This is a genomic window from Acidimangrovimonas sediminis (assembly GCF_002871005.1).
GTDB lineage: Bacteria > Pseudomonadota > Alphaproteobacteria > Rhodobacterales > Rhodobacteraceae > Acidimangrovimonas > Acidimangrovimonas sediminis.
This window is the reverse complement of the sequence record NZ_PHSN01000004.1, coordinates 1-453704: the sequence shown is the minus strand read 5'-3', so window position 1 is coordinate 453704 and position 453704 is coordinate 1. Positions and strand designations below refer to the sequence as shown.

The 453704-nt window shown below is 67.7% G+C and carries 417 protein-coding genes, 3 tRNA genes, 1 other RNA gene and 4 pseudogenes (1 of these 425 running past the window's edge); 188 read left to right on the top strand and 237 right to left on the bottom strand.

Going from position 1 to position 453704, the window contains the following annotated elements; translation table 11 throughout:
* The 4 genes from CVV76_RS04345 to prpB all read left to right on the top strand — a co-directional run.
* Positions 1 to 458, top strand: partial view of a glycosyltransferase family 2 protein gene (locus CVV76_RS04345; protein WP_102223387.1) — the 3' portion only. The gene continues 463 nt to the left of window position 1, outside the view; 458 of the gene's 921 nt are visible here — the last part of the coding sequence; its start codon lies beyond the left edge, outside the window; it ends in the stop codon at positions 456 to 458.
* Between the two features lie 21 nt (positions 459 to 479).
* Positions 480 to 1457, top strand: a complete 978-nt coding sequence (locus CVV76_RS04340) for a glycosyltransferase family 2 protein (RefSeq protein WP_102223386.1) — start codon at positions 480 to 482, stop codon at positions 1455 to 1457.
* 1 nt (position 1458) lies between these two features.
* Entirely contained in the window at positions 1459 to 2535 is a 1077-nt protein-coding gene (locus CVV76_RS04335; RefSeq protein ID WP_102223385.1) for a glycosyltransferase family 4 protein, read from the top strand.
* 146 nt (positions 2536 to 2681) lie between these two features.
* The gene (gene prpB, locus CVV76_RS04330; RefSeq protein WP_102223384.1) at positions 2682 to 3614 is read left to right on the top strand and encodes a methylisocitrate lyase; all 933 of its coding nucleotides are present in this window, start codon (positions 2682 to 2684) and stop codon (positions 3612 to 3614) included.
* A gap of 114 nt (positions 3615 to 3728) precedes the next feature.
* Here prpB and CVV76_RS04325 read toward each other — a convergent pair whose 3' ends face one another.
* From CVV76_RS04325 to CVV76_RS04290, 8 genes are all read right to left on the bottom strand, one after another.
* Positions 3729 to 4787, bottom strand: a complete 1059-nt coding sequence (locus tag CVV76_RS04325) for a quaternary amine ABC transporter ATP-binding protein (protein ID WP_102223383.1) — start codon at positions 4785 to 4787, stop codon at positions 3729 to 3731.
* A gap of 10 nt (positions 4788 to 4797) precedes the next feature.
* On the bottom strand, positions 4798 to 5838 hold the full coding sequence (locus CVV76_RS04320) for an ABC transporter permease (RefSeq protein WP_102223382.1): 1041 nt from the start codon (positions 5836 to 5838) through the stop codon (positions 4798 to 4800).
* Between the two features lie 119 nt (positions 5839 to 5957).
* The gene (locus CVV76_RS04315; protein WP_102223381.1) at positions 5958 to 6950 is read right to left on the bottom strand and encodes an ABC transporter substrate-binding protein; all 993 of its coding nucleotides are present in this window, start codon (positions 6948 to 6950) and stop codon (positions 5958 to 5960) included.
* 476 nt (positions 6951 to 7426) lie between these two features.
* Complete coding sequence (locus CVV76_RS04310) at positions 7427 to 8395, bottom strand: ketopantoate reductase family protein (protein WP_102223380.1); 969 nt, start codon at positions 8393 to 8395, stop codon at positions 7427 to 7429.
* A 140-nt stretch (positions 8396 to 8535) separates the two neighbouring features.
* Positions 8536 to 9789: a LysM peptidoglycan-binding domain-containing M23 family metallopeptidase gene (locus CVV76_RS04305; RefSeq protein ID WP_102223379.1), complete on the bottom strand. Its 1254-nt coding sequence runs from the start codon at positions 9787 to 9789 to the stop codon at positions 8536 to 8538.
* A 119-nt stretch (positions 9790 to 9908) separates the two neighbouring features.
* Positions 9909 to 10628 carry a protein-L-isoaspartate(D-aspartate) O-methyltransferase gene (locus tag CVV76_RS04300; protein ID WP_102223378.1) on the bottom strand — a complete coding sequence of 240 codons (720 nt, stop codon included), beginning with the start codon at positions 10626 to 10628 and terminating at the stop codon, positions 9909 to 9911.
* On the bottom strand, positions 10625 to 11410 hold the full coding sequence (gene surE / locus CVV76_RS04295) for a 5'/3'-nucleotidase SurE (RefSeq protein ID WP_102223377.1): 786 nt from the start codon (positions 11408 to 11410) through the stop codon (positions 10625 to 10627). Before surE ends, CVV76_RS04300 begins: the two co-directional genes overlap by 4 nt.
* A 308-nt stretch (positions 11411 to 11718) precedes the next feature.
* A complete protein-coding gene (locus CVV76_RS04290; protein ID WP_102223376.1) occupies positions 11719 to 12474 on the bottom strand; it encodes an SDR family NAD(P)-dependent oxidoreductase in 756 nt (251 codons plus the stop codon).
* Between the two features lie 265 nt (positions 12475 to 12739).
* Between CVV76_RS04290 and CVV76_RS04285 the strand changes: the two genes are divergently transcribed.
* The gene (locus CVV76_RS04285) at positions 12740 to 13342 is read left to right on the top strand and encodes an outer membrane protein (RefSeq protein WP_158243092.1); all 603 of its coding nucleotides are present in this window, start codon (positions 12740 to 12742) and stop codon (positions 13340 to 13342) included.
* Positions 13343 to 13452: 110 nt separating this feature from the next.
* Here CVV76_RS04285 and CVV76_RS04280 read toward each other — a convergent pair whose 3' ends face one another.
* Complete coding sequence (locus CVV76_RS04280; protein WP_102223374.1) at positions 13453 to 14838, bottom strand: pyridoxal phosphate-dependent decarboxylase family protein; 1386 nt, start codon at positions 14836 to 14838, stop codon at positions 13453 to 13455.
* Between the two features lie 787 nt (positions 14839 to 15625).
* Here CVV76_RS04280 and CVV76_RS04275 point away from each other — a divergent pair.
* Positions 15626 to 16240, top strand: coding sequence for a DUF6778 family protein (locus CVV76_RS04275; protein WP_102223373.1), 615 nt, complete (start codon positions 15626 to 15628; stop codon positions 16238 to 16240).
* A 98-nt stretch (positions 16241 to 16338) separates the two neighbouring features.
* Here the strand turns inward: CVV76_RS04275 and CVV76_RS04270 are convergent, their stop codons facing one another.
* Complete coding sequence (locus CVV76_RS04270) at positions 16339 to 17181, bottom strand: GH25 family lysozyme (RefSeq protein ID WP_332888525.1); 843 nt, start codon at positions 17179 to 17181, stop codon at positions 16339 to 16341.
* A gap of 187 nt (positions 17182 to 17368) precedes the next feature.
* Positions 17369 to 18556, bottom strand: a complete 1188-nt coding sequence (locus CVV76_RS04265) for a pyridoxal phosphate-dependent aminotransferase (RefSeq protein ID WP_102223372.1) — start codon at positions 18554 to 18556, stop codon at positions 17369 to 17371.
* Positions 18557 to 18802: 246 nt separating this feature from the next.
* On the opposite strand from CVV76_RS04265, the gene CVV76_RS04260 reads away from it, so the two are divergent.
* The 5 genes from CVV76_RS04260 (at position 18803) to CVV76_RS04240 (ending at position 24375) form a co-directional block, all read left to right on the top strand.
* Entirely contained in the window at positions 18803 to 19189 is a 387-nt protein-coding gene (locus tag CVV76_RS04260; protein WP_102223371.1) for a VOC family protein, read from the top strand.
* 532 nt (positions 19190 to 19721) lie between these two features.
* Complete coding sequence (gene cysS / locus CVV76_RS04255) at positions 19722 to 21116, top strand: cysteine--tRNA ligase (RefSeq protein ID WP_102223370.1); 1395 nt, start codon at positions 19722 to 19724, stop codon at positions 21114 to 21116.
* A 117-nt stretch (positions 21117 to 21233) separates the two neighbouring features.
* Positions 21234 to 22904 (top strand): citramalate synthase, encoded by a 1671-nt coding sequence (cimA, locus tag CVV76_RS04250; protein WP_102223369.1) that lies wholly within the window; start codon positions 21234 to 21236, stop codon positions 22902 to 22904.
* Positions 22901 to 23617, top strand: a complete 717-nt coding sequence (locus CVV76_RS04245) for a class I SAM-dependent methyltransferase (RefSeq protein WP_102223368.1) — start codon at positions 22901 to 22903, stop codon at positions 23615 to 23617. The genes cimA and CVV76_RS04245 overlap by 4 nt, the downstream gene beginning before the upstream one ends.
* Positions 23614 to 24375 carry a phytoene/squalene synthase family protein gene (locus CVV76_RS04240; RefSeq protein WP_102223367.1) on the top strand — a complete coding sequence of 254 codons (762 nt, stop codon included), beginning with the start codon at positions 23614 to 23616 and terminating at the stop codon, positions 24373 to 24375. The genes CVV76_RS04245 and CVV76_RS04240 overlap by 4 nt, the downstream gene beginning before the upstream one ends.
* A gap of 144 nt (positions 24376 to 24519) precedes the next feature.
* Here the strand turns inward: CVV76_RS04240 and CVV76_RS04235 are convergent, their stop codons facing one another.
* Entirely contained in the window at positions 24520 to 25746 is a 1227-nt protein-coding gene (locus CVV76_RS04235) for an MFS transporter (protein WP_102223366.1), read from the bottom strand.
* Positions 25747 to 25918: 172 nt separating this feature from the next.
* Here CVV76_RS04235 and CVV76_RS04230 point away from each other — a divergent pair, with 172 nt between their 5' ends.
* From CVV76_RS04230 to CVV76_RS04180, 11 genes are all read left to right on the top strand, one after another.
* Positions 25919 to 26461, top strand: coding sequence for a DUF1697 domain-containing protein (locus CVV76_RS04230; protein ID WP_102223365.1), 543 nt, complete (start codon positions 25919 to 25921; stop codon positions 26459 to 26461).
* A gap of 14 nt (positions 26462 to 26475) precedes the next feature.
* Entirely contained in the window at positions 26476 to 27105 is a 630-nt protein-coding gene (locus CVV76_RS04225) for a DNA-3-methyladenine glycosylase family protein (RefSeq protein ID WP_102223364.1), read from the top strand.
* The gene (locus CVV76_RS04220; protein ID WP_102223363.1) at positions 27102 to 27830 is read left to right on the top strand and encodes an alpha/beta hydrolase; all 729 of its coding nucleotides are present in this window, start codon (positions 27102 to 27104) and stop codon (positions 27828 to 27830) included. The genes CVV76_RS04225 and CVV76_RS04220 overlap by 4 nt, the downstream gene beginning before the upstream one ends.
* Before the next feature lie 281 nt (positions 27831 to 28111).
* Positions 28112 to 28696, top strand: coding sequence for an HNH endonuclease (locus CVV76_RS04215; protein ID WP_102223362.1), 585 nt, complete (start codon positions 28112 to 28114; stop codon positions 28694 to 28696).
* A 252-nt stretch (positions 28697 to 28948) separates the two neighbouring features.
* Complete coding sequence (gene zwf, locus CVV76_RS04210) at positions 28949 to 30421, top strand: glucose-6-phosphate dehydrogenase (RefSeq protein ID WP_102223361.1); 1473 nt, start codon at positions 28949 to 28951, stop codon at positions 30419 to 30421.
* The gene (locus tag CVV76_RS04205) at positions 30418 to 31089 is read left to right on the top strand and encodes a 6-phosphogluconolactonase (RefSeq protein WP_102223360.1); all 672 of its coding nucleotides are present in this window, start codon (positions 30418 to 30420) and stop codon (positions 31087 to 31089) included. The genes zwf and CVV76_RS04205 overlap by 4 nt, the downstream gene beginning before the upstream one ends.
* A gap of 15 nt (positions 31090 to 31104) precedes the next feature.
* A complete protein-coding gene (gene pgi / locus CVV76_RS04200) occupies positions 31105 to 32703 on the top strand; it encodes a glucose-6-phosphate isomerase (protein ID WP_102223359.1) in 1599 nt (532 codons plus the stop codon).
* Between the two features lie 119 nt (positions 32704 to 32822).
* Positions 32823 to 34874 carry an ASKHA domain-containing protein gene (locus CVV76_RS04195; protein WP_102223358.1) on the top strand — a complete coding sequence of 684 codons (2052 nt, stop codon included), beginning with the start codon at positions 32823 to 32825 and terminating at the stop codon, positions 34872 to 34874.
* Positions 34874 to 36079 (top strand): anti-sigma factor domain-containing protein, encoded by a 1206-nt coding sequence (locus CVV76_RS04190; protein WP_102223357.1) that lies wholly within the window; start codon positions 34874 to 34876, stop codon positions 36077 to 36079. The genes CVV76_RS04195 and CVV76_RS04190 overlap by 1 nt, the downstream gene beginning before the upstream one ends.
* A gap of 291 nt (positions 36080 to 36370) precedes the next feature.
* Positions 36371 to 36913, top strand: coding sequence for a sigma-70 family RNA polymerase sigma factor (locus CVV76_RS04185; RefSeq protein ID WP_102223356.1), 543 nt, complete (start codon positions 36371 to 36373; stop codon positions 36911 to 36913).
* Positions 36910 to 37602 (top strand): anti-sigma factor, encoded by a 693-nt coding sequence (locus tag CVV76_RS04180; RefSeq protein WP_102223355.1) that lies wholly within the window; start codon positions 36910 to 36912, stop codon positions 37600 to 37602. Before CVV76_RS04185 ends, CVV76_RS04180 begins: the two co-directional genes overlap by 4 nt.
* Here CVV76_RS04180 and CVV76_RS04175 read toward each other — a convergent pair.
* A complete protein-coding gene (locus tag CVV76_RS04175) occupies positions 37577 to 38482 on the bottom strand; it encodes a C40 family peptidase (RefSeq protein WP_233192707.1) in 906 nt (301 codons plus the stop codon). The genes CVV76_RS04180 and CVV76_RS04175 overlap by 26 nt on opposite strands.
* 105 nt (positions 38483 to 38587) lie before the next feature.
* Here CVV76_RS04175 and CVV76_RS04170 point away from each other — a divergent pair, with 105 nt between their 5' ends.
* On the top strand, positions 38588 to 39013 hold the full coding sequence (locus tag CVV76_RS04170; protein ID WP_102223354.1) for an OsmC family peroxiredoxin: 426 nt from the start codon (positions 38588 to 38590) through the stop codon (positions 39011 to 39013).
* Positions 39014 to 39108: 95 nt separating this feature from the next.
* On the opposite strand, the gene CVV76_RS04165 is transcribed toward CVV76_RS04170, so the two are convergent.
* Complete coding sequence (locus tag CVV76_RS04165; protein ID WP_102223353.1) at positions 39109 to 40722, bottom strand: peptide chain release factor 3; 1614 nt, start codon at positions 40720 to 40722, stop codon at positions 39109 to 39111.
* Between the two features lie 115 nt (positions 40723 to 40837).
* Here CVV76_RS04165 and CVV76_RS04160 point away from each other — a divergent pair, with 115 nt between their 5' ends.
* Positions 40838 to 41098, top strand: coding sequence for a DUF7218 family protein (locus CVV76_RS04160; protein ID WP_102223352.1), 261 nt, complete (start codon positions 40838 to 40840; stop codon positions 41096 to 41098).
* Between the two features lie 205 nt (positions 41099 to 41303).
* Positions 41304 to 41924, top strand: a complete 621-nt coding sequence (locus tag CVV76_RS04155) for a thiamine phosphate synthase (RefSeq protein ID WP_102223351.1) — start codon at positions 41304 to 41306, stop codon at positions 41922 to 41924.
* Positions 41925 to 42081: 157 nt separating this feature from the next.
* Here the strand turns inward: CVV76_RS04155 and CVV76_RS04150 are convergent, their stop codons facing one another.
* From CVV76_RS04150 to CVV76_RS04140, 3 genes and pseudogenes are all read right to left on the bottom strand, one after another.
* Positions 42082 to 42906 carry a lysophospholipid acyltransferase family protein gene (locus CVV76_RS04150; RefSeq protein ID WP_102223350.1) on the bottom strand — a complete coding sequence of 275 codons (825 nt, stop codon included), beginning with the start codon at positions 42904 to 42906 and terminating at the stop codon, positions 42082 to 42084.
* A gap of 146 nt (positions 42907 to 43052) precedes the next feature.
* Positions 43053 to 43829: pseudogene (locus CVV76_RS04145) on the bottom strand (GNAT family N-acetyltransferase); the annotation flags it as partial.
* A gap of 281 nt (positions 43830 to 44110) precedes the next feature.
* Positions 44111 to 44293 carry a DUF3553 domain-containing protein gene (locus CVV76_RS04140; RefSeq protein WP_102223348.1) on the bottom strand — a complete coding sequence of 61 codons (183 nt, stop codon included), beginning with the start codon at positions 44291 to 44293 and terminating at the stop codon, positions 44111 to 44113.
* A 28-nt stretch (positions 44294 to 44321) separates the two neighbouring features.
* Here CVV76_RS04140 and CVV76_RS04135 point away from each other — a divergent pair, with 28 nt between their 5' ends.
* On the top strand, positions 44322 to 45026 hold the full coding sequence (locus tag CVV76_RS04135; RefSeq protein ID WP_102223347.1) for a histidine phosphotransferase family protein: 705 nt from the start codon (positions 44322 to 44324) through the stop codon (positions 45024 to 45026).
* 43 nt (positions 45027 to 45069) lie between these two features.
* Here the strand turns inward: CVV76_RS04135 and CVV76_RS04130 are convergent, their stop codons facing one another.
* The 9 genes from CVV76_RS04130 to CVV76_RS04090 all read right to left on the bottom strand — a co-directional run bounded on the left by CVV76_RS04130 (position 45070) and on the right by CVV76_RS04090 (position 53564).
* On the bottom strand, positions 45070 to 46335 hold the full coding sequence (locus CVV76_RS04130; protein ID WP_102223346.1) for a glutamate-5-semialdehyde dehydrogenase: 1266 nt from the start codon (positions 46333 to 46335) through the stop codon (positions 45070 to 45072).
* Between the two features lie 177 nt (positions 46336 to 46512).
* Positions 46513 to 47664 (bottom strand): glutamate 5-kinase, encoded by a 1152-nt coding sequence (gene proB, locus CVV76_RS04125; protein ID WP_102223345.1) that lies wholly within the window; start codon positions 47662 to 47664, stop codon positions 46513 to 46515.
* Positions 47652 to 48677, bottom strand: a complete 1026-nt coding sequence (obgE, locus tag CVV76_RS04120; protein WP_102223344.1) for a GTPase ObgE — start codon at positions 48675 to 48677, stop codon at positions 47652 to 47654. The genes proB and obgE overlap by 13 nt, the downstream gene beginning before the upstream one ends.
* A 197-nt stretch (positions 48678 to 48874) precedes the next feature.
* Positions 48875 to 49711 (bottom strand): ATP-binding protein, encoded by an 837-nt coding sequence (locus tag CVV76_RS04115; RefSeq protein WP_102223343.1) that lies wholly within the window; start codon positions 49709 to 49711, stop codon positions 48875 to 48877.
* Positions 49708 to 50784 carry a twin-arginine translocase subunit TatC gene (gene tatC, locus CVV76_RS04110; RefSeq protein ID WP_102223342.1) on the bottom strand — a complete coding sequence of 359 codons (1077 nt, stop codon included), beginning with the start codon at positions 50782 to 50784 and terminating at the stop codon, positions 49708 to 49710. Before tatC ends, CVV76_RS04115 begins: the two co-directional genes overlap by 4 nt.
* A complete protein-coding gene (gene tatB, locus CVV76_RS04105) occupies positions 50781 to 51620 on the bottom strand; it encodes a Sec-independent protein translocase protein TatB (protein ID WP_102223341.1) in 840 nt (279 codons plus the stop codon). The genes tatC and tatB overlap by 4 nt, the downstream gene beginning before the upstream one ends.
* A 195-nt stretch (positions 51621 to 51815) precedes the next feature.
* Complete coding sequence (gene tatA / locus CVV76_RS04100; protein ID WP_102223340.1) at positions 51816 to 52043, bottom strand: twin-arginine translocase TatA/TatE family subunit; 228 nt, start codon at positions 52041 to 52043, stop codon at positions 51816 to 51818.
* A 139-nt stretch (positions 52044 to 52182) separates the two neighbouring features.
* Positions 52183 to 52788: a histidine phosphatase family protein gene (locus CVV76_RS04095; RefSeq protein ID WP_233192706.1), complete on the bottom strand. Its 606-nt coding sequence runs from the start codon at positions 52786 to 52788 to the stop codon at positions 52183 to 52185.
* Positions 52785 to 53564, bottom strand: coding sequence for an SDR family oxidoreductase (locus CVV76_RS04090; protein WP_102223339.1), 780 nt, complete (start codon positions 53562 to 53564; stop codon positions 52785 to 52787). The genes CVV76_RS04095 and CVV76_RS04090 overlap by 4 nt, the downstream gene beginning before the upstream one ends.
* A 284-nt stretch (positions 53565 to 53848) precedes the next feature.
* Here CVV76_RS04090 and CVV76_RS04085 point away from each other — a divergent pair, with 284 nt between their 5' ends.
* Positions 53849 to 55006, top strand: a complete 1158-nt coding sequence (locus tag CVV76_RS04085) for a Hint domain-containing protein (protein ID WP_102223338.1) — start codon at positions 53849 to 53851, stop codon at positions 55004 to 55006.
* A gap of 141 nt (positions 55007 to 55147) precedes the next feature.
* Here the strand turns inward: CVV76_RS04085 and speB are convergent, their stop codons facing one another.
* A complete protein-coding gene (speB, locus tag CVV76_RS04080; RefSeq protein WP_102223337.1) occupies positions 55148 to 56116 on the bottom strand; it encodes an agmatinase in 969 nt (322 codons plus the stop codon).
* 157 nt (positions 56117 to 56273) lie between these two features.
* On the opposite strand from speB, the gene guaB reads away from it, so the two are divergent.
* From guaB to CVV76_RS04065, 3 genes are all read left to right on the top strand, one after another.
* Positions 56274 to 57722 carry an IMP dehydrogenase gene (gene guaB / locus CVV76_RS04075; RefSeq protein WP_102223336.1) on the top strand — a complete coding sequence of 483 codons (1449 nt, stop codon included), beginning with the start codon at positions 56274 to 56276 and terminating at the stop codon, positions 57720 to 57722.
* A gap of 66 nt (positions 57723 to 57788) precedes the next feature.
* Positions 57789 to 58961, top strand: a complete 1173-nt coding sequence (locus CVV76_RS04070) for an RsmB/NOP family class I SAM-dependent RNA methyltransferase (RefSeq protein ID WP_102223335.1) — start codon at positions 57789 to 57791, stop codon at positions 58959 to 58961.
* Positions 58962 to 59160: 199 nt separating this feature from the next.
* A complete protein-coding gene (locus CVV76_RS04065) occupies positions 59161 to 61380 on the top strand; it encodes a hybrid sensor histidine kinase/response regulator (RefSeq protein WP_102223434.1) in 2220 nt (739 codons plus the stop codon).
* Between the two features lie 360 nt (positions 61381 to 61740).
* Here CVV76_RS04065 and CVV76_RS04060 read toward each other — a convergent pair whose 3' ends face one another.
* Positions 61741 to 62337 carry a hypothetical protein gene (locus CVV76_RS04060; RefSeq protein WP_102223334.1) on the bottom strand — a complete coding sequence of 199 codons (597 nt, stop codon included), beginning with the start codon at positions 62335 to 62337 and terminating at the stop codon, positions 61741 to 61743.
* Between the two features lie 225 nt (positions 62338 to 62562).
* Here CVV76_RS04060 and recA point away from each other — a divergent pair, with 225 nt between their 5' ends.
* The 4 genes from recA (at position 62563) to CVV76_RS04040 (ending at position 67563) form a co-directional block, all read left to right on the top strand.
* The gene (gene recA / locus CVV76_RS04055; RefSeq protein WP_102223333.1) at positions 62563 to 63630 is read left to right on the top strand and encodes a recombinase RecA; all 1068 of its coding nucleotides are present in this window, start codon (positions 62563 to 62565) and stop codon (positions 63628 to 63630) included.
* Positions 63631 to 63696: 66 nt separating this feature from the next.
* Positions 63697 to 64542, top strand: coding sequence for a glycosyltransferase family 17 protein (locus CVV76_RS04050; protein WP_102223332.1), 846 nt, complete (start codon positions 63697 to 63699; stop codon positions 64540 to 64542).
* 78 nt (positions 64543 to 64620) lie between these two features.
* A complete protein-coding gene (gene alaS / locus CVV76_RS04045) occupies positions 64621 to 67278 on the top strand; it encodes an alanine--tRNA ligase (RefSeq protein WP_102223331.1) in 2658 nt (885 codons plus the stop codon).
* Between the two features lie 3 nt (positions 67279 to 67281).
* The gene (locus CVV76_RS04040; RefSeq protein ID WP_102223330.1) at positions 67282 to 67563 is read left to right on the top strand and encodes a DUF1330 domain-containing protein; all 282 of its coding nucleotides are present in this window, start codon (positions 67282 to 67284) and stop codon (positions 67561 to 67563) included.
* Between the two features lie 25 nt (positions 67564 to 67588).
* On the opposite strand, the gene CVV76_RS04035 is transcribed toward CVV76_RS04040, so the two are convergent.
* Positions 67589 to 68047 (bottom strand): Lrp/AsnC family transcriptional regulator, encoded by a 459-nt coding sequence (locus tag CVV76_RS04035; RefSeq protein ID WP_269844479.1) that lies wholly within the window; start codon positions 68045 to 68047, stop codon positions 67589 to 67591.
* 118 nt (positions 68048 to 68165) lie between these two features.
* Here CVV76_RS04035 and CVV76_RS04030 point away from each other — a divergent pair, with 118 nt between their 5' ends.
* Entirely contained in the window at positions 68166 to 68957 is a 792-nt protein-coding gene (locus tag CVV76_RS04030; protein ID WP_102223328.1) for a class II glutamine amidotransferase, read from the top strand.
* Between the two features lie 191 nt (positions 68958 to 69148).
* Here the strand turns inward: CVV76_RS04030 and CVV76_RS04025 are convergent, their stop codons facing one another.
* The 4 genes from CVV76_RS04025 to CVV76_RS04010 all read right to left on the bottom strand — a co-directional run bounded on the left by CVV76_RS04025 (position 69149) and on the right by CVV76_RS04010 (position 73267).
* Complete coding sequence (locus CVV76_RS04025) at positions 69149 to 70288, bottom strand: helix-turn-helix transcriptional regulator (protein WP_102223327.1); 1140 nt, start codon at positions 70286 to 70288, stop codon at positions 69149 to 69151.
* Positions 70289 to 70378: 90 nt separating this feature from the next.
* Positions 70379 to 72196, bottom strand: coding sequence for a translational GTPase TypA (typA, locus tag CVV76_RS04020; protein WP_102223326.1), 1818 nt, complete (start codon positions 72194 to 72196; stop codon positions 70379 to 70381).
* Positions 72197 to 72298: 102 nt separating this feature from the next.
* A complete protein-coding gene (locus CVV76_RS04015) occupies positions 72299 to 72631 on the bottom strand; it encodes an SMR family transporter (protein ID WP_102223325.1) in 333 nt (110 codons plus the stop codon).
* A gap of 9 nt (positions 72632 to 72640) precedes the next feature.
* The gene (locus CVV76_RS04010) at positions 72641 to 73267 is read right to left on the bottom strand and encodes a YitT family protein (RefSeq protein ID WP_102223324.1); all 627 of its coding nucleotides are present in this window, start codon (positions 73265 to 73267) and stop codon (positions 72641 to 72643) included.
* A 171-nt stretch (positions 73268 to 73438) separates the two neighbouring features.
* Here CVV76_RS04010 and pepT point away from each other — a divergent pair, with 171 nt between their 5' ends.
* The gene (pepT, locus tag CVV76_RS04005; RefSeq protein ID WP_102223323.1) at positions 73439 to 74674 is read left to right on the top strand and encodes a peptidase T; all 1236 of its coding nucleotides are present in this window, start codon (positions 73439 to 73441) and stop codon (positions 74672 to 74674) included.
* Between the two features lie 201 nt (positions 74675 to 74875).
* On the opposite strand, the gene CVV76_RS04000 is transcribed toward pepT, so the two are convergent.
* From CVV76_RS04000 to CVV76_RS03985, 4 genes are all read right to left on the bottom strand, one after another.
* Entirely contained in the window at positions 74876 to 76087 is a 1212-nt protein-coding gene (locus CVV76_RS04000) for an NADP-dependent isocitrate dehydrogenase (protein WP_102223322.1), read from the bottom strand.
* Positions 76088 to 76180: 93 nt separating this feature from the next.
* A complete protein-coding gene (locus CVV76_RS03995; protein ID WP_102223321.1) occupies positions 76181 to 76759 on the bottom strand; it encodes an HD domain-containing protein in 579 nt (192 codons plus the stop codon).
* 13 nt (positions 76760 to 76772) lie between these two features.
* Positions 76773 to 77006 (bottom strand): hypothetical protein, encoded by a 234-nt coding sequence (locus CVV76_RS03990; protein WP_102223320.1) that lies wholly within the window; start codon positions 77004 to 77006, stop codon positions 76773 to 76775.
* Between the two features lie 3 nt (positions 77007 to 77009).
* Complete coding sequence (locus CVV76_RS03985) at positions 77010 to 77669, bottom strand: alpha/beta hydrolase (RefSeq protein WP_102223319.1); 660 nt, start codon at positions 77667 to 77669, stop codon at positions 77010 to 77012.
* Positions 77670 to 77824: 155 nt separating this feature from the next.
* On the opposite strand from CVV76_RS03985, the gene iscR reads away from it, so the two are divergent.
* A complete protein-coding gene (gene iscR, locus CVV76_RS03980; protein WP_102223318.1) occupies positions 77825 to 78292 on the top strand; it encodes a Fe-S cluster assembly transcriptional regulator IscR in 468 nt (155 codons plus the stop codon).
* Between the two features lie 91 nt (positions 78293 to 78383).
* On the opposite strand, the gene CVV76_RS03975 is transcribed toward iscR, so the two are convergent.
* The 3 genes from CVV76_RS03975 to CVV76_RS03965 are packed head-to-tail and all read right to left on the bottom strand — an operon-like array spanning position 78384 to position 80550.
* Positions 78384 to 78857 (bottom strand): CinA family protein, encoded by a 474-nt coding sequence (locus CVV76_RS03975; protein WP_102223317.1) that lies wholly within the window; start codon positions 78855 to 78857, stop codon positions 78384 to 78386.
* Complete coding sequence (locus CVV76_RS03970; protein WP_102223316.1) at positions 78854 to 79369, bottom strand: phosphatidylglycerophosphatase A family protein; 516 nt, start codon at positions 79367 to 79369, stop codon at positions 78854 to 78856. The genes CVV76_RS03975 and CVV76_RS03970 overlap by 4 nt, the downstream gene beginning before the upstream one ends.
* Positions 79366 to 80550 (bottom strand): bifunctional 2-C-methyl-D-erythritol 4-phosphate cytidylyltransferase/2-C-methyl-D-erythritol 2,4-cyclodiphosphate synthase, encoded by a 1185-nt coding sequence (locus CVV76_RS03965; protein WP_102223315.1) that lies wholly within the window; start codon positions 80548 to 80550, stop codon positions 79366 to 79368. Before CVV76_RS03965 ends, CVV76_RS03970 begins: the two co-directional genes overlap by 4 nt.
* Positions 80551 to 80734: 184 nt before the next feature.
* Between CVV76_RS03965 and dusB the strand changes: the two genes are divergently transcribed.
* From dusB to hflX, 9 genes are all read left to right on the top strand, one after another.
* Complete coding sequence (dusB, locus tag CVV76_RS03960) at positions 80735 to 81718, top strand: tRNA dihydrouridine synthase DusB (protein ID WP_102223314.1); 984 nt, start codon at positions 80735 to 80737, stop codon at positions 81716 to 81718.
* On the top strand, positions 81715 to 82845 hold the full coding sequence (locus CVV76_RS03955) for a two-component system sensor histidine kinase NtrB (RefSeq protein ID WP_102223313.1): 1131 nt from the start codon (positions 81715 to 81717) through the stop codon (positions 82843 to 82845). The genes dusB and CVV76_RS03955 overlap by 4 nt, the downstream gene beginning before the upstream one ends.
* The gene (locus CVV76_RS03950; RefSeq protein WP_102223312.1) at positions 82845 to 84221 is read left to right on the top strand and encodes a response regulator; all 1377 of its coding nucleotides are present in this window, start codon (positions 82845 to 82847) and stop codon (positions 84219 to 84221) included. The genes CVV76_RS03955 and CVV76_RS03950 overlap by 1 nt, the downstream gene beginning before the upstream one ends.
* A gap of 100 nt (positions 84222 to 84321) precedes the next feature.
* Positions 84322 to 86658: a sensor histidine kinase NtrY-like gene (locus tag CVV76_RS03945; protein ID WP_102223311.1), complete on the top strand. Its 2337-nt coding sequence runs from the start codon at positions 84322 to 84324 to the stop codon at positions 86656 to 86658.
* A complete protein-coding gene (gene ntrX / locus CVV76_RS03940) occupies positions 86655 to 88067 on the top strand; it encodes a nitrogen assimilation response regulator NtrX (protein ID WP_102223310.1) in 1413 nt (470 codons plus the stop codon). Before CVV76_RS03945 ends, ntrX begins: the two co-directional genes overlap by 4 nt.
* Positions 88068 to 88313: 246 nt before the next feature.
* Complete coding sequence (trkA, locus tag CVV76_RS03935; RefSeq protein ID WP_102223309.1) at positions 88314 to 89690, top strand: Trk system potassium transporter TrkA; 1377 nt, start codon at positions 88314 to 88316, stop codon at positions 89688 to 89690.
* 2 nt (positions 89691 to 89692) lie between these two features.
* Positions 89693 to 91201: a TrkH family potassium uptake protein gene (locus CVV76_RS03930; RefSeq protein ID WP_102223308.1), complete on the top strand. Its 1509-nt coding sequence runs from the start codon at positions 89693 to 89695 to the stop codon at positions 91199 to 91201.
* Between the two features lie 178 nt (positions 91202 to 91379).
* Positions 91380 to 91613, top strand: a complete 234-nt coding sequence (gene hfq / locus CVV76_RS03925) for an RNA chaperone Hfq (protein WP_102223307.1) — start codon at positions 91380 to 91382, stop codon at positions 91611 to 91613.
* A gap of 22 nt (positions 91614 to 91635) precedes the next feature.
* Complete coding sequence (gene hflX, locus CVV76_RS03920) at positions 91636 to 92916, top strand: GTPase HflX (RefSeq protein WP_233192705.1); 1281 nt, start codon at positions 91636 to 91638, stop codon at positions 92914 to 92916.
* Positions 92917 to 93111: 195 nt separating this feature from the next.
* On the opposite strand, the gene CVV76_RS03915 is transcribed toward hflX, so the two are convergent.
* The gene (locus CVV76_RS03915) at positions 93112 to 93810 is read right to left on the bottom strand and encodes a metal-dependent hydrolase (protein ID WP_102223305.1); all 699 of its coding nucleotides are present in this window, start codon (positions 93808 to 93810) and stop codon (positions 93112 to 93114) included.
* 108 nt (positions 93811 to 93918) lie between these two features.
* Here CVV76_RS03915 and CVV76_RS03910 point away from each other — a divergent pair, with 108 nt between their 5' ends.
* From CVV76_RS03910 to CVV76_RS03870, 8 genes are all read left to right on the top strand, one after another.
* Positions 93919 to 94578, top strand: a complete 660-nt coding sequence (locus CVV76_RS03910; protein WP_102223304.1) for a ceramidase domain-containing protein — start codon at positions 93919 to 93921, stop codon at positions 94576 to 94578.
* A gap of 30 nt (positions 94579 to 94608) precedes the next feature.
* Positions 94609 to 94896 carry an Asp-tRNA(Asn)/Glu-tRNA(Gln) amidotransferase subunit GatC gene (gene gatC, locus CVV76_RS03905; RefSeq protein ID WP_102223303.1) on the top strand — a complete coding sequence of 96 codons (288 nt, stop codon included), beginning with the start codon at positions 94609 to 94611 and terminating at the stop codon, positions 94894 to 94896.
* Complete coding sequence (gene gatA, locus CVV76_RS03900) at positions 94893 to 96383, top strand: Asp-tRNA(Asn)/Glu-tRNA(Gln) amidotransferase subunit GatA (RefSeq protein WP_102223302.1); 1491 nt, start codon at positions 94893 to 94895, stop codon at positions 96381 to 96383. Before gatC ends, gatA begins: the two co-directional genes overlap by 4 nt.
* Positions 96374 to 97072 carry an N-acetylmuramoyl-L-alanine amidase gene (locus tag CVV76_RS03895; protein WP_269844478.1) on the top strand — a complete coding sequence of 233 codons (699 nt, stop codon included), beginning with the start codon at positions 96374 to 96376 and terminating at the stop codon, positions 97070 to 97072. Before gatA ends, CVV76_RS03895 begins: the two co-directional genes overlap by 10 nt.
* Positions 97073 to 97124: 52 nt before the next feature.
* Entirely contained in the window at positions 97125 to 97853 is a 729-nt protein-coding gene (locus CVV76_RS03890; RefSeq protein WP_102223301.1) for a DUF533 domain-containing protein, read from the top strand.
* A 186-nt stretch (positions 97854 to 98039) separates the two neighbouring features.
* Positions 98040 to 98440: RNase P RNA component class A (gene rnpB, locus CVV76_RS03885), an RNA gene on the top strand.
* A 243-nt stretch (positions 98441 to 98683) separates the two neighbouring features.
* Positions 98684 to 98851, top strand: a complete 168-nt coding sequence (rpmG, locus tag CVV76_RS03880; protein WP_102223300.1) for a 50S ribosomal protein L33 — start codon at positions 98684 to 98686, stop codon at positions 98849 to 98851.
* A 723-nt stretch (positions 98852 to 99574) separates the two neighbouring features.
* Positions 99575 to 100063 (top strand): GNAT family N-acetyltransferase, encoded by a 489-nt coding sequence (locus CVV76_RS03870; protein ID WP_102223432.1) that lies wholly within the window; start codon positions 99575 to 99577, stop codon positions 100061 to 100063.
* A 98-nt stretch (positions 100064 to 100161) separates the two neighbouring features.
* Here CVV76_RS03870 and CVV76_RS03865 read toward each other — a convergent pair whose 3' ends face one another.
* On the bottom strand, positions 100162 to 101034 hold the full coding sequence (locus CVV76_RS03865; protein WP_102223298.1) for an NAD(P)-dependent oxidoreductase: 873 nt from the start codon (positions 101032 to 101034) through the stop codon (positions 100162 to 100164).
* A 76-nt stretch (positions 101035 to 101110) separates the two neighbouring features.
* Between CVV76_RS03865 and CVV76_RS03860 the strand changes: the two genes are divergently transcribed.
* The gene (locus CVV76_RS03860; protein WP_102223297.1) at positions 101111 to 103579 is read left to right on the top strand and encodes a penicillin acylase family protein; all 2469 of its coding nucleotides are present in this window, start codon (positions 101111 to 101113) and stop codon (positions 103577 to 103579) included.
* A 299-nt stretch (positions 103580 to 103878) separates the two neighbouring features.
* Here CVV76_RS03860 and CVV76_RS03855 read toward each other — a convergent pair whose 3' ends face one another.
* A complete protein-coding gene (locus CVV76_RS03855; protein WP_233192704.1) occupies positions 103879 to 104433 on the bottom strand; it encodes a lipid-binding SYLF domain-containing protein in 555 nt (184 codons plus the stop codon).
* Between the two features lie 200 nt (positions 104434 to 104633).
* The gene (hemB, locus tag CVV76_RS03850) at positions 104634 to 105653 is read right to left on the bottom strand and encodes a porphobilinogen synthase (RefSeq protein WP_102223295.1); all 1020 of its coding nucleotides are present in this window, start codon (positions 105651 to 105653) and stop codon (positions 104634 to 104636) included.
* A 122-nt stretch (positions 105654 to 105775) separates the two neighbouring features.
* On the opposite strand from hemB, the gene CVV76_RS03845 reads away from it, so the two are divergent.
* Both CVV76_RS03845 and mfd read left to right on the top strand, forming a co-directional pair.
* Positions 105776 to 106303: a component of SufBCD complex gene (locus CVV76_RS03845; protein ID WP_102223294.1), complete on the top strand. Its 528-nt coding sequence runs from the start codon at positions 105776 to 105778 to the stop codon at positions 106301 to 106303.
* 191 nt (positions 106304 to 106494) lie between these two features.
* Positions 106495 to 109956, top strand: coding sequence for a transcription-repair coupling factor (gene mfd, locus CVV76_RS03840; protein WP_102223293.1), 3462 nt, complete (start codon positions 106495 to 106497; stop codon positions 109954 to 109956).
* A gap of 91 nt (positions 109957 to 110047) precedes the next feature.
* Here the strand turns inward: mfd and CVV76_RS03835 are convergent, their stop codons facing one another.
* From CVV76_RS03835 to CVV76_RS03820, 4 genes are all read right to left on the bottom strand, one after another.
* Positions 110048 to 111274 carry a multidrug effflux MFS transporter gene (locus CVV76_RS03835; RefSeq protein WP_102223292.1) on the bottom strand — a complete coding sequence of 409 codons (1227 nt, stop codon included), beginning with the start codon at positions 111272 to 111274 and terminating at the stop codon, positions 110048 to 110050.
* The gene (locus tag CVV76_RS03830) at positions 111271 to 111933 is read right to left on the bottom strand and encodes a DsbA family oxidoreductase (RefSeq protein ID WP_102223291.1); all 663 of its coding nucleotides are present in this window, start codon (positions 111931 to 111933) and stop codon (positions 111271 to 111273) included. Before CVV76_RS03830 ends, CVV76_RS03835 begins: the two co-directional genes overlap by 4 nt.
* Complete coding sequence (locus tag CVV76_RS03825; protein ID WP_102223290.1) at positions 111930 to 113477, bottom strand: class I adenylate-forming enzyme family protein; 1548 nt, start codon at positions 113475 to 113477, stop codon at positions 111930 to 111932. Before CVV76_RS03825 ends, CVV76_RS03830 begins: the two co-directional genes overlap by 4 nt.
* A 106-nt stretch (positions 113478 to 113583) precedes the next feature.
* On the bottom strand, positions 113584 to 114399 hold the full coding sequence (locus CVV76_RS03820) for a PAS domain-containing protein (protein ID WP_102223289.1): 816 nt from the start codon (positions 114397 to 114399) through the stop codon (positions 113584 to 113586).
* A gap of 200 nt (positions 114400 to 114599) precedes the next feature.
* On the opposite strand from CVV76_RS03820, the gene CVV76_RS03815 reads away from it, so the two are divergent.
* The 4 genes from CVV76_RS03815 (at position 114600) to CVV76_RS03800 (ending at position 118074) form a co-directional block, all read left to right on the top strand.
* Complete coding sequence (locus CVV76_RS03815) at positions 114600 to 115493, top strand: YicC/YloC family endoribonuclease (protein WP_102223288.1); 894 nt, start codon at positions 114600 to 114602, stop codon at positions 115491 to 115493.
* Between the two features lie 6 nt (positions 115494 to 115499).
* Positions 115500 to 116135: a guanylate kinase gene (gene gmk / locus CVV76_RS03810; RefSeq protein ID WP_199178490.1), complete on the top strand. Its 636-nt coding sequence runs from the start codon at positions 115500 to 115502 to the stop codon at positions 116133 to 116135.
* Positions 116132 to 116656 carry a gamma carbonic anhydrase family protein gene (locus CVV76_RS03805; protein ID WP_102223286.1) on the top strand — a complete coding sequence of 175 codons (525 nt, stop codon included), beginning with the start codon at positions 116132 to 116134 and terminating at the stop codon, positions 116654 to 116656. Before gmk ends, CVV76_RS03805 begins: the two co-directional genes overlap by 4 nt.
* Before the next feature lie 200 nt (positions 116657 to 116856).
* A complete protein-coding gene (locus CVV76_RS03800) occupies positions 116857 to 118074 on the top strand; it encodes a trans-sulfuration enzyme family protein (protein ID WP_102223285.1) in 1218 nt (405 codons plus the stop codon).
* A 57-nt stretch (positions 118075 to 118131) separates the two neighbouring features.
* Here the strand turns inward: CVV76_RS03800 and CVV76_RS03795 are convergent, their stop codons facing one another.
* On the bottom strand, positions 118132 to 118566 hold the full coding sequence (locus CVV76_RS03795) for a hypothetical protein (protein WP_102223284.1): 435 nt from the start codon (positions 118564 to 118566) through the stop codon (positions 118132 to 118134).
* 156 nt (positions 118567 to 118722) lie between these two features.
* Here CVV76_RS03795 and CVV76_RS03790 point away from each other — a divergent pair, with 156 nt between their 5' ends.
* The 7 genes from CVV76_RS03790 (at position 118723) to phoB (ending at position 126156) form a co-directional block, all read left to right on the top strand.
* Positions 118723 to 119760: a sensor histidine kinase gene (locus CVV76_RS03790; protein ID WP_102223283.1), complete on the top strand. Its 1038-nt coding sequence runs from the start codon at positions 118723 to 118725 to the stop codon at positions 119758 to 119760.
* A gap of 252 nt (positions 119761 to 120012) precedes the next feature.
* Positions 120013 to 121044, top strand: coding sequence for a substrate-binding domain-containing protein (locus CVV76_RS03785; RefSeq protein ID WP_102223282.1), 1032 nt, complete (start codon positions 120013 to 120015; stop codon positions 121042 to 121044).
* Between the two features lie 66 nt (positions 121045 to 121110).
* Positions 121111 to 122562, top strand: a complete 1452-nt coding sequence (pstC, locus tag CVV76_RS03780; RefSeq protein ID WP_102223281.1) for a phosphate ABC transporter permease subunit PstC — start codon at positions 121111 to 121113, stop codon at positions 122560 to 122562.
* Positions 122559 to 123899 carry a phosphate ABC transporter permease PstA gene (pstA, locus tag CVV76_RS03775; protein ID WP_102223280.1) on the top strand — a complete coding sequence of 447 codons (1341 nt, stop codon included), beginning with the start codon at positions 122559 to 122561 and terminating at the stop codon, positions 123897 to 123899. The genes pstC and pstA overlap by 4 nt, the downstream gene beginning before the upstream one ends.
* Positions 123900 to 123909: 10 nt before the next feature.
* The gene (gene pstB / locus CVV76_RS03770) at positions 123910 to 124707 is read left to right on the top strand and encodes a phosphate ABC transporter ATP-binding protein PstB (RefSeq protein ID WP_102223279.1); all 798 of its coding nucleotides are present in this window, start codon (positions 123910 to 123912) and stop codon (positions 124705 to 124707) included.
* 46 nt (positions 124708 to 124753) lie between these two features.
* Entirely contained in the window at positions 124754 to 125467 is a 714-nt protein-coding gene (gene phoU, locus CVV76_RS03765) for a phosphate signaling complex protein PhoU (protein WP_102223278.1), read from the top strand.
* Positions 125467 to 126156 carry a phosphate regulon transcriptional regulator PhoB gene (phoB, locus tag CVV76_RS03760; RefSeq protein ID WP_199178485.1) on the top strand — a complete coding sequence of 230 codons (690 nt, stop codon included), beginning with the start codon at positions 125467 to 125469 and terminating at the stop codon, positions 126154 to 126156. The genes phoU and phoB overlap by 1 nt, the downstream gene beginning before the upstream one ends.
* Positions 126157 to 126340: 184 nt before the next feature.
* On the opposite strand, the gene mnmA is transcribed toward phoB, so the two are convergent.
* Positions 126341 to 127486, bottom strand: coding sequence for a tRNA 2-thiouridine(34) synthase MnmA (gene mnmA / locus CVV76_RS03755; RefSeq protein ID WP_102223276.1), 1146 nt, complete (start codon positions 127484 to 127486; stop codon positions 126341 to 126343).
* 135 nt (positions 127487 to 127621) lie between these two features.
* Here mnmA and sciP point away from each other — a divergent pair, with 135 nt between their 5' ends.
* From sciP to CVV76_RS25575, 5 genes are all read left to right on the top strand, one after another.
* A complete protein-coding gene (gene sciP / locus CVV76_RS03750) occupies positions 127622 to 127900 on the top strand; it encodes a CtrA inhibitor SciP (RefSeq protein ID WP_102223275.1) in 279 nt (92 codons plus the stop codon).
* Positions 127901 to 127995: 95 nt separating this feature from the next.
* Positions 127996 to 128712, top strand: coding sequence for a response regulator transcription factor CtrA (ctrA, locus tag CVV76_RS03745; RefSeq protein ID WP_102223274.1), 717 nt, complete (start codon positions 127996 to 127998; stop codon positions 128710 to 128712).
* A 138-nt stretch (positions 128713 to 128850) separates the two neighbouring features.
* The gene (gene ligA / locus CVV76_RS03740; protein ID WP_102223273.1) at positions 128851 to 131130 is read left to right on the top strand and encodes an NAD-dependent DNA ligase LigA; all 2280 of its coding nucleotides are present in this window, start codon (positions 128851 to 128853) and stop codon (positions 131128 to 131130) included.
* A complete protein-coding gene (recG, locus tag CVV76_RS03735; RefSeq protein WP_102223272.1) occupies positions 131131 to 133221 on the top strand; it encodes an ATP-dependent DNA helicase RecG in 2091 nt (696 codons plus the stop codon).
* A 109-nt stretch (positions 133222 to 133330) separates the two neighbouring features.
* Entirely contained in the window at positions 133331 to 133453 is a 123-nt protein-coding gene (locus tag CVV76_RS25575) for a hypothetical protein (RefSeq protein ID WP_269844477.1), read from the top strand.
* Positions 133454 to 133648: 195 nt separating this feature from the next.
* On the opposite strand, the gene CVV76_RS03730 is transcribed toward CVV76_RS25575, so the two are convergent.
* Positions 133649 to 135097 carry a methyl-accepting chemotaxis protein gene (locus CVV76_RS03730; protein WP_102223271.1) on the bottom strand — a complete coding sequence of 483 codons (1449 nt, stop codon included), beginning with the start codon at positions 135095 to 135097 and terminating at the stop codon, positions 133649 to 133651.
* A 60-nt stretch (positions 135098 to 135157) separates the two neighbouring features.
* Positions 135158 to 135610: an iron-sulfur cluster assembly scaffold protein gene (locus CVV76_RS03725; protein WP_102223270.1), complete on the bottom strand. Its 453-nt coding sequence runs from the start codon at positions 135608 to 135610 to the stop codon at positions 135158 to 135160.
* Between the two features lie 76 nt (positions 135611 to 135686).
* On the opposite strand from CVV76_RS03725, the gene hisI reads away from it, so the two are divergent.
* The 5 genes from hisI (at position 135687) to CVV76_RS03700 (ending at position 141014) form a co-directional block, all read left to right on the top strand.
* The gene (hisI, locus tag CVV76_RS03720) at positions 135687 to 136043 is read left to right on the top strand and encodes a phosphoribosyl-AMP cyclohydrolase (RefSeq protein ID WP_102223269.1); all 357 of its coding nucleotides are present in this window, start codon (positions 135687 to 135689) and stop codon (positions 136041 to 136043) included.
* A 240-nt stretch (positions 136044 to 136283) separates the two neighbouring features.
* A complete protein-coding gene (locus tag CVV76_RS03715; protein ID WP_102223268.1) occupies positions 136284 to 137543 on the top strand; it encodes an ABC transporter substrate-binding protein in 1260 nt (419 codons plus the stop codon).
* Between the two features lie 173 nt (positions 137544 to 137716).
* Complete coding sequence (locus tag CVV76_RS03710) at positions 137717 to 138592, top strand: branched-chain amino acid ABC transporter permease (RefSeq protein WP_102223267.1); 876 nt, start codon at positions 137717 to 137719, stop codon at positions 138590 to 138592.
* Between the two features lie 11 nt (positions 138593 to 138603).
* Complete coding sequence (locus CVV76_RS03705) at positions 138604 to 139530, top strand: branched-chain amino acid ABC transporter permease (RefSeq protein ID WP_102223266.1); 927 nt, start codon at positions 138604 to 138606, stop codon at positions 139528 to 139530.
* A gap of 17 nt (positions 139531 to 139547) precedes the next feature.
* Positions 139548 to 141014, top strand: coding sequence for an ATP-binding cassette domain-containing protein (locus CVV76_RS03700; RefSeq protein ID WP_199178484.1), 1467 nt, complete (start codon positions 139548 to 139550; stop codon positions 141012 to 141014).
* Here the strand turns inward: CVV76_RS03700 and gluQRS are convergent.
* The 3 genes from gluQRS to gyrA are packed head-to-tail and all read right to left on the bottom strand — an operon-like array spanning position 141011 to position 145993.
* Complete coding sequence (gene gluQRS, locus CVV76_RS03695; protein ID WP_102223264.1) at positions 141011 to 141853, bottom strand: tRNA glutamyl-Q(34) synthetase GluQRS; 843 nt, start codon at positions 141851 to 141853, stop codon at positions 141011 to 141013. The two genes, CVV76_RS03700 and gluQRS, sit on opposite strands and share 4 nt — an antisense overlap.
* Before the next feature lies 1 nt (position 141854).
* Positions 141855 to 143195, bottom strand: coding sequence for a methylenetetrahydrofolate--tRNA-(uracil(54)-C(5))-methyltransferase (FADH(2)-oxidizing) TrmFO (gene trmFO / locus CVV76_RS03690; protein WP_102223263.1), 1341 nt, complete (start codon positions 143193 to 143195; stop codon positions 141855 to 141857).
* A 44-nt stretch (positions 143196 to 143239) separates the two neighbouring features.
* Positions 143240 to 145993 (bottom strand): DNA gyrase subunit A, encoded by a 2754-nt coding sequence (gene gyrA / locus CVV76_RS03685; protein WP_102223262.1) that lies wholly within the window; start codon positions 145991 to 145993, stop codon positions 143240 to 143242.
* A gap of 193 nt (positions 145994 to 146186) precedes the next feature.
* On the opposite strand from gyrA, the gene CVV76_RS03680 reads away from it, so the two are divergent.
* Positions 146187 to 146456, top strand: coding sequence for an usg protein (locus CVV76_RS03680; RefSeq protein WP_102223261.1), 270 nt, complete (start codon positions 146187 to 146189; stop codon positions 146454 to 146456).
* A 31-nt stretch (positions 146457 to 146487) separates the two neighbouring features.
* Here the strand turns inward: CVV76_RS03680 and rocF are convergent, their stop codons facing one another.
* From rocF to CVV76_RS03665, 3 genes are read right to left on the bottom strand one after another with little or no spacing between them, the layout of a single operon-like run.
* Positions 146488 to 147420 (bottom strand): arginase, encoded by a 933-nt coding sequence (gene rocF / locus CVV76_RS03675; RefSeq protein WP_102223260.1) that lies wholly within the window; start codon positions 147418 to 147420, stop codon positions 146488 to 146490.
* Positions 147421 to 147469: 49 nt separating this feature from the next.
* Positions 147470 to 147964 carry a disulfide bond formation protein B gene (locus tag CVV76_RS03670; RefSeq protein ID WP_102223259.1) on the bottom strand — a complete coding sequence of 165 codons (495 nt, stop codon included), beginning with the start codon at positions 147962 to 147964 and terminating at the stop codon, positions 147470 to 147472.
* Positions 147961 to 148539 carry a YqaA family protein gene (locus CVV76_RS03665; protein WP_102223258.1) on the bottom strand — a complete coding sequence of 193 codons (579 nt, stop codon included), beginning with the start codon at positions 148537 to 148539 and terminating at the stop codon, positions 147961 to 147963. The genes CVV76_RS03670 and CVV76_RS03665 overlap by 4 nt, the downstream gene beginning before the upstream one ends.
* Before the next feature lie 146 nt (positions 148540 to 148685).
* Between CVV76_RS03665 and CVV76_RS03660 the strand changes: the two genes are divergently transcribed.
* Positions 148686 to 148769: transfer RNA gene (locus CVV76_RS03660), tRNA-Leu, on the top strand.
* A 51-nt stretch (positions 148770 to 148820) separates the two neighbouring features.
* Here CVV76_RS03660 and CVV76_RS03655 read toward each other — a convergent pair.
* The 3 genes from CVV76_RS03655 to CVV76_RS03645 form a co-directional block, all read right to left on the bottom strand.
* Positions 148821 to 149348 carry a hypothetical protein gene (locus tag CVV76_RS03655; protein WP_146010241.1) on the bottom strand — a complete coding sequence of 176 codons (528 nt, stop codon included), beginning with the start codon at positions 149346 to 149348 and terminating at the stop codon, positions 148821 to 148823.
* A gap of 270 nt (positions 149349 to 149618) precedes the next feature.
* A complete protein-coding gene (locus CVV76_RS03650; RefSeq protein WP_146010240.1) occupies positions 149619 to 149981 on the bottom strand; it encodes a VanZ family protein in 363 nt (120 codons plus the stop codon).
* Between the two features lie 167 nt (positions 149982 to 150148).
* Positions 150149 to 150358, bottom strand: coding sequence for a hypothetical protein (locus tag CVV76_RS03645; protein ID WP_102223255.1), 210 nt, complete (start codon positions 150356 to 150358; stop codon positions 150149 to 150151).
* A gap of 880 nt (positions 150359 to 151238) precedes the next feature.
* On the opposite strand from CVV76_RS03645, the gene CVV76_RS03640 reads away from it, so the two are divergent.
* Positions 151239 to 152108 (top strand): Hint domain-containing protein, encoded by an 870-nt coding sequence (locus CVV76_RS03640; protein ID WP_102223254.1) that lies wholly within the window; start codon positions 151239 to 151241, stop codon positions 152106 to 152108.
* Between the two features lie 170 nt (positions 152109 to 152278).
* Here the strand turns inward: CVV76_RS03640 and CVV76_RS03635 are convergent, their stop codons facing one another.
* Together CVV76_RS03635 and CVV76_RS03630 are read right to left on the bottom strand one after the other, a co-directional pair.
* On the bottom strand, positions 152279 to 152884 hold the full coding sequence (locus CVV76_RS03635; protein ID WP_233192703.1) for a nucleotidyltransferase family protein: 606 nt from the start codon (positions 152882 to 152884) through the stop codon (positions 152279 to 152281).
* A 183-nt stretch (positions 152885 to 153067) separates the two neighbouring features.
* Positions 153068 to 155485: a GcvT family protein gene (locus CVV76_RS03630; protein WP_102223253.1), complete on the bottom strand. Its 2418-nt coding sequence runs from the start codon at positions 155483 to 155485 to the stop codon at positions 153068 to 153070.
* A gap of 214 nt (positions 155486 to 155699) precedes the next feature.
* Here CVV76_RS03630 and CVV76_RS03625 point away from each other — a divergent pair, with 214 nt between their 5' ends.
* On the top strand, positions 155700 to 156287 hold the full coding sequence (locus CVV76_RS03625; protein ID WP_102223252.1) for a hypothetical protein: 588 nt from the start codon (positions 155700 to 155702) through the stop codon (positions 156285 to 156287).
* A 183-nt stretch (positions 156288 to 156470) separates the two neighbouring features.
* Here the strand turns inward: CVV76_RS03625 and CVV76_RS03620 are convergent, their stop codons facing one another.
* The 6 genes from CVV76_RS03620 to CVV76_RS03595 form a co-directional block, all read right to left on the bottom strand.
* Positions 156471 to 157832, bottom strand: coding sequence for a branched-chain amino acid ABC transporter permease (locus CVV76_RS03620; protein WP_102223251.1), 1362 nt, complete (start codon positions 157830 to 157832; stop codon positions 156471 to 156473).
* Entirely contained in the window at positions 157829 to 158839 is a 1011-nt protein-coding gene (locus CVV76_RS03615) for a branched-chain amino acid ABC transporter permease (RefSeq protein WP_102223250.1), read from the bottom strand. The genes CVV76_RS03620 and CVV76_RS03615 overlap by 4 nt, the downstream gene beginning before the upstream one ends.
* 3 nt (positions 158840 to 158842) lie before the next feature.
* Positions 158843 to 159547, bottom strand: a complete 705-nt coding sequence (locus tag CVV76_RS03610) for an ABC transporter ATP-binding protein (protein ID WP_102223249.1) — start codon at positions 159545 to 159547, stop codon at positions 158843 to 158845.
* A gap of 60 nt (positions 159548 to 159607) precedes the next feature.
* Entirely contained in the window at positions 159608 to 160390 is a 783-nt protein-coding gene (locus CVV76_RS03605; protein ID WP_102223248.1) for an ABC transporter ATP-binding protein, read from the bottom strand.
* 154 nt (positions 160391 to 160544) lie between these two features.
* Positions 160545 to 161747 carry an ABC transporter substrate-binding protein gene (locus tag CVV76_RS03600; protein ID WP_102223247.1) on the bottom strand — a complete coding sequence of 401 codons (1203 nt, stop codon included), beginning with the start codon at positions 161745 to 161747 and terminating at the stop codon, positions 160545 to 160547.
* Between the two features lie 170 nt (positions 161748 to 161917).
* A complete protein-coding gene (locus CVV76_RS03595) occupies positions 161918 to 162931 on the bottom strand; it encodes a GlxA family transcriptional regulator (protein WP_102223246.1) in 1014 nt (337 codons plus the stop codon).
* 470 nt (positions 162932 to 163401) lie between these two features.
* Between CVV76_RS03595 and CVV76_RS03590 the strand changes: the two genes are divergently transcribed.
* Both CVV76_RS03590 and CVV76_RS03585 read left to right on the top strand, forming a co-directional pair.
* Entirely contained in the window at positions 163402 to 164772 is a 1371-nt protein-coding gene (locus tag CVV76_RS03590) for a class II 3-deoxy-7-phosphoheptulonate synthase (protein WP_102223245.1), read from the top strand.
* A 165-nt stretch (positions 164773 to 164937) separates the two neighbouring features.
* Positions 164938 to 165828 (top strand): PfkB family carbohydrate kinase, encoded by an 891-nt coding sequence (locus tag CVV76_RS03585; RefSeq protein ID WP_102223430.1) that lies wholly within the window; start codon positions 164938 to 164940, stop codon positions 165826 to 165828.
* Here CVV76_RS03585 and CVV76_RS03580 read toward each other — a convergent pair.
* Together CVV76_RS03580 and CVV76_RS03575 are read right to left on the bottom strand one after the other, a co-directional pair.
* Positions 165825 to 166256 carry a hypothetical protein gene (locus tag CVV76_RS03580; protein WP_102223244.1) on the bottom strand — a complete coding sequence of 144 codons (432 nt, stop codon included), beginning with the start codon at positions 166254 to 166256 and terminating at the stop codon, positions 165825 to 165827. The genes CVV76_RS03585 and CVV76_RS03580 overlap by 4 nt on opposite strands.
* Positions 166257 to 166276: 20 nt before the next feature.
* On the bottom strand, positions 166277 to 166615 hold the full coding sequence (locus CVV76_RS03575; RefSeq protein ID WP_102223243.1) for a DUF883 family protein: 339 nt from the start codon (positions 166613 to 166615) through the stop codon (positions 166277 to 166279).
* Positions 166616 to 166825: 210 nt separating this feature from the next.
* On the opposite strand from CVV76_RS03575, the gene CVV76_RS03570 reads away from it, so the two are divergent.
* The 3 genes from CVV76_RS03570 to CVV76_RS03560 all read left to right on the top strand — a co-directional run bounded on the left by CVV76_RS03570 (position 166826) and on the right by CVV76_RS03560 (position 169269).
* Positions 166826 to 167743 carry a pseudouridine-5'-phosphate glycosidase gene (locus CVV76_RS03570; protein WP_102223242.1) on the top strand — a complete coding sequence of 306 codons (918 nt, stop codon included), beginning with the start codon at positions 166826 to 166828 and terminating at the stop codon, positions 167741 to 167743.
* A 203-nt stretch (positions 167744 to 167946) separates the two neighbouring features.
* Entirely contained in the window at positions 167947 to 168657 is a 711-nt protein-coding gene (locus tag CVV76_RS03565; RefSeq protein ID WP_102223241.1) for a DUF502 domain-containing protein, read from the top strand.
* On the top strand, positions 168658 to 169269 hold the full coding sequence (locus tag CVV76_RS03560; protein ID WP_102223240.1) for a LysE/ArgO family amino acid transporter: 612 nt from the start codon (positions 168658 to 168660) through the stop codon (positions 169267 to 169269). It abuts the gene before it with no gap.
* A gap of 286 nt (positions 169270 to 169555) precedes the next feature.
* Here the strand turns inward: CVV76_RS03560 and CVV76_RS03555 are convergent, their stop codons facing one another.
* The gene (locus CVV76_RS03555; RefSeq protein ID WP_102223239.1) at positions 169556 to 170329 is read right to left on the bottom strand and encodes a 3-hydroxybutyrate dehydrogenase; all 774 of its coding nucleotides are present in this window, start codon (positions 170327 to 170329) and stop codon (positions 169556 to 169558) included.
* Positions 170330 to 170735: 406 nt separating this feature from the next.
* On the opposite strand from CVV76_RS03555, the gene CVV76_RS03550 reads away from it, so the two are divergent.
* Positions 170736 to 172565 carry an extracellular solute-binding protein gene (locus CVV76_RS03550; protein WP_233192702.1) on the top strand — a complete coding sequence of 610 codons (1830 nt, stop codon included), beginning with the start codon at positions 170736 to 170738 and terminating at the stop codon, positions 172563 to 172565.
* Positions 172566 to 172847: 282 nt separating this feature from the next.
* Here CVV76_RS03550 and CVV76_RS03545 read toward each other — a convergent pair whose 3' ends face one another.
* Positions 172848 to 174023, bottom strand: a complete 1176-nt coding sequence (locus tag CVV76_RS03545; RefSeq protein WP_102223428.1) for an NAD(P)/FAD-dependent oxidoreductase — start codon at positions 174021 to 174023, stop codon at positions 172848 to 172850.
* Between the two features lie 147 nt (positions 174024 to 174170).
* Between CVV76_RS03545 and CVV76_RS03540 the strand changes: the two genes are divergently transcribed.
* Positions 174171 to 174926 carry a helix-turn-helix transcriptional regulator gene (locus tag CVV76_RS03540; RefSeq protein WP_102223238.1) on the top strand — a complete coding sequence of 252 codons (756 nt, stop codon included), beginning with the start codon at positions 174171 to 174173 and terminating at the stop codon, positions 174924 to 174926.
* Between the two features lie 549 nt (positions 174927 to 175475).
* Here CVV76_RS03540 and tsf read toward each other — a convergent pair.
* The 13 genes from tsf to CVV76_RS03475 form a co-directional block, all read right to left on the bottom strand.
* On the bottom strand, positions 175476 to 176363 hold the full coding sequence (gene tsf / locus CVV76_RS03535; protein ID WP_102223237.1) for a translation elongation factor Ts: 888 nt from the start codon (positions 176361 to 176363) through the stop codon (positions 175476 to 175478).
* 107 nt (positions 176364 to 176470) lie between these two features.
* Positions 176471 to 177232 carry a 30S ribosomal protein S2 gene (gene rpsB, locus CVV76_RS03530; RefSeq protein ID WP_102223236.1) on the bottom strand — a complete coding sequence of 254 codons (762 nt, stop codon included), beginning with the start codon at positions 177230 to 177232 and terminating at the stop codon, positions 176471 to 176473.
* A 270-nt stretch (positions 177233 to 177502) separates the two neighbouring features.
* Positions 177503 to 178393 carry an MBL fold metallo-hydrolase gene (locus CVV76_RS03525; protein ID WP_102223235.1) on the bottom strand — a complete coding sequence of 297 codons (891 nt, stop codon included), beginning with the start codon at positions 178391 to 178393 and terminating at the stop codon, positions 177503 to 177505.
* A gap of 97 nt (positions 178394 to 178490) precedes the next feature.
* On the bottom strand, positions 178491 to 179165 hold the full coding sequence (gph, locus tag CVV76_RS03520) for a phosphoglycolate phosphatase (protein WP_102223234.1): 675 nt from the start codon (positions 179163 to 179165) through the stop codon (positions 178491 to 178493).
* Positions 179162 to 179716, bottom strand: coding sequence for a thioredoxin family protein (locus CVV76_RS03515; protein ID WP_102223427.1), 555 nt, complete (start codon positions 179714 to 179716; stop codon positions 179162 to 179164). Before CVV76_RS03515 ends, gph begins: the two co-directional genes overlap by 4 nt.
* Positions 179717 to 179726: 10 nt before the next feature.
* Positions 179727 to 180653, bottom strand: a complete 927-nt coding sequence (locus tag CVV76_RS03510; protein ID WP_102223233.1) for an MBL fold metallo-hydrolase — start codon at positions 180651 to 180653, stop codon at positions 179727 to 179729.
* A 68-nt stretch (positions 180654 to 180721) separates the two neighbouring features.
* The gene (gene rpe / locus CVV76_RS03505; RefSeq protein ID WP_102223232.1) at positions 180722 to 181426 is read right to left on the bottom strand and encodes a ribulose-phosphate 3-epimerase; all 705 of its coding nucleotides are present in this window, start codon (positions 181424 to 181426) and stop codon (positions 180722 to 180724) included.
* Positions 181423 to 182376, bottom strand: coding sequence for a CbbX protein (cbbX, locus tag CVV76_RS03500; protein WP_102223426.1), 954 nt, complete (start codon positions 182374 to 182376; stop codon positions 181423 to 181425). The genes rpe and cbbX overlap by 4 nt, the downstream gene beginning before the upstream one ends.
* Before the next feature lie 102 nt (positions 182377 to 182478).
* Complete coding sequence (locus CVV76_RS03495) at positions 182479 to 182868, bottom strand: ribulose bisphosphate carboxylase small subunit (RefSeq protein WP_102223231.1); 390 nt, start codon at positions 182866 to 182868, stop codon at positions 182479 to 182481.
* Positions 182869 to 182879: 11 nt separating this feature from the next.
* On the bottom strand, positions 182880 to 184382 hold the full coding sequence (locus tag CVV76_RS03490) for a form I ribulose bisphosphate carboxylase large subunit (RefSeq protein WP_233192701.1): 1503 nt from the start codon (positions 184380 to 184382) through the stop codon (positions 182880 to 182882).
* A gap of 15 nt (positions 184383 to 184397) precedes the next feature.
* Positions 184398 to 185477, bottom strand: a complete 1080-nt coding sequence (gene fba / locus CVV76_RS03485) for a class II fructose-bisphosphate aldolase (RefSeq protein ID WP_102223230.1) — start codon at positions 185475 to 185477, stop codon at positions 184398 to 184400.
* Between the two features lie 31 nt (positions 185478 to 185508).
* Positions 185509 to 186381 (bottom strand): phosphoribulokinase, encoded by an 873-nt coding sequence (locus tag CVV76_RS03480; RefSeq protein WP_102223229.1) that lies wholly within the window; start codon positions 186379 to 186381, stop codon positions 185509 to 185511.
* 7 nt (positions 186382 to 186388) lie between these two features.
* The gene (locus CVV76_RS03475; protein WP_102223228.1) at positions 186389 to 187396 is read right to left on the bottom strand and encodes a class 1 fructose-bisphosphatase; all 1008 of its coding nucleotides are present in this window, start codon (positions 187394 to 187396) and stop codon (positions 186389 to 186391) included.
* A gap of 98 nt (positions 187397 to 187494) precedes the next feature.
* Here CVV76_RS03475 and cbbR point away from each other — a divergent pair, with 98 nt between their 5' ends.
* Positions 187495 to 188430, top strand: a complete 936-nt coding sequence (gene cbbR / locus CVV76_RS03470) for a LysR family regulator CbbR (RefSeq protein WP_102223227.1) — start codon at positions 187495 to 187497, stop codon at positions 188428 to 188430.
* A gap of 270 nt (positions 188431 to 188700) precedes the next feature.
* Here cbbR and rpsI read toward each other — a convergent pair whose 3' ends face one another.
* From rpsI to CVV76_RS03450, 4 genes are all read right to left on the bottom strand, one after another.
* Positions 188701 to 189213 (bottom strand): 30S ribosomal protein S9, encoded by a 513-nt coding sequence (gene rpsI, locus CVV76_RS03465; RefSeq protein WP_102223226.1) that lies wholly within the window; start codon positions 189211 to 189213, stop codon positions 188701 to 188703.
* Positions 189214 to 189216: 3 nt separating this feature from the next.
* Positions 189217 to 189681 (bottom strand): 50S ribosomal protein L13, encoded by a 465-nt coding sequence (gene rplM / locus CVV76_RS03460; RefSeq protein WP_102223225.1) that lies wholly within the window; start codon positions 189679 to 189681, stop codon positions 189217 to 189219.
* Between the two features lie 232 nt (positions 189682 to 189913).
* Positions 189914 to 190678: an SseB family protein gene (locus CVV76_RS03455; RefSeq protein WP_408607872.1), complete on the bottom strand. Its 765-nt coding sequence runs from the start codon at positions 190676 to 190678 to the stop codon at positions 189914 to 189916.
* Between the two features lie 38 nt (positions 190679 to 190716).
* Entirely contained in the window at positions 190717 to 191358 is a 642-nt protein-coding gene (locus CVV76_RS03450; protein ID WP_102223223.1) for a uracil-DNA glycosylase family protein, read from the bottom strand.
* A 429-nt stretch (positions 191359 to 191787) separates the two neighbouring features.
* Here CVV76_RS03450 and CVV76_RS03445 point away from each other — a divergent pair, with 429 nt between their 5' ends.
* Genes CVV76_RS03445 through kdsA form a run of 3 tightly spaced genes read left to right on the top strand, consistent with a single transcriptional unit; the run spans position 191788 to position 195016 of the window.
* Positions 191788 to 192441 carry an ABC transporter ATP-binding protein gene (locus CVV76_RS03445; RefSeq protein WP_102223222.1) on the top strand — a complete coding sequence of 218 codons (654 nt, stop codon included), beginning with the start codon at positions 191788 to 191790 and terminating at the stop codon, positions 192439 to 192441.
* On the top strand, positions 192425 to 194173 hold the full coding sequence (locus tag CVV76_RS03440) for a capsule biosynthesis protein (protein WP_102223221.1): 1749 nt from the start codon (positions 192425 to 192427) through the stop codon (positions 194171 to 194173). The genes CVV76_RS03445 and CVV76_RS03440 overlap by 17 nt, the downstream gene beginning before the upstream one ends.
* Before the next feature lie 9 nt (positions 194174 to 194182).
* On the top strand, positions 194183 to 195016 hold the full coding sequence (kdsA, locus tag CVV76_RS03435) for a 3-deoxy-8-phosphooctulonate synthase (RefSeq protein WP_102223220.1): 834 nt from the start codon (positions 194183 to 194185) through the stop codon (positions 195014 to 195016).
* A gap of 338 nt (positions 195017 to 195354) precedes the next feature.
* On the opposite strand, the gene cyoD is transcribed toward kdsA, so the two are convergent.
* Genes cyoD through CVV76_RS03415 form a run of 4 tightly spaced genes read right to left on the bottom strand, consistent with a single transcriptional unit; the run spans position 195355 to position 199406 of the window.
* On the bottom strand, positions 195355 to 195705 hold the full coding sequence (gene cyoD, locus CVV76_RS03430; RefSeq protein ID WP_102223219.1) for a cytochrome o ubiquinol oxidase subunit IV: 351 nt from the start codon (positions 195703 to 195705) through the stop codon (positions 195355 to 195357).
* Positions 195705 to 196343, bottom strand: coding sequence for a cytochrome c oxidase subunit 3 (locus CVV76_RS03425; protein ID WP_102223218.1), 639 nt, complete (start codon positions 196341 to 196343; stop codon positions 195705 to 195707). The genes cyoD and CVV76_RS03425 overlap by 1 nt, the downstream gene beginning before the upstream one ends.
* Positions 196340 to 198442 (bottom strand): cbb3-type cytochrome c oxidase subunit I, encoded by a 2103-nt coding sequence (locus CVV76_RS03420; RefSeq protein ID WP_102223217.1) that lies wholly within the window; start codon positions 198440 to 198442, stop codon positions 196340 to 196342. Before CVV76_RS03420 ends, CVV76_RS03425 begins: the two co-directional genes overlap by 4 nt.
* Before the next feature lie 10 nt (positions 198443 to 198452).
* Positions 198453 to 199406: a cytochrome ubiquinol oxidase subunit II gene (locus tag CVV76_RS03415; RefSeq protein WP_102223216.1), complete on the bottom strand. Its 954-nt coding sequence runs from the start codon at positions 199404 to 199406 to the stop codon at positions 198453 to 198455.
* An 803-nt stretch (positions 199407 to 200209) separates the two neighbouring features.
* Here CVV76_RS03415 and CVV76_RS03410 point away from each other — a divergent pair.
* Positions 200210 to 201730: a bifunctional metallophosphatase/5'-nucleotidase gene (locus CVV76_RS03410; RefSeq protein ID WP_158243091.1), complete on the top strand. Its 1521-nt coding sequence runs from the start codon at positions 200210 to 200212 to the stop codon at positions 201728 to 201730.
* A gap of 104 nt (positions 201731 to 201834) precedes the next feature.
* On the opposite strand, the gene CVV76_RS03405 is transcribed toward CVV76_RS03410, so the two are convergent.
* The 3 genes from CVV76_RS03405 to CVV76_RS03395 form a co-directional block, all read right to left on the bottom strand.
* Entirely contained in the window at positions 201835 to 202230 is a 396-nt protein-coding gene (locus tag CVV76_RS03405) for a hypothetical protein (protein ID WP_102223214.1), read from the bottom strand.
* A gap of 59 nt (positions 202231 to 202289) precedes the next feature.
* Entirely contained in the window at positions 202290 to 203024 is a 735-nt protein-coding gene (locus CVV76_RS03400; protein WP_102223213.1) for a dienelactone hydrolase family protein, read from the bottom strand.
* Positions 203025 to 203114: 90 nt separating this feature from the next.
* On the bottom strand, positions 203115 to 204833 hold the full coding sequence (locus CVV76_RS03395) for a long-chain-fatty-acid--CoA ligase (protein ID WP_102223212.1): 1719 nt from the start codon (positions 204831 to 204833) through the stop codon (positions 203115 to 203117).
* A 347-nt stretch (positions 204834 to 205180) separates the two neighbouring features.
* Between CVV76_RS03395 and CVV76_RS03390 the strand changes: the two genes are divergently transcribed.
* From CVV76_RS03390 to CVV76_RS03375, 4 genes are all read left to right on the top strand, one after another.
* The gene (locus CVV76_RS03390) at positions 205181 to 206059 is read left to right on the top strand and encodes an acyl-CoA thioesterase (protein ID WP_102223424.1); all 879 of its coding nucleotides are present in this window, start codon (positions 205181 to 205183) and stop codon (positions 206057 to 206059) included.
* A 239-nt stretch (positions 206060 to 206298) separates the two neighbouring features.
* A complete protein-coding gene (locus CVV76_RS03385; protein WP_102223211.1) occupies positions 206299 to 208413 on the top strand; it encodes a 3-hydroxyacyl-CoA dehydrogenase NAD-binding domain-containing protein in 2115 nt (704 codons plus the stop codon).
* A complete protein-coding gene (locus CVV76_RS03380; RefSeq protein WP_102223210.1) occupies positions 208414 to 209601 on the top strand; it encodes an acyl-CoA dehydrogenase family protein in 1188 nt (395 codons plus the stop codon). It begins immediately after the preceding gene.
* 2 nt (positions 209602 to 209603) lie between these two features.
* A complete protein-coding gene (locus CVV76_RS03375; protein WP_102223209.1) occupies positions 209604 to 210677 on the top strand; it encodes an acyl-CoA dehydrogenase family protein in 1074 nt (357 codons plus the stop codon).
* 172 nt (positions 210678 to 210849) lie between these two features.
* Here CVV76_RS03375 and CVV76_RS03370 read toward each other — a convergent pair whose 3' ends face one another.
* The 8 genes from CVV76_RS03370 to CVV76_RS03335 form a co-directional block, all read right to left on the bottom strand.
* Positions 210850 to 211263: a PaaI family thioesterase gene (locus CVV76_RS03370; RefSeq protein ID WP_102223208.1), complete on the bottom strand. Its 414-nt coding sequence runs from the start codon at positions 211261 to 211263 to the stop codon at positions 210850 to 210852.
* A 22-nt stretch (positions 211264 to 211285) separates the two neighbouring features.
* Complete coding sequence (locus tag CVV76_RS03365; RefSeq protein WP_102223207.1) at positions 211286 to 212095, bottom strand: IclR family transcriptional regulator; 810 nt, start codon at positions 212093 to 212095, stop codon at positions 211286 to 211288.
* Positions 212092 to 212868 (bottom strand): SDR family NAD(P)-dependent oxidoreductase, encoded by a 777-nt coding sequence (locus tag CVV76_RS03360; protein WP_233192699.1) that lies wholly within the window; start codon positions 212866 to 212868, stop codon positions 212092 to 212094. Before CVV76_RS03360 ends, CVV76_RS03365 begins: the two co-directional genes overlap by 4 nt.
* Positions 212861 to 213892 carry a phosphotransferase family protein gene (locus tag CVV76_RS03355; RefSeq protein WP_102223205.1) on the bottom strand — a complete coding sequence of 344 codons (1032 nt, stop codon included), beginning with the start codon at positions 213890 to 213892 and terminating at the stop codon, positions 212861 to 212863. Before CVV76_RS03355 ends, CVV76_RS03360 begins: the two co-directional genes overlap by 8 nt.
* An 8-nt stretch (positions 213893 to 213900) precedes the next feature.
* Positions 213901 to 214575, bottom strand: coding sequence for a histidine phosphatase family protein (locus tag CVV76_RS03350; RefSeq protein WP_102223204.1), 675 nt, complete (start codon positions 214573 to 214575; stop codon positions 213901 to 213903).
* On the bottom strand, positions 214572 to 215807 hold the full coding sequence (locus CVV76_RS03345; RefSeq protein WP_102223203.1) for an acyl-CoA dehydrogenase family protein: 1236 nt from the start codon (positions 215805 to 215807) through the stop codon (positions 214572 to 214574). Before CVV76_RS03345 ends, CVV76_RS03350 begins: the two co-directional genes overlap by 4 nt.
* 30 nt (positions 215808 to 215837) lie before the next feature.
* A complete protein-coding gene (locus CVV76_RS03340; RefSeq protein WP_102223202.1) occupies positions 215838 to 216656 on the bottom strand; it encodes an SDR family oxidoreductase in 819 nt (272 codons plus the stop codon).
* 105 nt (positions 216657 to 216761) lie between these two features.
* Positions 216762 to 218393 (bottom strand): long-chain-fatty-acid--CoA ligase, encoded by a 1632-nt coding sequence (locus CVV76_RS03335; RefSeq protein WP_102223201.1) that lies wholly within the window; start codon positions 218391 to 218393, stop codon positions 216762 to 216764.
* 123 nt (positions 218394 to 218516) lie between these two features.
* Here CVV76_RS03335 and CVV76_RS03330 point away from each other — a divergent pair, with 123 nt between their 5' ends.
* A complete protein-coding gene (locus tag CVV76_RS03330) occupies positions 218517 to 219281 on the top strand; it encodes an SDR family NAD(P)-dependent oxidoreductase (protein WP_102223200.1) in 765 nt (254 codons plus the stop codon).
* Between the two features lie 24 nt (positions 219282 to 219305).
* On the opposite strand, the gene modA is transcribed toward CVV76_RS03330, so the two are convergent.
* Together modA and CVV76_RS03320 are read right to left on the bottom strand one after the other, a co-directional pair.
* Entirely contained in the window at positions 219306 to 220103 is a 798-nt protein-coding gene (gene modA / locus CVV76_RS03325; RefSeq protein ID WP_158243090.1) for a molybdate ABC transporter substrate-binding protein, read from the bottom strand.
* 173 nt (positions 220104 to 220276) lie between these two features.
* Positions 220277 to 220702 (bottom strand): SufE family protein, encoded by a 426-nt coding sequence (locus tag CVV76_RS03320; protein WP_102223198.1) that lies wholly within the window; start codon positions 220700 to 220702, stop codon positions 220277 to 220279.
* Positions 220703 to 220929: 227 nt separating this feature from the next.
* Here CVV76_RS03320 and CVV76_RS03315 point away from each other — a divergent pair, with 227 nt between their 5' ends.
* Complete coding sequence (locus CVV76_RS03315) at positions 220930 to 221406, top strand: hypothetical protein (RefSeq protein WP_102223197.1); 477 nt, start codon at positions 220930 to 220932, stop codon at positions 221404 to 221406.
* A 7-nt stretch (positions 221407 to 221413) separates the two neighbouring features.
* The gene (aroQ, locus tag CVV76_RS03310; protein ID WP_102223196.1) at positions 221414 to 221851 is read left to right on the top strand and encodes a type II 3-dehydroquinate dehydratase; all 438 of its coding nucleotides are present in this window, start codon (positions 221414 to 221416) and stop codon (positions 221849 to 221851) included.
* A 138-nt stretch (positions 221852 to 221989) separates the two neighbouring features.
* Here aroQ and CVV76_RS03305 read toward each other — a convergent pair whose 3' ends face one another.
* Complete coding sequence (locus CVV76_RS03305) at positions 221990 to 223072, bottom strand: DUF475 domain-containing protein (RefSeq protein ID WP_102223195.1); 1083 nt, start codon at positions 223070 to 223072, stop codon at positions 221990 to 221992.
* Between the two features lie 219 nt (positions 223073 to 223291).
* Here CVV76_RS03305 and CVV76_RS03300 point away from each other — a divergent pair, with 219 nt between their 5' ends.
* Complete coding sequence (locus tag CVV76_RS03300; protein WP_102223194.1) at positions 223292 to 224215, top strand: dihydrodipicolinate synthase family protein; 924 nt, start codon at positions 223292 to 223294, stop codon at positions 224213 to 224215.
* A gap of 32 nt (positions 224216 to 224247) precedes the next feature.
* Here the strand turns inward: CVV76_RS03300 and CVV76_RS03295 are convergent, their stop codons facing one another.
* On the bottom strand, positions 224248 to 224676 hold the full coding sequence (locus tag CVV76_RS03295; RefSeq protein ID WP_102223193.1) for a GFA family protein: 429 nt from the start codon (positions 224674 to 224676) through the stop codon (positions 224248 to 224250).
* Positions 224677 to 224791: 115 nt separating this feature from the next.
* Complete coding sequence (locus tag CVV76_RS03290; protein WP_102223192.1) at positions 224792 to 225745, bottom strand: 1-phosphofructokinase family hexose kinase; 954 nt, start codon at positions 225743 to 225745, stop codon at positions 224792 to 224794.
* A gap of 341 nt (positions 225746 to 226086) precedes the next feature.
* Here CVV76_RS03290 and CVV76_RS03285 point away from each other — a divergent pair, with 341 nt between their 5' ends.
* The 5 genes from CVV76_RS03285 to CVV76_RS03265 all read left to right on the top strand — a co-directional run bounded on the left by CVV76_RS03285 (position 226087) and on the right by CVV76_RS03265 (position 232616).
* Entirely contained in the window at positions 226087 to 227928 is a 1842-nt protein-coding gene (locus tag CVV76_RS03285) for a sensor histidine kinase (protein WP_233192698.1), read from the top strand.
* Positions 227925 to 229157, top strand: a complete 1233-nt coding sequence (locus tag CVV76_RS03280; protein ID WP_102223190.1) for a sigma-54-dependent transcriptional regulator — start codon at positions 227925 to 227927, stop codon at positions 229155 to 229157. Before CVV76_RS03285 ends, CVV76_RS03280 begins: the two co-directional genes overlap by 4 nt.
* A 243-nt stretch (positions 229158 to 229400) precedes the next feature.
* On the top strand, positions 229401 to 230408 hold the full coding sequence (locus CVV76_RS03275) for a TRAP transporter substrate-binding protein (RefSeq protein ID WP_102223189.1): 1008 nt from the start codon (positions 229401 to 229403) through the stop codon (positions 230406 to 230408).
* A 98-nt stretch (positions 230409 to 230506) separates the two neighbouring features.
* Positions 230507 to 231220 carry a TRAP transporter small permease gene (locus tag CVV76_RS03270; RefSeq protein WP_102223188.1) on the top strand — a complete coding sequence of 238 codons (714 nt, stop codon included), beginning with the start codon at positions 230507 to 230509 and terminating at the stop codon, positions 231218 to 231220.
* Positions 231221 to 231224: 4 nt separating this feature from the next.
* Positions 231225 to 232616, top strand: a complete 1392-nt coding sequence (locus tag CVV76_RS03265; protein ID WP_102223187.1) for a TRAP transporter large permease — start codon at positions 231225 to 231227, stop codon at positions 232614 to 232616.
* A 108-nt stretch (positions 232617 to 232724) separates the two neighbouring features.
* On the opposite strand, the gene CVV76_RS03260 is transcribed toward CVV76_RS03265, so the two are convergent.
* A complete protein-coding gene (locus tag CVV76_RS03260) occupies positions 232725 to 233858 on the bottom strand; it encodes a DUF6456 domain-containing protein (RefSeq protein ID WP_102223186.1) in 1134 nt (377 codons plus the stop codon).
* 201 nt (positions 233859 to 234059) lie between these two features.
* Here CVV76_RS03260 and CVV76_RS03255 point away from each other — a divergent pair, with 201 nt between their 5' ends.
* On the top strand, positions 234060 to 234386 hold the full coding sequence (locus CVV76_RS03255) for a DUF6477 family protein (protein ID WP_233192697.1): 327 nt from the start codon (positions 234060 to 234062) through the stop codon (positions 234384 to 234386).
* 118 nt (positions 234387 to 234504) lie between these two features.
* Here CVV76_RS03255 and CVV76_RS03250 read toward each other — a convergent pair whose 3' ends face one another.
* Positions 234505 to 236052 (bottom strand): trimethylamine methyltransferase family protein, encoded by a 1548-nt coding sequence (locus CVV76_RS03250; RefSeq protein ID WP_102223184.1) that lies wholly within the window; start codon positions 236050 to 236052, stop codon positions 234505 to 234507.
* A gap of 173 nt (positions 236053 to 236225) precedes the next feature.
* Between CVV76_RS03250 and CVV76_RS03245 the strand changes: the two genes are divergently transcribed.
* The 8 genes and pseudogenes from CVV76_RS03245 to CVV76_RS25740 all read left to right on the top strand — a co-directional run bounded on the left by CVV76_RS03245 (position 236226) and on the right by CVV76_RS25740 (position 242016).
* On the top strand, positions 236226 to 236666 hold the full coding sequence (locus CVV76_RS03245; protein ID WP_102223183.1) for a MarR family winged helix-turn-helix transcriptional regulator: 441 nt from the start codon (positions 236226 to 236228) through the stop codon (positions 236664 to 236666).
* A gap of 31 nt (positions 236667 to 236697) precedes the next feature.
* Positions 236698 to 237267, top strand: coding sequence for an isochorismatase family protein (locus CVV76_RS03240; RefSeq protein ID WP_102223182.1), 570 nt, complete (start codon positions 236698 to 236700; stop codon positions 237265 to 237267).
* The gene (locus tag CVV76_RS03235; protein ID WP_102223181.1) at positions 237264 to 237599 is read left to right on the top strand and encodes a hypothetical protein; all 336 of its coding nucleotides are present in this window, start codon (positions 237264 to 237266) and stop codon (positions 237597 to 237599) included. The genes CVV76_RS03240 and CVV76_RS03235 overlap by 4 nt, the downstream gene beginning before the upstream one ends.
* Positions 237596 to 238825 (top strand): MFS transporter, encoded by a 1230-nt coding sequence (locus CVV76_RS03230; RefSeq protein WP_102223180.1) that lies wholly within the window; start codon positions 237596 to 237598, stop codon positions 238823 to 238825. The genes CVV76_RS03235 and CVV76_RS03230 overlap by 4 nt, the downstream gene beginning before the upstream one ends.
* A 120-nt stretch (positions 238826 to 238945) precedes the next feature.
* Positions 238946 to 240511: a glutamine-hydrolyzing GMP synthase gene (guaA, locus tag CVV76_RS03225; RefSeq protein ID WP_102223179.1), complete on the top strand. Its 1566-nt coding sequence runs from the start codon at positions 238946 to 238948 to the stop codon at positions 240509 to 240511.
* A gap of 306 nt (positions 240512 to 240817) precedes the next feature.
* Positions 240818 to 241021 (top strand): annotated as a pseudogene (locus CVV76_RS25750) (Arm DNA-binding domain-containing protein); the annotation flags it as partial.
* 203 nt (positions 241022 to 241224) lie between these two features.
* Positions 241225 to 241326 (top strand): annotated as a pseudogene (locus CVV76_RS25745) (hypothetical protein); the annotation flags it as partial.
* Between the two features lie 123 nt (positions 241327 to 241449).
* Positions 241450 to 242016, top strand: a complete 567-nt coding sequence (locus CVV76_RS25740) for a tyrosine-type recombinase/integrase (RefSeq protein WP_456297912.1) — start codon at positions 241450 to 241452, stop codon at positions 242014 to 242016.
* A 149-nt stretch (positions 242017 to 242165) separates the two neighbouring features.
* Here CVV76_RS25740 and CVV76_RS03215 read toward each other — a convergent pair whose 3' ends face one another.
* Entirely contained in the window at positions 242166 to 243008 is an 843-nt protein-coding gene (locus CVV76_RS03215; protein WP_102223178.1) for a winged helix-turn-helix transcriptional regulator, read from the bottom strand.
* Between the two features lie 106 nt (positions 243009 to 243114).
* On the opposite strand from CVV76_RS03215, the gene CVV76_RS03210 reads away from it, so the two are divergent.
* Both CVV76_RS03210 and CVV76_RS03205 read left to right on the top strand, forming a co-directional pair.
* Complete coding sequence (locus tag CVV76_RS03210) at positions 243115 to 243342, top strand: helix-turn-helix transcriptional regulator (RefSeq protein ID WP_102223177.1); 228 nt, start codon at positions 243115 to 243117, stop codon at positions 243340 to 243342.
* Positions 243343 to 243379: 37 nt separating this feature from the next.
* The gene (locus CVV76_RS03205; RefSeq protein ID WP_199178483.1) at positions 243380 to 244462 is read left to right on the top strand and encodes a replication initiator protein A; all 1083 of its coding nucleotides are present in this window, start codon (positions 243380 to 243382) and stop codon (positions 244460 to 244462) included.
* Positions 244463 to 245327: 865 nt separating this feature from the next.
* Here CVV76_RS03205 and CVV76_RS25150 read toward each other — a convergent pair.
* Positions 245328 to 245714 (bottom strand): hypothetical protein, encoded by a 387-nt coding sequence (locus CVV76_RS25150; RefSeq protein WP_199178482.1) that lies wholly within the window; start codon positions 245712 to 245714, stop codon positions 245328 to 245330.
* A gap of 282 nt (positions 245715 to 245996) precedes the next feature.
* Between CVV76_RS25150 and CVV76_RS03195 the strand changes: the two genes are divergently transcribed.
* Positions 245997 to 246260: a hypothetical protein gene (locus tag CVV76_RS03195; protein WP_102223423.1), complete on the top strand. Its 264-nt coding sequence runs from the start codon at positions 245997 to 245999 to the stop codon at positions 246258 to 246260.
* A gap of 239 nt (positions 246261 to 246499) precedes the next feature.
* Here the strand turns inward: CVV76_RS03195 and CVV76_RS03190 are convergent, their stop codons facing one another.
* Both CVV76_RS03190 and CVV76_RS24590 read right to left on the bottom strand, forming a co-directional pair.
* Entirely contained in the window at positions 246500 to 247546 is a 1047-nt protein-coding gene (locus tag CVV76_RS03190; RefSeq protein ID WP_146010239.1) for a reverse transcriptase family protein, read from the bottom strand.
* A 576-nt stretch (positions 247547 to 248122) separates the two neighbouring features.
* Positions 248123 to 248977, bottom strand: a complete 855-nt coding sequence (locus CVV76_RS24590) for a phosphoribosyltransferase-like protein (RefSeq protein WP_146010238.1) — start codon at positions 248975 to 248977, stop codon at positions 248123 to 248125.
* 454 nt (positions 248978 to 249431) lie between these two features.
* Here CVV76_RS24590 and rpiB point away from each other — a divergent pair, with 454 nt between their 5' ends.
* The 7 genes from rpiB to CVV76_RS03155 all read left to right on the top strand — a co-directional run bounded on the left by rpiB (position 249432) and on the right by CVV76_RS03155 (position 255865).
* Positions 249432 to 249881 (top strand): ribose 5-phosphate isomerase B, encoded by a 450-nt coding sequence (gene rpiB, locus CVV76_RS03185; RefSeq protein WP_102223174.1) that lies wholly within the window; start codon positions 249432 to 249434, stop codon positions 249879 to 249881.
* 227 nt (positions 249882 to 250108) lie between these two features.
* Positions 250109 to 251233 (top strand): OmpP1/FadL family transporter, encoded by a 1125-nt coding sequence (locus CVV76_RS03180; protein WP_102223173.1) that lies wholly within the window; start codon positions 250109 to 250111, stop codon positions 251231 to 251233.
* Between the two features lie 187 nt (positions 251234 to 251420).
* Positions 251421 to 252281, top strand: a complete 861-nt coding sequence (locus CVV76_RS03175) for an ATPase (RefSeq protein WP_102223172.1) — start codon at positions 251421 to 251423, stop codon at positions 252279 to 252281.
* Positions 252282 to 252333: 52 nt separating this feature from the next.
* Positions 252334 to 253257, top strand: coding sequence for a homoserine O-succinyltransferase (locus CVV76_RS03170; RefSeq protein ID WP_102223171.1), 924 nt, complete (start codon positions 252334 to 252336; stop codon positions 253255 to 253257).
* Positions 253247 to 254212: an alpha/beta fold hydrolase gene (locus CVV76_RS03165; protein WP_233192696.1), complete on the top strand. Its 966-nt coding sequence runs from the start codon at positions 253247 to 253249 to the stop codon at positions 254210 to 254212. The genes CVV76_RS03170 and CVV76_RS03165 overlap by 11 nt, the downstream gene beginning before the upstream one ends.
* A 173-nt stretch (positions 254213 to 254385) precedes the next feature.
* Entirely contained in the window at positions 254386 to 255255 is an 870-nt protein-coding gene (gene ppk2 / locus CVV76_RS03160; protein ID WP_102223169.1) for a polyphosphate kinase 2, read from the top strand.
* On the top strand, positions 255248 to 255865 hold the full coding sequence (locus CVV76_RS03155; RefSeq protein ID WP_102223168.1) for a TetR/AcrR family transcriptional regulator: 618 nt from the start codon (positions 255248 to 255250) through the stop codon (positions 255863 to 255865). Before ppk2 ends, CVV76_RS03155 begins: the two co-directional genes overlap by 8 nt.
* Positions 255866 to 255955: 90 nt before the next feature.
* Here CVV76_RS03155 and lpxB read toward each other — a convergent pair whose 3' ends face one another.
* The 13 genes from lpxB to pyrH all read right to left on the bottom strand — a co-directional run bounded on the left by lpxB (position 255956) and on the right by pyrH (position 268942).
* Positions 255956 to 257107, bottom strand: a complete 1152-nt coding sequence (gene lpxB / locus CVV76_RS03150; RefSeq protein ID WP_102223167.1) for a lipid-A-disaccharide synthase — start codon at positions 257105 to 257107, stop codon at positions 255956 to 255958.
* The gene (locus tag CVV76_RS03145; RefSeq protein WP_102223166.1) at positions 257104 to 257943 is read right to left on the bottom strand and encodes an LpxI family protein; all 840 of its coding nucleotides are present in this window, start codon (positions 257941 to 257943) and stop codon (positions 257104 to 257106) included. The genes lpxB and CVV76_RS03145 overlap by 4 nt, the downstream gene beginning before the upstream one ends.
* Complete coding sequence (lpxA, locus tag CVV76_RS03140) at positions 257940 to 258737, bottom strand: acyl-ACP--UDP-N-acetylglucosamine O-acyltransferase (protein WP_102223165.1); 798 nt, start codon at positions 258735 to 258737, stop codon at positions 257940 to 257942. Before lpxA ends, CVV76_RS03145 begins: the two co-directional genes overlap by 4 nt.
* Positions 258734 to 259228: a 3-hydroxyacyl-ACP dehydratase FabZ gene (gene fabZ / locus CVV76_RS03135; protein ID WP_102223164.1), complete on the bottom strand. Its 495-nt coding sequence runs from the start codon at positions 259226 to 259228 to the stop codon at positions 258734 to 258736. Before fabZ ends, lpxA begins: the two co-directional genes overlap by 4 nt.
* A 265-nt stretch (positions 259229 to 259493) precedes the next feature.
* On the bottom strand, positions 259494 to 260336 hold the full coding sequence (locus CVV76_RS03130) for an OmpH family outer membrane protein (RefSeq protein ID WP_102223163.1): 843 nt from the start codon (positions 260334 to 260336) through the stop codon (positions 259494 to 259496).
* 13 nt (positions 260337 to 260349) lie between these two features.
* Positions 260350 to 262647, bottom strand: a complete 2298-nt coding sequence (gene bamA, locus CVV76_RS03125) for an outer membrane protein assembly factor BamA (RefSeq protein ID WP_233192695.1) — start codon at positions 262645 to 262647, stop codon at positions 260350 to 260352.
* A gap of 317 nt (positions 262648 to 262964) precedes the next feature.
* Positions 262965 to 263102, bottom strand: a complete 138-nt coding sequence (locus CVV76_RS25145; protein WP_199178481.1) for a hypothetical protein — start codon at positions 263100 to 263102, stop codon at positions 262965 to 262967.
* Positions 263103 to 263345: 243 nt separating this feature from the next.
* Positions 263346 to 264698, bottom strand: coding sequence for an RIP metalloprotease RseP (gene rseP, locus CVV76_RS03120; RefSeq protein ID WP_102223161.1), 1353 nt, complete (start codon positions 264696 to 264698; stop codon positions 263346 to 263348).
* A gap of 12 nt (positions 264699 to 264710) precedes the next feature.
* Complete coding sequence (gene dxr / locus CVV76_RS03115; RefSeq protein ID WP_102223160.1) at positions 264711 to 265877, bottom strand: 1-deoxy-D-xylulose-5-phosphate reductoisomerase; 1167 nt, start codon at positions 265875 to 265877, stop codon at positions 264711 to 264713.
* Between the two features lie 5 nt (positions 265878 to 265882).
* On the bottom strand, positions 265883 to 266677 hold the full coding sequence (locus tag CVV76_RS03110; protein WP_102223159.1) for a phosphatidate cytidylyltransferase: 795 nt from the start codon (positions 266675 to 266677) through the stop codon (positions 265883 to 265885).
* A 16-nt stretch (positions 266678 to 266693) separates the two neighbouring features.
* The gene (gene uppS, locus CVV76_RS03105) at positions 266694 to 267353 is read right to left on the bottom strand and encodes a polyprenyl diphosphate synthase (protein ID WP_102223422.1); all 660 of its coding nucleotides are present in this window, start codon (positions 267351 to 267353) and stop codon (positions 266694 to 266696) included.
* A 152-nt stretch (positions 267354 to 267505) separates the two neighbouring features.
* Positions 267506 to 268072, bottom strand: a complete 567-nt coding sequence (frr, locus tag CVV76_RS03100; RefSeq protein ID WP_102223158.1) for a ribosome recycling factor — start codon at positions 268070 to 268072, stop codon at positions 267506 to 267508.
* Positions 268073 to 268180: 108 nt separating this feature from the next.
* Positions 268181 to 268942, bottom strand: a complete 762-nt coding sequence (gene pyrH, locus CVV76_RS03095; protein ID WP_102223157.1) for a UMP kinase — start codon at positions 268940 to 268942, stop codon at positions 268181 to 268183.
* 135 nt (positions 268943 to 269077) lie between these two features.
* Here pyrH and miaA point away from each other — a divergent pair, with 135 nt between their 5' ends.
* The 6 genes from miaA (at position 269078) to CVV76_RS03065 (ending at position 277552) form a co-directional block, all read left to right on the top strand.
* Positions 269078 to 269944 (top strand): tRNA (adenosine(37)-N6)-dimethylallyltransferase MiaA, encoded by an 867-nt coding sequence (gene miaA / locus CVV76_RS03090; RefSeq protein WP_102223156.1) that lies wholly within the window; start codon positions 269078 to 269080, stop codon positions 269942 to 269944.
* A 314-nt stretch (positions 269945 to 270258) separates the two neighbouring features.
* Positions 270259 to 271020, top strand: coding sequence for an AraC family transcriptional regulator (locus CVV76_RS03085; protein WP_102223155.1), 762 nt, complete (start codon positions 270259 to 270261; stop codon positions 271018 to 271020).
* A gap of 273 nt (positions 271021 to 271293) precedes the next feature.
* Positions 271294 to 272946, top strand: coding sequence for an ABC transporter substrate-binding protein (locus CVV76_RS03080; RefSeq protein ID WP_102223154.1), 1653 nt, complete (start codon positions 271294 to 271296; stop codon positions 272944 to 272946).
* 108 nt (positions 272947 to 273054) lie between these two features.
* Positions 273055 to 274137 (top strand): ABC transporter permease, encoded by a 1083-nt coding sequence (locus tag CVV76_RS03075; protein ID WP_102223153.1) that lies wholly within the window; start codon positions 273055 to 273057, stop codon positions 274135 to 274137.
* A 10-nt stretch (positions 274138 to 274147) separates the two neighbouring features.
* On the top strand, positions 274148 to 275332 hold the full coding sequence (locus tag CVV76_RS03070) for an ABC transporter permease (RefSeq protein ID WP_102223152.1): 1185 nt from the start codon (positions 274148 to 274150) through the stop codon (positions 275330 to 275332).
* Positions 275333 to 275446: 114 nt separating this feature from the next.
* On the top strand, positions 275447 to 277552 hold the full coding sequence (locus CVV76_RS03065; RefSeq protein ID WP_102223151.1) for a dipeptide ABC transporter ATP-binding protein: 2106 nt from the start codon (positions 275447 to 275449) through the stop codon (positions 277550 to 277552).
* 16 nt (positions 277553 to 277568) lie between these two features.
* Here the strand turns inward: CVV76_RS03065 and CVV76_RS03060 are convergent, their stop codons facing one another.
* Entirely contained in the window at positions 277569 to 278330 is a 762-nt protein-coding gene (locus CVV76_RS03060; RefSeq protein ID WP_102223150.1) for a hypothetical protein, read from the bottom strand.
* Between the two features lie 130 nt (positions 278331 to 278460).
* Positions 278461 to 279081: a lytic transglycosylase domain-containing protein gene (locus CVV76_RS03055; protein WP_102223149.1), complete on the bottom strand. Its 621-nt coding sequence runs from the start codon at positions 279079 to 279081 to the stop codon at positions 278461 to 278463.
* Between the two features lie 218 nt (positions 279082 to 279299).
* On the opposite strand from CVV76_RS03055, the gene ssb reads away from it, so the two are divergent.
* A complete protein-coding gene (gene ssb / locus CVV76_RS03050; RefSeq protein WP_102223148.1) occupies positions 279300 to 279830 on the top strand; it encodes a single-stranded DNA-binding protein in 531 nt (176 codons plus the stop codon).
* Positions 279831 to 279985: 155 nt separating this feature from the next.
* On the opposite strand, the gene aroB is transcribed toward ssb, so the two are convergent.
* Together aroB and CVV76_RS03040 are read right to left on the bottom strand one after the other, a co-directional pair.
* Positions 279986 to 281101 (bottom strand): 3-dehydroquinate synthase, encoded by a 1116-nt coding sequence (gene aroB / locus CVV76_RS03045; RefSeq protein ID WP_102223147.1) that lies wholly within the window; start codon positions 281099 to 281101, stop codon positions 279986 to 279988.
* Positions 281094 to 281654, bottom strand: a pseudogene (locus CVV76_RS03040) (shikimate kinase); the annotation flags it as partial. The gene aroB and the pseudogene CVV76_RS03040, both read right to left, overlap by 8 nt.
* 147 nt (positions 281655 to 281801) lie before the next feature.
* On the opposite strand from CVV76_RS03040, the gene CVV76_RS24895 reads away from it, so the two are divergent.
* From CVV76_RS24895 to CVV76_RS03025, 4 genes are all read left to right on the top strand, one after another.
* A complete protein-coding gene (locus CVV76_RS24895; RefSeq protein ID WP_158243089.1) occupies positions 281802 to 281939 on the top strand; it encodes a hypothetical protein in 138 nt (45 codons plus the stop codon).
* Positions 281929 to 283662 carry a hypothetical protein gene (locus CVV76_RS03035; RefSeq protein WP_146010237.1) on the top strand — a complete coding sequence of 578 codons (1734 nt, stop codon included), beginning with the start codon at positions 281929 to 281931 and terminating at the stop codon, positions 283660 to 283662. Before CVV76_RS24895 ends, CVV76_RS03035 begins: the two co-directional genes overlap by 11 nt.
* 4 nt (positions 283663 to 283666) lie before the next feature.
* The gene (locus CVV76_RS03030) at positions 283667 to 284629 is read left to right on the top strand and encodes a site-specific tyrosine recombinase XerD (RefSeq protein ID WP_102223144.1); all 963 of its coding nucleotides are present in this window, start codon (positions 283667 to 283669) and stop codon (positions 284627 to 284629) included.
* Positions 284630 to 284853: 224 nt separating this feature from the next.
* On the top strand, positions 284854 to 286152 hold the full coding sequence (locus tag CVV76_RS03025; RefSeq protein WP_102223143.1) for an HlyC/CorC family transporter: 1299 nt from the start codon (positions 284854 to 284856) through the stop codon (positions 286150 to 286152).
* A 74-nt stretch (positions 286153 to 286226) separates the two neighbouring features.
* Here the strand turns inward: CVV76_RS03025 and CVV76_RS03020 are convergent, their stop codons facing one another.
* Positions 286227 to 286937: a TetR/AcrR family transcriptional regulator gene (locus CVV76_RS03020; protein WP_102223142.1), complete on the bottom strand. Its 711-nt coding sequence runs from the start codon at positions 286935 to 286937 to the stop codon at positions 286227 to 286229.
* 132 nt (positions 286938 to 287069) lie between these two features.
* Here CVV76_RS03020 and CVV76_RS03015 point away from each other — a divergent pair, with 132 nt between their 5' ends.
* Complete coding sequence (locus CVV76_RS03015) at positions 287070 to 288287, top strand: multidrug effflux MFS transporter (protein WP_102223141.1); 1218 nt, start codon at positions 287070 to 287072, stop codon at positions 288285 to 288287.
* Between the two features lie 28 nt (positions 288288 to 288315).
* Here the strand turns inward: CVV76_RS03015 and CVV76_RS03010 are convergent, their stop codons facing one another.
* Complete coding sequence (locus CVV76_RS03010) at positions 288316 to 289935, bottom strand: helicase HerA-like domain-containing protein (RefSeq protein WP_233192694.1); 1620 nt, start codon at positions 289933 to 289935, stop codon at positions 288316 to 288318.
* Between the two features lie 547 nt (positions 289936 to 290482).
* Between CVV76_RS03010 and CVV76_RS03005 the strand changes: the two genes are divergently transcribed.
* Positions 290483 to 291220 carry an invasion associated locus B family protein gene (locus CVV76_RS03005; RefSeq protein ID WP_102223140.1) on the top strand — a complete coding sequence of 246 codons (738 nt, stop codon included), beginning with the start codon at positions 290483 to 290485 and terminating at the stop codon, positions 291218 to 291220.
* A 190-nt stretch (positions 291221 to 291410) separates the two neighbouring features.
* On the opposite strand, the gene CVV76_RS03000 is transcribed toward CVV76_RS03005, so the two are convergent.
* The 4 genes from CVV76_RS03000 to CVV76_RS02985 all read right to left on the bottom strand — a co-directional run bounded on the left by CVV76_RS03000 (position 291411) and on the right by CVV76_RS02985 (position 295912).
* On the bottom strand, positions 291411 to 292619 hold the full coding sequence (locus CVV76_RS03000) for a beta-ketoacyl-[acyl-carrier-protein] synthase family protein (RefSeq protein WP_102223139.1): 1209 nt from the start codon (positions 292617 to 292619) through the stop codon (positions 291411 to 291413).
* A 2-nt stretch (positions 292620 to 292621) separates the two neighbouring features.
* Positions 292622 to 292888, bottom strand: a complete 267-nt coding sequence (locus CVV76_RS02995; protein ID WP_102223138.1) for an acyl carrier protein — start codon at positions 292886 to 292888, stop codon at positions 292622 to 292624.
* 54 nt (positions 292889 to 292942) lie between these two features.
* Complete coding sequence (locus CVV76_RS02990; RefSeq protein WP_102223137.1) at positions 292943 to 294025, bottom strand: UDP-3-O-(3-hydroxymyristoyl)glucosamine N-acyltransferase; 1083 nt, start codon at positions 294023 to 294025, stop codon at positions 292943 to 292945.
* 132 nt (positions 294026 to 294157) lie between these two features.
* The gene (locus CVV76_RS02985; RefSeq protein ID WP_102223420.1) at positions 294158 to 295912 is read right to left on the bottom strand and encodes a L,D-transpeptidase family protein; all 1755 of its coding nucleotides are present in this window, start codon (positions 295910 to 295912) and stop codon (positions 294158 to 294160) included.
* A gap of 380 nt (positions 295913 to 296292) precedes the next feature.
* Here CVV76_RS02985 and CVV76_RS02980 point away from each other — a divergent pair, with 380 nt between their 5' ends.
* Together CVV76_RS02980 and CVV76_RS02975 are read left to right on the top strand one after the other, a co-directional pair.
* A complete protein-coding gene (locus CVV76_RS02980) occupies positions 296293 to 296859 on the top strand; it encodes a YcbK family protein (protein ID WP_102223136.1) in 567 nt (188 codons plus the stop codon).
* Between the two features lie 441 nt (positions 296860 to 297300).
* Positions 297301 to 298509 (top strand): autotransporter outer membrane beta-barrel domain-containing protein, encoded by a 1209-nt coding sequence (locus tag CVV76_RS02975; RefSeq protein WP_102223135.1) that lies wholly within the window; start codon positions 297301 to 297303, stop codon positions 298507 to 298509.
* Positions 298510 to 298541: 32 nt separating this feature from the next.
* Here CVV76_RS02975 and CVV76_RS02970 read toward each other — a convergent pair whose 3' ends face one another.
* The 3 genes from CVV76_RS02970 to CVV76_RS02960 all read right to left on the bottom strand — a co-directional run bounded on the left by CVV76_RS02970 (position 298542) and on the right by CVV76_RS02960 (position 302763).
* The gene (locus tag CVV76_RS02970; protein ID WP_102223134.1) at positions 298542 to 300149 is read right to left on the bottom strand and encodes an FMN-binding glutamate synthase family protein; all 1608 of its coding nucleotides are present in this window, start codon (positions 300147 to 300149) and stop codon (positions 298542 to 298544) included.
* Positions 300150 to 300307: 158 nt separating this feature from the next.
* Positions 300308 to 301774 (bottom strand): hypothetical protein, encoded by a 1467-nt coding sequence (locus tag CVV76_RS02965; protein WP_102223133.1) that lies wholly within the window; start codon positions 301772 to 301774, stop codon positions 300308 to 300310.
* Positions 301775 to 301998: 224 nt separating this feature from the next.
* Positions 301999 to 302763, bottom strand: coding sequence for an HpcH/HpaI aldolase family protein (locus CVV76_RS02960; protein ID WP_102223132.1), 765 nt, complete (start codon positions 302761 to 302763; stop codon positions 301999 to 302001).
* A 178-nt stretch (positions 302764 to 302941) separates the two neighbouring features.
* Here CVV76_RS02960 and CVV76_RS02955 point away from each other — a divergent pair, with 178 nt between their 5' ends.
* The gene (locus CVV76_RS02955) at positions 302942 to 303787 is read left to right on the top strand and encodes a fumarylacetoacetate hydrolase family protein (RefSeq protein WP_102223131.1); all 846 of its coding nucleotides are present in this window, start codon (positions 302942 to 302944) and stop codon (positions 303785 to 303787) included.
* 89 nt (positions 303788 to 303876) lie between these two features.
* On the opposite strand, the gene CVV76_RS02950 is transcribed toward CVV76_RS02955, so the two are convergent.
* Positions 303877 to 305157 (bottom strand): acyltransferase family protein, encoded by a 1281-nt coding sequence (locus CVV76_RS02950; RefSeq protein ID WP_158243088.1) that lies wholly within the window; start codon positions 305155 to 305157, stop codon positions 303877 to 303879.
* Between the two features lie 416 nt (positions 305158 to 305573).
* Between CVV76_RS02950 and CVV76_RS02945 the strand changes: the two genes are divergently transcribed.
* A complete protein-coding gene (locus tag CVV76_RS02945) occupies positions 305574 to 307157 on the top strand; it encodes a glucan biosynthesis protein (protein ID WP_233192693.1) in 1584 nt (527 codons plus the stop codon).
* Positions 307158 to 307221: 64 nt separating this feature from the next.
* Here CVV76_RS02945 and CVV76_RS02940 read toward each other — a convergent pair whose 3' ends face one another.
* The 3 genes from CVV76_RS02940 to CVV76_RS02930 form a co-directional block, all read right to left on the bottom strand.
* Entirely contained in the window at positions 307222 to 308010 is a 789-nt protein-coding gene (locus tag CVV76_RS02940) for a hypothetical protein (protein WP_102223128.1), read from the bottom strand.
* Positions 308007 to 310424 carry a hypothetical protein gene (locus CVV76_RS02935; protein WP_102223127.1) on the bottom strand — a complete coding sequence of 806 codons (2418 nt, stop codon included), beginning with the start codon at positions 310422 to 310424 and terminating at the stop codon, positions 308007 to 308009. Before CVV76_RS02935 ends, CVV76_RS02940 begins: the two co-directional genes overlap by 4 nt.
* A gap of 602 nt (positions 310425 to 311026) precedes the next feature.
* Positions 311027 to 311103: transfer RNA gene (locus CVV76_RS02930), tRNA-Arg, on the bottom strand.
* A 112-nt stretch (positions 311104 to 311215) separates the two neighbouring features.
* Here CVV76_RS02930 and CVV76_RS02925 point away from each other — a divergent pair.
* Positions 311216 to 311959 carry a YoaK family protein gene (locus tag CVV76_RS02925; protein WP_102223126.1) on the top strand — a complete coding sequence of 248 codons (744 nt, stop codon included), beginning with the start codon at positions 311216 to 311218 and terminating at the stop codon, positions 311957 to 311959.
* Positions 311960 to 311981: 22 nt separating this feature from the next.
* Here the strand turns inward: CVV76_RS02925 and CVV76_RS02920 are convergent, their stop codons facing one another.
* The 9 genes from CVV76_RS02920 to CVV76_RS02885 all read right to left on the bottom strand — a co-directional run bounded on the left by CVV76_RS02920 (position 311982) and on the right by CVV76_RS02885 (position 319783).
* Entirely contained in the window at positions 311982 to 313202 is a 1221-nt protein-coding gene (locus CVV76_RS02920) for a cysteine desulfurase (RefSeq protein ID WP_102223125.1), read from the bottom strand.
* A gap of 21 nt (positions 313203 to 313223) precedes the next feature.
* A complete protein-coding gene (locus tag CVV76_RS02915) occupies positions 313224 to 313817 on the bottom strand; it encodes a YIP1 family protein (protein ID WP_102223124.1) in 594 nt (197 codons plus the stop codon).
* 10 nt (positions 313818 to 313827) lie between these two features.
* On the bottom strand, positions 313828 to 314328 hold the full coding sequence (locus tag CVV76_RS02910; protein WP_102223123.1) for a YIP1 family protein: 501 nt from the start codon (positions 314326 to 314328) through the stop codon (positions 313828 to 313830).
* A 1-nt stretch (position 314329) separates the two neighbouring features.
* On the bottom strand, positions 314330 to 315619 hold the full coding sequence (gene sufD / locus CVV76_RS02905) for a Fe-S cluster assembly protein SufD (protein ID WP_102223122.1): 1290 nt from the start codon (positions 315617 to 315619) through the stop codon (positions 314330 to 314332).
* Complete coding sequence (gene sufC, locus CVV76_RS02900) at positions 315619 to 316374, bottom strand: Fe-S cluster assembly ATPase SufC (protein WP_102223419.1); 756 nt, start codon at positions 316372 to 316374, stop codon at positions 315619 to 315621. Before sufC ends, sufD begins: the two co-directional genes overlap by 1 nt.
* Positions 316375 to 316446: 72 nt before the next feature.
* Positions 316447 to 316623 carry a hypothetical protein gene (locus CVV76_RS24890; protein WP_158243087.1) on the bottom strand — a complete coding sequence of 59 codons (177 nt, stop codon included), beginning with the start codon at positions 316621 to 316623 and terminating at the stop codon, positions 316447 to 316449.
* Entirely contained in the window at positions 316620 to 318146 is a 1527-nt protein-coding gene (gene sufB, locus CVV76_RS02895; RefSeq protein WP_102223121.1) for a Fe-S cluster assembly protein SufB, read from the bottom strand. The genes CVV76_RS24890 and sufB overlap by 4 nt, the downstream gene beginning before the upstream one ends.
* Before the next feature lie 41 nt (positions 318147 to 318187).
* Positions 318188 to 319249 (bottom strand): cysteine desulfurase family protein, encoded by a 1062-nt coding sequence (locus tag CVV76_RS02890; protein WP_233192692.1) that lies wholly within the window; start codon positions 319247 to 319249, stop codon positions 318188 to 318190.
* Between the two features lie 63 nt (positions 319250 to 319312).
* Complete coding sequence (locus CVV76_RS02885; protein ID WP_102223119.1) at positions 319313 to 319783, bottom strand: type II toxin-antitoxin system RatA family toxin; 471 nt, start codon at positions 319781 to 319783, stop codon at positions 319313 to 319315.
* Between the two features lie 88 nt (positions 319784 to 319871).
* Here CVV76_RS02885 and hpt point away from each other — a divergent pair, with 88 nt between their 5' ends.
* The 5 genes from hpt (at position 319872) to CVV76_RS02860 (ending at position 322668) form a co-directional block, all read left to right on the top strand.
* Positions 319872 to 320429 (top strand): hypoxanthine phosphoribosyltransferase, encoded by a 558-nt coding sequence (gene hpt / locus CVV76_RS02880; protein ID WP_102223118.1) that lies wholly within the window; start codon positions 319872 to 319874, stop codon positions 320427 to 320429.
* Positions 320426 to 320611: a hypothetical protein gene (locus CVV76_RS02875; RefSeq protein ID WP_102223117.1), complete on the top strand. Its 186-nt coding sequence runs from the start codon at positions 320426 to 320428 to the stop codon at positions 320609 to 320611. The genes hpt and CVV76_RS02875 overlap by 4 nt, the downstream gene beginning before the upstream one ends.
* Before the next feature lie 128 nt (positions 320612 to 320739).
* On the top strand, positions 320740 to 321210 hold the full coding sequence (locus CVV76_RS02870) for a c-type cytochrome (RefSeq protein ID WP_102223116.1): 471 nt from the start codon (positions 320740 to 320742) through the stop codon (positions 321208 to 321210).
* A gap of 130 nt (positions 321211 to 321340) precedes the next feature.
* A complete protein-coding gene (locus tag CVV76_RS02865; RefSeq protein ID WP_102223115.1) occupies positions 321341 to 322231 on the top strand; it encodes a c-type cytochrome in 891 nt (296 codons plus the stop codon).
* Positions 322232 to 322362: 131 nt separating this feature from the next.
* A complete protein-coding gene (locus CVV76_RS02860; RefSeq protein ID WP_146010236.1) occupies positions 322363 to 322668 on the top strand; it encodes a hypothetical protein in 306 nt (101 codons plus the stop codon).
* A gap of 9 nt (positions 322669 to 322677) precedes the next feature.
* On the opposite strand, the gene lipA is transcribed toward CVV76_RS02860, so the two are convergent.
* Positions 322678 to 323628 (bottom strand): lipoyl synthase, encoded by a 951-nt coding sequence (gene lipA, locus CVV76_RS02855; RefSeq protein ID WP_102223113.1) that lies wholly within the window; start codon positions 323626 to 323628, stop codon positions 322678 to 322680.
* 230 nt (positions 323629 to 323858) lie between these two features.
* Between lipA and hpaR the strand changes: the two genes are divergently transcribed.
* Positions 323859 to 324326 carry a homoprotocatechuate degradation operon regulator HpaR gene (gene hpaR, locus CVV76_RS02850; protein WP_102223112.1) on the top strand — a complete coding sequence of 156 codons (468 nt, stop codon included), beginning with the start codon at positions 323859 to 323861 and terminating at the stop codon, positions 324324 to 324326.
* Positions 324327 to 324437: 111 nt separating this feature from the next.
* On the top strand, positions 324438 to 325130 hold the full coding sequence (locus CVV76_RS02845; protein ID WP_102223111.1) for a M48 family metalloprotease: 693 nt from the start codon (positions 324438 to 324440) through the stop codon (positions 325128 to 325130).
* Here the strand turns inward: CVV76_RS02845 and CVV76_RS02840 are convergent.
* The 3 genes from CVV76_RS02840 to CVV76_RS24885 all read right to left on the bottom strand — a co-directional run bounded on the left by CVV76_RS02840 (position 325127) and on the right by CVV76_RS24885 (position 327282).
* Positions 325127 to 325678 (bottom strand): RSP_2648 family PIN domain-containing protein, encoded by a 552-nt coding sequence (locus CVV76_RS02840; protein WP_102223110.1) that lies wholly within the window; start codon positions 325676 to 325678, stop codon positions 325127 to 325129. The genes CVV76_RS02845 and CVV76_RS02840 overlap by 4 nt on opposite strands.
* Complete coding sequence (locus CVV76_RS02835; RefSeq protein ID WP_102223109.1) at positions 325675 to 326886, bottom strand: RSP_2647 family RNA methyltransferase; 1212 nt, start codon at positions 326884 to 326886, stop codon at positions 325675 to 325677. The genes CVV76_RS02840 and CVV76_RS02835 overlap by 4 nt, the downstream gene beginning before the upstream one ends.
* A gap of 228 nt (positions 326887 to 327114) precedes the next feature.
* A complete protein-coding gene (locus CVV76_RS24885) occupies positions 327115 to 327282 on the bottom strand; it encodes an RSP_7527 family protein (RefSeq protein ID WP_158243086.1) in 168 nt (55 codons plus the stop codon).
* Positions 327283 to 327540: 258 nt separating this feature from the next.
* Here CVV76_RS24885 and edd point away from each other — a divergent pair, with 258 nt between their 5' ends.
* Together edd and eda are read left to right on the top strand one after the other, a co-directional pair.
* Entirely contained in the window at positions 327541 to 329346 is a 1806-nt protein-coding gene (gene edd, locus CVV76_RS02830; RefSeq protein WP_102223108.1) for a phosphogluconate dehydratase, read from the top strand.
* Positions 329347 to 329536: 190 nt separating this feature from the next.
* Positions 329537 to 330178, top strand: coding sequence for a bifunctional 4-hydroxy-2-oxoglutarate aldolase/2-dehydro-3-deoxy-phosphogluconate aldolase (gene eda / locus CVV76_RS02825; protein ID WP_102223107.1), 642 nt, complete (start codon positions 329537 to 329539; stop codon positions 330176 to 330178).
* Here the strand turns inward: eda and CVV76_RS02820 are convergent.
* Entirely contained in the window at positions 330169 to 330459 is a 291-nt protein-coding gene (locus CVV76_RS02820) for a hypothetical protein (protein ID WP_233192691.1), read from the bottom strand. The two genes, eda and CVV76_RS02820, sit on opposite strands and share 10 nt — an antisense overlap.
* Before the next feature lie 7 nt (positions 330460 to 330466).
* Positions 330467 to 333271, bottom strand: a complete 2805-nt coding sequence (locus tag CVV76_RS02815) for a [protein-PII] uridylyltransferase family protein (RefSeq protein WP_102223417.1) — start codon at positions 333269 to 333271, stop codon at positions 330467 to 330469.
* Positions 333272 to 333464: 193 nt separating this feature from the next.
* Between CVV76_RS02815 and CVV76_RS02810 the strand changes: the two genes are divergently transcribed.
* The 4 genes from CVV76_RS02810 (at position 333465) to CVV76_RS02795 (ending at position 336762) form a co-directional block, all read left to right on the top strand.
* Entirely contained in the window at positions 333465 to 333935 is a 471-nt protein-coding gene (locus CVV76_RS02810; protein ID WP_102223106.1) for a YbaK/EbsC family protein, read from the top strand.
* Between the two features lie 136 nt (positions 333936 to 334071).
* Positions 334072 to 334506, top strand: a complete 435-nt coding sequence (locus CVV76_RS02805) for a DUF2852 domain-containing protein (RefSeq protein WP_102223105.1) — start codon at positions 334072 to 334074, stop codon at positions 334504 to 334506.
* A gap of 59 nt (positions 334507 to 334565) precedes the next feature.
* Complete coding sequence (locus CVV76_RS02800; RefSeq protein ID WP_102223104.1) at positions 334566 to 335039, top strand: RDD family protein; 474 nt, start codon at positions 334566 to 334568, stop codon at positions 335037 to 335039.
* Between the two features lie 229 nt (positions 335040 to 335268).
* Complete coding sequence (locus CVV76_RS02795; protein ID WP_102223103.1) at positions 335269 to 336762, top strand: DEAD/DEAH box helicase; 1494 nt, start codon at positions 335269 to 335271, stop codon at positions 336760 to 336762.
* On the opposite strand, the gene CVV76_RS02790 is transcribed toward CVV76_RS02795, so the two are convergent.
* The 31 genes from CVV76_RS02790 to CVV76_RS02640 all read right to left on the bottom strand — a co-directional run bounded on the left by CVV76_RS02790 (position 336749) and on the right by CVV76_RS02640 (position 365821).
* The gene (locus CVV76_RS02790; protein WP_102223102.1) at positions 336749 to 337582 is read right to left on the bottom strand and encodes a hypothetical protein; all 834 of its coding nucleotides are present in this window, start codon (positions 337580 to 337582) and stop codon (positions 336749 to 336751) included. The genes CVV76_RS02795 and CVV76_RS02790 overlap by 14 nt on opposite strands.
* Positions 337583 to 337586: 4 nt before the next feature.
* Positions 337587 to 339269, bottom strand: a complete 1683-nt coding sequence (locus tag CVV76_RS02785) for a ribonuclease J (protein WP_102223101.1) — start codon at positions 339267 to 339269, stop codon at positions 337587 to 337589.
* Positions 339266 to 340045, bottom strand: coding sequence for a type III pantothenate kinase (locus CVV76_RS02780; protein ID WP_102223100.1), 780 nt, complete (start codon positions 340043 to 340045; stop codon positions 339266 to 339268). Before CVV76_RS02780 ends, CVV76_RS02785 begins: the two co-directional genes overlap by 4 nt.
* A gap of 10 nt (positions 340046 to 340055) precedes the next feature.
* Entirely contained in the window at positions 340056 to 340811 is a 756-nt protein-coding gene (locus CVV76_RS02775) for a biotin--[acetyl-CoA-carboxylase] ligase (protein ID WP_233192690.1), read from the bottom strand.
* Positions 340801 to 342243, bottom strand: a complete 1443-nt coding sequence (gene nuoN, locus CVV76_RS02770; protein WP_102223099.1) for an NADH-quinone oxidoreductase subunit NuoN — start codon at positions 342241 to 342243, stop codon at positions 340801 to 340803. Before nuoN ends, CVV76_RS02775 begins: the two co-directional genes overlap by 11 nt.
* Positions 342244 to 342256: 13 nt before the next feature.
* Positions 342257 to 343822 (bottom strand): NADH-quinone oxidoreductase subunit M, encoded by a 1566-nt coding sequence (locus tag CVV76_RS02765; protein WP_102223098.1) that lies wholly within the window; start codon positions 343820 to 343822, stop codon positions 342257 to 342259.
* A gap of 1 nt (position 343823) precedes the next feature.
* The gene (gene nuoL / locus CVV76_RS02760; RefSeq protein ID WP_102223097.1) at positions 343824 to 345926 is read right to left on the bottom strand and encodes an NADH-quinone oxidoreductase subunit L; all 2103 of its coding nucleotides are present in this window, start codon (positions 345924 to 345926) and stop codon (positions 343824 to 343826) included.
* A 7-nt stretch (positions 345927 to 345933) separates the two neighbouring features.
* Positions 345934 to 346239 carry an NADH-quinone oxidoreductase subunit NuoK gene (gene nuoK, locus CVV76_RS02755; protein ID WP_102223096.1) on the bottom strand — a complete coding sequence of 102 codons (306 nt, stop codon included), beginning with the start codon at positions 346237 to 346239 and terminating at the stop codon, positions 345934 to 345936.
* Positions 346240 to 346316: 77 nt separating this feature from the next.
* Positions 346317 to 346931 carry an NADH-quinone oxidoreductase subunit J gene (locus CVV76_RS02750; RefSeq protein WP_102223095.1) on the bottom strand — a complete coding sequence of 205 codons (615 nt, stop codon included), beginning with the start codon at positions 346929 to 346931 and terminating at the stop codon, positions 346317 to 346319.
* On the bottom strand, positions 346928 to 347338 hold the full coding sequence (locus CVV76_RS02745) for a carboxymuconolactone decarboxylase family protein (protein WP_102223094.1): 411 nt from the start codon (positions 347336 to 347338) through the stop codon (positions 346928 to 346930). The genes CVV76_RS02750 and CVV76_RS02745 overlap by 4 nt, the downstream gene beginning before the upstream one ends.
* Positions 347335 to 347751, bottom strand: a complete 417-nt coding sequence (locus CVV76_RS02740; RefSeq protein WP_233192689.1) for a carboxymuconolactone decarboxylase family protein — start codon at positions 347749 to 347751, stop codon at positions 347335 to 347337. Before CVV76_RS02740 ends, CVV76_RS02745 begins: the two co-directional genes overlap by 4 nt.
* Positions 347748 to 348242 (bottom strand): NADH-quinone oxidoreductase subunit NuoI, encoded by a 495-nt coding sequence (nuoI, locus tag CVV76_RS02735; protein ID WP_102223092.1) that lies wholly within the window; start codon positions 348240 to 348242, stop codon positions 347748 to 347750. The genes CVV76_RS02740 and nuoI overlap by 4 nt, the downstream gene beginning before the upstream one ends.
* Before the next feature lie 12 nt (positions 348243 to 348254).
* The gene (locus CVV76_RS02730; RefSeq protein WP_146010235.1) at positions 348255 to 348803 is read right to left on the bottom strand and encodes a hypothetical protein; all 549 of its coding nucleotides are present in this window, start codon (positions 348801 to 348803) and stop codon (positions 348255 to 348257) included.
* Between the two features lie 2 nt (positions 348804 to 348805).
* Positions 348806 to 349843 (bottom strand): NADH-quinone oxidoreductase subunit NuoH, encoded by a 1038-nt coding sequence (gene nuoH / locus CVV76_RS02725; RefSeq protein ID WP_102223090.1) that lies wholly within the window; start codon positions 349841 to 349843, stop codon positions 348806 to 348808.
* 27 nt (positions 349844 to 349870) lie between these two features.
* On the bottom strand, positions 349871 to 350263 hold the full coding sequence (locus CVV76_RS02720) for a hypothetical protein (protein ID WP_102223415.1): 393 nt from the start codon (positions 350261 to 350263) through the stop codon (positions 349871 to 349873).
* Between the two features lie 58 nt (positions 350264 to 350321).
* Positions 350322 to 352340 (bottom strand): NADH-quinone oxidoreductase subunit NuoG, encoded by a 2019-nt coding sequence (gene nuoG / locus CVV76_RS02715; RefSeq protein ID WP_102223089.1) that lies wholly within the window; start codon positions 352338 to 352340, stop codon positions 350322 to 350324.
* A 6-nt stretch (positions 352341 to 352346) separates the two neighbouring features.
* Positions 352347 to 353642: an NADH-quinone oxidoreductase subunit NuoF gene (gene nuoF, locus CVV76_RS02710; RefSeq protein WP_102223088.1), complete on the bottom strand. Its 1296-nt coding sequence runs from the start codon at positions 353640 to 353642 to the stop codon at positions 352347 to 352349.
* A 4-nt stretch (positions 353643 to 353646) separates the two neighbouring features.
* Entirely contained in the window at positions 353647 to 353877 is a 231-nt protein-coding gene (locus CVV76_RS02705) for a DUF5337 family protein (protein ID WP_102223414.1), read from the bottom strand.
* 63 nt (positions 353878 to 353940) lie between these two features.
* On the bottom strand, positions 353941 to 354666 hold the full coding sequence (locus CVV76_RS02700; protein WP_102223087.1) for a hypothetical protein: 726 nt from the start codon (positions 354664 to 354666) through the stop codon (positions 353941 to 353943).
* 28 nt (positions 354667 to 354694) lie between these two features.
* On the bottom strand, positions 354695 to 355960 hold the full coding sequence (locus tag CVV76_RS02695) for an NADH-quinone oxidoreductase subunit E (RefSeq protein ID WP_102223086.1): 1266 nt from the start codon (positions 355958 to 355960) through the stop codon (positions 354695 to 354697).
* Positions 355960 to 356277: a hypothetical protein gene (locus CVV76_RS02690; RefSeq protein WP_102223085.1), complete on the bottom strand. Its 318-nt coding sequence runs from the start codon at positions 356275 to 356277 to the stop codon at positions 355960 to 355962. Before CVV76_RS02690 ends, CVV76_RS02695 begins: the two co-directional genes overlap by 1 nt.
* On the bottom strand, positions 356274 to 356558 hold the full coding sequence (locus CVV76_RS02685) for a hypothetical protein (RefSeq protein ID WP_102223084.1): 285 nt from the start codon (positions 356556 to 356558) through the stop codon (positions 356274 to 356276). Before CVV76_RS02685 ends, CVV76_RS02690 begins: the two co-directional genes overlap by 4 nt.
* Positions 356555 to 357790, bottom strand: a complete 1236-nt coding sequence (locus CVV76_RS02680; protein WP_102223083.1) for an NADH-quinone oxidoreductase subunit D — start codon at positions 357788 to 357790, stop codon at positions 356555 to 356557. Before CVV76_RS02680 ends, CVV76_RS02685 begins: the two co-directional genes overlap by 4 nt.
* On the bottom strand, positions 357787 to 358410 hold the full coding sequence (locus CVV76_RS02675) for an NADH-quinone oxidoreductase subunit C (protein WP_408607871.1): 624 nt from the start codon (positions 358408 to 358410) through the stop codon (positions 357787 to 357789). Before CVV76_RS02675 ends, CVV76_RS02680 begins: the two co-directional genes overlap by 4 nt.
* Before the next feature lie 9 nt (positions 358411 to 358419).
* Positions 358420 to 358944: a NuoB/complex I 20 kDa subunit family protein gene (locus CVV76_RS02670; protein WP_199178480.1), complete on the bottom strand. Its 525-nt coding sequence runs from the start codon at positions 358942 to 358944 to the stop codon at positions 358420 to 358422.
* Positions 358944 to 359309 carry an NADH-quinone oxidoreductase subunit A gene (locus CVV76_RS02665; RefSeq protein ID WP_102223081.1) on the bottom strand — a complete coding sequence of 122 codons (366 nt, stop codon included), beginning with the start codon at positions 359307 to 359309 and terminating at the stop codon, positions 358944 to 358946. The genes CVV76_RS02670 and CVV76_RS02665 overlap by 1 nt, the downstream gene beginning before the upstream one ends.
* 400 nt (positions 359310 to 359709) lie before the next feature.
* The gene (locus tag CVV76_RS02660) at positions 359710 to 360492 is read right to left on the bottom strand and encodes a crotonase/enoyl-CoA hydratase family protein (protein ID WP_102223080.1); all 783 of its coding nucleotides are present in this window, start codon (positions 360490 to 360492) and stop codon (positions 359710 to 359712) included.
* A 113-nt stretch (positions 360493 to 360605) separates the two neighbouring features.
* Positions 360606 to 361460 (bottom strand): hydroxymethylglutaryl-CoA lyase, encoded by an 855-nt coding sequence (locus CVV76_RS02655; RefSeq protein ID WP_102223412.1) that lies wholly within the window; start codon positions 361458 to 361460, stop codon positions 360606 to 360608.
* 28 nt (positions 361461 to 361488) lie between these two features.
* Positions 361489 to 362142, bottom strand: coding sequence for a glutathione S-transferase family protein (locus CVV76_RS02650; RefSeq protein WP_102223079.1), 654 nt, complete (start codon positions 362140 to 362142; stop codon positions 361489 to 361491).
* Positions 362139 to 364079, bottom strand: coding sequence for an acetyl/propionyl/methylcrotonyl-CoA carboxylase subunit alpha (locus CVV76_RS02645; RefSeq protein WP_102223078.1), 1941 nt, complete (start codon positions 364077 to 364079; stop codon positions 362139 to 362141). Before CVV76_RS02645 ends, CVV76_RS02650 begins: the two co-directional genes overlap by 4 nt.
* Positions 364080 to 364216: 137 nt before the next feature.
* Positions 364217 to 365821, bottom strand: coding sequence for a carboxyl transferase domain-containing protein (locus tag CVV76_RS02640; RefSeq protein WP_102223077.1), 1605 nt, complete (start codon positions 365819 to 365821; stop codon positions 364217 to 364219).
* A 146-nt stretch (positions 365822 to 365967) separates the two neighbouring features.
* Between CVV76_RS02640 and CVV76_RS02635 the strand changes: the two genes are divergently transcribed.
* A complete protein-coding gene (locus CVV76_RS02635; RefSeq protein WP_102223411.1) occupies positions 365968 to 366570 on the top strand; it encodes an OmpW/AlkL family protein in 603 nt (200 codons plus the stop codon).
* A gap of 173 nt (positions 366571 to 366743) precedes the next feature.
* Here CVV76_RS02635 and CVV76_RS02630 read toward each other — a convergent pair whose 3' ends face one another.
* From CVV76_RS02630 to CVV76_RS02615, 4 genes are all read right to left on the bottom strand, one after another.
* Positions 366744 to 367208, bottom strand: coding sequence for a lysozyme inhibitor LprI family protein (locus CVV76_RS02630; protein WP_102223076.1), 465 nt, complete (start codon positions 367206 to 367208; stop codon positions 366744 to 366746).
* On the bottom strand, positions 367205 to 368368 hold the full coding sequence (locus tag CVV76_RS02625; protein WP_102223075.1) for an isovaleryl-CoA dehydrogenase: 1164 nt from the start codon (positions 368366 to 368368) through the stop codon (positions 367205 to 367207). The genes CVV76_RS02630 and CVV76_RS02625 overlap by 4 nt, the downstream gene beginning before the upstream one ends.
* Before the next feature lie 193 nt (positions 368369 to 368561).
* Positions 368562 to 369761 carry a DegT/DnrJ/EryC1/StrS family aminotransferase gene (locus CVV76_RS02620; protein ID WP_102223410.1) on the bottom strand — a complete coding sequence of 400 codons (1200 nt, stop codon included), beginning with the start codon at positions 369759 to 369761 and terminating at the stop codon, positions 368562 to 368564.
* 79 nt (positions 369762 to 369840) lie between these two features.
* The gene (locus CVV76_RS02615; RefSeq protein ID WP_102223074.1) at positions 369841 to 370512 is read right to left on the bottom strand and encodes an HAD hydrolase-like protein; all 672 of its coding nucleotides are present in this window, start codon (positions 370510 to 370512) and stop codon (positions 369841 to 369843) included.
* Positions 370513 to 370612: 100 nt separating this feature from the next.
* Between CVV76_RS02615 and glmU the strand changes: the two genes are divergently transcribed.
* The 3 genes from glmU to CVV76_RS02600 are packed head-to-tail and all read left to right on the top strand — an operon-like array spanning position 370613 to position 374458.
* Positions 370613 to 371962, top strand: coding sequence for a bifunctional UDP-N-acetylglucosamine diphosphorylase/glucosamine-1-phosphate N-acetyltransferase GlmU (glmU, locus tag CVV76_RS02610; protein WP_102223073.1), 1350 nt, complete (start codon positions 370613 to 370615; stop codon positions 371960 to 371962).
* Between the two features lies 1 nt (position 371963).
* A complete protein-coding gene (gene glmS / locus CVV76_RS02605) occupies positions 371964 to 373784 on the top strand; it encodes a glutamine--fructose-6-phosphate transaminase (isomerizing) (protein WP_102223072.1) in 1821 nt (606 codons plus the stop codon).
* Positions 373781 to 374458 carry a DNA alkylation repair protein gene (locus CVV76_RS02600; RefSeq protein ID WP_102223071.1) on the top strand — a complete coding sequence of 226 codons (678 nt, stop codon included), beginning with the start codon at positions 373781 to 373783 and terminating at the stop codon, positions 374456 to 374458. Before glmS ends, CVV76_RS02600 begins: the two co-directional genes overlap by 4 nt.
* Positions 374459 to 374468: 10 nt before the next feature.
* Here the strand turns inward: CVV76_RS02600 and CVV76_RS02595 are convergent, their stop codons facing one another.
* From CVV76_RS02595 to CVV76_RS02580, 4 genes are all read right to left on the bottom strand, one after another.
* The gene (locus CVV76_RS02595) at positions 374469 to 375023 is read right to left on the bottom strand and encodes a GNAT family N-acetyltransferase (RefSeq protein WP_102223409.1); all 555 of its coding nucleotides are present in this window, start codon (positions 375021 to 375023) and stop codon (positions 374469 to 374471) included.
* Positions 375024 to 375270: 247 nt separating this feature from the next.
* Positions 375271 to 375540 carry a 50S ribosomal protein L27 gene (gene rpmA / locus CVV76_RS02590; RefSeq protein WP_102223070.1) on the bottom strand — a complete coding sequence of 90 codons (270 nt, stop codon included), beginning with the start codon at positions 375538 to 375540 and terminating at the stop codon, positions 375271 to 375273.
* Positions 375541 to 375552: 12 nt separating this feature from the next.
* The gene (locus CVV76_RS02585; protein ID WP_102223069.1) at positions 375553 to 376221 is read right to left on the bottom strand and encodes a 50S ribosomal protein L21; all 669 of its coding nucleotides are present in this window, start codon (positions 376219 to 376221) and stop codon (positions 375553 to 375555) included.
* Between the two features lie 258 nt (positions 376222 to 376479).
* Positions 376480 to 377424 (bottom strand): DUF2059 domain-containing protein, encoded by a 945-nt coding sequence (locus tag CVV76_RS02580; protein ID WP_102223068.1) that lies wholly within the window; start codon positions 377422 to 377424, stop codon positions 376480 to 376482.
* Positions 377425 to 377919: 495 nt separating this feature from the next.
* Between CVV76_RS02580 and CVV76_RS02575 the strand changes: the two genes are divergently transcribed.
* Positions 377920 to 378009, top strand: a tRNA-Ser gene (locus CVV76_RS02575).
* 474 nt (positions 378010 to 378483) lie between these two features.
* Here the strand turns inward: CVV76_RS02575 and CVV76_RS02570 are convergent.
* Positions 378484 to 378978 (bottom strand): hypothetical protein, encoded by a 495-nt coding sequence (locus CVV76_RS02570; protein WP_146010234.1) that lies wholly within the window; start codon positions 378976 to 378978, stop codon positions 378484 to 378486.
* Between the two features lie 917 nt (positions 378979 to 379895).
* Between CVV76_RS02570 and CVV76_RS02565 the strand changes: the two genes are divergently transcribed.
* Positions 379896 to 380810: a LysR family transcriptional regulator gene (locus CVV76_RS02565; RefSeq protein ID WP_102223066.1), complete on the top strand. Its 915-nt coding sequence runs from the start codon at positions 379896 to 379898 to the stop codon at positions 380808 to 380810.
* Positions 380811 to 381800: 990 nt separating this feature from the next.
* Positions 381801 to 382703, top strand: a complete 903-nt coding sequence (locus tag CVV76_RS02560; RefSeq protein ID WP_102223065.1) for a LysR family transcriptional regulator — start codon at positions 381801 to 381803, stop codon at positions 382701 to 382703.
* A 9-nt stretch (positions 382704 to 382712) separates the two neighbouring features.
* On the opposite strand, the gene CVV76_RS02555 is transcribed toward CVV76_RS02560, so the two are convergent.
* Both CVV76_RS02555 and CVV76_RS02550 read right to left on the bottom strand, forming a co-directional pair.
* The gene (locus tag CVV76_RS02555; RefSeq protein ID WP_102223064.1) at positions 382713 to 383369 is read right to left on the bottom strand and encodes an aspartate/glutamate racemase family protein; all 657 of its coding nucleotides are present in this window, start codon (positions 383367 to 383369) and stop codon (positions 382713 to 382715) included.
* A complete protein-coding gene (locus CVV76_RS02550; protein ID WP_102223408.1) occupies positions 383366 to 384334 on the bottom strand; it encodes a polysaccharide deacetylase family protein in 969 nt (322 codons plus the stop codon). Before CVV76_RS02550 ends, CVV76_RS02555 begins: the two co-directional genes overlap by 4 nt.
* Before the next feature lie 101 nt (positions 384335 to 384435).
* On the opposite strand from CVV76_RS02550, the gene CVV76_RS25570 reads away from it, so the two are divergent.
* Positions 384436 to 385488 carry an FCD domain-containing protein gene (locus CVV76_RS25570; protein ID WP_102223063.1) on the top strand — a complete coding sequence of 351 codons (1053 nt, stop codon included), beginning with the start codon at positions 384436 to 384438 and terminating at the stop codon, positions 385486 to 385488.
* Positions 385489 to 385538: 50 nt separating this feature from the next.
* Here the strand turns inward: CVV76_RS25570 and CVV76_RS02540 are convergent, their stop codons facing one another.
* On the bottom strand, positions 385539 to 386903 hold the full coding sequence (locus CVV76_RS02540; RefSeq protein ID WP_158243085.1) for an MFS transporter: 1365 nt from the start codon (positions 386901 to 386903) through the stop codon (positions 385539 to 385541).
* Between the two features lie 457 nt (positions 386904 to 387360).
* Between CVV76_RS02540 and cobA the strand changes: the two genes are divergently transcribed.
* The 10 genes from cobA to CVV76_RS02490 all read left to right on the top strand — a co-directional run bounded on the left by cobA (position 387361) and on the right by CVV76_RS02490 (position 397903).
* Positions 387361 to 388302, top strand: coding sequence for a uroporphyrinogen-III C-methyltransferase (gene cobA / locus CVV76_RS02535; RefSeq protein WP_233192687.1), 942 nt, complete (start codon positions 387361 to 387363; stop codon positions 388300 to 388302).
* 521 nt (positions 388303 to 388823) lie between these two features.
* Entirely contained in the window at positions 388824 to 391289 is a 2466-nt protein-coding gene (gene nirB, locus CVV76_RS02530) for a nitrite reductase large subunit NirB (RefSeq protein WP_269844475.1), read from the top strand.
* The gene (gene nirD, locus CVV76_RS02525) at positions 391286 to 391630 is read left to right on the top strand and encodes a nitrite reductase small subunit NirD (RefSeq protein WP_102223060.1); all 345 of its coding nucleotides are present in this window, start codon (positions 391286 to 391288) and stop codon (positions 391628 to 391630) included. The genes nirB and nirD overlap by 4 nt, the downstream gene beginning before the upstream one ends.
* 36 nt (positions 391631 to 391666) lie before the next feature.
* Entirely contained in the window at positions 391667 to 392518 is an 852-nt protein-coding gene (locus CVV76_RS02520; RefSeq protein WP_102223059.1) for a formate/nitrite transporter family protein, read from the top strand.
* A gap of 61 nt (positions 392519 to 392579) precedes the next feature.
* Entirely contained in the window at positions 392580 to 394310 is a 1731-nt protein-coding gene (locus CVV76_RS02515; RefSeq protein WP_102223058.1) for a bifunctional protein-serine/threonine kinase/phosphatase, read from the top strand.
* Positions 394311 to 394328: 18 nt separating this feature from the next.
* Complete coding sequence (gene cynS / locus CVV76_RS02510) at positions 394329 to 394796, top strand: cyanase (RefSeq protein ID WP_102223057.1); 468 nt, start codon at positions 394329 to 394331, stop codon at positions 394794 to 394796.
* 162 nt (positions 394797 to 394958) lie between these two features.
* Complete coding sequence (gene nthA, locus CVV76_RS02505) at positions 394959 to 395582, top strand: nitrile hydratase subunit alpha (RefSeq protein WP_102223056.1); 624 nt, start codon at positions 394959 to 394961, stop codon at positions 395580 to 395582.
* Complete coding sequence (gene nthB, locus CVV76_RS02500; protein ID WP_102223055.1) at positions 395579 to 396319, top strand: nitrile hydratase subunit beta; 741 nt, start codon at positions 395579 to 395581, stop codon at positions 396317 to 396319. The genes nthA and nthB overlap by 4 nt, the downstream gene beginning before the upstream one ends.
* Positions 396316 to 396660 carry a nitrile hydratase accessory protein gene (locus tag CVV76_RS02495; protein WP_102223054.1) on the top strand — a complete coding sequence of 115 codons (345 nt, stop codon included), beginning with the start codon at positions 396316 to 396318 and terminating at the stop codon, positions 396658 to 396660. The genes nthB and CVV76_RS02495 overlap by 4 nt, the downstream gene beginning before the upstream one ends.
* A 169-nt stretch (positions 396661 to 396829) precedes the next feature.
* Entirely contained in the window at positions 396830 to 397903 is a 1074-nt protein-coding gene (locus CVV76_RS02490) for a methylglyoxal synthase (RefSeq protein ID WP_102223053.1), read from the top strand.
* 7 nt (positions 397904 to 397910) lie between these two features.
* Here CVV76_RS02490 and CVV76_RS02485 read toward each other — a convergent pair whose 3' ends face one another.
* From CVV76_RS02485 to CVV76_RS02460, 6 genes are all read right to left on the bottom strand, one after another.
* On the bottom strand, positions 397911 to 398567 hold the full coding sequence (locus CVV76_RS02485) for an FAD-binding oxidoreductase (RefSeq protein WP_102223052.1): 657 nt from the start codon (positions 398565 to 398567) through the stop codon (positions 397911 to 397913).
* Positions 398568 to 398695: 128 nt separating this feature from the next.
* Positions 398696 to 399496: a 2-oxo-hept-4-ene-1,7-dioate hydratase gene (gene hpaH / locus CVV76_RS02480; RefSeq protein WP_102223051.1), complete on the bottom strand. Its 801-nt coding sequence runs from the start codon at positions 399494 to 399496 to the stop codon at positions 398696 to 398698.
* Complete coding sequence (locus CVV76_RS02475; RefSeq protein ID WP_102223050.1) at positions 399490 to 400368, bottom strand: fumarylacetoacetate hydrolase family protein; 879 nt, start codon at positions 400366 to 400368, stop codon at positions 399490 to 399492. Before CVV76_RS02475 ends, hpaH begins: the two co-directional genes overlap by 7 nt.
* A gap of 10 nt (positions 400369 to 400378) precedes the next feature.
* Complete coding sequence (gene hpaD, locus CVV76_RS02470; protein ID WP_102223049.1) at positions 400379 to 401359, bottom strand: 3,4-dihydroxyphenylacetate 2,3-dioxygenase; 981 nt, start codon at positions 401357 to 401359, stop codon at positions 400379 to 400381.
* A gap of 71 nt (positions 401360 to 401430) precedes the next feature.
* Positions 401431 to 402936, bottom strand: a complete 1506-nt coding sequence (gene hpaE / locus CVV76_RS02465) for a 5-carboxymethyl-2-hydroxymuconate semialdehyde dehydrogenase (protein WP_102223406.1) — start codon at positions 402934 to 402936, stop codon at positions 401431 to 401433.
* A 9-nt stretch (positions 402937 to 402945) separates the two neighbouring features.
* Entirely contained in the window at positions 402946 to 403371 is a 426-nt protein-coding gene (locus tag CVV76_RS02460; protein ID WP_102223048.1) for a 5-carboxymethyl-2-hydroxymuconate Delta-isomerase, read from the bottom strand.
* Positions 403372 to 403599: 228 nt separating this feature from the next.
* Between CVV76_RS02460 and ltnD the strand changes: the two genes are divergently transcribed.
* The 5 genes from ltnD (at position 403600) to CVV76_RS02435 (ending at position 408209) form a co-directional block, all read left to right on the top strand.
* Positions 403600 to 404514 carry an L-threonate dehydrogenase gene (ltnD, locus tag CVV76_RS02455; RefSeq protein WP_102223047.1) on the top strand — a complete coding sequence of 305 codons (915 nt, stop codon included), beginning with the start codon at positions 403600 to 403602 and terminating at the stop codon, positions 404512 to 404514.
* A complete protein-coding gene (gene otnK, locus CVV76_RS02450; protein ID WP_102223046.1) occupies positions 404511 to 405770 on the top strand; it encodes a 3-oxo-tetronate kinase in 1260 nt (419 codons plus the stop codon). The genes ltnD and otnK overlap by 4 nt, the downstream gene beginning before the upstream one ends.
* Positions 405767 to 406417: a 3-oxo-tetronate 4-phosphate decarboxylase gene (gene otnC / locus CVV76_RS02445; RefSeq protein WP_102223045.1), complete on the top strand. Its 651-nt coding sequence runs from the start codon at positions 405767 to 405769 to the stop codon at positions 406415 to 406417. Before otnK ends, otnC begins: the two co-directional genes overlap by 4 nt.
* Complete coding sequence (locus CVV76_RS02440) at positions 406414 to 407175, top strand: hydroxypyruvate isomerase family protein (RefSeq protein ID WP_102223044.1); 762 nt, start codon at positions 406414 to 406416, stop codon at positions 407173 to 407175. The genes otnC and CVV76_RS02440 overlap by 4 nt, the downstream gene beginning before the upstream one ends.
* Positions 407176 to 407270: 95 nt before the next feature.
* Positions 407271 to 408209 (top strand): 2-hydroxyacid dehydrogenase, encoded by a 939-nt coding sequence (locus tag CVV76_RS02435; protein ID WP_102223043.1) that lies wholly within the window; start codon positions 407271 to 407273, stop codon positions 408207 to 408209.
* A 21-nt stretch (positions 408210 to 408230) separates the two neighbouring features.
* Here the strand turns inward: CVV76_RS02435 and CVV76_RS02430 are convergent, their stop codons facing one another.
* On the bottom strand, positions 408231 to 409367 hold the full coding sequence (locus CVV76_RS02430; protein WP_102223042.1) for a fumarylacetoacetate hydrolase family protein: 1137 nt from the start codon (positions 409365 to 409367) through the stop codon (positions 408231 to 408233).
* A 10-nt stretch (positions 409368 to 409377) separates the two neighbouring features.
* Positions 409378 to 410799 carry an FAD-binding oxidoreductase gene (locus CVV76_RS02425; RefSeq protein ID WP_102223041.1) on the bottom strand — a complete coding sequence of 474 codons (1422 nt, stop codon included), beginning with the start codon at positions 410797 to 410799 and terminating at the stop codon, positions 409378 to 409380.
* A 151-nt stretch (positions 410800 to 410950) separates the two neighbouring features.
* Here CVV76_RS02425 and CVV76_RS02420 point away from each other — a divergent pair, with 151 nt between their 5' ends.
* The 6 genes from CVV76_RS02420 to denD all read left to right on the top strand — a co-directional run bounded on the left by CVV76_RS02420 (position 410951) and on the right by denD (position 417223).
* The gene (locus CVV76_RS02420; protein WP_102223040.1) at positions 410951 to 411712 is read left to right on the top strand and encodes an SDR family oxidoreductase; all 762 of its coding nucleotides are present in this window, start codon (positions 410951 to 410953) and stop codon (positions 411710 to 411712) included.
* A 95-nt stretch (positions 411713 to 411807) separates the two neighbouring features.
* Entirely contained in the window at positions 411808 to 413589 is a 1782-nt protein-coding gene (locus CVV76_RS02415) for an IlvD/Edd family dehydratase (protein ID WP_102223039.1), read from the top strand.
* Positions 413590 to 413617: 28 nt separating this feature from the next.
* Positions 413618 to 414355 (top strand): SDR family oxidoreductase, encoded by a 738-nt coding sequence (locus CVV76_RS02410; RefSeq protein ID WP_102223038.1) that lies wholly within the window; start codon positions 413618 to 413620, stop codon positions 414353 to 414355.
* A 188-nt stretch (positions 414356 to 414543) separates the two neighbouring features.
* Entirely contained in the window at positions 414544 to 415287 is a 744-nt protein-coding gene (locus CVV76_RS02405; protein ID WP_102223037.1) for a GntR family transcriptional regulator, read from the top strand.
* A 109-nt stretch (positions 415288 to 415396) separates the two neighbouring features.
* Positions 415397 to 416224: a FadR/GntR family transcriptional regulator gene (locus CVV76_RS02400; RefSeq protein ID WP_199178478.1), complete on the top strand. Its 828-nt coding sequence runs from the start codon at positions 415397 to 415399 to the stop codon at positions 416222 to 416224.
* A gap of 27 nt (positions 416225 to 416251) precedes the next feature.
* Positions 416252 to 417223 carry a D-erythronate dehydrogenase gene (denD, locus tag CVV76_RS02395; protein WP_102223036.1) on the top strand — a complete coding sequence of 324 codons (972 nt, stop codon included), beginning with the start codon at positions 416252 to 416254 and terminating at the stop codon, positions 417221 to 417223.
* A gap of 259 nt (positions 417224 to 417482) precedes the next feature.
* Here the strand turns inward: denD and CVV76_RS02390 are convergent, their stop codons facing one another.
* From CVV76_RS02390 to CVV76_RS02380, 3 genes are read right to left on the bottom strand one after another with little or no spacing between them, the layout of a single operon-like run.
* Positions 417483 to 418307, bottom strand: coding sequence for a carbohydrate ABC transporter permease (locus CVV76_RS02390; protein WP_102223035.1), 825 nt, complete (start codon positions 418305 to 418307; stop codon positions 417483 to 417485).
* Positions 418307 to 419242 carry a carbohydrate ABC transporter permease gene (locus CVV76_RS02385; protein ID WP_199178477.1) on the bottom strand — a complete coding sequence of 312 codons (936 nt, stop codon included), beginning with the start codon at positions 419240 to 419242 and terminating at the stop codon, positions 418307 to 418309. Before CVV76_RS02385 ends, CVV76_RS02390 begins: the two co-directional genes overlap by 1 nt.
* 13 nt (positions 419243 to 419255) lie before the next feature.
* The gene (locus tag CVV76_RS02380) at positions 419256 to 420566 is read right to left on the bottom strand and encodes an ABC transporter substrate-binding protein (protein ID WP_102223034.1); all 1311 of its coding nucleotides are present in this window, start codon (positions 420564 to 420566) and stop codon (positions 419256 to 419258) included.
* A gap of 250 nt (positions 420567 to 420816) precedes the next feature.
* On the opposite strand from CVV76_RS02380, the gene CVV76_RS02375 reads away from it, so the two are divergent.
* A complete protein-coding gene (locus CVV76_RS02375; RefSeq protein ID WP_102223033.1) occupies positions 420817 to 421914 on the top strand; it encodes an ABC transporter ATP-binding protein in 1098 nt (365 codons plus the stop codon).
* A 162-nt stretch (positions 421915 to 422076) separates the two neighbouring features.
* On the opposite strand, the gene CVV76_RS02370 is transcribed toward CVV76_RS02375, so the two are convergent.
* The 3 genes from CVV76_RS02370 to CVV76_RS02360 all read right to left on the bottom strand — a co-directional run bounded on the left by CVV76_RS02370 (position 422077) and on the right by CVV76_RS02360 (position 425318).
* Positions 422077 to 423576 carry a tripartite tricarboxylate transporter permease gene (locus tag CVV76_RS02370; protein ID WP_102223032.1) on the bottom strand — a complete coding sequence of 500 codons (1500 nt, stop codon included), beginning with the start codon at positions 423574 to 423576 and terminating at the stop codon, positions 422077 to 422079.
* Positions 423577 to 423628: 52 nt separating this feature from the next.
* The gene (locus CVV76_RS02365; RefSeq protein WP_102223031.1) at positions 423629 to 424099 is read right to left on the bottom strand and encodes a tripartite tricarboxylate transporter TctB family protein; all 471 of its coding nucleotides are present in this window, start codon (positions 424097 to 424099) and stop codon (positions 423629 to 423631) included.
* 238 nt (positions 424100 to 424337) lie between these two features.
* Positions 424338 to 425318, bottom strand: a complete 981-nt coding sequence (locus tag CVV76_RS02360; RefSeq protein WP_102223030.1) for a tripartite tricarboxylate transporter substrate binding protein — start codon at positions 425316 to 425318, stop codon at positions 424338 to 424340.
* A gap of 299 nt (positions 425319 to 425617) precedes the next feature.
* Between CVV76_RS02360 and CVV76_RS02355 the strand changes: the two genes are divergently transcribed.
* A complete protein-coding gene (locus tag CVV76_RS02355; protein ID WP_102223029.1) occupies positions 425618 to 426358 on the top strand; it encodes an SDR family NAD(P)-dependent oxidoreductase in 741 nt (246 codons plus the stop codon).
* Positions 426359 to 426361: 3 nt separating this feature from the next.
* Here the strand turns inward: CVV76_RS02355 and CVV76_RS02350 are convergent, their stop codons facing one another.
* The 19 genes from CVV76_RS02350 to CVV76_RS02260 form a co-directional block, all read right to left on the bottom strand.
* Positions 426362 to 427291, bottom strand: a complete 930-nt coding sequence (locus CVV76_RS02350) for a LysR family transcriptional regulator (RefSeq protein ID WP_102223028.1) — start codon at positions 427289 to 427291, stop codon at positions 426362 to 426364.
* A 151-nt stretch (positions 427292 to 427442) separates the two neighbouring features.
* Positions 427443 to 429275 carry an allophanate hydrolase gene (atzF, locus tag CVV76_RS02345; RefSeq protein ID WP_102223027.1) on the bottom strand — a complete coding sequence of 611 codons (1833 nt, stop codon included), beginning with the start codon at positions 429273 to 429275 and terminating at the stop codon, positions 427443 to 427445.
* Positions 429272 to 429640, bottom strand: coding sequence for a cupin domain-containing protein (locus CVV76_RS02340; RefSeq protein ID WP_102223026.1), 369 nt, complete (start codon positions 429638 to 429640; stop codon positions 429272 to 429274). Before CVV76_RS02340 ends, atzF begins: the two co-directional genes overlap by 4 nt.
* Positions 429633 to 430298: a cysteine hydrolase family protein gene (locus CVV76_RS02335; RefSeq protein ID WP_102223025.1), complete on the bottom strand. Its 666-nt coding sequence runs from the start codon at positions 430296 to 430298 to the stop codon at positions 429633 to 429635. Before CVV76_RS02335 ends, CVV76_RS02340 begins: the two co-directional genes overlap by 8 nt.
* On the bottom strand, positions 430298 to 431869 hold the full coding sequence (locus CVV76_RS02330) for an ABC transporter ATP-binding protein (RefSeq protein WP_102223024.1): 1572 nt from the start codon (positions 431867 to 431869) through the stop codon (positions 430298 to 430300). The genes CVV76_RS02335 and CVV76_RS02330 overlap by 1 nt, the downstream gene beginning before the upstream one ends.
* Positions 431866 to 432972 (bottom strand): cyanuric acid amidohydrolase, encoded by a 1107-nt coding sequence (atzD, locus tag CVV76_RS02325; RefSeq protein ID WP_102223023.1) that lies wholly within the window; start codon positions 432970 to 432972, stop codon positions 431866 to 431868. Before atzD ends, CVV76_RS02330 begins: the two co-directional genes overlap by 4 nt.
* Before the next feature lies 1 nt (position 432973).
* Positions 432974 to 433678 carry a biuret amidohydrolase gene (biuH, locus tag CVV76_RS02320; protein ID WP_102223022.1) on the bottom strand — a complete coding sequence of 235 codons (705 nt, stop codon included), beginning with the start codon at positions 433676 to 433678 and terminating at the stop codon, positions 432974 to 432976.
* Between the two features lie 9 nt (positions 433679 to 433687).
* A complete protein-coding gene (locus tag CVV76_RS02315) occupies positions 433688 to 434611 on the bottom strand; it encodes an ABC transporter permease (RefSeq protein ID WP_102223021.1) in 924 nt (307 codons plus the stop codon).
* The gene (locus CVV76_RS02310; protein ID WP_102223020.1) at positions 434608 to 435720 is read right to left on the bottom strand and encodes an ABC transporter permease; all 1113 of its coding nucleotides are present in this window, start codon (positions 435718 to 435720) and stop codon (positions 434608 to 434610) included. Before CVV76_RS02310 ends, CVV76_RS02315 begins: the two co-directional genes overlap by 4 nt.
* A 21-nt stretch (positions 435721 to 435741) precedes the next feature.
* Positions 435742 to 436860, bottom strand: coding sequence for a BMP family ABC transporter substrate-binding protein (locus CVV76_RS02305; RefSeq protein WP_102223019.1), 1119 nt, complete (start codon positions 436858 to 436860; stop codon positions 435742 to 435744).
* 245 nt (positions 436861 to 437105) lie between these two features.
* The gene (locus CVV76_RS02300; protein WP_102223018.1) at positions 437106 to 437576 is read right to left on the bottom strand and encodes a hypothetical protein; all 471 of its coding nucleotides are present in this window, start codon (positions 437574 to 437576) and stop codon (positions 437106 to 437108) included.
* 219 nt (positions 437577 to 437795) lie between these two features.
* Entirely contained in the window at positions 437796 to 437999 is a 204-nt protein-coding gene (locus tag CVV76_RS02295) for a hypothetical protein (RefSeq protein WP_146010233.1), read from the bottom strand.
* Positions 438000 to 438200: 201 nt separating this feature from the next.
* On the bottom strand, positions 438201 to 440879 hold the full coding sequence (locus tag CVV76_RS02290; RefSeq protein WP_102223016.1) for a serine/threonine protein kinase: 2679 nt from the start codon (positions 440877 to 440879) through the stop codon (positions 438201 to 438203).
* Positions 440880 to 440882: 3 nt separating this feature from the next.
* Positions 440883 to 441686, bottom strand: coding sequence for a PP2C family protein-serine/threonine phosphatase (locus tag CVV76_RS02285; protein WP_102223015.1), 804 nt, complete (start codon positions 441684 to 441686; stop codon positions 440883 to 440885).
* 129 nt (positions 441687 to 441815) lie between these two features.
* On the bottom strand, positions 441816 to 443069 hold the full coding sequence (tagF, locus tag CVV76_RS02280) for a type VI secretion system-associated protein TagF (protein WP_102223014.1): 1254 nt from the start codon (positions 443067 to 443069) through the stop codon (positions 441816 to 441818).
* Positions 443070 to 443079: 10 nt separating this feature from the next.
* Entirely contained in the window at positions 443080 to 446703 is a 3624-nt protein-coding gene (tssM, locus tag CVV76_RS02275) for a type VI secretion system membrane subunit TssM (RefSeq protein ID WP_102223013.1), read from the bottom strand.
* A gap of 45 nt (positions 446704 to 446748) precedes the next feature.
* Positions 446749 to 448800, bottom strand: a complete 2052-nt coding sequence (gene tssL / locus CVV76_RS02270; protein ID WP_233192686.1) for a type VI secretion system protein TssL, long form — start codon at positions 448798 to 448800, stop codon at positions 446749 to 446751.
* Positions 448797 to 450131 carry a type VI secretion system baseplate subunit TssK gene (tssK, locus tag CVV76_RS02265; RefSeq protein ID WP_102223011.1) on the bottom strand — a complete coding sequence of 445 codons (1335 nt, stop codon included), beginning with the start codon at positions 450129 to 450131 and terminating at the stop codon, positions 448797 to 448799. Before tssK ends, tssL begins: the two co-directional genes overlap by 4 nt.
* A 144-nt stretch (positions 450132 to 450275) precedes the next feature.
* Positions 450276 to 453704, bottom strand: a 3429-nt coding sequence (locus CVV76_RS02260; protein WP_199178476.1) for a beta strand repeat-containing protein, incomplete at its 5' end; no start/stop codon positions are given.

The following is a 453704-nucleotide window of genomic DNA, read 5'->3' as shown; positions in this document are numbered from 1 at the left end:
ACCTTTGCGTCCGGCGCGAGGTCTTTGCCCGGACCGGCGGCTTCGATCCGGCGATCGTGCATAACGAGGATCTCGATTGGCTGATCCGTCTGGTGGGCGCGGGGCACCGCGTCGTCGGCCTGGATACCCTCGTGGTGATGTACCGCACCAGTGTCGGCGGGCTGTCCTCCGACCTGTCCGCGATGCGCCGGGGCAGGGCGGCGGCGCTGGCCAGTGCCGCGCGCTTCGGTCACCGGCCGCTGCCGCGCGACGAGGCGATCCACCTGCGCTACCTCGCGCGGCGTGCGCTGCGCGTCGGCGCCCCCGCGCGCGAGGCGCTTTCGCTGGCGCTTGGTGGCCTGCTGACCAGCCCGCGCGGCTTCCTCTCTCCCGCACGGCGCGGGGTGCCGACCCTGGCCGCGGCGCTGTCCGCCCCGTTGATGCCCGCGCGGCTGCGCCGGCGGCTGTTCTCCTCCTGATCTTCCCGAAAGGTTTCCCCCATGCCCCAGGCTTCCATCATCGTTCCCGCCTACAACGCCGCCGGTACCATCGGCGTCACCCTGCGCAGCCTCTGTGCCCAGACCCATGCGGATTTCGAGATCGTCGTGGTCGACGACGGCGCGACCGACCGCACCGCCGCGGTCGTACGCGGCATCGGCGACCGCCGCATCCGCCTGGTCCAGCAGCCGAACCGCGGCCTTGCAGGGGCGCGCAACAGCGGCATCGCCGCCGCCCGGGGCGAGTTCATCGGCTTTTGCGACGCCGACGACCTGTGGCGCCCGGCCAAGCTTGCCCGCCATGTCGAGCACCTCACCGCGGCGCCGGAGGTCGGGCTGAGCTATTCCGGCTCGGAGTTGATCGACGAGGTGGGCCGCCCGCTGGGCCTTGCGCAGAAGCCGCGGCTGTCGGGCGTCACCGCCGCGCACCTGTTCCGGCGCAACCCGGTCGGCAACGGTTCCGCTCCGGTCATGCGGCGCGCGGCGCTGGACGCGATCGCCTGGCGGCCGGCGGGCGAGAGCCTGCGCGACTGGTGGTTCGACGAGAGCTTCCGTCAGTCCGAGGATGTCGAGTGCTGGCTGCGCCTGATGCTGACCACGGACTGGGAGGTCGCGGGGATCCCGGGCCTTCTGACGCGCTACCGCATCGCAGGCGGCGGGCTGTCGGCCGGCACCGCGCGGCAATACGAAAGCTGGGAACGGATGGTTGCCAAGCTGACCCCGGTCGCGCCCGCGTTCTTTGCCCGTAACACCCCGGCGGCCCGTGCCTACCAGCTGCGCTACCTCGCCCGTCGGGCGGTCAGCGCGGGCGACGGGCGCCGCGCGTTGGCGCTCTCGGCCCGTGCCATGGCGGCGTCGCGCCGTCCGCTGGCCGAGGAACCCGTGAAGACCCTCGCGACCCTCGCGGCCTCGGCCGTGGTCGCCGTCACCGGCGGGCTGCCCCGCTTTGCCCAAGCCACCCATCGTCCGAAAGGCGCCTGACATGACCTTCCAGATCCGCACCCCCGCCGCCCGTCTTCCCCGCATCGCCCACCTGGTCGACGACACCACGCCCGGCGGTGTCTCGCGCTACCTCGCGTTCATCGCCGCCGACACGGGCATGGCCGCGCTCGGCACGCATCGGATCGTGCCGGTGCCGCGCAGCCGCCCTGCATCGGTGAGCGTGGAGGCCGACATCATCGTGTCGCACCTGACGATCACCTGGCGCGGCCTGCCGGGGCTGATGGCGCTGCGCGCGCGGCATGCCGGCACCCCGCTCATCCATGTCGAGCACAGCTATTGCGAGGGTTTCGTCGCGGCGAACGTCCGCGCACGGCGGCGCTTTCTCACCCTCCTGCGCGCGGGCTATGCGCTCTTCGACCGGGTCGCGGCGGTGAGCGCGGAGCAGGCCGGATGGATGGACCGGCACGGGCTGGTCGCCCCGGGTGTGCTGTCGGTGGTGCCGCCGAGCGTCGATTTCGCGCCGTTCCGGGCGGTTGACGCGGCCGCGGACCCGGCGCGGACCTTCGCGCTGATCGGGCGCCTCGACCGGCAGAAGGGCTTCGACGTGGCGATTGCCGCCTTCCGCGCGGTGGAAGGGCCGGACCTGCGCCTGAAGATCTTCGGCGAGGGCCCCGAGGGCGCTGCCCTGCGGGCGCTGGCTGCCGGGGATGCGCGGATCACCTTCGAGGGCCACGCGCCTGCGCCGAACGCGGCCTATGCGGCGGCGGATGTGGTGCTGATGCCCTCGCGCTGGGAGCCCTTCGGTCTTGTCGCGCGCGAGGCGCTGGTGGCGGGCCGCAGGCTGGTGGTCTCGGCCACCGACGGGCTGCGGGGGCCGCTTGGCCCGGGCGCTACGCGGGTCGCGGGCCTTTCGGTCGGGCAATGGAGCGAGGCGATCGCCGGACTGGCGCAGAGCCACTCCGTCGCCACTTCCGACACCGACACCGACACCGGCGGGGGCGCGGGCGCGGAGCCGGAGGTTGCCACGCGCGACGGCTGGGCCGTGCTTCTGGCCGGGCTGTGGCAGTCTGCGCCGGTGCCGTCCGACATGCTTCCGGTCGATGTGCTTCCGGCCTGAACGCGCGGCACCCCCGGCGCCCGCGGCAGCGGCGGCCATGGCACACGAAAGCGCGAGGGGTGCGGTGGGCGGTCGCCGGGGCCGGACGGGGCGCTAGCTCCTGTCCCGGTTGCCGGGGCCGCCGCCCGGTCAGAGCGGAGCCTGTCATGACCTACCTCCTCGCCGATGATCTTCCCCATGAGACCGCGGGTCGACGCTTTCGCGCGCTGTTCGACCAGCCGGGGATCCTGCGGCTGCCCGGCGCTCAGAACGGCATGGCGGCGCTGCAGGCCCGGGCCGCGGGGTTCGACGCGCTCTACCTTTCGGGCGCTGCGATGACGGCCTCGATGGGGATCCCCGATCTCGGCATTCTGACGGTGGACGAAGCCTGTTTCTTCCTGCGCCAGATCGCCCGGGCCTCTGGCCTGCCGGTGCTGATCGACGGCGACACGGGCTATGGCGAGGCACTGAACGTCATGCACATGGTGCGCAGCTTCGAGGAGGCGGGGGCGGGCGCCGTGCATCTGGAAGATCAGCACCTGCCCAAGAAATGCGGCCACCTGAACGACAAGCGCCTTGTTGCGCCCGGCGAGATGGCGGCGAAGGTGGCCGCGGCACGTCGTGCGGCGCGCGACCTCGTGGTGATCGCGCGCACCGATGCGGCGGCCTCGGAGGGGATCGAGGGCGCGGTGGCGCGCGCGCGGCTTTACCTCGAGGCCGGGGCGGACGCGATCTTTCCCGAGGCGCTGACCTCCGTCGAGATGTTCCGCGAGGTGCGGGCCGCGCTTCCGGGCGTCAGGCTTCTGGCGAACATGACCGAATTCGGCCGCACCCCGGCGCTGAGCGCGGCGGCGTTCGAGGAGCTGGGCTATGACATGGTGATCTGGCCGGTCTCGTCGCTTCGGGTGGCGAACAAGGCGCAGGAGCGGCTTTATTCGGCGCTTGCGCGCGACGGAGAAGTCGGCGCGATGATCGGCGAGATGCAGACGCGGCAGGAGCTGTACGACCTGATCGGCCTCAACGAGGTCGAGGCGCTGGACGCCAGCATCGCCGCGTCGGTCGTGCCCGAGTGGACGGCCGAAGGGTCGGAGGAGGGGTAGGCGCCCGATCCCACCGCCGCGGCCGGGCCGTTCCCGCCCCTAACCCCCGGTAGACCGGGGCCGGAGGGATGGAAAAGCGCGGCCCCGGGCGAGGTGCCCGGGGCCGCGGGCATGTCAGCGCTTGGCCGTCTCGCCCGAGGATCGCGCGGGCACCAGCGCGCGCATGATAGCGGGCATGGCAAGGCTGCCGACAGGCGCCCCCTCGCGCATCACGCGGAAGTGGCGATCCAGCGCGCCCTCGGCCTTGGCGATGACGCTTTCGAGGTTGTCGTTCTCGTCCACCTCGCCCGAGATGTCGCCCTCCGGCGCGCCCTCGGTCATCACCGACCGCACCCGGAGCACCCGCGCGCGATTGATGTCGGCCACGAAGTCCTCGATGTAGGGATCGGCCGGGTTCAGCAGGATGTGCTGCGGCTCGCCCTGCTGCACGACGCGCCCGTCGTTCAGGATCACCAGGTGATCGGCCAGCTTCAGCGCCTCGTCCAGGTCGTGGGTGATGAAGATGATGGTCTTGTGCAGCTCTCCCTGCAACTCGAGCAGCAGATCCTGCATATCGGTGCGGATCAGCGGATCGAGCGCGGAGAACGCCTCGTCCATCAGCATGATGTCGGAATTCGACGTCAGCGCCCGGGCGATGCCCACCCGCTGCTGCATGCCCCCCGACAGCTGGTGCGGGTACTGCCCGCCGTAGCCGCCAAGGCCCACCCGGTCGAGCCACTTGTTCGCCTCGGTCTCGAAATCCGCCTTCGAGATGCCGCGGGTCGCAAGCGCCATGCCCGCATTCTCCAGCACGGTGCGGTGCGGCAGCAGGGCGAACTTCTGGAACACCATCGACATCTGCTCGCGGCGCAGCTTCCTCAGCCGCGTCTCGTTCCAGTCGAGGATGTTCTCGCCATCCACCAGAACCTCGCCCGCCGTGGGCTCGATCAGCCGGTTGAGGTGGCGGATCAGCGTCGACTTGCCCGAGCCGGACAGGCCCATGATCACTGTGATCTCGCCCCGCCGCATGTCGGTGTTGATGTCGTTGAGGCCCAGCACGTGCTGCCGGGTCTCAAGCAGTTCCGGCTTGCCCATGCCGGCCTTCACATCTTCCATCGCCGCTTGAGGATCGTCGCCGAAGATCTTGTAAAGATGGCGGATCGAGACCTTGATGTCTTTTTCTTGCTTGGTCATGACCATCTCCTCAGCGCCGGCTCTGGCTGTTGTCGATGCGGGCGAGCGAGGCCTTCGTCACGCGGTCCAGCAGGATCGCGAGGATCACGATGCCGAAGCCCGCGACCAGACCCACGCCCAGTTCCAGCGAGCGGATGCCGCGCAGGACGAGGACGCCGAGACCCGGAGCCGAGACCAGCGAGGCGATCACCACCATGGCGAGGCTCATCATGATCGTCTGGTTCACGCCGGCCATGATGTTGGGCAGCGCCAGCGGGATCTGCACCCCGAACAGCTTTTGCCGCGCCGTCATGCCGAAGGCGTCGGCCGCCTCGATCACGTCCTTGTCGACGAGGCGGATGCCAAGGTCGGTCAGCCGCACCACCGGCACGATGGCGTAGAGAATGATCGCGATGCCGTAGAGCTTGGGCTCCGTCACCGAGAACAGGAAGATCAGCGGGATCAGGTAGACGAAGGGCGGCAGCGTCTGCAGCATGTCGAGGATCGGGATCACGATGCGCTGCAACCGGTCGCTGCGGGACATGGCGATGCCAATCGGCACGCCGAACAGCACGCATATGAAGGCGCAGACGAAGATGATCGCCAGCGTCTCCATCGCTGCGGTGTAATGGTTGATGAAGGCGAGGATGCCGATCGAGATCAGCACGAACGCCACCAGCCGCCACGACCGCGTCACGACCCAGGTGATCAGCATCAGCACGGGGATCACGATCCACCACGGCGTCTGGGTCATCACCCAAAGCATGTCGCGCAGCATCCAGCTGAGCGGCTGTGTCAGCGGGTCGATGATCAGCCGCAGGCCGCCCCGGATCGCCAGGAACCCCTGTTCCAGCCCCTGCGTCACGTCGCGCGAGGGCGGGATCGCCGGACAGGCCTTGTTCAGCACGTCGAGCGACGGGAACGGCCAGTTCCAGGCCGAGGGGCCCGTGGCGTGGGTGCCGTCGGTCTTGGCGATGAGGTCGGCCATCGACATCATGCCGCTGCCGCTTTCGCCGGCGTGGCACCAGCCTTTCAGTCCGAGGGTTGCGAAGAGGGATTCGTAAGCTGCCATCCGCCTTGCGGGTTACCGCGGCTGCGGTCCCGTCCATGTTGTTTCAAATGAGAGAGGGACGAGGCCGGCATCCGGCCCCGTCCCGAGGGTGTGCGCCTCGTTGCGGCGCACGCGGGTCCTCACCCGTTGGAGATCTTGGCCAGCTTCTTCGCGGCCTCCGGCGACAGCCAGCTTTTCCAGGTGTCCTGGTAGCTGGTGATGAAGTGCACCGCGGTCTCCTGCGCGTTGGCCTTGTTCTTGTCCTGCCAGGCGAGAAGCTTCGACATGGTGTCGGTCTTGAAGGTCATCTTCGAGAAGAAGTCGGTGATGCCCGGGTGCGACTTGGCGAACTTGGAGGTCACCGCGGTCAGGATCGGCGCGGCCGGGAAGTCCGAGACCTTGGGATCCTTGGTGTCCTTGTTCTGCAGCTTGGCGAACTCGGCCTTGTCAAAATCGCCCAGCTTCACGCGGACCATCTTGTACTTGCCCATCACGACAGTCGGGCCCCAGTAGTAGCCGAACCACGGCTTCTTGTCGGTGTAGGCGGCGCCCAGCGACGAGGCCAGCGTCTGACCCGAGCCGTGGTTGAACACCTTGATACCCGATTTCTCGAGGTCGAGCGCCTTGATCAGGTTGTCGTTCACCACGCGGCAGCCCCAGCCGTCGGGGCAGTTGTTGAACCGCCCGCCGACCCAGTCGGGGTGCGCCATCACGCCCTTGATCGTCTTGAGTTCCGGATGCTCCTTGGCGAGGTAGGCGGGGATCCACCACCCCTCGACGCCGCCGGGTTTAAGAACTTGCGCCACGCGCTTGATCTTGCCGGATTTTTCAAGCTTCTTGTAGGCGTCGCCGGCGGAGTTCAGCCAGAGGTTCGTCACCACGTCCGGGCGGCCGTTCTCGGCCACCGAAGTGATCGCCGGGATCGTGTCGGACTTGACCAGGCTGACGTGGCAGCCATAGCCCTGTTCCAGCATGAACTTGGCGATGTTGGTGGTGACCTCGGCGGCGGCCCAGTTCATCTGGGCGATCGAGATGTCGCCGCATTCGGCAGGCTTTGCATCCTGTGCCTGGGCCGAGACGCCCGAGAACAGGGCAGCCGCGCCGGCGGCTGCGAGAAGCGTGATCTTCCGCATGTCGAATTCCTTCTTGTCGTTGCAGACGGATCGGTCGGGATCGGGCGCGTCGTCCGCACCGCACCCGCAAGGGGTAAGGCGCGCGCCGCCCGTTCTGGTGTCCGGCGCCCGAGGCGCGGACACGGTCGAGTTGATGTGATCTCTCCCGGCCATCGGGCGGGTGAGTAACAAGCTCGTGCCCCGGTCGGCAACCGTCTGCCGCTCACAATGATTTGGTCACGGGTGAGGGGAACCGGAACGCATCGTTACGCGTTCGCGCGCGAAGGGGTTTGCTGTTTCAACTGCCGCGGGGCGGGTTGCATCGCCCGGCAGCGTGGGATCGGATTTCGGAAAAAACTGGCGGTCGGGCGTTGCGGGCGCCGCGCCGGACAGTGCCCGCCAGCAGGATTCGGCCGGAACGACGAGGCGGCGGCGCACCGTTTGCACGCCAGGCGCACGACCTTCCAGCGGGGTCTGCGGCGAGGAAAGGCCGGGCGTCAGGCGCCGCGCATGGCGCTGGTGAAGGCCTCCACCGGCACCGAGCCGGGGCCCGACCCCTCGCGCACCAGCCGCGCGGCAAGCGCCGCAAGCCAGGAGTTGGCCGGGGTCGGCACGCCATGAAGACGGCCGAGCAGGGCAATCTCGCCGTTCAGGTAATCCGTCTCGATCGACCCGGCGGCACGCGCCAGGCTCTGGGCAGAGGAACTCCCGGCGCGGTCCACCCCCGCCACCTCGCCGAAGCGCAGGTGCGTCTCGCGCCGGGGGTCGTTCATCACGTCGTCCCAGCCAAAGCCCGCGGCGGTCAGAACGGCCTCGCCCTCGGCCTGGACCCGCGCCTTGATCTTCTTGGTGTCGGCCCCGTCCCCGAACGCCGCGCCGACGATATTGGCGAGGTTCACCAGAAGCTTGCCGTTCTTGGCACGCATCACGTCGTCGAGCGTCTGCGCCTCGATCCCGGTGCCGGCAAAGGCCGCGGCGACGGCGCGGTCGGTATCGTCGATACCCGAGGGAAAGCGCCCGATGTCGAGAAGGCCGACCTTGGGCGTGCCGAAGCAGGCCACCTCCCCGGGTACCAGGAACTGCGCCGGCAGCAGGACCGTGATGCCGTGCACGTCGGGAAAGATCCGTTGCGCCATCCGCTCGTTCTCGATCCCGTTCTGGGTGCAGAACACCGGCTGATCGGTCACGCCCGCGGCGCGCAGGCTTTGCAGCGCGGCCATGGTGTCCTGCGTCTTCATGCAAAGGAAGATCGCGTCGTCGGGGCGGAACGCGATCTCGTCGGGCGCCGCGACGCAGGGAAAGCGGGCGTGGCTGGTGCCGTCGGGCGTGCGCAGAGTCAGCCCGCCGCTGCGCAGGGCCTCGAGCTGGGCGCCCCGGGCGATCCCCAGAACCTCATGCCCGGCCCGGGAAAGCTCTGCCGCGATCGTGCCGCCGACCGCGCCGACACCGTGGATGATGAACCGCATGGGGAGACCTTTCTGCAAAACTGTGCCGCGGGGCCGGGGGCCCGGGGAATGGGCCGGAATGCGCCGCCGGCCGGTAGGGTGGTGGTGACCCGGTCAGCGAAGCCGGGCCGTCACCGCAAGGCGCACCGCTGGAGGGCGCGTCACTGGAGATAGGGCATCGGGTCGACGCTGTCGAAGCCCTTGCGCACCTCGAAGTGGACGAAGGAGGGGGAACCCTTGCGCACGGCGGCGATGGTCTGGCCGCGCTTGATCTTGTCGCCCTTCTTCACCTTGATGTCGGCAATGTTGGCATAGACTGTCAGCACGCCGCTGGCGTGGCGCACCACCATGACCGGAACGCGGTCGACATCCTGGGTGATCGCGGCCACGGTGCCGCTGTCCGCCGCATGCACCGCGGTGCCGGCAGGGGCGCCGATGTCGATCCCGTCGGACTTGCCCTTGTTGTAGCCGCGGATGATCTTGCCCTGCACCGGCATCGCGAATTGCGCGTTCGACGCGGCGGTCCGGTCCTTGCCCAGATCGGGCGAGGCGGGAATGTCCTTCTGCGTCGAGGCCGCGGCGGGCGGCGTCTTGGTCGGCAGCGGCTTGGAGGCCGAGGGCGGCTCGGCCACCGGGGACTGCCGGCCGGGCGGCGACACCGCGGTGGTCGAGATCGCGCCGCCCGCGCCGGCGGCGGCGGCGGCCCCGGCGCCCGAGGATTGCGGCGCGGGAGACGTGCCCGCCTTCGGCACCGGGATCAGCAGGATCTGCCCGACGCGCACGTCGAGGTTGCTGTCGAGGCCGTTCCAGTCGGCCAGCGACTTGACGGGAACGTTGTAGAGCCGCGCGATGGAATAGGCGGTCTCGCCGGGCTGGACCTTGTGGCGCAGCGGCTGTTGACCCTGCTGGATCCCTGACGGCGCGGGTCCCGAAGAGGGCGGGTTCTGCCCCTGCGAGCGGTCGATCGCCGAATTGGCGAGCGACGAGATGTCGATCTGTCCGCTGCCACCGACCTGGTTGCCCACCTGGCTGCCGCCGCCGGCATAGGCGCCAGTCGCCGCCGAGGGTTCGGCCACGCGGCCGGGCAGGGCGAGCACCTCACCCTCGCGCAGCGCCACGTTCGGGGCGACACCGTTGTAGCGGGCCAGCTCTGCCGGATTCATGCCGATGCGGGCGGCGACGGCGTTGACCGTGTCGCCCTGCCGCGCCACCGCGACCTGGTAATCGGGGTAGGAGATGATGCCGCGGCTGTCGGGCTGCGGCCGGCTCGCCATCGCGCGTTGCACCGCCGAGGTCGTGCCGAACCCCTGCTGCGGGCCGCGCAGGTCCCAGTCGTTGGTGGTCGCACATGCGGACAGGCCGGCGACGGCCAGACACAGGACCAGCGGGCGGGCCGCCCCAAAACGCTTCGTCATCAATCAGCCTCTTGCCTATCGCCCGGGTCCCTCCGGGCCGCCTCTGCCTTCGGTGCCGGGTCGTGCCCGGCGGTTCAATTGCTCTGCGGGCGAAGGGGCGTCGGGCGCCGTGGCCCGTGTCACTCCTGCCCGAGCCCCTCGACCAGCGGCACGAAGCGCACCGGGCGAAGTTCGTCGTATTCCAGCCCGGCGGGCGTCCGTACCACCCGGATCAGGCTTTGCACCGCGTCGGACTGGCCGACGGGCAGCACCATGATACCGCCCTCGCGCAACTGGGCCAAGAGGGGGCCCGGCGGGTCCTCGGCCGCGGCCGTCACGAGGATGCGATCAAACGGTGCCTGATCGGGCAGGCCGAAGCTGCCGTCCGAGGTCATCGCGGTGATGTTGGTCAGCCCCAGCCGGTCGAACACATCCTGCGCCTCGCGCACCAGCCGGCGGTGGCGGTCGACGGTATAGACGCGGCGGCACAGCTGGCTGAGGATCGCGGCCTGGTAACCCGACCCGGTGCCCACCTCGAGGACCTTGTCGCGCGGCCCGATCTGCAGCGCCTGGGTCATGAGGCCCACGACCGAGGGCTGGCTGATGGTCTGGCCGCAGGCGATCGGCAGCGGCATGTCCTCATAGGCGCGGTTCGAGAACAGCCCCTTGACGAAGGCCGCCCGGTCGATCCGTTCCATCGCCGTCAGCACCCGGGCGTCGGTGACCCCCTTGGAGCGGATCGCGTAGAGAAAGCGCATCTTGCGCTCGGCCTCGCTCTCGGAAGGCTCGGGCGCGCGGTCACCGGCTGGGCGGTCACCGGTTGGGCGGTCGCCGGGCGGAAGGTCGTCCTCGCCGCTCATCCCAGCTTCTCCCTGAGGTCGGCCACAAGGTCATGCGCGGTCAGGTCGGCGCGCATCGGCGTGACCGAGACGTAGCCCTCCAGGTTCAGCGCGGCATCGGTGCCGGGCGCGGTCGGGCGGTGCTGCGGCCCGCCCTTGATCCACAGGAACCGCCGCCCCGCGGGCGAGCGGTGCGGCTCGACCGAGAAGCGGGTGTCGTCGCGAAAGCCCTGCGTGGCGACGCGTGTCCCCTTCACCGCGGCGGCGGCACAGGGCGGGAAGTTCACGTTGAAGAAGGTCCGGTAGGGGCCGACCTGCCACCGGGCGTGCTCGATCAGCGACCGCACGACGCCCGCGCCATGCCGCGCCGCGGCCTCGAACGGGTTTTCCAGCCCCTCGGTGCCGGGCCCGAGGAATTGCGACAGCGCGATCGAGGGCACGCCCTGCAGCGCCGCCTCCATCGCCCCGCCGATGGTGCCGGAATAGAGCGTGTTCTCGGCCGAGTTGTTGCCGCGGTTGACGCCCGACAGAACGAGGTCGGGCGGCGCCTCGGCCAGCACGTCGTGCAGCCCCGCAAGCACGCAATCGGCGGGCGAGCCCTCCGCGGCGAAGCGGCGTTCTCCCAGTTCGGCGATCATCATCGGCTTGGTGTAGCTGATGCAATGCCCGACGCCCGATTGCTCGAAGGCCGGGGCGACGGTCCAGACCTCGCCTCCGGCGCCCGCGATCTCGGTCGCGATATCGTGCAGGACCGCCAACCCCGGCGCGTTGATCCCGTCGTCGTTGGTGATGAGAATGCGCATCCAGACCCCCTTGTCCTGCGCCTTGATTAGAGGAGCCGGACCCGGGCGTAAACCCGCCGCACAAAGGATTTGAGGCTGCGTCCTTCGTGCAAGACCCCCGCCCGGCGGCGGCCTCGGCCCCCCACGCCCCCGACACATGCCGCGCCGGCGCGAAAACGCCTTCCCGCTCCCACTTTCTGCTCGAAAATATCCCACGGGGGTGCGGGGGTGTGAAACCCCCGCAGATGCGGTGGGTGCGGGGGTGTGAACCCCCCGCAGATGCGGTGGGTGCGGGGGCCTGCGTGCCGGATCTATCGCCGCGGCAAGGCTCATCGCATCCTGAGCGCGCCGTCGAGACGGATCACCTCGCCGTTGAGATAGCCGCATTCGAGGATGAAGCACACCAGCGCCGCGTATTCCTCCGGCCGGCCCAGGCGCCTGGGAAAGGTCACCTCGGCGGCAAGGCCGTTCTGCACCTCTTCGCCCAGCCCTTCGAGCATCGGGGTGAGGAACACCCCCGGCGCGATGGCGCAGACCCGGATGCCCTGGCCCGCGAGGTCGCGGGCGAGCGGCAGGGTCATCCCGGCGATTCCGGCCTTCGAGGCGGCATAGGCGGCCTGGCCCTTCTGCCCGTCGAAGGCCGCGACCGAGGCGGTGTTGACGATCACGCCGCGTTCGCCCGCGTCGCCCGGTGCATTGTCCGCCATCGCGGCGGCGGCGAGGCGCAGCACGTTGAACGATCCCACCAGGTTGATGTCGATCACCTTGCGGAAGCGTCCAAGGTCGTGCGGCCCGTCGCGCCCCAAGGTCTTTTCCGCGATCGCGATTCCCGCGCAGTTGATTGCCGCGTTCAGCCCGCCCATGGCGGTACGCGCGCGCTCGACCCCCGCCGCGACCGAGCCCGCGTCGGTCACGTCGACCTCAGCGAATTGCGCGCCGGTCTCGGCGGCAAGGGCCTGGCCGCGGTCGCGGTCCAGATCGAAGATGGTCACCGCCGCCCCGGCTGCGCGCAACGCCCGCACGGTCGCCGCCCCGAGTCCCGATGCGCCGCCCGTGACGATCGCCGCGCTTTCCCCGATCCGCATTTTCCCCTCCCTGGTGACGGAACCTGCGACAGAAAGGCCATGACTGAACCGTGAAGTCCAGTTTTTTGGCGTGTTTCCGCGTAGTCCAGTGAAAAACAAGCAACTTTTCGCCGCTTTTCGTCACGGAAAACTCGCTGTCTGTCACTCAACGGTGATCCCCCCTTGGAACCGACCGCGTTCTACCCACGTTTCCGGACAACGTTGCACAACGCTGCAGCGCCCCGCGCCGTCCGGGCAGTGACGGTCGGAATTAATGGAGACGAAGATGAAGAAATTCGTGGCAATCAGCGCAACCACCATTCTCATGGGCAGCACCGCGGCCTTTGCCGGCGGCATGGCCGAGCCGGTTCAGCCGGCGGCCCCGGTCGTCGTGACCCCGCCGGCCCCGGCGATGCCCAACTGGACCGGCTTCTACGGCGGTGTGAACCTCGGCTTCGGCCACACCAAGGCCGACGGCAACGGCTCGCACGGCGGCAGCGGTTCGCTCGGCGGCGTGCAGCTCGGCTACCTGCAGGACATGGGCTCCTGGGTCTACGGCGGTCAGATCGCCTATGACCAGTCGAACATGGACCTGAGCGGCACCGCCAGCAAGGTGAAGAACTACACCACCATCGAAGGCAAGATCGGTCCGAAATACGGCCGTGGCTTCTACTACCTCGCTCTGGGTGTCGGGTCGATCAACGCCGACATCATGGGCGACAGCCACAGCGACACCGGCTACTTCGGCGGCATCGGCATGGACTACATGCTGGCCAACAACTGGTCGGTCGGCGGTCAGATCCTGACCGGCCGTTACGGCGACGTGGACCACACCGGCGTCACGCTCAAGCCGACGACCGCTCAGATCGACGTGTCGTACCACTTCTGATCCTGTTCCCCAGGACTGGAGACGGAGAAGCGGGCCCCTGTGGCCCGCTTCTTTCGTTTCCGGGGTCGGGGGGCGTTCCGCTCAGGACCCTCCGCTCGCGCCCTGCTCGCTCAGGCCAGCAGCTCGCGCACCACGGCGGCCACGGTCATCACGTCCTCGCGGGTGCAGTCGAACTGGCCCACCTGCACGCGGATCACGAAGCGTCCGTCGTGCCGCGTCTGGGTCAGGTAGACCCGGCCGTCCTCGTTGATCCGGGTCAGCAGCGCCTCGGTCGCCGCATCCCCCGCCGTAAGCGCGAAGGTGAAGAGCGACAGCGACGGCCCGGTGACGATCTCGACCCCCTCGATCCCGGCCAGGTCAGTGCACAGCGCCTCTGCCCAGGCGACGTGGTCGCGGATCCGCGCGCGCAATCCGTCAAGGCCATAGGCGCGGATCAGGAACCACAGCTTCAGGGCGCGAAAGCGCCGGCCCATGGGCACCGTCCACTCGTTGAAATTCACCACCTCCTCGTGTTCCAGCGTCTCGAGGAAGACCGGCCTGAGGCCCAGCGTTCGCACCTGCGGCGCGGGATCGGCGAGGAATTGAACCGCGCAGTCGAACTGTGCGCCCAGCCACTTGTGCGGGTTGAAGACGACCGAATCCGCCCCCTCGACCCCGTCCCAGAGCGGCCGGAACTCGGGGCAGATCATCGCAGAGCCGGCCCAGGCGGCATCGACATGGGTATACAGCCCCTCGGCCTGCGCGACCTGGAGGCAGTCGCGGATCCCGTCGAAGGCGCCGATCGAGGTGCCGCCCGCAACCAGCACGATCCCTGCGGGAAGGAACCCCGCGGCGCGGTCGGCCGCGATCGCGCCAGCCAGCGCCCCGGGCTTCATCGCGTTGTGGGCGTCGGTCGGGATGCGGACGAGGTTGGCCTGCCCGATCCCCGCCACCCGCACCGCCTTGTCGACCGAGGAATGCGCCTCGGGGCTGACGTAGATCCTGACCGGCGGCTGGCCCGACAGGCCGGTCTCGATCCCCTTCCAGTCAAGCGCGCGCTCGCGCATCGTCAGCACGGCCGAGAGGGTGGCGGTGGTGGCGCTGTCGTGGATCGTGCCGGTGAAACCGGGGCCGAGACCGAGGGCCTCGCGCAGCCAGACCATCATCACCTGTTCGATCTCGGTCAGCGCGGGCGAGGTCTGCCACAGCATTCCCTGCGCGGCGATCGTGTTGGCCAGCTGTTCTGCCAGCATCGAGGCGGGCGCCGCGTTCGCGGGGAAATAGGCGAAGAAGCGGGGGTGCTGCCAATGGGTCAGGCCCGGCGGCACGATCCGTTCGAAATCGGCGAAGATCGTCTCCATCGCCTCGGCTTGCTCGGGCGGGGCGGGGGGGAGCATCGCCGCGATCTCTCCCGGCGTCGTGGCGGCACGGACCGGGCGGTCGCGCAGCCCCGCGTGATAGGCGTGGCCCCAGTCAGCCGCCCGTTTCGACCAGTCGCGCAGCTCGTCGTGGTTCATTGCTGGCTCTCCGCTTCATGTTCATCCGCCCGCATCAAGGCACAGAGCCGGTGGCGCCACAAGCCGGGCGGGCGATCGCCGTTGCACGACATCGCAGCGGGTCGGGCGCTCTGGCACACCATCCCGTCCGGTGCCTTTCCTGTCGCCCGCCGTGCCCCTCCCGCGCTTGTCTGGTCCTGCGTTTCGAGGTTGGCGCCGTGTGCCCGGAAGCCTGACGTCGGCGCACGTCGTCCTATGCCGGCATCGCGTGGCCCGATGATCGGATTGGAGCTGTGGCGCCACAGCTTGGTCATGCCTTTCGATCACCCGCCGTCCCCTTCCCGTGCTTTGGGCCGGCGTTGCAGGAACTTGCGCCGATCCCCTGGGAGCCTGACGGGCGCGACCCATTGCCCGAAGCTGCCGTCGCGCGGCCCGGTGGCGGGGCGGGCGATTACTGACCGGGCGCCGCCGCTCAGGGCGCTCGACCGCGGCCAGGCCCGGACCGCCTCGGCTCATTGCCCATCTCCGCGCTGCGGTTTCCCGTGGGGCCCGCGACGGGCTCGACATCAGCCATGGGGCCGCAGCCGGACCGGCAGCTTCGGCGGGCAGGGGGCGGCGCCGCCCTGCCGTGGTCGAACCGGCACTGGCCGGGCGGATGCAGCGGCGGGTATCCCCCTGCGGCGCGCGCCGAAACTGCGCGTATCAGGGCACAGGCCCGGGCTCATGATGCGCGGGCGGGGCCTTGGGCGTTGCGCAGGGGCGGGGGCGGGTGGCACATCCGGGATGACCTTCCCTGACGGAGCCCGCCATGATCGCCCGCCGTACCCTTCTCGTCCTGCTCGGGGCCACCGCGCTCGGCGCCTGCGCCACGCGCTTTGCCACCAGCTATCCCAGCGCGGTGCCACCGTCCGAGTCGCGCAACTGGCACCTCGCCCGGGTCGACGTGGCCGTTCCGCCGAACCTGACCGTGTCCGACGCCAACACCCTGGTGCCGGATGCCGATATCGTCTGGCACGGTGACGGTCCGGGTGACCGGCGGGCGCAGGTGGCGGCGATCCTTCGGACCGCGGTTGCCGCCGGTGCGCGGGGTCTGCCCGGCCGGCAGCCGGTGGTGATCGAGGTGTTCCTGCAGCGCTTCCACGCCCTGACGCCCCGGGCGGAGGCGCTCTCGATGCAGAACGTGGGGGTGCTGAACGTCGATTTCACCATCGCGGTGGTGGACGCCAGGAGCGGCAAGGTTCTGGTGCCGCCGACCCCGATCCAGGCCGCGCTGCCCGGCCTGACGGGCAAGGCGGCTGAGGAGGCCAGCGCCCGCGGCCAGACCCAGAAGACCGAGATCATCGCCCATGTCCGGGCCGTGGTCGCGGGCTGGCTGGGCGTCGGTCCGGATGCGCGCAATTCCTTCACCCGCATCGGGGCCTGAGCCGGGACCGGCGGTCTGGGCGCTCCGCCGGTCGCGCTTCGCCGATCGTGCCAGTCCGATCGTGTCAATCCGAACGCTGAAGGAACGGGCCGCCCACCTCAGGGCTGGCGCCGCCTGAGCAGCCAGGTCACCCAATCCCCCGCCGACCCCGCGAAGGTGTCAAGGTCGACCACGCCGCCGACGCCGGGCACCACGCCGGTGCCGCTGTATTGCCAGAAGGTCCAGCGCTCGTCTGGATAGATCTCGGACGGATGCGCCGCGACCGAGCGCAGCCAGATATCCGCGGTGTTGAGGCTGCCGAGGTCGTTGTCGGCGTAGAAGTCGGGCGTGGTGTAGATCACCGGAGCGGTGCCGAAGTGCCGCGTGACCAGGGCCGAGAAGGTGCGGATGTCGGCTTTCACCCGTGCGGGCGAGGGCCGGCGTGGGCAGGTGCGCGATGCGTGGTTCCATTCCATGTCGAGCACCGGGGGCAGGTCGCCCGGGTGGCGCGGCGCATGCGCGATGAACCATTCGGCCTGTTCGCGCGCGGTACGGCAGAAGTAATAGAAGTGGTAGAGCCCGACTGCGACCCCCGCGGCCCGGGCCGCGCCCATGTTGGCCTCGATCCCCGGATCGACGCGGTCACCGCCCTCGGTGGCCTTGAGCCAGGCGAAGCTGACCCCCGCGGCGCGGGCGCGGGACCAGTCGATCCGGCCCTGGAAGCGCGAGGCGTCGATCCCGTGCACCGGGTAGCGGTCGGGTGCCATCGGTCCCCAGTCGATCGGGCTGGTGTCGCCGAAGCTTCCCGGAATGCCGTCGGCCCGGTAATCCGCGGCCTCGAGATCGCGCGGTGCGGCCAGCCGCCCCTTGATCGGCCCGGGGCCGCCGCAACCCGCCAACGCGGCCAGCGCCGCCATCATCAGGACCGCACCGATCCGGTTTCCTGCCAGCCATGCTCGCACGCCGCTCTTCCCCCCCTGCTCGCGCCTCCGCCGATCCGTTGCGGCGGGGCCTGTCACCTATGGCAACGGGGGCGGAGGTCGGCGGGTTCCGGCCGGATCGTCAGATCCCGGGAGACGCCTGGCGCCGAGGCCCTGCGCGCGGAGGGCGCGGGCGGCGGCAGGGAGAAGTTTGGGGAGAGGTTCGGGGTCAGGCGTCCATCTGCCGATCGGCGAAGGAGGCGAGGCGTCCGATCGCCTCTTCGAACAGGTCGTCGGCGATGGTCAGGGCCACCCGGACGTGCCCGGCCGAGGCCGCGCCAAAGCTTTCACCCGGCATCACCGCGATCTTCTCCTCGTCGAGCAACCGGTTGGCAAAGCCCGTCCCGGTCAGGCCGGTGGCCCGGATGTCGAGCATCACGTACATCGCCCCGGACGAGGGGATCACCCGTATCGCGTTGTGCCCCGTGAGCACCCGCATCGCGATCTCGCGCCGGCGGCGGAAGGGGGCGGCGATCTTTTCCTCGAACGCCGGGCCCTGGCGCAGCGCGAAGAGGGCCGCGTCCTGGATGAAGGCGGGCACGCCATAGGTAGTGTTCGTGGCCAGCGTCGCGATCGCCTCGGCCACCGGCTCGGGCGCCACCACCCAGCCGAGGCGCGACCCGGTCATCGCGTGGCTCTTCGACATCGACCCCACGGCGATGGTGCGCCCGGCCATGCCGGGAAGCGCGCGGGGGCTGAGGTGTTCGCCCTGCCAGACCTGGCTGTCGTAGACCTCGTCCGAGATCAGCCACAGGTCCGCGTCGGTCACCGCGCGGGCGATCCCCTCCAGCGTGGCGCGGGGGTAGATCACGCCGGTGGGATTGTTCGGCGTGTTGATCAGCAGGGTCTTCGCCCCGCGCGGATCGGCGGCAACCGCGTCGTGGATCGCCCGTTCCTGCGGCAGGAAATCCTCGGACGAGCGGGTCGCCACCACGGCCGCATCGGCGCCGGTCGCACGGATCGTGCCGGGGTAGGTGGCGTAATAGGGGTCGCAGTGCAGGGCCCGGTCGCCCTGATCGAGCAGGGCCATGTGGGTCGCGAAGAGGGCGGCCTGCCCGCCGGGGGTGATGACGACGTTTCGCCAAGAGGTCTCCGCACCGGTGCGCGCGGCGACGCGGGCCGCCACCTCCTCGCGCAGGTCGCGGTTGCCGGGACCGAAGGCATAGCCGGTGTTGCCCGCCATGGCGCTGTCGTGCATCGCGTTCAGGATCGACGGATCGGTGCGGATGTCGTGCTCGCCGATGGTCAGGGTCAGCACGCGCTCTCCGGCCGCGATCATCTCGCGGGTGCGGTAGTAGATCTCCCAGCCGTCGCCGGCACCCTGCGTGATATGCCCGATCCGGTTCGCGATCTTCATGCCCGTCACTCCGCTGTGTTGTGCCGAGAGGGGGACCACAGGGGCCGGGGAAAGGCAAGAGGGACGGGGGAGAAGGTGTGGCGCGTGAGGCCGGGTGCGGAAAGGCCGGGGTGGAGAGAGTTTTCGGCGAAAACTCTCCGCGCGCGGCGAGGGGTTCGCGGCAGCAGGCACATTCGCGCTGGACCTGAAGGAGACTTGAGGAATTATCAGGGAGCCATCCGAAGCGAATCGAGGGAGATCGAGAGGATGGCGAAGATCGAACATGTGAACCTGACGGTGCGCGACCCGAAGGCGACGGCGGCTCTGATGGGGCGGCTCTTCGGCTGGGAGCTGCGCTGGGAGGGCCCGGCGCTTGGCAACGGCTACACCGTGCACGTGGGCACGGGGGACCAGTACCTTGCGCTTTACACCGGGCCGGGCGGCGCCGGGGCGCAGGTGCCCGCACAGGACAATTACCGCCAGCTGGGCGGGTTGAACCACGTGGGGGTGGTGGTCGACGACCTCGACGCCACCGAGGCGCAGGTCCGGGCCGAGGGGCTGGAGCCGATGAACCACGCCGATTACGAGCCCGGACGGCGGTTCTATTTCCATGACCGAGACGGGGTGGAATACGAGGTCGTCAGCTACGGCTGAGCCTCGGGCGGCAGGCGTGGGGTCCGGCCTGAGGGGAGGCTGAGGCCACCTCGGCGCGCATGCCTGCCACCGCGTGTCCGATGCGGGCACCCTGAACGGCCGCCCTTGCCTTGGGGGCCGGTCCCAACCCCCGAACTCGGGGCACCGTTGCCACCTGCGCGGTCGCCTGAACGAGCGCCGGTCGCGTATTTGCTCGTCGCTGCGTGGCGGCGTCCTGTGCGCCCGCGCGATCGGGACATGCGGCATGCGGATTTGGTCTGTGTAAAGCACCAGCATTGAGGGGTGGGCGCGCCATCCCAAGCGCAGGCCCTCGGCCGGCGTGTAGCCGGTGCCGGGGGAACGGCGGGGCGTGCGTGGGCGCTTGTCCCTTGCCTTGGCGCGGTGTGGCGTGTTAGCGACGGTGCCATGAGAACGAACGCCGCCCTCATCATCTGCTGCATTACCCGCTGACATCCGTCGCGCGGGCCCGTTCCTCTGTTCCAAAGCCAGACCGAACCTGATACGCCCGCCGGCGCCAGCCTGCGAGGAGACCATGGTCGAGATCCGCCTGACGAACACAAAGACCCGCAAGAAGGACATCTTCCGGCCGATCCGGGAGGACGACGTGCGGATGTATGTCTGTGGGCCGACGGTCTATGACCGCGCGCACCTGGGCAACGCGCGGCCCGTGGTCGTTTTCGACACGCTCTTCCGCCTGTTGCGCCATGTCTATGGCGAGGACCACGTCACCTACGTCCGGAATTTCACCGACGTCGACGACAAGATCAACGCGCGGGCGGCGAAGATGGTGTCGGACGGCGACACCCGCCCGCTCGAGGCGATCATCCGGCACCTGACGGACGAGACGATCGGCTGGTATCACGCCGACATGGATGCGCTGGGCGCGCTGCGCCCCACGCTGGAGCCGCGCGCGACCGAATGGATCGGCGCGATGATCGGCATGATTGAGGCGCTGGTCGCCAAGGGGCATGCCTATGCCAAGGACGGCCATGTTCTGTTCCGGGTTCGTTCCTATCGCGATTACGGTGCGCTGTCGGGCCGGTCGGTCGACGACATGATCGCCGGCGCCCGGGTCGAGGTGGCGCCGTTCAAGGAAGACCCGATGGATTTCGTCCTCTGGAAGCCCTCGACCGACGACCTGCCGGGCTGGGACAGCCCCTGGGGGCGCGGGCGTCCGGGGTGGCACATCGAATGCTCGGCCATGTCCTATGAGCTGTTGGGGGAGAGCTTTGACATCCACGGCGGCGGCATCGACCTGCAGTTCCCGCATCATGAGAACGAGCTGGCGCAATCGTGCTGCGCCCATCCCGGGGCGGGGTTCGCCAATGTCTGGATGCACAACGAAATGCTTCAGGTCGAGGGCAGGAAGATGTCCAAGAGCCTGGGGAATTTCTTCACCGTGCGCGATCTTCTCGATCAGGGCGTGCCGGGCGAGGTGATACGCTTCGTCTTCATGGGCACGCATTATTCCAAGCCGATGGATTGGACGGCGGAGAAGGCCGCACAGGCGGAGGCCACGCTGCGCAAGTGGCGCGGTCTCGTCGCGGGCATCGAGCCCGCGCCGAGCCCGGCGCCCGCGGTGGTGGCGGCGCTGGCCGACGACCTGAACACGGCGGGCGCCATCGCGGAGCTCCACCGTCTTGCGGGGGCGGGGGACGCGGCGGGGCTGAAGGCGTCGGCGGCGATGCTGGGGCTTCTGGAGGACGGGATGGGCAACTGGGCCGAGGCGCCCGCGGCCGACCTGTCCGGCTGGGCGGAGACGCTGGCCGAGGCGCGGGCGGCGGCGATGGAGAGTAAGGATTTCTCCCGCGTGGATCACCTCAAGGCCGGGTTGCTGGCCGCCGGGGTCGAAGTGCGGATGTCGAAGGCGGGGGTGGAGCTGCTGCCGGGGCCTGAGTTCGACGCCGCGAAGCTGGAGGGCTTGTGATGGGGGCCGCAGTCTCTCCCGTGACGCCCGTGACGCCCACGGCGGTGCGCCCGGGGGGGGCACACCCCCGGACCTCCGTGGAGTATTTTCGCCAAGATGAAGGCAGGGAGGGTCGCCATGACTAGGGAACGCCTCTACCTCTACGACACGACATTGCGCGACGGGCAGCAGACCCAGGGCGTGCAGTTCTCGACCCCCGAAAAGGTGCAGATCGCCGAGATGCTCGACGCGCTGGGCGTGGATTACATCGAGGGCGGCTGGCCCGGGGCGAACCCCACGGACAGCGAGTTCTTCGAGGCCCGCCCCGAGACCCGCGCCACCTTCACCGCCTTCGGGATGACGAAGCGGGCGGGGCGCTCGGCCGCCAATGACGATGTGCTGGCGGCGGTGATGAACGCGCGCACGCCGGCCGTCTGCCTGGTGGGCAAAACTCATGATTTCCATGTCACCACGGCGCTGGGCATCACGCTCGACGAGAACCTCGAGAACATCGGCGCCTCGGTCGCCCACATGGTCGCCGAGGGGCGCGAGGCGCTGTTCGATGCGGAGCACTTCTTCGATGGCTGGAAGGCGAACCGCCCCTATGCACTGGCCTGTCTGAAGGCCGCGCAGGATGCCGGTGCGCGCTGGATCGTGCTGTGCGACACCAATGGGGGCACGCTGCCCGCCGAGGTGCGCCGGATCGTGGCCGAGGTCATCGCCGAGGGGATCCCCGGCGAGATCCTCGGCATCCACACCCATAACGACACCGAGATGGCGGTGGCCGCCAGCCTTGCCGCCGTCGAGGCCGGGGTGCGGCAGGTGCAGGGAACGTTGAACGGTCTGGGGGAGCGCTGCGGCAACGCCAACCTGACCGCGCTGATCCCGACGCTGATGCTCAAGGAACCCTATGCCAGCCGCTTCGAGATCGGCGTCTCGCGCGCGGCGCTGGAAGGGCTGACCCGCACCAGCCGCAAGCTGGACGACATCCTCAACCGGGTGCCGCAGCGGGGCGCGGCCTATGTCGGGTCGTCGGCCTTCGCGCACAAGGCCGGGCTGCATGCCAGCGCGATCGTCAAGGATCCGTCGACCTACGAACATATCCCGCCCGAGGCGGTGGGGAACGAGCGCGTCATCCCGATGTCGAACCAGGCCGGGCAGTCGAACCTTCGCGCGCGCCTCAAGGACGCCGGGATCGAGGTGGCCCCGGGCGACCCGGCGCTCGGCCGGATCCTCGAGACCATCAAGCAGCGCGAGGATCAGGGTTATGCCTATGACGGCGCGCAGGCCTCGTTCGAGCTGGTGGCGCGGGCCGAACTGGGCCTGATGCCCACGTTCTTCGAGGTGAAGCGCTACCGGGTCACGGTGGAGCGGCGCAAGAACAAGTACGACCGGATGGTGAGCCTCTCCGAGGCCGTCGTCGTGGTGAAGATCGGCGACGAAAAGCGCCTGTCGGTGAGCGAGAGCATGGACGAGGCCGGATCCGACCGCGGGCCCGTCAACGCGCTGTCGAAGGCGCTGGCCAAGGATCTGGGGCCGTACCAGTGCCATATCGACGATCTGCGCCTCGTCGATTTCAAGGTGCGGATCACCCAGGGCGGGACCGAGGCCGTGACCCGCGTCATCATCGACAGCGAGGACGGGCAGGGGCGGCGCTGGTCGACGGTCGGTGTCTCGCCCAACATCGTCGATGCCTCGTTCGAGGCGTTGCTCGACGCGATCAACTGGAAGCTGGTGCGCGACGGCGCGGTGCCGGAGGGGGACAGCGGGCGCGCTCCGGTCACGGGGACCGCCGGGTCCGCCGCATGAGCGCGTTCCTCACGCTTTACGGCGGTCTCGACCGCGAAGGGCCGGGGGATCGCGAAAGCCTCGACTGGGCGCTCGGTGTGGCAAAGCTCGCCCCCGACGCGCGAGTGCTGGATGCGGGATGCGGCTCCGGCGCCGATCTGGCCGGGCTTCGCGCCTGGGTGCCCGCAGGCGCGGTTCTGGGGCTCGACAAGCACGCGGCCCTGGTGGACCGGGCGGCGCGGCGCTGCCCCGGCGACCCGGGGGTCATGGTGCGGCTGGGCGACATGGCGGCGCCCGGGGGGGAATTCGGGCTGATCTGGTCGGCCGGCGCGCTCTATTTCCTCGGGGTCGAGGCGGGCTTGCGGAGGTGGCGCGACCGGCTGGCCCCCGGCGGGAAGGTGGCGTTTTCCGAACTCGCCTGGCGACATCGTGCGGTGCCTGAGACGCCCCGGACCTTCTGGGCCGAGGCCTATCCCGCGATGACCGATACCGCGGGCATCGTCGGGGCGACCGAGGCCGCGGGGTTCCGGGTCATCGCGAGCCGCTGGCTGCCCTCCGCCGCATGGTGCGCCTATTACGACCCGCTGGCCGCGCGCTGCGATGCCCTCGAACAGGGGGGCGACCCGGATCTTGCCGCGGCGATCGCGCAGGCCCGGGCCGAGATCGCGCTCTGGCGCCTGCACGGCGGCAGCTACGGCTACCTGCAGGTGGTTGCGGAAGAGGGGGCGGCATGACACTCGACGCCTGCGCGCAGCTGGTCGAACGCGGCGATCCGGACCGGTTCCTGACGGCCCGGGGGCCGGGGGCGGAGCGTCTGCTGCCGCTCTATGCATTCAACCTGGAAATCGCCCGCGCGCCCTGGGTCACGCAGGAGCCGATGATCGCCGAGATGCGGCTGACATGGTGGCACGAGGCGCTGGACGAGATCGCGTCAGGCACGCCGCCGCGGGCGCATGAGGTGGTGGCGCCCCTGGCCGATGTCCTGCGCGACACCGGGATGGATCCCGCCCCGCTGCACGCGATGATCGACGCCCGCAGGATGGACCTGGAACGCGCGCCCTTTGCGACGGCGGATGACCTCTGGGCCTATCTCGAGGCAACTTCGGGCGGGTTGATGTGGGCCGCGGCGCAGGCATTGGGGGCGCCCGGCACGGCGCGCGCGGCGGTGGTGGAATTCGGGACGGGCACAGGCCTTGCGCTCTGGTTCCGCGCGGTGCCGAAACTCGTGGCCCTGGGCCGGGCGCCGCTGCCCGAAGGGGCGGAGATCGCGGCGCTGGCGCGCGAGGGGCTGGACCGTCTGGCGCGCGCCCGTGCCCGGCGCACCACGGTGCCCCCTGCGGCCCTGCCCGCGATGCTGGCGGGGTGGGAGGCCTCGGGCCTGCTTACCCGCGCCGCGGCCGATCCCTCGCGGGTCATCGAGAACGGGTTGGAGCGGGCCGAGTTTCGCAGGCGCGCGGGCCTCGCCGCCCGGGCCGTCTCGGGACGCTGGTAAGGGCGCGCTCTCAGACTTCTTTCTTGTCCAAATACTCATGCGACGTCGCCACGCGCGGGCGGCCCGCAGAGCAGAGATCGACGACCACCCGCGCCCAAGAAAATTCGAATTTTCTTGGCAAAATCCTTTGAGAAGGATTTTGGCTCACGCCTCCTTCGGCCGCAGCGCCAGCCAGATCAGCGCGCCGCCCGCCAGCACGAGGAAGGGCGTCATGGCGATGTTCACCATTTCCCACCCGGCCTGCGGCGTGCCGCCCGAGCAGTTCATCAGCCCGCCCGAGGCGAGCGAGGCGAAGGTGACGCCGCCAAATACGATCAGGTCGTTCAGCCCCTGCATCCGGCCGCGCTCTTCCGGGGCATGGGCACCGGCGAGCATCGTTGTGGCGCCGATGAAGCCGAAGTTCCAGCCAAGCCCCAGCAGGACCAGCGCGCCGAAGAAATTCATCAGATCGACGCCCATCATCGCAACCATTCCCGCCCCGGCAAGGATGACGAGGCCGGTCGCGATGATCCGCTCCACCCCGAACCGCGCGATCAGGTGGCCGGTGAAGAAGGACGGCACGAACATCGCCAGCACATGCGCCGTGACGATGTTTGCCGCATCCGACGTGTGGTAGCCGCAGCCCACCACGGCGAGCGGCGTCGAGGTCATCACGAGGTTCATCAGCGCATAGGACACCGTCGCGCAGATCACCGCGACCGCGATCCGGGGCGTGGTGATCAGCTCGGCCCGGGTGCGGCCCCGGGGCGCGTCATGGTGCGGGGTTGGCGGCTTCGGGATGTCGAGAAAGAGAAACAGCCACATGCCGAGGAAGTTGAGCGCGATCACCGCGAGGTAGGTGCCGAGGAAGGGCACGACATAGGCACCCACGGTGAGCTTCACCAGCTGCGGCCCGATGATCGCCGAGGCCAGCCCCCCCGCCATGACATAGGAGATCGCCTTGGGCCGGAACGCATCGGAGGCAGTGTCGGCGGCGGCGAAGCGGTAGAAGCCCTGCGCCGACATGTAGATCCCGGTGAAGAGCGCGCCGATCAGGAAGATCGCGAAGGACCCGGCATAGAGTGCGTAGGACTGGATCACCGCACCCAGCATCCCCCCGGTCGATCCCATCATGAACCCGGCGCGCCGCCCGAAGCGCTGCATGAAGGCCGAGTTCGGCGTCGCGGCCAGCATGGATCCGACCACGATCATCGAGATCGGCAGCGTGGCGAGACAGGGGTTCGGTGCAAGGCTCTGACCCGCCAGCCCGCCGATGGTGAAGTTCATCGGCATCTGCGCGCCGAGGACGGCTTGCGCCATCACCAGCACGGTCACGTTGCGCTTGGCGCGGCGGTCGGCCCGGGCAGGGGGCGTGGAAGCGGTCGTGTTCATGGCGGAAGCGGTAACGGCCGCGCGCGGTGCTGTGAAGAGGGAAAAGTCGTGGCGGTGGCAAACCTTGGCGCCCGGCGGGGGACGGAGTGGAAAGGTCGGAGCCTCCGGCGGGAGTATTTCGGCAAGAAAGAGGGGATGGCGGTGCGTCAGCGCCACGCGGTAGGGTGCCGGCATGACGGAGCGGCGGACATGGGTGGCACTTCTGCGCGGCATCGGCGGGGCGACGCATGCCCGCATGTCGATGGCAGACCTGCGCCATGCAGCCACGGCGGCGGGGTTCGAAGAGGTGCGCACGGTGCTGGCGACCGGGAACCTGGTCTTCGCCTCGGCGCGTCCCGAGGCCGCGATCCGGTCCGCGCTGGAGGCGGTGGTGGCCGATCACGGGCTGACGAACGCGGTGATCCTGCGCGACGGTGCGGCGCTCGGGGCTATTGCCGGGGCGAACCCGTTCGCGGAAGCCGCCAGACTACGCCCGGCGCATGTGCTCGTGCATTTTCTGGCGGAGCTGCCCGCCGCTGGGCATGAGGCGCGGCTGGCAGGCTATGCCGGGCCCGAAGCGGTAGTGCCGTCTGGGCGCGAGGTGTTCATAGATTACGTTGAGGGGATCGGCCGGTCGAAGCTGACCGCCCCGCGGCTGGAGCGGATCTTCGGCGTGACCGGCACGGCGCGGAACTGGTCGACGCTCGGCCGGCTGATCGCGGCGGTGGAGAGCTGAGGAGGAGGGCTGACGTGGTCGGGCGGATCGTCGAGGGGGAGGCGTGCATCGCCGAGGGGCTGGACTGGCTCACTGCCCGGGTGCCGGAATTCGCGCAGGCGCGGGGCGTCGCGGGCCCGGTGCCGGTGCGACGGCGTCCTGACGGCTTCGCCGCGCTGGTCGATGCGATCGTCAGCCAGCAGGTGAGCGTTGCCTCGGCCCGGGCGATCCACGGGCGCCTGCAGGCGGCGGGGCTGGTCGAGGCCGCCGCGATCGCGGCCGCGCGCGATGAGGATCTGCGGGCTTGCGGGTTGTCGCGGCCGAAGATGCGCTACCTGCGGGGGCTGGCCGGGGCCGGGGTTCCGTTCGAGGCGTTGCGCAGCCTGCCGGACGAGGAGGTGATCGCCACCCTTGTCGCGTTGCCGGGCATCGGGCGCTGGACGGCCGAGGTCTATGCCATGCTCTCGCTCGGGCGGGCCGACGTGTTCGCGCCGGGGGATCTTGCCTTGCAGGAGGCGGCGCGGGGGATCTTCGGCCTCGAGGCGCGACCCGGCGAGAAGGCGCTGCGCGCGATGGCCGAGGCGTGGTCGCCGTGGCGGGGCGTTGCGGCGCGGCTGATGTGGGCGTATTACGCGGCGCAACGCAGACGGGAGGGCATCGCATGACGACTGGCACGACGGGGGGCGCGACGGGTGCCCAGACGGGAACCCAGACGGGGGCCCGGACGGGCGGGGCGACGCGGACCCTCGACTTCGGGCGCAAGGGGCCGGCGAAGGGCACCTCGCTGGTGGTGCTGCTGCATGGCTACGGAGCCGATGGCGCCGACCTGCTGGGGCTGGCCGACGTGATGGATACCCATCTGCCGAACACTGTCTTCATCGCCCCCGACGCGCCCGAGCCCTGCGCCGGCAATCCCTTCGGGCGCCAGTGGTTCCCGATCCCCTGGCTCGACGGTTCCAGCGAGGAGGCGGCAAAGCAGGGCATGGCGGCCGCGCAGGAGGATCTCAGGGCGTTCCTGCAGCAGCGGATGGACGAAGAGGGGGTGACCCCCGCCGAGACCGCGCTTGTGGGCTTCTCGCAGGGGACGATGATGTCGCTGCACCTTGCGCCGCGCTGGCCCGCGCCCTTTGCCGGGGTGGTGGCCTTCTCGGGGCGGCTTCTGTCGCCCGAGACCCTGGCGGCAGAGGCGGTGTCGAAGCCGCCGGTGGTGCTGATCCATGGCGACGATGATCAGGTGGTGCCCTTCGAGGACATGAACCGCGCGGGGGTGGCGCTTCAGGCGGCGGGGTTCGACGTCTACGGCCACGTCATGAAGGGTACGGGCCACGGGATCGCCCCCGACGGGCTGGGCGTGGCGCTGCAGTTCCTCAAGGAACGGCTGCCGGGCTGAGGCACGCCCGACGGCTCCTTGTTGCCCCGCGTTGTCCGCTCGTTGCCCGCGGGTAGCCCACCGCGGCCGCCCTCTCGCCGCTGACTTTTCCGGTCGGCGCGCTATCTGTCATCCTGCTGTGACGCGGGCGGTTTATCCACATGCGCGTGGCTACCGCATCTGCGGGGCTTGTCAGGCGTGAAACGCCAGATATAGTTGATCTCAGCGGGGCGGAGCGGCCCGCCCCTAAAACCCGCGACCCCGCCGCAGGCTTCGGGGCCGGACGGCGAGAGGGTGTGCCCATGGACGGCGATTTCAGGACGACATTCGTGCGCGAGCCGGCGGCTTTGAAGCATTATCCGGCGCTGGTCCTGAACGCGGATTACCGGCCGCTGTCGTATTATCCGCTGTCGCTCTGGCCCTGGCAGGAGGCGGTGAAGGCGGCCTTCCTGGACCGGGTGACGATCCTCGCGGAATACGACACGATCGTGCGAAGCCCGACGACGGAGATCCGAATACCCTCCGTCGTCGTGCTCAAGGAATTCGTCAAACCGCAGAAGCGCGTGGCCTTCACGCGCTTCAATCTTTTTCTGAGGGACGAATTCCGCTGTCAGTACTGCGGCGCCCGGGGCGATCTGACCTTCGATCACGTGGTGCCGCGGGCGCGGGGCGGGGTGACCAGCTGGGAAAACGTGGTCGCCGCCTGTTCGCCTTGCAACCTGCGCAAGGGGTCGAAAAGCCTGCGGCAGGTGGGGATGAACCTGCGCAAGCCGCCGCGCCAGCCCACGGCGGCGGACATGCTGACCATCGGGCGCCGCTTCCCGCCGGGATACCTGCACGAGAGCTGGGTGGATTTCCTTTACTGGGATGCCGAACTGGAGGCGTGACGCCGGAACGGCCGGCGCGTCGCACCTGCCGCGCGGGCGGCCGGTTTCTGTGTGCGTTGAGGCGCACCTCGAAGACCGGGCGCCAGCTGTAGGGGGCCTTTCATAGCACCGCCTGCCGCCGACCCGGCGGGACCACCCTTGCGACCCCGGCGCCGGGTGCTAGACTCCCCCCGAGAGCGGGGCTAGAACGAGGCCCGTTAGCGCTAACGAAAATCCGCGGCGAGGCACGGCGCGGCATGAAAGCGAGGGCAGATGGTATCGCGAGTCATTCCGGTCGACCCGTTCGATCTGGTCATCTTCGGGGGCACCGGCGATCTGGCGCGCCGCAAGATCCTTCCCGGTCTCTACCGGCGGTTCCTGGCCGGGCAGATGCCCGACGAGGCACGGATCATCGGCGCGGCCCGGTCCGAGATGGACGATGACGCCTATCGCAAGTTCGTCTCGGACGCGATCGAGGAGTTCATCCCGAAGTCGAAGCATGACAAGGCGCAGATCAAGGAATTCCTCGCGCGCCTTTCCTATGTCGCCACCGACGCCCAGGCCGAGGGCGGGTGGGAAACCCTCAAGGGCCTGATGCGCGACGGCGTGGTGCGGGCGTTCTACTTCTCGGTCGGGCCGTCGCTGTTTGGCGCGCTGGCCGAGAAGCTCAACGAATACGGGATCGCCGATGCCGACAGCCGGATCGTGGTGGAAAAGCCCTTCGGCCGCGACCTCGCCTCGGCGCGGGCGCTGAACAAGACCCTCGCCGAGCATTTCGACGAGACGCAGATCTACCGGATCGACCATTATCTCGGCAAGGAAACCGTCCAGAACCTGATGGCGGTGCGCTTCGCCAACTCGTTGTTCGAGCCGCTGTGGAATGCCCAGCACGTCGACCACGTGCAGATTACCGTGGCGGAAACCGTGGGCGTCGGCGGCCGCGGTGGGTACTACGACAAGTCGGGCGCCATGCGGGACATGGTGCAGAACCACATGATGCAGCTTCTGTGCCTGATCGCGATGGAGCCGCCCTACAAGTTCGAACCCGATGCCGTGCGCGACGAGAAGCTCAAGGTGATCCGCGCGCTCTCGCCCGTGCCGCACGAGGATATCGTGCGCGGCCAGTACCGCGGGCGGCCCGCGGCGCAGGGGGTGAAGGCCGAACCCTCCTACCTCGACGATGTCGAGGATCCGCACTCGCGGACCGAAAGCTACATCGCCCTGAAGGTGGGGATCGCCAACTGGCGCTGGCAGGGGGTGCCGTTCTACCTGCGCACCGGAAAGAAGCTGCGTGCCCGGACCTCCGAGATCGCGATCATCTTCAAGGAGCCGCCGCACTCGATCTTCGGCGAAGAGGACGAATGGCGCGAGAACGTCCTGGCGATCCGGTTGCAGCCCGACGAGGGGATGACCCTTTCGGTGATGATCAAGGAGCCGGGGCCGGGCGGCATGCGCCTGACCGAGGTGCCGCTTGACATGACCTTCGCCGATGCGCTGGGGGAAGACGGCACCGACATTCCCGATGCCTACGAGCGGCTGATCATGGACGTGATCCGCGGCAACCAGACGCTCTTCATGCGTGGCGACGAGGTCGAGGCGGCCTGGGCCTGGACCGACCCGATCATCGAGGGATGGGAGGAACGGGGCGACCGGCCGCGAGGCTATGATCCGGGATCCTCGGGGCCGGAGGATGCGTTGATGCTTCTGCACCGGGATGGCCGCAGATGGAGGGAGCTGCGCGGATGAAGTTCGTAGAATACCCCGACCGGGACATGATGTTCCTGTCGCTTGCCGACCGCCTGACCAGCGAGCTGGGCGACTTCCTGCGGCGCGAGCCGCGGGCCACCTTCTGCGTGCCGGGCGGCACCACGCCCGGCCCGATCTTCGACGTGCTGGGCGATATCGACCTCGACTGGGGCCGGGTCTCGATCCTGCCGTCGGATGAACGCTGGCTGCCCGAGGATGCGCCGCGCTCCAACGCGCGGTTGGTCAAGAACCGGCTTCTGCAGGACAAGGCCGCGGCGGCCCAGTTCGTGCCGCTCTACAACGGGACCGAGAACCCGGGCGACAAGATCGACGAGCTCATCGAGCAGGTGCGCGTTCACCTGCCGATTCACGTGCTGCTGTTGGGCATGGGGGGCGATCTGCACACCGCCTCGATCATCCCGGGGGCCGAAGGGGCGGAGGCCGCGCTTGCCGCCGACGCGCCGGTGCTGGTGCCGATCCAGGTGCCCGGCGCCTCCGAGGCGCGGATCACGCTTTCGGCGCCGGTGCTGCGGCAGGCGATGCGGGTGCACGTGGTGATCGTCGGGCCCGAGAAGCGCGCGGCGCTGGAACGCGCCGACAAGATGTCTCTCGCCGAGGCGCCGATCCGGGTGATACTCGACGACGCGACCGTACACTGGGCCGAATAGAAGGGATGAGCGCCTATGGGCAGCTGGGATGATCTCGCCGCGCACCACGCGGGCGTGAAGCGCCGCACTCTGGCGGAACTGTTCGAAAACCGCAGCCGGTCGGCGGAATTTTCCGCCCATGCCGACGGCTTGCTGTTCGACTACTCGAAGACCAATATCGACGCCACCGCGCGGGGCCTGCTGGTCCGGCTGGCCGAGGATGCGGGCGTCGCAGCGCGACGCGACGCGATGTTCGCCGGCGCGAAGATCAATGAGACCGAGGGGCGGGCCGTGCTGCATACGGCGCTGCGCAACCTCGAGGGCAGCGTGACCGTCGATGGCGAGGACGTGATGTCCGCGGTGCGCCGCGTCCACGACCAGATGTCCGACTTTGCCCGTGCGGTGCGCGACGGCAGCTTTGCCGGGCAGGGTGGCAAGATCACCGACGTGGTCAATATCGGCATCGGCGGGTCCGACCTTGGGCCCGCGATGGGGGCGATCGCGCTGGCGCCCTATGCCGATGGTCCGCGCACGCATTTCGTCTCGAACGTCGATCCGGCGCATGTGCATGACATCCTCGGGCCGCTCGATCCGGCGACGACACTGGTGATCGTGGCCTCGAAGACCTTCACTACGCAGGAGACGATGGCCAATGCCGATGCCGCCCGCGACTGGATGGCGGCCGGGGTCAAGGATCCCGCGGCGCAGTTCGCGGCCGTCTCGACCGCGCTCGACAAGACCTCGGCCTTCGGCATCGCCGAGGAGCGTGTCTTCGGCTTTGCCGACTGGGTGGGCGGGCGCTATTCGATGTGGGGGCCGATCGGGCTCAGCCTGATGCTGGCCGTGGGGCCGGAACATTTCGACGAGTTCCTCGCCGGCGGCCGCGCGATGGACGAGCATTTCCTGTCCACCCCCTTCGTCGACAACCTGCCGGTGCTGCTGGCGCTGGTGGGGATCTGGCACAACCAGGTCTGCGGCCATGCAACCCGCGCCGTGCTGCCCTACGATCAGCACCTGTCCCGCCTGCCTGCCTATCTTCAGCAACTGGAGATGGAATCGAACGGCAAGAGCGTGGCGATGGACGGCGAGACGCTGGCGCGCGACTCGGGGCCCGTGGTCTGGGGCGAACCCGGCACGAACGGCCAGCACGCCTTCTACCAGTTGATCCACCAGGGCACCCGCGTGATCCCCTGCGAGTTCCTGCTGGGCCGCGAAGGGCATGAGCCGGAGCTGGCGCCGATGCACCGTCTGCTGGCGGCGAATTGCCTGGCCCAATCCGAGGCGCTGATGAAGGGCCGCAGCCTGGAGACCGCGCGGAAGATGATGGAAGCCAAGGGGCTGGAGGGCGATGAGCTGGAACGTCAGGCGCGCCACCGGGTGTTCCCGGGCAACCGGCCGTCGACCACGCTGCTTTACCCCAAGCTCACGCCCTTCGTGCTGGGCCAGATCATCGCGCTCTACGAGCACCGGGTGTTCGTCGAGGGGGTGATCCTCGGCATCAACAGCTTCGATCAATGGGGGGTCGAGCTGGGCAAGGAGCTGGCGCAGACGCTGGTGCCGATGCTGGAGAACGGCGCGGATGCCAGCGCCAAGGACGGCTCTACCCGCATGCTGCTGGACTACCTGCGCGGCTGATGTTCCGGGGGTACGTGGAAACGCACCCTACGCCGCCATGCGCCGCCGCCGTGTCGCTTTCCGCCATGGCGGGGCGCCCGGTCCCGCCTAGAACGGAGGGGACAGGACAGGAGCGACCCATGGCGGACGACAGCGCGGCCCGTGACGACGCATTGGTGATCTTCACCCCCTCGGGCAAGCGTGGGCGGGTGCCGAAGGGCACGCCCGTCCTCGCCGCCGCGCGGCAGCTGGGCGTCGATCTCGACAGCGTCTGCGGGATGCGGGGGATCTGTTCCAAGTGCCAGGTCAGCCCGGGCTACGGCGCCTTCCCGAAACACGGGGTAACGGTGGCCTCTGACGCGCTGAGCCCGATCAACGCGGTCGAGGAGCGCTATGACCGGGTGCGCGGGCTGAAGCCCGGCCGCCGGCTTGGCTGTCAGGCGCGGATCGAGGGCGACGTGGTGATCGACGTGCCGCCCGAGAGTCAGGTGCACAAGCAGGTCGTCCGCAAGGCCGCCGACACGCGCGAGATCGTCATGGATCCGGCGACACGGCTTTACTACGTCGAAGTGGCCGAGCCCGACATGCATGAGCCTTCAGGAGATTTCGAGAGGCTCAAGCGCGCACTGTCAGATCAGTGGAAAATCAAGGACCTGAGCGCCTCTCTTGATCTTCTGCGTGAGCTTCAGACGGTGCTGCGCAAGGGGGAATGGAAGGTCACGGTGGCGCTGAGCCGAGGGCATCACGACGATGTTCCGCGGCTTCTTCAGATCTGGCCGGGCTTCCACGAGGGGCGGCTTTACGGTCTTGCGATCGACCTCGGCTCCACCACCATCGCGGCGCATCTGGTCGACCTGCGCAACGGGCAGGTCAGCGCCTCGGCGGGCGTCATGAACCCGCAGATCCGCTTCGGCGAGGACCTGATGAGCCGGGTGAGCTATGCCATGATGAACCCAGGCGGGGATGTCGAGATGACCGCGGCGGTGCGCGGCGCGCTGAACGACCTCGCCACCGGCTTGGCGGGCGAGGCGGGCATCGAGCCGGGGCAGATCATGGAGGCGGTCTTCGTCTGCAACCCGGTGATGCACCACCTTCTTCTGGGCATCGACCCGGTGGAGCTGGGTCAGGCGCCCTTTGCGCTGGCGGTGTCCGAGGCGCTCAACCTGACCGCGCCCGACCTTGATCTTACCGCGATCAACCCGCGGGCCGGGATCTACATCCTGCCCTGCATCGCGGGCCATGTGGGGGCCGATTGCGCGGCCGTGGCGCTGGCCGAGCAGCCGCAGAAATCCGAGGACATGGTGCTGATCGTCGATGTCGGCACCAATGCCGAGATCCTGCTGGGCAACAAGGACAAGGTGCTGGCCTGTTCCTCGCCCACCGGACCGGCCTTCGAGGGGGCGCAGATCTCCTCCGGGCAGCGCGCGGCGCCGGGTGCGATCGAGCGGCTGACGATCGACCCGGCAACGAAGGAGCCGCGCTTCAAAGTGATCGGCTGTGACCTCTGGTCCGACGAAGATGGCTTTAAAGACGCCACGCAAGATACGGGAATCACTGGAATTTGTGGATCTGGCATCATCGAGGCGGTGGCCGAGATGCGGATGGCCGGTATCGTCGATTCCAAGGGGCTGATCGGTTCTGCCGAGCAGGTCGGAACGCCGCGGATGCTGCCCGAGGGGCGAACCCATTCCTACCTGATCCACGACGGCACCGCGACGGGCGGGCCGCGGATTAGCGTGACCCAGGGCGACATCCGGGCGATCCAGCTGGCCAAGTCCGCGCTCTATGCCGGCGCCCGGCTTCTGATGGACGAATTGGGAATCGATCACGTCGATCGGGTAGTGCTTGCGGGGGCGTTTGGCGCACACATTTCGCCGAAACATGCAATGGTTATCGGCATGATTCCCGACGTTCCTCTTGAAAAAGTGATCTCGGCAGGCAATGCTGCTGGGACGGGTGCAAGAATTGCGCTTTGCAATAACGGCGCCCGTAGCGAGATCGAGGCCGTGGTGCGCGGCATACACAAGGTGGAGACGGCGATCGAACCGAGGTTTCAGGAGCATTTCGTCAACGCCAATGCGCTGCCGCACGCGACTGATCCGTTCCCCCACCTGACCGCGATAGCGCCCCTGCCTGATGTCTCGTTCAACATCGGCAGCGACCGCGAGGGAGGTCGCAGGAGGAGGCGCTGATGACTGACGAAACCGGCCCCATTGCGGGCCTGCTGACACAGGTTGCCCACCAGGATCGGGAGGCTTTCGGTGGGCTTTATCGCGCGGTATCCGCCAGGCTTTACGGGGTTGCGCTGCGCATCCTCGGGAACCGGGCCGAGGCCGAGCTGACGCTGCAGGACGTGTTCACCCGGATGTGGGTGCACCCGGCCTGGTTCGACCCCGACCACGAGCGCGGGATCGACTTCCTGATCGGGTTGACGCGGGATTGCGCCATCGACCGGCGCCGTGCGCGTCCCGACCGCGCCGGTCCCGCCGGCCCGGAAGCGAGCTTCATGAAACATGAGGAGGAGATGCGGGTCACCCCCTGCATGCAGAAGCTTGACGGAGCCTGCTCCGCGGCGCTGCGCTCGGGGTATCTGGGCGGGTTGTCCTATGCCGAACTGGCCGCCGTGACCGGCAAGCCCGAGGCCGAGATGCGAAGTTTCCTGCACGGCTGCCTGAGCTCTCTGAAGGATTGCGTCGGCGCGGCGCAGATGCACGGCGTCGTGCCGCCCGATGACGACGGGTCCGAGGATGGCCTTTTCGCGGCGGAATTCGTGCTCGGCTCGCTCGATCACGATGCCCGTCGCGAGGCGGAGCGTCGGCTGGCGAACCCGGCCGAAACCCGCTTCCGGGCCCATGTCTCCACGTGGCGGGCGCGGTTCTCGCCGCTCAATGCCTCCTATGTCGCGGTTTCGGCCCCGGATCTGACAACCCAGATCGAGGCCTGGATCTTCGGCACGCCTGCCCGGGTGCAGCAGACCAACCTCAAGCGGCTGGGCATGGCGATCGCGGGCGGCGTGGCGGCGGTGATCCTTGTGGCCGCGGTCACTGTGATCGCAGTGCGCGACATGACGCCGGCGCCGCGGATCTACGCGGCGACGCTGGACGCGGAGGGGCAGCCTCTGGTCTTTGCCGCGGCCTGGGATTCCAGCTCGCGCAAGCTCGAGGTGCTGCACACGGCAGGGGCGAAGGCGGACCCCGGCAAGGCCTACAACCTCTGGCTGCTGGGTATGGATGGCAAGGCCAGCCCGCTTCTGGTATTGCGGGAGGAAGAGACGGTCACGCTGGTGTCGCGGATCCCCGAGGGGGCGCAGCTGGGGGTGACCCAGGAAGCCACCGGCAACCAGCCGTCCGAGCCTTCGGGCCCGATGCTGGTGAAGGGCCAGGTGGTCAGGTTGTAACGGCGCGGGCGGGCGGCGGTCCCCGCGCCTCGGGCGGGTCCCCGACCGGGACCTGCCGGGAAGGACGGGTATGAGGGCCGGCCGGTCGCAGTTCGACCTCTCGTTCGCCGGATTCAGGCGTGATGACCGGTTCGCCCCGGGCGTGCCTGCGTCCGGCGTACCTGTGCCGTCCGCAGCGCGCCCCGCCGTGCGCATGTGGGTGCGCCTGGATGCAGGCGGCCGGCCACGACGCCGGGCCGGTCTGCCGGAGCGGAGCACGCGCGGAGGTCTGGCCCGAGGGGTGGAGTCCGCATGACCCCCGATCCTTTGGCCGACCTGATGGCACGGCTTGCCGTGCAGGACCGCGACGCGCTGCGCGAGCTGTACGATGCGGCGGCGGGCAAGCTTTTCGCTGTGACGATGCGGATCCTCGGCGACCGGGCCGAGGCAGAAGACGCGCTGCAGGAGGTATTCACCCGGATCTGGCTGCGCGCGAACCGCTACGATCCCACCCGGGCGCGGGCGATGACCTGGCTCATAGCGATCGCCCGCAACCACGCGATCGACCGCCTGAGGGCGCGGCCGGAACGGACCCGGGCGATCGACGAGGCCATCGCACGGGTGCCCGATCACGGCCCGGGCCCCGAGCAGCAGACCGTCGCCGCGGCCGAGATCCGGCGGATCGGCGATTGCATCGACACGCTGGAGCCCGAGCGGGCCGCCGCGATCAAGGGTGCCTATCTCGACGGGCTGAGCTATGCGCAGCTTGCCCAGCGGCACGAGATCCCGCTCAATACCGTCCGGACCTGGCTGCGGCGCAGCCTGATCAAGCTTCGTGAGTGTCTCGACCGATGACCGACTTTCCCAGACAGATCGGCCCCGGAAGCGGCGGCGAGGACGACCTGCTGGCCGCGGAATTCGTCCTCGGCACGCTGGACCGCGAGGAACGTATCGCGGTCGAGGCGCGCCTGCGTTCGGATCCGGCCTTTCGCGTGCGGGTCACGGAATGGGAGGTTCACTTTGCATCCCTCAACGTCGAATATGTGCCGCTGCCGGTGCCCGACCTGATGCCGCGGATCGAACGGCGGCTGTTCGGAACGCCGGGCCGGGTGCAGGGGCGGTATTTCATCCGCATGATGGGGATCCTGTCGTTGGGGGTGGCGGCCGCCTTTGCCTTCTTCTTCATCATCCTGGGCGAGACCGGGGGGATCCGCCCGCCGCCCGCGCATTACGCGGCCACGCTGGAGGGGCAGGGCGAGAAGCTGACCTTCTCGGCCGACTGGGATGCCGCGGACGGCGCGCTGGTGGTCTCTCGCACCTCGGGCCCGGCGCCCGCGGATGGCAAGTCCTACGAACTGTGGCTGATCCGCGACGGCGGGATCCCGATGTCGCTGGGTGTTCTGCGCGGGGCGCAGACCCGCACCGTGGTTCCGGCCTTGCTGCCGGGCTCGGTGCTGGCTGTCAGCCTTGAGCCGGCGGGCGGCTCGCGCGTGGGCAAGCCGACCGGGCCGGTGCTGGTCAAGGGGACGGTCGCGCGATTGTAGCGCCCCGCGCGTCCGGCCGGTCCGGCTCGTCCGCATCCGAGGGATTGCCACCGTCGCCCGGGCCGGGCGCGGGGGTCCAGTCCGTCCAGCGGTGCGCGCGGTAGTCGAACCCCCGGATCAGCGTCGGCTTGACCACCTCGAAATACGGCGAGAGATCGAAATCGCGCGGGGTGAAGAGCGAGTGGTGGCGGATATGCATAAGCTCGCGCCGTGCGTCCGCCTCGGCCGCGGCCCGGCTGTCCGACCGGGGATCGCCGGGGGTGGAGGCGCGGGGCGTCGGACGCTCGGGCAGGATAGGGTAGCCCACCGACTGGAACGCCTCGGCGATCAGGGTGGAACAGATCGCCCGGGTCGGATCGCCCGATCCCAGCGCCAGCATGCGCCGGCGCATCCGCGCAGGAACCGGCGGCATCGGCATGAGGTAGCGCGCAAGGTCGATCACGTTCTTCAGGTCGTAGCTGCGGCCAAGCCCTGCCTGCATGTAGCCGATCACCGCCTCGCGATCCTCGGGCGCGATCAGCCGCGGGCGGCAGATCCGGGTGTTCAGCCCGGCATAGGCCTCCAGCGCGATCCGCCGCACCCCGGCCTCGAGGTCGGCCTCGATCAGCTCGGCGCCCTCCGGTCCGCCGGTGTAGAAGGCGGCGTGCGACCAGGTCGAATGGGTCAGGTACTTGATCGCCGCCGAGATCCGCCTGTCGCCCTCGACCAGCAGCACGTCGCCGGGGCGGAGCGCATCGCGAAGCGCCTCGGGCGGGATGGCGTTGAAGGGCACATAGCGCGCCGTCGGCGCCTCGAGATAGCGCGCGATCCGCCGCCCGATGCGGCGCCCCATCCGCTGCACGATGCCGGGGCCGTCCCGGTCTTGCGGCTTGGCTGTCATGGCTCTCCTCCCCCTTTGATGGAGATGGGGCGCCGCTGGGGGATTGGAAAGGGAACCCGGGCCGCCCGGCCCCTGTTGTGATCAAGGACGCCAAAGGAGGATTCCATGATCAAGAAAACAGGTTCCGCGATCTGGGGCGGTGGTCTGAAGGACGGCCGCGGCACGATTTCGACCAAGAGCGGCGCGCTGGATGCCGTGCCCTACGGCTTCGGCGCCCGGTTCGAGGGCCAGCCCGGCACCAACCCCGAAGAGCTGATCGGCGCGGCTCATGCCGCTTGCTACGCGATGTTTCTCTCGGCGCTGATGGGCGATGCGGATATCGTGCCCGACAAGATCGAGGCCTCGTCGGTGATCTCGCTCGATCCGGAGACGGACGGATCGCCCACCGTGGTCAAGGCCGCGCTGACCGTGCGGATCGAGGCCAAGGGCGACAGCGACAAGATCCAGTCGCTGGCCGAGCAGGCCAAGGAGGGCTGCCCGATATCCAAGCTTCTCAATTGCGAGAAGACGCTCGACGTGACGGTGGGCTGAGGGGCGACCTTCGCAAGAGAAAGGCCCGGCCGCGCGGACAGCGCGGGCCGGGCCCTGGTGTCTTTCGGCGGTGCTGTTCCTGCTCTTGGCGGCGGCTAGGCCATCATTTCCTTGGTCGCGCTCAGCTTCAGTTCGGGATAGTCGCGCTCGATCCGGTCGATGTCCCATTGCAGGCGCGTCAGGTACACCGGGTCGCCATCGTGATCGGTGGCGATGTGCCCCTTGTTCACGTTGGTGAATTTCTCAAGCTCCGCCTTCGGCCCCGACACCCAGCGGGCCGAGGTGAATTGCGACGGCTCGAACCGCACGGGCAGCGAATATTCCTGCTCGATCCGGCTCGCCAGCACCTCGAACTGCAGCGCGCCCACGACGCCCACGATGAAGCCCGAGCCGATCATCGGCTTGAACACCTTCGCGGCGCCTTCCTCGGCAAACTGCATCAGCGCCTTTTCCAGATGCTTGGCCTTCATCGGGTCGGTTGCGCGGATGCCCTGCAGAAGCTCGGGCGCGAAGGACGGGATGCCGGTGAACCGCAGCGCCTCGCCCTCGGTCAGCGCATCGCCGATGCGCAGCTGCCCGTGGTTCGGAATGCCGATGATGTCACCCGCCCAGGCCTCTTCCGCCAGCTCGCGGTCGGCCGCGAGGAAGAGGACGGGGTTACTGACGGCCATCGGCTTCTTGGTCCGCACATGCGTCAACTTCATGCCCCGCTCGAAATGCCCCGAGGCAAGGCGGACAAAGGCCACCCGGTCGCGGTGCTTGGGGTCCATGTTGGCCTGCACCTTGAAGACGAAGCCGGTGACCTTGCTCTCTTCCGGCGCGATCTGGCGGCCGTCGGCGTTCTGGATCTGGGGCGGGGGGCCATAGGTCCCCATCCCGTCCATCAGCTCGCGCACACCGAAGGAGTTGATCGCCGAGCCGAACCAGATCGGCGTCAGGTGCCCCTCGAGAAAGCTTTGCGGATCGAACGGCGGCAGCAGCTCGCGCGCCATCTCGACCTCTTCGCGCAAGCGCGCCAGCAGGTCGGCGGGCACGTGCTCGGCCAGCTTGGGGTCGTCCAGCCCCTCGATCTTGATCGACTCGGCCACCTTGTTGCGGTCGGCGCGGTCCATCAGCTCCAGCCGGTTGCGCAGCATGTCGTAGCAACCCAGGAACTCGCGCCCCACGCCGATCGGCCAAGAGGCGGGCGAGACGTCGATCGCCAGGTTCTCCTGGATCTCGTCGATGATCTCGAAGGTGTCCCGGCTCTCGCGGTCCATCTTGTTGCAGAAGGTCAGGATCGGCAGGTCGCGCAGGCGGCAGACCTCGAACAGCTTCCGCGTCTGGCTTTCCACCCCCTTGGCCCCGTCGATCACCATGATCGCGGCATCGACCGCCGTCAGCGTGCGATAGGTATCCTCGGAAAAATCCGAGTGGCCGGGCGTGTCGACGAGGTTGAAGCGGTAGTCCTTGTCGCCCGAGTGGTAATCGAACGACATGGCCGAGGCCGAGACCGAGATCCCCCGGTCCTGCTCCATCTTCATGTAATCCGACCGGGTCCGCCGCGCCTCGCCCTTGGCGCGGACCTGGCCCGCCATCTGGATCGCGCCACCGTAGAGCAGGAACTTTTCGGTCAGCGTGGTCTTGCCGGCATCCGGGTGCGAGATGATCGCAAAGGTCCGGCGGCGGCCGATCTCGGGGGGCAGGGTGGGGCGGTTGGTGTCAGGCATGGGCCGCCTCATAAGGCCCGGCGTGGCCCCTGTCCATGGGGCGCGTGGGGAAACGGGGCGGAACCGCGGGGCCGGCGGGATTGTTTTTCCTTCATCCCCCGGAAGGAGAAAGACGATGGCCGACCACGGACCCGCGATCAAGGATGACGACCTTTACGAAACCCTGCGCGACAAGGGCTATTCCGAGGAAAAGGCCGCCCGGATCGCCAATGCGAAGGCAAACCCCGACATGCACCCGTCGCGGAAGGGGGGAAAGCAGCCGCCATACGAGGAGTGGACCAAAGCGGATCTCTACGCCCGCGCGCAGGAGATCGGGATCGACGGACGGTCGCGCATGACGAAGGACGCGCTGATCTCCGCGCTTCGGGATCACTAGGTCACGGGTTTAGGATTTAGAGGTTTCGGATTTAGGGGGTTCGGATTCAGGGGGTTCGGTTTTGGGACCACACCGCGTCGGGAACACGGGGCGACGGCGGCGCGCGACGATATCGGGTGCCCCGCTGGGGCCGCATCGTGCGCACCCGGTAGCCAAGCGCCGCGAAACCCGCTAATCCGGCGCAAATCCCGGCAGGAGTTTCCAGATGGCCGATACCGAGCGCCCGCAGCTTTACCTCGTCACCCCGCCCGCCTTCGAACTGGAGGTATTTCCCGACCGCCTCGCCGAAGTGCTCGACGGGACCGAGGTCGCCTGCATCCGGCTGGCACTCGCCACGTCGGACGAGGACATCCTGGGCCGCGCCGCCGATGCGCTGCGCGAAGTGGCCCATGCCCGCGACGTGGCGCTGGTGATCGACCGGCACCTGCTGCTGGCCCAACGCCACGGCCTCGACGGCGTGCACCTCACCGACGGCGCGCGCAACCTGCGAAAGGCCCGCAAGGAACTCGGCGACGACGCCATCGTCGGCGCCTTCTGCGGATCCTCGCGCCACGATGGCCTGAACGCGGGCGAGGCAGGGGCCGATTACGTGTCCTTCGGCCCTGTGGGCGAGGTGGCCCTCGGCGACGGCACGGTGGCCCCGAACGAGCTTTTCGCCTGGTGGTCCGAGGTGATCGAGGTGCCCGTCGTCGCCGAAGGCGGTCTGACCCCCGAGAAGATCGCCGAATTGGCCCCCGTGACCGACTTCTTCGCCGTGGGCGAAGAGATCTGGCGCGAGGAAGACGCACTCGCCGCCCTTGCCCAACTGATGGCGCCCCTGGGCTGACGGCGCGCCGCGGGGGTTTCACACCCCCGCACCCCCGTGGGATATTTCCACTCAGAAGAAGACGGGCCTTCTCCCACTTTCTGCTCGAAAATATCCGGGGGGTGCAGGGGGCAGCGCCCCCGCCAGCCGACGGTGCAGCCCGCGTCCGGCCGCCGTTTCAGAGCCGCGCCTCGACCGGCAGGGCCCCCCTCACGACCTGTTCGCAATGCCGGGCAAGCGCCTTGCGGCCTTCGAAGGCATCGACGGCCACCGGCGGGTGGAACACAACCTCGACCGATCCCTGCCGCGCGGACGCCAGCACCTTGAGGAGATGCGGGCCGAAATCCATGTCGCCCCACCAGCCGTAGAACCGCGGGTCCTCGCCCTCGGGGGCGCGGTAGATCACGGTGACTGGCTGAAGGTGCAGCACGTGCTCCAGCCCGTGGGTAAAGAAGGCCTCGAACAGCGTCGACTTGAACGGCAGCACGCGGCGGCTGTCGGTCGAGGTGCCTTCCGGGAAGAACAGGAGCTTGTGGCCATGGCGCAGGCGGGCCTCGAACATCTCCTTCTGCGCCTTCGCCTCGCGGCCCCGGCGGTTGATGAAGACGGTGCCGGTGGCGCGGGCGAGCCAGCCGATGCCCGGCCAGGCCGCAACCTCGGATTTCGAGACGAAGTAGATCCGTTGCGGCGCGTTCAGCGTGAAGATGTCGAGCCATGAGCCGTGGTTCGCGATCACGGCGCCCTTGAGGGCCATCGGCCTGCCGGTGACGCGCAGCCGGATGCCGAGAATGCGAAAGGCCGTGCGGCAGACGAACTGTGTGATATGCGGCGTCACCGGGCGGTCCATCCCGCAGAGCGGGCGCTCGGCCAGCCGGATCAGCAGCAGGAGCGCGAGGCAGCCGTAGGTCACCACCCCCAGTGCGAGCCCGCGCAATCCGGCGCGAAGCCAGCCCGCGGCGCCGATCCGGGCGGGGGCGGGTTCGTCCCCTTCGGTCCAGGTCACGCCTTGTCCCCGTCCAGCCGGGCGGGCGCGTAGCTGCGGCCCGTGCCCCTGTCTGTGCCGGAGTCTGCATCTGTACCCGAAGCCGCACCGTCAACCGCATGCGGGGCCGTCCGCCTGCCGGGGGCGCCTTCGGCGATCCCGCGGGCGGCGGCGAACTTGCGGGTGTAGAAGCCCTTGTGGCGCTGAGACATCTTCTCGGTGTCCATCAGCAGGCAGACATCGGTGGTGTTGAAATCGTGGTCGACGAAGGCGCCTTCGCCGACGAAGCCACCCAGCCGCAGGTAGGCTTTGATCAGCGCCGGCGTCGCAACCATCGCCGCCTTGCGGTCGATCTGCTCGGCCGTGACCAGGTCCATCCGCTGGAAGTGCGCGGGTTGGGCGCGCACGCGGATCGTCTCGGGGGCGAGGTGATGGTGGTGCAGGTAGGCCAGCGGCAGTTTCAGGGCATCGAGGTCGGTGCCGTGAAAGCTTGCCACCCCGAACATCACCTCGATCTCGTGGTCGAGGACGTAATCGGCCAGCCCGTTCCAGAGGTGGAACATCGCCGTGCCGCCGCGGTGTTCGGCGTCGACGCAGGACCGGCCCAGTTCCAGCATCCGTCGGCCGCTGGCCTTGAGCGCGGAGAGGTCGTACTCGGTTTCGGAATAGTAGCTGCCGTGACGCTCGGCCACGTCCGACCGCAACAGCCTGTAGACGCCGACGACATGGTCGAGGCTTTTGCGGTCGCGCCGCCGGTCGACGAGGATCAGGTGATCGAAGACCGGGTCGAAGGCGTCGCGCTCAAGCCGGTTGACGTGGTCCACCATCGCGCCGGACCCGCCCAGTTCCTCGACGAAGACCCGGTAGCGGAGCCGTTGCGCGGAGAGGACGTCCTCTTCGTCGCGGGCAAGGCGGAGCTCGAAATGTGGGTCATCAGAGATCATGGGGGGCAGAGCGGCGTCGGGTCGCATCGGGGCCTTTGGCCGGCATGGCCGGGCAGGGAAGGGCAGCCGCGGGGCCGGTGCCCGGCCGCGCGTGGTGTCGCCGGGTTGTAGGCGCAGAGCGGTTCCATTGCAACCAAAAGCGCGCAGGTGATGGCGGGGATGGGCCGGGTCGGCGCCCCGCCCGCTGGCCCGCCGCGTGATCGGGCGCCCAATGATCATGGGAGGCGGCGTGCGGGAGAGGAAGGGGCGCACGCCTGACGCAGGATCAACCGAAAGTTGCTTCAGGCCTCGAAATCTGGCACAAGCTGGACCTGTCGGCCATCAATCACCACCTTTCCGGCATGTTCGAAAGTCACGGTGATGCGCTCTCCAATGCGGGATTGCACCTGTCCGAGGCCCCAGTCGGGGCGATCGGGGTGACGAACCAGCATCCCCGGTTCTAGAAGATCGTTTAAACCACTCATTTACCTATTTCCTGTGAAAGTTGGCGGTATGTCAAAGTTCCGATCGACGGAGGGCCCGGCCGGCCCTCAGCCAGACGACACCGATCCCGACGCGACTGATCTCGCCGCGCCCTCTCATGGCGCGCCCGGGCCTGCATCAACCGACCTTGCGGCCCTCGTCGGCTCGCGCATCTGTCACGACCTTATCAGCCCGCTCGGCGCTGTCTGCAACGGGGTGGAGCTTCTGGCGATGGCAGGTGGGGGCGAAACCGGCCCCGAAATCGCGCTGATCGAGGAAAGCGTGGCGAATGCCACGGCGCGCGTGCGCTTCTTCCGCGTGGCCTTCGGGCACGCCTCGCCGGGGGCCAGCATGGGCCGCCCGGAGGTCGAGGAGATCCTGGCGGACCTGACACGGGGCGGGCGGATCGCGGTGGATTGGCGCGTCGCAGGCGATGTCGCGCGCGACGAGGTGAAGCTCGCCTTCCTGCTTGTCCTCTGCTTCGAAAGCGCGCTGGCCTTCGGCGGAAGGATCGAGGTCTCGCACGATGGAAGCGCCTGGCACGCTCGTGCCCGCCATGACCGACTGCGGGCCGAGCCCTCGCTCTGGGCGCTGCTTGGCGGGGCGGATGGGGCGGCGGCGGTCGGCGTGACGGCCGCGCAGGCGCAATTCCTCCTCGCTCCGGCAGAGGCCGCGCGGCAGGGACGCCAGCTGCGGGCCGTTCTGACCGATCAGGAAATCGTCGTGACCTGGTGAGGGGCGGAGGCCCGCCGCGCGGATCACGCGGCGGGAGTGCTGGTCAGTGCCGGATCGTGCCGTCACCGGTCACGATGTACTTGAAGCTGGTCAGCTGCTCGGCGCCCACCGGGCCCCGGGCGTGCATCTTGCCGGTGGCGATGCCGATCTCGGCGCCCATGCCGAATTCGCCGCCATCGGCAAACTGGGTCGAGGCGTTGCGCATCAGGATCGCCGAATCGAGCCGGGCAAAGAATCGCTCGGCCACCGCGTCATCCTCGGTCAGGATCGCGTCGGTGTGGTTCGACCCGAACGTCCGGATATGCGCGATCGCACCGTCCACGCCGTCGACCAGCTTCACCGCGATGTCCATGTCGAGGTATTCGCGGCCCCAGTCGTCTTCCGTCGCAGGCACCGTGCCGGGCAGGGCGCCCAGCTCGGCATCGGCATGAACGCGCACCCCGGCCTCGACCAGCATGGCGACGAGGTCTGCCCCTAGCCCCCCGGCCAGCGGTCGGTCGATCAGCAGGCACTCGGCTGCGCCGCAGATCCCAGTGCGCCGGGTCTTGGCGTTCAACACCACCTCGAAGGCCTTGCGCGGATCGGCGGCGGCGTCGACGTAGATGTGCACGATCCCCTCGAGATGGGCAAAGACCGGCACCCGCGCCTCGCGCTGGACGAGACCGACCAGACCCTTGCCACCCCGCGGCACGATGACATCGATGTACTCGGTCATCCGCAGCATCTCGGCCACCGCGGCCCGGTCGCGCGTGGGCACCAGCTGGATCGCGTCAGCAGGCAGGCCCGCGGCCTCCAGCCCCGCGACGAGACAGGCATGGATCGCCCGCGAGGAGTGAAAGCTCTCCGACCCGCCGCGCAGGATCGCCGCGTTGCCGGCCTTGAGGCACAGCGCGCCGGCATCGGCGGTGACGTTCGGCCGGCTCTCGAAGATGACCCCGACGACGCCCAGCGGTGTGCGCACGCGCCGGATGTGCAGGCCCGAGGGCCTGTCCCACTCCGCCATCACGGCACCCACCGGATCCTCCTGCGCGGCCACCGCGCGCAACCCGGCAGCGATCCCCGCAATCCTGGAGTCGTCCAGCATGAGCCGGTCGAGCATTGCGGTGCTCAGCCCCTTCTCGCGCCCGAAATCCATGTCCTGCGCATTGGCCGCGACGATCTCGTCCCGCCGCGCCTCGATCGCGTCGGCGGCGGCCTCCAGCGCAAGCCGCTTGGCCGGGGCTGGCGCGAAGGCGAGCTCGGCTGCCGCGGCCTTCGCCCGCGCCCCGATCCCGGCCATCAGGCCCGCCACGTCGTCCAAGTCCTTCATCTTGCGCTTCCTTCTGTTGCAGCGAAAGGGGGGCGCTGCCCCCCTTGGACCCCCCGGGATATTTCCGAGCAGAAAGGGGAGGAAAGACCCTTCTCTCTTTCTGCTTTCAAGTATCCCCGCCGGAGGCATCCCCACGTCTCCACGCGTGGTGAGGGGGATATAGCGCGGAACGCCCCGTCACACCACCATGTCGTCGCGGTGGATCAGCGCGGCGCGGCCCGGGTAGCCCAGGATCGTCTCGATCTCGTCCGAGCGGTGGCCGAGAAGCTGGCGCGCCTCGTCGGCGGTATAGCGGGTGAGGCCCTTGGCGATTGTGGTGCCGTCCGGCGCATGTACCGTGACCGGCTCGCCGCGGCCGAAGCGGCCGGAGACGGCGGTGACGCCCGCAGGGAGGAGCGACTTGCCGCGCGCCAGGGCCTGTGCGGCGCCGGCGTCGACCGTCAGGCTGCCGCGGGGTTTCATCGCGGCGATCCAGCGCTTGCGGGCGGCCTGGGGGTCGTCCTGCGCGGCAAACCAGGTGACGCGGGCCCCGTCCTCGATCGCCTTCAGGGGGCGCGGGACCTGGCCGGTGGCGATCGCCATGGCGCAGCCTCCGGCGACGGCCACCCGGGCGGCCATCAGCTTCGTCTTCATCCCGCCCTTGGAGAGGCCCGAGACCGGGTCGCCCGCCATCGCCTCGATCTCCGGCGTGATCTCGGGGACGAGGGGGAGGTGACGCGCCGTGGGGTCGGTCTGCGGGTTCGCCGTGTAGAGCCCGTCGACATCGGAGAGGAGGACGAGCTGGTCCGCCCCCACCGTCACCGCGATCTGGGCGGCGAGGCGGTCGTTGTCGCCGAAGCGGATCTCGTCGGTGGCCACCGTGTCGTTCTCGTTCACGATCGGCACCGTGCCGAGCGACAGGAGCGTCTCCAGCGTGGCGCGGGCATTGAGGTAGCGCCGCCGATCCGCCGTATCCTCGAGCGTCATCAGCACCTGCGCTGCGGTGATGCCGTGGGGGGCGAGCGCCTCCTCGTAGGCGCGGGCGAGGCGGATCTGTCCCACCGCCGCCGCCGCCTGGTTCTGTTCCAGCGGCAGGACGCCCTGCGGCAGGTGCAGAAGGCCGCGCCCCAGCGCGATCGAGCCGGAGGACACCAGGATCACCTGGGTGCCGCGTGCGGCCAGGGCCGCTACGTCCCGGGCCAGCGAGTGCAGCCATTCGGCCCGCAGCCCCCCGGCCTCGCGCGCGGCCGAAGAGCCTTCGACCAGCAGTGCCGACCCGATCTTGACGACGAGGCGGCGGGCCTCGGCAATGCGGGGGGGCTGCGCCGCGAGGGAGGTCAGGGTTGCCACGGTTCCGGCTCCTCGGGGGCTTCGCGCGCGGCCCCGATGGTCGCCTGCAGTGCACGCAGCACCTCGGTCACGCCCTTGCCGGTGACGCCCGAGATCGCGAAGACCTTTCCGCCGGCGACCTCTTCCAGCGCCGCGCGGCGCTCGGCCAGCGTCTCGTCGTCCAGCGCGTCGATCTTGTTGAGCGCGGTGATCCGCGGCTTGGCGGCAAGCTCGGGCGAATAGGCCTCCAGCTCGTGCAGGATCGTCTCGCAATCCTCGGCCACCGTCTCGGAGGTCCCGTCGACGAGGTGCAGGAGAACGGCGCACCGCTCCACATGGCCGAGGAAGAGGTCGCCCAGACCCTTGCCCTCCGAAGCACCCTCGATCAGGCCGGGGATGTCGGCGATGACGAATTCGCGCCCGTCGACGCCGACCACGCCGAGGTTCGGCACCAGAGTGGTGAAGGGGTAATCCGCGATCTTCGGCCGTGCGTTCGAGGTGGCGGCGAGGAAGGTCGACTTGCCGGCATTCGGCAGACCCAGAAGGCCCGCGTCGGCAATGAGCTTCAGCCGCAGCCAGAGCGTACGCTCAACCCCCGGCTGACCCGGGTTGGCGCGGCGCGGGGCCTGGTTGGTGGCCGATTTGAAATGCAGGTTGCCCCAGCCGCCATTGCCGCCGCGGGCAAGCAGGACACGCTCGCCCGGGGTCGTCAGATCGGCGATCAGCGTCTCCTCGTCCTCGTCGAGGATCTCGGTGCCCATGGGCACGCGAAGGACGATGTCGTCGCCGGTCTTGCCGGTGCGCTGGCTGCCCATGCCGGGCTGGCCGGACTTGGCGAAGAAATGCTGCTGGTAGCGGAAGTCGATCAGCGTGTTGAGATTGTCGACCGCCTCGGCCCAGACCGAGCCGCCATTGCCGCCGTCGCCGCCATCCGGCCCGCCGAATTCCACGAATTTCTCTCGCCGGAAAGAGACGCAGCCCGAGCCGCCCCCGCCCGAGCGGATGTAGACCTTGGCGTAATCGAGGAATTTCATGACAGACCCTTTGCGTTCAGCGCGGGGAAATAGGCGTTTTCGGCGCTGTGAGCAAGCGTTGCTTGGGCGTCGAGGCCGGGGGTTTCACACCCCCGGACCCCCGTGGGATATTTTTCCTCAGAAGAACAGAGAGGGTTGTGTTCTTCTTCTGAGCGGAAATATCCCGGGGGTGCAGGGGGCAGCGCCCCCGCCCGCCGTCAGATCGCCACGCCGCGCCGTCCGGCGAGGTCGGTAAAATATTGCCACGCGACCCGGCCGGAGCGCGCGCCGCGGGTGGCCTGCCATTCGATCGCCTCGGCGCGCAGGGTGTCCGCGTCGATTTCCACCCCGTAGCTGTCGCAATAGCCGCGGATCATGTCGAGGTATTCATCCTGACTGCAGGGGTGGAAGCCCAGCCAGAGGCCGAAGCGGTCCGACAGCGAGACCTTTTCCTCGGTCGCCTCGGAGGGAGAGATCGCGGTGGAGCGCTCGTTCTCGATCATGTCGCGGGGCATCAGGTGGCGGCGGTTCGAGGTGGCGTAGAACAGCACGTTCTCGGGCCGGCCCTCGATGCCGCCGTCGAGCACCGCCTTGAGGGACTTGTAATGCTGGTCGTCGTGGCTGAACGACAGGTCGTCGCAGAACAAGAGGAACCGCTCGGCGCTGTCGCGCAGCAGGGCGAGGAGGCGGGTGACCGAGGGCAGGTCCTCGCGCTGGATCTCGACGATCTTGAGGGGCAGCCCCTCGGAGATCACCTGGGCGTGCACGGCCTTGGTCAGGCTCGACTTGCCCATGCCGCGGGCGCCCCAGAGAAGCGCGTTGTTCGCCGCGTGGCCGCGAGCGAACTGGCGCGTGTTCTCCAGAAGGATGTCGCGGGCGCGGTTGATTCCGATCAGCAGGCCGATCTCGACCCGGCTGACCTGCGGCACCGGGACGAGGCGGTCGGGCGAGACATGCCAGACGAAGGCGTCGGCGCCCGACAGGTCCGGCGTGCCCCCCGGCGGCGGGCTGAGGCGCTCCAGCGCCTCAGCGATCCGGATCATGGGATCGGTCATTCCCAGTCGTCCGCCGGATCGCGGCCGTCGCGCCTGCGTTTCGCCGCGTCACCGTCGTCGGCCGGGTCGTCCTCGGCGGCGGGCGCTTCTTCGGACCTGGCCTCCTCGGAGGTGGCGTCATCAGAGGAGGTCTCCTCGGCGGCGGCTTCCGCCTCGTCTTCCTCGAACCACAGGCCCTGTTCCTTCAGCTCTTCCTCGCGCTTCTTCTGGACGCGGCGGACGAGCCAGATCGAGATCTCGTAGAGGCCGTAGACCACGACGAAGAGGATCCCCTGGCTGACCACGTCGGGCGGGGTCACCACTGCGGCGAGGATGAGGATCGCGACGACGGCATATTTGCGCACGCTCGCCAGCCCCTCGGCCGTGACCAGCCCGGCCTTGCCCATGAGCGTGAGCAGCACCGGCAGCTGGAAGCAGAGCCCGAAGGCCACGATGAACTTGGTCGTAAGCGCGAGGTATTCGGCGATCGACCCGTGGAAGGTGATGCCTGCGGTTTCCAGCATATGGCCCGCGCTGTTCGCGGCACCGTTGGCGGCATGGCCTGCCGCACCGGTCGCGTCGCCTGCCGCCGTCGTTGCGGCGCCGGGCGCCGTGCCGGGGTTCTCGCCGATCGGTTGGGGTTTGCCCTGCTGGAAGCTCAGGAAGAACGAGAACGCCATCGGCAGGATGACGTAATAGGCGAACGCGGCCCCGGCGAGGAACATCCCGGGCGAGGCCACGAGGAACGGCAGGAAGGCGTTGCGTTCATTCTTGTAGAGACCAGGCGCGACGAAGCGCCAGAGCTGGTAGGAGATCACCGGGAAGGCCAGCACGAAGCCGCCGAGCGCCGAGATCCGGATCGCCACGAAGAAGCCTTCCTGCAGCTTGATCATGGTGAGCGAGCAGTCCTGGCCACGGTCGGCCAGCGCCACGCAGATCGGGTGGGTCAGGAAGTTGAAGATCGGGTTGGCGATCGAATAGCAGATGACGACGCCCACGAGGAACGCCAGCACGGAATAGATCAGCCGCGTGCGCAGCTCGGCCAGGTGTTCCAGCAGCGGGGCGCTGGAATCGTCGATGTCTTCGGAGCTCATGCGTCACCCTGCTTGGGGGAGTCGGGCTTCGCGGATTTGGCGGCGCGCGTGCCGGACTTGGTCGTTGTCTTGGTCGCCGATTTGGTCGCGGTCTTGCCAGCCGGGGCCTTGGCCGCCGCGGTCTTGGCCGCCGTCTTGCCGGTTGCCGTCTTCGTGGTGGACTTGGTGGCGGTCTTCCCGGTCTTGGCCGCCGTCTTGGAAGCCGCTTTCGGCTTCGCCGCGGTCTTTGCGGCGGGCTTCGCGCCGGCCGTGTCGGGCGCGGCCTCGGGGCTGGATGCCTTCGCGGTGGACTTGCGGGCGCGTGTGGTCTTCGGGGGAGTGGCTTCTGCCGGGGCCGACGCCTCGCGAGCCTTGGCGGCGGCTTCGGCGCGCTCGGCGGCCTGCGCCTTGCGTTGCTCCGCAAGCGCCTTGGTCTCGGGCCCCGGTTCCGGGGGCGGTGTTGGGCCCGGCTCCGAGGACGGCTCGGCCGCGGGCGTGGCCGCATCGCCGGAGGCCGTTTGATCGCCGGGCAGGGGGGCATCGGGGTCGGGCTGCAGCCCGGCCGCGCCGCCGCGCTTCACCTCGTCCCAGCTTTCCAGCCTCTTGGTCGCTTCGGAAAGCGCGTTGGAGCCTATGTTGCGCATGGAATTCAGTGACTTGAGGTCGCGCGCCACATCGCCCGCGCCCGCCTCTTCCGCCGCGTTTTCCATCGCGCGCTGAAACTCCCGCGCCATCTGCCGCGCCTTCGCGGTGAACTGGCCGAGCGCGTGGAACATCTTGGGAAGATCCTTTGGACCCACCACGATCAGCGCCACGACGCCGATCACCAGAAGCTCGGAGCCGCCGATATCGAACATGCCTCTCCCGCCTGCCTAGGCCGGGCTGTCACGCCCCGGCCATTTCTGAAACCCGTCTGAAACCCTTGTCATCGCTGCATGGCCCCGTCGCCGTCGCGCCATGTCCGTCGCGGCCCTCGGGGGCCGCCGGACGGATGGCGCCGCAACACCTTGCCCGCCGGTTCGCGGGTGGCGCCGGCCGGGGCCGGTCGCAGCTCAGGCCTTGTGCTTCTCGGGCTCTTTTTCCTGCTGGGGGGTGACGTCGCGCGCCTGGGTGACCTTCTCGTTCTCGGCCTCCTTCTCGCTGTCGTTCATCCCCTTCTTGAAGGCGGTGATCCCCTTGCCGACCTCGCCCATGAGGTTCGACACCTTGCCGCGCCCGAAGAGCACGAGCACCACGACCGCGATCAGCAGCAGGCCGGGAACGCCGATGTTGTTGAGCATGTCATCTCCCTTCCGCGACCCGCCACGGGGCCGCGCAGTTGTTTGTTTCGATCCCCGGTTTATTGGGTCACGGGGGGGGAGCAAAGCCCGAATCGCTGATTCGGTGCGGATTCGGCCGTTTTGACCGAATCAGGGCGAATCACTTCGGATGCGGCATGGCGGGGGCCAGGGCCTCGAACCGCCGCCAGGGATGGACAGGCTGCAGGCTGGGCAGGGTGGTGGCCCAGACGCAGCCGCCCGTGGGCTGATCCTCGACGCGCGAGATCGGACGTCCGGCAAGGTGACACCACAGCAGCGTGCCGACACCACCATGGCCGACGATCACCAGATCCGCGGGGCAGGGCTCTTGCAGCAGGTCCTCCAGCGCGGCCACGGCCCTGGCCTGGGCCGCGCGCGCGGTTTCCCACCCCGCGGCGCTGATATCCGGATCGGCAAAAAGTGCATCCGCCAGCGCCTCGTGCCGGGCATGGGGCACGTATCCGGTCGAGGAGCGGTCGATCTCCGCCAGGTGTGGATGACCCTCCACCGGGGCACCGCGGGCGAGGATCTCCGCCGTCTCTCGCGCCTTCCGTTCTGGGCTGGAGACGATGCGCGTCATCGGCCCCGGCCAGCCGGTGGACGCCAGGGCCATGGCCCGCGCGCGGCCCTGGTCCGACAGCGGCCAGTCCGGCACCGGCACCCCGGGGTCGATCGCGACCTCGGGGTGGCTGACGCACCAGAGATGGCCGCCGGGGAAGCGCGTCACATCGTCTGGTTGTTGGCGCCGCCGTCGAGCAGGACGTTCTGCCCGATCATGTAACCGGCGTGCTGCGAACACAGGAACGCGCAGGTCGCGCCGAATTCCTCGGCCGTGCCGTAACGCCCGGCGGGGATCGTCTTTGCCCGGCGTGCGCGCGCCTCGTCAAGGCTGATCCCCTGGGCCTTGGCGGCCCCGCCGTCGAGCGAATCCGCCCGGTCGGTCGCGTGGATCCCGGGCAGGAGGTTGTTGATGACCACGCCCTTGCCCGCGACCTGCCGCGAGGTGCCCGCGACAAAGCCGGTCAGACCCGCGCGGGCCGAATTCGACAGCCCGAGCACCGCGATCGGCGCCTTGACCGATTGCGAGGTGATGTTGACGACGCGGCCCCAGCCCCTGTCCATCATGCCGGGCACACAGGCCTGCATCAGCGCGATGGGGGTGAGCATGTTGGCGTCGAGCGCGGCGATGAAGTCGTCACGGTTCCAGTCGGTCCAGGTGCCGGGCGGCGGCCCGCCGGCATTGGTGACGAGGATGTCCACCGGCCCCGCGGCGTCGAGCACCTTCTTGCGGCCCTCTTCGGTGGTGATGTCGGCGGCGACCGCGGTGACCGTCACGCCGTAGGTGTCGCGCAGCTCGGCCGCGGTCGCCTCCAGCGCCTCGGCGCCGCGCGCGTTCAGCACGAGGTCGACCCCCTCGGCCGCAAGCGCCGCCGCGCAGCCCTTGCCCAGGCCCTTGGATGAGGCGCAGACCAGCGCCTTCTTGCCGCGAATTCCCATGTCCATCGTCAGATCCTCCTGTTCGGTGAAAGACGTAGCACCCGGGGACGGGTCCGGAAAGACCCCCGCCATCGCGCCAGCGCGCGCGGCGGCCGCGACCGCGGGAGAACGCGAAGTCGCCCCGGGCCGTTTCCGCCGATGGGGGCGCGCGATCCTTCCGGCCCGGATTGTCTGTCATATCGAAACGATTTGGTAACCAAGGGGGCGCAATCTGGTCCACGCATTGACTTCTTGGTGCCCCATTCAATCCTTAGAAGGAGCAGGAAACGACAGGCTTTCAGGCACTTCTCATGAACGGACCGGGCGCTTCGACCCCAGATACCTCGACCCAAACCACTTCGGGCCCAGACACGTCAGGAAAAGATACGGCGGGAAAAGACGCGGCGGGAAAGGATACGGCAGCGGCCGGCGCTGCGGGCAACGGACGGCACAAGCCGCCGCCGCATTTCGCCTGCCACGTCTTCCGGACCGAAGACCTCTTCGTCCAGATAGGGGCAAATCTCGGCGATGCGATCGGCGATGCCGATGAGGTCTGCGAGGGCGATATCTACAATCTCGAGCCCGACGCGGTCGCCTGGCGTCTCTATCTGCTGCCCGATGCCGGCAACACCGGTCGAGGCCTGACAGTGGCCCCGGGGTCCGAAGTCGGGACACCGGGGGATCCGGTCACCCTGTCCTCGCGGCTGACGCTGATCGCGCCCGATGGCGACACGGTGGAAATGCTGATGCTGCGGCACCGCACGCAGGGGCGGACCTCGATGTCCGAAGCCTTCGCGTTGCCGCTGTCGCCGATCGCGCCGCGTACCGATTACACCCTGGTGCGCGCCAATTCGAACCCGGGCGAGGCGCGGCTGGCCGATATCGTCTGCATCTCCTTCGCCCGCGGCACGCGGATCGCGCTGGCCGACGGCCGGCAGGTCCGGATCGAACAGCTGGAGATCGGCGACCGGGTGCTGACCCGCGATCACGGCGGGCAACCCCTGCGCTGGATGGGGCAGGCCACGCTGCGCGCCGTCGGCAGTTTCGCGCCCGTGGTGATCTCTTCCGGCACGCTTGGCAACGCGGGCGACCTGATCGTCGGCCAGCACCACCGCATGTTCCTCTACCAGCGCGAGCGTGACCGCGTGACCGATACCGCCGAACTGCTGGTTCAGGCAAAGCACCTCGTCGACGGCGACCGGGTGTTCCTGCGCGAGGGCGGCTTCGTCGACTACTTCAGCCTGGTCTTCGATCGGCACGAGATCATCTATGCCGAGGGTATCCCGGCCGAAAGCCTGATGGTCAACGACGCCACACTCACCCACCTGCCGGACGACCTTGCGACCGAGGTCCGCGCGCGCTTTCCCGGCCTCGACCAGAACCAGCATTTCGGCACCGAGGCGGGCCGGCGGATGCTCGACGAGATCGGGGCGGGGCGGTTGTTCCAGAAAGGCCGGCGGCAGGGCTGAGCCCGCCGCCGCGCCGGCGGGGGCGCTGCCCCCTGCGCCCCCGGGATATTTTCGAGCAGAAAGAAGGGGGAGGCATGCCCCAGTTCTTCTTCTGAGCGAAAATATCCTCGGGGGTCCGGGGGCAGATGGCCCCCGGCCTTGTCATCCTTTCCGGGCGTCGAAGATGAAGCCGAGAAAGTTCAGCAGCAGCTGGGCGGCCAGGATCGCGGTGGATCCGGTAGCATCGTAGTCGGGGGCGACCTCGACCAGGTCGACGCCGACGATCTCATGCCCGCGTGCCACGCCTTGCAGGATCTCCAGCACTTCGTAATAGACGAATCCGCCGTGCGAGGGCGTGCCGGTGCCGGGGGCGATCGATGGGCAGAAGCCGTCGATGTCGATGGTCACGTAAAGCCGCGCGCCCTTGGGGATGCGCGCCAGGACCCCTTCCGTTCCCAGGGCGCGCACCTGTCTGACCGACAGGATGTCGGACCCCATCTCGCGGGCGGCCGCATAGCCTTCCTTCGCGGTGGAGGAGACGTTGCGGATCCCCAGTTGCGTCAGCCCGGTGACGAAGGGAAGTTCCGCCGCGCGCCGCATCGGGTTGCCGTGGCCGTTCCTGACCCCGTGGCGTTCGTCGACGAAATCGAGATGCGCGTCGATCTGTAGGATGTGGATCGGGCCGCCCGCGCCCGAGGCGCCGTCGAAGGACCGCAGGCAGGGGATGTTGATCGAGTGGTCGCCCCCGATCACCACCGGCAGCGCGCCCGCCTCGAGTATCGCGCGCACGCCTGTCTCGATGCTGGCGTGGCTCGCCTCCGTATCGGTATGGACGATATCGGCGTCGCCGATGTCGACGATCCGGATCTCGGGGCCGAGGTAGGTGCGATCGTCCTCGTGGTCGTAGGCCCCTGCGTGGCCGAAGGAAAACAGCGTCGAGGCCTCGCGGACCGCGCGCGGTCCGAAGCGGGCGCCGGGGCGGTACTGGGTGCCGAAGTCGAACGGCGCGCCAAGGATCGCCACATCCGCCTCGATCCTTTGCCAGTCGGCGACGTAGGGACGCTTGCCGAAGGTCGCGATTCCCACGAAGGGCAGGTTCAGCCGCCCGCTCTCGTATCCATGTCCCGCCATGCCGGCCCTCCTTTGGTCGGAGGCAGAGTGGCGTGTGGCGCGGCCGCGGGCAATGGACGATCCGACGCAGGCCGGCCTTCGCGGTCTTTTGCCCTTTTCATTCCGCCCGGGGCGTGAAATAGGGAACCGCCAAACGAAAACCTCCCAGGAGAGACCCATGGAGATTCGCGAGGCCCTCACCTTCGACGACGTCCTTCTGGTCCCGGCTGCCTCCTCGGTACTGCCCTCGACCGCAGACACCTCGACCTATGTCACCCGCCAGGTGCGGATGAACATTCCGCTGTTGTCCTCGGCCATGGACACGGTGACCGAGGCGCGCATGGCGATTGCCATGGCGCAGGCGGGCGGGATCGGCGTCATCCACCGCAACCTGACGGTCGAGCAGCAGGCCGACGAGGTGAGCCGGGTGAAACGCTTTGAAAGCGGGATCGTCTACAACCCGATCACCCTGCGCGCCGACCAGACCCTGGCCGATGCCAAGGAGCTGCAGGCGCGTTACAACGTCACCGGCTTTCCGGTGGTCGACGAAAGCGGCCGGGTGGTCGGCATCGTCACCAACCGCGACATGCGGTTCGCCAGCGACGACAAGACCCCGGTCCGGGTGATGATGACCTCGGACAACCTGGCGATCCTGCAGGAACCCGCCGACCGGGACGAGGCGAAGAGCCTGATGAAGGCGCGGCGGATCGAGAAGCTTCTGGTCACCGATGCCGAGGGCAAGCTCACCGGTCTGCTGACGCTCAAGGACACCGAGATGGCGGTGCTGAACCCGCAGGCCTGCAAGGACCAGCTGGGCCGCCTCCGGGTGGCGGCGGCAACCACTGTGGGCGACGCCGGGTTCGAGCGGTCGCAGGCGCTCGTGGATGCCGGCTGCGACCTGATCGTGATCGACACCGCGCATGGCCATTCCGAAGGGGTTGCCAAGGCGGTCGAGCGGGCGAAGATGCTGTCGAACGAGGTTCAGGTGGTGGCCGGTAACGTCGCCACCGCCGAGGCCACGCGTGCCCTGATCGACGCCGGTGCCGACGCGGTGAAAGTGGGGATCGGGCCGGGCTCGATCTGCACCACGCGAATGGTGGCGGGCGTGGGCGTGCCCCAGCTGACGGCGATCATGGATGCGGCGGCGGCGGCGGGCGATGTGCCGGTGATCGCCGATGGCGGCATCAAGCTCTCGGGCGATTTCGCCAAGGCGATCGCGGCGGGGGCCTCCTGCGCCATGGTCGGTTCGGCCATCGCGGGGACCGAGGAAAGCCCGGGCGAGGTCATCCTCTACCAGGGCCGCAGCTACAAGTTCTACCGTGGCATGGGCAGTCTTGGCGCCATGGCGCGCGGCTCGGCCGACCGGTATTTCCAGAAGGACGCGGCCTCGGACAAGCTGGTTCCCGAGGGGATCGAGGGCCAGGTGCCCTACAAGGGCTCGGCCGGGGCGGTGATCCACCAGCTGGTGGGCGGTCTGCGCGCGGCGATGGGCTATACCGGCAACGGCACCGTCGAGGAGATGCGCAAGAACTGCAATTTCGTCCGCATCACTGGCGCCGGGCTTAAGGAAAGCCATGTCCACGATGTCCAGATCACGCGCGAGAGCCCCAACTATCGGATCGGCTGATTTGCGTTTCATGGCAATGGGATCAGCGCCGATATTCAGGTCAATCCAGGCCGCGGGGAAGGGGGCATGACCCCCGCCGCCCGGCTGGCCGCGGCGATGGATGTGCTCGACCGGGTGCAGGCCGGGGCCAATGCTGAACAGGCGCTGACGCAATGGTCTCGGGCCAGCCGTTTCGCGGGGTCCGGCGACCGCGCGGCGGTGCGCGATCATGTCTTCACCGCGCTGCGCTGCCTGCGGTCCCATGCGGTGCTTGGCGGGGGGGGAAGCGGCCGTGCCCTGGTCCTCGGTGGCCTTCGTGCCGCCGGTCGCGACCCCGAGGCTTTGTTCACCGGAGAGGGCCACGCCCCAGCACCGCTGACCGAGGCGGAGCGCACGCATCTGGCACATTCGCCCGAGCTTCCGCCGCTGGCCGCGCTCGATTGTCCCGACTGGTTGGCGCCGGTGCTGAAGGAAAGCCTCGGCGACGATTTCGCCCCGGTGATGGAGGCGCTGCGCCACCGCGCGCCGGTCTTCCTCCGGGTCAACACGGCGCGTGCCAGTGTCGACGAGGCCGCGGCGTCGCTGGCCACCGAGGGGATCGCGACGCGCCCTGGTCCCTTGGCCAACACTGCGCTGGAAGTCACGGAAAACGAACGAAAGATCCGCAATTCTGCGGCCTTCCGCGAGGGGCTGGTCGAATTGCAGGACGCGGCGTCGCAGGCGTTGGTCGCTGCCTTGCCCGCGGCGTCGGGACAGCGCGTCTTGGATTACTGTGCGGGCGGTGGGGGCAAGTCGTTGGCGCTGGCAGCGCGCGGCGGGCTGGAGGTCTTCGCCCATGACGCCGATCCTGCGCGGATGCAGGATCTGCTCGCTCGCGCCGCTCGCGCTGGGGCGCGGATCGGCCGTCTCGACACCGCCGATGTGGCCCGCGCGGCCCCCTTTGACCTGGTGCTGCTGGACGTTCCATGTTCGGGTTCCGGCTCTTGGCGGCGCGCGCCCGAAGCGAAGTGGCGCCTGACCCGAGGACGGCTCGACGATCTATGCAGTATCCAGCGTGAAATCCTTGAAGATACAGTATATTATGTGGCAAAGTTCGGGTATCTTGCCTACGCGACCTGCTCTTTGATCGAGGCCGAGAACGGGGCGCAGATCGAGGGATTCCTTGCCGCGCATCCCGAGTGGAAGATGACGGCTGAGCACCGGTTCACGCCGCGCGACGGCGGGGACGGCTTCTACCTCGCACTCTTGACGCGAAAGTAAACCTAACCTTAAACAATTTTAGCGAGTTTCCGCGGCGCCACGGCGAGGAAATGGTTTTGATTAAGAGGCGATTAACGAATTTTGCGCCGAATGCGGGGGTAACGATTCCCTTACGGAGGACGCCTTGTCCCATCCGGCCGCGAACCCTGTAACGCGCACCGCTCTCAACCTGCAGCAGAAATCGGGTCTGCTGGTGGTGATGGCCTTCGTCCTGCTGATTGGCTCCGGCCTGCAGACGCCGGAATACATGCGGTACGGCCTGATGTTCGCGGGGATGAGCCTGATCGCCGCCGCCGCGCTGATCCGCCTGCTTGCCGCGCGCCATGCGCGGGCCGCCACGCGACTTCGCGCGCAGGTGCTTGCGCTCGTGGCTGAAGATGTCGCGCCGACCTTCGGCACGGATGCCGAGGGGCGGGTGGAATTCCAGAACCGCGCTGCCGAGACCCGATTCGGAACGCAAGGCGGGCAGACCATCGTCCGCGCGATGAAGGATCTCTTCGCCAACCCGTCGGCGGTGCTCTACCGGTTGCAGTCGCGCGCCGCGAATGCCGGCCAGGCCAGCGAAGACGTGGTGACGCGCCGCGGCCATGTCCGTCTTTCGGTGCACCGGATCGCCCAAGGCCGCTATCTCTGGCGGCTGGAGGAGGTCATCGACAAGTTGGGCGCCTCGCGCGGGGGCGAGGCGCTCAGCTTGCCGATGCTGATCGCGTCGAAATCCGGTGCGATCCTGTTCATGAACGAGGCGTTGCGGCGGATCCTCGGGGCGCGCCCGAAGTCGCTGGACCGGGTGTTCGTGCGGCTGCCGCTGCATTCGGGGGAGGAGGCGGAGCTGTCGGGCGCCGACGGCCCGCTGCGCGCCATCGTGGCCGAGGTCGAGGGGCCAGGCGAACGGCGCGAGATCTACCTTCTGCCGACCAGTGAGGAGGCCCCGCGACACGAGGCATTGGGGTTCGAGGATCTGCCGGTCGCACTCGGCCGCGTGGGCGGCGACGGGCAGTTGGCGGGCGCGAACCGCATGGCGCGGGAGCTGCTGGGCCTCGACGAGTCCGAGACCGCCGGGTTTCAGGATCTGGTAGAGGGGCTGGGCCGTCCGGTCGCCGACTGGGTCGACGACGTGCTCGCCGGGCGTGGCTCCAACCGGTCGGAGGTGTTGCGCGCGACCCGGGCCGAAGAGGACCGTTACCTTCAGATCACCCTGCGCCGCACGGTCGAGATGGGCCGTCCCGGGGTCGTCGTGGTGCTCAACGACGCGACCGAGCTGAAGACGCTGGAGGCACAGTTCGTGCAAAGCCAGAAGATGCAGGCGATCGGCCAGCTCGCCGGCGGCGTCGCGCATGACTTCAATAATCTTCTGACTGCGATTTCAGGGCATTGCGACCTGTTGTTGCTGCGTCACGAGAAGGGTGATCCGGATTACGGCGACCTCGTTCAGATCCATCAGAACGCCAACCGTGCGGCCAGCCTGGTCGGGCAGCTGCTGGCCTTTTCCCGAAAGCAGACGCTGAAGCCCGAGGTCGTCGATCTGCGCGAGGCGCTGTCGGACCTGACCCATCTGCTCAACCGCCTCGTCGGCGAGAAGGTCACCCTCAGCCTGTCGCACGATGTCGGCCTGCGCGCGGTGCGCGCCGACCGCCGGCAGCTTGAGCAGGTGCTGATGAACCTCGTGGTCAATGCGCGCGACGCGATGCCCGAGGGCGGCGCGATCTGGATCGAAACCGAGAACCGCCACCTCGACGTGGAACTCGTGCGGGACCGGGCGACGGTGCCGGTGGGCGATTACGTCGTGGTGCGGGTCCGCGACGAGGGGATCGGGATCACGCCCGAAGCTCTCGCGAAGATCTTCGAACCTTTCTACACGACCAAGCGGACGGGCGAGGGCACGGGCCTGGGTCTGTCGACCGCCTACGGCATCATCAAGCAGACCGGCGGCTTCATCTTCGCCGACTCCGTGGTCGGGGCGGGCACGACCTTCACCCTCTATTTCCCGGCGCACGACCTGGCCGCCGCCATGCCGGCGCTTGCCCCGCAGATCGAGGCCCCGGTTGCCCAGGCGCATGGCGGCGTGGTTCTTCTGGTGGAGGACGAGGCGCCAGTGCGCGCGTTCGCCTCCAGAGCGCTGAGGATGCGGGGGTATACCGTCCTCGAGGCAGAGAGTGCCGAGGAGGCGCTGGAGGTCCTGCAGGACCCGGACCTTGCCGTGGACGTCTTCGTCACCGATGTGATCATGCCGGGGATGGATGGGCCGAGCTGGGTGCGGGAGGCGCTGAAGGCGCGGCCGGACACCCGGGTCGTCTTCGTCTCCGGCTACGCGGAGGACAGCTTTGCCGACAGCCAGGCGCGGATTCCGAATTCCGTTTTCCTGCCCAAGCCGTTTTCGCTGACCGATCTGACCCGAACGGTGCAGCGACAGATCCATTGAAGCGCGGGTGCGGCGCCCGGTCCGGCGCCGACGAGCGTAGAACGCGCCGCTGCCCGGACGTCGCCCGACGTGTCGTGGGAGCCAGAGGGAAAGGACGCGAAGCAAGGATCGACCTGCCGGCGCCCGGAGCGGCAGGAAGACGGAGGCTGAGCCAGGGCGCAGGCCTCAGCAAGGGGGTGGGAACGAGCCGTGACAGCCCAGAACGCCACGTTGCCTGAGCGCCGAAGCAGTTCCGAGCGCGGGTCGGGGCGAGGGTCCCTTGGCCGCGACGATGGAGCAATGGCCGCGACGGGCATCGCGGCAGCTCGAGCCGACGGCCCCGAAAGAACATCGCCCGGCGATTCCGCCCGCGAGGATCCGTCAGCTGCGCTGAAGCGACTCGTAAAGCGTGAAATCTTCGGCGCGTTCCCGCTTTAGCCGATCGAGCAGCGGGGCGGAGAGCGGTGTCGCCCCCTCGGGCGAGACGTTGAGCCGGGGGAGGATGATCTCGCATCCCAGCCTGTCCTCGAGGAAGTCGACGAAGGTGCCGATTTCCTCATAGCGGAACACCCGGTCGACCCCGCCGGGCTTGCCCGCCCCGAGGAACCGGGCCTGGCTGCCGACATTGGCAAAGTCCGCCACCGGTTTCGACAGGTAGGCGGCGACGAAATCGTCGAAAGACATCCCCTTGGTCGAGCGTTTCGATCCCTCGATGCCGTCCCGCCCGCGGTAGCGGAACCAGCTGCCCAGCCAGCTGACGGGCTCGCGCATCAGCGCCACCACCTCGAACTCGTGCCCCGAGGATTTCTCGAGCCAGGGCCCGAGGAAGCGGCGGTAGCGCCCGACCGTGGTGTGTTTCAGCGCCGGCGGCCGCTGCACCGAGATCTCCGCCATCGATTCGAGCGCCGCCTGTATCGCGGTCGACCCCGTCTTGGGCGTGGCGAGAAACACCAGCCTCTGCTCCCAGAATACCAACATGCCTGTCTTTTTCGCCTTTCCGACGTTACGTCCCGCGACCTGCCGCCGCCTTGGCCCACACACTTCCGCCCCGGGCGCTAACCTTAGATTAACCAAAACCGGCAAAAGCTGGGCAAGGGAAAAATACCTTGAAATGTTCTCCTTTTGATCTCATAAATACAGGAACAAGGCGGGAACAAACCCAGGATTGCCGCAAGGCGCGGGCTGTGAAATAAGGAGCGGAAGATGGCGACGGCAACTCTCCTCGACTTCGAAGGAAAGCAGGGCATGGACAAGCAGAAGGCGCTCGATTCGGCGCTCGCGCAGATTGAGCGGCAATTCGGCAAGGGCTCGATCATGAAGCTCGGCGGCGACAAGCCGGTGGCCGAGATCGAGGCGACGTCGACCGGCTCGCTGGGTCTCGACATCGCGCTGGGAATCGGTGGCCTGCCGAAGGGCCGGATCATCGAGATCTATGGGCCCGAAAGCTCGGGCAAGACCACGCTGACCCTGCATTGCGTAGCCGAGGAACAGAAGAAGGGCGGCGTCTGCGCCTTCGTCGACGCCGAACACGCGCTCGATCCCATCTATGCGCGCAAGCTGGGCGTGAACCTCGACGAGCTGCTGATCTCGCAGCCCGACACGGGCGAGCAGGCGCTGGAGATCGTCGACACGCTGGTGCGTTCGGGCGCGGTCAGCATGGTTGTGGTCGACTCGGTTGCCGCGCTGACGCCCAAGGCGGAGCTTGAGGGAGACATGGGCGAACACCAGATGGGCGCCCAGGCCCGGCTGATGAGCCAGGCGATGCGCAAGCTGACGGCCTCCATCGGACGGTCGAACTGCATGGTGATCTTCATCAACCAGATCCGCATGAAGATCGGCGTGATGTTCGGCAACCCCGAAACCACGACGGGCGGCAACGCGCTGAAGTTCTACGCCAGCGTGCGCCTCGACATCCGCCGCACCGGCGCGATCAAGGATCGCGACGAGGTGATCGGCAACTCGACCCGGGTGAAGGTGGTGAAGAACAAGGTCGCCCCTCCGTTCCGCGAGGTCGAGTTCGACATCATGTACGGCGAGGGGATCTCGAAGATGGGCGAGGTTCTGGACCTCGGCGTCAAGGCCGGCGTAGTCGACAAGTCGGGGGCCTGGTACAGCTACGGCGACGAGCGGATCGGCCAGGGGCGCGAGAACGCCAAGAACTTCCTGCGCTCGAACCCGGCCATCGCCTCCGATATCGAGGACAAGATCCGCGCGGCGCACGGGCTGGAATTCCCCGGCAGCGGTGGCGAGGACAACCTCGTCGAGGAGTGATCCGCACATTGCGGCGCGTCCCCCGCGGCGGTAAGCCGGTGACGCGCGGACAGCGGGGGTGCCACTTTGCGGATCTACAATTGCTTTCCCTTCTTCAACGAGCTCGACCTGCTGGAGATGCGGCTGGTCGAGCTTGACGGGCTGGTCGATCGCTACGTCATCGTGGAGGCTGCGCGCACCTTCAGCGGGCAACCGAAGCCCCTGTTCCTGAAAGAGAACATGGACAGGTTCGCGCGGTTCGCGGACCGGATCCAGCGGGTGGAGATCGACCGCTTCCCCGAGGAGCTGACCGACTGGCAGCGCGAATATTACCAGTTCGACCAGACGCTTGCCGCGATCACCGACGCGAACCCGGACGATCTGATCCTCGCCACCGACGCAGACGAGATCCCCAGTGCCGAGGCGATGCGGGCGGTGCGCGCGGCGCCGCCGCGAGTGGGCGAGGTGGTCCAGCTGGAACTGCGTTGGTTCAACTACTACCTCAACCTCGAGCGGGACGAGACCTATCTGCGGGGCGCCCCCCGGGCGGCGCGGCGCGCCGACGTGCCCAGCATCCGTGCCCTGCGCATGGTGCGCGGCCCGGCCGACGGCTGGCTGCGCGACAAGGTGCGGCTGTGGAAGGCCGCACGCGCCATGGGCCGCCCGATCCGCCGCCGTCTGATCAGGAACGCGGGCTGGCATTTCTCGTGGCTGGCCAACGGCGACAGCCTCTCGGTCAAGAGTGAGGCGTTGCCACATCACAATTCGGGCGAGGCGGGTACCCCTGGGATCGGCTCGGCCGATGCCGAGCAGGGCGCGGTCGAGACGGCGCGCGAGGGCCGCGAAGGTTTTGCCCGGCGCGAGATCGGGCCGGATTTCCCCCGTCTGCTGCGGGAGAACCCCGAAAGGTTCGCCCATCTGCTGCTGGCCTGACCTCCGCGCAACAGCGTGATGGACAATCGGGGGCTCGGGGGGATAAACCCGTCCGAAACCGCGTTTCAAGAGATCCAGATGCCTTCGCTCAACGATATCCGCTCGACCTTCCTCGATTACTTCCGCCGCAACGGACACGAGGTGGTGGCGTCGAGCCCGCTGGTCCCGCGCAACGACCCCACGCTGATGTTCACCAACTCGGGCATGGTCCAGTTCAAGAACGTCTTCACCGGGGTCGAGCACCGCGATTATTCCCGCGCCACCACCGCGCAGAAATGCGTGCGCGCCGGCGGCAAGCACAACGACCTCGACAACGTGGGCTATACCGCGCGCCACCATACCTTCTTTGAAATGCTGGGGAATTTCTCCTTCGGCGATTACTTCAAGGAAGGCGCGATCCCCTTCGCCTGGGAACTGCTGACCAAGGATTTCGGCATTCCGAAAGACAAGCTTCTTGTCACGGTCTACCACACCGACGACGAGGCGGCGAACATCTGGAAGAAGGTCGCGGGCCTGCCGGACGAGCGGATCATCCGCATCCCGACCTCGGACAACTTCTGGCAGATGGGGCCGACCGGGCCGTGTGGTCCGTGCACCGAGATCTTCTTTGATCACGGCGAACATATCGCCGGCGGCCCGCCCGGCAGCCCGGATGAGGATGGCGATCGCTTCATCGAGATCTGGAACCTCGTCTTCATGCAGAACGAGCAGTTCGAGGACGGCTCGATGACCGACCTCAAGGCGCAGTCGATCGACACCGGCATGGGGCTGGAGCGGATCGGCGCGCTGTTGCAGGGCAAGCATGACAATTACGACACCGACCTGATGCGCAGCCTGATCGAGGCTTCGGCGCATGCGACCGATTCCGATCCGGACGGGCCGGGCAAGACCCATCACCGGGTGATCGCCGATCACCTGCGCTCCACCTCGTTCCTGATCGCCGACGGTGTGATGCCCTCGAACGACGGGCGCGGCTACGTGCTGCGGCGGATCATGCGTCGGGCCATGCGGCATGCACATCAACTGGGCGTCGATGAACCCGTGATGTACAAACTGGTGCCCGCACTGGTGCGCCAGATGGGCGAGGCCTATCCGGAGCTTGGCCAGGCGCAGCCGCTGATCGAAGAGACGCTGAAGCTGGAGGAGACCCGATTCCGCCAGACGCTGGCCCGCGGGCTGCGGCTGCTGGACGATGAGCTGGGCAAGATCGCCTCGGGCGCGCCGCTGCCGGGCGAGGCGGCGTTCAAGCTCTACGACACCTACGGTTTCCCGCTGGACCTGACGCAGGATGCGCTGCGCGAGATGGGGCGGAGTGTCGACGTGGGTGGTTTCGATGCCGCGATGGCCGAACAGAAGGCCAAGGCGCGGGCCAGCTGGGCCGGCTCGGGCGAGACCAAGGACGCGACGATCTGGTTCGACATCGCCGAGGACACCGGCGCGACCGAGTTCCTGGGCTACGACACCGAGCAGGCCGAGGGCGCCGTGCTTGCGCTGGTCGTGGACGGCGACAAGGTGGGCGAGGCGACCAAGGGCCAGTCGGTTCAGGTCGTGCTGAACCAGACGCCGTTCTACGCGGAATCGGGCGGGCAGGTTGGCGATGCCGGTGTGCTCCGGACCGACACGGGTCGGGCCGAGATCACCGACACCAAGAAGGTACAGGGCGTGTTCATCCACTTCGCCGAGGTGACCGAGGGCAAGATCACCACCGGGCAGGGCGCCGAACTGGTGGTGGATCATGCCCGCCGTGGCGCGATCCGGGCCAACCATTCCGCCACGCACCTTCTGAACGAGGCGCTGCGCCGGACGCTGGGCGATCACATTGCGCAGCGCGGGTCGCTGAACGCGCCCGATCGGCTGCGGTTCGACTTTTCGCATGGCAAGGCGCTGAGCGCGGAGGAGATTGCGCAGGTCGAGCGTGAGGTGAACGCGCTGATCCGTCAGAATGGCGCGGTGACCACCCGGATCATGGCGCCGGACGAGGCGCGGGAGTTGGGGGCGCAGGCGCTCTTTGGCGAGAAATACGGCGACGAGGTGCGCGTCGTGTCGATGGGCGCGCTGGACGGTTCCGGCAAGGGGACGGACGGCAAGACCTATTCGATCGAGCTGTGCGGTGGCACCCATGTCGGCCGGCTGGGTGAGATCGGGACTTTTGCGCTGACCTCGGAAACCGCGTCCTCGGCGGGCGTGCGCCGGATCGAGGCGCTGACGGGTGAGGCCGCGATGGCCGAGCTGCGGGGCCGCGACAGCGTGTTGAGCCGGATTGAGGGCGTGCTGAAGGCGCATGGCGCCGAGGCGGTCGACCGGGTGCAGGCGCTGCTGGACGAGCGCCGAGCGCTGTCGAACGAGGTGGCGCAGCTGCGGCGAGAGCTGGCCATGGGCGGCGGCGGGGCTGCCGGTCCGGAAGCCAAGGAAATCAACGGGGTGAAGCTCATTGCTCAGGTGCTTTCCGGGGTGTCCGGCAAGGATCTTCCGGCGCTGATCGACGAGATGAAGTCGCGCGTGGGATCCGGGGCCGTGCTGCTGATCGCCGACACCGGCGGCAAGGCGGCGGTGGCTGCGGGCGTGACTGAGGACATGACCGGCCGCGTTTCGGCGGTCGAGATGGTGCGCGCGGCGGTGCCGGTGCTGGGCGGCAAGGGCGGCGGCGGCCGCGCCGACATGGCGCAGGGCGGCGGCGCGGATGCGGGGAAGGCCGATGAGGCCATCGCCGCGGTCGAAGCGATGATCGGAGGGTAGGCCATGGCCTTGTGGATCGCGAATGTGCATGTGACCGACGAGGCGGCGTACAAGAAGTATGCCGCCATCGCGACCGAGGCGATCGCCGAACACGGTGGGGTCTTCCTCGCCCGCGGCGGGCATCACGTGCAGCTTGAGGGGCGCGATCGCGCGCGTAACGTGGTGGCGCGGTTCCCGACGGTCGAGGCGGCGGTGGCCTGCTACAACTCGCCCCGCTACCAGGAGGCGCTGAGCCACGCCAAGGGTGCGTCGGAGCGTGATCTGGTCGTGGTCGAAGAGGTCTGATCGGGACTTCCTCCGACACGGAGCCTCAGATCGGCAGTTCGGTCGTTTCCTTGATCTCTTCCATCACGAAGCTGGCCGAGACATCGGCCAGTTCGACCCGCGAGACCAGTTGCTGGTAAAGCCGGTCATAGGCCTTTACATCCGCCACCCGGGCGCGGATCAGGTAGTCGAGTTCGCCCGTCATGCGGTAGGCGCCCAGGATCTCGGGCATGTCGCGCGTCGCCTCGGCGAAACGCTCCAGCCAGTCCGGCGCATGTCGGTCGGTGCGGATCATCATGAAGACCGTCAGCCCCAGGCCCAGCTTTTCCGCATCCAGCAGCGCCACGCGGCGGCGGATCACGCCTGACGCCTCCAGCGCCTTGACCCGGCGCCAGACGGCGTTGCGCGACAGGCCCACGCGGGCGCCCAGATCCTCGAGCGCGAGGTCCGCGTTCTGTTGCAGGGCGATCAGGATCTTGCGGTCGAGGGGGTCTTTTATCTCCATATTGGTCATCATAGTGGGAAGTTCTCCCCGCTGAAAGCCTCGTGATCGCCATTTCGGGGGGATGCAAGACAGGCCGGGCTGCGCTATGGGTGGCCCAACGCAGCAAGGAGATGCCGCCATGTGTCGCTGGGCCGCCTATATCGGAGCGCCGGTCTTCCTCGAGGATGTGGTGATCCGGCCGGGCCATTCGCTGATCGCCCAGTCGCTGCATGCGACGGAATCGAAGACCGAGATCAATGCCGACGGTTTCGGCCTGGCCTGGTATGGCGAGCGGGAGGAGCCGGGGCTGTTCCGCGACATCTACCCCGCTTGGTCGGATCCGAACCTTCGCTCGCTGACCCGGCAGGTGCGTTCGGGGCTGTTCATGGGGCATGTGCGGGCCTCGACCGGGACGGCGACCAGCCGCAACAATTGCCACCCCTTCGCGGTGGGGCGCTGGTCGTTCATGCACAATGGCCAGTTCGGCGGGTACGAGCGGTTCCGCCGGGATGCCGAGATGATGATCGACGACAGGCATTACCCCCACCGCAAGGGTGCGACCGACAGCGAGGCGCTGTTCCTCGTGGCGCTTGGCGAAGGGCTGGAGGATGACCCCAGGGGCGCGCTGGAACGGGCCGTGGCGCGGCTTGAGGCGCTGTCGCGGGCGAAGGGCACGACGCCGCACTGCAGGCTTACCGCGGCCTTTTCCGACGGCCAGCGCCTTTATGCCGTGCGTTACGCATCTGACGACCAGGCGCCGACCCTCTACCACCGCTGGAGCGAGAGCCGGGGCGGTCGCGCCGTCGTCTCCGAGCCGCTGGAGGGGGGCGAATTGTGGGACATGTTGGCGCCTGGCACCTTTGCCGTGTTCGAGGGCGAGGAGGTGTGGACCGAGCCCTTCACCCCCGTCTTGCAAGCGGTCACGGCCTGAGGATCGCAGCCGCAAGAAACATGATCCAAATGGATCATGCGAAGCAGAGCCAAGTCGCGTATCGCGGTGTCGTTACCAGTGATTTGGGTAAGGGTAGGTGACGTAGCCTGTGCCCCGGCAGCGCCCCGTGTGGTGCTGTCGGGTGTATGGCTCTGGCTGCACGTCACAGGTCTCGGGGTATAATGGGCGGCTTAACGGGCCGCGAGGACCAGCCGCACCAGATCCAGCTGCCGGCTGGACCCCGTCTTCACCATGGCCTGCTTGATCTGGTTGCGCACGGTGACCAGGGCGCTGCCACGGCGCGCGGCGATCTCGGCCGGGGTGAGCCCGTCGGCAAGAAGGCCTGCCACCTCCGCCTCGGCCGGGCTGAGGCCAAGCGAGGGGCTCAGCGCCTCCCGCGTGGTAGAGGCGGGCGCAAGCGGGGTCAGAACGATCACCAGAAGCGGCGGCACGGCGAAATGCGCATTCGCCAGCAGCTTGGCAAGCATGTCCTCGGATCCGAGCGCAAGCAGGTGGCATTGCCAGTCGGTGCGCCCGCAGGTCCGCAAGGGCAGGCTGATCGGGCCAGGCAGGGTGGCGCCCGCGCTGTTGGCCATCAGCCTTTCCACCCTTGCCTGTACCGCCGGGTCGGTCACGCTGAGCTGTCCCAGCGCATCCAGGCGCAGGATCTTGCCCGTCTCGACCATCCCGGCCGCCCGCTCGTCGAGCATGACGATCCTGCGTCCCGGGCCGAGGAGCAGCACGGCCGCGCCTTCCTGCCCGACGGCCCCCGATTGCAGCCGGTGCCACAGCGCCTGATCCGCGAGCTGACGGTTGATCTGGATCGCCTGGGCGATCAGCGGTGTGACGTCGCTGAGCAGCTGGATCCAGGCCGCCTCGTGGCGCTCTGCATCGCGGGCGCGGATGTTGCCGCCGATCACCACCACGCGATGAGGGTCGCGCATCACGAGGCCGCCGCCGCCGGCGATGAGGTCTTCCTGCGGGCGGAGCCATTCGTCGTAGAATTCGGATCGGCGGAGAAGATCGGTGGGGTACATCTGCTGCGCCGTGTGCATGGCGCCCGGCGTCGACTTGCTCAGGACCGGAGTCCACGGATTGGAGGCGGCAAAGCGCGTCCGGTACAGGTCCATGTATTCGGGATCGTAGCCGTGGGAAAAGCGGCGGGCGCCTTCGCCACCGGTCGTCAGATCGAGGGAGATCAGGTGCGCGCGCACCCCATCGACCATTCGTGACATCTGGATGAGGACATCGTCCCAAGCGGCAGAATCAAGGGCTGCGGCGCTGATCCGTCCCGCAAGCGTCAGGTAGCTGTCGATGCTGGCCCGGCGCACGGCCCCTGTCCTCCACCCGTTTCGCCTTGTGGTTGATTGCTCCCAGCGTGCCATGTGGCCGTGCCGGGGGCAATCACAACATGTGCCGTGTCAGCTTGCGCGGGCCTGGCGCTTGCGCTCATGCGGGTCGAGGAAGCGCTTGCGCAGGCGGATGACCTTGGGCGTCACCTCGACCAGCTCGTCATCGTCGATATAGGCGATGGCCTCTTCCAGCGACAGGCGCACCGGCGTCGTCAGGCGCACTGCCTCGTCCGTGCCCGAGGCGCGGACGTTGGTCAGCTTCTTGCCCTTGAGCGGGTTCACCTCGAGGTCATTGTCGCGCGAGTGCTCGCCGATCACCATGCCCTCGTAGACGTCTTCCTGCGCGCCGATGAACAGCTTGCCACGCTCTTCGAGGTTCCAGAGCGCGTAGGCCACCGAGGTACCGTTCTCCATCGAGATCAGCACGCCCTGGCGACGGCCCTGGATCGGGCCCTTGTGCGGGGTCCAGCCGTGGAAGATGCGGTTGAGCACGCCCGAACCGCGCGTGTCGGTCAGGAATTCGCCGTGATAGCCGATCAGGCCGCGCGACGGGACATGGGCGACGATCCGGGTCTTGCCGGCGCCGGCGGGGCGCATGTCGACCATGTCGCCCTTGCGCGGGCCGGTCAGCTTTTCGATCACCGCGCCGGTGTATTCGTCATCGACGTCGATCGTGACCTCTTCGACCGGCTCCATCCGCTGGCCGTCTTCCTCGCGCATGATCACGCGGGGGCGGGAGATCGAAAGTTCGAACCCTTCGCGGCGCATGTTCTCGATCAGCACGCCCATCTGAAGTTCGCCACGGCCCGATACCTCGAAGGCCTCGCCGCCGGGAGTGTCGGCGATCTTGATCGCGACGTTCTGCTCGGCTTCCTTCATCAGCCGCTCGCGGATCACGCGGCTCTGCACCTTCTGGCCGTCGCGGCCGGCAAGCGGAGAATCGTTGATCCCGAAGGTCACGGTGATGGTCGGCGGGTCGATCGGCTGGGCCGGGATCGGCGTGTCGACATCGGTGGCGCACAGCGTGTCGGCCACGGTGGCCTTGGTCATGCCCGCGATGGTGACGATGTCGCCGGCCTCGGCCAGGTCGATCGGCTGCTGCGACAGGCCGCGGAACGCCAGGATCTTAGAGACGCGGAACTGTTCGATCCGATCGCCGGTCCGGCTGAGCGCCTTGATCGTGTCGCCGGCCTTGAGCGTGCCGCTTTCGACGCGGCCGGTCAGGATGCGCCCGATGAACGGGTCGGCCGACAGCGTGGTCGCCAGCATGCGGAACGGTTCATCCCGGTGGTCGAGCTGCTTCGGGGCGGGGACGTGCTTGACGATCAGGTCGAACAGCGCCGAGAGATCCTTGCGCGGACCGTCCAGATCGGCATCGGCCCAGCCGGCGCGGCCCGAGGCGTAAAGATGCGGGAAATCAAGCTGATCGTCATCGGCACCGAGGTTGGCGAAGAGGTCGAACACCTCGTCCAGCGCGCGGTCGGGTTCCGCATCCGGCTTGTCGACCTTGTTCAGCACCACGATGGGCCGCAGCCCCAGCGCCAGCGCCTTGGAGGTGACGAACTTGGTCTGCGGCATCGGCCCTTCGGCCGCGTCCACCAGAAGGACGACGCCGTCGACCATGCTCAGGATACGTTCCACCTCGCCGCCGAAATCGGCGTGGCCGGGGGTGTCGACGATGTTGATGCGATGGCCCTGCCACTCGACCGAGGTCGCCTTGGCGAGAATGGTGATCCCGCGCTCGCGTTCGATGTCGTTCGAATCCATCGCGCGTTCGGTCACCGCCTGGTTCTCGCGGTAGGTGCCCGATTGTTTCAGAAGCTCGTCCACCAGTGTCGTCTTGCCGTGGTCGACGTGCGCGATGATCGCGATGTTGCGAAGATCCATAGGTCCGTCCGTGAATGCTGCGCCGCCGCGATACAGGCAAACGGGACGTTTGGCCAGAGGTCTTGGCGGCAGGGATTGGGGTTCTTGGGGCTTTGTGGCGCTTTAATGCGTGCCGACGCCGGAGAACAGGTTGATCACCGCGATCCCGGCGACGATCAGGCCGATGCCGGCGACCGCGCCGAGGTCCAGCTTCTGGCCGAACACCAGCCAGCCCGAAACGGCGATCACCACGATCCCGATCCCGGACCACAGCGCATAGGTCACGCCCAGCGGCAGGTAGCGCAGGATATGGGTGAAGCAATAGAAAGCCGCGCCGAAGCCCAGGACCACGCCCAGCGAGGGCCAGAGCCTTGTGAACTGCTGGCTGGCCTGCAGGCAGGTGGATCCGAAGGTCTCGAACGCGACGGCCACGAGGAGGATGAGATAGGGTTTCATCGCCGGGCCTCAGGTCGCGACGTAGCGGTCACGGCGGTGGTTCACCGCGATCACCAGGTTGACGATCACCGCGCCGAGGAGCGAGATCACCACCTTCTTCGGATCTAGCAGCGCGAAGGCCACGAGAAACAGGCAGCCGTCGAAGATCAGCTGCGTCATCCCGGCGCGAAAGCCAGTGCGGTCCTGCAGGTAAAGCGCAAGGATGCCGATCCCGCCCAGCGAGGCGCCGTGACGAAAGAGCGCGAGCAGCGCCGAGCCGGTGATCGCCCCGAAGAGAAGCGCGCCCAGGATCGGGTTGAGATGGGCAAAGCCGACCCAGCCCGGCAGCACCATGGTCAGCCCGGACAGAAGCGCCACGGCCAGCAGCGTCTTCAGCGTGAAGCGCAGGCCCATGCGTCGGTAGCCCAGCCAGTAGAACGGCAGGTTCACGACGAAGAACACCGGGCCGAAATGCCAGCCCGTGGCATATGAGATCAACACGGCAAGCCCCGCCGTCTGGCCCGTGGTCAGGCCCAGATACGTCAGGATCTGCATCGCGAAGGCCGCCATCAGGCTGCCGTAGACGATGCCCTGGGCATCCTCTGCCGGGCTGTGGCGGACGGACCGCTCTGACGGGTCTGTGAGGGTATGGGTCATGGCCCGAGCTATGCCCGACGGCCGCAAAAAAGGGAAGGGCGCGCGGCGGACCCTCTTCGCCCGCCTGCGGCGCCTCATCGTCGGGGCCGGCGGCCGCCTCGCGCGCCGCGCCCGCCCTTGACATGCCCGCCGCACGGCGCCCTTCTCTGGGCCGACGAACAGGAGGCCCAGATGGCAGAGAACTTTGACGAGGAACTGGAAACCCGGCTGGTGCGCTATGCCGCCGTCGACACGCAAAGCGACGAGGACAGCCCCTCGGCCCCCTCGACCGCGATCCAGCTCGACCTCTTGCGCATGCTCGAGGCCGAGCTGAAGGAGATCGGCGCGACCGAGGTCGAGCTGACCGAATACGGCGTCGTCCTCGCCACCATTCCCGGCACGGCCGAGGGGCCGACGATCGGCCTTCTGGCCCATGTCGACACCGCACCGCAGTTCAACGCGACGGGGGTGAAGCCCCGGGTGATCCGTGGCTGGAACGGCGACGACATCACCTATCCGGATGCGCCGGACCTCGTGCTCTCGCCCTCGGATTACCCCTACCTCGCCACCAAGGCGGGCCATGACCTGATCACCGCCTCGGGCACGACCCTTCTGGGCGCCGACGACAAGGCGGGCGTCGCGATCATCATGACCGCCGCGCGCCACCTGCTGACCAACCCCGAGATCAAGCACGGCCCGATCCGCATCGCCTTCACCCCGGATGAGGAGATCGGCCGCGGTGTGGGGCCCGAGCTGTCGAAGGATCTGAAGGCCGACTTCGCCTATACTTTCGACGGCGGCGCGGTGGGCGAGATCGAATACGAGACCTTTTCGGCCGACGCCGCCGAGGTGAAGATCGAGGGAGTCTCGATCCACCCGGGCTATGCGACGGGCAGGCTGGTGAACGCGATCCACCTCGCCTCCAAGATCATGTCGGCGCTGCCGCTGGCGACGATGACGCCCGAGACGACGTCGGGCCGCGAGGGCTTCCTCCACGCGACCGAGATGATGGGCAGCGCTGCCGAGATGACGATCCGGTTGATCCTGCGTGACTTCGAGCGCGAGGGGCTGGAGGAAAAGGGCCGCATGCTGCAACAGGTCTGCGACGCGGTGGCCGCGACCGAACCGCGCGCCCGCATCACCTGCAAGATCCGCCCGCAATACCGCAACATGCGCTACTGGCTTGAAGAGGACATGACACCGGTCAACCTCGCCCTCGAGGCAGCGCGCGAGATCGGCCTCGACCCCGTCACCGACCCGATCCGCGGCGGCACCGACGGCTCGCGCCTGACCGAGTTCGGCGTGCCCTGTCCGAACCTCTTTACCGGGATGCAGAACATCCACGGACCGCTGGAATGGATCTCGGTGCAGGACATGAGCCGCGCCACGGACCTCGCGCTGAACCTGGTGCAGAAGGCCGTTAAATAAGGCCGTGCCGTGGGGGCGCTGCCCCCACACCCCCGGAGTATTTGGACAAGAAAGAAACGCAAGTTGCTTCTTTCTTGCTGAAATACTCCACGGGGGTGCGGGGGTGTGAAACCCCCGCGGATGCGACGGCGGACGCTGGGCACCACAGATGAAAAAAGGCGGGGAAATTCCCCGCCTTTTCCGTTTCTTCCGAGCGATGGTTCAGGCGAGCGCCTTGTTCAGATACTCGTCGACCTTCTCGAGGTAGCCCATCGTGGTCAGCCACTTCTGGTCCGGGCCGACGAGGAGGGCGAGGTCCTTGGTCATGAAGCCGTCCTCGACGGTCTGGACGCAGACCTTCTCGAGCGTCTGGGCGAAGTTCAGGAGCGCCGCATTGTCATCGAGCTTGGCGCGGTGCTTGAGGCCACCGGTCCAGGCGAAGATCGACGCGATCGAGTTGGTCGAGGTCTCCTTGCCGGCCTGGTGCTGGCGGTAGTGACGGGTCACCGTGCCGTGCGCTGCCTCGGCTTCGACCGTCTTCCCGTCCGGCGTCATCAGAACGCTCGTCATCAGGCCGAGCGAGCCGAAGCCCTGCGCCACGGTGTCCGACTGGACGTCGCCGTCGTAGTTCTTGCAGGCCCAGACATAGCCGCCCGACCATTTCAACGCGGAGGCAACCATGTCGTCGATCAGGCGGTGTTCGTAGGTGATGCCGGCGGCCTTGAACTTGTCGGCGAATTCAGCGTCGAAGATCTCCTGGAACAGGTCCTTGAAGCGGCCGTCATAGGCCTTGAGGATGGTGTTCTTGGTCGACAGGTAGACCGGCCAGCCCTTCATCAGGCCGTAGTTCATCGAGGCGCGGGCGAAATCGCGGATCGACTCGTCGAGGTTGTACATCGCCATGGTGACGCCGGCGCCCGGGGCCTGGAAGACCTCGTGCTCGATCGTCTCGCCGTCCTCGCCCACGAACTTGATCGTCAGCGTGCCCTTGCCGGGGAAGCGGAAGTCGGTCGCGCGGTACTGGTCGCCGAAGGCGTGGCGGCCGACGACGATCGGCTGGGTCCAGCCCGGCACCAGCCGCGGCACGTTCGAGCAGATGATCGGCTCGCGGAAGATCACGCCGCCGAGGATGTTGCGGATCGTCCCGTTGGGCGAGCGCCACATCTTCTTCAGGCCGAATTCCTCGACCCGGGCCTCGTCGGGCGTGATGGTCGCGCATTTCACGCCGACGCCGTATTGCTTGATGGCGTTGGCCGCGTCGACGGTGATCTGGTCGTCGGTCTCGTCCCGGGCTTCGATGCCGAGGTCGTAGTATTTCAGGTCGACATCGAGATAGGGCAGGATCAGCTTTTTCTTGATGAAGTCCCAGATGATCCGGGTCATCTCGTCGCCGTCGAGCTCGACGACGGGGTTTTCCACTTTGATCTTGCTCATGGGGCCCTCTCTTTTCGGGATTCGGTCGGGCGGGTGATACCGCATTCCGCAGGAGAGGGAAAGCTGTATGCGGTGGTATACCGGGCAGGCGGCCTAGGCTTCGGGGAAGAACGCCTTCAGCCGGGCGCGGAGCCATGTCCAGACGACGGGCGCGCCGCGTTCGATCTTGCTGCCCACGCGCGTCTGCAGTTGCGGCCAGGTCACCGCATACTCGTTCCAGGTTCCGCCGGAGGAGGCGAGGTTCTGCACCACCGGCTGGGTCCGGTCGAGCGACTTGGCAAACACGGCGTCGGCGCTTTCGGCGGCCTCGAACTCATCCCACAGGGCGCGAAAGTCGGCCTCCAGGTCCTTGGGAAGAAGCCCGAAAATGCGATCGGCCGCCGCCTGTTCCCGCGCCGCCTGCTCGGACGGGTCGTGGGCGCCGTGGATCGGGGTGTCGCCGGCGTCGATCTCGACGATGTCGTGCAGGATCAGCATCCGGATCACCCGGTCGATCCGCACCCCGTCGCCAGCCTGGTCGGCCAGCACCATGGCGTAGAGCGCGAGGTGCCAGGAGTGTTCGCCGGAATTCTCGCGTCGCGAGGCATCTGCCAGCGTCGTGCCGCGCAGGATCGATTTCAGGCGGTCGGCCTCGGTCAGGAAGGCGAATTGTGCGTCGAGGCGGTCGGTCATGACAGGCAGTCGGTCACGAGGCGGTCGGCGGCCGGGTCGCCTTGGCGCGTTCGCTTTCGAGGAAGCGACGCGCGCGTTGTTCGGCAAGGCGGATCCTGATCGAGGTGAGGTAGGCCTCTTCCAGCGTCGGCGAGGAGATGCCGATCACCTTGGCGACCTTCTCGTAGAAACGGTCGTCGCCATTCTCCAGCATCGCCTTCATCGTGTCGTCGGACAGCGCGTCGGCAAGCTCCTCGACCAGCGACATCGCCTAGCGCGTCCCCTCGGTCAGGCGGCGCTTCACATAGCTGCTGACCGTCTCGATCATCGGTTTCATATGCGCCTCTTCGTCCTTGAAGAAGTGGTCGGCGCCCTCGATCTGGCTGTGGGTGATCGTGATCCCCTTCTGCTCGTGCAGCTTGGAGACAAGCGCATCCGTATCCTTCGGCGGCGCCACGCGGTCGTTGGTGCCGTTGATGATCAGGCCGGAGGCCGGGCAGGGCGCGAGGAACGAGAAATCGTACATGTTCGCCGGCGGGGCGACCGAGATGAAGCCGGTGATCTCGGGGCGGCGCATCAGCAGCTGCATCCCGATCCAGGCGCCGAACGAGAATCCCGCGACCCAGCAGTGCTTGGCGTTCTGATTCATCGACTGGAGGTAGTCGAGCGCCGACGCGGCATCCGACAGCTCGCCGATCCCCTGATCGTATTCGCCCTGGCTGCGCCCGACGCCGCGGAAATTGAACCGCAGGACGGTGAAGCCCATGTTATAAAAGGCGTAGTGGAGGTTGTAGACCACCTTGTTGTTCATCGTCCCGCCGAACTGGGGGTGCGGATGCAACACGATCGCGATCGGGGAGTCTTTTTCCTTCTGAGGGTGATAGCGCCCTTCAAGCCGGCCTTCGGGACCGGGAAAAATCACTTCGGGCATAGACCAGCCTGCTTTCCTTGGCGGCCGGGCGGTGCGTCGTTGACGGGCACCCCCGGGCAATCTAGAACCGTTCCAAATTCCGGCGTGGCCGGACGGGTGCTGACCGAGTTAAGCGCGCAGCCCGTCGGCGTCAATGTCTTTGGCAGGGGAAAGCCATGAAACTCTCGACGAAGGGGCGGTACGCGATGGTCGCGCTGGCGGATCTTGCCACCGCGAAGGACGAGGACCTCGTGTCGCTCGCCGCGATCTCGAAGCGCCAGAACATCTCGTTGCCGTACCTGGAGCAACTTTTCGTCAAGCTGCGCCGTGCAGGGCTGGTGGAATCGGTCCGCGGGCCCGGGGGCGGTTACCGGCTGGCCCGGCGTCCGGCCGAGATCCGGGTGAGCGAGATCCTCGAAGCGGTGGACGAGACGGTGAGCGCGATGGAATCCGGCGCCGGGGCCTCGGGTGGGCTGTCGGGCACGCGGGCGCAGTCGATGACCAACCGCCTTTGGGAAGGGCTCTCGGCCCATGTCTACGTCTTCCTGCATTCGACCCGGCTGTCGGACGTGATCTTCAACGAGATGCGCCCGTGCCCCGCCGTGCCCGCGCTCTTCGCCGTGGTGGACGAGGAGGAGGAATAAGACGCGCCGACCACAGGGTCGGGGTGCGCGCCTTCGGGGGCATGATACGGTATGCTCCGGCGCGGAACGGCGCCGGAGGATCAGGGGAGGATCAGGCCTGGAGCGCGGCGATCAGCAGGTCCAGGGCGTGATCGACGGTCGCCGCCCGCACCTGTGACCGCCCGATCGCCCCGAACTCCACCGTTTCCGTCTGCGTCGGCAGGCCGTCCGCGGCGAGGCCGAAGCACACCCGCCCCTCGGGTTTGTGCTCGGATCCGCCCGGACCCGCGATGCCGGTGACCGCGACGGCCAGCGTCGCCCCGGACCGGGCAAGCGCGCCCTCGGCCATCTCCCGCGCGACCTCCTCCGAGACCGCGCCGTGGGCTTCCAGCGTGGCCGCCTTCACCCCCAGCATGTCGCGCTTGGCCACGTTGGAATAGGTCACGAACCCGCGGTCGAAGATGTCGGAGGATCCCGCCACCTCGGTGATCGCCCCGGCAATCAGCCCGGCGGTGCAGCTTTCCGCCGTGGCCAGCAGCGCGCCGCGCGCCCGGGCTGCGGCAAGAAGGCGGTCGGCGCGGCTCATCCGCCGAACATGTGCTGAAGGATGATCGGGCCGTGGAAGGCGATGGCGGCCAGGATCGTCGCCACCCCGGCAAAGAGCCCTGCCAGCAGGTCATCGAGCATCACCCCCGCCGGATCGCCCCGGCGGTCGGCACGACCGATGATCCAGGGTTTCCAGATGTCGAACAGGCGAAACAGCAGGAATGCGGCAACCGGGCCGGGCCAGACCATGTGCATGTCGCGCATCCAGAAGCCGAAGGCGGGGAACAGCAGGGTCAGCCATTGCGCCGCGATCTCGTCGATGACGATCTCGGAGGGGTCCTCGCCGGGGCGGTCGTTCAGCTCCGCCCAACAGGCCCAGAAGCCGGCGATGGTGGCGACGAGAGTGGCGATCACAAGTGCGGTGAAGCCCAGCCAATGCTCGATCGCCCAGCCCACAAGCATGGCGGCGAGGGAAGCCCAGGTTCCCGGCGCGGGTTTCAGCAGCCCCAGGCCGAACCCGACCGCGACGGCGCGGCTCGCGGGCCCGCTCATGCGGCCACCAGCGCGGCGGTGGCGATCGCCGCGATCCCTTCTTCGCGTCCGGTGAACCCGAGCTTCTCGGACGTCGTGGCCTTGACGCTGACCCGATCCATGTCGACCTCCATTATTCTGGCAAGTTCCATTTGCATATCAGAGGCATGCGGGCCGATCTTCGGGTGTTCGCAGACCAGCGTCACATCGCAGTTCGCCAGCCTGAAACCCTTGCGGCGCGCAAGGCCGATGGCATGGGCGAGGAAGATCTCCGATGCCGCGCCCTTCCACTGGGGATCCGAGGGCGGGAAGTGGCGGCCGATGTCGCCCTCGGCCAGCGCGCCATAGATCGCGTCGGTCAGGGCATGCATGCCCACGTCGGCATCGGAATGCCCCACAAGCCCCCGGGAATGCGGAATTTTCACGCCACAAAGCCAGACGTGGTCGCCGTCTCCGAACGCATGCACGTCGTAACCGTTGCCCAGCCGAATATCCATCGCGCGCCCCCTCAGGATCGCCTCGGCGCGGGCGAAATCCGCCGCGACCGTCAGTTTCAGATTGTCTTCGTCGCCCTCGACGATGGCGACGTCAAGGCCCGCGGCCCGGGCCACCGCGACATCGTCGGCAGCGCCGCCGGGATGGGCGCGATGCGCGGCGAGGATGGCCGCGAAGCGGAACGCCTGCGGCGTCTGCGCACGATAGAGCCCCTCGCGACCGACGACGCCGGCGACCAACCCGGCCTCGCCCCGCCAGAGCGCGTCCGTCACCGCCAGTGCGGGCGCCGCGGCGGGGGCATCGTCAAGCGCCGCGATCATCTCGGCAATCAGCCGCGGCGACACAAGCGGGCGCGCGCCGTCATGGATCAAGACGCGGGATATATCATCTTCTTCAATAGCTTCCAGGGCGTTCTTCACTGAGGCGTCGCGACTGGCGCCGCCCGTGACGAGGGTCTCTCCCGGGGTCAGCATCGCTTGGGCTCGCGGCGCGTCCTCGGGATGGATCACCAGAACGATCCGGTCGATGCCGGGGGCGTCGCGGAAGGCGTCGAGGGTATGGGCCAGGACCGGCCGCCCGGCCAGATCGCGCCACTGCTTGGGCAGTCCGCCGCCCGCGCGTATGCCGCGCCCTGCGGCGACGATGACGGCGGCAGTCAGGCCGGGGGGCGGGGGCTGGCCAGAGGCGGTGCGCGGGGCGTGGCTCATGCGGTCTCCTGTCGCCGCTTGTCTATGGGATCGTGCTGCGGGTGACAATCCGGCTCGTCCTCAGAGCCTTTTGCCCAAAAAACGTGCATTGGGCGGTTTTTGACCGAAGGCCGGGGGACACTCGATTGTAATCTGCGGGCGGAGTCGGTAGCTCGAAAGGATAGGGCGCTTAAGGATTAGGCAGGTGGCCATTCCATTGGCAGACATCACGATAGATCCGCCGGTGCTGCTTGCACCGCTGGCCGGGATCACCGACCTGCCGTTCCGGCGGCTGGTGGCCTCGTTCGGCGCGGGCCTCGTGGTCAGCGAGATGGTCGCGAGCCAGGAGGTCGTGCAGGCGAAACCCATGGCCCGCGCGCGGGCCGAGCTGGGGTTCGGCGAGCAGGCGACGGCGGTGCAGCTGGCCGGACGCGAGGCCTACTGGATGGCCGAAGCCGCGCGCTATGCCGAGGGGCAGGGCGCGCGGATCATCGACATCAACATGGGCTGTCCCGCGCGAAAGGTGACGAACGGGTATTCCGGCTCGGCGCTGATGCGCGACCTCGATCATGCGCTGACGCTGATCGAGGCGGTGGTGGGCGCGGTTTCGGTTCCGGTGACGCTGAAGACCCGGCTTGGCTGGGACGACGATCTTCTGAACGCGCCGGAGCTGGCGCGGCGGGCCGAGGGCGCGGGGGTGGCGATGGTCACGATCCACGGCCGCACGCGGTGCCAGTTCTACAAGGGCCGGGCCGATTGGGCCGCGATACGCGCGGTGAAGCAGGCGGTGCGGATTCCGGTGATCGCCAATGGCGACATCACCGATGCCGCAACCGCGGGGCGGGCGCTGACGGCATCGGGCGCCGATGGGGTGATGGTCGGGCGCGGGGCCCAGGGCCGGCCCTGGGCGCTGGCCCGGATCGCCCATGCACAGTTTGGCGCGACGGCCCCGGAGATCCCCATAGGGGATCGTCTTTATGAAATGATAGTAACGCATTACGAGTCGATGTTGAAGTTTTACGGCAGCGAACTCGGAGGGCGGATGGCGCGAAAACACCTTGGCTGGTACATGGACGATGTGACTGTCGACCCGGCGCTGCGGCGCGAGATCCTGACTGCGACCTGCACGCCCTGTGTGTTGCGCCTGCTGCGGCTCGCCTTCGGCAGCGCGGAAAGGGTCGCGGCATGAGCGAGTCGAAGCCCCCCGGCGGGGATGCCACGCCCGTCACCAAGTCGCCGATCAAGGGCGTGGTGTGGCAATCGCTGCCGCTGCCCGCCGTCCTGATCCAGCCCGACGGGCGGATGGAGGATATCAATCCGGCGGCCGAGTCGTTCCTCAACACCTCGGCCAAGTCGATGCGTGGCCAGCTCGCCTTCGAGAAGCTGGCGATCGACGCACCGCTCGAGGAAGCCTTCGAGCGGGTCAAGAAGAACCAGGCCGCGCTGTTCATCCACGATGTCGACGTCGGCACCGGGGACCGGCCGCCGGTGCAGTGCAACATCCAGATCGCACCGCTGTCGGACGAGAGCGACGTGATGCTCCTCCTGATCTCGCCGCGCGATATTGCCGACCGCCTGGGCCGGGCGATGAACGTGAAATCCGCCGCGCGCTCGGCCATCGGCATGGCCGAGATGCTGGCGCATGAGATCAAGAACCCGCTTGCGGGGATCGCGGGGGCTGCGCAGCTTCTGTCGATGGGGTTGAACGCGCAGGACCGCGAACTGACCGACCTGATCGTCGCCGAGACCCGGCGCATCGTCGCGCTGCTGGAGCAGGTGGAGCAGTTCGGCAATCTTCGCCCTCCCGAACGCAAGGCCGTGAACATTCACGACCTGCTCGACAGGGCGCGACGCTCTGCGCTGGTCGGCTTTGCCGCCAACATGCTGATCGTCGAGGATTACGACCCCTCGCTGCCGCCGACCTTCGCCGATGGCGACCAGTTGCTTCAGGTCTTCCTCAACCTCCTGAAGAACGCGGCCGAGGCGGCCGGGCCGAAAGGCGGGGTGATCCGCCTGCACACCTTCTATGAGCATTCGCTGCGCCTGCGCCGCAAGGACGGGCCGGGCAACGCGCTGCCGCTGCAGGTCGAGATCATCGACGACGGCCCCGGCCTGCCCGCTGAGATTGCCGAACAGATCTTCGAACCCTTCGTGTCGGGCCGCGAGAACGGCACCGGCCTCGGCCTCGCGCTGGTGTCGAAGATCATATCCGACCACGACGGCTGGATCGCGGTGGATTCGGTGCCCGGGCGCACCGTCTTCAAGATCTCGCTGCCGGTCGCCCCCAAAGACGCCAAAGAGACGGAGAATACCTGATGGACGGCACAGTCCTCGTTGCCGATGACGACCGCACGATCCGCACCGTGCTGACCCAGGCACTGACCCGCGCCGGCTGCAAGGTGCATGCGACGTCGAGCCTTACGACGCTGATGCGCTGGGTCGAGGAGGGCAAGGGAGACCTGGTGATCTCGGACGTCATGATGCCCGACGGAAACGGGCTGGAGATGCTGCCGAAGATCGGCCAGGAACGGCCCGGCCTGCCGGTGATCGTGATCTCGGCCCAGAATACCATCATGACGGCGATCCAGGCCGCCGAGGCCGAGGCCTACGACTACCTGCCCAAGCCCTTCGACCTGCCCGACCTGATGAAGCGGGCGGCCCGGGCGCTGGACCAGAAGCGCAAGGTGACCCCGCGCAAGAGCAACGCACCCGCCCGCGGTGACGGCGAGGGCGAGGATCTGCCGCTTGTCGGCCGCACCGCCCAGATGCAGGCGCTCTATCGTCTTGTCGCGCGGGTGATGAACACCGATCTGGCGGTGCTGATCGTCGGCGAAAGCGGCACGGGCAAGTCGCTGATCGCCCGGGCGATCCACGATTTCTCGGACCGCCGCACGCTGCCCTTTGTGGTGGCGACCGGGGCCGAGCTTCAGGGGATGGACGGGCCCTCGACCGTGCTGTCGCGCGCCAAGGGCGGGTCGATCGTGTTCGATGAGGTGTCCGATTTCGACATGGAGACCCAGGCCCGGATCGTGCGGATGCTCGACGCGCTTGGCGACACCGCGCCCCGGGTGATGGCCACCAGTCAGGCGGATCTGATGTCCGAGATCGATGCGGGCCGCTTCCGGCAGGATCTGTTCTACCGTCTCGGCGGGGTCTCGATCGCGGTGCCGAGCCTGCGCGAGCGGGTCGACGACATCCCGCTTCTGGCCGAGCATTTCCTGACCCGGACGGAACGCGAGACCGGCCTTGTCCGCCGCCTGTCGAACGACGCGATGGAACTGGTGCGTGCCTATTCCTGGCCGGGCAACGTGCGGCAGCTGGAGAACACGCTGCGCCGCCTGTCGGTCACCTCGCCCGAGGAGGAGATCTCCCGCGCAGAGGTCGAGGCCGTGCTGGGCAGCCAGCCGGCGATGGAGCCGCTGAAGGGCGGCGGCGATTCCGACAAGCTGTCGGCCTCGGTCGCCAAACACCTGCGGCGCTACTTCGATCTGCATGGCGGAACGCTGCCGCCGCCGGGCGTCTATCAGCGCGTGCTGAAGGAGGTCGAACTTCCGCTGATCGAGATCGCGCTGGATGCGACGGCGGGTAATCAGGCGAAATGTGCCGATCTCCTCGGCATCAATCGCAATACCCTGCGCAAGAAGATCACCGATCTGGATATTCGCGTGACACGCCGCCGCAAGTTGATGTAAAACCGCAACAGAGGCGTGGCGCTTCGGCTATAGACCTTCGGAAGCCCACGAAATATGGCGGTTGGGGACATCAAGATCCCCGGAATCGGGGGTCAACCCTGTGCAGCGGGCAGCGCGCACCACAACATTCCAGCGATTCAGCCGGCTCCGCCGGCAGCGCCGGGTCCAGACAGCCGCGACCTTCGCGCTGGTTGCGCTTGGGCCGATCCTGGCGCTGCTGACCTTTGTCGCGCTGGGGCCCCTGAACGAGGGGGCGCAATCGCCGCTGCTGCGGCTGACGCTGCTGGGCGACCTGATCTACGTGCTGGCGGTGGCCACGATGGTGGCGGGCCGGGTGGCGCGGATGGTGTCCGACCGGCGGTCGCATTCGGCAGGGTCGCGGCTGCACCTGCGGCTGACGGGCGTCTTCGCTCTGATCGCGCTGATCCCTACCGTGCTGGTCGCGGTATTCGCGGGGCTGACCATCAACATCGGCCTCGAGGGCTGGTTCTCCACCCGGGTGCGTTCGGCCGTCGGGGCCTCCCTCGCCGCGGCGCAGGCCTACGAGGGGGAGCACCGCCAGGACATCACGCAGGATGCCGATGCGCTGGCGAATTTCCTCGACGCGGCGAAGCTGCAGAACTTCTTCATCGACGACGGCGAGGTGCGCCAGCTTCTGACCCAGGGACAGGCGCGGATCCAGCGGGGGTTGCGCGCGGCCTTCGTGATCAACGGCACGGGCGAGATCAAGGCCCGTGGCGACCGCTCGTACCTGTTCAACTACACCGCTCCCTCGGCCAAGGACCTGACCGAGGCGCGCACCGGCAAGACCGTGATCATCGAGGATCTCAAGCACAACGAATTCCGCGCGCTGGTCGAGTTGAAACCCTATCCCGACCGCTATCTCTATGTCACCCGCGTGGTCGACGGCGGGCTGATCAAGCTGCTCGATGAGACCAAGCAGACCGTGCAGCTCTACCAGCAGCTGGAGCGTGACCGCGGCCGCCTGCTGTTCGAATTCGGGCTGCTCTACCTCGGGTTCGCGCTGATTCTGATCCTGGCGGCGACCTGGCTGGGCCTGTGGTTCGCCGAACGACTGGCGCGGCCGGTGGGGCGGCTGGCCGGTGCGGCGCAGCGGATCGGCGGTGGCGACCTGGAGGTGCAGGTGCGCGAAGAGGAGGGCGATGACGAAATCGCCATGCTCGGCCGCATCTTCAATCAGATGACCCGCCAGTTGAAGGGCCAGCGCGAGGCGCTGATGGACAGCCACAGCCAGACCGAACAGCGCCGGCGCCAGTTCGACAGCGTGCTGTCCTCGATCACCTCGGGCGTGGTGGGGCTGGACGCGACGGGTCGGATCGACTTCGTCAACCGCTCCGCGCTGAGGCACCTCGATCTGGAGGCGGCGGCGGCGCAGGGGGGGGCGGCGCTGGCCGAGGCGGTGCCGGAGTTCGCCGGCCTCTTCGCGCGCGCCATGCAGGGCACGTCCGAGGTGACGCAGGAGGAGATTCGGGTCTCGCGCATGGGGCGGGTGGAAAGCCTGCTTGTGCGGGTGGCGCGCCGCCGCAACGCCGAGGGGCAGCTGGAGGGCTACGTCGTGGCCTTCGACGACGTGACCGAGCTGGTCTCGGCGCAGCGGATGGCGGCCTGGGGCGACGTGGCCCGCCGCATCGCGCACGAGATCAAGAACCCGCTCACCCCGATCCAGCTTTCGGCCGAGCGCATCAAGCGCAAGTTCCGTGCTCTGGCCGGCGAGGACGCCGAGGCGCTGGACCAGTACACCGACGTGATCGTGCGCCAGACCGGCGACCTGCGACGCATTGTCGATGAATTTTCGCGCTTCGCCCGGATGCCGGAGCCGGAGCGGCGCCGTCACGATCTGGTCAGACTGGTGCGCGACGCGGTGGTGTTGCAGGAAAGCGGCCTGCCGGGAATCCGGATCTCGGCCGACCTGCCCGAGGGCGCGCTGATGGCCGAGATCGACGCGACGATGATTTCCCAGGCGCTCACGAACTTGATCAAGAACGCGGGCGAAGCAATTGAAACGCTGCAGGAAAAAGGTGTACCCGATGGCTATGTGCCAGAGGTCCGGGTGCGCCTGTCCGAGGATCATGGCGTCGCGATGATCACCATTGCCGACAACGGCATCGGCCTGCCCGAGGACCGCACCCGCCTGTTCGAGCCTTACGTGACGACGCGGGAGAAAGGCACAGGCCTGGGTCTTCCCATCGTCAAGAAGATCATCGAGGAACATGGCGGCACGCTGGCGCTGGTTGATGCGCCCGCCTTCGCCACCGGCGCGCGCCGGGGGGCACTGGCCGAGATCCGGCTGCCGCTCTCGGGGCACGGGACGGACGCCCCGGACGCCCCGGACACGTCGGGTGGCGGCGCCGAGCCGGACACGACAGGACAAGACCAAGAAACGGCCGGATCGGGCCGGGAAGATGAGGTGACATGACTGGGATTCTGATCGTCGACGACGAGCGCGACATCCGCGAGCTGATCTCGGACATCCTGCGCGACGAGGGGTTCGAGACCCGGCTGGCCGGCACCTCGGACGATTGCATGGCCGAGCTCAACGCCGAACCACCGGCGCTGATGATCCTCGACATCTGGCTGAAGGACAGCAAGATGGACGGGATCGACATCCTCAAGCACGTCAAGCGCGACAACCCCGACGTGCCGGTGGTGATCATCTCGGGCCACGGCAACATCGAGATTGCGGTGGCGGCGATCAAGCAGGGTGCCTACGACTTCATCGAGAAGCCGTTCAACATCGACCAGCTGATGGTGGTGGTACGCCGCGCGATGGAAACCTCGCGCCTGCGCCGCGAGAACTCGGACCTCAGGCGCCGCGATGTGACCTCCTCCGACATGGTCGGCTCGTCGCCCGCCTTCAAGGCGCTGAAGGCGCAGCTCGACAAGGTGACGCGGTCGAACGGGCGGGTGATGCTGACCGGCCCCGCGGGGGCGGGCAAGGAAGTGGCCGCGCGTTTCATACACGCGGAATCGAACCGCGCCGCGGCCCCCTTCATCACCGTCTCCTCCGCGTCGGTCGAACCCGAGCGGATGGAGGAGGTGCTGTTCGGCCGCGAAACCAGCGATCGCGGGCTGGAGAAGGGCCTTCTGGAACAGGCGCACGGCGGGGTGATCTATTTCGACGAGGTGGGCGACATGCCGCTGGGCACCCAGTCGAAGATCCTGCGCGTGCTGGTGGACCAGCAGTTCATGCGCGCGGGCGGCACCGACAAGGTGCGGGTCGACCTGCGGGTAATCTCCTCCACCACGCGCGACCTGGGCGCGGAGATCGCGGCGGGCCGCTTCCGGCAGGAGCTTTACGACCGGCTGAACGTGGTGCCGATCGCAGTCCCTTCACTCGAGGAGCGGCGCGAGGACATACCCGAGCTTGCCGCGCATTTCATCGAGATGTTCAACAAGACCCAGGGGTTGCCGCTACGCGAGGTCTCGGACGAGGCGACGGCGCTTTTGCAGACCATGCGCTGGCCGGGCAACGTGCGCCAGCTGAGGAACGTGATCGAACGCGTGCTGATCCTGGGCGAAGGCACCGGCCCGATCGAGCCGCGCGAATTGCCGGGCCAGGACGACGGGCCGAAGGACGACGGCCGGGTGATCCTGTCCGGCGGGCTGGCCACGCTGCCGTTGCGCGAGGCACGCGAATTGTTCGAACGGGAATACCTTCTGACCCAGATCAACCGCTTCGGGGGCAACATCTCGCGCACCGCGAATTTCGTGGGCATGGAGCGTTCGGCGCTGCACCGCAAGCTGAAGTCGCTGGGCGTGGTCACCACCGCCAAGGCCGGCGCCCGCGTGGCGCGGCTGGGTGAAGAGGACGACGAAGACCTCTGATCGGGCGCGGTGTGGCGATGGCGGGCCGGCGGGGGCGCTGCCCCCTGCACCCCCGGAGTATTTCGGCAAGAAAGACTGAAAGCGCGTCTTGTTTCTTTCTTGCCGAAATACTCCACGGGGGTCCGGGGGTGTGAAACCCCCGGCGCCGAAGGCGCAGGGCCGGTCGGGCATGGGGCGGCGCCCCAGATTGACCCCTGGGGCGGCTTCTGCCAATGATCGGGCCGCGAGACCAAGCAGGGAACCAGCATGAAGGTCATCATCTGTGGCGCGGGCCAGGTCGGCTGGCAGATCGCCCGGCATCTTTCGGGCGAGCGCAACGACGTGACCGTGGTCGACTCGAATGCCGACCTGGTGCGCCGGGCCACCGACACGTTGGATGTGCAGGGGGTGGCGGGGTTCGCCTCCTACCCCGACGTGCTGGAGCGGGCAGGGGCCTCGGATGCCGACATGATCATCGCGGCCACCCATTCGGACGAGGTGAACATGGTCACCTGCCAGGTGGCCCATTCGGTCTTCGACATACCGCGCAAGATCGCGCGGCTGCGGTCGCAAAGCTATCTCAACGCGATTTACGCCGATCTCTACCGTCGCGATCACCTGCCGATCGACGTGGTCATCTCGCCCGAGCGCGAGGTGGCCGACGCCGCGTTGCAGCGCCTGTCGGCGCCGGCGGCGTTCGATACGGAAAGTTTCCTCGACGGGCGGGCGCAGCTTCTGGGCATTGCGCTGGACGAGGATTGCCCGGTGCTGAACACGCCGCTCAGGCAGCTCACCGACCTCTTTTCCACCTTGCGCGCCATCGTGGTGGGGGTGCGCCGCGAGGGGACGCTGTTCGCGCCGGAGCCGGGCGATCAATTGTTCGCGGGCGACCAGATCTATGTCTTCGCCCATACCGAAGACGTGAACCGCACGATCGAGATCTTTGGCAAGGTCGCGAAGAAGCAGGAGCGGATCGTCATCATCGGCGGCGGCAACGTGGGCCTTGCCGTGGCCCGCGCGCTGGAGAACCGGGCGGACCGGGTGCGCGCCAAGATCATCGAGAAGAACCGCGCCCGGGCCGAACGGGCCGCCGATGCGCTGGAACGCACCATCGTACTCAACGGCGACGGCATGGACATGGATCTCCTGATGGAGGCCAATATCGAGCGGGCGGATGCCGTGCTGGCGGTGACCGACGACGACAAGACGAACCTCCTCGTCTCGGTCCGGGCCAAGCAGGCCGGTTGCCCGATGGCGATCGCGCTGGTCAACGATCCGACGCTGGCGCCGATGATGGGCCCCCTGGACATCGACGCCTACATCAACCCGCGCGCCACCACCGTCAGCTCGATCCTGCGCCACATCCGCCACGGCCGGGTGCGGGCGATCTATTCCATCGGCGACGCCGAGGCCGAGGTCATCGAGGCGCAGGTGCTGTCGACCTCGCCCATCGCGGGCAAGCTGGTGCGCGAGATCGACTTTCCCGAGGGCGTCCTGGTCGGTGCCGTGCTGAAGGACGACAAGGTGGTCAAGCCGCTCGGCACTCTCCGGATCGACGAGGGCGACATCATCACGCTCTTCGCCATGGCCGCCGACGTGCCCGAGGTCGAGCGCCTCCTGCAGGTCTCGGTCGACTTCTTCTGACGATGCGCCGGATCCTCGATCTGCCGCTCCTGGTGATCCTGATGGGGATCACGTCGGCGGCGATGTTCGTGCCGGCCTTCCACGGCTACATGCTGCGCGACTATTCCACCTCGCGCGCCTTCTTCTATTCCGCCGTGATGTTCATGATCCTCACGGCGGTGATCGGTATCGCCACCTCGAACTACCGGCCGCGGAACGCCGCGCGCAGCCACCTTTTCGCGCTGCTCGGCGCCTACCTCTTGCTGCCGGTGCTGATGGCCTTTCCGTTTTCCGAGGCCGTGCCAGATACCACCTTCGTCAACGCCTGGTTCGAAATGGTGTCGGATTTCACCACCACGGGCGCGACCGTCTACCAGCCGCAACGGCTGGCGCCGTCGATCCACCTGTGGCGCGGTCTCGTCGGCTGGGGCGGGGGGTTCTTCATCCTGCTGGCCGCGCTTGCCGTGCTGGCGCCGCTGAACCTCGGCGGGTTCGAGGTGATCTCGGGCGGCGCGGTGGGGCGTGGCGCGGGCGGGCAGATCACCCGCGTCGCCGACCCGTCCGAGCGGCTGGTGCGCTATGCGCTCGTGCTGTTCCCGGTCTATGGCGGCCTGACGCTGGTGCTGTGGATCGGCCTGCTGATCGCGGGGGATCACTCTCTTGTGGCGCTGATCCACGCGATGTCGACACTGGCGACCTCGGGCATCTCTCCGGTCGGCGGGATGGAGGGGGCGACCTCGGGCATCCCGGGCGAGATCCTGATCTTCATCTTCCTGTTCTTCGCGATCTCGCGCTATTCGCTGCCCGGGATCAGCCAGGTCGAGGGAAGGCGCAGCCTGTTCGCCGACCCCGAGTTCCGCATGGGCGTGACCGTGGTCGTCGTGGTCACCGCGCTGCTGTTCCTGCGCCACTGGACGGCGGTCTACGAGACGCGGACCCCCGACCACCTGCTGCAGGCGCTGCTGGCGCTCTGGGCCAGCGCCTTCACCGTGCTGTCCTTTCTGTCGACGACCGGGTTCCAGGCGATCGGCTGGGATGCGGCGCAGACCTGGTCGGGGCTGAACGCGCCGGGGCTGATCCTGGTGGGCCTTGCGCTGATGGGGGGCGGGGTGGCGACCACCGCGGGCGGGGTGAAGCTGCTCAGGATCTACGCGCTCTACAAGCATGGCCAGCGCGAGATGGAAAAGCTCGTGCACCCCAATTCGGTGGGCGGTTCCGGGGCGCTGGCCCGCCGCCTGCGGCGCGAGGGCGCCTATGTCGCGTGGATCTTCTTCATGCTCTACGGCCTGGCGGTGATCCTGGTGATGGCGCTCCTGACGCTCACGGGGATCGAATTCGAGCCCGCGCTGGTCTTTGCCGTCTCGGCGCTTTCCACCACCGGGCCGCTCGCCAGCGTCGCGACCGAAACGCCGCTCAGCTACGCCGCCCTCGGCGCCGACGCAAAGCTGATCCTTGCCGGCGCGATGATCCTTGGCCGGCTTGAAACACTCGCGATCATTGCACTTCTGGCCCCGGATTCGTGGCGCAACTGAGGCGGACGTCCCGGTTTTATCGGCGCTGGAAGGGAAGTTACCGCCCATAGGTCCGTAACGGACTGTTTTTTGGTCTGGAATCTCCGCGAATCCCACGACATACTCGGCCCGGCGAGACGACGCGACCACGCACAAGGGACGCCGGAGCAACACGCGCGAAAGAATAAAAGGCAAGAACATGGCCGCCGACAAACAAAATTTACAGGACGCCTTTCTCAATCACGTCCGCAAGAGCAAGATTCCCGTCACGATCTTCCTGATCAACGGCGTGAAGCTTCAGGGCGTGATCACCTGGTTCGACAATTTCTGCGTGCTGCTACGCCGCGATGGGCAGTCGCAGCTTGTGTACAAGCATGCGATCTCGACCATCATGCCGGGCCAGCCGATCAATCTCTACGACGGCGAAGATTGATCCTCCCGCACGGGACATCGACTTGACCCAGACCGAGACCCGCGCGCCCCACACCCGCGCCTATGTCCTTCATCCCGACATCACGTCGGAACGCCGGCGGCGCCCGGCGCAGCATTCGCTTGAGGAAGCGGTGTCGCTGGCGGCCGCGCTGCCCGAGCTGGAGCTTGCCGGCGCAGAAGTGGTGCGCCTTCCCAAGGTCGCGCCCGGCAAGCTGTTCGGTTCGGGCAAGGTCGAGGAGCTGCGCGAGCGCCTGGCCGCGGCCGAGGTCGACCTCGTCCTGGTCGACGGTCCGGTGACACCGGTGCAGCAGCGCAACCTTGAACGTGAGTGGAAGGTGAAGCTGCTCGACCGGACCGGCCTGATCCTCGAGATCTTTGCCGACCGGGCCCGGACCCGCGAGGGGGTGCTGCAGGTGGAACTTGCCGCGCTTTCCTACCAGCGCACCCGCCTCGTGCGCGCCTGGACCCACCTCGAACGCCAGCGTGGCGGCCTCGGCTTCGTCGGCGGCCCCGGCGAGACCCAGATCGAGGCCGACCGGCGGGCGATCGACGAACAGGTGACGCGGATCCGCCGCCAGCTCGGCAAAGTGGTCAAGACGCGCGAACTTCACCGCTCGGCCCGCCGCAAGGTGCCCTTTCCGATCGTCGCGCTGGTGGGCTACACGAACGCAGGAAAATCCACGCTTTTCAACCGCATGACCGGGGCCGAGGTGATGGCCAAGGACATGCTCTTCGCGACCCTCGACCCGACCATGCGCGGCGTGGTCATCCCCTCCGGGCGCAAGGTGATCCTGTCGGACACGGTGGGGTTCATCTCCGACCTGCCGACCCAGCTGGTCGCGGCCTTCCGCGCGACGCTGGAAGAGGTACTGGAGGCCGACCTGATCCTCCACGTCCGCGACATCTCGCATCCCGAGACCGAGGAACAGGCCGCCGACGTGGCCGACATCCTGCGCGCGCTCGGCGTGCGGCGCGACGTGCCGCAGATCGAGGTCTGGAACAAGATCGACCAGGTCGCGGGCCCCGCGCGCGAGGCGCTTGAGGTGCAGGCGGCCCGGACCGACGGCGTCAGGGTGATCTCGGCCCTGACCGGAGAGGGCGTGTCCGAGCTGCACGCCGATATCGAGACCGCGCTGGCCGAGGAACGGATCGAGCGTGTGGTGGATCTGCCCTTCGCCGACGGCCGCCGCCGCGCCTGGCTGCACGAGCAGGGCGTGGTGACGGCCGAGGAAGAGACGGAAGAGGGCTATCGCCTGAACGTGCGGTGGACGCCGCGTCAGGAAAAGGCGTTCCGAGAGCTCTGATATCGGGCGCCGCGGTGGGCACGCCCCCGCACCCGCCGCATCCGCGGGGGGGGCACACCCCCGCACCCCCGTGGAGTATTTTCGCCAAGATGAAATGAAGGCTTTTGCTCTTCATCTTGGTGCAAGTACTCCGGGGGGGCGGCGGCTGACCCCCGGCCGTGCGCCGGAAAGCGCAGGGCCGGGGGGGAAGCGCGCTCAGAGCTCGATCGTCTTCATCACTTCCGGCTCGATCACCTCGACGCCCGTCAGCTCCGACTTGAGGAGGTCAGCGTTCTGCTCCAGCATCGGGAAGGTTTTGTAGTGGCACGGAATGACCGTCTTGAAGTCGAAGAAGGTCTTGGCCGCGTAGGCCGCCCGCCGCATGTCCATGGTGAAGTGGCCGCCGGCGCAGAGGATGCCGATGTCGGGGTGGTGCAGGTCGTTGAAGATCTTCATGTCGGCCATCACGTCGGTGTCGCCCGAGAGGTAGATAGAATGCCCTTCGCCCTCGATGATGAAGCCGGATTCGTGGCCGGCGTAGATCGGCGGCTCACCGTCCTTGCCCGGGATCGAGGAAGAGTGCGTCGCGTTGACCATGGTCACCTTGACGCCGCCCAGGTCGACCGTGCCGCCCTTGTTCATGGCGATCACGTCGACGCCTTCCTTGGCGGCCCACCACGACATCAGGTCGGCGATGCCCACCATCTTGACGCCTTTCTCCTTCGCCACGGCCAGCGCGTCGGCCGAGTGGTCGCCGTGCCCATGGGTCACGAGGAGGTGCGTCACCCCCTCGATCGCCGCGTCGCGCTGGTCGGCGGGGAAGACCGGGCTACCGGTGAACCAGGGGTCGATCAGCAGGACCTGTCCGCCGATCTCGAGGCGAAAGCTGGCATGGCCGAGAAAGGTGAGTTTCATGGGGCGTCTCCTTTTTCTTGTGTCGGTGTTGTTTCCGGCAAGCGCTGCCCGCAACGTGGCGGCGCGCATGTGACGGGCTGAACCATAGGGCGGAGGCGCAAGAAGGAAATGGGCTGGACGACGCCAGTGGATAGCTATTGCGAGAGAACGGCGCCGGGGTTCTGGGCCGAACCTCTGAACGCGGTCACCAATCTTGCGTTTCTGGGGGTGGCGCTGTGGCTCTGGCCGCGGGTGCGGGGCGACGGCGCGTCACGGGCACTTTGTGTGATCCTCTTCGTGATCGGCCTGGGCTCGGGTCTTTTCCACACCGTGGCCGAGCGGTGGGCAGCGCTTGCCGATGTCGTGCCGATCCTTGCCTTCATCCTCGTCTACCTCTGGGCGGTGAATGCCCGGGTAATCGGCCTCGGGCGCCGGAGCGCGGTTGTGGCAGCCTTGCTTTTCCTGCCGCTCGCGGCGCTCATCGCCCGGGTCCTGGGGGCGATCGCGCCGGAGATCGGCTCTTCGGTGGGCTATGTGCCGGTGGTACTGGTGATCCTCGCCTACGCTGCGGCGCTGGCCCGGCGGGCGCCGCGCTTTGCCCGCGATCTTTGCATCGGGGCGGCGCTGCTTTCGGTCTCGATCGCGGCGCGGGCCGTGGACATGCCGCTTTGTCCACGGGTGCCGGAGGGGACGCATTTCCTGTGGCATCTGATCAACGCGGCGATGCTGGGCTGGATGATCGCCTCCTTCCGCCGCCAGATGCTTGCAGCCCTGCGCGCGCGGGGCTAAACGGGGCCGAACGCTAAAGGGGAGCTTCCCATGTCCATCGACATCGACACCGCGCGGCGGGTGGCCCACCTGGCCCGCATCCGGGTGCAGGAAGAGGACCTGCCGGCGCTGGCGGGCGAATTGTCCGGCATCCTGACCTTCATGGAACAGCTGAACGAGGTCGACGTCGATGGCGTCGAGCCGATGACCGGCGTCACGCCCATGCGCCTGAAGCGGCGCGAGGATGTCGTGACCGACGGCAACATGCAGGACAAGATCCTCAAGAACGCTCCCGATGCCCGCGAGGGCTTCTTTGCCGTGCCAAAGGTGGTCGAATGAGCGACGCATTGAACAAGATGACCATCGCCGGCGCGCGCGACGCGCTGCGCAAGGGCGAGGTGACCGCGGTTGACCTGACCATGTCGTGCATGACCGCGATGGATGCGGCGGGCGCGTTGAACGCCTTCGTCCACAAGACCCCCGACATCGCGCTGGAGCAGGCGCGGGCGGCGGATGCGCGGATCGCCTCGGGCGAGGCGCCGGCGATGTGCGGCATCCCGCTGGGGATCAAGGATCTCTTCTGCACCAAGGGCGTGCCCAGCCAGGCCGCAAGCGCGATCCTCAAAGGGTTCCGTCCAGAGTACGAATCGACCGTCACGTCGAAGCTTTTCGATGCCGGCGCCGTCATGCTGGGCAAGCTCAACATGGACGAATTCGCCATGGGCTCGTCGAACGAGACCTCGACCTACGGCAACGCGGTGAACCCGTGGCGGCGCGGCAATGACGAGACGCCGCTGACCCCCGGTGGTTCTTCCGGCGGTTCGGCGAGCGCCGTATCGGCGGACCTGTGTCTTGCCGCGACCGGCACCGACACCGGCGGCTCGATCCGCCAGCCCGCAGCCTTCACCGGCATCGTGGGGCTGAAGCCCACCTATGGGCGCTGCTCGCGCTGGGGGATCGTGGCCTTCGCCTCGTCCCTCGACCAGGCCGGGCCGATGACCAAGACGGTGCGTGACGCGGCGATCATGTTGGGCGCGATGTCGGGCGAGGACGCGAAGGATTCGACCTCGGCCCCCATTCCTGTGCCGGATTTCGAGGCCATGCTGACCGGCGACATCCGTGGCAAGACCATCGGCATTCCGCGCGAATACCGCATGGAGGGCATGCCTGAGGAGATCGAGGCGCTGTGGTCGCAGGGCGCCGAGATGCTGAAGGACGCGGGCGCCAGGATCGTCGACATCTCGCTGCCCCATACGAAATACGCGCTGCCCGCGTATTACGTGATCGCGCCGGCCGAGGCGTCTTCGAACCTCGCGCGCTACGACGGGGTGCGCTACGGCCATCGCGCGAAGCTCGCGCAGGGCGACGGCATCGTTGACATGTACGAGAAGACCCGGGCCGAGGGCTTCGGCCCCGAGGTCCAGCGCCGCGTGATGATCGGCACCTATGTGCTGTCGGCGGGCTTCTACGACGCCTATTACAACCGCGCCCGCAAGGTCCGCGCGCTGATCAAGCGCGACTTCGACGAGGTCTTCGCCGGTGGCGTCGACGCGATCCTGACGCCCGCCACCCCGTCGGCTGCCTTCGGCCTGGGCGAGATGAAGGATGCGGATCCGGTTCAGATGTACCTTAACGACGTGTTCACCGTGACGGTGAACCTGGCCGGTCTGCCGGGGATCTCGGTGCCGACGGGCATTGACCGTCAGGGCCTGCCGCTGGGGCTGCAGCTGATCGGCAAGCCCTGGGAAGAGGGTGAGCTGATGAACTTCGGCCAGGTGCTGGAAAGCGCCGCCGGCTTCGCGGAAAAGCCCGCGAAGTGGTGGTAAGCCGGGCCTCCGGCACTTCGGGGGGAGGGGGCTACCCCTCTCCCAACCACGGGCCGCGCAAGGATGGGCTTCTGCCCTCGCTGGTGGTCCTGCACTTCACCGACATGCCCAGCGCCGCCGAGGCGCGCGCCCGCCTCTGCGACCCCGAGGCCGCGGTCTCGGCCCATTGGCTTATCGCCGAGGACGGCACGACCGAGCAACTGGTCGACGAGGCGCGCCGCGCCTGGCACGCGGGGGCGGGAGAGTGGCGCGGGCAGAGCGACATCAACTCCCGCTCCATCGGTATCGAGCTTGCCAACCCCGGCAACCGTCCCTATCCGGAGCCGCAGATGGCGGCGCTTGAAGGTCTGTTGCGCGCGATCATGTCCCGTTGGGACATTCCGCCCGAGGGCGTGATCGCGCATTCCGACATGGCCCCGGGGCGCAAGGTCGACCCCGGCGCGCGGTTCGACTGGCGCCGGCTTGCACTTCAGGGGCTCTCCGTCTGGCCCGAGGTCGGGACGGGGGCGGAACAAGGCGATCCCGCGGCGTTCCTGTCGCACGCCCGGGCCTTCGGCTACCCGGAGGCGGCACCCGCCAAGATCCTCCATTCCTTCCGCCTTCGCTTTCGCCCCTGGGGACAGGGCGAGGTCGGCGCGGAAGATGCGGGCTTGGCGGAAGGGCTCGCCCGGCGTTACGGTTCTTCATGATCCCGTCGCGCAGGACGCCGACAGTGGATCGGAGGTCGACAGGAGGGATATCATGAGCTTCGTCAAGACACTGGCCACGCTGGCCGTGGGGTTTGCCGCCGCCAAGGGCGTCGAGAAGTACAATCAGATGGGCGGCATGGCGGGCCTGCAGAACATGATGGCCGGGATGTCCGGAAACGCGGGCGGCACCGGCGGCTTCGGCGGGTTCGAGCAGATGGCCGAGAAGATGTTCCCCGGCGGCGCGGCCGCGATGCAGAACATGATGGCGCAGATGCAGGGCGCTGCCTCCACTTTCCCGGGCGCGAATGCTTCGGGCGCCGCGCAGGCGGGGATGGGCGGTCTGTTCTCGGCGCTGACGGCGGGCTCGACCGCCGGGGCGGGCGCGATGGCCGGCCTCTTCGATTCGCTGGCCAAGGGCACGCCGGTCGCCCCGGTGGCCGAGGACCACGCCAAGCTGATGATCAAGACGATGATCCAGGCCGCCAAGTGCGACGGAGAGATCGACGCCGACGAGCAGGCGAAGATCATGGAGCATCTCAAGGACGCGGGCCCCGAGGAGGTGGCCTTCGTCAAGGAGCAGCTCGCCGCGCCGCTCGACATCCAGGGGCTGGCCTCCGAGGCCGATGCGACGGTCAAGACGCAGGTCTACGGCGCAGCCCTCATGGCGATCCGCGTGGACAGCCAGGCGGAAAGTGACTTCCTGTCGAACCTCGCCAACGCCCTGGGGCTCGACGAGGCCCAGGTGGCGCAGATCCACGCCGCCATGGGCGTGACCGCCTGAACCACCCCTCCCGTACCACCCGGGAACCGGGTCGCGCGCCCCGCTCGGGCCGCGCCCCGGCCTCCCCCTTTCATTGTTCCCCAAATACGCAAATTCCCTCGCAAGCCGCAGCTCCGCCGCCACCGGCGCGTGCCGCCGCCAAACCCCGCTTGACCGCGGTCCCTGCCGCGCCTAGATGGGCAGCGCGCGGATGGCCGGACGGCCGCGGTGCCCGTCACGGGTGTCGAGGAAAGTCCGGACTCCATGAGACAACGGTGCCGGGTAACGCCCGGCCGGGGCAACCCGAGGGAAAGCGCCACAGAGAACAGACCGCCCGGCATGTCCGGGTAAGGGTGAAACGGTGGGGTAAGAGCCCACCGCGGGCCTGGCAACAGGACCGGCACGGCAAGCCCCACCGGGAGCAATGCCGAATAGGGGCCCCACGCGGCAAGATCCCCGACCTAGGGGAAATCTCCGCAGGGACGTCTCAGCCCGGGGCCCGGGTTGGCAGCTAGAGCCTGTCGGTAACGGCAGGCGCAGAGGAATGGCCGTCCACGGGGGTCTTCGGACCCCCCGGACAGGATCCGGCTTACAGGCCGTCCGCGCGTTTTCGATCATGGCCCCGCCGCGCCGCGTTGTGGGCGCCCTCGTCGGGCGGCTTTCGCCGTCTCCTCGTCGCCGAAACGCCGTTGCCGAAGCCCCCTTGCGCCGCGGCGGACGATCCTTCCAGGAATTGGCGAATGACGCCGCATTGGTGGTTGACTCTGGCCCGCTCCCGGTTAAAAGGCGGGCTTCAAGGAATTCACGGGCCCGCGCCACGGAAGGCACCCGCCCGCGCTAGGAGAAAGAAAATGGCGAAGCCGACGACGATCAAGATCCGTCTGAACTCGACGGCGGGCACCGGGCACTTCTACGTGACCAAGAAGAATGCCCGCACCATGACCGAGAAGATGTCGGTCAACAAGTACGACCCGGTGGCGCGCAAGCACGTCGAGTACAAGGAAGGCAAGATCAAGTAAGATCTTCCCGGAAGTCGCGGGGCCGGTTACGATCGGCGACCCGCGCCTCCAGCCCGAGGGCCGCGCCATTGCGCGGCCTTTTGCGTTGTGGGAGGCGTGCTTTCGGTCGGGCGTCATAATGCTGGCTATGCCCCGGGACCGCACCGCTATCGTGCACTCGGCTGGCCTTAGGAAGCGCATAACGCGCATGCAGACGGCCCAGTCACGGCAGGTTCCCGAGCGTCACGGTCCCGCGAAGATGCAAGCTGCGAAGATGCAAGTCACGACCATGGCGATCTCCGGCATCGAGGCTGCAGCGCAGGCATGGGCCACACAGAGCCGTGTCGCACATCCATTGGGTCCCTCCGGCGTCCCGTCTTGCCTTGCCCGTGGGGCGGTGAGCGGATGTCGCTTGGCGGAAACGGGCTCTGGTCGGGGCGAGAACGTCGATCTCCGTGCCCGTCTCGGCGTCCACGTCGCGCGCCGCGCAACGCGCCGGTGCGATCCATGCCGCGCGGATCACCGTCCCCGGCCGGCGGCGCCGGGGGCGGGCAGGGCGCGGCACCACGACGCCGGAGTCGCCAGCTGCGGCGAGACCGGCCTTCTCCCGACCCGAGGCGCTGAGGTCGCAACATCGCCGCCAGGGCGCAGTGGCGGCCGATGTCCCGCCGCTATGCGCGGTCTGGTCCGTTGCGCCGTCTCGGCCTTTCCCTTTCCGGGCGGTGCGCTAGCTCAAGCGTCATGATGACGCCCGCGATCCGCACCGCCTCGCGCGCCGACCTCACCGCGATCGACGCGCTTCTCTCCCGCAGCTACGGCCGCCAGCTTGCCATGGCCTATCCCCCGTCGCTCGTGGTAATGGCTGTGCCGATCCTGTCGCGCGCGCAGCCCCGGCTGATCGGGTCGGGCACCTATTACGTCGCCGAGGAAGCAGGAATGATCGTCGGTGCGGGCGGCTGGACCCGGGGCGTGTTTCCGGGCTTTGCGCATGTTCGCCACGTGGTCACCGACGCCGGGCGCGGGCGTTCGGGGATCGGTCGGGCGGTTCTGGAACATGGGTTCGCAACGGCGCGGGCGGCGGGGATGACCCGCCTTGCCTGCATGGCCACGCTGAACGCCGAAGGGTTCTATGCCCGGCTCGGATTTCGCAGCCTGGGCCGGATCTCGGTTCCGCTGGGGCCGGGAATCGACTTTCCCGCCGTGCGGATGGAAAAGCGCCTGGACCGGGACTGAACCATGCGCCGGCGCGCGGCCCGGAGGTCGCGCAAGCCGGGCGGGGACGGGGCTTTTCCGCCGACGGAATTCCCCCGCCGGCGCTTCGACGCCTGACCCTATCCGAAGGCCTTTAGGCGCTTGATCAGCGCCGAGGTGTCCCAGCGGCCGCCGCCCATGCTCTGGACGTCCTTGTAGAACTGGTCGACCAGCGCCGTCACCGGCAGTGGCGCGCCCAGTTCCTCGGCAGTGGCGAGGCAAATGGCGAGGTCCTTGCGCATCCAGTCGATGGCGAAGCCGTGGTCGAACTCGTCGTCGAGCATGGTCTCGTGGCGGTTCATCATCTGCCACGATCCGGCGGCGCCCTGGCTGATCACCTCGACCACCGCGCGGCCGTCGAGGCCGGCCTTCTCGCCGAAGGCCAGCGCCTCGGAAAGCGCCTGGACGAGGCCCGCGATGCAGATCTGGTTCATCATCTTGGCGGTCTGGCCGGCGCCGGTGTCGCCGATCCGGCGGCAGACCTTGGCGTAGGCGTCGATCACCGGCTCGGCCAGCGCGTAGGTGGCCGTGTCGCCGCCGCACATCACCGAGAGCACGCCGTTTTCGGCCCCCGCCTGGCCGCCGGAAACCGGCGCGTCCACATAGCCGAAGCCCGCCTTGGTCGCGGTCTCGGCAAGTTCCCGCGTGACCTTGGCCGACACGGTGGTGTGATCCACGAAGATCGCACCTTCCTTCATGCCGGAAAACGCGCCGTCGGGGCCGGTGCAGACGTCGCGCAGATCATCGTCGTTGCCCACGCAGGCCATCACGAAATCGGCCCCCGCCGCCGCTTCAGCCGGGGTTTTCCCCAGTTTTCCGCCATGTTGGGCCACCCATTTCTCGGCCTTGGCGGTGGTGCGGTTGTAGACCGTGACCTCGTGTCCGGCGGTCCCGAGGTGTCCGGCCATCGGGTATCCCATGACACCCAGACCCAAAAATGCCACATGCGCCATGACTTCCCCCTGCTGCTGCGATGGTTTAGGTTCGGACCCCTGATACCCTCTCCCCGCCGTCAGGAACAGGACTTACATGATCACAGCCTTTCGCTGGGCTCTGCGCATCTTCACCGGGTTGGTGGTTCTCGCGCTCCTCGCCGTCGGAATCGGCTATTGGTTCCTGTCGCGCTCCCTGCCTGACTACAACGCCTCTTACGACGTTCCCGGCATCGACCAGCCTGTCGAGATCGTGCGCAACTCGAACGACGTGCCGCACATCTTCGGCAAGGACGATGCCGACGTGTTCTACGCGCTGGGATTCGTCCATGCGCAGGACCGGCTGTGGCAGATGACACTCCTGCGGCGCACGGTGCAGGGCCGCCTGTCCGAGATCTTCGGTCAGAAGACCCTGAAGACCGACAGTCTGATGCGGCGGCTCGATCTCTACGGGCTGGCGGCCAAGAGCTTCGACGCGCAGAGCGACAAGACCAAGGCGGCGCTCAAGGCCTATGCCAAGGGGGTGAACGCCTATATCGACATCGTCAACCAGCAGGCGCTGGGGCGCGGGGCGCCGGAATTCTTCCTGTTCTCCAACAAGATCGCGACCTGGCAGCCGGCGGATTCGCTGGCGATCATGAAGCTGATGGCGCTGAAGATGACCGGCGCCATGCAGCGCGAGATTCTGCGCGCGCGGGCCTCCTTGGTGCTGTCGCCGGGGCAGGTCAAGGACCTGATGCCCGACGATCCGATGAAGCCGGTGGCGGCACTGCCCGATTACGCAAGCCTGTTCCCGACCGTGGGCAAGAGCTATGCCGCGGTGAAGTTCGGCACCGGGGCGATGTCGCCCGTGGGGCCGCCGGAATTCGCCGGAGCATCGAACGCCTGGGCCGCGGCGCCGAACCGTTCCGCCGCGGGCGGGTCGCTGCTGGCGAACGATCCGCACCTCGACTTCACCGCGCCGTCGCTATGGTACCTCGCGCGGTTGCAGTTGAAGGAGGGCGGGGTGATCGGCGCGACCATCCCGGGCGTGCCGCTGGTCGTTCTTGGGCGGTCCAAGGATCTGGGCTGGGGCCTGACCACGACCTATCTCGACGATCAGGATATCCATATCGAGAAGATCAACCCCGAGAACTCGCAGCAATACCTGACGCCGCAGGGCTGGAAGGATTTCCGCACCGAACGCTCTATCGTGCGGGTGAAGGGGCAGTCGCCGGTGACCCTTACCCTGCGCTGGACCGACAACGGCCCGGTGCTGCCGGGCAACGATTTCGACCTCGCGTCGATCACGCCGGCGGGGCACGTGACCTCGCTTTCCTGGACCGCGCTGACCGACAAGGACACCTCGATGACCGCGGGGCTGGACTTGATGGAGGCGCATTCGGTGCAGGCGGGCATTGAGGCGGGCAAGCTGTTCGTGGCGCCGGCGCAGAACCTGATGCTGGCCGACAAGCACGGGATCGCGATGCAGATGATCGGCTGGATCCCGAAGCGCGATCCGCAGAACGACACCCAGGGCCGGATGCCGACGCCGGGCTGGCTGCCGCGCGACCAGTGGGACGGCCATTTCCCCTATTCCGACAACCCGAGCTTCGTGAACCCCTCGACCGGCATCCTTGGCAACACCAACAACAAGATCGTCGACCGTCCGTTCCCGCTCAACGTCACCTTCCATTGGGGCGACACGCAGCGGATCCAGCGCTGGCTGAAGCTGATGAAGGACCGCGACGTCCAGACCCGCGAAAGCTTCATCGAGGCGCAGCTGGATACCGTCAGCTTCACCGCGCGATCGCTCCTGCCGCTGATCGCGCGCAACCTGTGGTACCAGGGCGAGGACGCGCCCGACGGCACGCCCGAGGCGATGCGCCAGCAGGCGCTGAAGATGCTGGCCGACTGGAACGGCGACATGAACGAGCACATGCCGGAGCCGCTGATCTATGCCGCCTGGATGTACATGCTGCAAAAGCGGCTGGTCTCGGATGAGCTCGGGCCGCTGGCGCAGGACTTCTCGCGCCCCAACCCGGTGTTCCTGGAACGGGTGTTCCGCAACACCGACGGCGCGGCCAAATGGTGCGACATCGTGCAGAGCGCGCAGAAGGAAAGCTGCACCGACATCGCGCGGATGTCCCTCGACGATGCGCTGCTGTGGCTCAAGCAGCATTACGGACCCAAGATCGAAAGCTGGCGCTGGGGCGATGCGCACCAGGCGGTGCAGGATCATTCCGTCCTCGGGACGACGCCGATCATCCGGTATTTCGTCAACCTGCGCCAATCGGTGAGCGGCGGCGACAACACGCTGGACCGCGGGCTGACCAAGGCCTCGGGGTCGGATCCGTTCCTTGACGTGCATGGACCAAGCTACCGCGGGGTCTACGATTTCGCCGATCCCGACAGCTCCGTCTTCATCATCTCGACCGGGGAAAGCGGCCAGCCGCTGTCGCGGCACTACGACGATCTGGGCGAGCTGTGGCGCCGGGGCGAATACATCCCGATGTCGCTCGATCCGGCGCTGGCGAAGGCGGGGGCGGTGGGGATCACGCATCTGAAGCCCGAGAAGGGGCAGTAGACGGGACGGTAGATGACTTCCGCCCCCGGCCCGGTACGGGGCCCGGTATGGGGCGAAGCCACAGGGCCAGCGCCGGCCCGTTCCGGCGGGATGGCGCTTTGTCACCTTTGTGCGACGCTCGGCCGTTGGAGGCGCCTGGCCGGGCCGGGATAAGGCGCCGCCGTACAAGCAGCGCACGCGCCCTCCCTCGGGCCGGCGCAGTTCCGGCTATCACCTTGCAAGCCGAACGCGCAGCCCTGAAACGCAAGACGCCCGCGCTCTGGCGAGCACGGGCGTCGCTGCCTGGGGGGCAGATGGCTTTACGGGATGATCCGGGTGTATTTCACCCCCGCGAGCGAGGCGCCCGCGATCAGTCCCGCCTGGCCGAAGACGAGCGCGACCACCGGGGTCTGCTCCGTCGTCGTGGAAATTCCCATCGATCCGCCCTGCGTCGGCACGGCATAGACCATGTCCGCGCTGGCGACCCAGCCGTTCGACGCGCGGAAATCCGCAAGCGCCCCGGGGGTCATGAAGAACAGGACGTGGGAATATTGCTGCGCCCCGATCTGGAATCCGATCGAGGCCTTGGTGGCGGTGTAGTAATCGACCGTCGCGCCGTTGATGCGCAGCGCGCCGCGGCCAAAGGCGCCGCCGACGCCAAAGCCCGCCTCGGTCATCAGCGGCATGTAGAGAACGCCCGCAGCCTTGTGCATGAGATCCTGAACGCCGGGATAATGCGAGATCAGGAAGGCCTTGGTCGCGTCAACGCGCGCGTCGATCGTCGGTGCGCCCGGGCTACCGACACCGTTGCCGCAGGCCGCAAGCCCCAGAAGCGAACCGGAAGCGGCCAGGAAACCGCGACGGGAAGTGATCATGTCTGCCTCATGCCTCATGAAGATGGCCCGTGGAGAGCCGATATCTGGGCCTTTTAACGGCCCTTGCCACCAATCATAGGGAAAACGTCCCGCCTTGTCACCTGTCGTGTGACATGTCGGCGGGGCCTCGCGCAGAATTGCGGCACCCGGGCGCGGCGTCCGCTTCGCGACGCCGGCTTCCGGTGCGGGAAGGGCCGGCTTCAGACGCCGCCCAGTAGACGCGCGGCCGCGGGGGCGAAGTAGGTCAGCACCCCGTCGCAGCCCGCCCGCTTGAACGCCAGCAGGCTTTCCATCATCGCCTTCTCGAGGTCGATCCAGCCGTTGTCGCCCGCCCCCCGGATCATCGCGTATTCGCCCGAGACCTGGTAGGCATAGGTCGGCACCCCGAAGGCGTCCTTCACCCGGCGGCACATGTCGAGATAGGGCATCCCCGGTTTGACCATCACCATATCCGCACCCTCGGACAGATCGCGCTCGACCAGCCGCAGCGCCTCGTCGGAATTGCCTGGGTTCATCTGGTAGGTCTTCTTGTCGCCGCCGGCCAGCGCCGCCGACGCCCCCACGGCATCGCGGAACGGGCCGTAGAAGGCGCTGGCATACTTGGCCGAATAGCTCAGGATCGTCACGTTGCGATGACCCGCCGCCTCCAGCGCGTCGCGCATCGCGCCGATCCGCCCGTCCATCATGTCCGACGGCCCGAGGATGTCGGCGCCCGCATCCGCCTGCGCGATCGCCATCTTCACCAGCGCCTCGACCGTCTCGTCGTTGACGATCTCGCCGCCGACGACATAGCCGTCGTGGCCGTTGATGTTGTAGGGGTCGAGCGCGATGTCGGTCATGATCGCCAGCTCGGGCACCGCGGCCTTGATCGCGCGGATCGCCCGGTTCGAGATGTTGTCCGGGCTCCAGGCCAGGGCGCAATCCTCGGTCCGCGCCTCCATCCCGGTATAGGGAAAGATGCAGATCGCCGGAATCCCGAGGCCTTGCGCCATCTTCGCCGCCTCGACCGCGCGGTCGACCGACAGACGGTTCACCCCGGGCATCGAGGGGATCGGTTCTTCCACGCCTTCGCCTTCACGCACGAAGATCGGCCAGATCAGGTCCTTGACCGACAGGCGGTTCTCCTGCGTCAGGTCGCGCAGGGCGGCACTGGCGCGGGTGCGGCGGAAACGGGTCGTGGGATACGGGGCCTGAGAGGATAGGCGGGGGGTGGGGCGCATCGGAGGCCTCCAGTCTGACATGCAACACACCGGGGATTTACATGGATCCGCCGGCACCTCAAGGGTAGGAATTGCCGCGCCCCGGGGCTAGTGTCTCGCGACATCCTAGCCAAGGCCCCGGCGTGCACCCGACTTTCCCATTTACCGAGCTGATCGATTTCCGGTCTTTTTCCAATCTTTGGTACTGGATCGCGCTTGCCGTGCTCTGGTCGACCTCCAGCCACTGGGTGCTTGGCGTGCCCTACGACATGATCATGCGTGCCAAGCGGCATGGGGGGCAGGCGCAGCGCGACCTCGAGACGATGGTGCGGATCAACGTCGCGCGCATCCTGCACATTGCCCGTGTGGCGGGGATCTGGCTGATCGGGGTGACGGCCTTCGCGCTGACCACGCTGGCGGTGCTGGGCTTCGGCTACCGGATCGAATTCGCGCAGGCGCTGTTGCTGCTGGCCGGGCCGATGGCGATCGTCGGCGCGCTGTCGATCCGCAACGCGGCCCGGATCGAGGCGGGAGAATCCGAGGGCGAGGCGCTGCAGCGCCGGCTGCACCGCCATCGCCTTGCGGTGCAGGCATTGGGGATCGTCGCGATCTTCGTGACCGCAATGTGGGGCATGTACCAGAACATCAGCCTGGGCGTTCTGATCCGCTGAACGGTATGCCGAGTGCCGAGTGCGCCCCGACGACGCTCCGACGGCGCCCCGATGGCGGCCCGGCTGCACGCGGATGACGCAGGCCCCGCGCGCCGAGCTGCCACGGTTGGCCGGCGGCCGATTGGCGCGGCGGGCCCGGCAAGGCGCCGATCCCCATTGACACCGGCTGAGGGGGCGGTAGGTCAGCGATCATGACGACGCATCTGACACTGGGCGGGGCGCCCGAAGGCCACGACGCGAAGCTGATGCTTGGCGAGCTGGCGAAACATGGCCCGGTGATCCATGTCGCGCGCGACGACAAGCGGCTGGAGGCCACGCGCGCCGCGCTGGCGTTCTACGACCCCTCGGTCCCCGTCCTCGTGCTGCCTGCCTGGGATTGCCTGCCCTATGACCGGGTCTCGCCCGCGGCCGAGGTGTCGGCGGCGCGGATGGCGACGCTGGCCGCGCTGGCCCATGGCGTTCCCGGGCCCTTTGTCCTGCTGACCACGCTGGGTGCCGCGACGCAGAAGATGCCGGCGGCCGAAGTGCTGCGCGCGGCCTCGTTCTCGGCCCGCGTCGGCGGCCGGGTGGACGAGGCGGCACTGCGCGATTTCCTCGTGCGGATGGGGTTTTCCCAGACCTCGACGGTCAGCGAGCCGGGCGACTACGCGATCCGCGGCGGCATCATCGACATCTATCCGCCGGGTCAGGGCGGTCCGGTGCGGCTCGACCTTTTCGGCGACGTGCTGGACGGCGCGCGCAGGTTCGATCCGGCGACGCAGCGCACGACCGAAAAGCTCAAGGTGGTGGAGCTGGCACCGGTGTCAGAGGTGATCCTAGACGAGGCCGCGATCACCCGGTTCCGGCAGAACTACCGCCTCGAATTCGGCGCGGCCGGTACCGACGATCCGCTTTATGAATCGATCAGCGCCGGGCGCAAGCAGGCGGGGGCGGAACATTGGCTGCCGTTCTTCCACGAACGGCTGGAGACGCTGTTCGACTATCTTCCCGGCGCGTCGGTGATGCTGGACGATCAGGTCACCCCCGCGCGGCTGTCGCGCTGGGAAGGCATCGCCGATCAGTACGAGGCCCGGCGCGAGGCGATGAGCGCCAAGGGCCGGATGGACAGCGTCTACAAGCCCTTGCCGCCCGGCACGCTCTATCTCGACGACGCCGCGTGGGAGGCCGCGTTGGGCGACCGCCGGGTGATCCAGCTCAACCCGCTGGGGCAGAGCCCTGGGCCGGGTGTGCTGGACGCGGGCGGGCGCATCGGGCGCAATTTCGCCCCTGAACGCCAGCAGGAAAACATTAATCTTTTCGAGGCTTTGGCCGCGCATGTGAAAGTGCGCCGGAAGGACGGCGCCGTCGTCATCTCCTCTTATTCGGATGGCGCGCGCGAGCGTCTGAAGGGACTGATCGAGGACGAGGGGCTGGAAGGCGCGACCGAGATCGAGGACGCGCGGGGGATCCGGGACAAGGGCCTTCACCTTGCGGTCTGGGCGCTGGAACACGGGTTCGAGGCGCCGGGGCTGACGGTCATCGCCGAGCAGGACGTCCTGGGCGACCGGCTGATCCGGGGCGCCAAGAAACGTCGCAAGGCCGAGAACTTCCTGACCGAACACCAGAGCCTGTCGCCCGGGGATCTGGTCGTCCATGTCGAACATGGCGTGGGGCGCTTCACCGGGCTGGAAACCATCACCGCCCTCGGCGCGCCGCACGAATGCATCGCGCTGGAATATGCCGAGGCCGCAAGGCTTTACCTGCCGGTCGAGAACATCGAACTGCTGTCGCGCTACGGCCATGAGGAGGGCCTTCTCGACAAGCTGGGCGGTGGTGCCTGGCAGGCCAAGAAAGCCCGCCTGAAGGAACGCATTCGCGAGATGGCCGACCGCCTGATCCGGATCGCGGCGGAGCGTCACCTGCGCCACGCGCCCGTGCTGGAGGCCCCCCATCACGCGTGGGAGGCTTTCTCGGCGCGGTTTCCCTATCAGGAGACGGACGACCAGCTTTCGGCCATCGCCGACGTGATGGAGGATCTGACCCGCGGCATGCCGATGGATCGCCTTGTCGTGGGCGACGTGGGGTTCGGGAAGACCGAAGTGGCGATGCGGGCGGCCTTTGCCGCGGCGATGACCGGCATGCAGGTCGCGGTGATCGCCCCGACCACCCTGCTGGCGCGCCAGCATTACAAGAGCTTTGCCGAACGCATGCGGGGTTTTCCGCTGGAGGTGCGGCAACTTTCGCGCTTCGTTTCCGCCAAAGAGGCCGCGAAGACGCGCGAGGGTCTGGCCGACGGTACGGTGGATATCGTGATCGGCACCCATGCGCTTTTGGCCAAGGGGGTGAAGATCAAGAACCTCGGCCTGATGGTGATCGACGAGGAGCAGCATTTCGGTGTCAGCCACAAGGAACGGCTGAAGGAGATGCGAACGGACGTTCACGTCCTCACGCTGACCGCGACGCCGATCCCGCGCACGCTGCAGCTTTCCCTTACCGGCGTTCGGGACCTGTCGATCATCGGCACGCCGCCGGTCGACCGTCTGGCGATCCGCACCTACGTGTCGGAATTCGACAGTGTCACCCTGCGCGAGGCGCTCTTGCGCGAACATTTCCGCGGCGGGCAGTCGTTCTTTGTCGTGCCGCGGATCTCGGACCTGCCGGAGATCGAGGAATTCCTGCGCGAACAGGTGCCCGAGGTCAGCTATGTCGTGGCCCATGGCCAGATGGCCGCGGGCGATCTGGACGAGCGGATGAATGCCTTCTACGACGGGAAGTACGACGTTCTGCTATCGACGACGATCGTGGAAAGCGGCCTCGACATCCCGACCGCCAACACGATGATCGTGCACCGCGCCGACCGGTTCGGCCTGTCGCAGCTCTACCAGATCCGCGGCCGCGTGGGCCGATCGAAGACCCGGGCCTATTGCTTCCTGACGACGAAACCGCGCGCGCCGCTGACCGATCAGGCGATGAAGCGGCTGCGCCTTCTGGGCTCTCTCGACAGTCTCGGGGCTGGGTTCTCGCTGGCGTCGCAGGATCTCGACCTGCGCGGCGCGGGCAATATCCTTGGCGAGGAGCAGTCGGGGCATATCTCGGAAGTGGGGTACGAGCTTTACCAGCACATGCTGGAGGAGACGATCGCCAAGATCCGCTCGGGCGAACTGGAGGGGCTGTCGGCACCCGACGATCAATGGGCGCCGCAGATCAACCTGGGCGTGCCGGTGCTGATTCCCGAGGAATATGTGCCCGATCTGGACGTTCGGCTGGGCCTCTATCGTCGTCTCTCTGGACTGACGACCAAGGTGGAGCTGGAGGGGTTCGCCGCCGAGTTGATCGACCGCTTCGGCACGCTGCCGAAGGAGGTTAACACGCTTCTCCTGATCGTGCGGATCAAGGCGCTGTGCAAACGCGCCGGGATCGCGCGGCTGGATGGTGGGCCGAAGGGGGCGACCTTGCAGTTCCACCAGGACAAGTTCGCCAACCCCGCGGGGCTGGTGGAATTCCTGCAGGCGCAGAATGGCCTCGCCAAGGTCAAGGACAACAAGGTGGTGATCCGGCGCGACTGGGGATCTGACGCGGACAAGATCCGCGGTGCCTTCGCCATCGCCCGCGACCTGGCCGAGAAGGTGCCGGGCAAGGCGGGCAGCGCGAAGAAGAAGGCCAAGGCCGGCTAGGCAAGGGCGGCCGTCTGCCCCCCGGTCTGCCCCCTTTGCCCCCTGAGGATATTTCCGCTCAGAAGAAGATGGGGGGCAGGTCGCTTTCGGCTCAGGTCGCTTTCGGCATCGTCTTCATCAGGCTGAAGGCGAGGACGACGAGGACGGTGATCGAGGCCATCAGAGGCACCGGGGTGCCGTTGAAGGCAAGGCCGATCGGGGCGGCGATCAGCACCGCGATCACGGTGGAGACCGAGCCCACGACCGAGGCCGCCATGCCGGCGATATGGCCCATCGGTTCCAGCGCCAGCGCGTTGAGGTTGCCCATGACAAGGCCCATCATCAGGAAGACGCCGGTGATCCAGAGGAAGAACACCGGGAAGGCCAGCGCGTCGGGCAGGATGCCGGAGGCGAAGAGCAGGGTCATCGTGGCCGAGCTGACGATCTGGCAGGCCAGCGTCGTCGTCACCATCCAGCGCATGCCCAGCCGCACCACGAGCCGGGCGTTCACGAAGCCGCCGGCGCCAGACAGGATCGCCGTCAGCGCGAACCAGTAGGGGAAGCTGTCGCGCAGGCCGAAGGTCGTGTCGTAGATCTGCTGCACCGAGGAGATCGTGGCGAAGAGCGAGGCGAAGATCAGCGTCTGCACCGCGATCGAGGTGCAGACGACGCGGTTCGAGAGGACCTCGCGCGCGCCGGAGAAGAGCTTGCCCGCGCGAAGTGGCCGGCGGTCGGCGGGTTCCAGCGTCTCGGCCCGACGCAGGGCGAGCCAGAGGGCCGCGATCGCCGAGAAGGTGATGAACGCGCCGAAGATGCCGCGCCAGCCGAAGGCCGCGATGATGCCGGTGGACAGCGCCGGCGCGATTGCCGGGACGGTGGTGAAGATCATCATGGCGAAGGACATGATCCGCGCCATCTGCCGCCCGGTGTGAAGGTCGCGCACCAGCGCCAGGGCCACCACGCGCGGCGCGGCGGCGCCGAGGCCCTGCAGCATCCGCGCCGCGATCATCAGGTCGAGCGATTGCGCGATCGAGGCAAGCGCCGCCCCGAGCATGTAGAGCGCGACCCCGCCGAGGATCGTCCGCTTGCGCCCCAGCGCGTCCGACAGCGGCCCGGCGAAGAAGGTGCCGGCGCCCATGCCGAAGACGAAGGCGGTCAGGATCAGCTGGGCACGGTTCTCGTCGCCCGGCGTCAATTCCTGCGCGATCTCGGGAAGCGCGGGCAGCATCGAGTCGATCGAGAAGGCGACGGTCGCGAACAGCATCGCGATCATCGCGATGAATTCGGGCAATGGCTGGTCCGGGCGCGGCGCCCGGGCGGGGATCGTGCAATCGGTCATGCGTCGGGTCCGTCGGAGGAGGAGGTGGGAGCTTGGCCCGCGATCTCGTCGATCACCTGCTGCCAGAGGGCGACCGGCTGTGCGCCCGGCAGGACATGCTGGTTGGCCAGGATGAAGGTGGGGACCGCGTCGATCCCGCGTTCGCGGGCATGGGCGTCGCGGGCGCGGATCGCGTCGCGGTCGGCGTCGCCCTCCAGCAGGCGCAGGGTGGCGGCGGCGTCCATGCCAAGGGCCCCCGCGATGGTGGCGAGCGTGACCGGGTCGCCGATGTCACGCCCCTCGCGGAAATAGGCGCGGTGCAGGGCGCCGGCCATCAGCGTCTGCTTGCCCTCGATCCCGGCCCAATGGGTCAGGCGGTGGGCGTCGAGCGTGTTGGGCGTGCGGGCGATTGCGTCGAAGTCGATGTCGACCCCGGCGGCGCGGGCGGCCTCGGCGATCTTGCCATAGACCATCCGGGCCCTCTCGGGGCCGCCGAATTTCTTTTCGAGATAGCGCTGCCGGTCCATCCCCTTCGCGGGCATGTCGGGGTTGAGCTGGAACGGGTGCCATTCGATCCGGAACGGGTGATCCGGCCGGCTTTCCAGCGCGCGGTCGAGCAGGGTCTTGCCGATGTAGCACCAGGGGCAGACCGGATCCCAGAAGATGTCGAGCGGGATCATGCGGTTTCTCCGTTCTGCGGTGCGGTCATCCGGGCCTCGTAGGCCAGGCGCAATGCCCGGCGGGATAGTTTGTTGTTCGGCCCCCGCGGGAGCACGTCGTGGTGCAGGTACAGCCGCGGCTGCTTGTAGCGCGCGAGATGTGCGGCGGCATGGGCGGCAAGCGCCGCCTCGTCCTGCGCGTCGCCGGTGTAGAACAGCGCAATCACCGAGGTGTCGGCCTTCACCGTCACCTCGACCGCCGCGCAATCTGTGATGCCGGGGCAATGGGCCATGGCGTGTTCGACCTCCAGCGGCGAGACGCGGTAGCCGCCGGCGTTCATCATGTCGTCGCCGCGCCCGAGGTAGGTCACCGCGTTCGCCGCATCCATCGCCACGGTGTCGCCGGTCAGGAACCACTCGCCCGACATCTTCTGCGCGGTCTCCTCCTCGGCCCCAAGATAGCCGAGGAACAGACCCGGGTCGCGGCGCGAGATGGCAAGGATCCCGGCCTCGCCGCGCGCGACGGGCTGGCCATCGTCGCCCAGCACTGCGATGCGGCGACCGGGCTGGGGAAAGCCCGAGGCCCCCTCGGGCGCGGGGTGGCCCGGCGCGGCGGAGATGAAGGTGGAGCATTCCGACATGCCAAGCGCCTCGTGCACCTCCGTGCCGGTGGCATTTTCCCAGCCATGGCGGATCGTTGCGGGGAGTTTCTCACCTGCCGAGAGGCCATGGCGCAGGCGCGGCAGGTCAAACTTTGCGTGATGCCTTAGCATCTGCCTGTAAACGCCGGGAGCAGCGGCAAAAATCGTCGCGTCGTAGCGTTTCAGGAGGAGCGGGAGCTGGCGCGGCTCGGTCCCCGCGGCGGGGATAAGCGCGGTGGCGCCCATGGCCCAGGGATCCATCAGCCCGGTGCCGAGCGTGTAGGTCCAGTTGAAGGCGCCGGCATGCAGTAGCCGGTCAAAGGGCTGGAGGTCGTACCAGCCGCGGTACATCATCCGGCGGGCCCAGACCGCGCGGTGGGCATGCATCACCGCGCGGGGCCGGCCGGAGGAGCCGGAGGTGTAGATGATGTAGGCAAGCCGGTCCGGGTCGCCCATCGCATAGTCGCAGGGCGCGGTGGCGCGGAGCGCCGTCAGCGCGGCGCCGGACAGGACCGGGCAGTCCGGGGCTTCGGGCAAGCTCACGCCATCGGAGGCGGCGATCAGCGCGGGGCGGATCTCCGCGCCGATTGCGGTCACCTCGGGCACGGTCAACTGCGACGAGGTCGGCACCGGGATCAGCCCGGCGGCGATGGCGCCGAGGTAGACGATCGGGAAATCGACCGAGTTGGACAGCCGCAGCAGCACCCGGTCGCCGGGGCTCAGCCCCAGCGCGCGCAGCCCGGCCCCGGTTCCGCGCACGGCGTCGGTGAGAGCGGCGTAGCTCCAGCGTTCGGCGCCGGTTGCGCCGACGACCTGCAGCGCGATCTTCTCGGGCGTGGCCAGCCCCGCCGCCAGCACATAGGCCGCGAGGTTGAAGGCGGCAGGCGCCGGTTCCGGCGCGCCCTGATCGAAGAGAGACAGCATCTGATCCGGTTACGCGCTGGTCGCGGTACTTGCAAGGTGCCGTGAGGCGCGGCGGGCGGCCCGCGGTGGCGTGCAGTGCGAGGTGGGCGGAGTGCGAGGCGGGGCGCTACAGGTCGGACTTCACCAGCCGTAGCGCCGGGCGCCGGGTTTGCGGGGTCGCGCCGCCCTGACGGACGCCGTTGGTTGCGCCACCGGGTGTACCAGTGGATCTACCATCTGGAGTGGCGGTGGGCGCCTCACTGCGGCCGGTGGCGGGCGCGGGCGCCGGATCGGCAATGTAGCGCGGCATCTCGGCCTCGGCGAAGCCCTTGGACCGAAGCCGGTCGGGCAGGGCGGGCGCCTTGGCCGGGGCCGGGCGGGGGCCGGCCGGGCTGGTTGCCTCGTACGCCACCTCGTGCACCGCGCCCAGTGTCATGCGGCGCGGCGCCCGGCCGATGGTGCCCGCCGTCACCAGGCAGCCCAGCACCAGCGGGTTGTCGCCCCGGTCGTTGGCCAGCGGCAGCAGCAGAAGTTCCCCGACAAGCTCCGGCCGGCCCAGCCCCTTGGCCGCGGTCAGCCGGATCGTCGTGCGCACGCCGCCCTGGAATACCCGCTCCAGCGCCCGCGAGAACCGCTCGCGGCCCTCGGGCAGGATCATCGTGGTCAGCGGCATGCCCCGCACTTCCATCCCCATGAGGTCGTTGAGGGTCATGCCCGACAGGCGGAACCGCCCGATCCCCTCGGCCAGCCGTTCGGCCAGGAAGACCCGGTCGAGCGCGGCCTCGATCCCGCGGGGGTCGACCTCGGCCCGGAGCGGTGCCGGACGACCGCCGCGCAGTGCCTCCCAATAGGCGATGACCTGCTGGATGAGCGGATCGTGCCGCATCTTGCGATACTCCCCCAGCGCGATCACCGCGCCGGTTCGCTGGTTTCCGTTCCGCATGGCCCTGCTCTCCGTCACACACCCTTGCGCGGCTGCCACGGACCGCCGGTCGCCCCGTCGCGGGCGTCCGGGCGGCTGGTCCGCGGATTGTCGACCGGGTCACGCTCTGTTAACCCTAGTCCCGCAATGATTACCCAAGCGTTAACATACACCTTGGGGACGGCAGCGGGGGGAGAAAGTTACAAAATGGTAAACGGCGGATGATCGTCTCCATGACGGGTTTCGCCTCGGCCCGGGGGCAGGGTGCGGGGGCCAGCTGGAGCTGGGACATACGCGGGGTGAACGGCAAGGGGCTGGATCTGCGCCTGCGCCTGCCCGAGGGCATCGAGGGCCTGGAACAGGCCGTCCGGGGAGAACTGACCCGGAGGCTGGGCCGCGGCAATGTCAGCGTCGCGCTGAAACTGACGCGCGAGGCGGGTAGCGAGGGGCTGCGGATCAACCCCGCCGCGCTTGGCGCCGCGCTGGACGCGCTGGCGGAGGTCGAGGCGGCGGCGCGCGAACGCGGGGTCGTGCTGACGCCGCCCGGGGCGGCCGAGGTGCTGGGCCTGCGCGGCGTGACCGAGACCGGCGCGCCGGAGGAGGCCGACACCCGGCCCCTGCTGGCCGCCGTGATGGCCGATTTCGCGATGGCGCTCGACGCGTTCGAGGCGATGCGACGCGCCGAGGGGGCGGCCCTGGCCGGTGTCGTGCGCACCCAGATCGACAGGATTGCGGCGCTTGCCGCCGAGGCACGCGACCTGGCCGAGGCGCGGCGCGATCAGGTGGCGCGGACCCTGCGCGAGAACCTGGCCAGGGTGATGGAGGGCGCGGCCGGCGCCGATCCGGACCGCGTGGCGCAGGAACTCGCGCTGCTGGCGGTGAAAGCCGACGTTACGGAAGAGCTCGACCGGCTCGACACCCACGTCGCCCAGGCCCGCGCGCATCTGGAGAAGGGCGGGCAGGTGGGCCGCAAGCTCGACTTCCTGATGCAGGAGTTCAACCGCGAGGCCAACACGCTGTGCTCGAAGTCGCAGAATGCCGCGCTGACCAGGGTCGGGCTTGACCTGAAACTCGTGATCGACCAGATGCGCGAGCAGATTCAGAACGTGGAGTAGCGGATGGTGGCGCGGCGTGGCCTGTTGGTGATCCTGTCCTCGCCCTCCGGGGCGGGAAAGTCTACGCTGGCGCGGCGGCTGATGGCGTGGGATCCGTCGATGTCCTTCTCGGTCTCCGCCACGACCCGGGCACCCCGTCCCGGAGAGGTGGACGGGCGCGAGTATTTCTTTCGTACCCATGACGCCTTCGCGAAGATGGTGGCCGACGACGAGATGCTCGAACATGCCGAGGTCTTCGGCAACAGCTACGGCACCCCGCGCGGCCCGGTGGCCGAGCGGCTGGCCGCGGGCCAGGACGTGATCCTCGATATCGACTGGCAGGGCGGGCAGCAGGTCAAGAACTCCGGCCTCGCGCGCGACGTGGTGTCGATCTTCATCCTGCCGCCCTCGATCGCGGCGCTCGAGGCGCGACTGCGCACCCGCGCCCAGGACAGCGACGAGGTGATCGCGGGCCGGATGGCCAAGTCGCTCTCCGAGATCAGCCATTGGGCGGAATACGATTACGTCGTGATCAACCGCGAGCTTGACGCGGCCGAGGAGGAACTGCGTACCATCCTGCGGGCCGAGCGGATGCGGCGCGACCGCCAGCCCGGCCTGACGGATTTCGTGCGCACCCTGAACGAGGAGTTCGAAGCCAGATGATCTATGCGCTCGACGGGATCGCGCCGCAGCTGCCCGGAAACGGCGACTTCTGGGTCGCGCCGGATGCCAACCTGATCGGCAAGGTCGTCCTGCACGAGGGGGCCTCGGTCTGGTTCGGCTCGACGCTGCGCGGCGATAACGAGCAGATCGTCGTCGGGGCCGGCTCGAACGTGCAGGAGGATTGCGTCTTCCACACCGACATGGGCTATCCCCTGACCATCGGCACCGATTGCACCATCGGCCACAAGGTGATGCTGCACGGCTGCACCATCGGCGACGGGTCGCTGATCGGCATGGGGGCGATCGTGCTGAACGGCGCGAAGATCGGCCGCGGCTGCCTGATCGGGGCTGGCGCGCTGATCACCGAGGGCAAGGAAATCCCCGACGGATCGCTGGTCATGGGGGCGCCGGGCAAGGTGGTGCGCACGCTCGACGACACCGCGCGGCAGGGTCTTATCGGCTCCGCCAGGCATTACCAGGACAACATGCGCCGCTTCCGCGACGGCCTGAAACCCGTCTGACGCGCCCGCGCGGGTCTCCGCACGCGCCCCTTTCCCTTCATCCTGGCGAAAATACTCCGGGGGACCGGGGGCTGGCCCCCGGCCTTGCTTCGGGCCTGGCTCTGAACCTCACTTCGGCCCCCCGACCTGCCCGATACGATCCGGCTTGCCGCCGCCCCGGCGCCGTGCCACCAAGCGGACGACATCACGGAGATTTCACCATGACCGACCGCAAGCCGCTCGAGACGCTCGTCCGCCGCAATCCCTGGCCCCAGGGGGTCAGCTATCCGGTGGCCACGCCGCTGCAACCCTCGGTCGTCTATGCCTCGGAAAGCCCCGACGCGCTGGATGCGCAATACGGCGGCCAGACGCACGGCTACACCTACGCGCGCGAGGGGCATCCGAATGCCGACGTGCTGGCCCGGCGGATCGACCTTCTGGAAGGTGCCGAGGGCGGGCTTATCCTCGGGTCGGGCATGGCGGCGGTGACTGCGGTGCTGCTCGGGCTTCTGGGGGCGGGCGATCACGTGGTCGCGGGCGACCAGCTGTATGGACGCTCGCTCAGGCTGATGACGCAGGACCTGTCGCGCTTCGGCATCGGCACCGCGCTGTTCGATTCCACCGACGCCTCCACCCTCGAGGCCGTGCTGCGCCCCGAGACCAGGATGGTGATGGTCGAGGTGGTGTCGAACCCGACCCTCCGGGTCGCCGACATGGAGGGGATCGCCGCGCTCTGCAAGGCGCGTGGGATCCTGCTGGTGGTCGACAACACCTTCGCCACGCCGCGCGGCTACCGTCCCTTCGACCATGGCGCGGATATCGTGATCCACTCCGTGACGAAGCTGCTGGCGGGCCATTCCGACGCGACGCTGGGCTATGTCGCGGTGCGCGACCCGGCGCTGCGCAAGCCGGTCTACGATTTCGCCGTGACCACGGGCATGACGCCCAGCCCGTTCGATTGCTGGCTGGCCGAGCGCGGGATCATGAGCTTCAACCTGCGCTACGACCGGGCGGAACAGAATGCCCGGGCGCTGGCCGATGCGCTGGCGGGGCAGCCGGGGCTGGCGCGGGTGATCTATCCCACGCGCCCCGATCACCCCGATCACAACCGCGCCATCGGCCTGCTGGGCGAACGCGGCGGCAACATGCTGTCGTTCGAGGTCAAGGGCGGCCGCGCGGCGGCGAATGCGCTGGTCCGGGCGATGCCCGACGTGGCCTTTGCGCCGACGCTGGGCGACATTGGCACCACGCTGTCGCATCCCAATTCCTCGTCGCACCGCAACGTGCCGCAGGCCGACCGCGAGAAGGTGGGGATCTCCGAGGGGTTCTTCCGTATCTCGGTCGGGGTCGAGGAGGTCGAGCTGCTGATCCGCGACTTCACCGCGGGGATCGCCGCCGCCCATGCCGCCGCCGATGCCGCCGCGGAAGGCGCCGCCTGACCCCGGCCCCTGATTGGTGCCCGACTCGGCCCTGAGATGCGCGGGGCCGGGCGGGCCTCAGCCGAGGATCTCGATCTCCACGTCGATCGCGTCGCTGAGGCGGGCAGCCTCTTCGCGCAGTTCCTCGGCCAGCAGGTGGACGGCGGGCAGCCGCGGCGCATGGACCCGCAGCACCCCGTGCCATCCGGCCTCGGCCAGCTGAGCCAGCACGTCGAGCGCGTCGAAGCCGTGGCCGATCAGCGGCGTCGCCACGATCTCGGGCCGGACCCGGGCCAGCAGGCCGGGCCCGAGCGCGGCGAAGTGGGCCTCGTGACCCGGGCTTGCCGCCCGTGCTTCGCCGGAGGGCGGTGCCGGGCCGGGATCGGCATCTGTCGTCTCTGCGCCGGGGGGTGTTGGCGCAGCGGTCGGGTCAGTGTTTGGGCCAGTGACTGGAGCGGTGTCGGGCGCGGAAGGCGCGGGCAGCGGCGGCCCGAGCGTCAGGATGATCGGCATGGTTCCTCTTTGGTCTCGTGTTCGCCCGCACAAGCAGGAAGCACAACCTAGAGGTGTTCGGCACAGGTGCAACCCCATGCGCGACGGAGTGCCGAGCGCGGTTTACTTGCGCCGCCGTCTCGCGCAGTTTGGCGCCGCCGGTATCGGAGGGCGGGGATGCGATCAGAGCTTGTGAAATCCGTGGTGGCGGGGGTGCCGCTGCCGCTGATCCTGATCGCCGCGGACGAGCGAATCGCAGCCGCGAACGCGGCGGCCGAGGCGCTTTACGGCAATGCGATCGTCGGGCGCCACCACATCACGGTGATGCGCGCGCCCAGCCTTCTGGACGCGATCGAGGGCACCCAGCGCCTCGGCCAGCCGGGCAAGGCGCGCATCACGGTGTCGCTGCCCGGCGGGCGCGAGACGACCTGGCGGGTGCTGACCGCGCCGCTGGCCGACGGCGGCGTGCTGGTCAGCTTCGAGGACACCACCGACCTGGAGCACGCGGGCCAGATGCGGCGCGACTTCGTGGCCAACGTCAGCCACGAGCTGCGCACACCGCTGACCGCGCTTCTGGGCTTCATCGAGACGCTGAAGGGCGCGGCCAGAGACGACCCCGCGGCCCGCGCCCGGTTCCTGACGATCATGGAGCGCGAGGCCGGGCGGATGAACCGGCTGGTGAGCGATCTTCTGTCGCTCAGCCGGGTCGAGGCGGAGGAGCGGGTGCGCCCCTCGTCGCGGATCGACATCGCGCAGCGCGTGGCCTCGGCCGTGAACACGCTGCGGCCGATGGCCGAGGCGGTGGGGGTGGCGATCGAGATCGACGACCCCGAGGGCGGCCCGGCCGAGGTGCTGGCCGACGCCGACCAGATGGCGCAGGTCTTCACCAACCTGATCGAGAACGCGGTGAAATATGGCGCCGGCGGGGGGGTGGTCACCGTGAAGATCCGGCGCGAGGCGCGCAACACCGGGCTGCGCGGCCCCGCCGTGCGGATCGAGGTGATCGACCGGGGCGAGGGGATCGACGCGGTGCACATCCCGCGCCTGACCGAACGGTTCTATCGCGTCGACAGCCACCGCTCGCGCGAGCAGGGGGGGACGGGCCTCGGCCTCGCCATCGTCAAGCACATCGTCAATCGCCACCGCGGCCGGTTCCGCATCGATTCGACGCTGGGCGAGGGCAGCCGCTTCACCGTCCTGCTCCCCGCGGCCTGAGGCCCGCGCTCTTATCGGCGCCCCATCCCCGGCGCCGCATCCCCGACGCGCCGCACGGGCGGCGCGAGGCCGGGCTGATCGTGACATGGGCATGCTCGTCCGGCGTTCTTAGGGGCGGCAATCTGCGCAGATCACGGCGTGTCACGAAACCGTTAAAAAAGTGTCGCAAAAGCATTGCTGCCGGTGCCTAGACCGCCTCACGAGGATATCACGAATGCGTGAGTCCGAATGGAGCCATTCAGGAGCGACTTCATGTCCCATCTCAGCCTTACCATGACCGCCGCCGCGCTCGCGCTGACTGCCGGTGCCGCCACCGCGCGCGATCAGATCCAGATCGCCGGCTCGTCCACCGTCCTGCCCTATGCCACGATCGTCGCCGAATCCTTCGGCGAGAACACCGACTTCCCGACCCCGGTGGTGGAATCGGGCGGCTCTTCGGCCGGCCTCAAGAAGTTCTGCGAAGGCGTGGGCGAGAACACGATCGACATCGCCAACGCCTCGCGCCTGATCAAGACATCCGAGATCGAGACCTGTGCCAAGAACGGCGTGACCGACATCATGTACGTCCGCATCGGCTATGACGGGATCGTCTTCGCCAGCGAAATCGACGGCAACAAGTTCGCCTTCACCCCGGCCGATTGGTACAAGGCGCTGGCCGCCAAGGTCGTCAAGGACGGCAAGCTGGTCGAGAATACCGTGGCCGATTGGCACGCCGTGAACGCCGACCTGCCGACGCAGGAGATCATGGCCTTCGTCCCGGGCACCAAGCACGGCACCCGCGAGGTGTTCGAGGTCAAGGTGATCGAACAGGGTTGCGAAGACTCGGGTGCCAAGGCCGAGATGGAAAAGATGGGGATGGACAAGAAGGCCGTCGCCAAGGCCTGCACGGAACTGCGCACCGACGGCAAGTCGGTCGACATCGACGGCGACTATACCGAGACGCTGGCGCGGATCGGTTCGAACAAGAACGGGATCGGCGTCTTCGGCCTGTCGTTCTACGAGAACAACACCGACAAGCTTCAGGTCGCGACCATGGGCGGCGTCGTGCCCTCGACCGAGAGCATCGCGTCGGGCGAGTACCCGGTGTCGCGCCCGCTGCAGTTCTACGTGAAGAAGGCCCATATCGGCGTCGTTCCGGGCCTGAAGGAATACGTGGCCTTCTTCGTCTCGGACGAGGTTGCCGGTCCCGACGGGCCGCTGGCGCAATACGGCCTCGTGTCCGACCCGGAGCTGGCCAAGACCCAGGCCGCGGTCGAGGACGAGACCACGATGGCGACGGACTGAGCCAGCCGCGATCCTTCGGCGCGGGGCCGACCCCGCGCCGATCCCTTTCCCGACCGAGAGGCCAGAATGCCAGCCCCCTGGATCTTCCTGATCGTCCTCGCGCTTGCGGCGGCCGGTTACCTTGCCGGACGTCTGCGGGCGCTGGCCGTCGTTGGTGGCGACATCCGCCGGCTGCATTCGCTGCCCGGCTACTATGGCTGGCAGGCGGCGATGCTGGCGGCCCTGCCCGCGCTTCTGGTGATGGGGCTGTGGCTGCTGATCCAGCCCGTAGTGGTGGAAAGCCGCGTCGAGGGGATGATCCCGGAGGCGGCGCAAGGCGCCTCGCTCAGCCTCGTCATGACCGATGTGCGGCGCGTGGCCGAGGGTCTGGACCTTGCGGTGTCGACGGGCGTGATGAGTGCGGCCGAGGCCACGGGGCTGAGCGCCGACGGCACGATCCGCGCGACGCTGGGCAAGCTGGGCGTGGCCCTGGGAAGCGGCGTGACGCCCGAGGTGCTGGCCGCGGCCAAGGCGCTGCGCACGGCCGAGGCCACGGGACGCGGCGCGATGGCCGCGGTCGTGCTGGTGCTGGCGCTGGCCGGCGTGGCCTATGCTCTCTGGCGCATCCGGGCCGAGTACCGCGCCCGCAACGTCGTCGAGGCCGGGGTTCGGGGGCTTCTCCTGCTCGCCTCGACCATCGCGATCCTGACCACTGCGGGGATCGTGCTGTCGATGCTGTTCGAGACCCGCCATTTCTTCGCGCAATACCCGTGGTGGAAATTCTTCTTCGGCGCCACGTGGTCGCCGAACTTCCGCGGCGGGTCGGACCTGGGCATCCTGCCGCTGCTGTGGGGGACGCTCTACATCTCGTTCATCGCGCTGGTGGTCTCGGTCCCGATCGGGCTGTTTGCCGCGGTCTACATGTCGGAATATGCCGGCAGAAAGTTCCGCATGGTGGCGAAACCCGCGATCGAGATCCTCGCGGGCATCCCCACCATCGTCTACGGCCTCTTCGCGCTCATAACCGTGGGTCCGCTGCTGCGCGACTACTTCGCACAGCCCCTGGGCCTTGGCGCGTCGGGCTCGTCGGTGATGACGGCGGGGCTGGTGATGGGGGTCATGCTGATCCCCTTCGTCTCCTCGCTTTCGGACGACATCATCAACGCGGTGCCGCAAAGCCTGCGCGACGGCTCTCTGGGCCTCGGCGCCACGCGGTCGGAAACCATCCGGCAGGTGGTACTGCCCGCCGCGCTGCCCGGGATCGTCGGCGCGGTGCTGCTTGCGGCCTCGCGCGCCATCGGCGAGACGATGATCGTGGTGCTGGGGGCAGGGGCGGCGGCCAAGCTGGACCTCAACCCGTTCGAGGCGATGACCACCGTCACGGTGAAGATCGTCAGCCAGCTGACCGGCGACACCGATTTCGCAGCCCCCGAGACGCTGGTGGCCTTTGCCCTGGGCCTCACGCTCTTCGTCCTGACGCTGGGCCTCAATGTGCTGGCGCTGTGGATCGTGCGCCGCTACCGGGAGCAATACGAATGACGGACGTGATCGCAGAGCGCCCCGCGAAACCCTCGTTGCTGACGCTCGACGCCCGCACCCGTCGGCGCAACGCGGCCGAGGCGCGGTTCCGGGCCTATGGCCTTGCCGCTGTGATGGCGGGGATCGTGGCGCTGGTGGTGCTGCTCGCCTCGGTTCTGGGCAATGGCCTCGGCGCCTTCACCCAGACACGGGTGACGTTGCAGGTGGAGCTTCCGGCGGCAAAGCTCGACAAGTCCGGCACCCGCGACATCGAGGTGATGAAGAAGGCGACGACGCTGACCTACGGGCCGCTGATCACCGCCGCGCTGAGTGCCGCGATCAAGGACAGGGGGATTGTGGTCGAGGGGCTGTCGAAGAAGGACCTGAGCGGCTTCCTGTCGAAGGAATCCGCGGCACAGCTGCGCGACCGGGTGCTGGCGGATCCGCGGCTGGTGGGCGCCGCCGTGACGCAAAGCTTCCTCGTGAACGGCCGGATCGACGGCTACGAGAAGGGCCGCGTGACGATGCAAAGCGCCGAGAAGGATTCCAACGTCTCGCCCGCGCAGCTGCATCTTGCGGATGCGCTGGAGACGGCGGGGATCCTGCACACCGGCTTCAACCGCGATTTCGTGACCGCGCCCGACGCCTCGGACCAGCGGCCCGAGGCCGCGGGGCTGGGCGTGGCCATCCTCGGCTCGGCCTACATGATGCTGATCGTGCTGATCCTCAGCCTGCCGATCGGTGTTGCGACGGCGATCTACCTTGAGGAATTCGCGCCGCAGAACCGCTGGACCGACCTGATCGAGGTGAATATCTCGAACCTTGCCGCCGTGCCCTCCATCGTGTTCGGCATCCTCGGCCTCGCGATCTTCATCAACTTCGCGGGCCTGCCGCAATCGGCGCCCATCGTCGGCGGCCTCGTCCTGACCCTGATGACCCTGCCCACGATCATCATCGCCACCCGCGCCGCGCTGAAGGCCGTGCCGCCCTCGATCCGCGACGCGGCGCTCGGCATCGGCGCCTCGAAGATCCAGGCGATCTTTCACCACGTCCTGCCGCTGGCGATGCCCGGCATCATGACCGGCGCGATCATCGGGCTGGCGCAGGCGCTGGGGGAGACCGCGCCGCTTCTGCTGATCGGCATGGTGGCCTTCGTGCGCGACTACCCGGGCGCGCCGCCGGAAGGGTTCTTCGACCCGTCCTCGGCGCTGCCCGTGCAGGTCTTCAACTGGACACAGCGCGCCGATCCCGCTTTTGTGGAACGCGCCTCGGGGGCGATCATCGTCCTCCTCGTGTTCCTCGTTATCATGAACACGGCCGCGATCCTGATCCGCCGCCGGTTCGAACGCCGCTGGTAAGGGGGCCCCAATGAACGACATGCGACTGGAAGAGCGGATCGTGCAGAACGACAAGATCAAGATCGACGCGCAGGACGTGCAGGTGTTCTACGGCGACAACCACGCCATCAAGGATGTCAGCGTGGCGATCGAGGACAAGACCGTCACCGCCTTCATCGGCCCGTCGGGCTGCGGCAAGTCGACCTTCCTGCGCTGCCTCAACCGAATGAACGACACCGTTGCCGGCTGCCGGGTCGAAGGCAGGATCACCCTCGACGGCGAGGATATCTACGACAAGCGCGTCGACCCGGTGCAGCTGCGCGCCCGGGTGGGCATGGTGTTTCAGAAGCCGAACCCGTTTCCCAAGTCGATCTACGACAACGTGGCCTACGGGCCGAAGATCCACGGCCTCGTCCGCGGCAAGGCCGAGATGGACGAGGTGGTCGAAAGCGCGCTGAAGCGCGCGGCGCTGTGGAAAGAGGTCAAGGACCGGCTGCAGGCGCCCGGCACGGGCCTGTCGGGCGGCCAGCAGCAGCGCCTGTGCATCGCCCGCGCCATCGCCACCGCGCCCGAGGTCCTGCTGATGGATGAGCCCGCCTCGGCCCTCGACCCGATCGCCACGGCCCAGATCGAGGAGTTGATCGACGAGCTGAGAACCCGTTTTGCTGTCGTAATTGTGACCCACTCCATGCAACAAGCAGCACGAGTGTCACAAAAGACGGCATTTTTCCATCTAGGGAACTTGGTAGAATACGGCGAGACCGGCCAGATCTTCACCACGCCCAGGGATCCGCGCACGGAAAGCTACATCACGGGCCGGATCGGCTGATCGGCAAAGGGGCAGCCGGACCGCCCGCAAGGAACAGGACAGGACCATGGAAACGACCCATATCGCCGCCGCCTTCGATCGCGACCTCGAAGCGATCCAGGCGATGATCATGAAGATGGGCGGCCTCGTCGAGACCGCCATCCTCGACGCCGCCCGCGCCTTGGAAACCCGCGACGAGGAGCTGGCCGACAAGGTGCGCGCCAACGACCGGCTGATCGACGCGCTCGACCAGCAGGTCACGGAAGAGGCCGCCCGCGTCATCGCTCTGCGCGCCCCGACCGCGTCGGACCTGCGCACCGTGCTTTCGGTGATGAAGATCTCCTCCTCGCTGGAACGCGTCGGCGATTACGCCAAGAATCTCGCCAAGCGCTCCACCGTGCTCAGCCAGATGTCGCCGGTCGAGGGCGCCAGCGGCGCGATCCGCCGGATGGCGAAGGAGGTCGAGCTGATGCTGAAGGACGCACTCGACAGCTACATCCAGCGCGACGTGGAACTGGCGCAGGACGTGCGCCAGCGCGACCACGACGTCGACCAGATGTACAACGCGCTGTTCCGCGAGTTCCTGACCCACATGATGGAGGACCCGCGCAACATCACCGCCTGCATGCACCTCCACTTCATCGCCAAGAACATCGAACGCATGGGCGACCACGCCACCACCATCGCCGAGCAGGTGATCTACCTCGTCACCGGCAAACTGCCCGAGGATGTGCGGCCCAAGGCCGACAAGACCTCGCTCACCGGCGAGGGGGAGTTCTGATGGCGGGCGAGGCGCCGACCGTCCTGGTGGTCGAGGACGAGCCCGCCCAGCGCGAGGTTCTGGCCTACAACCTCGAGGCCGAGGGCTTCCGTGTCGCCCGTGCCGAGACCGGGGATGAGGCGCTGATGCTGGTGGCCGAAGAGGCGCCGGACATCGTGGTGCTCGACTGGATGCTGCCCGGCGTCTCGGGGATCGAGGTCTGCCGCCAGCTGAAGACCCGGCCCGACACGCGCGCGATTCCGATCATCATGCTCTCGGCCCGCTCGGAAGAGGTGGATCGCGTCCGCGGTCTGGAAACCGGTGCCGACGATTACGTCGTGAAACCCTATTCCGTGGTCGAGATGATGGCCCGTGTGCGGGCCCAACTCCGCCGCGTCCGCCCCTCGACGGTGGGCGCAGTGCTGGAATTCGAGGACATCAAGCTCGACAGCGAAAGCCACCGCGTCTACCGCGGCCCCGACGTCCTGAAACTCGGGCCCACGGAATTCCGCCTGCTCGCCACCTTCATGGAAAAGCCGGGCCGGGTCTGGAGCCGCGAACAGCTCCTCGACCGCGTCTGGGGCCGCGACATCTACGTCGATACGCGCACCGTCGACGTCCACATCGGTCGCCTGCGCAAGGCGCTCTGCCAGAAGGGCGGAGAGGATCCGGTGCGCACCGTTCGCGGCGCCGGCTACGCCCTGGGCTAGGGACCGGCGGGGGCGCTGCCCCCTGCACCCCCGGGATATTTGAGAGCAGAAAGGGAAGAGGGTCTGTCTTCTTCTGAGCGGAAATATCCCACGGGGGTGCGGGGGTGTGAAACCCCCGCGGATGCGGTGGGTGCGGGGGTGTGAAACCACCGCTGACCTTTCATTCCGGCGCTGTCTTCAGGGTTTACTTGCCGCGCCAGATCCAGCCGCCGCCGAGCACGCGCGTGCTGTCGGGGGCGTAGAAGACGCAGGCCTGACCCGGGCTCACGCCTTCCTCGGGGGTGAGCAGTTCCACCTGCGCCTCGGTGGCCGAGACCGGGCGGATCACTGCCGGGCGCGGCGGGCGGGTGGAGCGGACCTTGACCGACACCTCCCATTCCGGGCGTGCCGTGAGCGGCTCGTCGCCCAGCCAGTTGATCTCGCGCACCGGGACGATGCGGGTGGAGAGCGCCTCTTTCGGGCCGACGACCACCCGGCGTGCCTCGGGGTCGAGCTTCACCACGTAGAGCGGGTCTGCGAGGCCGCCGATGCCCAGGCCCCGGCGCTGCCCGATGGTGTAGTGGATGACGCCGCGGTGTTCGCCCAGGACGTTACCTTCCATGTCGACGATCTCGCCCGGGTCGGCGGCGCCGGGGCGCAGCTTCTCGATCACCGAGGCATAATTGCCGTTCGGCACGAAGCAGATGTCCTGGCTGTCGGGCTTGTCCGCCACCGGCAGGCCGTATTTCGCCGCCAGCGCCCGGGTTTCGGCCTTCGACGCCAGGTGGCCCAGCGGAAAGCGCAGGTAGGAGAGCTGTTCCGGCGTGGTCGAGAACAGGAAATAGCTCTGATCGCGGTTCGCATCCGCCGCCGAGTGCAGTTCCGGCCCGCTCTCGCCCATCATCCGTTGGATGTAATGGCCGGTCGCCATGCAATCGGCCTCCAGATCCTTGGCCGTCTCCAGCAGGTCGCGGAACTTCACCCGCTCGTTGCAGCGGATGCAGGGCACGGGGGTTGCGCCGGCAAGGTAGGCATCGGCGAATTCGTCGATCACCGCCTCCCGGAAGGTGTTCTCGTAATCCAGCACGTAATGCGGAAAGCCCATTGCCTCGGCCACGCGGCGCGCGTCGTGGATGTCGCGGCCGGCGCAGCAGGCGCCCTTCTTGGCCAGTGCGGCCCCGTGGTCGTAAAGCTGCAGCGTGACGCCCACCACGTCATAGCCTTCCTCGGCCAGCATCGCCGCCACGACGGAGCTGTCGACGCCGCCCGACATGGCGACCACCACGCGGGTCTCGGCCGGGGGCTTGGGGAAGCCCAGCGAGTTCAGACCAGTCTTTGCATCGAGTGCCATTGCAGCGGCCTTTCGCCGTGTGTCGGAGGAGGTGCGCAGGAATATAGGAAAATGCCCCGCATCCTCAACCCCTCGCTTCACCGCTCCTTAAGGGCGCGGTGCCAATCTTGCGCACCGGAAGACGAGGGAAAACCCATGTACCTGAAGAAAGTCGACGGCCCGCGGCAGGTGACGCTGCCCGATGGGACCATCCTCAGCCGGGCCGACCTGCCGCCTGCCGACACCCGCCGCTGGGTTGCCAGCCGCAAGGTGATCGTGGTGCGCGCCGTGGCCTACGGGCTGATCCCGCGGCGCGAGGCGCTGGAACGCTACGCGCTGTCGGAGGAGGAGTTCGACAGCTGGTGCGCCGCGGTGGACACCCATGGCGAAGCCGCTCTCAAGGTCACCTCCCTGCAAAAATATCGACAACTTTAAGTTGTCGTTGGGCGAATTTCTGTCAGAGTAACCAGTGATTAACCATTTGCCGTGAAAGCTGTTAACGAAGACGAGTTCATTGCGGAGAGTTTGTAATGCGGATCCTGCTGGTTGAGGACGACCCCACCACCTCGCGCAGCATCGAACTGATGCTGACCCACGCCAATCTCAACGTCTATTGTACCGACCTGGGAGAAGAGGGCGTCGATCTTGCCAAGCTTTACGATTACGACCTGATCCTGCTGGATCTGAACCTGCCCGACATGTCCGGGCACGAGGTGCTGCGCCAGCTGCGACTGGCCAAGATCGAGACGCCGATCCTCATTCTGTCGGGCGACGACGCGACGGAAAGCAAGATCAAGGGCTTCGGCTTCGGCGCCGATGATTACCTGACCAAGCCGTTCCACCGCGAGGAACTGGTGGCGCGGATCCACGCGATCATCCGCCGGTCCAAGGGGCATGCGCAATCGGTGATCCGCACCGGCAAGGTGACCGTGAACCTCGACGCCAAGACCGTCGACGCCGAGGGCAAGGCGGTGCATCTGACCGGCAAGGAATACCAGATGTTCGAACTGCTCTCGCTGCGGAAGGGGACGACCCTGACCAAGGAGATGTTCCTCAATCACCTCTACGGCGGCATGGACGAGCCAGAGTTGAAGATCATCGACGTCTTCATCTGCAAGTTGCGCAAGAAGCTGTCGGAGGCGACGGGCGGCGACAATTACATCGAGACGGTCTGGGGGCGCGGCTACGTCCTGCGCGATCCGGCACCGGCCTCCGGCAGCGCGCCACGCCTTGCCATGGGGGCCTGAGCCCACGAGCCCGAGCCTACGGGCCGGGGGGCGCCCCGTCGCAGGGGGCGAAATCCGTCGCTGGCGGCTTTCGCCGCTGGACCTCGACCGGGCCGGCACCTATCACTTCCCTCGTTCGGAGATGCGGGAGTGACGGCAATGCAGGCGGCTGAGGTGAAGGTCGGGGATCTGACGCGCGAGGAGGCGGAGGCGGAACTTGCCCGCCTCGCACGGAAGATCGCGGACGCGAACCAAGCCTACCATGCCGAGGATGCGCCCGAGATCAGCGATGCGGACTTTGACGCGCTGAAACGGCGCAACGCCGAGATCGAGGCGCGCTTTCCCGAACTCAAGCGCAGCGACAGCCCGTCGGAACAGGTGGGTGCGGCGCCGTCGGAAGGCTTTGCCAAGGTCCGGCACCGGGTCCGCATGCTCTCGCTTGCCAATGCCTTCGAGGATGACGACATCCGCGATTTCGACGGGCGGGTGCGCAGCTTCCTCAACCTCGGGGCAAAGGCGGCCCTGGCCTTCACGGCGGAACCCAAGATCGACGGGCTGTCGCTGTCGCTCCGCTATGAAAAGGGCGTTCTGGTCGAGGCCGCGACCCGCGGCGACGGTGCGGAGGGCGAGAATGTCACCGCCAACGCCCGAACCATCGACGACATTCCCCAGCGGCTTGAGGGCGCACCCGACGTGCTGGAAGTGCGGGGCGAGGTCTATATGAGTCACGCCGATTTCGCCGCGCTGAACGAACGGCAGGCGGCGGCGGGCGCCAAGACCTTCGCCAACCCGCGCAATGCCGCGGCCGGATCCCTGCGCCAGCTCGACCCGAAGATCACCGCGGGGCGTCCGCTGAAATTCTTCGCCTATGCCTGGGGGGAACTCTCCGACCCGCTGGCCGACACCCAGATCGGCGCGATCGAACGGCTCTCGGACCTCGGGTTTTCGACCAACCCGCTGACCACGCTCTGCGACGGCCCGGCCGAGATGCTTGACACCTACCGCGCGATCGAGGCCGGGCGTGTCGATCTCGGCTATGACATCGACGGCGTGGTCTACAAGGTGAACGACCTGTCGCTTCAGGCGCGCCTCGGGTTTCGCGCGACGACGCCCCGCTGGGCGATCGCGCACAAATTTCCTGCCGAACTCGCCTGGACCCGCCTGGAAAAGATCGAGATCCAGGTCGGCCGCACCGGGGCGCTCAGCCCTGTCGCGAGGCTGCAACCGGTAACCGTGGGCGGCGTCGTCGTCTCGAACGCGACGCTGCATAACGAGGATTACATCGCCGGTCGCGATTCCAAGGGTGCACCGATACGCCCCGACGCCGAGGGCCGCGGCAAGGATATCCGGATCGGCGACTGGGTGCAGGTCTACCGCGCCGGTGACGTGATCCCCAAGGTGGCCGATGTCGACCTTTCACGCCGCCCCGAGGGCACCGCCCCCTACCGCTTTCCCGACACCTGCCCCGAATGCGGCTCCGACGCGATCCGGGAAGAGGGGGATTCCGTCCGGCGCTGCTCGGGCGGTCTGATCTGCCCGGCTCAAGCCATGGAAAAGCTGAAACATTTCGTCTCGCGCGCGGCCTTCGACATCGAGGGGCTGGGGGCGAAACAGATCGAGGCGTTCTTTCACGACGACCTTCTTCCGATCCGCGAGCCGGCCGACATCTTCACCCTGGCCCGGCGTGACGAGGAGAACGGCCTGCGCCGCCTGAAGAATCGCGACGGTTGGGGCGAGACCTCGGCCGCCAATCTCTTCCGCGCGATCGAGGAACGCCGGCGCATTCCGCTCAACCGATTGATCTTCGCCCTCGGCATTCGCCACGTGGGCGAGGTCGCGGCGCAGGACCTGGCGCGCCACTTCGGTACCTGGGCCGCGCTGATCGACGCGATCGACACCGCTTTTCCGGCCGAGGAACGCCATCGGAAGGCGGAGGAGGCCGTTCTGGCGGAACGCCAGGCGGCGGAGGACGTGGGCCGCCGCGCCCGGATCAAGGAATCCCGCGATGCGGTCTGGGAGGCGGACCCCGCCCTTCCGCAGGCGGCCCGCGACGCATGGGCCGACCTGATCGGCATCGACGGGGTGGGCGCCACGCTGGCCGTCTCGCTGATCTCGGCCTTCCACCAGAAGGCCGAGCGCGCCTCGATCGACAGGCTCGTAGCCCATCTGACGATCGAGGAGGTCGCCCGCCCGCAGACCGAGGGCAGCCCCGTCGCCGGCAAGACCCTCGTGTTCACCGGCAGCCTGGAAAAGATGACGCGGGCCGAGGCCAAGGCCCGGGCCGAGGCGCTCGGGGCCAAGGTGGCGGGGTCGGTCTCGGCCAAGACCGATCTGCTGATCGCGGGCCCCGGCGCGGGTTCGAAGGCTGCGAAGGCCGCCGAGCTGGGCGTCGAGACGATCGACGAGGATGCCTGGCTCGCCCTGATCGAGGGGCACTAGGTGGCCGGGCGGCCCGAGATCCTGTTCCCGCTCTTCGCCGGGATCGAGACACTGCCGGGCATCGGCCCCAAGGTGGCCGAGGCGCTGACGGGCCTGGCCGTGGAACGCCCCCGCGACCTGTTGTTCACGCTGCCCCATACCGGCATCGACCGCCGCCGTCGCGACACGATCCGGGGGGCTACGCTGCCCGGGGTCGTCACGGTCGAGGTGACGATCGGCGCGCATCTGCCGCCGCGCAGCCGGGGGCGGCCCTACCGGGTGAATGTCGACGACGGGCAGGTCGAATTCCAGCTGGTGTTCTTTCACGGCCGTGGCGACTACCTGCAGAAGATCCTGCCGACCGGCCAGCGGCGCATCGTCTCGGGCCGGGTGGAGCTGTTCGACGGCATCGGTCAGATGGCCCATCCCGACCATATTCTCCCGGTCGAGCAGGAGGGAGAGCTGCCGCTCTACGAACCGGTCTATCCGCTGACCGCCGGGGTGACGCAGAAGACGATGGCCCGGGCCGCGGCCGGCGCGCTGGACCGTGCGCCGGAGCTGGAGGAATGGATCGACCCTGCGCTCAAGGAGCGCGAGGGCTGGCCCGACTGGCACGACGCGCTGGCCGCAGTGCACGCGCCGCAAAGCGCGGCCGACATCTCGCCCTCGGCCCCGGCGCGCCAGCGTCTGGCCTATGATGAGCTTCTGGCGCATCAGCTGACCCTCGCGCTTGCCCGGCTGAGCCTGCGGCGCGGCAAGGGGCGGCCCAGCAAGGGCACCGGCGCGTTGCAGGACAAGGTGCTGAAATCGCTTCCCTATTCCGCCACCGGCGCGCAGCGGCGCTGCATCGACGAGATCGCCGCCGACATGGCGGGCACGCAGCGCATGAACCGGCTGCTGCAGGGTGACGTCGGCGCGGGCAAGACCCTGGTCGCCTTCCTTGCGCTGCTGGTCGCGGTGGAGGCGGGCGGGCAGGGCGTGATGATGGCGCCGACCGAGATCCTGGCGCGCCAGCACCTCGAAAGCCTGCGCCCGTTGGCCGAGGCGGCGGGGGTGCGGCTGGAGCTGCTGACCGGGCGCGACAAGGGCGTCGAGCGGGCTGCGAAGCTCGGCGCGCTGGCCTCGGGCGAGATCGCGGTGCTGGTGGGTACCCATGCGGTGTTCCAGAAGGACGTGCATTTCGCCGATCTGCGGCTGGCGGTGATCGACGAACAGCACCGCTTCGGCGTGGCGCAGCGGATGGAGCTGGGCGCCAAGGGCGAACACGCCGACGTCCTGGTGATGACGGCGACGCCGATCCCGCGCTCGCTCAGCCTTGCGCAATATGGCGACATGGATATCTCGGTGCTCGACGAAAAGCCGCCCGGGCGGACGCCGGTGACCACCGCGCTCGTCTCCTCCGGGCGGATGGACGAGGTGGTCGATCATCTGCGCCGCGCGGTCGAGGAGGGGCGGCAGGCCTATTGGGTCTGCCCGCTGGTCGACGAGAGCGAGGTAAGCGATCTGACCGCCGCCGAGGATCGGTTCCGCCACCTTCGTGCGACCCTTGGCGAGGGGGTCGTGGGCCTTGTCCATGGCCAGATGCCGCCCGCCGACAAGGACAGGGCGATGGCCGATTTCGTTGCCGCGCGCACCCGGGTTCTGGTCGCCACCACGGTGATCGAGGTGGGGGTGAACGTTCCGAATGCGTCGATCATGGTCATCGAACAGGCCGAGACCTTCGGCCTGGCCCAGCTGCACCAGCTGCGCGGGCGGGTCGGGCGCGGCGCGGCGGCCTCCACCTGCCTCTTGATGTACCGCCCGCCGCTGGGCGAGAGCGGCGCGCGCAGGTTGCAGGTTCTGCGCGACACCGAAGACGGTTTTCGCATTGCCGAGGAAGACCTGGCGATGCGCGGCGCGGGCGACCTGATCGGGACGGCGCAGTCCGGGCTGCCCCGGTTCCGTATTGCCGATCTGGAACGGCAGTCCGCGCTGATGGCGATCGCGCAATCCGACGCACGTCGGCTGCTGGCAGACGACCCGACGCTGGAAAGCGCCCGCGGCAAGGCGGCGCGCGTTCTCCTCTGGTTGATGGAGCAGGACCGGGCGATCCGCCTGATTTCAGTAGGTTAGCGGTGTTCTCCTCGCGCGGTTTCCTTTTGTTCTCAAATGTTCTCTAAAAGTTCTTTACAGACCGTTAAGGATGTGAGAACAAAGTGGCAACAGAGAACAGGAGAACCCCATGTTTGACGATCTCAAGGATATCATTGCCCGCCAGGCGCCGACGCTGGTTCAGGATCTGGCCGGGATCACGGCACTGGGGTTCATGCTGATGGCGGGGCTCGTTCTGCCGTCGCTGTTCTGATCTGCCATTCCATCTGCCCGCGATCTTGCGCGCCGGGCGGCCCGCATCACATCCCCAATGTATGCCCGGGTCCTGCCTGACCGACTGATGGACATTCCCCATGTCCCGGCCGTCCGGCGAATGCGCAAGATCCCGACTGCCGCCGCCTTCCCCCGGGAAGCGCGGCGGTTTTTTTATGCCGGGCGGGCAGGGGCGTCAAAACCCGTAGGCGATGCGCAGCCCGCCCCAGTGGCGGCCGTTCACGGTGATCGGGGCAGAGACGTCCTTCATCACCACGAAATTTCCACCGCCCATGTCCCGGCGATAGACCTGCAACAGGAACGGCGCGGCGGAGCGCCCGGCCTTGAGGCCCACACGGTCGTCGAAGATGCGGCGGTTGCGGCAATGTGTGGCGTTCCAAACCGGATCGTCGCCCTGCGGATGCGAGAACTTCCTGTTGTGGGTCGGCAGGTACCCGTTGCGATCGACCGCGGCGCAGAAGATCACCCTGGGGTCCAGGTCGAGCACCGGCTCCTGCAGCGCGGGAAGGTGGCGGTCGGTGAAGGCGGTGAAGGCGGTGCGGACCTGCGCGGGGTCGCTGCCGGGGATCGGGCGATAATCGTCGGAAAACAGGTCGGCTGCCGGGATCTCGCCCCGTGCGATCGCCGCTTCGAACAGGGTGGCGATCTCGGCCGCGGTGGCGCGGGCCGTCTCGATGAACAGGGTCTCGGCGGTGACGCCGCCCAGCCGCGCGGTCTGCTGCACCAGCGCCTCGCTTCGGTCGAGAAGGCTGTTGGTGCTGGCATGGGCGGTCGCGATCCGGGCCGCGGTTTCGCCCGCGGCGGTGTCGATCCGCTCGAACGCGGGAAGAAACGCCTCGACCACGCCGCTCTGCGCCTCGGACCGGGCGGCGATGCCGGCCGCGGCCTCGGCGCTGCGGCGCACGCTGTCGGCCATGTCGCCCAGGGCGCGGTCGGTCTTGTCCGCCTCGGTCAGTACGGCGCCGGCTTCCTGCGCCACACCGGCGGATTCGCCGCGCATGCCGCCGATCTGGTCGCGCAGGCTGCCAAGGTTGCCGGTGATCGCCTCCGCCGCGGCGGCGGTGTTGTTGGCAAGGCGCCCGATCTCTTCGGCGACGACGCCGAAGCCCAAGCCGTAGACGCCGGCGCGCGCGGCCTCTATCTTGGCGTTGATCGCCAGCATGCGCACCTGGCGCGCGATCTCGGCGATCTGCTGGTTCGAGGCACCGAGATTGTCCAGCTCCTCCCCCACGCCCTCCATCCGGCCGGCCAGCCCCGCGACCCATTCCGAGATCGTCCGGCTGCGGCCCGCGCTGGCCTGCAGGAGCGCGATGGAATCCTGCACCACGCCGCGCGCCTGGTCCGAAGTTTCCGCCAGCGTCGCGGCGTCGCGGCCCATGGCGCCGGTACTGTCGCGCAGCTGGGCGACCTGCGCGCGCATCTGGCGCAGCGCCGCGATCTGCGCGTCCGCCTCGGCATCGACGCGGTCGAGCGCGCCGCCGATCTCGACGATGTCGCGGCCAAGCTGCGTCGCGGTCAGCGCCACGCCGTCCATCTCCCCCCGCGCCGCCAGGGGGGCGGAGGGCGGAACGGTCTGCTGAAGGGAGAGGGCAGGCTGGGCGAGGGCAGTCTGGGAGAGCGCCATTGAGGGGCCTTGTGAAATCGCGTTACCCCGCGACCCTAGGGGCGGCCCCTTAAGAAACGGTTAGGCACAGGCCGCTTTCTCGGCCTGTTCCATCGCCTCGGCGGTCGCCTCAAGGGCCAGCATGATCGAGGCGTGGCGGTTCTTGTAGTCGCGCGCAGGTAGCAGCACCTCGAGCCCGTCGAACGGCGCATCGGGCACCGGCCCGTCTTCCTTGAGCATGGCGCGAAGCTGGTCGCGCGCGGTCTCGACCTCGGCGCGGGTGCGGCCGAGCACGTGGGCGCCGACGACGGAGGCCGAGGCCTGGCCCAGGGCGCAGGCCTTCACGTCCTGCGCGAAGCGGCTGATCCGCCCGTCCTCGACGTCGAGGTCCACGGTGACGGTCGATCCGCAGAGCGGTGAGCGGCGCTTGACGCTGGCCATGGGCGCGTCGAGCCGCCCGGTCAGCGGAATGTCCGAGGCCAGTTCGAGGATCCGGCCCGAGTAGAGTTTGACGAGATCGGTATCGCTGCTCATGAAGCTCCCCGCGGCTTTCCTATTGGTGGGTCTCCCCTTAGATAGTCCTGCATGCACGGTTTGGAAAGGAAGCCCGATGTTCGACCCCGCGACCCTGTCCTATGACGCGAACGGCCTGATTCCCGCCATCGCGCAGGATCATGCGACCGGCGAGGTCCTGATGATGGCCTGGATGAACGCCGAGTCGGTCGCGCGGACGCTGGAAAGCGGGCGGGTGACCTATTGGTCGCGCTCGCGGCAGGCGTTCTGGGCCAAGGGCGAGACCTCGGGCCACGTCCAGCGGCTGGTCGAGCTTCGGGTTGATTGCGACCGGGATTGCCTTCTCCTTCTGGTTGAGCAGGAGGGGCCCGCGTGTCACACGAACCGGCGGTCGTGCTTCTACACCGCGGTTCGCGGCGGTGCAGAGACGGAGATCATGAAACCGATGCTTTGAGTGCCATATCCCCTCGCGGGAATTGGTAATTCCGAAATTGCTGCAATGCGGAATTCCGAAATTCTTTCAAGCGGATATTGATCGCGATTGGTCACATATAGGTGAGTTTCGCGAATTCGGCCGGATTCATCGGGACCGACCGGTTTCGCATGTTAACGTCCCTCCAAAAACACTGAAGAAACGATGGCGTGCATGCGCCGGGGAGCGCGGATGGAGGATCCGCAACTGGAGGAGGACCAAATGAATCCCACGAAACGAATCCGTAAACTCACCCTTGGCGCGACTGCGTTGGGCGGGCTTGCGCTCGGCGCTGCGATGCCGGCGCTTGCCGCGGACAGCGGGCCGATCAAGATCGGGGTGATCGGCGAAGCGTCTTCGGTCGCCGGGGCCTCGATCATCAACGCGGCCAAGCTTGCGGCCGACGACATCAACCAGGCCGGCGGGATCGACGGCCGCAAGGTCGAGATCATCACCTACGACGACCATTCATCGGCCTCGGACGCGGTCAGCGCGTTCAAGCGGCTGGCGACGCAGGACAAGGTGGCGGCTGTCGTGGGCAGCTACATCTCGGAGATCGCGCTGGCGATCGAGCCATGGTCGGGCCGGCTGCACATGCCCTACATCACGCCGGGCGCGGCCAGCACCAAGATCACGGCGGCGGTGCACAAGAACTACAAGATGAACAAGTACACGTTCCAGGGCTGGCTGAACTCGGCCTTCCTGGCGCAATCGGTCTGCGATTTCGGCAAGGATGAGATGGTCGGCCCCTACCACATGAAGACCGCCGTCATCATGAGCGAGGACGCCGCCTGGACCAAGCCGCTCGACGAGACCTACAAGAAATGCCTGCCCAAGGTCGGGCTCAAGGTCCTCGACGAGATCCGGTTCAATCCCGACACCACCGATTTCACCCCGATCTTCAATAAGATCGAGGGGCAGCACCCGGACGTGATCGTCACCGGGATCAGCCATGTCGGCGTGCGGCCGACGGTGCAATGGCATGACCAGCAGGTGCCGCTGCCGATGTTCGGGATTTCCTCGCAGGCCTCCACCTCGACCTTCTGGAAAGACACGAACGGCGCGGCCGAAGGGGTGCTGACGCAGACCGGCGCGGCCCCTGACGTGGCCACCACGCCCAAGACCATGCCCTTCGCCAAGGCCTATCAGGCCAAGTTCGGCGACAGCCCGTCCTATGTCGGCTACGCGGCCTATGACGACGTGAACGCCTTCGCCCAGGCGATCAAGCGGGCCGGGTCCACCGATCCCGACAAGATCGTCGCGGAGATGGAAAAGACCAAGATGGTGGGCACCACTGGCACGGTCCAGTTCTACGGCAAGGACAACCAGTACGCCCACGGCCTGGAATACGGCAAGGGCAAGGTGACGGGCCTGTTCATCCAATGGCAGAGCGGCAAGCAGGTCACGGTCTGGCCCGAGGATGTCGCCAACGGCAAGATGAAGTTCCCGTCCTTCGTCAAGCTGACGGCGGCGACGCACTGATCCCCGACGGCACTTGATCTGTCAGGGCGGCGCGACCGCCCCGACGCGCACCTGATCTGCCGGGGCGGCACGACTGCCCCGGCCCGACCGGCCCTTCCGGCCCCCACAGCACTGCCTCCTCCCGCATCGGCCCATCTGGCCGGCGCCGCGGGGACGGCATCGGGAAGGACAGCATGACAGCGATACAGATCCTGATCGACGGCTTTGTCATCAGCGCGCTCTATGGCCTCGGCGCCATCGGCTTCACCCTCATCTTCGGCGTCACCGGGGTCCTGAACCTCGCCCATGGCGGCATCATGGTGATCGCGGCCCTCGTCGGCTGGGACGCCGCGAACCGCTTCTCCCTCGATCCCTACGGCGCCGCCGCGCTGGGGGTCCTTGCCGGGCTGATCGCGGCCTATGTCACCTATTTCGTGGTGATCCGGCCGATCCAGCGATCGAAACGCATCCCGGCGGACGAGACCGAGATCTTCATTCTCACAGCGACGCTCCTGTGGGGCGTGATGATCCAGGAGGGGATGGCCTATCTCTTTTCCGACAACCCGGTGACGATGCGGCCGCTGCTGCCCGGGGTCGTCCACATCCTCGGCGACCGCACCCCGGTGAACGAGCTGATGATCGGCGTCCTGTGCTGGGTGGTCATCGGCCTTCTATGGCTGGTGGTCTACCGAACCCGGTTCGGCAAGCCGCTGCTGGCCGCGTCGGAAAACCCCCGCGCGCTCGGGCTGCTCGGGTTCGAGATGTCGAACATCCACCTGTTTTCCTGGACGATCTACGGCATCCTCACGGGCGTCGCGGGCGTGCTTCTGGCCTCGTTCCTGGGGGTCTCCTCCGCCAGTGCCGGGGGGCTGACCGCCAGCGCCTTCTCCATCGTCGTTCTCGGCGGCCTCGGCTCCGTCTGGGGGTCGCTGATCGCGGCCTACGTGGTCGGCTACATGGAGACGATCACCGCCTACGTGATCTCTCCGCAGCTGAGACCGATCCCCGCGCTGATCGTGCTGGTGCTGGTCGTCTATCTGAGGCCCCAGGGCATCCTGGGCCGGCGCTGAGGGGGCACGCGATGAAAACGATACTCCGCTCGCGCCTTCTCTGGCTCATGCTGCCCGCGCTGGTGATCGCCGCGGTGGGGCCATGGTGGCTTTCGGCCTATTACCTGGGCGTGCTGACCATGGCCTATTACTTCGGCGTCTTCGCCATGTCGTGGGATCTGCTGTTCGGCTACGCCGGCATGGTGAACTTCGGCCCCACCTTCCTGATCGGCCTCGGCGCCTACGGGGCCGCGCTGCTTGATACCTATGCCGGCGCGCCGATCGTCGTCTGCCTGATCTTCGGCGGCCTCATGTCGATCATCGGGGGCATCCTTCTGGCGCTGCCCGCGCTGAAACTGCGCGGCGCCTACTTCGGCCTCGTCACCCTCGTGGCGGTGCTTCTGCTGCGCTACTTCATCGTCATCTTCTCTGGCTTCACCGGTGGCGAGATCGGGATGATGGTGCCCGACATCCTGTCGATCGACACCGCCACCAATTACGAATACGCGCTCTGGTTCATGGCGGCCTCGGCGCTGATCCTGGTGATCATCTCGCGTTCCTCGCTGGGGCTGATCCTCGAGGCGACCGGGCAGGACCCGATCGCCGCCGCGGCGCTGGGGTTCAACGTGGCGAAACACCGGCTTGCGGCATTCTGCATCTCGGCGCTGTTTTCCGGCCTCGCCGGGGGGATGATGGTGTTCTACTCGGGCACCGCTTCGGTCGGGACGGTGATCGACATCTCGATCGGCGTGCAGATCATCATTGCCGCGGTGGTCGGCGGGCGCCGCACCATCCTGGGCGCGATGATCGGGTCCATCGTCATCCTGCTTGCGGATGAGCTTCTGCGTCCGCTCGGCCAGCTCAACATCTTCGTGGTCTCGGGCATCTGCCTTGCCGTGATCATCGTCTTCCCCGGCGGCCTGCTGGGCCTGATGCACCGGCAGAGAGAGGGCGCATGATGGAGGGATCGCACGTGATGGCAAAGAACGTCCTCGAGGTCGAACACCTGCAGAAACGCTTCGGCGGGCTGGTCGCGGTCAAGGACATCGGGTTCACCCTCAAGGCGGGAGAGATCCTCGGCCTGATCGGGCCGAACGGGTCGGGCAAGTCGACCGTGATGAAGATGGTCATGGGGATCGAGAAGCCGAACGCCGGGCGCGTGGTGCTGGACGGCACCGATATCGCCGGCTGGCCCACCGCGAAGATCGCGCACCAGGGGATCGGGCTGGTATTCCAGCATTCGCGCCCGCTGCACCGGCAGACCGTACTGGAGAACATCAAGCTGGCGCTGCTGCCCGACAGCCTGCTGCGCCTCGTGGCGGACCCCTCGCATGACGAGCGTGCAAGGGCGATCGCCGATCGGGTGGGCCTTGGCGGCGTGCTGGACCGGCTGCCCTCGACCCTGCCGTTCGCCGACCTGCGCCGGATCGAGATGGCCAAGGCGCTGGCGCGCGAACCCAAGGTCGTGCTGGTGGATGAGCCCTTCGCCGGCCTCACCCCGCGGGAGGTGGCCGATTTCTCGGCCCTGATCCATGGCTTCCGCGAAGAGGGCCGCGCGGTCCTGCTGGTCGATCACAACGTGAAAAGCGTGGCCGCGCTGGTCGACCGGGCGCTGGCGATGTACCTTGGCGAGGAGATCGCCAGCGGCACGGCGGAGGAGGTCACCCGCAACGAGACGGTGCGCAAGGTCTACATGGGCGGCGAGATCGCGGCCCATCCGCGCCCCGACCTCGTGCAGACCTCTGGCAGCCCGCTTATGCAGGTCAAGGACCTCTCGGTCCGCTACGGCAAGGCGCAGGCGCTGGAGGGGGTGACCCTGGACGTGCGCGAGGGGGAATTCGTCTCGGTCGTCGGGTTGAACGGGGCAGGAAAATCAACCCTTTTCAATGCGATATCCGGCCTTCTTCCCAAATCGGGTGAGGTGGTATGGGACGGCGCCCCGACCACCGGCCGCTCCGTCGCGCAGATCGCTAGGGGCGGCATCGTGCAATGCCCCGAAACGCGCGAGCTGTTCGGCTACATGAGCGTGCGCGAGAACCTCGACCTCGGCGGGGCGCATCTTGAGGAGGCGGAGCGGACCGCACAGCTGGAAAGCCTGCTGGAGCTGTTCCCGCGGCTGCGCGACCGCGCAAAGCAGGCGGCGAACACCCTGTCGGGGGGCGAGCAGCAGATGCTGGCCATCGCCCGCGCTCTGATGATGAAGCCGCGCCTTCTGATCCTCGACGAACCCACCCTGGGGCTGGCGCCGGTGATCCTCGACCAGCTGTCGCAGGCGCTGCACCGGCTGCGCGACACGACTGGCATCACCGTGCTTCTGGGCGAGCAGAACGTGACCTTCGCCTTGCCGCATTCCGACAGGATCTACGTGCTTCAGCACGGCCATATCGTCTGGGAAGGCAAACCTGACGCCTTCGGCGCCGAGATGGGGGATCAGTACCTCTAGAGACCGACCAGGCGGCGGATATCTCCGGGTGTTGCGCCCTCGGCCCGATAGGTCGCGATCGCCCGGGAGTCGTCGCGCTTGGCCAGCCGCTTGCCGTGCTCGTCACGGATAAGCTTGTGGTGGTAATAGCTTGGCGTCGGAAGTTGCAGCAACTTCTGAAGCAGGACCTGAAGGAAGGTGATCTCGAACAGGTCCGCGCCGCGCACGACATGGGTGATGCCCTGCCAGGCGTCGTCCAGCACCGCCGCCAGCACGTAGGAGACCGTTCCGATCTCCTTGCGCCCGAGCACGGCGTCGCCCTGCGTTGCGGTCAGCGCAGCCGCATCCAGGCGGTGCGTGCCCGGATGCACGGGCCCGAGGTCGGTGAAGGCCCCAAGGTCCGGCCCCACCTCGGCCAGTGCCCGCGGCAGGTTCAGCCGCAGCGCGTCGCCGGGCCGGCGGTCGGACATCGGGCGCCCGCGGCAGGTGCCCGGATAGGGCGCCTCGGCTGCAACGCCTTCCTGCGGGGCGGAAAGGGCCGCGCGGATGTCGGCCCGGGTACAGCAGCAGGGATAGAGAAGCCCGCGCGCCGCCAGCCCGTCGAGCGTGGCATCGTAGCGCGCGAAATGCTCGGATTGCCGCAGCACCGGCTCCGGCCACGCAAGGCCCAGCCAGTGCAGATCGTCATAGATCTGCGCCTCCCACTCCGGGCGCGCCCGTGCGATGTCAGTATCCTCGATCCGCAGCAGGAAGGTGCCGCCGGCCTCGCGTGCCATGTCATGCGCAAGCAGCGCGGAATAGGCGTGACCCAGATGCAGCGGCCCGGTGGGCGACGGTGCGAACCGGGTCGTGAAGGTCATCTCAGGATTGTCCGGCAAGCCATTGTTGGAACGCCTCTTTCGCGCGATCCGTATAGGCCTTGTAGCGGTCCTTTCGACCCTTCCGCCCGCCCTTGGCGTCGATCGGGGGAAAGAGGCCGAAGTTCACGTTCATCGGCTGGAAGGTCTTCGCCTCGGCCCCGCCGGTGATATGGGTCACCAGCGCGCCCATCGCGGTTTCCGGCGGCGGCGGGGCCAGCGCCTGGCCTTTCGTCTCGGCAATCGCCAGCCGCGCGGCCAGCAGGCCCATCGCCGCGCTTTCGACATAGCCTTCCACGCCGGTGACTTGCCCGGCGAACCGGATGTTGGGGCGCGAGCGCAGGCGCATCTGCCCGTCCAGAAGCGTCGGCGAATTCAGGAAGGTGTTGCGATGAATCCCGCCGAGACGCGCGAACTTGGCGTCTTCCAAGCCAGGAATCATCCTGAAAACATCGGTTTGTGCGCCGTACTTCATCTTGGTCTGGAAGCCCACGATGTTGAACAGCGTCCCCAGCGCATTGTCGCGGCGCAGCTGGACCACGGCGTAGGGCTTGTTCTCGGGGTCATGCGCGTTGGTCAGGCCGATCGGTTTCATCGGCCCGTGCCGCGGGGTGTCGCGGCCGCGTTCGGCCATCACCTCGATCGGCAGGCAGCCGTCGAAATAGCCCGCGGTCTCGCCCTCGTGGAACTCGGTCTTGTCGGCGGCGAGCATGGCGTCGATGAAGGCCTCGTACTGCGCCTTGGTCATCGGGCAGTTCATGTAGGCGGTTTGTTCCTCGATCGTCTCGCCCTTGTCATAGCGCGACTGCATCCAGGCGACATCCATGTTCACCGTCTCGGCATAGACGATGGGCGCGATCGCATCGAAGAACGCCAGGCTCTCGGCACCGGTCTCGGCCCGGATCGCCTCGGCCAGCGCGCCAGAGGTCAACGGACCGGTTGCGATGATCCAGCTCCCGGATGAGGGAAGTTCTGTAACCTCCTCATCCGTCACGGTAATCATGGGATGCGCCCGCAGCCGCTCCGTCACGCCCGCGGAAAACGCATCGCGGTCCACCGCCAGCGCGCCGCCGGCCGGAAGCTGGTGGATATCGGCCATCTCCATCAGCAACCCGCCGGCCGCCCGCATCTCCCAATGCAAGAGGCCCACGGCGTTACGCTCGTCATCGTCGGAGCGGAAGGAGTTGGAGCACACCATCTCGGCCAGATTGCCAGTGCGATGGGCGAAGGTTTCGACGCGGGGGCGCATCTCGTGGATCACCACGGGAATGCCGGCCTGGGCGGCCTGCCAGGCGGCCTCGGACCCGGCCATGCCGCCGCCGACGATATGAAGCGGTTCTGTCATGGCCGCGATCTAAGCCGTCCGCGCGGGAAAGGAAAGGGCCGAGATCAGCTCTCGGCCTCTTCCCCGGGCTCGCCGTCGTCGCCCTGGTCGGCAATCCGCGCGACCGAAACGATGTTCTCGCCCTTGGCCGTGTTGAAAACCCGCACGCCCCCGGCCGAGCGCGACCGGAAGGAGATGCCGTCCACCGGGCAGCGGATCGACTGGCCGGTCGAGGTGGCCAGCATGATCTGGTCGCCCAGCTCCACCGGGAAGGAGGCGATCAGGTCGCCGCCGCGCATCTTCTTGTCGAAGGCGGTGACCCCTTGGCCGCCGCGGCCCCGAACCGGATAATCGTGCGAAGACGAGGTCTTGCCGACCCCTCCTGATGTGATCGTCAGGATCAGGTCCTCGGCCGCGGACATCTCGGCATAGCGTTCCGGGGACAGCTGGCCCTCGGTCACGGCCTCTTCTTCTTCGTCGGTTTCCTCTTCCTCGGTCACGCCGGCCATCAGACGGCGTTGCTTGAGGTAGGCCGCGCGCTCATCCGATTCCGCGTCGAAATGGCGGATGACGGACATCGAGACGACCTCGTCCTCGCCGAGCAGCCGGATGCCCCGGACGCCGACGGACGAGCGCGAGTTGAACACCCGCACCTCGGGCACCGGGAAGCGGATCGCGCGACCCTTGGCGGTGACCAGCATGACGTCGTCATCCTCGGAGCAGATCCGCGCGTTGATCAGGCGGACGCCTTCGTACTCATCCTCGAACTTCATCGCGATCTTGCCGTTACGCATGACATTCGTGAAGTCTGACAGTCGGTTACGACGCACAGTTCCGGCGGAGGTTGCGAAGACGATCTGCAAGTCGTCCCATTCATCGTCCGGCCGGTCGACAGGCATGATCGCGGCGATGGAGACGCCGACGGCGATCGGCAGGATGTTGACGATCGCCTTGCCCTTCGACCCGCGTCCACCCAGCGGCAGGCGCCAGGTCTTGAGCTTGTAGACCATGCCGTCGGTGGTGAAGAACAGAAGCTGCGTGTGCGTGTTGGCGACGAAGAGGGTCGTGACCGTGTCGTCTTCCTTCAGAGAGCCGCCCGACAGCCCCTTGCCGCCACGCTTCTGCGCGCGGAAATCGGCCAGCGGAGTGCGCTTGATGTAGCCGCCCGCGGTGATGGTGACGACCATGTCCTCGCGCTCGATGAGGTCCTCGTCGTCCATGTCGCCGGCCCACTCGATGATCTCGGTGCGGCGGGGCACGGCGAACAGGTCCTTCACCTCGGTCAGTTCGGCCGAGATGATGCCCATGATGCGTTCGCGCGAGCGCAGGATTTCCAGGTAATCCCGGATCTTTGCAGCAAGTTCCTGAAGTTCGTCCGTGATCTCCTTGACGCCCATCGCGGTGAGACGCTGGAGGCGCAGATCAAGGATCGCGCGGGCCTGGGTTTCGGACAGGTTGTAGGTTCCGTCCTCGTTCATCGTGTGGGTCGGATCGTCGATCAGGCGGATGTAATCGGCGATGTCGGCGGCGGGCCAGCGGCGCGTCATCAGGCGTTCGCGGGCCTCGGCGGGATCGGCCGAGGAGCGGATCGTCGCGACCACCTCGTCGACGTTCGACACCGCCACCGCCAGACCGCAGAGGATATGGCTGCGCTCGCGCGCCTTGCGCAGCTCATAGGCCGTGCGGCGCGCAACAACTTCTTCGCGGAAGGTAATGAAATGCGTAAGGAAATCGCGCAGGGTCAGCTGCTCGGGGCGACCGCCGTTCAGCGCCAGCATGTTGCAGCCGAAGCTGACCTGCATCGGCGTGAAGCGGAACAGCTGGTTCAACACCACCTCGGGCGTCGCGTCGCGCTTCAGCTCGATCACCACGCGAACGCCCACGCGGTCCGACTCGTCGGCGATGCCCGAGATCCCCTCAAGCTTCTTCTCGCGCACGAGGTCGGCGATCTTCTCGATCATCGCGGCCTTGTTGACCTGATAGGGCACCTCGTCGACGACGATGGCGTAACGGTCCTTGCGGATCTCCTCGACCCGGGTCTTGGCGCGGATGATGACGGAACCGCGGCCCTCCAGATACGCCTTGCGCGCACCGGAGCGGCCCATGATCAGCGCGCCGGTGGGGAAGTCGGGCGCCGGGATATGCTCCATCAGCGCCTCGGTCGACAGATCCGGCGTCTCGATCAGCGCCAGCGTAGCGTCGATCACCTCGCCGAGGTTGTGCGGCGGGATGTTGGTGGCCATGCCGACGGCGATGCCGCCCGCACCGTTGACCAGCATGTTCGGGAACCGCGCGGGCAGGACCGTGGGCTCACGGTCCTTGCCGTCGTAGTTGTCCTGGAAATCGACCGTGTCCTTGTCGATGTCGGCCAGCAGGAAGTTCGCCGGCTTGTCCATCCGGACCTCGGTGTAGCGCATGGCAGCGGCCTTGTCGCCGTCCATGGAGCCGAAGTTGCCCTGACCATCGAGCAGCGGCAGCGACATCGAGAAATCCTGCGCCATCCGCACCAGCGCGTCGTAGATCGCGCTGTCGCCGTGGGGGTGGTATTTCCCCATGACGTCGCCGACCGGGCGGGCGGACTTGCGGTAGGGCTTGTCAGCCGTGTTGCCGACCTCGTGCATGGCGAAGAGGATGCGCCGGTGCACCGGCTTCAGCCCGTCGCGCAGATCCGGAATCGCGCGGCTGACGATCACGCTCATCGCGTAGTCGAGGTAGGACGAGCGCATCTCGTCCGCGATCGACACCACGGGGCCCGGATGCGGGCTACGCTCGGGCAGATTTTCGTCCGTGTTGTCAGGGGGTTCGGGCGTGTCGCTCACGTCAACCGCTCTTTCGTTATCGGTCTTCTAGATCTGGTTGTCTGCATTATAGACGAGGCTAGGGATGGGGTGCAATGGCGAAGGGCCACGCGGCTGGCAGCCAGTGCGTATGAGTGCCAACATACTGTTTTCGTTGAAAATTAATTCCGTTATGTCAGGCTTGTGACCGGGAGGTCCGAGCAGGAGAAAAAGGATGCGCGAAAACGACACGGAACTGATGTTGAAGGGCTACGGCCTGACCACCGCCGAACTGTATTACCGGATGCCGGATTATCGCAACGTTCTCAATAGCTTCGTCTGGCAGGAATACGATCTGGCGCCGGATTATCCGCGGCTGTTCAAGTTCATCGAGTTCTGGCACGAGACGATCGAGGGGCCGTTGCACTCGGTGCGCTTTACCCATCAGCGGATGATCCGCCCCGGGGAATGGCGCAACGTGGTCGGGGAATTCCCGCTGCACTAGCCGCGAAGATCGCCGCACAAACCTCTGACGTCTAACCGAAACTCCGGGTCGGGCGATCAAAGACCTTGCGCCCCATGAGCGAGGCGGCGAGGTCCACCATCAGCTTTGCCGTGCGCGAACGTTCGTCGAGCGCGGGGTTCAGCTCCACCAGATCGAGCGAGGTCACCAGACCGGATTCGTGCAAGAGCTCCATCACCAGGTGCGCTTCACGGAAGGTCGTGCCGCCCGGCACCGTCGTGCCTACCGCCGGCGCGATCGAGGGATCCAGGAAATCGACGTCGAGCGAGACGTGCAGCATTCCCTCCGCGGCCTTCACCTTCTCCAGGAACTCGCGCAGCGGCGCGACGATGCCGTATTCGTCGAGCACCCGCATGTCGTTGATCTCGATCTCGTGGTCGAGGAGCGCGGCATGTTCTTCCGGGTCGACGGAGCGGATTCCGAAAAGACAGATGTTCGCTGCGGGCACCGGCGCCGGGAAGGGCGGGAAGGCGTCGAAATCGCCGCGTCCGGCGATATAGGCGAGCGGCGTGCCATGCAGGTTGCCGCTGGTCGTGGTCATAGGCGTGTGGAAATCGGAATGCGCGTCGAGCCACAGCACGAACAGCGGCCTGTCCACCGAGGCCGCGTGTGCCGCGGCCCCCGCCACCGACCCCAACGCCAGCGAATGGTCGCCCCCCAGCACGATCGGCAGGCCATCGGGCAGGGCAGCCGCGACCGCGGCCGAAAGCGCCTCGGTCCAGCCCACGGTCTCGGGCAGGGAATGCACCGCCGGGTTGGGGCTGGTCTGATCGCCGAGCGTGGGCAGGGTGACGTCGCCGCGATCCTCGACCCGGTGGCCGAGGCTGGCAAGCGCCTGCGCCAGCCCCGCGACGCGGTAGGCGGCAGGCCCCATCAGGCAGCCGGGGCGGCGTTGTCCGGAATCGATCGGCGCGCCGATCAGCAGGCAGGTGCGCGGCTCGGTCATCTGGGTCTCCTCCCTCTCGTTGCGGGGCCGGGCCGGCCGGCGCCGCGCCTCAGGCCTTGAAATCCAGCGGCGGGCGCGGCTTGCGGCGCGCGGCGACGATCCAGATCAGCATCAGAACGAAGCACAGCACCGCGTTCCACGCCGGCATCGTCAGCCCGAGGATCGGGAACGGCGGGTGAATCGCGTCGCAGCGCACGATCGGCGCGTTCATCAGCGCATTCAGCGCGTCCTTCGATGACATCGCGCCGAAGTTCTGGGTGGCGGTGCACTCGGTAAGGCCCTCCCACCATTTCATCTGCGTGCCCCATTGGTAGACACCGGTCACGATCCCCGCCAGCATCGCCAGCGCGCCCAGCCAGGAGACGCTGCGCCACGGCAGGATCAGGGCCGCGACGGCGACCACGATGCCCGCGCCATGTTCCCAGCGCTGGGTCATGCATAGCTCGCACGGGGCGAGCCCGCCGATATATTCGAACCCGAGCGCCACCAGAAGCGCCGCGACCGAGCCGAGCCCGGCGATGAGAACAAGTCTGTCACGTGTCATAGGTACCTCACGGCTGCGAAGCCCCCGATGAGGAGCAGTATGGCCAGGGTGAACACCAGCCCGAGCCGGCGTTCGATGAAGTCGCGGACCGGTTCGCCGAAGACCCTCAGAAGGCCCGCGATGATGTAGAAGCGCAAGCCCCGGGCCACGACCGAGGCGATCATGAAGACCCAGAAGTTCAGATGCGTCCAGCCCGAGACGATGGTGATCACCTTGTAGGGGAAGGGCGTCACCCCTGCGATCAGCACGGCCCAGGCGCCGTAGTCGTTGAACCGATGCGCGAATTCCTGCGCGGCCGACATCTTGCCGTAGAACTGCAGGATCGGTTCTCCGATCTGCTGAAACAGCACGGCGCCGATGCCATAGCCCGCGATTCCGCCCAGGACGGAGCCGACCAGCGCCACGCTTGCCACGCGCCAGGCGTGGCGGGGCCGGGCGATGACCATCGGGATGATCAGGACATCCGGCGGGATCGGAAAGATCGAGCTTTCGATGAAGGCCACGACGAACAGCGCCCAGTAAGCGTGCCGCGATTGCGCCAGCGAGATCGTCCAGTCGTAGGTCTTGCGCAGCATCACTCGCCTCGATCGGGGCCTCGCGGGTCTGGCTGCGTTGCAGCACGCGGGGGCGCCAAGGTCAAGCGAAGGCTGCTGGAACCGGGCGGGAGCGGCTGCGATGGGCGTTGACGCGGGCCGGGGGCGCGGCTATTGCCCGGGATCAGGCCCGAGTGGCGGAATGGTAGACGCAGCGGATTCAAAATCCGCCGCCGCAAGGCATGTCGGTTCGAGTCCGACCTCGGGCACCACGTTGAATTGTTATGCGCAGCGCAGCCGGGCAGGGCGCCCCGCCGGGGCGCTTACCCGGCCTTTCCGGTTGGCGCCTTGTCTGTCGGGGCGTGTGGTTCGGTGCTCCAGCCGTTCTCGGCGTAGCGGTCGCAGCTGTCGACCACCGGGGCGCAGTACTTGTCGAGAAGCGTGCGCCCGTTGTTGTCGCCAGAGAAGGCGACCTGGACAACCTTGCCGTTGATGAACCGCACCTGCATCGAGCAATTCGCCCCGCCGGCAAGCGATACCGATCCGGCCGTGCCCTCGAGGGGCCCGGCCTCGACGCTGGGAAGGCTCACGCTGACGCCGCCCCGCGTCGTCGTCTTGGTATAGGTCCAGATCGTCCCCTGGGCGCCGACATCCACCGTCGCGCTCGGAAAGCCCGCGCACATGCGGATGTCGGTCTGGTTGAGGCCGATCAGCTCCGTTCGGGAGACTTTAACGGCGTGATCCTCGGGCACCACGCGCGAGGTATCCTCCGGCCGGGAGCAGGACGGCAGCAGAAGGGCGCCCAGCAGGGCGAATACAAGTGTGACCGGTATGTCCCTGTCGGGCCGCATGAAAACAGATCGCATACCGAAGGGGATGTGGCGGCGGGCGCGGAAGTCAAACGTGCCGAGGCGTCTCGGCGGAAGGTTGCCCTCGTACCGGGGTCGGTTTGCGGGAACCTGCCGGCGCGGTCCTGTCCGCACGAAGGTTTGTGCGGTCGTGCGCGGCCCGCGTTGGCCTGCCTGCGTCGGCTCGGGCAGAGATCGGCAGGAAGGACCATGCCTCGCCCACGCGGTTCCGGGACGCGGGGCCGCGGCCCCACGGCACATGGTTGCAGGTGATCAGGTGCGGGTGCTGGCCGTCTTGCCCCCGCGGCGCAGCACGAATCGCAGCGAGGTGGTCGCGACGACCGCGATCACAATCCCGGTGCAATCGGCGTAGAAATCGTGGATGTCGCAGTCGCGACCGACAAAGGGCTGGATCAGTTCCACCGCGCCCCCAAGCAGCACCGCGAGCGGCACGGTGAACCACAGGAGACGGGGCCGCAGCAGGCCCGCCGGCGCGACGATGCTGCCGAAGCCGAGGAAGTGCTGGATCTTGTCGCTACCAAGCGCGCGGCTCGACAGGACAGGGTGCGGCGACAGCGTTCCGAACAGGATCAGCGCGCAGAGGGCGAGCGATATGGCGATGGTCAGGTTGACCATGGCCGCACCGGCGATCGGCCGGGGAGGAAGGGCTGCGTGTTCCATGGGGGGCAGGTAAGCAGTTTTGCCGTCGGAACGCCAATCTTCGGCGAGAAGATACGCAAGGGTCCGCCGGTCGTGCCGGTCCTGCGGGGCGTTGGGGTTTTCCTGCGGGAGACTGCCTGCGGTCAGTCCTGGGCGGGCCCGGCCACTGCGGCCTCTGGCATGGCGACCTCGCTCAGTGTGTTGGTCGACAGTGCGTTTGTCGGCAGTGTGTCGTCCGGGGCGCCCGCATCCTGTCCGGCGCGTCGGAACTGTCGGTAGGCATAGGCCACGCCGCCGAACAGCAGCACATGCGCCAGAAGTACCCCGAACCCGATGATGGAACCGTCGGCCATCCTTGCCTCCGTCTTTGCGGCCGGCCCTTTCGGTCGCCGCTTCACCCCTGATGTAGCCGTCGCGTCGCCGCAGGTCGCCGCGAAAAACCGTCGCGGGCGAAATCGTGGTAGGCGAGTGATTCGTGTCTGGTTAACCGTGCTGGGGCAACAATCTGTGGCATTTCCGGGAATTAGCCTGCGTCGCAGCATGTCTGGGATGCCTTTGTTTCGACACAATTGCCCTGAAATGGGGCAGTGCTTCGCCATAATTTGGACATCGTAACTGATCTCGTAAGCGAAACAATTCACTGCTCCCGCCGCGAGGCGAGGGGGCCGCGGCGCAGCGGGAATCCACCTCGTGAAAGCGTTAAAGCCTCGTGTATACAGGTGCTGCGCCTATCTTCCGGGCGCAGCAAGGCGGCACGGGATAGATTTCGAATGCGCAACAATGACTGTCAGGGCAGGGGGTTGGCACCCTTCCATAACGGCACCGAATGGCCCCGACCTGGCCCTCTGGATGCCATGGTTGCGCCACTTTTCCCTTTGCCGCGCCGGGGGCTGGCGGTACAAAGAACTCGTCCGATTGGGGGACATTATGGCCGTGGGGGCGGCCTGTAAGTGGTATGGCACTTAATCAGTGTGCCGGTCATGAGTACGAAAGAGCTGCCGGGCTGCGGGCGATCCGTCTGACCACCCGAATACCCTGAACCATGCACCTCCGCGGTGCCTGGATCCTGCTCCTTCGTCTCATGATCCGGTAACTGGCCATCACGATCAGGTCCGGCAATGGCTGCCATTCGGCGGCGTCGCTTTCCATGCGTCCGCGCGGCGCTCGGAAGCGGTCGGGTAATTGTGGGCCGATGGCGAACAGGCCGGGCCGGGTGACTTGGGAGTTTGGGCGATGACGAATCACGACGACGACAGCTGGGGCAGCGGCGGCCACACCGGCGGCGGGGACGATTGCGATACCGGCGGTCATGGCGGCGGCGATTCCTGGGGTTACACCGGGGGCGGCGACGGGGACCATCACTCGGGCGGTGACTCGAACGATTGCGACGATGGCAGCGGTGGCCACCACAGCAGTGGCGGCGATGACCACCATCACGGCGGCGGCGATGATTATCACCACCACGGGGGCGGCGGTCATCACGGCGGCGGCGACGATTGCCACAACCCGCCTCCGGTGCCCTGTTTCACGCCCGGCACGCTGATCGCGACGCCGAAGGGCGAGCGCCTGGTCGAGGATCTGGTGCCCGGCGACAAGGTCATCACCCGCGACAACGGCATTCAGGAGATCCGCTGGGCCGGCAAGACCGCGCTCGACTGGAAGGAACTGGCGGCGAACAGCCACCTGAAGCCGATCCTGATCCGCGCCGGGTCGCTGGGCGACGGCCTGCCGGAGCGTGACATGATGGTGTCGCCCAACCACCGCATCCTGGTGGCCAACGACCGCACCGCGCTCTACTTCGACGAGCACGAGGTTCTGGTCGCCGCGAAACACGTGGTCAACAACCAGGGCATCCATGCGATCGACTCGATGGGCACCACCTACATCCACTTCATGTTCGACAACCACGAGGTGGTGCTGTCGAACGGTGCCTGGACCGAAAGCTTCCAGCCCGGCGATTACACGCTCTCGGGCATGGGCAACTCGCAGCGTAGCGAGATCTTCGAACTCTTCCCGGAACTGCAGACCTCGGAGGGGATGGAAGGCTACACCGCGGCGCGCAAGACCCTGAAGCGGCACGAAGCGGCACTTCTCGGTCACTGAGGCCACCCCACGCAGCGGGGCCGGTGCTGATCACACCGGTTCCCGGCTCGTCCGGGGTATGGGGGCGCACTCTGGGCTTGAGCCGTGATGGCGGACCGGGTTTTCCCGGCCCGCCGTTTCGGCATTCAGGGCAATGACGTATCTTTGGCGCGATTGTTGGCGAGGAGGGGTCAGTTCTGCGCGGCGCGCCAGGCCTCCCACGCCTCGGGCGTGTCGAGATCGGTGGTAGCGCGCTGGCCCGGCAGGGCACGGAACCTCATGCGCCGGGCCTTGGCTTCCTCGCGCAGGATGTCACGCGCACCGGCATCGCCGGAAAGCTGCGCCAGCTGGGGGAACACCCGGCGCGGCAGGATCACCGGATGCCCCGGCGTGCCGTCGGTGGAGGTGGCGCGCAGCACGCGGTCAGGCGTGGTCAGAAAGTCGGCGATCAGCGTGCCAAGGTCCGCAGCGGTGATTTCGGGCAGGTCGGCCAGCAGCACCATCACGCCCTGTGTCTCGGTCGTGCCGATCGGCAGCATGCCCTTTCGGAGCGAAGCAGAAAGCCCCTCGGCCGCATCGTCCACTTGCTCGACCACCACCGGCAGCCCCGCGAGCGCGGCAAGCCGCCCCTCGTGAAACGGATGGCGCAGCGGCGGCAGGGTGACAACCACCTGTTGCCCGGTCGCCAGCGCCGCCGACGCGATGTGCCGCAGCAGCGCCTCGCCACCGACGTCCTGGGTCAGCTTGTCGGTGCCGCGCATGCGCCGGGAATCGCCCGCTGCGGGTATCAGGATCATGAGGTCGCTCATCACGCGATGATGGCCGCGGCCGCGAAGATGTGCAATCGGGTCCATGGCGCATCGGCGGGCGGTTGCAGGAAGAGCCTCATTAGGATGAAGTTTTTTCTTCAAGCCATTATGATGTAGTTACTATTTCTAACAGCGAATGCGGGGTATCTCCCCCGCCCCACCGGGAAGATATCAGCAGCGCATCCGTTCCGCCGCGGGATCCCAGAGCGACTGCGTGGTCAACCGGGCCGGACGCCGCTCTCCCAGGATCTCGATCTCGACGGCAAGGCCCTCGGCGATCCGCTCGGTCGGCAGGAAACCGATGGCGACCGATTGCCCGGTGTGGTGCGAATAGCCGCCCGAGGTGCAGTAACCGACCACCTCATCGTCAAGCCAGATCGGCTCCCACGCGATGACATCGGCGCCGTCGGCCTCGACGATGAAATTGGCAAGCTTGCGGGCGGGGCCTTCGGTGCGCTCCGTCTCGGCGGGTTTGCGGCCGATGAAGTCGGCCTCCTTCTTCCAGCGGATGAAGCGGTCGAGGCCGGTCTCGGCGGGGGTGTAATCCGGCGTGAATTCGCGCCCCCAGGACCCGAAGAAACGGTCGAGCCGCAGCGACATCATCGCCCGCATGCCGAAGGGTTTCAGCCCGAATTCCTGCCCCGCAGGCCAGAGCACGTTCCACAGATGCCGCACCGACATGTGGTCGCAATAGATTTCGAACCCCAGATCGCCGGTGTAGCTGACGCGCTGCACCAGGCAATCGGCCATGCCGATGGTCATGCGCTTCACATCCATGAAGCGGAAGGCCTCCGCGCTGACATCGGCATGGTGAACCACCTTGGCCAGCAGGTCGCGGGCCCTCGGCCCCGCAATGGTGAACCCCGTGCGGCTGTCCGAGATGTTTTCCAGCGTTACGCCGTCTTCCATATGCGTCTCAAACCAGCGCATGTGCCAGTCCTGCGCGCCGTAGCTCGCGGTCAGCTGGAATTCCTCGGGGCCGAGGCAGGAGACGGTGAAGTCGCCATAGAGATGACCGCTTTCCGATAGCATCGGGGTGAGCGAGATTCGCCCCTCCGCCGGGATCAAGCCGGCCATGATCCGGTCGAGCCAGGCGCGCGCGTTCGGTCCCTTCACCAGGTACTTGCCAAAGTTCTGAAGCTCATTGATTCCAACGGCTTCGCGGACGGCCTTTACCTCGGCAGCCGTGGCCTCCCATGCGTTGGAGCGGCGGAAAGTCGGGGTCTCGAACGTGGGCTCCCCCTCGGGGGCGAAGTAGTTCACCACCTCCAGCCCGTATTGCTGGCCCCAGACCGCGCGCATGCCGTCGAACACGTCGTACATCGGCGTCATGCGGAACGGGCGCGCGGCGGGTTTTTCTTCGTTCGGATAGGCCACGGAAAAGCGCGTCTGGTAGTTCTCGATCACCTTGGGCACGGTATAGCCCGGCGTGGTCCAGTTGCCGAAGCGGGCGACGTCGAAACCGCGCGGGTCGCGCTCCGTCTCGCCATGGATCATCCATTGCGCCAGCATCAGGCCCATGCCGCCACCCTGGCTGAAGCCCGCCATCACGGCGCAGGCGGACCAGTAGTTCCTCAGCCCCGGCACCGGGCCGAGCAGCGGGTTGCCGTCCGGGGCGAAGGTGAAGGGGCCGTGGATCACCGATTTCACGCCGGCACGTTCCAGCACCGGGAAGCGGCGATAGGCGAATTCGATCGAATCCGAGATCTTGTCGAGGTTGTCGGGCAGCAGTTCATGGCCAAAGCCCCAGGGCGTGCCGCCGATCGCCCAACCCTCGCAGGGTTTCTCGTAGAACCCGATGCAGAGGCCGCGGCCTTCCTGCCGCAGATAGCTTTCACCGCCCGGGTCCATGACATGGGGAAACTCGCTGCCGCGCTCATAGATTTCCGGAATATCGTCGGTCACCACGTATTGATGCGCCATCGGCAGGAGCGGCAGGTAGACGCCCGCCATCGCGCCGACCTCGCGCGCCCAGAGACCGCCCGCGTTGACCACGTGTTCGGCGATGACCGTGCCCTGTTCGGTGACCAGCTCCCACGAGCCATCCGCCAGAGGATTGGTTTCCAACACCCTGTTGTGCAAAACGATTTCGGCCCCGCCCATGCGCGCGGCCTTGGCATAGGCATGCGTGGTGCCCGACGGGTCGAGGTGGCCGTCCAGAGGATCGTACAGCGCGCCGATGATGCCGTCAGTGTTGACGATCTCGGCGAAGTCCTTCACCTCCGACGGCGACAGGATCCGCGTGTCGAGGCCCATGTAACGGTGCTTGGCCCGTTCGGCCTTGAGCATGTCGAAGCGCGCCTCGGTGTCGGCCAGGGTGATCCCGCCAACATGGTGCAAGCCGCAGGAAAGCCCCGTGATCTCCTCGAGCTCGCGGTAGAGACGGATGGTATAGCCCTGCAGCGCCGCCATGTTGGTGTCGCCGTTGAGCGTATGGAACCCGCCCGCCGCGTGCCAGGTGGAACCCGAGGTCAGCTCCGACCGCTCGATCAGCATGACGTCGGACCAGCCAAGCTTCGTCAGGTGGTAAAGAACCGAACAGCCGACGACTCCGCCGCCGATCACGGCCACTCTGGTGTGCGATTTCATGGGGGACTCCTGGCACTGTAGGGGGCCCGGTGCGGGCGTCTTCTGGCGCCAGAGTGGTGGGCCGCCGGGGTGGAATCATGTCGGGAAACGACAGATCGTGTCGCGAAGGGGCAGGGTGCCCGGGGCCGGTGCGCCGCCGGTGTCTCGGACGGGACGGAACGGGCTCGCCAGCTCTGCGTTTCCCCTCCATCGCCGCCGACCGAGGAGGAATGCGATGCCCACCGTCCTGTCTCACCGCACCCGCGCCACCCTTGCCGCGGTACTGCTGTCGTCCCTGCCCGCCGCCGCCCTCGCGCAGAACGCGGCCCCCGCCAGCCCCGAACCGCTGACCGGCGCGGTGAACGGCGCGGCCGCGTCGGCGACGCCGCGCTATCTCGACGACCGCTCGACACCGGAGCGGCTGATCCGCTCGCTCTACAACGCGATCGCGCTCCAGCAATACGCCCGGGCGTGGAACTACTACGGGCCGCAGAAACCGGTCGAAAGCTACAAGGCCTTCGCCCAGGGCTACGCCGGAACCACCGGGGTCCGCCTGGCCTTCGGCAAGGTGACCGAAGAGGGCGCCGCGGGCAGCACCTACGCCACCATCCCGGTGGCGATCGCCGCGCAAAGCGCCGACGGCGTGCAGGTCTTCGGCGGCTGCTACCTGACCCGGTTGGAAGAGCCGCAGATCGCCGCGCCGGACTTCACGCCGATGTTCATCGTCAAGGGCCACCTTGAGAAACGCGGCCACGGCGATAGCGCCGATCTCTCCTCGGCCGTGCCCAGATCGTGTTCCCCGGAAGCCGAACCGGCATTCTGATCCCGCCCGGTCGCCGGCGTATTTGCGGAACAATGAAAACAGGAACTTGTGCCCTTCCTTTCATTGTTCCGCAAATACGCATCTTCCCTGGCGGCCCGCGCGGTGGGCAGGTCCGGGGCGCCAGCTGAGACGAAGAGGCCCGGGCACCTGGCCCGGGCCGATGAGGGGGCCGCGCGCCTGCCCTCACTTCTCGGGGATCAGGCCCCTTGGCGAGAACCTGAGGACGAGGAGAAGCACGATACCCATGGTCATCAGGCGCATCTGTTCGGCGCTTTCGCGCAGGTGGCCCTTCAACGCCCAAGTGTTGGGCATCGGGTCGGTGATCAGTGCAAGCAGCCACTTGCCCACCGGCTCCACCTCGATCCACAGGAAATAGATCAGCAGGCCGCCGAGCACCGAGCCCCAGTTATTGCCCGAGCCGCCGACGATCACCATCACCCAGATCAGGAAGGTCCAGCGCAGCGGTTGATAGGTCGTGGGCGAGAACAGCCCGGTGTACGAGGTCACCATCGCGCCGGCGATGCCGATCACCGCCGAGCCGATGACGAAGACCTGCAGGTGCCTCGCCTTGACGTCCTTGCCCATCGCCTCGGCCGAGATCTCGTTGTCGCGGATCGCGCGCATCATCCGGCCCCAGGGCGATTTCAGCGCCAACTCGACGAGAGTCAGGATCACGATCAGGATGACCGCGAAGATCACCACGTATTCCAGCTGCACGATCCGGTTGGCGGCGTTGGTGGGGTCGAGCCCCCAGGACTTCGCCCAGGAAATGAAACCGGCATGTTGCTGCAGGTCGACCTGCTGCGGCACCGGATAGGGGCGCGGCAAGCCGTAGACGTTCTTCACCCCGCGGTCGAGCCAGTCCTCGTTCTTCAGCACTGTGACGATGATTTCGGCGATACCGAGCGTTGCGATGGCGAGGTAGTCCGAGCGCAGCCCCAGCGCCGTCTTGGCGACAATCCAGGCGGCGCCGGCAGCGATCAGCCCGCCCACCGGCCAGGCCACCCAGACGGCGAGTTGCAGGGCGGTGTCCTTGCTCGCCCCGAGGAGCTGGAAGAACCACGCCACGCCGAGGCCGCCGATGTTCCCCGCAGCCGAAGCGTTGATCGCCTCGACGGCGGTGACGCCCGGATCGAAGACCGCGCGGTAGACGATGAAGCCGACGATCAGCAGCACGATCAGCGCCAGCGCCCGAACCTTGCCCTTCGGCATCCAGCGCCACAGGCCGATCGCCAGCAGCACCACCGCCGCACCGATCGCCAGGGCGATCGGGATCATCCAGCCGCCCGCCGTCCAGGCCTGCGGCCGGGCGGTCGTGGCGATCAGCACCATGGCGAGCGAGCCGAGCGCGGAAAAGCCCATGACGCCAACGTTGAAGAGCCCGGCGTAGCCCCATTGCATGTTCACCCCCAGCGCCATGATCGCCGAGGCGAGGCCGACGACGAGCATGTCGAGCGCCGCCCCCCAGCTCTGCATCAGGGCGGAGGCGAGGAACATCATGGCCAGCACGAGGAACAGCAGCGAATTCTTGACGGGAGCGCTCATACCGATTTCCCCTTGAACAGTCCTGTCGGCTTGAACAGGAGCACGATGATCAGGATGACGAAGGAGACGGCGTATTTGTAATCCGTCCCCATCAGCTGCGCGAGGCCGTCCGGCACCAGCGCCGAGGGCAGCCAGTAGCCAAGCACCTTCTTCCAGGCATAGGTGACCGCGACCTCGGAATAGGCCACGATGAAGCCGCCGCCGATGGCGCCCAGCGGATTGCCGAGTCCCCCCACGACGGCGCTTGCGAAGATCGGCAGCAGAAGCTGGAAGTAGGTGAAGGGCTTGAACGATTTATCGAGGCCGTAGAGCACGCCCGCGATCGTCGCCAGCCCCGCCACGATGATCCAGGTCACCATCACCACGCGTTCGGGGTTGATGCCCGACAGCAGCGCGAGGTCCTCGTTGTCGGAAAACGCGCGCATCGACTTGCCGGTGCGGGTCTTGTTCAGGAACCAGAATAGAAGGGCCACGACGATCACGGCGGTGACCACGGTGATCACCTGCGTCGTGCGGACGGCAAGGCCTTCCTCCATCCCCGTCGCCATCTTGAACTTGCCCGCTGTGATCAGGAAGCGCGAGCCGTCGGCGAAATTCTGTTCGCCGGTCCCGATAATGAAGCGGGTGAGGCCGTTCATGACGAACATCACCCCCATCGACACGATCACGAGGATCACCGGCGCGGCCTTGGCCCGTCGGTAGAAGCGATAGACGACGCGGTCGGTGCCCAGCACGAACAGCGCGGTGCCGATGATGCCCAGCGGCAGCGCCAGAAGGGCGGTCGGCAGCGGGCCAAGGCTGATGCCCCAGCTCTGGAACAGCCATGTGAAGAGGATGGTGATCATGGTCCCGAAGGCCATGGTGTCGCCATGGGCGAAGTTCGAGAACCTGAGAATCCCGTAGACCAGCGTCACCCCCAGCGCCCCCAGCGCCAGCTGCGCGCCGTAGGAGGTGGCGGGGATCAGCACGTAGTTCGCGAGCGCGATGAGACCGTTTAGGAAATCCATGGCTCAGCCCCCCAGGAAGGTTCTGCGGACCTCGGGGTCGGCCAGAAGCGCCTCGCCCGTGTCGGTGTAGCGGTTGGCACCCTGCACGAGGACATAGCCCTTGTCGGCGATCTCGAGCGCCTGGCGGGCGTTCTGTTCGACCATGAGGATCGAGATGCCGGTGCGGGCGACCTCGATGATCCGGTCGAAAAGCTCGTCCATCACGATGGGCGAGACGCCGGCGGTGGGTTCGTCGAGCATCAGGAGCTTGGGCTGGGTCATCAGCGCGCGGCCGACGGCCACCTGCTGGCGCTGGCCGCCGGAAAGCTCACCCGCCGCCTGCCGGCGCTTTTCCTTGAGGATCGGGAACAGGGTGTAGATCTGCTCGATCGTCGCGCGGATGTCGTCGCGGCGCAGGAAGGCGCCCATCTCGAGGTTTTCCTCGACCGTCATCGAGGTGAAGATGTTCGAGGTCTGCGGCACGAAGGCCATGCCCTGCGCGACCCGGTCCTGGGGCGAGAGCCCGGTGATGTCGGTGCCGTCGAGCACGACGCGGCCCTTGCGCAGGTTCAGCATGCCGAAGACCGCCTTCATTGCGGTCGACTTGCCGGCGCCGTTCGGGCCGACGATGACGGCGATCTGTCCCTTGTCGACCGCGATGGTGCAGTCGTGCAGGATGTCCGCGGCGCCATAGCCGCCCGTCATCGCCTCTCCAATCAGGAATGGCATTGGTTTCTATCCCCCTGGAATGTCGACGAAAAACGGCCTGCCCCCGAGGGGCCGGGCCGCTTACGCCTCGGCTTTTGCCTTGTTCTTGAGACCGGTGCCCAGATAGGCCTCGATCACCGCCTCGTTTTCCATGATATGCGCGGCCGACCCTTCGGCCAGCACGCGGCCCTCGGCCATCACGATGACCGGGTCGCAGAGGCGGCCGATGAAATCCATGTCGTGCTCGATCACGCAGAAGGTGTAGCCACGTTCCTTGTTCAGCCGCACGATCGCGTCGCCGATGGTGTTCAGAAGCGTCCGGTTCACGCCGGCGCCCACCTCGTCGAGGAAGACGATCTTGGCGTCGACCATCATCGTGCGGCCCAGTTCCACAAGCTTCTTCTGCCCGCCCGAGATGTTCCCCGCCTTTTCGTCGGCGATATGGGAAATGGTCAGGAATTCAAGAACTTCGTCTGCCTTCTTGGCAAGCGCCCTTTCCTCTTCGCGGATCGCGCCGCGGCGGAACATGGCGTTCCAGAGCGTTTCGCCATGCTGGTGCGGCGGCACCATCATCAGGTTCTCGCGTACCGTCATCGAGCTGAACTCATGCGCGATCTGGAAGGTGCGCAGCAGCCCCTTGTGAAACAGCTGGTGCGGGGCGAGGCCGGTGATGTCCTCGCCATCCATGATGACGCGCCCCGAGGTGGGCGGCAGGCGCCCGGCGATGACGTTGAAGAGGGTGGTCTTTCCGGCCCCGTTCGGCCCGATCAGACCGGTGATCGACCCCTTGGCGATCTCCAGCGAGGCGCCGTCCACCGCGTGGAAGCCCCCGAAATGTTTGTGCAGGTTCTCGACAACGATCATTCGTGTCTCAAAGCCCCCTGTTTGAGGCCCCTGTTGACCGGCGCGCGTGGAAGGGGCCGGGCCAGGGGCGCATTTGATTGCGCGCGATGGTTACTCTGTCTACGGCAACGGCCCGGGCATGACCCGGGCCGTTCCTATCATCAGGCGAGACGCATCACTTGTATTCCAGCGTTTCGCGCTTGCCGTCCTTGTAGTCGTAGATCTTGAAGTTGCCCTTGGCATCGCCTTCGCCGACCAGCGACACGTTGGTCGCGCCGACATAGTCGATCTTCTTGCCTTCCGAAAGCAGCTCCAGGCCCTTGCCCAGCTGACCGGGATAGATCTTTTCGCCCGGGCCGTTGGCCACGTCCATGATCTTGTCCTTGTAGACCTTGGGATCGGTCGACTTGGCGGCCTGCATGGCCAGCATCATGAGCGCCGCGGCGTCATAGCTTTCGCCGGTGTAGGACGAGGTGCCGTCGAACGCCGGCTTGGCTTTCTTGGCGAGGTCGAGGAAGTCCTTGGCGCCCGGGCTGTCGGTGCCGGGGACGGAGCCCATCGACCCGTCAAGCTGCTTGCCGAAGGTTTTCAGCAGCGTGTCGCCGTACATCCCGTCGGGGAAGAAGAACTTCGAGAAGGCGCCCGAGTCGAGCGCGGCTTGCACGATGCCCTTGCCGCCCTGGTCGACATAGCCCACGTCCACCAGCATGTCGCCGCCGGCCGACGCCATGGAGCCGACTTCGGCAGAGTAGTCGGCCTTGCCGTCCTCATGCGGGACCACAATGGTGACCTTGCCGCCGCCCTTCTCGTAGGCCGCCTTGAAGCTGTCGGCGAGCCCCTTGCCGTAGTCGTTGTTGGTGTAGGTCACGGCGACCGACTTGATGCCTTTCGCAAGGATCACATCTGCCATCACTTGGCCCTGACGCGCATCCGACGGGGCGGTGCGGAAGAACAGCCCGTCGTCCGGCGCGGTCGAAAGCGCGGGCGAGGTGGCCGAGGGCGAGATCATCACCACGCCGTTCGGGCGCGCGACGTTCTGCAGGATGGCGCCGGTGACGCCCGAGCAGTCGGCGCCCATGATCCCGGCGATGTGGTCGGCGGTGACCAGGCGCTCGGCCGTCGCGGTGGCGGCGGTGGCGTCGATACAGGTGGAGTCGCCGCGATCGGGAACGATCTTGTCGCCGTCCATGAACTTGCCCGAGGCATTCACCTCGCTGATCGCCATCTCTGCCGAGGCGGCCATGGCGGGGGTGATCGATTCGAGCGGGCCGGTGAAGCCGAGGATGATCCCCATCTTCACGTCCTTGGCCATCGCGCCGGTGGCGCCCATCGAGGCGCCGAGCGCGACCGCGGCGCTAGCCAGCAGCAGTTTCTTCATTTGTTGTCTCCCATGTTGGATCGTGACCCTGGCCGAACCCTAAGACGGGTCTCGGGAAAAGGGAAGATATTCGGATGGAGGGCATCACGGATTGCGATGGATTGGCGTGTTATCCCTCAAGAACGCCCCTTATCCCCTTGTAATAAGGGGTTTACGCAGGGGCAGGCTGATCAGATGGACAGTCTCGTTCCATGTGAACCGCGTTCACGATATGGTGTCGTGTTGTAATGGGCGCGATAGCACTTCGAGAAGTGCGAGGGAGAGGCGAAACCGCAGGCCAGCGCCACGTTGATCACGCTCATGTCTGTCTGCATCAGCAGGTTGCGCGCCTTTTGCAGGCGCAGCTCCATGTAATAGCGCTTGGGGCTGCGGTTGAGGTAACGGCGGAACAGCCGCTCCAGCTGGCGGGTGGACATGCCCACCTCGCGCGCAAGATCGGCGGGGCTGATCGGATCCTCGATCGCCTGCTCCATCTTCTGGATCACGCCGGCCAGCTTGGGGTGGCGCACGCCGATCCGGGTGGGGATCGACAGGCGCTGGGTATCCTGGTCGGTGCGGATCGCGGAATAGATCAGCTGGTCGGCCACCGCGTTCGCCAGATCCTCGCCATGGTCGTCCGCGATCAGCTTCAGCATCAGGTCGATCGAGGCCGTTCCCCCCGCGGTCGACATCCGCTGGCCATCGACGACGAAGACCGACTTGGTCAGGTTGACCTCCTCGAACTCCTCGAGGAAACCGTCCTGGTTCTCCCAGTGGATGGTCGCGCGCTTGCCGTCCAGAAGACCCGCGCGGGCCAGCGCATAGGCCCCGGTACAAAGCCCGCCCATGGTCACCCCGCGCCGCGCCTCGCGCCGCAGCCAGTTGATCACCGACCGTGTGGTCGCCTTCTGCACGTCGATCCCGCCGCAGACCAGCAGCACATCCTCGCGCACCAGCTCGTCGAGACCGATGTCGAGCCGGAACGACGCCCCGTTGGAGCAGGTCACGAAATCGCCGCTCTCGCCGGCCAGCCGCCAGGTGTAGACCTCGCGCCCGGCCATGCGGTTGGCGATGCGCAGGGGCTCCACCGCGCCGGCGAAGCTGAGCATCGTGAAATTGTCGAGCAGCAGAAACACGAAGCGCCGCGGTGGCTGTGCGCCAGCGGGACGGGCAGGGCGAAGCGAGGCGGCCGGGCGAACGGGCATAACGCGACCTGTGCATGTCGTTTCCGCACTACGGAAACAGGTATCAGCGCCCGCTACAAGAGGTTGATCGGCCAGTCAAGCACGACCGTGCGACCCGGACCGGACGGCGCTCTCGCACGCCCCCCGACGCACGCCCCCCGACGCCCGCAGCCGACGCACGGGATATTCCCCCTCGGCAGAAACGAAACGCCCTGATCTTCTTCTGAGCGAAAATATCCCGGGGGGTGCAGGGGGCAGCGCCCCCGCCGCCGTCCTCTCCACCCGCCCGGACCCTCGTCACAGAAGCGCTGCCCCCATGCGGCCGCCCAGGAAAGACCGCGAACCACTGCCCGAAAATCAGGCACCTGCCACCCGCGCGCCGGGTCTTTGCGCTTTGCAATGATGACCTGCTCGCGTATACCCGCGACCGACCTGCGGTCGGGATGCCCCCGGCCGCCCTACAGGACGACGACCCGGAACTGGAGACGACGATGACCAAGGGCTGGACCAAATCCGACTGGCGCACCAAGCCGCGGGTGCAGATGCCCGAGTATCCCGACGCCGCCGCGGTCGCGGGGGTGGAGGCCACGCTCTCGCGCATGCCGCCTCTGGTCTTCGCGGGCGAGGCGCGCAAGCTCAAGCAGAAGCTCGCCGCCGTGTCCGAAGGCCGCGCGTTCCTGCTGCAGGGCGGCGATTGCGCCGAGAGCTTCAGCGAATTCTCGGCCGACAACATCCGCGACACCTTCCGCGTGCTGCTGCAGATGGCCGTCGTGCTGACCTACGGCGCCAAGGTGCCGGTGGTGAAGGTGGGCCGCATGGCCGGCCAGTTCGCCAAGCCGCGCTCGGCAGCGACCGAGACGGTGAAGGGGGTGGAGCTGCCCTCGTACCGCGGCGACATCATCAACGGCTTCGACTTCACTCCCGAGGCGCGGATCCCCGATCCGGCGCGGATGCTGCAGGCCTACACCCAGGCCGCGGCCTCGCTGAACCTGCTGCGCGCCTTCTCCACGGGGGGGTTCGCCGACATTCACCGGGTGCATTCCTGGACCCTGGGCTTTGCCGAAGACGACAAGGCGGAACGCTACCGCGAACTGTCGAACCGGATCGGCGACGCGCTCGACTTCATGAACGCGGCCGGGGTGAACGCCGACACCACCAGCGCCATGTCGACGGTGGATTTCTACACCTCGCACGAGGCGCTTCTGCTGGAATACGAAGAGGCGCTCTGCCGGGTCGATTCGACCTCGGGCCTGCCGATCGCGGGCTCGGGCCACCTGATCTGGATCGGCGACCGTACCCGCCAGCCGGACGGCGCGCATGTCGAATTCTGCAAGGGCGTGCAGAACCCGATCGGCCTGAAATGCGGCCCCTCGCTGGAGGTCGACGACCTCAAGGTGCTGATCGAGAAGCTGAACCCGGAGAATGAGGCCGGGCGCCTTACCCTGATCGCGCGCTTCGGCGCGGGCAAGGTGGGCGACCACCTGCCGAAGCTCGTCCGCGCGGTGCAGGAGATGGGCGCGCGTGTCGCCTGGACCTGCGACCCGATGCACGGCAACACGATCAAGTCGGCCTCGGGCTTCAAGACCCGGCCGTTCGAGAGCGTGCTGCGCGAGGTGCGCGAGTTCTTCGCGGTTCACAACGCGGAAGGAACGATCCCCGGCGGCGTGCATTTCGAGATGACCGGCAAGGACGTGACCGAATGCACCGGCGGCGTGCGTGCGGTGACCGACGGCGATCTCTCGTCGCGCTATCACACCGCCTGCGACCCGCGCCTAAACGCCTCGCAATCGCTTGAGCTCGCGTTCCTCGTCGCCGAGGAACTGTCGAGCCGCCACGGCATGCAGCGCGCCGCAGCGCTTTGAGCGGCGTGGCCGCCCGGAGAGCGCCGGGGGCTTCGCGCCCCCGGACCCCCGCGGAGGATTTCCGCCAGGATGAGGGCAAGGGCGCCTTCCTTCCAACTTCATCCTTGTCGAAATACTCACGGCTCCAGGCTTGTCACGGATATGACGCTCGGGCATGAGGCGGCGATGACCACACGTCCTGACATCCTCTGCATCGGTGCCGTCCTGTGGGACATCATCGGCCGTTCCCCTTCGGCGCTGCGGCTCGGTTCGGACGTGCCGGGCCGGATCACCCGGATCCCCGGGGGAGTGGCGATGAACATCGCGCAGACGCTTGCGCGGTTCGGGCTGCATCCGGCGGTGCTGACCGCGGTCGGCCAGGATGCCGAGGGGCGGGAACTGATCGCCGCTTGCCGGCCGCTGGGGGTCGACACCGACTATGTCTATCGTTCCGACGATCTGCCGACCGATCGCTACATGGCGATCGAGGGCGGCGGCGGGCTGGTGGCCGCGATCGCCGATGCGCATTCGCTGGAAACGGCCGGGGCAAAGATCCTGGCGCCGCTGGAAGATGGCCGTCTGGGCCGGGAAGGGGCGCCTTGGACCGGGCCGGTCGCGCTCGACGGGAACCTGACGCAGGCGCTTCTGTCCGAGATCGCCGAGAGCCCGCTGCTTGCCGCCGCCGACCTGCGGCTTGCCCCGGCCTCCCCCGGCAAGGCGGAGCGGCTGATGCCGCTGCTTGGCCACCGGAGGGCCACGCTCTACGTCAATCTGGAGGAGGCGGGGCTGCTTTGCCATTGCCAGTTCGGGACGGCGGAAGCCGCGGCCGAGGGGCTGATGGCGCGCGGCGCGCGCCGGGTGCTGGTGACGGATGGCGGCCGGGCCTGCGCCGACGGCAGCGGGGCGGGCATCATCTCGCGCGTGCCGCCCCCGGTCATGGTGCGCCGCGTCACCGGTGCCGGCGACAGTTTCATGGCCGGCCACGTCGTGGCCGAGCTGCGCGGTGACGACCGCGCATCCGCGCTTGAGGCGGCGCTGAAATCGGCGGCCGATTACGTCTCGGGCGAGGTGGTCTAACCCTCGTCCTCGCCTTCGCTCTCGGTCTCGCCGCCCATCGCGAGGCCCGCGAACAAGGCCGCCCCGAAGGCCAGGAGCGGCGCGTTGCGCAGGATCGGCGCGGTCTCGATCAGCGCGAGGCGGAGCGCCCGCACCTGGTTGGCGCGGCGCAGCATCCGGGCGCGCCTGGCACGGCGGCGGGCGCGCACCATCAGGCCCCAGACGATCAGCGCCAGCAGCAGGGCCGACAGCGCGGCCGTCCCCAGCGCCACCAGCACGCCGTAGCTTTGCGCCAGAGCGGTCACGCCCAGAGCGATCCCGAAGCCGAGCGCCAGCACCACGCAGAGCGCGATGATCGCACCGAAGGCGGCCTCGGCGGCAAAACGCCCCCGGACCGCCCCGATCTCTTCGCGCAGCAAAGCCGCGAATATTCTGGGGATGATCCCCATCCCGACGTTCCCCCCTGCCGTCAGCGCCGGCGCAGGAAGATGCCCAGCGCAAAGCCGCCCAGCGCGGCGATGCCCAAGGTGCGCCACGGACGCGCCTGCGTCTCGGCCAGGATCCGGCTTTCGACGCCGGCCCATTCGTTGCGGGCGCGGTCGGCCGCCTTGCCTGCCGCTTCCGACCCGCGCGCGACGCCCTCGGCCACCTTGGCCTTGGCGGAATCGCGGGCCACGGTCGCGCTATCCTGGCCGAGGCGGCCCATCAGCGAGATGACGTTGCTCATTTCGTTGCGCAGCGCCGCGACTTCGGCGGCAAGGTCGGGAACTTCGGGTTTCGTGTCGGTGGACTTCGTCGTGGTCGCCATGACAGGCCTCCTGTGGCTGGGCTTGAGATTTGATCGACCAACGCACGACCGCGTCGGGAAGTTCCCGCGACACCGCGCCGCGGCCGGCCGGGGCGCGGCGCTGGGGGAACCGCCCTGTCCGGCGGCGTGAAGACCTTGCCCGCAAAGGGGGATTGCGCTCTTCCGCGGTGCCTGCGATAGGGCGGGCTTCGATCCGGAACGGAGGCCCTGATGACCGAACTGATCCTGTCCCGAGAGGTGGCCGAGGCGCAGCAGGCGGGGCGTCCGCTGGTGGCGCTGGAATCGACCATCATCAGCCATGGCATGCCCTGGCCCCGCAACGTCGAGACTGCCCGTGCGGTCGAGGCCGAGATTCGCGGCGCTGGGGCCGTGCCCGCGACCATCGCCGTGCTGGACGGCAAGCTGCACATCGGTCTCGATGCGGCCGCGCTTGACCGGCTGGGGCAGGCGACGGGGGTTCGCAAGCTCTCGCGCGCCGACCTCGCGGTCTGTCTGGCCGAGGGGGCCACGGGGGCCACGACGGTGGCGGCGACGATGATTGCGGCGGCGCTGGCGGGGATCTCGGTCTTTGCCACCGGGGGCATCGGCGGGGTGCACCGCGGCGCGGAGGAGACGTTCGACATCTCGGCCGACCTGCGCGAGCTGTCGCTGACCCCGGTCACGGTGGTGGCGGCCGGGGCGAAGGCGATCCTCGACGTGCCCAAGACGCTCGAGGTGCTGGAAACCAATGGCGTGCCGGTGATCGCCTACGGGCAGGAGGGCTTTCCCGCCTTCTGGTCGCGTGAGTCGGGGTTGAAGGCGCCGCTCAGCATGAACAGCGCGGCGGCGATCGCCCGGGCGCATCTGGCGCGCGGCGCGCTGGGGCTGGCGGGCGGCCAGCTGGTTGCCAACCCGATCCCCGCCGAGGCGGAGATCCCGCGGGCCGAGATCGTTCCGGCGATCGAGGCCGCGCTGGCGGTAGCCGTGGAGCAGGGGATCGCGGCCAAGGAAGTGACGCCCTTCCTCCTGGGCCGGATCTTCGAGATCACCGAGGGCCGCTCGCTTGAGGCCAATATCGCGCTGGTGCTGTCGAACGCCCGCCTCGCCGCGGCGATCGCGGTCGAGATCGCGGCGCAGTCGTCGCGCTAGACGTCCCGGGGCGCAGGTTCGCGACCGCCTAAGTCCCCGGCTGCGCGTCCCTTTGCGTGCACGTGGTGACCGGCGCCGCGGCGCCGGTCGGGATGGCTTCGCCCGGTCACCTGATCTGATCATCGGGCAGGGAACTGCTGTGCGCCGCCCATTGCGGGGCGCACGTGCGCCCCGTACAGTCTGCCCTGACGACAGGGACGCGCATGACCGAACACGACGAGCATCACCCGAAAAAGCGCCGCCGGTTCGGGCGGTTGCGCAATTCTTTCCTGACCGGCCTGGTGGTCGTGCTGCCGATCGGCCTGACCCTTTACCTGATCTGGACGGTGACCGGCTGGATCGACAGCTGGGTGCTGCCCTTCATCCCGCGCAGGTTCCAGCCGGGCAGCCTTCTGGGCGACTGGCTGGGGCCGCAGTTCGCGATCAACATCCGCGGCGTCGGCGTCATCATCTTTCTCGTCTTCACGGTGATCGTCGGCTGGCTGGCCAAGGGCATCATCGGCCGCTCGATGCTGGGCTGGGGCGAGCGGATGGTCGACCGGATGCCCGTCGTGCGTTCGATCTACGCGGGGCTGAAGCAGATCGCCGAGACGGTCTTTGCCCAGACGGAATCGAATTTCGACAAGGCCTGCCTGGTGGAATACCCGCGCAAGGGGATCTGGGCGATCGGCTTCGTCTCGACCAATGCCAAGGGCGAGATCGCGCAGCGCATCCCGGCGGAGGAGGCGATCGTGTCGGTCTTCCTGCCGACCACGCCAAACCCGACCTCGGGCTTTCTGCTGTACCTGCCTGCCTCGGAGGTGACGCTCCTCGACATGAAGGTCGAGGACGCGGCAAAGCTGATCATCTCGGCCGGGCTGGTGTATCCCAACCCCAAGGATCCGGCCACGCCCCCGGCGAAGGCCGCGCGCTAGATGCTGGGACCCGCGCTGACCGGCTTCCTCACCGGAGGGTCGCTGATCCTTGCGATCGGGGCGCAGAATGCCTTTGTCCTGCGGCAGGGGCTATTGCGTGCGCATGTGCTGCCGCTCGTCCTGCTCTGTTCGCTGTCTGATGCGGTGCTGATCTCTGCCGGGGTCACCGGCTTCGGTGCGGTGGTGTCGCTGGTGCCCTGGCTGCCGCGGGTGATGTCACTGGCCGGCGCGGCATTTCTGGCGGTCTACGGCGCGCAAAGGATGATCGCCGCGTGGCGGGGGGATTACGCGCTGGTGCTGGCGGGGCAGAGCGCGGGGCTGGGGCGGACGCTGGCCGTGGGCGCCGCCTTCACCTGGCTGAACCCGCATGTCTACCTTGATACGCTGGGGCTGATCGGCGCGGTGTCGACACAGTTCCACGGGGTGGAGACGAAGGCGGCCTTCGGGATCGGCGCGGTCTGCGCCTCCTTCGCGTTCTTCTTCTCGCTGGGCTACGGGGCGCGGCTTCTGGCGCCGGTCATGACCTCGCCCCGCGCGTGGCGAGTGCTCGACCTGTTCATCGGGCTGGTGATGTGGGGGCTGGCGTTCGAACTGATCCGCGGGGCGGTCTGACCCGTGGATCAGGCGCGCTGAGGGTAGGGCCCTCCCGGGGAGAGGCGGGCGCCGCCCGGGGTGATCGCCCGGCGAAACGGAATTGCATTTCGAAAGGGCAGGTCCGGCCCGATGCGCGGTCACACGTGGCGACGGCAGGGCAAGCGCCGGCCCGTCCGGGCGGACGCTTTTCACCCTTGCACGACGCTCCGACGATGGAGGGGCCTGACTGGCATGAAGCGCCGAAGTTCAGGGGTGGGATGCGCCACCCCACGGGCCGGCGCTGTCCCGGCTTGCCATGATGCGCTTAGAGCGCGGTCCAGCCGCCGTCGACGCTGATCGTCGTGCCGGTGATCTGGCGTGCCGCCTCGGAGCACAGGAAGACCGCGGTGCCGCCGATCTCCTCCACCGTCGCGAATTCGCGCGAGGGCTGGCGGTCGAGCATGACCTCGCGGATCACCGTCTCGCGGTCCATGCCATGGGTCTTCATCTGGTCGGGGATCTGCGCCTCGACCAGCGGTGTCAGCACGTAGCCCGGGCAGATGGCGTTGCAGGTGACACCCTTGCCCGCGGCCTCTAGCGCGACGGTTTTGGTCAGGCCGACGATGCCGTGCTTGGCCGCGACATAGGCCGATTTGTAGGGCGAGGCGGTCAGGCCATGGGCCGAGGCCACGTTGACGATCCGGCCCCAGCCCTTGTCGCGCATGCCCGGCAGGGCCGCGGCGATGGTGTGGAAGGACGAGGTCAGGTTGATCGCGATGATCCGGTCCCATTGGGCCACTGGGAATTCCTCGATCGGCGCGACGTGCTGGATGCCCGCGTTGTTCACCAGGATGTCGCAGCCACCCGCGCGTTCCACCAACGCGCGACAGGCTGCGCCGTCGGACATGTCGGCCGCGATATAGCTAACCTCCACCCCGTGGCGCGCGGCGATCTCGGCGGCGAGCGCGTGATCCTCGTCTCGGTCGGTGAACGAGTTGATCACGACCTCGGCCCCGGCGCCGGCCAGCGCCTCGGCCACGCCCAGCCCGATGCCCGAGTTCGACCCGGTGACGATCGCGCGTTTTCCCTGAAGGTTCATGCTTGGTGCTCCCTTGCGGCATCTCGGCGCACCATAGACAGCCGGTACAGGCGAAGACCAGCGCCTTCACGCCGGGACACGCGACGGTGCCTTGTGGCCGGCAGCCATGGGCCCTAGAGCACGGGCCGGATCTTCCTTCAGAAGTCATGCGATTCCCCGGGCAGGTCGGTCGGGTGATCGCACCACCTTCCACCACCGCGGAGTTTCTGCATCGACCAAAAAAAACGCCCGCACGAGGCGGGCGTTAAGTTATTGAGGCAGGTTTCATACAGGCAAGAAACCTATCGAGCAGTGCCCCCTTTATACGCATTCTTGATGCGCTGTCCAAGCTAAAAGTTTGAAAAGGCGGGAAAGCCCCGGTAGCGTCGAGGCCAAGAAAAACAAGGGCAGATGGGTTGTTTCACGAATGTGTGTCTACTTTTTCCGGATGACGAAGGTCGCGGCGCTTGGCGTCTGCCTGGTCCTGGCGGGGCAGGCGGGGGCCGAGGATTCGCCCCCGGCGGCGCCGGACAATGGCATTGCTATGTATGGCGCCCCGGCGCTTCCACCTGATTTTGTGTCGCTGCCCTATGCCAACCCGGATGCGCCCAAGGGCGGGGCGATCACGGTGGGCGATGTCTCAAGCTTCGATTCCCTCAATCCGATTTCCGTGATGGGCCGTGTTCCCTACCAGCTTTCGGCCTTCACGCTGCAGACGCTGCTGACCCGTTCGCTGGACGAGCCCTTCACCCTCTACCCCCAGCTTGCCGAAAGCGTGAAGACCGATTCGGCCCGCGATTACGTCGAGTTCACGCTGAACCCGAAGGCGCGGTTTTCCGACGGTAAGCCGGTGACGGTAGAGGACGTGCTGTGGTCGATGATGGCGCTGGCCAAGGCCAACCCGCCGGTCTACGGCGGCGCCTGGTCGAAGGTCGCAAAGGCCGAGGCGGTGGGCCCGCGCACCGTACGCTTTACCTTCAAGACGGCAGACCGCGAGCTGCCTCTGATCCTGGGGCTTCGGCCAATCCTGGAAAAGGCCCAGTGGCAGGGCAAGGACCTCGGCGCCTCGGGGATGATGGTGCCGATCGGATCCGGCCCCTACGTGGTGAAGGATTTCCAGCCGGGCCGTTACATCGTCTACCAACGCAACAAGGACTGGTGGGCAAGAGATCTGCCGATCAACCGCGGGCGCTACAACTTCGACACCATACGCTACGAGTATTTCAGCGACGCCAACGCGATGTTCGAGGCCTTCAAGGCCGGTGAGCTGGATTTCTTCCGCGAGGCCAACCCCGCCAAGTGGAAGACGAATTTCGATTTTCCCCGGGTCCGCTCGGGCAAGGTGGTGCTGGACGAGATCCCGTCGAAGCGGCCCTCCGGCATGGAGGGGCTGGTGATGAACACCCGGCGCGGGCTGTTCAAGGATTGGCGCGTGCGCGAGGCGCTGATCGACGCCTTCAACTTCGAGTTCGTGAACCGCACAGTGAACGGCGGAACCGAGCCGCGGATCACCTCTTATTTCTCGAACTCGGTGCTGGGGATGCGGCCCGGTCCGGCGGAGGGCCGCGTCAAGGCGCTGCTGGAGCCGTTCAGCGACCAGCTGCCTCCCGGCGCGCTGTCGGGCTACAGCCTGCCGAAGTCGCGGGGAGGAGAGACCGACCGGCGCGCGATCCGGCACGCGATGAAGATGCTGTCCGATGCCGGCTGGCAGGTGAAGGACGGGGTGCTGCGCAATGCCGCGGGGCAGCCGTTCCGCTTCGAGATCCTGTTGTCGCAGGGGCAGGAGCAGACCGACGGCGCGGCGGTGTCGATCTATGTCGGCGCGCTGCGCCGGCTGGGGATCGCGGCGCATGTGACCACGGTGGACAGCGCGCAATACGTCCAGCGGATCAACAATTACGATTTCGACATGACCTGGTTCGTGCGCGCGATGTCGCTGAGCCCGGGGAACGAGCAATGGCTGTATTGGGGGCACCAGGGCGTCACCCGGCCCGCCACGCGCAACCTGATGGGCGCGAGTTCCCCTCCGGCCGAGGCGATGATCCGCAAGATGTTGACGACCAAGGACCCGGACACCTTCACCGCGGCCGTCCGCGCGCTCGACCGGATCCTGATGGCCGAGCGCTACGTGGTGCCGTTCTGGTTCTCGGACGTGTCGCGGATTGCCCATGCCAGCGACCTGCAATATCCTGCGCAACTGCCGGCCTACGGCGACTGGCCGGGGTTCTTTCCGGACGTCTGGTGGAAGGGGAAGTGACCCGATGAAATGGCTGTTCTTGGCGGCGGTGCTGGCGCTTGGAGCCTGCAATACCGTGGCGGGCATGGGCGAGGATGTCTCGGGCGGGGCGCGTACCGTGCAGGGCTGGTTCGGCGGCTGACGGCGCGGGCGGCGCCAATTCATGGCGCCCAGGCAATTCAGGGCGCCCAGGCACGGCACCCTCGCGCATGCGGGATGGTGGCGCGGGATGCTGGCCGGGCAGGGGGGCCAGCCCCCCTGCACCCCCCGGGATATTTCCGCTCAGAAGAAGGGCAGGCCGCGTCAGACGATCGCCAGTTCCCTGAACGGCGTGCCGTCGAGCAGGCGTTGCGGGCCGAGATCGGTGAGGTCGAGGCTGCGGTAGGCACCTTCGAGGATCAGTTCCGACAGGGCTCGGCCGACGGCGGGGGCCTGTTGCAGGCCGTGGCCGGAGAAGCCGGCGGCGAGGTAGAGGTTGTCGAGGCCGGGCCAGAGGCCGACCACGGCGTTCTGGTCGAGGCGGTTGTAGGCATAGTGGCCGGCCCAGCAGCGCACCACCTTCACCGCGTCGAAGCCGGGCGCGCGGGCATGGACCGCGGGCCAGATCAGCTCTTCGAACTGGCCGGCGTCGGGGTCGAAATCCTGTGCGTCGCAGGGGCCGTCTTCGGCCGGGACGGTGGCGATGATCCACTGTCCGCGCTCGGGGCGCATGTAATAGCCCTGGTAGTCGATGATCAGCGGCGCGTCGGGGTGGCGCGCGTTCGGGGCGTCGATCAGGAAGACCGTCCGCTTGCGCGGTTCGACCGGCAGGGCTTGCCCGGCCATCGCCATCACCTCGGCCGCACGGGTGCCAGTGCAGTTGATCAGCGCGCCACAGGCGAGGTCTTCTCCCGAGGAGAGCCGGACCGAGGTGACGCGCCCGCCCTTGAGCCCGAGGCCTGTCACCCGGTCGTGCAGGAAGGTGGCGCCCTGGGCCCTGGCCCCCGCGCGGAAGCCGCCAAGCAGCCCCATGTTGTCGAACCAGCCTTCGTCGCGTGCACCGAAGCTGGCGGCCGAGACCCCCTCGGCCGAGAGCCAGGGGAAGCGGCGGGCGAGGGTGGCCGCGTCCCAGACCTCGGTTGCGGCCCCTTCGGCGCGCTGCATCGCCGCCACCTGGCCGAGGGCCTTGGCCCCTTCGGCCGTGCCGACGAGGAAGAGATAGCCGTTCTCGCGCAGTCCGAGGTCGGGTCCGTGCGGGGCGAGGTGTCGGGCAAAGTCGCGGATGAAGCCGATCCCGAAGCGCGAGATCCGCACGTTCACCGCATTGGTGAACTGCTGCCGGACCGAGGCCACCGAGAGCGCCGTGGAGGCCGTGGCGTAGGTCGGATCGCGCTCCACCACCGCGACGCGCAGCCCGGGCCGCGCCCGTGTCAGCCACCACGCGGCCGAGGCGCCATGCACCGCGCCGCCCGCAATCACCACGTCGTAGCGTTCCGCCATCTCACCCTCCGAAACCGGCATCTTCTTCCCGCATACTGCCATGCCGCGGGGCGGAAAAGAGTGATGACACTCGACAAGGCAGGCTCACACTTGGTAAATGCGAAGTGAGGACAAGGGCCACACCAGAGCGTGGATGCGAGGGGAAGGATGGCTCTGCTGCAAGACGTGAACCGGCTGCTCGATGCGCCTACGGTCGATGCGGTGTGGACTCATCTGCTGGCGCGCATGCAGAGCTATGGCTTTGGCAGGCTGCTCTATGCCTGCACGCGGGCGCAGACCGGCAACCGCCTGGGCGCGCCCGAGAACGCGCTGATGCTGACCAACCATTCGAAGGAATACCTCGACCGGTTCATCGGCGACGGCCTTTACCGCGATGCGCCGATGGTCCGCTGGGCGAACGAGAACCGGGGCGTCTGCAACTGGCGCTGCATCGACGAGATGGTGAAGACCGGCACCGTTACGCCGGCCGAGAAGCAGGTGATCGCCTTCAACCGGCGCCACGGCCTGACCGCCGGCCTGACCATCAGCTTCACGGCGCTGGCCGTCCGGTCCAAGGGCGGGATCGGGCTGGTCGCGCGCGAGGGGCTGACGCATGACGATGTCGACGCGATCTGGCAGGCCCATGGCGAGGAGATCCTTGCGCTGTGCCGGATCGCCCACCTGAGGATCATATGCCTGCCACATCCCCAGGCCGGCAACATGCTCAGCCCGCGCCAGCGCGAGGCGTTGGAATGGGTGGCCGAGGGCAAGACCACGCTGGACATCGCGGTGCTGATGGGGGTGTCGGCGGCGACGGTGGAAAAGCACCTTCGCCTGGCGCGCGAATCGCTGGAGGTCGAGAGCACGGCACAGGCGATCGCCAAGGCGACGATGATGAACCAGATCTTCACCGTCGAGACCTGAGGCGGGGCGCGGCCCCTTGGTGCAGGCCGTTACACGCGGCGGTTGAATTTTCTGACCATGTGGTCAGGTATGGTTTTCCTGACTATGCTGACCTTGGGGAAGGTGGCACCCTTCAGGGGTTCCGTGAGTGGTGGCATTGGCCAGGGAACCAAGGGGGTCGAACCGCAGCGTGATTTCGTTGAAAGGTGGTCCTTGCCGGGAAACCGGAAAGTCGGCTTGTCGGGTGTATTTTCCGCCCGGCAAGACGCCGCAAGATGCGTCTGTCCTCATCCCCATATCGGAAGGACGCAACGGAACGGTGCGGTCGCGGGGCCGCACCGTTTTGCATTTTCGCACCCCGTGGCGAAAGCGGTGACGCGCCCCCGGCGCGCGGCAGCTTTTGCCGCAGGGTCAACCGCCTGCGACACTTTCCTCATCTTCGGGACAATCGCGCGGAAGCGACGGGTTTCGTTGCCGCGTGGCCCCTGCCGCCCGAAAGGAAACGGGCCCGGAAACGCAAACGGCGCGGCCCCGGAGGACCGCGCCGCGCAATGCGTGAAGGGCAGGGTATCAGCCAGCCAGGGTCTTGGCGACCTCGGCGGCGAAATCCTCTTCCTTCTTCTCGACGCCTTCGCCCACTTCCATGCGGACAAAACCCGTGACCTCGACGCCGGCATCCTTGGCCGCCTGGCCGACGGTCACGTCGGGGTTGATCACGAAGGCCTGGTTCAGCAGGGTGACCTCGGCGACGAATTTCTTCATCCGGCCTTCGATCATCTTCTCGATCACCGCCTCGGGCTTGCCCGATTCGCGCGCGATGTCGATCTGCACCTGGCGTTCCTTTTCCACCACAGCGGGATCAAGGTCGGCTTCGGAGAGCGAGGCGGGGTTGGTCGCGGCGACGTGCATCGCGACCTGCTTGCCGATCTCCTGCGCCTTGGCCGCGTCGCCCTTGAGCGCCACGAGCACACCGATCTTGCCCATGCCTTCGGCCGCCGCGTTGTGGACGTAGGACACCACGGTGTCGCCTTCCAGCACGTGCATCCGGCGCAGCGTCATGTTCTCGCCGATCCGGGCGATCGCGTCGGTCAGCACCTGCTCGACCGGCTTGCCGTTCAGGTGGGTGGCCTTCAGAACCTCGACGTCCTCGCCGGCTTCCAGCGCGACGTTGGTGATCTCGCCCACCAGCTTCTGGAAATCGGCGTTCTTGGCGACGAAGTCGGTTTCCGAGTTGAGCTCGACGGTAACGCCGCGGCCATCGCTGACGGCGATGCCGACAAGGCCCTCGGCGGCGGTGCGGCCCGCCTTCTTCGCGGCCTTCGCCAGACCCTTGGTGCGCAGCCAGTCGACCGCGGCGTCCATGTCGCCATCGGTCTCGGTCAGCGCCTTCTTGGCGTCCATCATGCCTGCGCCGGTCGTGTCGCGCAGTTCCTTCACCATGCTCGCGGTGATCGCCATAACGGCCTCCTGCATATCTGAAATCAGGGTGTCCCGGGCGGGACTATCCCCACCCGGCAACAGTTTCGTGACGGTCGTGGATCCGACCGCCGGACGGGCGCGGGGCCTCAGGCCTCGGCGGCGACTTCCTCTTCGGCCGGGGCCTCTTCGAGCGCGCCGAGGTCCACGCCGGCGGCGCCGAGCTGGGCCTGCATGCCGTCAAGGGCGGCACGGCTCACAAGGTCGCAGTAGAGCGCGATGGCACGGGCCGCGTCGTCGTTGCCCGGGATCACGTAATCCACGCCCTTGGGCGAGCAGTTGGTGTCGACCACGGCGACGACCGGGATGCCAAGCTTCTTGGCCTCGAGGATCGCCAGGTCTTCCTTGTTCACGTCGATGATGAACAGCGCGTCCGGCACGCCGCCCATCTCGCGGATCCCGCCGAGCGAGGCCTGGAGTTTCGCCTGCTCGCGCTCCATGCCCAGACGCTCTTTCTTGGTCAGGCCTTCGGCGCCCTGCGCCATCAGCTCGTCGATCGCCTTGAGGCGCTGGATCGACTTCGACACGGTCTGCCAGTTGGTCAGCGTGCCGCCCAGCCAGCGGTGGTTCATGTAGTACTGCGCGCATTTCTCGGCGGCTTCGGCGATCGGCTTGGAGGCCTGGCGCTTGGTGCCGACAAAGAGGATGCGGCCGTTCTTGGCCACGGTCTCGCGGATGAAGTTCAGCGCGGCGTCGAGCATCGGGACGGTTTGCGTCAGGTCGATGATGTGGATGCCGTTGCGGTCGCCGTAGATGTATTCGCCCATCTGCGGGTTCCAGCGCTGCGTCTGGTGACCATAGTGAACGCCAGCTTCAAGCAGCTGACGCATGGAGAAATCGGGAAGCGCCATTCCATGTCCTTTCCGGTTTTGCGCCTGAGCAGGGCCTTTCAGGGTTTCCCCCAACCGGTGGACCTTCTGGGGATGTCTCCCCCAGGGGCCCGGCCCTGCCTGTGAAGTGGGGTGCCTATAGCGGGAGTGGGCGGCGTTTGCAAGCCCTCGCTCGCGTGGGTCTTGGGGGAGAGCGCCGAAGGGTACATCCCGTCGCCATTGGGCTTGAACCGATGGCTCTCCATTGACGCCCGCCGTGGAGTATTGTCGCCAAGATGAAGGGCCAAACAGTCAGAGACCGTTGACCGGGACCTTGAGGTAGCTCTTGCCGTTCGCATCGGGTTCGGGCATGCGGCCCGCGCGCATGTTGACCTGCAGCGAGGGGATGATCAGGCGGGGCATGGCAAGCGATGCGTCGCGGGTCTGCCGCATCGTGACGAACTCGGCGGCGGGGCGACCTGCGCCGATGTGCACGTTGCGCGCCTTCTGCTCTGCCACCGTGGTCTCCCAGGCGTAGGCGTCCCGGCCCGGGGCCTTGTAGTCGTGGCCCACGAAGATGCGGGTTGCGTCGGGCAGCGAGAGGATCTTCTGGATCGAGGCGTAGAGCGTTTCGGCCGAGCCGCCCGGGAAGTCGCAGCGCGCGGTGCCGAAATCGGGCATGAACAGCGTGTCGCCGACGAAGGCGGCCTCGCCGATCACGTAGGTCAGGCAGGCGGGCGTGTGGCCCGGCGTGTGCAGCACGCGGGCGGGCAGGGCGCCGATGGTGAATTCATCCCCTTCGGCGAAGAGGCGGTCGAACTGGCTTCCGTCGCGCTGGAACCGCGTGCCCTCGTTGAAGACCTTGCCGAATGTATCCTGCACCACGCGGATCTTCTCGCCGATGCCGATCTTGCCGCCGAGGCGTTCCTGGATATACGGCGCGGCCGACAGGTGATCGGCATGGACATGGGTTTCGAGGATCCATTCGACGGTCAGCCCGCGGTCGCGGATATGGGCGACGATGGCATCGGCCGAGCGGGTGTCGGTGCGGCCTGAGGCGTAATCGAAGTCGAGCACGCTGTCGATCACCGCGCAGGCGCGCGACCCCGGATCCTTGACGACGTAGGAGACGGTGTTCGTGGCCTCGTCGAAGAAGGCGAAGACATCCGCCTGCGGGGCTGTCACCTGAGACTGGGCATCCATGGGGCACCTTTGTGAAACCTGCCCTCCGGATATACGCCGCGGCGACCAGATTGCAAGACTTGAATGTGTTGTGGGGTCACGCCTTAGGGGCCGCAGCTCATTGGAAACGTTCCGCGATTCCGGGCAGGGCGGCATAGTCGGAGAAGGTCGCATGGTGCGGCAGATCGGCGACGGGGGTCTTGCGGTAGCCCTCGGTATAAAGGGCGAAGGGCGCGCGGGCGTTGACCGCGGTCTCGGCATCCACCTCGCTGTCGCCGACATAGAGCATCGGCCCGCCGCCAAGCTGGCGGTGCACGTGGTGCAGCATCGCCGGATCGGGCTTGCGCGTGGCCAGGCTGTCGCCGCCGAGCAGGGCCTCGAACGTGTCGAAGAGGCCGACGTGGTGCAGCGCCGCCTCGGCCGGGCGGTAGGGCTTGTTGGTGCAGATGCCCAGCCGGAAGCCGGCCTCGGTCAGGGCCTCGAGCGCCGTTACCACGCCGGGATATAGGGTGTTGCCCTCGACCTCTTTCTCGTAACGGGCGACCAGCCGGTCGTGGACCTCGTCGAAGATCGCACCCTCCGGATCCTTGCCGCTGGCCTCGAGGAGCTGGCGCACGAGGTTGGGCGTGCCTTTGCCGACGAAGCTGCGCACCGTGTCCGCGTCGAGCGGCGGCAGGTCGAAATCGGCCAGCACTAGGTTGGACACCCGGTGAATCGCCGGGGCGGAATCGATCAGCGTGCCATCGAGATCGAAGATCACCACGGGGGCTGTGCGCAGGGCCGGCGCGTTCATGCCGCCCTCCACTTGATCGAGCAGCCCATGGACGGCACCTGCTCTGCCGGGCCGTGCCCGGTTTCGGCAACTTGGCGCATCGCGTCGTAGAGGTCGCGGCGCACGTCGGGCGCGGCCGCCTGCTTGCGCGAGGCATCGAGCCGGCCGCGGTATTGCAGCCCGCCATCGGCGTCGAAGCCGAAGAAATCCGGTGTGCAGACCGCGCCATAAGCCCTTGCCACGTCCTGGCTTTCGTCGAAGAGGTACGGGAAGGTGAAACCCTGCCGCTCGGCCTCGGCCGCCATCGCGGCGAAACCGTCCTGCGGATAGGCTTGGGTGTCGTTCGACGAGATTGCGGCAACCCCGATCCCGAGGGCCTGCAGCGCGGCGGCGTCGCGCACGATCCGGTCCATCACCGCCTGCACATAGGGGCAGTGGTTGCAGATGAACATGATCAGCGTGCCTTTCTCTCCTCTCACATCGTCGAAGGACAGCGTTCTGCCGTCGGTTGCGGGCAGGGTGAAGCCCGGGGCCTTCCAGCCGAAATCGCAGACCGGGGGTGTCGCAGACATCATTCTCTCCTCAGGTTTCGGGCAGGAAGCGGTAGGCGTCGCCCTGCCTTTCCGCCCGGCCGATCCCGGATCCGGGCAGGTGAAAGCCGATCAGGCGCAGCCGATCCGCAGCCAGCCGGTCGAGCAGGACCCGCCGCGTCCCTGCGGCGGCGTCCCAATCCTGGTCCGATCCCCAGTGCCAGTCGGGCCGGGCAAAGGCAACGTGGGCATTGGCAAGGGCGTCGCCAGTGATCACCACGCCGTCGCCGCGATGGACGATGTAGGACAGGTGCCCCGGCGTATGGCCATGGGTCGCCATCGCCTCGACGCCGGGAAGGGGCTCGTCCCCCGGCTCGATCAGTGTGAAGCGATCGGCCAGCCGGTCGAGGCGCGACCGGGCGCCGGCGGCAAAGTTCTGACGCTCGGCCCCGATGGTGTCGATTGTCGCGGGGTCGCGCCAATAGTCGAATTCGGCCCGCCCGATCATCAGCTGTGCATCGGGAAAGGCGGGCTCATCGAAATCGTCGATCAGGCCCCAGAGGTGATCGGGATGGGCGTGGGTCAGGACGACATGGGTGATCCCGGTCCGCGCCACGCCCAGCCGGTCGAGCGCGGCCTGAAGCTTGCCCGCCGTCGGCTGAAACCCGGGGCCGGACCCGGCATCGAACAACACGGTCCGCGGCCCGTCGCGCAGCAGCGCAAGCGTGCACCCCGGGGTGAAATTCCCTTCCGGAACGCCATGTTGCGCCATGAAGTTGTCCGCCTCGGGGTGCGGTTCATCGGCCATGACGAAATCACGGTTCAGGACAAGGTGGCCATCGCTGAGCGTGTCGATCCGCGCGGCGCCGAGGGTCAGGCCCGTCAGATCCGTCTGGCCTGCGACGGCCGGGAACGGCGCGCCGAAGGGCAGGGCGGCCGCGGCCGCCCCGGCCAGAATCTTCCTGCGCGTGATCTGCATCTCCCGCCTCCAGGATGGTGTCCCGCCCCGAGGATGCCCCCGCAGGCCCCCGGGATGCAAGGCAGAGGTCAGGCGGCGGCAGAACGTGCCGCGGCCGCGGCCGCCTCGCGGATCGCGCGCATGTTCCGGCCGTAGACCTCGGGCGTGTCGACCGACCCGCCCTTGAACACCGCAGAGCCCGCGACAAGGACGTCGGCGCCGGCGGCGGCCACCAGCGGCGCCGTCTCGGGCGTGATGCCGCCGTCGATCTGGATGTGGATCGGGCGATCGCCGATCATCTGGCGGATCTTGGCTGTCTTGGTGACGCCGGAGTGGATGAACTTCTGTCCGCCGAAGCCGGGGTTGACCGTCATCACCAGCACCATGTCGACGAGGTCGAGAAGATCCGTCACCGCCTCGGCCGGCGTGCCGGGGTTCAGCACGACGCCCGCCTTCACCCCCTGCGCGCGGATCGCCTGCAGCGTGCGGTGGATATGCGGCCCGGCCTCGACATGGGCCGAGATCATGTCGGCCCCTGCCTCGGCATAGGCCTCGATATAGGGATCGACCGGGGCGATCATCAGGTGGACGTCCATGAAAGTCTTCACATGCGGACGAAAGGCCTTCACCGCGGGCGGGCCGAAGGTCAGGTTGGGTACGAAATGCCCGTCCATCACGTCGACATGAACCCAGTCGGCACCCTGATCCTCGACCGCGCGGATCTCGGCACCGAAATTGGCGAAATCCGCGGACAGGATCGACGGGGCGATCTTGATGGAACGGTCGAACGTCATCGCTTGGTCTCCCGGCGTGCCACTTCGCTGTCGAGCCCGCCACGAAACACGCGGCTGGCCCGGATGTCGCCTTCGTCTATCAGCGAAAGCCGGGCGGCGTCCAGCGCGCCCGTGGCGGTTTCGAAAAGCCGGTTCGCCTGCCGCAGCCGCGCCCGGTCGAAGGCGTTCCGGATCGAGCGTGCGTTGGCGAAATGCGGCTGCGCCCGGCGCAGGCGGATGTACTCGGCCAGTGCCGCCTCGGCGCGCGGGCTCAGGGTGTAGGACTGCCCGGCCATCATGTGCCGAGCGATCGCCATAAGCTCGTCGTCGCTGTAATCCGGGAACTCGATGTGATGCGCGATCCGGCTGCGGAACCCGGGGTTGGAATTGAAGAAATGCTCCATCCGGTCGGCATATCCCGCAAGGATCACCACGAGGTCGTCACGGTTGTTCTCCATCACCTGCAACAGGATCTCGATTGCCTCCTGGCCGTAGTCGCGCTCGTTGTCTGGACGGTAGAGGTAATAGGCCTCGTCGATGAACAGCACACCCCCCATGGCGCGCTTGAGCACCTCGCGGGTCTTCGGCGCGGTATGGCCGATGTACTGGCCCACGAGGTCGTCGCGCGTGACGCTGACAAGGTGCCCCTTGCGCACATAGCCCAGCCGCTTGAGCAACCCCGCCATCTTCAGCGCCACCGTGGTCTTGCCGGTGCCCGGATTGCCGGTAAAGCTCATGTGCAGCGTCGGCGTCTCATGGCCCAGCCCCAGCGTTGCGCGTGCCCGCTCTACCAGCAGAAGCGCCGCCGTCTCGCGGATCCGGTCCTTCACCGGGGTCAGGCCGATCAGCTCCCGGTCCAGATCCTCGAGCACCTCACGCACGCCCGAGCATTCGTATTCCTCCCGCAGGTCGACGGAGGCAGGCCTCTCCGCCACCTCCGCCCCGACTGTCTCGACCCCGGCCTTCTCCATCTCGGCCGTCTCCATCTCGGCCGTCTCCGTCCCGGCGTTCATCGCGACCCTCCCTCGGATGCAACTTTCATTGTTCTCCAAATACGCAAACCCGGCCCGGCCTCAGCGCATCACCTCGTGGCTGTAGCGCATCGCCCGGCCGTCCACCTCGGTCCGCACCATGCGGATCGCGGGCTCCACCTCGGGCCGCTGGACAAGGAATGACAGCGTCATGGATTCCACGTTACGCGTGTCATCGAAGGCATTGATCCGGATATACATCCCCGGGTTGGCCTTGCGGCATTCCGCAAGCTCCATCATCACGCCCTTGGGGTCGCGCAGGTCGAACATCGGGTGACCCCACATCTCCCAATAGGTGTTCCTCGGGTGGGGCTCGTCGGTGTATTCGATGCCGACGGCCCAGCCGTTCTCCAGGCAATAGCCGACCTGGGCGCTGATCTGGTCGTCCGTCAGGTCGGGCAGGAAGGAAAAGCAGCCCTGGGTGATACGCATGATCGTCTCCCTTAGCTGACCGCAGGGGTCGGAACGAAATCCGACGTGTCGGTCGATGTGTAGTTGAAGGTGATGTTGCCCCAGACGTCGAGCGCGGCCTCCAGCGGCTTGCACCACTTCGCGGCGGCGCGCAGGATCTCGGGTCCCTCGGCGTCGATGTTGCGGCCCTCGTTGCGGGCCAGGATCATCGCCTCAAGGGCCACGCGGTTCGCCGTCGCCCCGGCCTGGATGCCCATCGGGTGGCCGATCGTGCCGCCGCCGAACTGCAGCACCACGTCGTCGCCGAAGAGCGAGATCAGCTGGTGCATCTGGCCGGCGTGGATCCCGCCCGAGGCGACCGGCATGACCTTGCGGATATCGGCCCAGTCCTGCTCGAAATAGATCCCGCGCGGCAGGTCGACGGCGTTGCGGCTTTCGCGGCAGACGTTGTAATAGCCCTGCACGGTCATCGGGTCGCCCTCCAGCTTGCCGACGGCGGTGCCGGCGTGGATGTGGTCGACCCCGGCCAGCCGCATCCATTTGGCGATGACGCGGAAGCTGACGCCGTGGTTCTTCTGCCTCGTGTAGGTGCCGTGGCCGGCGCGGTGCAGGTGCAGCACCATGTCGTTCTGCCGGCACCATTCCGACATCGACTGGATCGCGGTATAGCCGACGATCAGGTCGATCATCACGATCACCGACCCCAGTTCCTTGGCGAACTCCGCCCGGCGGTACATCTCTTCCATCGTGCCGGCGGTGACGTTCAGGTAATGGCCCTTCACCTCGCCGGTCATGGCGCTGGCCTTGTTCACCGCCTCCATCACGTAGAGGAACCGGTCGCGCCAGTGCATGAAGGGCTGCGAGTTGATGTTCTCGTCGTCCTTCATGAAATCGAGCCCGCCCTTGAGCCCCTCGTAGACCACCCGGCCGTAGTTCTTGCCCGACAGGCCCAGCTTGGGCTTGGTCGTGGCGCCCAGGAGGGGGCGGCCGAACTTGTCCAGCCGCTCGCGCTCGCCGATGATGCCGGTGGGCGGGCCCTTGTAGGTCTTCACATAGGCGACGGGCAGGCGCATGTCTTCCAGCCGCGCGGCGCGCAGCGGCTTGAACGAGAAGACGTTGCCGATGATCGAGGCGGTCAGGTTGGCGACCGAGCCTTCCTCGAACAGGATCAGGTCGTAGGCCACGTAGCAGAAATATTGCCCCGGCGTGCCCGGTACGGGTTCCACCTTGTAGGCCTTGGCGCGGTAGCTGTCGCAGGCGGTCAGCCGGTCGGTCCAGACCACCGTCCAGGTCGCGGTGGAGCTTTCGCCGGCGACCGCGGCGGCGGCCTCGACCGGGTCCACGCCGTCCTGCGGTGTGATCCGGAAAAGTGCAAGGATATCGGTGTCTTTCGGGACGTAGTCACCATCCCAATAGCCCATCTGCGCGTATTTCAGAACGCCCGCGGAATAGCGTTTCTTCTTGTCGGTGATCTCGGTCTTGGTGTCGGGATCGGTCCGGGGGTCGGTTTGTTGGTCGATCTTGGTGTCAGCCATCGGTTTCTCCTCCGTTCAGGCGGCCCGGGCGGCGGAATGCGCCGGGTCGAGGGTGCCGGCGGCGTAGCGCCGGGCCATGTCGTCCATCGCGATCACGTCGATCCGCGCGGCATTGCCGGCGGCTCCGAACCTCTCGAACCGGTCACGGCACAGCGTCTCCAGCTCTTCCATCGCGGGGATCAGGAACTTGCGGGGGTCGAATTCACGCGGCGCCTCCCGCGCGACCCGGCGCATTCGCGCGGTCATCGCCATGCGGCAATCGGTATCGATGTTGACCTTGCGCACGCCCGAGCGGATGCCGCGTTCGATCTCCTCGACCGGGACACCCCAGGTCTGCGGCATCTCGCCGCCGAAATCGTTGATCATGTCCTGCAGATGCTGCGGCACCGAGGAAGAGCCGTGCATCACCAGGTGCACGTCGGGGATCGTCGCGTGGATCTCCTCGATCCGGCGGATCGCGAGGGTCTCTCCGGTGGGCCGCGCACTGAACTTATAGGCGCCGTGCGAGGTGCCGCAGGCGATCGCCAGCGCATCGACCCGGGTCAGCGCCACGAAGTCGCGCGCCTCGTCCGGATCGGTCAGAAGCTGCGCGCGCGACAGCTTGCCCTCGGCGCCCGAGCCGTCCTCGGCCGCCGCCTCGCCGGTCTCGAGGCTACCCAGAACGCCCAGCTCCCCTTCGACCGAGGCGCCCACCCAATGCGCCATCTCGGCGACCCGGCGGGTGACGGTGACGTTGTAATCCCAGTCCGCGGGGGTCTTCATGTCCTCGCGGAGCGAGCCGTCCATCATCACCGAGGTAAAGCCGTGGCGGATCGCCGACAGGCAGGTCGCGCCGTTGTTGCCGTGGTCCTGGTGCAGGCATATCGGGATTCTGGGGAACATCTCGGCCAGCGCCTCGACAATGCGGCGCAGCATGATGTCGCCGGCATAGCTGCGCGCACCGCGGCTGGCCTGTAGGATCACCGGCGCGTCGCAGGCCGCGGCCGCCCGCAGGATCGCCAGGCCCTGTTCCATGTTATTGACGTTGAAGGCCGGCACGCCATAGCCGCGTTCGGCCGCGTGGTCCAGCAATTGCCGTAACGTTATCAGTGCCATGCGGAATACTCCTCAAGTCGGGGCAGGGGGCTCAGACGCGTTTTGCGTCGCGGATCAGCCGTTCGATCAGCGGTGTCAGGATCAGTTGCATCGCGAGGTCGAGCTTGCCGCCCGGGATCACGATCGAATTTGCGCGGCTCATCCAGCTGTTCTGGATCATCGAGGTCAGGTATGGAAAATCGATGCCGCGCGGATTGCGGAAGCGGATCACCACAAGGCTTTCATCCGCCGTCGGGATCCAGCGCGCGATGAACGGGTTCGAGGTGTCGACCACCGGGACGCGCTGGAAGTTGATGTCGGTCTGGGTGAATTGCGGCGTGATGCAATGCACGTAGGCATGCATGCGGCGCAGGATGACGTCGGTCACCGCCTCGGTCGTGTAGCCGCGGCTTGCGCGGTCGCGGTGGATCTTCTGGATCCATTCGAGGTTGATCACCGGCACCACGCCGATCTTCAGATCGGCCAGCGCCGCGATGTTCACCTGGTCGTTCACCACCGCGCCGTGCAGCCCCTCGTAGAACAAGAGGTTCGACCCGTCCTCGAATGGTGCCCAGTCGGTGAAGGTGCCGGGATCGGCGCCATAGCGTACCGCCTCGGCGTCGTCGTGCACATAGTGCCGCGTGCGGCCCTTGCCGGTTTCGCCATATTCATGAAAGACGCGCTCCAACGCCCTGAGTTCATTGGCTTCATATGAGAAATGCGAAAACGTCGCGTCGCCGGCGTCGATGCGACTTTGCAATTCGGCCTTCATCGCGGCGCGATCATAGCGGTGGAAGGCGTCGCCCTCGATCGACACGGCCGAGATGCCCTCGCGGCGAAAGATCTGGTCGAAGGTCGACTTCACGGTCGAGGTGCCTGCGCCGGAGGATCCGGTGACCGAGATGATCGGGTGCTTCTTGCTCATGGCGGGGTCAGCTCCGGAACAGGCCGCGGCTGCCGAACAGCGCCGAGGTCTCGTGATCTGGCAGGTCGTGATAGGCGGCGACGCGGGCCACTTTTTCGGCGCTGCCGAAGACAAAGGGCGTGCGGGCGTGCAGGGCAGGGGCCGCCTGCCCCAGGATCGGGTCGGCCCCGTCGGTCGCCGCCCCGCCGGCTTGCGTCACCAGCATGGCAATCGGCGCACATTCGTAGACGATCCGCAGGCGCCCGCGTTCGTATCCTTTCCGCGCATCCGCGGGATACAGGAAGATCCCGCCACGGGTCAGGATGCGGTGGGTCTCGGCCACCAGCGAGGCGATCCAGCGCATGTTGAAATTGCGCGCATGCACCCCGTCGAGCCCGGCGACGCAATCGTCGATATAGGCACGGATGGGCTGCGGCCAGTGCCGGTAGTTCGAGGCATTAATCGCGTATTCCGTCGATTTCACAGGTACTTGCACGTTGTTGTTCACAAGGGCGAAAGCCTGTGTGTCCGGGTCCAGCACGTATTTCCGGGTGCCGTTTCCGAATGTCACCATCAGGCAGCACTGCGGCCCGTAGATGATGTATCCGGCCGCGATCTGCTCCTCCGCCGGCCGCAGAAAGCTCCCCTCGGGTGTGTCCGCCGCGGCGTAGATCGAGAAGATCGTGCCGATCGAGACGTTGACGTCGATGTTGGACGATCCGTCCAGCGGGTCGATCGCCAGCGCCAGCGTGCCCGCGGGGTTCAGCGTGGCCACCGTGTCCTGTTCCTCTGACGCGTAGAACCGCACGGCAGTGTCCTGCAGCGCGGCCATGAAGGCCTCGTCCGCGATCAGGTCGAGCGCCTTCTGCGCATCGCCATCGGTATTGGTGCCGGCGGAGGCGCCCAGATGATGCTCGATCCCGCCGCGGGCGATCATCCGTGCCAGGCGGATCCCGACCCGGGCCAGCCGGTCGACGATTTCCTCCAGCGCCGGGGGCGCGTCGGGCGCCCGCAGCACGCGATCCTTCGCCAACATCGGTTCTCCTCCCACGGATGGCGTCGTCCGGGTCATCGTTGCGAGAAGACGCATTTCATGCCATTTAAAAGGACTGTCTTGTCATTCAGGAAAATTGAATGCGCGGTCTGGACGCCATCACGCTCAAGCAACTGCGCGCGCTGTACGCCGTCGCGCGCACCGGCTCGATCACCGCGGCGGCCGAGAGCCTGCGCCTGACGCCACCGGCAGTTCATAGCCAGATCAAGGGTTTGGAGGGCATTGTTGAAGCAACATTGCTTCATCGCGCGACGGATTCCGCCGGCTCCCAGCTTACCGCCGAGGGCCAGGCGCTACTGCGCGCGGCGGAGCGGATCGAGGCGGTTTTGTCGCAGGGATTGTCGCAGGTCCGGGCGCTGTCCGACGGGCACGCGGGCCGCGTGACGCTGGGCGTCGTCTCGACCGGCAAGTATTTCGCGCCGTCTCTGGTCAAGCGACTGAAGGAATCGCTGCCGGGGATCGAGATTGTCCTGCGCGTCGGCAACCGCACCGAGGTGATCGCGGATCTGGAGCGCGGCGCCGTCGACATGGCGATCATGGGGCGTCCACCGCGGCACCCGGTGGTGGTGGCAGAACCCCTGGGGTCGCATCCGCACGGCATCGTCGCCGCGCCAGACCATCCGCTGGCGGGCAAACCCACGGTCGCGGCCGAGGCGCTCATGTCCGAAACCTTCCTTGCGCGCGAGGATGGCTCGGGCACGCGGATCCTGATGGCGCGCTACCTGGACCGGATCGGCGAAGGCCAGATCGTCGAGATGGTGGAGATGGGCACGAACGAGACGATCAAGCAGGCGGTCATCGCGGGCCTCGGCATCGCGTTCCTGTCGCTGCACACGGTGATGGACGAGCTGCGCTTCGGGCGCCTGGTGCAGCTGAACGCGCCGGGGCTGCCGATCCTCAGGCAGTGGTTCCTGGTGTGGCCCGACGATGCGCCGCTGGGGCCGGCGGCGGAACGCGTGCATCAGGCGATCGTCGCGCTGCGGGGCGGTTTTCTTCCCGGGACTTCCGCATCCTAGGGGCGCTCAGGCCGCGCTCATGGGGAAATGGGCGTGCGGTCAGGGATTTGCGGGACGTGAGACGCAAAAAACCGTCCAGCCACACCAGTATTGATCCTGATATTACATAATAATGATTATGGGTAATATAGATGGGTAGAAACCGTGGCACTGAATGGCACCCTGCCGATCCGGCATCCCATCGCAAGTGCGCCCCGCAGATCGCTCCAGACATGGCGAAGGGCCCGCACGATGGCGGGCCCTTCGAATGTCTTGCCTGTCCGTGAAGGATCAGCGCTTCGAGAACTGGAAGCTGCGGCGGGCTTTCGCCTTGCCGTATTTCTTCCGCTCGACGACGCGGCTGTCGCGGGTCAGGAAGCCCGCGGCCTTCAGCGCGCTGCGCAGCGAGGGATCGTACAGCTGCAGCGCCTTCGAGATGCCGTGCTTGACCGCACCGGCCTGCCCCGAGAGACCACCGCCCGCGACGGTCGCCATCACGTCGAACTGGCCCTCGACGTTCGCAACCTGGAACGGCTGGCGCAGGATCATCTGCAGCACCGGGCGCGCGAAGTACTTGGTGTAGTCGATGTACTCGCCCTTGTGGTCGCGGATCAGGAACTTGCCGGTGCCCGGCTTGATCCAGACGCGCGCAACGGCGTCCTTGCGCTTGCCGGTGGCATAGGCCCGGCCCTGCGCGTCGCGCATCGGCTCACGCGGGGTGTCGGTTTCGGTGGCGACCACGGTATCCGCGTCGACCGAGACGGCGTCTTTCAGCGCGTCGAGGGATTTGATTTCATCGGCCATGGTTTACGCGCTCCGGGTGTTCTTCGGGTTCAGCGGCTTGAGGTCGAGCGTTTCGGGCTGCTGGGCCTCGTGGGGATGCTCGGCGCCCGCATAGACGCGCAGGTTGGTCATCTGCTGACGGCTCAGCTTGCCGCCCGGCAGCATGCGCTTGACGGCCAGCGTCACCACGCGCTCGGGATGCGCGCCGTCGAGGATCTGCTCGGCGGTGCGGTTCTTGATCCCGCCCGGGTGGCCGGTGTGCCAGTAGTATTTCTTGTCGGTGCGCTTCTTGCCCGTCATCTGGATCTTGTCCGCGTTGATGACGATGACGTTGTCACCCATGTCCATGTGGGGGGTGAACGACGCCTTGTGCTTGCCGCGCAGGCGCATGGCGACGATCGAGGCGAGACGGCCCAGAACGATGCCCTCGGCGTCGATCAGGATCCATTTCTTCTCGATATCCGCCGGAGTCGCGGTAAAGGTTTTCATGGTCGGCCCTATTCAGTGAAGGGTTTGCGAACCCCTTTTCACGGGCCCGCGTCAGATGGGCGGTTTCTAACCATTCCGACGCGCCAGTCAAGAGACATGAATTCTGATTAGTTTATTGATTTCAATAACTTGCAAAATAGGTATCATTATACCCCAATATTTTTCCCATTCTCTGCCCCTTGCCCGCCGCTGCGGGCCCGTCTTGCGGACACAGGGCCGCCCCGGAACGCCGTCAGCGCAGGATCGGCGGTTTGGAGGGGTCGCTGCCGGGGGCCTGCAAGGTGCGCTGTTTCGGCGCCTCGGGTTCCGGCAGGTCGAAGCGCAGCGCGACCCTGGCCAGCCGCCCGACGACCGGCGCATCGGGTGCCAGGAAGACGATGTCGAGCGTGCCCTCCTCGGCGCCCGAGAACCGGAGCGCCTCGGCCACCGCCCGCGCGAGCGCCTCCTCGGCCCCGTCGAGCGCGCCCAGAATGGCCAGCCAGTGCCCCTCGGCCCCGTCGTCATAGGCGACATGGGCGAGGTAGGCGGTCTGTGCCAGCCCTCCGGCCCGGGCCAGCGCCTGGTCGAGCGCCTTCAGGAGGCCCTCTGGCAGGCCGCGAGGCGCATGGAAGGCCACGGGCTTCGCCTCGGTCGCCTCGGGCGCGTCGCCCAGCGTCTCGACCAGCCAGTCGAGCGCCTCGGGCGGCAGAAGCGTGGACGAGGGCGCGACGCCGAGGTTGACCCCCAGGCCGACCCCCTGCCCCGCAAGCTGTGCCACCACCACCCGACCCGGCAGCGCGACATAGGGCGCCGGCGCCCCGGTGAACTCGGCCAGCCGTTCCTCGGCGTCGAAGGCCAGGACGACGGGGCCATCCTCCAGCGGGAAGACGCGGGGCGAAAGGTTGTCGGCCCCACCTTCCTCGCCCGCGCCCTCCTCCAGCAGGACGAACAGCTCGCCATCGGCGAGACGGGCGTAGAAGGCCAGCCGGAGCGCGCCGTCCTCGGGATCGGTTTCCATCAGCCCGTGGGCGGCGTCGAGCGGGGTTCTGATCTCGGTCACGGCAGCTCCAGTATCCTTGCCACCTCGGTGCGGAGCACGGGCAGAAGCTCGGCCTCGAACCAGGGATTGCGTCTCAGCCATGCGGTATTGCGCCAGGACGGATGGGGCAAGGGAAGAATGCGCGGGCCCGGCTCATTGCGCCCCAGGATGGCGCGCCAGCCGGCCACCGTCTCGGTCACCCCCGCGCGGGTGCCCAGATGGTAGCGGTGAGAGGCGCCCCCCACGGCAAGGATCAGCTCCACCGACCCGAGCGCCTCCATAACTCGCCCGTGCCAGGTGCGCGCGCAGATCGGCGGCGGCGGCAGGTCAGAACCCTTGGCGTCATAACCCGGAAAGCAGAAGGCCATGGGCACTACCGCCACGCGGGAGCGGTCGTAGAACACCTCCTCCCCGATCCCCATCCAGTCGCGCAGCCGCACGCCGGAGCGGTCGGCAAAGGGTCTGCCGATCTCGTGCACCCGCGCACCCGGGGCCTGCCCGGCGACCATGAGCCGCGCGCCCGGCGCGAACCACGGGACAGGGCGCGGCGCATGCCCCGTCGCGGTTGCGGCGAAGCGCTCGGCGCAAAGCCTGCAGGCCGCGATTTCACCCGCCAACCCCGCTGCCCGTTCCACCGCGCTCAAGCCACACCCAGGCATGCGAAAACGGCCCTCATCGGCGCGGCGCCCGTTGCCGCCGGGCCGGGCACGGCGAAACCGGCGTGGCCGAACTGCCCCGGTGTCGACTGCGCCGCCGGTGGTGCGTGTGATGTCATGGCTGTCCCTCCTTCGACGCCCGCCCTGGGCCGGCCGCCCTGCGCCAATGGTGACCTGTTCCCTGCCCGCGGCAAGCGCCGTCGTGGCCCTGCCCCGGCCTCCTTTTCGCGCCCGATGGCGGTGTCGGATGTACCACCACATCCGTCACCATGCGCGCGCCTTGCCCGGCTTGTGAAGCGCTTGGCACAATCCCCTCTTTTCCGACATAATGTTGCCGGATTGGCCCCCTACCGCTAGCAGATGACAACAAGCCCTTTCCATGGGCGAATGGGGACCGTAACGTCCCGGAAGTACCGCGCACGAGGCAGCGCAATGATCGAGTTCGAGAACGTTTCCAAGTCCTTCTGGACCGGCAGGCAGCGCAAGGTGATCCTTGACCGCGCGTCGTTCCGCGTAGAGATCGGCAACTCACTCGGCATTCTCGCCCCGAACGGCACCGGCAAGACCACGATCATCAACATGATGGCCGGGCTGGAAAAACCCGACGAAGGGCGGGTCATCCGGACCTCGCGCATCTCGTTCCCGCTGGGCTTCATGGGCGGCGTCGTCAACCGCCACACCGCGACCGAGAACGCCCGCTACATCGCCAAGCTCTACGGCCTCGACCCCGATTACGTCGAGGCCTTCTGTCGCTGGCTCTGCGGCATAAACGAATATTTCGACATGCCGATCGGCACCTACAGCCAGGGCATGCGCGCGCGGTTTTCCTTTGCCCTGATGCTGGCGCTGGAATTCGACATCTACCTGATCGACGAGGGCATGCCCTCCACCACCGATGTCGAGTTCAACAAGAAGGCCGGTTCGATCCTGCGCGAGCGGCTGGAGACGGCGACGGTGATCGTCGTCTCGCACCAGGCCAAGACGCTTGAGAAATTCTGCCGGACCGCAGCCGTGCTGCGTGATGGGCAGCTGTACATGTTCGACTCCCTTGAAGAAGCGAAGCGCCTCTATGACTACCAAACCTAAGGCCAAGAAGTTCCGCGTCCGCCGCGACAGCCCGCTTGCCGGGATGGGCGCGAGCGATCGGCGCGTGCGGCTCCAGCCAGGGGACGAGGAAGAGGTCGACGACGGCTTTGGCGACATGAAGTTCGGCGACGCAGCCAAGGCCGAACGCGCGGCCGAGCGTGGCGCGGCCCGCGGCGCACAGCGGCGCGAGCTTCAGGCCGGCGACGTCTCGGGAGACATCGCCGGCCCGCGGGAGGTCGCCGCCGAGACCGAGCTGGACGCGATCCGCCGCGAGGGGCTGACCGGCCGCCAGCTGCGCATGGCCCGGCGCATGGCGCAGAAGAACGGGATCGCCGCCACGTCGGATTTCGACGCGGTGCGCCAGCTGCGCGCCCAGGGCCTCGACCCGTTCCAGCGCGCCAACATGCTGGAACTCGTGGTCGCCGACAGCCAGGCCGAGGCGGATGGCGCATTGCCGTCGTCGGGCCGCGGCGGCCTGCCCGCCCGCACCGACGAGGGGCCGGGCAAGCTGCCGAAGACGATCGACCCGGCGAAGGTGCCGTCGACCGAGGTCCACACGCCCGAGGAGCGCCCCGAGGTCGCCCGCGCCCGGGACATCATGAAGATCCAGCGCGACATCGCCAGACGCCGGCGCCGGCGCTTCATCCTGATGATGGCGCGGCTGGCGTTTTTCGTGGCGCTGCCGACCTTCCTTGCCGGGTTCTACTTCTACAGGGTGGCCACACCGCTTTATGCCACCAAGTCGGAATTCGTGATCCAGAAGGCCGAACCGGGCGCCGCCAGCACCTCCATGGGCAGCCTTTTCGCCGGCACCCAGTTCGCGACCTCGCAGGATTCGATCTCGGTCCAGTCCTACCTTCAATCGCGTGATGCGATGATGCGGCTGGACAAGGACATCGGTTTCAAATCGGCCTTCGAGGGCGACAAGATCGACCCGATCCTGCGCTTGCCCGACCATGCCTCGAACGAGGCGGCCTACCGTCTGTACCAGCGCATGGTGAAGATCGGCTACGACCCGACCGAGGGTTCGATCAAGATGGAGGTGATCGCCCCCACCGCCAAGGAATCCGCGGAATTCTCGCGCGCCCTGATCTCCTATGCCGAGCAACAGGTCGACCAGATGACCCAGCGCCTGCGCGAGGACCAGATGACCGGCGCGCGCGACAGCTACGACGACGCCGAGAAGAAGCTGAGCACGGCGCAGGCCAAGGTCGTGGACCTTCAGAAGAAGTTCAAGGTGCTGAGCTCGGATGTCGAGGTGACGCTGGTCACGGCGCAGATCCAGGCGCTGGACCAGCAGCTGACGCAGAACAAGCTGAACCTGCAGGAGATGCTGGCCAACCCGAACCCGACGCAGGCCCGCGTCGATCCGCTCAAGCGCCGGATCGCCAATATCGAGGACCAGATCAAGACGCTGCGCGCGCGCATGACCGAGAACACCTCTTCGGGGACGTCGCTGGCCACCGTGCAGTCCGATCTTCTGGGTGCCCAAGCCGACGTGCAGACGCGGCAGCTGATGCTCTCGCAGGCGCTGCAATCGCTGGAAACCGCGCGGATCGAGGCCAACCGCCAGGTACGCTACCTGTCGCTCTCGGTTTCGCCGGTGGCGCCTGACAAGCCCTCCTACCCGCGCGCGTTCGAAAACACCCTCGTGGCGTTCCTGATCTTCGCGGGGCTTTACCTCATGGTCTCGATGACGGTATCGATCCTGCGCGAACAGGTCTCTGCCTGAGAGGATGCCATGAAAGACGTGACCATCGGCGGGCTGACCGTCGGCAACGACCGCGGACTCGCGCTGATCGCGGGCCCCTGTGCGCTAGAAAGCGCGGACCACGCGGTGATGATCGCAGGAAAGCTCAAGGAGATCGCGGAGGCCACCGGCGTCCAGCTGATCTTCAAGGGCAGCTTCGACAAGGCCAACCGGACCTCGATCTCGGGCCGCCGCGGCGTGGGGCTGGCCGAGGGGCTGAAGATCTTCGAGACGGTGAAGGCGGAATTCGGCCTGCCGGTGCTGACCGACGTCCACCTGCCCGACCAATGCGCCGAAGTGGCGAGCGTGGTCGACGTGCTGCAGATCCCCGCCTACCTCTGCCGGCAGACCGACCTGCTCCTGGCGGCGGGCGAGACCGGTGCGGCGATCAACATCAAGAAGGGCCAGTTTCTCGCGCCCTGGGACATGGACAACGTGGCCGAGAAGGTGGCCTCGACCGGGAACGAGCGGATCATGCTGTGCGAGCGCGGCTCGATGTTCGGCTACAACGCGATGGTGGCGGACATGCGCGGCCTGCCCCGCATGGCCCAGACCGGCTATCCGGTGATCATGGACGCGACCCATTCGGTGCAGCAGCCGGGCGGCAAGGGCGGATCGTCGGGTGGCCAGCGCGAATTCGCGCCGGTGATGGCGCGCGCTGCCGTCAGCCTCGGCATCGCCGGGGTGTTCATCGAGACGCATGAAGACCCGGACACCGCCCCCTCCGACGGGCCGAACATGATCCCGCTCGACCAGATGCCGGCGCTGATCGCCTCGCTGATGGCCTTCGACCGGCTCGCCAAGGAAGACCCGATCCGGATCTGAGGCGGGGCTGCGTTCAAACGCGCCCTGCGCCCCGCCGCGAAGCATTTCCGCCCAACCGGGAGCGCGGTCGCCCCCGGGCGATCGCAGGCCGCCCGCAGGCCCGTCCCGGCGGGCTGGCGCTTTGTCACCCCCCGCGCGGGGCTCGTTCGGTGGAGGGGCGTGGCCGGCATAAATTGCCCACCCCGCAGGTGTGGAGGCGCCATCCCACGGGCCTACGCTCGTCCTGCGGCCGCGCTCCGGGCCCGATCATCGCCCATAAAAGCCGCGCCCCATGCTTCAAACGAAAAGGGCGGCCCGATCCCCGGGCCGCCCTTTCCTGTCTTGCCGTGATGGCGGGCTTACATGCCCATCATCTCCATCCCCGGCATCATGCGGTAGTTCATGTTCAGCAGCACCCAGATCGTGCCGGCCGCCATGATGAACAGCAGAAGCGCCGAGAACGCCAGCAGGTGCAGTTCGTCCCGGTGCTCGGGGCTCAGGTCGACGTGCAGGAAGTAGCGCACGTGCACGATGACCTGGATGATCCCGAGGATCGCGATGATCCACAGACCCGCGCCGGTGGGCAGGCCGAAGCCGACCCAGACGAAGGGAATGATGGTCAGCACCGCGGCGGCGATCAGGCCGGTCACGTACCCCTTGAGGTCGTGCTTGTAGGCCTCTTCATTGCTCAGGTTGCCAGGAGTCGACATCAGGCCAGCCCTCCGAGGTAGACGATGGAGAAGATCCCGACCCAGATCAGGTCGAGGAAGTGCCAGAACAGTGCCAGCCGGGCGACGCGCGACTTGGTCAGCTCGTCGATCGGGCCGGTCGCGATCCGGATCATCATGATGATCAGCCAGATCGAGCCCGAGGTGACGTGCAGACCGTGCAGCGGCACGAGGCCGAAGAAGGCCGACAGGAAGCCCGAGCGCTGCGGCACGTGCCCCTCGTGGAACATCGTGACGAACTCGCGCAGTTCCAGCCCGAGGAAGCACAGGCCGAGGAAGAGCGTGACGCCCATCCAGGTCAGGATCTTCTGCTTGCCCATGTCGTATTTCATCGCCAGCGACGCAAGGCCGAAGGTGAAGGTCGACAGCAGCAGCGCGACGGTTTCCCAGGCGGCGCCCGAAAGTTCGAACGCCTCCTTGGGCCCCGGCCCGCCCGCGATCGACGGCTTGCCCAGCATCGTCCCGTAGGTCGCGAAGAACAGGCCGAAGATGATGAGGTCGCTCATCATGAAGATCCAGAAACCCATGTAGGACTTCTGCGGCGAGAAGTGGTCGTGGTGGTGCTCGGTCTCGTAGACGAGCCCCGGCGCCTGGTAGGCGGCGTCGGATACGGTGCTCATTGGGCGGCCTCCATGTATTCCGGCGCCGCGACGCCGAGGTTCGCTTGCTTCAGTTCCTGCTCACGGTTCACCGGGGTGATCGTGCGGACCTTCTCGAGCCAGGCGTTGTGCTCACGCTCGATGTCGGCCGCCTTGACGATGTGCGGATGACGGTCGCCACGGATCGCCCGGCCCACGAAGGACACCACGACGATCGCCAGGCACAGGATCGCCAGCCACCACATGTACCAGATCATGGCGAAGGCGAAGCCGGTGCCGAAGACCATCATGACGACGCCCATCCAGGTGTTCCCCGGCAGGTGGATGTCGGTGTACTTGGTCGGCTGCTGGTAGCCAGCACCCGCCTCTTTCGCGACGGCAAAGGCCTCACGCGCGTGGATGTGCGGGATCACCGGGAAGTTGTAGGCCGGCACCGGCGAGGGCGTGGCCCATTCCAGCGTGCGCGCATCCCAGGGGTCGCCACCGATATCCAGCGTCTTCTCCTTGTCGCGGATCGAGACGTAGAGCTGCATCACGATACCGATCAGACCGATGGTCACGATGATCGCGCCCAGGCCCGACAGCAGCATCCACGGCAGGTAGGCCGGGTCGGTGTAGGACACGGTCCGCCGCGTCATCCCCTCAAGGCCGACGACGTAGAGCGGGAAGAACACCAGCATGAAGCCGATGGTCCAGCCCCAGACCGACACGTAGCCCCAGAAATCGTTCAGGCGGAAGCCGAAGAGTTTCGGGAACCAGTAGTTGTAGCCCGCCATCATCCCGAAGAACACGCCCGGGATCAGCACGTTGTGGAAGTGCGCGACGAGGAACAGGGTGTTGTGGGTCTGGAAGTCGATCGACGGGTTGGCGAGGATGATCCCCGACAGGCCGCCCAGCACGAAGAGCACCATGAAGTTGATGGTCCACAGCATCGCGACGGTGAAACGCACGCGACCGCGGTACATGGTGGCCATCCAGTCGTAGATCTTCACGCCGGTCGGAATGCCGATCAGCATCGTCGCGATCCCGAAGGCCGCGTTGACATTGCTGTCCTGGCCCATGGTGAAGAAGTGGTGCAGCCACACGGTGAACGACAGCACGGCGATCGCCATGGTCGCGACGACCAGCGAGCCGTAGCCGTAGAGGCGCTTGCCCGAGAAGGTCGCGGTCACTTCCGAGAACACACCGAAGGCCGGCAGCACGAGGATGTACACCTCGGGGTGCCCGAACAGCCAGAACAGGTTGGCGTAGTTCATCATGTTGCCGCCGAGGTCGTTCGTGAAGAAGTGGAAGTCGGCGTAGCGGTCAAGCAGCAGCATGGCCGAGGCAACGGTCAGCGGCGGCATGGCGAAGACCATCAGGATCGCGGTGCAAAGCGCAGTCCAGGTGAACATCGGCATCCGGAAGAACGTCATCCCCGGGGCGCGTTCCTTGTAGATGGTGACGACGAAGTTCATGCCCGTCAGCGTGGCGCCGATCCCCGACAGCGTGACCGACCAGATCCAGTAGTCGGGGCCAACGCCCGGCTGGAAGGCCGATCCGGTGTAGGGCGGGTACGCGGTCCAGCCACCGGTGGTGAACTCGCCCAGCACGAGCGAGACCATGACCAGCACGGCGCCGCCGATGGTCAGGCCCAGCGAGACCGAGTTCAGCATCGGGAAGGACACGTCGCGCGCGCCGATCTGCAGCGGCACGGCCACGTTCATCAGACCCGTGAGGAACGGCATCAGCATGAAGAAGATCATGATCGTGCCGTGGGTCGAGAACAGCTGTGCGTAGTGGTCCGCGCTGAGGAAGCCGCCGTGCAGGCCGTCGGCCTGCTGGGCGCGCATCACCACGCCCTCGATCACGCCGCGCAGCAGCATGATGAAGGCCAGCACGATGTACATCACGCCGATCTTCTTGTGGTCGACCGAGATCAGCCAGTCGAGGAACAGCGGTTTCCACCACTTCATGTAGGTCATGACGGCGACGACGAAGATGCCGCCGAGGATCACCACCCAGGCCGCCCCGGAGAGGATCAGCAGGTTGGTGTCGAACGGATGCAGGAAGACCTTGAGGAAATCGAGGGATTCGAGATCCATCCGTCCAAAGAGTGCACTCGTGTGATCAGAGTTCATACTGCAATCCTCACTCTGTCTTCGCGGTGCCCATGCGGGCGTTGTACGCAACCGAGCCGGGCTGTTGTTCGCGCGTCACCGGCTTGCCGTTCATGTACCGGTTGACGATCTGGTTGAAGAAGCCGGGAGCGACGTTGTTGAACCACGTCACGCCATCGGGCATCGCCGTGCTGGCAAAGGTCTTGTGAACCTGCTCGGGGGTCGAGCTCTGCGACAGCTTGGAATAGCCCATCTGGTTCATCGCGACGCCGTCGCCCTGCACCTTGGTCACCCAGGCCTTGAAGTCGTCGGGCGACACCGCCTGCGCGACGAAGTGCTGCTCGTGGAAGCCGTCGCCGTTGTACTGGGTGTTCATGCCGTCCCACTTGCCGGTCTTGAAGGCGTTCATGTTGAGCTTGGTCACCATGCCCGGCATCACGTAGATCTGGCCGACCAGCGCGGGCACCGTGAACGACTGCATCACCGTATCGGAGGTCAGCGTCATGCTGACGGGGCGGTCCTGCGGGAACACCAGCTGGCCCACCGTCGCGACATGGTAGTCGGGATAGATGAACAGCCATTTCCAGTCGAGGCCGACGACCTGCACCCGGAGCGGCGCCTTTTCCGAGGCGATCGGACGATAGGGGTCAAGCTTGTGCGTATCGATCCACAGAAGCGTGGACAGCACGACGATGATCGCGACCGGAACAAGCCACATCACCCATTCGAGGGCGTGGTTGAAGTCCCAGTGCGGGCGATACGTCGCCTTCTTGTTGGAATAGCGATAGTGCCAGGCAAGCCACGGCACCCCCACGATGACAGGCAGCACCACGATCAGGGTGATCCAGGTGACCTGCCAGAAATGTTCATGCTGCTCTGCGGCGACGAACCCCTGGGGATCCATGAACCCGTTGTCGCCGTGAACGCAGCCCGACAGCAGCGTCGCGGCCCCGAGCGCCAGCGGCACGGCCGCGCGACGGATCAACCGCCGGGCCTCCGGCTGCCGCCATGGGGTTCGTTCTTCTCCCAAGCGCATTGCGCGTCCCTCCGTTACCTTCTGGAAAGTTTGGCTTCTTAAACGTGTACAGGGCGCGCGTCCGCAAGGCGCGTCATGTCGCACCCGCCTTGATGTAGATCAACTCTTTGTGTGGCGGAAGTGACTTGCGGCATTGCAGCATGAGAGTCGTTTCAAAGCGCGCAAGGCCGGCCCCTGCCCCGTTGTCCCTGATTTTCCCCGTACACAAAGGCCCCGCGGGCCGGAACCACCGTTATCAGATCTTGAATGCCTCTTAGTTCACATCCGAAGTTCCTTGCTCAATATAGGCAAGAATCCGCCGATCATGTCAATGCGATCTTGCCGGAGTTCAACCCGGCGCGAGCGGGTTGACCTTGCCGGAGCCGATTCGATGCGGCACGCTGCCACTCCCCCCTTGCGCCCGCGCCGGGGTAGACGTCCGCCCGCCCGGGGCGGCCCCCGCCATGTCCCCGCGCTGCGCGGGGCGGTCTCCCCAGCAGCCCCCCAGCAGCCCAGCGGCGCATCCGGTGACGGGACGCCCGGGCCGGCCGTGCCCCTGCCACCCCGCCCCGGTCAGGGTGTCGATCACCGTTGAGATCACGGTGAAGATCACGGCGTCGTCGCGCTGTCACACGGCGCTGCGACAAGGGGCTTGCCGGGTCTCACGAAACCGTTATGCAGGAAACAAGGTCCCCGGCGCCACCGCCCCGTTCCCGGCGGCGAACGGTGCCACACAAGGGGCCGCCGGACCCAACATATCAGGGAGTGACCTCATGATCCGTACCAGACCCCGGCTGACCGCCGCCCTCCTCGGTGCCGCGGCGCTTGGCGCGCTCGCGCCCGCGCCGGTGGCAGCCGAGCAGGTCAAGCTGACCATCCTCGGCGTCGGCGACATCTACAACTTCGACGGCGACGGGCACCGCGGCGGCTTTGCCCGGCTGAACGCGGTCGCGAAGGACGAGAAGGCAAAGAACCCCAACACGCTTTACGTCTTCGACGGCGACATGCTCTCTCCCTCGCTGCTTTCGGGGATCGACAAGGGGCAGAACACGATCGACCTGACCAACCTGGTGCCCTTCGACATCGCGGTGCCCGGCAACCACGAATTCGACTTCGGCCCGGCGAACTTCTACGCCAAGATGAAGGCCTCTAAATACCCCTGGGCCGCGATCAACATCACCCAGGCCGACGGGTCCAGGATCGACGGCCTCGGCGGGGTCATGACCAAGACGGTCGCCGGGTTGAAGATCGCCCTGATCCCGGTCGCGCAGGACACATCGCCCGAGGTGGCGGATACGGGTGACCTGAAGTTCCAGGGCACGGTCGAGACCGGGATCGCCGCGGCCAAGTCCGCACGCGAGGATGGCGCGGATCTGGTGATCGGCGTGGTGCAGACCAACATGGCCAACGACCGCGCGCTGATCGCCTCCAAGGCGTTCGACGTCATCATGTCGGGCGACGACCACGTCAACGGCATGTTCTACGACGGCATCACCGCCTACGTCGAAACCTCGATCGACGCGCGTTACCTGCAGCCCCTGGACCTGACCGTCGACGTCACCGAGAAGGACGGCAAGCGCAAGGTCAAATGGGTGCCGAACTTCCGCTGGATCGACACCGCCGACGTCACCCCCGACCCGGAATCGGAAAAGCTGGTGAAAGGCTTCAAGGCCGAGCTCGACAAGACGCTGGGTCAGAAGATCGGTGTGACCGAACACAGCCTCGACTCGCGCCGCAACGTGGTGCGGACGCAGGAAAGCTCCATGGGCGACCTGATCGCCGACGCACTTCTCGACGCGACCAAGGCCGATGTCGTGCTGATCAACGGCGGCGGCATCCGCGGTGACCGCACCTATGATGCGGGCGCCACGTTGACGCGCAAGGACGTGCTGACCGAACTGCCCTTCGGCAACAAGACCGTGGTGACCGAGATCCCGGGCAGCCAGCTTCTGGCCGCGCTCGAGAACGGCTTCAGCCAGGTCGAGGACGGCGCCGGCCGCTTTCCGCAGGTCGCGGGCATGAAGGTGATCTGGGACCCCTCGGCCAAGCCCGGCACACGGGTGAGCGAGGTGACGATCGCCGGCCAGCCGCTCGACCGCGACAAGGTCTACTCGGTCGCGACCAACGACTACATGCTGGACGGCGGCGACGGCTACACCGCGCTCGGCGGCGGCAAGGTCACGGTGAACGCGGGCAATGGCAACCTGATGGCGAACGACGTGATCACCTATATCGAGAAGGAGAAACAGGTGAAGGCGGCGCCCGACGGCCGGATCAAGAAGCTGGGCAGCTGAGCCCGGCACAGCAGCCCGGAGATGACGAAGGGCGGACCTCCGGGTCCGCCCTTTTGCATGGCACTGTCTCTCGCACTGTCCGCCGGAAATCCCGGCGCGGGCGGTCAGAGATACCCCAGCCGCTTCTTCAGTGCCCGAAGCCGCGCGCTTTGCGGCGGCAGGCGAATGTCGCCCCGCTGATCCGAGAACAGGTCGACCCGCCGCGGCGCGGCGGAGCGCAGCGGCGCGGGCAGGTTCGACAGCCGGCTGAACGGCCCGATCCCGGACGGGTCGCCGCCGTCGTCCTTCCCGGCCTCACGCCCGCCCTCGGGGCGCGCCCGCACCAGCGGCTGGCCGGTGAAGCTCGTCCAGAACACGTCGGCCACGATGATCACCACCCGGTAGAAAAGCGGCATCATCAGCATCAGCGCCACAAGCTGAAGCCGTCCCTCGTACAACAGGAAGCTGGCAAAACACAGGACTGCGAACAGGAAGATCCTGTCAGTCTTAGATCTGCCCATGGCTCGACCTCCGGGTCAGAGCCCCCACCCGTGCGAACATACCAGAGATTCGCGCCAAGTCATCCCTCGGGATACAACTTTTCGGCGAAAAGTTGCGCCAGGCGGCGCCAGTGCCGCTCTGCCCCGTCGCGGTGGTAGGCGCCATGGTCGGCGACGCACCAACCATGCGTGGTTCCAGGATAATTTTCGATGATGTGGTCGGTCTTCGCGGTCCGCAGTGCAAGGGCCAGCCGGCCGGATTGCTCGGGCGGAAAGCTGTGGTCGTCCTCGGCGGTGCCGACGTAGATCAGGGCCTTCATCCGGTCCGCCAGATGGTGCGGGCTGTCCTCGTCCTCCGAGGCGAGGTTGCCGCCGTGCAGACTGGCCGCGACGACGATGCGCACCGGGTAGGCGGCGGCCGCGACAAGGGCGCAGGGGCCGCCCATGCAATAGCCCACCGCCCCGAACGGCGCGGTCGCGCCATGCGCCACCAGCGCGTCGAGAAAGGCGCCGGTATCCTCGGCCACAAGCGACGGCGGGGTCGCATTCTTCAGCGCGAAGAGCTCCTTCTTCTTCGCCTCGTCCTGGAACGCGGTGGCCGCGTCGAACGGACCGTAGGCGCCGATGCGGTAGAACAGGTCGGGCACCAGCACGCGGTAGCCCCAGCTGCCGATCCGCTCGGCCATCTCCCAGAGCGCCTCGCGCGGGCCGAAGATATCCATGTAGAGCACGATCCCCGGCGTACCCTTGGGGCCGAACACCCGGGCCGGCACGGTGCCGTCCGCGGTGATGATCTTGATCTCCTCTCCGGCCATGCAATCCTCCTGTCACTGCCGCAAGGCGCCAAGGTAACGCCTGTCGCGCTGCTGTCACCCCCCGGGCGGTGGCCCGGAGCGCGCCCCCGATCACGAGGGGGTGAGGTCGGCAAAAGCCCGCTCCTGCAGCTTGCGCCACTCCATCTTGCCCGAGGGCGACCGTGGCAGCGCGTCGAGAAAGCGTATGTCGGACGGGACCTTGTAAGCCGACATCCGGTCGCGGCACCAGGATCTGAGCGCGTCCGCCTCAAGCCCCTCCTCCGCCACGACCCAGGCCAGCACCGCCTCGCCCCGTCGCGGATCGGGCCGCGCGGTGATGCAGACCTCGCGCACCTGCGGATGGTCGTGGATCATCGCCTCGACCTCGGTCGGCCAGACCTTGAAGCCGGAGGCGTTGATCATCCGCTTCAGCCGGTCGGTGATATAGAAATATCCCGCCTCATCCATCGTCCCGATATCCCCGGTGCGCAGGAAGTCGCGCCCGTCCAGCCCCAGGAACGCGGCCTTCGTGGCCTCGGGTGCATTCCAGTATCCAAGGAAGTTCTGCGGCGCGTCGATCACGATCTCGCCGACCGCGCCGGGCGGCAGTTCGGCCCCGGTCTCGGGGTCGACGATCCGCGAATCCACCTCGAACACCGGGATGCCCAGGCAATGCCGCCGCGCCGCCTGGGGGGGATTGATATGCGTCCCCGCCATCGTTTCGGACATGCCGTAGCCCTCGACGTAATCCAGCCCGGTCAACGCCTTCAGCCGCCGTGCGACAGGTTCCGGCATCGCCGCCCCGCCCCCGCCGATCGCGTCGAGGCTGGACAGGTCGTAGCGTTCCACCTCGGGGTCGTTCACCAGGTCGATCGCCATGGTCGAGATCGAGCGCCAGCGCCCGACCCGGTAGCGCGCGATCAGCTCGGCGGCGAGGCGCCTGTCCCAACGCGACATCATCACCATCGGCTGGCCTGCGAAGACCGGTGCGTTCATCGAATTCTGCATGCCCGTGACGTGGAACAGCGGCAACGACACCAGCGTGGGCTTCTCCTCGCTGCCGGGGCGCGGCGGGTTCCAGGCAAGGCTTCCGACCAGCGTCACCATCAGCGTGCGGTGCGAATGCATGCAGCCCTTGGGGTGACCCGTCGAGCCGGAGCTGTAGGGTATGACGGCCAGATCGTCTGGCGCGGCCGCAATCGGGCCGGGCACCCGCCCCTCGGCCAGCGCCGCGGCCCAAGGGGTGATGCCGGGGCCATAATCGGCGCGCCCGGGCTGGTCGAGCGGGGGCGGCAACGGATGGGGAAAGCCGGGATCGGCGGCATCGGCATAGGCCACCGCCACGATGTCCCGCAGCCCCTGCTCTGGCTTCTGTTCCACCCCCTGCCCCTGCCCCTGCACCAGACACGGCACCAGGTGGTCGAGCAGATCCTGCCCGGCGACCGCCACCTGCGCCCCGGTATCGGCAACGAGGTGGGAAAGCTCCGCCGTGCGGTTCATCGGGTTGACCGGCACCACGACGGCATCGGCCCTCAGGATGCCGTAATAGGCCGCCACGAATTGCGGCGAGTTCTGAAGGTAAAGGAGCACCCTATCGCCCTTCTCCACCCCGCGCGACCGAAGCCAGCCGGCCAGCGCCCGCGCCTGGGCGTTCAGCTCCCGGTAGGTCGTGGTTCGGCCGTGGTAGTGGATCGCCGGCGCATCGGGGCGCCGCGCCGCCGTCTCCTCGAGGTTCGCGGCGACCGACCGCTCCGGCAGGGTCAGCCGGTGTGGCACCCCCGGCGGCCAGACAGCATGGTGCCGGGTGTTTCCGATCCTCCGTTCGCGCATCGCGTCTCCTCCCCGAAACCGCCTTTCGCTCTGCGGAAACTGGCGCGCGCCCTGCCCCGGGTCAAGCCGGCCGTCGCGTCGCCCTGCGGTTGCGCCGTTCCGATGCCTGCGTTCCAGCACCCACCGGCCACAGTGGTTTGCGCGGGTTTGCGCGGGTAGCAGCCATGCGTTGCCGCGCGCCGGTGCGATCCTATAACTTGGCCCCAGATGAGCTGGCCCCAGATAAACCGGCCCCAGACTAACTGATCCCAGACAAACTGACCCCAGTGAGATGGGAGCGCAGCAGGAGTTCGCCGATGCCCACACCCGACCCGACGTTTCCCCCCGCAGCCAAGGATCCGGCCGAGATGGACCCGATCGACACGCTGCTCGATCTGCTCAACATCGAGCCGCTGGAGATCAACCTTTTCCGCGGGCGCGGATCGGGGGGCGAGACGTCGAAGCGGATCTTCGGCGGCCAGGTGATCTCGCAGGCGCTGGCGGCGGCCTATCACACGGTCGAGGACCGGGCCTGCCACTCGCTTCACGCCTATTTCATCCGCCCCGGCGATCCCGAGATCCCGGTGATCTACGAGGTCGACCGCGCCCGCGACGGCGGGTCATTCACCACCCGCCGGGTCATCGCCATCCAGCACGGGCGGCAGATCTTCAACCTTGCCGCCTCGTTCCACATCGAGGAGGAGAGCCCGCTTCACCAGCACCCGATGCCCGAGAGCCTGCCCGATCCGGAAACCCTGCCGAGCCGGGCCGAGACGCGGGCCAAGCTCGCCGAGAGCCTGAAGTCCGACTATGCCCGCAAGCGGCGTGACGATTTCCTGCGCGATTCGCCCATCGAGATGCGCGAGGTGGAGCCCTACGACCTTGCCAACCCCGTCGCCGCGAGCGACCGCCACTCGGTCTGGTTCCGGCTGGCGCGCCCGGTGGGCGGCCCGGGGTGGCTGCAGCACTGCCTGCTGGCCTATGCCTCCGACCTGCACCTTCTCGGGTCGTCGCTGCGCCCGCTGGGGGAAAGCTGGCTCAGCGGGACGGTGATGACGGCAAGCCTCGACCACGCGCTGTGGTTCCACCACCCGGTGAACTTCGACGACTGGCACCTCTACGTCATGGATGCCCCCTTCATCGGGGGTGCGCGCGGGTTCAACCGCGGCTCGATCTACAGCCGTGACGGGGTGCTGGTGGCAAGCGTGGCACAGGAAGGGCTTATCCGCCCGATCGTGCCGCGCTGACATGAGAAGACGGGTGCCGGGTCGCACCCGAAAAGAGGGCCAGGCGGCGCGGCAGGCGGTTGACTGCGTATTTGGGGAACAATGAAAGGCAGGGGTGTCGCGTGCAATCGGGCGCGTGGCGGGATGTGGCGGGGCGAGCGGGTCCCGGCCGGCCTTGACTTCGGCGCGGCGGACTGGAAGATCGCATTGCGGAACTTAGTTTCGCATTTGCGGCCCCATCGCCGTGAGAAGGAGGAGAGATGCCCGACACCGCCACCCCCACCGCACCGCAGGGTGCGGGGCAGATCGTCACCATCGAGCGGATCGGAAACGTCGCGCTGGTCGCGCTTGACAACCCGCCGGTCAACGCGGCCGGCCAGGCGCTGCGCGCCGCGCTGATCGCGGCGATCGAGGCGCTGGAGGGCACGGTCGCCGCGATCGCGCTTTACGGCAAGGGGCGCAGCTTCATCGCCGGGGCCGACATCCGCGAATTCGGCAAGCCGCCGCAGGCGCCGAGCCTGCCCGAGGTGGTCAACCGGATCGAGGCCAGCACCACGCCGGTCGTGGCCGTGCTGCATGGCGTGGCGCTTGGCGGCGGGCTTGAGGTCGCGCTCGGCGCCCATGCGCGGGTGGTGGCGGGCAGTGTGACCGTGGGCTTTCCCGAGGTCACCCTCGGTATTCTTCCGGGCGCCGGCGGCACCCAGCGGGCGCCGCGGCTTGCCGGAGTCGGACCGGCCCTCGACCTGATCACAACGGGGCGCCGGATCGGCGCCGCGGAGGCGCAGTCGCTGGGCCTGGTCGACCGGATCGAGGCCGGCGCGCCCCGGGACGTGGCCCTCGCGATGGCCGAGGCGCTGGCCGCGGGCAGCTTGCCGCATCGCCGGACCTCGGAGATCGAGGTCGTGCCCGACCCTGCCGCCCTGACCGCCGCCGAGGACACGGTCACCCGCCGCCAGCCGCAGCTTTTCGCGCCGCGGAGGTGCATCGAGGCGGTGGCGGCCAGCCTGCGCCCGATCGCCGAGGGTCTGGCCGAGGAACGCCGCCTCTTCCAGCAATGCATCGACAGCCCGCAGCGCGCCGCCCTCGTCCACGCCTTCTTTGCCGAGCGCGAGGTCGCCAAGATCCCCGAGGCCGGCGCGACGGCCCGCGAGGTCGCGCATGTCGGCGTGATCGGCGGCGGCACCATGGGCTCAGGCATTGCCACCGCGGCGCTTCTGGCGGGCCTCAGGGTCACGCTGAACGAGCGCGACGCCGCTGCCCTCGACCGTGGCCGCGCGACCATAGAGAAGAACCTTGCCGGTGCCGTGAAGCGTGGAAAACTCGACGCCGCCCGGCGAGACGACATCCTCAGGACTGCGCTTCAAACCTCTGTCAGGCTTGAGGATTTCGCCGAGGTGGACCTGGTGGTCGAGGCGGTGTTCGAGGATATGGCGGTGAAGAAGGAGATCTTCACCCGGCTCGATGCGATCGCGAAGCCCGGGGCGGTGCTGGCCTCGAACACCTCCTACCTCGATATCGACGAGATCGCGGCGGCCACCTCGCGGCCGGGCGACGTGCTGGGGCTGCATTTCTTCTCGCCCGCCCATGTGATGCGGCTTCTCGAGGTCGTCGTGGCGGCGAAGACCGCGCCCGAGGTGACGGCGACCGGCTTTGCCCTGGCGCGCAAGCTGGGCAAGGTGGGGGTGCGCGCGGGGGTCTGCGACGGCTTCATCGGCAACCGGATCCTGTCGCATTACCGCAAGGCCGCCGAATACATGGTGCTGGACGGCGCAACCCCGTGGGAGGTGGATGCGGCGCTTCAGGATTTCGGCTTCGCCATGGGGCCCTTCGCGGTGATGGATCTCGCGGGGCTCGACATCGGCTGGGCCACGCGCAAACGCCTTGCCCCGACCCGCGACCCGCGTGAGCGGTATTCGCCCGTGGCCGACCGGATCTGCGAGAACGGGTGGTTCGGGCGCAAGACCGGCCAGGGCTATTACCTGCACGGCGACGCCGCCCCGAAACCCAACCCCGAGGTCGCCAGGATCATCGAGGCGGCGCGGGCCGAGGCCGGGATCACCCCGCGCAACTTTACCGCCGACGAGATCGTCACCCGCTACATGACTGCGATGATCGCCGAGGGCGCGCGTGTCCTCGAGGACGGGATCGCGCTGCGCCCGGTCGACATCGACGCGGTGTTCCTGTTCGGGTACGGCTTCCCCCGCTTCCGCGGTGGGCCGATGCTTTACGCCGACACGATCGGCGCGGGCCAGCTGGCCGCCCGGATCGAGGACTTCGCGCGCGAGGACCCGTTCTACTGGCGCGTGCCCGCGCTGATCCGCCGCCTGGCCGAGACCGGCGGCAGCTTTGCCGATCTGAATCGAGGGGAGGAGTAGATGGAGCTTCAATTCACCGACGAGGAAATCGCCTTTCGCGACGAGGTCCGCGCCTTCCTGAAGGCCGAACTGCCCGAGGACATCGCGGGCCGGGTGCGCCGGGGCGAGGAACTGCCGAAAGACGATTACGAACGCTGGCACGCGATCCTGAACGCCAGGGGGTGGCTGGCAACGATCTGGCCGAAGGAGTACGGCGGGCCGGGCTGGTCGGTGGTCGAGCGCCACATCTTCGAGGAAGAATGCGCCATGGCCAGCGCGCCGCGGATCGTACCCTTCGGCATCACCATGCTGGGGCCGGTCCTGCAGAAGTTCGGCAGCAAGGAACAATGCGACGCGATCCTGCCGCGCATCCTGAACGGCGACGACTGGTGGTGCCAGGGCTATTCCGAGCCGGGCGCCGGGTCCGACCTCGCCAGCCTGCGCACCAAGGCGGTACGCGAGGGCGATCATTACATCGTCAACGGCCAGAAGACCTGGACGACGCTGGGTCAGCATGCCGACCGGATGTTCTGCCTCGTGCGGACCGATCCGAACGTGAAGCCGCAGGCGGGGATCTCGTTCCTCTTGATCGACATGGACGCGCCGGGGGTCGAGGTACGTCCGATCAAGCTGATCGACGGGGTGCACGACGTCAACGATGTGTTCTTCACCGACGTGAAGGTGCCGGTGGAAAACCTTGTGGGGGAAGAGAATTCCGGCTGGACCATCGCCAAGTTCCTGCTCACCCACGAACGCACGAACATCGCGGGCACCGGCTTTTCCAACCAGGCTTTCGATACCGTCCGCGCCCTGGCCAGGTCGCGCCGCGTGAACGGGCGGCGGCTGATCGACGACCCGCTCTTTGCCGCGCGCCTCGCGCAGGCCGAGATCGACCTGGAGGCGATGAAGATCACCAACCTGCGGATGCTGGCCCGCGCCCAGAAGACCGGGCAGCCCGGGCTGGAGAGCTCCATGCTCAAGATCAAGGGCACGGTGATCCGGCAGGAGCTCAATGACCTGGCCCGCCGCGCGCTCGGCCCCGCCGCCGCACCCTTCCCGGCTGAGGCGCTGGCCGGCAACGACGCCATCGCGCCCGAGGATCACCGCCGCAACGCGGGGGCCTATTTCAACAACCGCAAGCTCTCGATCTACGGCGGCTCGAACGAGATCCAGCGGAACATCCTCACCAAGGCGATGCTGGAGCTGTAATCATGGATTTCGATCAGACCGAAGACAGGCGCATGCTGGCGGAGACGCTGAACCGCTTTCTCGCCGACCGCTACGACATCGCCACCCGCAACACGGTCGCCTATGACGCGCCCTGGCATTCGCCCGACCTCTGGGCGCAGATGGCCGAGCTGGGGATCCTGCACGCGCTGGCGGACGAGGACCACGGCGGCATGGGCGGCACGGGGTTCGACATCACCACGGTGTTCGAGGAGCTTGGCCGCGCGCTCTGCCCCGAGCCGGTGCTGGGCGCGCTGATGGGGCTGCGCCTGCTGTCGGCCGCGGGCGCAGAGACCGAGGCGGTGCTGGAGGGCACCGAGCGCCTGGCCGTGGCCATCGCCGAACCGGAGGCGCCCTGGGGCCTCGACCACCTCGAGACCCGCGCGTCGAAGGCGGGCGACGGCTGGGCGCTCACCGGGCGCAAGTCGGTGGTCTACGGCGGACCCTCGGCCACGCGCTTTCTCGTGGCGGCGCTGGAGGGCGATATGCTCGGCCTCTACGAGGTCGCGGCGGGCGATGCCCGGATCACCCCCTACGGCATGGTCGAGGGCGGCGGCGCGGCGGAGCTGTTCCTTGACGCGAGCCCGGCGAAACGCCTGATCCCCGACGCCCGGACCGCCCTTCAGGATGCGCTGAACGCGGGCATGATCGCGCTCTGCGCCGAGGCGGTGGGCGTGGCCGAGCGGATGAAGGAGATGTTGCTGGAACACCTCAAGACCCGCACCCAGTTCGGCCGCACCATCGGCTCCTTCCAGGCGCTGCAGCACCGGACGGTGGACCTGGTGACCGAGATCGAACAGATGCGATCGATCACCATCCTTGCCGCCGATGCCCTGGGCGGGCCGGAGGCCGACCGCAAGGCGGCCATGGCCAAGAACCTGATCGGCCGCGCCGGTCGCCTGATGTCGGAGGAGACGATGCAGATGCACGGCGGCATCGGCGTGACCTGGGAGGCGGCAGTGTCGCATTACGCAAAGCGCATCGTGATGATCGACGCGCAGCTGGGCGACACGGATTACTGCCTGTCACAGGTCATGGAAGGGTTGCAGGTGGCCTGACCCGCGGGGATTTTCCCGACGGCGAGGGCATCCGCGGGGGTTTCACACCCCCGCACCCGCCGCATCCGCGGGGGTTTCACACCCCCGCACCCCCGTGGGATATTTTCGAGCAGAAAGTGGGGATGCGGGGCGCCTGTGCCCGGGTGTCCGGACGGCGCCTCAGGACGGGGCGTCAGGACGCTTTGCGGTAGCGGAAGGCGCCGGTGCCGCGGGCGCAGAGCGTGCCGAGCTCGTCGCGGATCTCGGACTCGGCGAAGAAGGTCGAGCGGCCGCCGCCGATACGCCGGCCCTCGGCGATCAGGCGCATGCCTTCGGGGCGGGCGAGGAAGCTGGTGTTGAGCGTCAGCGTCATCCCCAAAAGGCGGTTCTCCGGGTCGCCGGTATAGCAGCCGGCAAAGCCCATCACGGTGTCGAGCAGCGTGGCGTAGATGCCGCCGTGCGGGATGCCGTAGCGGTTCATCAGGTAGGGTTCGAGCGGCTGCTCGAACCGCGCCCAGTCGGGTTTCCAACCGGTGATGCGAAAGCCGAGGTGGGATTGCAGCGCATAGGCATCTTCGATCAGCGCAGGGTCGAGGTCGTCGGTCATCTTGGATCCTTCGGAGGAGGTGTCAGGCATTGCGGCTGAGCGTCGCGGCGGCCGCCTTGAGCCGGTCGCCGTAATCGCCGATCAGTTCCTCGGGCGTGACCAGGAAGGCCGGGCCACCCACGTTCATGCCGTAGATCCGGTCGCCGTCGAGCGACACCACGGGCACCGCGATGCCGTGGACATGGGCGTGCCAGTCGCCGAAGGCGGTGACGAAACCGTAGCGCGCGTAATCGGCCTCGGCGCGCGCCAGGCTTTCGCGGATCTTCGGCGCGTCGCCCGGCGCTTCCTGCGTCGCGAGATAGACCATGTGGGCGCGCTCGCGCTCCGGCATGGCGACAAGGATCGCCCGCCCGATTGCCGAGTGAAAGAGCGGCAGCCTTGCCCCCACGCTCATCGACAGCGCGACCGCCTGGTGCGAGCGGCTGACCGCCATGTAGACCACCTTGAGGCGGTGCCGTTCCCCCAGCGCCGCGGTGATGTGGGGATTCGGCCCTTCGCAGAGCGCGCGCATCTCCTCGGCCGCGCGTTCGCCGATCTCCATCCCCGCCAGCACGCCGTAGCCCAGAGACAGAACCCCCGCGCCCAGCCGGTAGGTGCCGGTCCGCTCCGAATGCACGAGATAGCCGAGCTTCTTGAGCGTGTAGGTCAGCCGGGTCACCGTGGGTTTGGGCAGCCCGGTCCGCTGCGCGATGTCCTGGTTGGTCAGCGTGGTCTCATTCGGTCGGAAGCAGCGCAGCACCTCGAGCCCGCGGGCCAGCGCGGTGACGAAGGCCCGGTCCTCGCCCTGGGCGTCCTCCGCCGCACCGCCTTGCGGGTCGTTCCCGTCACTCATACCGCGCTCAGCCCTCCGTCGATCGAGACCGCCTGCCCGGTCATGAAACTGTTTTCCGGCGCACAGATCCAGAGCATGGCCTGCACCACCTCCTCGGGCCGCGCCACCCGCCCCATCGGAACCCGCGCGGCGATCCGCCCATAGGCCTCGTCGCGCGAAGCATTGTGGCGGGCGGCGACCTGATCGGCCATCGCATCGAAGAGCGGCGTCGTCGCGAAGGACGGGCAGAGCGCGTTGACGCGGATCCCCCGGGTCGCCATCTCGTCCGCCGCGGCGCGGGTCAGACCCACCACCGCGTGCTTCGAGGCCGCATAGGCCGCAAGGTGCCCCGCGCCGACCAGCCCCGCCGCGGACGCCACGTTGAGGATGGCGCCGCCCGTCCCCAGCATCGCCGGGATCTGCAGCCGCATGCCGAGGAAGACCCCGCGCGCATTGATCGCCATGACGCAGTCGAACTCCGCCGGTTCGATGCGGGAGAGCGGCATCAGCTCATGCCCGACGCCGGCATTGTTGATCGCCACGTCGAGCCGCCCGAAGCGCGCCCGGATCGCCGCGGCATGATCGGCCTGCTGGTCCGCATCCGACACGTCCAGCGCGGCGAAGAGATGGTCGCCGCCCAGCTCCTCCACCAGCGGGGCAAGGCGGTCGGCGTCGATATCCGACAGCGCGAGCCGCGCGCCCTCGGCCGCGAAGCGACGGGCCGCCAGCGCGCCGAAGCCCGAGGCCGCCCCGGTGATCTGCACCACCTTGCCGCTATAGCGCCTGTCAGACACTTTTCGCCGCCTCCAGCCCGCCTTCTGCGAATTGCGGGACATAAGCCCCTATCTTCAATGCTCTCTCGGGGCTGGAGGCATTGCCGTCAAGGGCCCTTTTCTTGACCCCCTGAAGGATCGCCGCCATCCGGAAGGCGCAGAAGGCAAGGTAGAAGCCGAACCTCGGGATGCCGGGAATTCCCATCCGTTCGCAATAGCTTGCGATGAAGGCCTCATCCGACGGCAGCCCCAGCGCGCGACGATCCAGCCCGGCCAGCCCGCGCCCCTCGCGCCCCGGCGGGCGCTGCCATTGCATGATGACCGAGGCGAGGTCGGCGAAGGGATGGCCGGTGGTCGAAAGCTCCCAGTCCAGCACCGCGAGGCAGGCCGGCCCCTCGCGGGAAAACAGCATGTTGTCAATGCGATAATCGCCATGGACGAGGGTGCGGCGGCCGTCGTCCTCGGGCGCGTTTGCGTCGAGCCAGGCGATCAGCTCGTCCATGGCGGGGATCGCCTCGGTCTCGGAGGCGCGGTACTGCTTGGTCCAGCGATCGATCTGTCGCCGGTAATAGCTGCCTTCCGGGCCATAGTCGTCCAGCCCCGTAAGTTTCAGATCCACCTTGTGAATCGCTGCCAGGACCCGGTTCATCTCGGCGAAGATTGCGGCGCGGTCGGCGGGCTCCATGCCGGGCAGCGACGGGTCGTCGAAATTGCGGCCGTCAACCCATTCCATGATGTAGAAGGCCGAGCCGATGACGCTGTCGTCCTCGCACAGAAGGTGCATCTTCGCGACGGGCACCTCGGTCTCCGCCAGCGCGCGCTGAACGCGAAACTCCCGATCCACCGCATGGGCGGATTTCAACAGCTTTCCCGGGGGTTTGCGGCGAAGAACGTATGCGGCGTCGGAGGTCTGGAGACGAAAGGTCGGATTCGATTGTCCCGTATCGAACTTCTGTGCGGTGACTGGGCCGCGGAACCCGGGCAGATGGCCCTCCAGCCAGTGCGAAACGGCGACGAGATCAAGGGATTGCGTGTCCGTCATCATGCGTTCTCTCAGCTGTAGGTCAGAAGATGCCCGGTCTCTTGCAGAATATGCGGTGTCTCGTTGAACCCGGTGAGGTAGGTCCGCGTCCGACCGCTGCGGAAGCGCGTCACCGCGCAATTGCGGATCTGCAGTTGCAGATGGATCATCTGCGCCGCGGGGGCCTCCATCGCCTCGGCCACCATCCGGCCGATCGCCCCGCCGGAGGAGACGGCGAGCGCGATAGCCCCCTTTTCCGAACCCGCAGACAGGATCGCGTCGCGGGCCGCACGCACCCGGGTGGCGAAGGCGTCCCAGCTTTCCGGCGGATCGGCGATCTCGTCACGCTGCCAGGCCAGCACGGTGTCGCGCAGCATGCGGAAATGCGTGGCCCGGTCGTCATGCAGACCCGCCGGCCGGTCCCTGTCGCGAAACCGTGCCTCGAGCAGGCCGGTAAAGTCGAACTCGTTCAATCCCGGGTGGATGGAGGGCGAAGTTGCATCGATCCCCAACCCCTCGGCGATGCCTTCCAGCGTCTCCCGGTGCCGCCGCTGCGCCCCGATCCACAGGCTGTCGGGCCGCAGCCCCTGCGCCTTCAGCGCCCGGCCCAGGGCGCGGGACTGCTCATGCCCTAGGGGCGAAAGCACATCGTAATCCGCGGCCCCGAACGAGGCCTGGCCATGGCGTATGAGGACCAGCTCGGTCACTGGCGGTCGTTGGTGTAGCGCTTCAGTTCCGCCCGCGCGACCTGCCGGCGGTGCACCGCGTCTGGGCCGTCGGCAAGCCGCAGGGTCCGCACATGCGTCCACATCGTGGCCAGCGGCGTGTCCTGGCTGATCCCCATCGCGCCATGGATCTGCATCGCCTCGTCGATCACCTTCAGCGCGGTCAGCGGCGCCACCACCTTGATCTGGCTGATCCAGGGCTGCGCCTCGCGCACACCGACCGTATCCATCATGTACGCGGCCTTGAGGCAGAGCAGCCGCGCCATCTCGATCTCCATCCGGGCGTTGGCGATTATGTCATAGTTTGCGCCAAGTTCCGCGATCTTCTTGCCAAAGGCCTCGCGGTTGAGCGAGCGCCGGCACATCAGTTCCAGCGCCTTCTCGGCCTGGCCGATGGCCCGCATGCAATGGTGGATCCGCCCCGGCCCGAGGCGCCCCTGCGCCACCTCGAAGCCGCGGCCCTCGCCCAGTACGAGGTCGGCCGCCGGAACCCGCACATCCGTCATGCGGATGTGCATATGGCCATGCGGCGCGTCATCCTCGCCGAAAACCTGCATCGGGCGCAGCACCTCGACCCCCTCGGTGCCCGCGGGCACCAGGAACATCGAATGCCGCCTGTGTTTCGGCCCCTCTGGGTCGGTGCAGGCCATCACGATGTAGATTGCGCAGCGCGGATCACCGGCGCCCGAGGCCCACCATTTCTCGCCGTTCAGGACCCAGTCATCGCCATCGCGCGTGGCCCGAAGCGCCATCTGCGTCGCATCCGACGAGGCGACGCCCGGCTCCGTCATCAGGTAGGCAGAGCGGATTTCGCCGCTGAGAAGCGGGGTTAGCCACCGATCCTTATGTGCCTGCGTGCCGTAACGCTCCAGCACCTCCATGTTGCCGGTATCGGGGGCGGAGCAGTTGAACACCTCGGCCGCGATCTTTTCCTTGCCCATTTCCTCGGCCAGGTAGGCGTATTCCACCGTGCTCAGGCCAAAGCCCTTCTCGCTGTCGGTCAGCCAGAAGTTCCACAGCCCCCGTTCGCGTGCCATGGCCTTCAGGGTGTCAAGGATCTCGAGCTGCCGCGCGGTATGCTTGAACCGGTCGCCCGAGGGATGCCGGCCGACCTCGGCCTCGAACTCGGCGCTCAGCGGCGCGATCTCGTCGCGCACCATCGCGCGGACGCCTGCGATCAGCGGTTTCACCCGGTCGCTCATTCCAAGATCCATTGCACCCTCCTACCCCTTGATTTCATGTATTTATTGCGCCGCTTCGAACAGCGGCGTCCCGGTGGTCACATTGACCCCGCCCGAGACAGGCAGCACTGCGCCGGTGACATAGGACCCGCCGCGACCGCACAGGAACAGAACGCAGCCGGCGATATCCTCTGGCCGGCCGACCCGGCCCATCGGCACCGTCTCCTCGACCTTGGCGCGCGTCTCGGGATCGGCGGTGGCGAAGGCGGTCATCTTCGAGGGGAACGGCCCCGGCGCCAGGGCATTCACCGTCACGTGGCGCGGGGCCAACTCCTGCCCCAGGATCCGCGTCAGGTGGTGCACCGCGGCCTTGGAGGCGGCATAGGAATAGGCGCGTCCACCCATCGGGATCTCTCCCATCACCGAGCCGAGGTTCACCACGCGCGCCGGATCGTCGGCGCTGGCGCCAGCCTCCAGCAGCGGCAGAAGCGCCTGCGTCAGCGTGAAAAGCCCGGTGACGTTGAGGTCGAGCACCTTGCCCCAGGCCTCGTGCGGGAAGTCTTCGAGCGGGGCGCCCCAGGACCGACCCGCGTTGTTCATCAGGATGTGCAGCCGGTCGGTGCGCGCGGCAACCTCGGCCGCAAGCGCCTTGACGCCCGCCTCGGTCGCGACGTCGCCGGCGAAGCCTTCGGCCGAACCGGGCGCGCCGAGGGCGTTGAGCTCCTCCGCGACGGCGGTACAGGCCTCGCCCTTGCGGCTGGCGATCAGGACGCGGGCCCCGGCCCGCACCAGCGCCTCGGCCGCCATCCGGCCGATGCCGGTGGCCCCGCCGGTGACCAGCGCCACCTTTCCCGGCAACGTGAACAGATCCTCGGGTGTCATGGGGCCTCCTCCTTTGCCCGCGTTCGCTATGCAGAATAGGGTTTCGCAATTCGCGGTCAACCCGCCGCGTCCACGCGGGACGCGGCGGCCGCCGTCGGGCGCTGTTCAGGCCGTGTCGGGCAGCTTGTAATCCGCGAACCTCTGCCGAAGCGTCAGCTTGGAGACCTTGCCGGTCGCGGTCAGCGGCAATGCCTCGACCACCTCCATCGCGTCGGGCAGCTGCCACTTCGCGAAGTGCGCCCCCATGCGGTCCTTGATCACGTCGAAATCCGGGGTCTTGCCCGTTTCGGGCACGACGATCAGCAGCGGGCGCTCGTCCCATTTCGGGTGTGGCACCGCGATCACCGCGCAATTGGCGACGTTCGGACAGGCCATCGCCACGTTTTCGAGGTCGATGGAGGAAATCCACTCGCCCCCCGACTTGATCAGGTCCTTCGAGCGGTCGGTCAGCGTCAGGAACCCGTCCGGGTCGATCGTCGCGATGTCGCCGGTGGCGAACCAGCCCTTTTCGTCGAACACCGCGCGATCGGCCTCGGGGTTGCGGAAATAGCCCGAGGTGACGGTGTTGCCGCGAACGTAGAGGATGCCGGCATGCTTGCCGTCCTGCGGCAGTTCCTCGCCGGCGTCGTCGACGATCTTGAGATCGACGCCAAACAGCTTGCGGCCCTGCTTGGCCTTCAGCCGCATCTTTTCATCCGGCGGGGCGGCGGCCAGATGCGCGGGCAGGTTGCCCTGCGTGCCCACCGGGCTCATCTCCGTCATTCCCCAAGCGTGACAGACATTTACGCCGCGTTCCTCGAACGCCTCGATCATCGCGCGCGGCGCGGCAGAGCCGCCGATCACAACGTCGCCGAAGCCCTCGGGCAACCGGCCACGCGCCTTGACCTCGGCCAGAAGTCCCATCCAGACCGTCGGCACGCCCCAGGCCGAGAACACCCGCTCTCCCTCCATCAGGTCGAACAGGCTGGCGCCGTCCAGATGCGGGCCCGGCATCACCAGCGTCGCCCCGGAAAGCGGCGCAGCATAGGGCAGACCCCAGGCGTTGACGTGGAACAGCGGCACCACCGGCAGGATCTTCGACCCGGGCTTCAGCGCCGCCGCCAACGACAGTGCCACGGCCATCGCATGCAGCACGGTGGAGCGGTGGGTATAAAGGGTGCCCTTGGGGTTGCCTGTCGTGCCCGAGGTATAGCACAGCCCCGAGGCGGTATCCTCCTCCAGTTCCGGCCAGGAATAGCTGTCCGTCCGCTGGTCGAGGATTTCCTCGTAACACAGGGCATCCAGGGTGTTTTCCGGCATATGCGCACGGTCTGTCATGATCACGTAGCGCAGATCCGCGGGAAGCTGGCCGCGCAGCGCCTCGACCATCGGCACGAAGGTGAGGTCGAGGAACAGAAGCCTGTCCTCGGCGTGATTGACGATATAGGCCAGCTGTTCCGCCGAGAGCCGGGGATTGATCGTGTGGCAGACCGCCCCCATGCCCGACACCGCGTAGTAAAGCTCCACATGCCGGTAGCCGTTCCAGGCCAGGGTCCCCACCCGGTCGCCGTCGCGCACCCCCAGCGCGGTCAGCGCATTGGCCAGCCGCCGGGTGCGCGCGGCGGTCTCGACATAGCTCTGACGGTGCAGATCGCCCTCGACCCGGGCCGAGACGATCTCGCCCTTCGGGTGGATCAGCGCCGCATATTCCAGGATGTCCGCAATCATGAGCGGACGGTTCATCATCTGGCCCTTCACGCCATCCTCCTCCCTTTCGCCCGGCTCCTCTTCCGGGGTTTTGCATTGCAAAACCTAGTTTCAGGCCGCTATCCCCTCAAGGTGGAATTGCACCGATGCGTGCTTGACCCTACGGGAGGAACCATGGACTTGTTCAACCTGGGCGGCAAGACCGCTCTGATCACCGGCTCGACCCGTGGCATCGGCCTTGCCATCGCGCGTGCCATGGCGGCGGCGGGGGCGCGGGTGGTGATCTCGTCGCGCAACGATGACGCCTGCCGCGCGGTCGCGGACGAGATCGCGGCGACCGGCGCCACCGCGGTCCCGATCGCCGCCAACATCTCGGACGACGCGGCGCTCGACGCGCTGGTCGACCGGACGGAGGAGGCCCTCGGCCCCATCGACATCCTGGTCTGCAACGCCGCGGTGAACCCCTATTACGGGCCCTTCCTCGAGACGCCGGACGATGCGTTCGACAAGACGATCCGGGTCAACATCCGCTCCAATATGCGGCTGGCGCGGCGTGTGATCCCGGGAATGCGCGCGGCGGGCGGGGGCGCGATCGTGGTGGTCTCGTCGATCGCCGCCTTCAAGGGCTCGGACGAGCTGGGGATGTATGCCCTCACCAAGGCGGCGGACACCCAGCTGGTGCGCAACCTTGCCGTCGCCCACGGCGCCGACAACATCCGCGTCAACGGCATAGCCCCCGCCATCGTGAAGACCGACTTCGCCCGCGCCCTGTGGGAGGATCCAGCCCGCGCGGAGCGCGCCGCGGCCAGCTATGCCCTCGGCCGGCTGGGAGAGCCCGACGACATCGCCGGCGCGGCGGTGTTCCTTGCTGCGCGGTCCGGGGCGTGGATGACGGGCCAGACGATGATCATCGACGGCGGCTGGTCGGTGAAGGGGTAAGGCCGGGCCACGCCCACCCGCCGCTCAGATCGCGCCGTAGCCGTAGGCGGCCATCACCTTGCGCGCCTGCGGCCCCTTCAGGAAATCCAGGAACCCGCGCGCGGCGGCATTGTTCCGGCCGTGCTTCAGCAGTGCGGCATCCTGGTGGATCGGCGCGTAATCGCTCGTCGGCACGACCCAGACCGCCCCGCCACGGGGCGCCTGCGGCCCCGTCAGCGCCGAATAGGCGACGAAGCCCAGCGACGCCTTGCCGGTGCGGACCATGGCGAGGGCCCCACCGACATCCGGCGCCTTCAGAAGCTTCGCGTCAAGCTTGCGCTCCAGCCCCAGCGCGTCGATCGCCTCGCGCGCCGCGGCGCCATAGGGGGTGAGGTCGGGATCGGCCATCGCGACATGCGCGATCTTCGGATCCATCATCAGCGCGGCAGGGTCGGTGATCTTCGTGCCGCGGGGATACCACAGGGCAAGCTTGCCCACCGCATAGGTGAAGCGGCTGTCCCGCACCACATAGCCGACGGTCGCCAGCTCCTCCGGCGTCAGCGCATCGTCCGAGAGCATGGCATCATAGGGCGCGCCCTTGATGATCCGGCTCTGCAGCGTCACGGTCGGCGCCACGGCGAGGCGGATGGTGTTGCCGCTGGCGGCCGCGTAGGCTTTTGCGATGGCGCGGGCGGGCGCGGCAAAGCTTGCCGCCACGCCGATCAGCGCCCCGGTGGTCCCGGCTGCCTCGGCGCGCCCCGGCAGGGCGAGGCCCGGACCCAGCGACAGCGCCAGGGCAGCGCCAAGCAATGTTCTGCGGCGGATCGGCATGGGCTTGCGCATGGGGGCGCTCCGTCTCCTGTTCCCGGGCCGGCGGCGCCGGCATACCGGCCGCCACCCGGCGGGGAGCATAGGCAAATCGCGTGCCCTGCGCCAAGGAGCCGGCTACAAATCCGCGTCAGCGGTCGGAGAGCCGGAGAGCAGCGAAATGTCGGGCGCCTGGGCGGCCCAGCGGCTCAGGCCGCCGCCTCGGCCGCGACCTTGCGGATCCGCTCCACCATCGCGCGCAGCCCGTTGGAGCGTTGCGAAGACAAGTGATCATGCAGCCCGAGGCGGCCCAGCTCCGCCGGCGCGTCGACGCGGCCCACCTCGTCCACGGTCAGCCCGGAATAGAGCGCGTGCAGCACCGCGATCAGGCCGTTCACGATCATCGCGTCGCTTTCGCCCTGGAAATCGAAGCTGGCACCGGGCCCCTGCCCCTCGATCCTCGGCAGGATCCAGACCTGGCTGGCGCAGCCGTCGACCTTGGTCGCGGGCACCTTCACCGCCGGGTCGAGCGGCGCCATCTCGCGGCCCAGCTCGATCACATGGCGGTAGCGGTCCTCCCAATCGTCAAGAAAGGCGAAAGTCTCGGCGATGTCCTCGAAAGCTGGGCTGGCCATGGGTCACTCCTTTTGCCTGCCTCACCTAGGGTGCCGGGCGCGGAAGGTCCAGAGCCCGGGGCACGCGGAAACCGCCCGCGCTCCTGTTGGCCGGGTGTCGCGCGTGTGATCGCCGCCCGCGGCACATCACGGCAACCGACACCGGACCCGACACGGGGCGCTTTTCAAAGCCGCCGCTTTCGGCTACCCGTAGGCACGAAGAACGAGGCAAGGATCGGGGCGTAGGAATGAGAAGACCGCTGGTTGCCGCATTGGCGGGTGTATTGCTGGTCAGCGCCTGCGGAAGCTTTTCGTCGCGCATCAACCCTTTCAACTGGGGCCGCCACGCAAGCGCGCCGCAGGAGGACACGCTGACCCCCAAGGGCGGCTATCCCGCGATGGAGCCGACGGGGCCGCTGGTCCCCAAGGTGACCGCGCTCAAGGTCGAACGGACGCCGACCGGCGCGATCGTCCGCGCCACCGGCCTGCCGCCATACCAAGGCTACTGGGACGGCTCCCTCGCTGCCACCAACGACGGCGAGCCGGATCAGAACGGCGTGATGACCTACCGCTTCATCCTGAAGCCGCCGCCCGCCCCGACCAACGCCTCGACCGCCGCCTCGCGCGAGGTGTCGGTGGGGGCCTACCTGAGTGCGTCGAAGCTGCGCCGGATTCGCCAGATCGTGGTCGAGGCGCAGTCGAACCGCATGACGGCCCGGCGCTGAGGCCGTCATGGCGCGCGACGTCCTGATCCTCAACGGTCCGAATCTGAACATGCTGGGCACCCGGCAGCCCGAGGTCTACGGCGCCGAGACGCTGGATGATGTCGCCCGGTCCTGCGCCGGGCTGGCCGCCGAGCTGGGCCTGACCACCGAGTTCCGCCAGACCAACCATGAGGGCGAGCTGGTGACCTGGGTGCAGGAGGCCCGCAAGGGCGCCGAAGCGATCGTGATCAACCCGGCAGCCTATACCCACACCTCGGTCGCGCTGCTCGACGCGCTGCTGGCGTTCGAGGGTGTGGTGATCGAGGTACATATCTCGAACATCCACAAGCGCGAGGCCTTCCGGCATCATTCCTACGTCTCGTCGCGCGCCGATGCGGTGATCGCGGGATGCGGGACCGAGGGCTACCTGCTGGCGCTGCGCCGGGTGGCGACGCTTCTGGGCTGACGGCAGGCGCGGTTTCGCCCCCCCTTACCAACTGCATCCGCGGGGGTTCCACACCCCCGCACCCGCCGCATCCGCGGGGGTTTCACACCCCCGCACCCCCGTGGGATATTTTCGAGCAGAAAGTGGGGATGCGGGACCTCAGGCTTCCTGCGAGGTCTCGGCGGGCTCGCTGTCGGGGAAGGCGCAGCCGCGCTTGCGGCGGTTGTAGCGGATCGAGGACCAGAGCGAGAGGCCGATCAGCGCGGCGCCAAGGGCGCCGGTGACGAGTTCGGAGATGTGCATCAGCGTCTGGACGTACATGATCACCGCCAGGGCGAGCACCGACCAGAAGGCCCCGTGTTCGAGATAGCGGAACTGCGTCAGGGTCTGGCGTTCGACCAGCATCAGCGTCATCGACCGGACGTACATCGCCCCGATCCCCAGCCCGATCGCGATCAGGAACAGGTTCTGCGTCAGGGCGAAGGCACCCACCACGCCGTCGAAGCTGAACGAGGCGTCGAGCACCTCGAGGTAGAGAAAGGCCCCGAGGCCGCCCACCGCCGCCGCCCCGCGCATACCGTTTTCCGCGTCGAGCACGTGGCCCAGCAGTTCCACCCCGGTGAAGGTCAGCATGCCGAGCAGCGAGGCGAACAGGAAATCCCCGGCGTCGTCGCTGGGCATCATCCAGGAAAAGCCGAGGACGAGGAGGAGGACGAAGGCGATTTCCATCCCGCGGACCCGGGCGCACTGGCGCATCCGGCATTCGACACGGTCGATCCAGTCGATCTCCTTCTGCTCGTCGACGAAGTAGCGCAGGCCCACGAGCATGAGGAAGGTGCCGCCGAACGCCGCGATCGACAGGTGGGCATCGTCGATGATGTCGGCATAGCGGGCCGGATCGGTCGCCGCGAGGTGGATCGCCGCCACCGGCCCGAGATGCGCCGCCACCGCGACGATCAGCAGCGGGAACACGACGCGCATGCCGAACACCGCCACCAGGATGCCCCAGGTCAGGAAACGCCTGCGCCAGACCGGCGACATCGCCTTGAGCTTGTTGGCGTTGACGATCGCATTGTCGAAGCTGAGCGAGATTTCCAGCACGGCCAGCACCGCGCCGATCACCAGCGCCGAAAGCGCCCCCGACAGCGTGCCCGTCATTTCCCAGCCAAGCCAGAACGCGAGGGCAAGGCCCCCGATCGTGGCCGCGAAGGCCCAGCGGAAATGGGAAAGTGTGTCGCGCATCCGGATCTCTTGTCGCCACCACATGCGGATCCGCCCGGCAGGGGGCCGGGCGGCAGCGGCGGGCTGGTTTCACGAAGATATGGGAACGCACCCCCCGCATCTCAACCCGCCCCCCTTGAAGCCGTGGCCCCGCTGTCCCATCATCCGGCTGCGCCGTGGCAGATCGGCCACATCAGCGCCCGCCTGGGGTGCTGGAGGGTGCAGGAGGAGGAAAACCCGATGCTCGACGAATCCGCCAGCGGTGTCTTCACCATTGCCGTCACGCCGTTCCTGCCCGATGGCGCGCTGGACATGGCGTCGGTCGCGACGATGACCGAATTCTACCTTGAGCGCGGAGCCACCGGCCTCACGCTTCTGGGGATCATGGGAGAGGCGCCGAAGCTGACCCAGGCCGAAAGCCTTGCCGTGGTGCGCCGCGTGGCCGAGGTCGCCGCGGGGGCGGTGCCGATCGTGGTCGGCGTTTCCTCGCCGGGCTTTGCCGCGATGGGAGAGCTGGCCGCCGGTGCGATGGAGGCCGGCGCCGCGGGCGTCATGGTCGCGCCGCCCGGCAGCCTGCGCACCGATGCCCAGATCCGCGACTATTACGGCAACGTCGCGCGCACGCTGGGCGATACGTCCTTCGTGCTGCAGGATTTTCCGCTGGTCACCTCGGTCCAGATCACGCCTCAGGTGCTGCTCGACATCTTCGAGGCGCACCCGACCTGTGTGATGCTGAAGCATGAGGACTGGCCCGGCCTCGACAAGATCTCGGCGCTGCGGCGGGCCTCCGATGCTGGCGCGCGGCGGATCTCGATCCTCTGCGGCAACGGCGGCCAGTTCCTGCCCGAGGAGATGGCGCGGGGTGCCGACGGCGCGATGACCGGATTCGCCTTCCCCGAGATGATGGCGGGCGTGGTCGCCGCCTCGCAGGCAGGTGACCGGGCGCGGGCGCAAGACATATTCGACGCCTACCTGCCGCTCGTGCGCTACGAGGCGCAGCCCGGCCGCGGCCTCGCGATCCGCAAGCATATCCTCGCCAGCCGGGGCGCCATCGCCCATGCCAGCCTGCGGGCGCCCGGCGCCGGCCTCACGCCCGACGCGATCGCCGAGGTGGCCTTCCTCCTCGACCGGCAGAAACGGCGTCTGGCAGAGCTCGGCCTCTGATCGGCTCCGCCCTCCATGGGCCTATCTGGCCCCTAACCGCCAAGCCGCCCGCGGGCGGAGCTGTCAACGCGCTCCAGCCCGTCGTCGATCCGCAGCCAGGGCAGGCATTGCCCGGCGTGGGCATGCAGCGTCGGCGGCAGCCAGCCCGCCTGGTCGATCAGACCGAGCGGGACGTAGATCATGCCGGGAAGGTAATCGTAGCGCCCTGTCAGCGGTGAACCGCAATCCGGGCAGAAGCTGCGCCTCACGCCGGGCGTGACGCCGACCGACCGGCCGTCGTCCGGCGCGAAGCGGACGGCCGACTCGGGAAATGCCGCAAAGGCCGCGACCGGCGCGCCGGTGACGCGGCGGCAATCGGCGCAATGGCAATAGGCCACCGCGGAGGGCAAGCCCTCCGTGCTGAACCGCCGCGCCCCGCAATAGCACCGCCCGGTCACGCCGACTTGGTCCGAAACATCCATCCTCCACACCCCGCCTGTTCATCCACGCCGCAAGGGCCCTCGCCCCTGTCTTCTTCTGAGCGGAAATATCCCGGGGGGTGCAGGGGGGCAGCGCCCCCCGCCCTTCGGCGCCCGCTCAGACCTCCCGCGCCGCACATTCCGGCAGCAGCCGCACCACGTCCTCGCGCCGACACAGCCGGGTGCCCTCGGTGATAACCGCCGCGCTTGCCGCCGCGTTGCCGTGGGACAGCGCCGCCGCCAGCCCCTCGCCCCGGGCCAGCGAAAGCGCCAGGGCACCGACGAAGCTGTCGCCCGCCCCGATCCGGCTGACCACCTCGACCGGGGCGTTCGGCGCGAAGAGGCGCAGGCCCGGCGCGGCCAGCACGGCGCCCTCGGCCCCGCGGGCCAGGATAACCACCCCGGCCACGCCCTGCGCCACCATCCCCGCGGCCAGGCGCGCCGAGTCCGCCGCCGTGGGCAGCGCCTGCCCGGCCAGCTCCTCGGCCTCGTCACTGTCCATCCGCAGGATCCACGGCGCGGCGTCGTGCCCGCCTTCGGCCAGCGCCCGAAGCGGGCCGCCCGAGGTGTCGACGATCAGCCGCGCCCGCCCCTGCAGGCGCCGGGCGAGGCGAAGCGGGAAGTCCTCGGGCACGCCCGGCGGCTGGCTACCCGATAGCACGACGATCCCGCCTTCCCGCGCGGCGGTGGCGATCGCGGCCAGCGCGGTTTCGACATCCGCCGGCCCCCAGGCCGGGCCGGGCAGGACGAAGCGGTACTGCCCGCCGGTCGTCCGGTCGGTAACCGCTAGGCTCTGGCGCGTCTCTCCCGGGGCGGTCATCGCGACGCTTGGCACGCCCACCTCGGTCAATAGCGACAGCAGGCGGTCCCCGGTCGCACCGCCCACCGCGACCAGCGCCCGGGCCGTGCCCCCGAGAAGCGCGATCGCCCGCGCCACGTTCAGCCCGCCACCGCCCGGCTCCACCAGCGGCGGGGCGCAGCGCAGCTTGGGGCCTGGGCGCACCTCGGCCACGCTCGACGACAGGTCGATCGTCGGGTTCAGGGTGACGGTCAGCAGATCGTCCGGTGTCATCGGCAGCTCCCGCGGATACCGGGGGATCGCCCGGTCCGCCGCCAGACTGGGGCATCGGCCGGTGCGATGCAATCGTGGCTCTGGCCAAGCCGCGCCCGGGTTCCTAGACTGTCCGGCGCGGGTGCGGGCCGCGCATGGGGAAGTGGATGGAAGACCGGGCATTACAGGGATCTGCGGCCACGTCGGGACAGGCACGCCCAGACGCCCCGCCCTCTGCCGGATCCCCTGCGCAGTCCTCTGTTCGGTCCTCTGCCGACCATTCCTCTGCCCTGCCCACCTCTGCAAGCCCGCGCCCCTCATACCGCCCCTCAGACCGCCTGCCGGGGCGGCGCGCCGGGGTCGTGGCGCTCTGGCTTGCGGCGACGCTGGTGCTGGCGCTGGGCGTCGGCTGGGTCTCGCTCGGCGACGGGCTGGCAAGGCTGAACGAACGCGGGCGCGCCGACCTCGCGCTTGCCGCCGACCGGCTGACCAGCCAGCTTGCGCGCTACCGTGAACTCTCGGTGCTCCTCGAAAACCACCCGGTGCTGCGCCCGCTTCTGGCCGGGAAGGCGACGCCGCAGGAGAAGGCCGCGGCCGACCTGCTGTTGCGCCGGACCGCCGACCGCAGCGGTGCGGACGATTTCCTCCTCGTCGGGCGGCAGGGGCAGATCCTCGCCTCGGCGGCAGGCTCCAACCCAGCTGCTGCACCAGCCGCTGCCCCCGATCCTGCCCGCGCGGCTGACCCCGACACCGACGCGAGAAATGCCCCGCCCGCCACTTTTGCCGGCTCGGCGCTCCTGGCGCGCGCGCTGCACGGCACCACCGCCTTCACCCACGGCCTCGCCGATGCGGCAGAGGGGCGCCCGGCCCGGCGCGTCTTCACCTACGCGGTGCCGGTGTTCTCGGGCAACGGCCCGGTCGTCGGGGCCGTGGTCGTGCGGATCGACGCCGACCGGGTGGAGGCGAATTGGCGCGGCGCGGCGCAGGCGATCTATTTCACCGACGCGCTGGGCATCGTCTTCGTCGCCAACCGCGACGAGCTTCTCTATGCCCGCGCGGGCACCCCCGGCCCCGACCGCGCCGCCCGCGGCCTGCGCTACGGCGATGCCCGGCAGGTGGCCTTTCCCTCGGTCACGCCGCTGCGCCTCGCCGGGCAGGCGCTCTGGTGGATCGCGGGTGGGCCCTACCTGCCGCGGCTTGCCCTGCCCCTGTCGATGCCGCTGCCGATGGTGGAACTCCGCGGCCATATCCTGATCGACGCCTGGCCCGCGCTGCGTCTCGCGCTGTTCCAGGCGGCGACCACGGCGGCGCTGTGCCTGATCCTTGGCGGCCTCCTGCTGGTCGCGCGCGAGCGGCGCCACAGCCTCTCGCGCGACAAGGCCCTGCTCGAGGCCCGGGTGGCCGAGCGCACGGCCGAGCTTTCGACCGCCGTCGCCCGCCTTCAGACCGAGGTCGAGGAGCGGATGGAGGCCGAGGCCGCCCTGAAGAAGGCCCAGCAGGACCTTGTTCAGGCGGGCAAGCTCTCGGCCCTGGGCCAGATGTCGGCGGGGCTGAGCCATGAGCTGAACCAGCCGCTGATGGCGATCCGTTCCTTCGCCGAGAACGCCAGCGCCTTCATCGGCCGGGGCCGGCCCGAGGCGGCAGCGGAGAACCTGCACCGGATCTCGGATCTCGCCCGGCGCATGGGGCGGATCATCCGCAACCTGCGTGCCTTTGCCCGTTCCGAGGTCGAGGGCGTGGCAGATGTCGACCTGACCGCCGTGGTGGCGGCGATCCTCGAACTGACCGAGGCGCGGATCGCCGAGGCGGGCGTGACCCTCGACCATGCCCCGCCCGGCCCGGTCATGGTGCGCGGCGGCGAGGTGCGGCTGCAGCAGGTCGTACTCAACCTCGTGAGCAACGCCCTGGATGCGATGGAGGGGATGGAGGCGCCGCGCCTGACCCTGCGCATCCTGCCCGCGGGCGACCGCGTGCGGCTGATCGTGCGCGACAGCGGCCCGGGCATTGCCGAGCCGGAAAAGATCTTCGACCCGTTCTATTCCACCAAGGAGGTCGGCCATTCCGAGGGGATGGGCCTCGGCCTCTCGATCTCCTACGGAATCGTGCAGGGCTTCGGCGGTGCGCTCTCGGGGCGCAACCTGCCCGGCGGCGGGGCCGAGTTCACCGTCGACCTGCCCGCCGCCACGGAAAGGGCCGCCGCATGATCCGCACCGTCCTTCTGGTCGATGACGACCGCGCGGTGCGCGAGGCCCTGGGACAGACGCTGGAGCTGGCCGATCTGAACCCGGTCCTCGCTGGCTCGACCATAGAGGCGAAGGACCACGTGGGGCGGGATTTCCCCGGCGTGGTGGTCAGCGATCTGCGCATGCCGGGCAAGGACGGCTTTGCCCTGCTGGCCCATGTGCGCGGCCTCGACCCCGAGCTTCCGGTGATCCTGCTGACCGGCCAGGGCGACGTGCCGACGGCGGTGCGGGGCATGGCCGAGGGCGCCTTCGGGTTCCTGGAAAAACCCTGCGCCCCCGGGGACTTGCTCGAGGTCATTCACAAGGCGCTCCGCTCCCGGACCGAGGTGCTGGAGGCGCGCGGCCTGAGCCGGCGGATCGCCGAGGGGGATGCCGCGGCGCGGCTGATCTTCGGCATCTCTGCGCAATCCGAGACGCTGCGCAGCCGGATCCGCGCCGCCGCCCGCGCCACCGGCGCCGTGCTGGTGACGGGCGAGCCGGGCACCGGCATTTCGAAGGTGGCCGAAGTCCTTCACCTCGTCTCTCCCGCCGCCCGCCGGCCCTTCGTCAAGCTGTCGGCCTCGGCCACCGACGCCCCCGCGCTGGCCGAGGCCTTCTCCCGCGCCGACGGCGGCACGATATTCCTCGACGAGGTGACCGACCTGACGCCCGCCGCGCAATTTGCCCTGCTCGAACTGATCGAGGGCGACGCGCGTTCGCGCGCCGTTGCCGGCACCCATCACGATCTTGCCCGCGCCGCCCGGGCCGGCCGCTTCCACCCCGACCTTTCGCTTCGGCTCGATGCGCTCCGCCTGCGGATCCCGGCGCTGCGCGAGCGGCCCGAGGACATCCCCGTGATGTTCCGCCGCTACGTCGCCCAGGCCAGTGAACAGGCCGACCTGACCCCGCCCGAGATCGACGCCGCGATGCTCGACCGGCTGATGGCGCAGGACTGGCCCGGCAACGCCCGGGCGCTCATGAACGCCGCGATGCGCTTCGCCCTCGGGGTCGAGGAGCCGCCGCCCGAGGGCGGCGAGGGCCTGGCCGAACAGATGGCCCGGGTCGAGCGCACGCTGCTGGAACAGGCGCTGCGGCGCCACGGCGGCAATGCCACGGTGACGGCGCAGGCCCTGAAGCTGCCGCGCAAGACCTTCTACGACAAGCTCGCCCGGCACGATCTGCACCCCGAGGACTACCGCCGTTCCGGGTGAGTGCCCGGTCCTGCCCGGATCACGCCCCGATCCTGTGCGGATTTCCGCACATGCTGCCCCGCGGCATGGGCGCGTTCCATCGTAACATCGTCGCGCAAACCGTTGATCCTGCGATTTTTCGACGAAAAATCACGGCGACGTGAAAGTTTCGCTTGATCGCTTCGCGACTCACGCCATCGTGAGGGCCGGGCGTCCGCAGAGGCGCATCGACACCGAACTCAGCCATCCTCGGGAGGAGGACCCATGAAGTTTCTGACCGCCGCGGCGACCGCCGCGCTTCTGACCTTTGCCGCCCATGGCGCGCGCGCCGAAGGCGCCTGCGATCCGGGCGAGATCGTCATCAAGTTCAGCCACGTCACCAACGCGACCAAGCATCCCAAGGGCATCGCCGCCCAGCTGTTCGCCGACCGCGTCAACAAGGAGATGAACGGCAAGGTCTGTGTCGAGGTCTATCCGAATTCGACCCTCTACAACGATGACAAGGTGCTCGAGGCGATGCTGCAGGGCGATGTCCAGATGGCCGCGCCCTCGCTGTCGAAGTTCGAGGCCTTCACCAAGGTCTTCCGCCTGTTCGACCTGCCCTTCATGTTCAAGAACATCGCCGCGGTGGACGAGTTCCAGAACTCTCCCGCTGGTCAGAAGATGAAAGGCTCGATGACCCGGCGCGGCCTCACGGGGCTGGAATTCTGGCATTCGGGGATGAAGCAGTTCTCGGCCAACAAGCCGCTTCTGGTGCCGGGCGACGCCAAGGGGCTGAAATTCCGCGTGCAGCCCTCCGACGTGCTGGTCGCGATGATCAAGGCGCTTGACGCCTCGCCGCAGCCGATGGCCTTCTCCGAGGTCTACTCGGCGCTGCAGCAGGGCGTGGTCGACGGGCAGGAAAACACCTGGTCGAACATCTACGGCCAGAAGTTCTATGAGGTTCAGGACGGCATCACCGAAACCAACCACGGCACGCTCGACTACCTCGTGGTGACCTCGACCGACTTCTGGGACAGCCTGAAACCCGATGTCCGCGACCAGCTGGCGAAGATACTGCACGAGGTCACGGTGGAGCGGAACGGCGCAGTCACCGACATCGAGGCGAAGAACCGTCAGAACATCCTCGACGCCGGGGCGAAGATCCGCGAGCTGACGCCCGAGCAGCGCCAGCAATGGGTCGACGCGATGAAGCCGGTCTGGACCCAGTTCGTGAAGGACGTGGGCCAGGACAACATCGACGCCGCCCAGGCAATCAACGCCAAGCACTGAGCGAATGAGGCCGGTTCAACGGCCCGGGCGGCTCCCGTGACGGGGGCCGCCCTTCTTGAACGGGTCCCGCGACAGGGACCCTTGCGAAGGGGGACGCCATGGCCAGCCGGCCGATACGCCGCAAGCTCGGGTTCGAGGAGAACGCGATCGCCTTCCTGCTGGGGGCGATGACGCTGATCACCTTCGCCAATGTCTTCGTGCGCAAGTTCTTCAACGTCCCCCTCGCCTTTCAGTTCGAGGCCGCGACGGGGCTGAAACTCCCGCACGAGATCCTATGGGCGCAGGAGGTGACCCTCTATATCTTCGCCTGGCTGGTGATCTTCGGCATCTCCCACACCTTCCGCATCACCGCCAACCTCGGGGTGGATGCGGTGATCGGGGCGCTGCCGCCGCGTGGGCGCTTTGCGCTCGGCCTCGTCTCGGCGGCCTGCTGCCTGGTCTACGGCCTGTTGCTCCTGAAGGGCGCCTGGGATTACTGGGCTCCCTTCGCCGGCCTCTACGAGACCACCGGGCGCTGGTTCCCGACCGGGTTCAACTGGTCGACCCGCGACCGCGCCTTCTACGTCACCGACCAAGTGCCGATGCCGGATTTCCTGCAATTCCTCTCGGCCTGGATCAACCAGGGAGAGGCCTGGGACAAGATGCCCCGGGTGATCCCCTACCTGATCCTGCCACTGGGCATGGCCCTGATCCTGCTGCGCCTGGTCCAGGCCACGCTCGGCCTCCTGCGCGGCACCCGCACCAGCCTCATCGTCAGCCACGAGGCCGAGGACGAGGTCCGCGACGTCGCCCACATCAACCGCGAGGAATAGCCCCGTGTCGATCGTTCTTCTCTTTGTCGGCATCGTCGCGCTTCTGCTGATCGGCGTGCCGATCGCGGTGGCCCTGGGCCTGTCGTCGATCCTGTTCCTGCTGTGGGAATCGAATGCCTCGCTGGCCTCGGTGGCGCAGACCTTCTACCAGGCGATGCAGGGGCATTACACGCTGCTGGCGATCCCGTTCTTCATCCTCGCCTCGACCTTCATGTCGACGGGCGGCGTGGCGCGCCGGATCATCCGCTTCTCGATCTCGCTGGTGGGGCACATGCACGGCGGCCTCGCCATCGCAGGCGTCCTGGCCTGCATGATGTTCGCGGCACTCTCCGGGTCGTCGCCCGCGACGGTGGTCGCGATCGGCTCCATCGTCATCGCGGCGATGCGGCAGATGGGCTATTCCAAGGATTTCGCCGCGGGCGTGATCTGCAACGCGGGCACGCTGGGCATCCTGATCCCGCCCTCGATCGTCATGGTGGTCTATGCCTCGGCAACCGAGGTCTCGGTCGGCCGCATGTTCCTGGCCGGCGTCATCCCCGGCATCGTCGCGGGCGTCATGCTGATGGCCACGATCTATATCGTCGCCCGCTGGCGCGGCCTGCCCAAGGGCGACTGGCTCGGCTGGTCCGAGATCGGCAAGTCGTTCCGCGAGGCGTTCTGGGGCCTCATGCTCGTCGCCATCATCATGGTGGGCATCTACGGCATCCCCGGCATCACCGCGGGCCTCTTCACGCCGACCGAGGCCGCCGCCGTCGCCTCCGTCTACGCCTTCGTCATCGCGATCTTCGTCTACCGCGACATGGGGCCGTTGGCGAACGCCGACGGCGCGCCCACGCCGCTCTGGAAACAGCCCTCCGCCCTCGTCACCGGCTTCTTCCATGAGGACACCCGCCGCGCGCTCTACGAGGCCGGCAAGCTCTCGATCACGCTGATGTTCATCATCGCCAACGCGCTGATCCTGAAACAGGTGCTGACCGACCAGCGCGTCCCCCAGGCGATCGCCGAGGCGATGCTGGGCGCGGGCCTCAACCAGATCACCTTCCTGATCGTGGTGAACCTGATCCTTCTGATCGGCGGCCAGTTCATGGAACCCTCGGGCCTGATCGTCATCGTCGCCCCGATCGTCTTCCCGATGGCGGTCGAACTGGGGGTCGACCCGATCCACCTCGGGATCATCATGGTGGTGAACATGGAGATCGGGATGATCACGCCACCCGTGGGCCTGAACCTCTTCGTCACCTCCGGCGTGGCCGGCATGTCGGTGATGCGCGTGGTCAAGGCGGCGCTTCCCTTCCTTGCCGTGCTCTTCATCTTCCTGATCCTGGTGACCTACGTGCCCTGGCTCTCGACCTGGCTGCCGACCTCTCAGCTGGGCCCGGAAAGGGTGGTCCACTGACCCATCCCTTCTTCTGAGCGAAAATATCCCGGGGGGAGCCGCCCCTTGGGCGGCGGGGGGCAGCGCCCCCCTCCACGCCGACACCTCCACGCTGCCCGCCCGGGCCCCCTACCCGATCAGCACGTCGTTCCCCCCGGTCTCGTCATAATGCCGCTTCAGCCGCATCAACGCGATCCGGAGCACGATCTTGCCCGAGCGCGCGGACCAGCCAAGGCGCTTCTCCGCGCCCTCCAGCCCCTCGAGGTAACAGCAGCAGCGCAGCGCCATGTCGCCCAGCCCCGGCCCGAGGTCGCGCAGCGCCGCAGCGACCCGGTCGCGCGCACGGCGCGGGCCGTCGGCGGGTCCGCGGTCGTGGGCAAAGCCGCCGCGGTCCCCCGCGGTCAGGAAGCGGTCCCAGTTCTGCGCCACCCGTGGCCCCATCTGGGCGATCTCGAAATCCTCGCGCAAGCGCTCCGCCGCGCGCACCAGGTCGGCCGCAAGGAACGGCTGCCCGTCGCGGTCGCGCCGCCGCGCCAGCACCGCAACCGGGCTTTCCGCCGCGTTGTAGCGGATCCGCCGGCGCTGGCCATCCTCGTCCTCGCAGCTCCGCTCGTCCCAGTCGCGGTGCTGGTCGGCGAAGGGCTGGGCCGCCTCGCAGAACCCCGACCCCTCCTTGATCCGCTGGTCCTCGTCCAGCAGCCGGCGCAGCGCCGCGCGGCCCGCCTGGGTGATGCGGTAGGTGGCGACCCGGCCCTGCGGACGGCAGGCAATCCAGTCGCGCAGCGCGAACGCCTGCGCCACCGCGCGTGACACCACGGCGGTCCGCGCCGTCGGCCCGTCGCCAAGGTCGCGCAGCACGACCGCCTTTTCCATGTCCGGCGCCACCGCGAGAACCGCGCCCGGCTCGGACAGCCGCCGCAGGATGCGCCTGGCTTCGCGCAGGATGGTGGCCTCGTCCTCGATCAACGGCTCTTTGCGCAGGGGTGCGGTCATGGCTATGCTGTCCTTCTCGGTACGGTTGCGGGACTGGGTCTTGGCGGCGGCGCAGACCCTGCCCAGGGTTTCCAGCGCCTCATCGACGAGCGGATCGTCGCGCCGGTTCTCGTAGCGGCGAACCCGCCGCAGCACCGTCGAGGCATGCACCCCCCGCTGCCGCGCAAGCTCGCGCAGCGACATCCCGATCTCGGTGTGGCCCAGGTACATGGCCGCCGCATCCGGCAGCCATGCCGGCAGGGCCACGTTCGCCATTAGGTTGCACGACATGCGCGTCCGGCCTTTCCAAGTTCGTTAACCATTGTCGCGAAGGCGGTCCCAAGCCTTGGTAATATTGATTACCAGCCGGTTAAATTCCGCCGGAAACCAGATAATTGTTCCGAGTTCCTAAACCTTTCTGAAACCACCGAACGCTGAGCTCGGCCCGCGCGCAACGCCGGGTTGTATCGTGTCACCTTGGGTTGATGTGACATGTCCGACAGCACGGAGGATTTGAGGATGCGCGATTTCCAGGAAGATCTGACCCGGCTGAGGCGGCCGCGGCTTCTGGTAAGCGCGGCGCGCTTCGGCCTGCCGGATTATCGCCGCGAGCGGATGCTCAAGCGGCTGATCGGCACGGTCCCCGCGCCGGGCCGGGCGCTGCCCCGGCTGATCGAGGAAGAGGCGATCCAAGAAGACGCCCGGCGCGCGGACGCGGCCGATTACGACCTGCGCCGCCACCTCGAACTGGTGATCGCGATGATGGCCGAGGCGCGGCTGGCCGCCGCTTCGGAAATGGCGTCCGAAACGACCGCCTGAACGCGAAGGAAGAGCTGCCGGCGCCACCGACAGCTCTTCCTTTCATTGTTCCGCAAATACGCATGCAACAGCGCCGCAAGGGCCACGGCCTCCGTTGCACAACGCGGCAGACGTCCCCTCAGATGAAGGCGTCGGGCTCCGCCGCTTTCTTGCGCGCGACGTAATCGGTCAGCGCCTCGGCGATGCCTTCGTCGAGGGCGGGCGGCTGGTAATCGGCCAGCATCTTCTTCACCCGCACCGACGCCAGCGCCTGGGTGTCGCGCGCGCCTTCCTCTTCCCAGGTCTCGAACGGCTTGTAATCCAGTACCTCGGACCGCCAGAACGCGGTCTTGAAATTGGCCTGGGTATGGGCGCAGCCAAGGTAGTGGCCACCCGGTCCCACCTCGCGGATCGCGTCCATCGCCTGGCCGTTCGCGTCGGTCTGCACCCCCTGCGCGAAGTGGTGCAGCGTGCCGAGCTGGTCTGCATCCATCACGAACTTCTCGTAGGAAGAGACAAGGCCACCCTCCAGCCAGCCGCAGGCATGCAGCATGAAGTTCACCCCCGAAAGCAGCGCCATGTTGAGGGAATTCGCACTTTCATAGGCGGCCTGCGCATCCGGCAGTTTCGATCCGCAGAACGCCCCGCCCGACCGGAACGGCAGGCCGAGCCGGCGCGCCAGCTGGCCCGCGCCATAGGTGATGTGGCTGGCCTCGGGCGTGCCGAAGGTGGGCGCGCCGGAATTCATGTCGATCGAGGTGACGAAGGCACCGAAGATCACCGGCGCGCCCGGGCGCACCAGCTGCGAATAGCTCACCCCCGCCAGAACCTCGGCCAGCACCTGCGTCAGCGTCCCCGCTACCGTCACCGGCGCCATCGCGCCGCCGACGATGAAGGGCGAGATGATCGCGGCCTGGTTCGCCGCGGCATAGACCTCCAGCGCGCCCATCATCGTGCTGTCGAAGGTCAGCGGCGAGTTGATGTTGATGAGCGAGGTCATCACCGTGTTCTGGTCGACGAAATCCGACCCGAACAGGATCTTCGACATCTCCACCGAATCCGCGGCGCGCACCGGTTCTGTGACCGAGCCCATGTAGGGCTTGTCGCTGAGTGTCATGTGCGCCAGCAGCATGTCGAGGTGACGCTTGTTCACCGGCACGTCGGTGGGTTCGCACACCGTGCCGCCGGAATGGTGCAACCATTTCGACATGTAGCCAAGCTTCACGAGGTTGCGGAAATCCTCGATCGTGGCATAGCGGCGCCCGCCGTCCATGTCCCGCACGAAGGGCGGGCCGTAGACCGGGGCGAGGACGAGGCTCTTGCCGCCGATCTCGACGTTGCGGGCGGAGTTGCGGGCATGCTGCGTGAAAGACGACGGCGCGGTCGAGATCAGCTTGCGCGCCAGGCCCCGCGGAATGTGCACCCGCTCGCCCTGCACATCGGCGCCGGCCTCGCGCCAGCGTTGCAGCGCCGCCGGGTTGTCGACGAAATTGACGCCGATCTCCTCCAGCACCGTCTCGGCATTGGCCTCGATGATCTCCAGCGCCTCGGCGTTCAGCACCTTGAAGTTGGGAATGTTGCGTTCGATGAAGCGGGCGGTCTCGAATCGCACCGCCGTGCGCTCGGCACGCCGTGCCGCACCGCCGCCGCCGCGCGCCCGCCGCCCTGCTGTCGCCTGTTCGCTCATGCCAAACTCCTCCGGTTCGTCGCCCCCTTTTACGCCTTTCCGCCACCTCTCTCCTCCGGATTGCGGCGCCTGAGGGGGAAAACCGACATCCCCCGCGCCCGCGCCGATCACAAGACAGTCAATATGCGCAGGCAGACTTTACAGTTTGACTGCATAAATCTACCTCTGCCAGCATGACCGATGCCCCTGACGAACGCCCTGCCCTGATCGCCAGCGAACTGCGGACGATGTTTCGCCATCTCAAGCGGCAGCTGCAGCAGCATTCCAACCGCGGTGAGCTGACCCCGTCGCAGGCCGCCGTGGTGGTGCAGATCGACGCCGTGGGGCCAGCCACCGCCTCGGCGCTGGCGCGGGCCGAAGGGATGCGGCCGCAATCCATGCGCTCCATCCTTTCCGCGCTCGACGAGATGGGGCTGATCGAGACGCAGCCCGATCCCGACGACGGGCGCCAGACGCTGGTGTCGCTGTCGGCCACTGGCGCCCATTGGCTGGCCGAGGGCCGCGCCGCCCGGCAGGACTGGCTGTCGCGCCGCCTGGCCGCCACCCTTAGCGAGACCGAACAGCAAGAGGTCGCCCGCGCCCTGAAAACCCTGTCGCGCGCCCTCGATATCTGAGCACCCGCCCCCAATCCAAGGACCCTCCTCCATGCCGCTGACCCAGCTTGACCCCGCCACCGCCCTGATCGTCGTCGACCTTCAGAAAGGCATCGCCGCCTATCCGACGATCCACCCGTTCCCGGAGGTGACCGAGCGCGCCGCCGCCCTGACGAAAGCGTTTCGGGAAAAGGGCTTGCCCGTCGTTCTTGTGAATGTCACGGGAACCGCGCCGGGACGCAACGAACAGGGCCGCGCCGGCGGCAGCTTTCCCGACGATTTCGCCGATTTCCTGCCCGAACTCGGCCAGCAGCCATCCGACATCGTAGTGACCAAGCGGACCTGGGGCGCCTTTACCGGCACCGGCCTGGAAAAGACGTTGCGCGATCGCGGCGTGACCCAGGTGGTGGTCTGCGGTGTCGCCACCTCGATTGGTGCGGAATCGACGGCGCGGCAGGCGCACGAGGCCGGGTTCAACGTGACCCTTGCGACCGACGCCATGACCGACATGAACGCCGAGGCGCATGAGAACAGCGTCACCCGCATCTTCCCGCGGCTGGGAGAGACCGGAACGGCGGAGGATGTGCTGGCGCTTCTCGCCTCGCGGGAGGCGGCGGAATGATCTGGCTCGCGCCGCTGGCCCATCTCTTCGGAGGTGTGTTCCTGACGAACGCGGTGCCGCATCTCGTGGCCGGCGTCCAGGGTCGACCATTCCAGACCCCCTTTGCCGACCCGCCCGGGCGCGGCAGGTCAACATCCATCGTCAATGTCTTGTGGGGATTTGCGAATCTGGTCGTGGCCTACCTGCTGCTCTGGCACGTGGGCCCGCTTGACATGCACCTCTGGACCGCGGTCCTGCCGCCCGCGATCGGGGCCTTCGCGATGGCGCTGTTCGCGGCCCGGCACTTCGGCCGAGTGAACGGCGGCGACCTCCGGTCGGACCCCCGCGCATGAGCCCCGCGAAGGACCCGCAGGCCATCACCCGCCGAATCGCCGTCGTCGTCTTCATCGGTGGCATGGGCGGCGGCCTCGTCTTCCCGATCCTGCCGGCGCTGGGGATCGCGCTGGGAATTCCCGGCTTCATGGTCGGGCTGATCCTGTCGGCGAACCGGATTGCGCGGCTGATCTTCAACCTGCCCGCGGGCCACCTGATCGGCCAGCTCGGCCCGCGCCGGATCCTGACCTTCGCGCTTGGGGTGGAGACCGTGGGGATCCTGTGCTTCAGCGCCGCGCTGCATCTCGGCCATGCGCAATGGTGGCTGCTGACCGGGCGGTTCATCTTCGGGATCGGCACCGCCTTCCTGTTCGTCGGCTCGCAGGCCGCGGTGCTGATGCTGTCGGATCGCGGCGACCGCGGACGCAAGACCTCGACCGTCCGCGTGGCGCAAAGCGTGGCGGTGCCCTTCGGCCTTGTCTTCGGCGGCGTGATGGCGAACTACCTTGGCGATGATGCGGCCTTTCTGGCGGGGGCAGCGGTGACCGCACTGTCGGCGGCCTATGCCTTCACGGCGCTGCCCGCCATGGGTCCGCGCAAAGCCGATCCGGAGGGCGCGGGCAAGGCCGGTTTCCGCGCGATCCTGCAATCGCCCGGGATCGTCTTCGTCTTCGGCGCCTGGATGACCAACTTCCTGATCTTCCTGACAGTTCAGGGCGTTCTTCTCGCAACGCTCGTGCTTCTGGTGCAGGACCGCAAGGTGCAGATCTTCGGCATGGAGGCGCAGGGAACATCCGGCGTGGTGATGGCGGTGATGATCGCGGCCTCGGCGGGGATCGCGATGGCCAGCGGCAAGATGATCGACGCCGCGCGCTGGCGCACCACGCTCATGTTCCCCGCGCTGGCGGTCCTCGGCATGGGGTTTGCCGTTCTCGGCCTGGCGCAGGGCGTGTGGGAGATGCTGGCCGGCGTCCTTCTCGTGGGGCTGTCGTTCAACGCGGTGACCCTGCCGATGATGGCGCTTCTGGGCGACCATGTCACCCGCGCCCAGCACGGGCCCGCCGTGGGCATCTACCAGTTCGTGGGCGATATCGGCGGCACGATCGGCCCGATCGCCGGAGTGGAACTTGCGATCCACGCGGGCCTCGGGCCGCTTTACGTCGGGCTGGGTATCCTGATCGTGCTGGTGATCGCGCCGGTGCTCTGGCTGAACGGTCGCGAAAGGCGGGCGGCGGCCCCGGCTTGAGGCTTGCGGCGGCCAGCCGCGGGGGCCACGGCACACCTCCGCGGCGCAGAATCCGCGCGCCCTGCGGGCCGGGCTGCCGATCCCCCTTGATCCCGCGCCGCGCCGCCCCTATGGGAAGCCATGACCCAGCATGATCGCCTCCTCATCATCGACTTCGGATCCCAGGTGACCCAGCTGATCGCGCGGCGCCTGCGCGAGCTGAACGTCTACTGCGAGATCCACCCCTACCAGAACGTCACCGACGCCTTCCTGAAGGACTTCGCCCCCAAGGCGATCATCTTCTCGGGCGGGCCCGACAGCGTGACCCGCGAGGGAAGCCCCCGCCCGCCGCAGGCTGCCTATGACCTGGGCGTGCCGATCCTCGGGATCTGCTACGGCCAGCAGGTCATGATGCAGGATCTCGGTGGCAAGGTCGAAGCCGGGCAAAGCCACACCGCCGAATTCGGCCGCGCCTACGTCAAGCCCGCCGATGCCCGCCTGCCGCTGCTGGACGGCTGGTTCATGGACGGATCGGGACGCGAGCAGGTCTGGATGAGCCACGGCGACCACGTGAGCGAGCTTGCCCCGGGCTTCGAGGTCTTCGCCACCTCGCCCGGCGCGCCCTTCGCCATCACCGCCGACCCGTCGCGCAACTTCTTCGCGGTGCAGTTCCACCCCGAGGTGCACCACACCCCGAACGGCCGCACGCTCTACCAGAACTTCGTGCAGCTCGCGGGCTTCAAGGGCGACTGGACCATGGCCGCCTACCGCGAGGAGATGGTGGCCAAGATCCGCGACCAGGTGGGCGACGCCAAGGTGATCTGCGCGCTGTCGGGCGGGGTCGACAGTTCCGTCGCCGCCGCGCTGATCCACGAAGCGATCGGCGAGAACCTGACCTGCGTCTTCGTCGATCACGGGCTTCTGCGCCTCAACGAGGCCGAGGAAGTCGTCGGCATGTTCCGCGACCACATGAACCTGCGCGTCATCCACGCCCAGGAGCAGGAGCTGTTCCTGGGGGAGCTGGAGGGGGTCGGCGACCCCGAGACCAAGCGCAAGATCATCGGCCGCCTGTTCATCGACGTGTTCCAGAAATACGCCGACGAGATCGAGGGAGCGCAGTTCCTAGCGCAGGGCACACTCTACCCCGATGTCATTGAATCGGTAAGCTTTTCTGGCGGCCCCTCAGTCACGATCAAGTCGCACCACAATGTCGGCGGCCTGCCCGAGAAGATGGGGCTGAAACTGGTCGAACCGCTGCGCGAGCTGTTCAAGGACGAAGTCCGCGCACTTGGCCGCGACCTCGGCCTGCCCGACAGCTTCATCGGCCGCCACCCCTTCCCCGGCCCCGGCCTCGCCATCCGCTGCCCGGGTGAGATCACCCGCGAGAAGCTGGAGATCCTGCGCAAGGCCGATGCCGTCTACATCGACCAGATCCGCAAGCACGGCCTCTACGACGAGATCTGGCAGGCTTTCGTGGCGATCCTGCCGGTGCGCACCGTGGGCGTGATGGGCGACGGCCGCACCTACGATTACGCCTGCGCCCTGCGCGCGGTGACCAGCGTGGACGGCATGACCGCGGATTACTTTCCCTTCAGCCACGAATTCCTGGGCGAGACCGCGACGCGGATCATCAACGAGGTCAAGGGCATCAACCGCGTGACCTACGACATCACCTCGAAGCCGCCGGGCACGATCGAGTGGGAATGAATTGAGGTCTGGCACCGACAGGTAGTCACCAGCAGAAAAACACATCTAAGCCCGCGTCACTGCGGGCTTTTTTGTATTTTGGTGCGGCACTGACTGGCACAGTCTGGCACGCCCAAGCAGCGATTTTTCATGGCATAAAAGATGGTATTCTTTGGCTTGATGCCATGGGGTCGGATCAATACCATGAAGGCCACATCACAAGCCTCATGGTATCAAAATCCCACAAGGCATTGATACCAAACAGAATAGCCTCTGAAAATCACCCGTTCCGGATCATGGTATTTTGAGGCTGGGAGACGCCTCGCCATGCTGACCGATACCAAGCTGCGGAACCTGAAACCTCAGGACAAGCTCTACAAGGTGAATGACCGCGACGGTCTCTATGTGGCCGTGACGCCCGCAGGCGCGATCTCCTTCCGCTACAACTATGCGATCCACGGGAGGCAGGAGACCGTCACTTTCGGGCGCTATGGCACGGGCGGCATCACCCTGTCAGAAGCGCGAGAGCGGTTGAATGAGGCCAAGAAGCTGATCGCCGCAGGCACCTCGCCCGCGAAGGAGAAGGCCCGCGCCAAGGCCCGGCTGCGCGGCTCCGAGACCTTTGCCGAATGGGCGGAGAAATGGCTGCGCGGCTACCAGATGGCCGACAGCACCCGCGATATGCGCCGTTCGGTCTATGATCGTGACCTAAGGCGAAGTTCGGCGGCTGGAAGCTGGCCGAGATCACCCATGAGGATCTGCGCGCCCATCTCGACGCCATCGTGGAGCGCGGCGCACCGGCAACGGCGGTCCATGCGCGTGAGGTCGTCTCTCAGGTCTTCCGTTGGGCCATCGAGCGCGGCCAGAAGGTTGAAAACCCCGCCGATCAGGTGCGCCCCACCTCCATCGCCAAATTCGAGCCCCGGGACCGCGCCCTGACGCCCGAGGAGATCGGGCTGATGTATCGCTACCTTGAGCGCGTCCCGACCGGCCCATCCTTCCGCGCGGCGACCAAGCTCCTCCTGCTGACACTGGTCCGCAAGAGCGAGCTGACCAACGCAACCTGGGACGAGATCAGCTTCACCGACGCCCTTTGGACGATCCCCAAGGAGCGGATGAAGCGCCGCAATCCCCATTTGGTGTTTTTGTCCCGGCAGGCCCTCGACATCTTCGTGGCGCTGAAGACCTTCGCGGGCGGCTCGGATTACGTCCTGCCCTCGCGCTATGACACCGATGCCCCGATGAGCAGCGCCACCCTCAATCAGGTGCTGACGCTAACCTACAAGGCCGCCCAGAAGGACGGAAAGCCCCTCGCGAAGTTCGGCCCCCACGACCTGCGCCGGACGGCCAGCACCCTGCTGCACGAGGCGGGCTACAACACCGACTGGATCGAGAAATGCCTCGCCCATGAACAGCGTGGCGTGCGCGCGGTCTACAACAAGGCCGAATACCGCGAGCAACGCGCCGAAATGATGCAGGACTGGGCCGACATGATCGACGAGTGGACCGGACGCGGAAATGCATAACTGCTTAATTACGTGATTATGCGACTACGGAACCACAGAACCATGCGAATACGCAGATACGCAGATACGCAGATACGCAGATACGCAGATACGCAGATACGCAGATCAAGACCGCATCTGCCCTCATGCTGCGCAAGGCTAACCGGCCGTTATTTTTCGGGTGATACGGCTTTTCTTGCTCTGCGCCGTAAAGCGGCTGAAACAGCTTGACGCGAGGTGCCAAGACGGCGCGCGATTTCCGCCTGTGTCATCGGACCCTCTTCCGCCAGCAGCTTATCGATCATCGCCGTGGGAGACTTGGCCACCTGCACTTGACGGTAGGCTTCACGCCGCACTTCGGCATGGGCTTCGATGTCCCAGGTCGGGAGGAGCGCCTGTCTAATGGCCTCTCGCCAGACCACGTCAATCTTAGCCTCGAACTCAGCCACAAAACGTCGGTCGCGCTGATAGGCCCGTCTGGCATCTTCGCTGCGTCGGGGATTGTGAGTTTCGCAGTAAAGTCTGCTGGGACGCGCGCCTTCCATCGCGCGTGGAGACCTGCTTGACCACACCAACTCTCCGTGCCGGGCCCATTCTGTTATGAGCATCCGGCGCTCGACATGCTCCCGAAAGCCCTCGACAGACCGGTCTCCGCGCATCTCTTGGGCATCGCAATAGCGTGCCCAGATGCGTGCGGCCTCATAGCGGCCCAGCTCGCCTTTACAGGCCCGTTCGTAGCGAGAAACAACCTCATCGGTGCGACGCATTGCGGCCCTGCGCATCGCGTCTGTCAGCGGAACGATTGTCGCATTCCCGCGCGCATGCCGCTTGATCACCGTCGGGGCTTCGAGCGTGGCAGAGAATTCCGTGGGCCTCCAACACAATTCGCAGAAGCACCACCGATAGTGGTCCGAAAACTTGGCCCTGAAACGGTCAGATGTGGTCTCGGTCTGCGCTGCCACGCGACCCAACAGAGGGTCGAAGGCGGGCACGGATTTATCGCGGCGTTCCATCCGCCCAAGTTATCCATGGTGTCAACTAAAGTCTAACTATTTTCGCCCTTCGCGCAGGCATGGGTCGGTACGGTCAGGCATCTGATCGACACCGAAGGAGCCAGGCATGACGATCCCGGAACCAAGCCACACCCTGATCAATCGCAAACGCCTTCTCGCCATGATCCCCTTGGCGGAACGCACGATCTACAACATGGAGCAGCGTGGTGAATTTCCCCGCCGTATCGCGCTGACTTCCCGCAACGTCGCATGGGATCTGGCCGAAATCGAAGAGTGGATTGAGGAGCGAAAAAGCTCGGGACACTGCGCCGCCCGCCCCGGATGGGAGCGATGAGCAATGGGGCGCTTCGCGACAGCAGCCGTATACTTCATTGGATCGACGCAGCATTCTGCCCGCCGCTCGTTGTGAACTCGTGAGCGCCAGAACGACATATCGCGGTGATGACATCACTGCGGGTTCTGATCCGACAAGGCCGTCTCACGCCTCCGACGCCGATCAACAGCCCGATGAGCGCGAGCGCCTGTCAGCCGCGCTGGCGCAGCTTGAACAAAGCCGACGAGCCAACAATGCAGATGACGGCCGCACGCGTCAAACGACCCTACGGACCCCTCCGCCCAAAGACCGGCAAGGTGATTTCTTTGTTCCGTCGCTCTTCGACTTCGGCACCAGAGACAGCCGAAACTTGATGGATGTCGCTGTGTTCCGTCTCTCCAAGCGGCACAAGCGGGCCGGAGAGGTCATCCGTCATCCTCTGCCCGACGGCTACATCGAGGTGAAGGCCGGGCCGGACGGCATGGCCTCCGTCTGGGACTATGACATCGTGCTGATGATGATTTCTGCACTCACCGATGCGATGAACCGCTACCGCGAAGGGACCGGCGAGAGGCCGGGCCGGATCTTCAGGCCCTATGTGAGTGAGATCCTCAAATTTTGCCGCAAGGGTGACGGCTCCCGGCAGGCCGAGGAGGTTGAAGCGGCTCTGGACCGTCTCAAGGGTACGACGATCAAGATCCGCAGGAAACGCCATCTGCAAGGTCGGGGAGCGGATCTGCTCGTCGAAACCGACAGCTTGATTGGTGCTTATAAAATCCTGTCCCGTACAGAGACCGGAAAGGTTTGCGGCCTTCAGATCGAAGCGCCTGACTGGATCTGGCAGGCGATCACACAAAGGCGGCGCCCGGAGGTTCTGGCGCTGCATCCGGATTACTTCCTGATCCAATCGGGCATCGGGCGGTTCCTCTATCGTCTGGCACGGCAGGCTGCCGGGCAGAGCGAGGCGCAATGGTCTTTTCGGAAGATTTACGAGCGAAGCGGTAGCTCAGGAACGTTCAGGGAGTTCTGCCGCCATCTTCGCAAGATTATCTGCGGTGACGCGTTGCCAGAGTACACGCTGCGCGAGGTCCACGGGAAAACCGGGCCTCAGCTCGTCATCCGCCATCGTCAAGGGCTCTGAGCCGCCACGCGCTGACAACTTATGGGCCCTACCCTGGCCGCGCCGGACCCTGTGGACAGACCGTCTATTAGCCACCGATCTCCGTCTATTAGCCACCTTTCTCCGTCTATTAAACACCGGATTCCGTCTATTAAACACTAGCCGATCCAGCAAGCACTTGATTTCAAATTAAAAAACAGACATTTCTCGTCCTAAAACTCTTAAAACTTATTAAAACTCTTAAAACAGCGTCGGCCCTGAGCAGCTCGCTGCGGGAAGGGAAGCAAAGGTGCCCAAGGGCCAACCTGCCACTCCCATGAAACTCCCTTGGTGGGGAGGGGCTAACAGGGTCAGCGAGAAATAGGGCATCGCCCCTGCTGTCAGCCGCTCGGCACAGGCCCCTCGCAGAAAACACCAAAAAATACTGAGACGCTGCGGCACCAGGCAACTCAAGGAAATTTTGCGCAACTCAAGGAAAGTAAGGGCAACTCGAGGCAACTTTCTCAGTCTTGCCCTTCGAAATTCGCAGTATAGAGCCCCTCTTGCACTAAATTGCCTTCGGTTGCCTTGAGTTGCACTAAATTGCACTCGGAAGGGATGGCAGGATGTGTGTTGTACCGGTACGCGCTGACGCCCGCACCACTACATCACCGAACCTTACTCCCCTGCGGCTCGACGGATAGATGCTCTGCGAGGCTGACTGCCGCTGCCGCGACGGCTGGGAAAGGGCGGGTACGACGAGGAGTCGTGATCGCTGCCGGGGCGCAGCGCGCGACCTAGCCCGAGGCGCACCCAAAAACGGTTGGCAGACGACAAACGTGCCTCCAATCCTGATTTCCGTTCAGGTCGGGGTTTTAGTTGGTGGTTGGATCGGAAGGCCGAGACATCACAGAACCTCCACCACCTCATCGCCTTCGTAGCTAAAGCGAACAAGCTCGCGCCGCCCATCTGGATGTTCTTTGATCAGCAGATCGCTCGGCGTATCGTCTTCGACATAGTAGATCGGAACGCCCGCCTCCAAGGATTCCTGTGCCGCGCTCTCGTCGCCACGCAACAGGTCCAGCAGCATTTCCCTCCAGACACCCTCAGACGGCCCTCCAGCCGCCTCCTGAGCGCTCAGACGGGTTATGGCCGCCTCAGCGACAGCCACGGCCTCAGGGATGGCTCCAGACGCGCCCTCGCTCGCTGCAATGGCTCGTTCCAGGAATGCCTCCAGATCGGCGTTGGTCGCGAGATCGTCTGCTTGCTTCGGTGTTTCGCACTTCTCGGCCATAGCCGCCTCCTCGATTGATGCGCCCCCGATGTGGGCTGCTTCAGGCACCCGTCCATCAAACCAAGGCGCTGGATCGATTTCGCGCGCTTCTGCATCGCGGCGAGGTCAGACTGGGCGCAGATGTTTCGGTGACCAGGAACTTCTGTCAAAATCGTGCGGAGCGCTAGAGAAGATCAACAGGATGCATGCCACGGTCAAGCATGCGATATTGACGCGTACCCCCAGACTCCATGACGTTTGAGAATTAGCAGCCAGCTGGCAAGCATGATCGGGAGCACCCAGATGACGCAGATCGCGTCAAAGATCCTTGGAACGGTGAACGCGCCCTATGGCGCGAACCTGTCCGCATGCCAGCTTGCTGCCTGTATCTCGGATATCGCAGCAGCGCAGTCGGCCATGGGGCACGTCTTCTCCTTTTTCTCAGAAGTCGCGCCGGAACTCCAAAACGACTTCGTGGCAGAGGTGGGCCTGTCCGCCGCCAAGGTGCGCGTTGTCGCGGAAACCTTGCAAGCCTCATGCCCCTTCCCGCTCGCTCTCGCGGCCTGACAGCGCCCCGGCCATGAGCACGCCATCTCCGCCCCTTCCGCTTCGGACCGGCGACCGACGCATGCGGCCCTCTGCGGGCATTCGAACTTGGCACGGGGCATGACCGATTCTAGCCCCTTCTTTGACATTCGTCCCAGGCGCCGCATGCAACCGCGCGCTGACCCAAAGGGCGCGCCTATCTGTCGCCACGCAAGTTGCCAGATCCTGCAGTGCGCTGATAGCCGAAACAGTTCACAAAATCACAGCCTAAATCTGCCGCGATCCATCTGATTGGAAAGGTCTTGCAGATTGCTCTTTAGCTTTACGGCCGTAGAGTTTTCGGGCTCTACTTGGAGCCAAAAAGCAACCCTTCCCATTAAGCGCTCCACTACCAGCGGGTCTGGTTTCTCACTCCTCTCAATATAAGAGAGAAGGCCATAACTCAAAAGCGCGTGTGCGTCAGCCTTGATGCTTCGGACTTCTTTTCTTGGCAACTTAGGGCGGCCAGTTCCTATGGAAATCCCTGTGACAATCTTCTTATGTCCGCCCTTTGATATCCTGGTTTTTCCTTCATTCACCAAAAACCCAAAGCTCTTGAGAATGAACTCAATTTTACCCAACACATCAGAGCCTAAATCCTCTCCAGAGACAGATATGTCGTCTGCATATCGTGTATAGATTAAGGAACGGGGTTTGACTAAGTCAGATATCTCTTTATCCATGTTTCGGCATACAAGATTGCTGATCGCCGGACTCGTTGGGGCACCCTGGGGTAGCCTGCCATCTTTGCAGCATAGCCGCGCCATTATCGCCGATACATTAGGGGGATATCCGAGACCCAGAAAGGTATCCCGAACAGTGTCTATGTGAATTGACGGGAAGAAGTCTTTGATATCCATTCCCAAAAGGTGATTGCCAGAGATATGCATCTTCGCGTTGTCGACTACTGAACGCCCTTGAGCAAAGCCAAACGCGGAGTCGTGGATGGGAACATGTTGCAAAATTTCTCCGTTGATCCATCTCTGGCAAAGAAGGAGGGTCGGGTGTGGAGCAGAAATAACTCGAACGCCTCCGCTTCTCTTCTTGACTTCGAAATCGCGATAAAATGCAGAACTATCCTTTGTTACTGCTGCTATGTAAGACTTATTCACTCCAATGAGCTCTGACAGATGCTGCATCTCAAAGATTGGCGGCAAGCCTTTGGCCTCAATTTCCTCGATATACTGCAGATATCCAAGCAGAGCCTTTTTATCTTTAACACCCCTTTCCTCAAAGAAGTGTCGCCATTCTTCTGAGCTTTTACTCAACTTCAATCTCCGAGATGAAGGACGGAGGATACCTAATAATTTATATCATATCTAAAATATGATATCTGCATGGTGCCCTTCATGGGCACCGTGTTGTTCCGCAGGAACAACAGCCTCCCTCTTGAGGGAGGCTGCCTTAAAGTCAGCCTGAACAACCGAGGCGAATGCGCCTCTAAGTTCTATCCATGCCCGCCCTTCCACGTGAGCCAAACAGAAAACGCCTCGGATCTCAAGCCTTTCTAGCAAAAAAGTCTCGGTCTAGATATGCTAAATTTGGCAAGTAAGGCGAGCTAGGCCGAAGCTCAGAAGGCCTTTCGGACTTACTGCCTTCCCTCCATTCTGCATGCACTTTGCAAAATATTTGCTTCCTATTCTGCAAAATCCAAGCTCTTCCGCTTGATGTGATCCGAGCTCTCAAGCCTTCAACCAAGCAGTATTTTCGTTCCAGCATGAATGACAGCAATACAGCTATTTGCCCTGGCGCCACCAAGGTCTCTTTGTGAAGGCGGTACAAGTCGACCCAATCGTGCTCAGAAAAAAGGGCTCTCAGGACAATTCTATGCTGTGAGTTGTACATCATATCCTCGGTGTGAGGCGGTTTCTTTTCACGCCCCCTTTGAGTTCTGGCCACCAGAATATAGGAAAGTTGTTATTCGGCGGATTGTCACCCTCTAGAAAATACGTGGCCTCACTACGCTTCCAGCCAAAGGAGTAGTCATTTATACTTTTCCCGTTTGAGCGTTTTTTAAGTTTTTCCTCAAGCTGTTCCATCGCGAGCGACATTGATACCGCGTCTTCGCCATCGTAGAAATCTGTCAATCCCTTCCTGAGCCAGTTTACGGCATAATAGTCTTTAACTAGCGGAACGACCTTGTCCATGCTGCTTTCCATAGCAGACGCAACGGCCACAAATATATTGCAATCTTTCCCACAGCCCTCCAACTTCTGCCGAAGCCAGGCGGACTTCTTAGAAATAGTGTCGCCGCTCCCCGCAAAGTCGTCTACAATAATGATGGACTTTCCGTCCTCGGCAGCGCTGACAGCAGAAATTAATTTGTCTACAAAATTTCCACTTTTCCATCCGTCGTATTCAGCCAGTACACCCTTCATCTGCTGCACGTAGGAAGAAGAGCTATCAGCAAGCTCCCTATCATTAAGTGCGATAATAATGGAGTTCTCCGGAGATACCTTTAACGTCTGCACAATGTGAAACGCGATGGCCCTGCGGTATTGAAGCTGATCGTTTGGCGTTGCATAATGAAAACGCTCGATTAAATTTGTGACCAAACTCTTCTGCTCAGGCGTCACACACAAACCAAAAATCTCGTTGATAGCGTTGGATTTTTTTTCCAGCCACTGGGACTTCATAGCCAATCTAAGAATTTCAGCGAAATTCGGCATAGACATGATTTCATTGGAACGTTCTACCATATCGCCTCCGGCTTTTTCTTATGGACAGTATGAGCACTGTTGCACAAGCACAAGCACTTCGGTCCACTTTAGACTGTAGGAATGCGTTGATGGGTCTAAGTGGACAGGCCGGCGTTGGCGGCGACAGGTTCGAATGTCGGATAAGCGCGCATCCCAGTAATTCATGCTGCGTGCAGCGAACGGCAGCTCTCCGCCCTTTGTGTCTGTGCCGCGTGTAGCCTATCCTGCATCTTGCACCAGCGCCGCAGGTAACCTGCCGTTCACTCGGCGGCCACGGCCCTATGCCTCGTTGTAAACGGCCCCAGAGTGACGCATAGCAGATGCAACTGTTCGAGCATGGCATAATTCATGGTATCTGCTTCTGACATGGAATATTTTACGATTATTCACCGACACTTACCCAAACCATCAACAATCGAGTGGGAATGAACCCGTACCCCGGAAGGAGCCAACCATGACCGAGAACAAGCGCATCGTGCTGTCGAGCGATCACGCCGGCCTCGACCTGCGGGCCGCGATTGCCGCGCATATCGCCGGCCTCGGCTGGGAGGTGGTCGACATCGGCCCGACGACGACCGAGAGCACGCATTATCCCCGGCATGGCGAAGCCGCAGCGCGGCGGGTCGCCTCGGGCGATTGCCGCTTCGGCATCATCCTGTGCGGTACGGGCCAAGGCATCATGATGGCGGCGAACCGGGTCAGGGGCATCCGCTGCGGTGTCTGCTCCGACCCTTTCTCGGCCCGGATGATCCGCCAGCACAACGATGCGAACATGCTCTCCCTCGGCGTACGTGTCGTCGGTGAGGGCCTCGCGCTCGATGTCGTCGACGCCTTCCTCGGCGCCGAATTCGAAGGCGGGCGCCATGCCACCCGCGTCGACATGTTGGACGAGATCGCGGGCTGAGCCCCCAGCTGGCGGACGCCCCGGGCGCCGCCGGCACCCTGCCCCCTCTCCCCTGATCGACACCCGAACCATGCGCGGGCTTTCCACCCTGGCGCGAAGAGCACGGCAGGATTGTCACGTCCCCATCCTCACCGTTGCGTGACGTTGCGGAACAGATTGACCGCCGCGAAACACAAGCCTTAGTTTTTCTCAAACAAGTTCACACTGAACTTTGGGAGGAGTTCATCATGATGTTTAAGCGCGCCGCCTTGTCGAGTGCCGCTCTGGTGTTGATGTCCGGCGCCGCCAGCGCCGGGGGCATCGAGTGGCTTTCGCCCAGCGATGGAGTGGGCCTGCTGTTCCAGAAGGGCCGCTATGCGGAGTTCTCGCTGGGCTATGCCAAACCCAGCGTCTCGGGTACCGCGGTCCCGCTTGCGGGCGGCCGCTCCTCGGGCAACATGGCGAAAAGCTACACCCCCTACAGCCTGGGGCTGAAGCTGCCGATCGGCCCGAAGTTCGACTTTGCCTTCACTGTCAGCGCGCCGGACGGTGCCGACGTGAACTATCCGACCGGCACCTTCTACCCCTATGCCGGCTCGACCGCGAAGATCACCGAGACCGAGTACAAGGCCCTTCTGCGCTACAAGATCGACCCGAACTTCAGCGTCTACGGCGGCCTGCGGCTGAACCAGGCCAAGGGCACCGCGCATATCGTCGCCGCCCCGGCGCTGAACTACACGCTGTCGACCAACACCGCCTCGGACACCGGCTACCTGCTCGGCGTGGCCTACGAGAAGCCCGAGATCGCGCTGCGCGTCGCGCTGACCTATTCCAGCCCGATCAAGCACAGCTTCGACGCGACCGAGGGCTTCGTCGGCGGGCCGACCGGCATTCCCAGCCAGTTCGAGACGACGCTGCCGAAGTCCTGGACGCTGGATTTCCAGACCGGCGTCGCGCCCACCTGGCTGCTCTTCGGCTCGGTCGAATGGCGTGAGTGGAAGGCGTTCGACATCTCGCCGGTCTATTACACCGCCGCGGCCGGGGGTGCCCTGGTGTCCTACAACGACAACACCATCACCTACACGCTGGGCGTCGGCCACAAGTTCACCGACACGCTCTCGGGGGCTGTCTCGATCGGCTACGAAAAGTCCAACGGCGGCTTCTCGGGCAACCTCGGGCCGACCAATGGCTACACCAGCCTGACCCTCGCCATGATCTACACCAAGGACCACATGAAGATCACGACGGGTGTCAGCTACTACGACATCGGCAACGCCAAGACCGAGAACCCCTATGCGCCGGGCACGACGCTGTCGAACTTCAACAACAACCACCAGGTCGCCGTGGGCGTGAAGGTGGGCTACAGCTTCTGATCCGCGCAACTGCACGGATCCCCGGGCCCCGCGTTTCGGCGCGGGGCCCGTTGCATTCGGGGCGGCGAGGTGGTGCGTGGGGGCCGCGCCACCGGGCCGATCGGGCCGCGCCCCCTTTCCCGAACGGTAAATCCATGACAAACCCATGCCATCCGGCGGAAAACCCGCCGAGACATGGGTGCAAGGCATGATCTACGAGACGGCGGCAGACTGGCGCGAGGCCAGCGCGCGGCGGGTATTGATGTTCGGCATGTCGGGGTTGGGCAAGACCTACCTCGCGGGGCTGATGCGCGATGCGGGCGGCTGGTTCCACTATTCGATCGATTACCGGATCGGCACGCGCTACATGGGCGAGCTGATCGCCGACAACTTCAAGCGCGAGGCGATGAAGGTGCCGCTCCTGCGTGAGCTGCTGCTGACTGACAGTGTCTACATCACCTCGAACATCACCTTCACCAACCTGGCGCCGCTGTCGACCTATCTCGGCAAGCCCGGCGATCCCGAGAAGGGCGGCCTGCCCTTCGACGAATACCGCCGCCGCCAGGACGAACACCGCGCGGCAGAGATCTCGGCGCTGCTGGACACCCCGCATTTCATCCGCCGCGCCGAAGAGATCTATGGCATCGCCGATTTCATGTGCGATTCCGGCGGCTCGATCTGCGAGGTGGTGGACCCCGACGACCCCGAGGACCCGGTGCTGACCACGCTGTCGGACAACCTTCTGATGGTCTGGATCGAGGGGACCGAGGCGCATACCGACGAACTTGTCCGCCGCTTCGACCGCGCGCCCAAGCCGATGTATTACCAGCCCGAGTTCCTCGAAACCGCCTGGGCCGAGTACCTCAAGTTGAAGAACGTTACGGAAGAGGCCGTCGATCCTGACGATTTCGTCCGCTGGACCTATGCCCGCGCGCTGGCCCACCGGCGCCCGCGCTATGCCGCGATGGCGGCGAAATGGGGCGTTTCCGTCACCGCGGAGGAGGTCCAGGCCGTGAAAACCGCCGAGGATTTCGACGACATGATCGCCCGCGCACTGGAGCGCCGCTGACACCGCGCCATATACACTCCACCCCTGACAGCAGAGACCGACCGAGAAGATCATGCCCATCACCCTGCCCGAGAACCTGCCCGCCTTCACCACCCTCCACCGCGAGGGCGTGATGGTCATGTCCGACGAGCAGGCGGCCCGGCAGGATATCAGGCCGCTGCGCATCGGCCTTCTCAACCTGATGCCGAAGAAGATCCAGACCGAGACGCAGTTCGCCCGGCTGATCGGCGCGACGCCGCTGCAGATCGAATTCGGCCTGATCAAGATGACCGACCACGAGTCGAAGACCACCTCGCCCGAGCACATGGACGAATTCTACCGCCCCTTCGCCGAGGTGGCCGCCACGGGCGAAAAGTTCGACGGCCTCATCATCACCGGTGCCCCGGTCGAACATCTCCCTTTCGAAGAAGTCACTTACTGGGAAGAGCTCAAGCAGGTCTTCGACTGGGCCAAGACCCATGTCCATTCCACATTCGGCGTCTGCTGGGGCGGGATGGCGATGATCTACCACCTGCATGGCGTGCCGAAGCACCTGCTCGACGCCAAGGCCTTCGGACTGTTCAAACATTACAATCTGCAGCCCGCGTCGCACTACCTGCGCGGCTTCTCCGACGAATGCGTGATCCCCGTCAGCCGCTGGACCGAGATGCGCCAGGAGGAGATCGCCGCGGTGCCGGGGCTGGAAACCCTGCTCGGCTCCGACCAGGTTGGGCCGTGCCTGGTGAAGGACGACGCCAACCGCGCGCTCTACATCTTCAACCACCTCGAATACGACAGCACCACGCTGAAGGAGGAATACGACCGTGACGTCGCTTCCGGCGGCGCGATCACGATGCCGGTCGACTATTTCCCCGCGAACGACCCTGGCCGGAAGCCGGCGAACCGGTGGCGCAGCCATGCCCACCTGCTCTACGGCAACTGGATCAACGAGATCTACCAGACAACGCCTTTCGACCTGAATGCCATTGGTCGCTAGCCTCATTGTCCTGATCCCCGCGGCGGTCGCGGGTTTTGCCGGGGCCACGGTCCGGCGCGCCCGGCTGCGCGAGGAAAGGGCCGAGGCAGAGAGCCCGCCCCGGGGGATGCTGATCAAGGCGCGCGGCGACTTCGGCGCAGTGACGATCCACGCCGAGATCGCCGGCGAAGGGCCGGACCTGATCCTGATCCACGGCGCCAGCGGCAACGCCCGCGAGTTCACCTTCCGCCTGACCGATCGCCTCAAGTCGCGCTACCGCGTGATCGCCTTCGACCGCCCGGGCCTCGGCTGGTCGGGCGACATGGGCGCGGCGGGGAACTCGCCCCAGGGCCAGGTCGCGGCCCTGCGGGCGGCGGCGGCCCGGCTGGGCGTGCACCGCCCGGTGGTCCTGGGCCAGAGTTACGGCGGCGCGGTCGCCATGGCCTGGGCCCTTGCGGCACCGGAGGAGGTGGCTGCGCTGGTCATCGTCTCGGGCGCGACCCACCCCTGGCACGGCGGCCTCGGCCTCTGGTACCGCCTGATGCGCAGCTGGACCGGGCGCAACGTCGTCGTGCCCATCGTCACCGCCTGGGCCGGCCGCCGCCGCGCGAAACGGGTGATCGAGGCGATTTTCGCCCCGCAGAAGATGCCACGCGGCTATCTCGATCATATCGGCATCGGGCTGATCCTGCGGCGCGAGACGCTGCGCATCAATGCCCGCCAAGTGAACGCCCTGCTGCGCCACGTCACCGACCTTGCCCCGCGCTACGCCCGCCTGAAGATGCCGATCGAGATCGTCCATGGGACGGCCGACAGCATCGTGCCGATCGGCATCCATGCCGAACGCATGGTGCGCCAGGTGCCCGGCGCCAACCTGACCCGGCTGGAAGGCGTGGGCCACATGCCGCACCATACCCATCCCGACGAGGTGATCGCCGCGATTCACCGGGCCTCGGCGCGGGCCGGCACACGCTGAGGGCGCGTAGCCCCGGGGGGGGGGACGCGGGGTGGAGAGGTCGGCATGCGTATTTGGGGAACAATGAAAACAGGGAGCGGCTGCGCGTTCGCGGCGCGGAAGGTGCCCGCGCTTGCCCTCGCCCGGCCAAACACCATAGTAAAGCAAAACCCTTGGGTACGGACGAGGACGGCATGGCACTCCCCTTCGACGGCGCAATCAGCGCCTTCTTCCAGGATGACGCTCCGAAGGAGATCCGCGAGGCGATCGAGGAGGGAAAGAAGCGCGAGATCATAGACCCCTCCTATCCCTACGACGCCTGGATGAAGAAGAAGGACTACGAGGACCGCATGGCCGCGCTGCAGGTCGAGCTGGTCAAGCTGCAGGCCGACGTGAAGGCCACCGGAAAGCGCGTGGCGCTGGTTTTCGAGGGCCGCGACGCCGCCGGCAAGGGCGGGACGATCAAGCGCCTGCGCGAGAACCTGAACCCGCGCGTCGCCAATGTGGTGGCCCTGTCGAAACCCACCGACCGTGAAGCGACCGAGTGGTATTTCCAGCGCTACATCCGCCGCCTGCCCGCGGGTGGCGAGCTCGCGATCTTCGACCGCAGCTGGTACAATCGCGGCGTGGTCGAGAAGGTCTTCGATTTCTGCACCGACGCGCAGCGCGAGCATTTCTTCGGTCAGGCCCCGGGGTTCGAGGCGATGCTGGTGGACGAGGGCATTCACCTGATGAAGTTCTGGCTGAACGTCGGGCGGGCCGAACAGCTGCGCCGCTTCCTCCAGCGCGAGCAGGACCCGCTGAAGCAATGGAAACTGAGCTGGATCGACGTCGAGGGGCTGAAACGCTGGGATGCCTATACCGACGCGATCCGCGAGACGCTGAGCCGCAGCCACACGCCCCAGGCGCCCTGGACGGTGATCCGTTCGGACGACAAGTACCGGGTGCGGATCGCGACGATCCAGGTCGTCCTGTCGGGGATGGACTACGCCGGAAAGGATTTCGAGGCGATCGGCGCCATCGACACGTCGATCTGCGGCGGGCCGGACGTCTGGCATGCCTAAGCAGGGCTACCACCACGGCAACCTGCGCCAGGCCCTGGTCGACGCGGCGCTCGACCTGATCGCCGAGAAAAGCCCCCAGGGCTTCACCCTGTCCGAAGCGGCCAAGGCCGCCGGTGTCACGCCGGCCGCGGTTTACCGCCATTTCGCCGGCCGCGACGAATTGATCGCCGAGGTGGCGCGCCAAGGCTACACGATCTTCGCCGACCTGATGGAACACGCCTATAACGACGGCAAGCCCACCGCACTGGCCGCGTTCGAGGCGACGGGGCGCGCCTATCTCGCCTTCGCACGCCGCTTTCCCGGGCATTACATGGCGATGTTCGAAAGCGGTTTGTCGCTGCAATCGAACGCCGAGCTGGCCCAGGCGGCGGGCCGTTGCAACGCGGTTCTCGAACGTGCCGCGGCCAGCCTGTCCGAACGCATCCCCCCAGACCGGCGGCCCCCTGCGGCGATGTTCTCGGCCCATGTCTGGGCCATGAGCCACGGCGTGGTCGAGTTGTTCGCCCGCGGCAACCCCGGCGGCCGCACGCCGTTTCCGCCCGAGGAACTGCTGGAGGCCGGCATCATGATCTACCTGCGCGGGCTCGGGCTTATCCCGATGGATCAATGAGTTGATCTGGTTTTCTTGTGCACTGCATGAGGAGTGCAGCCCAGTTCTTTGCTTAATCTAAGAAATGCGCCATCGGAGGCCGTCACACCTTCAGGCGCGGGTCTCCAGCGCGGCGATCACCGACCGTGCGGCCCGCATTCCCGGCGCCTCGCCGCCCAGTCCCAGCCGCTCCATCGTCAGTGCCATGGCCGCGCGTTCCGCCGCCCGCTCCGGCCCCTCGGCCAGCAGCCGCTCCAGCGCCGCCGCGATCCCCGGCGCCCGGCACTCGGGACCCAGGAATTCCGGCACCGTCCGGCTTTCGGCGACGAGGTTGACCAGCGTCACCGTGTCGATCAGCGCCTTGCGCTTCATGATCTGCCAGGTCAGCCAGTTGAAATCGTAGGCGATGACCATCGGCACCGCGTTCGCCGCCAGTTCCAGCGAGACCGTCCCCGACGCCGCCAGAGCCACATCCGCCGCCGCGAAGGCCGCGCGCTTCTCTGCCGGATCGACCGTTACCAGCGTGTCGCCCGGCCAGCCCGCCACCATCGCGCCGACCGTCTCTGCCAGGTGAGGAAATGTCGGCAGTACGATGCGCAGGCCGGGCCGCGCCTTCGCCAGCACCGCAAGGCTATCGCCGAACACCGTGCCCAACCGCCCGATCTCGCCCCGGCGCGAACCGGGCAGCGCCAGCGCGAGGGGGGCGTCGCCGATCCCCCGTGCGGCGCGAAAAGCCTGCGCCTCCGCGGCGGTGGCGCGCGGCTCGGACACCACGGGGTGACCGACGAAATCGCAGGTCATGCCGGCGGCTTCCATGTAGGGTGGCTCGAACGGCAGCAGGGCGAGAACGTGGTCGATCACCTCGGCCATCTTCGCCGCCCGCCCCGGGCGCCAGGCCCAGACCGAGGGCGCGACGTAATGGATCGTCTTTTGCGCCGGCCGCACGGCCCGCACCCGGCGCGCCACGCGCAGGCAGAAATCGGGGCTGTCGATGGTGATCAGCGCCTCGGGCGCGGCCGCGACCACGGCGTCGGCGGTCTCGATCAGCCGGCGGCGGAGCGCGGGATACTTCGGCACGATCTCGGCCAGCCCCATCACCGAAAGCTCCTCCATCGGGAAGAGGCTTTCCATCCCCTCGGCCTGCATCAGCGGCCCACCGACGCCGAGGAATTCCACCTTCGGCAGCAGCGCCTTCAGCCCCGCCATCAGCGCAGCCCCCAGCCGGTCGCCCGAGGCCTCGCCGGCGATTAGGAAAAGCTTCATTCCCGCGACCAGAGGAACAGTCCGGCGGCCTCGGCCTCGGCCAGAACGGCATCGCGGCCCAGCAGCAGGACGCCCCCGGCCTCCCAGCTGATCCCGGCAAGTCCGGCGGCGGCGGCGCGGCGCACAGTCTCCGGCCCCAGCGCGGGCAGGTCCATCCGGCGTTCCTGTCCGGGCTTGGGCGCCTTGTGGAACACGCCCCTGGCCCCTGCCGGATCGGGCCTGAGCCCACCACAGGTGGCCGCGACGAAGTCGAGCATCGCATCGGTGCCGGGCAGCGCCTCGACCGCGAGGCAGAGGCCCTGCGCCACCACCGCGCCCTGCCCCACATCCGCCGCGCCAAGTGCCGCGACGATCTCGGCGGCCCGCGCCGCGTCGCGCTCATCGTCCGAGGAGGGCCGGAACGGGCCGAGGAGGCCCGCGCCCGGCACCAGATCCGGCGCGATCGCATCGGCCCCCACCACCGAGAATCCGGCCTCTTCGAACAGCCCGAGGATGGCGCGCAAGGTGGCGTCGTCGCCCGCCTGCAGCGCCGGCACCAGCGCGGGCACGATCTGTGCCGTGGCCGGATCGAACAGCATCGGGTCCAGCGCCGGGCGCCGCATGCCGCCGGCAAACGCCACCCGGGTCACGCCCTCGTCCTCGAGCTGGTCGAGAAACGGCATCAGCCGCTCCAGCCGGAAGGTGATCGAGGCCTCCACCCCTTCGGGCGGCGTCCCGTCCAGCGCGCAGATCAGCGGGTCGCCCCCCGCCGCGCGCTCCGCCCCCGACAGAAGCGCGGGCAACGCGCCGATCCCCGCGATCAGGGCAAGGCGGCCCTCTGTCGCCTGCCCGGTCATCTTGGCGTCAGGAAAGAGCGGTCGGTCTGCGCGAGGATGAAATCCGTCACCTCGCGGACGTAGTCGCTGTCGGTTTCGTCGGCCAGCCGGCGGGCGCGGTCGAGGAACGGCCCCTCGCCCTGCGCCAGCATCTGGTAGGCGGCCCGCAGCGCGGTGATGTCCGAGCGCGCCACGCCCTTGCGCTTCAGCCCCACGAGGTTGAGGCCATCGAGTTCGCCCCGCGGCGCCTGCACCAGGCCGTGCGGGATCACATCGTTGGTGACCATGGTGACCGCGCCGATGATCGCGCCCTTGCCGATCCGCACCCATTGGTGAATACCCGACAGCCCACCGATGATCACGTCGTCGCCGATCCGGCAATGGCCGGCCAGCGCCGACTGGTTGACCATCACGACCCGGCTGCCGACCTGGCTGTCGTGGCCGACATGGGCGCCGGTCATGAACAGGTTGTCGTCGCCCACCCGAGTGATGCCGCCGCCGCCCTCGGTCCCGATGTTCAGCGTCGCGCCCTCGCGGATGCGGTTGCGCTTTCCGACGACGAGGCGGGTATGCTCGCCCTTGTATTTCAGGTCCTGCGGCACCTCGCCGACCACCGCGAAGGGCCAGATCACGCTTTCGTCGCCGATCTCCGTCCAGCCGGTGACCACGGCGTGGTTCTTCAACACAACTCCGCGGCCAAGGGTGACCTCGGGCCCGACCAGCGCGAAGGCGCCGATGACGCAGTCGGGGCCGATCACCGCCCCCTCTTCGACGACCGCCGAGGGGTGGATCTGCGCGCTGGGATCGACGCTCATCCCTCGCTCCCGGCCCTGGCCGCCGCCTCGCTGCGTGACAGGTCGATCATCGCGGTGAACTCGGCCTGGGTCGCGAGGTCGCCGTCGACCTTGGCCTCGCCGAGGAACTTCCAGATCCTGCCGCCGCCGCCGCGCTTCACCGTCACGTGCATCTCCAGCACGTCGCCCGGGACGACCTTGCGGCGGAACTTGCAGTTGTCGATGTTCATGAAATAGACGAGCGGGTGCTTGTCCACGAGATCCATCGTGATCCCCACCAGAACGCCCGCCGTCTGTGCCATCGCCTCGACGATAGTGACGCCGGGCATGATCGGCAGATCCGGGAAGTGGCCCTGGAAATGCGGCTCGTTCACGGTCACGTTCTTGACGCCGACGGCGGACTGGCCCGCCACGATGTCGCGTACCTTGTCGACGAGGAGGAACGGGTAGCGGTGCGGGATGATGCGCTTGATCAGCGCAAGATCGGCCTCGGTGATCGGGGCGTCAGTCATCTCGGTCTCCTCTGGCGGCCCTGCACTCAGGGCAGGTCGTGATGCGTCTTTTGTTCGTGTCGGCCGCAATGGCGCCCGAATGTGCGGCATTCGATAGCAACAGCGTGTTCGGCTGGCAAGCCGCGCGGGGGGTGGGAATTTCCCCCGTCCCGATTTTCAGACCTCCCGCGGCTGTCCTGCGCCCGGTCGAGCCGGAGGCCTGAGCGCGACGCCGGACCGAGATAACGAACCATGCCCCCCGAACCGCGATACCGGCCTGCCCGCCTCAATTGCCCTTGCCGGCGGGCGCGCCGCCGTCACCGGCGGTGGGGTCGGCCGTCGTCTCGCCGCCGGCATCGGTCTGGGGCACGGCGCCGTTGGGTGCGACCGCCTGCCCCACGCCGGGAATCGTCACCTCCTTGGGAAGCTGTACCCCGCCCGAGCCCGACCCCGGCCCCTGCGCCGGCGGCGGCTTGGCCGAGAGATCCAGCTTGGGGGCGCCCTTGGCCCCGTCGCCGAGGCTCTCGTTCAGCCGCTCTATCGCGCGGTCCGTCACGTCGATCGTCTTGAACGACAGGAACACCGCCTGGCTGTTGAGGATCGCCACCGCCCCGCTGTCGCGCACCAGCCGCCCCAGCACCGGCAACGCGGCCTCGTAGAATCGCTGACGCTCCGCGGTGCGCCAAGCCTGGATGATGCGGTTCTTGGCGTCCTGGTCGTGGCGGATCTTCTGCACCTTGGTGTCGAAATCGTCCGCCAGCTTGCGGAACTTGTCCGGCGCCATGGTCTTGCGTTCCTCGGTGAGGGTCTTTTCCTCCGCCGAAAGGCCCGCCTCCATCCGCCGGTTCTCGGCCAGAAGCTGGGCTTGCGCGTCCTGCACGCTTCTGGCGACCCGCTTGCCGAAATCCGACTGGCTGAACATCCGATCCTGGTCGAGGGTCAGCACCGGGGTCTGCGGTGCCGCATTGTCCCCGTCCACCGGCTGCCCCATCGAGTAATTTGCGACCTGCGCCGCGGCGGGCGTGGCCGCCCCGGCCGTCAGCACAAGGACCCCCGCAAGCGCGAAGAGGGCCGCAGTCGCGGCCCCCTTCCGAAATCTGAAGGCCCCGCGGTGGATCCGCTCAGCCATCTCTCCCGCCTCCTCAGAACTTGGTCGAGATCGTCAGGTCGAAGCTGCGCGGCTGGTCGTAACTTTCCTTCTTGATCGCCTTCGAGAAGTTGAACCGCAGCGGACCGATCGGCGTGGTCCAGAAGATCGAGAAACCGACCGCCGAGCGCAGGTGGAACTTGGCCGTGTCCTGCGAGGCCGCATCCAGCATGTTGTATTCCGAAGAATTCAGCCCCCAGACCGAGCCGAAGTCCCAGAACAGGCCACCGGTGATGCCGTACTCCTCCGGCAGGCCGATCGGGAATTCCGATTCAAGCCGCAGCGACACGTACTTGTTGCCGCCGAGCGCGTCCTGGTTCGAGGCGCTCAGGTCACGCGGACCGATCCCCCAGGCCTTGAAGCCGCGGATCTTCGATGCGCCCGAGTAGCGATCCACCGCGCGCGACGATTGCTCGTCGAGCATGCTGAGCACTCCGCCTTCCAGCGTGGCGCGCAGCGTGACCTCGTCGTTCCAGATCCGGGTCTGCGCGCCGGTCATGGCCGAGGTCTTGATGTACTTGGTGTCGCCGCCGAAGCCCGCGAAATCCTGGCCGAACTTGAACACCACCCCGTCGTTCGGGTCGAGGCCGGTACGCCGCGAGTCGAAGCTGTAGGTATAGCCGAGGCTGGAGCTGGTCTTGGTGCCCTCCTCGCTCTTGAGCACCGACGAGGCCGTCGTCGCATCCGAGTCGATGTTGTTCATACGGTCGGACGAGACGCGGTAGCGCAGCTCCAGCCGGCCGTTGTTCGAGATCGGGAACGTCAGGCTGGGCTGCAGCCCGACCGAACGGCTGTCGTAATAGGTGTTGTCATAGCTTTGCCGCGTATAGAACGCGTCGAACCCGAAGGCGACGTTGCGGCCCAGCAGGAACGGTTCGGTGAAGGAGATCGACGAGCTTGCGTTGTCGACCCCGGTATTGAGCGTGAAGTTCAGCTTCTGCCCGCGGCCGAGGAAGTTCGACTCGCCGAAGCTGATCGCCGCCCCGATGCCGCTGTCGATGTTGTAGCTGACACCGAAGGTCAGCGACCCGGTGGGCTTTTCCTTGACGTTGACGTCGACGATCACCTTGTCGGGCGAGGAGCCCGGCTTGGTCGTCACCTGCACGTCCGAGAAATAGTCGAGCGCACGCACGCGGTCGGCGGCCGCCTGGATCCGGCGCGGATCGAAGGGGTCGCCTTCGGCGGTGTGGAACTGCCGCCGGATCACGCGGTCAAGCGTGGTCGTGTTGCCCTCGATGTCGATGCGCTGCACGAAAACCCGCGCCCGCTTCACCAGCGTGAAGTTCACATCCAGCGTGCCGTCGGCATTGTGGCGCGTCACCTTCGGGTCGACCGAGATGAAGTTGATGCCCTGCTGCGCGATCTGGTTCTCGATCTTCTCGATCGTGTCCTTGATCGGCACGGGGGAATAGAGCTTGCCCTGCTGCGCCTCGACCAGCTTGCGGTAGGGCGCGGCGTCGAGCCCCTCGACATTGCTCGAGACCGAGATGTTGCCGAACTTGTACTGCTGACCTTCCTGCACCGTGAAGGTCAGGAAGAAGCCCGAACGGTTGCCCTTCAGCTCCGACGCCACGTCGAGGATCTGGAAGTCGATGAAGCCGCGGCGCTGGTAGAACTGCGTCAGCTTCTGCCGGTCTTCCGAGATCCGCTCGCGCAGGTAGCTGTCGGACTGGATGAACTGGTGCAGGATGCCGGCCTGCTTGGTCGCCAGGACCTGCCGCAGCCGCCGGTCCGAGAAGCTGCGGTTGCCGACGAAGGACAGGCGCTGCACCTCGGTCGTCTTGCCTTCCTGGATCTCGAACACAAGGTCGACGCGGTTGTCGGGGCGCTTGATCACCCGCGGCGTCACGATCGCCGCGTACCGGCCCTTGGCGCGGTAGAACTCGCCCAGCGTCGCCGCATCGCTTTCGGCCTGGGTCGGCGAGTAGACCCGGTGCGCGACCGACTTGATGATCTTCTTGAGCTCGTCGTCCTTGAACCGGCTGTTGCCCTGGAAGGCGATCTGCCCGATCGTCGGATATTCCGTGACCTTGATGATCAGGGTGGAGCCCGAGGGCGTCAGCGTCACGTTCTGAAAGAGGCCTGTGCCCGCGATCCGCTGGTAGGCGTCGTTCAGGTCCGCCGCACTGACGGTCTGGCCGCGCTTGAGCTTGAGGTAGGACAGGATCGTCCCGGTCTCGATGTTCTGGTTGCCCTCGACCTTGACCGATGTGAACCGGTAGGCCTGCGCCATCGCCGCCGGCGCCGAGACCAGAATCGCCGAGCCCGACGTCGTGGCAAGGAACAGCGACATCAGCATCACGCGCGCAGCGCCGGTCTTGTGCCCAGCCCTACGAAGACGCCCGGCCCCGCGATCTTGTGCGCAAGCCGCCTGGCAACCCCAAGTGTCGTGCATCTGCTGTCCCCGCCTCTGCTTTCTTATCCTTCCCTGAATACCGGGTATGGGGGGGGATGTCAAAATGCTGGAGGCGCTTCGGTGGGGGGAAATCTGCGGAACGGAACGGCTTTTTGCCTGGTTTCGGGCATGGTCCCGTCAGCGCGGTGTCGCCCGGGCGTCATGGCGTCGCCGCCGCCCCCCGGAAGGCCGCGCCCCGGGCGCGGCGCGGGGAATCAGAGACCGGCGAGCGCCGAGCCCAGGAACGCACCGGCCAGCAGACCGACGACGATGGTCCCGGCCACGAACAGCCGGTCGAAATTGATGTTCACCAGGAGGGAAAGGCCGCGATAGCCGCTCATCACCAACTGCATCTTGTCACCTCGTCAGGGGCGTTCTCGTGGGCGTCTTCGCGGGCGACCGCGCCGCCCGCAGGGCACTATTGCCCGCTCCCGGATAAGCGCGGAATATGGCGCAAATACGGCGGATCCCGGGCGCCCTCATGGCGTTCCGCCGGGCATCCCTGTCGTTCTTTTCGCCCTGTTCTCCGGCGCCCCCTGCCCTTCGGCGCCCCCTGTCCTCCGGCAACCTTGCGCCGTCCTACCGCACGGCGGCGGTCACGGACAGGTGACGTCGTTGGTCAGCGCGAAGGTCATCAGCGCGATGATGATCAGAAGGCCGCCGCCCATCAGCACACGCAGCGCCCGCTCGCTCGGCGGGTGGCCGGTCACCGCTTCCCACAGGTGGAAGACAAGGTGCCCGCCGTCGAGGATCGGCACCGGGAACAGGTTCAGAAGGCCGACCGCCGCGGACAGCGCCGCGATGAACATCAGGAAGGTTGTCAGCCCCTGCGCCGCCGCCGCGCCCGAGGTCTCGGCGATACCGATCGGCCCGCGCAGGTTGCAGGCGCTGATTTGCCGGGTGGCGACATGGTAGAGGCCCGAAAGGCTTGTCTGCGCCGTGTACCAGATCTGCTGCACCCCCATCTTCAGCGCCTCTACCACGCCGGGGGACCGGGTCTGGAGGTCGAAGAAATAGGCGCCGCTGATGCCCATCAGCCAGCGCGTCTCGAACCCGCCGCCCGAGGTGGGCAGATCGGTCCGGCGCGGGGTCAGCGTGACCTGCCGGCTTTCGCCGTCGCGCCACACCCCGAGGGTGAGCTGCTTGCCGTCGGAACCGGAGACCGCCTTCTGCAGCTGGCTGAAGGCATAGATCGGCGTGCCGTCGACCGCGGTGATCACGTCACCATCGCGCAGGCCGGCGTCGGAGGCGGCGGAAAGCGGCGTCACCCCCGCCACCACCGGCGGCATCGGGTACGGGCCGTCGACGGTCTTCGTGCTGCCGTCCTTCTCGATCCCGTAGGATACCGTCGGACTGGGCGTCAGCCCGGCCGCCGCCTCGGCGAAATCGGTGCCGGTCGGCGTGGGCTTGCCCGCGACCGAGACGATCTTGTCGCCGGGGGCGAAGTTCTGCGCCGCCTGGCCCTCGACCCCCGGCAGCGCGCGAAGCTTGCCGATCACGGCCTGGCCCGTGGGCACGCCCTGGTACAGGAACATGCCCGCGAAGATCAGCGTCGACAGGATGAAGTTGAACATCGGTCCCGCCAGCACCGTCGCCGCCCGCGCCCAGAGCGGCGCGCCATGCATGGTCTGGCGCCGCTCCTGCGCGGTCATCGCCGCGATCTCGCCGCTTTCGCCCCGGGCCGAGGCCGCATCGGCATCGCCGGCAAAGCGCACGTACCCGCCCAGCGGCAGGAGCGCGATCCGCCACAGGGTGCCCTGCCGGTCGTGGATGGAGAACAGCGTCGGCCCGAACCCGAGCGAGAAGACCTCGGCCTTGATGCCCGACAGGCGCCCGACGATGTAATGGCCGTACTCATGGACGGTGATTATGATCGCCAGCGCAATGATGAAGGCGACGGCCTGATAGAGAATTCCATCGGTCGAAGGTAACAGCCCCAGAATATCCAACGCCCGTCCTCTCTACTGCCTTTCGCGGATCACTTCTTCCGCCCGCCTTCGGGCGAGATGGTCCATTTCCAGCACGTTTACAAGGCTGTCCGGGGCAAGAGTAAGGCCACGATCGCGCGAAAGCCGGGCAAGCGTCTCTTCCACCACCTCGGCCATCGCGGGAAAGGACAGCGCATGCGCGATGAAGGCGTCGAGGGCCACTTCCTTCGCCGCGTTGAAGGCCGCCCCGGCAAGGCCGCCGATCGCCATCACCTCGCGCGCCAGTCTCAGCGCGGGGAAACGCCTGTCGTCGGGGGCCTGGAATTCCAGCGTGGCGATCTTGGCAAGGTCCAGCCGCTCCACCGGCAGCGCCCGGCGCTCGGGCCAGTTCAGCGCGTAGCCGATGGCGTGGCGCATGTCGGCCGGCCCGATATGCGCCAAAATGCCGCCGTCGATGAAGCCCACCAGCGCATGCACGATCGACTGCGGATGCACCAGCACCTCGATCCGCTCCGGCTCGATGCCGAAGAACTCCCGCGTTTCAATGAGTTCGAGCGCCTTGTTGAAAAGGCTGGCAGAATCGATCGAGATCCGCTGCCCCATGTCCCAGTTGGGGTGTGCGACCGCCTGCGCGGGGGTCGCGTGTTTCAGCTTCTCTGCGTCCCAGCTGCGGAACGGCCCGCCCGAAGCGGTGATGATCACCCGCTCCACGGTGTCGATGTTCTCGCCCGCCAGCGCCTGGAACACCGCCGAATGCTCGCTGTCGACCGGCAGGATCGTGGCGCCGTGGCGTTTTGCCTCGGCCAGCAGCAGGGGGCCGGCGGTGACCAGGCTTTCCTTGTTCGCCAACGCCAGCGTCGCACCTTGCTCCAGCGCCCGGAACCCCGGCACCAGGCCTGCCGCGCCGACGATCGCCGACATCACCCAGTCGGCGGGCCGGACTGCGGCCTCGGCCAGCGCATGCGGCCCCGCGGCGACGCCGATCCCCGACCCGGCGAGGGCGGATTTCAGCGCGTCGTAGCAATCGTCATGCGCCGTGACCGCCAGCTCGGCATTCAGCGCCCGCGCCTGTTCCGCCAGCCGGGTGACGTTGCGCCCACCGGTCAGCGCCACGACCTGCACATCCCCCGCGCGCGAGACGAGGTCGACCGTGCTCTCCCCGATCGAGCCGGTGGAGCCGAAGATTGTGACCCTGCGCATGGCTCTCAGATCCTTACCGTGGGAACGTGGACGATCAGCGACACCAGCAGCATCATCAGCGCAGCGCCGAGGAGACCGTCGAAGCGGTCGAGGAGGCCGCCGTGCCCGGGGATCAGGTTCGAACTGTCCTTGACCCCCGCCCGCCGCTTGATCGCGCTCTCCGCGATGTCGCCGATCTGCGAGGCCAGCGCGACCAGCGCCGAGATCCACGGCAGATCGGTGCCCGCGTTGGTGAAGAACAGGAAGGCCGTCCCCACCAGCGCCGCCCCGATCCAGCCGGCGACGGTGCCCGACCAGGTCTTCTTCGGGCTGACCTTCGGCCAGAACTTCGGACCGCCGATCATCCGCCCGGCAAAATACCCGAAAACATCGGTCACGACCACAACGAGGATGAGCCAGAACAGCCAGGTTCCACCGTAGACGTCGCGAAACCAGTAAAGGCCATAGGCCGCGACCGTGGTCGCCAGGGCGTAGAGGCCGAAGATCCAGCGGTCCTTCAGGACCACCCAGGCGCCGATCGCTGGCGCCACGAGGATCAGCAGAAGCGCCGTGTCCGGCGGGATAAGCGCCGCCGACAGCAGCGACATCGACGTCAGCGCGCCCAGCGGCACCGCCGCGCGGCCCGCCCCCATCATCTGCGCCAGCTCCCAGGTCATGACACCGCCCGCCAGCACCGCCAACGTGCCGAAGTACCACCCCCCCAGCCGCACCAGAACAACCCCCGCCAGCGCCATCAGCGCCCCCGAGATCATCCGTGCCTTAAGGTCTCCCCACCGGGCCGTCGCCGCCGCGTCCGCCATGCTCGGCCTCTCCTCGTCACATCACCGCGCCGTAGCGGCGCTCGCGCCCGGCGAAACGGTCGAGGATCCGGGCAAGTTCCTCGGGCGTGAAATCGGGCCACAGCGTGGGCGCGAATTCATATTCCGCGTAAGCCGCCTGCCAGAGCAGGAAATTCGACACCCGCGTCTCGCCAGAGGTGCGGATCACCAGGTCCGGGTCCGGCAGGTCCCGGGTGTCGAGCGCCTGGGCGATCCGCGCCTCGGTCAAGGTGTCGGGATCGGCGCCCTCGGCAATCAGGCGGCGCATCGCACGTAGCATCTCGTCGCGACCGCCGTAGTTGATCGCCACGGTCAGGTTCAGTCGGGTGTTGGCTGCGGTCCGGGCCTCGATCCCCGCCATCAGGCGCTGCAGCTTCTGGTCCAGGCGGCTGCGTTCGCCGATGAAGCGCACACGCACCCCTTCGGCGTTCAGCTTCTCCGCCTCGCGCTGGATGTAGCGCGAGAAGATCCCCATCAGGCCCAGCACCTCCTCGGTGGAGCGCTTCCAGTTCTCGGTGGAAAAGGCATAGACCGTCAGCCAGCGGACGCCGAGATCGGGACAGGCGTTGACGATCTGGCGCACCCTCTCCGCGCCGCGCCGGTGGCCAACCAGTCGCGGCCAGCCGCGCTGGCTGGCCCAGCGGCCGTTGCCATCCATGATGATGGCGACATGCTCGGCCGTCCGTCCGGTTCCGTCCTTTGCCGTCTCGTCTCTGGCGGCCACTCTCGTTCCTTCCCGGATCACGCCCCGAGCCTCTTCGCGCGCGCGTCGCGTCGCCGCGTCCACGCATCCCCCCGCGTCAAGACGGTCTAGACCTGCATGATCTCCTGCTGCTTGCTCTCCAGCGCCTTGTCGATCGCCGCGATGGCCTTGTCGGTCAGCGCCTGCACTTCCTCGGCGTACATCTTGTTGTCGTCCTCGCCCATGCCGGCCGACTTGGCCTTCTTGAGCTGGTCCATGCCGTCGCGGCGCACGTTGCGGATCGCGACACGGGCGCTTTCGGCATATTGCGCGGCGACCTTGGTCAGCTCGCGCCGGCGTTCCTCGTTCAGCTCGGGGATCGGCAGGCGGATGATCGTGCCGTCGACCACCGGGTTGATGCCGAGACCGCTTTCGCGGATCGCCTTCTCGGCCTTCGACACCATGCCCTTGTCCCAGATGTTGATCGTCACCATCCGCGGCTCGGGCACGTTGACGGTGCCAAGCTGGTTGATGGGCGTCTGCTGGCCATAGGCGTCGACCATGACCGGCTCCAGCATGGTGGCCGAGGCACGACCGGTGCGCAGCGTCTGAAACTCGTGGCGCAGCGCGGTCATGGCGCCGTCCATCCGGCGTTCCAGATCATCGAGATCAATCTCGGTCGCGTCATCCGACATGGGTGTTTCCTCATCTTCTGGCCGCCGCGCGGCACGCGCCCGTGACGGGGCCGCCGGCGCACGGATACTGGCGCCCCCTATAACAGCATGGCGGGCGCTTGGATAGCGTCAGGCGTGGACTTCGGTGTAGGTGCCCTCGCCCCGCAGAATTCCGACGAAACCGCCCGGCTCGTCGAGCGAAAAGACGATGATCGGCAGCTTGTTGTCGCGTGCCAGCGCGATCGCCGAAGCATCCATCACGCCCAGGTGCTTCTGCAGCACCTCATCGTAGCTGACGCGGTCGTAACGCTTGGCGTCGGCGAACTTCTTGGGGTCCTTGTCGTAGACCCCGTCGACCTTGGTGCCCTTGAAGATCGCCTGGCACGACATCTCGTTCGCGCGCAGCGTGGCCGCCGTGTCGGTGGTGAAATACGGGTTGCCGGTGCCGGCGGCGAAGATCACCACCCGGCCCTTCTCGAGGTGCCGTACCGCGCGGCGCCGGATGTAGGGCTCGCACACCTGGTCCATCGGGATCGCGCTGATGACGCGGGTATAGACCCCCTCGGCCTCAAGCGCGGCCTGCATCGCCAGCGCGTTCATCACCGTGGCCAGCATGCCCATGTAATCGGCCGTCGTCCGCTCCATCCCCTGCGCGCTGCCCTGAAGGCCGCGGAAGATGTTGCCGCCACCGATCACCATCGAGATCTCGACGCCCAGGTCATGCACCGACTTGACCTCGCGCGCGATGCGCTGGACGGTCGGCGGATGCAGGCCGAACCCCATGTCGCCCATCAGCGCCTCGCCCGAGATCTTCAGGAGAACCCGGCGGTAGGCGGTGTCTTTCTGGGATGTCGACTTCGGAGCCTCGGGTTGCGCTGACGTCTCGTTCATGGCTGGCCTCCCCGATGGCGCTTTCTTGACTTGCGCGCAAAATGTCGGAAAACGCCGCCGGGTTCAACGACGAAACCGCCCCCACCGGCGCAGGTTTGCCAAACTGCATGAGGAATACCCCGCAACGTGCTTGAAATGCTGGATGAAATAGCACCGACGCAGCCGGTCCTGATCGCCGGTCCGACGGCCTCGGGCAAGTCCGGGCTGGCGCTGGCGCTGGCCGAGCGCGCGGGCGGCGTGGTGATCAATGCCGACGCGCTGCAAGTCTATGCCAACTGGCGGTTGCTGACGGCGCGCCCCCCCGCCGAGGAGGAGGCGCGCGCGCCGCACCGGCTCTACGGTCATGTGGCGCGCGATCAGGACTGGTCGGTGGGCCACTGGCTGCGTGCCGTGGCGCCCCTGCTGAAAGGGCCGGAGCGGCCGATCATCGTGGGCGGAACGGGTCTCTATTTCACCGCGCTGACCGAGGGGCTGGCAGAGATCCCGCCGGTGCCGCCCGCAATCCGCGCAGAGGCCGACGCGCTGGCGGCGCGGGACCTGCAGGCGATGCTCGACGGGCTCGACGCCCGGACGCTGGCGCGGATCGACACCCGCAACCCTGCACGGGTGCAGCGCGCGTGGGAAGTTCTCGCCACCACCGGGCGCGGGCTGGCGGATTGGCAGGACGAGACCGCGCCGCCGCTCCTGCCGCGCGGATCGGCGGCCGCGCTCGTTCTGGTGCCCGCGCGCGACTGGCTGGCCGAGCGGATCGACCTGCGCTTCGACCAGATGATTGCCGCGGGGGCGTTGGACGAGGTGCGGGCCGAGTTGCCGCACTGGGATCCGTCGCGCCCCGCGTCGCGGGCGATCGGCGCCCCCGAACTGATCGCGCACCTGCGCGGAGAGACCACCCTGAACGACGCCGTCGCGGCGGCGAAGCTGGCAACGCGGCAATATGCCAAGCGGCAGCGCACATGGTTCCGCAACCGGATGCGCAGCTGGCGCGCCGTTCCCCTGCCCTGATCCGGCCGTTTCGCACGGATCGTTCACGTCCGCGCAACAATGACTGCGGGGCCGCAAGCTCGCCTCCCGTCCGGGGTTTCGGTCGGCCACCGAGGGCCGACAGGCGAAGGCGCCGGACGGCAGCCCGGCGCCGACACGCGAAACCTTTACCGATTTCCGCTTTCGTTCCTGCGCATTGGCCCCTAGATTCACGGGCAATGACCGACGCAGCACGCCCCTTCAGGACGATCGCGCATTCCGCCCCGGATACCGGTGCGGGCCCGGCCCCGGCACCCGCCGGCACACCGGACAGGTCGGAGACCGCCCCCGTCCGCATGATGCCGATCCCCCGTCTGGCCGCAACCGGCCGCTGGCGGGTCGAATCCCTGCGCTCCGTGCAGGAGCCGATGCTGCTGTGGTTCACCCGGGGCCAGGGCCGGATCACCGTCGCGGGCGTGACGCGCGGCTACGGGCCGCACAACGCGATCTTCCTGCCCGCCGGGGTGATGCACGGGTTCGAGGTTTCCACCCATGTCTTCGGCACTGCCGTGTTCTTCGGCCAGGATTGCGACCTGCCGCTGCCCGAGGTGCCGCTGCACCTGCGCATCCTGCACCAGCAGCACCAGGTGGAGCTGACCGGCATCCTCGACAACATCCAGCGAGAGCTTGACGGAAAACGCCTGGGTTACGCGCGCGCCGCGCGGCATCATCTGGGGCTGCTCGGGGTCTGGATGGATCGCCAGATCGCCGCTGCCGACAGCCGCCCCGCGCCCGATGCCGCGACCCGCCTGGTCACCCGGTTCACCTCGCTCGTGGAGCGTGACTTCCGTTCCGGACAGGGCGTGGCGGAATATGCCGCGGCGCTGGGGGTCACGCCGACCCACCTGACACGGGTCTGCCGGCAAAGCTGTGGCCGCTCGGCCCATGCCATCGTGCAGGACCGTCTGCTGTTCGAAGCCCGCACGATGCTTCTGGAAACCGATCTTGCGGTCGGCGAAGTGTCGCGCCGGCTGGGGTTCACCTCTGCCGCCTATTTCACACGCGCCTTCCAGCACGCGATCGGCAAGACCCCTTCCGCCTTTCGCAAAACCGCCTGAGGCGCGTCCCCGATCCCCTTGGCCGCAAACGCGTTTCTCGCGCGCCCGCGGGGTTGACCTCGGCCCTCCTGTCGTTTCTGATATGGGCAGATGTCGCAAAACACACATCAGATGCCGAGTCCTGTGATTGACGGCGGGAGGATTCTGCGGCGCAATGTCCCTATGGAGCGCGCCGCACCGCGTCGGCGCCGAAGGGCCGGGCCGTGATCCGGGACTGAGCAAAGAACAAGTTTCCGCCAAACAAGAAACAAACCTCCAGGGAGTCGACATACAATGACGGATACGCAAGAGACCCGGGTCCATCCCGCGGCCCGAATGTATGCACGGGAATTTGCCCAAGGCGTTCTCAGCCGGCGCGAATTCCTCACCCGCGCCTCCGCGCTGGGTGTCGCCACAACCGCCGCCTATGGCCTGATCGGGATGAACGCGCCGGCCATGGCCGCCGACGAAACGCCCGTCGAGGGCGGGACGCTGCGCTGTCAGATGCAGCTCAAGGCGCTGAAGGATCCGCGCACCGCCGACTGGTCGCAGATCGCCAACTTCACCCGCGGCTGGCTGGAATACCTGATCGAGTACGACCGCGGCGGCACGTTCCGCGGCATGCTGCTCGAGAAGTGGGAAGCGAACGAAGACGCCACCATGTACACGCTCTACCTGCGCAAGGGCGTGAAATGGTCGAACGGCGACGACTTCACCGCCGAGGACGTGATCTTCAACCTCACCCGCTGGGCCGACGGCACGGTCGAGGGCAACTCGATGGCCTCGCGCATGGCCTCGATCCAGGATCCGAAGACCAAGAAGCTCAAGGACGGCGCGCTGGAGAAGGTCGACGACCACACCGTCAAGATGCACCTCAACAACCCCGACATCACGGTGGTGCCGGGCATGGCCGATTATCCGGCCGCGATCGTGCACCGCGGCTATGACGGCGGCGACCCCTACAAGAACCCGATCGGCACCGGCCCGTTCAAGCCGACCCACAACGAGGTCGGCGTGAAGCAGACGCTGGAGAAGAACACCGACAACCCGTGGTGGGGCAAGGACGTCTATGGCGGCCCCTACCTCGACAAGATCGAGTTCATCGATCTGGGCACCGACCCCTCGGCCTATGTCGCCGCCGCCTCGTCGGACGAGATCGACATGGATTACCAGACCACCGGCGATTTCGTGCAGCTCTTCGATCAGTTGGGCTGGACCAAGTCCACGACCGAGACGGCAAACACGATCTGCGTGCGCTTCAACTCCGCCGCCAAGCCCTACGACGACGAGAAGGTGCGCCAGGCGCTGCAGATGGCCGTCGACAACAAGACGGTGCTGGAGCTGGGCTACAACAACGCGGGCACCGTGGCCGCCGATTTTCACGTCAGCCCGATCCAGCCCGCCTATTCCGACATCGGCCCCTCGCCGCACGATCCCAAGGCGTCGAAGAAGATGCTGGAAGACGCCAAGATGGCCGACCACGAGTTCGAGCTGATCTCGCTCGACGACGACTGGCAATCGGCCACCTGCGACGCCGTCGCCGCCCAGTGCCGCGACGCCGGCATCAAGGTGAAGCGGACGATCCTGCCCGGCTCGACCTTCTGGAACGACTGGCTGAAATACCCCTGGTCGGCGACGGAATGGAACATGCGTCCGCTCGGCGTGCAGGTCCTGGCGCTGGCCTACAAGTCGGGCGCCTCGTGGAACGAGACGCATTTCGACAATGCCGAGTTCGACAAGCTGCTGGCCGAGGCTATGTCGATCGACGACGCCGAGAAACGCAAGCCGGTGATGGCCAAGCTCGAGAAGATCCTGCAAGACAGCGGCGTCATCATCCAGCCCTATTGGCGCCGGATCTTCCGGCACTACAAGCCCACCGTCCACGGCGCGGAACAGCATCCCACATTCGAGATGCATTCCTACAAATGGTGGATGTCCAAGGCCTGACCCGGCCCTGAGGGCGGGGGCCCGTCACGGCCCCTGCCCGCCTTCCCGGCGCCCGGGGTCTTGCCCTGACCGCGCCGTATGCCAAGGACCGGGAAAGGACAGCCAAAGATGCTGATGTTCCTAGCGCGCCGTATCGTGACGATGCTGCTGACCGCGCTCTGTCTGACGTTCATCGTCTTCTTCCTCACCAACCTGCCGCCCAATCTGGAAAAGCTTGCCAAGCAGCAGGCCTCCGTCCGGATGAGCGATGCGCAGGTGACAAGCTGGCTGGAAAGTCACGGCTACGCGCAGCCCCTGGTCACCCGATACGGCGAATGGCTGGGCGTTCTGCCCGGCTGGACCGGCACCGATGCCGACGGCAAGGCCACGGGCCGCTGCTACGCCACCGCCGGCGCCAAGGACGTGCCACGCTTCTGCGGCCTCCTGCAGGGCGACTGGGGCTGGTCCACGGTGTTCCGCTCGGGCGTGGGCGGGATCCTCGCCACGCGGCTGGGGGCGACGGGCTGGCTGATGCTCTGCGTCCTTCTCGTGCTGATCCCGTCGTCGCTGATCATCGGCATCCTTGCGGGCATGCGCGAGGGGTCGAAGCTTGACCGGTCGCTCTCGGTCGTCTCGATCGCCTCGACCTCGACCCCGGAATATGTCTCGGGCGTGGTGCTGATCGTGCTGTTCTCCTCCACCTTCACGGGGCTTTCACCGATCCTGCACCACTGGGGCTGGATCTCGACGCCCTATCTCCTGAAGGGATCGGCCACCTCGGCCATGAGCCATATCACCTTCGAGAACTTCACCCTGCCGGTGCTGACCATCTCGCTCTACGGGATCGGCTACATCGCCCGGATGACCCGCGCCTCGATGACCGAGGTGATGACCGCGCAGTACATCCGAACCGCCCGCCTCAAGGGGGTGAAATTCCGCAACGTCGTGCTGAAACACGCGCTCAGGAACGCGCTGATCGCCCCCTTCACGGTGATCATGCTGCAGATCCCGTGGCTGCTGAACGGCGTCGTCGTGACCGAGACGCTCTTCAACTACAAGGGCTTCGGCTGGACGCTGGTGCAGGCGGCCTCGAACAACGACATCGAGCTTCTGATGGGCTGCTCGGTCGTCGCGGTGATCGTCGTCCTGCTGACGCAGCTGATCTCCGACATCGGCTACGTCTACCTCAACCCCCGCATCCGGCTGTCGTGAGGATCCGACCATGGAAAAACTGACCTGGCCGCAGATCTTCCTCGCCATGGGCGAACGCTTCTGGCCCGTCTGGATCGCGCTGGTGATCACCTTCGCGCTGTCGATCGTGTTCAAGCGCCGCCTCGGCCTTTACGGCAAGCTGTTCGACAGCCCGATCGCCATGGTGGGCTTTGCACTGGTGATGTTCTGGGTGTTCAGCGCGTTCCTCGCGCCGATGATCCTCACCCACGCCCCCCTCGACCAGCTGGCGGGGATGAAGAACAAGCCCCCGGGCACGGCGCTGCGCAACCCCGACGGGGCCTATCCCTATTACCTTCTGGGCGGCGACACGCTGGCTCGCGATGTGTTCTCGCGGATGGTCGCGGGCTCGGTCGTGGTGATCCGGATCGCACCGCTGGCCACGATCTTCGCCTTCATGGTGGGCATCACGCTGGGCCTGCCGGCGGGCTATTACGGCGGCAAGCTCGACACCGCGCTCAGCTTCGTGGCCAACCTTATCCTCGCCTTCCCGGTGATCTTGCTGTTCTACCTCCTGGTGACACCCGAGATCGTGCAGTCCGGCGTGCCGCAATACATGGCGGCGGTGCTGTTCCTCTTCCCGATCATCTTCCTCGTGGTGCTGGTGAACTCGCGCTTCTACGTGAAGCCCGCGTTCCGCAACTTCGTGGTGGCGGCGGTGATCGTGATCGGCGGCTGGCTCTATCTCTCGACGCTCAGCCAGCCGGGCACGCCGCTGCACCTCCTGCCCGCCGGCCTCGACCTCTTCAACATCCCCGGTAACACGATGATCGTCTTCGTCTCGGTGGTCTTCGTGAACTCGCCCACCGTGTTCCGCATCGTCCGGGGCCTGACCTTCGACATCAAGTCGCGCGATTACGTCGCCGCCGCCCAGACCCGGGGCGAGGGCCCGTGGTACATCATGCTGTGGGAGATCCTGCCCAACGCGCGCGGTCCCCTGATCGTCGATTTTTGCCTGCGCATCGGCTATACTACCATCCTCCTCGGCGTCCTGGGTTTCTTCGGCCTGGGCCTCAGCCCCGAAAGCCCCGACTGGGGGTCGACGATCAACGCGGGCTCCAAGCTGATCCAGCTGTTCCCGACCCCCGCCCTCGCCCCGGCGCTGGCGCTGATGAGCCTCGTCCTCGGCCTCAACCTCCTCGCCGACGGCCTGCGCGAAGAAAGCCTGAAGGATTGATGCCAATGCCCGCGTCCGCTTCTTTCTTGCGCAAATACTCCACGGGGGTCCGGGGGTGTGAAACCCCCGGTCCCGCCCTCTCCGCCCCCGCCACATCCCATAGAGGAGGCCACCATGCCTGACACCCAGTGGGACCCGAGCCAGCCGATCCTCGAGATCGAGAACCTCTCGATCAGCTTCTTCACCCGCCTGCGCGAGATCCCGGCGGTGATGGATTTCTCCTGCACCGTGATGGCGGGCGAAGCCATGGGCCTTGTCGGCGAATCCGGCTGCGGCAAGTCCACCGTGGCGCTCGGAGTGATGCAGGACCTCGGGCGCAACGGCCGCATCGTCGGCGGGTCGATCAGGTTCAAGGGCCGTGACCTGAACCTGATGTCCGACCGGGACCTGCGCCAGATCCGCGGGTCCGAGATCGCGATGATCTACCAGGAGCCGATGGCGTCACTGAACCCCGCGATGAAGGTCGGCCAGCAGCTGGCCGAGGTGCCGATGATCCACGAGGGGATGTCGAAGAAGGCCGCCCTCGCCCTTGCCCGCCAGATCATCGAGGACGTGCGCCTACCCGACCCCGACCGGATCCTGAAATCCTACCCTCACCAGCTTTCGGGCGGACAGCAGCAGCGCATCGTCATCGCCATGGCGCTGATGTCGAAGCCCGCGCTCCTCATCCTCGACGAACCCACAACCGCGCTTGACGTGACGGTCGAGGCGGGGATCGTCGACCTGGTGAAGGATCTGGGGCGCAAGTACGGCACCTCGATGCTCTTCATCTCGCACAACCTCGGGCTCATCCTCGACACCTGCGACCGGCTTTGCGTGATGTATTCCGGCGAGGCGGTGGAAACCGGCGCGGTGGCCGAGGTCTTCGACAAGATGCGCCATCCCTATACCCAGGCGCTCTTCCGTTCGATCCCGCTGCCCGGCGCGGACAAGAACGCGCGGCCGCTGATCGCCATCCCCGGCAACTTTCCCCTGCCGCACGAACGCCCGCCGGGCTGCAACTTCGGCCCCCGCTGCGATTATTTCGAGGCCGGACGCTGCGACCGCGGCGTAATCCCGATGGAGGATGTCGCCGGTCAGGACCGCCACGAAAGCCGCTGTCTGAAGTTCGCGGAAATCGACTGGACCGCGCCGCCCAAGGCCGGAAAGACCTTTGAGAAATCGGAACCCGGCGAGGTCGTCCTGCGGATGCAGGACCTGCAGAAATACTACGAGGTCTCGGCCAACGCCCTCTTCGGCAAGTCGGGCGAGACCAAGGTGGTCAAGGCCAACGAGACCCTGACCTTCGAGGCGCGCGAAGGCGAGACCCTGGCCATCGTGGGCGAGAGCGGCTGCGGCAAGTCGACCTTCGCCAAGGTGCTGATGGGGCTGGAGACCGCGACCTCGGGCAAGATCCTGCTGTTTGACGAGAACATTCAGGACACGCCCATCGAAAAGCGCCACACCGACACGGTGTCCTCGGTCCAGATGGTGTTCCAGAACCCGTTCGACACGCTGAACCCGTCGATGAGCGTGGGCCGCCAGATCATCCGCGCGCTCGAGATCTTCGGCATGGGAAAATCCGACGCCGACCGCCACAACCGGATGCTTGAACTTCTGGACCTCGTGAAGCTGCCCCGCGCCTTCGCCGAGCGGATGCCGCGCCAGCTCTCGGGCGGGCAGAAGCAGCGGGTGGGAATCGCGCGCGCCTTTGCGGGCGGGGCCAAGATCGTGGTGGCGGACGAACCGGTATCGGCCCTCGACGTCTCGGTGCAGGCCGCCGTGACCGACCTGCTGATGGAGATCCAGCGGCGCGAGAAGACGACGCTTCTCTTCATCTCGCACGACCTGTCGATCGTGCGCTATCTCTCCGACCGGGTGATGGTGATGTACCTCGGCCACGTGGTCGAGATGGGCACGGTCGATCAGGTCTTCGCGCCGCCCTACCACCCCTATACCGAGGCCCTGCTGTCCGCCGTGCCGATCGCCGATACGCGGGTCAGGAAAAAGCGCATCGTGCTGGAAGGCGACATTCCATCGGCGGTGAACCCGCCGCCGGGCTGCCCGTTCCAGACCCGCTGCCGCTGGAAATCGCACGTGCCGGGCACCCTGTGCGAGACCGAGGTGCCGCCGATCCGCGTGCTGGAGGGCGGGCACCAGATCAAGTGTCACCTGTCGGACGAGGAATTCGCCGCAATGGAGCCGGTGATCGAGATCCCGGGAGAGATCGCGGCGGAATAGCCCTTACGCGGCCCGCTCAGATCGGCAGCATCAGCGCCACCGGACCCGCGGACCAGACCACGATGCCTGCGGCGGCCACCACCGCCGCCGCGCTGTAGCGCAGCCGGGCGCGCCGGGCCTCGACCTGCAGGCGCGCCTGCATCCGGGCAGCCTCCGCCCGGCTCAGGTCGCCCACGAGGCGCCGCAGTTTCTGGCCGGCAAGGGCAAAGCGCCCCTCCTCCGGCGTGTCCATCCACTCCGGCGCCGGCCCCACCGGCCGGATCGTCGGCTGCGGCTCCAGCGCCCGGCCCGGCTGCGGCTGGAACAGCGCCTTGGGGATGTCGAAGGCCGGCGTTCCCTCGCGCGCGGCGCGGCCCAGGGCCCGGCGCCCGCCTTGCCAACTCAGCCGGTAGAACCGCGCCTCGCGCCGGCCGATCCCGGTCTGCCCGCGCGGAAAGCTCCCCAGCTCGAACCGCGCGATCAGCGCCCGAAGCGCCGCCAGCACCACCGCCGCGCCGGGCGATTCCGTGGCCGGGCCATATTGCAACCCGGGACGGTAGAGCTTCCAGAACAGGCGGATCGCATTGGCGCGGTCGATCTTCTGGTCCACCATCCAGAACAGGAACCGCTCCTCCTCCCGCGTGGGTTCCCCCGCCGCGCCGAGGATCGCATGCCCCCAGACATCCTGCCCCTGCGTCTCCAGCCAGCGGATCGACATCGCCGTCACCGAGGCGGCGTCGGCCGCCCGGTCCGAAAGGGTGATCCGGTAGCACCTGCGCGCATCGTCAAGCTTCGCCATGGCGCCCTCTTTCCGCAATTGTCCACGCGGAGACCATCGGGGCACATTGGGGCAAAAATCGGGCGCCGCGGCATGGATGCAGGCGGGGCCTCGGGTGGGCCGGACGGCAGGCGAAACGCCGGCGGAAAGCTCAGCTGCCCAGGATCGCGCGCACGTAGTTGCGGGTTTCCTGGTAGGGCGGGATGCCGCCGTATTTCTCCACCGCGTCGGGACCCGCATTGTAGGCGGCAAGCGCAAGCTTCCAGCTGCCGAACCGGTCGTACATCATCTTGAGATAGCGCGCGCCGCCGCGCAAATTCGCCTCGGCATCGCGCGCGTTCACGCCAAGCTTCTGCGCCGTCGCGGGCATCAGCTGCGCCAGGCCGCGCGCGCCCTTCGAGGACACCGCGCCATGGTTCCAGCCGCTCTCCTGCTGCACGAGGCGCAGGAACAGGTTCTCAGGCACGCCGTAGCTGCGCGCCGCCTCACGCGCCAGCGAGAGATAATGGCCGCGATAGCGCCCCGAATAGCTCGGCGCATTGCCACCCTTCGGATCGTAATCGGGCCGCAGGCTGACCGAGTGGGAATACTGCTGGGCAAGGCGGCTGTCGAGGAACCGCACCTGGCTCCGGAAGATCTTCGACCGGCTGTTGCCGCCTCCGAGGCTGAGCCCGTCATCGAGGCTTCCCGCCGCGGCCGCGGTGCCCAGCACCGCCCCGGCAGCAAGCCCCAGCCCCAGCGCGGCCACCGCCGCGCGCGTGCCTCGCGCCATCTCGCTATCCCCGGACTGTCCCACTCCTCCCGGCCCCAGCGGGCCGGATTTCGGCAATGACTATAGGCAATCGCTGCGGCCGATGCCACCCCCGCGGATCGCCGGGCGGATCGGTGGGAGGATCGGTGGGCGGAACCGGCAGGGAAATGCCGCTTAGGCATTTTTAACCATGACCCGGTGATGTAAGCAGTGGGTCACAGATTCGACGGGAGATTTTCATGGCAGGATCGGTCAACAAGGTCATCATCGTGGGCAACCTGGGCCGTGACCCCGAGGTGCGCTCCTTCGCGAACGGCGGCAAGGTCTGCAACCTGCGTATCGCCACGTCGGAGAACTGGCGCGACCGCAACACGGGCGAACGCCGCGAACGGACCGAGTGGCACTCGGTCGCGATCTTTTCCGAACCGCTGGCGAAGATCGCCGAGCAATACCTGCGCAAGGGTTCCAAGGTCTATATCGAGGGCCAGCTGGAAACCCGCAAATGGCAGGACCAGTCCGGCCAGGACCGTTACACGACCGAGATCGTGCTGCGCCCCTACCGCGGCGAGCTGACCCTGCTCGATGGCCGTGACGGCGGCGGCTCGGGCGGTGGTGGCGGCAGCTACGGCGGCGACCAGGGCGGCGGTTACGGCGGCGGCGACCAGGGTGGCGGCTACGGCGGTGGCGGCGGCAACTACGGCGGCGGTTCGGGCGGCGGCATGGGTGGCGGCGGCGGTGGCCGCGACATGGACGACGACATTCCGTTCTGAAATCCGACCAAGGCCGGGGGTTTCACACCCCCGGACCCCCGTGGGATATTTTCGAGCAGAAAGAAGGCAGTGAGAGCTCTTTGCTTTCCGTCCCTTCTTCTGAGTGAAAATATCCTCGGGGAGCGCGAGGGGCAGACGGCCCCTCGCTCCTGTCCTCACCGCCCGCGCAGGGCGTCGGACAACACGCCTTTCACCACCGCCGGGTCCACGTCGTCGGCCACGAAGGCCGCGCCGATAGCATGGGCGAGGATGAAGCGCAGCTTTCCGTCGACGACCTTCTTGTCCTGCGCCATCAGCGCAAGCAGGCCCTCCGCATCCGGCAGATCGCCCGGGATGTCGGCGATATCCACCTTCATCCCCATGGCGCGCAGGTGTGCCCGCACCCGGCTCGGCGCTTCCTGCGCGCACAGGCCCAGCCGCTGGCTGAGCTCGAACGCCAGCGCGCAGCCGATCGCCACGCCCTCGCCATGCAGCAGCCGGTCGGAATAGCCGGTCGCGGCCTCGAGCGCGTGGCAGAAGGTGTGCCCGAGGTTGAGGAGCGCGCGCTCGCCCTGCTCGGTCTCGTCGCGCGCGACGATCCCGGCCTTCATCTCGACCGAGCGCCGCACGGCACGGGCGCGCAGGTCGCGGTCGGCGGCAAGTTCCGGTCCTGCGCCCTCCAGCCAGTCGAAGAAGGCCGCGTCGCCCAGGAGCCCGTATTTCACCACCTCGCCATAGCCCGCGAGAAAGTCGCGCGGCGGCAGGGTTTCCAGGATGCCGATGTCGGCCAGCACCAGCGAGGGCTGGTGGAAGGCGCCCACCAGGTTCTTGCCGGCGGGAGAGTTGATCCCCGTCTTCCCGCCGACCGAGCTGTCGACCTGCGCGAGGAGCGAGGTCGGGATCTGCACGAAGCGCACGCCCCGGCGCAGCACGGCGGCGGCGAAACCCGCCAGGTCGCCGATCACCCCGCCGCCGAAGGCTACCACCACGTCGCGCCGTTCGACCTTCTCGGCCAGCAGCCATTCGACCGATTGTTCCAGCCGGGCCCAGCACTTGGTCCCCTCGCCCGGCGGCAGCGCCAGCGACGACATTGCGACGCCCCCGGCCTCCAGCCCGGCGCGGAGCCGGTCGAGATGCAGCCCCGCCACGGTTTCATCGGTGATCACCGCCACCCGCGGGCGCGCCAGTAGCGGCGCGATCTCGGCCCCGGCCCGGTCGATCAGGCCTGTCCCGATGCGAACCTCGTAGCTGCGTTCCCCCAGCGCGACGCCGACTGCCTCGGTCTCAGCCATCCTCATCCCTTTCCAGAACATCCGGCCGGAGCCGCGCCAGCGTCTCGGCCACCTTGAGCGCCATCTCGTCGATGGCGTAATCCGCGCCGGTGTCGACGGCGACATCCGCAAGCGCGTAGATCGGCACCCGCGCCTCGTAGAGCGCGGCCAGCGTACCTTTCGGATCGGGGGTCTTCAGGAGCGGCCGCGAGGTCTTGTGCCGGACCCGGTTCCACAGCAGCCCGAGGTCGGCGCGCAGCCAGACCGAGACGCCCCGGGCATGGATCATCTCTCGGTTCTTCTCGGCGAGGAAGGCCCCGCCCCCGGTCGACAGCACGCCCGGCGTTCCGTCGAGCAGCCGCGACAGGACCTGGGTTTCCTTCGCGCGGAAGAACGGCTCGCCGTCCCGGGCGAAGATCTCCGCGACCGACATCATCGCCGCGCGTTCGATCTCTTCGTCCGAATCGAGGAAGGGCGCGCCGAGGTGGCGCGCCAGCTGGGTCCCCACCGCGGTCTTGCCCGCGCCCATCATGCCCACCATCACGATGGTCTTCTTCAAGTGCCACGCCACTTGGCAGGCCTCCGCCGACGTCTGAAGTCACAGAAACTTTGTGCCCTCCATGGCGTGAATTCCCCCGGAATGCCATATATGATCGCGGTCAAACAGGCGGTCCGACGCCGAAAAACCGAAAAACAAGGCAAAACGCAAAGGCAGGAATTGATGGGACGTCTGGCAAAGCTGATCGTGATCCTGATCGTGCTGGGGGCCATAGCCTTCGTTGGCTATGCCTACTGGCCGGGAACCCTGAAACCGAGAGAGCAGACCGTGGAACAACCGGTGACGCTGGATGCCAAGTGACCGTCGCGGGTCCCTGACGGGCGGCGCCGCGCCAGCCGCGATCCGGGGCTGGGCCGGGGCGTCGGCCCGGGTCCGGGCGCGGCGCGTCGCCGTCCTTGGGACGGCGATGTCGCTGGCGACCTGCGGGGCGCTCGCGGTGGTGCTTTTCACTCCTCCGGCGGGGGCTCAATCCCTGCCCGCGACCGGCGGCACCGGTGCCGGGGCCGCCACCCTGGGCAAGACGGATGACGCGGGGCACGGCCTCGATCCCTCGGGCAAGCCGATGTCGGCGATCCAGTGGCTGTCGAAATCCGTCACGACCCCCGCCGCGCCCAAGACGCAGGTGCCCGCGGGCACGCCCGGCGTCCTGCCGGGGGCTGTGTCGACCTCCGTCCTGAACCAGGGTCCGGCGCTCGACGCGGTGGGGCTGCTGCCGGTGCGCACCACCGGTTTTCCCCGCGGTCTCTGGGGCAAGACCCCGACCGCGCAGCTGATCCGCCTGATCCGGGGCACCGATCTCGACACCCTGCCCGCCCTGCAATCGCTGTTCACCGAGATGCTGCTGGCAGAGGTCGACGCGCCCGACGACAGCACGGGCGACGGCAGCCTGCTGCTTGCCCGGATCGACCGGCTGCTCGACGAGGGCGCGCTCGACCAGGCGCAGGCCCTGCTGGAACTCGCCGGGACCGGGCGGGCCGACCTCTTCCGCCGCAAGTTCGACGTCTCGCTGCTGCTGGGCGACGAGACGCAGGCCTGCGCCCAGATGAAGGCGCAGCCCGACGTCGCCCCCACCTTCCCCGCGCGGATCTATTGCCTGGCGCGCAACGGCGACTGGTCGGCCGCAGCGCTGACGCTGAAGACGGCCGAGGCGCTCGGTTTCGTCAAGGGCGACATGGCGAACCTCCTCGGACGCTTCCTCGACCCCGCGCTCGAGGAGGACAGCGATCCCATGCCGCCGCCCGCGCGCCCCTCGCCGCTGGTCTGGCGCATGATGGAGGCGATCGGGGAGCCGATGCCCACCACCACCCTGCCGATCGCCTTCGCCCAGGCCGACCTGCGCGAGAACATCGGCTGGAAGAGCCAGCTGGACGCGGCCGAACGGCTGGCCCGCACCGGCGCCATTCCCGCCAACCGTCTCTGGGCGCTCTACCGCGAACACGAGGCCGCCGCCTCGGGCGGGGTCTGGGACCGTGTGGCGCGGGTGCACATGCTCGACGATGCGCTGAAGCGCGGCAATGCGGGCGCCGTGGAGATGGCGCTGCCCGAAGCGTGGAAAAGCTTCCGCGAGGCGGAGCTCGAGGTGCCCTTCGCGCGCACCTATGCCGACCGGCTGGCCAAGCTGCGGCTGACCGGCCAGGCAGCCCAGGCCCGGTTCGAGATCGCCCTCCTGTCCAAGGATTACGAGGCGCTGTCGAAGACGCTGCCTGCGCCCACTCCGCGCGACCGCTTCCTCGCCTCGCTGGCCCAGGGCCACCCCTCGGTCGATGCCGCACCGAACGCGATGGGCCATGCCATCGCGCAGGCCTTCGCCGAGCCGCCGCCAGTGCCGCAGGACCTTGCCGACCTCGTCGCGAACCAGCAGCTCGGCGCCGCGATCCTGAACGCGATCGGCGGCATCACCAACGGCGCCAAGGGCGACCTTGCCGGCGTGACCGGCGGGCTTGCGCTGCTCCTCAAGGTCGGGCTGGTCGACGTGGCCCGGCGCACGGCGTTGCAGCTCATGCTGCTCGACCGGCGGGGCTGAGGCGATGACCGGCTCCGCCCCGCGCGGCCCCTCCGGCATGGACCGCTGGATCTCCACCTTCCTCGACGCGCAATCGGCAGAGCGCGGATCGGCCCGCAACACGGTGCTGGGCTACGGCCGCGACCTCAAGGATTTTGCCGGATGGCTGGCCCATCACGGCGGCGACTTCGCCACCGCCGACCGCGCCCGGATCGAGGCCTACCTCGTCGCCTGCGACGCCGAGGGGCTGAGCCGCGCCACCCGCGCGCGGCGCCTCTCGGCGATCCGCCAACTCTACCGCTTCGCCTACGAGGACGGCTGGCGCAGCGACAACCCGGCGCTGCGCATCACCGGCCCGGGGCGCGACAACCGCCTTCCCAAGACTCTGTCCGAGGCCGAGGTCGAGGCGCTCCTCACCGCCGCCCGCGACTGGGGCCCCGAGGCCGACCGCCCGCGCAACATCTGCCTGATGGAACTGCTCTACGCCACCGGCATGCGGGTGAGCGAGCTCGTCTCGCTCCCGGTCTCCGCGGCGCGGGGCGATCCGCGGATGCTCCTGGTGCTGGGCAAGGGCGGCAAGGAACGGATGGTCCCGCTCTCCGCCCCCGCCCGTGCCGCGCTGGCCGCGTGGCTGCGCCTGCGCGACACCGCGGAGGACGCCGCCCTCGCCGCCGCCGGCCCGGGCGCGAAACCCGCCAGCCGCCACCTCTTCCCGGCCCGCGGCAAGGCCGGCCACATGACGCGGCAAGCCTTCTTCCTGCTGATAAAGTCGCTCGCCGCCGCCGCCGGCCTCGATCCCGCGCGGGTCACGCCGCACGTGCTGCGCCACGCTTTCGCCACCCACCTCCTCGCCCATGGCGCCGATCTGCGCGCGATCCAGACCCTTCTCGGCCACGCCGATGTCGGCACCACCGAGATCTACACCCACGTGCTCGAGGAACGCCTGAAAAGCCTCGTCCTCGACCACCACCCCCTCGCCCGCGATTGAGGGAACACCCGCGGGGGTTTCACACCCCCGCACCCACCGCATCCGCGGGGGTTTCACACCCCCGCACCCCCGTGGGATATTTCCACTCAGAAGAAAGGCAGGCCCTGGTCTTCTTCTGAGTGGAAATATCCCGGGGGGTGCAGGGGGCAGCGCCCCCGCCGCTTGCATCGCCGCGCGCGGCTTCGCATAAGGTGGGCGCCGAACCGACGTTTCAGGACATTGCCATGGCTGCCGATCTCGACACCACCTTCTGGATCATCGCGGGCGCGATCGTGCTGCTGCTGGTCATGTCGGCGTTCTTCTCGGGCTCCGAGACCGCGCTGACTGCTGCCTCGCGCGCGAAGCTGCGGGCGCAGGCCGACAAGGGATCCGCGGGGGCCGACAGCGCGCTCAAGGTCACAGAGGACAGCGAGCGGCTGATCGGCGCGGTGCTCCTGGGCAACAACCTGACGAACATCCTGTCCGCCTCGCTCGCCACCTCGCTGCTCACGCGGCTTGTCGGGCCCTCGGGCGTGGCGCTGGCGACACTTGTCATGACCTTCCTCGTGCTGATCTTCGCCGAGGTGTTGCCCAAGACCTATGCCATCACCAATGCCGAAACCGCCGCCGCGCGCGTCGCCCCGGCGGTGCGGGTGGTGATCATCGTCTTCTCGCCCATCGTCGCCGCGATCCGGGCACTGGTGCGGATGCTCCTGTCGCTCTTCGGCGTCAAGGCCGATCCCGACAGCCAGCTCCTGGGCCGACGCGAGGAGATCGCAGGCGCGATCGCGCTTGGCCATTCCGAGGGCGCGGTGGAGAAGGAGGATCGCGACCGTCTGCTTGGCGCGCTCGACCTCTCCGACCGCACGGTCGAGGAGATCATGCTGCACCGGTCCGAGATCGAGATGGTCGATGCCGACGCCACCCCCGACCAGATCGTCAGCCAGGCGCTGACCTCGCCGCACACCCGGCTACCCGTCTTCCGCGGCGAGCGCGAGAACATCATCGGCGTCATGCACGCCAAGGACCTGTTCCGCGAGGTGCACCGGCTGGTGCGCGGCAAGGAAGGTACTCCCGAACGGATCGCCGATCTCGACGTCGTCAAAGTCGCGATGAAACCCTATTTCGTGCCCGAGACCACCTCGCTCGACGAGCAGATGCGCCAGTTCCTGCGCCGCCACACGCATTTCGCACTGGTGGTGGACGAGTACGGCTCGCTCCAGGGGCTGCTCACGCTCGAGGACATCCTCGAGGAGATCGTGGGCGAGATCACGGACGAGTTCGACGTGAACGACGCCCAGCCCTTCAAGCCCTCGGAGGCGGGCGATTACACGATCGACGGCGCCACCACGATCCGCGACCTCAATCGCGCGATGGACTGGTCGCTGCCCGACGACGAGGCCAACACCATTGCCGGCCTCGTCATCCACGAGGCGCAGATGATCCCCGCCGAGGGGCAGGTGTTTTCCTTCCACGGCTTCCGCTTCGAGGTGCTGACGCGCAAGGAGAACCGGATCACCCGGCTGAAGATCCGCCCGCTCTGACCTGCCTGCTCTGACCCGGTCGCGCGCCCGGTCCCTGACCCGGTTCAGGCTCAGGCTCAGGTTAAGGCTCAGGTTCAGGCCGGGAAGACCTCTGCGGTGATCGCCCGGGCAAGTTCCGCGTCCAGCGGCTGGCCGTTCAGCAGCGCGTACCAGAAGGCGCCGTGGATCATTCGCGACAGCATCACCGGGTCACGCCGCGGCGCAAGCTGCCCCGCGACCTGGGCCTCGCGCAGCAGCGCCGTCACGATCGCTTCGCGCGGCGCGACCAGCCGCTCGTGCAGGGCTGCGCGGAACTCCGGGGCGTCCTGCGCCGCCGCGATCAGCGAGCGCAGGCTGTCGCCATCGCCCGCGATACGGGTGAACACCCCCTCGAGAAAGCGCCGCAGACGCGCCGGAAAGTCGTCGCGGAGGGGGTCAGGGCCGGCCACGGCGAGATCGCTGCGCACCGCCGCCTCGAACACCGCGTCGAGGACGAGGTCGGCCTTGCTGTTCCAGCGGTTGTAGAGGGTCTGGCGCGCCACGCCGGCGCTGCGCGCGATCTCGGCGGTGGTGACGCGGGCATAGCCGCGCTCGCGCACCAGTCGCAGCGCAGCGGCCTTCAGCGCGTCGCCCGCCTCGGCATCGCGCGGGCGGCCTCCACCGTGGGGGCGGCCAGCGTGCGGGCGGGTCGCTTGCGGCCGGGGCCCGTGCGTGGCGCTGCCTTCTGCGGGAGAAGGCCCTGCCTCCGCGCCCTCCCCATGGGCGCGGCCCGGTGCGGTGCCGCTGTCTTCGACTGTCTCTTCCATCTCTCCTCCTCCGGACGGGGCAGATCCCTGGCCCTGAAACATTCTGGACCGGGTTGATTGTGGACACAAGTCCAGCAATATTGTGTACGCAAGTCCACAAACCCCGTTCCCGGCCCCGGATCCCAACGTCAGATGCCTCATATACCCCCCTACCAGCCCACGCGCCGCCATGCCGCGGCGATCACCGCGATCCTTGCGCTGCTGTCGATCTTTCCGCCGCTCGCGACCGACATGTACCTGCCCGCGATCGGCACCATCGCCAATGCGCTGCACACCAGCCATGCCGCGACCGAACTGTCGCTGTCGCTGTTCTTCCTGGGGCTTTGCGTGGGACAGGTGATCATGGGGCCGATGATCGACAGCTTCGGCCGCAAGGCGCCCCTGATGGCGGGGACCGCGCTTTATGCCCTGTGTTCGGCGCTGCTGCCGCTGGTGCGCGACGTCGTGCTGTTCGACGCGCTGCGGTTCTTTCAGGCGATCGGGGCCTGCGCCGGGATGGTCGTCGGCCGCGCCGTGGTCAACGACCTTTACGACGGGCAGCGCGCGGCCAAGGCGATGACCGTTCTGGTCATGCTCATGACCGTGGGGCCGATCATCTCGCCGACGCTGGGAAGCCTGCTGCTCCAGGGCTTCGGCTGGCAGTCGATCTTCGTCGTGATGCTGGCGGTCGGGATCGTGGCGCTGGTGCTGTCCGCCGCGGTGATCCCCGAGACCCTGCCGCCAGCGGCGCGCCTGCGCAACCCGATGCGCAGCGCGGCACGGACCGCGGGGGGCCTGCTGCGGCGGCGCGACTATGCCGTGCCGGTGCTGGTGGCGGGGCTGGTGCAGGGCGGGATGTTCGCGTTCATCACCGGATCCTCGGGCGTGTTCCAGGGGGAGTTCGGCCTCGACAGCCTCGCCTACGGGCTGACCTTCGCGGTGATCGCGGCGGCGCTGTTTCTCTTCGGTCAGCTCAACCACCGCCTGCTCGACCATTTCACCGCCGCGCGGATCCTCGGCGCGGGGCTGCCGCTCTACGTGCTGGCGGGGGCTTTGCTGGCGCTGGCCTCGGGCACCGGGTCGCTGTGGCTGCTGGTCGTGCCGCTCTGGCTGTCGATCGGCATGGTGGGGCTGTTGTCGGCCAATGCGATGGCGATCACCATGGCCGCCGCGCGCGAGGGGGCGGGCACCGGCTCGGCCCTGCTCGGAACGGTGCAGTTCGGCATGGCCTTCACCGTCTCGGCCTGCGTGGCGCTCGGCGGCAGCGACAGTGCCCTGCCGATGAGCCTGGGCATCCTGATCCCCGCTCTCCTGGCCTGGGCGCTGTGGTCGGGCGGAAGGCGCCGGCAGGCCGCGCCGTCGGCGCCCTAAGTTACGCGTCAGCGACCTGGACCGCGCGTCAGCGCGCCTTGAAGAGCGAGCCGAGGATCCCGCGCACCAGCGCCTGGCCCGAGCGGCTGCCCAATTGCCGTGCGAAGCTCTTGGCAAAGGCGGTGCCGATACTGTCGGACCGGCTGGCGCGCGACGAGGAGATCCGTTTCGACGCGCCCGACGATGCGCCCCCCGCCCGCGGGTTGTAGCGCCGGGCCGAGTTGAACGCCTCGTCGAGCTGCGCGGCCGACCCCGATGGTGCCTCGGCCGCGGCGGCCTTCTCGGCCTCGTCCGCGGCGGCCTTGGCCCGGGCCTGCAACCGCTCGTACGCGCTGTCGCGATCCACCACCGTGTCGTATTTTCCCGCGATCGGCGACGCCGCGATGACTGCCTCGCGCTGATCCGGCGTGATCGCGCCCAGATGCGAGGCCGGCGGCCGGATCAGCGTGCGTTCGGCCACGCCGGGTACGCCCTTGTCCTCGAGGAACGAGGTCACCGCCTCGCCCGTGCCGACCTCCTTGATCGCGTCCTCGATCGAGAACCGGGGATTGTCGCGGTAGTTCTCCGCCGCCTGCTTCAGTTCTCGCCGGTCCTTGCCGGTGAAGGCGCGCAGCGCATGCTGCACCCGGTTGCCGAGCTGGCCGAGGATGTCCTCAGGCACGTCGGCCGGGTTCTGGGTGATGAAATAGACCCCCACCCCCTTGGACCGGATCAGTCGCGCGACCTGCTCCACCTTGTCGATCAGCACCTTGGGGCTGTCGTCGAACAGCAGATGCGCCTCATCGAAGAAGAACACGAGCTTGGGCTTGTCGGGGTTGCCGACCTCGGGCAGTTCCTCGAACAGCTCGGACAGCAGCCACAGCAGGAAGGTGGCGTAAAGCTTGGGCGAATTCATCAGCTTGTCGGCGGCAAGGATGTTGATCCGCCCGCGCCCGTCGGGATCGGTGCGCATCAGGTCGGACAGCTCCAGCGCGGGTTCGCCGAACAGCTTCGTGGCGCCCTGGTTCTCCAGCACCAGCAACTTGCGCTGGATCGCCCCGATCGTCGCCTTCTCGACATTCCCGTAGCGCAGCGAGATGTCGTCGGCATTCTCGCCGATGAAGACCAGCAGCGCCTGCAGGTCCTTGAGATCGAGAAGCGGCAGCTGTTCCTCGTCGGACAGGCGGAAGGCGATGTTCATCGCGCCCTCCTGCGCCTCGGACAGGTCGAGCATGCGCGACAGCATCAGCGGCCCCATCTCGCTTACCGTGGTGCGGATCGGGTGACCCTGATCGCCGTAGAGATCCCAGAAGGTCACCGGGAAGGCGCGGTAATGGTAATCCGTGTAACCGATCGTTTCGGCCCGCTTGGTGAAGGCCTCGTGCAGCTTGAACGTCTCCGACCCCGACAGCGCGAGCCCCGCAAGATCGCCCTTCACATCGGCCAGGAACACGGGCACCCCCGCGTCCGACAGCCCCTCGGCCAGGATCTGCAGCGTCACCGACTTGCCGGTGCCGGTGGCGCCCGCGATCAGCCCATGGCGGTTGCCGAATTTCAGCAAGAGCTCCTGCGCCGCCGCGTAGCCCTCGCCGCCGCCGCCGACGAAGATACCGCCTGTCTGGCTCCGCATCTGGTCGCGCTTCTGGCTGCCCGTCTTACCCTCGCCCATCTCGTCCCCCGTCCTGCACCGGATCGGGGCGCCGTTCACGGACCCTCGATCGAAAGTTAGCAAATGAATTCTTAACCTTTATGCGCCACTCTCGTCTCGACCGGAAGGCTTTTGGCCCCGGTCATGACTTCCTCCCTGTCAGACTGGCCGCGTCCCCGCGTGGGACGCGGCCCTTTTCCTGTAAAGGGCCCGATCGTTCACGAAATTTCACGGTTGACGTGCGGGTGACAAGGCAATAGCGTCACGGCAATACAAAGTCGGCCAGTCCGACGGGGAGCAAGAAATACAACGGAAAAGGGCCCTTCGTGGGCCCTTTTTCATTGTCGCGCCAATAGCTTGCGCCCCTCCGCACGGACCGCGCCGCACCTCTCCCGCAAAGGGAGAGTGCACAATCCAGACCACACGCGCAAGGCGGTCTGACCGGGGCCCGGGCGCGCTTTGGCGGGAATCCGCCCGGGCCCGTCGCGCTGTCCCCGGAATTGCCCCTGACATCCGCCGGAACGCGTGCTAGACCCCCGCAAACCCTCCACATTCGATCGGAGCATTCATGTCGAAACTGACCCTGGCCCTGACCCTCGCGCTCGCCCTGCCCTTCGCGCAGACCGCGCTGGCGCAGAGCAGCACCCCCGACACCAAGGCCCCGGCCGATGCCTCGGGCGCCCCGTCTTCCGACGCCAAGGGCGGCGCCAACGCCGGGCCCGGACTGTCGATGGGCGAGAACGTCGAGGGCAAGATGTACGTGAAGGACACGCAGGGCGACTGGACCGTGCGGTGTTTCCACACCAAGGACAACAAGGACCCCTGCGAGCTTTACCAGCTTCTCAAGGACGAGAAGAAGAACCCGGTCGCCGAGATGATCATGGTGCCGCTGCCCAAGGGCGGCCAGGCGGTCGCCGGCGCGACCATCATCACCCCGCTCGAGACGCTGCTGACCCAGCAGCTGACCATCGCGATCGACGGCTCGGGCGCCAAGCGCTATCCGTTCGTGCTGTGCAACCCGGTCGGCTGCTTTGCGCGAATCGGCCTGACGCAGGCGGATCTCGACGGCTACCGCAAGGGCGCCAAGGGCACGATGGAGATCGTCTCGGCCGCCGATCCGCGCCAGCCGCTGGACCTGCCGATCTCGCTCAAGGGTTTCACCGCCGGCTTCGACGAGGTGGCCTCCAACAACGAGAAGAACGGCATCAACATGGGCGGCGTGCCCCAGGGCGGCGCCCCGGCCACCGCGACCCCGGCGCCGGCGCCGAAACCGGCGGTGCCGTCGCTGGAGCCGAAGAAGAACTGATATCGCCCCAGGTTCCGTCCCGGCGCTTTGCCGGGCGGATATGGGAATGGACGCCGCCCCACGGGGCGGCGTCTTGCGTTACGGGGCGCGCGATATGCGGGCGGCGTGGCTGCGGGGGCCGTGTTTTCGCGTATTTGGGGAACAATGAAAGGGGGAGTGCGCGCGGAGCGGGCCGGTAGAGGGGGGCGCCTCAGACCTTACGGAGCGCCAGCACGGCGTTGAGGCCGCCGAAGGCGAAGGCGTTCGACAGGACGACATCGACGCGGGCCTCGCGCGCCGCGTTCGGTACGACGTCGAGGGCGCATTCCGGGTCGAATTCCTCGTAACCTATGGTCGGCGCGATGATGCCGTCGCGCAGCGCCATGATGCAGGCCAGAAGCTCCACCGCGCCGGTGCCGCCGATCAGGTGGCCGTGCATCGACTTGGTGGAGGAGATCATCAGGTTGTCGGCATGGTGACCGAAGACATCGGCCACCGCGGCGCATTCGGTCTTGTCGTTGGCGGCCGTCCCGGTGCCGTGGGCGTTGATGTAGCCCACCTCGTCGCCGTTGATCCGCCCGTCGCGCAGCGCGCCCGAGATCGCCCGTGCGGCGCCCTGCATCGAGGGCATGACGATATCGCCCGCGTCCGAGGTCATGGCGAAGCCCACCACCTCGGCCAGGATCTCGGCGCCGCGGGCGCGCGCGTGTTCGTATTCCTCGAAGACGAACACGCCCGCGCCCTCGCCCTGGACCATGCCGTTGCGGTTCGCGCTGAACGGGCGGCAGGCGTCGCGCGACATGACGCGCAGCCCCTCCCAGGCCTTGATCCCGCCAAAGCACAGCATGGCTTCCGACCCGCCGGTGACCATCACCTTGGTCATGCCCGAGCGGATCATCTGGAACGCCTGGCCCATGGCGTGGTTCGACGAGGCGCAGGCCGTGGCCACGGTGAACGACGGCCCCTTGAGGTTCCAGGCCATCGAGACGTGGCTGGTGGCCGCGTTGTTCATCAGCCGCGGCACCACCAGCGGATGCACCCGGTTCTTGCCCTCTTCGTAGACCGCCCGGTAATTCTCGTCCGAGGTGGTCAGCCCGCCGCCCGCGGTGCCCAGCACGACGCCGGCCTCGTAGCCGAGCCGCCCGTCGAAATCGAGGCCGGACTGGGTTATCGCCTCGCGCGCGGCGAGCAACGTGAACTGCGTGAACCGGTCATAGAGGGTGATCTGCTGGCGGTTGAAATGCGCCTCGGGATCCCAGTCCGCAACCTGGCCACCAATCCGGATCGACAGCCGCTCGACATCGCGGATGTCCAGCGCGCCGATGCCGCAGCGCCCTTCGCGGAAGGCCTCGAGCGTGCCCTTCACGTCATGTGCGAGCGCGTTGATCGTGCCGGCGCCGGTGATGACGACCCGGTGCACGCCTAACCCTTCTGGTCCGCCACGAGGGTTTCGACCGCCGCAACGATGGCCGCGACCGAGGAGATGTCGAACGCGCTCTTCTCGGGTTCGTTGGCGTTGAAGGGGACGCTTACGTCAAAGGCCTCCTCGATCGCGAAGATCGATTCCACGAGGCCCAGGCTGTCGATGCCCAGCGTCTCGAGGGTGGAATCCATCTTGACGTCGGACGGCTCCAGCACGGCCTGTTCCGCGAGGATCGCGATCACCCTGTTCCGGATGTTCTCCGCCATCTGACTGCCCTCTCCCCTGCGCCTGTGCTGTTCCTCGCGGCCGGTGTACCGACCCTAGCCACCCTTTGAAACAGCTTTTTGCAACTCCGCCACCTGGGCCGCCAGCCGCGGCAGCCGGCGCAGCGCCTTGTAGGCCTCGATGTTGGTTTCCATCTTCATCGCCGGATAGCCCATGACCGCGCGCCCCGCCGGCACGTTCGACAGCACCTTGGCGGCGGCGGTGCAGATCACGTCATTGCCGATCTGGAGGTTGTCGGCGATGCCCGCCTGCCCGCCCATCACCAGCCGGTCGCCGATCCGGGTGGACCCGGCGATGCCGGTCTGCGCGGCCATCAGGCAATCGCGCCCCATGACCACGTTGTGGGCGATGTGGCACAGGTTGTCGATCTTGCAGCCCGAGCCGATGACGGTATCGCGGATCGTGCCGCGGTCGACGCAGGTGTTGGCGCCAAGCTCCACGTCGTCGCCGACCGTGACCGAGCCCAGAGAATGGATGCGCGTCCAGCTTTGGGCACGGATCTCGGTGCGGTCCTTGAGGTTCTCGCGCACCTCCTCGACCCCCGACTTCTCGGGCGTGACGAAGGACAGGCCGTCGGCCCCCACCACCGCGCCCGGCTGGCCGATGAAGCGGTCGCCGATCCGCACGTGATGGCCGATCCGCACCCCTTCCAGGAGCATCGCGTCGGCGCCGACGATGGCCCCCGCGCCGATCGACACGTGCGAGGCGATGCGGGCGCGCGGCCCGACCTTCGCGCCTGGGCCGATGCTGACGAAGGGGCCGATCGCCGCGCCCTCGCCAATCTCGGCCGTCGCGTCGATCGCCGCCATCGGGTGGATGCCCGGCGCGATGGCCGGACCGGGATCCATCAGCCGGGTCAGCCCGGCCATGGCGTAACGCGGCCGCGGCACGAAGATCGCGGCCTTCAGGCCGAGCGCCTGCCAGTCGGCGCCGTCCCACAGGATCGCCGCCTGCGCCCGGCCCTGCGACAGGCCCTCGGCGTAGCGCGGATCCATGGCAAGGGCGAGATCCTCCGGCCCGGCCGCCGCGGGCTCGGACGGGCGGCGGATCATCAGGCTGCCGTCGCCCTCGACACGGGCGTCAAGCGCCGCCGCGATCTCCTGGATGCTATGGCTCATCGGTCTCTCCTCGGGGCCCGCGCCCCTGGTGCTGTGCTGGCAATGCGCCCCTTCGCGGGCCACAGGCCAAGGCGGCCGGCCCCGGGGCACGCGCGGAAGGGCATGCACCCTGCCACTGCGTCTGGCGGAGATTTAGCCCCGAAGCGGGTCGAGCGCCACCCCGGCCTTCTGCAGCGCCTCGAAGATCAGGGCGTCGCGGCCGTAGACGTCGCGGCGATACTCCATCCCGCCCTTGGGCGTGGGCCAGGCGGTGAAGTACGTCAGATGCACCGGCACCGGGGTCTTGAGCATGATCGTCCGCTCCTTGCCGGTGTTCAGCGCCGCCTTGAACACCGCCTTCGGGTCATTCGTCTGTGGGGCAAGCAGGGTATAGGCCATGTCGAACGGGTCGTTCAGGCGGATGCAGCCATGGCTGAAATCGCGCGTGTTGCGCGAGAACAGCGATTTCGACGGCGTGTCGTGCAGGTAGATGTTCCACCTGTTGGGGAACATGAACTTCACCAGCCCCAGCGCGTTGCGCGACGACGGCGGCTGCTTCATCTCGAACGGGAAGGTGTTCTTGGTGTACTGGTTGAAGTCGACCGAGTTGCGGTCGATCACCTGGCCCTGCGCGTTCACCACCTGAAGATAGCTGACGGCGTTCGGGTTGCGCTGCAGCTGCGGCAGGTATTCCTTGGTCGCGATCGAGCGCGGGACGTTCCAGTAGGGGTTCACCACCATGAACTCGATCTGGTCCGAGAATTCTGGGCTCTGGTGGTCAAGTTGGCTGCGCCCGATCACGGCGCGGGTCTCGAACGTGGTCTTGCCGTCATCGACGACGCGCGCGGTGAAGTCGGCCTCGTTGACCCAGACGTGGCGCTTGCCCCAAGGCATGTTCAGCCAGCGCAGGCGTTCCAGCGCGACGACGATGGATTTCAGGCGGTCCTCGGCGGAATCGTTGATCTGGCCCAGCGTCTCCGGCCCGGCAACGCCATCGGGCACGAGGCCGTGATCTTCCTGGAACAGCTGTACCGCGGCCTGAAGCTGGCCGTCATAGCCCGCCGCGTTGGTCCGCCCGAGGTAGCCCATCGCGATCAGGCGGTTGCGCAGCGCCACCACGTCAGGGCCATTGTCCCCGGGGCTGAGCTTGCGCCCCGGCACCGTCGGACCCCAGCCACCGGCGGCGATCAGGCGCTCCATGTCCATCTTGGCCTTCACGAGGCGGCGGTACTGCGGCATCTGCGGCGGCAGCTTGGCAAGGTAACCCGCCGGATCCGAGGACGCGAAGGCCTCGATCGTCTTGAGCGGGTCGCGCAGCGGGACCGTAAGCACGAGGGCCGAAGAGATCGAGGCCGGCCGCAATACCCCGGTCTGCACGTCATGCGCCCAGTCAAGGAAGGTGCGGCTCATCCGCGCCTCGAGCTGGCCACGATCCCGTTCGGTCTGCACGTCGCGGAAGGCCTGGGCCAGGATCCTCGGGTCATAGCGTTCCTGCGGCAGGCCCTGGTCGGCCGCCGTCGAGATCGCCTGGAAGAAGGCCTGACGCCGGCCGGCGTCTCCCATCCCGGTCCAGAGCGGCTTCCAGTCGCGGGCCTGGTAGAACTCGGCCAGTACCTTGTCACTGCCCACCGCGGCGGCAAGGGCCTGGTGGAACGGGCTGAGCACCGGAGCGGCCACGGGGTCGGCGGCGGGGGCCGCAACCGGGGCCGAAACCTGGTCGCCGGTGATCGCCGGCGCGGACAGCGTGACCCCGGCGTCCGCCGCGGGGGCGGACACGGCCTGGGCGCCGGCGATCGCCGGTGCCAGCGCGACGGCGGCGCAGACCGCACCGGCCACAACAAGCCGGGACCGGCCGCGGGACGGAGCGGACACCGCGACGCGGCGGTCTTCGGGGGCACTGATCGGCATGGCGACCTCGGAAATGTATAAACCCATCAAGGGACATTTGGGGTTTTCCCCGGGCGTGTCCATGGCGCGGCGCCGGTCGCCTTCCGCCTGTCGCAGTTTCGCAACGCCCTGCCACGCGGCAGTGCCGATCGCACCGCACGCGCCCGTGCAACGGCACAGCGGTCGCGGCACCACCTGCCCCCGCCGCATAGGGCCTACTGCTTTCGGATTAAGCAAATTTTTGCCGATGCCTGTATAGAGTGCGGAATTGCGGGAACTCCATGTTGGGAACTCACGGCTATTGTGGCATACAAGGTGCACATCTGGGGATGAGACGGACGGACGATAGACCTCGGCGTAACGGGGCCATCGACACAAGCAGAACTGGACAGGCGATCCTAATGACTGACAAGAGAACGGGCCTCACTCGGCGTGGCTTGCTGGGCGCATTTGCGATGACCAGCGTGGTGGCCGCCCCGACCTATGCAAACGCCTTCGGCTTCCTGCGCGGCGCGGGTGACATTCGCAGGCTCAAGATGTACTCGGGCCGGACGGGCGAAAGCATCGACACGATCTACTGGGTCGACGGCAAGTACGTCCCCGAGGCGCTGGACGAGATCACCTACTTCATGCGCGACTGGCGCACCGACACGGTCAAGCGGATCGACGCACGCACCATCGACATCGTTGCCGCCACGCATGCCCTTCTCGACATCGACGAAAGCTACATGCTGCTCTCGGGCTACCGCTCGCCGCAGACCAACGCCATGCTCCGCTCGCGCTCGCGCGGGGTGGCCAAGCACTCGCTCCACATGAAGGGCGAGGCGGCCGACCTCCGGCTTCAGTCGCGCTCGGTCGCGCAAATCTACCGCGCTGCGCTGGCGTGCCGGGCGGGCGGCGTCGGCAAATACACCCATTCGGACTTCGTCCACATGGATTGCGGCCCGGTCCGCACCTGGGGCGCCTGATCTCGGCACCTGATCCGGCTGCCTGATCGCACCGGCTGATCCCCCGGGGGCGCCCGTTGCCCCCGGTCAGCCGCAGAGGCCGGAAACGGCGGCCAGCCACAGGCCGAATACTGGGCGCCCAGCGGGGCGCCTTTTTCGTTTTTCAGGACGCAGACCCCGCCCCCGCACACCGATGCCCGTGACATGGGCAAGGCGGCGAAAATTCAGGCGCTCCCCCGGGATGCGCCCGTCACGCGTTGCGCAAACGCCGCGCCTCCCCCGCCGCGGGAAAAAAGTGACCGGGCACAGGCCAACAACCCTGTTGCCATATGAGGCCCGTCCCGTAGTTTCCTGAACCCCAAGACAGGCAACTTTCTAAGACGAATCTGCATCGCAGGACATAGGGCGCCCCCGCCGCGGACGCGCCCCTTCTCCGAACACGCTGCAGGCGGGAAAACGGGCATGGCAACGATCGGGATCCTCCTCCCTGACCGGACGATGCTGCGCAGCCTTCTGGCTGCGCTGACGCTTGCCACCACCGGTGCGGGCAGCGCCGGGGCAAGCGCGCTCGTCCTGCCAGACCCGACCGAGATGCCCGAGGTCAGCGGCATCGTCTCCTCGCAGAACGGCATGGCCATCGCCTTCTCCCAGACCCAGGGCGACAACGTGCTGGCACATCTGACCACGCTGCGCAGCAGCGGGCGGCCGACCGACAGTTTCGGGATGAAGTTCGCCCTGCCCCCGGTCGTCAAGCGCAAGTCCTGGACCGACGCCGAACAGGTGCCGGGCCAGACGCAGGTGATCAGCGGCGCCACGGTGCCGATCCTGAAGAAGACGACCGCGCCCGAGAACCTGCTGGGCCAGCGCCTTGGCCTCTGGGCCGGCGGCAACATCAGCCTGGGCTCGGCGGGTGCGGTGGACCTTGCCTCGAACGGGCTGACGCTGGGCCTCGACTACCAGATGAACCCGCGCGCCATCCTCGGCTTCGCGCTGGGGTACGGACACGGGCAGGTCTCGATCTGCGACGACGTGAGCAATACCAGCGGCCGCAACAGCACCGCGATGGTCTACGGCTCCTTCGATGCCGGCAGCAACCGCTTCGTCGACGTGGTCGCGGGCTACGGCCTGCTGGGCTTCGACTCCCGCCGCACCTTCGACGGCGGCATCGCCCGGGGGTCACGCACCGGCAGCCAGGCCTTCGGCGAGATCAAGGCGGGCTACACCATCCCCGCGCCACGCTGGCGGCTGACCTCCTACGGCAGCCTCCGCTCCGTCGCGGGGGAGCTGAACGGGTTCGAGACCACCGCGGATCAGCCCGGTCAGTCGCTGACCTACGGCGCCCAGTCCTTCGGCGCGAGCGAGTTCGACCTGGGCCTCCACGGCAGTATCGACAACAGCCACCCGTTCGGCACCGTCTCACCCTTCTTCCAGGTCGATTTTCACCATCTCTTCAACCGCGACGTGGCGACCGACATCGGCTACGATCAGCTCTCCAACGGCGAGGCTTGGCTGCTCAGCCTGCCGCAGGCGGGGACCAACCAGGTGACGCTGGGGGTCGGGGTCAACATGGCGCTGATCGGCGGGCTCAAGGTGAACATGCACTATTCGAGCACCTTCGGGCCGGATGCCGAAAGCCACGCCGTGGGGCTTCAACTCTCGCGCCAGTTCTGATCCCCGGGAAGCCGCCTGCCCACCGCGCCGGGTCAGTCCGGCGGGGCGAAGCTGGAGGCCGAAGCACGCGCCCAGCGTTTCAGGTAGTCGGCATCGCCGCCTTCGCCAGCGATCAGGAAGCCCTCGGGCAGGTAGCCCCAGGCCTCGCTGCCCTCGACCATCTCGCCATCGGGTCCGCGCTGCATGAAATGCCGCGGCTGGAAGTTGCGCGGATCCTCAAGGCCCGCCGCCCCCGCCATCTCTGCCAGCGCCTTCATCGTGTTGCGGTGGAACCGCGCGACGCGCTCGGCCTTGTCGGGGACGTAGAGCGCGCGCTGGCGCAGCTTGTCCTGCGTGGCCACGCCCACCGGGCAGCGGTTGGTGTGGCACGATTGCGCCTGGATGCACCCCAGCGCGAACATGAAGCCCCGGGCAGAGTTCGCCCAGTCGGCCCCAAGCGCAAAGGCCCGCGCGATGTCGAAGGCCGAGATGAGCTTGCCCGCGGCCCCGATACGGATCTGGTCGCGCAGCCCGGCGCCCCGCAGGGTGTTGTGCACGAAGGTAAGCCCCTCGGTCAGCGGCATGCCGACGTGGTTGGCGAATTCCAGCGGTGCGGCACCGGTGCCGCCCTCCTTGCCGTCGACGACAATGAAATCGGGCGCGATCCCGGTCTCGATCATCGCCTTCACCATGCACATGAACTCACGCCGGTGGCCGATGCACAGCTTGAACCCCACCGGCTTGCCGCCCGAATGCTCGCGCAGCGTGGCGATGAACTCCATCAGCCCGGCGGGCGTTGTGAAGGCCGAATGCGAAGGCGGCGAGACGCAATCCTCTCCCATCGGCACGCCGCGCGCCTCGGCGATCTCGGGCGAGATCTTCGACGCCGGCAGCATCCCGCCATGGCCTGGCTTGGCGCCTTGGCTCAGCTTGATCTCGACCATCTTCACCTGGTCGCTGGCGGCCTGTTCCGCGAACCGTTCGGTCGAGAACGACCCGTCGGGATTGCGGCAGCCGAAATAGCCCGAACCGATCTCGTAGATCAGATCCCCGCCGCCCGCGCGGTGGTAGCGCGATATCCCGCCCTCGCCGGTGTCATGGGCGAACCCGCCCATCTTGGCGCCCCGGTTCAGCGCCTCGATCGCGTTGGCCGACAGCGCGCCGAAGCTCATCGCCGAGATGTTGTAGAGAGAGGCATCGTAGGGAACCCTGCACGACGGCCCGCCGATGGTGACGCGAAAGTCGGAATTGGCCAGGTGCAGCGGCTGCACCGAATGGGTAAGCCAGGTATAGCCCGCCTCGTAGACCCGTTCGCGCGTGCCGAAGGGGCGCTTGTCCTCCACCCCCTTGGCGCGCTGGTAGACGATGGCGCGGCTGTCGCGCGAGAACGGCTCCTCCTCGACATCGCTTTCGATCAGGTACTGCCGGATCTCGGGGCGGATGCCTTCAAACAGGAACCGCATGTGGCCGAGCACGGGATAGTTGCGCAGGATCGAATGACGCGACTGCATGATGTCGTAGACCCCGAGGACGGTCAGCCAGCCCCCCGCGGCGGCGGCAAGCCAGAACCACGGCGAAAGCGGCACCGCGGCAAGGAACATGAGGGTCAGGACCGCAACCGCGAAGAACCCCGCGAAGCGGCGCAAGGTGCCTGTTATCATACCGTATTCTCCCCCTGTTCCGGCCTATAGCGTCTTGCCTGTCGCGTCTGTCGTGTCGCGTCCGCCTACCGGGGTGACGCTATCGGCGCCGCACGTCAAGCATGTGTCATGCCAAGGCTCCGCCCCCGGCCCCACCCCGGCGTCCGGGCGCCGCCGCCCTAATGCCCGCCGGTCAGCACCCAGAACACCGGCACCAGGGCGATCGCACAGATCAGGGTGAAGACGGCGTTCCAGCCCCAGGTCAGGCGCCGGGGGGCGATGCCGCCGACCCGGTCGACCATCAGCACGACCGTCGCGAAGGGCGAAAAGGTCATCGACAGCGCCCAGCCGCAGGAGATCGCGAAGGCGATCAGCGTGGGGTCGGCCGGCATCTGAGGCAGTGCCGCGAAGAGCGAGCCGAAGAACACCGCAAGCATGATCGGTGACAGCGCCAGCAGGCTGATCACGGTCAGCGTGGGCGGCAGGATCGACAACAGGACGTATTGCGGAATGCCGTCGAGATGCAGAAGCTGCGCCAGCGCCGGCGCATTAACCAGCGACGCCGCCGCAACCCCGATGTAGCCCGAGCTCGCCAGCGTGATCGCGACCGGCGCGCTATGCGGCACCCCGCGCCCGAGGATCGCGCCGAGGCGGGCGCGCATCGCGGTGCCGGCCCCGGGCGCGGGCGCACCGAACTGCACCGCAAGCCAGCCCAGCATCATCAGCGGACAGGCCAGCATGAGCCCGAAGATCACGGTATTGTGCGACAGCTCCATCGCGATCGCCGCCATCCCGAAGAGCCAGGCGCAGGCCGCCGCGAATTTCAGCGCCGGAATCACCGGAAACGGCGCCGCCACCCGCTTGCCCGACGGGCGGAAACTGCGGAACCGGATCCTGTCTTCCAGCGCGCCGAGGATCAGCATCAGCACGAAGACGGCCAGACCGTACTCGATCCACAACAGGCGGTTCACGCCGGGAATAAGCTCCACCAGCGCCAGCGGGGCGATCGCGGTGGGCGACCAGATCACGCACCACGCGAAGCCGCGCAGAAGCGCCGAGACCTGGCGCCGCTCGCGCACCGGGTTCAGCGCGTCGCCCGGGGTGGCCTTCTCGATCCCCTTCTGGATCAGCGGAACGAGGAAGCTGACGACGCCAAGGTTGAACAGCACGGCAAGGATCGCGGTGCCGAGGTTCAGCACGTAATACCGCCGCCCCGGGGGCTGCCGCGTCAGGTATTCCCCGCAGGCCGCGACCGAGGGCGAAGTCGAGGCGGTCTCGTGCAATAGACCGAGAAGCAGGATGAACGCCATCAGGAACGAGGCCTGGTCAAGCGCGCCCGAAAGCACCTTGCCCGCGTCCTTCGCATGCCACAAAACGAGGGCCGACAGCACGGCGGACAGGCTGAGAAGGTAGGTCTCGCGCAGGCCGATGCGGCGCAGACTGCCCAGCACCACGCCCCCCATCGCCACCCAGGCCGCCTGCTGCAGAACCCCGTTCCCTGTCGCCCGCCCCGCGAGTTCCAACAGCGCCACCGCCGACAGCATCACGGCAAGAAAGGCGGAACTTGGCAACGGGGCACGGGCCGTCGGGGCGGCGCCCTGCGGCTGCCCGCCCGGGGTCAGCGCGGTCGTGGAAGGCGTTGGCATATTGCGCGTTTCACCGAGTCGTTTCGCGGTCTTTTCGCGCGCATCCTGCGCCGTGGCGCAGGGTTATGCCAGCGCAGGCGGCCAGTTTTTTCCGATTGCGGCTTTTGCGATTGCCGGCCCCGGAGGCCGTCAGCGGGTGTTTCACGTGCGTTCGTACACCAAGCCCCCGCGGAGCATTTCCACAAGGAAGGGCGGCGGGCCGCCAGAGGGCGGCCCGTCACCGGTCAGTCGGCCCAGAGCTTGCGGCGCGCGACGGCGTTGCCGCGCAGCATTTCCGTGTCGATGCCGATCGCGATGAACTGCGCCCCCGCGGTCTCGGCCTCGCGCAGGAACTCCTGGTCGGTCGACAGGATGCCCGGCGGCAGCCCGGCCTTGCGGATCCGCGCAGTCGCCTCGAGGATCGTGCGCTTCACCTCGGGGTGTTTCTGGTCACCGGGATAGCCCATCGACGCGGACAGGTCCGCCGGCCCGATGAAGATGCCGTCGACACCCTCGACCGCCGCGATCTCCTCGATATGGCTGAGCGCCTCCGCCGTCTCGACCTGGACGAGCAGGCAGATCTCGTCCGCCGCCTTGGCCAGGTAGCCGTCGACCGCGCCCCAGCGGCTGGCCCGCGTCATGCCGGCCATGCCGCGAAAGCCCTGCGGCGGATAGCGCACCGCGGCCACGGCGGCGCGGGCCTCCTCGGCGTTCTGGACATAGGGGATCAGCAGGCTTTGCGCGCCGGCATCCAGCAGGCGCTTGATCTCCACCGGGTCGTTCCAGCCGGGGCGGACCACCGGGCTGACGGGATAGGGTGCGACCGCCTGCAGCATCTGCTGGGCCGTCGCGATCGAGGTGGTGGTGTGCTCGGTGTCGATCAGCATCCACTCGTAGCCGCAGCCGGCCAGCATCTCGACCGAGCCCGGTTCGGCGATGGACGTCCAGATCCCGATCTGGCGCCTGCCCGCCCCGATCGCCGCCTTGAAGGCATTCTTCGGCATATCCATCCGTCCCTCTCCCCTCGTTCGGATCTCCACGCGCCGATTGGTACCCGTTCCTGCGCCGAGTGCAACGGCCCTCGGCCCCGCCCGCCCGCAATTTGGTATACCAAGGTTGCCCCCGCCCCGGGCTTGTGATCGAAAGAGGGGGCCGGAGATTGCCGGTACTGTCGCGAGGAGGCGTGAGATGAAATTGTTGCGGTTCGGCCCGAAAGGCCAGGAAAAGCCGGGGATGCTGGATGCCAGCGGAGGGGTGCGCGACCTCTCGGGGAAATGTGCCGATTTCGCCGGGGCAGGCGTCGCGATCGAGGCGCTTGACGCGCTGCGCGGGATCGACCCGGAAAGCCTGCCGCTGGTGGCCGATCCGGGCCGCATCGGGTCGTGCCTCGCCTCGGTGCCCAGCTTCCACTGCGTGGGCCTCAACTATTCCAAGCACGCCGCCGAAACCGGGGCCGAGCCGCCGAAGGAACCGATCCTGTTCATGAAGGCGGCCAGCGCGCTGTCCGGGCCGAACGATCCGGTGATCATTCCGCGCGGGTCGGTCAAGTCGGACTGGGAGGTCGAGCTGGGCATCGTCATCGGCAAGCTTGCGCGCAACGTGTCCGAGGAAGACGCGCTGAGCTATGTCGCAGGCTATTGCACGATCAACGACGTCTCGGAACGCGAATGGCAGATCGAACGTGGCGGCACCTGGATCAAGGGCAAGTCGGCCCCCACCTTCGGCCCGACCGGCCCCTGGCTGGTGACCGCCGACGAGGTGCCGGATCCGCAGAACCTCGACCTTTGGCTCAGCCTGAACGGCGAGCGGGTGCAGGGCTCGAACACCTCCGACATGATCTTCGGCGTGAAGGAGATCGTCTCCTACATGAGCCGGTTCATGGATCTCGTACCCGGCGATGTGATCGCCACCGGCACCCCCTCGGGCGTCGGCATGGGGATGAAGCCGCAACGCTTCCTCAAGCCGGGCGACGTGATGGAGCTGGAGATCGAGGGCCTTGGCCGCCAGCGCCAGGAAGCCGTCGCCGCCGACTGATCCTGGCCACGGCCAACAAGACACGACGGGGGCTGCAACGGATCGCGGCCCCCGTTTTGCTGCCGAACGGCAGGACGTTCACGGGCCGCTCAGCGGCCACCGTCGAACCGCGCCTGAGCCCGGACCGGGGCACGATCGGGCGCCGGACCGGCCAGCGCGGCGGCACCCCGCGCCCCCGCGCCAGACACGAAACGGCGGGCAAGGCGGCTGCCCTTCATCGCAGATTGTGCCGGACGTTCCACGAACCTGTGCAGCAGATGCGCAAGCGGCAGGATCACTGCATAGGCCAGCGCGATCGCGACGAGAGAGGCGCCCGGCCCCAGCCCGACCCCCGCCTTGTGCCCGACAAGCAGCTTGCTCACCAGATCGGCCGAGACCAGCACGAGGGCATGGCAAAGGTAGATCGCGTAGGAGATCGCCCCGAGCCACAGGAGCGGCCGGCACGACAGCGCCCGCGCGAACCGCCCCGCGCGCCGGTCGTTCAGCGCGAGGCACAGCAGGAACGCGGCCATCAGCGGCGGGAACGCGATCGCGTCCCAGCCTTCGTGCATCCCCACCACAATGGCGACCAGCAGGGCCGCGGCCACCCAGCCCCGGTCCAGCCACCCTGCCCCGCCCGCGCCACCCGCGCGCCGCATGCGATGCAGGGCCGCCTCGATCAGCATCCCCAACGAGAATTCGCACAGGCAGCGCAGCACGCCGAAATCCGCCGTCCGGTCCAGATGCGCGCCGCCATCCTTCGACAGCAGCCACAAACCCAGGACGCAGGTCAGCGCGGCCAGAATTCCCGCGCGCGTACCCATCTTCGAACCGGCCAGCACGAGGAGCGGAAACAGCAGGTAGGCGAACCATTCCGACGCGATCGACCAGGATGGCCAGTTCCATCCCAGCACGTTCTCGATCCCCGTCGATTGCAACAGGCTAAGGCTGACCAGCAGCGAGGGCAGGCTGCGGGCCCCCGCGAAGGGGGCCATCTGGGCATGGACGAGGCCGCCATCCACCACCATCGCGCGGAATGCCTCGAACACCACGAAGGCCGCCAGCAAAGTCACGTGCAACGGATAGATCCGCGCCAGCCGCGCCACGAGGAAACCGCGGTAGGCCCGTCCCCCGATCCCGGGGGCGAACCGCTCCCTGTAGACATGGGCCAGGACGAAGCCACTGAGAAGGAAGAAGAAATCTACCCAAAGATAGCTCTCCTCGACGAAATCGGTGAACTTTCCCGGATCGAAGCCGGGCGTGAAGCCGCCCGAGAAATGGTAGAACACGACGAGAAGCGCCGCGATGCCACGAAAGGCGGTCAGGCTCTGATAATCCCACTTCTGCGGCGGACCGCTGGTCAGCGGGGGGCGATCCTGCATCTGATCCATGCGCGTTTCCGTTTCCCTCGTTTCCATTTCCTGGCGGGTCTTCCCGGCGGCGTCTGGGCGGCGTCGCCAAGGCAGACGGGCGCGGGCACGGAAGGAAACACCGGGTCGCCCCCCACCTGTTCCGCCGCCTCCGCCGGACGTGAGGACGGTGGGGGGAAACCTGCCCAAACCCGCGCACACCTCGGCGGCTTTCGGCCCGCGATCAAACTTTGCGCAACGTGTCGCAGGACATGGATGTTCCGAAATTTGAGCGGTCGTGTGCGGGTATGGGCAGGCCTGCGCCAATTACTCGCTGCGATGCGGCAAGACCTTGCCGCCCGTGCGAAAAACGCTTGCGTCCCCGGGCACAGCGCCTAGGTCGAAAGCTGTCCGATGCAAAGCCGAGTTATGTCCTGATGTTGACCAGAAGAAGCTTGTTGCGCGGGGCGACCGCGCTTGCCGGAGCGATGATCCTTCCCGCCTCCGCTGCGCTGGCCCAGTCCGCCCCCCGGGCCTTCAGCTTCGACGCCCTGGTCGCCCGCGCCCGCAAGATGGCGACGGAGCCCTACCACCCCCCGCTCATGCCCGATCCCAAGATCGTCCAGCAGATCGACTACGCCCGCCATGGCGAGATCGTCTTCCGGACCGACAAGGCGCCATTCTCTGGGCAGCCGGGAACCGGCAAGGAAAAGGGCTACCCGCTGGAATTCTTCCCGCTGGGCAAGTACGCGCCCAAGCGGGTGCGGATGTTCCTGGTCGAGGCGGGTCAGGCGACCGAGGTGCCGTATTCCACGGATTTCTTCGACATGCCCGCCGACAACCCCGCGCGCAAGCTGCCGCACAATGCCGGGTTCGCAGGATTCCGGCTGCAGGAATGGTACACCGCCGGGGACTGGACCCACCAGGATTGGGCCGCGTTCCAGGGCGCATCCTACTTCCGCGCGATCGGAGCCGACGGCCAGTACGGCCAGTCGGCCCGCGGCATCGTCGTCAACGCCGCCCTCGACAACAAGCCCGAGGAATTCCCCGACTTCACCGAATTCTACATCGAAGAGGCGCCGGGGGCCTCTCCCGACACGCCGGTGACTGTCTGCGCGCTGCTCGACGGGCCGAGCGTCTCGGGCGCCTACCGGTTCCGCATGACCCGCGGCCTCGACCGCAAGAAGGGCGTGATCATGGAGATCGAGGCCCGGGTCTTCCTGCGCACGGATGTCGACCGGCTGGGCCTGATGCCGCTGACCTCGATGTTCTGGTTCGGCGAATACGGCCGCGACCGGCTGCAGGACTGGCGCCCCGAGGTGCACGATTCCGACGGCCTGTCGATGTGGGCCGGATCGGGCGAACGGATCTGGCGTCCGCTGAACAACCCCGACGTGACGCGCATCTCGGCCTTTGCCGACGACAACCCCCGCGGTTTCGGCCTGATGCAGCGCGATCGGAACTTCGACCATTACCAGGACGGCGTCTTCTACGACCGCCGCCCCAGCGTCTGGATCGAACCCGTCAAGCCGCTGGGCAAGGGCGAGATCCAGCTGATGGAGATCCCCACCAACGACGAGATCAACGACAATATCGGCGCCTTCTGGGTGCCCGCGGGCAAGGCGGCCAAAGGTAACAGCTACGACCTGCACTATCGCCTTCATTGGCAAAACACCTGCCCGGTCCCGGCGACCAACATCGCCCAGGCGGTCGAGACCCGGATCGGCCGGGGCGGCCAGCCGGGCAAGCCGCGCCCGCCCCATGTCTATCATTTCGCGGTGGAATTCGACCGACCGTCGGTGATGAAACAGATCCCCTTCGGCGTTTTCCCCGAGGTGGTGGTAAGCACCAGCACGGGCAAGATCAGCCGGACCTTCTCGCGCCCGGTCCCCAACGGCAACATCTGGCGCGCGAATTTCGACCTGGAGCTGATGCCGGGCCAGATCGCCGATCTGCGGATGTACCTTGCGCTGCACGGCACGCCGCTGACGGAGACGTGGCTCTATCAGTTCCGCCCAGACTGGGCCATTCCCGGCAACTGATGCCCCGGGCCCGCCCCACGCCGCGGCGCAGGGCGGGCCCGGCTTGCGCCGGACGCCCGAACCGTCAGGCGGCGCCGATGGTGATGCCCCGGGCGGGCGCCACGGTTTTGCGCAGGAATGCGATGGCCTTGGCCCGCTCCAGCGCAGACAGCGGCGTCGTGTAAAGCTGCGCCCAGGCGACCGACAGATCGCCGCCCGGCGTGCCGGCCGACCCGAAGAAGTAGTTCGGATGGTCAGTCTGGTCGTAAGGCACCATGGGATCGACCGAGGCATTCTTTCCTTGAACGCCGTCGACGGCGACATGGGCAGTGCCATCCGCAGCGACACTGACCTGATAGACCCGCCAGACCCCGATGAGATCCCCCGCCGTGGGCTCGTTCACATACACCAGGTTCTGGCCACCGGCATTGTAGAGGTTGAGCTGAAAGCTCCCGAGGCCCCCACTCACCGACATCGACACCGTTGCCCCGCTGCTGTCGACCCCGCTCGCCCCGGCGTACCGGCCCGGGCCGAACATTTGGGTGGTCCAGGCGCCGACCTTCGCCAGCATGTAGAGGTCGAACGAGGAGCCTACGGCGATACCGGTGTCGAGCTGCCCGGCGGTCCCCGCCGAGAAGGTCACACCCGTTGCGTCGAAGGCGGCGTTCGCGGGAAGCGGGGCCCTGGTATCCTTGTAGCCATCGTTGACAACAGGCCCGCTGCCCTCGGCGAACTCGTAGACCCGTTGCAGGTCGGTCTTGTCGAACAGGTCGAAATCGCCCACCTGGGGCGCGACGATCCCCGCCGCCGCCGCCCGGGTCTTGATGCCCGTGCCCTGCGCGACACGAAGCGATGCGTGGTAGGTGCTGGTCATTGTGCTGCTTCCTTGAAGTGGATCAGCCAACGGTGGCTCTCAAGACCGAGCGGGTTGGCCGTGGTTTCGCTGTCGCGGATATTGGTGCGCGGGCCATCGGTGGGGCCGACGGTATTTGCCGTGCCGGTGATCCCGGCGCCGACATGGAGCTGGCCGACGATGGCGCGGTCGAACTTCAGGCGGATATTCACGTCCCCGATGATCTTCACGTCGGTGATCGTCAGGGCGCCGCTATCGTCCGTCGCCTCGAAGCCGTAGGCCGTGGCCTCGGCAACCATGGTCGTGTCGATGACCAGCGGCGGGGTCGGCACATCGAATTCCAGCATGGCCGAGGTCTGCCCCTCGGAGGCGTATACCCCGATGCAATCGAGCGGACGGCAGCGCCCGCCCTGCACCAGGAACTCGTCCCGAAAGGCCCGCATCCAGTCGACACCCTCGTGCTGGCGGCCGTTCGCATCGCGGTGCAACGCCCCGGTCAGGTGGTAGGTCGCGCCGATCATGCGAAACAGGTCGGGCCGGTCGCGGCACATCCGCCGTTGCGCCAGCGCCACCCGGGCGTCGAGGTGCGGCGGGCTGGCGTAGGCGGTCCAGTTGGACACCTGCGAGATGAAGATCAGCGGGGCGTTCGGGTGGTACACGCCCTTGGCGTCGAACAGCGCGAGAATGTCCGTTTGCAGATCTTCGGCAAGCTGGACCACCCGGTCGTAATAGCCGGAGATGATGTCGTCGGCGCTTGCGTTGCTGTAATCGTTGGCCTCCCCCTGGACGTAGACCAGCCAGGGCATGTTCGGCACCTCCCCAGCCGCCAGGGCAAGGTCGATGGCGTCGCCCAGACCTTCCATGAACAGGGCGTAGGTGGCGCTCCCCTTCTGCAGGGCCGAGACCGGCGCGCCGATGGCCCCGAAGGCGCCCAGGAATTGCGGATAGGCTGTCGCGAACTGCGCCGAAATCGCCTCTGCGCAGACATAGAGACCGGTCTCACCATATCCAGGAAAGCCCTGTTCCGCCGCCGCCACCAGGTTGTCATGCGTCCCCGCGATGTAGCCCTGGGACGGGTCGTTGTTCGTCCAGGAACCGCCCTGCTGCGAGATCCCGCCATTGAACATCAGGTTCTGGCTGGACGGCGTCGTTGACACCGCCGCAGCGGAATACCCGTTCGAGTTCGACTGCCCATAACTCGCCGTGATGAGCAACGAGGCGCGGAAGCCGGGCTTCCTGAGGTTGGCGGCGAAGGTGCGGGCCATCGGGTCGGGCATGACCCAGACGCCGCCGTCCTTCAGGGAATAGGACGCGAGGCGGCCATCCGCATCGACGTCGCCGCCAGAAAGGCTGGTGTAGCGCCGCAGCACCGCGGGCGAGGCCCCGGACACACCGCCGGTCAGATCCGCCTCGGCCCTCTCGATGGACCACTGCATGCCCTTGCTGTCCGTATAGGCCCCGAGGTATCCGGCGCCGTCGACCATGCCGTCGACCAGCGAAGTATAGCGTTGCAACGTGATCGACTTGGTGCGCTCGTTCGTGGTGTCGAGGGAGGCCTGATCCGCCTTTCCCGCCAGCCCGGTGTCGCCGATCCGCGCCCACACATTCGCACCGCCGCTATCCTGAACCTCATAGAGCCCATCGACCGCCGCATCGCCGCTTCCGGAGACGATGCCGCGATCGCCGGGGGTCAGCGTCGCCGGATCGGTCAGACCCGCCACATTGGCCGCCTGGTCCCTGACCCCGGCATAGGTATTGGCGAGGTCCCGCGCGGCCTCGGCGGCAGCCTTGTCGGCGCCAGTCTGTAGCCGATCGGCGGCGGTCTGCGCGGCATCGGCCGCCGTCACGGTGACGGCATCGTCAAGCGCGCCGAGGTCGATCCGATCCTTGACCGCCCGTGCCGCGCTCGCCGAGGCCGCAGCGGCCGCCGCCGCCGCCTGCGCCTCGGGCGTCACGTCGCCGGTATCGCCCTTGTCCCCCTTCTCGCCCTGCGGACCCTGATACATTGTCGCGCTGACGAGCGTCTGGGCCTTGCCGACCTGCCCGGACGGCTGCGGATTGTCACGAAAGACCAGCGGATTACCTGCCGTTCCTGCGTCAGGAAGACCGGAGCTGGACGAAGAGACCTGCGTGGTGTTCGACATGATCGGCACGTTGATCGTGTCGGACAGATGGACCGTGACGCCATCGTCGAAGGCCACATCGAGGGTCAGCACCGAGGCGGGCCACTCGTTTGTCGCCTCGGCTGTCGCCGAAAGCCAGAAAACCCCCGTGGCGTAATCCTCTTCGGTGATCCTCAGGTCGTCGGAGAACAGGCTGCCCCGGACCTGCGCCGTGATCGTCACGCCCGCCAGGTCCACCGCCGCGCCGTCCACATCGATCCGCTGGCAGAGGATGGCGAAGGTCTGGCCCTTCTTGAATCGGATGCTGGTCATTTCTCTCTCCGCTCGTGCCGCCTTGCGGCAAGTCCTGTCGATCGCGGCGCAGAGGTGCCGCACCGCTTGAATTTTGGAATTCTCGTGTGTCGCCCTGACCCCGAAGCCGCTCGCCCCCTTCGGGCCCAGTGCCCGGGGGCGTGATGACGTGCCAGATCTCGAAAGGCACCGCTCCTGTGCACCCCGCACCCGAGGAAGCGGCCCCGGCACCGCAGGAGGTCATCGCGGCCCCGCCAGAGAGCGCCGCCGGTCTTGCGGGCACCGCCCAACCAGCCCGCCGAACATCCTGCCGCGACCATGGTTCCAACAGGTTAATGCACCGTCCCCGCCGGCCCCGGATGGCCACGGAAGAAGCGGCAATTGCCTATGGAGAGGGGAATTTCGGCCTGAACCGGCGCGATCGATGCGGAGGAGCAAGCGCCCGCAAGCGCACAGCCCCGCGACGCAAGGAAGGCAGAACCCCGGGTCAGCCGTGCTGGCGGCCTGCGACAAGGACGCCACGCCGCGCCGGATCACGTCCCGACCGCAGGCGGCCCGCGCAGACGGGCCCATTCACCACCTCTCAAGAGAAAGGTAGCGATATCAGCATGTTGGGGATCAATTGGCGCACCCATCAGGATTCGAACCTGAGGCCTCTGCCTTCGGAGGGCAGCGCTCTATCCAGCTGAGCTATGGGTGCAGCGCTCCGGCTCTATAGCTGCCCCGGACGCAGGGTGCAACGGGGGAATTGCACGAAGGCGGCCGGGGGCTTACGCCTTGGCACAGGACGGCGCCACAGGCGGAGGAATGCGATGCTGATCCATACGGGCGATGCGCGGACGGTCAGCTTCGACCTCAGGCTGGCCGCGGTCCTGTCGCTGGTCGCGGGCGCGGTGAATGCCGCGGGGTTCCGCTCGCTGGGGCTGTTCTCGGGCAACATGACCGGCAATGTCTCGGCGCTCTCGGATTACCTCGCGCTCGGGCATTGGGGCCTTGCGGGCTGGGCTGTCAGCCTTGTCGCGGCCTTCGTCGCGGGCGCCTTCACATCGGCCCTCCTGATCGAGATCGGACAGAACCGCCGCGTCCATGGCATCTACGCCTACGCGATCCTGGCCGAGGCCGTCCTGCTGGCCCTGGTCGGGGCCGCGGATGCCGCCTTGCCGCCGGGGCCCGGTGATCCACTGGTTTTGGTGGGGGTGGCCTTTGCCATGGGGCTGCAGAACGCGGCCACGACGCGGATCTCCGACAGCCGGGTGCGCACGACCCATGTCACCGGCATCGCGACCGACATCGGGGTGGAACTCGCCATCCTCCTCGGCGGGGCGCGAAGTCAGTCGGGCCCTGCGGTGGTGCGTCACCGGCTTGCCCTGCACGGGGTCACGCTGGCCGCCTTCGTGATCGGCGGGCTGGGCGGGGTGCTGGCCTATGGCGTGGCGGGCGCGGGCCTCTTCGTGCTGGCCGCCGCGGTACTCGTGGCCGTCGCCCTGCCCGAAGCGCGCAAGGCGCGCGCCGCAGGGCGGGATGCAGGCCGCGATGCGGACCAGGGCGCCGGATGAGGCCCCGGCCCGACCGTCCGGATCAGCCGAACAACTCGTGGCAAAGCTCCAGCGCCTCGACCAGCACGTCCACCTCTTCGGGCGTGTTGTAGAGGCCGAAGGACGCGCGGCAGGTCGCGGTCACGCCCAGGTGTTCCATCAGCGGTTGGGCGCAATGATGGCCCGCCCGCACCGCCACCCCCTTCTTGTCGAGCACGGTCGAGATGTCATGCGCATGGGCCGCGCCGTCGAGAGTAAAGGAAAAGATCGCCCCCTTGGTCGCCGACTTGCCCTGCACGTTCAGCCAGTTCAGCCCGTCCAGCCGGTCGCGGGCATAGTCGCGCAACGCCCGCTCATGCGCCGCGACATTCTCCATCCCCAGATCCATGAGGTATTCCAACGCGACACCGAGGCCGATTTGCTGAATGATCCCGGGGGTTCCCGCTTCGAATTTCATCGGTGGGTCGGCGTAGCTCACGGCGTCCTTCGTGACCTCGCGGATCATGTCGCCCCCGCCGAGGAAGGGGCGCATCTCGGCCTGCCGCTCTGCCTTGATCCAGATCGCGCCCGACCCGGAGGGGCCGTAAAGCTTGTGCCCGGTGATCGCGTAGAAATCACAGCCGAGATCCTGCACGTCCACCGGCCCGTGCACCGCCCCCTGCGAGCCATCCACCAGGACCGGCACGCCCTTGGCCGCCGCCCCGGCGCAGATCGCCTTGATGTCCACCCTGGTGCCCATGACGTTGGACATGTGAGTGACGGCGATCAGGCGGGTCCTGGGCCCGACGGCATCAAGCACCGCCTGCGGATCGAGATCGCCATTCACGTCGACATCGACCCATTTCAGCACCACGCCCTGCCGTTCGCGCAGGAAATGCCAGGGCACGATGTTGGCGTGATGCTCCATCACCGAAAGGACGATCTCATCGCCGGGCTGGAACCGCGGCGCGGCCCAGCCGTAGGAAACAAGGTTGATCCCCTCGGTCGAGCCGGAGGTGAACACGATCTCTTCCTCGTGGCCGGCGTTCAGGAACCGCGCGATGGTGCCCCTCACGGCCTCGTACTTGTCGGTCGCAAGGTTGGAAAGATAGTGCAAGCCACGGTGAACGTTGGCGTATTCCATGGAATAGCCCTGGGTCACCGCGTCGATGACCACCTGCGGCTTTTGCGCCGAGGCGCCGTTGTCGAGGTAGACCAGCGGCTTGCCGTTCACCTGCCGCGACAGGATGGGGAAATCGGCGCGGATCTTGGCGACGTCGTACATGGCGCTCTCCGAATGGGCCGGTCAGTAGGAACCGGGCGGGACGACTCCGAAGGCCGTCAGCAGGAAGGACAGGATCAGCATCACCACCACACCGGTGGCGATGATGCCCACAAGTACGAGCCCCAGCGAGCGGAACCCGTGAAGTTCGGCGACCGCATTGGTCAGGGTCCAGACCAGCGCGACGAACGTCGCGACGATGACAAGCACACCGAGGAACGGCAGCGCGAGGATCGCGATCAGCTCGGCCACCTGCAGGACAAGGGTCAGGCCCTGCCACCACGCGACGACCTTCAGCGCGCCCAGCATCTCGCCCTTGCCGCCGAAGATCCGGCCGCCAAAATGGATCGCGGGCACCAGGATCGCCAGAAGGCCGAACTGCATCAGGCTCATCGCGGCCGGACCGGGAAGCGAGGCACGGGCGAAGGGCAGCGAATCCTCAGGGCCGATGAACAGCTCGGACCAGGCCAGCAGCCCGGCGAGGATCGCCATCACCACCAGCGCCTGCCACAGGATCCCGGCCCCCAGCGGCGCGTCGAGCAACCGGCGCACCACGCCGCGCGGGCGCAGCACCGACTCGCGCAACAGCGCCCACAGATCCCCAGCGGTCAAGGTCATGCTGCCGTCCTCACACACCTACGCGTTCCGATGCGCGCCCGGTCGCGCGCAATCCCCCGAGCCAGAGCCAGAGGAAGGCCGCAGCCACGATCCAGCCCAGCACCCGCGGACCGGAACCGTCCCCGACCAGCCCCGCGACGACTCCGTTCAAAAGCATCAGCGGGCTGATCGCCAGCATCGCCCAGAACAGCGCCAGCCGGGCGCCGTACCAGCTCCCCTGCCCGCCAAGCGCTCGTGCCACGAGATGGGCAAGCGCCGCAAGGGCATAGGCGATGACCGGCAAGAGGAACAACGTGCTCATCAGCGCCCCGCCCAGCCTCTGGTCGAAGGTGACCGAGGGCGCCAGATGCGCGGCCCGCGACAGGCCGGGCCATTCGCTTACGAAGATCAGGAAACAGGCCAGCATCAGCCAAGCCAGCGCGCGGTCTTCCCGCACCCCCTGGCCCAGCTTGCGCAGGGCGACCCGGCCGGGGGCACGGTAGCTTTCGGCGATGTCCCCGACCAGCGACATGTCAGGCCATGCGGCGCGACAGCCAGCCTTCCAGACGGCCGCGGATGTCCTCCGAGATCGCCTCGTCCTCGATCTCGTCCAGCGCCTCGGCCAGGAACGCCAGCACCAGAAGCGACTGCGCCTCGCGCTCCGGCACCCCGCGCGAGCGCAGGTAGAACAGCGCCGTGTCGTCGATCGCGCCCGAGGTCGAACCGTGCGAACAGCTCACGTCATCGGCGTAGATCTCCAGCTCCGGCTTGGCGAGGAACTGGCTGTCGTCGTCCAGAAGCAGCGACTGGCTGATCTGATAGCCGTCGGTCTTCTGCGCGCCGGGCTGCACCAGGATCTTGCCCTGAAAGATGCCCTCGGCCCCGTTGCGCAGCACCTTCTTGAACACCTGACGGCTTTCGCAGCGCTCGGCGTCATGGGTCACGAATACCGTGTCGTCGTGATGGAAATCGCCGTCGCCCATCGCCGCACCCGCCACATGGGCCAGCGCGTCGTCGCCGGTCAGCTCCACCACCACCTCGTTGCGGGTCATCACGCCGTTCGCAGTGACCGTGAAGGTCTTGAACCGGCTCTCCGTCCCGAGGCGGGCGAAGATATGGGTCGCCGCGCGACGCTCATGGTCGCGGCCTTGGGTGCGGATGTGGTGGAAGGACGCCCTGTCGGCAACCTCGACCTCCAGCACCTTGTTGAACCGCGCCGCCGCCGGACCGCTTTCCAGCAGGGTGAACTCGGCCCCCTCCTCGACCCTCACACAATGGTGGAGGATCGCATCGGAAGTCTCTGATTCATGGTAGTAAACCAGATGCACCGGCTTCTCGGCCTTGCCCGTGACCCGGATCAGAACGCCATCCGTCGCATAGGCGGAGTTCAACGCCGCCAGCGGCCGCTTCACCGGCGACTGGCCCTGCGCCTCGAGCAGGCCGTACATCTCGCGCGCCCAATGCACGTCGGTCTGGCCAGCCTCCGCCAGGCGCGAGATCTCGACCCCCGCCATTGCCGGATCGTCGGAGGCCGCGGCATCGAACACGCCATCGACGAACACGAGCTTCACCCGGTCGATCGCGTCGAAGGCCGGCGCCTCATCCGTCGGCTTGTAGGGCGCGGCGGGTGTCACCTCGGGAGAGATCAGCGTCGTCGGGTTGGTCCAGCGCCAGTATTCGTCGCGCCGCCCCGGCAGCCCCATCTCGTGCAGCCGCGCCTCGGCCTGGCCGCGCGCCAGGCTCAGCCATCCGCCCGAAGCCGGTTTCGTCAAACTCTCAAGCCGCGCCGCCAGCGCGTCTTCCTTCGCTTGCGGCAAGGCCATCAGTTCGCCTCCGCGAGCAGGTCGGCATAACCGTTGTTCTCGACCTCGAGCGCGAGGTCGGGACCGCCGGTCTTGATGATCCGTCCGTTCGACATGATGTGCACGACGTCGGGTTTGATATGGTCCAGAAGCCTTTGATAATGCGTGATGACCAGGAAACCCCGCCCCTCGTCGCGCAGCGCGTTCACGCCCTCCGCCACCAGCTTCATCGCGTCGACGTCCAGCCCCGAGTCGGTCTCGTCGAGGATGCACATCGTGGGTTCCAGCATCGCCATCTGCAGGATCTCGTTGCGCTTCTTCTCACCACCCGAGAAACCCACGTTGACCGGCCGCTTCAGCATCTCGGCGTCGATCTTCAGGGTCTTCGCCTTCTCGCGGATCAGCTTGAGGAAGTCGCCGGCGCTGATCTCGGGCTCGCCGCGCGCCTTGCGTTGCGCGTTCAGCGCGGTGCGCAGGAAGGTCATGTTGCCGACGCCCGGAATTTCGACCGGATACTGGAACGCCAGGAACAGCCCCGCCGCCGCGCGCTCCTCCGGATCCATGTCCAGCAGGTCGTGACCGTCGAGCGTGGCGGTCCCGTCCGTCACCTCGTAGCCGTCGCGGCCCGAGAGAACATAGCTCAGCGTCGACTTGCCCGAGCCGTTCGGGCCCATGATCGCATGCACCTTGCCGGGCTCGACCGTCAGGTCGACACCCTTCAGGATCTGCTTGTCTTCTTCTTCAAGTTTGACGTGCAGGTTCTTGATTTCCAGCATCTTCTTCCTCATCCGTCGATGACGCGGACCGCAGCCCTCGCGTCCTGATTCCGTTCTGCGCCCTTTCGGCGCCTATTCCTCGATCCGCCCGAACAGCGCCCGCATGAAGATGCCGGCACTCATGCCCACGATCAGCACCACGGCGTAGAAGCGCGCGGACCAGTCGATCCAGCCGACCGAGCGCAGGACTGCCAAGGCCGCACCGATATAGACCACAAGAAAAACAATCTTGTAGACGGCGATCTTCACCCGACCGACCCTTCCAGAGAAATCGCGACCAGGCTTTGCGCCTCCATCGCGAATTCCATCGGCAGGGCCTGCAGCACCTCCTTGCAGAAGCCGTTAACCACCAGCGCTACGGCCTCTTCCTCATCCATCCCGCGCGAGCGGCAATAGAACAGCTGGTCGTCGTCCACCTTCGAGGTGGTCGCCTCATGCTCCACACGGCTCGTGTTGTTCTTCACCTCGATGTAGGGAACGGTATGCGCCCCGCATTTGTCGCCGATCAGCAGGCTGTCGCACTGCGTGTAGTTCCGCCCGTTCGCGGCCTTCGGGTGCATCGACACGAGGCCGCGGTATGTGTTCTGCGCCTTACCCGAGGAAATCCCTTTGGAAACAATGCGCGAGCGGGTGTTCTTGCCAAGATGGATCATCTTGGTCCCGGTGTCCGCCTGCTGCATGTTGTTGGCGATGGCGATCGAATAGAACTCGCCCTGGCTCTCGTTCCCGCGCAGGATGCAGGACGGGTATTTCCAGGTGATGGCAGAGCCGGTTTCCACCTGCGTCCACATCACCTTGGCCCGGTCGCCACGGCAATCGGCACGCTTTGTGACAAAGTTGTAGATGCCACCCTTGCCCTCTTCATCGCCCGGGTACCAGTTCTGGACAGTCGAGTATTTCACCTCGGCATCCTCCAGCACCACGATCTCCACCACGGCGGCATGAAGCTGCGCGGTGTCGCGCTTCGGCGCCGTGCACCCCTCGAGATAGCTGACATAGGCGCCCTTTTCGGCGATGATCAGCGTCCGCTCGAACTGACCGGTGTTCTCGGCGTTGATGCGGAAGTAGGTCGACAGCTCCATCGGGCAGCGCACGCCTTCCGGGATGTAGACGAAGGACCCGTCCGAGAAGACGGCCGAGTTCAGCGTGGCAAAGAAGTTGTCCGATTGCGGCACGACCGAGCCGAGGTATTTCTTGACCAGATCGGGGTATTCGCGAATCGCCTCCGAGATCGGCATGAAGATCACGCCGGCCTTCTTCAGCTCTTCCTTGAAGGTCGTGCCCACCGAGACGCTGTCGAACACCGCATCCACCGCCACGCGGCGGTCGCCCTGCGCTTCCTCGGCGCCCTCGACCCCGGCCAGGATCATCTGCTCCTTCAGCGGAATCCCCAGCTTCTCGTAGGTGGCCAGAAGCTTCGGATCGACCTCGTCAAGGCTCTTGGGCTTCACCTCCATGCTTTTCGGCTTGGCGTAGTAGAACTGGTCCTGGTAGTCGATCATCGGAATGTCGAGCAGCGCCCAGTCCGGCTCCTCCATTTGCTGCCAGCGGCGGAACGCCTGCAGACGCCATTCGGTCATCCACTCGGGTTCCTCGTTCTTGGCCGAGATCAGGCGCACGATGTCCTCGTTCAACCCCTTGGGGGCAAAGTCCATCTCAATCTCGGTTTCCCAGCCGTACTTGTACTTGCCGGCCATCGCCTGAACGGCTTCGACCGTCTCGCGATCAACGCCTTCACGCACTTCGGTTTCCGGTGTGTCCAGTGCAGCCATGTCTTTTTCCCGTTTCCTCTCGGGGCTTTACACCCCTTTGTTCATGCAGCCCTGTCGCGAAACTTCCGCCACTTGGCCAGCCACGCCTCGGCGAAGCGCAGCACGTCATCCTCACGCACGCCCGGCCCCAAAGACACGCGCAGGGCCCCCGAGGCAGCTGCCTCGTCCATCCCCATCGACGTCAGAACCTGGCTCGCGCGCACCTTCCCCGACGAACAGGCCGACCCCGCGGAGACCGCGAAACCGGCAAGATCCATCTGCATCACCTGCGTCTCGCCCTTCCATCCCGGGGTCACAAAACACGAGGTATTCGGCAGGCGCGCGCCCGCTTTCCCGACAATAATAGTCGTCTTTGCCTCGGTTGCAATCGCCGAGTCTAGAATATTTCTAATTCGTGAAACTTCCTCCCAGGCGCCCGCGGCAAGCTCCTTCGCCGCGGCCTCGGCCGCCGCGCCGAAACCCACGATGCCCAGCAGGTTCTCGGTGCCCGCCCGGCGCCCCATCTCCTGCCCGCCACCGCGAATCCGCGCCGGAACGTCAAGGCCCCGCTTCAGCACCAGCGCCCCCACGCCCTTCGGCCCGCCAAGCTTGTGCGCCGAGACAAGACCCATGTCGCAGCCCAGCCAGTTGAAGGCGATCGGCAGCTTGCCGAAGCCCTGAGTCAGGTCGCTGAGCGCCAGGCCCTCCGGCAGCTCCTGCACCACCCCGGTCTCGGAATTGGCGATCTGAAGCGCCGCGCGCGCGGGGTCCGGCACCGCCACCCTGCCCCTGCCGTCAGCCGAAAGATCTTCGGCACACCAGGCCCTTATAGCGTCATGCTCGACCCCGGAACAGCTCAGTTCCCGCCCTGCCAGCGCCAGCGCCGCCGCTTCGGTCGTGCCGGAGGTAAAGACGATGTCCGCCCCCTCGGCCCCCAGCGCCGCCGCCACCTGCGCCCGCGCGGTCTCAAGCAGCCCCTTGGCCACGCGCCCCTCGGCATGCACGGAAGACGGGTTGCCGACCGCATCCATCGCGGCGATCATCGCCGCCCGCGCCTCGGCGCGCAGCGGCGTCGTCGCGTTCCAGTCCAGATAGACGCGCTCGGCCAAGACTTTGCCTTTCATTGTTCCCTAAATACGCAAGCAACGCCCGCCAAGGGCGCGGCATCAGGGGCTTTTCGCCCCAGATCAGCCCTCGATCGCCGCTCTCTGGCCGTAAAGTGCCGCGGCGCGCTCCTCGAACGCCTTCACCATCCGCCGCACCGCCTCGTTGAAGACGACACCGATCACCTTCTGCAGGATCGCGTTCTTGAACTCGAAATCGACGAAGAAGTCCACTTCCGACCCGCCCTCGCCGCGGTCGCGGAACGCCCAGTTGGAGATCATGTAGCGGAACGGGCCGTCGATATACTCGGTGTCGATCTTCTGCTTCTCGGGCCAGAGCACGACCCGGCTGCCGAATCTCTCGCGGAACACCTTGAACGAGATCACCAGATCCGCCTCCATCACCTCCGACCCGTCGGGTTGCGGCGTGCGCTTGCGCACCCGGGCGGCGGCGGTCCAGGGCAGGAACTTGGGGTAGCTTCCGACATCGGCCACGAGGTCGTACATCTCCTGCGCCGTATAGGGCAGGACGCGGGTTTCCTTGTAGGTCGGCATCTGGGAATTTACTTCGTGCTGCGGCGTTCTTCGTGACTTGCGGACCGAATGTCTTTACTTCTGCCGGCGAAATCAAGGGGCGCAGGCCGTGACGAAACCTTATGTCATCGACGAATTGATCTCGGCCAAGGCGATCGCCGCCCGGATCGAGGACCTGGCGCGCCAGATCTCGCGCCATTACGCCGGCACCGACAAGCTTGTCGTCGTCGGCCTGTTGCGCGGGTCGTTCATCTTCATCGCCGATTTGGTGCGCGAGATCGACCTTCCCGTCGAGGTCGACTTCCTCGAGGCCTCGTCTTACGGAAACGCCATGGAGACTTCGCGCGAAGTCCGCATTCTCAAGGACTTGAGAAGCGCAATTGAAGGGCGCGACGTGCTGGTGGTCGAGGATATCGTCGACACCGGCTTTACCCTTCATCACGTCGTCAACCTGCTCAAGAGCCGCAATCCCGCCCGGCTGGAGGTCTGCGCGCTGCTCGACAAGCCGGCGCGGCGCGAGGTCCCGATCCGCGCCACCTGGACCGGGTTCGAGATCCCGGACGAATTCGTCGTCGGCTACGGCATCGACTATGCGCAGCGCAACCGCAACCTGCCCTTCATCGGCAAGGTGCGCTTCACCGATCCGGCGCCGGAGGGCGCCGCGTGAACCCCATGTGGCTTGTCCGCATGGCCCGCTGGGCCCGACACCCGCCAGGGCCGCGACAGGTGATGCTGGTGGTGGGCGTCATCGCGGCATGCCTGCTGATCGCCTGGGCCGGGCAAAGCAGCTGGTGGCCGGACTGGGCAACGCTGAGGCCGACCCGCCACCACGGGATCGGCCTGCGCTAAGCGATTGCGACACCGGCGAAGTTCCGCGCCATCGCCGCGTCCGGCCCGGGCCGGTGCAACAAAGGGGGTCGCCTTCGCGGGATCCTACGCTACACTCACGAAAAGCTCACGCTCCCGGGAGATTTTTCATGAAGCCTGTTTCTGCCGCGCTCGCAGCCTGCGCCACCGTCATTACCCTCGCCGCCTCTGCCGCGCTTGCCGCCGGCCCGATGGACGGCGCGATCAAGGCCCGGCAGGGCCTCATGGACAACCTCGCCTTCAACCTCGGGGTCCTTGGCGGCATGGCAAAGGGGGCCATGCCCTATGACCAGTCGGCCGCGCAGGCCGCGGCGGGCAACATCGTCACCCTGACCACGCTGAACGAAGGCGCCTACTGGCCCAAGGGCAGCGACAATGGCGCCGTCGAGGGCACTCACGCCCTGCCTGCCATCTGGGACAAGCCCGACGCGTTCATGGGCCACATGAAGGACTTGCACGACGCCGCGGTGAAGATGCAGGAAGCCGCGGGCACCGACCTCTCGGCCGTCCAGGGCGCGATGAAGGGCGTCGGTGGCGCCTGTGGCGGCTGCCACAAGCAATTCCGCGCCCCATCGAACTGATCGTGTCAAACTGATCGCTTCGAACTGATCCCACCGAACTGACCCCGCTGTCCCGCCGGACGGACAGGCGGACCGGGGGCGCCCTCTCCGCGACGGACGGAACCGGGCTGGCACGAAAGGAACGGCGGCGATGGGACGCCTGCTCATGCTTCTTGCGGGCCTCGTGGCCGCCGGGCTCGTGGCTTTCTGGGTGATCACCGCGCCCGACCCGCTGCCCGACGACGCGATGGCGGGGCTGAAGGGCGACGCCAGCCGGGGAGAGCTTGTGTTCTGGGCCGGCGGCTGCGCCTCGTGCCATGCCGACCCGCAGGCCAAGGGCGCGGATCAGCTGAAGCTTGGCGGCGGGCAACGGCTGGAAAGCGCCTTCGGCACCTTCCTTACGCCCAACATCTCGCCCGACCCGACCCACGGCATCGGCGCCTGGACGCTGCACGACTTTGCCGACGCTATGCTGCGCGGGATCCGCAAGGACGGGGCGCATCTTTACCCCGCCTTCCCCTATTCCAGCTACGACAAGATGACCAAGGGCGACGTGGCCGACCTCTGGGCCTATCTGCGCACCCTGCCCCCGGTCGCCACCCCGAGCCAGCCGCACGAGCTGTCATTCCCGTTCTCGATCCGCCGGCTCGTGGGCGGCTACAACTTTCTCTTCGTCTCGACCGACTGGGTCGTCACCGGCGACCTGACACCCGTGGAGGAGCGCGGCCGCTACCTCGTCGAGGCGGTAAGTCATTGCGGACAGTGCCACACCCCGCGCAACGCGCTTGGCGGGATGCAAACCGGGCGCTGGCTGGCCGGCGCCGCGAACCCCGACGGCAAGGGCCGGATCCCGAACATCACCCCCGCCGCCCTGAGCTGGTCGCGGGCGGATATCGTGGCCTACCTGTCCACCGGGCTGACGCCGGAATTCGACAGCGCCGGCGGCCACATGGCCTATGTCGTGGAAAACATGGGTCACCTACCCAAGTCGGATGTCGAGGCGATCGCCGCATATCTCAAGAAGGTGCCGCCGATGAAGTGACGGCCCGTGCAGGCCGCGATTTCCTCGGATCCGCGCGATCCGCCATATTTGCGCCACATTTCTGCCACGGTAAATCCGTTGTTCGGACGGAACGTCTAGTGCTGCCGGAGGAAACCGTAGGAGCCGGGAACGTGCCGCAGATCACAAAAGCCGCCTTTGCCGCCGCAACGACCGCTGCCCTCTGCATGGCGCTGACAGCCTCGTCCGCGCTGGCCGCCGAATTTCACCGCCACAAGAAATCCAGGGGGCCGGGTCACATCTTTCCCGTGGCCTTCGCCACCAACCCGACGCCGGTTTACGGCCGCACGCCCGGCTGGCGGGTGACGGCGCCGGTAGCCCCCCCGCTGGGTGAGCCGGAGCTCAAGATCGCGGTTCGCCCCGGGGTGACCCCGAGAGCCGCGCGGATCTACACGCTGGGCGTCAGCTACGGGTTCTGAGGGGCGCGTTCACGCCCCCTGCAGACGCGCCAGACGGGCCTCGCGCATCCGCGCGAAATCGTCGCCGGCGTGGTAGGAGGAACGGGTCAGCGGCGTCGACGACACCATCAGAAACCCCTTGCCCCACGCCGCCTTCTCATAGGCCTTGAACTCGTCGGGCGTGATGAAGCGCGCGACGGCGTGGTGCTTCGGCGTCGGCTGCAGGTACTGACCGATGGTCAGGAAATCCACGTCGGCCGAGCGCATGTCATCCATCACCTGCCGCACCTGCGGCGCCTCTTCGCCAAGGCCGACCATCAGGCCCGACTTGGTGAACATCGCCGGGTCCAGCTCCTTCACGCGTTGCAAAAGCCGCAGCGAGTGGAAATAGCGCGCACCCGGCCGGACCGAAGGGTAAAGCCCCGGCACGGTTTCCAGGTTGTGGTTGAAGACGTCGGGCCGCGCCTCGACCACCTTCTCCAGCGAACCGGGGGTGGATTTCAGGAAGTCGGGCGTCAGGATCTCGATCGTGGTCGTCGGGCTGCGGTGACGGATCGCGCGGATCGTCTGGGCGAAATGCTCGGCCCCACCGTCGTCCAGGTCGTCGCGGTCGACCGAGGTGATCACCACGTGGTTCAGTCCCAGCTGCTCCACCGCATGCGCCACCCGCCCCGGCTCGAACACGTCGAGCGCGTTGGGGCGACCGGTCGCGACGTTGCAGAAGGTGCAGCCGCGGGTACAGATCTCGCCCATGATCATCATCGTTGCATGGCCCTGGGACCAGCACTCACCGACATTGGGACAGCCCGCCTCTTCGCAGACGGTAACCAGCTTCTGCTCGCGGATGATGTCGCGGGTCTGCTTGTAGCCCGCGCTCACCGGCGCCTTGACGCGAATCCAGTCGGGCTTTTTCGGCTGGGCATTGTCGGTACGATGCGCCTTTTCCGGATGGCGCTGATCGGGGATCTTGAGGTCGCGCATGCGGCCCTCCTGCTCACGATGCTTTGCAAGGTGACATAGGCCGTTTGCCGGGAAAGGGCAACGCCCGGGCGCAGCCTTCCCCGCAAGGCCGCCCTTCGCCCGACACATGGCAGATCTTGCCTCACGACGCGCCGGACGGGGCCAGAACGCGCAGCACGCGCCGGATACGTTGATCGGCCCGGGCCCCGGTGCTACCCAAACGCCAGTCAACGCGCCGGTCAGGAGGGACAATGGCCAAGCTGAGGGGCTACGAATCCGCCCTGCCCATCGCACTCCTGCGCGCACGCGAGGCGACGATGCGGCGGTTCAAGGGGCATGTCGACGCGACCGGGCTGACCCTGCCGCAATGGCGGGTGATCCGGGCCCTGGCCGATGCCGGGCCCCTCGACGCGCGCAGCCTGGCGGAACGCTGCGTGATCCTGCCGCCTTCTCTCACCCGCATCTTCCGGGCGCTCGAGGACAAGGCACTGATCGAGACGATCGAGGCCCACGACGCGCGGCGCCACACGGTCCAGCTGACCGCGGCAGGCCAGGCGCTCTACGACCGGATGTCGGGCCGGTCCGAGGCGATCTACCGCGAGCTGGAACAGGCTTTCGGCACGGAGAACATGGCGGAGCTGCTGCGCCTTCTGACCCTTCTGCGCGAAACCGCCGAGGCGATGCCCACGGGAGATGTGGATATTATCATCACGAAATGAATACGTGGCAATAGTTTATAAGGTGATGCTTATGTTCCACGCACACCGGCCCGGCGGGGCCGGATCGCAGCACCTCTGGTGTCGCGGCCGTCTCTCGCCCATATTTCGCGGATGATCCGTCTTGCCCCGATCCTCATCGCGATCCTGCTTGGCTACCTCACGTGGCGCTTCTCGGCATGGCAGACCGCCAAGACCCTCGACCGCCAGTCCGAACCCTTTGCCGATCCGGGGCTGGCGCCGCTGTTGGAGCGGATGGCCGAGGCGCTGGGGGTGCGTCGGATCCAGGTCCAGCTCTACCGCATCCGGCCAGTCAACGGGCTCGCCGCCCCAGACGGAAGAATCTTTCTGACACAAGGATTTGTCGACCGTTATAAAAGCGGCGACGTCAGCGCGGAGGAGCTTGCCACCGTGATCGCGCATGAGCTGGGGCACGTGGCGCTTGGGCATTCCCGGCGGCGGATGATCGATTTTTCCGGTCAGAACGCGATGCGCATGGCGTTGGGGATGATCCTGTCGCGCTTCGTACCGGGGCTGGGGATGTGGCTGGCCAACATGCTCACCAGCCTTCTGGCCGCGCGCCTCAGCCGCCAGGACGAATACGAGGCCGACGCCTACGCCGCCGCTCTGCTGACCAAGGCGGGCATTGGAACATCGCCGCAGAAGTCACTGTTTCAAAAGCTGGAAAGCCTGACTGGCGGCGCCGGGTCCCCGGTTCCGGCCTGGCTGATGAGCCACCCCCACACCGCGGACCGCATCGCCGCGATCGAGGCGATGGAACGGCGGTGGTCCAGGGTCGCGGGCTAGACCCCGTCGCGCTGCAGCGCCTTGCCCAGCCGCGGCAGGCGCGCACGTTTCATCAACGGGCGGAGCGGCTGCGCCGTCCCCGACAGACGCTCGGCCGTGGCGCGGACAGCCTCCACCACCTCGGCCACGGCCTCCGGGTTCTCGGCCAGCAGCGCGATCAGGAACTGGTCTGGATCGCGCCGGTCCAGCCCTTCCTCGGCCAGCGTGGCGCGGGGAAAATCCTGCGCGTTGTAGGTGATTATCAGGTCGGCATTTCCCGAAATCGCGGCGGCCAGCACGTGCACGTCGTTCGGATCCGGCAGGTAGAGCCGCGATTCCAGCCCCGGCGCCGGCGCCACCTCGGCCCCCGGGAATCTCGCCCTGAGCGCCACGACCTCGCCCCGCGCGATGGTTTCCGCACCGGGCCCCAGCTTCACCGTCGCCCGCGCCCATTCCTCGAGGATCCGCGCCGACCAGAGCGGGGTATAAAGCCCCCGTGCGGCACAGCCGATCAGGATCTCGCGCAGAACGGTGGGATAAAGGACACAGGCGTCAAGCAGCGCCTTCACGGCATCATCCGGTAGAACAACGCCTTGAGATAGCCCGATTCGGCCAATTGCGGCATCAGCGGATGGTCCGGCCCGGCAAAGCCCGTGTGAATGATCTGCCCGCTGCGCCCGCCCCGCCCGATACCGCGGGTCGAGGCCGTGCGGAACGCCCCCAGATCGGCGGCATGCGAGCAGGAGCAGAGCCCCAGCACACCCCCCGGCGCGACCAGTGGCGCGGCCAGCCGCGCGACGCGCTCATAGGCCCGCAGCCCCGCTTCCAGCGCCTGTTTCGACGGCGCGAAAGCGGGCGGGTCGCAGATCACCATGTCGAATTGCGCGCCTTCGGCGGCCAGCGCCTCCATCTGCGCGAAGGCATCACCCTGGCGGGTGACGAAGCGGTCCGCCGCCTCCATCGCGATGGCGCCCTTGGCGGCAAGATCCAGCGCCGGGGCCGAACTGTCGACCGCCGTCGCCTGCACCGCCCCCGCCGCAAGCGCGGCCAGCGAGAAGCCGCCCACATGCGAGAAGACGTCGAGCACCCGCGCCCCCTTGGCAAAGCGCTGCGCAAAGGCATGGTTCGGTCGCTGGTCGAAGAAAAGCCCGGTCTTCTGCCCGCCCAGCACGTCCGCCATATAGGTCGCGCCGTTCATGGCCACACTCAAGGCGCCGCTCACATCCCCCTGAATAACAACCGTTTCCTCGCCCAGCCCCTCAAGGCTCCGGGCCCGGCCCGTGGCGTTCTTGACGATGTTGGCGACCCCGGTCACCTCGGCCAGCGCACGGGCGAGATCGTCGAGCCCCGCCTCGGCCCAGGCGGCGTTCGGCTGGATCACCGCAGTGTCGCCGAACCGGTCGATGACCACCCCGGGGAGGCCGTCCGCCTCGGCATGCACGAGCCGGTAGAAGGGCTGGTCGAACAGCGTCTCGCGCAGGGCAAGCGCGTGGCGCAGCCGGGCCGCGAACCACGCCGTGTCGATCGCTGCCCGCGGGTCGCGGTCGAGCATCCGCCCGATGATCTTGGAATTCGGATTGACCGTCACCAGGCCCATCGGATGGCGCTCGGCATCCTCGAGCACGGCCAGCGTGCCCGGCGCCAGGGCCCTTGTACGCCTGTCGGTCACCAGCTCGTCGGCATAGACCCAGGGAAAGCCATGACGGATGGCGCGCGCCCCGGCCTTGTTGGGGCGGAGGCGGACAGTCGGACGGGTGGAAAGCGTGTTTTCGGTCATGGCCCCTCCTACCCGGTTCCGATTGCGGCGGGAAGGGTCTCCTTCCCAGGGGCGTGAGGTTCCGGGGTGCGTGAGGGACGTCGACGCGAAACGCAAAAGACCCCAGGGTGCGCCCGGGGCCTTTTCGCTTGTGCACCGTTTCTTGTGCAACGTCTGGCTTGTGCGCCCTCGTCGATCCCGCCGTCTGTTGCCTGCGCGGCCACCGCCCGAAGGATCAGGGCGTGCGGATCAGGACGCGTGGGCTGCCGAACTGCGCGCGGTATCGGCGCGGTGGGTGCGGCGGCTCGCGAACCACTTCCTGAGATTGGCGAACATCTGGGCCGAAGCCTCGGCGCGCATGCGGCGCACGTCGCGCTCGATGGTCGCGTAGTCGATCATTCCGTCTTTGTCGTACATGGCCGGTCTCCTGTTCGATACTGGCCTCCCTGCCGCCAAAGATAGGTCAGCCTCGCTGACCATACAAGCGCGTGATCGGAAACCCTGCCTTGCAAGGTGTGCATGGCGGAGCGCCAGGCGCCCCCGGGGTTGCGCCCCGCGCCAGTGGGCGTACCCTGTTGCCGTCAACAATTACATTCGCCCCGTCCCTCTTTTCAAATCGGGCGAAATCTGATTTGTTAGCGCTAACGAAGCCACTGCCGCGACCCGGAGGAGCCCATGCCGCTGGACCACACGATCGCGCGGGTGACCGAGCGGATCCGCACCCGCTCCGCCGCCAGCCGCCAGACCTATCTCGACAAGATCGCCCGCACCGCCGAGGCGGGCACCCGTCGCGCCCACCTGACCTGCGGCAACCAGGCCCACGCCTATGCCGCGATGGGCGACGACAAGGCCGCGCTGGCCGAGGGCCGCGCCCCCAACATCGGCATTGTCACCGCCTACAATGACATGCTCTCGGCCCACCAGCCGTTCGAGACCTACCCCACGCTGATCCGTGAGGCCGCCCGAAAGGCCGGTGCCACGGCGCAGGTCGCAGGCGGGGTGCCCGCGATGTGCGATGGCGTAACACAGGGCCAGCCGGGGATGGAGCTGTCGCTGTTCTCCCGCGACGTGATCGCGCTGGCGGCGGGGGTTGCGCTCAGCCACAACACCTTCGACGCGGCGCTCTACCTCGGGGTCTGCGACAAGATCGTGCCGGGTCTCGTCATCGCGGCGGCCACCTTTGGCCATATTCCGGCGGTCTTCCTGCCGGCGGGCCCGATGACTTCCGGCCTGCCCAACGACGAGAAATCCAAGGTCCGCCAACGCTTCGCCGCCGGAGAGATCAGCCGCAAGGAACTGATGGAGGCCGAGATGGCCTCCTACCACGGGCCGGGCACCTGCACCTTCTACGGCACGGCGAACACCAACCAGATGCTGATGGAATTCATGGGCCTGCACCTGCCAGGCGCAAGCTTCGTCAACCCGGGCACCCCCCTGCGCGACGCGCTCACCGTCGCTGGGACCGAACGCGCGGCGGCGATCACCGCGCTCGGGAACGATTACACCCCGGCGTCCGAGGTGCTTGACGAACGGGCGTTCGTGAACGGCATCGTGGGCCTGATGGCGACGGGCGGATCGACGAACCTGGTGATCCACCTGCCCGCCATGGCGCGCGCTGCGGGCGTCCTCCTCGACATCGAGGATTTCGCCGAGATCTCGGCCGCCACGCCGCTGATGGCCAAGGTCTACCCGAACGGCCTTGCCGACGTGAACCATTTCCACGCGGCCGGGGGCCTTGCCTACATGATCGGCGACCTGCTCGACGCGGGCCTGCTGCACCCCGACACCAAGACCGTCGCGGGCGACGGGCTGTCGCTCTACACTCAGGAACCCAGGCTCGAGGGGGGCTCCCTCGCCTGGCACGCCGGGCCGGGGCAAAGCCTGAACGACAAGATCCTGCGCCCGGCGTCGGATCCGTTCCAGCCCGAGGGCGGACTCAAGCAGCTTTCCGGAAACCTCGGGCGCGGCGTCATGAAGGTCTCGGCCGTATCGAAGGATCACCACGTGGTCGAGGCGAAGGCGCGCGTCTTCCACGACCAGGCCGAGGTGAAGACAGCCTTCCAGGCCGGTGAATTCACCGAAGACACCGTCGTCGTCGTCCGCTTCCAGGGGCCGCGCGCCAATGGCATGCCTGAACTTCACTCGCTCACCCCGCTGCTGGCCGTGCTGCTCGACCGCGGGCTGCAGGTGGCGCTCGTGACCGACGGGCGGATGTCTGGCGCGTCTGGCAAGGTGCCCGCAGCGATCCACGTCTCGCCCGAGGCCGCGACGGGCGGCCCGATCGCCCGTCTGCGCGACGGCGACCGGGTGCGGGTCGACGCGACCGCCGGCACCCTCGCCGTGCTCGAGGCGGATTTCGACAGTCGCGCACCGGTAACGGCGGATCTGTCCGGGTACCACACGGGTCTCGGCCGCGAGCTGTTCGAAAACTTCCGCGCCAATGTCGGCCCCGCGACCGAGGGCGCCGGCGTCGTCGTCTGACACTGGCGCCGGACCCGGCGCTGATGGTATGCCGCCTTCGGCGAGAGTATTCGGACCAGGATGAAAAGGCATCGCGCAGCCGCGCTCGCCGGCTTATTGTGACGGCACTTCATCTTTGCAGAAATACTCTCGCCGAAGGCATCCGACACCTGCCCCAGCGCCCGAACGACCGAATAACGAAAGGCCCCACATGACCCCGCAAGACGCCTCCCGCGCCGCCGCCGAGCTTTGCCGCCGCGCGCCGGTGATCCCCGTGCTGGTGATCGACGAGATCGCCCATGCCCGTCCGCTGGCCGAGGCGCTGGTCGCCGGCGGTCTTCCGGCGCTTGAGGTGACGCTTCGCACCCCCTGCGCGCTGGAGGCGATCGCCGAGATGGCCGGGGTCGAGGGCGGCATCGTCGGCGCGGGCACCCTGTTGACGCCCGCCGACGTGACGGCGGCGGTGACGGCGGGCGCGAAATTCGGCGTCTCGCCCGGCGCGACCGACCGGATCCTCGACGCCTGCGAGGCGGCGGACCTTCCGCTTCTGCCCGGGGCCGCCACGGCGTCGGAGGTGATGGCGCTGCTCGAGCGCGGCTATACCGTGCAGAAGTTCTTTCCGGCCGAGGTGGCGGGCGGCGCGAAGGCGCTGAAGGCGCTCGGGTCGCCAATCCCGCAGGTCAGCTTCTGCCCGACCGGCGGGGTCAGCCCGGCCAATGCCGGGGACTACCTGTCGCTTGCGAACGTGCTTTGCGTCGGCGGTTCGTGGGTCGCGCCGAAGGACCTGATGGAAAAGGGCGATTGGGAGGGCATCACCGCTCTTGCCAGGACCGCCGCCGCGCTTCAGGCCTGAGGGCCGAGCCGCCCCGCGCGCCCGCCCCGGCGGCGCGGCGCCGGGGCTTCGGTCAGCCCTTCGCTCAGCACGCGGCTCATCGGGTGGTCGGGGGTGTCCAGCGCATAGCTCGCGATCAGCACGCGCATCGCCTCGCGCGGGTCGACCCCCGGGGCGAGGCTGAGCGCCCAGTCGATGAAGATCGACCGGCATTCGGGCGCCGTGATCCCCTCGATCCGGTAACTTTCGCGGACCAGGCCCTTGGGATCCGCCACCTCCTGTCCGATCATCCGCCGTCCCATCCCGTCCTCATTGCGTCCTGTCCGTCTCGGGCAACAGCTCCGTGATGACATCGGCTGCGGCCTTCGTCCGGTCTGCAAGCGCCGCCGACAGGTCGGGAAGCGACGTGGCATCGGTTTCGCGCAGTAGGAAGGCGCGCGCGCCCTCGCCCAGGCTTTCGGGGTCGAGCGGCCGGTCCGTCAGCAGCCGGTGCACCGCGGTCAGGCGCCAGCACAGACGGTAGGCCGAGATCAGCGCGGCCTCCGCCTCCGGCCCGATCGTCCCCGCGCGACGGCCCGCGGCGATCTGCTGTTCCACCCGGCGCGCGGGCGTGCCGGCGATCAGCGCGAGCGTCTCGGCCGCAAGCTCCACCTCCATCATCCGCCCGGGGCCCAGCTTGGCCTCCCACGCGCCCTGCCCGGGCTTGGCCGCCCGAAGCCGTGCGCGCATCTCGGCCACGTCGTGGCGCACGCCCGCCCCCGCGCCCTTGTCGCGCAGCAGCCGGCGCCGGAACGACTCGATATCCGACCCGAGGCCGGGATCCCCCGCCACCTGCCGCGCGCGGGTCAGGGCGAGGTGTTCCCAGGTCCAGGCCTCGTCCTGCTGGTAGCCCCGGAAGGCGGCCCAGGAGGTCGCGACCGGCCCCTGCCGCCCCGAGGGGCGCAGCCGCATGTCGACCTCGTAAAGCCGCCCCTCGGCCATCGGCGCCGTCAGCGCCGTCACCAGCGCCTGGGTCAGCCGCGCATAATAGGGCCGCACGGTCAGCGGCCGCGGGCCGTCCGAGGCCTCGGCCCCCTCGGCATCGTAGATCACGATCAGGTCGAGGTCGGAGGTCGCATTCAGCCGCCCGGCGCCGAGGCTGCCCATCCCCAGGACCGCCGCGCCCCGTCCCGGCGGCGGGCCGTGGCGGGTGGCGAAATCGTCGACGCAGGGTTGCCACAGGGCGGCGACCACCGCCTCGGCAAGGTCGGCATATTGCTTGCCCGCCTCGAAGGCGTCGATCAGCCCGCGCAGGTGATGCACGCCGATGCGGAAGTGCCATTCCTTCGCCAGTCTGCGCGCGGTATCGAGCGTGCGTTCGTAATCCGGTGCCCGGCTGAACGCCCGTTCGAATTCGGCGCGCAGGGCGGCCGTCCCGGGCCAGGGCGCGAAGAAGCTGCCGCCCAGCACGGCGTCAAGGACGGCGGCGTTGCGACTGAGGTAGACTGCCAGCTGCGGGACGGTGGCGCAGATGTCGACGATCAGGTCGATCAGGGTGGGGTTGGCCTCGAACAGCGAGAACAGCTGCACCCCGGCGGGCAGCCCCGAAAGGAAGCCGTCGAAGGCACGAAGCGCCTCGCCGGGGTTGGCGGCGCGCTGCATCCGGCCAAGGATCACCGGGCGCAGGCGGCGGAAGATCTGCACAGCCCGGTCGGTCCGAAGCGCCGGGTAATTGCTCCAGCCATCGGTGATCCTGCGGGTCTCGGGGTCGTCGGGCGCCTGCGCGCCGGTGCCACCGGGATGTTCGTCGGGGGCAAAGAACCCCTCGGTCAGGGCATCGACCCGGTTCAGCCGGTCGAGCAAGGTGGCACGGAAGGCGGCGGTGTCGCCCTCACCGCACATCCGGGCGATGCGCTCGATCCCCTCGGGCGTCGTGGGCAGGGTGTGGCTCTGGGCGTCCTGCACCATCTGGATGCGATGCTCCACCTCGCGGTGGGCGCGGTAATGGTCGATGAGTTCAGCCGTCACCTCGCCCGGCACCCACCCGGTTTCCGTCAATCTTTCAAGCCCTTGCACGGTTTTCTTCACGCGCAGCGCGGGATCGCGGCCGCCTGCGATGATCTGCCGGGTCTGGGTGAAGAACTCGATCTCGCGAATCCCGCCACGGCCGAGCTTCATGTTGTGCCCCTCCAGCGTGATCGGACCGGCCAACCCCTTGTGCTCGCGGATCCTCAGCCGCATGTCATGCGCGTCCTGGATCGCCGCGAAGTCGAGGTGCTTGCGCCAGACGAAGGGGGTCAGCGTGCGCAGGAACCGCGCGCCCGCCTCCAGATCGCCGCCACAGGGCCGGGCCTTGATATAGGCCGCGCGTTCCCACGTCCGGCCGACGCTTTCGTAATAGCTCTCGGCCGCGGCCATCGACAGGCAGACCGGTGTGACCGAGGCGTCGGGGCGCAGCCGCAGGTCGGTGCGAAAGACATAGCCCTCGGGCGTCAGGTCCGACAAAAGCGCCGCCATCTTCCGCGTCGCCCGCACGAAGGCCATGCGCGCCTCCTGCGCCGCGGTGGCATCCTCGAACCGCGTCTCGTCGTAAAGGCAGATCAGGTCGATGTCGGAGGAATAATTGAGCTCCCCCGCGCCCATCTTGCCCATCGCCAGCGCCACCATTCCCGCCGCCGACCCGGCGTCGTCGGGGCCTGCGCCGGGGATCTTGCCGCGCCGGATCTCGTCGGCCACCAGTCGGCGGATCGAGAGGTCGACCGCCATGTCGGCCAGCCGGGTCAGCGCGCCTGTGACCTCTTCCAGCCGCCACACCCCGCCCAGATCCGCCAGCGCCGCCAAGAGTGCGACCCGCCGCTTCGCTTGCCGCAGCCCGGCCCCGAGTTGATCGAGCGGCAGCTCCTCCAACCCCGCCAGAGCGCCCTCCAGCGCCGCTTCGGGCGTGCCATCGAAGGCCGCGCCGATCCACGCGTGTTCGCGCGCAAGAAGGCCCTTGAGATAGGGGCTGCACCCCGCCGTCCCCGCGATCAGCGCCCCCAGTTCGGGCGGAACCTCGGGAAAGGCCGCGCGCGCCTCTGCGCCTGCGGCGGCGTCGAAGGCGATCGGGCAACGGGTCAGGCGGGATGCGAAACTCATGGCGCCAAGATGGCCGCGCCGCGCCGGCCGGTCAATCTCGCCTTCCTCCATCGTCTTGGCCCAAATACTCCCGCCGGGGGCATCCGCCCTCGCCACCCTGCACGCCCCCCCGATCACGCTCCCCTTTCCCGCCTTGCCTTTCCCCCTGTGCCCCCGCAGTCTCCGCCCCGCCCACAAGACGAAGGAGACTGGGATGAGCAAGAGCTTAAAGCGGGTGAAGGCCGCGCTGGAAGCCGCGGGGGTGGAGCACGACCTGCGCGAGATGGAGGTCTCGACCCGGACCGCGCAGGAGGCCGCCGATGCCGCGGGCTGCGAGATCGACCAGATCGTCAAGTCGATCATCTTCCGCGGCGAGACCTCGGGCCACGTCAAGCTGTTCCTCACCGCCGGCGGCAACCGGGTCAGCGACGCCAAGGCCTCGGCCCTTGCGGGTGAACCGCTGGGCAAGGCCGATGCCGATCTGATCCGGGCCGAGACGGGATTCGCCATCGGGGGCGTTTCGCCGGTCGGCCATCTCACACCGGTCACGGCCTTTCTCGACCCCCGGATCATGACGTTCGACATTGTGTGGGCGGCGGCCGGCACGCCGCGGCACATCTTCTCGATCCGTCCCGATGCGTTGCAGGCGTTGACCGGCGCGCCGGTCGCCGACTTCACCATCTGAGCGCAAGCCGCTGATCCTGAACGACGAAACCGGGCCCATGTGAAAAACATTCACATGGGCCTTGATTTACCGTCCGGCCCTCCCGATCTTGGGGATGTGAAAGCAGTTCACATCAACCCCGAGACGGAGTTCGCACATGACCGCCATCACCGCCTGGCCCGGCCAGGCCCAGGACTGGCTCGACGCGCGCGGCAAGGCCGCCTGGATCGCCGCCATGGTTCTTGGCTTCATCTTCTTCTGGCCCGTGGGCCTTGCCCTTCTCTTCTACATGATCTGGAGCAAACGCATGTTCACCGGTTCCTGCCGCCACGCCCGCCATCATCACCGCCACGGTCGCCACGGCTGGGGCCGGGAATGGGGTCCCTACGGCATGCCCTCCTCGGGCAACACCGCCTTCGACGCCTACAAGGCCGACACCCTGCGCCGGCTGGAGGAGGAACAGGAGGCCTTCAACGCCTTCCTTCAGCGCCTTCGCGATGCCAAGGACAAGCAGGAATTCGACGCCTTCATGGATGACCGCGCCCGTGCCGCCCGCGAAGGCACGCCCGACACCGACCCCAAGGCGGACTGATCCCCACACTCCCCGGGCGGGTCCTTGCAGGCCCGCCCCGGCCACCCATATAGGACGCCATGACCTGGACCGACCCGACACGCACCGCCGCGACCGCCGACGGCCTTCCCGACCCGGATTTCGCTGCGGGCTTCTACAGCGACGTGGCCCCCAAGCGCCTGCTGGCTTGGGTGGTCGACACGCTGATCGTCTTTTTCGCAACGCTTCTGGTCGTGGTGCTGACCGTCTTCATCGGCGCCTTCTTCTTTCCGGTCCTGTTCCTCGGGATCAACTTTCTCTACCGCTGGGTGACGCTGGCCCGCGGTTCGGCCACCTGGGGCATGCGCCTCGCCTCGATCGAGTTCCGTACGCTGCAGGGCGACAGGCTCGACCTCGCCACCGCCTTCTTCCACACTCTGGGTTACTCGCTCTCGCTCTCCTTCGTCTTCCCCCAGATCATCTCGGTCGTGCTGATGCTGACGACGGCGCGCGGCCAGGGGCTGAGCGACCTGATCCTCGGGACCGCCGCGATCAACCGCACCGCCCGGTACTGAGGGGCCCGCACCGCGCCCCTTGACCGGGGCCGGAGCCCCCCGGACATCGGCGATATCGGCGCACATGATGGCGAACGCAGCGTCCCCGATTGACCTTTCCGGCGTTTTCCGCTAGCCCCTTGCCATCCCGCGAGGTTTTGACTTGACGGGTGCCAACCAGACGCCGGGACGCCCGGAAATCGCGTCCCTCAACCAAGCGTGGCCCGATGCCGCGACAACCAGGACGCTAATGACCAAATTCACTGATCTCGCCTTGGACCCCAAGGTGTTGAGCGCCGTCTCAGACGCCGGCTACGAAACCCCGACCCCGATCCAGGCCCAGGCGATTCCGCCCGCGTTGGAAGGACAGGACGTGCTGGGCATCGCCCAGACCGGCACCGGCAAGACCGCCAGCTTCACCCTGCCGATGATCACCCTCCTGGCCAAGGGCCGGGCCCGGGCGCGCATGCCGCGCTCGCTCGTCCTCGCGCCGACGCGGGAACTTGCCGCCCAGGTGGCCGAGAACTTCGACATCTACGCCAAGAACACCAAGCTGACCAAGGCACTCCTGATCGGCGGCGTGTCGTTCGGCGAACAGGACAAGCTGATCGACAAGGGCGTCGACGTGCTGATCGCCACCCCGGGCCGCCTGCTCGACCATTTCGAGCGTGGCAAGCTTCTGCTCACCGGCGTGCAGATCATGGTGGTGGACGAGGCTGACCGGATGCTCGACATGGGCTTCATCCCGGATATCGAGCGGATCTTCCAGCTGACGCCGTTCACCCGGCAGACCCTGTTCTTCTCGGCGACCATGGCGCCCGAGATCGAGCGGATCACCAACGCCTTCCTGCACAACCCCGCCCGGATCGAGGTTGCGCGACAGGCCACCGCGTCGGAAAACATCGAGCAGAAGCTGTTCTCGATCACGCCCTCGCGCCGCGACCGCTCCTTCACCGAGAAACGCGCCCTGCTGCGGGCACTGATCGAGAGTGAGGGCGAGGCCTGCCAGAACGCAATCATCTTCTGCAATCGCAAGATCGACGTGGACGTGGTCGCCAAGTCGCTGAAATCGCACGGCTTCGACGCCGCGCCCATTCACGGCGACCTGGACCAGTCGCAACGCATGCGCACGCTCGACGGCTTCCGCGACGGCACGTTGCGGTTCCTCGTGGCTTCTGACGTGGCCGCCCGTGGCCTTGATATTCCGGCGGTCAGCCATGTCTTCAACTTCGACGTGCCCAGCCATGCCGAAGATTACGTCCACCGCATCGGCCGCACCGGACGAGCCGGTCGCAAGGGCCGCGCCTACACTCTCGCCGTGCCGGCGGACGACAAGTATCTCTCGGCGATCACCTCGCTGATCAAGAAGGACATTCCCGCGGGCGAGGTGCCGGACTTCACCGCATCGCCCGACCGTCCGCCGCGCGAGGACCGCAACAAGGACGGCGGTCGTGACGGCGGCCGCAGCAGCCGCTCGCGGTCGCGCTCGCGCAGCCGCCGGGACGAAGATCGGAGCGATGCCGCGCCCGAAGCGAAACCGGCCGAGGTGGTCGAGGACAAGCGGGCGGACGCCGCGCCCGAGGAACGCGCGCCTCAACCGCGTCAGGAGCGTAGCGACAGCCGTAGCGAAGGCCGCGGCGATCGCCGCCGCAACGACCGCCGTGACCGGCGCGACGAAGAGGTCGTGGTCGGCATGGGCGATCACATGCCCGACTTCCTGACCCGCAGCTTCAAGACGTCGTAAGGATCTCGGCCGCCCGCGCGTCCAGGTGGCGCGCGGCGAAGGTGGCGTTGCTCTCGGCGAACATCTCCCGGATCCGGGCCCGCATCGCGTCGTCCACGAACCGCGCCGGGCTCGGGCCGATCTCGGCCACGATCCGCTCCAGCCCCGCGCGAAAGGCCATCTGCCTCTCCGGATCCGGTTCGACCTCGCGATACAGCATCAGTGCCCGGGTCAGCGGGACGTCCAGCGACGGGTTCGCCCGCGCACCGGTATCGGCCACAGCAAACCCGGTGACGGCCGCGAAATCGGCGCAGACGTCCCCTGCGCAGGTCTTCCGATCATATAGCCGCGCGGTCACCCTCTCGCGGCCGAAGACCTCTTCCCACGGCGCAATACGTTTGAGAAAATCAAAGCTGCTGCCGTGGGTTGCAAGATAATCCTCAACCGTTTTCGCAACATCCCGGGCCACCCGCAACCGGCCCCTCTGGTGCTGGCGAAACCCGCTTTCGACCAGATCCTCCTGCCGTCGCACGTAATAGAGGATCCGCAGGTCGGCACCGGAAAACACCTCGGCCAGCTGCGCCACCTTCGCGGGCCCGGCGAAGCACAGGCTTTCGGATGACAACACCCCGTCGCCACCGCCGATCTCGTCGCGCGCCGCGGCGATCCGGTCCAGCATCTGAGGGCCATAAATCGGTGGGTCGACCGGGAACAGGCGGTTGTGATCGCCCTCGGCGCTGCGCCCGGTCTGCGGGTAGACAAAGCCCCGGCCCCGCACCAGGCCGGCCTGAAGGGCCGATGACCCCGTCTTGCCGTGCCCGATGTGGAGCCAGAGCGTCATGTCCTCAGCCGTCCAGCCGCGAGACCACCGTCGTCACCTCGGGCTTCTTGCCGACCTCTTCCATCGACACCTGCCGCACGATCCGCCGCAGCGCGTCGTCCAGCTTGTCGTCGTCGCGCAGAACCTTCTGGTCGGCACGGTCGAGGAACTCCGTCAGGTCGCCCTCGATCGCCTCGACGAGCGGGCGGCCGGACTTGCCGGTCTCGGCGAGCCCCATCACCTCGGCCCAGGCATCGCCCAGCGGTTCGCCCGCCTCGTCGAGGATCAGCGTCACCATCACATGGCCGTTGAGCGCCATGCGGATCCGGTCGCGGATCACCCCGTCCATCGCGCCCACCATCACGTTGCCATCGAGATAGACCCGGCCCGTCTCGATATATTCCGCCACCTGCGGATAGCCCGTGGTGAGGTCGATCATCATCCCGTTCGTCGCAACTTCGGTCGACATCCCCTTGGATTCGCCCAGTTTCGCGTGTTCGCGCAGGTGGCGGTGCTCGCCATGCATCGGGATCAGGATCTTGGGGTGCAGCAGGTCGTGCACACCCTCCAGGTCGGGCCGGTTGGCGTGACCCGACACGTGATAGAGGCCGCCGCGGTCGTCGATGACGTCGACGCCCATCTCGGACATGTTGTTGACGATGCGGATCACCCCGCGCTCATTGCCCGGGATCACCTTGGACGAGAACAGGAAGGTGTCGCCTTCCTTCAGGCTCAGCCCGAGGTACTTGCCGCGCGCCAGCTGCGCCGTGGCGGCGCGGCGCTCCCCCTGGCTGCCGGTGACGATCAGCATCAGGTGTTCGCGCGGGATGTCCGCGGCCTGCTCCGGGGCGACCAGCGATGGGAAATCGGTCAACACGCCGCTATCGACCGCTGCCGTCACCATGCGCTTCATCGCGCGCCCCATCAGGCAGACCGAGCGCCCCGCCGCCTGGCCGGCATCGGCCAGCGTCTTCAGCCGTGCGACGTTCGACGCGAAGGTGGTCGCCACCATCATCCCCGGGGCGCTTGCCACCAGTTCGGCCAGCGGCTCGGCCAGCGTGGCCTCGGACCGGCCCGGCGCGGGCGAGAAGATGTTCGTGCTGTCGCACATCAGCGCCAGCACGCCGTTGCCTTCCTGCGCGATGCCGTGCCACTCCTTCGGGTCGAAGGCCTCGCCCACAACGGGCGACCCGTCGAGCTTGAAGTCGCCCGAATGCACGACGCGGCCCGCCGGCGTGTCGATGATCAGGGCCGAGCTTTCCGGGATCGAATGCGACACCGGCACGAACTGCACCTTGAACGGCCCCGCCTCGACCACGTCGGGCCGCGGCTCGACGATCGAGACGACGTTGGCGGGCTGCCCTCGGTCCTCGAGCTTCATCGCGGCCAGCGTGCCGGTGAAGCGGCGGCAGTAGACCTGCGCCTTGAGCTGCGGCCAGAGGTGGCCGAGGCCGCCGATATGGTCCTCGTGCGCATGGGTGATGAAGATCGCCTCGATCCGGTCGGCGCGTTCCACCAGCCACGAGATGTCGGGCATGATCAGGTCGACGCCGGGCGTCGTGTCCATGTCGGGGAAGGTCACGCCGAGATCGACGACGATCAGCCGTTCTCGCCCTTCCGGCCCATAGCCGTAGACGTAGCAGTTCATGCCGATCTCGCCCGCGCCACCGAGGGGCAGGTAGATCAGCCGGTCCTTTTTGTTGCTCATAAGGGCCCGTTTTCCTTGTTATAGGCGTGAATGACGGTCAGACCGTGCATGGTCAGATCATCCTCGATAGTGTCGAAAAGAACCTCTCCAGAGGCGAATAGCGAAGCGAGGCCGCCGGTGCCGATCACCTTCATCGGGCGGTCGCTCTCACCGCGGATCCGCTCGCAAAGCTCGCGGATCAGGCCGACATAGCCCCAGAAGATGCCCGACTGCATGCAGGCCACGGTGTTGGTGCCGACAACGCGTTGCGGCTTGGTGATGTCCACGTGCGGCAGCGCGGCGGCCGCCATGTGCAGCGCCTCGAGCGACAGGTTGACGCCCGGCGCGATGACCCCGCCGATATAGGCGCCGTCCTGGGCCACCACGTCGAATGTGGTGGCGGTGCCGAAATCCACGACGATCAGGTCGCCGCCGTGCCGGTCGAACGCGCCCGCGGTGTTCACCAGACGGTCGGGCCCCACGCCCGAGCCCGCGTCAACCCGCGGCGGGTGCGGAAGCAGGCAATCGGGGCGGCCCACCACGAGGGGTCGCGCGTTGAAGTAGCGGTCGGCAAAGACGCGCAGGTTGAACACGACCCGTGGCACGGTGGACGAGATGATGACGTCGGTGATCTCGGGCCGGATGCCATGGTGTTCGACCAGCGTGGTGAACCAGACGAAATACTGGTCGGCCGTGCGCTGATGTTCGGTCGAGGTGCGCAGCGTGCACAGGAAGCGCGCGCCGTCCCAGATGGAGAAGACGGTGTTGGTGTTGCCGCAGTCGATGCAGAGGAGCATTCCGCCCTCCTCAGAAGAAGATCTCGGCCGCGGGGATGGCGCGGCGCCCGTCGGGCGTGTCTAGAACAAGGTTGCCCTGCGCGTCCACTGTCTCGAAACGGCCCTGCTGCACCGTCTGGCTGGTCCGGGCGGTGATCTGCTCGCCCAGACGGGCCGCGCGCTGCAGCCAGGCCTCGCGGATCGGGCCGAAACCGTAGGTGGTGAACTGTGCCTCGCGGGCGGCATAGGCGCTTGCGAGAAGATCGAGGAATTCCTCGGGTGTCACAACGGCGCCGGTCTCTTCCAGAAGGCTGACCGGGCGCAGGGCACCGGGTTCGACCTCGCCCGCGGCGGGGGCCGCGGCCAGGTTGACGCCGATCCCGATCACGAGATGTGCGACACCCCTGCCCGTCCCGGCGCTTTCCAGAAGGATGCCCGCCACCTTGCCGCCGTTCAGCAGCACGTCGTTCGGCCACTTGAGCGCGAAGGGCGCCGCGCGGCCCGTCGCGTCGACGAAAGCGTCGTGCAGGGCCAAGGCGGCGACGAAGCTGCGCAGCGCCACAAGGTCGGGCGCCTCGGTCGGGCGCATCACCAATGTGCCCGCGAAATTCCCCTCGGGCATGGCCCAGGGCCGGCCGCGCCTTCCCCGTGCCGCGCTCTGACGCAGCGCCAGGATCCATTCGGGCCCCGCCAGCAGCGGGACCCTCCGGATAGCCTCGGCATTGGTCGAGTCGGTCTCGGCCAGGATCACCCGGCCATAGCCCGCGGGCCAGCCGCTACGGGACAAGGGTTGCGGCGGCTGCGTGGGCCAGCCCCTCGACACCGAAGAGGTTGACGATCCCCACGAGCATGATCACCGCCGTGCCCATCAGCATGATCCAGGGCACGATGTTCATGGTGCCGGTGTCCAGACCCTCCGTCTCCTGCCCGAAGTACATGTAGTAAACGATGCGCAGGTAGTAGTAGGCACCGATCACCGACGAGATCACCGCTAGTACCGCAAGCCAGGTCATGTTCGCCTCGATCGCCGCGCGCAGCACGTAGAACTTGGCGAAGAAGCCCACGGTCGGCGGCACGCCCGCCAGCGAGAACATCAGGATCAGGATCGCCAGCGCCTTCAGCGGCTCCTTCGCGGCGAAGTTGTTGAGCGAGGCGAGATCGGTGATCTGCCGCCCGTCGCGTTCCATCGACAGGATGAAGGCGAAGACGCCCACGTTCGTGGTGGCGTAGATCACCATGTACATCAGCATGGATTCCACGCCGAACTGCGTGCCCGACGACAGGCCCACCAGCGCATAACCCATGTGGGCGATCGAGGAATAGGCCATCAGGCGCTTGATGTCGGTCTGCCCGATCGCCCCGAAGGCGCCCAGGAACATCGACAGCACCGCCAGCACCGCCAGGATCTGGCTCCAGTCCGCGGGCGCGGTGCCGAAGGCGTCGAACAAGAGGCGCGCGATCAGCGACATCGCGGCGACCTTCGGCGCGGTCGCGAAGAAGGCGGTGACCGGGGTCGGCGCACCCTCGTAGACGTCGGGTGTCCACATGTGGAACGGCACCGCGGAGATCTTGAACGCGAGGCCCGAGATCAGAAACACGAGGCCGAACAGCAGCCCCAGCGACATGTGCCCGCCATGGATCGTGCTTAGGATGCCCTTGAACTCGGTCGTGCCGGCGAAGCCATAGGTCAGCGACGCGCCGTAAAGCAGGATCCCCGACGACAGCGCGCCCAGAACGAAATACTTCAGGCCCGCCTCGGTCGACTTGGCGCTGTCGCGGCGCAGCGAGGCCACGACGTACAGCGCAAGCGATTGCAGCTCCAGCCCCATGTAGAGCGACATCAGGTCGCCCGCGGACACCATCACCATCATGCCCACGACGGCCAGCGCCACCAGCACCGGATATTCGAACCGGGCAAGGCCGCGGCGCACCATGTAATCCTGCGCCATGACCAGCACGGCCGCCCCCGACAGCAGCACCGTCACCTTGACGAACCGCGAGAAGCCATCGTCGATGAACATGCCGTTGAACGCGGTATGCGTGCCGGGCCCGGTGATCCCGATCCAGAAGGCCAGCGCCGCGAACACCGCCGCCGTCACCCAGGTGAGCAGCGGCATGGTGCGGTCCTTGCCGGTGTAGACCCCGTACATCAGCGCGGCCATCGCATAGACCGCCAGCACGATCTCGGGAAGCAGAAGGCTCAGATCTTCGGAAATCATGTGTTCTCTGTCCTTACTGTGCGGGGGCGATCAATGCGCCGGGGTCGAAGGCCGCCTGGGCCGCGGTCACGTCGTTGACGAGGTCGGCGACGCTCGGTCCCACGAGGTCGGTGACCAGCGACGGGTAGAAACCGAAGAGCAGCGTCAGCGCAACGAGAGGGGCGAAGATCAGCTTCTCGCGGGCGTTCATGTCGGTGATCGTCTTCAGGCTTTCCTTGATCAGCTGCCCGAAGACCACCCGGCGGTAAAGCCACAGCGAATAGGCCGCGGCCAGGACCACGCTGGTGGTGGCGAACATCGCGACCCAGGTGTTCACCTGGAAGGCGCCGACGAGGATCAGGAATTCCCCCGCGAAGTTGGCGGTGCCCGGCAGGCCCACGTTCGCCATGACGAAGAACATGAAGACCAGCGCATAGCGCGGCATCCGGTTCACGAGGCCCCCGAAAGCGTCGATCTGGCGGGTGTGCATCCGGTCGTAGATCACGCCGACGCAGAGGAAGAGCGCACCCGACGAGAACCCGTGCGCCACCACCATCAGGATCCCGCCCTGGATCCCCTGCTGGGTGGCCGAGAAGATGCCCACCAGAACCACGGCCATGTGCGCGACCGAGGAATAGGCGATGACCTTTTTCACGTCCTCCTGCACCAGCGCGACGAGCGAGGTGTAGATGATCGCGATCACGGCCAGCGCCATGGCGATGGGTCCGACAATCGTCGTGGCTTCGGGGAACATCGGCAGGGTGAAGCGCAGGAAGCCGTAGTCCGCGATCTTCAGAAGGATCGCCGCCAGCACGATGGAACCGGCCGTCGGCGCCTCGACGTGGGCCGCGGGCAACCAGGTGTGCAGGGGCCACAGCGGCATCTTCACGGCGAAGGAGATGAAGAACGAGATCCACAGAAGCGTCTGCACCCCGCCCTTGATCGGGATCCCCCATATATGGATCGTCTGGTACGGGAAGCGGTGTGTCAGCAAGCCGCCTGCCCCGTTCGCGCCGCCCGCCATGTCGGTCGTGCCCGTCATGTGGTAGATCGCGATGATCGCGACCAGCATGAAGATCGAGCCGGCGAAGGTGTAGAGGAAGAACTTGAACGCGGCATAGACGCGATCCTGCCCGCCCCAGATACCGATGATCAGGAACATCGGGATCAGGCCGCCCTCGAAGAACAGGTAGAACAGCACGAGGTCGAGCGACATGAACGTGCCGAGCATCAGCGTTTCCAGGATCAGGAACGCCATCATGTATTCCTTGACCCGGTACTCGACGTTCCAGCAGGCCAGGATCACGAAGGGCATCATGAAGCTCGTCAGCATGACGAAGCTGATGGAGATGCCGTCGATCCCCATCTTGTAGTGGAAGCCGAGGATCCAGCGGTAGTTCTCGAGGAACTGGAACCCGGTGTTCGACGGGTCGAACCCGGCCAGCACGAAGAGCGAGATCAGGAAGCTCGCAGTGGTCGCAAGCAGCGCCACATACTTGGCGTTGCGCTGTGCCGCTGCGTCGTTGCCGCGCAGGAACACCGCGAGGACAAGCGCCGCCACCGCCGGGATGAAGGTGATGATGGAAAGCAGGTTGTCCATGTTACTGCGCCCCTCCGGTGAGCGTCATCCAGGTCACCAGGAGGGTAATGCCGATCACCATGGTGAATGCGTAGGTATAGACGAAGCCCGACTGCAGCCGCCCTGCGGCACGGGTCATCGCCGGGATGATCCGGGTCGCCAGCGCGTTGATCGAGCCGTCGATCACCACGCCGTCGCCCCAGCGCCAGAAGAACCGGCCGACCGCCAGCATCGGGCGCACGAAGATCGCGTCGTAAAGCTCGTCGAAGTACCACTTGTTCAGCAGGAACAGGTACAGCGGGCGCTGGCTTTCGGCCAGCTTGCCGGGCATCGACGGGCTGCGGATATACATCACCCAGGCCAGCAGGAAGCCAAGCGCCATCGCGATGAAGGGCGAGATCTTCACCCAGGCCGGTGCATGGTGCGCATGTTCGATCGCCTGGTTGTCCTCGCGCAGGTAGATCGCCCCGGCCCCCGGCTTGGTCGCCTCGGCCGCGCCAAGCGCGTTGGGGATCTGGTGTTCCTGCGACAGGATGTTCTGCGCACCGCCGTCGGCCACCTGTTCGGCATGGGTCGGCAGGTGGAAGAAGCTTTCCATGCTCTTCTCGTTGCCGAAGAAGCTGTTGTACCAGATCATCCCCGCAAAGGTCGCGCCGAGGGCGAGCACGCCCAGGGGGATCAGCATGACCATCGGGCTTTCATGCGCATGCTCATGCGCGTGCTTGTCGCCCTTCGGCGCGCCGAAGAAGGTCATGAAGATCAGGCGCCAGGAGTAGAACGAGGTGAAGGCCGCGGCGATCACCAGCATCCAGAAGGCATAGCCCGCGCCATTCGCGCCCCAGACACCCTCGATGATGGCATCCTTCGAGTCATAGCCGGCAAAGCCGATCGGAATGCCGAACAGATCGCCGGTGAACGGAATGCCGGTGCCCGTGATGGCCAGCGTGCCGATCACCATCATCCAGAAGGTGAAGGGGATCTTCTTCCTCAGCCCGCCATAGCTGCGCATGTCCTGCTCGTGGTGCATCGCGGTGATGACCGAGCCGGCGCAGAGGAACAGCAGCGCCTTGAAGAAGGCGTGCGTCATCAGGTGGAACATTGCAGCCGAGTAGACGCCAGCACCCGCCGCCGCGAACATGTAACCCAGCTGCGAACAGGTCGAATAGGCGATCACGCGCTTGATGTCGGTCTGCACCAGGCCCACGGTCGCGGCGAAGAAGGCGGTGGTCGCGCCGATCACCAGCACCAGCGCGGCCGCGCCGGGCGCGTATTCGTAAAGCGGCGACATCCGGCAGACGAGGAACACACCCGCGGTCACCATGGTCGCGGCGTGGATCAGCGCCGACACAGGCGTCGGGCCCTCCATCGCGTCCGGAAGCCAGGTGTGCAGGAAAAGCTGCGCCGACTTGCCCGCCGCCCCGATGAACAGCAGCACGCCGATCACGTCAGCCGCGTTCCAGGTGGTCCAGAGAAAGCCGATGTGCATCTGCGCCAGCTCGGCCGACTTCGGGAAGATGATGTCGAAGTTGATGCTGTCGGTCGCCACGAAGATCGCGAAGATCCCCAGGAGGAAGCCGAAGTCACCGACACGGTTTACGATGAAGGCCTTGATCGCCGCCGCGTTGGCCGAGGGTTTCTTGTAGTAGAACCCCACCAGCAGGTACGACACCAGGCCCACGCCCTCCCAGCCGAAGAACAGCTGCAGCAGGTTGTTGGCGGTCACCAGCGCCAGCATGGTGAAGGTGAAGAGCGAGATATAGGCGAAGAACCGGGCGCGGTAGTTCTCGCCCTTGCTCTCGTCGAAATTCTCGTCATGCGCCATGTAGCCGATCGAGTAGAGATGCACGAGGGCCGAGACCGTGGTCACCACGATCAGCATGATCGTCGTCAGCCGGTCGAGCCGCACGCCCCAGTTGGCCTGAAGGCTACCCGAGTCGATCCAGCGGAAGATCGTCACCACCTGCGTGTTCCCGTCGAACGAGAAGAACACGAACCACGCCGCGATCGCCGCGGCGAACAGGAGCGCGGTGGTCAGCCACTCTGCCCCTGTCTCGGTGATGAAGCGCCAGCCGAAGCCCGCGACGATGGCGCCGACGAGCGGCGCGAAGAGGATGAACTCGACCATGAAACCTTCAGCCCTTCATCATGTTGACGTCGTCGACCTCGATCGACCCGCGCGCCCGGAAGAAGCACACGAGGATGGCGAGGCCGATCGCCGCCTCGGCGGCGGCCACTGTCAGGACGAACATGGTGAAGACCTGCCCCGCCAGATCGCCCAGGAAGTGCGAGAAGGCGACGAAGTTGATGTTCACCGACAAGAGCATGAGTTCGATCGACATCAGGATGACGATCACGTTCTTCCGGTTCAGGAAGATTCCGAAGATGCCGATGACGAAGAGCGCCGCCCCGACCACCAGGTAATGAGTCAATCCGATCATGTCCGTCCCTCCGGGCCGTGCCCGTGTCTTTCCCTAACTGCCCGGCGGCGCCCGCCGGGGCCTTCGATTGCCGGGGGCTAGAGACCCTGCCCCGGCTTCACATCCTTCAGTTCCATCGCCTTGGCCGGATCGCGCCACATCTGCGCCAGCACGTTCTGGCGCTTGACGTCGCGGCGATGGCGCAGCGTGAGCAGGATCGCCCCGATCATTGCTACCAGCAGCACCAGCGCGGCCAGCATGAAGAGGAACACGTACCGGTCGTACAGCAGCAGCCCCAGCGCCTTGGTGTTCTGCACCTGCGCCAGATCCGGCGTCACCGCCTGTCGCAACGCCTCGGCCTGCGGCGCGCTGTGCCAGTTGCCGTAGAGCATCCCGAACTCGACCAGCAGCACGACGCCGATCAGGATCGCCAGCGGCATGTAGCGCACCATCTCGGCCCGAAGCTGGGAGAAGTCGACGTCCAGCATCATGACGACGAAGAGGAACAGCACCGCGACCGCGCCGACGTAGACGATGATCAGCAGCATCGCGACGAATTCCGCGCCGGCCATGACGAACAGCCCCGCCGCCGACAGGAAGGCCAGGATCAGCCACAGCACCGAATGCACCGGGTTGCGCGCAATCGTCACGAGAACGCCCGAGGCGACCGTGACGATGGCGAAGAGATAGAAGACGAAAGCCGCGACCGTCATTCGCTTTGCTCCTCCGTGTCGTCGTAGACGCTCTGGGCAATCTCCAGCGCGCGTGTCATGGCGGGCACCCCGCCGAACATGGACATCTGGGTGATCACCTCGGCGACCTCCCGTTTCGTGGCGCCGGCCTCGATCAGGTGGCGGATGGTAAGCCGCATCTGCGGCTCGGCCTGCGCGCCCATAACCGTGAGTGCGGCCAGTGTCACCAGCAGACGTGTCTTTGAATCGAGCCCGTCGCGGTTGAAGGTGCGGCCGAACCACATCTCCATCATGTCGGCGGGCACCGTCGGCATGTAGGCGTCGAAGGCCTTGAACTGCATGCTGTCCAGCGCCGGGTTGAAGGCACGGACCATCTCCTGCCCCTGCTCGACCATCTGCTGGAACATCTTGGTGAACGGTTCCGTCATGCCGCGCCCTCCGCTTCGATCCCCGCCTCTTCGAACACCTCGAGCGCCGCGTTCAGCGCGTTGATCATGGCGGGCATGCCGCCGTAGAGGTGCATCTGGAAGATCGCCTCGGTGATCTCGCGCGGCGCGGCGCCGGCGCGCAGGGCCGACCCGATGTTGACCTTGAGCTGCGGCCGGGTCTGCCCGCCGAGGGCGGCCAGCGCCCCCACGGTCACCAGAAGCCGCGTCTTCAGGTCCAGCCCCTCGCGGGAATAGACCGCGCCCATGCCATGGCCCACCACCGTCTCGGCGACGGCGCCGGGCAGCCAGCGGTCGTAGCGCGCGACCAGCGCGGCTTCCATCCCGGGGTTCAGCGTCTCGGCCAGGGACTGGCCGGACATCCGGTGGGGCGTATGCGGGCTCTGCTCGGTCATCTGTAGGGGGCGTCCAGCTCCAGGTTGCGGGCGATCTCGGCTTCCCAGCGCAGGCCGTTGTCGAGCAGCCGCGCCTTGTCGTAGAACAGCTCTTCGCGCGTTTCGGTCGAGAACTCGAAGTTCGGCCCCTCGACGATCGCGTCCACCGGGCAGGCCTCCTGGCAGAAGCCGCAGTAGATGCACTTGGTCATGTCGATGTCGTAGCGCGTCGTGCGGCGCGAGCCGTCGTCGCGGGGTTCGGCGTCGATGGTGATCGCCTGCGCCGGGCAGATCGCCTCGCACAGCTTGCAGGCGATGCAGCGCTCCTCGCCGTTGGGATAACGGCGCAGCGCGTGCTCGCCGCGGAAGCGCGGCGACAGCGGGCCCTTCTCATGCGGGTAGTTCAGCGTCGCCTTGGGCGCGAAGAAGTACTTGAAGCCCAGCCGGAACCCCTTGATGAAATCCACCAGGAAGAAGTACTTGACGGCGCGGTTCACATCTATCTTGGACATCTCCACCTCCGTTCACTCGCTCTTGCAGGTGGGCGCGCTGGCCATCACCTTGCGCACGTAGGTCTTTGCACGGTCCGACAGCGGGTTGACCCCCTGCAGCGTCGGCCAGCTGGCCGGCACCAGTTCGTTCTTCACCTGACAATAGACGCTCTGGAAGCCCTCGACGCAGGAGGTGTTGCCGCGGCCCTTGCACATGTCGGCATCGGCCAGCACGGCAAAGCCGAACAGGAACGGCTTGCGCCCGGCCTCGTGCCCGAAGCGGCGGATCACCGGCTGCACGATCTCGGCAAGGTCCTTCGGCTTGGCGCGCGCCGCGGCCTCGGTAAAGGCCATCTGCAGAAACACCATGCCCGCCGGCGTGTCGATCCCCTTGCCGGGGACGATGCGCCCCTCGAGGTTGAGCATCAGCGCCGCGTCATAGGCACAGCGGTAATCGCCGCGATTGAAGCAGTACTTCGCCTGGCTCCACGAGGCGCCCGGCTCGGCCGCGGCGGCAGGAACGGTGCCGAGGGCGAGGAGGCCCGTGACAATTGCGAAGAGGAGGGGAATTGCGCGTTTCATCATCAGGATCCCATCGCCCAGCGGGCCCAGAAGTGCCCGAGGATTTCGTATTTCGCGAGGAACGCCACCAGCACGACCCAGATCAGGCTGAGCGGCAGGAACACCTTCCAGCCGATCCGCATCAGCTGGTCGTAGCGGTAGCGCGGGGTGATCGCCTTCACCATCGCGAAGAGGAAGAAGAAGAAGATCATCTTCGCGACCATCCACAGCGCGCCGTCCGGCAGCCCGGGGATCGGGCTCAGCCACCCGCCGAAGAACAGCAGGCTGATCAGCGCGCACATCAGAAAGATCGCGATATATTCGCCCGCCATGAACAGCAGGTACGGCGTCGAGGAATATTCCACCATGAACCCGGCCACGAGCTCCGATTCCGCCTCGGGCAGGTCGAAGGGCGGGCGGTTGGTCTCGGCCAGTGCCGAGACGAAGAACAGCACCACCATCGGCAGGTGCGGCAGCCAGTACCAGTTCAGAAGGCCCAGGTGCCCCTTCTGCGCCGCCACGATGTCGGTGAAGTTCATCGAGCCGGTCGAGATGATGATGCCGATGATGATCAGGCCCAGCGACACCTCGTAGGAGATCATCTGCGCCGCCGACCGCAGCGAGCCGAGGAACGGGTATTTGGAGTTCGACGCCCAGCCACCCATGATCACGCCGTAGACCTCGAGCGACGAGATCGCCATGACGAACAGGATCGCCACGTTGATGTTCGCCAGCACCCAGCCCGGCGCGAAAGGAATGACGGCCCAGGCGGTCATCGCCAGCACGAAGCTGAGCATCGGAGCGAGGAAGAACACCGCCTTGTCGGCGCCCGCCGGCACGACGATTTCCTTCACGACGTACTTCAGCGCGTCGGCGAAGGTCTGGAACAGACCCCAGGGGCCCACCACGTTGGGGCCCCGGCGCATCTGGACCGCGGCCCAGATCTTGCGGTCGCCGTAGACCATGTAGACGAGGCTGACCATCACGAACGCAAGGACGAGGATCCCCTGCAGGATGATCAGGATCGCCGTCCCCAGCCCGGTTGAAAAGAACTCTGCCATGCGTGCCTCTATCCCTCGCGGCGGTCGTCAGACCGTCGGAATCCCCTTTTTGCCGCAATCGCGCACCGTCGCCTCGGCGTCGATCGTCTTGGTCCCCGGCGGAAGCTCCGCCGAGATCAGATAAACCGCATCGGCGCGCATCACGCCCCGCTTGTCGGTCACGTTGGTGCGGACCTGCCGTGCATAGCCCGCGCCGCGGATCAGCGCGTATTGCGCCGCGGCGCAGCGCGCGTAATCCAGCACGTCCGGCCCCGACCGCGCGCCCTTCATCGCGACGCGGAAGTCGACCATGTCATTGTCCATCAGGATCGTGTCGATCCCGAGGTAGGTCGGATGGAACTCCGCCACCTTCGCCTTCTCGGGTGCGACGGCGGTTCCGTCCGGTGTCTTCTGGGTCGCGGCGGCACAGCCCCCCAGCATCGCAAGCGATGCGGCGGCGAGCGTCAGCCTTGCCATGTCGCGACCCGTCATCATCCCGTCACTCCGCTGCCAGCGGCTGCGCCGCCCGTTCCGCGGCCATCCGCGCCAGTTCGCCCATCAGCTGCGACGCGCGCGCGATCGGGTTGGTCAGGTAGAAGTCGCGGTGCGCGTTGCGGAAATCGGCCTTGGCCGGCGCAGCGAACTCGACCGGGGTCCACGCGTTCTCGGGCACGGTGTCGAGCTTGGCGAGGTGCGGATGCGCCCCGATCATCGCCCGGCGCAGCTCGGCCAGCGAGTTCCACGGCTGCGTCGCGTCCAGCTCGGCCGATAGCGCCCGCAGGATGGCCCAGTTCTCTTTCGCCTCGCCAGGGGCGAACCCCGCGCGCAGCGCCAGCTGGGGCCGCCCCTCGGTGTTGACGAAGAGACCGTTCTCCTCGGTGTAGGCCGCCCCCGGCAGGATCACGTCGGCACGATGCGCGCCGCGGTCGCCGTGGCTGCCCTGGTAGATCACGAAGGCACCGGGCGCGATCTCCACCTCGTCGGCGCCAAGGTTGTAGACCACCTCGGCCCCTTCCAGCGCGGCGATTCCGCCATCGGTCGTGGCGCCCACATCCATGGCCCCGACCCGCCCCGCGGCCGTGTGCAGGACCAGAAGCTTCGAGTTGCTTGCCTCGACCAGCTTCATCACCTGGCCCAGCACGGCGGCGCCGTCGGCCTCGGTCAGGGCGCCCTGCCCGACGATGACCAGAGTGTTCTTGGCCTTCGTGTCCTCGGTCACTTCGGCCCCTGCCAGATCGACCAGCGCGGCGCGATCCGCACCCACGTGATCGTAATCATAGGTCAGGTCGGTCGCGGCGCCGATCAGGCCGACCTGCGCGCCGCGCAGCCAGGCCTTGCGGATCCGGGCGTTCAGCACCGGCGCCTCGTCGCGCGGGTTGGTGCCGATCAGCAGGATCATCTCCGCCGCGTCGATATCCTCGATCGCCGCGGTACCGACATAGCCCGACCGGTTGCCCGCGGGCAGCTTCGCCCCGTCGGTACGGCATTCGACGACACCGCCCAGCCCCTCGACCAACTGCTTGAGCGAATATGCCGCCTCGGTCGGCGCCAGATCACCAACCAGACCCACGACCTTCTTGCCCTTCATCGCCGTGGCGGCGGCAGACAAGGCCTCGGGCCAGGTGGCCGGGCGCAGCTTGCCGTTCTCACGGATGTAGGGCTTGTCCAGACGCTGGCGCCGCAATCCGTCCCAGATGAAGCGCGACTTGTCCGACAGCCATTCCTCGTTCACGCCGTCATGGTTGCGCGGCAGCACGCGCATCACTTCGCGGCCCTTGGTGTCGACCCGGATGTTCGACCCGAGCGCATCCATCACGTCGATCGTCTCGGTCTTGGTCAGCTCCCACGGGCGGGCGGTAAAGGCGTAGGGCTTCGACACCAGCGCGCCCACCGGGCACAGGTCGATGATGTTGCCCTGCAGGTTACTGTCGAGCGTCTGGTTCAGATAGCTCGTGATCTCGGAATCCTCGCCGCGGCCCGTCTGCCCCATCTGGGTGATGCCCGCGACCTCGGTCGTGAAGCGCACGCAGCGGGTGCAGGAGATGCAGCGGGTCATGTGCGTCTCGACCAGCGGGCCGAGGTTGAGCTCTTCCGCCGCGCGCTTGGGTTCGCGGTAGCGCGAAAAGTCCACGCCGTAAGCCATGGCCTGGTCTTGCAGATCGCACTCGCCGCCCTGATCGCAGATCGGACAGTCCAGCGGGTGGTTGATGAGCAGGAACTCCATCACCCCCTCGCGGGCCTTCTTGACCATGGGAGAGTTGGTCTTGATCTCCGGCGGCTCGCCGTTCTTGCCGGGGCGCATGTCGCGCACCTGCATGGCGCAGCTGGCAGCGGGCTTCGGCGGGCCGCCGACCACTTCCACCAGGCACATGCGGCAGTTGCCGGCGATCGACAGACGCTCGTGGTAGCAGAAGCGCGGGATTTCCACCCCCGCCTGCTCGCAGGCCTGGATCAGGGTCAGGGCCGGGTCGACCTCGACCTCCTTGCCGTCGATGATGATCGTTCTCAGGTCAGCCATTGCTACTTACTCCGCTGCCATCGCGCCCATACGGCCGGTGCGCTTGGCCTTGATCCGGTCCTCGATCTCCTCGCGGAAGTTCCGGATCAGGCCCTGGATCGGCCAGGCCGCCGCGTCGCCCAGGGCACAGATCGTGTGGCCCTCGACCTGCTTGGTCACGTCGAAGAGCATGTCGATCTCCTCGAGATCCGCCTCGCCCTTCACCAGCCGGTCCATGACCCGCATCATCCAGCCCGTGCCCTCGCGGCAGGGCGTGCACTGGCCGCAGCTTTCGTGCTTGAAGAAGGCCGACAACCGCCACACCGCCTTCAGCACGTCGGTCGACTGGTCCATGATGATCATGCAACCAGTGCCGAAGGACGACCGCGCCTCGCGCATCCAGTCGAAATCCATGATCCCGTCCTCGATCTGGTCCTTGCGCAGGACCGGACAAGAGGCACCGCCCGGAATGATGGCCTTGAGGTTGTCCCAGCCGCCGCGGATGCCGCCGCCGTGCCGCTCGATCAGCTCGCGCACCGGCAGGCCCATCGATTCCTCGAAGACGCAGGGGGTGTTCACGTGACCGGTCAACGCGAAAAGCTTGGTCCCCGAGTTGTTCGGCCGCCCGAAGGAGGCGAACCATTCCGGCCCGCGGCGCAGGATCGTCGGCGCGACCGAGATGGATTCGACGTTGTTCACCGTGGTCGGGCAGCCGTAGACGCCCGCGCCCGCCGGGAACGGCGGCTTCATCCGCGGCATGCCCTTCTTGCCCTCGAGGCTTTCCAAAAGCGCGGTTTCCTCGCCGCAGATATAGGCTCCCGCACCGTGGTGCAGCGTGATGTCGAAATCCCAGCCCGAGTTGCAGGCGTTCACGCCGATCAGGCCGGCATCATAGGCCTCGTCGATCGCCGCCTGCAGCGCCTCGCGCTCACGGATGTATTCGCCGCGGATGTAGATGAAGGCCTTGTGCGCCCCCATCGCGAACGATGCCACCAGCGCGCCCTCGACCAGCGCATGCGGGTCGTGGCGCATGATCTCGCGGTCCTTACAGGTGCCGGGCTCGGATTCGTCGGCGTTGATCACCAGATAGGCCGGGCGCCCGTCGGTCTCCTTCGGCATGAAGGACCACTTGAGGCCGGTCGGAAAGCCCGCGCCGCCACGGCCGCGCAGACCCGAGGCCTTCATCTCCTCGACGATCTTGTCGCGGCCCTTTTCCAGGATCGCCTTGGTGTTGTCCCAGTGGCCACGCCGCATGGCGCCCGCCAGCGAACGGTCGTTCATGCCGTAGAGGTTGGTGAAGATCCGGTCCTGATCGCTCAGCATGCCATCAATCCTTGTTCTCCTGCCGCGCCCGCCAGACGCGCCAGACCATTGCGAAGGCGAAGACGAAGGCGGCCAACGCCGCAAAATCCAGGAGGAAGGCGTAAGCCGGGTGCACCCCGACCTGACCGCCCGCCAGCGAGCCGCCGACCCAGACCAGCATGGTCACGGCGATCACGATCGCCGCGAGCCGCATCTGCGCGGCCTGCCGTTCCTCCGGGTCCCTCGTTCCTGTCATCGCCCAGTTCATTCCCAGTCAGTTTCCTTCGGCCGATCGCCGCCCCTGCGTCATCCCGGCCACTCAATCCTTGTACACGCCGCCCTTGTCGACGCGCTGCGAGAACTCCGTCTCGCCGCCGCCAGCCAGCGTCCTGGCCTGCGCCACCCAATCGTCCCGGGTGACCCGGCCGCGGAACCCTTCCAGGTTCTCGTCGACCCAAGCGATCTCTTCCGCGCTCCAGCCCGCGATCTGGTCGAGGTGGTAGACCCCCATCGCATTGAGCGCCTGCTCAAGCTTGGGCCCGACCCCCTTGATCCGCTTGAGGTCGTCGGCCTTGCCGCCCCGCGGTTCCGACAGAACGCCGGGCTTTCCCGGCTCCCCCGTCACTTCGTTCCCCACCGCCGCCTTCTCCGACTCGGGCGCGTCTTTACCCACCGGGGCCGCGTTTTGTTCGACGACGGTCGGCGCGACCTCGGGCTCCACCGGGGCCTCCGGCGTCGCGGGCTGCGCCGCCGCATTGGTCACCGGGTTGACCTGCGCGGGCACAGGCCGCGGCATGGACGGCTTGTCCGGCGCGGGACCCACCGCCTCATGTCCGCCGAGAAGGCTGCCCCTCTCGCCAACACCACAGGCCGCCCAGCGAAGAAACAGCCAGACGGCGAGGAACACGATCAGACCGCCGAGGAAGGCACCGAAGAGCGACCAGCCGAAGTCGCTGCGCAACAGGCCCGCGAACAACACGCCGGCCAGAAGGCCGATCACGACGGTGATCCCGCCGCATGTGTATATCCACGGTTTGTTGTTCATTCTCAATACCCTCGGCGGCAATCTTCACTCAATCGTAAACGTCACCCTTGTCGACGCGCTTGGAAAAATCCGTCTCGCCCCCGGACGCCAGAAGCTTCGCCTGCGCCACCCAGTCGTCGCGGCTGACACGGCCCTTGAACCCTTCGAGATTGCCGTCGACCCAGGCGATCTCATCCTCGGTCCAACCGGCGATCTGGTCGAAATGGAAGAACCCCATCTCGTGCAGCAGCTGCTCCAGCTTCGGGCCGACGCCCTTGATCCGCTTGAGGTCGTCCGCCTTGCCATCTTTCGGCGCGGAAAGCGTCGCGGGCTTGGTCCCCTCGGCGGCGGCTTCCGTAGACGAAGTATCCTTTGCCGCCCCGGTTTCCTTCGCGGCCCCGGAGGCCGAACCAGAGGCCGGCTTCTCGTCGGGCGCGCTCGCCGGCTTGCCCTTGGAGCTGACCTCGCTCGCGGCCTTGGGGTCGGGGCGTTCGGATTTCGGCGCCTCGGAGGCCGGGGTTTCCTCGGTCACGTCTGGCTTCGGCACCACCGGGTTGTCGGCCTTCGCCGTCCCCTTGCCCGCGGTGCCCTCGGCCCATTTGTCGGCCCGGTCCTGCCACGGCGTCGACAGCGGCACCTCGGTGCCGTCGATGCGCTTGAGCGTGTCACCGAGCGCGAGCGCCCGGGTGACCGATGCGTTATGCTCCATCCGGCCCTCGACATGCGCCGTCAGAACCACCGGCCCGCCCTTGGGTTCGGACGAAAAGCGCCCGTTCTGCGGCCCCGGCTTCGGCACCTCGCCCTGGGCCATGCGGCCAAGGATGTCGGAAAAGATCTCGGGCGTCAGGTCCTCGTAGTAATCCTTGCCGATCGCCGCCATCGGGGCGTTCGAGCAGGCGCCGAGGCATTCCACCTCTTCCCACGAGAACTTGCCGTCGGCCGACAATTCGAACGGGCGCGCGGCGATCTTTTCGCGGCAGACCGCGATCAGATCCTCGGCGCCGCAGATCATGCACGTCGTGGTGCCGCAAACCTGCACATGCGCGACCGACCCGACGGGCGCGAGCTGGAACATGAAGTAGAAGGTCGCGACCTCGAGCGCCCGGATATAGGCCATGTCCAGCATCTCGGCCACGGTCTCGATCGCGGGACGGGTCAGCCAGCCCACCTGTTCCTGCGCGCGCCACAGGAGCGGGATGATCGCGCTGGCCTGCCGCCCCTCGGGGTACTTGGTGATCTGTGCCTCGGCCCAGGCCTGGTTGGCGGGCGTGAAGGCAAAGCTCTCGGGCTGTTCGGGATGAAGGCGGCGCAGCATCAGGAGGGGGCTCCGGTCTGGACGATCGTGGCGGGCCGCAAAGCGGCGACCGCCGTGAAGTGTTTCGTGGTCGGATGGCCCGCACGCACGCCGGTCGGCGCGGCACGATGGGCCAAGCAGGCGAAGGCGGCAGGCGCCGCCGCGATCCCCGCGAAACTGCGATGGATCGGAAAGGTGCGGCCCGGACGGGCCATGGCGCGGGACGCGTGCGGCACGCGCAGAGCCCGGAGACCGCGTTGGAACGGCATGCACAGGCCGCCGGTGCAAAGCACCGCGGCCGCCGCCATTTCCAGTGCCACGATCCCGAGATCCGTCATCCCTGGCAGTCCTCCAGCACGTAGGTGTCGGCGCCCCGGGCCTTGGCCCTGCCCTCGCGCACCAGCACGTCGAGAACGGCCGCCGCCCGGGCGGTATCAAGCCCCGCGGATTTCAGCACCGAGGCCTGGTTCGCGGCATCCACCTTGCACCCCGCCTCTTTCATCGCGCGCGCCATCGCCGACACCTCTGCCGGGCGCGGACCGCCCTCGGCAAGGGCCGGGGCGGCAGCCACGACGACGGCCGCCGTGGCGGCGCCAAGGAGGGAAAGGCCCGTCGTCACCGGTCGACCTCGCCGAACACGATGTCGAGCGAGCCGATGATCGCCGAAACGTCGGCCAGCAGGTGGCCCGAGGCGACATGGTCCATCGCCTGCAGGTGCAGATACCCCGGCGCGCGGATCTTGGCGCGGTAGGGTTTGTTCGTCCCGTCCGACACGAGGTAGACCCCGAACTCGCCCTTCGGCGCCTCGACCGCGGCATAGACCTCGCCCGCCGGCACGTGGAAGCCTTCGGTATAGAGCTTGAAGTGATGGATCAGCGCCTCCATCGAGCGCTTCATCTCGCCGCGTTTCGGCGGGGTGATCTTGCCGCGCGCCAGGATGTCGCCCTGGCCCTCCGGCGCCCGCAGCTTCTCGATCGCCTGGAGGATGATGCTGGTCGATTGCCGCATCTCCTCCATCCGGCACAGGTAACGGTCGTAGCAATCGCCGTTCTTGCCCACCGGGATCTGGAAGTCGAACTCGTCGTAGCATTCGTAGGGCTGCGAACGGCGCAGGTCCCAGGCCAGGCCGGAACCGCGCACCATGACGCCCGAGAAGCCCCATTTCTGGATGTCGTCCTCGGTCACGATGGCGATGTCCACGTTGCGCTGCTTGAAGATCCGGTTCTCGGTCAGCAGCTCGTCGAGGTCATTGATGTGGCTGGGGAATTCCTTTGCCCAGGCCTCGATGTCGTCGAGCAGCGCAGGCGGCAGGTCCTGGTGGACGCCGCCGGGCCGGAAATAGGCCGAGTGCAGCCGCGCGCCGCAGGCCCGCTCGTAGAACACCATCAGCCGCTCACGCTCCTCGAAGCCCCAGAGCGGCGGGGTCAGCGCGCCCACGTCCATCGCCTGCGTGGTCAGGTTCAGAAGGTGGTTCAGCACCCGACCGATCTCGCAGAACAGCACGCGGATCAGCGAGGCCCGGCGCGGCACCTCGATGCCGGTCAGCTTCTCGATCGCCAGGCACCATGCATGTTCCTGGTTCATCGGCGCCACGTAGTCGAGGCGGTCGAAATACGGCAGGTTCTGCAGGTAGGTGCGGCTTTCCATCAGCTTCTCGGTGCCGCGGTGCAGCAGGCCGATATGCGGGTCGGCGCGTTCGACGATCTCGCCGTCCAGCTCCAGCACCATGCGAAGAACGCCGTGCGCGGCGGGGTGTTGCGGGCCGAAGTTGATGTTGAAGTTGCGGATCTTCTGTTCGCCCGTCTGGGCGTCGCCGAACTTGCCCGTGCGCGGAGTGCTGCCGTCCATCATTTCGCCCCCTCCTTCTCGTCGCCCGGAAGGATGTATTGCGCGCCCTCCCAAGGGCTCATGAAGTCGAACTGCCGGTATTCCTGCACCAGCTTGACCGGCTCGTAGACCACCCGCTTCTCGACCTCGTCGTAGCGGACCTCGACATAGCCGGTGGTCGGGAAATCCTTGCGAAGCGGGTGGCCGCGGAAGCCGTAGTCGGTCAGCAGGCGCCGCAGGTCCGGGTGTCCCGAGAACAGGATGCCGAACATGTCGAACACCTCGCGCTCGAACCAGCCGGCCGAGGGATGCACCCCGGTGATCGAAGGCACCATCTCGTCCTCGCGCACCGCAACCTTCACGCGGATACGGTGGTTCTGCCACATCGAGAGGAAGTGATAGACCACGTCGAACCGCGCCGGACGCTCCGGATGGTCGATCGCCGTCAGATCCACCAGCGTGGTGAAGCGGCACGAGGGATCCGTGCGCAGAAACTCGATGAAGGACGGGATCGCGGCCAGCGTCGCCTCGATCGTCAGCTCGCCGCGCGTGACGGTCGCATCAAGCACCGCCTCGGGGCGTTTGTGACGCAGATGGGCGGCAAGGTCGTTCAGGGCGCCCTCTTTCTGAGCCATGTCGGACATGGTGCCCTCCTAGCGGGTGATTGTGCCGGTGCGGCGGATCTTGCGCTGCAGCTGCAGCAGGCCGTAAAGCAGCGCCTCGGCGGTCGGCGGACAGCCCGGGACATAGATATCGACCGGCACGACGCGGTCGCAGCCGCGCACCACGGAATAGCTGTAGTGGTAATATCCCCCGCCATTCGCGCAGGATCCCATGGAGACGACATAGCGCGGCTCGGGCATCTGATCGTAGACCTTGCGCAGCGCCGGCGCCATCTTGTTGGTCAGCGTGCCCGCGACGATCATCAGGTCCGACTGCCGGGGCGAGGCCCGCGGCGCCATGCCGAAGCGTTCCACGTCATAGCGCGGCATCGACACCTGCATCATCTCGACCGCGCAGCACGCCAGGCCGAAGGTCATCCAGTGCAGCGACCCGATGCGGGCCCAGTTGATCACGTCCTCGGTCGAGGTCAGCAGGAACCCCTTGTCCTGCAACTCGCGGTTCAGGGCCTGGGTGGCGAACTCGGGGTCGCCGCCCGCGGTGTTCGGTCCGGTCATCACTCCCATTCGAGGGCCCCCTTCTTCCATTCATAGGCGAAGCCGATGGTCAGCACGCCGAGGAAAATCATCATTGCCCAGAAGCCCAGCATGCTGATGGACCCGAAGGCCACCGCCCAGGGAAACAGGAACGCCACCTCGAGATCGAAGATGATGAACAGGATCGAGACGAGGTAGAAACGGACGTCGAACTTCATCCTGGCGTCGTCGAAGGCGTTGAAGCCGCATTCGTAGGCCGAGACCTTCTCGGGGTCGGGGTTGCGCACAGCAACCACCACCGCCGCGAGGATCAGGATCAGCCCCAATGCCACTGCCATCGCCAGAAAGATGAGGATCGGGAGATAGTCACGGAGCAGATGGTCCACGAGGCGCCTCCTTGTTTTTCCGGCGGGCACTCGGATCAGGCGCTCGCCGCTTCGTTCGGGCTGCGCCTCATTTACTCCGCCACCCCAGCCGGGTCAACCGAAGGTGACCACAGGAGGCCCCTTGCGGACAAGGGTTTTCAAGAGGTTGCAAAAAATCAAATTCCTGAATTCCGGTCACGAATGCTGCGCCGCGGCTAAAACCTTGCGCGACTCAGTGACGCTGCGACTCTGCGACGGCAAGAGAACATGTTCGCGGGCGGCGGCATGTCGCCGGCGCGCCGGCCCTGGGCACGGGGTGCGGATCGCGGCCCGGCCACGCGGCACCACAAGACGTGGCGCGGGGCGGGAAAGCCACGGCCCAGGCTCCATATCCGCCCCGGGCGCATGTGGGGCCGCCAGGTTACCGCGCCCAGCCGGGCTTGTCGCGGGCGAAGAAGGCGGCGATCCCCTCCTCCGCCTCGGCGCTTTCCCAGCGCGCGACCAGCGCCGCGATCGACGCCTCGATCTCCGCGCGCCCGATCGGCGGGCCAAGCCGCCGCGCCAGCGCCTTGGCCTCGGCCACCGCGCCGGGCGCGCAGGAGAGATAGGGCACCACCTCGGCCTCGATCGCGGCATCCAGACCCTCCGGCGGTAAGGCCTGCGCAAGCAGCCCCAGCGTCACCGCCTCCTCGGCGCCGAAAAGCCGCGCCGACATGAAGACGCGCCGCGCCATCGCCTCGCCCATACGCGCGATCACGTAGGGCCCGATGGTGGCCGGGATCAGGCCCAGCCGGGTTTCCGTCAGCCCGAACTTTGCACCCGTCGCCCCGATCGCCACGTCGCAGACCGACATCATGCCGATGCCGCCGCCGAAGGCCTGACCCTGCACCCGCCCGATCAACGGTTTCGGCATCTCGTTGAGGGCGTTGAGCATCCAGGCCAGCCGGCCCGCCTCCTCGGCGCGGGTCGCGGGATCGGCCGCCATCTGCGCCTTCATCCAGCCCAGGTCGCCCCCGGCACAGAAGCTTGGCCCCGCCCCCGTCAGCACGACCACCCGCACCGCCGGATCGCGGCCAAGTGCGCCCGCCGCATCGGTCAGCTCGGCCATCATCGGGGCGGAAAGCGCGTTGTGCTTCTCGCCCCGGTCCAGCGTCAAAGTGGCGACGCCGCGCGCATCCGTCTCGATCCGGATCGTCTCGTACATGTCCATCCTCCCGTCCGTCTTGGCCCGCGCCAAATTTCTTCGAAGAAATTTGCTAGGATTTTCGAAAATCCTTGCCGTGCCCCGTTCATCTCGGCCCGCTCATCCCGTCTCGTTCACCCGGCCCGCATCCCGCGCGCCATCTCCGCCGCCCGGGCGATCACGCCCAGGTCCAGCCCGGTCTCGTAGCCAAGCGCGGCCAGACGTTCCGCCACCGCCTCGGTCGCCACGTTGCCCTCGGCCCCGGGCGCGTAGGGGCAGCCGCCGAGACCGCCAACCGCCGCATCGAACACCCGCACCCCCAGCACCAGTGAGGCCTCGATATTCGCCAGCGCCCGTTTCGCCGTGTCATGGTAATGCCCCGCAAGGCGCGCGGCCGGCACCTCCTGCAAGACCGCCCCGAGCATTGCCGTCACCGTCTCGGGCCGGCCCTGCCCGATCGTGTCGCCCAGGCTGATCTCATAGCACCCCATGTCGCGCAGCGCCGCCGCCACGCGCGCCACGGCCTCGGGCGGCGTCGGCCCGTCGAACGGGCAATCGGTCACGCAGGAGATGTAGCCCCGCACCGGAACACCGTCGGCCTTTGCCGCCTCGGCCACCGGGGCGAACCGCTCAAGACTCTCGGCAATCGAGCAGTTGAGGTTCGCGCGCGAGAACCCTTCCGAGGCCGAGCCGAAGATAGCCACCTCGTCCGCCCCCGCCGCCCGCGCATCGCGATACCCCCGCAGGTTCGGCGTGAGCGCGGCGTAAGATACCCCCCTCGCCCGCCGGATCCCCGCAAGCACCGCGGCGCTGTCGGCCATCTGCGGCACCCATTTCGGGCTCACGAAGCTTGCCACCTCGATCCGCCGGAAGCCCGCGCCCGACAGCAGATCGACGAGTGCGATCTTCTCGGCCGTCGGGATCTGCCGGGTCTCGTTCTGCAACCCGTCACGCGGGCCCACCTCGAAGATCTCGACATGCTCCTTCACATCATTGGCCATGGCATCAGTCGCATCATCAATCATCGGGCACCTCGTAGAAGTCCTGCGTGTAGATCTCGGCCATGCCGTCGCGCAGGGCCGCCCGCCGGAACGCCGGTCGCGCCTCGAGCCGGGCAAGCCAGCGCGCGACCCGGGGCAGCGCATCGAACCGCACGAAGCGCCGCGCGATCCAGGCACCGTAGCCGATCGCCACATCGACCGCCGAGAAGCCCGAGGCCAGCACGTACTCCCGCCCCTCAAGCACATCCTCGACCGCGCCCAGCACCTTCTCCAGCCGCTTCGCCTCCAGCCGCATCACGGTGGGGCTGCGCATCCAGTCCTCGCGCAGCACGATATGCTGCTGCGTCAGCGCGGCCAGGTGCTGGCCGAGGGTCTCGGCGAAGTGCAGCCATTCAAGCCATTCCGGCCGCTCCTCCTCTCCCGGCTGGCGACCGAAGGGTCCGAAGGTTTCGCACAGGTATTCAAGGATCGCGCCGCTCTCGAACAGGGTGAGCCCGTCGATTTCCAGCGCCGGAACCCGCCCTGCGGGCGAGAGCGCAAGGTATTCGGGCGCCCGCAGCGACTTGTCGAAGAAGCTGTGGGGCACGATTTCGAACGCCAGCCCCATCTCCTCCATCAGCCACAGGACGCGGAATGACCGCGCCTGGGGCACATGGTGAAGCCGGATCACGCCTCCTCCTCCAGCCGCACCAGCGCGGCGCCCGCCTCGACCTGCGCGCCGGCGGCGGCCAGCACCTCGGCCACCACCCCGTCGCGCGCGGCGGTGAGCGTGTGCTCCATCTTCATCGCCTCCAGCACGCAGAGCCGGTCACCCGCGCTCACCGACTGCCCGGCCGCGACGAAGACCGATTTCACCAGCCCCGGCATCGGCGAAAGCGTGACATCGCCGCCCGCCCCGGCCTCGGCGCCCCGCTCCAGCGGATCGACCGGAGCGAAGGCCCAGGCATTGCCCGCGCCGAAGACATGGATCTGACCGCCGGCCGAGACCAGCGCCGGCGCCTTGGCCCCGTCCAGCCACCAGCCGTCGCCGCGCCGCTCGGCGGCCACACGCTGCCCCGCGACCTCGATCATGGCGCCATCGGCGCCGGTGACCGAAAGCAGAGCCCCGACCTCGGCCCCTTCCTGCCGCAGTAGGATGCGACGGGTCAAAGGCGCCCAGAGCGTGACCCCGGCAAGGCGCGCGCCGCCTTCCCACAGCCCCGCCGCGGCAAGTACAGCCGCCGAGATCTCCTGCACCGAGGCCTCGGGCACGGCGGTCAGCGCGTCCAGGTCGCGCTCGATCAGGCCGGTATCCACATCCCCCCGGGCAAAGCCCGCATGCCGGGTGAGCGCACCCAGAAAGGCAAGGTTGGTGACCGACCCGGTGACCCGCGTCTCCCCCAGCGCCCGTGTCATCTGTTGCAGCGCGGCGGCGCGGGTCGGGCCATGGGTGACGATCTTGGCGATCATCGGGTCATACCAGGGGCTGATCGTGTCCCCCGCCCGCACGCCGGTGTCGGCCCGGCAGCCCGGCGCGAATTCCAGATGGGTGAGCGTGCCGGTCGCGGGCAGGAACCCCGCCGGCACGTCCTCGGCGTATAGCCGGGCCTCGAAGGCATGCCCCCGGATCGACAGATCCTCCTGCCGGGCGGGCAAGGCCTCGCCGCTGGCCACGCGCAGTTGCCATTCGACCAGATCGACGCCGGTGATCGCCTCGGTCACCGGATGCTCGACCTGCAGGCGGGTGTTCATCTCCATGAACCAGAACCGGTCGGCCCGCAGGCCCTCCGAGGCGTCGACGATGAACTCGATCGTGCCGGCGCCGGAATAACCGATCGCCTGCGCCGCACGGACCGCCGCCGCGCCCATGGCGACGCGCATCTCGTCGGTCATGCCCGGCGCGGGCGCCTCCTCGATCACCTTCTGATGGCGGCGCTGGAGCGAGCAGTCGCGCTCGAACAGATGCACCGCGTCGGTGCCGTCGCCGAAGACCTGCACCTCGATGTGGCGGGGCTTCTCGACGAATTTCTCGATCAGGACGGCCGGGTTGCCGAAGGCGGTCCTCGCCTCGCCCTGCGCGCTTTCGAGGGCGGCCGCGAACTCCTTCGGCGCGAAGACCTTGCGCATCCCCTTGCCACCGCCGCCCGCCACCGCCTTGATCAGGACGGGATAGCCCACCTTCGAGGCCTCGGCGGCCAGATCCTCCGGGTCCTGTCCGGCCCCGTGGTAGCCCGGCACGACGGGCACGCCCGCCTCCTCCATCAGCGCCTTGGCCGCGTCCTTGAGGCCCATCGCCCGGATCGCTTTCGCCGACGGCCCGATGAAGATGAGCCCGGCGGCCTCCACCGCCTCGACGAAATCGGGGTTCTCGGACAGGAAGCCATAGCCCGGATGGATCCCCTGCGCGCCGGTGGCCCGCGCCGCGGCGATGATCGCGTCCCCCCTGAGGTAGCTGTCCGCCGGCGCCGGACCGCCGATGTTCACGGCTTCGTCGGCCATGGCGACATGACGCGCGTCGCGGTCGGCGTCGGAATAGACGGCGACGGTCGCCACGCCGAGGCGGCGGGCGCTGTCGATTACCCGGCAGGCGATCTCGCCGCGATTGGCGATCAGGATCTTTCGGAACATCACCTGTCTCCTGTGTCTGGCCTCCGGACCGGGGGCTGCCGGCCCCCGGACCCCCCGGGGATATTTGAGAGCAGAAAGGAAGCACGACCGCGTTCACACTTTCTGCTCTTAAATATCCCCGCCGGAGGCGAAAAACTTTACATCCGGAACACGCCGAAGCGGGTCGGTTCGATCGGGGCGCAGAGGCTGGCGGAAAGCGACAGCGCCAGCACCTGCCGCGTCTTGCGCGGGTCGACGATGCCGTCGTCCCAGAGCCGGGCCGAGGCGTAGAGCGGGTGCGACTGGCGCTGGAACATCTCGATCGTGGGCTGCTTGAAGGCGGCCTCCTCCTCGGCCGACCAGGTGCCGCCCTTGCGTTCGATCCCGTCGCGGCGGACGGTGGCCAGCACCCCGGCGGCCTGTTCGCCACCCATCACGGAGATCCGCGAATTGGGCCAGGTCCAGAGGAAGCGGGGCGAATAGGCGCGGCCCGCCATGCCGTAATTGCCCGCGCCGAAGGAGCCGCCGACCAGCATCGTGATCTTGGGCACATTCGTCGTGGCCACCGCCGTCACCATCTTGGCGCCGTGGCGGGCGATCCCCTCGTTCTCGTATTTCCGGCCCACCATGAAGCCGGTGATGTTCTGCAGGAAGACCAGTGGTACATTGCGCTGCGAGCAGAGTTCGACGAAATGCGCGCCCTTCACGGCGCTTTCCGAGAACAGCACGCCGTTGTTCGCGACGATCCCCACCGGGCAGCCCATGACGTGGGCGAAGCCCGTCACCAGCGTCTCGCCGAAGCGCGGCTTGAACTCGTCGAAGCGGGAGCCGTCGACCACCCGGGCGATCACCTCGCGGATGTCGTAGGGGGTGGTCAGTGCCGATGGCACGACGCCGAGGATCTCGTCGGGGTCGTAGGCCGGCTCTTCCGGGCTTTGCCACACCACCGTCTCGGGTTTGCGGCGGTTCAGGGAGGCGACCGCGCGGCGCGCGAGCGCCAGCGCGTGGGCGTCATCCTCGGCGAGATAATCCGCGACGCCCGAAAGCCGTGTGTGGACGTCGCCGCCGCCGAGATCCTCGGCGCTGACGACCTCGCCCGTCGCGGCCTTCACCAGCGGCGGCCCGGCGAGGAAGATCGTGCCCTGATCGCGCACGATGATGGTGACGTCGGACATGGCGGGCACATAGGCGCCGCCCGCGGTACACGACCCCATCACCACGGCGATCTGCGCGATGCCCTTCGCGCTCATCCGGGCCTGGTTGTAGAAGATGCGGCCGAAATGGTCGCGGTCGGGAAACACCTCGTCCTGGTTCGGCAGGTTGGCGCCGCCCGAATCCACGAGATAGATGCAGGGCAGATGGCATTCCTCGGCGATCTCCTGCGCGCGGAGGTGCTTTTTCACGCTCATCGGGTAATAGGTGCCGCCCTTCACCGTGGCATCGTTGGCCAGCACCATCACCTCTTGCCCCTGCACCCGGCCCACCCCGGCGATCACCCCCGCGCAGGGGGCCGCGCCGTCATAGAGACCATGGGCGGCGGTGGCGCCGATCTCGAGGAACGGCGATCCCGGATCGAGAAGGTCGGCGACCCGTTCCCGCGGGGGGAGCTTGCCGCGGCCCACGTGACGTTCCAGCGCGGCAGCCCCTCCCCCGGCGGCGGCCATCGCGGCGGCCTCGGCCACATCGGCGAGCATCGCCTCATGCGCGGCCACGTTGGCGCGGAAATCTTCCGAGGATGGCAGGGCGGCTGAGGTCAGGCGCATGAGCGGGCCTCCGTATCCGGGATGTGGGGCCTGCGACAGCCGGTCGCGGCACGACGTTGCAAAACTTGATTTGCGTCAAGGTCTTGTTGCGCGCGGAGGCAGAGGGTCTGCGGCATCAGACTTACGAGGAACAGAAGATGAAACCCGTGACCACCGCCCTCTCCGCCCTCGCCCTCGCGGCGTTTGCCCTGCCCCTTGCCGCGCCGGTGCAGGCGCAGCCCCAGGGGGCGATCACCTTTGGCCTGGGCCTCGGCGACGTGGCGCCGAAGTCGGACAACGGCACGCTCCTGGGGGCGCCGGTGACGGTCGACAACAACATCCAGCCGACCTTCACCCTTGAATATTTCGTCCGCAACAACCTGGGGATCGAACTTCTGGCCGCGACGCCGTTCAAGCACAACGTCAACCTCGCGGGCACCAAGATCGGCACGGTCAAGCATCTGCCGCCGACCCTGACGCTGAACTACTACTTCGACACTGGAAGCAAGTTCACGCCCTTCCTCGGCGCGGGCGTCAACTACACCTTCATCTACAGCGAGAAGACCCCGGTCGCCGGGCTGAACATCAAGAATACCATGGGCATCGCCCTGCACGCCGGCGTCGATTACGCGATCGACGACCGCAACGCGATCCGCGCCGACCTGCGCTATATCCGCATCAAGCCGGATGTCGAGGTGAACGGCACCAAGATCGGCTCGCTCGACCTGTCGCCGATGGTCTACGGGATTTCCTGGGTCCACCGCTTCTGAGCGGCCCTGCGGCGGACAGGAAACGGGGGGGCGGGCCTGTCCTGCCCCCCTTGCCATTTCGGCCGGGGCCGGTGCCGGGGCCGGGGCCAAGGTCGGAGACATGATCCCCGGGATCCATGCCGTTGCGTGCCGCACCCCGCCGCGGCTGCCCCCGTCTGCGCCCTGCCCGGATCTCACCGCGTCTCTCCCATGTCGCGCAGCTCGATCGCGCGCGCGGCGGTCATCACCATCATGCAATTCGCCGCCGCGATGCCGCGCATGGAGCCGTTGCCCCAACGGGCATAGTCGAGTGCGCATTGCGCATCGCGAAACCCGATCCAGGCGCGCTGGGTCTTGACCAGAGCCTCGGGCAAACCATTGCCCTGCTTGCGAAAGCCCGCGCGCAGCTTCTTGTAGCCACGGTTCAGGAGGGTATCCCAGACGGCGGTTTCCTTGCCGATGCAGGTGACGATGCCGACCGTGGTATCCCCGCCCGGCAGTGTCTGGCAGGCGTTCGAGGCGGCGCCCAGGCATTTCGGTGCGGTCTCTCCCGGCAGGGCCGAGGCGTAGCATGCCTCGACCGTTCGCGGCGCGACGCTGAGGCCGTCGGCAAGCGCGGGGCCCGGCAGGAGGGCAAGGATCAGAAGAAGTCGCCTCACGCCGTGGCCCCCATCAGCTCCCGCCCGATCAGCATGCGGCGGATCTCGGACGTGCCCGCCCCGATCTCCATCAGCTTGGCGTCGCGCATCAGCCGGCTGACGGTGGAATCGTTCAGGAACCCCGCTCCGCCCATCGCCTGCACCGCCTGGTGCGCCTGCACCATCGCCTGCTCGGACGCATAAAGGACACAGCCCGCCGCATCCTGCCGTGTGACCTCGCCCCGGTCGCAGGCCCTCGCCGTCTCGTAGACATAGGCCCGCGCGGTGTTCATCGCGACGTACATGTCCGCGATCTTGCCCTGCATCAGCTGGAAATCCCCGATCTTCTGGCCGAACTGGCGGCGCTCATGCAGGTAGGGCATCACCTCGTCGAGGCAGGCCGCCATGATCCCCGTGCCGATCCCCGAGAGCACCACCCGTTCGTAATCGAGCCCCGACATCAGGACGCGCACCCCGCGCCCCTCCTCGCCCAGCACGTTCTCGAACGGCACCTCGCAATCGTCGAAGATCAGTTCCGCCGTGTTAGACCCCCGCATCCCCATCTTGTCGAAATGCGGCGAGGTGGAAAAACCCTTCATCGTCTTCTCGACGAGGAAGGCCGTGATGCCCTTCGACCCGGCCTCGGGGTCGGTCTTGGCATAGACGACAAGGGTGTCGGCATCCGGGCCGTTGGTGATCCAGTACTTGGTGCCGTTCAGGACGTACCGGTCGTTCCTCTTCTCGGCGCGGAGCTTCATCCCCACCACGTCGGACCCGGCGCCGGCCTCGGACATCGCCAGCGCGCCGACATGTTCGCCCGAGATCAGGCCCGGCAGATACTTGCGTTTCTGCGCCTCGGTCCCGTTGAGCTTGATCTGATTGACGCAGAGGTTCGAATGCGCCCCGTAGGACAACGAGACGCTGGCCGAGGCGCGCGCAATCTCTTCCGTCGCGATGACATGGGCGAGGTAGCCCATCCCCGCGCCGCCGAATTCCTCGGGCACGGTGATGCCCAGAAGGCCAAGCTCGCCCATCTCCTGCCAGAGTTCGGCCGGAAAGACGTTGTCGCGGTCGACCGTGGCCGCCATCGGCTTGACGCGCTCCTGCGCCCAGCGGTGGACCATCTCGCGCAGGGCGTCGATGTCCTCGCCCAGATCGAAACGCATGGACGCGGTGAACATGGCGGCCTCCTCCCGCTTTATTGAACACTTGTTCATTTCGTAGCGGGGTGTACGAGTCGGGTCAAGCGGGTCGCATCCGGCAGGCCGGGTTTGCGTATTTGGGGAACAATGAAAGGGAGTGCCTGCGCACGGCACGCGGTGGCGTTTCCCGCCGCGCGCAGGGGGCGTTTCGACCGAGCCCGCCCTGCCCGGGTCAGCCGGACTGGAAGACCGTGGAGACCTCGGCCCGCACGATCCGGGCGATCAGGGCGCAATCGCCAAGGCTGAAGGTCAGCGGCAACCGCATGTCCATCAGCCCCGCCAGCACCGCATCCGTTCCAGGCAGGCGCTCCGGCGCGGCGTAATGCCAGCTGTCGTAGCGCGAGGTGAAGGCCACGGGCTCGGGCGCGCCGAACCATTTCAGCTCCACCCCCCGGGCGGCGGCGCGGCGGATCACCTCGCCGATCCGATCGGCCTCCCAGCCGTCGAGCCGGAACTGGAACGAGGAGCCCACGAACGCCTCGGCCTCGGGCCGCTCGATCAGCGCAAGGCCCGGGGTGCCGCGCAAGCCGTACTCGACCGCCCGGTAGCGCGCGGTCCAGTCCGCGCATTGATCCGCCAGCCGCGCCAGCTGCGGGCGCAGGATCGCCGCACGCAGGTTGTCCATCCGGCCCGAGACATTGGGGGTCCGGTAGCGCAGATCGGCAAAGGCCTCGGGCGGCGGCGCCGCGCGGTGGCGCCCATAGAGCATGTAGCTGCCCGACAGCAGGATCGCGCGCGCCATCAGCCCGGGATCGTCGGAGGTCAGGAACCCGCCCTCTCCCGAGTTCAGGTGCTTGTAGGTCTGGGTCGAATAGCACGCGATCACCCCGTGCCGCCCCGACGGTATGCCGCGCCAGCGCGCGCCCATCGTATGCGCGCAATCCTCGACGATCTTCAGCCCGAGATCCGCACAGAGCGCGACCAGCCGGTCCATGTCGCAGACATGTCCCCGCATGTGGCTGAGCATCAGGACCCGCGCCCCGGTCTCGCGCGCCCGCTGGGCGAGGTGATCCATGTCGATCGTCAGGTCGGGCAGCGTCTCGACGAAGACCGGCCGCGCGCCGAGCGCGGCGATCGCCCCCGGCACCGGGGCAAGCGTGAAGGCATTGGTCAGCACCGCCTCGCCCGCGCTGACCCCGAGCGCGCGCAGGGCACACCCCAGCGCATATCCACCCGACGCCACGGCCAGCGCATAGCGCGCCCCGGTGACGGCGGCGAATTCCTCCTCCAGCGCGGCGACCTCGCCCACCTCGCCCGGCACCGTGTTGTAGCGATGCAGGCGGCCGTGGCGCATCACCGCGACGGCAGCCTCGATCGCAGCCTCGGGGATCGGCTCCTGCTGGGTGAAGCTGCCGGTGAAGACCTCGGGCATCCCGGCGGGCGCGGTGTCGGTGGCGGTCTCGGTGGCAGTGTCAGGCACGGGCCCGGGGGTCGCTTCGGGAAGGTCCATCTCAGCCCTCCGCCAGCAGGCGCTCGGCCAGGTCGGGCAGGCCGTCGAAATGGTCGAGCAGCGCATCGGGCGCGAAGCGGTCCACCCCGCGCCCCTCGGGCCCGAAGGTCACGAGGGCGATCGGCACCCCGACCGCCCGGGCCGTCTTGTAATCGGTCTCCGTGTCGCCGACGAGGAAGGACCGCCCAAGTTCGCCCCCCGCGCGCTCCACCGCGGCATGGTAGGGCGCGGGGTCGGGCTTGCGCGTGCTCAGCGTATCCGCCCCCACGAGCGAGGCGAAGAGCCCCCGCACCCCGAGCCGCGACAGCAGATCCTCGGCCAGCGCGGCGGGTTTGTTGGTGCAGATCGCGGTGGCATAGCCCATGGAATGCAGCGTCTCCACCGCGCGCTCGGCCCCGGGGTAAAGCCGGGTGTGCCGGTCGATATCGGCGGCGTAGGCCTCCAGAAGACGGGGATATTGCGCGTCGACCTCGGCCTCGGTCCAGTCGTCGCCGATCCGCGAGAACCCCAGCCTTAGCATCGCCCTCCCGCCATGGAAGGCGGTCAGCGCATCCGCCACCGGATCCAGCCGGTCGCCCGCGCCGAGGTCGCGGAAACAGGCGTTCGCCGCGGCGATCAGGTCGGCCGACGTATCGGCCAGCGTGCCGTCGAGATCCAGAACCACCAGACGCATGACACCCCCTGAAACATCCCGTAAGCTTCTTTGAAGCCGCGTCCCTTGCGGCCCCGTGGCCTTTGGGTAGAACGGGCGGAACCGGAAGGAAAGGCCAGACATGCCCGTCACCCTCATCATCCTCGCCGCAGGCCAGGGAACCCGCATGAATTCCGACCTGCCCAAGGTCCTGCACCGCATCGGCGGCGCGCCGTTGCTGGCCCATGCGTTGGCCGCCGGGAGCGCCCTCGGGCCCGAGAAGGTGGTCGTCGTGACCGGCCATGGCGGCGCCGAGGTGGCCGCCGCGGCGCGCGAGGCCGACCCCGAGGTCCGCGTGGTCGCGCAGGCCGAACAGCTGGGCACGGCCCACGCGGTGGCGCAGGCGCTGCCCGAACTTCAGGGCATGACCGGCGATGCGCTGGTGCTTTATGGCGATACGCCGTTGATCCGGCCCGAAACCCTCGAGGCGCTCCGCGAGGCGCGGGCCCGGCATGCGGTCGTCGTGCTGGGCTTCGAGGCGGCCGATCCGGGCCGCTACGGTCGGCTGGTGACCGCCGGGGACCGGCTGGAGCGGATCGTCGAATTCAAGGACGCGACAGATGAAGAGCGCGACATAACGCTTTGCAACAGCGGCGTTCTTTGCGCCGACGCCGGGCTTCTGGCAGAACTTGTCGCGGCCGTGGGCAACGACAATGCCGCGGGGGAATACTACCTGACCGACGTGATCGGGCTGGCGGTGCAGCGCGGCCTGTCGGCCGGCGTCGTGACCTGCGCGGAGGCCGAGACCATGGGCGTCAACACCCGGTCCGAGCTTGCCGCCGCCGAGGCCGCTTTCCAGGCCCGGGCCCGGGACGAGGCGCTGGAGAACGGCGTGACGCTGACCGCGCCCGAGACGGTGTTCTTCGCCCTCGACACGATCGTCGGGCGCGATGCGGTGATCGGGCCGAACGTCGTCTTCGGCCCCGGCGTCACCATCGAGTCGGGCGCCGAGATCCGCCCCTTCACCCATCTCGAGGGCTGCCACGTCAGCCGCGGCGCGACCGTCGGCCCCTTCGCCCGGTTGCGCACCGGGGCGGAACTGGCCGAAGACGTGCATGTCGGCAACTTCGTCGAGATCAAGAACGCGATCCTCGACGAAGGCGTGAAGGTGGGCCACCTGACCTACCTCGGCGATGCCGAGATCGGCGAGCGCACCAATATCGGTGCGGGAACGATTACATGCAATTACGACGGGGTCTTCAAGCATCGCACGAAGATCGGCGCGCGGGTGTTCATCGGCTCCGACACCATGCTGGTGGCGCCGGTGCGGATCGGCGACGACGCGATGACGGCGACCGGATCGGTGGTGACGGCCGACGTGCCCGAGGGCGCGATGGTGGTTGCCCGCGCACGCCAGGAGGTGAAGCCGGGCTTTGCCACCAGGTTCTTCGAACGCCTTCGGGCACAGAAAGCCGCGAAAGGGGGAAAATAACATGTGCGGGATCGTCGGCGTTCTGGGCCAGCACGAAGTTGGGCCCATCCTTGTCGAGGCGCTGAAGCGGCTGGAATATCGAGGCTATGACAGTGCCGGGATCGCCACCGTGAACGGCGGCCGGCTGGACCGGCGCCGCGCCATCGGCAAGCTTGCCAACCTGTCCGACCTGCTGGTGCACGAGCCGCTCGCCGGGAAGGCCGGGATCGGCCACACCCGCTGGGCCACCCACGGCGCGCCCACGGTCGCCAATGCCCACCCCCACCGGGCCGGCAAGGTGGCCGTCGTTCATAACGGAATCATAGAGAATTTCAGGGAGTTGCGGCAAGAGCTTGAAGCTGTCGGCCTGATCCCGGAGACCGAGACCGACACCGAGACGATCGTGCTTCTGACCCGCCACTACATGGATCAGGGCCAGGATCCGCGGACCGCCGCGGCCAGCACTCTGGGGCGCCTCAAGGGGGCTTTCGCGCTGTGCTTCCTGTTCGAGGGCGAGGACGACCTTATGATCGCCGCGCGCCGCGGCAGCCCGCTGGCGATCGGCCATGGCGACGGCGAGATGTACGTCGGTTCGGACGCGATCGCGCTGGCGCCGCTGACCGACCGGATCACCTATCTCGAAGAAGGCGACCGGGCCGAGGTGACGCGCGCGGGCGTGGTGATCTTCGATGCCGCCGGACGTCTGGCGAACCGGGCAGAGACCCGGATCGAGCGCGAGGCGACGCGGGTCGAGAAGGCCGGCTACAAGCACTTCATGGCCAAGGAGATCGCCGAGCAGCCGGTGGTGATCGCCGATGCGCTGCGCCACTACCTCGCCCAGGGGGGCACCGCGCTCTCGCTGCCCGAAGAGATTGATTTCACGGGGGTGGACCGGATCAGCCTGGTCGCCTGCGGCACCGCCTACTATGCGTGTTCTGTGGCGAAATACTGGTTTGAGCAGATCGCCGGCTTGCCGGTCGACGTGGATATCGCGTCGGAGTTCCGCTACCGCGAACCGCCGCTGTCGCCAACGTCCTGGGCGCTGTTCGTCAGCCAGTCGGGCGAAACGGCCGACACGCTGGCGGCGCTCCGCCACGCCCATGAGCAGGTCGCCAAGGTGGTGTCGGTCGTCAACGTCGCGACCTCCTCCATCGCGCGGGAATCCGACGTGGCGCTCCCCAGCCTTGCAGGGGTGGAGGTCGGCGTGGCCTCGACCAAGGCCTTCACCTGCCAGCTGACGGTTCTGGCGGTGCTGGCGCTGAAGGCGGGCGTCGACCGAGGCCGGCTCGATCCCGGCGCGCTGGCGCGCCACCTGTCGTCGCTGGCGAGCCTGCCGGGACTGATGAACCACGCCCTGGGGCTGGAGAGCGAGATCGCCACCATCGCCGGTCAGCTTTCCGAGGCGCAGGACGTTCTGTTCCTCGGCCGAGGGCCGATGTTCCCGCTGGCTCTTGAGGGGGCGCTTAAGCTCAAGGAAATCAGCTATATACATGCCGAAGGTTATGCGTCAGGCGAACTCAAGCACGGGCCGATCGCGCTGATCGATTCCCATGTGCCGGTGATCGTGATGGCGCCGCGTGACGGGCTGTTCGACAAGACCGTGTCGAACATGCAGGAGGTGATGGCGCGCCATGGGCAGGTTCTGCTGATCTCGGATGCCGGGGGCATCGCCGAGGGCGGTACCGGCGTCTGGAACAGCCTGACGCTGCCCACGGCAGATCCCTTCGTCGCGCCGATCCTCTTCGCCCTGCCGGCGCAGATGCTGGCCTATCACACGGCCATCGCCAAGGGGACCGACGTCGACCAGCCGCGCAACCTGGCCAAGTCGGTGACGGTGGAATGACCCCAGCCGAGGCACTGGCTGAGCTGGAGATGCGTGGCGATGCCGAACGCGCCGCCGGTGCTGCGGCCTATCACAAGGCCCCCCGTCGCTACCTGGGTGTGCCGGTTCCGGAAATCGACGCCTTGTCAAAGCAGTGGCGGCCGGAATTGACGCTGGATGAGCGGGTCGCCCTGGCCGACGGCCTGTGGCAAAGCGATGTACACGAGGCCCGGGTCGCCGCCGCGCGTCTGCTGACGCAGGCACGGATCCGGCCGGACGATGCGGTATGGGCGCTGATCGTCTCGTGGGTGCCACAGCTGGACGCTTGGGCGATCGCCGATCATGCGGCACAGGCGGGCTCCCGCCGGCTGGTGGCCGATCCCGCGCGGCTCGACCTTGTCGAGACCTGGCTCGATTCTCCCATCCTCTGGACCCGCCGGGCGGCATTGGTGTTCACCCTGCCGTGGACCAAGCTTACCCATCCCAAACCCGCCGAGATCGCGGCGCGCGAGCGTATTCTTGGCTGGGCCGCCCGGCTGGGATCCGAGCGGCCCAGCTGGTTCGAACAGAAGGCGGTGGCCTGGTGGCTGCGCGATCTGTCGCGGCACGACCCGGATCGGGTTCGCGCCTTTCTGGACGCGCATGGCGACGCACTGAAACCCTTCGCCCGCAAGGAAGCGGAAAAATACCTGTAAGTGCGGTGCTTTACGCCATCTTCCTAAGGTAGGTCCAGGTCGGCACCCGGGCATCGCGCGCCACGGAATAGCTTTCTGCCGCGCCAATGTAATCGAAGCCGCAGTTGGTCAGCACCTTGGCCGAGGTCGGATTGTCCTGGAACACCTCGGCAAAGATCGTGCGGGCGCCACGCGGGTTCGCCTCGATCAGCGCCTTCACCGCCTCGGAGGCGAAACCGGTGTTCCAGAACGCCGGCGCCACCCAATAGCTGATCTCGGACTGGTCGCCCCCCATCCGCCGCAGCGCCACGGCGCCCAGCACCTCGGCCAGGCCGTGGGCGGAGCCGTCGATGACCCAGACATCTTCATCCGTGGCCGGGTTCATCGCGCGTTCGACGTAAGCCTCCGTCGCCCCGGGCGGCAGCGGATGCGGGATCGAGCGTGTCCCCTCGGCCACCCGCCGGTCGGCGGTGTAAAGTGCGATCAGCCCTACGTCAGAGCGGCGCACGGGGCGCAGGTCGACGCGTTCGGACACGATCACCGCGCGCGAGGGGTCGTCGCCCGCTGCCGCCTGCCGGCGCTGCATCAGGGTCAGCCCCCCGCGGCGATCCTCGTCGCCGGTGCCGGCCCAGGCCAGGTCGTCGCGCAGCCGCGGGGCGGCGGGAAGGCCCGCATCCCCGGACCCGGCGGACAATGCCGTGCGCCGTGCCTTCTGCACGTCGGACTCGTCCCGACGCGTATCCTCCACTCCGTCCATTCGATCCTCCCCCAAACGCGAAGGGACCGGCCTTTCAGCCGATCCCCCCGTTACCATGCCAGTATGAAGGTCCGGTTTACTCGGCTGCCTCCGCACGCGGAAGCACCGAGATGAAGGTGCGGCCCTTGAGGCCCTTGCGGAACGTCACATCGCCTTCGACAGTCGCGAAGATGGTGTGGTCGCGGCCCATGCCGACGCCCTCGCCCGGCCACCACTTGGTGCCGCGCTGACGCACGATGATGTTGCCCGGCTCGGCGGCCTGGCCACCGTAGAGCTTCACGCCAAGGCGGCGGCCAGCGGAGTCGCGGCCGTTGCGCGAGGAGCCGCCTGCTTTTTTGTGTGCCATGGTCTGATCTCCTTACTTCGAGAGCTCTTTGGCCTGGTCGACCCAGCCTTCACGCTCGATCCGGCCGTGGAACGACAGCTTGTCGTCGAATTCGGCGATGTCCGCCTCGGTCCAGGACGCGATCTGCGCGAAGGTCGTGACGCCGGCCTCGTGCAGTTTCTTCTCGAGCGCCGGGCCAACGCCCGACAGCTTCTTCAGGTCGTCCGCGCCTTCGGCGGCCTTGGCCGGCTTTTCGGCCTTGGCGGCGGCAGGCTTCGCGGCCTTCTTGGCGGCCGGTTTCGCAGCCGGGGCCGCGCCTTCCGAACCATGGGCCGAACGGCGGGCTTCCGCAGTGCCGGTGGCCAGCGCCACGCCCGAGGTGTCCGCGCCCGAGGCGAGGATGTCGGTCACGCGCAGAAGCGTCAGCTGCTGGCGGTGGCCCTTGGTGCGCTGCGAGCTGTGCTTGCGGCGGCGCTTGACGTAATGGATGACCTTGTCGGCCTTGATCTGGTCGATCACCTCGGCCTGAACCGCGGCACCGGCCACGAAGGGCGCGCCGACGGCCGGGGCGTCGCCGCCGATCATCAGAATCTCGTTGAACTGGACTTTGTCGCCAGCGTTGGCCGCAAGTTTCTCAACGCGCAGAACGTCACCCGCCTGCACCTTGTATTGCTTGCCGCCCGTCTTGAGGACCGCGAACATGGGTCTTTCCTTCTCTCATCCCGCGTCCTGCGGCCCCCTCTTTCGAGGGCGTTCCGGCCGGTTTCCCGGCGCCTTCGGACAGCGCGCCCCTCGTCGGGGGCCGTATTGCAAAAGCCCGGAAAGTGGCAAGCACCATCCGGGATGGCGGCTTATCGGGAATCGCGGGGGAAAAGTCAAGCCTTGCAACCACTCCCCCGCCTGGTCCGTCCCCGCGGCGGCGGTGGCCGCGTTAGACCGCCCCGTCAGGCCCCCGGGGGCCTAGAGGTTCTCGCTTCCCAGCATGCCCGCCGCCGCAAGGCCCAGATCGTGCGAGATGTGGTTGAACATCACGTCGAACGACGCGAACAGCGCGCGGTTGAGCGACTTGCCCGCCGGGCTTTGCGAAAATTCGATGTAACGGTGCAGTTCATCGTCGCTGAGTGGCGCGTAGGCGGTGGCAAGGAACGGATAGAGCCAGCCGCGGGTCTCGCGCCGCACCTCTTCCTGCTGGTGCGCCACCTCGGCAAGGATCTGGTCGCGGTCGAAGTCGAGCCCGGGGGCGTGACCGTCGGCCAACCCGGTGTAGAAGGCGAAATTGGCGTTAAGCGCACCTGCGACGTTCGCCTCCACCAGCCCGTTCGCCTCGGCGAACCGGCGCAGCAGCGCAAGCCGCGGATCCTTGTGCGCGGCCATCGCCTTAAGCCGCGCCTCGGCCTCCGCCTCGACATCCGGGTCCAGCAGGGCCCGCCGCGCCGAGATCTCCAGCCCCACGATTCGCCGCCCCAGGGGCGAAGTCAGGAAGACCAGCGCCGCGTGGCGGTCGCGGTCAGACATCCGCGGCCCGAAAGCGCCTTCGAACAGCTCTGTCATCCGGCGCGGGTCGTAGATCCGGCGCACCGTCGCCTGCCAGGCCGGGCCGTCATCGCCCGGAAACAGCTGATCGGCCAGCGCCTTGCCGTAATCCACCCCCTCGTCACGCATCACCTCCAGAAGATCGGGAAGCCTGAGCGCGGCATAGAGGCGGGCCTCCTGGCGCTGCTGCAGCGTGGTCCCCGCGTGAGAACGCGGCCGGGCCGGATCGTTCGCCGCCTGCCGGCCAACCCCGGCCGTCCCGCCGGGCGCCGTTTGCTGCGGCGGCACCGTCTGGGCCATGACCGGCCAGCCGACCGCCGTGGCGATCGATCCCATCACGAGGGGCAGGAGAACGGCAATCCGGGGCAGCATGGGCGGTAACGGGACCTGTTGTTGCGGGGTCTTTGCGAGCAATCGGAAGTGCGTTGGGCGGGTCGGTACATACGCCCGATCTGGGGGCCGCCGGGCGGTTTTTCAATCGCCGCCCCTTCGGGGCCGCCGCGTCCGAAGCGTGCCGGACCGCCGCAAGACGGCCGGACGTGCCGGAGCGCCGCTCTCCTACGCCCGGAGCCGGGCGATTCCCAGAGCCCGCGCGAAAGGCCCGCAGTTTCGGCGGATACGCGCCCGAACGGCCCGCCCGACCCGCGACACACCGCCGAACGGCTCCGCCGCCCCCTGCCACGCGGGCGGCCCAGCCACACCCGGAAAGGCAACGGCGCCCTCGTTGCCGCCCCGGAAAGCCGCCCACGAAACATCCCCCGCGGCCCGCCAAGCACCCTCCCCGCCCCAGCATGATTTTTTTCCTGCGAGGGGGGCTTGCGTCGGCCGGACGCTCCGGCTACATCCCCCTCCGTCGACTAGGCAAGCGGAGAGGTGCCGGAGCGGTCGAACGGGGCGGTCTCGAAAACCGTTGTGGGTTTGCGCCCACCCAGGGTTCGAATCCCTGTCTCTCCGCCACTTGCCTTAGGGAACCACCCGAAACGACAAGAGTAATTGGAAATCTCCAGTCGCTTGCCCCCACAAAATCCCCCACCTTCAACGGGACTGAGCCGGATGATTGGCGGTCAAGTCGTGTTGGAAGTATCGGCGTCGTTGCCGCTTGTCAGAGCGTAACGAGCTTAGGGGTAATCTTAGGGTATGCCCGCCGTGTCGACCTCCAGGCGCGCGCGCGAGATGCCGAAACGGCGATGCCTTTCTGCCCTCTCCGCGCGCATCATGGCCTGAATACAGCACAGGCCCGGCCCTTCTGCCCATGCCGCGCCTGCTCGGTCTCTGCGTCCAACAAACCGGGGCAGCCAGCGCCCTTTCTTATAGACGTAAAAGCCTCATGCGGCCTCGGCTGTCTTGATTACCTGCCAGACCTAACACCGCATTACGCGCGTATCGTATAAGAAAGCTCGGCAGAGCAGGCGGCGCTGTGGCGGCGTGCACCTAGATGCGAGTGTTGAGAAAGAGCCTAGCATCGCCCGCGGGCATGGCGATTTCCATCGCTGCGTATAGTGCGGGCAGGATAGACCCGTCGGCTCTTGGGTCGGCAATCGCCGCGTCATAATCAACTATCCGAACCGGGCCGATGGCACTCCAAAATTGGAGGATTGCTTCAGTGTCGAAATACCAGTCGCCAAGGATATTATCAGTATCCTTTCCGTAGCTCTGACGCCCCTCGGGATCCCAGCGACGCAGGTAATCAGCCCAGCTTTCGCGCCAGTCCCCGCCGCTACGCAGGCACAGGACGGGGATTACCTTGATCTCCTGCTTAGCGAAAAGCCCCTCGATTTTGCGCCGCTCGCCAGGGTCGCGGGCGAAGGAGAAGGCTTCGGCGCTGATCACGAATTTCCGAGCACCCGGAGTGCACAGGAAGCGACGCATCTCGGCCACCGACTTCGAATAGGCAAGGAAGCCCGGGGGCTTGGCCAGCTTCGACATACGTGCCTGCGTCCTCAGCGAGGGGCGAAGCACAGAATTGGCAAGTGTGAAGTTGTTGGGAGCCGGATGGCCGCCCCGTCCAGTTTCGACGTAGACTGCGACGCCCTCGGCCAAGAGCGCAGGCCGCGCCGCCATCAGGCTCGCCTGGAACGAGGTCGTCCCTGTTTTATGCGTTCCAATGTGAAGAAAGAGCTGCCTCATATTATTGTCTGTCTACCCCCAACCCTGTTTTGAGTAAAGGTTAGCAGAGGCCGGACGCACAAACTAGGCTCGCGGGGAAGGTGGTTATCCCGGAAATTGAACTTGTGTGGCAGCAAATGCCGCGCGAGTTACGCTGGCCTATTTCTGAAATCATCTGGCTGGCCGCAAAATTCTTTCCACAACCGGACGCGACCTTGCAATGGTCCAGAAGCGGTCATCCATCTCCATATCGTCCATTATACGCAGCCTCGCCCGAGTGATGCCCGCACTACGCAAACAATTAACCCGCCTTTTTTATAGACGGGAATTCATCACCCGCCTTGCGGCAGATTACTTCGGAATATGGGGGAAGAACTCGCGGGCCTTGGGCTTCCCGCTTAGTATCATGTCCCCTGCAACCGGCGTCTCTTGCACTCGGGTCGACAACTGTACCTTGGTCGCGCCAGAAGAATGCGTGCCCGGGCATGGAGGCGAGATCCCCTGACAAGGCGGCCGCTCAGCGCACACTGCCAACGCGGAATCCCCAGCTGGCGGGCCTCGAGGCGGCGACATTCCGAAACCGAATAATGCCCGCGCCCGCCGCAATGCCCTCCCCGCGGATGATCCCGCCAGATGGGCGAGGCTGATCGGCTAGATCGAAAACCCCAGCGCCTAGCCTTGCCGTCGCGCCGCCGGGCGATATTTCAGAACTGAATTTCGATGGCGGGGGCGACCGGGTGAACGGGAAACGCGATCTGAGGCGCCTCGACCTCAATCTTCTCGTCATATTCGAGGCGATCCTCAAGGCGGGCTCCATCAGCCGGGCGGCCAACAACCTGGGCATGAGCCAGCCGACGGTCAGCAACGCGCTGGCCCGGCTGCGGCTGCAATACAACGACCGCCTGTTCATCCGCAGCGACGGCGGGGTCAGGCCGACGCCGCTTGCGCTGTCGCTGGCGGGGCCGGTGACGCAGGCGCTGAACGCGCTGCGCAACGGCATGATGATCGGCGCCGATTTCGACATTGCCACCGCCAACCGCCACTTCCGGCTGGAGCTGCACGATTTCTCCATCCCCTCGATCCTGCCGCCGCTGCTGGGCCTTCTCAACCAGCCGGAATCGAGCTGTCGGCTGGAGGTGGTGACCCCCGACTGGGGCGCCCCCTATCAGCGGCTGATCAACGGCGAGGTGGACATCCTGCTAGACGTCTTCCCGCAAGAGATCCCGGGCCTCGTGTTCGAACCGCTGGCCGAGGTCACCCCGGTCTGCATCGTGCGCGAGGGCCACCCGACGATCGGCCCGGCGATCAGCCTCGAACAGTTCAACGCCTCGGGCCATGTCGTCCTCGACCAGCCGTACCAGGCGCGCTACCAGATGGGGAACATGCTGATGGCTGCCGGGGCGACGCGGCGCGAGGTCTGCATCGTGCCGAATGCCGCCGACCTGGCCGCGACTGTCGCCGTAACCGACCTCGTCGCCACCGTCCCGGAACGCTATGCCCAGATCATCGCGCCGATCAACCGGCTGCGGGTAATGCCAACGCCCTTCGCAATTCCGGATATAAAGCTGTTCCTGTGCTGGCCGGAGGAGAACGCGGAAGAACCTGGCCTGCGCTGGCTACGCGACACGATCCGAAACGTGTTCTCCGCCTGATCGGCGGGACGTGCCTTCCCCAGCGAGAGGGGGCGCAACGCGCCGGGCCAACGGGGGACGCAGACCCGGCGCGCGCCCCATCCTGGGGAAATCTCCCCCGGACGGGATTCGAATACCGTTCAGACCCCCGCCCGGACGGCAGCCCTGATGGTGGCCCGCAGAGGGGGCCTTCAGGCGCGGCCCCACCGGGAGGCGCGCGCGCCGATACACGGCCAGCGGCGCAGGGCCGCCGGGGAGTGCGGCGGGGTCTGGGACGCGGAGTGAGGGCGGAAACAGGCGGTCACCTCGCTCGTCGAAGAACGCGCACTCACGCCACCGATACCTGGCCCGGCGACCGCCACACTCATCACGGTACACATTGTGGCCACACCCCGGGCCGGATCGTTCCTCCCGGCCGGGGGCCCAGGCCTGTGGGCCAGCGGAACGCGGAAGCGCAGCGGCCCCGCGGCAAAACAGGGCAGGCCCGCGGTCCCGTCCGGCCGGCGCACCCCGACGCTCTCAACCTTCCTGACCATGCGTGCCTGCCCTGCCCCGTTCTTGCCTGTCTAACCGGCGGCCGCCCCGCACCGGGATGCCACCGCGCCTTCTGTCCCCCTCCGCCGCCGTGCGATGACGCCGGAACAGGATGCCCCCTTGTGCGACAAAATGAAGGTGTTTCAATGGCCTATATATGAATGGGGGATATTCATATTCTGAATGAAGCCAGCCTAATCGCCTGCGCCTCCGGCCACCGCTGCCCCCGTTCTGACGCATCGACCCCTTGGATTTCAATGGGGAGGACCAATTGCGCGGGCCAACCGGCACTGCGAACGACCCCGCGCTGAACGACGGAAGCCCGGAGGGCCTGTGAACCAGATTGTTGCCTGCACAAGAACAATCGGGGCCCGTTTCCTCTGACGACCTTCCGGCGCCTGGGCTCGCAGGTTGCATCCACCGCAAGGCAGTCAGGCGTCGCTTGCACCCGGCGCCGCCTCAAGGCAGGCTTCCGCCATGTCCGGGATCGACCTTAACCTTCTGCGTGCGCTGGATGCGATGCTTGCCACCGGCAGCGTCACCGACGCCGCACGGCGCCTCGGGCTCAGCACGTCGGCGATGAGCCGCACATTGACGCGCCTGCGGGTGGCTGTGGGCGACCCGCTTCTGGTGCGGGCCGGGCGGGGGCTGGTACCGACGCCCCGCGCCATCGCGCTCCGCGACCGGCTGCCGGGGCTCCTGGCCGAGGCCGAGGGTCTACTGGCCCCGCAGGAGGCCGCGGTCGACCTCGCCACGCTGGACCGGACCTTCACCCTGCGCGCGAACGAGGGGTTTTCAAGCCTGTTCGCCGCGCCGCTGCTGCTGGCCCTGCTGGAGGCCGCGCCCCGGGTCCGGCTGCGCCTTGCGCCCAAACCCGAAAAGGACGCGCGCCCCCTGCGCGATGGCGATGCCGACCTCGAGATCGGCGTGCTGGGGGATTTTGCGCCCGAGGTCCGCACCCGCAACCTGTTCCGCGACCGCTTCATCGGGGCCGTGCGGCCGGATCACCCGCTGCTCGCGGCCCCGGTGACGCCGGAAAGCTATGCCGCCTGCCGCCATGTCGTCGCCTCGCGCCGGGGCAGCATGCTCGGCCCGGTCGATGACGCCCTCGACAGGCTGGGGCTGGCCCGCCATGTCGTGGCGGTCGTGCCCGGCTTTCCCGACGCGCTGGAGATCGCTCGCCAGACCGACCTTGTCGCGCAGGTGCCGCGCTCCTGCCTGAGGGACGACCTCGTGGCCGTGCCCCTGCCGGTAGAGGTACCCGGCATCGCGATCTCGGCCATGTGGCACCCAAGGCTCGAGGCGGACCCGGGCCACCGGTGGTTCCGCGAGACGGTGATCGCCACGGTCCGCCGCGTCGCCGCCGCCGGATCGGGGTGACGGCGGGGCTCAGGCCCCCGGCAGGCCCATCGCCAGAAGTTGCCGAACCTCGTCCAGCGCCGCAGCGAAACCGTCGACAAACACCACCCCCGGGCGCGCGGGGCACGGCAGGCCGGCGAGGGTGGCGCCGCCCAGAACGATCGTTTCAGCCCCCGCCGCCACGGCCCCCTCGACCGCCCGCTCCAGCCGCCGCCGCGTGCCCTCCGGGTCCGCCAGCGCATCGAGGCCGGTGCCGTCGAGCGTGAAGACCCCGGCAAGACGACCGCCCAGCCCCGCGACCGCGGCGCGCTCCTCCAGCATCGGGCGCCAGGCCGCGCCCAGCGTCAGGATCGCGAAACGCCCCGAACGCCGGGCCGCTGCCCGCATCGCCGCCTCGGCCATGCCGACCACCGGGGCGGCGGAAAGTTCGCGCAGCGCCTCGAGCCCCGGGTCGCCGAAACAGCCCAGGAGCACGGCCGAGAACCGCCCCGGGCTTTCGGCCATCGCCACCACCCCCGCAAGCGCCCCCACCGCATAGGACAGGCGCGAGGCGATCACGGGCGCGCCGAACCCCGCGGTGCGCCCCACCACCTCGACCCCGGCAGGCAGCGCCGCGCGCGCCCCGGCGACAAGGCGATCGGTCAGCGCCACGGTGGTGTTCGGATTGACGATCAGGAGGCGTGTCACCCGCGGCCTCCGGCCTCTGCCCCCTGAACATCGCCAAGCGGCCCTGCCCCGAACCTGCCAAGCCAGTGCCGGGCGATCTCGTCCCGCCGGGCGATCCAGGCGCCCCCCTTCTGCGCGATATGGGCCAGTGCCGTCTCAAGCCCCGCGATGCGGCCCGGGCGACCGATCATCCGCAGATGCAGCCCGATCGACATCATCCGCGGCACCTCGCCCCCCTCGCGCCAGAGTTGGTCATAGGCCGCGATCAGGTAGTCGGCAAAATCCCGCCCCTGCACGAAACGCTGCCCGGCCTGGTGAAAGTGCATGTCGTTGGTGTCGAAGCTGTAGGGCAGCACGACGTGCCGTCGCCCGCCGACCTGCACGAGGAGGGGAAGGTCGTCGTTGTAGGCGTCGCTGTCGTAGAGAAAGCCGCCATGTTCGACCAGAAGTGCCCGCGTGTTCTGCGACGCGGCCGATCGGGTGTGCCAACCGACCGGCGCCACCCCCGTCACCCGCGCGATGGTCGCCGCGGTGCGGGCGATCGCCGCGCGTTCCGTGGCCGGGTCCATCCCGGCGTGGCGCTCCCATCGCCAACCGTGGCACGACACCTCATGTCCCCGCGCCACCGCGTCGCGCGCAAGCCAGGGCGACCGCTCCACCGCCAGGCCGCAGGCACTCAGCGTCGCGGGGGCACCGAAGGCATCGAGGCAGCGCATCACCCGCCAGTAGCCGGCGCGGGTGCCGTATTCGTAATGGCTGTCCTGGCAGGGGTCGGGCAGACCCTCGATCCGGTCGATCGCCTCATAGACCCCCTCGTTCGCCGCGTCACCGTCCGAAACCGCGCGCTCGGCTCCCTCTTCGAAATTCACCACGATCGAGACCGCGACCCGCGCCCTGCCCGGCCAGCGCGGATCGGGCGGCACCGCGCCATGGCCCAGGAAATCGCGGCGGGACGGGCCGGTTGCAGGGGGGATCGTGTCAGTCATCTTCTTCAGGCTCCGGTGAGTGGGATCGGCGGGCAGCAGGCTTGTCCGGTCGGGCATCGGCCTGTAACGTGAGAGCAGAGAGTATTACCGGCAGCATCCTGATGAGCGATCCCGACCGCCGCGCCTGGATCGAGATGTACAAGGCCACCGGCAACACCGGGAAGGTCTGCGCGCATTTCGGCATCTCCCGCCAGACCCTGCGCAAGTGGGTCCGGCGCTATGAGGAACAGGGCACGGCCGGGCTGACGGAACCGAGCCGCCGGCCCCGCACCTCGCCCAACCGCAAGGTCTTTGCCCGCGAGGAGGCGCTGATCCTCGCCCTGCGGCGCGAGCGGCGGCTGGGCGCGCAGAAGATCCGGGCGGAGCTTGCCCGGCAGGGTATCTCGCTGTCCACGCACACGATTCTGAAGGTCTTGCGCCGCGCGGGAGAGCCGGCGCTGGCGGGCCGCGCCCCCCTGACGCCGCCCCGGGCGGCCGCTCCGGCAGCCCTTGCCCCCCGAAACGGAACGGCCGCCATGCCGGCCCCGGAAAGCGACGCGGTGGCCGAGACGCTGCGCACCATGATCGTCGGCGGACAGGTCGCCCCCGGTGCCAAGCTGAACGAGAGCGAGCTCAGCCGCCGCCTCAACGTCGGCCGGGCGGTGGTGCGCGCGGCGCTGCAAAGTCTTGCGCCGGACGGTCTCGTGGTGTTCCAGAAGAACCGCGGCGCCTTTGTCAACAATCCCTCGATCCGCGAGATCCAGCAGGCCTATGCCGCGCGCCGTCTGATCGAACGCGCCATCGTGACCGACATCTGCGCCCACTGCACCGCCCACGACGTTCGCGTGCTGCGCCGCCATGTCGAGAAGCAGCGCGCCGCCGACCGCGCGGGCGACCGGGGGGCGCTGGTGGGGCTGCTGACCGATTTCCACACCCTGATCGCCTCGTTGGGCGAGAACCGCGCGCTCGAGGGCTTCGTGCGCGGTCTCGCGATGAAGACCTCGCTTGCGGTGCTGCTCTTCGATCACGTCGGCTCCTCCTGCGCGATCGAGGAACATGCCCATCTGATCGACCTGATCGCCGCCGGCGAGTCCGAGGCCGCCTGCACCCTGCTCGATGCGCATCTCGGCTCCAGCCTCGACCGGCTGGAGGGCGAGACGCAGCCGATCGCCTGACCGGCCGCGCCGCCTTGCGGGGTCTTCGTCATCGCCGCGTCAATGCCACGTCAATGCGAGACCCGGGCGAGATCCTGCCCCGGCTTGATCGACCGCGCGCCCATGAGGCAGCCCGCAGCGATCAGCGCGGCCACCGCGCCCGAGGCGGCGGCGAGGCTGGCGCTGGCGCCAGCGCTCAGCGCCGCGCCGTAGATCAGCGGCCCGAAGATCCCGCCGACCGGCCCCGCCACGTTGATATAGGCCGCGCCGGAGCCCCGCACCCGGGTCGGGAAGCTTTCGCCGACATAGGCGAAGAACGGCGCCGCCGCCCCTTGCGCGAAGAACAGGACCAGCGCGTAGAAGGCCACCACCGCGGCAAAGCCCTGCGCCACGAACAGCAGCGCCAGCGTGCAGGCCGCCGCGCAGATCTCGGCGATCACCACCGTCTCGCGCCGCCCGATCCGATCGCCTAGCCAGCCGAAGAAGACGTAGCCCAGAAGCGCCACGCCATTGCCGATGAACACCGTCCAGAGCGCGCTCGTCAGGTCGATCCCCTTGGCCTGCGACAGCACCGAGGTGGCGAGGATGGTCATCTGCGAATCCGCGATGATCTTGAAGAAGAAGGTGGCCCCCAGCGCGATCGACTGCCGCCGGAGCGCCGGCGCGAAAAGCGGCGCGTAGGTGTTGCGGCGGGTGCCGTGCTCGAACTCGATCTGCCACTCGTGCGAAAGCGCCTCGGCCTCGGTGCGCCGGCCCGCGCGGCTGAGGCGGCGCAGGTGGGCGAGCTTCACGTAGAACGGACTTTCGCGCAGGAACATCCGCAGCACCAGCATCACCACCAGCGGAAACGCCGCGACGAGGAAGACCCCGCGCCAGCCGATCGCCGGCAGCATCACCCCCGCGACGCCCGCCGACAGCATCACCCCCAGCGGCCAGCCCGCCTGGACGATGCCGTAGAGCAGGCCCTTGCCGCGCGCCTGGAACACCTCGTTCAGATAGGCCGCGTTGACCGCCTGTTCCGACATCCCGAAGCCCGACAGCGCGCGCACGAGGATGAGTGACACAGGCCCCATGACCAGCGCCGAAAGCGCCGAGGAGATCGCCGCCCCGCCGGTCGTCGCGACCAGCGCAAAGCGCCGTCCGGCAAGGTCGATCATCGGCCCCACCGCAAGCGCCACGACCAGCGACGACAGCCCCACCAGCGTCGCCACGAAGGAGGCGGTCGCATCGGTCCAGCCAAAGCTTTTCTGGATCACCGGCAGCAGGTTGCCGAAGGTGATCAGGTCGTAGACCGCGAAGGTCCAGGCCACCAGCGCCACCACCGCGGTATAGCGCACCTCACCGCGGGTGAACGGCCGGAGGTCTTCGGCGTTGGCCGAGACCTGCCCGTCAGGGGGCGGCGTCTCGCCGGTCAGTGTCGTCGTCACGCTCGACATGGCTTTGGCTCCTTCCGGGTCTGTTACATCCATGTCAGCACTCTATGTGGCCTATTTTGCGGACAATATGAAATCCTGTCATCAACACCCCTCGCAGGCCGTTTTCACCGATATTGTGCCGCGATTCCGCGCCATTATCGGCTGCAAGCGCTAAAATCTCGGCAGGCAGCCTGATGAATGTGTAAATAGTCTTCATAGACTACCGACACGACCGAGGCGGCCGGCGCGACGGCTTGGGCCGCGTTCCCGGGGATCCCGCGCGCCGACGCGCCGGCGAAAGATTCGGGCCTCGGAATGATTTTATTGCCGCGTGGCGCCGGGGTGAGGTAACCTTTCAGAGGCGACAACGGCGTCGCTGATTCCCCGATACTGGGCAAATGGGCAAGGCTGCTCGACTTCGCGTGACATAGGTCACGGCGACGTCGGTGGCCTTTTTCGCGTTGCAAGGAGATGCATCATGAAGGCTTTCACGATGGCCCCGCGTCCGGAGGGACAGCGCGCGGCGCCACACGCAGGGGCAAAGGCACCTGCCCTACCGCCCGGGGTCATGGCCGGGGTGTCCGGGCTCCTGCGCCGCGTGCGGGCCGGGCTGGCGGCGCCCGTGGTGCGGCGTGCCCTCCGCGTCGTGCCGGGCGCGCGGCCGGCGACCCGGCGGCAGGGTCACATCGCCCTTGTCGGCGCGGGCCCCGGCACGCGCGACCTGCTGACACTGCGCGCGGTGCAACGGCTGCAGGAGGCCGATATCGTCCTCTACGACCGGCTGGTCGATCCCGAGGTCCTGAAGCTTGCCCCACGCGGGGCCGAAACGCTCTATGTCGGCAAGGAGGTCGGCGCCTGTGCCTGGCCGCAGGCCCGCATCGACCGCCTGATCGTCGAGGAAGCCCGCCGTGGCCGACGGGTCGTACGGCTGAAATCGGGCGATCCTTCGGTCTTCGGCCGCGCCTGCGAAGAGATCGCCGCCGCGCGCGCCGCGGGAATCGAGGTGGAGATCGTGCCCGGGATCACCGCCGCCTCTGCCGCCGCCGCCGCCATGGTGTGCCCGCTGACCGAACGCGGCGAGACCGACACCTTCGTCCTGACGACCGGCACCTGCCGCCCGGGCGACGCCGCCCCGGATCGCGCGTTGCTGGCCCGTCCGGGTACCACCATCGCCTTCTACATGGCGGTGGAAAAGGCCGCACGGGTGCAGAACGACCTGCTGGCCGCGGGTGCGCCCGCGGATTGCCCTGTCGACATCGTGGCCTCGGTCGCCACCAACCGGGAAACCCATGTCGCGACCACGCTCGACCAGCTCTCGCGGACGGTGCGCGACCGCGGCATCGCAAGCCCCGCGGTCCTGATGGTGCGCTATCCCAAGTCGCTGGCCGCCACCGCCGCCCGTGATTGCCACGCCGCATGATGCGCCCTGCGCGGCGGCCACCCGTGGGGAATAGATCCGTCAAGGTCGCGGACTTTCTCCGCCTCCCCCATCTGGACCTCCCCACTTAGGCCTCCCCCTCGGGCGGGGATCACCACGGCGTGATTCGACCCTGCGTGACGGGGCGGGGCGCCGCGCCTGCCCGCAACGAACAGACGCTCAACCACTCGGCACACCCCCGGATTGCAGACGCCCACTGCACATTTGATGCGCGTTTTCCCTCTGGCAGACGCAAAACTCCCGGCGCTTCACAAAAAAGTATTGCCGCGGAAAAACCCGCCACGGTAACGAAGGATTAACCGAGGCAAACACCTCGACCAAGCCGCAACGGCGCGGCGTTTTCAGTCAAAGCGGCCCCTCGGGGCCAGGCAGCAACGGCGCTGCTCGACGTTCTGAAACTTCAGATCGCGGGACCGCCTGTGCCGTCGGCACATGCCCCTCCCTGACAGAAACCGCCGCGGCCCGGTCACCTCCCGGTCCCGCACGACAGACCGGAGGACGCCGTGTCCAGCCGACAGCCCGACCCCCAGAAGCTTGTGATCATCGGAAACGGCATGGCCCCCGGCCGCCTGCTTGAACACCTGTTCGAGGCGCGGGGCGCCTATGACGTCACCATCTTCAACGCCGAACCGCGGGTGAACTACGACCGCATCATGCTCTCGCCGGTCCTGTCGGGCGAGAAGAGCTTTGACGAGATCGTCATCCATGACGACGCCTGGTACGCGGATCGCGGCATCACCCTGCACCGCGGCGAAAAGGTCGTGGCGATCGACCGCGTGGCCAGGACGGTGACCTCGGAAAACGGCCTGACCGCGGCCTACGACAAGCTGGTGATCGCGACCGGCTCCACCCCCTTCATCATTCCGGTGCCCGGGCATGACCTTCCCGGCGTGCTGGCCTACCGCGATCTCGACGACGTCACCGCGATGCAGGCCGCCGCCACCCGTGGCGGACGCGCGGTGGTGATCGGCGGAGGCCTTCTGGGGCTGGAGGCCGCGGCGGGCCTCAAGGCGCAGGGCATGGAGGTGACGGTGCTGCACCTGATGCCCTCGCTGCTGGAACGTCAGCTCGACCCTGCCGCGGGCTACCTGCTGCAGAAAGAGCTTGAGCGGCGCGGGATCGAGATCCGCTGCGGCGCCGACACGCGCGAGATCCTGGGCGGCGATCGTGTCGAGGGCATCGCGCTCAAGGACGGCACGGTGATCGAGGCCTCGCTCGTCGTCATGGCCGTGGGGATCCGGCCCAACATCCGACTGGCGCGCGCGGCCGGCCTCGACCTCGGCCGCGGCATCGTCACTGACGCGCAGATGCGCACCTCGGACCCCGACATCCTGTCGGTCGGCGAATGCGCCGAGGTCGACGGCCGGGTCTACGGCCTCGTCGCCCCGCTCTACCAGATGGCGCGGGTGGCGGCGGCAACGCTGACGGGGGCCGAGGCCGCCTTTTGCCATGCCGAGACGCCAACCAAGCTCAAGGTCACGGGGATCAACCTTTATTCCGTGGGCGATTTCGGCGACGGCCCGGGGCGCGAGGATGTCGTGCTGCGCGACGCCGCGCGAGGCAGCTACCGCCGGGTGATCCTGCGCGACAACCGGGTGATCGGCGCCGTGCTCTACGGCGAGGTGGCTGACGGCGCCTGGTACAGCGAATTGCTGACATCGGGTGAGGACGTGTCGGCGATGCGCGACACGCTGATCTTCGGGCAGGCCCATCAGGGCGGAGGCGCGGCGGACCCGTTGTCCGCCGTCGCCAACCTGCCCGATGCGGCCGAGATCTGCGGCTGCAACGGCATCTGCAAGGGCGCCATCGTCGACGCCATCCGCGACAAGGGGCTGACTTCGCTCGGCGAGGTCCGCGCCCGGACCAAGGCCTCGGCCTCCTGCGGGTCCTGCTCGGGCCCCGTGGAATCGCTTCTCGCCCTGACCCTCGGCGACGGGTTCCGCAAGACCACCGAGGGGATGTGCGGCTGTACGCCCCTGGGCCATGGAGAGGTGCGCCGGCTGATCGTCGCCAACAGGCTGAAGTCGATTCCCGCGGTGATGCAGGAACTGGAATGGTCCACCGCGAACGGCTGCGCCAAGTGCCGGCCCGCGTTGAACTATTACCTGCTGGCCGAGTGGCCCGGCGATTATGTCGACGACCAGCAGAGCCGCTTCATCAACGAACGCGTGCACGCCAACATCCAGAAGGACGGCACCTATTCTGTGGTGCCGCGGATGTGGGGCGGGATGACCTCGGCGGCCGAGCTGCGCGCGATCGCCGACGTAGTGGACAAGTTCCAGATCCCCGACGTCAAGGTCACCGGCGGCCAGCGCATCGACCTTCTCGGCGTGCGCAAGGAGGATCTGCCCGCGGTCTGGTCCGACCTCAACGATGCGGGCCTCGTCTCGGGGCATGCCTATGCCAAGGGGCTGCGCACGGTGAAAACCTGCGTGGGATCCACCTGGTGCCGCTTCGGCACGCAGGATTCCACCGGCCTCGGCATTCGGCTGGAAAAGTTTCTCTGGGGATCGTGGACACCGGCGAAGGTGAAGCTGGCAGTCACCGGCTGCCCGCGCAACTGCGCCGAGGCGACCTGCAAGGACATCGGCGTGATCTGCGTCGAGAGCGGCTACCAGATCGTCTACGGCGGCGCGGCGGGCCTGCACATCCAGGGCACGACGGAACTTGGCACCGTCGCGACCGAGGACGAGGTGATCGAGATCGCGGCCGCCCTGACCCAGATGTACCGCGAGCAGGGTCATTACCTGGAACGGATCTACAGATGGGCCGAACGCGTGGGCCACGACACCATCCGCGCCGCGATCCTCGACGATGCCGTCAGCCGCCGCGCCTATCACGACCGCTTCGTCTTCTCGCAAAAGTTCTCGCAGACCGACCCGTGGTCGGAGCGCGTCTCGGGCGTCGACAAGCACGAGTTCAACCCCCTCGCCGTCTTCGGCAGGCAAGAGATGGAGCCCGCCGAATGAACGCCGTACCCACCCCCGCCAAGTTCGACTGGCGCCTCATCGGCACCGTCGACGACATCCCGATACAGGGCGCCCGCTGCGTCGAGGCCGGCGACACGAGGATCGCCGTGTTCCGCACCGCCACCGACGAGATCTTCGCGCTCGAAGACAGATGCCCCCACAAGAAGGGGCCGCTCAGCCAGGGGATCGTGCACGACGGCTGCGTCACCTGCCCCCTGCACAACTGGGTGATCTCGCTCTCCTCAGGCACGGCGCAGGGCGCCGACGAGGGCCGCACCGCAACCTTTCCCGTCCGGGTGACTGGGCGCGACGTCTACCTGAACCTGACGCCCGGCGCCTGATGCCTGGCCCTGCAAATCTCTGAAAGGACTACGAGAATGTCGTATGTGATGCCTAAGGAATTCGCGGCCAAGATGGTCGACGCCGGCGAATCCAAGATCTTCATGTCCACCAAGGACACCCTGATCCGCGCCTACATGGCCGGGGCGATCCTTGCGTTGGCCGCGGCCTTCGCGGTGACCATCGCGGTCAACACCGGCAACTTCCTGGTTGCGGCGCTGCTGTTCCCGGTCGGCTTCTGCATGCTCTACCTCATGGGCTTCGACCTGCTGACCGGCGTCTTCACCCTCGTGCCGCTGGCGGTCATCGCACGGCGCCCGGGATGCACCTGGGGCGGCATGTTGCGCAACTGGGGCCTCGTCTTCCTCGGCAATTTCGCAGGCGCCCTGACGGTCGCGCTGTTCATGGCGATCACGTTCACCATGGGGTTCACCGAGGCGCCCAATGCCGTCGGCGTCAAGATCGGCCATATCGGCGAGGCGCGCACGCTTGGCTATGCCGCGGCGGGCTTCGGCGGAATGCTGACCCTCTTCACCCGCGCCGTGATGTGCAACTGGATGGTCTCGACCGGTGTCGTCGCCGCGATGATGTCAAGCTCGGTCTCGGGCAAGATCATGGCGATGTGGATGCCGATCCTGGTGTTCTTCTACCTCGGGTTCGAGCATTCGGTCGTGAACATGTTCCTGTTCCCGAGCGGTATCATCCTGGGCGCCAATTTCACCTGGGGCGACTACTTCCTCTACAACGAGATCCCGACCGTTCTGGGCAATGTCGTGGGTGGCCTGACCTTCGTCGGCGGCATGATCTACATGACCCACTTCCGCGAGAGCCCCAAGCGTGGCGGCGCGCTTGCCCGCAACGATGACGCGGCCGGAATCGCGGCCGAGTGACCCGATCCCGCCGGAGGCCCCGCCGCGGCGGGGCCCCGCCCCGTTCGACGGAGCCCGCGCCATGCCTAGGGATGCCACCGCCCGAACCGGCCTTCAGGTCTCGATCGGCCAGCATTCCGAGGCCGGCGCCAAGCCCGAGAACCAGGATTTCCACGGCGCGCTGATCCCCGAGGGACCGGCACGCACCCTCAAGGGGGTCGCGCTGGCGGTGGCCGATGGCATCTCGTCCTCGCCGGTCAGCCGCGAGGCCGCCGAGACAGCGGTGAAGGCCCTTCTCACCGATTACTACGCCACCCCCGACGGCTGGACCGTGAAGACCGCCGCGACCCGGGTGATCGCGGCGACGAACGCCTGGCTCAACGCCCGCAACACCTCGGTCGCGGATGTGAACGCGGGGCATGTCTGCACCCTGACGGCGATGATCGTGAAGGGATGCGAGGGCCACATCCTTCACGTCGGCGACAGCCGGGTCAGCCGCCTGTCCGGGGCCAGCCTCGAGCCGCTGACGGACGACCACCGCGTCACCCTGTCTGCGGGCGAGAGCTATCTCGGCCGGGCGCTCGGCGCCGCGCGAGGGGTGGAAATCGACTATGCGAGGATCCGCCTCAGGGCCGGCGACATCTTTGCGCTGACCACCGACGGCGTGCACGACCACGTCACCGGGGCGGACCTGCGCGCAGCGCTGGCCGGGGGCGGCAGCCTCGACGATGCGGCGCGCGGTCTGGCGCAGGCCGCACGTGCCGCCGGCAGCACCGACAACCTCACCGTCCAGATCCTGCGCATCGACGCCCTGCCCGAGGCGGACACTGGCCCTGATGCCGAGGCCCCCGCCCTGCCCGTGCCTCCGCTGCCGAAGGCGGGCGAGATGATCGACGGCTTCCGCATCGCGCGCGCCCTGCACGCCACCGCGCGCAGCCACGTCTACCTTGCGACCGATCCCGCCGGCCGGCGCGTCGCGCTGAAGATTCCGACGGCGGAGATGGCGCAGGATGCCGACCACCTGCGCCGCTTCGGGATGGAGGAATGGGTCGCCCGCAGGGTCAGCTCCGCCCATGTCCTGCGCGCGGCCGGGACGGAGTTGCCGCGCAGCGCGCTCTACGTCGCGACCGAATTTGTCGAGGGCACCACCCTGCGCCAGTGGATGACCGATCACCCCGGGGCCGACCCAGACGCGGTGCGCGACCTCTGCGGCCAGATCGCCACCGGGCTGCGCGCCCTGCACCGGCGCGGCGTGGTGCATCAGGACATCCGCCCCGAGAATATCATGATCGACACGAACGGCGCCGCGAAGATCATCGACCTCGGCTCCGCCGCAGTGGCCGGGGTGGACGAGGCGATGCCGGGCCTCCTCGGCGATCTGCCCGGCACCTTCCAGTACACCGCGCCGGAATATTTCTCGGGCGACCCGGTAAGCTGGCGGTCGGATCAATACGCACTGGGTGTCATCGCCTACGAGATGCTGACCGGCCGCCTGCCCTACGGCGCCCGGGTCGCACGGATCCGCTCGCGCCGCGACCAGATGGGGCTGCGCTACCGGCCCGCGCGCGACGACGACACCGCGGTGCCCGAATGGATGGATCAGGCACTGCGCCGCGCCACCCATCCCGACCCGCTGCGCCGCTACGACGCGCTGTCGGAATTCGCGGCCGACATGAAGCGCCCCGGCGCCGGCTGGACCTCAACCCGTCACGTACCGCTGGCCGCGCGCAACCCGGTGCGGTTCTGGCAGGCGGTCTCCGCCATCCTCGCACTCGCCTGTCTCATCCTCGTCCGGCAATTGCTGGCCCATTGACCCAGAAGGGAGATCCCGATGAAAGACCTTGCCCTGAGCGAAGACCCGACCAAGGAAGACGTCACCGCCCTGATCCTTCAGGCGAAGAAACGCGCCGGGCTGAGCTGGGAAGAGCTCGCGGCCAAGATCGGCATGTCGCCGGTCTGGACCCATTCGGCCTGCATGGGCATGAATGCCTTCCCGGCCGAGAAGGCGGCAGCCCTCGTCTCGGTGCTGGCGCTGCCGCCCGAGGCCGCCCCGGTACTCGAGGAAAGCCCTACCAAGATCTGGAGCCAGACCGTCCCGACCGATCCCTGCATCTACCGCCTCTACGAAGTGGTCGGCGTCTACGGACCGACGATCAAGGCGCTGATCCACGAGAAATTCGGCGACGGCATCATGTCCGCCATCGATTTCGACATGACGGTCGAGCGGGTGCCCAACCCCAAGGGCGACCGCGTGAAGATAGAGATGTCGGGCAAGTACCTCGCCTTCAACGCCTGGTAGCCCCGCGCCGCGCAGAAACCGGGCACTTGGACCCGCGCGGCTCCGGATGACCTTGGCGGCGACATAGGGGGCGAGCCTGGGGAGGCGCAGGCCGCGCAGCTTCGCCCCCGGTCCCACGCTGATCGCGGTGGACACCGCCACGGCGCGGGGCCATCCTGCGGCATGCCACACGATTCTCATGACCACGATCACGGCGCCCACGCCCTGCTGCCGCCCGACCCGGCGCTGCGGGTCCGCGCGCTGGAAACGCTGCTTGCGCGAAAGGGCTTTGTCGATCCCGCCGCGATGGATGCCATCCTCGACTTCTACGAGAACAGGATCGGCCCCCGCATCGGCGCGACCGTCGTCGCCCGTGCCTGGACCGACCCGGACTTCCGCGCCGCGCTACGCGAGGACAGCACCGCCGCACTGGCCGCCGAGGGGCTGCTCGGGCGGCAGGGCGAACACATGGTGGTGGTCGAGAACACCCCCGAGGTGCACAACGTCGTCGTCTGCACGCTCTGCTCCTGCTACCCGTGGCCGCTGCTGGGCATCCCGCCCAGCTGGTATAAGTCCGACGCCTACCGCGCCCGCGTCGTGCGCGAGCCGCGCAAGGTGCTTTCGGAATTCGGCCTGACCCTGCCCGAGGCGCAATCGGTCCGGGTCTGGGATTCTACCGCCGAGATCCGCTACCTCGTGCTGCCGATGCGCCCCGAGGGCACCGAAGGGCTCGGGGCGGAGGCGCTGGCCGACTGGGTCACACGCAACGCGATGATCGGCACCGGCCTGCCGGAGCGTCCGCAATGACCCGGGTCCACGACATGGGCGGACGCTATGGCGACGGCGCCGTCGATCCGGCGCCCGACGAGCCGATGTTCCACGCCCCCTGGCACCGCCGCGCGATGGCGCTGACGCTGGCCGCCGGTGCCATCGGCCGCTGGAACATCGACGCCATGCGTCACGCGCGCGAGGCGGTCGCGCCACAGGATTACGCACGCTTCAGCTATTACGAGAAATGGCTGGCAGGCGTCGCCGACATGGCCGTGGGCCGCGGCATGGTCACCCGCGCCGAACTCGCCGCCGCCGGAGACGCCGCAATCGGAGACCAAGCCGGGGGCGAGGCTGGGGGCGAGGCGGGCACCGCCCCCCCGGAATTCGGCCCCGCCGATCCCCGCGCGCTGCGCCCCGCCGATGTCGAGACAATCCTGCGCCGCGGCAGCCCGAGCACGCGGCCCGGTGCCGCCCCCACCTTTACCCCGGGCGACCGGGTGCGCACCCGCCTTCCCGCGCGCAACCTTGCCGTCGACGGCGGCCACACCCGCCTGCCCGCCTATGCCGCGGGCCATCTCGGGCGCGTCCTGCGCCACCACGGCGCCCATGTCCTGCCAGACTCGAACGCGCATTTCCTTGGCGAAGCGCCGGAACCGCTCTACGCCGTCGCCTTCGACGCGGCCGAGATCTGGGGCAGCGCCGAACGCGCCGGCGACGAGGTCGTGCTCGACCTCTGGGAAAGCTATCTCGTGCCTGCGGAGCACTCCGAATGACCGGCGCCGACACCGGCATCGCCACCGATCCGCTGGCCGCCACCCGGTTCGAAGAACCCTGGCACGCCCAGGTCTTCGCGCTGACCGTCGCGCTCTCCGAGGCCGGGCGCTTCACCTGGCCCGAGTGGACCGAAGCCTTTGGCGCCACGCTTGCGCGCCACGGCAAGGATCGCGCCCTCGATGGCGGCGAAGATTACTTTCACGCCTGGCTCGAAACCCTCGAAGCCCTCCTCGCCCGCCTTGGCCTGGCCGAGCCCGCGGTCGTCGAGGCCCTGCGCGACGCGTGGGAGGCCGCCTACCTCGCCACGCCCCATGGTCAGCCCGTACACCTGAAAGACTGACCGCCCGAAAGACTGACCCGTCCCGCCCCCCATCCTTCTCCCGGAAATACGCCACTGCGGTCACCGGGGGGGGCAGCGCCACCCGCAGCACGCATCGCCTCCCGCCCCTTGACATCCCGGCCGATCCCGGCCCCCATCGGCACAGCCGCCGACCGACGGGGGGGAGACAATGGCCTTCGATTTCATCCTGATGCTGACAGCCTCGGACCGCACCATCCCGGATGCGGCGCGACGTCTCGACGAGGCGCTGGAGGGCGGGGTGCGCCACATAGGGTTCAAGGACGTGGGCCTTCCCTTCGACGAGCTGCGCGGCCTTGCCGACCGGATCCGCGCCGCGGGAGGGCGCTCCTATCTCGAGGTCGTCAGCCTCGATGCGGAAAGCGAACTTGCCTCGGCCCGCGCCGCAGTGGACCTGGATGTCGATTGCCTGCTGGGGGGCACGCGGGCGGACGAGGTGACGGCGATCACCTGCGACCACCCCCTGCGCTACTACCCGTTCCCGGGCCGCATCACCGGCCATCCCAGCGTGCTGGAGGGGCCCGCGGAAGACATCGTCGCCTCGGCCCGCAGGCTGGCGGCGCTGGAACATGTGCACGGGCTCGACCTGCTGGCCTATCGCTTCGCGGGTGACGTGCCGGGGCTGATGGCAGCGGTCTGCGCGGCCATCGACAAGCCGGTGATCATGGCCGGCAGCATCGACGGCGCCGGACGGGTGCGCGCCTCGGCCGAGGCCGGCGCCGCCGGGTTCACCGTGGGCACCGCCGCCCTGGCCGGCGCCTTCCCGGCCGAGGAGACGGGCTTTGCCGGGCAGGTCCGCGCGATCCTCGACATCACCGCCGAGGCGCGCAGGCTGTCCACCGCCCCGCGCCGGGTGGCGCTGGTCGCGCATGACGAACGCAAGTCGCAGCTGCGCGCCTGGGTGCTGCGCCATCAGAAGGCGCTCAAGGGTCAGCGGATCATCTGTACCGGGGGCACCGGGGCGATGGTCAAGGCGGCGGTGCCCGGGCTTCAGGTCCGCCGCCTTCAACGCGGCGCCCGGGGTGGCGACCAGCAGCTGGGCGCGCTGATCGCCACCGGAGAGCTTGACGCCGTCGTCTTCTTCGCCGACCCCTCGGCCCCGCATGGCAGCGATGTCGACCTGCAGGCGCTGACCCGGCTGGCGGTGATGCACGACACACCGATCGCCTTCAGCCCCTCGGCCGCCGACACGCTGGCCGCGGGGCTGTTCCGGGCGGGTGACTGAGGGGCGGTTACCAGCCTTCCTCGGTCACGATCCGGTCGCCGGGCACATCGAGCGCCTTCAGCGCGTCGCGCATCGCGTCGACGAACTCCCCCGGGCCGCAAAGGTAGAAGGTCCGGTCGAAATCGGCCAGCCTGCGCTTGAGGAAGGCCTTGTCGATCATGCCCTGCTCGTCGCTCACGACGAAGATCGTCTCGAGGCCGGCCATTGCCTCCCATTCCTCGCGCAGAATGATATCGGCGCGGGTCTTGTTGGAAAAAACCAGCGTCGTGTCGGCCAGCTTGCCGTCGCGGACGCGGCGGCGCAGGATCGGGATGAAAGGCGTGATGCCCGCCCCCGCGGCCAGGAAAGTGGCGGGCCCGCCGCGATCATGAATCGCGCCGAACGGGTCCTCCATCTGCACCTTGTCGCCGGGGTCGAGATCCCGCAGGCGCGCGGTGACGCCGTCATGGTCGGGATAGGACTTGATGACGAATTCCAGCACCGGGTCCTCGGGCTGCGAGGTGAAGGTGAAGGGGCGGTCCTCGTCGGTCCAGCCCTCGCGCTCCAGCGTCAGGGCGGTGGCCTGTCCGGGCGTGAACTCGACCTTCTCGGGCCGGGTGAAGACATAGTGCCAGGTATCGGGCGTCAGGCGTTCCTTGGCGGTGAGCGTGATCTCGTGGTCCATGGCGATCTCCTTTCACCGGGAAAACGCGCGCTTGGCATGGCCAGTTCCTGGATCGCCCCCGGAAGGACGGCACGCCACCCGCCCCGGCGGCCCGCCCCGCACGCGCGCCCGACACACCGCCACGAGGGTCAGTCGAAGCCGACGGCGACCAGCCCGAAAGCGCCGAAATCGGCCTCGATACCGGTGCCGGGCGGGCATTCGATCGGCGCGATGAAGGAGCCCGAGAGGATCACCTGCCCCGACTCGATCCGCTGGCCATACTGACCCATGCGCCGGGCAAGCCAGACGATGCCGGTCACCGGGTCGTCAAGGACCGCGGCGCCAAGGCCCGTGGCCTCGACCACCCCGTTTGCCTTGACGATGGCCCCGGTCCAGCGCAAGTCGACCGCGCGCGGATCGGCCCTGTGGCCGCCCAGCACGATCCCCGCGTTCGCCGCATTGTCGGCCACGGTGTCGAAGATCCGCCGCGGGGTGCCCGTCGCCGGATCCTTCCGCTGCACCCGGGTGTCGAGGATCTCCAGCGCCGGGGCCACCGCCTCGGTCGCGTCCAGCACCTGATCGCGCGTCACCTCGCCCGCAAGCGGCGCCTTCATGAGAAAGGCGATCTCGGCCTCCACGCGCGGCTGGATGAAGCGCCCGGCCGGAACCTGCGCGCCGCTGGAAAACAGCATGTCGTCGTACAGCACGCCGGAATCCGGTGTCTCGATCCCCAGCGAGGCCTGCATCACGCGCGAGGTGAGGCCGATCTTCCAGCCGATCACCCGCCGCCCGGCCGCCAGCTTGCGCACCCTCTGCGCCGCCTGGATCGCATAGGCGTCGTCCAGCGTCATTCCCGGGTAGCGCAGGCTCAGAAGGCCGATCTGGCGGCCAGCCGCCTCGGCCTCCAGCAGATCCTCCGCCGCCTGCCCGATCTCGGCCTCCGTCAGCATCGCTCGTCCTCCACGGTGTTGCGCAGGGTGCCGATCCCCTCGGCCTTCACCTCGATCACGTCGCCGGGGCGCAGCCAGACCGGCGGATCGAACCGCGCGCCCGCGCCCGTCGGCGTGCCGCAGACCAGCACGTCGCCAGCCTTCAGCGTGGTGAAAGTGGAAACATAGTGCACGATATGGCGGAAGTCGAAGATCATCCGGCCCGTCCGGTCCGCCTGGCGCAGCTCTCCGTTCACCCGGGTCTCGAGCGCCACGTCGTCAAGCTGGCCCGACTCGCGGAACGGCACGAGCCAAGGCCCGAGCGCACCGGACCGATCCCAGTTCTTGCCCTGCGTGACGTTGAACTTGGCGTGGCGCACCCAGTCGCGGATCGTCCCCTCATTGCACAGCGTGAGCGCCGCAATGTGGTCATAGGCCCCGGCCCGGGGAATGCGGCGGCCGGGCTTGCCGATGACGATGGCGATCTCGCCCTCGTAATCCAGCTGCTCGCTTTCCGGCGGGCGGATCAGCGGCTGGTCGTGCCCGGTGAAGCTGCCCGGGAAGCGGACGAAGAGAGAGGGGTTGGGCGGCGCCTCCTTGCCGTCCTTGTATTCGGCGTTGCGGTCGGGGAAGTTCACGCCGATGCACAGGATCTTTTCCGGCTGGGCAAGCGGGATCAGGTACCGCACCCCGGCCTGCGCGAAATCCGGTGTGCGACCCTCGGCGGCGGCGATCACCTCCTCCAGAGCGCCGGCCGTCACCACCTCCTGCAACCGCGCGAAGCGGTCGCCGAAAAGCGGCGTCAGGTCGACGATGCCGTCGTCGGTCACGACGCCGTAGCGGTCGCGGCCTGCGGCGTGAAAGGCGGCGATGCGGGCGGGGATCTGTCTCATGCGGCCTCCGTCATGGCGCGACGATCGGGGTGGCCTTCAAGTCGCTCGCCACCGGCGCGAGGCCCTGGAAGACCGACCCCTCCTCGAACCACGAGCGCGGCGCAGGCGCGCCCCAGAGGGTCTGGCGCTGCGGATCCTTCAGGTCCCAGCGGATCGGTTCGAGGTCGGGGTCCACGGTCTGATAATCCGAACAGTAGATCTCGATCCGGTGGCCGTCGGGATCGCGGATATACAGGAAGAAGGCGTTGGAGATGCCGTGCCGCCCCGGCCCGCGCTCGATATTGGCGAGGTAGCCGGTGGTGCTCATCAGATCGAGCAGGTCGATGATGTTGAGCGGCGTCGGCACCCAGAAGGCGGTGTGGTGCAACCGTGGGCCGGTGCCGTTGGTGAAGGCGATGTCATGCACCCCGCCCTTTCGGTGGGTCCACGCGGCCCAGAGGCGGCCGCTGTCTTCATCCTCGGTATATTCGGTGACGCGGAAGCCGATCCGGTTGTAGAACTCGACCGCACGGTCGACATTGCTCGCGAAGACGTTGAAATGGTCGATGCGGAGCGGCTTCACCCCCTTGTAGAGGGCATAGTTCTGATGGATCGGCGGCAGCCGGTCCATACGGTGGTAAAGCTCGATCGGCATGCCGAAGCAATCCGCCGTTCTCAGCGTCCGTCCCTGGTAGGGGCGCTCGACCCAGGCGGTGGGCTGCCCCTGAGCGTCGAACCATGCCTTGGCACGGTCGAGGTCGTCCTCGTCGAATACCTTGAAGGCAAGCGAACGCACATTCGCCTCCTCGGACTTTCGCAGCACCACGGAATGGTGCCCGCGTTCCTCCATCGCACGCAGGAACACGTGGCCCGCATCCTCGTCGGTCACCTGAAGCCCCAGCACATCGGCATAGAAGGCACGGCTGGCGGCCAGGTCGGTCACGCCGAAGACGACGTGGCTGAGCCGGACGATATTGAACGGCGGATACAGGTTGGGGGCAGGTATGGGCATCTCTCTCTCCCTCTGGGGCGGCGCGGTCCCTCCTCCGCGCCCGATCTTCAATCTGGCTTCGATCCGGAGGCTCAGCCGAGTTTCGGCACCGTGTGGATGCGTCGCGGGAACGACACGTTCACCGTCTCCATGTAGAAATCGAACGACCAGTCGCCGCCGTCGCGCCCGATGCCCGAGGCCTTGGAGCCGCCGAACGGCGTGGGCAGATGGCGAATGTTTTCCGAATTCACCCAGATCATGCCAGCCTGAAGCCCATCCGTCATCCGCATCGCGCGATCTAGGTCGGCCGTCCAGAGATAGGCGGCAAGGCCGTAATCCACGTCATTGGCAAGGCGCAGCGCCTCGGCCTCGTCGGCGAAAGGGATGGCCGTGAGGACGGGGCCGAAGATCTCCTCTTGCGCGATGCGCATGTCGTTGCGCGCCCCGGTGAAGAGCGTGGGCGCCACATAGCAGCCCGCGGTGCCGATCTTGACCCCGCCGGCGGCGATCGTCGCCCCCTCGGCGCGGGCGGTATCGAAATAGGACAGCACCTTCTTCTCGTGCTCGGGGTGGATCAGCGGGCCCACCACCGTCTCGGGATCCAGAGGGTGACCCACCCTGATCTTCGCCGCGACCTTCGCGACCGTCTCGCAGAAGGCATCGTGGATCGTCTCCTGCACCAGCAGCCGCGAGGACGAGGTGCAGCGTTCGCCGTTCAGCGAATAGATCATGAAGGCCGCCGCATCCGCCGCGCGCGCCAGATCGGCATCGTCGAACACGATCACCGGGTTCTTGCCGCCAAGTTCGAAATGCACCCGCTTCAGCGTCGCCGCCCCCTGCGCCATGATCCGGCTGCCGGTGCGGCTTTCGCCGACGAAGGCGATCGCCTTGATCCCAGGATGTTCGGTCAGCGCGCGCCCCGCTTCCTCGCCCACCCCGTTGACGAGGTTCAGGACACCGGGCGGCAGCCCCGCCTCCTCGGCGATCTCGACCAGCAGCTTCGCGGTCAGCGGCGAGAACTCGGCCGGCTTGTGAACCACCGTGCAGCCCGCGGCCAGCGCAGGTGCGATCTTCCAGGTGGACAGCATGAAGGGCGTGTTCCAGGGCGTGATCACCCCCACCGGGCCGATCGGGCGGCGCGATGTCACATTCATCTGCGTGGGTGTGCGAAGCGACAGCCCGTCCTCCGCCCCCGGCGCCTTGTCGGCATAGTAGCGGAAGTTCGCCGCGCCGCGCAGCGCCGCCTTCGACATGAAGCGCAGCGCCTGCCCGGTGTCGAGGCATTCGGTGAAGGCGATCCGCTCGGCATTCGCCTCGATCGCCTCGGCCACGCGGATCAGGATGCGGCGCCGCTCCTCTCCCGGCATCCGGCCCCAGCTGTCGAATGCCTCCGTCGCGGCGGCAACCGCGCGGTCGATATCCTCGGCCCCGCCCCGCGCCACCTGCGCCAACGGCGTCAGGTCGACCGGAGAGATCGTCTCGAACGTGGCGCGCGAGGCGGCAGGAAGACTTTGCCCGCCGATGTGGTTCATCACGCCGCCATCGAAATGCGCAAGATAGCCGCGGGCGCGGTCGAGGTTGCGGTTCAGGTCGGTCATCGTCATCCCTCAGGTCCGATCTTGGTTCGGGTCTCGGTTCTGGTCCCGATCCTGGCCCGGCAGACGGGTGTGAATCGGCGTGTCCTTCCAGCTCAACTCCGGGTCGATCTCCCGGATCTCGAGCGACAGGGCGAAATGTTCGGTGGCCAGCGGCCCCGCCAGCGCCCGCCGCGCGGCGGCGAAGATCGCGGCGCCCGCCTCGTACAGTGCCGGTTTGCTGCGGCCCACCCCCACCGAAAGGGTCATCGCGACAAAGTCGTTTTCGGCAATGCCGTCGGCGACGATCCAGTGATCCGCCGCGAAGGCCCGGACCCGGATCCCCGCCAGCGGAAAGATCCCCGACGTCACCATCGCCCCATGCACCGCGCGGCACAGGTCACCGATGTCGGCCCGGGCCGCCAGCCCCGGCGAATACTCGATATGAAGATGCGGCATGCGGCGGCCCTCCCCGGCCCGTTGCCTCCTCGTCCATTTACTTCACTTGTTAATTATTGTGCATCTGTCAAGCCCCGCGTGACGACCGGTGCATCAGCGCACTGCGGGCCGCCCCGGAAGAGGCGCCCGGCCTGGCAGGCGGTTTTCCTCGATCCGCGGGCGGGTCGGCGTTTGATCCTGACGAACGGTCTGGTATACCATTTTTCAACGCGGCAGGGAGGATTGCGCATGCAGGAGCGGGACGGGACGCGGGACATCGCGGTGATCGGGCTGGGGTCGATGGGCGCGGGGATGGCGCTGTCGCTGGTCCGGGCGGGGCATCGGGTCCGGGGGCAGGATATCGACCCGGCGCGGATCACCGCCCTGGTGGCGGCGGGCGGACAGCCGGGGGCGCCCGCCGATCATGCCGGCGCGCTCGACGCGGTGGTGGTCGTGGTGCTGAACGCCGCGCAGACCGAGGCGGTTCTGTTCGGCCCCGAGGGGATCGCGCCCCGGATGCGGCCCGGCGCGGTGATCCTGTCCTGCGCGACCGTGCCCCCCGCCTTCGCCCGCGACATGGCCGCACGGGCCGCGACGATGGGGCTTCACTATCTCGACGCGCCGATCTCGGGCGGGGCGGCCAAGGCGGCCGAGGGACGGCTGAGCATCATGGCATCGGGCGGGCCCGCAAGCTTTGCCGCGGCGCGCCCGGTGCTGGACGCCATGGCCGAGACCGTGTTCGACCTGGGTCCCGAGGCGGGCGCAGGATCGGCGATGAAGGCGGTGAACCAGATGCTTGCCGGCACCCATATCGCCGCGATGGCCGAGGCGCTGACCTTCGGCATGACCCAGGGCGTGGCGCCCGCGACCTTCCTCGAGGTGATCTCCAGATGCGCGGGCACCAGCTGGATGCTGGAGAACCGCGCGCCGCATGTGGTGGCGGGCGATTACAGCCCCAAGAGCCAGGTGAATATCTGGCCGAAAGACCTTGGGATCGTTCTGGAAATCGCGCGAGAGGCTGGGTTCGAGGCGCCGCTTGCCAAGGCCGCTCTCGGCCGATTTACCGAAGCCGCCGCGCAGGGCCTGGGACAGGAAGACGACGCCGCCGTCGCCAAGGTCTACGCCCGCGCCGCGGGGCTGACCCTGCCGGGAGAGACACCATGACGCCGCTTCTGGGTGCGATCGCGGATGATTTCACCGGCGCGACCGACCTTGCCGGCTTGCTCGCCCGCAGCGGCGCCCGAGTCTCGCTGCGGATCGGCGTGCCCGAGGGACCGTCCGCCGATGCCGCCCCGTTCGAGGTGATCGCGCTGAAGATCCGCACCGCGCCGGTCGATAAGGCGGTGGCCGAGGCGCGCGCCGCCCTTGGCTGGCTTCAGGCGGCAGGCGCGCGGCAGGCGTTCTGGAAATATTGCTCGACCTTCGATTCCACGCCCCGCGGCAACATCGGCCCGGTGGCCGAAGCCCTGATGCAGATGCTCGGGACCGGCCAGACGATCTATTGCCCCGCCTTCCCGGAGAACGGCCGCTCGGTCTACATGGGCAACCTGTTCGTCGGGCAGCAACCGCTGGCGGAAAGCCCGATGAAGGACCATCCGCTGACGCCGATGCGCGATTCCAACCTGATGCGTCTGCTCGCGCCGCAGGTCGCGGGTCGCGTGGGCCTCGCCGACAGGCCCACCGTCGCGCGCGGCTCCGCGGCGCTGGCCGGGGCGCTGGCGAAGATGGCGGATGAGGGGGTGGCGCATGTGATCGCCGACGCGGTGGAGGATGCCGATCTGGAGGTGATCGCCGAGGCCTGCCGCAACTTCGCGCTGTTGACCGGCGGCTCCGCGCTGGCCCTGCCGCTGGCCCGCCAGCTGGGGGCCGCACGCGCCGCGGATCGCCCTGCGCCGCCGCGGCTGTCGAACGCGGCGGTGGTGCTGTCGGGCAGTTGTTCGGCGATGACCCGGGCGCAGGTGGCGGCCTATCGCAAGCTGGGCCGGCCGGCGCTGTCGCTCGACCCGGTGACGCTGGACCGCGAGGGGCCGGAGAGCGCGGCCAAATGGCTGGCGGGGCAGGATCTTGCCGCCGCGCCCCTGATCTACGCCACGGCCGAGCCGGAGGCGGTGGCCGCCGCGCAGAAGGCGTTGGGCCGCGACCGGGCGGGTGCGGTGGTCGAGGCGGCGCTGGCCAGTCTCGCACAGACCGCCCGCGACCTTGGCGCCCGTCGTTTCGTCGTCGCGGGGGGCGAGACCTCGGGCGCCGTGACCGGCGCGCTTGGGGTGGCGCGGCTGGACATCGGGGCCGAGATCGCGCCGGGCGTGCCCTGGTGCTTTGGCACATCGGCAGGGGAAACGGTTGCGCTGGCGCTCAAATCCGGCAACTTCGGGGGCGAGGCGTTCTTTTCCGAAGCCCTCGCCGCACTGGAGGCCCCATGAGCGAAGAAACCCGCCTGCGCGAGGAGATCTGCGCCCTTGCCCGGTCGCTTTTCGATCGCGGACTGACCCACGGGACGACCGGCAACATCTCGGCCCGCACACCCGATGGCGGCCTGCTGGTGACGCCGACCGGGAGTTCCTTCGGCAGGCTCGATCCCGCCCGTCTGGCACGGTTCGACACCACCGGGCGGCAGGTCGGGGGCGACCGGCCCACCAAGGAAATGCCGCTGCATTCCGCGTTCTACGAAACCCGCGGCAGCGCCGGTGCGGTAGTGCACCTGCATTCCTGCCACGCGGTCGCCTGGTCCATGATGCCGGAAGTTGACGTGGAGGATTTTCTCCCGCCGGCAACGCCTTACGCGGTGATGTTGCTGGGAAGGGTGAAGTTGCTTCCGTTCTTCCTTCCGGGCGATCCGGCGATGGCCGGTGCGGTGCGCGGGCTGGCGGGCAAACGCTCGGCGGTGATGCTGGCGAACCACGGGCCCGTGGTCGCGGGGCGCGATGTCCGGGCCGCCTGCGCCGCGATCGAGGAACTGGAGGCGACGGCACGGCTGGCGCTTCTGACGCGGGGCACCGGCGCACGGATGCTCGAGGCCGGCCAGGTCTCGCAGGTGGTGGACAGGTTCGACGTGGAGTGGGACGGATGAAATTCTCGGCCAATCTCGGGTTTCTCTGGGCAGACCGGCCGCTGGCCGACGCGATCCGCGCCGCGGCTGCCGCCGGTTTCGACGCGGTCGAATGCCACTGGCCCTACGATCAGGGCGCGAACGAGGTGCGCGCGGCGCTGGAGGAGACGGGCCTTGCCATGCTCGGCCTCAACACCCGACGCGGCCGGCCCGGCGAGAATGGCCTTGCCGCCCTGCCGGGGCGCGAGGCGGAGGCCCGCACCGCGATCGACGAGGCGCTGGATTATGCCGCGCGGATCGACGCGGCGAACATCCACGTGATGGCGGGGTTCGCGAACGGCGCGGAGGCGCACGAGACCTTCGCCGCCAACCTGCGCTATGCCGCCCGCCGCGCGGCCGAGGCGGGCCGGACGATCCTGATCGAGCCGCTGAACCGCCATGACGCGCCGGGCTATTTCCTGCGCGACACGGAACAGGCCGCCGCCCTGATCGACGGCCTCGGCGTACCGAACCTGCGGCTGATGTTCGACTGCTACCACGTGCAGCGGACCGAGGGCGACGTCACCACCCGGCTGGCCACGCTCCTGCCCCTCGTCGGGCACATCCAGTTCGCCGCCGCCCCCGATCGTGGCCCGCCCGACCACGGCGAGCTCAACTATCCCTTCGTCTTCGCCGAGATCCGGCGCCTCGGCTGGCGGCGTCCCCTCGGCGCGGAATACAAGCCGGCCGGCCCGACGGAGGCCTCCCTCGGCTGGCTGGCAGAGGCGCGGGGGATCTGAGAGTCGCCCCGGCGCCCCGGGCCCGCCCGTCTTGACTTCCGCCGCCACGCCTGCCCTTCTCTGGTATACCAAACCTCGGACAACGGAGCCTTGCCATGACCGCGACCCTTGCCATCGGGACCTACCGCGACACCGACCGTGCCGCGCTTGAATCCGATCTCGGCGCAACGATGCTGGACGGGCTCGACGCGCTCGACAGCCTGGACGAAGACGCCCGGGCCGCGGTGACGACGGTTGCCTATGCGGGGCACGCGCCCTTCGGCGGCGCGGTGATGGACAAGCTTCCGAACCTCGGGCTGATCGCCAATTTCGGCGTCGGTTACGACGCGATCGACGTCGGCGCGGCGACGGAGCGGGGTGTGCGGGTGACCAACACCCCCGATGTCCTGAACGACGACGTGGCCGATCTGGCGGTGGCGCTTCTGCTGATGCAGACCCGGCAGCTTGCCCAGTCGGAGGCGCATCTGCGGGCCGGAAAATGGGCGCTGCAAGGCGCCTTTCCGCTGACCCGCAAGATCAGCGGCGGGCGCGTCGGCATCCTCGGCCTCGGCCGGATCGGGCGCGAGATCGCCGACCGCCTCGCCGCCTTCAAGATGGAGATCCACTACTGGTCGCGGTCGGAAAAAGACACCCCCGGCTGGACCCACCATCCCGACCCGGTCGCGCTGGCCGAGGCGGTCGACTACCTCGTCGTCGCCGTGGTCGGCGGGACCGAGACGGCAGGCATCGTCTCGGCCGAGGTGATCGAGGCGCTGGGGACCAACGGGGTGATCGTCAACATCTCGCGCGGGACGACGATCGACGAGGAGGCGATGATCGACGCCCTGCGCAACGGCCGGCTTGCCGGTGCGGGCCTCGACGTCTTTCTCAACGAACCGACGGTGGACCCGCGCTTCTTCGCGATGGAAAACGTCGCGATCCAGCCGCATGTCGGCTCGGCCACGATCGAGACGCGGGCGGCGATGGGTCAGCTGCAGCGCGACAACGTGGCGGCGTTCCTCGACGGCAAGGACCTGTTGACGCCGGTCAACTGAGGCCTGCCCCCGGGCGGCGGGCTAAAGCAGCCCCCGCCCCGCGAGATTGCGCATCAGCGCCGCGGTGCCGAAGGTCCATTCCGGGGCCTCGGTCGACAGCCGCACGACATTCGTCAGACTGCCCAGCGACGGCTCGGTGATCGTGACCACGTCGCCCGGATGATGGGTGAAGCCCTGCCCCGGCCCGTCGCGATCCTTGACCGGGGCGAACATCGTGCCGAGGTAGAGGAAGAAACCGTCGGGATACTGGTGGTGCCGCCCGATCGTCTGCGCCACGATGTCGGCCGGGTCGCGGCTGATCTCGGACATCGAGGAGCTGCCGTCGAGGACGAAGCCGTCCTCCCCCTCGACCCGCATCGACAGCTCGGCCCGACGCACGTCGTCAAGGCCATAGCCATCGTCGAAAAGCCGCAGGAACGGCCCGATGGCGGAAGAGGCGTTGTTGTCCTTGGCCTTGGGCAGCAGCAGCGCCGAGCGCCCCTCGATATCGCGCAGGTTCACGTCGTTGCCCAGCGTCGCGCCGACGATCCGGCCGGTGGAGCCTACCGCCAGCACAAGTTCCGGCTCCGGGTTGTTCCAGCGCGACCCGGGCAGAAGGCCGATCTCCGCCCCGGCCCCGACCGAGGCCATGGGCGGGCACTTGGTGAATACCTCGGCATCCGGGCCGATGCCCACCTCGAGATATTGCGACCAGAGCCCCTCGGCCTGCAGCACCGTCTTGACCTGCGCGGCCTTTTCCGACCCCGGCGCGATGCCCGACAGGCTGTCGCCGATGATCGCGACGACCCGGGCGCGGATCGCCTCGGCGCGGTCGGGGTCGCCCGCGGCCTGCTCCTCGATCACGCGCTCGACCATCGAGGCGGCGAAGGTCACGCCGGCGGCCTTGATCGCCTGAAGGTCCGGGGGCGCCAGAAGCACGGGCCCCGCCTCCGGGTCGGTGCCCAGGTCGGTCAGCGTACCGATGGGAACGCCCGGCGCGGCACGTGCCGCCGCGGCCGGATCCGCGGCCTCGCACAGCGCCTGCATCGTCGGCAGGGCGCGGCTGGTGATGTCGGTCAGCGTCTCGCCGTCGAGGCGTACCAACGCGGGACCGAGGCCCGGGCGCCAGACGCGGCCGACAAAACAGGCCGCGGAGTCGGGATTGGTCTTGGGCAGCATGGGGCCTCTCTCAGCTTTCGGTCTCGGGGGGCAGCACTTTGCCGGGGTTCAGGATTCCCTTCGGGTCGAGCGCGGATTTCACCGCCCGCATCCAGGCCAGCGCGGCGCCATGTTCGGCGTTCATGTAGACCTGTTTGCCAAGGCCGACGCCGTGCTCGCCGCTGACCGTGCCGCCAAGGCGCAGCGCCGTCTCGGCCAGCGCATGGGTGAAATCGTGCGCGCGGCGCATCTCGTCGGCATCCTCGGGGTCGACGCAGATCCCGGCGTGGAAATTGCCGTCGCCGACGTGGCCGACGATGGTGGCGATCAACCCCAGCTGCACCGCGTCGCGCTGCGCCTGCAACACCGCCTCGGCCAGCGCCGAGATCGGCACGCAGACATCGGTGGGCCAGACCTTCTTGCCCCGGGCCAGCGCCTGCCCCGCGTAATGCGCCTTGTGCCGCATCGACCAGAGCGCGTTGCGCCCCTCGGTCGTGTCGGCGGCCTGCCAGCCCTCGGCGCCAAAATCCCCGGCAAGGGCCGCGAAGGCCTCCACCTGTTCGGAAACCGCCTTAGGGCCGCCGTGAAACTCGATGAAAAGATGTGGTTTTTCCGGAAGCCCCGCGTCGGCATAGGCGTTGAACCCGCGCACCATCATCTCGTCCACCAGCTCGATCCGCGCCATCGGCACGCCCGACTGGATCGTCGCGATCACGCAGTTCACCGCATCCTCGACGCTTGCGAACCGGCAGGTCGCGGCCGCGATCTGCTCCGGTACGCCCTGCAGTTTCAGCGTCAGTTCGGTGATGATCCCCAGCGTCCCCTCGGACCCGATCAGCAGGTGCGTGAGGTCGTAACCGGTCGAGGATTTCCGCGCGCGGCTGCCGGTACGGATCACGCTGCCGTCCGACATCACCGCCTCCAGTGCCAGCACGTTCTCGCGCATCGTGCCATAGCGCACCGCCGTGGTGCCCGACGCCCGGGTCGCCGCCATGCCGCCAAGGCTGGCATCCGCACCCGGATCGACAGGGAAGAACAGGCCGGTCGCGCGCAGCCCCTCGTTCAGCGCGACGCGGGTCAGGCCGGGCTGCACGATGGCGTTCAAATCCTCGGGATGCACCTCCAGCAGCCGGTTCATCCGGCTCATGTCGAGGCTGATCCCCCCCGCCACAGCCAGATGATGCCCCTCAAGCGAGGTCGCCGCGCCATAGGCCGTGACCGGGCAGCCGGCGCGATGACAGGCCGCGACGATGGCCGAGACCTCGGCGGTCGTCTCGGGGAAGGCCACCGCGTCGGGCGGGGTGAGCGGCAGGTAGGTTTCGCACCGCCCGTGCTGTTCCAGCACCGCGGCGCTGGTGCTGAGCCGCGCGCCCAGAAGTGCGGACAGCTCTGCGATCAGCGCCGAGTGATCCGCTCTGGTCCCGCTCCCCGGATTTCCCTCCTGACGTCCCATGCAAGCGCCTCCCTCGCCGGGCGGGACCTTGCGCCCCCGCCGCCATGGTATACCATCCCCGATGAAACGGGTTCGGCGGGGCTTGTCAACCTTGCCCGTGCCGGCTTTGCCCGTGAGGCGCCCCCGGCGCGGCAGAGGAGCAGAGGACAAAATGGATCTATTCGACCTGAACGGACGCCGGGCACTGGTCACCGGCGCCTCGATGGGGATCGGCCGCACGCTGGCACGCGGGCTGGCGCAGGCGGGCGCCAGCGTCGTGCTGAATGCGCGCAACGCAGAGCGGCTGGACACGGCGGTGACCGAGCTGCGCGATGAGGGGTTCGACGCCACCGCCCTGCCCTTCGACGTCTCCGATCCGGCAGCGGCGCGCACCGCGATCGACGGGTTCGAGGCCGCGACCGGCCCCCTGGACATCCTCGTGAACAACGCGGGCATGCAGCACCGCGCCCCACTGGAGGAATTTCCGACCGAGACTTTCGAGCGGCTCATGCGCACCAATCTCGGCTCTGCCTTCTACGTGGGCCAGGCCGCCGCGCGCCACATGATCCCCCGCGGCAAGGGCCGCATCATCAACATCGCCTCGGCCATGGCGCGGATGGCGCGGCCCGGGATCACGCCCTACGGCGCCTCGAAAGGTGCCATCGTCAACCTTACCGCGGGCATGGCCACCGAGTGGGCGCGCCACGGGCTGACCTGCAACGCCATCGCGCCGGGCTATTTCGACACGCCGCTGAATGCCGCCCTCGTCGCCGACCCGAAATTCACCGACTGGCTGGTCGACCGTACCCCCGCGGGCCGCTGGGGCCGGCTGGAAGAGCTGGTCGGCGCCTGCGTCTTCCTTGCCTCCGATGCGGCCAGCTTCGTCAACGGCCATGTCCTCTACGTCGACGGCGGGTTCACCATCAGCGCCTGAGCACGCCAGTTTTCGCTTGAACTTGGTATACCAAATTGAAAGACTGACCCCGGGCGCGGCGCCGAGTTCCCGCCCCGATCAAGGAGAGCTACGAGATGGCCGACACGCGCGCGCACCGGCGCTTTCGTTCGCAGGAATGGTTCGACAACCCCAACAACCCGGGCATGACGGCGCTCTACCTCGAACGCTACCAGAACCAGGAATACACCCGCGAGGAACTCCAGTCCGAACGGCCGGTCATCGGAATTGCGAACACCGGTTCGGATCTGGCACCCTGCAACAAGATCCACGTCTTCCTGATGGACCGGATCAAGGCGGGCATCCGTGACGGCGGCGGCATTCCGATGGAATTCCCCGTCCACCCGATCCAGGAGACCGGCAAACGCCCCACCGCCGCGCTCGACCGCAACCTTGCCTACCTCAGCCTGGTCGAGGTGTTGCATGGCTATCCAATCGACGGCGTGGTGCTGACCACTGGCTGCGACAAGACCACGCCCGCCATGCTGATGGGCGCGGCCACGGTGGACATCCCGGCGATCGCCCTGAACGGCGGCCCGATGCTGGACGGCTGGTGGAAGGGCAAGCGCGCGGGTTCGGGCACGATCATCTGGGAATCGCGCCGCCTGCTGGCCGAGGGCAAGATCGACTATGACGAGTTCATGGGCCGGGTCTGCGCCTCTGCGCCGTCTCTCGGGCATTGCAACACGATGGGCACTGCCTCGACCATGAACGCGATGGCCGAGGCGCTGGGGATGTCGCTGACCGGCAATTCCGCGATCCCCGCGCCGTTCCGGGAGCGCATGGCGATGGCCTACGAGACCGGCAAGCGCATCGTGTCGATGGTGCTGGAGGATCTGAAACCCTCGGACATCCTGACCCGCGAGGCCTTCGAGAACGCCATCCGGGTGAACACCGCGATCGGCGGATCCACCAACGCGCCGCCGCATCTGCAGGCAATCGCCCGGCACGCGGGCGTCCCCCTCGACGTGAAGGATTGGGAGACGGTGGGCTATGCCGAGCCGCTGCTGCTGAACATGCAGCCCGCCGGGGAATATCTGGGCGAAAGCTTCTTCCGCGCGGGCGGCGTGCCTGCGGTGATGGCGGAACTGGCCAAGGCCGGGCGCCTGCACACGGGCGCGATGACCGCCACGGGCCGGACCATGGGCGAGAACCTGAAGGGCCGCGACAGCACCGACGCGGACGTGATCGCCCCCTATGACCGGCCGCTCCGGACCAACGCGGGGTTCAAGGTGCTGTCGGGCAACCTCTTCGCTTCCGCGCTGATGAAGACCTCGGTGATCTCCGAGGATTTCCGTGCGCGCTTCCTGTCGGAACCCGGCCGCGAAGGCATCCACGAGGCCCGCGCCGTGGTCTTCGAAGGGCCCGAGGATTACCACGCAAGGATCAACGACCCGGCGCTGGAGATCGACGAACATTCCATGCTGTTCATCCGTAACGTGGGCTGCGTGGGCTACCCCGGCTCGGCCGAGGTGGTCAACATGCAGCCGCCGGACGCCCTGCTGAAGCAGGGGATCAACCACCTGCCCACGGTGGGCGACGGGCGGCAATCGGGCACCTCGGAAAGTCCCTCGATCCTGAACGCCTCGCCGGAATCGGTGGTGGGCGGCGGGCTGGCCTATCTGCAGACCGGCGACCGCGTGCGCCTCGACCTCACCGCCTCGACGATGGAGGCGCTGGTTGATCCGGCGGAGTGGGAAGCCCGCAAATCCGCCTGGACCCCGCCCGAGATCCACAACCAGACCCCGTGGCAGGAGATCTACCGCACCCATGTGGGCCAGCTTGCCGACGGCGGCTGCCTGGAGCTGGCGACCGCCTACCACAAGGTGGCCCGCGACCTGCCCCGCGACAACCATTGAAACCGGCCCGGAGGGAGGACACCGCGCCATGAGCCAGAGCATCATCATCACCGGCGCCAGCGCCGGGATCGGCCGCGCCACGGCACGCGCCTTTCTCGACGCCGGCTGGCACGTGGGCCTGATCGGCCGCCGCGCCGAGGCGCTGGAAGAGACCGCGGGCGGATCGGACCGCGCCCTCGTCCTGCCCTGTGACGTCAGCGACGAGGCGGCGGTCGAGGCGGCCTTTGCCCGGGCGCAGGACGCGTGGGGCCATCTCGACGCGCTGTTCAACAACGCGGGCGTCAACATCCCCGGCGCCCCGATCGACGAGATCGCTGTGGACGACTGGCGCAGGGTGATCGACATCAACCTCACCGGCGCCTTCATCGCCGCCCGCGCGGCCTTCGCGCTGATGCGCCGCCAGTCGCCACAGGGCGGCCGGATCATCAACAACGGCTCGATCTCGGCCCATGTCCCGCGCTGGGGCTCGGCCGCCTATACCGCCTCGAAACACGCGATCACAGGGCTCACCCGGACGATCTCGCTCGACGGGCGGCCATTCGACATCGCCTGCGGGCAGATCGACATCGGCAACGCGCTGACCGACATGGCGCAGGCGATGACCACGGGCATGCCGCAGGCCGATGGCTCAATCGCCGTGGAGCCGGTGATGGACGTGGCGCATGTGGCCTCCACCGTGCTGCACATGGCGGGCCTGCCACTGGACGCCAACGTGCAGTTCGTCACCGTGATGGCCACGAACATGCCCTATATAGGCCGGGGCTAGGGCGGAACGCGCCAGGCCGCGGGGGTTTCACTCCCCCGCCCCCCCACGCCGCGCCCCCCACGCCACGCCCCCGCGGGCCCCTGCCCTTGGGTCCGCACCGCGCGGCGGAGGTTTCCCCTCCTGCCGCACCGGTATACCATCGCGGTCTCACCCCCGGGGTCCGCCCCCACGTTCGAAAGGTGCGACCGATGGCCGTGCAACCCCTGTCCCAGAAGATCGCGCACAAGCTGCGCCGCGATATCCTGCGCGGCGCCCTGCCGCCCGGCGCGCAGATCAAGGAGCGGGACGTCGCGGCCGAGCTCGACGTGAGCCGCATGCCGGTGCGCGAGGCGATCCGGATCCTTGCGCAGGAGGGGCTTGTGAACCTGCGGCCCTCGCGCAGCCCGATCGTGGCCGAGCCGAGTTTCAAGGAAGTGTCGGACCAGGTGCAGGTGCTGATCGCGCTGGAGAAGCTTTCGGCGGAGCTCGCATGCCTCCATGCCTCGGAGGCCGAGCTCGACCGGCTCGACGAGATCCTCGAGCACATGAGCGCACATTTCGACACCACCGATCCCCTCGACATGTTCGAGGTCGACATGTCGTTTCACCGGGCCATCGCCGAGGCCTCGCGCAACCGCGCGCTGGCCGGGACGCATTCGGCCTATCTCGCCCGGCTGTGGCGCGCGCGCTATCTTTCGGCACGCCAGCGCCGGAACCGGGAGCGGGTGGTGTCGGAGCATGGCCAGATCGTCACCGCCCTGCGTGCCCGCGATCCGCGCGCGGCGCGCAAGGCGATCGACCAGCATCTGTGGCACCTGGCCGAGGATATCCGCAACGTGTTGGAGGACGAGGAGGGCGCCGCCCCCGGCCCCGACCGGTCACCCGCGTCCAGCCCTGCGCCCGATCCCGCGTCCAGTCCCACGCCCAGTCCCGCGTCGAAGGCCGGCGGCTGACCCGGCAGCGTCGATCACCCCGAAATGACCGGCGCGCGGGACAGCGGCCTTGACCGGTGGCGCGGCAACTGGTCTGGTGGATGGACCAGTAGACCCGTTGTGAGGCCCCGTGGATACCGGCACCCCTTCCCGGTCCGATCTTATCGCGCATGACCCCGGTCTCGGCGCGGGCTTCGGCCCGCAGTCGATGCGCGAAGTGGTGTTTCGCAAGATCGCGCTGCAGATCGCCTCGGGCATGCTGCGGATCGGCGATGCGCTGCCGGGAGAACGCGGCCTTGCCGATGCTTTCGGGGTCAGCCGTGAAACCGTGCGCGGGGCGGTGCAGATGCTGGCCGCGCGCGGCCTGGTCGACGTGACCCATGGTGCGCGCACCCGTGTGATCAGCGACGAGGTCGGCGCGATCGAGGTGGGCGTCATGCGCCCGCGCGAGGTGAACCGCTACGACCTCGACCAGGTCCACGCGGCGCGCCGGCTGATCGAACAGCAGGTGGTGGGCGACGCGGCGGAGCGGATCGACAACGCGACGCTGGCGCGGCTGTCGACCATGGTCGCCGAGCAGTCGCGCGTCGGCGACGATCCGGTCCGCTTCATGCTGTCCGACCGGGAGTTTCACAGCACGATCTACCTCGCCTGCGGCAACCTGCTGATGGCCGAACTGGTGATGGATCTCTACACCTACATGATCGCGCTTCGGCGCAGCGCCATGGCCGAGCCGGGGGCGGTCGCGCGGTCGACCGGCGATCACCGGCGCATCCTGGCCGGGCTGAAGGCGCATGACAGGGCCGCGGTGCAGGCGGCCTTTGCCGACCATCTCGACAACATCACCCGCACGACGAAGGCGATCCTCGCGCGGGCGAACGACGAAGACACGCGCGCTGCCACCGGGGAGGACGGGGTGGCGCATCCAGCCGAGAGGGAGACGCATTCCCCGGGCTGACCGGACGATTTGCGAGGGAGGAAACACATGCATGTAATGATCATCGGCGGCGCCGGCATGATCGGCCGAAAACTGGCCGAGCGGCTGGCGCGTGACGGCACGCTGGCAGGGGTGGAGATCGACCGGCTGACGCTGGTCGACGTGGTCGCCCCGACGGCCCCGGAAAGCCGAGTGAAGATCGCGACCGAGACCGCCGACCTTTCCGTGCCGGGCACGGCAGAGCGGCTGATCGGCGCGCGGCCCGAGGTGATCTTTCACCTCGCCGCCATCGTCTCGGGCGAGGCCGAGGCGGATTTCGACAAGGGTTATGCGATCAACCTCGACGGTACGCGCTGGCTGTTCGACGCGATCCGCCTGGCCGAGGGCTACCGGCCCCGGGTGATCTTCGCCTCGTCCATCGCGGTCTTCGGCGCGCCCTTCCCCGAGAAGATCGGCGACGAGTTCTTCCACACGCCGCTGACCAGCTACGGCACCCAGAAGGCGATCGGGGAGTTGTTGCTGAACGATTATTCCCGGCGTGGGTTCTTCGACGGCATCGGCATCCGGTTCCCGACGATCTGCATCCGGCCGGGCGCACCGAACAAGGCGGCCTCGGGGTTCTTTTCCAACATCCTGCGCGAGCCGCTGGCGGGCAAGCCCGCGGTGCTGCCGGTCTCGCCCGACGTGCGCCACTGGTTCGCCAGCCCGCGCGCGGCGGTGGGGTTCTGCCTGCACGCGGCAGAGCTGGACACCGCGATGCTCGGCGGGCGGCGCAACCTGTCGCTGCCCGGTCTCTCGGCCACGGTGGGCGAGGAGATAGAGGCGCTGCGCGCGGTGGCCGGCGACGGCGCGGTCGCGCTGATCCGGCACGAGCCGGACGAGACGATCATCCGCATCGTCGATGGCTGGGCACGCGACTTCGACACCGCCCGCGCTCACGCGCTGGGATTCCGCGCGGAGACCGACTTTCGAGACATCATTCGCGCCCATATCGAGGACGAATTGGGCGGAAATATCTGATTTCGCGGCGCTCCACTACGGAGCGCCGACAACTGCCGTTGGGAGAATTGACAAAAGACCGGTACGAGTAGCGTCGATATAATCACGAAACCGCGATCCGTTAATTCGGTTTTTGCGATCTATTTCTGATTGTTTTCGCATATTCAGAAAACACATAGCCATCATTTGTCAATTAAGACCATCTCCTTGATTTCGAATAATGGAATGAAACGGGCCCGCGCAATTCGCGCGGGCCCGCCGTTTCCTGCCGTGTCCTGCCTCAGTCCTTGAGCGCGCCCGACATCCCCGCCACATAGTATTCGACGAAGAAGAAGTACACGAGGACGACCGGCAACGTCCCCAGCAGAGACCCCGCCATCAGCTGCCCCCACTGGAACACGTCGCCCCGCATCAGCTCGGTCGTCAGGCCCACGGTGATCGTCTTGTTGTCCGACGAGAACATATAGATCAGGGCATAGAGATACTCGTTCCAGCTCAGCGTGAACGAGAAGATCGTGGCCGAGATCAGCCCCGGCACCGACAGCGGCAGGATCACCTTGATCATGATCCGCGGCCAGCTTGCCCCATCGACCAGCGCGGCCTCCTCCAGCTCCCGCGGGATCGAGCGCAGGAAGCCGATCAGCAGCCAGGTGCAGAACGGCACGAGGAAGGTCGCGTAGATCGGGATCAGCGCCCAGAGGTGGTTGAACCACCCCAGCTTCACCAGCACCTCGGCCAGCGGGATGAACAGGATCGCCGGCGGCACCACGTAGGAAAAGAAGATCGCCGTTGACAGTGCCCGCGCGCCCTTGAACTTCAGCCGCACGATGGCGAAGGCCGCGCAGTAGGACACCACGATCGACAGCGCCGTCGCCCCCACCGAGACATAGAGCGTGTTGAGAAACCAGCGCGGGTACTGCGTCTGGGTCAGCAGGTCGACGAAGCTGTTGATCGAGGGATGGAACACCCACCACGGGTTGGGGGTGTTCAACAGTTCCGTGCGGTCCTTCAGCGAAGTCAGAACCATCCAGTAGAACGGCAGCAGGAGAAACAGGAGCATCAGCCCCAGCGGCAGCCACAGCCGCCATCCGGCCCGTCTGTCCATCACTTGCCCTCCCGTGTCGATCTGAGCGCGACGATGGCGAGGATCAGCATGATCGGGATCACCGAGATCGCGATTGCCGCCCCCTGCCCGAGCGCGCCGCCGTTGATCGCCCGCTGGTAGGCGAGCGTGGTGAACACCTGCGTCGAGTCGAGCGGCCCGCCCCGCGTCATGGTCCAGATCAGCTGGAAGTCGGTGACCGTCCAGATCGTCGAGAACGACAGCAGGATCGTCGTCACCGGCAGGAGAAGCGGCCAGGTGATGCGGCGGAAGATCGTCCAGGGCCCCGCCCCGTCGATCTGCGCCGCCTCGATCAGCGATTGCGGGATCGCGGTCAGGCCCGCGAGGTAACCCATTGCGAAATAAGGAACACCCCGCCACATGTTGACGATGATGAGCGAGATCCGCGCAGGCCAGGGTTGACCGAGGAAGTCGATGTTGCTGTGGATCAGGCCCAGCTTGATCAGAAGCCAGCTCAAGGCGGAGAACTGCGGATCAAGCAGCCAGTTCCAGGCCAGCGCCGACAGCACGGTGGGGGCGACCCAAGGCAGCAGCATGATCGCCCGCGCCGCCCGGTAGCCCTTGAACTGCCGATTCAGCAGCAGCGCGAGGCCAAGGCCAAAGGTCAGTTTCAGCCCCTCGGAACAGACGGTGTAAAGCACCGAATACCCCGCCGCGGCAAGGTAGGTGGGATCGTGGAACAGCTGCGCATAATTCGCCAGCCCCACAAACGACGGGGTGCCGCCCAGCACCGTGTTCGTCAGGCTCAGCCAAAGCCCGAGACCCAGGGGATAGGCCAGCAATATCAACAGGATCAGCGTCGCCGGGGCCGCCAGAAGCGGCCCCAAGACGTTCGGTCTGTCCAGCGCCCGCCGAAGCAGCGAGCCGCTGGGGCGCGCCGCTTCCGGGCGCGCCTCCGGTGTGGTGGTGTCGCTCATCGCGCCCGGCCCGTCAGCTGCCGTAGATCGACTTGAGCTTCGCGGCCGCCGATTTGGCCGCGTCCTCGGGGCTGGAGCCGTGGGCGCAGGCATCGGCGAACATGTTGACGATGACGAAATCGTTCAGCGCCGTCGCCGCCGCGCGCCCCGGGGTGCCGGCGAAGCCGTCGGGGTGGTTGTCCTTGAGCACGTCGCGATAGGGCGTGATCTCGGGCGCCTTGGTCCAGATCGGCAGGTCCGCATAGCCCTTCAGCGCGGGCGTGACGTAGCCCACCATCCCGGTGACCCAGGGGTCCATCTGCTCGCGCTCGCACATGAAGCGCAGGTATTCCTTGGCCGCATTCGGGTACTTGGAATACTTGAAGATGAAGCTTTGCGAGAACAGGTTGAAGTTCGTCGCATGCCCCACTGGCCCGATCGGCTGCGGCGCCGTGCGGATGTCGGGGAACATGTCGGGGAACTTCTGCTTCGCCGTATACCAGATGCTGATGCCGTTGATCGTCATCGAGATCTGGCCCGCCAGGAAGGCCTGGTTGTTGTTCACGTCCAGCCACGAGGCCGTCCCCGGGATCATCGTCTCGTAAAGCGCCTTGGCGTATTTCAGCGCCTCGCGCGTCTCCTTCGAATCGATCGCGACCTTGTTGTCCTCGTCCACCTGCTTGCCGCCGAAGCCCCAGAGCAGGGTGTGACACCAGGTGTTGCCGTCGCCCACGGCGTGGCCAAGCGCCAGGCCGATCGGATGGTTGATCTTCTTCAGCGCCCGCGCGGCCTTCAACAGCCCGTCGAAATCCTTGGGGAAACTGTCGAAGCCTGCCTCTTTCAGCCAGCTCTCGCGATAGGTCACCGCGGCCCCCGGCCCGCCCATCGGCAGCCCGATCCAGCGCTTGTTCTCGGTGTCGTAGCCATAGCTTTTCGCGACGTCGTAGAAGCCGCCGTATTTCTTCTCGAGGTACTCGCAGACGTCCGACACATCGACCAACTTGTCGGGATAGATGAACGGGTCATCGTAGAACCCCATGATCACGTCGGGCCCCGATCCGATCTGCGCGGCCAGGCCCGATTTCGCCTGGATCTCGGTCCAGGACACCTCCTGGATCGTGACCGGCACGCCGGTAGCCTTGGTGAAGGCGTCGGTGTTGATCTTCCACTGCTTGTCGTCCTGGTCGATGAAACCGGTCCAGCGCAGAAGCTGCAGGCTGGCCCCCTTCTCGACGTCGAACATCGGCTTGTAATCGGCTGCCAGCGCCGGGCGCGCACCCGCCCCCACGGCAAGCGCGCCGGCCGCCGTCATCTGCAGCAATTCGCGGCGATTGAAATCGGACATTCTTTCTCCTCCCAGTAGAATATCTCGTCGAGAGACTAGATGCGCGCCCGTCGCCCTCCAAACGACAACCGGGTGAGAAGAACTCACGACTTCGTGATGGCGCGCGATCTGGTTCTCCTCTATTTTGGTATACCAATATTTGGGAGGAGGAAAGTGGGAATTGCCCGAGAAAGTCCGGAAGGATTTGGCAGAGACGCGGGAATCGCGTCCAATTCCGCTTGAACGCGAATCAGGGAGTCGCAGCACAGACATGGCAAAGGTGACATTGCAGAAGGTCGTCAAATCCTACGACGGCAAGCAGCAGGCGGTGAAGGGGATCGACATCGACATCGCGGACAAGGAGTTCGTGGTCCTGGTGGGCCCCTCCGGCTGCGGCAAGACGACGACGCTGCGCATGGTCGCGGGCCTGGAAAGCGTGACCGGGGGCGACATCCTGATCGGCGACAAGCGGGTGAACGACCTGCCCGCGCGCGACCGCGACATCGCGATGGTATTCCAGAACTACGCCCTCTACCCGCATCTCTCGGTCTACGAGAACATCGCCTTCGGCCTGCGCACCCGTCGCCATTCGGCCGAGGACATCGAGGCCCGGGTGACCGAGGCGGGGCGGATCCTCGGCATCGCCGACTTCCTCAAGCGCAAGCCGAAGGAGCTTTCGGGCGGCCAGCGCCAGCGCGTGGCCATGGGCCGCGCCATCGTGCGCCACCCGCAGGTCTTCCTGTTCGACGAGCCGCTCTCGAATCTCGACGCCAAGCTGCGCGCCCAGATGCGGACCGAGATCAAGCGCATCCACCAGACGGTGCAGGCGACCACGCTCTACGTCACCCACGACCAGATCGAGGCGATGACACTGGCCGACCGGATCGTCATGATGAACCACGGCGTGATCGAACAGATCGGCACCCCCGACGAGATGTACCACCACCCCGCCTCGCGCTTCGTCGCGGGGTTCATCGGCTCGCCGCCGATGAACTTCTTCGATTGCCACGTGGTGCAGGCGGGATCGGGGCTGGCTCTGCGGCTTGCCGACGGCACCGAACTGGTGCTGCCCGAGGACCGCGCGAAACGCTACGCCCAGTGGCGCGACAAGGCGATGGTCTTCGGCATCCGCCCCGAGGATCTGGGCCTCGCCACCGAGGCCGCGCGCCCCGACCAGGTGATGCCGGTGACGATCGAGGTGGCCGAACCGCTGGGCGCCGACACGCTCCTCTACTTCCCGCTGGGCGACACCTTCGCCTGCGCCCGGGTCGACCCCCACGCGCCGACGGCGGTGGGACAGACGGTGACCCTCGCCCCCAACCTTGCCCATATGCACCTGATGGAGCCCGAGCACGGCAGGGTCGTCTGACCCCCGACGAAAAGCCCCCGCTCCCCCTTCTTTCTGCTCGAAAATATCCCACGGGGGTGCGGGGGTGTGAAACCCCCGCGGATGCGGCGGGTGCGGGGGTGTGCCCCCCTCGCGGATGCGGCGGGGGCTGAGGTCTGAAACCCCGGCGCCCGCCGGATCGCCTCAGGCGCCCTGTTTCACCACCCGGCGCGCACGCGTCAGCCGGCGCAGCAGCACCGGCAGCAGCCAGATCGCGATAACCGCCACCCCCAGCCCCGCCGCGATCGGCCGCTCGAAGAAGCCCAGCGGACTGCCATGGGCCTTGATCATCGAGGTGACGAAATTGCGCTCCAGCATCGGGCCCAGCACGATGCCCAGGATCGCCGGCGCCAGCGGGATGTCGTTCTCCTCCATGACAAACCCGATCGCGCCGAAGACCAGCATGATCAGGATCCCCGCGACCGAATTGTTGATCGCGAACGACCCGGTGATGCAGAACAGAAGGATCACCGGCATCAGGATGTTCTGTGGCACCGACAGCACCCGGCTGGCCATCCGGATCATCACCCAGCCCAGCGGCAGCATGACGAGGTTGGCGAGGAAGAACACGATGAACACGGCATAGATCACCTGCGGGTGCATGATGAAGATCGTGGGCCCCGGGTTCACGCCCTTGACGTAGAGCACGCCGATGACGATCGCGGTGATGCTGTCGCCCGGGATGCCGAAGACCAGCGCCGGGATCCACGCGCCCGAGACGGCACCGTTGTTCGAAGCGCCCGCCTCGATGATCCCCTCGACATGGCCGGTGCCGTATTTCTGCGGCGTGCGCGACATCTTCTTCGACACCGCGTAGGAGATCCACGCCGCGATATCCGCCCCCGCCCCCGGCAGCGCGCCCACCGCGGTACCGAGGCTCGCGCCCCTCAGCGCCTGCCACGGATAGCGGCGCAGGTTGGCGAATTGTTTGCGCAGGATCGATCCACGCACTGCCTGCGGCGCGCGCTTCGCCGCCGGGTGGACGTAGTAGCGGAACACTTCGGACATGGCGAAGAGGCCGATCATCGCGGGGATGAACTGGATCCCCGCCATCAGCTCGACCGAACCGAAGGTATAGCGCGCCTCGCCCGTGGGGTTGTTCTGCCCCACCAGCGCGGCGCACAGCCCCACGAACAGCGACACGAGGCCCAGCGTGGCCGACCCGGGCGAGACGAAGACCGCGCAGCTCAGCCCCAGCAACACCAGCCAGAAATATTCGAAGGACGAGAATTTCAGCGCGATATTGGCCAGTTGCGGCGCAGCGACGGTCAGAACGATGGTGCCGAAGATCCCGCCCAGCGACGAGAAGAAAAGGCTCGCCCCCAGCGCCTCGCTGCTCTTGCCCGCCAGGGTCATGCGGTAGCCGTCGTCGACATAGGCGGCCGAGGCGGGCGTGCCTGGGATACGCAGAAGCGTGCCCGAGATGTCACCCGAGAAGATCGCCATCGCGGTGGCGGTCACGATCGAGGCGATTGCCGGCACCGGGTCCATGAAGAAGGTGAGCGGCACCAGAAGCGCGGTCGCAAGCGTGGCCGAAAGTCCGGGGATCGCACCCACGAACATGCCGAACATCGCCGATCCGAAGATCACCGCCAGAACGTAGGGCTGGAACACCAGCTGGAGCGCGTCCAGGTAGACGGACATGGAATTTCCTTCGCAGCTTCGGGGCGCGTGCCTGTGGGCCTGCGCCCGGGGGCTAGAACAGCGACATGAGATCCGGCCCCGGCAGTGGAACCAGCAGGAGCCCGGCGAACAGGAAGTAGGCGGCGAGCGAGATCACCACGGCGACCGGCACCGCCAGCACCGGGCGCGCGCCGCGCAGCAGCATCAGCGCCAGCACCAGCGGCACGGCGACGCCGAGAAACCCGAGCTGGTCGGAAAACAGCACGTAGGCCAGCACGCCCGCCGCTGCCGCGACCATGCCACCGACCCGGCGCCAGTCGGTCAGCCACGGCTGCACGGTCAGCGCGGGGATCCTCTGCCCCGCGCGCAGGGCCTGCACCACCAGCGCGACACCGATACCGAGGCCGAACAGCCCGGTCAGCCGGGGCATCGTGTCCGAGCCGTAGGATTGATCGGGCAGCGGATGATAGAGCCAGGACGAGGCAAAGACCGCCGCGCCCATGACCAGCATCGCAAACCCGAGAAAGAGGGTGTTGGCTTTCATGATCTCTCCTGTCGGAAACAGGTCCGCAGCGATCTGGCCCTGACGATCCGGCCTTGCCGAACCGGCCTTGCCGAACCGGTCGTGCTGAACCGGTCTGGCCGAACCGTGCCCGGCGTCCGGCCGGACGGCCCCCCGGGGACACCGTCAGAGATGCCCCCGGAAACGCCCGTCCCCTGCTCGCCCGTCTCCGGTCTGCCCGTCTTCGGTGTGCCCGTCTTCGGTTTGCCCGGGCCCGCGCTCAGCCCTTGGCAAGCCCCGCGGCCTTCATCACCTTGCCGAAGGAGGCATCGGCCTTGGCGGCGAAGGCTTCGGCATCCTTGGGCGGCATGTAGATCATCCCAAGCCCGCGCGAGGTCATGAATTTCTTGTAGTCGTCGCTGTGATAGGCCTCGTCCACCGCTTTCACGAGGACGGCCTTGACCGGATCCGGCAGGCCCTTGGGCGCGAAGACCCCGCGCCAGGCGGCCATGGTCCAGTCCGATCCCAGCGCCTCCTTGATCGTCGGCACGTCGGGGAACTTGTCCAGCCGCTTCGACGCCATCGTGGCCAGCGCGCGGACCCGGCCCGCCTCGATCATCGCCTGCGCCTCGGGGAGCGACGCTGTGACCATGCTCACCCCGCCCGCGACCATGTCGGTCAGCCCGGGCGCGGCGCCCTGGCTGGGGATCCAGGTCACCTGATCGGCGGGCATCCCCTGATCCATCATCAGCCCGTCGAGCGCGACGTTCCAGATCCCGCCCTGCCCGGTGCCCGATGCGGTGAAACTGCCCTTGGGCTGCTTCTTGATCGCGGCGATCAGCTCCTCGGCGGTCTTGTACTTGCTGTCGGCCGAGACGGTGATCCCCGCCGGATCCTGGTTGACCACGCCGAGGATGTCGTAATCGGCATAGGTCAGCTTGGTCAGCCCCTGCCAGTGCAGCATCCCGATCTCCACCGTGGCAAGGCCGATGGTGTAGCCGTCGGGTTTCGCCCGCGCGATGGCGTCATGGCCCACCACGCCCGAGCCGCCGGTGCGGTTCACCACGTTGACCGGCACGCCCAGATCCTTCTGCATCACCGAGCCGAGGATCCGCGCCACCGCATCCGTGCCGCCCCCGGCGGCCCAGGGCACGATCAGCTGGATCGGGCGCGACGGGTAATCCTTGGCCCAGGCCGACGACCCGCTTGCCGCAACAGCACCAGCAGCCGCACCCGCGGCCAGAAACTCGCGTCTCTTCATGAAGTCCTCCCTGATGACGGCCCTCTCCCGTGCGGGGTGCGGCTCCTCCTTCCGCGGCCCCCGCGGGCCTTGAGGTCAGCGAAACATGATTAACCGGGCCTGTCATGCCGGAAACCATGCGGAAGCGATGAAAACATTCCCCGCTGCGATCGCGAAACGCGAACGCTCCCCCAACCCAACCGAGTGATCGCGTTTCGCGATCGCAGGGCGGAATTAATTCATTGGGACGGACTTGCGCACCGGTCTAGCACTCGGACCAGCACCGCCCGCATCCCGGGCCGCGCTCAGGGGAGGACAGCATGAACACACTCGATCTCGCCGGCCGCAGCGCCGTGGTGACCGGCGGCGCGCAGGGCATCGGCCTTGCCGTCGCGCGCAAGCTTGCCGCCGGGGGCGCGCGGGTCTCGATCTGGGATGTCGACAGCGCGCTGGGGACCGAGGCCGCCGACGCGCTGGGGGGAGAGTTCCGGGCCGTCGACCAGACCGACCTTGCCGCGGTCGAGGCCACGACCCGCGCGACCGAGGCGGCGCTTGGCGGGATCGACATCCTGATCGCCTGCGCGGGGATCGCGGGCGCCAATGCCCGGACATGGGAATACGACCCGGCGGAATGGCAGCGCGTCCTCGACATCAACCTGACGGGGGTGTTCCACCTCAACCGTGCCATCGTGCCCGGGATGCTGACGCGCGGCTATGGCCGGATCGTCAACGTGGCCTCGATCGCCGGCAAGGAAGGTAACCCCAACGCCAGCGCCTATTCCGCCTCCAAAGCGGGGGTGATCGCGCTGACCAAGTCGCTGGCGAAGGAGACGGCGGATCGCGACATCGCGGTGAACTGCGTCACCCCCGCCGCCGCCCGCACCCGGATCTTCGACCAGATGAAGCAGGAGCACATCGACTACATGCTGTCCAAGATCCCGCGCGGCCGGTTCCTCGAGGTGGACGAGGCGGCGGCGATGATCGCCTGGCTGGCCACGGCCGAGAACAGTTTCACCACCGGGGCGGTGTTCGACCTGTCGGGCGGGCGCGCGACCTACTGACGATCAGCCCGGCGTCCGCGCCACGACGGCGCGCAGCTTGTCGACGAAGGCCTCGGCATTGGGCGACAGCGGCTCGCCCCGCCGCCGGACGATGCCGAAGCCGCCGATCGGTTTGCCGATCGGGTCGTACAGCGCCGTCAGCAGTCCCGCGTTCAGGTGATCGCGCACCACCGAGATCGGCAGGAAGGCCACCGCATCGCTGGTCTGCAACAGCTGGAGAATGGCAAAGATCGACCCGGATTCCACGGCATTGACCGGTGGCCCGAGCCCAAGCGCGGAAAAAGCGCTGTCGATCATCTGCCGCGTCGGGTTGGTGCCGGGCTGCATGATCCAGGGCCAGCCATGCAGCGCCTTCAGCGTGACCTGACCGCTCGCGCCCAGCGGATGCCCCGCACGTACGACAAGGCGCATGGGTTCCTCGCTCAGCCGTTCGAAATCGAAGAGCTGCCAGTGCCGCGGCGTGCTGAACCGCCCCACGGCCACGTCGACCGTTCCACCCTCCAGCATGTCCAGGATCTGATCGCTGGTCTCACCCAGCAGGCGGATCATCAGGCGCGGCCGTTCGGCCTTCAGGTCGGCCACGGTGCGGGCGATCAGGTCGGGCGCCGCGCCCATGATCGCGCCGACCACCAGCAGGCCGTGCCCGCCCGCGATCTTCGCCTCGAGGTCCTCGCGAAACCGGTCGATGCGCACCAGCGTGGCGCGGGCGAAGTCGATCACCTCGTGGCCCAGTTCGGTCGGGCGCATGCCGCGCGGTTCGCGCACGAACAGCGTGACGCCCAGCATCGCCTCGACGTCGCCCAGTAACTTCGAGGCCGTGGACTGGGTCATCCCCAGCGCCTCGGCCGCGCGATGCATGTTGCCCGTCTCCGACAGCGCGACGACGACCATGAGCTGCTTGAGCCGCAGCTTTCGTGCAAAGCCGTGATCCATCCCGGGGCGCCTCCCTACGACCCTCTTGTCAAAGGGTTATCGGAGGAACTTCGACCGGTCCACGAAGAATTCACCCAGTGCGCGGAAAGATACCGCGCGCCGGGTGAGGATCGTCATGCAAACCACTGCCTGAAATGGTTTTTCCCGGCGCTCATGCGGTCGCGCCGGAAAGCTGTCCCTGCGCCGCCTGCAGGTAGCCGCGCCAGCCGCCGTGCCGGGTGATGTCCTGCGCGCCGGTCAGGCCCGCCGCCTCCACCAGGAACCCCTGCACCTTGCGCCCGTCGGCCAGCACCACCGTCCCCAGCCCGAGCGGCGACGGGATCCCGACAAGGAAGCTGCCCACCTCGGCCAGCGGCAGGGCCCAAAGTTCCAGCGCGATCGCCGCGCCCCCCTCGGCGACGCGCAGAAGGCCCGGACGCAGGGGCGGACCGCCCGCAAGCAGCGACAACCGGTACTCGGGCGCCGTCTCGGTGGTCTCCAGGTAGCGGCCGCCGCGGTCGGTCAGCTGGTGGTTCAGGGGCAGGCCGGACATGTGCGCACCCACCGCGGCGATCACCATCTCGCCCGGCATGGCCGCGGGGCGCGGTTCGGGCGCCGCCGGCTGGGGCAGACCGGTGGCCCCGAGGCGGGCCCCGCCCGCCGCCTGAAGCGCCGCGCCCAGCGTCGCCAGCGCCGCATCGCCCCCCGCACGACCGAGCAGCGTCAGGCTGCCCGGCCGACCGTCGACGCGCGGCCCCGTGGGCACCGCGAGACCGCACAGGTCCAGCAGGTTGACGAAGTTGGTATAGGTTCCCAACCGAGAATTCGGCCCCACAGGATCGGCCTCCAGATCGTCGAGGGTGTAGAAGGTCGGGATCGTCGGCACGCAAAGCATGTCGAACCGGGAAAGCACCGGCTCGACCACGCGCTTCAGCTCGGCCAGCCGGTAGATGCCGCGGAAGGCGTCGGCCGCGCTCAGCCCCTCGGCCGCGCCGATGATCTGCCGTGTGACCGGGTGCAGCGCCTCGGGCTTGCGGCGCATCAGATCCTCGGCCACCGTCATCCGCTCGGCCACCCAAGCGCCTTCGTAAAGCATCTCGGCCACGTCGTAGAACGGAGTGAAGTCGACTTCCTCGATCCGCGCGCCCAGGGCCTTGAGCCTCCCCAGGCCGGCGGCGAAGCTTTCCGCCTGCGCGGTATCGCCGAAGAAGATCCGGCTCCGGGCATCCGGCACGCCGATCGCGATACCCGGCGGCACGGCGCCCATCGGCGGCGCGCAGAGCGGCCGCGCATAGGCGTCGGCGGCATCGTAGACCGCGGCGGCCCGGGTCACCGCCCAGGCATCCGCCACCGTCAGCGCAAAGACCGAGATCGTGTCGAGCGTCCGGCAGGCCGGCACCACCCCCGTGGAGGACAGCGCGCCGAGGCTGGGCTTCAGCCCGACGATGTTGTTGAGCGCGGCGGGCACCCGGCCCGACCCCGCGGTGTCGGTCCCCAGCGCGAAGCTCACCAGCCCCGCCGCCACGGAAACCCCCGACCCCGATGACGAACCGCCCGGCACGATCTCGGGATCGACGGCATTGCGCGGCACCGGAAAGGGGGTGCGCACGCCGACAAGGCCGGTCGCCAGCTGGTCGAGGTTGGTCTTGCCCACCGGCACCGCCCCGGCGGCGCGCAGGGCGGCCACGGCGAAGGCATCCACCTTCGGCAGATAGGCGAAGTCCGGGCAGGCGGCGGTGGTGGGCACGCCGCCCAGGTCGATGTTGTCCTTGATCGCGAAGGGCAGCCCCCAGAGCGGACGTGTCTCGGGGTCGAACGGCCCCAGCGCCGCGGCCTCGGCCGCGACCTCCCCGGCCGCGCGCAGGTGCAGGAAGATACCCGGATCATCCCGCCGATCGATGCGGCGGAACACCTCGGCCATCACCTCCTCGGGCCGGAGGCCCGCGGCATAGGCCGCATGCAGGGTCTGGATGTCGAGGCTCAGGTCGGAAAGGTCTTCGGTCATCGGTCTTCCTCTTGGGTGAAGCGCACCGGGCGCTCCCACTGGATCAGGACGACGCAGCCCTCGTCGGACCAGACCGAGTGCACCGATCCCTCCGGGTTGAGGATCAGCGTCCCGGCGGGATAGCTGCCGCGTTCATCGGATTGCATGCCGTCGAGGACGTAAATCATCTCGAGGCCCGTGTGTTCGTGTTCGGGGACGCCCCCGCCCGGGGCGTAGCGCAGAAGCGCCACCGCCGGTTCGCCCTCGCGCAGCGCAAGGATCTCCACGCCCGGCCGAAAGGGACGAAAGTCGAGGCTGTCCCAGTTGCCGGGGACAAGGCCGGGAATGGCCAGCGGGACAGGGCGTGTGTCACGGCGCTCAGGCATCCAGCGCCTCGAGGATCTGCGCGGTGGTCGCGGTCCAGCCGACGATGGCGCCCTGTGCGCGGATCATCTCGATCGCGGCGGCCTTGAAGTCGGGGAAGTAGCTTTCCGTCGCGTCCTCGGCCAGCAGGCAGGCAAAGCCGCGGTCGTTGGCCTCGCGCATCGTGGTCTGCACGCAGACCTCGGTCGTGACGCCCGCGAAGATCAGCGACCGGGTGCCAAGCCCTGCCAGGTGATCGCCCAGCCCGGTCGCGTAGAATGCACCCTTGCCCGGCTTGTCGACGACGTACTCGCCCGGTGCGGGGGCCAGGTCGGGCACGATCTCGGCCCCCGGCTCGCCCGCGATCAGGACACGGCCCATCGGGCCCTCGTCGCCAATGCGCAGGCTCGGGTTGCCGCGCGTGCGCTTGGCGGGCGGGCAGTCGGACAGGTCGGGGCGGTGGCATTCGCGGGTGTGGATCACCGGCAGCCCTGCCGCACGGAAGCCCGCGATCAGCCGGGCGGTGGCGGGCACGACCGCCTGCAAGAGCGTCACGTCATTGCCCAGCGAGGCACCGAAGCCCCCCGCCTCGATGAAGTCCCGCTGCATGTCGATGACGATCAGCGCCGTGGTCGCGGGATCGAATTCGTAGGCGAAGGGTTTGGCGTCGATCACGGCCATCAGGCGTGCCCTCCCATGTGGTGCCCCCCCATGTGGGACCCAAGCGTCGGGATGTCGGCCTCCGCCGCGGGCACCTCGTAGACGATGCGGCCCTCGGACATGACCAGCACCCGGTCGGAAAGCTCGAGGATCTCGTCCAGATCTTCGCTCATAAGCAGCACCGCCGTGCCGGCGTTGCGCGCGGCCATGATGCGTGTGCGGATCTCGCTCACGGCGGCGAAGTCGAGGCCGAAGCAGGGGTTGGAGATGATCAGCAGGTCGACATCCCCGCTCAGCTCCCGCGCCAGGACCGCGCGCTGGACGTTGCCACCGGAGAGCGCCGCGATCGGCGCGTCGACCGAGGTGGTCCTGACCTTGAAGCCCGCGACCAGCGCCTCGCCGCGCTTGCGCATCTGCCGCCGGTTCAGCCAGAAGCTTGAGGGCGCGCCCTTCCCACCCGCGCCCTTGGCATCGAACGACCGGAAGGCAATGTTCTCGGCCACCGACATCCGGGGCGCGCAGGCGTTGCGCAGCGGCTCCTCCGGCAGGGTGCGGATGGCAAGGCGGCGCTGCTCGCCCCGCGTCGCGTGGTAGGGCGTGCCATTGACCTGCATGCCGCCCGAGATGAGGGCACGCTGGCCGGTCAGCATCTCCATGAACTCCATCTGGCCGTTGCCGGAGATGCCGGCGATCCCCACGATCTCGCCCGCCCGAACCTTGAGATCGTCGACCGATATCTCCTTGAGGCCCGAGCGGTCCGGCGCCACCGCGCCCTCGACCGCCAGCACGACCTCGCCGGGCGTGCCATGCCGCGCGGCGGGTGCGGGCAGGGTCGCCTCGCCCATCATCATCGCGGCCATCCGGGCGTGCGACAGGTCTGCCACCCTGCCCTGTCCGACCAGCCTGCCCCGCCTGAGGACCGAGACGTCATCGGCGAAGGCCGTCACCTCGCGGAACTTGTGGGTGATCATCAGGACGGTGATCTCGCCCGCCGAACACAGCGCCTTGACGTGGCCCAGTACCTCGTCGGCCTCGTCAGGGGTCAGGACGGAGGTCGGCTCATCCAGGATCAGAAAGCGCCGCCCGAGGTAGAGCTGCTTGAGGATCTCAAGCTTCTGCTTCTCGCCCGCGGCCAGCGCGCTGACCGGCTGACCAAGCGGCACGCGGAACGGCATCCGCGCCATGAACTCCTCCAGCGCCGCGGTCTCGCGGCGCCAGTCGATCACACGGGGCGCATCCTCGCGGCTGATCACCAGGTTCTCGGCCGCAGTGAGCGAGGGGACGAGGGTGAAATGCTGATAGACCATGCCCAGCCCCAGCGCATGGGCCTGCCGTGGGTCGGCGACCGGTGCCTCGCGCCCCGCGACCATGAGCTGGCCCGAGGAGGCGTGGTAGAAGCCCATCATGCACTTCACCAGCGTCGACTTGCCCGCACCGTTCTCGCCCAGAAGCGCGTGCAGCGTGCCCGGCGCGATCCGGATCGAGACATCGTCGAGCGCGGTGAAACCGCCGAAGCGCATGGTCATGCCCACCGTCTCGACCGCCAGCGCGCCGCCGGGGGCCGGGGTCTTGGCGTGAAGTGCTGCCGTCATGCTCCCACCTCCTGCCGGTCGACGATCACCGCCACCGGGCCGCCGCCGTCGGGGCCCTGATGCTCCGCCCCGCCCGAAACGAACAGGTCCGCGCGCCCGACCAGCCCGGCCAGCGCACCGCCGGTGAAGGCGCGCGCATGGCGAGTGGCCGAGATGTCGCTGTCGTCGAGCATGGTATGACGCAATCCGCGCAGCACGCCCGAGGTGCCCGGTTCGGCCTTGGCCAGCAGTGCCACCACCCGATCCGCCTGCACTTGCGGCAGCTGTCCGGGGGCCGACAGACCCAGCCGGGCCAGCGCTGCCCGCACCGGTTCGATGTCGATCCCGTCGGCCATCACCGCGTGGTCGATCGCCAGCGGCCCGGCCCAGCCCTCGGCCATCCCCATCACCAGGATCTCATGGCCCATCAGTTCCACCCCCGCCGAGGTGCTGGCGCGGGTGGCGTAATGGTCGAGATCCTGCCCGATGCGCAGCGTGGCGGCCACCTCCGTCCCGATCTCCCCCAGCGCGACCGCGACGCCCAGGGCCGAGGCCCCGCGCGACGCACCCATGGATTTGAGCGTGTCGGTCAGGGCAGGCTCCGCGCCGCGTGCCCGCGCCTCGGCGATGCGGGCGGCGGTGAGCAGCGGGCATTTCACCTGAACGAAATGCACGTCCTCCGGATCGTCGATCCCCGCCGCCGCCATCGCCGCGCGCACCCCCTCGGCAACCGCGGCGATTTGCGCCGGGCGGCCAAGATCCTCGGGCGCGAGGTTGGGGGTGACATGGCTGCCGATCGCCAGCGCCGGGCCGGTCTGCCCCGCTTCCGCCGCCACCTCCTCGAACACCAGAAGATGCGGCGAGAGCGCGCCCTCGGTCCCCCCCGACATCACCAGCGCGATCCCGTCCAGCGCCGCCGCGTCCAGATGCGGCGCCAGAGCCGCACGCAGCGCCGACACCGCGAAGGCGCGGGTGAAATCGTTGACGCAGCCGTTGCCCTCGGTCTTGCCAAGGATCGCGCGGATCGCCCCGGGCGCGACCTTGCCACCCGCGATCAGCGCGGCAAGACCCGCGGTGTCGTCCGGGCCGGCGGTGGCGATGCGGTGCAGCCGTGCCTGCCGCATGTCAGACCAGCCCCGCGATCAGCGTCTTGCTGTCCGAGACCGCGCCGAACACCCCGCCCTGCATCTTGACCATGTTGAGCGCGGCCTGATGGTTCGCCGGATCCGTGGCGCCACAGCAATCCGACAGCACCAGACATTCGAAACCCCGGTCGTTCGCCTCGCGCATCGTGGTCGAGACGCAGACATCGGTGGTGATGCCGGTCAGGATGAGGTTGTCGATCCCCCGCGTGCGCAGCATCAGCTCCAGGTCGGTGGCGCAGAAGCTGCCCTTTCCGGGCTTGTCGATGATCGGCTCGCCGGGTTCGGGGTAGAGCTCGGGGATGATGTCCCAGCCGGCCTCTCCGCGCACGAGGATCTTGCCGCAGGGGCCCGGGTCGCCGATGCCTGCACCAATCCGCTGCGAGCGCCAGCGCTTGTTCGCCGGAAGGTCGGCAAGGTCGGGGCGATGGCCCTCGCGGGTGTGGAAGATGTGGTAGCCCTTGGCGCGCATCGCCGTCAGCACCGCCTTGATCGGCGCGATCGGCGCCTGCGTCAGCGACAGGTCATAGCCCATCGCGTCGACATAGCCGCCCTTGCCGCAGAAATCGGTCTGCATGTCGATGATGATCAGCGCGGTGTTTTCCGGGCGCAGGTCGCCGTTCCAGGGCCAGGGGTACGGCTCGGAGGCGATGGTGGTCGGCGTGACGTCGGGGCTGGGCGCGTTCATGGCGGCCTCCTACTTGGTGATGGAGAGCTCGCCCGGCGCTCCGGTGGTGGCGCGGTTGGGCGAGGAGGTGGCGATCAGCACGCCCAGCGTAAGCACGTAGGGCGCCGCGTAGTAGAGATAGTAGCCCTTGGCGATGCCCACCGACTGCAATGCGGGCCCAAGCGCGCCCGCACCGCCGAAAAGAAGGGCAGCCCAGAAGGCCTTGATCGGGTCCCAGCGGGCGAAGATCACCAGCGCCACCGCCATCAGCCCCTGCCCGGAGGAGATCCCCTCGGACCACGAGCCCGGATAGAAGAGCGAAAGGTACGCGCCGCCCACCCCCGCAAAGGCCCCGCCCGTGGCGGTGGCCGCGATGCGGATCAGGTTCGGACGCAGGCCCATGGCACGGGCGGCATCGGTGCTGTCGCCCACCACGCGCAGGATCAGGCCCACGCGGGTGGTCTTCAGCATCCAGGCCAGCAACAGCGCCAGCACGATCCCGATGAGGAAGAGGACGTTCACCCGCAGCGCAGCCTGCAGTTGCGGGATGTCGGACCACCAGCCCAGCGGGATCGACGGCAGGTGCGGCGCGACGGGCTGCACGAAGGCGGTGCCGAAGAAGAAGGCAAGGCCCGTGCCAAGCAGCATCAGGGAGATGCCGACCGCGATGTCGTTGACCTTGGGAAGCGAGCAGATCAGCCCGTGCAGCAGGCCGAAGAGCGTACCCGCCAGCGCCGCCGCCAGCACGCCCAGCCAGGCCGAGCCGCTCAGGTAGGCCACCGCGTAGCCCGACATCGCGCCGAAGACGAGCGTGCCCTCCAGCCCGAGGTTGATGCGCCCCGAGCGTTCGGTCAGCACCTCGCCCAGCGACACGAAGAGGAACGGGGTGGAGACGCGGATCGCGCCCCCGAGGATCGCCACGGGCACGGCCCAGGCGCCGATATCGGTGCTCATCTTGTCCTCCAGCGTTCGGGAGAGAAAAGCCTGAACCGTCCGTAAAGGGTGTCGGACACCAGGATCACCACGAAGACCACCGCCTTGAGGACGAGGATGGTGGCATCCGGCAGGTCCATCCGCCGCTGCACGAGGCCCGAGGAGGCCTCGAACCCCGCCAGGAGGATGGCGACCGGGATGATGGCGAGGGGGTTCTGCCGCGCGAGGAAGGCGATCAGGATGCCGGTATAGCCATAGCCCGCCGCCAGCGAGGCGTTGGCCGATCCCTGCACAGCCGCCACCTCGTAGAAGCCCGCAAGCCCCGCGAAGGCGCCCCCAAGCGCGGTGAAGCCCACGATCAGACGACCCACCGGCAGGCCTTGCACCTGTGCCGCGCGCACGTTGCCGCCAGCGATACGAGCCGCAAAGCCCCAGGAGGTGCGTTCGATCAACACCCAGGTCAGCACGCAGCAGACCAGCGCGACGATCAGGCCCCAATGCACGTCCATCCCCGGGATGTCGCCCACCTGCAGCGACCTGGGCAGCGGCGCGGTGGAGGGCTTGTTGAGGCTCGCGGGATCCCTCAGCGGCCCCTCGACCAGGAAGTTCATCAGCGCGATGCCGATATAGGCCATCAGGAGGCTCGCGATCGTCTCGTTCACGCCGCGGTAGTGCCGCAGTGCACCGACCGCGCCGATCCACAGCGCGCCGGTCAGCGCGCCGCCAAGCGCCATCAGCGGCAAGCCCACGACGCCGGGGGTCCCTGCCAAGCAGACCCCCAGCGCCCCCGTGGCCGTCCCCCCCAGCACGATCGCGCCTTCCCCCCCGATGACCACCAACCCCAGGCGTGCGGGAAGCGCCACGCACAGGGCCGCGAACAACAGAGGGGCCGCGCGTGACAGGGTGTTCTGCCACGAAAAGGCGGTACCGAACCCCGCCTTGTAGACAAGTTCATAGAAGTCGACGGGCGACTTGCCGAGCATCAGGAGGAACAGCGCAAACAGCGCGAACCCCGCGATCAGTGCCGCCACCGGCAGCACCACCCCCTCGGCCCGGCGCGCCAGCGGCGCCAGCCACTCCGTGCGCCGCCCGCCGGTCCCGGGCGCCATGGTCACGCTTTGCTCGGCCATCTGCCCGCCCCCTCTGCCCGGTTACGAGGTGGTGCCGACGACACCCTCGACGAGGTAGTTCATCTTCTCCAGCGCCACGTCGGTCTCGGGCTGGCTGACCCCCGCGGGGATCACCGTGTTGCCCTTGTTGTCCTTCAGCGGCCCCTTGAAGACGACGAAATCGCCGGTCATGATCTTCGCCTTCACATCCTCGAACTGCTTGCGCGCGGCGTCGGAGTTGGCGGACCCCAGCGGCGACATCTTGACGAAGCCCTCCTTGAACCCGCCGCGAACGAAGTTCGGGATCTCCTTGCCCGCCAGAACCTCCTCGACAAAGCCGGTGTAGACCTTGGGCCAGTTCCATTCCGCCCCGGTCAGGTACTTCTCGGGCGCCAGCGCCGACTGATCGGCATGATAGCCGCAGATGAAGGCGCCGCGGCCCGCGGCGGTCTGCATCACCACCTTGGGGCCGTCGACATGGGCGGTAATCACGTCGCAGCCCGCATCGCAAAGCGCGTTTGTCGCCTCGGCCTCCTTCACCGGCATCGACCATTCGCCCGTAAAGATCACCTGGCAGGTGATCGTCGGATCGACCGACCGCGCACCGAGGAGGAAGCAGTTGATGTTCTCGAGCACCTGCGGGATCGGTTTCGCGGCGACGAAGCCGATCTTCTTCGACTTGGTCGCATGGCCCGCGCAGACCCCGTTCAGGTACACCGCCATGTCGATATAGCCGAAGTACGACCCCACGTTCTTCGGGTCCTTCGGCGTCCACAGACCGCCGCAATGTTCGAACCGCACGTCCTTGTACTTCGGCGCGAGGCCCAGGATGAAGGGATCGAAATAGCCGAAGGACGTGGGGAACAGCAGCGTCGCCCCGTCGAAGTTGATCATGGATTCCATGGTCTTGGTCACATCGACCGTCTCGGGCACCTTCTCTTCCTCGACCACGGTCACGCCGGGGATCTTCTTGACCGCCGCCGCGCCCTCGGCATGGGACTGGTTGTAGCCGTAATCGTCCTTGGCGCCGACGTAGATGAAGCCGACGGTCAGCTTGCCCGCGGCACGCGCGGCCATGGGCAGGGTGCCAAGCGCGGTGGCACCGGCAAGGCCGGCAGAGGTCCGAAGGAAGGCGCGGCGGGACAGGATCTTGTGCGGCATCTGGCAGATCTCCGACAGCTGGAAGGGTCACGATTCCGCGCAAGATTGGCAGATGCTGCGCTGCTGTCTTCTGCTAAGTTTGCACCGTACCGCTGCATAAATTGCACCACCTGTATCGGGGCGTGCGCAGCATCCGGGCATCAAGGAGCCGACGGCGCACGCCAAGGCGGCGCCGTGACGTCCTCATGCTGGACAGGCATCAGCCCCGGCGCGGGCTCAGACGCGGGGGCCGACGTGTGGCGCGATCACTTGTCGAAGGGAAGCTTGGCGATCTTGCTGTCGGGTTCGACCGAGGCTTCGCAATTGCCCACCGGCTTGCCGCCCGAGGTACAGCTTTGGACCGCGTTGAACAGCAGGCGCGAGACCTTGCCGCACTCCGTGTCGGGCACGTCGAAATCCACGACCTTGGTCTTGCCCTCGGGCATCGCCCCCATGTCGAGGACAAGCCGCGGCCCGACCACGCCCGCCTGGTCGAACACCACCACGTCGAGCGACAGCTTGTCGAGTGCGACGCCAAGCGCGTTCTCGGTGACAAAGGTCATGCGGCAGGCCTTGTCCGCCTTCTCGGCCTTGTTCAGCTCCACCGTGATCTCGGGCCGGGTCTGGGCGACGGCCCCACCGGCGGCACCGACAGCGACGGCGGAAGTGAGGCCGATGGCGCAAAGGGCAGCGGGAAGGGCGACTGCGCGCCTGGCCGCGTTCCGGACATTCCTCATGTAACCCTGGCTCCCCCGATCTGCCGCTGCCTGCGGTCATGTTCGGGGGTTTTGGGCCGGATCGCAAGTCCGTGATCCGCAAAAACGAACTCCTCCCGCCACCCGGGCAGGAGCATCATATGCGGGACAGGGCGCCCCGCCTCTTCCTGGTGTTCAGCAATACCTCGCCGGGGCATCCGCACCCGTTGCGAGGGGACGCCCCAATTCGCATAGCGCTGGTCAGTGCAGAACGCCGGTACTCCAGACGCGATGCACCTTGATCTTGCGCTCCGCCGGCGGGGCGGGCGGGTTCGGCACCTCGATCGCGGTGCAGTTTTCGCAGGACAGGACCTGCGCGGGCACGACCACCTGGTTGGCAAACGCGGACCCCGCAAAGGCCAGACCCAGAGCAGCGGCGCCGGTCATGAGAACTGTCTTCTTCATGTTCCTACCTTCCATATGCTCCTCAATTTGTAAAATAGGCATTGCCGGACGTCAGGGAAAGCCTCGGCAGCGACGGGAGCGTCACCTGTGGTGAAAACTCCACTGAAACGGCAGGGTGAAGCCGGTTTGCGGCGCCAGTGGGGCCCGTTTTCGGCGGTTTTCCGCGCGGGAGGGCCAAAGATTGCCCTTTAGGGCAATTATTCAAGGCGTCCCGAGCGTCACCATCTGCAGCCCGATCACCGGTGTCCCGGTGCCGCCCGGTGCGGCCAGCGCGGATTTGAGGCGGGCAGAAAGGCCCTGCGCATCCTCCGGCGCGTCATCGGGCGCAGCGCCCGGGCCGATGGCTGCTGCTAGGAACAAAAGCGGCTGCCCCGCCCCCGCGCCCGCCCCGGCCTGCAGCGTGACCTCGAAGCTGCGCGCGCCGCCCTCGGCCGGGCCAAGCCGCTTGCTCAGGTCGTAGACCCCGCCCGCCGCGTCGATGGCGTAAAGCGACAGCGGCCCCTTTCCGGCCCCGGTGATGCGGCCACTGAACGGCTGGCCGGGCTTCAGCGTGGCGGCCGGCAGCCCGATGGTCAGCGGCGCCGCGCCGGCGCGGGCGGCGACGAGCGCCAGCACCGGGCATTGCGCCGGGGTGACCATGCGCGCGCTGACCGAGGGCGCGCCTGCGCCACCGGTCCGGTCGATGGCCCAGCTCAGCGCCGCGACGTCGCGCCCGGCGGCGGCATAGGCGAGGATCGGGCCGCCCTGTCCGCCCTTCTGCGCATAGGCACACCCGAGGGCGTCGAAGCCCGCCAGCAGCGCCCCGCGCTGCGCGGCGGGATCCGCCACCGCGGGGGCCGCGCGCGCGAGGTCGACCCTGACCAGCCCCTCGGGTTGCACCAGCGGCCCCGGCAAGACGACCGGCGCGGCAGGTTTCGGCGCGGGGGCGGGGGCGGCGTCATTCCCGGCGGTTCCGCCGGAGCGCACCGGGGGGGCGATTTTCGGCGCCGGGGTGGGCGCGGGCACGCTGGAGGCGACCTCCGTCCCCTGCCCGCTCACCGCCGGGGCGCCCTGCGGGATCAGCCCCCCGAACCAGGCCCCGGCCCCGAGGACGACCAGCGCGGCGACGCCACCCCCGATCAGCACGCCGGTCTTGGACCCTTGCTTCGTGGCAGCAGGGGCCGCAGGCGCGGCGGCGGCCGTCGGCTGGGACGCTGGCGCGGCGGGCGGCGGTGAGGTGGATGTGGCAGAGGGTGGCGGGCCGAAAGGGCTGTCGCTGTCCCCGGGCGTGGCGCCGTCCGGCGACAGTTCGGCAGCCCCTCCCGGTGGCGAGGTGGCGATCTGCGTCCGCTCCGGCGCCCGCGAAACCGGTGCCACAGATGGCGCCGTCGCCGGAGCCTCGCCGATCACCGTGCGCTCGGCCTCGGGCGGATGGGAGCGGGGAAGTTGCGACTGGGACGGATGAGATTGGGGCGGCTGAGATTGGGGCGGCACCGAACGCGGCACGGAAGATGGCGGTTCGCCTGCCGGGCCGGCCGCCTCACTCCAGATCTGGGTGGTCGAAGGAGCCCCATCGGGTGATGTCGAGGACGGAGGCACCGACGACGGAGGCACCGAAGACGGGTGCGTGGACACCGAAGCCCCAGTCGGAGGCTCGGACAGCTGCGTCGGCTCGGGCGCCCGCGGGGCAGGCTGCACGCGCGGCGCGTCCGTGGTGATGCGGGTCGGTTCGAACCCGCCCCCGGGCGGGGCCGAGATCTCGGTCGAGCGGGCAGATCCTTTCGGTGGCATCCCTTCCCGCGACGCGGGAAGCTCGCTCACCCGCGTCTGCTCGCGCAGGGGCACGCCCCCGGGGCCGGAAGTGGACGGCGCTTCGGTTGCCGGGGGTTTGGTCGCCGGAGGTGCCGCGACGGGCGGAGGAGAGCCCCCCGGCGGATCGGTCGCGGCCGGGCTGGCGGCCGGCGGCGCGGAAGCCTCCGCGACGGGCAGCACGATCGGCGGCGCAGTGCGGGGCGGCCGGGTCTGACCATCCGCCCCGGGCAGCAGCGCCAGCACCTCGGCCATGTCGGCGGGCCGGTCCTTGGGGTCGGGCTGCAGCATCCGCTCCAGCACCGCGGCGACGCCCGGGTCGATCCCCAGGAGGTTCGGCACCGCATTGCGGGCCTCCAGCGCCTCGAAGAAATCGTCGCCCATGTCGAAGGCCTCGCCCTTCGCGGCGGCGGCGGCAACGAGGCCAAGCGAATAGATGTCGGTCCGCTCTGTCACCTCGCGGCCGTACTTGCCCAGCTGCTCGGGCGCGACGAACCCGAACTTGCCGGCGAAGGCGTCGCCGATCAGGGTACGGCCCTTACCCACGTTCGCGGCCTTGGCGATGCCGAAGTCGATGATCTTGGCATGCTCCACCGCGCCGTCCTGCAAGATCACGTTGTCGGGCGAAAGATCGCGGTGGATCACCCCCACCTTGTGCGCCGCCCCGAGGCCCGACGCCACGCGCGCGAGCAGCGTGAACACCTGGGCCGGCGGCATCGGGCCGCGGCGGAGGTGATCGGCCAGAGACTCGCCGCCCACGAATTCCATCACAAGGCAGGGGCGCTTGATGCCCGGATCGACGGTGAAGATCTGGTAGCGCACGATCGCCTCGTGATTGAGGCGGTTGAGGACCGTGGCCTCCTTCTGGAAGAGCGAGATGATCTTGCGGTCATGCGCCAGTGCCGGCAGCACGATCTTGATCGCGACGGGTTCCTCGGTGTGGATGTTGTGGCCGCGATAGACCTCGCCCATGCCACCGGTGTTGAGGTGCTGCTCGATCACGTAGGTGCCGATGATCTCGGTCCCCGGGGCGATCTGGGTCGATTCCGGGATCAGGCTGGCGGGAAGGTCGTCGTCGTCATCCTCAGCCATGGGTCATGACCAGATGTCCTGCGCCGGTTGGCCGGCGGCCTGGCCCCCCGCGGCCGCCCCCTCGCCCACCACCAGCGTCTTGACCGAGGCGCGCACGATCACGATCGTCACGTTGTCGGTCGCCCCCCGCTTCAGCGTCAGGTCGAGAAGCTGCTGGCAGGCCTCCTGCGGGCCATGCGCCATCAGCGCGGCGCGGATCTCGTCATCCTCGACATGGCCGGTAAGACCGTCCGAGCAGAGCAGGAACTGGTCGCCGTCCTTCACCCGGCCCGAGACGACATCGTAGCTGACCTGAGGCGCCACGCCCACGGCGCGGGTGATGACGTTCTTGCGCGGCCAGTTCTCGGCCTCCTCGGCGGTGATCACACCGCGGTCGAGCAGTTCCTGCGCCTCGGTATGGTCACGGCTGACCTGCCGCAGCTCGCCGTCGCGCAGGCGGTAGGCGCGGCTGTCACCCGACCAGATGCAGGCGAATTCCTTCTCGTGCACGAGGATCGCCACGACGGTGGAGCCGATGATCGCCCCGCCGCGCTGGCGGCTGTAATCCTGGATCGCGGAATTGGCGTTCTCCAGCCGGTCGAGAAAGCGCGCCTGGAAATCCGGGGCCGAGGCCGCGACGCCGATGGAGGCCAGCGCCTCGACGATCTTGCCCGAGGCGACCTCTCCGCCCTGGTGGCCGCCCATGCCGTCGGCGACGACCCAAAGGCCCGCGCGGTCGACCACGAGGAACCTGTCCTCGTTGTGGTCACGCACCCGCCCCTCATGGGTCACGGCACCGGTCACGAAACGGAAATACATCTCGGGCATCAGCGGGGGTCCCGGGTACGACAATGCGGGATCGCGGACGATCCGTCCGCCCACGATAGGCGCAAGCGGGGCCGCTTGCCAAGGGCGTTACCGCGCCGTGAAATCACGTGAACCGCGATCTGCGCCATCTCATCTCCCCCCACGGATCAGCAGGCCGAAAGCCGCGCTGTCGGGCAGACCGTCGAGCGCGATCATCGCCGCCGGCCCGCGCCCGCCCCCGTTCGTCCACCAATAGGAACGGCGCGCGGCGGCGCGCAGGTGGTCGGCCGCAGCCACGTCGGACAGCAGGGCCACCGGGTCGTCGCCCTCGGCCATCGCCCAGAGCGCGCGCACCGGGTCTTCCTGGCGACGCGGCAGCGAGGGCCAGGGCTCGGGCGGCGGCCCCCAGGCGTGATCGGGCGGGGCGGCGGCGGGCGATGGCGAGGCCTCCTCCGCTACGCCGTCCGGCACAGCCTCCGACACGGCCCGTGTCGCGGCGGGCAGCGTATCGGCGATGGGGGGCGGCACCTCGGCAAAGGCCGGCAGGTCGGCGGGATCGGGAGGAACGAAGCCGTCTTCCGCAAAGGGGCTGTCATCGCCCTCGGGGAGCGGCGGGGCCTCAACCTGCGCGGCCGCCTCCTCTTGCCCGGCGTCGGGCGAGGCCGGATCGGCGGTTTCCGGAGCGGCCTCTGTCGCGACGTCCGGCACCTCTCCCTCGGCGTCCGGAGACCCTTCCTCTGACACTGCCTCCGCCGCCACGGTGTCATCCCCCTCCGCGGCCGGGGTGGCGGGATCGCCCTCCTCCGCGGCCGCGCCGTCCCAGATCGCGGGGTCGGGCGCGCTGGCCGTGGGATCGGGGGAGACGAAGGTTTCGGCCAGGACCTGCGCCGCGGCCTTGGCCTCCTGCTGCGGCTCCGTCGACAGATCCACCGGCGCCTCTGGCGGCCAGGGTGGCAGCTCGCCGATCGCCAGCCCCTCGGACAGCACCGAGGCATCGGCAAGATCGGAAAGCCGGAAGGCCGCGCGTAGCCGCGCCTCGAGCGCGCCGTACCAGCCCTCGCCCGCGTCGACCACGGGTGGCGGCGGAAATGCGCGCCCCCGGTCGGGCAGCAGGAGGATCAGCGGAAACAGCCGCCCCACCCGATCGCGCGAGGTCATCATCGCCCCGGCACAGGCGGTGCCGAACACATCCGGCCCGATCCAGAAGCGCCAGACCGGCGCCGCGGCCCAGGCCCCCGGCCAATGCGGTCCGGCGGCGTTGCGGGCGCCCGCCATCACCTCCTGCAGCCACCCCTCCAGCGCCTGCAACACTGGCGCCGGCAGGTCGCGGCTGATGAAATCGCCCTTGGCGGGCAGCTTGCCGAAGACCCCGGGCCGTTCCGACGCCATCCCCCTCGTCGTCATCCGCCCCCTCCTAGAGCCCGGTCGGGCACTGGAAATCGCTGAGCGAGCGGATCCCGAACAGGTTCACCAGCGCCCCCACCTGGATCGAATAGGCGATGTAGCGCCCGCCGATCGTGTATTGCACCTGCACCTCGCGGCCCGAGATCCGCGGATGCCCCATCTTGACGAAACGGTAAAGCGCCCAGGGCCCGCGCGGCGCCGCCAGCACGCTGTCGCGGCCCTGAAGCTCGGGCGCGAACTGGACCGACGCCGAGCCGTCCGCCGACCCGCCCGGCCAGGTGAATTTCTGCGCTACGTTGCCTTGCTGGCGGGTGGTCATGGTCTGGCCGTTGATCTCCAGCAGCGCGGCCTGCACGTCGTTGTGGATCGCGGTCTGGGCGATCGTCAGCTCCACCCCCGGGATGTTGGAGCCGGAGGGGAAGAAGGCGGCCCGGATCTCGGCCGCGCGCTGGAATTCGCGCAGCGCGGCGGTGGACAGGCGCGAGCCCAGCGGATCGCCCGCCCGCCACTTCCAGTCCTTGCCGGAGATGTCGGCGTATTTCACCAGGTACTGCGAGAAGAACCGGTCCATCACCCCGCCCGGCGCGAAGATCCGGGCGAAGTCGATCATCTGCACGTCGCGCGAGGAGCGGCGCGAGAACGGATAGGTGTTCTGCACGATCTTCTGGCACTGCTGCGTCACCTGCACCTGAAGCTGGGCGTTCAGGTCGGCAAGCGAGGCGTTGGTCGCGTCCGAGGCGAAATCGTCGGCCAACTGGTTCACCATGCGGCCCAGCGGATCGGGCAGCCGCGAGGAAGCCTTGGACTTCAGGTTGCCGACATCGAGGCTGATCTGCTGCGCCGCCGCCGCGGGCGAGGTGGCCGACAGGATGACATCGGTATGCAACTTGTCGAGCATCGCCAGAAGCTGGTCGATGGTGCGCTGTCCGTCCGGTCCCTCGAACATGTCGTGGTAGGCGGCGAAGTTCGCCTCGATCGCTGCACCCGGCAGCGGCTGCGCGCCGCCCCCGCCGCCCGCGCGGTTCTGCGATTTGCCGCCGTTCAGCGCGATGAACAGCCCGACCCGTGCCAGCCCCGAGGTGCGCGACAGCGCGCGGGAGCTCAGCTCGCTTGCCGCCATGCCGACCGCGCCGTTGCCGCCTTTCGCCTGCGCCGCAAGCGCCGCGACCTTGCTGCCGGCGGCCCCCCCGCCCCCGTCCCCGTCATCGGCGAAGGCGCGGGTCAGCCGGGTTTCCTGGTCGATCGCCTGCATCAGCAGGAAGATCGGCGACAGGCGCGGGGCCGAGGCAATGCCGAGCGTTGTGTAATTCGGCTTGTCGGCGGCCATCGGGCGGAACTTGATGTTGGTCAGGACCCTGTTCCACGCGGCGATGAAATCGTTGGTGTAGCGGTTCATCAGCTCGGGCCCGAGGCGCTTTATCTGGTCCTCGACATCCGCCTGCTTGGCGTAATCGCCCATCACCCACTGGTCGTCCTCGATCTTCTGGGCGACCTGGGCGAGCTGCGGCAGGAAGAAGTCGTGGAACCCGCGGTAGGTATAGAGGCCGGGCACGGTCAGCGACTTGAAATCCGACCCGTCGACCGTCTCGAACACCTTGTCGCTGTCGGCTCCCGCCCGCTGCGCCACGTTGAAATCGGGCACGCCCGAGAATTCCGCCGTGCCGTTCACCAGAAGATAGGCCTGGTCGGCCACGCTCATCCGCGCCAGCATCCGCTCCGCCTGATCCACCAGCGCGCCGTTCAGGCCCACCGCCGTGCGCCCCGTGGTATCAAGCGTCAACATCGCCTTGAGGTGGTCCATCAACTGCTGGCGCGTGCTGTCGTCCAGCGGGAAGGCGGTCTTCCATTCCTTGTTGAACCAGGCCAGCACGACCTTGTCGTCGGGCTTCGGCGCAGCGTCGCCCAGAAGCTTGTATACCTTCAACGCTTCATAGACCGACAGCGTGTCGTTCTTCTGGATGAAGTCGGTCAGCTGCTGCTCCAGCCCCATGATCAGCCGCGGGCGCAGCATCCGCTCCAGCGCGAGGTGATAGGAGGTGACGGCGGCCGAGTGCAGGCGCGGCTCCACCGCGAGGCCATAGCCGTCGAGAAAGGCGCCCTGCCCGTCCGGCCCGGCATAGCCCGTGGGCATGGTGCGCAGCATCTGCAGATAGCCCGCCACTTTGCTGGGATCGGGATCCTGGATCTCGGTCTTCGCCAGCTCGTCGCGCGCGACCGAGGCGTAATTCATCACCGCCGCGTCGGCGGTCGCAATCAGCTGGCGGTTCTGGTAATAGCTCATCCCCCAGACACCCAGCAGACCCAGCGTCACCAGCGCCAGCGCCCCGAAAGCCGCGCCACGCATCAGCATCCCGCGCCGCACCGCACGCCGGTCGTAGCTGACCCAGCCGCTCTCGGCAAAGATCACCCGGGCCAGCAGGTCGTGCAGGAAGAAGCTCTTGCCCTTGCCCGACATGCCGGTCCCGGCCATGGCCCCCGCCGGCATCGCGCCGAAGCTGCGCTCCATCTCGCCCAGCACCTGGTCTATCGGCGTGCCTTCCTGGGTGCCCGAGGAAAAGTAGAAGCCGCGCAGGTTGGCGTTCACCCGGTAGCGCGAGCTTTCGAAGATCGAGGTGACGAGGCCCTGCAGACGCTCGCGCAGCATCGCCACCTGCCCCGGAAAACCGAAGATCTGGATCCGGCTGACCGGGTCCGGTTCCTCCTGCAGGCGGTCGGTGACCTCTTCCGAAAGGCGCGAGACGAGGGCGTCGTATTCCCGGCCGAAGAGACCGACGGTCTGTTCCTTGCGGCTTTCCGTCTGGAAGGTCGCGCCCCAGACCTTCTGCCGCCGCGAGGCGCTGAACGACCCGAAGAACTCTGTGAAGCCGGCGACGAGGTCGGCCTTGGTGAACAGGACGTAGACCGGCACCTCGATCTTCAGCGTCTCGTGGATCTCCATCAGCCGGGCGCGGATCGCCTCGGCGTGGCGGTCAAGCGTCTCTTCGGTGCCCGACAGCACCTCGTCGAGGCCGATCGCCACGATGACGCCGTTGATCGGCTGCTTCGGGCGGTTGCGCTTGAGAAGCCCGAGGAAGGAAGACCAGCTCTCGCTGTCGGCCTCCTTGTCGCTGTCTTGCGTGGTGTAGCGGCCGGCGGTGTCGATCATCACCGCCTCTTCCGCGAACCACCAGTCGCAGTAACGCGTGCCGCCCACGCCCGCCACCGCGCCGCCGGTCTTTTCCGACAGCGGGAACTTGATCCCCGAATTCAGAAGCGCCGTGGTCTTGCCCGCGCCCGGCGGCCCGATGATCACGTACCACGGCAGATCGTAAAGATACTGGCGCGAGCCCGAGGATTTCTTCAGGACCGCCAGCGCCTCGGTCATCCTCTCGCCCAGCTGGTCGGCGTCGCCCGTCACCTTCGGTCCGGCGACGGCATCCTCCAGCGCGGCCTCGGCCTTGCGGGCGCGGAGGAAGCGGATCAGCCACACCACGAAGGCGATGAGCCAAGCCACCGCGATGATCGCGATCCGCACCCAGACCGGGGCGAAGGGCTGACTTTCGCCGAAGCCCACAAGCGGGGCCGCAAACCAGACCGCCGCGCTGAAGCACAAAAGCCCCAGCACGACCAGGATACGTGTCAGCCAGACCTTCATGCCCGCGCCTCTTGCCGTCCGGCGCCGTTCGACCGTGCCGTCATGTCACTTGCCCTCCGGCGTGGCCGCCTTGCCCGCCGCGTCCGCCGCCGCCGCGGTGTCGACCACCTTGCCGGGATCGAGCGTCTCCTCGCGTTGCAGCAGGATCTCCACCCGCCGGTTCTTGGCCCGGCCCTCGGCGGTCTTGTTGTCCGCGATCGGCTCGTCCGAGCCCTTGCCCTGTACCTCGATCCGGGCCGGATCCTTCAGCCCGGCGGCAATCACCCTGGACACGGATTTCGCCCGCGCGACAGACAGATCGAAGTTGTTCTTGAACCGCCCGCGCCCCGAAAGCGGCACGTTGTCGGTATGGCCCACGATCAGGATCTTGCCCTTCTCGCCATCGAGCGCGGCAGCGATACGCCCGCCGATCGGGCCGAAATCGCCCTTGGTCTCGGCACTGCCCGAGGCGAAGAGCACGAGGTTGTTGAGGGTGATCGCGATGTATTCGCCCTGCTTCGCCACGGTCAGCTTGTCGGCCTTGATGTCGTCGCCAAGCGCCTTTTCCACGCGCTGAAGCTGGGTCGGGCCGGCCCCCGGCGGCGGCTTGAACTCGGGCGCCTTGTAGGGTTTCGCGGGCGGTGTCGGTACGGTCGCGATCTGCAGGATGCGCACCTGGTCGCGCGGGTTCACCGCGATCACCCGCTGCGCCAGCGCATCGCCATCCGCGGTGATGAACTGCCGCATCCCGATATAGGCGCCGACGAGGATCGCCGCCGCGATGCAGACGGCAACCCAGACCGGCAACCCGCCGCGCGTGCGCCGCATGGCGATGTCGAGGCCCTTCCAGCGCGGCGAGATGTCATCGTCGCCGCGCGGCTTGATCGTGCGCAGCGTCTCGTAGATCCGCCGGCGCACGCGCTGCAACTCCACGTCGCCGCCGGGCATGCCGCGGTACTGGCCCTCGAAGCCCAGCTGCAGGCAGGTCAGCATCAGCTCCAGCAGGTAGTATTTCCGCGCCGGATCGACGAGCGCCTTCTCGACCTCCTGGAAGAACCCCACGCCCGAGGTGCGGCGGTTGAAGAAACGCGCGACCATGGAATACTGCATCCAGACGCCACGGTCGGTGCCGGGCAGGTTCTGGACGATGTCGTCGGCGGTGCCGCAAAGGCAGTATTTCGCGACCATCGCATCCTGCGGGTCGACTCCGGCCGCCAGCGCCCGCTTCTCGAAGGCCTGGATCTCGTCGGTGACATGGGTCATCAGCGGGACCGCCTGCATCTCCACGATCTGGCTGCGCAGTTGCCCGAACAGGATCAGGAGGCCCGCCGCCGCCGCGGTGATCGGGTTGACCTCGGCGCTGATGCCGGCGGTGCGAACCTTGAGCGCCTCCTCCAGCGCGATCTTGCGGGCAGGCGCGCGCATCGCCGGTTCGGGGCGGCGCTGTTCGGGGAAGAAGCTGTCCTGGTTGACACCGGCCTGCCCCAGCCAATGACCGCCCTGCTCAGGCGGGGTCGGGGCGGAGAAGCTGTCGAACGGGCTGTCGCCCTGCCCGCCCTGGCTCTGCCCGCCATAGTTCTGGCCGCCATAACCCTGCCCCGGCTGGTGCGGCGGCGGAGAGGGCTGGCCCCAATCGGTCGGGCCCTCGGCCGGCTGGCCCCAGGAATTGCCCTGCGGCGGCTGTTCCCAGCCCCCCTGAGACGGAGGCTGCCCCCAGCTACCCTGCCCCGAGCCGCCCTGCCCGGAGCCCCAGCTGTCGAAATCCTGCCCGCCAAAGCCGCCGCCCTGCGCCGGGGGCTGGCCCCAACCTCCCTGATCGCTTCGCTGACCGCCGCCCTGCGGACCACCATGTTGCGGCGGAAGTGGCGGCATCTGCCCGATCACCGTGCGCTGACCACCGCCCGCGGGCTTTTTCGGCGCGGCGGGCTGCTGCGGCGGTTGTTGCGGGGCGGGCGCCCCCCAGGGGTCATGCCCCGCATCGCCCGGCGGCTGCCCTCCAAGGCCGCCCCCCTGACCTCCTTCGTGGCCGCCCCCCTGACCGCCCCCGCCGGCCCCGGAGCCCGGCATCGGACGCAGCACAGTGCGTTGCGGGGGCTTCTTGGGGCCGTCGGAGCTCATGCCGGGTTCTCCATGATCGCCCAGAGCTCAAGCTCCAGCCCCGGCCAGTCGCCCGCGAAATGCAGCCCGATGGCCGGTGAATTGGAGAACTCGCGCCAGAGCGCCGCGTTCTTGTCGATGCCGAAATAGACGTGGCTGGAAATCGCCCGGATCTGCCGCGGTGGGGTCGGCAGATGCACAAGCTCCAACCCCGGAAGGTTGTTGCCGACGATCTCGCGCATCCGGGTGGTGGGGCCGACCTTGCACAGCGCGTTGAACTGGCCCTGGATCTGGGTCAGCGGCTTCGACGCCGCCACCTCGATCACGAAGCTCGCGTTGCGGAACATCGTCGGGTCCGGCACCTTGGCCATGAAGGAATTCGGCGCCAGCTGCTCCAGCGGCAGGCGCGTCGCCCGGCCGAGGTCGCGCGACAGCAGCCGTTGGATATCGCGCATCACCGGCTCGAACGACGTGGCAAGGTCGTCCTGGTCGTAGGCCGCGTATTCCGGCGCAAGCCGCGTCGTGTCGAAGGTCCAGAGCTCCCCCGACAAGCGCAGGAACTGCTGGAACAGCTGCTCGGGATGGATGTAGCGCGCCTTGCGGGCGTGGCGCAGCAGGTTGATCTCGCGGTTGAGGACCAGCAGCATGAGGTAATCCGCCGCCTGCAACCCCCCGCCCGAGGTGGGATCGGCGGCATAGCGCGACAGGCTCATCAGCTTGGTCTCAACCCAGCCGATCACCCGTTCGACCCAGCCCGACACCACCGGGTGCGCGCCCACCGACAGAACCGGCGGCGCGAAGGTCTCGTCATAGATCACCTGCTTGTCGCGGACCTCGACGATCCTGGCGAGCTTCAGGCAGTGAAAGCCCGGCTTCTCGGCCTTGCGGATGTCGAAGGCAAGGCGCGGTTGGGCGACCTCGATGTCCTGCTCCAGCCGCATCGCGGCGGTCGCGTCGCTCACCGTCTCGCGATCGAGAAAGAAGCGCGACCCGCGCGAGGCCTCGTCGTCGGTGCCGACCTCGCGCATGTTAGGCGTGGCCATCGGCATGGTCAGCCAGACGAAACAGCCCTCGGATCCCTCGGGCACGTCGATCGCCGGAGGCGCCGCCGATGTACCGGGCAGGTCGAACGGCGTACCGTCCTGGAAGATCCCGCTGGCGCGCCGCAGCCCGAACTTGTTCTGCTGGGCCACGTCGCGATCGGTCTCGATCTCGGAAAACCCCCAGGGATAGGGGCTGGTCAGCCGGGTCCGGCTTTCGAGCAGCTTTTCGACGTAGCGGTCATGCTGCTGGAAATGGTGCGGCTGAAGGAACAGGCCCTCTTTCCAGGCGACTTTGCTGTACCAGGACATGTTTGCCTTTGATGACCTGCGTTGGGTGCGGCGTGAACGGTCGTGACCGAACCGCCCCAGGTTAGACGAGATGCCGCAATCGACAAAGACCCGAGTGCGGGCCCGGCCCCCGGGGTTCTGTTCCGGGGGCCGGTATCGGGGGCATCAGAATTGCAGCCGGAGCTGCGCGGTGACGCCGATCGCGTGGACGTCGCTCGAGAAGCGGCTGTCGACCCGGAACGAGGCGTTGAGCTGCTTCGCGGGCCCGACCGTCCCCGGCTCCAGCACCTTGAGGTAGTCGACGCCGAAGGAGATCTCGCCGAAGGTGCCGATGTTCGAGGTCTTCGTCGTGCGCGCGGTGCCGCCGCCAGAGGGGGTGTAGACCGATACCACGTCGGGGCTGAAGTCGTGGTAGACCGTCCCCGTCACGAAGGTGCCGAACAGCGCGTCGCCGGCCTTGTTCTCGCGCGTTTTCTGCAGGCTCGCCGCGATGTAGACGACCTTGTTGGTATGCGCCTTGGTGACCACCGGGAAGGTGGTGTCCGAGGTCGCCGTCTCCTTGTAGTTGGTCGTCGAGTCGCCGACCCGCGTCAGGCCGAAGCCCACGCGCGGGATGAACGACAGCCCCTTCCCGATCGGCTTGGCGATCGCCACGTCGCCGGTCAGCGTCGTGCCGTTCACCGAGGTCGAGGTTCCCGGTTCGAAGAAGTCTGGGTTGGTGAAATCGAACTGGGTATGTTCGCGCCGCAGCTGCAGGTTGAAGGCCATGTTGCGCTTGGTCGCGACGAGGTAGATCCCACCGAAGGCCTGATCGAACTTGGAATGCGTGACCGAGCTGACGGTGCCGGTGGGCTGGCCGTTCAGCACGTTGACCGCGTAGACATCCTGCGAGGTGTTGCCGTGGTTGACCCCGGCATTCACGCCGTAGACCACGTCCCACCCGCTATCGGAGTTGTAGCAGCCCCAGTCGCCGCCGACCTGCAGGCCGGTATAATTCGCGGTGACCTTGCTCGGAAACTGGCTGACGCCGTTGTCCGAGGTGGCGGTGGCGCTGGCGCGCCCGCCGACCACCCGGCCCCAGCTGCCCGGCGCGCAGAACGCCTTGGTCTCGTAGACCGGGGTCGAGGCGAAGACCGACGAGGGCCGGTTGATCACCGTACCGATCAGCGACTGCACCACCGCAAGGCCCGAGGCGTTGCCGCCGACCCCCGGGTTCAGCGCCGGGGTCAGCGTCACGCTGGTCGGTGTGACCACCTGGCTGACCACCAGCGCGCCGGAGCTGCTCAGCCCCGTCACGTCGTAGCTCAGCGCGTCCAGGTCAGTCCCGGTGATGACGGTGGTATCGGCGGCCGAGGTGGTGACCGTGCCGATCAGGTTGTAGTTCATCGTCACCGTGCCGCTGCCGCCGTTCAGCGACAGCGTATCGGCCTGGCCCGCCGCCAGGTCGGCATCGACGTTGAACGTCGTCGCGCCCGAAGTCGTGCCCGCCACCGTCAGGTGCTGGTCCGCTGCGCCGTTGGCCATGTTGACGGTGCTGCCTGACAGATCACCCGTGATTGTCGACGAGGCGCCGTCCGCCAGCGTCAGCGTCCCGCCCGACACGCTTCCCGCCAGGGTGGAGCCGCTGGCCAGCGTCACGAGGCCCGAGTTGGAAAGATCGCCGCCCAGCGTGGACCCGATCCCGACCGAGATGGTGCCCGCGTTGATCACGTCGGTGCCCGACAGCGTCAGCCCGTCGCCCACCGTGATCCCGGTCGAGGCCGAGGAGGTGTTGGTGATCGTGCCGAGGCCCGTGTAGCTGCCGCCGGTGACGGCCAGCGTACCCGTGCCCTCGTTGACGAAGGCCGCGCCGGATCCGGCCAGCACCCCGGCGACGGTGAAGCTGCCCGAGTTGGCGACCGCGCCGGTGATCGTGCCCGAGGCGTTCACCGTGCCCGAGGTCGACATCGTGCCGTTCCAGGCGCCCGAGGTGTTCACCGTGCCGGCGTTCGACGTCAGGTCACCGTTCCAGGTGCCCGTGTTGTTGATCGTCCCCGAGGCCTCGTTGGTGACGTCGGCGTTGTAGGTGCCGGCGTTGTCGACCGTACCCGCGTTGTCCAGATCGTCGGTCAGCGTGCCGCCCGCACTCACTGTGATCGTGCCGCCCGAGAGGTTGGACACGTCGCCGGCGACCAGGGTCGCGCCGCTGGCGACCGTGGTCGTGGTGGCGTTGGTCAGGGTTCCGCTGATCGTGGTGGTGCCCGAATTCACCGTCAGCCCGCCGGTCCCGGCGTTGCCCACGTCGCCGTTCACCGCCAGCGTGCCGCTGGTCCCGACCGCGCCGGATCCGCTGTTGGACAGATAGCCGTTGACCGTGCCGGTCAGGCTGGCATTGCCGCTGTTGAGAAGGTTGGCCGTCGTGACCGTGCCCGAGGACGTCAGCGTACCGGTATTGGTGACGTCGCCGCCGGCCGAGACGGTGGCGCCGCTGGCCACGTTCATCGTACTCGCATTGGTCAGCGCGCCGCTGAGCGAGAAGGTCCCCGCCTGCACGTTCAGCGCGGAGGAATCCGACGTGTTGGCATAGGTGCTGACCCCGCCGAGCGATGCGGTCACGTTGACCGTGCCGCCGCTGCTGTTGGCGACCGCCCCGTTGAGGGTGCCCGCAAGATTGGAGGTGCCGGTGTTGGTCAGCCCCCCGCCCGCGGTGACCGTGCCGGTCGAGGTGAAGCTGCCGGTGTTGCCGATCGCGCCCGCGGTGTTGAGCGTGCCAGTGCCGCCGACCGACAACGTCCCGCTATTGGTCACCGAAGAGGTCCCGCTGACCGAACCGGTGATGTCCACAGTGCCCGAGGTGACGCTGGTCGCGCCGGAATAGGTGCTGGAACCGCTCAGCGTCAGCGTGCCGCTGCCCGCCATCGTCAGCCCGCCCGACGAGGTGGTGACCGCGCCCACGGCGAAATCGCCCGCGCCGCCGAAGCTCAGCGCGCCGGTCCCCGAGATCGTGCCAAGGGTCAGCGTCCCCGCGTCGGCGGCGATCAGGCTGTCGCTGCCAAGGGTCGCGCCGGTGACGGTGTTGTTGCCCGAGACGTTGCGCAGCGCGCCATCGTTGCTGATCCCCGTGCCGTTCAGCACGATCGCGTTCGACAGCGAGATGCCGCCCTGAAGCTGCAGCGCCGCATTGCTGGACACCGTGGTCGTGCCGGTGCCGAGGGCGGTGCCGCTCTGCACGTTCACCACGCCCGCGGTGATGCCCACCGCCCCGCTCAACCCACCGTTCGCGCCGGTCAGCACCAGCGTGCCGGTGCCCGCCTTGGTCAGCGCGCCCGAGCCGCTGAGCGTGCCGCTCAGCGTCAGGGTGTTGGTGCCGGTGTCGATGGTGCTGTCCGCGCTCGCCGTCACGTCGCGGTCCGAGGTGAAGCTTCCGGTCGCGGCCAGCGTGCCGCCGTTCAGGTCGACCGAGGCGATGCCCGTGCCAAGGTTCGCGGCGGAGCCGACCGACAGCGTGCCGTCGCTGATCCGGACGGTGCCGGTGCCAGTGTTGCTGCCCGTCAAGGCAAGCGTCCCGCTGCCCTGCTTGACCAGGTTGCCCGCGCCGCTGATGGTGCCCGCAAA

Bases quoted from the DNA above. Each gene is read 5' to 3' on its own strand.
- CVV76_RS03710 (WP_102223267.1), top strand. From the start codon at position 137,717: ATGACAGCGATACAGATCCTGATCGACGGCTTTGTCATCAGCGCGCTC.
- CVV76_RS04325 (WP_102223383.1), bottom strand. From the start codon at position 4,787: ATGACCAAGCAAGAAAAAGACATCAAGGTCTCGATCCGCCATCTTTAC.
- CVV76_RS02625 (WP_102223075.1), bottom strand. From the start codon at position 368,368: ATGTTCACCGCGTCCATGCGTTTCGATCTGGGCGAGGACATCGACGCC.
- ppk2 (WP_102223169.1), top strand. From the start codon at position 254,386: ATGGCACTCCCCTTCGACGGCGCAATCAGCGCCTTCTTCCAGGATGAC.
- CVV76_RS02540 (WP_158243085.1), bottom strand. From the start codon at position 386,903: ATGTCGAGCGTGACGACGACACTGACCGGCGAGACGCCGCCCCCTGAC.
- CVV76_RS02515 (WP_102223058.1), top strand. From the start codon at position 392,580: ATGCCTAGGGATGCCACCGCCCGAACCGGCCTTCAGGTCTCGATCGGC.
- alaS (WP_102223331.1), top strand. From the start codon at position 64,621: ATGCCTTCGCTCAACGATATCCGCTCGACCTTCCTCGATTACTTCCGC.
- CVV76_RS03060 (WP_102223150.1), bottom strand. From the start codon at position 278,330: ATGGCGAAGCTTGACGATGCGCGCAGGTGCTACCGGATCACCCTTTCG.
- CVV76_RS03835 (WP_102223292.1), bottom strand. From the start codon at position 111,274: ATGACCGATTGCACGATCCCCGCCCGGGCGCCGCGCCCGGACCAGCCA.
- CVV76_RS03705 (WP_102223266.1), top strand. From the start codon at position 138,604: ATGAAAACGATACTCCGCTCGCGCCTTCTCTGGCTCATGCTGCCCGCG.
- CVV76_RS03235 (WP_102223181.1), top strand. From the start codon at position 237,264: ATGATCTGGCTCGCGCCGCTGGCCCATCTCTTCGGAGGTGTGTTCCTG.
- CVV76_RS02940 (WP_102223128.1), bottom strand. From the start codon at position 308,010: ATGACCAGCACCTACCACGCATCGCTTCGTGTCGCGCAGGGCACGGGC.
- CVV76_RS03540 (WP_102223238.1), top strand. From the start codon at position 174,171: ATGGCTCTGCTGCAAGACGTGAACCGGCTGCTCGATGCGCCTACGGTC.
- CVV76_RS04180 (WP_102223355.1), top strand. From the start codon at position 36,910: ATGACCGACTTTCCCAGACAGATCGGCCCCGGAAGCGGCGGCGAGGAC.
- hemB (WP_102223295.1), bottom strand. From the start codon at position 105,653: ATGCGCCCCACCCCCCGCCTATCCTCTCAGGCCCCGTATCCCACGACC.
- CVV76_RS02795 (WP_102223103.1), top strand. From the start codon at position 335,269: ATGACCAAATTCACTGATCTCGCCTTGGACCCCAAGGTGTTGAGCGCC.
- CVV76_RS02660 (WP_102223080.1), bottom strand. From the start codon at position 360,492: ATGTACGAGACGATCCGGATCGAGACGGATGCGCGCGGCGTCGCCACT.
- CVV76_RS02310 (WP_102223020.1), bottom strand. From the start codon at position 435,720: ATGGCCGAGCAAAGCGTGACCATGGCGCCCGGGACCGGCGGGCGGCGC.
- CVV76_RS04290 (WP_102223376.1), bottom strand. From the start codon at position 12,474: ATGCGGATCGGGGAAAGCGCGGCGATCGTCACGGGCGGCGCATCGGGA.
- CVV76_RS02990 (WP_102223137.1), bottom strand. From the start codon at position 294,025: ATGAGCCATAGCATCCAGGAGATCGCGGCGGCGCTTGACGCCCGTGTC.
- CVV76_RS04175 (WP_233192707.1), bottom strand. From the start codon at position 38,482: ATGACAGCCAAGCCGCAAGACCGGGACGGCCCCGGCATCGTGCAGCGG.
- CVV76_RS02800 (WP_102223104.1), top strand. From the start codon at position 334,566: ATGACCTGGACCGACCCGACACGCACCGCCGCGACCGCCGACGGCCTT.
- CVV76_RS02620 (WP_102223410.1), bottom strand. From the start codon at position 369,761: ATGCCCGAGGTCTTCACCGGCAGCTTCACCCAGCAGGAGCCGATCCCC.
- CVV76_RS04135 (WP_102223347.1), top strand. From the start codon at position 44,322: ATGTCAAAGTTCCGATCGACGGAGGGCCCGGCCGGCCCTCAGCCAGAC.
- fabZ (WP_102223164.1), bottom strand. From the start codon at position 259,228: ATGACTGACGCCCCGATCACCGAGGCCGATCTTGCGCTGATCAAGCGC.
- CVV76_RS03795 (WP_102223284.1), bottom strand. From the start codon at position 118,566: ATGCCGATCATCCTGACGCTCGGGCCGCCGCTGCCCGCGCCTTCCGCG.
- CVV76_RS03970 (WP_102223316.1), bottom strand. From the start codon at position 79,369: ATGAGCGGGCCCGCGAGCCGCGCCGTCGCGGTCGGGTTCGGCCTGGGG.
- CVV76_RS03130 (WP_102223163.1), bottom strand. From the start codon at position 260,336: ATGGCTGAGCGGATCCACCGCGGGGCCTTCAGATTTCGGAAGGGGGCC.
- CVV76_RS03680 (WP_102223261.1), top strand. From the start codon at position 146,187: ATGCGCGAAAACGACACGGAACTGATGTTGAAGGGCTACGGCCTGACC.
- CVV76_RS03280 (WP_102223190.1), top strand. From the start codon at position 227,925: ATGATCCGCACCGTCCTTCTGGTCGATGACGACCGCGCGGTGCGCGAG.
- CVV76_RS02920 (WP_102223125.1), bottom strand. From the start codon at position 313,202: ATGTACGACGTCGCCAAGATCCGCGCCGATTTCCCCATCCTGTCGCGG.
- CVV76_RS02585 (WP_102223069.1), bottom strand. From the start codon at position 376,221: ATGTTCGCGGTCCTCAAGACGGGCGGCAAGCAATACAAGGTGCAGGCG.
- sufC (WP_102223419.1), bottom strand. From the start codon at position 316,374: ATGCTGGAAATCAAGAACCTGCACGTCAAACTTGAAGAAGAAGACAAG.
- CVV76_RS03375 (WP_102223209.1), top strand. From the start codon at position 209,604: ATGGATTTCGATCAGACCGAAGACAGGCGCATGCTGGCGGAGACGCTG.
- CVV76_RS04165 (WP_102223353.1), bottom strand. From the start codon at position 40,722: ATGCCTGACACCAACCGCCCCACCCTGCCCCCCGAGATCGGCCGCCGC.
- CVV76_RS04315 (WP_102223381.1), bottom strand. From the start codon at position 6,950: ATGCGGAAGATCACGCTTCTCGCAGCCGCCGGCGCGGCTGCCCTGTTC.
- CVV76_RS03600 (WP_102223247.1), bottom strand. From the start codon at position 161,747: ATGAAGAAACTGCTGCTGGCTAGCGCCGCGGTCGCGCTCGGCGCCTCG.
- CVV76_RS02950 (WP_158243088.1), bottom strand. From the start codon at position 305,157: ATGGATCAGATGCAGGATCGCCCCCCGCTGACCAGCGGTCCGCCGCAG.
- CVV76_RS04300 (WP_102223378.1), bottom strand. From the start codon at position 10,628: ATGAGCGGCGAGGACGACCTTCCGCCCGGCGACCGCCCAACCGGTGAC.
- CVV76_RS02955 (WP_102223131.1), top strand. From the start codon at position 302,942: ATGAAATTGTTGCGGTTCGGCCCGAAAGGCCAGGAAAAGCCGGGGATG.
- CVV76_RS03670 (WP_102223259.1), bottom strand. From the start codon at position 147,964: ATGACACGTGACAGACTTGTTCTCATCGCCGGGCTCGGCTCGGTCGCG.
- CVV76_RS03650 (WP_146010240.1), bottom strand. From the start codon at position 149,981: ATGGTCAACCTGACCATCGCCATATCGCTCGCCCTCTGCGCGCTGATC.
- CVV76_RS02375 (WP_102223033.1), top strand. From the start codon at position 420,817: ATGGCAAAGGTGACATTGCAGAAGGTCGTCAAATCCTACGACGGCAAG.
- cimA (WP_102223369.1), top strand. From the start codon at position 21,234: ATGACTAGGGAACGCCTCTACCTCTACGACACGACATTGCGCGACGGG.
- CVV76_RS04035 (WP_269844479.1), bottom strand. From the start codon at position 68,047: ATGGAGATAAAAGACCCCCTCGACCGCAAGATCCTGATCGCCCTGCAA.
- CVV76_RS04190 (WP_102223357.1), top strand. From the start codon at position 34,874: ATGACTGACGAAACCGGCCCCATTGCGGGCCTGCTGACACAGGTTGCC.
- CVV76_RS02675 (WP_408607871.1), bottom strand. From the start codon at position 358,410: ATGTCCGACATGGCTCAGAAAGAGGGCGCCCTGAACGACCTTGCCGCC.
- pgi (WP_102223359.1), top strand. From the start codon at position 31,105: ATGGGCAGCTGGGATGATCTCGCCGCGCACCACGCGGGCGTGAAGCGC.
- CVV76_RS03085 (WP_102223155.1), top strand. From the start codon at position 270,259: ATGATGCCGATCCCCCGTCTGGCCGCAACCGGCCGCTGGCGGGTCGAA.
- CVV76_RS03475 (WP_102223228.1), bottom strand. From the start codon at position 187,396: ATGTTGGCGAAGGATCGCGTGCTGCGGGCGCCCGACGCGCCCCCGGCG.
- CVV76_RS03645 (WP_102223255.1), bottom strand. From the start codon at position 150,358: ATGGCCGACGGTTCCATCATCGGGTTCGGGGTACTTCTGGCGCATGTG.
- CVV76_RS03715 (WP_102223268.1), top strand. From the start codon at position 136,284: ATGAATCCCACGAAACGAATCCGTAAACTCACCCTTGGCGCGACTGCG.
- CVV76_RS25740 (WP_456297912.1), top strand. From the start codon at position 241,450: ATGTATCGCTACCTTGAGCGCGTCCCGACCGGCCCATCCTTCCGCGCG.
- CVV76_RS03610 (WP_102223249.1), bottom strand. From the start codon at position 159,547: ATGCCATTCCTGATTGGAGAGGCGATGACGGGCGGCTATGGCGCCGCG.
- gatA (WP_102223302.1), top strand. From the start codon at position 94,893: ATGAGCGACGCATTGAACAAGATGACCATCGCCGGCGCGCGCGACGCG.
- CVV76_RS03405 (WP_102223214.1), bottom strand. From the start codon at position 202,230: ATGGGCAGATCTAAGACTGACAGGATCTTCCTGTTCGCAGTCCTGTGT.
- CVV76_RS03550 (WP_233192702.1), top strand. From the start codon at position 170,736: ATGTGTGTCTACTTTTTCCGGATGACGAAGGTCGCGGCGCTTGGCGTC.
- pepT (WP_102223323.1), top strand. From the start codon at position 73,439: ATGGCAGAGAACTTTGACGAGGAACTGGAAACCCGGCTGGTGCGCTAT.
- CVV76_RS03570 (WP_102223242.1), top strand. From the start codon at position 166,826: ATGACCGAACTGATCCTGTCCCGAGAGGTGGCCGAGGCGCAGCAGGCG.
- CVV76_RS02440 (WP_102223044.1), top strand. From the start codon at position 406,414: ATGAAATTCTCGGCCAATCTCGGGTTTCTCTGGGCAGACCGGCCGCTG.
- lipA (WP_102223113.1), bottom strand. From the start codon at position 323,628: ATGCGCGACCTCAAGATCCCCGATCAGCGCCATCCGGAAAAGGCGCAT.
- CVV76_RS03580 (WP_102223244.1), bottom strand. From the start codon at position 166,256: ATGGGGATCATCCCCAGAATATTCGCGGCTTTGCTGCGCGAAGAGATC.
- nuoN (WP_102223099.1), bottom strand. From the start codon at position 342,243: ATGATTTCCGAAGATCTGAGCCTTCTGCTTCCCGAGATCGTGCTGGCG.
- CVV76_RS03420 (WP_102223217.1), bottom strand. From the start codon at position 198,442: ATGAACTCTGATCACACGAGTGCACTCTTTGGACGGATGGATCTCGAA.
- tsf (WP_102223237.1), bottom strand. From the start codon at position 176,363: ATGGCGATCACCGCGAGCATGGTGAAGGAACTGCGCGACACGACCGGC.
- CVV76_RS03965 (WP_102223315.1), bottom strand. From the start codon at position 80,550: ATGAGCCACGCCCCGCGCACCGCCTCTGGCCAGCCCCCGCCCCCCGGC.
- CVV76_RS02705 (WP_102223414.1), bottom strand. From the start codon at position 353,877: ATGACAGGAACGAGGGACCCGGAGGAACGGCAGGCCGCGCAGATGCGG.
- CVV76_RS02415 (WP_102223039.1), top strand. From the start codon at position 411,808: ATGGCCGACACGCGCGCGCACCGGCGCTTTCGTTCGCAGGAATGGTTC.
- CVV76_RS03575 (WP_102223243.1), bottom strand. From the start codon at position 166,615: ATGGCGACCACGACGAAGTCCACCGACACGAAACCCGAAGTTCCCGAC.
- CVV76_RS03910 (WP_102223304.1), top strand. From the start codon at position 93,919: ATGGGCTGGACGACGCCAGTGGATAGCTATTGCGAGAGAACGGCGCCG.
- CVV76_RS02420 (WP_102223040.1), top strand. From the start codon at position 410,951: ATGGATCTATTCGACCTGAACGGACGCCGGGCACTGGTCACCGGCGCC.
- CVV76_RS02995 (WP_102223138.1), bottom strand. From the start codon at position 292,888: ATGGCGGAGAACATCCGGAACAGGGTGATCGCGATCCTCGCGGAACAG.
- modA (WP_158243090.1), bottom strand. From the start codon at position 220,103: ATGCGCAAGCCCATGCCGATCCGCCGCAGAACATTGCTTGGCGCTGCC.
- CVV76_RS03815 (WP_102223288.1), top strand. From the start codon at position 114,600: ATGATCGTCTCCATGACGGGTTTCGCCTCGGCCCGGGGGCAGGGTGCG.
- CVV76_RS03345 (WP_102223203.1), bottom strand. From the start codon at position 215,807: ATGGATCTTGGAATGAGCGACCGGGTGAAACCGCTGATCGCAGGCGTC.
- CVV76_RS03640 (WP_102223254.1), top strand. From the start codon at position 151,239: ATGACGAATCACGACGACGACAGCTGGGGCAGCGGCGGCCACACCGGC.
- CVV76_RS03495 (WP_102223231.1), bottom strand. From the start codon at position 182,868: ATGCGTATCACCCAGGGCTGCTTTTCCTTCCTGCCCGACCTGACGGAC.
- CVV76_RS03515 (WP_102223427.1), bottom strand. From the start codon at position 179,716: ATGTCTGCGACACCCCCGGTCTGCGATTTCGGCTGGAAGGCCCCGGGC.
- edd (WP_102223108.1), top strand. From the start codon at position 327,541: ATGCCGCTGGACCACACGATCGCGCGGGTGACCGAGCGGATCCGCACC.
- CVV76_RS03480 (WP_102223229.1), bottom strand. From the start codon at position 186,381: ATGAGCAAGAAGCACCCGATCATCTCGGTCACCGGATCCTCCGGCGCA.
- tatB (WP_102223341.1), bottom strand. From the start codon at position 51,620: ATGTTCGATATCGGCGGCTCCGAGCTTCTGGTGATCGGCGTCGTGGCG.
- CVV76_RS04065 (WP_102223434.1), top strand. From the start codon at position 59,161: ATGGCCTTCGTCCTGCTGATTGGCTCCGGCCTGCAGACGCCGGAATAC.
- CVV76_RS02600 (WP_102223071.1), top strand. From the start codon at position 373,781: ATGACCCCAGCCGAGGCACTGGCTGAGCTGGAGATGCGTGGCGATGCC.
- CVV76_RS02700 (WP_102223087.1), bottom strand. From the start codon at position 354,666: ATGAACAACAAACCGTGGATATACACATGCGGCGGGATCACCGTCGTG.
- CVV76_RS03070 (WP_102223152.1), top strand. From the start codon at position 274,148: ATGGAAAAACTGACCTGGCCGCAGATCTTCCTCGCCATGGGCGAACGC.
- CVV76_RS04335 (WP_102223385.1), top strand. From the start codon at position 1,459: ATGACCTTCCAGATCCGCACCCCCGCCGCCCGTCTTCCCCGCATCGCC.
- otnK (WP_102223046.1), top strand. From the start codon at position 404,511: ATGACGCCGCTTCTGGGTGCGATCGCGGATGATTTCACCGGCGCGACC.
- CVV76_RS25570 (WP_102223063.1), top strand. From the start codon at position 384,436: ATGAGCGATCCCGACCGCCGCGCCTGGATCGAGATGTACAAGGCCACC.
- CVV76_RS04060 (WP_102223334.1), bottom strand. From the start codon at position 62,337: ATGTTGGTATTCTGGGAGCAGAGGCTGGTGTTTCTCGCCACGCCCAAG.
- CVV76_RS03315 (WP_102223197.1), top strand. From the start codon at position 220,930: ATGAGAAGACCGCTGGTTGCCGCATTGGCGGGTGTATTGCTGGTCAGC.
- CVV76_RS03440 (WP_102223221.1), top strand. From the start codon at position 192,425: ATGACTACCAAACCTAAGGCCAAGAAGTTCCGCGTCCGCCGCGACAGC.
- CVV76_RS04115 (WP_102223343.1), bottom strand. From the start codon at position 49,711: ATGACCGATCCCATGATCCGGATCGCTGAGGCGCTGGAGCGCCTCAGC.
- CVV76_RS03400 (WP_102223213.1), bottom strand. From the start codon at position 203,024: ATGGCCGGAGAGGAGATCAAGATCATCACCGCGGACGGCACCGTGCCG.
- CVV76_RS03870 (WP_102223432.1), top strand. From the start codon at position 99,575: ATGACGCCCGCGATCCGCACCGCCTCGCGCGCCGACCTCACCGCGATC.
- nuoL (WP_102223097.1), bottom strand. From the start codon at position 345,926: ATGGTCGAGTTCATCCTCTTCGCGCCGCTCGTCGGCGCCATCGTCGCG.
- CVV76_RS03595 (WP_102223246.1), bottom strand. From the start codon at position 162,931: ATGCCCGTTCGCCCGGCCGCCTCGCTTCGCCCTGCCCGTCCCGCTGGC.
- tssK (WP_102223011.1), bottom strand. From the start codon at position 450,131: ATGTCCTGGTACAGCAAAGTCGCCTGGAAAGAGGGCCTGTTCCTTCAG.
- CVV76_RS03030 (WP_102223144.1), top strand. From the start codon at position 283,667: ATGACCGGCTCCGCCCCGCGCGGCCCCTCCGGCATGGACCGCTGGATC.
- CVV76_RS04070 (WP_102223335.1), top strand. From the start codon at position 57,789: ATGACCCCCGCCGCCCGGCTGGCCGCGGCGATGGATGTGCTCGACCGG.
- CVV76_RS03075 (WP_102223153.1), top strand. From the start codon at position 273,055: ATGCTGATGTTCCTAGCGCGCCGTATCGTGACGATGCTGCTGACCGCG.
- CVV76_RS03525 (WP_102223235.1), bottom strand. From the start codon at position 178,393: ATGGATGCCCAGTCTCAGGTGACAGCCCCGCAGGCGGATGTCTTCGCC.
- CVV76_RS03300 (WP_102223194.1), top strand. From the start codon at position 223,292: ATGCTCGACGAATCCGCCAGCGGTGTCTTCACCATTGCCGTCACGCCG.
- CVV76_RS02360 (WP_102223030.1), bottom strand. From the start codon at position 425,318: ATGAAGAGACGCGAGTTTCTGGCCGCGGGTGCGGCTGCTGGTGCTGTT.
- CVV76_RS02435 (WP_102223043.1), top strand. From the start codon at position 407,271: ATGACCGCGACCCTTGCCATCGGGACCTACCGCGACACCGACCGTGCC.
- CVV76_RS02695 (WP_102223086.1), bottom strand. From the start codon at position 355,960: ATGCTGCGCCGCCTTCATCCCGAACAGCCCGAGAGCTTTGCCTTCACG.
- CVV76_RS03890 (WP_102223301.1), top strand. From the start codon at position 97,125: ATGAGCTTCGTCAAGACACTGGCCACGCTGGCCGTGGGGTTTGCCGCC.
- CVV76_RS03320 (WP_102223198.1), bottom strand. From the start codon at position 220,702: ATGGCCAGCCCAGCTTTCGAGGACATCGCCGAGACTTTCGCCTTTCTT.
- speB (WP_102223337.1), bottom strand. From the start codon at position 56,116: ATGGCGGGACATGGATACGAGAGCGGGCGGCTGAACCTGCCCTTCGTG.
- nuoF (WP_102223088.1), bottom strand. From the start codon at position 353,642: ATGCTGAGCGATCAGGACCGGATCTTCACCAACCTCTACGGCATGAAC.
- CVV76_RS04030 (WP_102223328.1), top strand. From the start codon at position 68,166: ATGTGTCGCTGGGCCGCCTATATCGGAGCGCCGGTCTTCCTCGAGGAT.
- CVV76_RS03490 (WP_233192701.1), bottom strand. From the start codon at position 184,382: ATGGCTGACACCAAGATCGACCAACAAACCGACCCCCGGACCGATCCC.
- CVV76_RS02745 (WP_102223094.1), bottom strand. From the start codon at position 347,338: ATGACGGAACCGTTCACCAAGATGTTCCAGCAGATGGTCGAGCAGGGG.
- CVV76_RS02475 (WP_102223050.1), bottom strand. From the start codon at position 400,368: ATGAGACAGATCCCCGCCCGCATCGCCGCCTTTCACGCCGCAGGCCGC.
- CVV76_RS04015 (WP_102223325.1), bottom strand. From the start codon at position 72,631: ATGAAACCCTATCTCATCCTCCTCGTGGCCGTCGCGTTCGAGACCTTC.
- cobA (WP_233192687.1), top strand. From the start codon at position 387,361: ATGAAGGCTTTCACGATGGCCCCGCGTCCGGAGGGACAGCGCGCGGCG.
- hfq (WP_102223307.1), top strand. From the start codon at position 91,380: ATGGCCGCCGACAAACAAAATTTACAGGACGCCTTTCTCAATCACGTC.
- CVV76_RS03790 (WP_102223283.1), top strand. From the start codon at position 118,723: ATGCGATCAGAGCTTGTGAAATCCGTGGTGGCGGGGGTGCCGCTGCCG.
- CVV76_RS03155 (WP_102223168.1), top strand. From the start codon at position 255,248: ATGCCTAAGCAGGGCTACCACCACGGCAACCTGCGCCAGGCCCTGGTC.
- CVV76_RS03340 (WP_102223202.1), bottom strand. From the start codon at position 216,656: ATGACACCCGAGGATCTGTTCACGTTGCCGGGAAAGGTGGCGCTGGTC.
- CVV76_RS04310 (WP_102223380.1), bottom strand. From the start codon at position 8,395: ATGCGGTTCATCATCCACGGTGTCGGCGCGGTCGGCGGCACGATCGCG.
- CVV76_RS02460 (WP_102223048.1), bottom strand. From the start codon at position 403,371: ATGCCGCATCTTCATATCGAGTATTCGCCGGGGCTGGCGGCCCGGGCC.
- CVV76_RS03035 (WP_146010237.1), top strand. From the start codon at position 281,929: ATGCCAAGTGACCGTCGCGGGTCCCTGACGGGCGGCGCCGCGCCAGCC.
- CVV76_RS03635 (WP_233192703.1), bottom strand. From the start codon at position 152,884: ATGATCCTGATACCCGCAGCGGGCGATTCCCGGCGCATGCGCGGCACC.
- CVV76_RS24590 (WP_146010238.1), bottom strand. From the start codon at position 248,977: ATGGTAGAACGTTCCAATGAAATCATGTCTATGCCGAATTTCGCTGAA.
- CVV76_RS03230 (WP_102223180.1), top strand. From the start codon at position 237,596: ATGAGCCCCGCGAAGGACCCGCAGGCCATCACCCGCCGAATCGCCGTC.
- tatC (WP_102223342.1), bottom strand. From the start codon at position 50,784: ATGAGCTCCGAAGACATCGACGATTCCAGCGCCCCGCTGCTGGAACAC.
- CVV76_RS02405 (WP_102223037.1), top strand. From the start codon at position 414,544: ATGGCCGTGCAACCCCTGTCCCAGAAGATCGCGCACAAGCTGCGCCGC.
- CVV76_RS03260 (WP_102223186.1), bottom strand. From the start codon at position 233,858: ATGTCGTGCAACCTAATGGCGAACGTGGCCCTGCCGGCATGGCTGCCG.
- CVV76_RS02485 (WP_102223052.1), bottom strand. From the start codon at position 398,567: ATGGACCACGAGATCACGCTCACCGCCAAGGAACGCCTGACGCCCGAT.
- lpxA (WP_102223165.1), bottom strand. From the start codon at position 258,737: ATGAGCGTCGATCCCAGCGCGCAGATCCACCCCTCGGCGGTCGTCGAA.
- CVV76_RS03175 (WP_102223172.1), top strand. From the start codon at position 251,421: ATGATCTACGAGACGGCGGCAGACTGGCGCGAGGCCAGCGCGCGGCGG.
- miaA (WP_102223156.1), top strand. From the start codon at position 269,078: ATGCTGGATGAAATAGCACCGACGCAGCCGGTCCTGATCGCCGGTCCG.
- nthA (WP_102223056.1), top strand. From the start codon at position 394,959: ATGCCACACGATTCTCATGACCACGATCACGGCGCCCACGCCCTGCTG.
- CVV76_RS02390 (WP_102223035.1), bottom strand. From the start codon at position 418,307: ATGGACAGACGGGCCGGATGGCGGCTGTGGCTGCCGCTGGGGCTGATG.
- CVV76_RS02570 (WP_146010234.1), bottom strand. From the start codon at position 378,978: ATGTCGAAGCTGGCCAAGCCCCCGGGCTTCCTTGCCTATTCGAAGTCG.
- CVV76_RS02615 (WP_102223074.1), bottom strand. From the start codon at position 370,512: ATGCGTCTGGTGGTTCTGGATCTCGACGGCACGCTGGCCGATACGTCG.
- CVV76_RS03240 (WP_102223182.1), top strand. From the start codon at position 236,698: ATGCCGCTGACCCAGCTTGACCCCGCCACCGCCCTGATCGTCGTCGAC.
- CVV76_RS03355 (WP_102223205.1), bottom strand. From the start codon at position 213,892: ATGATGACGGACACGCAATCCCTTGATCTCGTCGCCGTTTCGCACTGG.
- phoB (WP_199178485.1), top strand. From the start codon at position 125,467: ATGGCGGGCGAGGCGCCGACCGTCCTGGTGGTCGAGGACGAGCCCGCC.
- CVV76_RS02985 (WP_102223420.1), bottom strand. From the start codon at position 295,912: ATGCCGATCAGTGCCCCCGAAGACCGCCGCGTCGCGGTGTCCGCTCCG.
- CVV76_RS03985 (WP_102223319.1), bottom strand. From the start codon at position 77,669: ATGCCCGAAGTGATTTTTCCCGGTCCCGAAGGCCGGCTTGAAGGGCGC.
- hpaE (WP_102223406.1), bottom strand. From the start codon at position 402,936: ATGACCGACCTGAACCGCAACCTCGACCGCGCCCGCGGCTATCTTGCG.
- gph (WP_102223234.1), bottom strand. From the start codon at position 179,165: ATGAACGCGCCGGCCCTGCGCACAGCCCCCGTGGTGATCTTCGATCTC.
- CVV76_RS03305 (WP_102223195.1), bottom strand. From the start codon at position 223,072: ATGCGCGACACACTTTCCCATTTCCGCTGGGCCTTCGCGGCCACGATC.
- sufB (WP_102223121.1), bottom strand. From the start codon at position 318,146: ATGGCTGCACTGGACACACCGGAAACCGAAGTGCGTGAAGGCGTTGAT.
- obgE (WP_102223344.1), bottom strand. From the start codon at position 48,677: ATGAAATTCCTCGATTACGCCAAGGTCTACATCCGCTCGGGCGGGGGC.
- tssL (WP_233192686.1), bottom strand. From the start codon at position 448,800: ATGAGCTCCGACGGCCCCAAGAAGCCCCCGCAACGCACTGTGCTGCGT.
- iscR (WP_102223318.1), top strand. From the start codon at position 77,825: ATGAAACTCTCGACGAAGGGGCGGTACGCGATGGTCGCGCTGGCGGAT.
- uppS (WP_102223422.1), bottom strand. From the start codon at position 267,353: ATGGATGGCAACGGCCGCTGGGCCAGCCAGCGCGGCTGGCCGCGACTG.
- CVV76_RS02750 (WP_102223095.1), bottom strand. From the start codon at position 346,931: ATGACGGTCGCGGCTTTCGTCTTCTATCTCTTCGCCATCGTCACGGTC.
- CVV76_RS02495 (WP_102223054.1), top strand. From the start codon at position 396,316: ATGACCGGCGCCGACACCGGCATCGCCACCGATCCGCTGGCCGCCACC.
- tagF (WP_102223014.1), bottom strand. From the start codon at position 443,069: ATGACGACGAGGGGGATGGCGTCGGAACGGCCCGGGGTCTTCGGCAAG.
- CVV76_RS04205 (WP_102223360.1), top strand. From the start codon at position 30,418: ATGAAGTTCGTAGAATACCCCGACCGGGACATGATGTTCCTGTCGCTT.
- CVV76_RS03080 (WP_102223154.1), top strand. From the start codon at position 271,294: ATGACGGATACGCAAGAGACCCGGGTCCATCCCGCGGCCCGAATGTAT.
- CVV76_RS03215 (WP_102223178.1), bottom strand. From the start codon at position 243,008: ATGGAACGCCGCGATAAATCCGTGCCCGCCTTCGACCCTCTGTTGGGT.
- gatC (WP_102223303.1), top strand. From the start codon at position 94,609: ATGTCCATCGACATCGACACCGCGCGGCGGGTGGCCCACCTGGCCCGC.
- CVV76_RS02640 (WP_102223077.1), bottom strand. From the start codon at position 365,821: ATGCGCCTGACCTCAGCCGCCCTGCCATCCTCGGAAGATTTCCGCGCC.
- CVV76_RS03785 (WP_102223282.1), top strand. From the start codon at position 120,013: ATGTCCCATCTCAGCCTTACCATGACCGCCGCCGCGCTCGCGCTGACT.
- CVV76_RS03245 (WP_102223183.1), top strand. From the start codon at position 236,226: ATGACCGATGCCCCTGACGAACGCCCTGCCCTGATCGCCAGCGAACTG.
- CVV76_RS03110 (WP_102223159.1), bottom strand. From the start codon at position 266,677: ATGGCGGACGCGGCGGCGACGGCCCGGTGGGGAGACCTTAAGGCACGG.
- CVV76_RS02355 (WP_102223029.1), top strand. From the start codon at position 425,618: ATGAACACACTCGATCTCGCCGGCCGCAGCGCCGTGGTGACCGGCGGC.
- eda (WP_102223107.1), top strand. From the start codon at position 329,537: ATGACCCCGCAAGACGCCTCCCGCGCCGCCGCCGAGCTTTGCCGCCGC.
- cyoD (WP_102223219.1), bottom strand. From the start codon at position 195,705: ATGTCGACTCCTGGCAACCTGAGCAATGAAGAGGCCTACAAGCACGAC.
- kdsA (WP_102223220.1), top strand. From the start codon at position 194,183: ATGAAAGACGTGACCATCGGCGGGCTGACCGTCGGCAACGACCGCGGA.
- CVV76_RS24885 (WP_158243086.1), bottom strand. From the start codon at position 327,282: ATGTACGACAAAGACGGAATGATCGACTACGCGACCATCGAGCGCGAC.
- CVV76_RS03425 (WP_102223218.1), bottom strand. From the start codon at position 196,343: ATGAGCACCGTATCCGACGCCGCCTACCAGGCGCCGGGGCTCGTCTAC.
- CVV76_RS02340 (WP_102223026.1), bottom strand. From the start codon at position 429,640: ATGCCTGAGCGCCGTGACACACGCCCTGTCCCGCTGGCCATTCCCGGC.
- CVV76_RS03250 (WP_102223184.1), bottom strand. From the start codon at position 236,052: ATGAGCGAACAGGCGACAGCAGGGCGGCGGGCGCGCGGCGGCGGCGGT.
- CVV76_RS03730 (WP_102223271.1), bottom strand. From the start codon at position 135,097: ATGGCGCTCTCCCAGACTGCCCTCGCCCAGCCTGCCCTCTCCCTTCAG.
- CVV76_RS04215 (WP_102223362.1), top strand. From the start codon at position 28,112: ATGGACGGCGATTTCAGGACGACATTCGTGCGCGAGCCGGCGGCTTTG.
- CVV76_RS02815 (WP_102223417.1), bottom strand. From the start codon at position 333,271: ATGAGTTTCGCATCCCGCCTGACCCGTTGCCCGATCGCCTTCGACGCC.
- surE (WP_102223377.1), bottom strand. From the start codon at position 11,410: ATGCGCATTCTCATCACCAACGACGACGGGATCAACGCGCCGGGGTTG.
- CVV76_RS03975 (WP_102223317.1), bottom strand. From the start codon at position 78,857: ATGAGCCGCGCCGACCGCCTTCTTGCCGCAGCCCGGGCGCGCGGCGCG.
- CVV76_RS04305 (WP_102223379.1), bottom strand. From the start codon at position 9,789: ATGACGAAGCGTTTTGGGGCGGCCCGCCCGCTGGTCCTGTGTCTGGCC.
- CVV76_RS03545 (WP_102223428.1), bottom strand. From the start codon at position 174,023: ATGGCGGAACGCTACGACGTGGTGATTGCGGGCGGCGCGGTGCATGGC.
- CVV76_RS04010 (WP_102223324.1), bottom strand. From the start codon at position 73,267: ATGACCCATACCCTCACAGACCCGTCAGAGCGGTCCGTCCGCCACAGC.
- CVV76_RS03455 (WP_408607872.1), bottom strand. From the start codon at position 190,678: ATGGAAACCGATCCCGAGGACGGCGCGCTCCGGCTGGCCTTCTACGCC.
- CVV76_RS04230 (WP_102223365.1), top strand. From the start codon at position 25,919: ATGACGGAGCGGCGGACATGGGTGGCACTTCTGCGCGGCATCGGCGGG.
- CVV76_RS04195 (WP_102223358.1), top strand. From the start codon at position 32,823: ATGGCGGACGACAGCGCGGCCCGTGACGACGCATTGGTGATCTTCACC.
- CVV76_RS03820 (WP_102223289.1), bottom strand. From the start codon at position 114,399: ATGCGGAACGGAAACCAGCGAACCGGCGCGGTGATCGCGCTGGGGGAG.
- CVV76_RS03170 (WP_102223171.1), top strand. From the start codon at position 252,334: ATGCCCATCACCCTGCCCGAGAACCTGCCCGCCTTCACCACCCTCCAC.
- trkA (WP_102223309.1), top strand. From the start codon at position 88,314: ATGAAGGTCATCATCTGTGGCGCGGGCCAGGTCGGCTGGCAGATCGCC.
- rplM (WP_102223225.1), bottom strand. From the start codon at position 189,681: ATGAAAACCTTTACCGCGACTCCGGCGGATATCGAGAAGAAATGGATC.
- otnC (WP_102223045.1), top strand. From the start codon at position 405,767: ATGAGCGAAGAAACCCGCCTGCGCGAGGAGATCTGCGCCCTTGCCCGG.
- sufD (WP_102223122.1), bottom strand. From the start codon at position 315,619: ATGGCCTTGCCGCAAGCGAAGGAAGACGCGCTGGCGGCGCGGCTTGAG.
- CVV76_RS03725 (WP_102223270.1), bottom strand. From the start codon at position 135,610: ATGAGCAGCGATACCGATCTCGTCAAACTCTACTCGGGCCGGATCCTC.
- pstA (WP_102223280.1), top strand. From the start codon at position 122,559: ATGACGGACGTGATCGCAGAGCGCCCCGCGAAACCCTCGTTGCTGACG.
- guaB (WP_102223336.1), top strand. From the start codon at position 56,274: ATGGAGATTCGCGAGGCCCTCACCTTCGACGACGTCCTTCTGGTCCCG.
- CVV76_RS03805 (WP_102223286.1), top strand. From the start codon at position 116,132: ATGATCTATGCGCTCGACGGGATCGCGCCGCAGCTGCCCGGAAACGGC.
- sciP (WP_102223275.1), top strand. From the start codon at position 127,622: ATGTACCTGAAGAAAGTCGACGGCCCGCGGCAGGTGACGCTGCCCGAT.
- CVV76_RS03950 (WP_102223312.1), top strand. From the start codon at position 82,845: ATGGACGGCACAGTCCTCGTTGCCGATGACGACCGCACGATCCGCACC.
- cbbR (WP_102223227.1), top strand. From the start codon at position 187,495: ATGCGCGGTCTGGACGCCATCACGCTCAAGCAACTGCGCGCGCTGTAC.
- CVV76_RS03145 (WP_102223166.1), bottom strand. From the start codon at position 257,943: ATGACCGGGCAGGCGACAGAGGGCCGCCTTGCCCTGATCGCGGGGATC.
- CVV76_RS04155 (WP_102223351.1), top strand. From the start codon at position 41,304: ATGGCCGATACCGAGCGCCCGCAGCTTTACCTCGTCACCCCGCCCGCC.
- glmS (WP_102223072.1), top strand. From the start codon at position 371,964: ATGTGCGGGATCGTCGGCGTTCTGGGCCAGCACGAAGTTGGGCCCATC.
- phoU (WP_102223278.1), top strand. From the start codon at position 124,754: ATGGAAACGACCCATATCGCCGCCGCCTTCGATCGCGACCTCGAAGCG.
- CVV76_RS04340 (WP_102223386.1), top strand. From the start codon at position 480: ATGCCCCAGGCTTCCATCATCGTTCCCGCCTACAACGCCGCCGGTACC.
- CVV76_RS02520 (WP_102223059.1), top strand. From the start codon at position 391,667: ATGTCGTATGTGATGCCTAAGGAATTCGCGGCCAAGATGGTCGACGCC.
- CVV76_RS03010 (WP_233192694.1), bottom strand. From the start codon at position 289,935: ATGGGCGAGGGTAAGACGGGCAGCCAGAAGCGCGACCAGATGCGGAGC.
- CVV76_RS02560 (WP_102223065.1), top strand. From the start codon at position 381,801: ATGTCCGGGATCGACCTTAACCTTCTGCGTGCGCTGGATGCGATGCTT.
- CVV76_RS02410 (WP_102223038.1), top strand. From the start codon at position 413,618: ATGAGCCAGAGCATCATCATCACCGGCGCCAGCGCCGGGATCGGCCGC.
- CVV76_RS03365 (WP_102223207.1), bottom strand. From the start codon at position 212,095: ATGAGTGACGGGAACGACCCGCAAGGCGGTGCGGCGGAGGACGCCCAG.
- CVV76_RS02970 (WP_102223134.1), bottom strand. From the start codon at position 300,149: ATGATAACAGGCACCTTGCGCCGCTTCGCGGGGTTCTTCGCGGTTGCG.
- nuoH (WP_102223090.1), bottom strand. From the start codon at position 349,843: ATGGCAGAGTTCTTTTCAACCGGGCTGGGGACGGCGATCCTGATCATC.
- CVV76_RS03625 (WP_102223252.1), top strand. From the start codon at position 155,700: ATGCCCACCGTCCTGTCTCACCGCACCCGCGCCACCCTTGCCGCGGTA.
- CVV76_RS02295 (WP_146010233.1), bottom strand. From the start codon at position 437,999: ATGAAGAAGACAGTTCTCATGACCGGCGCCGCTGCTCTGGGTCTGGCC.
- CVV76_RS03005 (WP_102223140.1), top strand. From the start codon at position 290,483: ATGTCGAAACTGACCCTGGCCCTGACCCTCGCGCTCGCCCTGCCCTTC.
- CVV76_RS02365 (WP_102223031.1), bottom strand. From the start codon at position 424,099: ATGAAAGCCAACACCCTCTTTCTCGGGTTTGCGATGCTGGTCATGGGC.
- CVV76_RS02805 (WP_102223105.1), top strand. From the start codon at position 334,072: ATGACCGCCATCACCGCCTGGCCCGGCCAGGCCCAGGACTGGCTCGAC.
- CVV76_RS02720 (WP_102223415.1), bottom strand. From the start codon at position 350,263: ATGCTGGGGGGCTGTGCCGCCGCGACCCAGAAGACACCGGACGGAACC.
- aroB (WP_102223147.1), bottom strand. From the start codon at position 281,101: ATGGCTGAGACCGAGGCAGTCGGCGTCGCGCTGGGGGAACGCAGCTAC.
- CVV76_RS02845 (WP_102223111.1), top strand. From the start codon at position 324,438: ATGATCCGTCTTGCCCCGATCCTCATCGCGATCCTGCTTGGCTACCTC.
- nirD (WP_102223060.1), top strand. From the start codon at position 391,286: ATGAACGCCGTACCCACCCCCGCCAAGTTCGACTGGCGCCTCATCGGC.
- mfd (WP_102223293.1), top strand. From the start codon at position 106,495: ATGACGACGCATCTGACACTGGGCGGGGCGCCCGAAGGCCACGACGCG.
- CVV76_RS02910 (WP_102223123.1), bottom strand. From the start codon at position 314,328: ATGTCGCTGGTCGGGGACATCGCCGAAAGCTACCGTGCCCCCGGCCGG.
- CVV76_RS02670 (WP_199178480.1), bottom strand. From the start codon at position 358,944: ATGACCGGACCGAACACCGCGGGCGGCGACCCCGAGTTCGCCACCCAG.
- CVV76_RS02835 (WP_102223109.1), bottom strand. From the start codon at position 326,886: ATGACCGAAAACACGCTTTCCACCCGTCCGACTGTCCGCCTCCGCCCC.
- CVV76_RS04160 (WP_102223352.1), top strand. From the start codon at position 40,838: ATGGCCGACCACGGACCCGCGATCAAGGATGACGACCTTTACGAAACC.
- CVV76_RS02915 (WP_102223124.1), bottom strand. From the start codon at position 313,817: ATGACCTTGACCGCTGGGGATCTGTGGGCGCTGTTGCGCGAGTCGGTG.
- CVV76_RS02885 (WP_102223119.1), bottom strand. From the start codon at position 319,783: ATGCCGACCTACAAGGAAACCCGCGTCCTGCCCTATACGGCGCAGGAG.
- CVV76_RS03390 (WP_102223424.1), top strand. From the start codon at position 205,181: ATGGACCCGATCGACACGCTGCTCGATCTGCTCAACATCGAGCCGCTG.
- CVV76_RS03565 (WP_102223241.1), top strand. From the start codon at position 167,947: ATGACCGAACACGACGAGCATCACCCGAAAAAGCGCCGCCGGTTCGGG.
- CVV76_RS03330 (WP_102223200.1), top strand. From the start codon at position 218,517: ATGGACTTGTTCAACCTGGGCGGCAAGACCGCTCTGATCACCGGCTCG.
- hpaH (WP_102223051.1), bottom strand. From the start codon at position 399,496: ATGCTGACGGAGGCCGAGATCGGGCAGGCGGCGGAGGATCTGCTGGAG.
- CVV76_RS03255 (WP_233192697.1), top strand. From the start codon at position 234,060: ATGTCCGACAGCACGGAGGATTTGAGGATGCGCGATTTCCAGGAAGAT.
- rpe (WP_102223232.1), bottom strand. From the start codon at position 181,426: ATGACGTTCGACCGTTCCATCAAGATCGCCCCGTCGATCCTGTCCGCG.
- CVV76_RS03210 (WP_102223177.1), top strand. From the start codon at position 243,115: ATGACGATCCCGGAACCAAGCCACACCCTGATCAATCGCAAACGCCTT.
- CVV76_RS04235 (WP_102223366.1), bottom strand. From the start codon at position 25,746: ATGAACACGACCGCTTCCACGCCCCCTGCCCGGGCCGACCGCCGCGCC.
- CVV76_RS02810 (WP_102223106.1), top strand. From the start codon at position 333,465: ATGAGCAAGAGCTTAAAGCGGGTGAAGGCCGCGCTGGAAGCCGCGGGG.
- dxr (WP_102223160.1), bottom strand. From the start codon at position 265,877: ATGCGCAGGGTCACAATCTTCGGCTCCACCGGCTCGATCGGGGAGAGC.
- CVV76_RS03915 (WP_102223305.1), bottom strand. From the start codon at position 93,810: ATGAAACTCACCTTTCTCGGCCATGCCAGCTTTCGCCTCGAGATCGGC.
- CVV76_RS03055 (WP_102223149.1), bottom strand. From the start codon at position 279,081: ATGGCGCGAGGCACGCGCGCGGCGGTGGCCGCGCTGGGGCTGGGGCTT.
- rocF (WP_102223260.1), bottom strand. From the start codon at position 147,420: ATGACCGAGCCGCGCACCTGCCTGCTGATCGGCGCGCCGATCGATTCC.
- CVV76_RS02965 (WP_102223133.1), bottom strand. From the start codon at position 301,774: ATGCCAACGCCTTCCACGACCGCGCTGACCCCGGGCGGGCAGCCGCAG.
- CVV76_RS04245 (WP_102223368.1), top strand. From the start codon at position 22,901: ATGAGCGCGTTCCTCACGCTTTACGGCGGTCTCGACCGCGAAGGGCCG.
- CVV76_RS04085 (WP_102223338.1), top strand. From the start codon at position 53,849: ATGAACGGACCGGGCGCTTCGACCCCAGATACCTCGACCCAAACCACT.
- CVV76_RS03990 (WP_102223320.1), bottom strand. From the start codon at position 77,006: ATGTCGCTGGTCGAGGAGCTTGCCGACGCGCTGTCCGACGACACGATG.
- CVV76_RS03585 (WP_102223430.1), top strand. From the start codon at position 164,938: ATGACCACACGTCCTGACATCCTCTGCATCGGTGCCGTCCTGTGGGAC.
- CVV76_RS02765 (WP_102223098.1), bottom strand. From the start codon at position 343,822: ATGGACAACCTGCTTTCCATCATCACCTTCATCCCGGCGGTGGCGGCG.
- ssb (WP_102223148.1), top strand. From the start codon at position 279,300: ATGGCAGGATCGGTCAACAAGGTCATCATCGTGGGCAACCTGGGCCGT.
- pstB (WP_102223279.1), top strand. From the start codon at position 123,910: ATGAACGACATGCGACTGGAAGAGCGGATCGTGCAGAACGACAAGATC.
- ltnD (WP_102223047.1), top strand. From the start codon at position 403,600: ATGCAGGAGCGGGACGGGACGCGGGACATCGCGGTGATCGGGCTGGGG.
- fba (WP_102223230.1), bottom strand. From the start codon at position 185,477: ATGGCACTGATAACGTTACGGCAATTGCTGGACCACGCGGCCGAACGC.
- nuoG (WP_102223089.1), bottom strand. From the start codon at position 352,340: ATGGCTGACCTGAGAACGATCATCATCGACGGCAAGGAGGTCGAGGTC.
- CVV76_RS04265 (WP_102223372.1), bottom strand. From the start codon at position 18,556: ATGAAGATCGCGAACCGGATCGGGCATATCACGCAGGGTGCCGGCGAC.
- glmU (WP_102223073.1), top strand. From the start codon at position 370,613: ATGCCCGTCACCCTCATCATCCTCGCCGCAGGCCAGGGAACCCGCATG.
- hpaR (WP_102223112.1), top strand. From the start codon at position 323,859: ATGGCCAAGCTGAGGGGCTACGAATCCGCCCTGCCCATCGCACTCCTG.
- CVV76_RS02780 (WP_102223100.1), bottom strand. From the start codon at position 340,045: ATGCTCCTCTGCATCGACTGCGGCAACACCAACACCGTCTTCTCCATC.
- CVV76_RS02330 (WP_102223024.1), bottom strand. From the start codon at position 431,869: ATGACGGCAGCACTTCACGCCAAGACCCCGGCCCCCGGCGGCGCGCTG.
- CVV76_RS02370 (WP_102223032.1), bottom strand. From the start codon at position 423,576: ATGTCCGTCTACCTGGACGCGCTCCAGCTGGTGTTCCAGCCCTACGTT.
- CVV76_RS25145 (WP_199178481.1), bottom strand. From the start codon at position 263,102: ATGCAGTTGGTGATGAGCGGCTATCGCGGCCTTTCCCTCCTGGTGAAC.
- CVV76_RS03615 (WP_102223250.1), bottom strand. From the start codon at position 158,839: ATGGATTTCCTAAACGGTCTCATCGCGCTCGCGAACTACGTGCTGATC.
- CVV76_RS02680 (WP_102223083.1), bottom strand. From the start codon at position 357,790: ATGATGGACGGCAGCACTCCGCGCACGGGCAAGTTCGGCGACGCCCAG.
- CVV76_RS02870 (WP_102223116.1), top strand. From the start codon at position 320,740: ATGAAGCCTGTTTCTGCCGCGCTCGCAGCCTGCGCCACCGTCATTACC.
- CVV76_RS02925 (WP_102223126.1), top strand. From the start codon at position 311,216: ATGCTGATCCATACGGGCGATGCGCGGACGGTCAGCTTCGACCTCAGG.
- CVV76_RS03380 (WP_102223210.1), top strand. From the start codon at position 208,414: ATGGAGCTTCAATTCACCGACGAGGAAATCGCCTTTCGCGACGAGGTC.
- CVV76_RS03290 (WP_102223192.1), bottom strand. From the start codon at position 225,745: ATGACACCGGACGATCTGCTGACCGTCACCCTGAACCCGACGATCGAC.
- CVV76_RS04185 (WP_102223356.1), top strand. From the start codon at position 36,371: ATGACCCCCGATCCTTTGGCCGACCTGATGGCACGGCTTGCCGTGCAG.
- aroQ (WP_102223196.1), top strand. From the start codon at position 221,414: ATGGCGCGCGACGTCCTGATCCTCAACGGTCCGAATCTGAACATGCTG.
- rpmA (WP_102223070.1), bottom strand. From the start codon at position 375,540: ATGGCACACAAAAAAGCAGGCGGCTCCTCGCGCAACGGCCGCGACTCC.
- rpsB (WP_102223236.1), bottom strand. From the start codon at position 177,232: ATGGCGCTTCCCGATTTCTCCATGCGTCAGCTGCTTGAAGCTGGCGTT.
- CVV76_RS03445 (WP_102223222.1), top strand. From the start codon at position 191,788: ATGATCGAGTTCGAGAACGTTTCCAAGTCCTTCTGGACCGGCAGGCAG.
- CVV76_RS03800 (WP_102223285.1), top strand. From the start codon at position 116,857: ATGACCGACCGCAAGCCGCTCGAGACGCTCGTCCGCCGCAATCCCTGG.
- CVV76_RS03295 (WP_102223193.1), bottom strand. From the start codon at position 224,676: ATGGATGTTTCGGACCAAGTCGGCGTGACCGGGCGGTGCTATTGCGGG.
- mnmA (WP_102223276.1), bottom strand. From the start codon at position 127,486: ATGGCACTCGATGCAAAGACTGGTCTGAACTCGCTGGGCTTCCCCAAG.
- guaA (WP_102223179.1), top strand. From the start codon at position 238,946: ATGACCCAGCATGATCGCCTCCTCATCATCGACTTCGGATCCCAGGTG.
- CVV76_RS02785 (WP_102223101.1), bottom strand. From the start codon at position 339,269: ATGAGCAACAAAAAGGACCGGCTGATCTACCTGCCCCTCGGTGGCGCG.
- CVV76_RS02305 (WP_102223019.1), bottom strand. From the start codon at position 436,860: ATGCCGCACAAGATCCTGTCCCGCCGCGCCTTCCTTCGGACCTCTGCC.
- CVV76_RS03655 (WP_146010241.1), bottom strand. From the start codon at position 149,348: ATGCGGCCCGACAGGGACATACCGGTCACACTTGTATTCGCCCTGCTG.
- CVV76_RS02595 (WP_102223409.1), bottom strand. From the start codon at position 375,023: ATGCAGCGCCGGCAGGCGGCAGCGGGCGACGACCCCTCGCGCGCGGTG.
- rpsI (WP_102223226.1), bottom strand. From the start codon at position 189,213: ATGGCCGATGAAATCAAATCCCTCGACGCGCTGAAAGACGCCGTCTCG.
- CVV76_RS04040 (WP_102223330.1), top strand. From the start codon at position 67,282: ATGGCCTTGTGGATCGCGAATGTGCATGTGACCGACGAGGCGGCGTAC.
- CVV76_RS03385 (WP_102223211.1), top strand. From the start codon at position 206,299: ATGCCCGACACCGCCACCCCCACCGCACCGCAGGGTGCGGGGCAGATC.
- CVV76_RS02980 (WP_102223136.1), top strand. From the start codon at position 296,293: ATGACTGACAAGAGAACGGGCCTCACTCGGCGTGGCTTGCTGGGCGCA.
- CVV76_RS02335 (WP_102223025.1), bottom strand. From the start codon at position 430,298: ATGGCCGTGATCGACGCCAAACCCTTCGCCTACGAATTCGATCCCGCG.
- CVV76_RS03860 (WP_102223297.1), top strand. From the start codon at position 101,111: ATGATCACAGCCTTTCGCTGGGCTCTGCGCATCTTCACCGGGTTGGTG.
- lpxB (WP_102223167.1), bottom strand. From the start codon at position 257,107: ATGAAGCTTTTCCTAATCGCCGGCGAGGCCTCGGGCGACCGGCTGGGG.
- CVV76_RS03630 (WP_102223253.1), bottom strand. From the start codon at position 155,485: ATGAAATCGCACACCAGAGTGGCCGTGATCGGCGGCGGAGTCGTCGGC.
- cysS (WP_102223370.1), top strand. From the start codon at position 19,722: ATGGTCGAGATCCGCCTGACGAACACAAAGACCCGCAAGAAGGACATC.
- cynS (WP_102223057.1), top strand. From the start codon at position 394,329: ATGAAAGACCTTGCCCTGAGCGAAGACCCGACCAAGGAAGACGTCACC.
- CVV76_RS02490 (WP_102223053.1), top strand. From the start codon at position 396,830: ATGGCCTTCGATTTCATCCTGATGCTGACAGCCTCGGACCGCACCATC.
- CVV76_RS02645 (WP_102223078.1), bottom strand. From the start codon at position 364,079: ATGTTCCGAAAGATCCTGATCGCCAATCGCGGCGAGATCGCCTGCCGG.
- atzF (WP_102223027.1), bottom strand. From the start codon at position 429,275: ATGACCGAAGACCTTTCCGACCTGAGCCTCGACATCCAGACCCTGCAT.
- ctrA (WP_102223274.1), top strand. From the start codon at position 127,996: ATGCGGATCCTGCTGGTTGAGGACGACCCCACCACCTCGCGCAGCATC.
- biuH (WP_102223022.1), bottom strand. From the start codon at position 433,678: ATGAACGCGCCCAGCCCCGACGTCACGCCGACCACCATCGCCTCCGAG.
- tatA (WP_102223340.1), bottom strand. From the start codon at position 52,043: ATGCTCAACAACATCGGCGTTCCCGGCCTGCTGCTGATCGCGGTCGTG.
- nuoK (WP_102223096.1), bottom strand. From the start codon at position 346,239: ATGATCGGATTGACTCATTACCTGGTGGTCGGGGCGGCGCTCTTCGTC.
- CVV76_RS02730 (WP_146010235.1), bottom strand. From the start codon at position 348,803: ATGAAACGCGCAATTCCCCTCCTCTTCGCAATTGTCACGGGCCTCCTC.
- CVV76_RS03510 (WP_102223233.1), bottom strand. From the start codon at position 180,653: ATGCAGATCACGCGCAGGAAGATTCTGGCCGGGGCGGCCGCGGCCGCC.
- CVV76_RS03865 (WP_102223298.1), bottom strand. From the start codon at position 101,034: ATGGCGCATGTGGCATTTTTGGGTCTGGGTGTCATGGGATACCCGATG.
- CVV76_RS03855 (WP_233192704.1), bottom strand. From the start codon at position 104,433: ATGATCACTTCCCGTCGCGGTTTCCTGGCCGCTTCCGGTTCGCTTCTG.
- CVV76_RS04240 (WP_102223367.1), top strand. From the start codon at position 23,614: ATGACACTCGACGCCTGCGCGCAGCTGGTCGAACGCGGCGATCCGGAC.
- pyrH (WP_102223157.1), bottom strand. From the start codon at position 268,942: ATGAACGAGACGTCAGCGCAACCCGAGGCTCCGAAGTCGACATCCCAG.
- CVV76_RS03605 (WP_102223248.1), bottom strand. From the start codon at position 160,390: ATGATCGTTGTCGAGAACCTGCACAAACATTTCGGGGGCTTCCACGCG.
- CVV76_RS02315 (WP_102223021.1), bottom strand. From the start codon at position 434,611: ATGAGCACCGATATCGGCGCCTGGGCCGTGCCCGTGGCGATCCTCGGG.
- cbbX (WP_102223426.1), bottom strand. From the start codon at position 182,376: ATGGAGAAGGCCGGGGTCGAGACAGTCGGGGCGGAGGTGGCGGAGAGG.
- CVV76_RS24895 (WP_158243089.1), top strand. From the start codon at position 281,802: ATGGGACGTCTGGCAAAGCTGATCGTGATCCTGATCGTGCTGGGGGCC.
- CVV76_RS02960 (WP_102223132.1), bottom strand. From the start codon at position 302,763: ATGGATATGCCGAAGAATGCCTTCAAGGCGGCGATCGGGGCGGGCAGG.
- gluQRS (WP_102223264.1), bottom strand. From the start codon at position 141,853: ATGACCTTCACGACCCGGTTCGCACCGTCGCCCACCGGGCCGCTGCAT.
- CVV76_RS04140 (WP_102223348.1), bottom strand. From the start codon at position 44,293: ATGAGTGGTTTAAACGATCTTCTAGAACCGGGGATGCTGGTTCGTCAC.
- CVV76_RS03270 (WP_102223188.1), top strand. From the start codon at position 230,507: ATGGCCAGCCGGCCGATACGCCGCAAGCTCGGGTTCGAGGAGAACGCG.
- hisI (WP_102223269.1), top strand. From the start codon at position 135,687: ATGTTCGACCCCGCGACCCTGTCCTATGACGCGAACGGCCTGATTCCC.
- CVV76_RS02430 (WP_102223042.1), bottom strand. From the start codon at position 409,367: ATGCTGCCCAAGACCAATCCCGACTCCGCGGCCTGTTTTGTCGGCCGC.
- CVV76_RS03955 (WP_102223313.1), top strand. From the start codon at position 81,715: ATGAGCGAGTCGAAGCCCCCCGGCGGGGATGCCACGCCCGTCACCAAG.
- CVV76_RS04000 (WP_102223322.1), bottom strand. From the start codon at position 76,087: ATGAGCAAGATCAAAGTGGAAAACCCCGTCGTCGAGCTCGACGGCGAC.
- CVV76_RS02975 (WP_102223135.1), top strand. From the start codon at position 297,301: ATGGCAACGATCGGGATCCTCCTCCCTGACCGGACGATGCTGCGCAGC.
- recA (WP_102223333.1), top strand. From the start codon at position 62,563: ATGGCGACGGCAACTCTCCTCGACTTCGAAGGAAAGCAGGGCATGGAC.
- pstC (WP_102223281.1), top strand. From the start codon at position 121,111: ATGCCAGCCCCCTGGATCTTCCTGATCGTCCTCGCGCTTGCGGCGGCC.
- CVV76_RS02385 (WP_199178477.1), bottom strand. From the start codon at position 419,242: ATGAGCGACACCACCACACCGGAGGCGCGCCCGGAAGCGGCGCGCCCC.
- CVV76_RS04090 (WP_102223339.1), bottom strand. From the start codon at position 53,564: ATGGACATGGGAATTCGCGGCAAGAAGGCGCTGGTCTGCGCCTCATCC.
- CVV76_RS03020 (WP_102223142.1), bottom strand. From the start codon at position 286,937: ATGGAAGAGACAGTCGAAGACAGCGGCACCGCACCGGGCCGCGCCCAT.
- CVV76_RS02580 (WP_102223068.1), bottom strand. From the start codon at position 377,424: ATGCTGCCCCGGATTGCCGTTCTCCTGCCCCTCGTGATGGGATCGATC.
- CVV76_RS02300 (WP_102223018.1), bottom strand. From the start codon at position 437,576: ATGAGGAATGTCCGGAACGCGGCCAGGCGCGCAGTCGCCCTTCCCGCT.
- zwf (WP_102223361.1), top strand. From the start codon at position 28,949: ATGGTATCGCGAGTCATTCCGGTCGACCCGTTCGATCTGGTCATCTTC.
- prpB (WP_102223384.1), top strand. From the start codon at position 2,682: ATGACCTACCTCCTCGCCGATGATCTTCCCCATGAGACCGCGGGTCGA.
- CVV76_RS02690 (WP_102223085.1), bottom strand. From the start codon at position 356,277: ATGACGGATCTCGGGATCGTGGCACTGGAAATGGCGGCGGCCGCGGTG.
- ligA (WP_102223273.1), top strand. From the start codon at position 128,851: ATGCAGGCGGCTGAGGTGAAGGTCGGGGATCTGACGCGCGAGGAGGCG.
- bamA (WP_233192695.1), bottom strand. From the start codon at position 262,647: ATGTCGCTGTTCCTTGCCACGACGTCGGGCTCGGCGATTCTGGTCTCG.
- CVV76_RS02285 (WP_102223015.1), bottom strand. From the start codon at position 441,686: ATGCCCGAGATGTATTTCCGTTTCGTGACCGGTGCCGTGACCCATGAG.
- atzD (WP_102223023.1), bottom strand. From the start codon at position 432,972: ATGCGGCAGGCACGGCTGCACCGCATCGCCACCGCCGGCCCGGACGAC.
- CVV76_RS02790 (WP_102223102.1), bottom strand. From the start codon at position 337,582: ATGACGCTCTGGCTCCACATCGGGCACGGCAAGACGGGGTCATCGGCC.
- CVV76_RS04285 (WP_158243092.1), top strand. From the start codon at position 12,740: ATGAAGAAATTCGTGGCAATCAGCGCAACCACCATTCTCATGGGCAGC.
- nthB (WP_102223055.1), top strand. From the start codon at position 395,579: ATGACCCGGGTCCACGACATGGGCGGACGCTATGGCGACGGCGCCGTC.
- CVV76_RS25150 (WP_199178482.1), bottom strand. From the start codon at position 245,714: ATGGCCGAGAAGTGCGAAACACCGAAGCAAGCAGACGATCTCGCGACC.
- CVV76_RS03930 (WP_102223308.1), top strand. From the start codon at position 89,693: ATGCGCCGGATCCTCGATCTGCCGCTCCTGGTGATCCTGATGGGGATC.
- CVV76_RS03395 (WP_102223212.1), bottom strand. From the start codon at position 204,833: ATGCGCGAACGGAGGATCGGAAACACCCGGCACCATGCTGTCTGGCCG.
- CVV76_RS03995 (WP_102223321.1), bottom strand. From the start codon at position 76,759: ATGACCGACCGCCTCGACGCACAATTCGCCTTCCTGACCGAGGCCGAC.
- CVV76_RS03700 (WP_199178484.1), top strand. From the start codon at position 139,548: ATGGCAAAGAACGTCCTCGAGGTCGAACACCTGCAGAAACGCTTCGGC.
- CVV76_RS04320 (WP_102223382.1), bottom strand. From the start codon at position 5,838: ATGGCAGCTTACGAATCCCTCTTCGCAACCCTCGGACTGAAAGGCTGG.
- CVV76_RS02890 (WP_233192692.1), bottom strand. From the start codon at position 319,249: ATGAAAGGCAAAGTCTTGGCCGAGCGCGTCTATCTGGACTGGAACGCG.
- CVV76_RS03555 (WP_102223239.1), bottom strand. From the start codon at position 170,329: ATGAACCTTCAGGGAAAACGCGCGATCGTCACCGGGTCGAACTCGGGC.
- CVV76_RS03665 (WP_102223258.1), bottom strand. From the start codon at position 148,539: ATGCTGCGCAAGACCTACGACTGGACGATCTCGCTGGCGCAATCGCGG.
- tssM (WP_102223013.1), bottom strand. From the start codon at position 446,703: ATGAAGGTCTGGCTGACACGTATCCTGGTCGTGCTGGGGCTTTTGTGC.
- CVV76_RS04280 (WP_102223374.1), bottom strand. From the start codon at position 14,838: ATGAACCACGACGAGCTGCGCGACTGGTCGAAACGGGCGGCTGACTGG.
- CVV76_RS04260 (WP_102223371.1), top strand. From the start codon at position 18,803: ATGGCGAAGATCGAACATGTGAACCTGACGGTGCGCGACCCGAAGGCG.
- typA (WP_102223326.1), bottom strand. From the start codon at position 72,196: ATGGATCTTCGCAACATCGCGATCATCGCGCACGTCGACCACGGCAAG.
- CVV76_RS04130 (WP_102223346.1), bottom strand. From the start codon at position 46,335: ATGAAGGACTTGGACGACGTGGCGGGCCTGATGGCCGGGATCGGGGCG.
- CVV76_RS02425 (WP_102223041.1), bottom strand. From the start codon at position 410,799: ATGGGACGTCAGGAGGGAAATCCGGGGAGCGGGACCAGAGCGGATCAC.
- CVV76_RS03180 (WP_102223173.1), top strand. From the start codon at position 250,109: ATGATGTTTAAGCGCGCCGCCTTGTCGAGTGCCGCTCTGGTGTTGATG.
- trmFO (WP_102223263.1), bottom strand. From the start codon at position 143,195: ATGACAGAACCGCTTCATATCGTCGGCGGCGGCATGGCCGGGTCCGAG.
- CVV76_RS02740 (WP_233192689.1), bottom strand. From the start codon at position 347,751: ATGACCGAGCAGAGCCCGCATACGCCCCACCGGATGTCCGGCCAGTCC.
- CVV76_RS04220 (WP_102223363.1), top strand. From the start codon at position 27,102: ATGACGACTGGCACGACGGGGGGCGCGACGGGTGCCCAGACGGGAACC.
- CVV76_RS02820 (WP_233192691.1), bottom strand. From the start codon at position 330,459: ATGGGACGGCGGATGATCGGACAGGAGGTGGCGGATCCCAAGGGCCTG.
- CVV76_RS04170 (WP_102223354.1), top strand. From the start codon at position 38,588: ATGATCAAGAAAACAGGTTCCGCGATCTGGGGCGGTGGTCTGAAGGAC.
- CVV76_RS03065 (WP_102223151.1), top strand. From the start codon at position 275,447: ATGCCTGACACCCAGTGGGACCCGAGCCAGCCGATCCTCGAGATCGAG.
- CVV76_RS02350 (WP_102223028.1), bottom strand. From the start codon at position 427,291: ATGGATCACGGCTTTGCACGAAAGCTGCGGCTCAAGCAGCTCATGGTC.
- CVV76_RS02865 (WP_102223115.1), top strand. From the start codon at position 321,341: ATGGGACGCCTGCTCATGCTTCTTGCGGGCCTCGTGGCCGCCGGGCTC.
- CVV76_RS03825 (WP_102223290.1), bottom strand. From the start codon at position 113,477: ATGCTGTCTCTCTTCGATCAGGGCGCGCCGGAACCGGCGCCTGCCGCC.
- ntrX (WP_102223310.1), top strand. From the start codon at position 86,655: ATGACTGGGATTCTGATCGTCGACGACGAGCGCGACATCCGCGAGCTG.
- CVV76_RS02380 (WP_102223034.1), bottom strand. From the start codon at position 420,566: ATGTCCGATTTCAATCGCCGCGAATTGCTGCAGATGACGGCGGCCGGC.
- CVV76_RS03560 (WP_102223240.1), top strand. From the start codon at position 168,658: ATGCTGGGACCCGCGCTGACCGGCTTCCTCACCGGAGGGTCGCTGATC.
- CVV76_RS03620 (WP_102223251.1), bottom strand. From the start codon at position 157,832: ATGAGCGCTCCCGTCAAGAATTCGCTGCTGTTCCTCGTGCTGGCCATG.
- frr (WP_102223158.1), bottom strand. From the start codon at position 268,072: ATGTCGGATGACGCGACCGAGATTGATCTCGATGATCTGGAACGCCGG.
- CVV76_RS02290 (WP_102223016.1), bottom strand. From the start codon at position 440,879: ATGGCTGAGGATGACGACGACGACCTTCCCGCCAGCCTGATCCCGGAA.
- rpiB (WP_102223174.1), top strand. From the start codon at position 249,432: ATGACCGAGAACAAGCGCATCGTGCTGTCGAGCGATCACGCCGGCCTC.
- CVV76_RS02935 (WP_102223127.1), bottom strand. From the start codon at position 310,424: ATGACCAGCATCCGATTCAAGAAGGGCCAGACCTTCGCCATCCTCTGC.
- denD (WP_102223036.1), top strand. From the start codon at position 416,252: ATGCATGTAATGATCATCGGCGGCGCCGGCATGATCGGCCGAAAACTG.
- CVV76_RS03015 (WP_102223141.1), top strand. From the start codon at position 287,070: ATGCCTCATATACCCCCCTACCAGCCCACGCGCCGCCATGCCGCGGCG.
- CVV76_RS03370 (WP_102223208.1), bottom strand. From the start codon at position 211,263: ATGACCGACGACCTCGACCCTGCGCTGATCGAAGATGCCTATGCGCTG.
- hpaD (WP_102223049.1), bottom strand. From the start codon at position 401,359: ATGCCCATACCTGCCCCCAACCTGTATCCGCCGTTCAATATCGTCCGG.
- CVV76_RS03195 (WP_102223423.1), top strand. From the start codon at position 245,997: ATGACGCAGATCGCGTCAAAGATCCTTGGAACGGTGAACGCGCCCTAT.
- CVV76_RS03830 (WP_102223291.1), bottom strand. From the start codon at position 111,933: ATGATCCCGCTCGACATCTTCTGGGATCCGGTCTGCCCCTGGTGCTAC.
- CVV76_RS04275 (WP_102223373.1), top strand. From the start codon at position 15,626: ATGATCGCCCGCCGTACCCTTCTCGTCCTGCTCGGGGCCACCGCGCTC.
- rpmG (WP_102223300.1), top strand. From the start codon at position 98,684: ATGGCGAAGCCGACGACGATCAAGATCCGTCTGAACTCGACGGCGGGC.
- CVV76_RS03275 (WP_102223189.1), top strand. From the start codon at position 229,401: ATGAAGTTTCTGACCGCCGCGGCGACCGCCGCGCTTCTGACCTTTGCC.
- CVV76_RS03410 (WP_158243091.1), top strand. From the start codon at position 200,210: ATGATCCGTACCAGACCCCGGCTGACCGCCGCCCTCCTCGGTGCCGCG.
- CVV76_RS03450 (WP_102223223.1), bottom strand. From the start codon at position 191,358: ATGCCTGGGTGTGGCTTGAGCGCGGTGGAACGGGCAGCGGGGTTGGCG.
- CVV76_RS25575 (WP_269844477.1), top strand. From the start codon at position 133,331: ATGTTTGACGATCTCAAGGATATCATTGCCCGCCAGGCGCCGACGCTG.
- nuoI (WP_102223092.1), bottom strand. From the start codon at position 348,242: ATGTCCAAGATAGATGTGAACCGCGCCGTCAAGTACTTCTTCCTGGTG.
- CVV76_RS03025 (WP_102223143.1), top strand. From the start codon at position 284,854: ATGGCTGCCGATCTCGACACCACCTTCTGGATCATCGCGGGCGCGATC.
- CVV76_RS02550 (WP_102223408.1), bottom strand. From the start codon at position 384,334: ATGACTGACACGATCCCCCCTGCAACCGGCCCGTCCCGCCGCGATTTC.
- CVV76_RS03590 (WP_102223245.1), top strand. From the start codon at position 163,402: ATGACCAAGGGCTGGACCAAATCCGACTGGCGCACCAAGCCGCGGGTG.